Source organism: Paenibacillus sp. FSL P4-0176 (genome assembly GCF_037975265.1).
GTDB classification, from domain to species: domain Bacteria; phylum Bacillota; class Bacilli; order Paenibacillales; family Paenibacillaceae; genus Paenibacillus; species Paenibacillus amylolyticus.
Window position 1 is genome coordinate 4,152,347 of the sequence record NZ_CP150242.1, and the last position, 461,373, is coordinate 4,613,719.

Below are 461,373 nucleotides of genomic sequence, written 5' to 3' on the forward strand. Positions count from 1 at the left end.
TTGAACATATCTTCGAATGGGTTTACCCAAAATAACATCATTTGTACATTCCTCCTTAGTAATACTTATTATTGATTTATAGCTCTACTCGCTCGTATCCTTCAATCCCACCGTCAACGTCATATTTCAACTTGATTGCATACTCATCATCAATCAGTTCCCGAATTGCACCGCGTTCGTCATAAATGATTGCACACCCGATATCATCTGTGTAACAATCTGGCCCATATTCCTCTCGTAGAAATTCTGTTCTACCTTCTTCAAAATCCCTAGCAATTGCAAAATTATTCATATGTATCATCTCCTTTGTTTTTTTGATAAATTTAGATCTTCTTCTCCTTCGATTTCAAACTAATCACGGCTTCCCATTCACCCTTACGTTCAGATTCAGTCATTCCACAATTACTCATTGAGGCATAGTGTAATCCGCTCCATTTCACATTTAACATGTCTGAAGAATATCTCTTACCAGAGTTTGAAATCACCGTGAATCCATGTGCGCTATACTGAGCTGCTTGTAGTAAATTCATACTTCCACCTCTAGTAATTTCCTGTTGCAATGGCATAGGCTACACTTCTCTTTAATACTTGAACATCCTTGATGATATTCTCTTCATGAAGGATCTCATTTTGTAATTCTTTAATTCTTTTTGCACACATCTCTTTTACATTCTCAGAGCGTGTAATGAGTTGCTTGTATTTAAGTGCAGCGATCTCAGCTTCATTTTTAGCTTTGGAATATTTTATTTTCTTGCGTTTTGCTAGTTCTGTTCTATGTATTTTTCTGAATTCTTTTTTGTATAACTCTTCCACTCTGTCTCGAAACGTAATCTTCTTATGTTCTTTTTCAATATCTCTTTCGATTGGATACACCGTAGTAATTTTCACAGGATCTAATCCAATATGGATAGCAACTGTATGATTAAAGACATACATGTGAGAATCAACTCCAAATTGATCTGGTACAATTCCAATGTATTCAGAACTTTTCAATAGTGATCTGACATAATCCGTAGCCATCTTTTTGTTTTTGCTGTATTCAGGGAATCTTTCCTGCATTCTTTCGAAGCCATGAGTAGACAGTTCAATAGTTTTAGGGTATTCCATTTGGATCATCTCCTTAAGTATCGTTTATCTATTGTTATATGCAATGTATTTCTTGATGAAAGACGGCTTTCATTTAAACGATTGCTTTTCCAGCTTTCCAATCATAAGCATTTTTAACCGATTTCCTTACATCAACACATTTACTCAAGTCCTTGTACATGTCTACCACAACATTGCCTTCAAGGATGAAACAGTTGTGATAGTACTGAACGTGTCTCTCTTTTTCAGTTCTCTTGGTCGTTTGTCCTAAAACAATACTTCTTTCGATTTTGTACTCGACTTCACTGAATGAATCACACTTCATGTAGCTCAAAGGACAAAGTTCTGCATACTTCTCAACTACTTTATTTTTAATTTTCATATGTATTTTACCTCTTCAATTTTATTTTTGATATTTTTCATCTATGTATGTATAACAGTGCTCTCGTTCTTCATCATATCTGCCTAACTCATAGCACATTTTCTTGTGCGCTTCTCTGATTCCCTCAAACGCTTTACTCCAAAACAAATATTGAATCAATTTGTTGATCATATGTATTTACTATCCTCCCATCGACATCAATAAGATTGTTATGTAGTTATAAATTGAATGACTCACTATTGTTACTAAAATATTTTCACTTTTCTTGTAATGCCACGACCATACAAGTCCTAGCCAAATATACCCTAAAACTAATGAGAAATTAAAGTGAGGAATTGCAAAAATCATTGAGCTAGCTAGAGCTGCAATAATAAATCCAAATCTTTTATCTAACCATCCAAACATAAATTTTCTACATATTAGCTCCTCAATTAAAGGACTAAACAATATACTGTAGACATAAACAATTGGCAAACTAATGATTGTTGCAGTATCGTTTGAACTTGTCAAAGACGTTATAATGTTAAATCCCATAAACGATATTGCTGTAGCATAGAAAACGTGTCTCCAAAAATTCAACGTAACAATTTCTTTAATTTTCTCATGCGTGACCCAATGTTTGTGATTTCTGATAATTACAACTAGCAACACTGTTGGCAGTAGCAGTAATACTTTCATTTATACTGATCAATTCTCCTCTCATATCACATCTCCTTAAATAAGAAAAAGTACAGGTTCTTTAACCTGTACTCATCTTATCACATATTATATTGTTTGTACATATATTTATTCTTAATATTTCGAATATATTTAACTTTTATTTTGTAACATCTTTCGCCTTCATTAGTTTCAATTAGTCGCTCTCCAGTAACATTCCATTCATTCTCATCATAAGTTGGGAAATATGCGTCCCCCTCAAATTCAGATTGAATCTCATTTATGTACATATCTTCAACACGAGCAATAAACTGTTCGTAGATTGAGGAGCCGCCTATAACGAATGAGTCTACAATTGATTCATTTGCTATCTTAATCACTTCGTCAATATTATTAACAACAATACAATCTTCAGCTTGATAATTCTCTTTGGTGGTCAAAATGATATTTGTCCGTCTAGGAAGCGCCTTACCTATTGATTCATAAGTCTTTCTTCCCATGATTACATTTTTACCAACTGTCATATCTTTGAAGTACTTCAAATCCCAAGGTATAAGCCAAGGTAACTTACCATCATTCCCAATCAGACCATTCTTATCGGTTGCAACGATTATCGAAAGTTTACTCATACTGCAATTGGAGCTTTAATGCCCGGATGATGCTGATAGTTCTCAAACTCAAAATCTTCAAACTTATAATCAAAAATAGAATCCGGCTTACGCTTGATTGCCAGCTTAGGTAAAGCATAAGGTTCACGCTCCAGCTGAGTTTTAACCTGATCAACATGGTTAGAGTAGATGTGAACATCCCCTCCAGACCAAATGAAGTCACCCACCTCAAGATTACATTGCTGAGCGATCATATGAGTTAAGAGCGCATAACTCGCGATGTTAAACGGCAACCCGAGGAACGTATCCACGGAACGCATCGTAAGCATACATGATAATTTACCCTCTGCAACGTAAAACTGAAACGCAAAATGACAAGGTGGAAGCTTCATATTATTAATCTCAGCCACATTCCATGCGCTGACAAGGTGACGACGTGAATCCGGATTATTTTTGATCGAATCAATCACTGCGGCGATCTGATCAATTTTTTCTCCGTTTGGTGCTTCCCATGTGCGCCATTGTGATCCATATACTGGCCCCAAATCACCATTTTCGTCCGCCCAGTCGTCCCAGATTTTCACACCGTTTTCTTTCAAATAAGATATATTGGTATCGCCACTCAAAAACCATAACAGTTCATGAATAACCGATTTGAGATGAATTCGTTTGGTTGTTACCAGCGGAAATCCTTTGGAGAGATCATAACGGAGTTGTCTGCCAAATACAGATTGTGTTCCTGTTCCTGTACGGTCTCCTTTATGCACGCCGTTGTTCAGAATATCCTGCAATAAATCGAGATAGTTTTTCACTTAAGATGCACACCCTTCGCAAGCAATATAATTGTCACCGACTTTCTTGCTGATGGCGATAACTTTGCCCAGCTTGATATCAGACTCATCTGTAAACTCCAGATCGGCTATACGTGCAACGATCAGTGCAGCAGCCTCTTCCTTGCTTGTTGCCATTTGACTAAACTCGGATTTTTCGCCTGTTGATACAACCTCATATAAATACGTATATCTCATCATTTTGTGCATTCTCCTTTTAGTTTCTTATGTCTTTTTGGTTTTTCTCTTAATGTTCAAATGAAAAGGCAGTGGATTAACCACCGCCCATATGTATTAGTTAAATCGTAATGTTCCCAAATCAATCTGGCGCTTGATTTCCTTCTCAATCTTTGGTTCTGGCGCTTCCCATCCATCGGGTTTAATTACTTTACCAACTTCGTTATAATGCGGCTTTCCATCTGGAAAGATTTTGGATAAGTTTGCACTATGGACAATATCGAAAATCTCATCAGGGATAACTGATGCCTCAACAAGTCCACCTTCAGCAAAGTACTTAATGTCAATTAGCGCATCAACCTGTCCAATCAGACGATCTTCAGGAAATGGTTTGGTTAGTTGCTTATCGTATGTATCGTAAATTGAATTAATAAGGTTGTGTACAAATTCATTAAACCTTGTTTTGTCGCCATCAGATGATGCATATAGTAGCTCAACTACTTCTTCCATAATAAAATTGGCTCTATTTGCAACCAACTTATCATCTAATGCTGTAGGTTTTTCTGGTGCTGAACAGTTAAATGCTTTTTGAAACTCTCGTACCTTCATAAAATCAGTTTTATTATTAATTGAGTTTGTCATATCTATGAATCTATCTCCCTTTTACAAATCATCAAAACCATTATCATCGCCAACTTTACCATAGTTGCGAGACTTAGCCTCGAAGAAATCGGTTTTTGTTGAGTTCAAAGCTTCATCTGAAAACGGCTTAATCCAAGGCATGCAGTTTACATCTACACCTTCGTATGCTTTTTCCATGCCCATCAAGGTAAGTCTTTTATTTGCAGTGTATTTGATGTAGTCACTTAGTTCATTTAGATCAATACTTTCAATCTCCTTGAGAGTGTAGTACCCCCAATTAGTCTCTAGCTGGACAGCTTTATCAATTGTTTTATAGATATATTCAATATTGTCTGGTGTGTTAAGCTCAGGAAAGTCGATCAGTAACTGTTTGAATACCTCTGCGAAAAAGTAGCAGTGTTGATTCTCATCTCGCATAATATAGGATATCATTTGAGATGTTGCCATCATTTTTTGGTCACGAGCTAGATTATAGAAAAATGCAAACGTTGTATAGAAAAAGATACCTTCTAGAATCAAATCAGCAACCATTGACTTAAAGAACGTTTGTGGATTGGGGTTGTCACGGAACTCCTGATAAATATCTGAAATGAATTGGTTTCGCTCAAGTAATACGGGATCATGTTTCCAATACTCAAAGATTTCTTTCTGTTCTTGATCAGATACAATCGAAGAAAGTACATAAGAATAAGACTGATTATGTACTACTTCTTGCTGTCCAATGATTGCAGAGATTGCTTCCAACGATGAATCCGTAAAGTAACGTTTTACGTCACCAACAAACATTGTTTGCATTGAATCCAATACTGCCAGTAGCGATATGTTAATCTTGAATGTATCCTGTTCCACTTTACTAAGTTGAGCAAACTGTGAAGCGTCTTTAGACATAGGAATTTCATCTGCAATCCAATGATTAAGTAACAAAACTTTGTATAGTTTATACATGTGAGGCATTCGGATATCGTTCCAGTTAAGGATGCCCGAATTTTCCCCCTCGATAATACGTGTAGATTTGTTTGGTGCTTCTGTGTTGAAGATTTTCTGAATTTTCAATTACGTATTCTCCTTATATTTAACTAGCGCATGACTCGTGGCCTTAAACTGTTAAAGCTCTACTTCTAACATAGTAGGTAGTTTTCATACCAGCTCTCCATGCATGAAGATGAAGTGCTAAGAAGTCAGTTGCTTTGATTTCTGGTCGAACATAAAAGTTAAAACTTTGCCCCTGATCAACGTGCCGCTGACGAGCAGCCGCCATATTAACGGAAGCATGTTGATCCACCATGAACGCCGTTTGGTAATAAGGGCTTGTTTTTTCGGACAAATCAGGAGCTGGATTTGCGATCTTATATGTGGTCTTTTCTTCATATGAAATTAATTCATATAGTGGATCAATCGATGCGGTTGAACCAGCAATAATTGATGTAGATCCATTTGGGGCAATAGCAAACATCCAAGCATTGCGGACACCGTTTTGTTGTACTTCAGCTTGCAACTCTTTCCACTGTTCGGTGGTTATGTATTTTCCTTCTCGTTCACCTGAAACATAATCTCTTTTAACAAAATATTCTCCTGTGTCCCAGTCAGAGCCTTTAAATTTAGGATAATGTCCTTTTTCTTTGGACAGATCCATACTTGCTTTAACAAGTAGATAGTTAATTTTTTCATACAGATTATCGTTATACGTTACAGCTTCTTCAGACTCCCAATGAATGCCTTCGAGAGCAAGCAGGTGGTGAAGTCCAAACGTTCCTAATCCAACAGCTCTATACTGTGCATTCGTGTATTGGGCTTGCAGTACATCAATATTGTTAATGTCAATCACATTATCCAACATTCGAGTTTGAATTGGGACAAGTCGCTCAAGAACATTATCTGGTACTGCTGTAGACAAGTTAATGGAGTTGAGATTGCATACTACAAAGTCGCCGGGAATTTTAGAGATAATGATACGCGTTTGACCGTCTTTAGTTACCAATTCTTCTTTTTCAACTACAGTAGGAGATTGGTTTTGCATAATCTCTGTACAAAGATTTGAGGAAAATACCATTCCATGTGCACCGTTAGTGTTAGCACGATTCACTGTATCACGATAGAACATATACGGTGTTCCAGTCTCTAATTGAGATTTCATCACACGCTTCATAATATCAATTGCCTGAACAGTGATCCTCTGTAGTAGAGGATGGTTTACTGCTTCTTCATATTTTTCTCTGAAGGTTCCTTTGCCCAATTCCTCGTCATAGAAGTCTTCCAATCCAAGTGGTCGTCCATTACTATCTTTCCATCCCATAATAGACTTTACTTCGTGTGGACAGAACAAACTCCATTCTCCTCGACTTTTAACTCTTTCCATGAACAAGTCAGGCAGACAGATACCGTGGAAGATATCGTGCGCTCTCATTCGTTCATCACCATTGTTGAGTTTCAGATCAAGAAAGGCTAGAATATCACGATGGAATACATCCAAATACACCGCAATCGCACCTTTGCGTGTACCAAGCTGGTCTACGCTGACCGCTGTATTGTTTAGTTGGCGAATCCAAGGCACTACACCCGAACTCGTATTCTTGTGTCCTCGAATATCAGAGCCCCTTGCTCTAACTTTACCAAGATAGACTCCAATTCCTCCACCTGTTTTACTTAGTCGTGCTACATCAGTATTTGAATCAAAAATGCCTTCCAGTGAGTCATCCACAGTGTCAATGAAGCAACTAGATAATTGACCAGCAACTTTTTTACCAGCATTAGACATTGTTGGTGTAGCAGCAGTCATGTACAGGTTACTCATTGCCCAGTAGGATTCTTTGACTAGATCCATACGCTTATCTTCAGGTTCTTGATGCATTAGATACATCGCAATAACCATATAACGCTCTTGAGGTAACTCCATTAACTTTCCATCAAAGTCATGCGCCAGATAGCGTTCTGTTAGGGTAAGCAATCCAATATAATCGAACAGCAGATCATGCTCTGGGTTAATGTACTCTCCTAGCTCCTCTACCTGTTCCTTTGTATAGCAGGTGAGAAGCTCTTCTCTAAAGATTCCTTTTTCAACTAAAGTTTGGATTAGAGGATAAAATGAACCGTATGCCTCATCAACATATGCTTTATATTTTCGATTGTTCGCAGTCTTTTTATAAAGCTTTGTCAGAAGTCCTCTTGCCGCAACAAATTTCCAATCTGGTTCTTCTTTTGTGATCAAGTCTAAAGCTGTCATCGAGAATGCTTCACTGATCTCTTCTGCTGTTACCTCGTCACGTCTCAATTTACTATTAACACCTTTGATCAACTTTTCCTTGTCTAAGTCAAATCCACTCATTACTCTGTCTGCATATGTATTAATTCTATTCTCATCAAAAGCTAGTTGTCTGTTATTCGGTTTGTTTACTAATCGGGGCAACTAAACATCTCCTCTGTCTATGTATGTCTGTGTAAAAGAATTATTTCACTCAATCATATGTATTAGTTATGTGCACATCTCTTCAACCTCTAAAACAGAGATTCTATCTCCAATATTGAAAACATGATTTTGTTTAAAGAACCTTGCCATAGCATACTCTACTGCAACCTGTTTCATCACATGAGTTGTAACTGGACTATCTCCTGCCATTTCATAACAATCTCCCTCGTCTACATTCACGCAAAATTCTAAATCTTCATACTGCTCTCCAAAGTCGTGTTGCAAATATACATTATACTGCACTATCATCACCTCCTTGAGTTAATCGTCCTAGAACTCAATCAACTCTGTAATGGAATTTACCAATAGTGAAACTGTATTTGCCGAGATAGATATTGACGTATGACTCTCTTTCATTATCGCCCCATTCATCATTGGTGTTAAAGTTCAAGCCAATAAGAAAGGTTCCTCTGTCGTAACAATGTTTCTCAAATCGCCATCCATATTTAGAATACATTTTTCACCTTCTATGTATTGTAGTCACTTACTATCTCTGGTGTGGAATACTACTCGACTAAACTCATTCCAAGCATTACTCCACACCTCTTCACCATACTTATCAAACTCATCGAATTGCTTTCTTCCTATTTTCTTTTTCATTGTCTTGCTAACATAAGTATCTTCATGTAATAAGCGTTCATTATCTGTGCCAATGTCATCTTTAAAACATTCGATCAGCACTCTAGACAAACTAAGTGTTGCTTCGTTTAGTTGAATTGCTTCTCCACTCCTTACTATTCTCTTTCATTTTTTGCATTGCCAAGAAAGTCTTTACTTCAAAGAATTCTTTTACTGACTGATCGATGTCATCAGCCTTTTGAGCGAGATGTTGTCGATCAATAGCCATATTCAAAGCCTCCAAACTTTTGTATAACGTATCTAGTGACTTTTGAAGCCGAGTATTTCTATTCATCTTCAACACCTCTTCTTTGTTGTTTGTATTATCAGTTTAATCCAATATACTAATTAAGTCAATATGTATTTTTATTCTTAATTGTAAATCAGTCTCGTGGTGGTAAGTTGAATTTAATAATACCAAACAATGTATCGTTTGCGCTCCCGGTAAAGTTATCCAATACGTGCTCATTCACTTTGTCTGTGTGTTCAATAATTAGTACATTGTACTTCTGATCATAGTGCATACCACCCATCCTAAATACGACTGGAATGCTTAAGGAAGAAGCTGCTGTTGTAATCGCCTGAACCAATTCTGATTCATGCTTTTCTCTGATAGTATTGTATGTACCGTTCGGCATAGTAATGGTATAAGGACTACCGTCCACACTAAATGTAAATGTATTGTTGCTTGCTGTGATAGTAACTTGATTATGGATATCTACAGATCCCCATGCTTGCTGTCCGTATGTAGCTATAATTCTCATCTCCTCTAATATTCTAATGGTTCAAATTCTTTGTGAAAGGTACATTTCACAGAGTCTTTAAATGTCTAATTAATTCATCCTGTGATTCATCCAATTTCTTTCCAAGCTTTTTAATCGTTTCTAGATCGCTTTTATCAATAGCTAATAGTTTGGCTTCAGTGGCAATCACTTCTTTTAATCCACCGATCTTCATTTTAAGTTGAAAAGATTTGTTATCTATATTTTCCATCTCCTCCCTATCAAATGTGCATTTTAATCAATTACAATGCTGGATAACATAAACCATTGTCAATAATCCGTTTAATGAATTCTAGATAGACCTCCGTCTCCGTGTTCCCATAAAACATGTATCCACTTGGAGCTCCACTCTCTGGATCTTTTGCTTTCAGATAGCCCATATATTTATACTTTTTGCCAATTGGACAATAATTCTTTGTGTCATGTTTGCAATAGGGATATTTATCAAACTCACCTTTAGTAATGTCAAACCTTTGATCTGGTCTAATTAATGAATAGGCGATTGTTTCAATATCATCTTTTGCTTTTTGTTTAATAGCTTTATCAAGATAAACTCTTCCCGCATATCTTTTGTCCTTCAATGTGCACTCTCCTTTAATTGTTTTGATAAAATTTGACTTTCACATACATTTTCAATTCTAAAAACCCTTATGTATCAACGTTTTTCTGACTCAAGCAAAGCTAAAATCTCATGATAAGCAGTCATTCGTCCAAATCTCCTTCCATGACTACATCCCATCTCATAGCAATCATCGAAGTTCCCACCTGCCCATTCTTCAGGGTTGTAATCTTCTTCAATGTCCTTATTAATGTCATCAATATACTCTTGTAGTACATCAATCTTATTTCTTAGTACTTCAACAATATCCATATACACCTCTCCTTATCTGTTCAACATCTCAGCAATCTCATTAAGTTCCAACTCAACTTTTTTATCATCGGACAGCAACTTATCAAGCTTCGACTCCATGAGTCTAAGTTTCTGTTCTTCATCTTTACTATTGATAAAGTCAAGCTTAGACTTTAGATCTTCAATCCAGTCGCTAACTCCATATCCACTGATAACATACTGTTCGAGTAGATCTAATTCTTTTGCAGATGCTGCATATGAATTGAGTTTAACCAACAAAGATATGATCTGATCTTTATTCAGCGTTTGAATGTTAATTCGAACTCCATCCAATTCAATAGAACAATTGGTTACAGGAGTAAACTTTTTAGATTTACCTACTGATTTTTTCTTTTCCTCAATCTGTTTTTTCAATTCAAGAATCTTACTATCGTTTAAGTTTGCCATTTTATTTAACCCTCCTATAAATCTTACCATTCTCTAAGTATTCGTTTTTGTAAACTGGCTCATATAGATTGAATACATCTAATACATTTCCTACATATAGTTTTTCATAATCAGTTTTGTCTTTATCCCATTTACCTTCTTTAAAGAATTGATTAGTCATTACATCGTAACGAAGCTCTTCCCTAATTTCCGGTGCTTTGTAGATATCAAACCTACTCCCCCATCGACTATCTGTGAATTTAGTTGTATTTACTCGCTCTACAAATTCATCTAAGGAATAACTTACCCACTCATCTCTAGATTCATCTCGATGAGAGTATTCTGTCTGTCTTTCTAGCCAATCGAAATGCTCAGAATATTCGGGGATACATTCACTTGATACACACTCAATAAATCTGTCGCCCAGTGATTTAACTGTAAGTAGCTTCAGAGATTTAGTATCCCAACTATATTCACCTTCTCGTACAAAAAAATAATACTTGCCTTTATTTATATTGTGGTAAATATAACTATAGCTCGTTCTATTCCAGTAATCGTTTGTCTTCTTTTCCTGTTCAACTCTCTCTGATTTAGTGTCTTTCAGATCAAACCTTCCCATATAAATCCACTCTTTGTTGTCTTTTGATTTATATGTTCCTCCAATAGATAAATCTTTTGACTTAATATAATTTTTCTCGTGTAAGATAGTATTAAATGCACTAATCTCTTTATAATCAGGGGATTCTACAGGTAAGAGCACGAGGTCTTTACCATCCCATCCATAGATGAACTCACCTTCTAATCCCTTACCTTTGATTGAGTTGGCATTCTCCAGTATGTATAGAAGGTTCTCAATTGTAATCTCAAACTCAAATCCTCTTGGATCATATACCCGTACATAGGCTTGACGATGGTTCCAGTCAGATACATAATCTCCAACTTTCTTATTCAATACAAAGCCTGATGTTGGAGTATTCTCATGGTCAACAGGATCAATCTTTTTGTCTCGCCAATTCTCCCATGAAGTCTCTTTGCGAACCTTTCCTTTTACATCATAATATGTCACATAGGCCAATGTTTTCGTATATGTATTATCTCTGTTCTGAAATCCAACTTTAATCTTCTGTGGTACGAATATGTTCGTCTTTATTGTTAGAACCTCCCCAGTTTCCTCTTTTACCCTGTTCAATAACTCTAATTATTTCAAAATATTTCTCGTTATCTCCCTTGCGATGCTGCTCCTTACTAATCCAATCGTTACTAAACTTACCGTACTTTTTCTCATTGTAGAGCCACTTCATTTCAGTAATTGCTTCTTTAAAGTTAGACAACCCAGCAAATAGAATGAGGACTGGAAACAATAATGTAGTCATTATAATTGCTTTTTTACTTGAAAACTGGTGCAGTATTACTCTGTACTCGTTATAAAAGTACTCATATGTTGTATTCCACTTTCTCTTCCTATTGGGGAAAAGATGATTATGCTGTTTCTTAGTAATCTCGAATTTTTTATAGCCACGCTCTAGAGGATCATCATATGTATATTCTTTTTTACTCAAGTATTTTTAAGCCTCCTTTCCTTTGAAATACGCCTTTCACAGTAAATTCATTGATAAAAACGATCTCACATCTTCCAATTCTTGAATTTTTGCAGAAACTTCTGGGTCATTGTATCCCAATCTTTTATGAACCTCTTTGTTTACTTTTGTAAGAATATCAATTCGACCTGTAATGTAATCAATTGCGATCTCTGTTCCGTTGTTATTAAACATTTAACTCTCTCCTTTTAGTATGAAATCTCACATTTATCAACTTTCTTTGTTAACTTCAACGCTGATAGATAGTTGGCTTGCAACAATATCAGTCAAGTTGTCAGTCAAAACTTTAGACACTCGCTGTTTGAAAGCATCTCTTGACCAGTGGTCACTTCTAAATGAACCGTAAAGTTCTTGCTTAACAACATCTTCAATCGTTCGTTCAATATGAGCAACCTTGTTAATCTTGCTGATCTCTGTTTGGACGGTTTCTTTTATGATTTGGAGAATATCATCTTTAGTGATTCCTAATTCATTATGTATGTAGTTCTTTACAGCATTGTATTCTGCTCTAAATTCTTTAGGCGGTTTGCTAGGAATAGTCTGATTTTTTCTATCTACCGGGTTTTCGTTCATGTTTTAATTCTCCTCTTCTCTAAGAAATATATCTTTCACAAGGATCTTTTTCTTTTTTTCTTCGTTGGTTCAACTAATTTCGTTAGCATAAACCCGACTACCACAACCAGATAACCCACAAATCCTGCAAATACAATCCTCAAAACTCCAAATGCAATATCTAAGCTGTTAACTGGACTGGCTTTAATTCCTTCTATTCCTTGAACAATACCTCCAACAAACATAATCCAAACTCCAACATACGCTGCTGCGATTACTGATACAACAGCAAGGAACAATCCTAAAATAGTTCTAATCTTATTCATTGATTAAATCACTCCTAATATTTTATGGATGAATCCAAGCACAAATCTCATCTTCACGAAGTAGTTCACAAAGTTGATTTAGATTGCACTTACGTTTAACTGCATCCCACATAGAACCCTTATATCCAAACTCTTTCTCGCAAAATTCTACTGCTTCGTCTACTTCAGTAAATGTCTTCTCTTCGTTCTCCAAATCGATAATCAACATTTCTCATTTCTCCTCTATGTATGTTTGCTAATTTCGTACTTATCGTGAATAATATCCAATGCTTCTTGTAGCCCAAGAATTTTACCTTCGTATTCCACTGGATCTGATTCTTTGTAATAGTTAAGTGAAATCTCAATCTCTTCGAAGATCTTTTCGATTAATTCATCCATATATGTATGCCTCCTTTCTAGAAACGAACAGTTGGATAAGGATCGTAAAAATCTTTCTTTTTGCTTTGATACAAACTCCAGTTAATAAACTCATCAGACAGTTTACGGCTCTTCATTTCTTCTAGATTGGCAATCTCAATATTAATTTTCCGCTGCTTTGTTCGTAGAACTTCAAGTTTGTTTGTAATATCTAGGTAGCTCAACTCAGGATACATTTACTTACCTCCCTTAGATCTAACAAATGGAATATGCAACACCATTAATGCACTTGCTGGAGCCATCAACTGAGTGATAATTACTCCTATTATCTTCCCGATTTCTGTGTAAGGCTTTAGTAAAAATATAAACTGAGCTAGATAATAGTAAATGAATCCAATTACTAACCATAGAAATATAAACTTTAAAATCAATAAAGCTGCTTTAATTTTTCTCGCCTCCAAATCTCAATAAAGCCACTATTTTACTTATAATTATTAACTGCTTATCTCAATCCAAAGTGACGCTTTCTGTCATACAGTGGTCTAATACTCTCACCATGATTAATCCAATATTGAAGATCCAACAATTCTGCTTGTTTAGCTAGAAAGACTTCTCTTTTTTGCTTATGTTCATTGGTGTCAAGCTTGTACACCTTCTCTTTATGAAACTCGCAGTCTTCAAGCATCTGCTCAATTTGCTTCAAGAGTTTTTTCTTCCTGAGAAAAATGATCCATCGCCTCGCTTTCAAATCAAACTTGTTTTTATAAACTTTCTATCTGCTTGGCAGCTTTAAATAAAGATACCATTTCAAGATCATCTGTGATAAGCAGCGCCAATGAGTTAGACTTTTTCTTCCAGACTGAACCTTCGTAGATATCGAGATGACCAAGAGTAAGTTGACTATGTTCAAGTCCTAATTTGCTGGTTAGAAATTTGACCATTTCATCTGCAAGCTCACGACTACTTAACTTTATATTTAATTTAGAAAAATCTATCGATGCCATTTCAGATCTCCTTTTTTATTGAAGCGTTTTACACAAACTTAAATTGCAACCTTACCGCTCTCATCGTAAATATCAAAATACTCACCACAGTATTGATACATGCTTTCTCGCAATTCAACGATTCTTTTGAGAGTCTTGCACTGGTATACCTTCATGCCTTGATATTTTTCAGCTATCCCTTTAAATGTGCCTCGATAAAAGCGTGAAAAATCATGGTGTTTATAGATAGCTCTATCATCACTCATAAACTTTCTCTCAGGAATAACCGTGTCATCAGTTTTAACAATCTCAGGGACAACCCTTTCTTCTGGCTCTTTGCGCAAATAATACATTTACATTCTCCTTTAATCTTTTAATAAATCTTGTATTTTACTCAGTCTTACAGTTTGCCAATCTTAACAGTAATTACAGTTTTCCATTCATATTGGTTGACTTGTTCTTTTGCCAGATCATAGAGCTGATCATCGGAGAGTCCATTGAGCTCCATGCCTTCCCACAATTCTTCAACGAGTTGCTCTTCATCTTCTGAACGAATGTAGATCTTTTCATCGTTACTCCAAACTTCTTCAATCGATGCACTTCCCCAACCCGCAAGCCACCAACTGAAACCATCATCTGCAACTATTTCGGAGTCGACCATAGGGTAAATTGTTAACTCTGGATTGTTGTCAATTAGCATCATCAAATGTTTAAGATTTTCTTTTTGTTTATCAATCGATTTCATAAACACTCTCCTCTTATATCTTGATAAAACAGTTCTTTTACGTAGATATCTGGCTTACAAAAGCCTTATGTATCAAGGATTTTTAATTGTTCTGATCCGTCTTTTCATTAATCTATCCCTCATATCATAAAACTTGTTCATCCTGTCATGCTCTTCATATCTCTCCATGTATCTAGCTATATACTCCGGTCTCTCGTAAACTGCTGGCCTACTAAATACGACTTTACCGAAAAGAAATCCTTGTGCTTCATTATCCATTTGGTCACCATCTATGTATTAAAAAGTTGTACATCCTTTGCGATATCTTTTGCCCTTATATTTGAATCGAGCGATGAATGTACGAACTAAGATCAATCCTTCATTCACTCTTTCAATCACAATTACACCCTTTTCAGTCATCCATCTTAATTTTCCTTGAACGTTTGGAATGGAGGATATCATCTTAATGAGATATCCCACTCCAACATTACATTGCTCACATCGTACTCTCGCGTGTTCCGAGATTTTGATTCTTACCTTTTGATTGCTCATATGTATTACCGTTTAATAGATTTGCGTTGAGTACGTTGCTTCTTGAATTTAGTCAACACTGATCCTTCCTTTCGACCATTTTCTGCTGGCTTAACATATTGGAATGTGAAACCCTTTTTAGCTGCTTGCTGTTTAGCTACAATGACTGCACCAAGATAATCAGCAGGAAGATTGTCGATTACCACGTTTTGATTGTTGTTGTTAGTTGCGATTCCGTAAAATTTCATATGTATATTTCTCCATTCGTTTATGTATTATTTTATTGCTTAATAATTTCTCTATAGTCTTCAATGAACAATTGGCATGTCTTAATTACTTTCTTTTTAGGTCGATACTGAGTCCAAACATTCATATTAAGTGATCCCACAGCCTCCACTTCTGTGAACACTGGTACTTGCTCATAATACTCTTCATCTGTTTTGAACTTCATTAGCTGTAAGTTGCCACAATCAATTTTTATTGTATTGTTTGTCTTACCCATCAGTTTCTTATCTGAAATGAACAAGTCTTTGATTAAGAATGTTCCCGGCTTGAAGTTATTGCCTGAGTAACGATAAAACTCTGTAAGATAGTTAATTAGATTTTCATTGATACTGTCAGCACTAAATTCTAAGTCGTAATATATAGTGTCGTCAGGAATAAAATTTCGGAGTTTGGAGTTAAGTTCGAGTCGAAGCAATTCAAGATGAGTTATTGATACACCCACACCACCTGCACCATCATGTCCTGCGGCATAAATCACATTTTCACACGTCTTTAGTAACTCTAGCATCGAAAAATCGTCTAAGCCCCTGAAACTACCCGCATATGTATCTTCGTTATCACCAAATCCAAGCACAATTGCTGGTCTATTGTATTTTTTAGCAATCTCTTGTGCCACCAGACCATTTCGCCCCTTACCCACGGTTGGATCGAAAACAATAATCACTTTGTCAGTCTCACATAGCCCAGTCTTCATCGCCTCAAGCGCTTCAGCTTGAACTACTTTGCGATTTTCATTTAACTTGATTAACTCTTTCACGTATCCTTTGGTTTCGGGATTTGTCTTATCACACATCAGAAAATCAATTGCCAGTCTAATATTATCAGCCCTTGTAGCTGCTGTTACTGCTGGACTTGCCCCATATAAGAAGTCTGTTGATGTAAGATTTTTTATGTCTGAGTTCATCGCTTCAAACAGCATCCTTAATCCCTCATGACGCAACCCCTTCAATGAAACTTTTGCGAAAAATCTGTTCTCCATCTCCATCATCGACATCATATCTGCCATCAAAGCAAATCCCGGTAAATCACTCAACTCAAGTGAAAATCGTGTGTCCATATAGTCGTCCAATACTTGACACACTTTATATACCAGAAGTCCACCAGAAGCATTCTTATTTGGGTATTTACAATCCATTTGTTGAGGATTTACTAAAACACAATATGGATTCTCAACATCTACAGAGTGATGGTCTATAACTAGACAGTCGATTCCTCGATTAACCAGCACCTTCAAGGCCTCAACATCATTACTGCTGCTGTCCACTGCTATATATAAGTCTGTGTCATCCTCAATTTGATCAATAACTAGAGCCGAACCGTGTCCTCGGCTTCTCTCCACGTACTTTATTTCTACATTGTCAGTGAACTTAATAAGAATTTTATAAAGTATCGCTGCCGAAGAAATTCCATCGAAATCATTGTCTGCAAAAATTACAATCTTCTCATCATTCTTAATCGCCTTAATGATCCTTAAAACCATCGCATCGATATTCTTCAGTAGATACGGACTATGTACTACATTAGAGAGTGGGTTAAGAAACTCATCGATATTCTCAATCCCGTTAATCTTTGCTAACTTTGAATATGTATTGTCGTATGGCTCAAACGGAATTCTAGGTTGCTTCTGTTTCCATGCTATGGCAAAATCACTCCTTTCAACAATTTATTGAATTACTATTTTGAATTTTTCAGGTAAAGCAATATTCTCACTGTTGTTCATCCAACTGCTCGTCAACCACTTGTCTACCAATCCTGTCTGTTTGTTGATGATTTTGATATTTACTTTTCTCAAATCAATCACTCCTCAGAAATTAGTTAAATAGCAGCTCCAAAACCCTTGTGTTTACTGGCTTTTTTAAGTTGTAATTCTTGATGAAAGAGCAGTTTCATTGAAAATTATGCTGCTTCTTTTTCTTTAATAATTTGCTTCACTGATTGAGGAAGTGTTCTACCAATTGCTTTACGGATATCTTTTTCCTCGTAATTTTTAATTACATCATATTCTTCTTTAGCAATATCCTCATATACGCGACCACCAAGCTGTTTTAGGATCGTTCCCATGTCTTCAATGCCAAAATGTTCGTCGAGTAGATTCTCGTCAATCAATTTATAAATCAGTTTTTCTACTCTAGCTTTAGTGAGGACTGATTCTACTGCTGACTGTTCAGCGGATTTAAGATTTGGATCTTTAGGGGCTTTCTGTTTTTGAACTTCTCTGAACGAATCAGATACCAATTTTACGAAGAGCTGTTTCCCGTATTTGTCTTGATAATTAACGTTCTTAACGACAATTCCCTCGCCTCCACCAACCCCCAGCTCGGTTTTCCCGATGAATGATTCAAGATGCTGAAACGAATCATATTTACCTTCGTAAAATACCGGAACAATGTTCAAATCCAACCGTTTACCTTCATCTCGCACAAAAGAGAAGTATGTGTATTCTTGAGTGAACTCATCGTAGACATCAAATAGATAAAACTGATTTGCATTAGTGCCGTAATCAATCTTGTGCTTTACAAGCCACTCCCCAAAGTAAATAACTCCTTCTAACAGTTTGTTTGCATCCAATGTTTGTGTCCATTCATAAAAACCTCTTAGGTTATTCTCTGATGAAAGCTTTGTATTTCTAGAGAAAGCCACGACTAGATTTCCTTCACGTTTAAATGAGGCGTTGGCTCCGTCTAGCTTTTCTTGAATAAGAATATAGTCTCCATCATTCAAAACTTCAACAGTCGACTTGTGCCCCAATCTAATAACATCCATGTATTTTTTCATTTCGCTCATTTATGTATCTCCTATTCTTATGAAAGTATATTTTTACTTAAATTTAATCAATCAGCTCTAAAAATGACTCAGCTACTGTGATACTTTCATTACTAATTGGATTTAGGATTACATAACTCTTTTGGCTTAATGCGAATTCACCAATAGGAATTTCTTTAAGTATTTCTACTTCCGTTCCTTCATCAAACTCAGCCAAACATTCATAGTCAACCTCAACTTGACCATCTTCAATCTCATGATCATAAAGAAATAAACCAAGAAAATCTCTCTTAATAGTTGCTTTTCTCATTTCGATTATCTCCTTTTCTTAATCAAACTCTTCTTTTATCCGTATATCTCTTCTACATTCCCAGTAATAAGAACGCTGCCACCTTCAAGCCATCCAACAGTGAGGGTAGCTGGACCATCAATTACCCTTCCGTTTAGGTCAACCAAATTCAATTTAACTGTTTGAGTCATTAGCTCATCTAGTAAACCTAGTTTTTTATAGTCTTCAATTTCACTCAATATGTCTTCGTATAGCTCCCTAAATGTGATTCCTTGGTTCTTATCTTTGTTTGTCGGAACAATCTCGTAAGACTGTGCTTTGTTCATTCTCTGAACCACTCCTTTTTTGATAAAATTCAAATTTTACTTAAACTCAATTCCCAACAAATTCTCTAATTCTTCCACGCTTTTACGATGAACATTCTTTAAACTGGTAATATCCTTGTAACCCATGGATTCAATCTGCTCCACAAAATTAATCCCGTTCCGCTTCAACACTGCATAGGTTCTAACTGTTAAATTTTCAATCTCCTCAATTGTTCTCATACTTATTGTTCACCTCGTTTTGGGCCATATTCTACAATGTTAAACTCTTTCTTCACTTTCTCTGTCATGGACTCTCGCTTACTGTTGCTCAGTTCATACCAATCACGGTCATATGATAATCTTGCCTCGTCGTAAGCTTCCTTGGTGACTACTCCATTAGCAGCTCCTCTGGATGTGTAAACTAGTTTTCTGCCTCGTGCTTCATATGGGCTACCATTACGATATATCACATATACTGTCTCATCTTTAATTTGTAGCGACATTTTTTGGTCTCCACTCTGGGCGAGTCTGATAAAATCTCTCAACGATGTCCGCTAAAGCCTCTTTCAGTCCTAAACGTCTCATACTCTCAATCTTTTGAACATCGTCATATGCACTACAGAAATATTCCCAGTTGTAATACAAATCAATTTCGAAATATGTTCCTCTATCCGGTTTTTCTGTTTGTTTGCAGTCATAAAACTGCTCAAGAATTTTAATCAAATCTTCTTGATCCATTCCATATGATTGTTCAATATCAGACAGTTCAAATTGTATGTATGCTACTAGCGTATTGAATACATTTACTGAATATGGAGCTTTAACCCAGTATTCTCTAGGTTCAGTATCATGAGTGTGGGTCAGGCAATAAATATTTATCTTCTTCTGAGTTAGATTCTTTTTCTTAGTGACCAGTTGCACAATTTCTTCTCTCGTCTTGCTCATGCAATCATCTCCCATTGTTTATGAAATCCAACTTTTACTCAACTTGAAAATTGGAAACAAGTACTCTGCGCTCTTCTCTATCAAGGATAGCCACCTTATGGCTACCCTTGTTAAGCATAGAGATTACTCCGTTATGACCAATAAATTTTGCATTGTTGTAATGCTCACCTCGATCCTTCTTAACTTGATAAATATTCTCATCAACTTTACTAAATACAATATCCGCACATCGTTTGAATTCAACCGGAGAATCTTTAAACATTTTATTCATACACCACTTTCATTCTTTTAATTTTTGACATTACCAGTTACTTGTAAAATTCTTTTTTGCAGCAGATCCAGAATGAAAAGTTTTCTTTTCCATTGTCATCTAATATGTATATTTCTTCTTCAACTGCTGCGCAATCATCATACGTCATAGTGTAGAGCTTGTACATTCCCCCGATTGTAACTGGCATATTCCTCAGACACGCTAGTATTTTTACATGGGTGGCTTCCTCCTCATTATTAGTGAGTCTAAAATCAGATTCGTCCAACCTCTGTTCATACATTCAACCATCCCTTTCGATCTGATAGTTTTATTATATTACATTATATAGTAAAGTCAATATGTATTTTTATTCTTTAATTATTTTGAATGAAAACTATATTTTATCTGCTTATACATCAGTCAAAATATCCATCATCACTTCAATAGCCTCATCATTCAATCCATTGACTTCTTTCCAGTCACTCACTAGAAACTTTAAGGGTGGACACTCCAGATCCCACCAAGATAGAAAGCTAAGTTCTTCGAGTTGCTTTACAGTAAACATTTAACACCTCTCTCATACAGAAATTTTAAATTTAGATTCTTCGTATAGCTGTTTAAATGTATCCAAACCAAGGTCACAGGGGCTATCCCTATCTTTGTACATGTTTTTATTGTCAAATAACGCATACACATTTCGTGTTTTACCAAACTTAGCAGCTTGCTTTTTTATTGCTTCTACAGACTTATCCTTGTCCATGGCAATGACTATATTGATGTCTAACCCTAGCTCTTTGATCATCTTTACTTGATAGTCACTAATGTCGTCACCGCTAATTGCCAGACAATTTCTAAAGCCAAACTGACTACTTAACCAACATGTCTTTTCAGCTTCAAATATAATCACTTCTTTTTCCTCAAGAATATAGTACATAGCCCGATGCCAATTGTACCACTCTATCATCTTGTTAAAGTTGATAAGATACATAAATTTATAGATATCCCTATCCTCATAATCCTCATAAATTGTTCTGCCTTTGACAGAGATAATATCCCCGAAACGGTTATGTATTGGAAATACAATTCTTTGACTTCTTATGTCGTATCCTATGCCAAACTCAATCTGTGTTTTGTAATCAACTCCTTCATCGTAGTATTTTTTATGTGGCAACATGACAAATTGATTCATGTATTCATCGTCATAGATATCGTTTTCCAAATCATCTCTCAGCCGACTCTTCTTACGCCCTCTTTTTACATTTTTTAGCCAACTCAAATGATCTAATGATGGACTGGGAGAATAAGATCTTGATAAAAACTGCTTATAATTTAACTTATCACATATCCATCTTTTAGCCTTTGATAAACTTTTCTTTTGTTCTTCTAATGTGTAATGATCGAAAACTATGTATGATACTAACCCGTAAATATCAATATCTGATTCCCCAAGCGACCTTATTCTGCTAGATAATGATTCGTTGAGGTAAACTTGTACAGACCTTTTATTTGGAGACTCGAATTTATAAGGTAATTGAGCTTCATATCTATTCTTCTTGGGATTAACATGTTCGCATCCCATTAATTCAAGCAATTCTCCAACTCTGTCTTCCTCAAGTATTTTCTGTTTAATTAATTTTAAGTCTTCACTCATGCTGCTCCTCCAAGGGAGTTTAACGTCCGTTATTTGGTACGACCACTAAGGCTACTTCTTTCCATGTATTGAAGTCATAATTTACTTCAAAAATGATTTGTTCATCTTCTGAACCCTCCCGGTTCTTAGGTAAAAACAGAATTAAATATTTCTTCTCAGGGTCTAACCTGTAAGGTTTCTTATGCCATCCTCCAAATCCTGAATCTTTCTCCCAGTTATAAGCGTTAAGCGCATTTTTTTGACCTTCATATTCATCAGCAAATACGAGTCTTCCAGCCAACACTACTGCTGCCACTTCCACAATCTCTGGCGACTTTCCAATACAATCTAAATCTAAATATCTGAACTCTTTTCCTATCTTCAATTGTACAGTAGCAATTGTAGAACAGTTATTTGATTCTTCCTTAATACAGTCATAGAGCTCTTGAGCTGAATTTGAGAAGGCCAACCATCGATCTATGTTTTGAGACATGTCTGGCTTAAAGGTGTCAAAATAAATGTGCTTATATCCTAGTGGTCGATATAGTTCTATACGATTGATTACGTCTTCGATGCGATATTTTTTCAATTGTATAAATTTAATAAAGTCAGGCCTATGCTCTTGCAGCCAAACAGCGGCTTCTTTCAATGTATCTTTAATTTGCTTGCTAAATCCTCCCCTATTAACAGTATCACGAGGAATAGGTTTATTTAATATCCTAGCAGCAACCGTAACAAGTAATCTTGTTCTCCACCTTTTAACACCTTCCTCATTGGCAAAGACAATCCCTTTTTCATTTTTTTCAATTAATCCTAGTACCCCTTTCTCGGTAATCAGACTTGATTTGCCGACTCCAGATGGCAAGACTAGATAGATTAGATTGCCTAATTTTTGCCCATTTATCTTTTTATTTAATCTCGGAGAATCATAAAGAGGAATGCCAGCATCTTCCCCAGCCTCTAATTGATCAATAGTTTCGTCTAAATTGTCAATCAGATTGTACTCTATTACTTCTCCACTGTTTACGTGTGAGAATGATTCTTTATGTTTGAACTGAAAGAAACTTTGCATTTGCTTTAAATTCATATTAGCAAGTGTTGTTACTAATTTTTCATTTGATGTGTCGATCAGACCTTGTTTTTGTAAATTTCTAAGTGATTCGTATTTTTGAACTTCACTAAAATGATATTCATCATTACCTTTGTCTTCATCGCATTCCGCTTTAACCTCTTCAATTGTTCCATACCCACCATATTCATTATAATATTCGAAGTATGACTTCCTTCCTGTCTCTTGTGGTCTTGAGGTTAGAAAAGAATATGTAGTTACATCATCAAAGCTCCTAATGCCATTATCGAACATCTCTTTGCCAATATAGTAATAGTACCACCAAGTAGCTTCAGTGAAAGTTTCCTTAGTAATCTTGTGGGTTTTGTACTTACCGTATAAACTTGGTGAATTCCAAAGATAGCCAATGAAAATAGCTTCGTGTACTTTTGAAGGATCAACGAATTCTTTAATATATACTATATGTATCACTCCTAATTCTAGAGAAAGCTTGAGATATCAAGTTCATCACTTTTATTTTTGTTCTTGAAAGTATTTTGTAAAGATTGATCCCTTTTACTTTCCATTGCTTGAACTCTAACTTCTGCTGCTTTTTGTTTAGACTTATTTTGTCTAATTTTAAAGGCATCGTTTAAATACCCAAGCATAGTTGATATTGTGTAATTTATTTGAGACACAGCAGCCCACTCGCCTATTTTATTGTTAATAGCGCTCTTATTTGTCTGCTCCGCTATCTTGTATGCTTCGAGCATCAAAGCATAATCAGGCCCAGTTCTCCATTTACGAGTTCTGCTACCATTCTTATTTTCATACCCAGCTCTTAAATCCTTGAGTCGTGCAATGTTTCCTTTTGGTAACAATAGAACATCGTGCAACTTAATTATGTATTGGTATAGATTATTCCATTCTTGATTTTCCTTTGCTGTCTCTGCCTTCAACTTTAAATACTTATCATGACAATACTCAACATGATAGTATCTCTTATCTTCCTCATATTTCATGTCTTCCTTCTGTCCGTATTGAGTACAGATAGGACACTTAACTGGTCTAGCCAGTTTAATCACCTCCTCAAAATACAAAGCTTTCAAACTCGGGCAGTCTTAGTAAATTGTTTTTAGTGTATCCTCGGTGTTTAACTACGCACTTAATAACAGGATCAATATAAACCGTATCCTCTGTCTCTTTCTTTTTGAGTTGCTGGAACACTCTATATCCTGCTTTTCTCTCGTTTACGCCAACAGCTAAACTCATTACCCCAACTATTCGCTTACCATCAGACAAGAGCCAACCAAATTCATTTTTCTTGTATCCAGCAATGTAGTATTCGCCTATCTCATATGCAATTACCTTCAACCATTTGTCGGATCTTTTATCGATCTCATATTTTGAACTAGATTCCTTCAGAACGATACCTTCAAGTTTTTGCTGCTTCGCAAGGTTGAAGTACTCAATTCCATTTCCTTTTATAAAGATCGACTTTGCATAGTACTCGTTGTCCACGAAAGCATTGGACAGTATCTCTTTGCGTTCTATAAGAGGCTTAGAGATTACACTCTTTCCTTCATAATTAATGATATCGAACCCACAGAACGTGACTCTGTGTTTGCTCTTCTTCGACATGAACCGTTCCATGACAAATTCAAAGTTCGGCTTACCGTCCGAGTCAGTTACGATCAGTTCTCCATCAAGCGTTGTCCCATTTTGTATTGGTATGTTTTTAACCAGCTCAGGAAACTTGGCTGTAACGTCATTGTTGTGTCTGGTATATATTTTCACCTTATCCCTGTAGTCGACAATAAGACGTATACCATCGAGTTTAAGCTCTGTTAAGTGCAAATCACTATCGAATGGCAAGTTATTTGGTGCTTTGTATAGCAACATTGGAGAAGTAAACATATCAATCACCCATTTAAGTATATCAAACGGGATTATGCAGTTTCATCGGTAATATATGTATTGTTTTATACACTACGCTTACTCACTTTTCTCCATAACTTCTGAATCTTTATTTTCTTTATCTTCACTCTTATAATGCTTCAATATGTCGTCTACTGTTTTAAATTCTACTTCCACTTACAACCAATCCAATCTTCTGTTTATTCAATTTCTTCCCATTCATTAATTTCTACAAATCGCTTTGTTCCATCATCTGTGTAACCAAAGAACATATCTACTGGCCTTGCCCATACCTGATTATTATTGTCCATGTAAACAGCCAATCCTTCTTGTTGTTCGGTATGTGTGGCAAAACATACGAATTGATAAATTCCACCTTTGTAATGTTTAAACTTCTGCCCCTTAGCAACATCATAGATCACTCACAATCACCTCCTTTATTCTCCTTAATACTCTCGATATCTTCCATTTACTAAACCAATATTCTGATGAAACTGTACTTTTACCAAGAATTAAATCCATACAGCTTTGGGTTTGAGACTATGCTTAACATTTTGGTCTAATTCCCGTTCTGTCCACTTACTCCATTCTTCTTGTGGTACTTCCCGTACAACATAGCACCCACTAGATAAAACTTTGTCTCCTTGTTTTTCTGTGAAATTTTCATATGGAATGACCACTTCAAGCAGCACACCTTTATTATAGTAATGTGATTCTCTAATTTCTTCTTTTTCATTAAAGTAAATATGTTCATTTTTAGGTTTTACCAGTGTTCCAAACACATACTCAAATTTGCTATCGTGATGGCTAAAGTATTTGTCATCACGTCTCTCAACGAACTTATAAAACTTTTGTGAGTCTATGTATTGTTTTGCATCAATCTCAATCTTATTTTTAGGTTCTTCGGTAATCTCTCTTAAAACATTTTTCTTAGTGATCCGGTATGTATTATCTTTAACTTTCACAACTCTAACTGGTTCTTTCACAATCACATCTAGGATCTCTTCCACACTGTCGTACTTAATTTCTTTGGGCTTCTCAAAGTAATCCTCACTCAAGGCAATATTCGCTATCTTGTCAATGATTTTACTTAGACTAAATGACTCTCCCTCTTCTAGTTCAATCAGCTTGTCGTAATTGATACCATACATTCCACCAAGATGCTGTTTCAATTCTTCTGCATTTGTAATATTGAGCTCCATGCAGCTCAGTGCAACTCGCAAAAACTCAGGCTTAGAAATGTTATAACCTTTATCTTTGTACTTTTGAACCCGTAACAATGAAACAATAGGGAAATCAGTATTCTTATTAAATTTCAAGATTCGTTGTGCATTATGCTTCAAAAAATCCTCATGTAGTACAAACTGTTCTGACTCAAAGTCGAAAGCTCCCATACATACTGTGTAGTCGAATGTATCAAAAATTTCTTCCGCTTTCTCGAAATACTTGAAGTGAATCATTTGAATTTCCTTATCGTCAACTCTCACTAGCAATGCCTTAGATGTCAGAGCATTTACCCAGTCATTGCTGTCATCATAGATTTCTTCAATTAATTCGGATAGCGACTCCTCATCTCTAAAGTAGAGATCAATATCATTTACCGGATTGTTACTAAAAAGACTTGTAATTGTTCCTCCTGCTATGTATGCTTTGTGCTGCTTCAAAGTGTTCACCAAACTTGTTCCTAAGAAATTGTACAATTTGTTCTTTTCAAAAATATATTCCATTTATTTAACTCCTCCTTTAAGTTTATGTTACCATACATATATTTATTCTTCAAGTGTTATTTTTGTGTAATTAAATAATCTCTACATCCATGTCCAATGCCAATACTAACTTAATTAACACCTCAATACTCGGAACATTATCGTCCTCTGTTAGATCAACAATGGATTTTTCACTAACTTGAGCTTTCAGTGCGAGATCTGTGTTACTGATTCCCCCGTCTGCTTGTTTTCTCAATATGGCTGCACTTAGTTTAGCAGACAGCGTGATCATCTTCTTTCTAACGTCTGAAGCATAATCAAGCGATTCTTTAATTTCAGTCCATCTTTTAAGGTTTTTAACTTCCATTTCCCATCCTCTTTTCTATATGATATCAACCTTTCATTAACTTACGGGCATCCACCAGTATCGTCACCACCAAAATAATCTGGATAAGTCACCTTAATATCAATTTCCTCGTCAATCCGATAAACTTTAAAGTTTGGCATCCCTGCATTTTTGATTTCTTGAACGCGATTAGCTACTGTTTTTTCGTCGACAATCTCACACAATTTTGTAACCCCAACATCACCAACAATAATAAATTTCATCTTTCAATAATCCCCTCCCTATCTGTCTACCATCTATAATTAACAACTATATCGTGACCCAATTGCTCTAATTCATTTTTCATATGTACTGCAAATTCTTCTGCTACTTTACCCGACATTCCATATGATCCACTTAACCACACAACATTATCATCTTTAATTGATATATCTACCGCTGTTGACCATCCCCATGGCTGCTTACTGTTTCCCAATGTAAATGACAACTCTTGAGGTAACTTATTTACTAGTTCATCAACTTCTTGCTCTGTTATCTTTCTATCTGAGATCAAATCAATGCTCCAACCCATCTTTTGCTAATCTCCTTTTTGTGTAAAAGTAAACATTCATTGAGAATTATTGATCATTACCACCTGTCTTTATTGATTCTCTATATGGTGATAATGTTGCACAATGCTTACAGATATCATACTCTTTTCCACTTGGAGAGACTACGGTAACTGCTTTGATTTTATCTTCGCAAAAAACACACCACTCGTCATTATGGGCCACTAATACTCACCCCATTTCTATTTAAAAGAAAGATTTGATTTAGTTTATTTCGTACCAAGCTGTTTCTAATCTAGTAACTGATACTGTGTCATACCCAAACCTTTTCGCTCTTAGTTTGATTTCAGTTATGTTTGGCTCATCATTAGTATTAATGATCTCCACGCCATCCTTATATGAAAAGGAGTATCTGATTTCATATTCACATTTAATAATTTCCACCTCATTTCCATATCAAAGGAAAATTTGATGTAGATTCTTATGTATTATATCAATTGTTACCAGCAAACTCACCATAATAGTATCTTCTCATCTTTTCAGCGTACCTTCCAGCTTCATGTACATCATCAAATAGACCCATTGTTTTATTTTTACGATCTACTTGAAGTTGTACAGCCCACATCTCATAATCTTTGTTCCAAGATACATTTCGATATCCAGACTTATTATTGCTATTCTTAGACTTTCTATTTTTACTGTTGTTAATTGATTCTACAATTCTCAAATTCTCTTTTCTGTTGTCTAATTTATTTGTGCTTATATGATCCACTTTATGCGTCTTATTATTCTTATGTACTTTATCCATTACAACACCATGGAGCATAATTGTTACACCTTTTCTTTTACCATTTTCTCCAGTGAAACGTTTTGAAATCTCTGCATAGTATGTTTTAGCATTCTTTGCCCAACTAACATGAACCATGTAATTATTCTTATCTAGGATATCTAAGTCTTCTTTATCAATTAACACATCAAACTTGTCACCGTTTTTTCTTGTTATGTGCAAGATTGCCACATCTCCATTGATTGTATAATCGTTTTTAATCATTCTTAATAAAACGTCCTCCTATTTTATTTAATTTCTTTTAGTCATATCCGTGTACAGCAATCTTTGATTATTGGGTAAATCAAAATCATGATGAAAATGTCCAAAATACCACTGTTTATAGTCTGCCTTCTGCTCAATACCATAAAAGTATGGATGCATCTCGTCCCGTTCCATACGGATAGCGCAACGCTGCTCGATATACTCCAATGCTGTTGTTGAACACGTATGCGTAAGTATGTAGTCAACTTTCAAGTCATGTTTCTCTAAGTTCTTTAATCCTTCTTCGTATTCTTCTTGAGATGGCATCTCCCGACTCCACCATGACTTTCCTTCCTTGCGATACTCTTTGTCGTGTGAAGCAGCTCCACCAAACGTAAAGAACTTTTTACCCTCAATCTCAAACACTTGACCACGCATCAAGTGAATAACGCTGTCGTTAATTCTATGTACCTTGCCACCATTCCAAATCTCCACAGGATACTCTTCAAGCAAATCAAAGTTCTCATGGTTGCCATCAATAAACAAAGTTGTGAATGACTTAGTCTTATCTAACCATTTGAGCCAATACTGATCCTCTTTACTTCCATCCCATATCAGTCCGAAGTCTCCAGCAATGATTACATAATCACTCTTTGTGAGTTGCTTCTGTTGTGGGAAGTTCTTTGTATTAAGTCGTTTATTCACGCTGATCGTTCCGTGTATATCTCCAGTAATATAGATCAATTATATCGTCTGCTCCCTTCTCCAAGAAAGTCATATTTCATTTAGTTTTTGCTTTATAAACCTGCCAGCAAGCACCATTGACTGTACTGTATAAATATGATTTTTCATCTTTTCTTAATTCCACAGGTCTTGCTTTAGATGGATTCTCAATCACTTGATATCCTTGTTGATTTAGCCAAACTCTTGCATCATCAATTCCTTTGCTTTTTAATAATCCACCGTAAATCGTGTTAATGTCTTTATTGATTATCATATGTACAATTCCTCCATTCTTTATGAATCTCAAATTTCATCAAGAAATTTATTGATAACCTCTGCATCAGAATTTAACTTCTCATACTTATTTATCTCTTGTTTAGTATTAAAACTTGACCGTTCTGCTAATTTCTTTGCTTTCTCAACTCTAAATTCTTTGACTTGCCATGGTTTAGCCTTTCTTGTTTCAGGATATGATTTCGAGACTATTTCTTCAGCATCTACTTTTAGCACTGGAGCAATGTCCCATCTGATCCCAACTTCACTCATACTATAGTTTTTGACTCTATAAATATCTTCCTCTACACCAGAAACTTCAAATTGTTGATCTATTTTATCGGCATACCAATATGAATCACTGCTAGATTTCTTGATTTTAATATGCACAACGATCATCCTTTCAGAAACTGAGTAAAAGATTCGTTTCTTTAGTAATTTATTCATTTTTGTTGCTTTGCTTTTTATCTTTGTTTGGGTAAAAATCAATCAAATATCTGGTTTTAACTGTATAGTCTAAGTCTCTTCTATACCATGGTCGAGCTTCGTTTTTCGATCTTTCCCAATCGTATTTTAATAAAGTTCCAATATAACTTCTAAAATCACTAAGATCTTTTGGATCTCGCTTTCCCAATTCAATTTTTTTCAACAAGTTGATTATCTCACGATCAAGAGTATCGTCTGTATTATTGAGTGGGTTTAAACTCAACATTAAATGTGTGGTGAGTGCCGTTAGCTCTTTCTCTGTTTTATATTCACCTGAATAGATTTTGGATGCATTAGATTTAATGTCGGCGCGCCATTTTGCTCTTTCTTCAGTTATGTATTTCAAGGTTTGATTTTTGTCATTACTGAACGCATTAATCAATGCGGCAATAACAGCCGCAGAAATTGACGCAGTAACAATAGTATCTAGAAGGCTCACAGCGTCACCCCTTTTTTATAATGAAACTACTCTTTCACTTGAACTCATCCTCACTTACAATATAGCCACCATCTTTTAGGTCACATGCAAACACAAAACCTTCGTGAGTCTCTACTCCGATTTTACAGCCATCAATTAGAACAATCTTCGCACTACAGGGAAACGTCTCATCGTCAATCCATTCAACTGTAGCTCCGACTATGTATGCTTTACCATTTTCATCTTTGTGTCCGGTATCGAAACCAATCATGCTATTTCATCTCCCCATTATCAAATTAACCGTAGCCTACCTGTTCTCCATCCATGAAGCGTTGTAAGTCATCAAAGAATTGGTCAGCGGAATCAAACTCATTATTTCCGATCCTAACTGCTATTGCATCGGCAAACTCCTCAGATCCAGTGTCAATTCCTTGCGCCTCCATCCATTCATATAATTCAGAGAGAAGTTTCTGTTCCTTATATTTAATAGTCATATGTTGCTCAAATGTTTTAATAATTCCCTTAGTAACTTTCAATTTATTGTCCCCTTTCTCCGTGAAAGACTAATTTTACTGGCTCTCAAGATATTCACGTCCAAGGTCTGTTATGTAAACTATAGCCATTCCTGTAGCCTTTTGATCTAGCTCAATATAGCCTACTCTTTCCAACTCTCTAAACTCATTCATTCTTTCGGATCTCACAGCTCTCAATACACCTTCATTCTCTTGGGTGAATAGAAGTGCTTGCAGAAGATTTGGCTCTAAATATGACACAAAATCATCTCCCGGTGTGAATTTTTTATAGTATTATTATTCGACAGATTGCATTATTTACCTTCAAACAATCACTCTTTATTATACTGTTAATATTATTATATTTACTCTTAAAAGTCAAGCAACAAATCACTTCATGTCTTAGTTAGATCTATTTTCATGTAGTCAGCCAACATCACTAATACATCTGTTCTAACCCTGCTCATCAGTGGGTTCATTTGATGCTGATATTTACGGATTGAGTAAGAGATGAGCAAATTGTCTTTAGTTCTTTTCTGTTCGATAATTTTAATGTCACGGTCTCTTAATTCTTTCTTCAGCTCATATATATCAGCGGTCACCCTGTCTTGTAGTGCACTTAAATAAAATCTCAACTCTCTTTTTAATATGGCACTGCTCTCACTTATCCTCTTCTTGTCTTCCTCTATTACGTCTAACAGTAATGGCATCTCAGCATATTTTTTCACTAATTCCAACTCTTCAGCACTTTGTTTCATTACTCTAATCCCCCTCCCGATAATCGCACTGCAACTAAGCTTTTTATATCAATCCATTCGTGTCCATTTTCCCATTCGATTCTAACCTTCTTCCCTAACTCATTAACCTTCGAAACAATTCCGCTCACAACTCGTTTTGAATTTAATTCAAAAATCTCAAAATTCGCTTCTTCAGTATATCTGTATGATATTCCTATGTTCTGATAAATAACTTCCCATTCGTCCTCGTGAAGAAGAGGTCTAATCTGATCATTGTCTCGTGAGCGATGTTCAATGATTCTTTCTTTATGTTGTGGCAACATCATACGACTTGATTCCCACAATCCATTTGCCTCCAGTTTTTTGCTCATTTATAGTGACCTCCAATTTTATTTGATCTGTCTATGGCTTGACCAGCAGAAGTGATTGAGCTTGCCCTTAAGATAGCAATATCTCCAAAGCGATCCTTGATATCATCCATTACTTTGTCTATGGCTCTCTTCTGTTCTTGGTCGTCAAATAATGACAATTGATACGTCTCAGCGTTTGAAAGATTGGATAATGATATTCCGACTCGTCTCACAGGCTGACCATCCCAATGCTGCCTAAAAATTTGTTTAGCTATCTTGCATACATCAACCGTTATGTTTGTGGGATCTTGTAGTTTAACCTGTCTGCTAAATCCAGTTGGATGATCAAAGTCTGCACCCGATAAACTCATAGTGACTACACTACCCATTAATCCTTTTTTACGAGCACGTCTGCATACTTCGGTACAAATATCTTGAATTACAACATCGATCTCCCACTGTTCTGTATAGTCTCTGGGGAGCGTCATCCCATTGCCAATATCCTTTTGCACACTATGGGTATTTATGGTTACAGGAGAGTCATCAAGTCCATTTGCCACTCTCCAAATAACCTCACCATTAACACCCCACTTACTTCTCAATTTGGACAGAGGTGTATTCGCAAGCTGTCTTATTGTTCGAATCCCCATTTTCCACAAGTGTTTTTCCATTCTTGATCCAATACCCCACATATCACGAATTGGTTTGTCACCTATATGATCATGCAGTTCATCTTTTCTAAGAAAGAATATTCCACCATCAATTTTCTTTGCGATCATATCACAGCAAAGTTTACTCATCACTTTGTTAGTTGAGATACCAGCTCTCGCATATACTCCCGTTTCATTCAATATTTTGTCTTGGATCTGTCTTGCCAAGTCAATCGGGTCATTACCAAATAGGTGCAGAGAACCTGTCACGTCACAAAATAGCTCATCTATGCTATAGGGTTCAACTAAGTCAGTAAACTCCTCAATAATGGACATAATTTGAGTTGATACCTCTATATATTCTTGCATATGTGGTCTCACAATGATCAGCTCAGGACACTTTTGAAGTGACTGCCATAATGGTTCAGCGGTTGACACACCTTTTGCTTTAGCTAGAGGACATGCAGCAAGTATTATTCCCGAACGTCTTGCTGGATCTCCTGCAACTGCCAATGGTTTGTTTTTATATTGTGGCATTTTAGCCTTTTCAACACTGGCATAAAACGATTGCATGTCAATTAACATAATTGTCCGCTCTTTCTTCGCCATCATTATCACTCCCATAATCAAATAAGAACGTTTGTTTGTATTAGTATTATACACCGAACAGACGTTCTTTATGCAACAGGAAATTTTTGTAGTTCATTTAGATATTTAAAGTATATAATACAATAAGCAATCTATTTCACATAACAAGGGAGTATTAAAATGAAGGACAAGTTAAAAGGCTTGGTGATTGGTATTCTGATCGGTTCAACAATTACAGGGGCAACAGCATTTGCGGCAACCGCTACGCCAATTAAAGCAGTTATCCAGAAAGTCAGTCTTTATGTGGATGGAACTAAGAAGTCCACAACTGATGCAATAACCTATAAAAATACTACATATGTGCCAGTTAGAAGTATGAGCAATGCGATTGGCGAGAAGGTTTCTTTAAAGAGGGGTAATCTTTATATTGGCAAGCAGCCAAAGTTTATTGTAAATGAGGACAATGCCTACAAGTATGTGTACTCTAAAATTAAAAAAGATGTAGATAAATACAAACTTGGAATGATGGATGAAGGTTACAGTGAGGATGGGGAGTATTTCGTAATCAGGGTATATGAGAATCATCCTGAGTACATCGTGACTTGGGGATTTTACTATATAGAACTCACTAATGGCGCAGTATACAAGTATGATGTACCTGAAGATAAGTTGGTAAAACTATAGGGTGGATTTCTCCACCCCTTTCTTCTTAAAACTTGTCTTTCATCAACAAAATTAAACGAAAAGGTTGATAAAATGAATTTATCGATTCGAGCATTACAGACGAATGCTAATTTTCAATTTGAATTACTAAAAATTTATTCTAGGGACATGGAAGAATCAATAAAATCTCAAGCTACATTGTTTGCAAATCGAGTTAAGGAGCTTGCAGCAAAATATGAGGGTGAAGATCAAACAATGGTGTGGGACGAAAACCGTGAACGCTATTTTCAACTGCATAACATCTATCCCAATTTGTTGAGATCTTCTATCCTCTCTTCCGCATTAACAGAATTAGAGATGGTTATTGGAAAAATACGCAAAGAGTTGAGAGAGAATACGGAATTAAATATTGTTTCGATCCATAACAAAAAGCTCAAAGGAGCAGAAATCCAGAAAGCCTTACAAAGTATATTTAATGGTATTTCTATCAATCCTCAATTAAATCTAAAATGCTGGAAACAGTTACAGTTCATAATTGAAGTAAGAAATAGAGTCATCCATAGTGGTGGACAAGTTCACCCAGTCGAGTACAAAGACTTGTACGTTATGATTATGGGCATTGAAGACATGGATGATAGACATATTGGACTAAGCCACTATCACGAAGTTGAATTTTTAGAAGAATTCCCTGCTTTTGTGTTAGATGTTTGTAATAGTATACTCAATCAAACTGTAGAAGAATTATTTAAATATCAAGAAGGAAAAGGAGCGCTTAAATAACTTAGCGCTCTTTTTTTGAAATGTTCATTTCATTAACTTCATAATATCAACTGATTTGTCTATGTATGCTTGGTTGTCATTAATTAGAAAATCTCTCCACTTCTCCGCAAAATTTTTCGCCTCTTTTAATGTATCAAAACCCTTAATATGAGTGGAACGCGTAACTCCCGACCTTTCGTATTCAACAAAGTCTTGATGGTATCTGTATTTCTCTCCAGCAAACCAAGAATTAATATAAGTACTTGTTCTATAATCCCAAGGTTCTCTGAATTCTTCCCAAGTTTCAATTGGAAGTGGAATTTCACATTCTGCACCTGCTACTATGACAGAATACTTTTTTCTGAAGTAATCTGATTTTGCAGATCTTCTTTTACTTTCTACATGTTTTCTAATTGCAATTTGGAAATAAACAATAGGAGTTCGATATAAAAACTGTCTCCAGTAAGTAAAATTTCTATAATTCTGAGGCTTGTCTTTGTTTAAAACCCATTCATTGTCCATGTGGTACGTCAGATCTTCTTGAAGCCACCAAGACTTGTTCTCTATAATTTCATTGATATCCATAGTGCCTCCTGCTTCCTGTGAATTATGTTTTATCAAATTTAAACTACTATTTTGTTTCTCTTTACGTGGATATATAATGGTAGTATGGTGTATAGTGGAAATGTAATTCAATACAGTATGGAGGAAAATGTATGGTAACTAAAGAAACCAAAATTTTCTATGAAAAAGTTAAGAAACTCTTTGAATCTGAACGAATCTACAATGGTATTGAAACATCAGAAGGCGAATTAGTTCGAGCAGGAGAAGAAAATCCTGAAAGATTCCAAATTTTTCATGACCAGTTCAGCAATTTTGTGTATCTATTTACCCAAGATACTATTACGGAGTACACTATAACCCATCTAACTGATGTTGAGGCGCTCCGTTTTAAAGCCTTACATTTAGATGTTGATAAATTTAAATGCTTGGTTCCCTTCCCAAATCAAGATAAAACACCTCATGTAATTTAAAGAGCGACAATTTGTTGCTCTTTTTTGTTTTACTCATTATGAAACACGCATTTCATTTAATCAGCTCATTCAAACGAGCCAAAAAACGTCTGTATTCTTCTTCATTGGTGGCTCTCCAACTAATCTCTTCAGTCCACTCAGTCAGCAGGTTTTTGATAGGCTCTCTATATAGATTTTTAATATAAATATCTAGCCCTTCGATTACAAAAACAACGGAATAGTGATCACCGTAAAAATACTCTAATATTTCTCTAACTTCCTCGTTGTAAACAGGAGTTTCAACAATATCTAAATTATCAACAGAATTCATTCCCACATAGTACAAATTAATTCCTCACTTTCTAATTAAAATAGACCTTTCATGTGAAATCTCTAAATACCACATTTTTTATTTAAGTCTTTTAATTCTTCATTGATTCCTACTTGTCTAGCCATCAATTCTTGAATTAATCCTTGGGTCTCTACAATTTCATTTGACATGCTTTGAACCATAAGTGATCCTATCCATTCCTTTCTTTCTTGGAATTTTTTATAGTCATATGTATATTTAACAAAACTATGTCTTAAAGCATCTAATTTCTTAAGAGTGTCGCCAACCAATTTTTCTTGCGCTTCACACATCTTCCAAAGTTTATTCTCACAATCTTCTTCTGCTCTTTTCAATTTAACGTACTCTTCAGTTAATCCAGATTCAATTACTTGAATAGGTACAAAAATATTATCACTCATTTTTATCCTCCTATCGATAAGTAGCAAATGTTCCTTTTGGAGTAATTTCAATCTGCCTAATAAAGTCAAGCTTTTCTAAATACTCAATATCAAGCTTACTCCAGTAACCAATCAATCCATCTATAACGGGAGACACATATGCCACGATACCTAATTTATTAAGCACTTTTTCACACTTTCCATAGTCTTCAGAAAGTCTAACTATGTATTCCATCTACTCAACTCCTCTTCTTATCTATTAAAACAGTCTTTGATACATTCCGTCTTAAATCTTTCAAGTGACATTTCATAATCATGATCTAATTTATTCCTATATACACTCTTCCATCCAAACCAATACTTTCTCTTTTCAAGAATACTTAAATTATAGTCTGTTATGTATGATTCAACTCCACTGATGCGACTCCTTAACTTTCATTAGGTATCGCTTCTCATCCACAGTCCAATACTTCTTATACATCTTTCCACCTCACAATTTATACAATGTCACTTCATAATCGCTGAAAACTTCCTCGATAATCCCATAAACAACTTTCCAGTCTCCATTAGCTAATCCACAACCAATGTTATATGGCAATGCCACACTATATCCAAACTTTTTTGCTCGTAACTTTAACGATTCAAGTGCAGTTTTCAATGCATTATAATCTGTATATATAATATTTTTGTTTCTTCCATATGTAGACTGTCCGAACAAGTTTGCTATAACTCTCTTTTTATTTACTTTGGTTGTCTGACATAAACCCAGTAACCTATCATCATGCTCATGACATGATAAGCGGTATAGTGGATATGCTTCTGGATACTTCTGTTTGATCGCTTTTGCTATTCCTGATCCCCAGACACCTTTCGTATTTGTTTGATGTCCAATGATATCTTCAGTAGCATCAAGTAAGTCACCATCGATTATTTTAATCATTCGTATTGTCCTTTCTTTGATGGGCATAGAGTTCATAAAACTTTGTAAATAATTCACCACTAGATGGACTTCGTTTAACTTCAAACTCAATTTCTCTTGTTCCTAATTCCAACATAATCTCTTCTTTTATGTCTCCAAGTTCTTCGAGTTGTTTTTCATGTAATAAATAGTAGTCCAAAACTTATTCTCCCTTCTTATGAAACGTGCCTTTTACTCAGATGATCCATGACTCTTTCTAAATGGCTCAATGAACAACCAATGAAATCCAATGTATACAATTTTCAAAAGATTCCACAGTGCATAGATCATAAATCCAATACAAATTATTATTAGTATCCACATAATTATGTTCCTCATCGAATCAGGCATAGCCCAGTTATCTTGTAACCACCAAATTCCATTCATCAATAACAAGCCCAATCCCCATAAAGACATTATGAGCCCAGTAAACAGTAATGTCTTTTTCAACCTGCTAAAAAATTCTTTCAAATTATTTCCTCCCTTTCTATATACAAATTCCTTATGTATCTTATCAAGAGCAGATAAGATGTTTATACCCCCAATACATCCTCAACTGTGATCTCTCGTTGTCCATCTTTTGTGTGAATAAGAAGTCCCGGTTTATCAGAATTTTCTTCCACTCTAATCCCATGTAATTTTGCTAACTCCATAATTTCTTCATTGGACAAATCTAATTCAATCTTCAACAATTCACCTCCCTACCGGATTCCTTATGAAACAGATCTTTTACATACTATTGCTTTAATTTGTTTAATAAGTCCATTGCGTTTCTCAATCTTTCTACTGTCTCTTCAATGATCTGATCTGCCCAGTATTCTAATGAATAATGGCCTACAAAATCTATGTCCTCTTTTAACATTTCAGAGAAGGTAGAGTTTTCAACAATTACTTTTGATAAAGGCTCACCTAATTGGGTTGCATCTGTTATGTACTGAATTAGCATGCTTTGCATTCTCTCACCTAAGTTACTCAATGTATTTCATCTCCCTTCTCAATGTGGTTTATGTCACTCTTTAATTCTGGGAATATTGCCATAAGTAAACTTAATGCATCCATCTTTTTACGCTTTCCATTTTCGTTCAAGTAAATACCGGGACTGTTGCTATCTTTAGTTATTTTAATTCCCAACTCCTCAGCTAGTTTATTCATCTCTTCAATATCAATTCCACCACTATCTTTCAAATATGTATCTCCTCTCTACAAAAAAATGATGCTACAACAACTTGTTAAAGTCATTATAACACCATTTATCTAAACTGTACATATTTTTATTCTTAATTTAACTAATTCTAATGTGTTTTTTATCTGTTACAAGAACTGCACCTTCAACCTCTAAGCCATTCTTAACATCCTTGAGCAAAGCTTTGCTATCGATTTTAGGATCTTGAGCCGTCTTGTATTTATCAGGAACCTTCTTGGGATCAATAATATTGATTGAGGGTGGGTTAGTCTGTAGTTTAACCTTAAATGTACCAGCATTGACCTTATCGATATTGCCAATCTCAAGTGTGGTCTGCATGTAATTCTTCAGCCCATCAAACTTGTTCTGTAGATATTTGCGTTTCTTCTCAAGTCGTTTTTCTTCATTCTTGTAAGCCTCAATGTCACCTTCAATATTCTTCATAAACTTAACAATATTCTCAACCTTAACGCTGACCTCATCTTCAATTGACTCCAGAGTCTCAATGTACATTTGCAAATCATCTTCTGTCAGATCCTCATCATCCCATGCTGCATCCACAAAGTCATTAAAGCGTCTGTACTTTTCACCAAGGTCATAAAGTTTACTCATTCAATCATTCTCCTCTATTATGTATTATTCTAATTATTTATAATCAAAATTAACTTTTGCTTTAACGCCCTTTAGTTCAATCGCTTTTAAATCATAAGCTCTAGCTGCTTCATACTCTGTCTCAAACTCACCAACAACTACATTCTCTTTGTTGTGATATATTTTTGCGCTGTATAGACCCTTATACGTCTTTGAAACTCCTCTGTACATACTGCTCTTATTGTGTCTAGCGGAATAACTTTCCCAAATCTCTTTTTCCATAAACTCAACATCATTTAATCTCGCAAAGTCGCCATGATATTTAATAGCCCAGTAGTTATAAGCGTTTGCTGCTGCGATTTCACTTGTAAATGCACCTATATATGTACATTTTGTATCAAGATAAATCTTAACCTCATATTTCTGCATATTCTCCTTCCAGAAAATACCCTTAAATCTTTGTTTGCTATTGGTATTTGTTTTTCTATTTCTCATGTTTTCGGCATGTGTACAGATTCTTAAGTTACATTTCTGGTTGTTTAATTTATTTCCGTCAATGTGATCAACGACTATACCCCTTCCTCTTCCTTCAGGCATAATCAGGATCTTGTGAAGAGATTTCGAATACAATCCAATTTGTTTATGCTTGTATTTTTTCTTTGGTGAGCAATAAGGATACCCATCTTTATTTATTGATACATCGTAAAAGTTAGTGATAAAATCATAATCTTCGTCATCGATATTAATATGAAAATTGTTAACATTTATTACTTTCATTCTTTTTTCTTTCTCCTAATTAGACCAGTCAATCTCATTGTTTTTATATTTCTTAATTCCAGTCTGGAGGTCATACATTACACCATTAGCAATCTCTCGCATATCATCTATATCAATTGGCTTTGTAAACTTTTGCAATTCATTCTTACATGATTCAATTATTCCTTCAAGATGTTTAACCTTATCTTCTATTTTCAGTCCATAAGAATAAAAACGCTTATCCTTTGTAATACACCATTCTCCGTCTTCAAAGTAAATCAATATCTCTGTATTTGGATGATCTTCATCTTTTAAGATACTATGAACCACCTGTCCTACTTCGTCTTTCTGGGTTGTACTTTCTTGATAACTCATATAATATATCCTCCTTTAATACTTAATTAAACTAACACTTTTTCTTCAAAGACAGGCTATGTGCACTTTAAATGTAGTATACTGTATTTAAAGTGACAAAAATTCTGTTTACATAGGTTAAACCACCAAAGGAGAAAGCGCTATGGAAAAATTCTTTTTGCGCAACAAAAGTGAGTTTGATGAATTTAAGGCAAATAAAAATACGAAACCTGTAAATTTCGACCTGCAAGCTAAGAATTTACTTGAAGCAGGGGAGGTAATTTTCACAGAATTAACTGATGGCTACATGACCATTCAGTTTAAAAAAGGTTTTGGCATTTCTAAAGGAAAGGTCGAAATATACGTTTCTCCATATGACGGTGTCCCTCAAAAATATAAGCACTCCAATATTTCAAAGGGCTTAAAGCAATTCTCAGAACTCAATAAGGATGGACAAGATTTCTTCTATGTTGATGGATTGACAAACGATTGAGATGTTCTTCCACAAAAAGAAATTTATTGAGACTATTTATATAGTCTCTTTTCTGTGAAATTACATTTCACATACTTTTCTTCCCGTGTCTCCCGTTAAGGATATCTTGGAATGTTATTCTTTCTTCGTATCCGTTTGCAGTTCTCCAGAAAATAAGGTCAGCAGTAGGGAATACATTGTCTCCACAATTAGGGCAACAAATTTTGGGATCTACTTTTTTAAATTTTATTGTTTTTGGTTTGTTGCCTTTCCAACCACAGTTACACATAAGCCGTGGCGGTTCTGGTTGGTTTATGTATTTCTCATATAGTTCATCCATCTATTTAGCCCTCTGATCTTTAATAAATTTATGTATCTCAATTAATTCTTTGAAATTGCGCTTCATCATCATCTCATCGACCTCATCAATAATCTGGTACATTGCCTCCTGATGATCGACTCGCATAGCCGATGGGCAATCTAAAGTATTTGGAATAGCAGCCACAGATAACTCTTCACTTTCTGCACAGCACTGGTCAAAGGCATTCCATAAACAATGTGTATTGTTGCAGTTCATGTATTCACTCCTCCCATTCAAGTGCTACACATCCATAATAATTACTATTAACGAGAGAATGCCCACCCAGTACTTCACTTGTTAGTTTGGCAAGAGCATCATTACTATCATGCATTTCAATTGCAGAGTCATATACTTTGAAGTGAACTCTTTTCTTTTCTGGAGATTTTTCAATTGATGAAACATAGTCAACTCTTTTACAAGAGAGGGCATAATAGCTTTGACTTCCATATTGCTTAATTCCATCGAATAAGTTCCCTGTAAATTTACCAAGTTTCCTCGTTGTTCTTCCTTCGCAATCTCCCTCGGTCGAAAATTCCCAAACACCATTTACATCAAAGCTGTCCGATTCTAGTTTCTTCAGCAGAGCCGCCTTTTCTTCAACTTCTTTCCGAAGCTTATATATATCGTCATGTATATTAATCTAAATCATCTCCCTTTCTCCGTGAAAGTCCTCTTTTATTCGCTTGTTTGATTTGTACTTAATTGATAAACTATTAATAAAAACTTGATTGGTGGCTAAGTAGAATGGATAAAAACTATGTATTATCTGAATTGCTTTTTGTAGTACATAACATGAAAGGCAGCATAGATGAGAATGAATTTAACTCTCTCACAGTTGAGAGTCTCTGGAATGTTATTAAAGAAATATGTGGAATTAAGGTAGACGGTAAATTTAGTAACCATCTCTTGAAATATGTACTCGACATGCTGGATGACCCCAAACGTAAAGGTAGCGATGATGAACCTTATGAAAAAATCATCGATTACCTGACCAGCTCTAAAATTGAAACTCATGAAAGCTTCTGAGCATCCATATGGGGTGCTTTTTTACTTCAAATTTCTATTTTATGTTGATTGTCATTTCATATTGACTCTTTCTAATCCATTCGATCGTTGCTCCGGCAATACCCACATATTCAATCAATTCCATCTCACTAATGTTTTCCTTAAAAGGTTGTTCAGCCCATATGTTACCATCCTCTAGTTTTACTAAACAGCATTCTCCATTGTGATACCAGAGTGTAACTAAAAAAGGGTCGCTGTCTATTAAAACCAAATCTCCCATCTGTATCCCTCTAACTTCTTTCTTCGTATTATTCCGTTCAATTCTTATCATTTATCTCTCTTCCTTTCTATGTGAAATTGCGATTTCATTAGCATCGCAGCTTAACTCTTTAACACCAACAATGATGTAACAAATTATTCCTTGAATCGTGTATTATTAAATGTAGTGATATTAAAATCGTTAGGGGCTGATGTCTATGAAAGAAACAAACATCAAAATTAAAGATATTGATTACAAAATAATATGTCTCTCTGACAGTGAGTTTTCTAAGACGCTACTCAATCCAAGAGAAAATACAATCTTTGTGAACACCATTAATGGCAAGATAAAAGCTAACACTATAGAAGCTCATAGGGAATTTAAAAAGACTAATACTTACTATTCTCTCTTTCGCTTAGATAGCTTGGACGAATGAGGGTTTATGATCCAAATCGATCTAACTTATTATTTTCCAAAATCTCAATTTCCTTACCTGTAAACCCCACACTATTCAGTCTCAATAACACTTTGCTCATCTCTTTTTGTGTAATAGTCATTCCACGTTGAATGAATCTTGGTACACGTACAATGGTTCCCACAATGTCTCGGGCTCGTTGCTCATTATAGACCAATGCGTTCCCTTTCAGATAAGACCAATCGCTCAATGTGTATACTTTCTTATTCTTCCAGTAGAACATGTTGTGCCTGAAATCAAAATCCCCAATGACATCTTGTGGCTCACCGACCCATTGAGTAATAATCTGATACTTACCAATAGAGATTGCATTGTTTGTGACAATCAACGGTAAGCCCTGATATGTGCCACCACTCATATCACTGCCATGGTATCCAGCATGATCAATAAAATATTCTCTGAGCTCATCTGCGAGCGATTCATTTACCAAGAAGAAATCGTAATCCTTTGGCTGCCTGTCGTGATATAAGCTATAGATGCATCCACCTGAGATATATGCTTCACTTTCAAACCGCTGCCACATCTGAGTTGGTAATAATTTGATCAATTCATTTTTAACTTCTCTCAAGTGTTTACTGATGTCGTTCAGTTTTTGCTTATGTATTTCTTCGCTACTTCTATGTATTGTCTCTCTAAAGAAATTACTCTTCAACAACAACCGTTTAATTATGTTCAATAACTCATCTCCTTTTCTAATTGAAATTCTCATTTCATAAAGTATTCTATGTATTAGTCTAGTGATTGCATCTGATTATTCAATCTATCGATTTGCTCTTGAATGTATCTTTTCTGAGCTTCTTTTTGTTGGGCAGTAGAATCATTTTGCTCTCCATTCCAAACGTCCTGAAGTGCCCACATGTCTCTTTCGTATCCATCAAATGAATCTACAGCAACTGTCTCATGTCTTTTTACGGTGACACTAGGAGTATACCAATCACACCCCTCTCCGCAACATTTATACCTATAATCAAATCCGGCATCAGACTCTTCGCAAGTACAATAACTCCCACGCATATCATCACTAAGTTCAAATGTATAAATAAAGTTTAGATGATTATCCCAGCCGTAAGAGTCACTGTCCCCATCACTCTTTTTGAAAAATTGAACATCTATTCCTTCAGATTCATAAAGCGAATAATGTCCTTCTGAAGAACTGTAGAATGTAAACGAAAAATTATATTTCTCGCACTCTTCAAACAGTTGTTTCAATTTATCACTCATCTGTTCTATGGTACGGTAATAACCCGCCACCTTTAAACTTTCTAATTCTTCACACTCAGACATAAATTTTTTAAGTTTGCTGAAGAATAATTCCATACAAATCATCACTCCAAGTATTATTTATTGTTTAACAGTACGAACCAATCTTCCGTCTAACTGTGAAACCTTGTGTATCCAAATACTCGTTCAATTCGCGCGCGTTTATATTTCCATTATATTTACTCTCTATATCTTCAATTAAAATGTCTATGGCCTTATCTGGTTTCTTGAATGGTTCTGTTGGCTCTGAAATCAATATGTATTTAGTAACTCCACCATCTAATTCTTCGCTATGTATTTTATATCCACGTACATACAATTCCTGAATACGTGCATTGTATCGTAAAGCAATCTTATTTAATTCTACATTGGTTACTCCCGACTCTCCAGCTCGTTTCAAAGTTGCAATAATCTTGTCCCTTTGAGTCTCTGTTCGCTCTATTGTCTCCTTTTTCATTTATTTTCCTTTCTTAGATCTAGCTTCTTTGAGACGTTCAGCGGCAGCTTGCTTTTGCTCCTCAGTCCATACTCGACCAGTACTCTTAGCCCGGAATGACACCTGTCCATCATCACCTCTGAAGTAATGTCCTCCATGCTCATCTACCCGTAACAATTCCAAACCAGCTTTCTTAATCTTTGTGATTACTTTGGGAGAACAACTATAAACTTCCCACTCATTCGTCTCATCGTTACAGACACAATCAGTCTCTCGCTCAATTGTCGTAAAACTCATTCAACATCAACTCCCTGTTCTTTCAAATAGTCTTCAGCTTCAATGATATAATCCATCAATTCTTCATATCTATTGCCTGTCATACTTGCACCCTCATCAACGTCTCTGCTCAAAATGGTGCAGAGTTCAGAATCTAACTCATTTGCAGCTACAACGAGATTTTTTAACATACACACCATTTTACTAACATTCACTAGCCCTATGTCGAAATCTAACACTCTCCCCGTAGGAGTAAACAGACTTTCTAAGGCTTTGGTATAGTTATTAGATTCTTCCTTGGTGAAGTCTCTGATTCTAATCAACTCCTATTAAAACTAAGTTTTTCTGCTAGTACATACATTTTTCCGTCCACTGGATCATAGCCAGCTATAATCTTTGCACCTTCAGACTCTTCTATTCGTATAAGCAGAGTTTTACCGTCTAGATCGTCCCACTTCAAAACAGGAATATCTTTAAACCAATTCACTTTGTTTCTCCTTCGAAATTATATTATTTTTAGCCTTAAAATAATCTTCTCCGTGTATTTCCTTGGCTGTTGCTTTTCCACATCCCAAACATCTACTGATAGATCCTGACTCATATATTTCTTCTCCACACTTAACACATTTGTCATTCAATATTTAACTCACCCTTTTTTGATCAAAGTTTCATTTTATCATTTCTCTGACATGATCCATCATTGATTCAAGTCTTGCTTCAGTAATTTTTCGATCTTTTTTATTTATAAATGGTAAAACGGTAGGCACAAAAGCTCCCGTACTGATCCCATACTTATCTTCTAAATCTACCGACCATAAAGCCGAAGCAATATCCATTAGATTACCGTAGCCAATTCTTTCTCCTAGATCTTTTACTGCTTCAATTTCTGATTTACGATTCATGACTCATTACCTTCCTCGGCAAGAGTGTATTTCTCTATATTCATCACATTTACTTTTCCATTCATATCTTCATTCTGAAAGTACACAAATCGATGTTCATTACCCCAAGGCATTTTAGAAAACTGTTGTTCGATCTTTTCTTTGGCGGTGACCTGCACCATTCTTACACCAAGTCTCTCTACTACTTCTTCGAAAATTGAGCAGTTACATAGGATACTTCCATTCTTTAACCCAATATCAACATTAAACATTTTGTGTCTCCTTAATTCGTGTTATTACGTCATTTAGATATGTATTCAAAAACAAGTCATCTCTAATATCTTCTGAATATTTATATGGAACTTCATTCTCAATAAAATCGGATAACTTTTTATAGTCTTTGATTATATCAATGAGCTCATTTGCTAATTCTTGATTCATGTTTTTCATTCTCCCTTTCTAGATCAAATGCTGATTTCGTTTAGATTTCAACTTCAATTTCGAAATCCTTTTTATTGAATGCTTTAATTGATGCTCTCACACCATCCTCCAGTACGTCACTATTAGATGTGATTTCCTTCTTCTCGAAGTATTCATTTACCATCTCTTTTACTACACGAACCATCTCGTTCTGATCTGATAGAAACACATTGCATCTCTCCATAAATTCTGTTTTCGTTTCTTTTTGTCGCCAATTATGTGCAATGATACAATCTTGTAGTTTTACTCTTCTGAATTTATTGGGCTCTTTAAATGTAACTTTAAATTTGATTGCGTCAATTTCACAATCAAGGTTGTATCCAGTTTTAATTTTAACTTTTGCTTTAATCTTCAAACGTTTTTCCTCCCTTAATCAATGAATCAAAGTCTAACTCGCTCAATATCTTCAATAGTCTTTCTACTTTTGGCGCTCTCCAAGCTGTCATTGCATATGCATGTGCCTTACTAGTGTAATGGTAATGGTTTAATTCTAAATGTCGCTTGGCTTCCGCTTTAGTCAGAAACATTGTATTAGGTGCAATAAACTCTACTTCTTTTACAAATACTGAATCAAAATATCCATCACCATTCAAATTTTCTTCTATGTATTGCCAAAGAGACTCGAAATCATCATCGCTTAAATGCCATCTCAGATCATCATCTATTTCCTCTTCGTAATGCTCCTCAATAAATTCTTTTAAATCATTGAAATTGCCAAACGATATATAGTCTCCATCATTGTGATAATATTCAATCTCACCACTATCATAATCCACATTTCCGGGTGACTTCTTGTAGTCCATAATCGTCCAAAAACGAGGCGCTGCCTGACAGTCAGTTTCTTGAGTATTTAATTCAGCTTGTAGCTCTTTAAGAAACTTTAAGTCTTCGTTCATCTAAATACTCCTATCTCGGTCAAAGATCGATTTCTTTTAGTCTTGATGGTCATATATGTATTCAAGTTCAAACTCCACATCTAATGCTTCTAATAAATTCTTTACAACATCCATGTCAACATCTGTATATGTGCCAGCCAACCTATCATTCACAATTAATTCTGTTCCCCATTCACCACAACAACCATCTGAGCAACTATGGTAATAGTCTCGAATCAAAATTTTGTTCAATAGTTTCACACCCTTAACGTTTTACTAAGAAGAAATGTACATGGTCTTTCCATTTATAATTGTCGCTTACGGTCAAATTTTCGTAAGGTGGGACTAGTTTCATCATAATCGCAGCAACATCTGAAGGGCTGTACCAAAGAGTTTTATCAATATAGACTTCTTGATATCTAAATCCTCTGCAATTGTCACTATACTTTTTTGCTTGGTATGTTCCAATAACTGTTTTAACATAATCCTTTTTGCGTCTGATGATTGTTTTTTTTGGGTAGATATCTTATCAGTTCGTTCATCTTTGATTCAGCTTTTAGTTGATCATCTGAAAATATCATCGTACTAACATGCGTAGCATTCATACTCAAGCTATCTCTCCTTTCTATGTGAAATATCAATTTTACTTAGATCTTTTTAGTTTTTTCAATCTATTTACGATGCCTTCACTACTAACTGTATAGCTACCTCCCATAATCAACATATAACAATAGACGATAACATGAGCCAAAATAATCGGGAAAACTAATGTTAATGCAAACCATACCCACATACCTTGAAAACTAACTTTAAGTACACTATCTTGTAAAAGTGATGATGCCACTACAGCAATGATTACCAAAATATAGTTTAAATAATTATTTTTAAGATGTGATTTCATTTACAATCTCCATTTCTAATAGCTTCTTTTATTTTAATGACACCTACTAGTTAGGCTTAATTACATGAATTCCCTTACCCATAATTAACTGAATTGGTCTTTCAAAATGCATCATTGTGCTCAGGTCTTTAAAGTATTTAACTTGACACTGAACTTCAGTGAAGATTGCATCATGAAAACTTGAATTATACACTGTCATATTCTCAATATCATAAATGGAAACTCTAAAGTTTAAAGCGTCTGAATATCCATTTAATTCTCCATCATCTTGATAGGTATCGCTGTATGGATACATGTGGATTATGCAATGCTTAATAGTTCTCAAAAATGGATTATCATCGGTTTTCACATATCTTGAAAATGTATCTTTTATGTACACTTCTGATTTTTTGTGTAGATCAACCTCAATCTTCATATTTATTCATCTCCATTTCTTAATGAATTCTTTATTTTACCTAGAAGCAAAACCATCCGGTACATTTTGTACACTTCACACCACTAAAGCCAGCAGCAACAATCTCATGTTCACAGTTTTCATCAGCATCATATAATTCATCTTCTTGATTGTGTAAGTGGCAGTATACTTCGCTGTTACGATATTTTGCCTCTACCTTATTACTACACTTGCTACATTTTCTCTTCATTTATTCTCCCCTTATAAAATTTCGGTCACTTCGGTTTCTGCGATTTCATCTTCATTAATAACATTAATAGTGATTCCATCAACTGGACTGTCCCAGTTCTTAGAATCAAACCCATAATCCTTAATTCGAACTTTTCCATAACCCTCCAAGAACGAATCTGTACGCTCAGCTTTACGAACTCTTTGTTCAGCGATCTGTTGCGCATGTTCTTCTAGTGTACTAAATGAATAGAAGGTCTCTCTAAACTCTTGCATCCATTCTTCATTTAGTACATTCTCATCAATTTCAACTTCATATGTATTGGTTGTGGTAACTTCTACTTTGAATTTTTTCATGCCCACTCTACTCTCTTTCAAATCTCAAAATCTCAATCATCTCTTGTGCTTCTTTTCCTCTAACGCACGACGTATCCATAAATTGAACATATGTCTCACTCACGCTTCCATGTCCACAACACGCATTCATCACTCGTGGCAGTGTGCCCAGACATGGATCATGACCTTCGGGAGTTGCAAACTTATTACAATGCCCACATGGACGTGTTTCGAAAGTTGCTACAGTTGATTCTTTAGTGTCTGAAAATACCCACTCTCCATTAAGATACTCAATCTCATGACCTCTAAAATGAGATTTTGCTGTCATATATAATCACTCCTTTTCTAAACTATCTTGCAACTGATGGATTAACCGCATTACATCGTCTTTTCTGAGGCAAACTTCAGTCAGAAATTCTTCATCTTTGAAACTAGAGAAAGATACATGTGATCCCTCAGTATCGACTTCAAAGTAAATTCCCTTACGTAGCAATTCAAAGCAACAATCGTATCTTTGAGTAGCCACATCTAAGTTATTTGTCTCCATATCCATCAATCCGTTTCTGAATTTTCTTTTTGATTCTTTTGTTTTTTGTTTTCTTCATGCGTCTATTCAAATCAGGATATTTTACAATCTCTTTCCTGATCCATTTTGGGCTAAATGGCGCTTCAATCATCTCAGCTTCTACGATCGAACTTGGATTACCTACTGTCAAATTGATTCCCTTATCTGAAGTAATGTGAACATCGCCATTCGATTGAATTTTAAAGTTTCCCAGCTCGATGCTATCTTTACTAATCTTGATGCTCTTTTCTTCCTCAAACACGTCCGCTGCCAATGGTTTAACTGGTGTGCTAAATCTATTTTTAACCTTTTTGATGAACTCTTTGATTTTATTCATTCGTTTTCTCCTTGTTATATGAATTTATAATTCCGATGAAATACAGCTTTTACCTATTCCTCAGACAATAACAATGAATCTGAAGGCACATGCCTGATAATTCTGAAATCAATAAACATTCGATCAAAATCTTGATATCTACGCTCTACACGACAAGTGTCAGGACTGACCAGTAAGATTGGATAGTCACATGATTCATCAGGATCACAAACAATTAAGAATTCTCCCCACGAATCATCCGTGACCACATCTCCGTAATTCAAATCAGTAACTATACTATCTTTAAGTTTTAATTTGATTCTAACCTTCCCCTTCGCTACTTAGTCTATCTACCAACTCTTGCACTTTAAGTCCATATTCAGTCCTGCTTGCTTTTGCTGACTCAATTACCTTACCTATATCACTCTGCTTAGAGACGATCTGTTTGACCATCTCATCTACAGAGGTTTCACTTATGTATTTGACAGTTTTAAGCCTATTCACAAACTACTCTGTCTTTCTGATATTGCTGATTTTTCAGTTCTACCGCTTGCGCAAACATTGCACGACACATAATATGTGACAAGTGCTCATCAGAGGTATCTCCAGCCAAATAAGCATATGCATGAATCAACATGTGATTGATGTGATCCCTTACTTCAATATTCATCCAATTGTCTGCACCATATTTATCTGCTCCATATTTCAAGACTTTCGTCATCTCAAACATTGCAGCAGGATTGAGTAGATCAAACCGATAAAGGACTTGTGACTGCTTACCACCAAGTTCGTTGGTTACTGTTGGAGCGTCCTTCCCTACTCCCTTAACAACTTCACTCATATGTATTCATCCTCTTCTAATCAATGATTCTTACTCTCACATTCTTCTTTTTACCGAACTCTAACGCTTCATCTAAGTCTTCAATGAACAAATCTAATTTGTTTCCTTTGATTGCACCGCCAGTGTCTTGTACAATTCGCTCTCCAACGCCTTCTATGTAAATCTTAGTCCCCATTGGAAACACCTTCGGATCTGCACTTGCGGTCACGCCTTCTTTGGTGTATACTCCTGAAGCTGTCTTGCCGTAGTCTTTATCCCCTTTTACCTTCCCCGTGGATTCTTTTCCATTTGTGTAGGCGGTAATTGTGAAATACATCCACTTTACTTCTTTTTTAGTCTTGCTCGGTTTCTTCTCACTAACTTTTACTTGCTTAACTTCCTTTTGAACTACTTTCTTAGAGTCAACCAACTTTTCAACTTTAACACTCTCAATCTTAGTCGTGTTTTTCGCTTCTCGTGCTTGATTGGCACTTTCTAATCCTGCCTGACCAATGGACAGTGCCAACAATAGAGATAGGAGTACTTCCAACGTATCACCTTCCTGATATTTGATTATAGTAAAGCCCCACTATTTCAAGTGAGGCCGTATGTATTATTGATTTACCACTGCGTGATGACATCACCATTATCCTTAATGAAAGCAATGGCTTCACCGTTATCATTTTCAATCCAACCCTGATAACCTGTATCAGATCCATTTGAGTATTGATAGTATTTCAATCAACTCACCTCCTTTCAATCTATATGTAGATATATTTTAATTATGAATCTCTGCATATAGACATTAATTCTTTATGAATTCTGTCTTTCATGTACTCTATGTATTAGATTGATTTTACAAAATCAAGGGCTTCTTGAAGCTTCTCTGTATCAGTAATTGTTCTAAAATTAGGAACACCAAGGATATCTTTAAATTTGGGCACAATTTTTTCTGTTTTATCATTAGAACTGAAACGATCAACCTCTGTTTGAATGGCATTGATTAGATCGTCGGCTGAAGCTTTTGCTTCCTCTTTCTCTGCAAACTCCTGAGCTTTTTGTTCCTGCACTGTTTCTTGTTCTTCCTCAATCTTCACAATATTCTTTCTAGATTCTGCATCCATTTGACCCTTTACGGCTTCTTCATAGATTCGCATGAACTCTTTAGAGCTATAGGGAACGGGTTCTGATGGAAGATTAACATATCGTCCACCACCAATTGATACAAATTCATTTGGTCTGAACAGCATCATAACCTGAGTCTCATGGAAAGCACTTGCCTTATCTTTTCCTTTTTTATCTTTGATATTTTCATCTAATTCATTTCCGTCTTTGTCTAAAATCACAGTATCATTATAGAGTGTACAAATCAGGCTCGCTTGCGATTCGAACACTTTCTTGCCAGTAGCAGACATCATCATATCAATAGATGTAAACTTGTTACCATTACGAAGCGTGGTTTCTCTTTCTTTAGACCAAGCAAGCGACATTGTCCCATAACCTGAATTTTCCAATGTATCAAACTGCTTATTCATTTCTGCTGTAAGAAGGGTGTATCCATTATCAGTAGTTTTGTCGCTAATTTCTTTCAAGGAGGTATATCTTGACCCATTTCTCTTGTTAAAGTCTCTAATAACCCACTCTTCTGCTGCTGCCATTGCTTTATCGGCAGTATCTACACCAAGAAGTTTAACAATTTTATTTGTGCTTGCTTCCTCAACAAGATCCTTCACAACTGTACTTCGGAAATATTCCCATTGATCTGCTGGAGTTTTTCCTTTTGCATGAATAGGGACAACGTTCTTCAGACTCCATGTTTCCCATCCTTTTTCAAATGATAGCAACATGTAATCATCTGGATTATCGTAATGAAGTTCGGTTACTTCCTTCCAAAGCCGCGTTTTGCCCGACTTATAATTTCCAACAATAAGCGAACGAATTCCATGTAGAGCTACCTTTGGTACATTGTTGATTACTGCGTCTCTCAATCCCATAAATTAAACATCTCTCCTTAGAGTTATATATTATTTTTTTATTATTGTTTCTATTGATATGGGGGTGCAATTACATACACCCCACTTGTAATGCTCAGTTCTTATGCAAATGGATCATCATCTTTGTTGCTATTGCTGCTAGAAAAAGGATCTTTATCTTTATCTGTTTGACTAAACGGGTCGTCTGAATTATTAACACTATTGAACGGATTATTACTTGTCAAAGCTACTGTTTTTCTCAATTCTTCTTCAGTTAAAAGCTCACGCATCAAACTACTCTGAACATAGCTGATTACTTCCAAACCTTTTTTATCTCCATTGGTTACGCGCTCTTGGCGAGTTACTTTCTCACTACTATCGACTTGGCTAAACGGATCGTCTGTTCCAATTTCTTCAACAACATCTACATAAGCAAAGGTTGCACGGTTATTGTCTTGACCAATAACTTCAATGAAATCATAAGTATTTAGTGACGCAAAGGCATCAGCCATCGAGATTCCTTGTTCTACCTTCTTCTGATAGACCATCATCTCAACATCTTTTGGTTCAGATCTCTCTACTCCATTTGTCAAAACGACTGCGTTCACTTTCGTATCACCAGTTTCACTATCTTGATATGTAGTATTGATACCAATCTGCATGTTAAAACGATTTACTTCAATAAAATCAGGTGATTGGAAATCACAAACATAGTTGATAGTATTTTTATCGACTTTAATTTCTTTGACCTCTCCATCGATAATCACTTTTCCTTCCTCGTTAATCGGATTAATAAAACTGATTTGTCTTGAGATACCTTTGATTACTTTTCCGTCTTCGGCTTCAAACTCGTATGGGATATATTTCCCCTTAACTTCCACCCAACAATCTTTCTCTACGATCTCTTTAAACTTTTCAATTCTATCCCATTCAGGCTCAATGAGATGATATGTATTATCTGGATAAGCTTCTTTATTGAATCTTTTATTCCATTCTACTTTTGCGGACTTGCCATGTTGTCTGCTATATGGATACGCATATGGCTTTTCTTTTCCTGTTACTTTAACTTTTAATTCATTACTCAGTGCCGTTTCAACAATAAATTGAAATACTTTCTTTTTACCCTCTTCTTCTGTTGAAAAGAATGGAATGTCTTCCCAATTATCTGTATTTTTATCTTTTTCTTTAATCGGTTTTACTTTTCCGACGAAATGAAACCCACTATTAAATTCTTTTCCACCATGATTGTTGTTGAGTTTGATTTTGTAGTCTGCCATTAATTATTTAATCTCCCTTTGTGTATATGTATTTTTTGATTGTTGTCTCTCTGGTTATTCAGTTACATTGGAGGACTTCTCAATCTGCTTGTCATATGCTTCACCACCTTTTCAAAGTGAATTTGCTGCCTCTATATAATCACGCTGAGCGTGTTATTTTTGGTTGAATGGGTCTCATCGGACTTGAACCGATATTATCTGATTTATGAGATCAGAGCCTTAACCAATTAGACGAAAGACCCTACTTAATTTCTTGATGAAACTATTATTTTATTAAATTGTTTGGCTTACTTACTCAGTATAATCCAAGATAATAAATTTGTAAATATGTATTTTTATTCTTTATTTGTTGCCGGGAAATCCGGCTACATGAAATATCCTGTGAAATGGTTAAATGGCACAGTAGGATCTTGAATATGAAACTCATAGATTATTTCTGGTTTTTTACATCTCAATGTTTCCAGCTTAGCCCTGTTTATTTTTTCTTGGAACAACCTCTCCAATGCAGAAGTTTCATCGTCTCTATATGTATTAACAAACTCGCTGCATGAATCAAATCGTGTTTCAGAAATCATTGAGACTCTGTAACTATCTAGATATTCATTGATTTGATATCCATTCATACCACTACACTTACTGACAAAGTCTTCGTTATTAAGACAATCTGGGAAAAAGAATTCAGCTATGGTTAAAAGTCCGATAGACTTGCTGCTAATATCAACACTATTTTTCATATATCCATTTCCTCTCATGTTATCACATTGTAGTTGACTTCCTTAACTCATATTTTAATCCATCTTTTAGCACTTGACAAACACTTTAACCCCCCTACTAAAAATGCTTGACAAGTAGATAATATTGGAAAGTAACCCATCATAATGTCGATGTATGTCGAATATATCTTAATCAGAACCTATGTTCTCATTTCATTATACATCATAAAGACATTACGTCAAAGAACAAAAAAAATAATACATCATCTATTTATATACTTATTTTTATTCTTATCACTATTCTGTTCAAACTATTTTTTACCAAATAGTTTTTGGAAATACTCTTTCACTGCACTCTTTCTAGCTTCTCCAATTATTTCTATGTAATCATCTGATTTTACATCAAAGAACATTTTTCCTTTTTCATAGTCAATAACTTCGGCATGATGTAAATTCCCCATTCTTCCACGATCAACAACAATCAATCCATTATCTTTATGTAATAAATGCATAATAGCATCATTACTTGTACAATACACATATTCATTTTTGTCGGCAGTATGGAATACCGTTTTAAACACATGTTTAGCACCAAATTGCCATCTACTTGTTGATTTTATGTTTGCTAACGGCAACCATTCAGCTTCGTCACTTATTTTTTTTCCCTCTTTCCTTTGCACTATAATTTCCTTCATTTTCTTACACCTCTTTTTTAAAAATCTGCCCCCCATCATTTACAGCAATGAGGGGCAATATTATTATTTCATTTCTTCAGGTACTGGCTCACTGTGGATCAGCGTCCAGCTTGCTGTATTTACACCAGCATAAGCAATTGCGCTCAGCGCAAAACCAACCATTGTCATAGTAAATTTCATAAAGTTCAATTTAATCATTTTATTCACCTCCCTTCATGCGAACCAAAAGGAGACTTTGTGCTAACATTGAGCAACTAACAATTGGATTCTGAATTAGAGTTCCGATCAATACAGTTAAAATTGATATGTACTTTAAGTACTTAAAATACTTTTTTAAAATCTTAGTTTGATTCTCAATATTTGATGGTGCAAATATCGTAACTAAAATTAAAGCTATACCAGAAATTATCCATTCAAAACCCTCAAAGTTATCACCAAATGAAGCTATAGAAATTATTATTATTGTTGAATAAATTAAGCATAATTCTGGATATTTACTGTGATATCCCCCAGAAGTCATTCTGAGTAATGAAAATGACAGAATACTCATTAAAACATTATTATAGTTGTTTAACATAAAACCGACAAGTAACAATAACATGATAGGTAAGATATTGGTAATTATAAACTTAATTCCGTATCTTGTTATTCCATATGGTGGCAATTCGTTAGGGTATTTGGAAACTAGTGTTTGGGAAAGGTTGTTTACATATCTATCGATCATATTGATTCACTCTTTTCTTTAACGACATCTATAAAAATAATATTTATTAGGCAAACCATCCAAAATAATAGACCAAGGTAGACATTTTCAATTTGCTTAACATTGTAAAGCAAGATAATTGCTAGTAACCCAATAGTGATACTGATAACGTTTGTTTTGTTTATTTTAATTTTAAAAGTGTAGTCATATGGCATCGTAGTATACCAAATCCTTCTTCTTTGTAAGACTAAAGTAAGCACTATCAACATTGAATCTCCAATGAGTTGAATATAAAATCCGTAACTACTTAGTGTGACTGAATAACTTAACCCAGAAGCAAACATCATTAGTATTGCTACAGATATCTGTGATATGAATTGAACTCCAAATCCATAGATTGCTAATTTAATGCTACTCCCCGGTCTAATCCTAAAATAAAATGTCAACAGTGCTGCTAATGATACGAAACATATTAATGGGATGGCTCCTGAAATTGCATCATTAGATCTCATCAAGAATGTTCCTACTGAAATTATTACATTGCTCACTAAAATTTCTTTCCAATAATCCTTGAAGCTTACTTTAAAGCAACCGAAGGCAAACATAAAAATTGTTATTCCATCCAATAATGACATCAGGGCATACATTAGATCGCTTTTCATTTTCCTAATCTCTCCGCTCTTTAAGAATGAATATATGTATTTGATAAATTAAATATACCACGAGATTCGATCTCCGTCAATCATTTTATTAAAAAAAAGAAGAATAAAGATAACCTTTATTCTTCTCCATAAATTGATTCTATATTTTCAATATTCAGAAAGTCTGCTTTTAGTCTGCCATACACATAATCTCCATCCTTTGTGCGTCCTACGTTGTATCTTTCACATACTAAAGCATACTCCTCTTTTTCCAGTTTGTTTCGCTCTTCGAGTAAATTATGAGCCATATAGAGCATACCGCTATTTCGTATGTTGGTTGGAGTTAGAGTTGGAACTTGATATAGTTCAGCGATCTTCTTAATTCTTCTATTTATTAAAGCTGGAGCCGCTGGGGTATTCCCCTGCGCTCTGGTGCGCGCATCTTCAGCAGCACGAACCACATAATCTGTTTTAGTCAAATAATTCTTGTTGTTTCTCATTCCATCAAATGTTAATCCATTATTTTTATAATTGACCTCTTCTGTATTCGCAATCCTCATTATATTATATAGATCATTTGAGATAGGAATTGTTCTTATTTCATTACCATCTAATGTTTCATTTACTAGATCTACTTCATACGCTGGGGGATTTTCGCTTATTTCTTTAACTCTGCTCATTTTAAGTGTTAACAGTTCACTATACTGTCTTCCGTAGATTCCTTCATATATCGCCAAGATAGCTATCTTGTCTTGATAATTCATGCAATTTTTGACCCATTTCAATATGTCTTTGTGATGAAAAATGTTTGGCTCACTGGTGTCTAGAAACTGCTTATAATACTCGCCTGAAGCAACAGCGTCTAAGGGATTAATATTGTCCACCCGTAGATCTTGAGCTATTGCCCATCTGATATAATTTTGAATTATGTTTCCAGAATGCATAACAGTACTAAGTTTTGTAGCTTTCAAAATATATAGTAATTGGCCTATTTCACTTAAATTAAAATCATAAAGGTCTTTACCAAGTTTGTTTTCAATTTTTGAGGCTCTAAGCAATATTCTTTTGTATGCTATCTTAGTTGACTCTGTCTGATCTTTTAAATACCTTTCTTTTTGTAGCGGATTGAAAAATTCATCATCATATATTTTATTCATTTTATTTTACACCTCTAAATAAAGATTCAAAATATTCGACTATGCTATTACGGACTCTAGAGTTTCCAGCTATACCCTTTTCATTGAGTAATGTCTTTAAATTTTCGTCTTCAAAATCAATTTTATTTATCATATCCTTAATTTCGCTCAAGGCTACTTTATTATCTTGCATATACTTTGCAATCACAGTGTATCCAATAAACATTAAAGGATGGTTTATTAATATACCTGTACTTTCTTTGGTTCTTTGTGAAAATTCTAAAGAGTATGTCCCAAGAAGATAAACAAAGAAGTTATCTAAATAATCTGCGGTTTGAAGCACATCAAATTGTTTCTCTATTTTAAATAGTTTATCAATTGCATAAGAAAGTATATCAAAAGTTGTTAAATCTCCGTTTAATTCATTTATTTTAGTTGAGGATACAATTCTTTTACCAAATTCAGATTTACGTTGTAAGTTTGATACCACTTTATCTGACATTCTAACTTGGGATAGCTCATTCCTTCTTACTTTATTCAGAACATTAATTGTGTTTAATTGACCAAAAAACTTTTGCGCTGTTGGCTGATCATAAGATCTAATTGATAATATTAGATCTAACTCTAAATTCGGATTTAGGTGAAGAGCTGCTACTGCTCCTTGTAGTCGATGAAATCCATCTACTATTGATATAATAGATCCATTGTTGATAATTAAGGTTTTCTGTTCTTCATGAAAAGTTAAGGGCTCAATTTCCGTTGAATAAACGTTAAATGTTATCATATCTTCGAAATAATCATTAGTAGACATCTTACCTGCAATTCGCTTAACACTGGCCTTATTCAGAACTGGGGTTTTAACAATACCACCTGACTTATTCACCTTATAGTTTGCTCCACGCTGCGCTTCGTAATCGTATATTATAAGCTGGCTTTCAAACATTTTGACTAATTGCTTGACTGAAATTTTCGTAACATAACTATCATCTTTAATTTTTATAACATCACTAAAAGGCAATGGCAGATATATTTTCTCACTAAGTGTACTATTTAGAATATCTAAAGCATCTCTTATTTCTCTATCTCCGAACAAGGACTCTGTATGTAAGTCGTTATCTTTAGTTAAATCATAAAGTGCAATAGATATTCCAATTAATACTGGTAACTCTAATTCAGTTATAACATAAGCATTTGAGTTTATAGATTCGATAATTCCAAAGGGTACATTATACTCAGATAATATAGTATTTAATTCATTTAAAGATTTTCTTGAATTTTTAATTCCATTTAAAGAGACTATAATCCTTTTTTCAATTTCAATTCTTTCTAATTTCATAAATATGTACACTCTCCTTTAGAATAAGTATAGCATAAAAGAATAAATATAATACATCATCTAAAGGTGATTTAGTTATTTTTTAAAGTTTCTTAACAATTTATTAATACATTTAAAATGATTACGAAGAATAAATGATGTTTTTTTCTTCTTAATTTCTAATTTACTACAAAATAATTGCTAATGCAAAAAGTTTATTGAACACAAAAAAAGCCTCATTCCTGAGACTTAGCGTTATCTTTTAGCCATTGAGTTAAATCTAATTTTGTTTGATTAACTATATTATCTTTGTTATCGTATATTCTATAACCATTAAACAAAAAGTTGCTTAATTCATGCGGTTTGTCCGCTCCTAGTTTTAAACACTTCCAAGTCTCAATTTTTGATGTACTATCATAGTCAATTAATTTCATTAAACTGTATCTCTTCATATAGACTCCTCTTGTTGCGTAACTAAATAAAATGATAGAATGAAGAATGATATGACTTCCTGTTTTTAGGGAGTTTTTTGTCATGTGCTTTATGTGGAACGATATTCGTTCCACTAACTATTACTATTATAAAAGGAGACTATTTACATGTCAAGTATGCGTACAAATTGGTGGTTCGAAATAAAATTGCAATCTATATTAGATTCTAGAGATATATCGAATAGAGAATTCTCTCGGCTTACTGGAATTAGACACTCTACAATTAATGACCTATGTAATAATGATGTTAAGCAAATACCTATGAAAAATCTAGCTATTATTTGTGAAGTATTAGATATTGAAGATTTAAATGATCTCGTAAAATTACATAAGTAGAACACAGTGTTTAAAGCATCTGAAGGGAAACTGCTAAAGCACTCTTAATTGGGGCCTGAAATTTCTCAGATAAGCTTGCAATTTTAAATTCTAATTGATCTTTGGAAATAGTCATAATTTGTTCTAATAAAATGATACTGTCATCATACAATCCTGCCTCTTCAGCTCCCACTTTTACATGTGTGGGTAAATGTTTCTTTACTTTGCTTGTTACTGGTGCAACAATTACTACTGGACTGAATTTGTTGCCCCTATCATTCCCCAATACAACGACTGGTCTCTCTCCACTTTGAACGCTTCCTTTGTTTCTTCCCAAATTTGCATTCCACATATCAAGTCTTTTAACTTCTTTATTTAGTAGTTGATCCATAGCAACTGCCATGTTATCACGCTCCGTATAATTATTATTTATTATATTCATTCTTTAATTTTATTTCTCATCTGTATATTCACTATTATAATAGTAATCACTTCATATAACAATAGGGAACGTTTGTTCTATCACACATAAGTCAAGAATAATTAGTAAGGGGGTAAAATATTCCCAAAAGGAATGTATAAACTATTGACAAAAAGGATATATATGTTATTAAAAGGTAAGTTGAGGTGAAGTTATGGTAAGAAAAGACAACTGGACTGCTGACGATGATCAGTTACTTGCTACAACTATTTTAACCAATATTGCTAGTGGGAAAACACAATTAAGTGCTTTTACTGATGTTGGTGAAAAATTAAGCAGAACTTCTGCCGCTTGTGGTTTCCGCTGGAATTCTAATGTAAGACACAAATATAAAGAGGCTATCGCTAACGCAAAAACGGAGAAATTAAATAGTAAACTGAAATCTGCTTCAACTTTCAAAGATAACACATTTTCATTTGATGGTGCTATTACCTATCTCTTAGCCGCTAAGGATGAACTACAGCGCCTTAACAGAGAAAAAGAAGTAATAGCACAAAAGATACAGAACGTATCCTTAGAGATCGAAATTAAGCGTTCTGAGATGACTTCGGATACAATGCAAAATACTCAGGCTCTTGCTATGATATTGTCTAAGGCTGCTGATTTAGGACTATTTGAACGCAACAAAAAACCCGCCATTTAATTGGTGGGTTTAATTATATATCTTTATCCAATCTACATTTTATTGTGTTTTTCTGTACACACAACAATTGACTATTTTGTCCAAAAATTAAATAAATGTTCAGTTGTATTATGAGATATCTGATAGTACGTTAGATAAATTGCAACCACCGCTAAAAAAATAGTTGCAATTGTTAAAGCTACTGTTTTCCTCTGTAAAGAAAAATTTGTCTGTAGTGTTGCCAATTGAATAGTACTGTCAAATTGTCTAGTTAATGATTTTGCATGATCATCCGTTTTATTAATTAAATTGACCGTATATTCAAACAAGAGCTTGTCGAAACTCTCTATTTGAAGTTTTGAATAATAGCTATAGTCTGCCTCGAATTCGTCTTTGATCCTGTTGAACATATGAATGTCCCGCTCTAGTTCTAGTCTGAGATTTATTATGTTTTTATAGTTGATCTTTTTAATGGACATTGAGTTATATGAACTAACTCGAAACAAAGCAATCTTTTCACTTATACAAAGGGTGTATCTTTTGACTGTCATTATTGGCAATATAGACCTAACAAAGTCATCTGCTTTATGAATAATAAAATCTTCATTTTGTTTATCGAAGTGCTCATCGTCACTTGCATTATATAAAATATTAAGAGAGTCGTCGAATCCGTCAAAATATTCTTCGTGGAGATCCCACATTTTATCTTCTGATAGACTATAATTACGTCCATTTTTTAATCCAACCGAAGGCCAAAAATAATTTTTCTCAGGTATATCAGATTCCTGTTTAATTCTATACAACAACAAGCTCGGAGCTACGATGTTGTTTTTATAAAAGAAAGCTGGGATATAATCACTAATCGTATTAAATAATTTCCATTTTAATTCTAAAATTTGATCTTCTAGCATTCTTCTTTTTACAATCTCAGGAGGTAGAGTTGAGCTGTTCCAATATTTTAAAAACCCCTTAATTTTGGGTTTGAATATCAACTCTCCTTCAACATTACTCTGGATCAAATCCCTTAACTTGGATAAATATTTGGAAGAAGGGCTTATCAAAAAGTTCACAACCACAATTGAAGATGTAACCTGTGTCGCCTGTATGTTGACGCGATCTACAAAGCTGCCTATCTCCGTGTCTCCCCTGAATTTTATGTAGCCTAAGTTGCTCCATCGGTTTCCATGAATGTTACTTGTTACACTATCGCAAAATTCATCAATATAATTGAGATTATTAATGTTCAATTCTGGACGATACTGATGAATTAACTTTTTCAATCCGTTTTTTAAGTCTGCTAACTTTTCTACTGGCACTATCTCGGCAGCCACTATGGATAATAAGTCTACCTCAGTACCTTTCGGAATGGAGACCTCGCCTTTATTTAGTATTGAACCCTTTTTGCTCCAATAAAAACATGATAGTAAATTATTTCGATCTTGTTCCTTAATTTCAATGCGAGATATTTGTTGCGCCAAGAAACGTCCAAATTTTTCGCGTCTACTTAATCTTCTTTTACTCCAAGGATTGGTTAATTTCAAAGTGTTCCCCCACTCTTTTTTTAACTAAAGATTCGATGAATCATGCCTTTTATCTCCAATTATACTCATTCTCTTGTGTTTCTGAATCTCCCAAGCCAACTAAAATCCAATTCCTTTCTGCATCCTCACCACAATTCGGACAGTTCATTTTAGAAATTCTATCAATTAATTTTAAATCAATGCTTTCTGCAAATAAGTTATGTTCACATTTTCTGCATTCAAAAATCACTTCATTTTTATTATCCATAGTGGATCTCCCCTCTATCTGGCATATCTTTTTTTACTTACCAGAATACCTGTTCACTGTTATCGGATAATGGTATATCTCAATATCCTCTGCAATGAACTCTCTTCGTTGAGCTGCTAATAGAGTCTCATACATGTTCTGTCTCCCAACAGGATTATCCGTATGTATGTAGATCTTATCGGCTCTTAATCCATGTTCACAGAAATACTTAACCAAGTCACATCCATTAGGTAACTCTTACACCATCCACATCCTCGCCCAGATCGTGGTCTAATGTAAGAATAGCCACCTCTTTGGTCTCAAGAATATGTATTGCTTCATAATATGTACGAGCGACCACGAAGCCATCTGGACAGTCTCTGAGGTCGTCAACGTATAGGTTGATCTTATCTCTCATGGTCGCACATCCTTCCTTGTGAAACACATCTTTTATGAGAACAAACTCTCATATTTTACTCTGAACAATTCCGTGTTTGTTGTACCTAAATAGGCTAGTATGGTAGACATAATAAATGCTTGCACAAACCAGCCGGGTTTAGGATATGTTTCTGTTATCCATTCTGCAATAGGTACAGTAAAAACACGAGTTTTCCCTTGTGATCTTTTTTTGTATTCAAGAGAATTTTTTGAATATGAATACTTAATTGATAAGTGTGAATCGGCGTTCCGAATTGTACGATTGATTAGATCGTTCAGTGCGAAGTACTTATTGTCGGTCTCGGAGTTAAAAAAATCAATTTTATTATTTAAGGTCATTCGAAAAATTTGATTTTCGTTAATTTGTTTTTCATTAATCAATAAAGCAATTTTAATACACGGAAAGAGTAATTGTCCCACATACTCCACCCACTTTGAGTACGCCGTGATGTAAGCTCCTGCAACTCTTTTGATATCTGAAGATTTATTGTTTTGACCTTGTATCTGATATATACCATTAATTGCTTCTCGATGGAATCTTACAGCTTCCGTATAACCACTCATACCCTCTAGTTCTGGGTTGTCTTGTGTACCTCTCCAGTATTCAGACAGTATGTCGAATGTATCTTGTGGTTGCTTCTGAACAGCCTCAACAAAGAAATCAATAAATTGTCTGATAAGATCTTTTACGTTGTCTTTGCCAATCTGATCTTTATCACCCATCCAATGATCAAATATATGTACTAAATATTCTTCCATGTTAAGGGAGTCTCTTCTCTCTAAATTCCTAATTGCCTCTTCACCAAGAATGCCGTCTCTAACAAGATCATCTAGTTCATCAGCCGCTTCATAAAAATCAGGATATTTGGTCTGATCATTCGTCACAATTCGTCTCTCCATTCCTTTTCAGATTAATTTATTATGAATTATGAAGCTATAATAGCGATAGTTTCGTGAATTCACCTCATCGAAATCATCTTGAAGGTCTTCTGGAATAATAATTTTTCCATACTCCCAAGCTCCCAATTCAAGTATATCTTGCATACTTGGTATATTAATGAACTCTGCTTTATGCGGGTTGTTTAAAAAATCTAAATAGTGGCCTATTTCATGATATGTAAGCAATATAACAAAGTGCTCGTAGTCAAATTCATAATTTTTGGATTCTTGTTGACACAACCTTTCAGAATACTTAAAGGTGTTTGTCTCATGATTATAAGCCATAGGGGATATATCATAATTAAAATCAAAATTTGCATCATTTACATGCAAATTTACTATACGTCTAATTGTATCTTCTATCATTAATTCTGCTTCCTCCATTTGGTAAAATAGCCATTTTAACTAAGCGTCAGAATATAAGAAGACTTTATTCTTCCTTATCTCGTTGTCTCAGTTCAAAAATAAGATCATCTATCCCCATTGGTTCCCCTCTTTTTCTCCGTTCAAAATAAGCTTTTTCTTCTTCAAGCTCCCTTCTTTTGATTTCTTCAATCCTTTTTTCCTCAATTAATCTTCTATTTGCATTGGCTTTTTCGGCTCTTTCCTGATTTAACCTCTTTATAACTATATCTGAATTTCCGCTAACAATTTCGAAATATTCCTTAAGTCTATCAATTGATTCAACATAATCTACAAATTCCATTTTACTTTTCTTAAATGAACTTTCTCCTCTAAATATTGAAAAGAACTTCTTCCGGAATTTCAAGTGATACTCTTGAAAACTTCCTCCATAATTTACATTCGATCTAATCACATCTTCAATTGCTCTTCTTAATTCCCAATTTGAGCTGTTCATGGAAAACTCTCCCGACTTCAAATGAAATAGTTATTTGATTAGCTTGGTCTTTTCAATTAATTCTTCAATAGTATTTTTGTCTATAGAATCTAGTTTAACCGCATGTTTTGATTGCTCTTCTTTGGCTAATTCAAAATTATCAGGCAAAACTGTAATTACTGTGTTTGTGAGTTGAATGGATACAGATCTTGGATTCTTTTCTTTCAACACCTTGAGTCTGAAATGAAAGTTGCCTTCGTGGTTCACACTTAATACAACATATTTTGCTCCATCATTAGCTAAGTAAACATCTCCAACTTCAAATACCATAATACATCTCCTCCTGAAATTTAAATGAAATAAACCTTTTACAATCATATGTATGTCATAATTATATAGCAGTAAACTTTAACAGTACACTGTTGCTTCATCCAATACATCATTACTTGATAATGAAATTATATCACATAATATTTTACAATACAATACTTATTTTTACACTTAAAAAGGACGACACATAGTCGCCCCTCACTAGTTTATTTTGCATTATATTTTTCTGCTGCCTCTTTTAAATTGATCCAATTCCCATTATGACTCAACACTCTCAATGTACCATCTGAAAACCGTTTACCATGTTTAAACATTATAGTAATGCTCCTTTCCGGTTTCACTTACAATAACGTTAATGTGCTCCTTCAGTTGAGATGTGAGGGCATATACACGATCCATTAACACGTATGCCATTGTGTTCTGGCATCGGCCTTGCTCTTCAATAGTTTCGATAACAGTTCCGTTAGCAATCAAGTTGTATGTATTCATTAATTATGATCCTCTTTTCGTATTTTTATTTTTTATAATTGTCTTAGAAAGACTTATTTCATCAACTCTTTGTTGCTCCTAATAAAGCGTTTCTAGTATCCGAGAACAGGAGAGGCATCAATATTGACACTAAAAATACTATAAGTAACCAATAAATGATTTGTCCATCTGCGACACCCCATATTGCGGCCTCTAGAAATGTAGCTGGTAATATTCCCAACAGCCCAACAATAGCGCAAACTTTCATTAGCTTCACATACCAATTAGGTGCAATTTTAAACATGGCTTATCCTCCAGTCTTAAAGTAAAATACTTCTTTTACTCAACCCCATATCATTCGTTTTTTTATTAATAATCATTATTTTATCTTTTATGAAAGTATCAAGTGCCTCTAATACTTGCAAGAATCCCCCATCGTTTAAGAATTCCTCTTCGAGTAGCGCCATACTCCATCTATTAAATGTTTCTGGAAAGTCAGCTCTTAAACGATACTGAAAGCCTGTCCTGTTATATGGTTCTATTAGTTGTATATATAAATTACTACTTTTTAAAACAGTCACCCCATGGCTTGAACATTCCTCTATCAAACCGTACTTAGACGATAGGATTTTTAGGTAGTCCATTGCTTCCCTCCCCTATTAAGATGAAAGAATCCTTTCATCAGCTCTCAATCATTAAATCGTAAGAAAGCATCTCTGTCATAAAAAGCAGCCTTGTAAAAAATAGATGCTCTTTCATTGTTTTTGTTATCTGTTAAGTAAGACCACATGTGATGTTCAGAAGGTTTGATGTTCCATCCATCAGGAAGTTTTACATCAAAAAACAAATCCCCTTTTGAATATTGCTCGTTATAGTCTTGAACGGTCTCGATTCCCATTTCTCTCAGTCTTTCTATATATGTGCCTTGCTCATGAAGATTACCGTTATACTTACATGGTAATCTACTAGCATTAGTCAGTTCAGTTTGTCCGCGCTTTTCTTGTCTTTCAATAGTCGATGACTGACCTTCTCCAAGCATAGCACCCATAAATAATTCCAATTCATCACGTTTGTTTTGCATTGTTATTTCGTCTCCATTTCTTATAAAATAATCTTTTCGTTCAAATTTGTAATCTATCATCTCAAATGATTTACCATAAATTTAAGTGCTCCTGTATCAATGAAAGCAATATGCCTGTTATCGACTCTAACCCTAGCATCGTCTAAATTTGAGAAGTAATATGTTGCCCCCCAAAATCCAAATTTATTATCTTTTAGATAAATCGGTATACCTTTATATTCCTCAACAAAACGCCGCTCTTTTAGGATTTTTTCAGCTTTTGGAAAACAGCCAGAACAAAACAGTCCAATTCTCTCACCATCTAAATCCGCTAAACGTTTGATGTTCTTAAAAGTCAAGTCTATATTACATTCTTTGCAATAGACTTCATACATGAATTCATCTCCTTAGATTTGAATAAATTATTCATTTGATTTACTCATTGATGATCTGTTCGATTCTTCTCAATTGATCTAGTGTTAAATCAACTGTCCCATATCGACCAAACCTTTCTCTTAAATTGCTAGTTATCCTTTTAGTTTCTTCTTCGTCTAAAATTTCTTGTTTGGAAAAGTATAGCTTCCAGTCTGGTTCATAATTTGTTCTTTGTCTTTTCGTTACAATTTCAAAAGTTATTATTGTGTTTTTATTTTTAACCGAACGGACATCAAAGTATTTTCTACCAATCTTATCAATTACATATTCAGCTATTTCAGGACTTTTATGATTTCTCGCTCTATTTCCTACTGCTTTAAGATATACTGTGTCTCCTGTTTTCACCGTTGAATCCCCCATATTATCTATTCCGCACATTCATCAAGATAAGCCTCATCGAAAACTTCTTTACACTTCAGGCATCTCCATTTTGTAGAACCTGCCTCCACAAGTGTATCTTCTTCACATACTGGACATTCACGGTCACCAATCATTTCTTCTGCTTTCACTTTGAATACCTCTTTCTCTATTGAAATTTTAACTTTTTATCCTCATGAAAGGATCATTTGATTAAAACCTCGTGTTGGTAATATACATTTCTTCCGCTTTGTTGTCTGTCATATATTTGTGACTGCAAACATCATTGTGAAAATACACATACTGATATTCTGTAAACTGATCACTGTCTAATAATATGCTTACGCACTCGTCTCCTGCCTTAAAATGCTTCTTTCCACAATAACATACCTCTTGATGAGTTTCTTTTTCTTGTGCAATCGAAATCATTTTCCCTGTTCCATTGCATCTGAAGCATTTTCCGTTCTCAATATGATGAAAATGAGGAATCACTCCCTTACCGTTACAGAAAACACATTTTTGATTGATCATCTTATTTGCCTCCTAAATGAATTTAGTTAAGTATGTTTGTTCTTATAAGAACTATCTTAGTACGAGTTTGCTTATTGCAGTAATTGCGTAGTGTGGAACATGAATTGAAATAAAAGATTTCTCCTCTTTTGAGATTACCATAAATCCATCTATATCTTCAGTACCAACATATACATTCTCCATTACTTTTTGTGCACCATAAAATTCTATTTCTTCTTCTAGAGTTCTCTTATTCATCCCAAATATCTCCTTCATCTAAATTCCTTATAAAATTATAGTTTCAACTAAACTGCAACTGCAATTCGATCCTTAGCAATAACAATTACATCATCTTCCTCACACATTTCTTTAAACAAATCCCGCTGCTGTTCTGTTGGAAACCCATATGTATTCACTTCAATCTTACCAAAAATCTTTTCAATGACAACCACTTGGTACATTGTGATCACCTCTTCTATTTGATAATCTTATATTATCATAAACAGATGTATTTGTATACATATTTTTATTCTTAAAAGATAAAAAAAGATGCTCTAATTAGCATCTCTGTTTGAATCTATTTTTTATTATTCTTTTTCATATATTCAATATAATGTTTCTTACATCTTTCCCTCATAAAGACTTTAGACTTGCATTTCTTTAGCAGACAAATATTAAAGGTGTATTTGTTTAACTCTTCTTTAGTTTTATAGGGATACTTTGACGCCAATTGGGGAGTTTTCTTATTAATAGTCTTTCTAATTCTTTCAGCGGCATTCAACATATATTCCTGACATACGAAACATAATCCAAGAGGATCATTTTCGTTTCTGTAGTTATTACATCTTTCTCTAGAGCATTTAACAAGAATGTTGCTCATGATATCCACCATCCAGTCAGTTCTAAGATGTTATTCATGATCTCATATTATCATTAAAAATTTGGCAGAGGAAAATTATCTTTCAACAAAAAAAGAGATACCTAAGTATCTCCAATATGTACTCAACCCTTTGCACGTCTTTGGCGCTCCTTCTCAGGCCAATCTGAGCCAAATCCCATTCTACCACAATCTTCACAGATATAGTCTCCTGTAGCGGTTCCGAGCATATATTCCTTTAGCAATCTACTATGATTGCAAGGCTTATCTCCATGTGCCTTTGCCGCTTTCTCTTGAAACTCATCTGAATCCTTCATTTGAATATTTTTCAAACATATCACACCTCTCATATATTTCTTTTTAATATAAGGTATAAATATATGAATGTCAATTTGGTAATAAAATCAGACTTTCATGAGCATTTTGATATGTATCATATTTGGATTTAAAACTTATCTTTATACTCAATCTTCAAAGTGTATCCATGTCTAATTTGAGGATTAATACATTTAATCTTGTATCCATCTAAAATGTAATCAGTACCTTCAGTAAGTTTCATTTTGACATCCCAAAACTTCCACCATGGCTTATTAACTGGTCTAGCGAAAACCTGAATATGTTTAGAAATATTATTATCCCCTTTCATGAGCTGATAAGGTATTATCTATTTTTCAAAGCTATAGTTTTCAATATAATCTACTATCTCTTCCATGCTATTTGCCTCGTACCAACCAAAAGGCATTGCACAATGATATCTGTTGTTTGTAGGGTTCAAGAAAACCACATCACTTGAAAAACTTCTGCCTTCGTAGTGTAGATTTTCTGGTTTTTCTTCTGTCCAAGCACCCCAATTACCCAAGTGCCAGCACTCGTCCCGATCAAAAGAATCTAATGTGATATACCCGACCTCGACGGGCGTAATATCATCTTCCAAATTAAGTTTAAGAATGTTTTTATAGACCGCCCACATAGGAAATTGAAATACTTTAATCTTCATGTACAAATCTTCCTTTCTATTTGAAATTCAACTTTCGTTTGCTTTCTTGAATTCCTTCATCAATTTACGCATCTTGTCCATTCCCACACTCTTAGTCTTACTTGAACTTACTGCGTACTCTACAAAGTCCTTGTACTCCATTTCATTAGTGAATATTACTTTTGTTGGACGTATTGGTTTATCGCTCATTTTTTACGTTTCTCCGTTCTTCTTTAGAATCATTAACTCTAAACAAACTTTTCAATGTAGTTTCGATCTTGAGTAAAAATTGGGATATCCATATCCACATCCCACCTTGTCCTTGTTGCTACTCCATTTTCTGTTTCTAGATTGAATTGTTCTTTAGTAATGCAAACTCCTCGTTTTTGCCATGTGGGAATATTGCTCCAGTTAATGTTTTTCTCTTGGAATAGTTTCTCTTGCAATTGACCTCCATTTAGTCCTTGCAGGGATTTATGAGGAAAGTTGGACTGAGCAACCATAGATACACTGTTTTTTGTTGCGTCTTGTTGTCTCCAAATAAAGTAGTTAACTACCTCCTCTTTAGGCAATACAAAAGCTCTACAATCAAACAATGCGGGTTTATCTATTACTCCACGAGTTAAATCATTGAACTTATATGTAAATAAGGATGCTGCAACAGAGACCATCTTTTGTAGATTGTTATCGAACCAAGACTCTGTGGTTACCTTGTGATAGTTTGTTAATAGAAACGAAACTTCATCACTTTGATGATAGGCAACTTTAACTCCCATCATTTCTTTTGCGACATACTTTGTAGTTTCCCAAAAGCAATCTGCTAGGTAAGTGCTGAATGGTCTTTCTAATCCCTTAGTGTATGTATGAAACGCCTTGCCATCGATTCGTAAGATTACAGGTGTTCTTTTCATTAAGTAGATTCTAGATACGTCCTCGTATCCTTTCATTCGATCTCCCAAGTTATCTTTTTTCATTGGTCAATTCCCCTTTATTGTTTATGTAAAATAACTGTTTCAACTGAAATAAATAATATATTGCTTTTTTGCGAATATGTAAGAAACTTCATTTAACAGATCTCTATAATACCTGTAACCTATCCCATACGGCGTTTCAGATAAACTCTCAACGGTATCGTTCTTGTCTTTATTCCATCGAATGACTCCTTCTTTTCTAGCAAGAGCTTTGATATGCTTTTGCAGTTTCATGTCGTCAATCAAGGTTCTCTCTTGTGCCATTTCTATTTGTTTTAGATGTTCTGTAAGTTCATTCCAATTAGTAATCGATTCCATTTCTATCCCTCACTTCTATGTAAAATCCTGCTTTTGTTGAAACTTTCTTTTAATCTTCAGTTTCCTTCACTTCACCAAATACAACCTTGATTTTACGGCGTTTCAGAGCTTCTTCCATCATTTGAGTAGTAACGATAACCATTTTTTCGTCAGATGGAAATACAGGTCGTACATGCAAAGAAAGATTAGAAAATAGCTCAATTAGAAACTCCACTTGCTCTGCTGGCTTCCAGTCTCTATTATAATGCTCCCGAAAAAAGTCTGAGATTGCTCCATCCATCTTCATTTCTTCTGTCACAGGATTCCCTCCACGTTTTCAATTTGTTTAACATGCTAGACCAAGTTGCATTTGGCTAATGATTGATCTTGCTCCCTTTAAAACTGCTTTTACAGATTTGCTATTGTAGGTACTGAAATCAAATAAATATCCTTCGTGCTCAAATAACGGATTTTCTTCTGACACATTATTTAAATTTTCAATTAGCCTAAACATGTTTTGGAAGTAGGCTGTATTCAAAACCTTCATAGAATCGGTAAAATCTTTGGTTAATGTTTCACCTATAACCGCTGAAGGATCAATATGCGTTAACTCCAATCTTAAAGCACTTGTACTCACAAGAATGGTTCCTAATCCAAACGTAATCTGATTCGCATTTATCATTTTTAATCTTCCTTTCTTGATCAAATACTGTATTTACTCAGAATCATCTATTCTACTTCTTACAAATTCTTTAATCTCGTCAAGAATTTCAAATAACCAACCAGAGAAATCGTATCTTCCTCCATACCGTTCACAGGCTTCAGCTTTGGCAATTACTACCTTACCTTCCCATTCATCAAACCTGTGAGTTGTCTGCCAATCATTAAATGATCTGATGACTACATTTACTCTCTCCCTGTTGCTATTCCACCAATCAATTTCGGTGTCAGTATCTAGTTCCTCAATAAGTTTAAAATTCAACGAATGCCCTCCATTTCTTTATGAAATCGTTGTTTCAAGTACATTATGTAATTGTTCCAGCACATTGTTTCTTTGACCTAATCTAATTTTACACTATTTTATTTTAAATTACAATACATATTTTCATTCTTTAAAAGGAATGATTCGTTTAACAGCGTGTTTACTTGATAAAGATATTCTCATCAACTAATATATTATTAAGATCTAGTACTTTAGAAGGAGATTTGTAGAATAGTGATGAATCATGAATAAAAGCACAGTATTCTGGTTGATTGGTAACATGTTAGCATTAGTTGGATACATACTTTACAAAGCAACATTAGAGATCAAATATGTCATAGCCGTACTATTTATAGCTACAATACTACTTATTACATCTGTGTATTTTGTGATAAAGAAAAAATAAAAAGGAGCTGCTTAAATGCTGGCTCCTCTTTGTGTATGTAAAAGTAACATTTCATTGAAACTGCTAAGTTAAATTTCTAAATGATTTTTGAAATATTGTTTCATTTAGGCCATAAATAAGCCAAAAAGAATTTATATCCTAAAACAGAAATTGTTGTTGGTCATCAATTGGATTGTGGGCTTATTTTTCTTTTGGTCAACTAGATATTTATAGTATACTATTATAATACAATTGTACTCTTAGGGGGCTAATATGACTGCTAACAACGGATTCAGAGGATACAACATAGATCCTAAAGTGTTAAAACAGATCCAATATACACAGCAAGCCATAGATCGGTTCAAGGCAAGCGGCGCGCCTGTCTTAGCTCAGTATGCTGAAATACAAGCAATGGCATCAAAGGTTCTCACTCCTACACTATTATTAAATATTGAGATAGCAAGTAAACATTTGAATGACGTTAAATTGATAGTTGATGAAAAATTAATGAATCAATTTGGTAGAGTGTCTGATATGTTGTCAAACATGAATCATAGCCACATTGAGAAGAATGAACCTGCAACAATAGATGAAGTAGTTCCAGTTGTTGAATTAGCCGAAGTCATGAGTAATCAGATACTAGAAAGTGTTACTCAAACCGATAATGAAATGACCATTGAAAGTACCCATGATGTGAATGAGATTAACTCAGAAACAGAGCAAGTAACAGACCAAGCAAAAGACATCGAGACAAAAAGCTTATTCACTAGAGAGCAATTAATCACCTACGCTAAAAGTTTAGCTGAAAAGGTGTCTGTAGCTGTTATTAGCGCTAAGATTGTGAATATCGATTATAAAGAATATTTCGAATCATTTATTGAAATGTGCAACAACTTATTATCATAAAACGAAAAAAAGGACTCGAAATGAGTCCTCTTCTACTTATTCACTGATCAACTTTACAATCTGATCCGTTGTTTCCCTATGTGGCTTATCCTTATATTCCCTCATGGCTTCAGTCAAGCTTCTCATTTAGTTTACCGCTATGTCCTGTATTGTCCCCACCCTGTAAAGTAAAATCAACACTGAATCCATTTATAAAAGTCTTGTTTTATACAAAACAAAAACAGCCATAAAAGGCTGCTTAGTTAAATAATGATTGGAGTTTTGTTGCTGCGAAAGTGAACCATTCCGTTCCTTTTTGAGCTATCGTAGTAAGCACACCAGAAGCGGCATACGCACTAGATTCTGTGTCTCTGAAAAATACAAAAGTATAGCCAACGAATATAACCGCAACCACAATCAGAAAGTTTTCTCTTTTAAGCAATCTCATGAATACCCCCAAGTTTTTCCTTTAGTATATCATGATTAAATCTTCACTTCATCTTCCCGTGAAAGACTGGTTTTATCAACATATGAAGGCTATCTAACCTTCCATTCATCAAATCCATTTCCGTTCTTAGTTCCCTTGTTGAGTTCATCAACTCGATTATTATGTTTCTCGATTCTTTTGGGTAAAGAATTATCGATATTCTTTAGCATTGTCTGATATTCAGCAATCTTTTTCGGCATCTTCAGTTCAACAAATTCAAGCATTCCCATTAAATTGCTCTTTATTCTTTTGAGCTCAATTAGAAGATCTTGTCTTTTGCCTATTAAGTTCTCCTCTTGTACAGAATCTTCATAATCATTTTCCTCAATCTTTTGATTTATTTCCAGATACTCTGTTTCATACTTTTTGAATCCAGTTTTAAGTTTGTTGAATCTTGCCAGATTCACTTCAGCCATAAAAATTCATTCCCCTCTTTTCGTAGTAAGCGAATCATATATTAGATTTTATCATTATGCTAATTATACGCTCACTCACCACAAAAAAATATAAAAAAGCAGTCTAGACTCAGACTGCCTCAAGATTATGTATTTGAATATTTTCTCCACGCTCAATTAGTTCTTTAAGGTAATCTATACTGAAACCACTAACATTTGTTACTAGATGCGGGCAATCTCTTCGATCAGTGATCCACATTTCTTTAATCATATGTATTTCTTCATCACTAATTAACTTCAAAGGGAACAGACCCATCTCGTCTCTAATTTTGTTTACTGCATTCTCTGTCTTAATTAATTCTTCAAACAAATACTCTCTTGCTTCAACAGTAACTGTTCCTTGGTCTACACGAACTTCTCCTGTTGTCTTATCAACCATTGGTTTACCATTGCGTTTGTGTCCAGATTTACTTACTTTCTTGATTTCTTTATTTATTTCTCTCCACTGACGTAGAACCTCTGAACGGTCTTTTCTTTTCTGTCCCAGTGGTTTCACTGGTATGTAGTCTCCAAACACTTTAAGCTGCAACATACGCCATTCAGACAAAGGTTTCATCCATGGATGTGTATCTGACATCACTTCTGTTGAGCGATCATTAAGAACGACTGGGCACGTCCAACATCCAAATCTAGCTCCACAACTCTCAGACTTAGCTGCCTTCTTCTCTGTAGCTTTAGGATTAGTGAAACCACACTCACCCGTAGCCTCCCTGTAGAGTGTTCTTACAGCATGCGATGAGCCCCATGGTAGACGCTCTTTAGCTAAGAAGTTCCATACATCTTCTATGGTAAAGTCCACAATAGGCATAAACGTTTTGCTTTGAGTGAGGTTAGCGTGATCACCAATTTTGTAACTCAAATCATTTTTGCCTGTCCATTTCTCAATGGATTGTTTCCGTTTTTCGCTTTCGCTAGACCTTGTACCAATCAATATATATGAAGGGTTAATCTCTTTTAGTTTTTTATTCTGAGGCTGAAGCTTAAGTCGATCTGTACACCATCGACCCGCACCATTATTCTGAGGTAAAAAATATCCTCTACCCAAAATTAAGTAAAAGTATGACTGTTCTAATTCTCGCGTTACTAATGAAACTGTTATAGGCAAATCCTTTTTTGCTATGTATTTTTCTAATTGTTTCACTTGTCCATGCATATAGGTTTCTAGGTTTGGATTTTCCACAACTGTGTCAGACATAACAGCATGAATCACTCTTCTTCTCTGTTCTGGTTCCAATGATTCAAGCATTTTCGCCAACATACTTAAAACACAAGTAGAGTCTTTCCCCCCTGACCATGCTAAAGCCCAGTCTCTTTTATCGTCTGCATCTAAATACATTCTTCTCAAATCCTCAGTTGACATCGAAACCAGTCTTTCAAATTCTTCTATTCTAATCACTCCTCTATTCTTTTAATAATTCTTGCTGTTTTATTTTTAAAATCTACTTCTACTCTTTCTGCATCATGTTCCATACTTGCTAAATCTAAGCTATCATATTGACAATTTACTTCTTGTAAAAACTCATTTTTATCATCATAAAGCTTCCAATCCAAAAACCCTCACCTCCTTTCATGATATTCAGGCGAGAATTATTTGTTATTATATATCCTACAAAATATCTCTTTAATTTCATCCTCACTATGTATCCAATCATTCATTGCTTTCTTAATATCATCGGGACTAGGACGAATATTGAGAACTTTCACTTCATCACACCAATCAAAAAATGAGGCTATTACCATTGCGGCTCCAAAATTAATCGCAGAGTTTGTTATTCCATCAGCTTCCTTATATATCTGATTGCAATCTCTCTAGATATTTTTCTCATTTGAAAATCAGACAATTAAATTCCTCCTTTATCTTTAATAAATGTATGCTGGTTTTACTTCGTATTCTATGTATCCGTAAACTTGCATACTGGATAATCCATTGGCTGCCTTTACATAGTCTTCTTCAACAGACCACTGGTCGGATTTATACCATTGAGTTACAACAGAAACATTAAAGAGGTTGTCATCTCTTTCATTAACTTCAACAGCTACATTTTCACTCAACTCAATCCACTTGGCCATAATCAACACATCCTTTCTATTCTAATCAAGTTAGCCTTTGTGAAATTGCTGATCGCAGTCTTCCCAATTAAAAGGAAGTTCAATATCAGTGTTAGTTTGAAAGAGCGTGACACCGATTTGTGTACACCATTCACCTTTTAGTTTAAACTTCTCTTTTGCCTTTTCTATTGCCTGTACATGTGAATTTACATTTGGAACAATCAATCTATGTCTAATTCTATTTCTATGGCTCTCCCCTGTCATAGCTACCAAGATGGCAAAAGTCTGAGTATTCTCTGTTTCGATGTGTATTTTAGTAAATTCACTAGTCAATTTGATAACTTCATTCGTTTCTCCAGTCTTATTTCCAACTTGTTTAATGTTGTATCCCATCTATTTTCCTCTCCTCTATTGTTTTATAATATAATTATACATATTTTTATTGTTATATCAAGTATTATTTTTGTATTAATAGAGTAAAATAAGCATTTCATTTAGACTTAACTAACATAGGCACCGCCTTCAGCTTCCATAATCTCTACCATCATTTCTTCAATATCTGCCACAGGCTGCTCATTCACAGTGATATTGTTTTTGTATATCTCAATTGTGCATTTATTTGTATGTATGGTACATGTTGGAGAGATAGCGAACGAATGCTGATCCCCTGTTACTTCGTGTTGCAACCCTTCAGCATCAAGTTTCTTGGTGATTTGCTTAACAAATTTATCAATCTTAATTATTTTTTCTCTCCCTATCATTTTAAATTTATATTTATGCGATATTATGTATGTAATTATCAAAATTTGCGAGTGTAAGACTTTTAATATTGAATAATAATGCATTACTCGAACCCTACCGTTTAAGAATTGATCTTATAAATCTCAATTTGTATTTGATTGCTATTTTCCGATCTTGGCAACACCAACGCAGATAAGTTGTTCGTTTTGTTTACTGCTGTTACAAAGTCTATAATATCTGTAGGGCTATTGGTTGATTTCAATGTAATGACTAATTCATCTTTCATAAGCTATTTCACTCCTTCAATTTGATCATATGGTGAATACATATTCCATCGACTCTTAAAATCAACTTTATTACTAATGCTGTCAACGACTCTATATTTTCTGTTTTCATTTAGTTCCCATTTTGAAACTCCATTCGTTAAGTACTCTAATCCGGTTGGAGAGGTAATTAATGCTCCTTCCCAATACTCTGTTTGAACCCAGTTTTCGAATGTATATCTCAATGGAATCACTCCTATGTATTTATATTTTAAATGGATGTGTACTTTACAAACTTGCCACAATATACATATTCTCCTGTATGTACTGATGCTGTTTCTTTAATTTGACCACTACATTCCCAACCTTCTGATTCCATCATTGCAACGTGATCATCTCTTTCTTCTCTGGAATCATAGTGATAAGTTACGTGGATGTACTCTAATACTTTTCTCATATAATCACTCTCCTTTCTATCTTGATGAAGCAAGAATTTTACCTAGATTCTAATCTTAGCTTTGGAACAATAATTCTGAATATTCATCAATGAGATTGGTTGTTAGCAGACGGTTATTGTATGAATCATACTCCAATTGGGATAAGTAGACTTTCATATTCTTCTTCTTCACCTTTTTTATTGCTTCTATTACTTCATCTGCATTAGAAGTGGCGCTTTCTTCTTTCAAGAAACTATTCATATTTTGTCCACCGTCTTCAGACACTACGACCACTCCATAGAGTATATCTATTCTCATAATTGATTCCCCATCATCATTTTTTTAATCCAATCACTCTTTCACTTAAACTTTTTCTTTCAACTACACATGCTTCCTTTGGACAAATTTTCATCATTTCGGATAAACAACTTTACTTCTTTCATGAAATTTCTGACCTCTTCGTCTGTCATACCTTTTCTATCTTCATTAGTCCTAGTCCAAAAATATGTAACCTCACTCATTAACTCTTTCTTGGTTAAGGCTCTCATAACCTCCAACCTCCTTTTGTTATTGTTTTGAAATAGGAACCGTTAAATATTCTCTAGTTGAATCTTTGTACATTGTTATCAATTTTTCTGGCATATGAAAGTAACTTTTCTTACCATGAATCAAAACGTAGTTACCAGTACTATTTTTATATATAGTTCTACGAGCAGATGGGTTAATGGACGCTCTGTTCGTCACTTCTACTATCGCTTGAATTTTGTTGTTCTCCTTAACAAATGCGTCAACATTAATCCATATGCACATTAGATTCACGCCCTTTTGTGTTTTGATAAAATGAGTATTTTAATTGGTTCCAGTACAACGTTTCCTATGTATTGCCTGTTCCTTATATTTATATAATACGCTCATTATACTATATTGTCAATACATATCTTTACTCTTAATAACAGAAAAGAGACTCCTTTAAGGAATCTCATGAATAACATCTATTTAATTTTAACATCCCAGATCTCTACTTCTTCGTCCTCATCAAATGGTTCAACATAAGTTACCACAACCTGTTTGCCATTATACTGTTTACGTAGCACCTGACTAAATGCTTTATCTTCTTTAGGTATAGAGATATCAGTAACTTGTAACACCCAGAAGTGTCCATCTTTATCCTTAGTGGTATGAGCAACATAGTAACCGCTGCCCTTCATGTAATATACCTTTTCAATCTTCATTGTGGCCTGTTTAGGAGCTGCCTCATTGGCATTAGCTAAAGCTGTACTAGCCACCATCAAACTTAATACAAGTACCATCAACATCAGAGTAATCTTTTTCATTTGAATACACATCCAATTCTTTTATTATTTTTATTGTTAAATTAAAGATTCAACAAGTTCAAGGTGTTGGCTGAAGGATAACCCTGCTGACGAACGTTTGGTTTGGTTTTGTGAGTTTACTCTTACGTCTGAGCGCTTAAACGCTGCGTATGGATTAGTTTTATGTACTGGATGTATGTAATAGATTCTTAACATGTAGTTCCCTCCTTTGTTATTGGCTCATTATCTATGTGAAAGGCCACTTTCATGGACTCTTTATTTAGTGACTCATACGAGTTTCAACAAAACTGAGATTGCCAGCCAAACTTAAAATCTGATTGATCTCGTCCTGTGCATCAAGTCTGCTTATTTCAATTTCAACAAATTCTTCTGTGTCATCCATGAATATTGCTACAGGACTCATGTCATTACTATGTCTTGGACTTACATCATACTGATCTAATACAACATTCTCTGCTACATAGACAATGTTGCCATCATTATCCTTCAACTCAGCCAATCTATATGGTTCGCCAGTGAACATATCGTAATCAGTAGAGAAATCAATTACTTGATAAAACTTATTGTTCTTAATCGCAACATCTCCGACATTCAACATTATAATTACCACCTTATTATAATTATTTTAATTCTTTATATTAACGAAGGATTAAAGCGCCTACGATTGTTTTACTTTTCAATGCTTGCTTACGTGCCCATTGTGACTTCATAATTGCTAGTTTAGATTGGCTCATTCGGTATCAACTCCTTGTTTCGTTTTCCTTTACCTTATATACTCATTATATATGATAACTACTTAGATTGCAATACATATATTTATTCTTAATGACAAATAGACCAACTTTTTTAGAGTTAGTCAAAGGTAATAATAATATAAATGACAGACACAACGTAAGTTGTGGATGAAGGTGAAGCGACAGCCATGGAGTGAAACGGAATGGATCTCGCCACCTATTATTTAATACATTGGATACAATTATGTATAATTATTAATTTTTAATGCATAATAATTCATTTACTATTTTATATTTTTAGTCTTTTATATTAAATAATATTAACATTTTTTTCTCCGAGAGACGAACCTCAAAACCGTTGGTACATAAGGACTTTTTTTCAATCTTGGGAACTAAAACTTCCCAACCTAGGTTTCCAACCACTCTTTGAGTAAGTTTCTCATACGTTTAGATGGTAAATAAATATACACTTTTTTATTATCTCGTATTGAGCTTCTCCAAATCCACTGTATAAGTTCTGAAGTTGACCAGAGTTCATGATTTAATTTTACTCCTCTTTCAATAAAGAAACCTTCTATAATCGGATTCATAAATCTATTGACTGTGTAAGCCAGATACTTTGTTTGTCTATGATCATTGGTTGCTCTTAGATTAACAGCGATATAAGAACGTTGAAAACCTTTACCGCTAACTTTAGGTTGAAAGTCCTTATATGTTGTCCAGATGATGTCTTTAGACTTGGCTTTCATTTTATGTTTAAAGTAATTAGACACATTGTTTTTCAACTTGGTAACAGCTTGATTTCTATTTTCATACCATGACATTGAAAGAGAATATTTATCATTGCCTATATCATTGAGAATACCATCATATATTTCGATCAGATCACTGTATTGTGCTTTGATTTTGGGAGATTTATTCTTACCCTTCTGTAAATTGTAATTACCATTCGAATTTTCAATGTGGTAGTATTCATAATCCACTTTGTTTAAGTCGTAATAATACTTCTGAATCTGACCATCGAATAAATACGTTAGGATGTATACTTCTTTAAATGCTTCAAAGATAGAAATTGGAAAAGTCCAGATGAGAATAGATCCTTTATAAAATAAAAGGTTCCTGTTATTTGCCATGTGTTTAATATCGTTAAATTTACCATCATAGTTGCGTGTTTTCTCATCATTGTTATTCCAAGTTATATAACCTTCATCATCGACGTTGAGAAAATTATTTTCAAATAATAAATCTCTATCAGAATTTTTAATTGTTAAATGATCGACCACATCCATAACCTCATCCAATATTAGAACATAGTTCCCTGCTTGAATAAGTTCTTTGGTTTCTTCATTGGACTGTTTAAACAGAGAGTGAGTTGTCGCTATATTGTGACCAGCAGCTAATAGGTTATGAAGAGAATCCTGTTTCTTTTGAAAGTGTCCTTCATTATCGTAATTCTTCGGGTCAACAAATCTTTTATTTGGACATGAATGTTTTACTCGTGTGATCTCATCTAAGAATGGAGTAATATAAATATACTTTCTCTCTGTGTCATTGTTCATTTTTTCAATTGCAAAGGTCGATTTTCCCGAACCCATAATTGAATCTACTACTTTAATTGTGATGCTTATCCATCCTTCCATTTTAAATTGATAATTATATATGTAAAACTCTAATGATAGAGTGAAAGCGCAATATAACTAAAATTAAACTGTTGTACATATTTATTCTTAAAAGAGAAACGATAATCATTTCCCTTTGATAATATTGATTAGTTTAACAGTATACTCTTCTAAGAATAGCTTAATCTGTTCCTGTGCAGACTCTTCATTGGCAATTGATCCATGTTTATGTGCTTCCATTACACCCATTAAATCATCAATAGAATAGTCTACTGCCTTAGTGTATGCATCCTGTTTATCTGGTGTTAATACACTGCTAATCAATGACTCTTTATATTGTTTATCTTTGTTGTGTGCATCGTTAAAGCTACTCATATGTGTTCCCTCCTCATTTATTGTGTTGGCTAGTGAGTTGCCATGTGCAATCATAATGTATTATACCCCAATCGTATGTAATTTAAATAGGTGAATCAGCAGCCACAGTTAGAACACCGTGACTACTTTGATATATGTATTGCTTATGATAAGACTAACTACTGCATGACGCTTGTTGTATCCTTGTACCTTATGCTTGTATCGCTTCCTCTCTTCGTCCCATTCAGATGTGATTGACTTAGGATGTCGTAGTATGAACAGTAACCGTTCAAAAGTGAAATTCCTATCAGGCTGATTAAGTCTTAGTTCAGCATGTGATGATAACTTGATATTGCCTTGTGATGCTAGTTGAGGTATAAGTGTAAGCAATGTGTCATTGGATAATGGTTCTGGTATCATGTATTCACCCCCTGTATCAACCTTGTAAGATAATTATATCATATTAACATTTATTTGTACATATTTTTATTCTTATTTTGGATTATAAATAGTGAGATTGAATGTTGATAGTGCGGTGTATAGTTTAAAATTGAAATTTGAAATTGCTAAGATAAATTTGGATTTGGAAAATTGAGATAGTATAGATGAATAGTATGATGATGAAAGTTAAGATGAGACAATTGGAGTTGTGAGTGTATAGACGGTGATAGTTGATATAGGTGATGAGTCAGAGTGAGATAGAATGCGCAAGGATAGATAATTAAGGCGCGCAAAGTATATATAGATGAGCAATGTTAATGTGATACATATAGTGAGAGTGATAGTTATTAAAATAGTTATAATAAGTCATGATTAATGCAAAGGCTGTTACCCAGTGATTAATTATACCCCCATAGGGTATAAAGGATGTGAGGTGAAATTTCAAGAATTTTTAAACTTTTTGAATATTTTTTTGAGAAATATCTTGACAATCCAGCAGCTTATTGGATCGGTTAAACGAGTGTCCATATGTACTCCAAATACCACACAATATATCTTGTGTAGTATCTAGTGAGGGTATGGGGGGCTATTTTAAATCCAAAATCGAGTCATAATTGGAAAATAGTGGCCTAGCACTTCCACTTCCACACCATGATTTAATATATACATACTCCCATTTAATTTCCATTTATCTGTAATAACTTTGTAACTTTTTACTCTATTTTCACTAAATATTAATCACAATCTCAATCGCAACTAATCCTTTTTCTCTTACTCTCATCTAACTTTATAAAATTATTACATTACTGTAACCACGTCATTTCACGACATATTCTGTCCTTTTTCACCCTATTTCCCTTGATACGTATAGGTTTTTGCGATACGCATCACTGATCAACATACCCCCTAACACAATTTCTCTCATTTTCTCTTGGTATATCTATGTTTTACGCTACAACGACTCAATTCACGATTACCCTTTAATCGCAAAACACAAAAAAGCCTACTGGACAATTCATCCAATAGACTAAATTTAAATTATTAATTATATTTACTCTCTTTTAGTAATTGGCACAAATGAGTATTGCGTCTCTTGCTCTCCACTTTTCTTATTGCAAAATTCAATGTCTCTGCCTGAGTTAAGAATATACACTTAGATACACTTCTCGTTATTGCTGTATAAATCAAGTTGGCACTAATCTGAAACTTATTGGATCTATCCACCACTATTAATGTTGCTTCACTAGAACTTCCTTGACTCTTATGTATTGTTAATGCCCAAGCAGATAATAATTGAGCTGCTAAACCTATGTCTAATCTAACAAGTTGATCATCAAACTGAATAATAATTCCCTTTCTTTCACTCTCCGCTAATTCATCGTCACTATTCTTTTTATCATCTTCCGTCTTTATATCGATTACTTTTCCTGAATCTCCATTTACTACATCTATTCCTTCTTCAGACATATTCGCAATCTGGTACATATTGACCGTGTTGAGGATGTAGTCTCCAACTCTAATTAATCCATCGTATCCATATTCATGTTGTTTCTTTGTTGAATCAAATGGATTGACTTGCTCTTGTATGTACTTATTTAATTCTACGGTTCCTAACTTCCCTTTCTTAGTTGGAGATAGCACCATAATATCTTCGGGCTTATATGTATTCAGTAACAAATTATAATAGTGTTTATATCCCTTTTCAATCTGTACCTGATCAACGCAGTGCAGTAAAAAGTCCTTTCCAAACAACTGCTTACCTTCAAAATCATTTCCTACGATCTGCTTGCCTTCTCTTATCTTAGTTGCAACATCAAGGATGCCTCCATCCCCCTGTCTAAAAACAATGTCCAACTTCGTCATTGGAATTACTCCGCTTTCAATAGCATCGTGCAGAAAATTTCCTGCCTGTACAGATAGCAACTGAAAATCATCGCCTACAAATAGCACTCTAGTATTTGGATTCTTAATTTTTGAAAGTAGTGAGGATAAGATAAAGACATCAGTCATACCGGATTCGTCAATAATTACAAAGTCTTCGTGAATCTCTAGCATCATCTCTTCTTCTTTGTCCATACCAAAACCAATTCTCCTATGTATAGTTTGAGCATTAACTCCCGTATAGGTGCGAGTGACTTTTGCTGCTTTTGCAGACGGAGATAGTAATACATATGTTAGCCCCAGCTTATTTAATAAATCTACAAGGAACTTTTGAAGCTTACTTTTTCCTGTTCCGGCATAACCAATCAGCAAGCTGACTGAATGTTTCTGAATATTTCTAAAGAAATCCTTCTGTTGATATGTAAGTCCTCCGGGTAAATCTTCCTTATACACTTCTTCAATCTTTGAAATGTACTTTTCAGGATCAAAGTTTAGCGGAATTCCATTGTTCAACATTTCCATCAGTCGTTTGGCTATGTGTTTTTCAGCATTGTAGGTTCTAGTTAATGAAACTTTGTCATCAATAAACACTAATCCATCAGTATCATTTAGATTATCCTCAACTACTACCTCAGTTAGTTCAAGTTTCTCAGAAGCATTACGCAGCAACTCATCCTTTAACATATAAGTGTGCCCTTGTTGTTGGTTGTCATCAATCGTAAATCTAATCCCATACTTGATTCTATGTGGATCGTCTTTCTTAAAGCCCATTAACTGTGCAATCTTATCTGCTCGTTTAAATCCAAATCCAGATAATAGAGTAAGCTCATATGGGTTACCCTCAATTTTCTGGATTGCTAATTCTTTTGAACCGAATGTTTTCTCAAGTTTAAGTATAATGTCATAGGTGATACCGTATTTTCCGAGGCGACTCAATATGTCTCGGTAAGCGATATTTTCAAGAATTCGATCCCTTATCTTCTTGTAAGTCTTAGATCCAAATTGTTTAACTTTTTCGTGTTCGAATTTGTCATCTACAATCAATTTCACAATATCCTCATTGGGATATGTTTTATACACTTCCTTAAGTTGCAGCTCCGTCATTAAGGTAGCAAGAAATGCTTTTTGTCCCTCCATTGTTTCAGGAACTTCCTGATAAATGGATAACACATTATAGCTTGCACCATATTTTGCATCTACTTTCTCAAGCTCAATTTGTGCTTCGTATTCGACCCCCAATTCCAAACGCTGCATTACGCCTTTGATGCTAAGATTCCCATACGAGTTCAAAAGTACATTCGGACTATTTGCGTGACAGGAGTATATCCTAAAATCATTTTTGTTATCCGCTTCTTTTCTTGGAAACATCATCTTTTCTGGTGTTAACTTCAGCTCTATTATACTCAATTAATCGCCTCTCCTTTGTTTTTGATTGTTTCTTGTGCGTCTCTTTTCATTTGGGTCAGCACTCCATGGTTTTGTTGCATAATCAATTCGATAAGTTCTTCTTTTGAAAGCTTTTCTAGTATAGAATCTTCAATTTTTTCTTCCATTCTTAAGCTAATGCTATTAGAGCGGTCTTCGTTAACGTGTCTATAATAGGTTTCAGTTGTTGAGACATTCGTGTGATTAAGATGTTTTTTGGCTTCTTCCAATGTTCCAAATCCAGCAGCTACATTCCTTAGACTGTGAAACTTAACATTTCTTTCAGGAGAAATCCCCATCTGTTCTTTCAAGTTGTCCATCATAACCTGAATCGTTTTGGTTGAAAGATGAAAAATTTTATCATCGCCATACCTACCGTAGTATTTTTGATTCTTTATAAGTAATAACTCACTGTATAATTCTTTGGAGATTGGAACAGTGTGCTTTTTGCCACCCTTCCCAACAGTGTGAATATTATAATATCCTCTATTATCATCTAATTTAATATCGGAGTAGCAGATTGACAATAATGTACTTTTGCGGAAACTTGCTGTGTAAGCTAATCGGACGAAAGCTGCCTTTTCAATGCCTTTAACTTTTTCTTCTCGTAGTAATGAAGCCATCTTTTCTGCTTCATTGTAATATAAAGCTCCACTTCGCTCTGAGTCATCTGGTAGAACCTTTACTTTAGCAAATTTCGAATTGACGTCATATTCATTGATCTCAAGGAATTCATAAAAACTTTGTACGGCTGCCATAATGTTGTTTATTGAGTTATTTGAGTAATCAATAGGGTGCTCTTTTAGATATATCTGATAACCAATTAAATCTGCATTTCTAATTTTCATATCCTGTCTCACTAGCATTTCAATTTCTTTACCTTTATACCACATGTAAAAGCTTCTTAATGAGCGTTCGTAATTTTTCTGAGTGTGAACACTGTTGAATTTTTTCAAATATGTTCTCATATCATCAAATACTGAGTTATTATGTAGCCCCACTACATTTACGGTTTGCATTTGTATCCCCTCCATATATCTGATTATACACTACTTTTTTTAAAGAGTAAATATATGTATTGACAATATTTTATATCCGGATTAATATGAGTACATGGTGATGAACACCAAATATAAAACATACATAGAGGAGCAGCAATTTGAAAAACAAACACAATAAAGGAAATCACTCAACTATCACTTGGGAGGATCGATACTATGATGGATTTGGAGTAGATACATATGATGCGAAAATGGTGTCCGATTGGATGCGAGATGGAATAAATGATTGTGTTGAATACATAGATGTTTTGGATAATGAATATTTCTGGTATAAGAGTATTACAAACAAATAATACATATAGTAAAGGATGTTTGAATGGCACTGGATAAGCAAGTATACATATATAGCGTTGATACGAGCGCCTTCTTTACATTAAAAGAAAGATTATTGCGAAAAGAAATCAACCGAGCAAAACTGAACAACGAAAAAGACAAGGTTAAGGAATTAGAAACTAGTTTTCGAGCAGTTATAGATTCAAACGTTAATCTAAAGCGAAACTTAAACCCAAATAGTTTGTCTATCAATAATAAAGTATCTCTTTTTGAGTCTTCACTCACTCGTACACTTGGTTTAGTAGAAAATAAGACATACGAAGACGTTATCATTGTCGAAACTCATTACTACAGTGTATTTGACAGTCTAGTAGAAAATGGGTTCACTCTAAATGGTGAGGAGTATGTTCCATTTACTGCGTCTGCTGGACAAATTAGAACTAAGAAAACCGTCTTTATGAAAAAGGAAACTTGGGAAAAAGTCAAACTGACTCTAATGTGTGGTCTTACTGAAGAGCGAATCAATAATCACTTTGACACTGGTAAAAACAACAAAAGGCTATATGGTGTTAGCATTAATAAATACTTGGCCTACTTAGCATTATGTTCGAGCGCAACTGATCTATGGGGCAAATTCAATATTGATCGCTCAATCGTTGTGGAAGATTTTGAAACTTCAATCAATACCACCGTTGATTTTGTCGATGATGTCAACTATACCGTCCGTCGAAGAAAAATGGATGTTCCAGTTTGCCACACGGATGGTTGCGGAATGATTTTACCCAAGAAGAGCAAGAAAGCATTTATGGTTCGTTTACCATGGGTCAAAGGCTTACTCGTTCCCTTCCCTTATGATAAATTTGTGGGGGAGCACAATAGAATTGTAACTGATATATACGGTAAGAAACACAACATTATTAAAGATAAGATAGAAGTTATTTTTACCAAGTCTCAATTTAAGATGTGGAAATACTATCAAAGTTGGGATGAGTATAAGTCACTCTACAAGAAGCATAATTGTCATGCCAGTGTAACTAACACAGAAGAAGACGAATTAAGTTCTGCTCGACTTTGTTATCAAATGTTGCAAACACTAACTCTAATTTCCGAAGAAGAGTTAGACCAACTTGTATCGGCTACTCGTAATGACATCCAAGAAACAGTAAGCAACCCTGACGAAATGCTCAACCTGTTGGGGGCAACAAAGGGGAAGTTTGAAGATAAGAACAATCTACAGCAATCATTATACATATATCCAGAGCTTTTATTAGATCCTCACGTAAAAACTAAGCTTAAAGAAGCCAAGGCTAGTTTAATGAGGAAGGTATATACGGGAAAAATCAAAGTCGATGGATGCTATACTTTCATTGCTCCTGATATGTATGCGTTTTGCGAGTATTTGTTTAATGGGGATAAAGATCCAATTGGATTACTGTTAGATGGGGAAGTTTCATGCGTTTCAATACCAGATAAAGATAAAGTCGATTGTTTGAGAAGTCCACATCTTTATAAGGAACATGCGGTCAGATCTAATGTAGTTGATGATGTAACCCGAGAGTGGTTTGTTAGTAAAAGCGTTCATACATCTATCCACGACCCTATCAGTAAAATCCTAATGTTTGATTGTGACGGAGATAAAGTGACAGTAAGTAACGATAAAACATTAGTAAAAGTAGCTGAAAGGAATATGAAGGGCATTGTACCACTCTACTATGACATGAAGAAAGCCCCAGCAGAGAAAATCAGTCGAAATAGTATCAAGAAGAATTTAAAAAGAGCTTTTAGCGGAAATATTGGAATCATCAGCAACGATATTACAAAGTTGTGGAACAGCGATTCTGTAGATGTAGATCTAGTTAAAATCAGAACAATGGAAAATAATTTTGAGATTGATGCAGCGAAAACAAATTACAAGCCAGTTCGACCAAAACACATCAAGACTATGTTTAAGCCATTTAATAAAATGAAGATGCCCCACTTCTTTACTTACGAAAAATATAGACTTAAGCCACAAGACAGAAAAAATAAGAAAGCAAAAAGAATTACTGAATCTTGGAGCAACACAACAACGGTTAATAGGCTGAAAAATATGTTTCCAGATGTTCGAATTAGATTTAAATCTGTCTCTGATATGTATGAGTTTGATTATAGAACCTTAATGAGCCAGAGCAGGGATAAAGATGAGATGTATTATGCAGTGTTAAACAAGTATAGAGAGTTAAATGACACTAAGTGGATGCTTTCATCGAGGCAGAAAAGTAGCGATATAAATAACACTGACCACCTACCCGTTTATATGTACATAAGAAATGAATTGCTACAAATACATAGCGATCCCTATTTTATCACTGATGCTTTAATCGAGTATCTATATAATGGTTCAAACTCTGGATACAAAACAACATTATGGTCAAGTTTCGGAGATATAATTGTAGATAATCTCAAAAAAAATCTTGTCTCAAGAATCAAACTATGTGAAAGATGCAATACCGTAATTGATAATAATAGAAATAAAAGTAACAACTCTAAGAAATATTGTGAAGCCTGTGGAAAAATCGTGGACAATGAGAAGAAAAAAGAGAGAAATTCAACTTATAGGAATAAAAATAATAAAAAGTCGGAAACGAAAATTGGCTGAAAAATGAAAACCCTTGATACATAAGGGATTAAAGAAAATCGAGTGCATTTTAGATAGGTGTTTTAGGGGAGGTATGCTAATTCACGGCTTAATGACAAGTAACAGAAGTTTTAAATGGCATACTTTCACCAAAAACAAAAAAACAATTACAAGGGAGATTTATAAATGAATAAAACAGATTTGGTAAACGCAGTAGTAGAAAAAACGGGTTTGACTAAAAAAGATACTGAAAAAACAATCAATGAAATACTTCTAGCAATCACAGAGGCACTCGCAAAAGGTGAAAAAGTTCAGCTATTTGGATTTGGGAATTTTGAAGTTCGTGACACTAAAGAGCGCAATGGTGTAAATCCTAAGCTTTTGAAAGAACTCAAAGAACAAGGTGTAGATGAGGTAACCGCCAAAGCACAAGCGAGTGTATATATCCCCGCCTCCAAAAAACCAGCTTTCAAGGCCGCCAAAGCGCTAAAAGACGCTGTAAAAGAGTAATTTTATATACTTTTAACGGTAAAAATAATACATAAATATACTTATAGGATGGGAGAGGTAATTCCTCTCTCCTATCCTCTTTCTATTACAATAAAATAATTTGGGGGCAATATAATATGGCAAAGAACAAGGATAGTAAAACAGTTAATCGTACGGGTACGTTTGATATGGATAAAATGCAAATTATTGCTGAAGACAAAAACGGAATTCAAACTTTCGATGTAAAAGCTTTGCTTCAGGAGTTTGATGGTGAACAAATTTCCTTTACACTAGCTTCCGACTTTAATCCAAGTCATGTAGTTGAAGAATAAGGAGTGAGTAAATGACTCCAAATAAACTATTCAGGGAACCTGATGAAGGAATCAATGACTACCTAGTTAGATTAGGAGACAATCAAGAGCTATATGGTTTGAACTGGATTCAAATAGCTGATCTACTAAATAAAGAATCAGGCGAAGAATTCTCAGAGTCGAGATGGCGCAAAGACTACGCTTCATATTCTAAATGGAAACCAATTATTCTTGAGAAATATGCAACTAATGAAGTAGTTGATGAGGTTCAGGATGCAACCATTGAATTAAAAAAAGAGCGTATTAAGCTTCAAACTGAAAAGATTGAGTACAACAAAATGATTCGTGAACAAAGTAGAGCGGATTTGCTTGAAGAAAAGATTGTAGAAGCAGTAATTAATCGTCCAACTATACATATTCCAGACATTCATATTAAAAAGAATAACTCCAAACGTGACTTCCTCTTCCCTATCGCGGATCTCCATGACGGTGTCTCCTTTAAACTATTGGGTTGGGAAGGTGAAGTTCTCAACGAGTACAGTCCAGAAATTCTAGAGAAACGCATGTGGAATTTGCTTGAAGAATTTGTGGTTATCAACGATGAGCAAAAAATTAACCACGTAACTCTTCCTAATTTAGGCGATAGCATTGATGGCATTCTTCGTATGAGTCAGTTAATGAGCCTAAAAATGGGAGTCACTGATTCGGCAATCCATTTTGCTGAATTTATGAGTCAATGGTTAAATGAATTATCTAAATATTGTTTAGTTGACTACTACTCAATCTTTGGCAATCATGATCAGCTTAGACTCCTGTCAGGCAAAAGAGATGAATTCCCACATGAAAATGCTCAAAAGTGGATTACTAAGTTGATTTCAGCAAATCTAAAAGATAATAAGAATGTTTCAATAACTAACTGCAATGAATTCATGTATCTAGACATCCTTGGTACAAAAATTTTAGGGGTTCATGGCGAGAACGAAAAGAACCTAGAAAATAGCATCAAAGATTATTCTTTAACATATAACAAGCCAATTCATCTTTTGCTCAGTGGGCATTTGCATCACTCACATGAGAAAACTATTGGTATGAGTGGCATGAGAGATATTGAATACGTACAATCCCCTTCTATTATAGGTATTGATGACTATTCACTAAAACTCAAAAAGACATCAAATGCCGGAGCTAAAGTGATGGTACTTGAAGAAGACAAAGGGCGTACGCTCACCTATAACATTAGATTGTAATTGCAAAGAATACATAAATCGACTACCTGATTAAGAAAGAATCGGGTTTTTTCTTATTTATTTTTAGTATTTTTACATGGGGAGATCCTGCCATAAGGTTCTTTAAACCGGACGCTCCCTCCTACCCCATGGTTTTTTAAAAAGGAGCATGTTTAGGAAGGTGATTTATGGATAGTAAATCGATCAAAGAAAAAAAATATTGTAATACATGTGAACGAGATAAAAATGTAACAGATTTCTATGTTTCAGGTAGTAAGTTTGACGCGGATGGCAGATTTGGCGTTTGTAAACCATGTCTGAAAAAGAATATAGATTATTCTGACATGCAAACTGTAAAAGATGCATTGTTACAAATGAATAGACCATTCATTGCGTCTATTTGGGAATCAGCAATCGAAGAAGCAACATTAAAAAAACAAGATACTTTTGGCTTATATATAAAAACAATTCAACTTAAGAAGTTCAAGGATTTAACATGGAATGACTCAGTACTAACTGAAGATACCCAAGAGCAGGGAACAAACAATCAGATAAATATTAACAGTGAATACGATATAAGCGAACTAAAAGACAAATATGGATATGGATATCCAGATGATGAATACATACTATTTGAAAATAAGTACCAGCAACTAAAGTCCAGCTTTCAACTCTTGACTACAATGCATGAGGAATACTTTAGAGAATTTTGTGTAAATAAAGTCAAAGAAACACTTGCAAAATCAAGTGGAGATTTAAAGGGTGCTAAAGAATGGGCTGCAATGGTAAAAGACGTAGCAGAAGCTGGAAAACTCAAACCATCACAAATGAGCAAAGCAGACTTGTCTGGGGGTCTCGACGGGTTTGGGCAATTAGCTAGGATAGTTGAAGAAAATCACGAAATAATGGGACTACTCCCTTCATTCATTGAGCAACCAAAAGATAAGGTAGATGTTACTTTATGGTGCTATATTAACTACGTCCGTGACATCAAAGGCTTGCCTTCTTGCGAATATAAAGAAATATACGAATTTTACGACAAGAGAAAAATGGATTACGAAAGTCAGATGAGTGATTTAAATAAGGAAGATTCAGATCATGGCTAATTATAGCAACTTCCAAAGCGACAACTTTAAACATACTAAGAAGAGTTCTAGGGTTGGCACCAATTCTGAATTTAACTCTCCTGTAAAGATCGACGACAAGAAAAGTAATTCATTTGATAAAAATCTAAGCAAATGGGTTGAGTTTGTCCAATGGAGTAAGTGGTTCCCTGACTTATTTTATGACTTAATCACGCCAGAAAAAGGCGGCATGAGGCTAGATTTAGATCAGAGAGTATTTTTAAGATCTATGAGTAGATTTGTAAGTACATATGGCGTATTTCCTCGTGGTTTTGGCAAGACGATGATTGAATTGATGAGCATTTATCACACTTGCATTTTCTTCCCGGACATAACTATAGCTATGAGCGCTCAAACCAGAGAAAACGCCTCTTCTATAAGCGAAGAAAAACACAATGAGATCATAAAATGGTTCCCTCTTATGAATAATGAGATAGTAAAATCTAGTTTTTCAAAAGATCAAGTTGAAGTCATATTCACTTCTGGAGCTATATATAGTGTTCTTGCTAATGCTCAGAACTCAAAAGGTCAACGTAGAAGAAGATTGAATGTAGAAGAATCTGCGTTGCTGAATAATACTCTCTTCAAAGATGCCTTAGAGCCCGTAGTAAACGTGCCGCGCAGAACCATAGGTAAACTATCTGCAATAAATCCCTATGAGTTGAACGGTATGATAAATTACCTCACTACAAGTGGATATCGAGGCAGCGACGAATTCATTCGATTAAGTAACATGATCGATGATATGGCTGATTTAAAGGGAAAAATGGTCTTAGGTGCAAGTTGGGAACTTCCTTGTCATTACGGTCGAGGAGAAACTAGAACTCAAATTTTAGCAAAAAAAGACGACCCCACTACAAGTGCTATTTCATTTGCTCAAAACTACGAATCTCGATGGTGTGGAGTTAGTGATGGTGCTCTTGTTAACATCAATAAATTAATGGAACTCAGAACAGTTAATAGAGCGTCTATTACTCCGAAAAAGAACAGGGAATACTATGTAGGAGCGGACATTGCGCGATCTCAATCAAACAATAATAATAAATCAGCGTTCGTTGTTGCGGAAGTTGAGAGAAATGCTAACGGAACCATTAAATCTGTCACTGTTGCAAATATCTTCATCCCTCCCAATGGAACAAATTTTAGCGATCAGGCAATGTTTTTGAAAAGACTCGACAAGCACTATTCTGGTAATGTGACAGTTGTAGATGCCAATGGTATTGGACAGGGTGTAGTCGAGGAACTTATGAAGGAAACCTACGATCCTCTGTTGAGCGATCCGTATGATAGTTGGGATACAATAAATACAGACGAAGTACCACAGGACGGAATATCTCTATTAAAGATATTCAGTCTGAAAGCTCAAGGCATACAGACAGATATCATAACAAACTTCATCGACTTTGTTGAGAGCGGAAGGTTAAAACTTCTTGTGCCTGAAAAAATGCTTGACCTAAACAGCAAGACCACAAAAGCAAAAGAGAAAGACACAGAGATAAATCAAGTTAAAGCTGCACACTATCAAACAGATCAACTAATCGATCAGGTTGCCAACTTGAAGTTAGTTCAAAAACAGGGTGGTAAACTTGGTGTGGATCAGGTGGTTAAGAAAACCGAGAAAGATATTTGGGCGGCGCTCGCCTATGTACTTTATTACTTGAAAACATACGAAGACGTAAAACGTGACGAAGAAGAGGTAAATTACCTTGACTATTTCTTCACATGATTTACCATACACATAAATGAAAGTGGGTGAAAAATGAAAAACACACCTAAGAAACCGGAAGCAAAAGAAGCGACAGAAGAACCCATCATTGATTTTAACGAAGAGTACGCAAAGAAATTCACACAAGTTTTGTTCAGTGCTATGAACAATCCGTCAATGATTAGTCCAATTTGGCAAAATCAAATTCTAAAAGATATGAATATGTCTCCTGCTAAATTTAACCGTGATAGTGTAAAAAGAATGTTGGCAGATCCGAAAAATCACGAACGAGAATTGAAGGATTTATCTCAATACTTGTTCAATTTCATCATGCAGTTCAAGAAACTTGTTATCTATATGTCTGAAATACTTACATACGACCACTATTTGGAACCAACAAATGCAGATGCCGAAGACATGAAAAGTAAAGCATTCAAAAAGTCTTATTCTAAGGCATTGCAGTGGATCGAAGATTTTGATCTAGTGTCTGAACTACATAAGGTAGCTGAAGGAATGATTCTCGAAGATGCAAAATACTATTATCTTCGTGAAAGTGAAAATGGTATACGACTTCAAGAATTACCAAGCAACTATTGTAAGATATGGTCAAGAAATGATATAGGATACCAGTATGCGTTCAACATGTCGTACTTTCTAAATCCGGGTGTAAGCTTAGATGATTTTCATCCCGACTTTCGAGAATACTACAATAATTTTATTGGTGAAAAAGAACATTCTAAGAAGAAATCTGGATATGAAACTGGTCAATATAGCTATTGGCAAAAACTAGATCCAGCTAAAGCATGGACGTTTAAGTTTGATGATACTCGCGCTGGCATCTCTCCTCCTCTCATGGGATTGTTTTTAGATAGTATTGAAATCGTCAATTACAAAGAATTGCTTAAAACAAAAACCTCTTTAGATGTATGGAAGCTATTGGTCAATAAGATTCCTATGCATAAAGATGGTGCAGGAAAAAGTGGAAAACAAAAAGATGACTTTGCAATCATGGCTGATACTGCTGGTCAATTTTCTGCGCTTATGCAAGCCGCTGTACCTCAAGGAGTTAAAGTTGTAACTACCCCTTTGGAAACTGAAGCGCTAGATTTCAAGCAAGCGGATAGCAAGGATAGTATTGTAGGTTTGGGTAATAGTGAGTTCTGGGAAACATCAGGTACATCCCCTGTATTATTTGGTGAAAAACAACTGAATGGTTCTGGTTTAGCGGCATCCATTAAAACCGATGAAATGTTTGTATATAGAATTTATAGACAGTTCGAAAGATTTATTAACTTCCAGTTGCGTCAAACAACGGGTAAATACAGGTTTAAATGTCATCTTGAGGGTACTCGATTTGATCAACAAGAGAGATTTGATCGTGCCATAAAAGCCGCACAATATGGAGCTCCGGTAACATACGTTGCTACAGCGATGGGGAAAACCCCACAAGAATTCTCCAATTTAATAAACCTTGAAGATTCAATTGACCTAAAAGACAGAATGCGTCCTCTCTCCTCTTCTCATGTCCAATCAGGTAATGAAGTCGGTGCTCCGCAAAAATCTAATCTTACTGATAGCGGAGAAAAAACACGAGACAACGACTCAAATTTGGACATTTAATAATGAAGGGAGGTGATAATTAATTGAGCAACAAAGTTTCTAGAAACATACCAATACTTTTTCAATCTGTAAATACATATGAATCGAAAGAATCAGATATTAGGTTCCAAAAGGTAAAAATTTGGCTTTGTCACACTGGTAAAAATCATAATGGCTCTTATTTCTCAAAAGAAGTAATTGAAAAAGCCATCCCCTCTCTCAGTAACACTCCAGTACTTGCATATGTAGAAAACAATCGTTCAACTGGACAAGTTGACTTTTCAGATCACCGTGAAATCCTAGTCAGAAAAGACGGCGACATAGCCACTAAATATCTTGGTAAAGCTATAGGTATTATTCCTGAGTCTAATAATGCTGCATTCGAGGATAGATTGTGTGACGATGGTGTAACAAGAACATTTTTAACGGTTGAGGCACTGTTGTGGACTAAATTTGATGATTCTGTTGACATTATGAATAGAGATATTGTTAAAGGCCAGTCTATGGAGCTATCAGATGAATTTGAGGGTGAATGGGGAGACGATAATTGCTTCCACTTCACTAAGTTTCAGTTCTATGGTGCATGTGGGCTTGGCGAAAACATTCAACCAGCCATGCAAAACTCAACAATAGAATTACAATTCACCTCTACTGACTTTTCAGAATTTTCAGATGAAGTTAACACCATGATGGAAAAATTTAAACAGAACTTTGCAACAAATGAAATAAAAGAAACTGAACAAAGGGAGAACGAAGAATTGAAAACTAAAAAAGAAATCGCAACCTCCTTTAATCTCACAGTTGGACAACTTAGCGAGGAATTGAGTCGTAAACTTTCAGAAGTTAAATACGAAACAATGAATTGGTGGGATGAAGAGATTGAGGTTGTAAGATATTACTTGCGTGACTTTGATGATCAAAATGTCTATGCGGTAGATCGAATGAATGACTATCAAGATGTGCGAATCCCATATTCAAAGAATGGTGACAATGCTTCCTTCAACTTTGAATCTGCAACTAAGATTAAATATGTACCAACCGATTGGGACAATGGCAGTGCTGATGAAGTTGAAGTGAGTTTTGCAAAAGTAGTAGTTGATGAACATAAAGAGTATGCGGTAAAAGCAATCAATGATCTCAAAGATGAAATTTCCACTAAACAAAACGATTACATTGAACTGAACGATAAGTTTAGCGTTGTTCAGGAGCAACTGACTCAAAAAGAAAGTGAAATTCAAGGACTGAATGCTACTATTGAGCAACTAAAAGAATATCAAAAATCAGTCGAAGACAAAGAGAAAAACGAGCAAGTTGAAGTCATCTTTTCGAAAATTGCACGAGCCTTCTCCAAAGAAGAGTTGACTGAATGGCGTGAGAAAGTCGCTTCTTACAATTCTGTTATTGAGTTTGAAAAAGATATCAAAGCATTTGCCTATGATAGAATTTCCGAAAGCAATAAAGATGTGAAAGTAGATTTTAGTCAAATGGGTACATTGCCTATCGAAAATGATGAAAAACCTGAAGCATCTACATCAAAAGATGTTTGGTCTCGTCTAAAACAATAATTATACATAATTAAAGGAGATTTTTAAATGCAAATTGTTAATCTAGGTACTATGGCAGGAACTAATGTTGATGCCTTTGTTAAAAATGTAAGAAATACCGAAGAAATGCCTAATGGTAGCTTTGTAGCCATCACTTCTCAAGTTTCTGGTCAGCCAGACCTGTATGTAGCGGCAACCCCCACTGATGTCACTAAACAAGAAGTTTTGCTGGTTCGGTCACCTGAATTGATCGAAGTGAACGGTCTGCGTGTAGACCTTACTGATGTAACTCTGTTTACTAACCCCGCCAATCGTCCAGCTACTGGTTTTCACTTGAAAGTCGGGGATGATTTCACTATTACAGATGATGGTATTACTGGAGTGACAGCAAAAGGTAAATATGTTGTACCTGTAAATGGAGCTATTAAACCCTCTGCCGCAGATGATCTGACTGGGAATACTCTGGTTGCTATGCAAGTTGTCGATAAAACAACAATCTCTGTAGGAAATCGTCGTATCCCTGCTACTAAACTGCTCGTTGTACGTTCTGTTTAATCTAACCAATATTATAATTCAAGGAGATAACAATTAAATGAAACCATACTTTTCTATGAGATACAACAAACTCGATGAGCAACAAAAAGATATCGTAGAGGCTGGCGTAGAACTCTTCCGTCATTTTCGCTATGAAAACTCCAAAAGTGAATCTGAAAAAAGTAAGCTTCGCCAATATGCTGGAACTCTGTCTTTGCAAGACAAGCAAAATTTGTTCTCTAAAAATTTAACATCTATTGCTGTCAAATATGCAAACCTCCCTTCCGAGCATCAATTCAATGAAACAGCACTTCAAAGTCACCCTACTGTAAAATGGACAATGTTCTCTCTCATTTCTGAGATGTTGGATATTATCGTACCTGAGACAGTCATGGATAACTTTAGTCAATTTGCCGATGTCAAATCTGTAGGTTGGGGAGATAATCTGGTATTTAATGTACCAAATAGTGATTTGTTCGTTGTGTCAACCGCCTCCAATGGTAAACGCAAAGGAACACGTCAACGTTTGCTTGGTAGTGATGTAATTCTTACACCCGTCAATCATATCATCACAGTAGGAGAAGACTGGTATCGAATTGTCTCTGGTAAAGTGAACTGGGGCGAATTCGTTACGCGAGTTGTGCGTTCAGTAGAGACTCAAATCACAGTTGATGTATATAATGCAATTATCGATAGCTATCCTACATTGGGTGCTGGCTACAAGGAAACTGGCGCATTTGCACAAGATAAATTTAACCGATTGACACAGCGCACTGTTGCTGCCAATGGTGGTGGTACTGCTGCCGCTTTCGGTTCAAAATTGGCATTGTCCAAAGTTGTACCTGCCGACCAATACTTTAAGTTTGGCCTTGGTGATAAATACAACACACACGGATACCTCACAAACTTCCAAGGCACTGATCTATTTGAGTTGGAACAGCGTTTGATTCCGAACACAGATGACTTCGCTATTGACGAAGAAACACTACTGATTCTCTCCTCTGCTGTTCAAAAGATTGTTAAAATCGGCTTCGAGGGTAACACTCAAATCATTGAATCTCAGGCAACTCAAAATGCCGACTTGTCCGTCGACTACACTATCCATCAACGGTGGGATGTAAAAATCGTAACCAGTGGTCGATATGCAATGTGGAATTCATTGGCATAATAATATTTAAATTAGAAGGGGTGCTTATATATAGTACCCCTATTTTATATTTACAAAGGGAGTGTTTTAATTTATGGCGGCACCGAGAAAGACAGCTAATGCTGAACCTGCAAAAGATGTTGCAGATGAAAGTTCTTTAGAAAAAGAAAAGATGTCAACTGAGATTGAAGAGCTAAGAGCTATGGTTAAGCAATTGCTTGAAGACAAAGTTGCGACCCAGTCAGTACCTGCAACTGTCGAAAAAGTAAAAGATGAGTATTACGACATTGAAGAAGAATTGAATATCAACTCAAATCAATTAGTTAAGATTGTAAGTCTGATTGAAGGTGGGTTGAACTTAAAAGGCAACTCTCCTCAACCACTCTACCTTCCAGAGTTTGGTGCTACGCGATCCGTAACATACGAAGAACTGCGAGCTATTTACTACAATCATCCTGAGCTAACTCGTAATGGAGCATTCTTCATCTTGAATAAGAATGTCGTGAAAGCTCTCTATCTTGATTCAGATTATGAAAATATTTTAAACAGAGACCGACTTGATAAGTTGGTTGATTTACCAACCGTTGAAATGATGTCTGTTTTAAAAGGGCTGACTAAAGTTCAAAAAGAGACTTTTATTCAACGATATATTCAAGGAATCAAATCTCAAGATAATCGATTTGGGGATTTCAATAAAATCAAAGCTATCGATGATTACATTGGGAACAGTTTGATTGAGTTGGCAAGCCAAGAGCAAAATTAAGATGGGCGTGTTTAAATGACTCCATTTGTAAATATCTATGAACGTTTCAGCACGAAAATTCAAGATTATATGTTGGATGAATTGTTTAGAGAATCAACTGATACTTATGAAGATTATATTTTCAGCTTTTTAAAATCATCTATAGCAAAATTCACGCACTGTAGAAAGAATCTATTTGAAAGAGATGAAAATAACAAGTGCTTCAACATCACTCTTTCTGAATTAGAAGAAGAGATTCTTGCCGAAATGATGAAGGTTGAATGGATGGATAAAGAAGTTAATAATGTTTTAGAAATGAGATTAGCTTTAAATAATTCCGACTTCAAAAGATACGCAGAATCAAATAACTTAAAAGCGAAAATGGACTTAAGAGATAACATCCAAGAGCGTGTTAACAACCTCATTGTTCGATACTCTTACTCTTCATATGAATGGAAGTAGGTGTAATTATTGCTTACAAAAGTTTAAATGCTCGTATTAAGGGTATCCCTTCTTCTGTCCCGCAATATAAGAGACAACAGAATGTTAATATAATCAATAATGATTTTTTCTATTCGCTCTCATACGAAGAAGTTAAACTTAATGATTCAACAGAGACTTCTCCTGTGCACATAATAACCAATGGCAAAGTTCCAACAATAAAATCTATAGCTATGTATCCGGGGTTAACAATCCACGCTGGAGATAAAGTCACTCAAGACAATGGTGATCAATGGATATGTCTCCATGTTGAAGATAATTCACTCTATCAAAAAGGCAAGATTGAAAAATGTAATTTTGATCTTAAATGGATTAATCAAGATGGATTTATTCAAACCTTCCCATCTATTCTTTACTTTAACGCCCGTTCGAATTTCGGAACTGAAGAAGATAAGGTAATGAATTTACCTGCGGGACGAAGACAAATTGTAGTGAGTAACAATGTCGAAACACAATCAATTCAGCGTGACACACGTTTTATTATTGGTAGTGAAGCATTCAAAGTGATTGATACAGATTATATGTCTGATGATGGATTGGTAAATTTGAGTTTACAGTCAGATCAAATTGATCCAGTCAAAGACAATCTTGAATTGGGTATTGCTGACTACCACAAGTTAGGTAAATATGAATTGCATATCCTCAATGACAATCCACTATCTCTAAGCATCAATCAATCCGCAAGAATCAATGTCCGAGTAATAAGAAACGGATCAGAAATAAGTGATCCGCAACTTGAATACTCCAGTTCGAATACTGATTTGATTAGTGTGGATGAGCAAGGAATAATTACTATCCATGAATCAGGCGAAACAATTATTACTGTTTCAGTTTATGGCATTGAAAAACAACTGAATATTTATGTAGCCCCCACCATCCATTATGACTATGACGCTACAATAGACGGAGCAAATGATATTTACTTAAACCGCGAGTCTACTTATGTGGCTAACTTCTATAACAATGGAATGAAAATTTCTGATGAAAGTTCATTTTCATTAACTTCTGTAGATGGAAATTCTACTCTCCTCGCTTCAATATCCTCGCAAGATCCTATAGCAAATACATGTATAGTCAAAGCAAACAGTAACCGTAGTTTAGGTACTGTTATTTTGCATGTCAAAAATGCAAATGGCCTGTCATCAGGACAGAAAGAAATAAAAATTAAATCACTAATATAAGGAGTGTGTTCATGGGTCAAGCTATTGTAAGACTTGGAGAACTTAAAGTTGATAGGTTTGTTGAAGGTTTAGTAAACAACTATCTCGTATTTTCTCCTCTTCCCCTATCTAAACAACATTCATCTGGTCTCGATGGCGACATTGTTATGAGTGCGACACCGACTCTTGAAATCATTGATGCAGATCTGGATGTGGCAATCAATCCTCAATATGAATATGTGTACTCAGTTGGTACTGACAATAAACTCAAAGTTGCCTTTGACAAATCTAAACATACTAATAAAGGAAGCGCAATTGATGCTTTGAAATGTGTTAGTGTGATTTATGAACAAGGTGAATTGATTGTTTCAGGAAACGAATACATACTAACCGTACATAACAGTCGTGGAGAAGAAATTCACAGGACTGTACCACAATCGCCAGCACAGCTATTAACAGTTATGTCTACGTTTGACGACACCCGTCAAGTCGATGAAGTTGGGCCTCTCGATTATAAGATACGCCGAAATTATACTGTAAAGTAGGTGTGCTATGTCTAGATTCGAGAGTATAGCAAGAGATAAAACGACCGTTATTGACAAGATACTTTCTTCTAATGAAATCATGAAAGCTCTGAAATATAATGAATTGAATTTCCTTGAGCAACCAGACTTTGATAATGCCTCTTTACTTTACAGTTCACTGTTCCCCCATCGCTTCATCCCCGGAACCTCTGATCAGAAAAAGACATATATAACTATCTCCTTTGGTAAATATAGACCTACTAAATCCTCATTTAAAAGTGGACTAATCACTTTTAGCGTTTTTACCCATCAGGATCTATTTAGAACAGCTTATGGCTGTCTTCGTACTGATTATATAATCACAAAGCTAGATGAGATATTTAATGAAGCTGAAGGTTTAGGTGTCGGTAAGGCAGAGTTTTATGATATGGATGCTTTAAGCATGAATCCTGGTTATCATGGTTCATACATAAGTTACAAAGTGTGTGATTTCAATTGATAGAACTAGATCGGTTAGCTTTGTTCTTGGGCCACCCCTATGCTTTGGATTCTGGCTTGAGAATTTTCTCTCCTACTGTTAACGATATCTCTTCGGTTGGGTATCAGGACTACATGATAAAGCTTACGCTATGTTCTTTTGATAAAAATATGATACTGTCTGACTTGTTTGGTGTTTCAAATGATGCAATTAACGAAATTTCTGAACTAGATGATTTTGAGATACTAACCAGTGAGGAAGCAATTAGAAATCACATTGCAAGTTCGCTCAGTTTCTTTGTCCATGGTGAAGTTGAATTTGATCCCATTTATCAAGCATTCATGTTAGAAGATAGGGTTTTAATTTCTAGAAATAACTATTTAGAAATTGCAGACGTAATTAAGCAATTGAATTGCAGTAAGGCTGAATCTGAGAAACTCAACACAACAAGCAGTAAGGCCAAAGAGATGTTGAAGAAAATGATGATGTTCGAACAAAAACAAAAGAAACAGGATGATGGACTTGATTTTAAAGACATCCTCTCTGTTCTTTGTGCTGCCAATGGAAATGGAATAGATATTTTCAACGTTAAAAATCTGACTATTTATCAAGTGTATGAACAGTTCGAACGATTAACTACCAAAGATAGCTTTGATCGTATTTTGCCTGTGTGGGCAAATGGGCACTTAGGAAAAGATGATAAACTACCTGAATGGATCAAAAAAACAAAATTATAATTTAATACGGAGGTTTTTTAATGGCACTACATCTTGATCGTTACGGCTCACGTAACAATCTTAACTTACAAATCTTCAACTATGTTTCTAGTACACCCAATGTGCTTGATCCAATTATGACATTTGATTATGCCACCACCACTAGCAATGAGTGGACTGGTGAAACTGTATATAGTCGCGGTGGAGATGGAAACCCTAAACGTCACTCTTGGTCTGGAGATAAAGACTCTACATTGACCGTCGAAACACAAGTTTTTACATTCCAGCACTTGGCGATGCTTGCAGGAGAACCCATCAAACACGGTGCTCAGAATATCAATAAATCTGAGGTACTAACTGTCGAAGATGACGGAAGTGGTGGAAAACAAGTTACTCTTTCCAAAGCTCCGATTGGTAACGCAAGTACAGTTAGTGTATTCTCCTATATCGGTGGTATTAAAACGGATATTCAAGAGATTGATTCTGTGACAGGCAGTGTGGTGAAACTTGCAAGCACTTCAACATCTAATATTGGTGAAGATGTTGAAGTTTACTACCAGTTTACTGCTGCAAACGCTGCTAAACTTTCTTATACGACTAAAGGTTTCCCAGGCTATGTTAAGCTCATTGGTGATACTGTGTATGCCGAAGAAATTGGTGGCGATATTACCTCTTCTCAACAAATTTATTACAAAGCAAAATTACAACCAAACTTCACTGTCACATATTCTCCTACAGGAGATCCAGCATCCTTAACTCTGGTGTTTGATTTGTTCCCTGTTCGGATCAATGGTATTGAAGTTATGAAAGATGAGATTATCTATAAAGATTAAAATACATAGGGCTGAGTCTAATTGGCTTAGCCCTATTTTTTTCTAGGAGTAAATATGAAGACAATTACGATTGCTGCACCAGTAAGAAATAGAGAGTGGATACTTCCACAATATTTACTTAGTATTTTTGAGATCAATTATCCTAAATCATTAATCGATCTGCATTTTGTTGTTAATGATAGTTTAGACAGAACATTTGAGTTGCTGACAGAATTTAAAAAAGACAACAAAGGTTTGTACAATAATATAAGAATCGATGTAATCAACAATAATTTACCCGAAGATGAGCGAGAGTTTTCGGTAAGAAACAAATACATATATAGAAGTTTGAGCAACTTAAAGAATTACATTATGAGCAAAGTTCGAACCGATAAATTGATTTTTATCGATACAGATATCCTTGTAAAACCTGATGTCATTACTAAGTTACTCAAGCATGGGAAAAAGATTATATCGGGATTGATTTACAATGGATATTTGACCAATAAAGAAAAGCCATACCTTTATCCAAATATCATGCAGTTGGATGATAAGAGTCAATATCGGCATATAACAAATTATCATGTTAAGACCGCCCCTGCCCTACTCTGTTCTAAGTTGCAACGAGTAGATCTTACTGGAGCAGTCATTTTATTAGATAAATCGGTTTATAAGTCTATAAAATACGGATTTCATCCACAAGGCGAAGACGCATATTTCTGTAAGATGGCTCAAGACAATGGCTTTGAGCTTTTTTGTGATTTATTTGCTTATAGTCAGCACATTATGTCTGAACAACAATTAAGGGAGTTTATTAATGAAGCAAAAAACGATACTCTACTTTCCCGTCCTTAACTGGGAATTTTTAAAACAACGTCCACAACAGATACTTTCGCAGTTCGCACGTAACGGATGGACAGTTTACTTTTGCAATAACACTCAATCCGAGAAGCCTATTGAAGAGGTTGAACCTAACATTTATGTAATCCATAATTTTGATTCATTTATGAAAGATATCAAACACGGTAAATATAAAATCGATGTGGCCTATGCTACATGGGCAAAGTCAGCCGAACACTTTAGTAAGGTGAATGCTAAAATCAACATTTACGATAGTATCGATGAGTTTCCAGATTGGGAAATATATGAAGAGTTTGCCGTAAACAGTGCAGACATAATGCTTACTTCAAGTCAGAGGCTGTATGACATTCGAAGCAAAATGCACGACAATGTTCATCTAGTGCGCAATGCTGCTCCATCTGAATATATCAATAAACCATCCAATAAACCTAAAGAATATGAAAATATCGATGGCCCTATTGTTGCATTTGTTGGCGCTCTAGGTTCGTGGACGAGTACATATTTGATTAAGAAAGTAGCAGAAAAATACCCCACTGTATTTGTGGGTTTAGAGTTCGGTAAGCAGTGCCCCTCAAATGTCATCAATCTAGGATGCAAAAATCATGATGAGTTATATGACTATTACGCTCATGCAGATGTATGTCTTATCCCCTTTAATACAAAAACAAACATTACCCAATCAGCCTCTCCAGTAAAAATGTATGAACACTTGGCTGCTGGAACAATTACTGTGGCTACGAAGTGGCATGAAACAGACCTGTATCCATCAGCAGTGCTTACAGCAGACAACGATGAAGAGTTTCTGAAAAAAGTTGATGAAGCGATTGCTAAATCTAAAGAAAAAGGATTTAAAGATGAAGCTAAGCGAATTGCTTCCGATAATACTTGGGAAGTTCGATATCAGCAAATTGAAAAGGCTATTGAGGAATATACACTGAAAAGTGGTGATGTGATTGGGTCTTAAAGTTTTATTTACGAACAATTCATCTCTGATCAAATACGGTATTGCTTCAGGCTTTAAAAATCTTGGACATGAAGTACATATTATGGATGGCAAATATCAATTATGGGACAAGGATAAGGAAACTCAGGTTGAACTTTTTAAGAAATACATAGAGAACAATCATGTAGATATCGTATTTTCTGAGTGTTTTGCTAACTTTGCTGAAGGCATATTTGAACACACAAAAGAAAAGGGAATATTCCACGCATTCTTTTCCATTGAAGATACTCCTTTTGATCATTGGATTGGCGACTACTGGTCAGATTATGCTGATTATATTTTTACAACAACTGCTGAGTGTCTTCCTAACTATTGGAATAAAGGCAAACAAGCGGAGCTGATGTTGTTTGGATGTAATCCTGAATTTCACAAACGAATCGATTCAGGTATACAAAGAGATATTGTGCTTATTGCAAATAACTATGAGCGTAGATTTGAACAAACGAGAAAATTCATCATGCCAGTTGTAGAGCATGGTTACGATGTAAGTATCTTCGGTAATGAGTGGTGGATGGATTCGAACCGTGTAGTAAATTTGCAGAGTCATCCTTCCACCTACAAAGGATATGGTGCATACGAAGATCTTCCTTACTTATACTCCTCTAGCAAGATAATTCTCGGACAAAATTTAGATGATAAGTCTATAACTCAAACATCTATGAGACCTACGGAGAGTCTTGGCATAGGAGGAGGTATTCTTATTTCCCCTTTCACTCCTGCCCAGCAATATTTATTCCATGATCATGTTTATTTACCTAGGAATACTGATGAGATGTTATTGATGGTTAATGAAGTATTGAGTATGACAGATATACAACGTGAACAGAAGGCTAAAAAAGCACAAGAATTCGTGTACAGGTATCATAATTACAACTTAAGAGCTGAGCAAGTTATCAATGCTTATCATGGGCACAAAACATAAAGGGAGATATGAATAAATGGCAAAATCAAATAAGCTTACACTAGCTAAGTTGAATACTGTTGACAATGAGAACAACAAGCGAAAAACAGTATACGTAACCCCAAAAAAATATGAAGTAAATATACACACATTTTTCCGTGAGTCGTTGATGGACGATGTTGTCACAGAGTATATTGCACTAGTTGAGGAGCTCAGGTCTAAGACAGAGATTGATGATGTCCTAATCAGAGGTACGCTGAGTCTGTTTAATGTTCTCATGATGAAGAAATTTACCGACCTTCCATTTCCCAAAAAAATGGACTTGGGTGCATTGATCGGTATTTCTCGAAAATTTATGGACAATGGAATCACCAATGAGGTGATCAATGAGTTCCCTAAATCTGAACTTGATAAACTCGAAGAACGATTCAAAGTAGCTCAACAAAATGCAGCTAAAGTAATTGCTGAGATGGCTGTCTACTCAGTTGCTCAAGCTCAGGAAATTGCAGATGCAGGTTAAGACACAACAGGATTTAATTAAGTTTCTACAAAAGTTGAATCAACCTATTGGAAAAGCATTGGTTAATGATGTAGCTAACACTGTTAAGCAAATTCAAAAAGAAAAAGTAAAAGAAGAAGTCTATGATGTGTATGAACCAACTATGTATTCTCGAACAGGTCTATTGGGTAGCGAAGAAAGCATGAAGTCTGAGTTGATTAATGAAACAACTCTAGTAGTTGAGAATGTTCGTTCAGATGGCGATAGAAATGTTGCTGAAGTTGTTGAATCAGGCCAGAATTACCAATACGGATTTGAGTATGCAGGTGTGCCACGTCCATTCACTGAGGCAACACGAGAAGAGTTGAGAAATACTGGTGCTCACAAAGCGGCTATGTATAGAGGCTTGAAGCGCCAGAATATCAAATTGAAATAAATTGGAGGTGATTAATATTTGAATAGTAAATATTGTGGATATAAGAGATCTCATCTTATTGGTGAATTAAAAAGGTTTTATAGAGAATATAGCCGAATCCCAAACCCTACCGATTTCGATAAATTAGATGGGTATCCCAATCGTAAAACATTCACAAATCACTTTGAGTCATTTTGGGAAGCGTTACGTATGGCAGGTTTTGATGTACCAGATCCAATTAAGCACAGTAAAGAAAGTCTAATACCTGAAATACATAGATTCTACAAAGAAAATGGTAGAGTGCCTCTTTCTAGGGATATGAAAAAATCAAATGGATACATTGATGCTTCTAATTTCAGAAAGTTGTTTGGATCTTGGGGAAAAGCCATTGAAGTTGCTGGATTCAAAGCAAAAGTAACTCATTATTCAGATGAAGATTTAAAAACACATTTTATGAGATTCTATGAGATCAATGGTCGTCCACCTAAACTAAAAGAGTTTAATACTAATCCAGACTATCCTTCTTTTTGGTGTTATCAGAATAGGTTTGGATCATGGAATAAAACCCTTCTTCATTACGGTTTTGAAGTCAATGAAGGAACTGCTGGGTCCCATCATGAGTTTAGTAATGGTGAAGTGTGTAAGAGTCATTTCGAGTTCGATGTTTCGACCTATCTACGTAAACACGGAATCTCTTATCTTAGAAATGTATTATATCATGAGTGGATTGAAGTATATGAAGGTAAAAAAGATTGTGACTATGTAATTTTGCATAACGGTGAATTTGTTTGGTTAGAGATTGCTGGATTGTATCCTTACAGAGATCACGTTAGCAGCATGGAAAGAGATTACAAGAAAAGGTTCGACCATAAACTTGATACTCTACTCAAAGAATTTAACTACAAAGTTTTATATCCACAAGATTTCAAAGGGAAAACATTAGACGAGATGTTTTCTTTTTTATTTGAAATTAAACGCCCCACTTGGCTCACTTACGAAGAAGTTTATAGTGGAAATCCAGATCAATATGAAATTAGGGTGTGTTAGGATTTGGCAACAAAGATAATTAAAATTAGATATTTCACAAACGAACGTAAAGCTCTAATTTCTCCAGAAAACAAGAAGCTTTATGAGAAATACTTACATAGTAGTATTATTAAGAACCGTGATGTCAAAGAAACTACATATAGGGCATATGAGAACTACTTCAATCAATTTCTCGTTTTCTTATCTGAGGAATGGGACAATATCAATTTGTATAGTGAAGAGTTCTTCGAAAACGCTGTAGAAATAATGGAATCATTTATTGCCTTCTGTCAAGAAACGTTGAAGAATAATAAGAAAGTAATTAACACTAAACTATCTGCTGTTAGTTCGTTTTATCTGTGGAGCATTAAACGTAAATATGTAGATAGACATCCTTTTGATAAACAATTAGAACGTATGAAGGGTGCAAACGAGGAAAAGATTATCAACTCCTACTTCTTGAATGATGAAGAAATGGAGTTAATTCGTGTTGGATTGAAAGAAGATACGAAGAAATATGATATTCAGGATCAGATTATTTGGGAAGTTATGCTTGAATCAGCCAACCGTATTGGTGCAATTTCAAAACTAACCCTCTCCTCTCTCGATTTAGAGAATATGATGTTTACCGATATTCGTGAAAAACGCGGATATAAAGTTGAGGTTGTATTCTCAGAAGAAGGTAAAGAATTGATCTCCACTTGGCTTGAGATGCGTAAAGAAATGGACGACTTAAAAGTGGACTCATTGTTCATCACTCGTTACAGAAATGAATATAAAGCAATGGATAAAGGTACAATTCAAAATCGCATCCGTAAGATTGGTGAGATTGTTGGACTGGACGACTTCCATGCCCACTGCATACGTAAAACACAATTGAATTCCATCTATGAGAAGACGGGCGATATGTCGCTTGCAGCAGAGCTCGCCAATCATAAATCTATTGAAACTACAAGGCAATCATACATTAGACCTCAATCTAAAGCTGAAGTCAGAGATAAGATTAACAAACTCAAGAACAAGAAAAGGAAAGAGGATGATAAACAAGTTGAAAGCTAAAATCAATGGAATTGAAGTTGAAGGTACACCAGAGGAAGTTTTGGAATTCAACTTAAAAATGGAGAAACATATTAATCAGTTGGTCATTGACATGAAGAAATATTCTCCCTTCCCATCGCCTAGTATTGTCCCCTCGCCTCATCTGCTCCCCCAAATCACTTCCACCATAGGCCATTCAAAATGTGTATCTGTCCCAATTCAAAAATCGAATGTGATTATGGATGTCGATTACGGAAGAGAAAAAACAAATGTCACTATTAAAGACATAGAAAATAAGACCATTCAGACCACCTCACTCACTGAGACAGACAACCAGAGTAGCAAATCTATATCTGAGTTTATTATTTATCATGTGGCACGTAAAAATATAGACTTTGTCCATATTGACACCAGTGGTGCAGGTATAGGAATATACGATCATTTGATGCAGTCACAAATTAGAGATAAGGTTATCCCATTTGCATATAAACGGTTTTAGTAAAATTACCATTTCATTTTGATTTTAAGGGAGCAAAAAATGAAAATTTATAATTATCAACTTGAGACTTTAGCATCATACCTCCACTCGCTTAATTTGGAGCGCAAAGCATCTCGACTTAGAACTAGATTCAAGAAAATTATCATGGACAAGTATCAATCGGTTATGAATGAAGTAAATGAGATCAATAAAGAATATCTGGTCTATGACGAAAATAGTCAACCAGTTATGATTGATGATAAGTATACACTTAAAGACGATGTTAAACGTCTGAATGATATAAACGAACTTTATAATGAACATTTTGTCATTGATCAGGATGAGAATAACCGTGAAATGCTGGAATCTGTGAAAGATAGTGTAATCAACCATTCGCCTGAAACATTCGAGGGCAAGGATGCTGATATTTATGATCTGATGTGTGAATTAGTTGAACAAATTGAATATGAGTAAACATTAGAAGCGATCATTTGAATCGCTTCTTTTTTATTTCTCTTTTTTACACTAGAAGCAAAAAGGAAGTGATTTAAGTAAGATGAATGATTTGAAAATTTTAATTGATGCTGGCCTAAACATGGGGTCAAGTGTCAAGAATCTGAATCAAGAAATTAAGGCTTTAGGCTCCCATACCTCCCTCAAATCTTTGAATTTGAAAGTGGATATTGATAAATCATTCGTTAAATCAATGAATGAGTTTGTAGCAGCTACTAAAGTGTTAAGTCATGCTTTAGAACAGCAACAGAAAGTAATAAATGAGTCAATCGTAACAACCAAAAAGTTAGATGGTTCTATTGAAAAAGTTACACAGAAGCAGCTTGCCAGTGGCTCAATTATCACCCAGAACACTAAAAAGATTAATGAAGAATCTAAGGCTTACTCTGAACAAAAGAAAACTCTTCAGCAGCTTGAGAAAGAATTGGACGGATACGCTCTAGCACGTACCAGAGCCAACAAGAATAAACTCGGTGAGATCAATAGCACTACAAATACATATAAGAATCAGACTGGTCAACAAGTCAGTGTCAATGTAGACAATGAAGGTAATATTAAAAATTACAGTCAGATAACTGACTACCTCAAGCAACAGCAAGATGCATTGCAAAAAGAGCAAGCAATCAATAAACAACGGGAACAAGCAGCTCAACAGGAATATGCTACACGTAAAGCGTTAGCAGATAAGAATTTAAAAGAAGAAGAGCAGCGTAATCAGCAGTTCCTTAACCAGTTGAAAACGAGATTTGCTGAAGAACAGAAAATTGCTCGTGATCGTGATGCATTAGATAAGGCACACTATCAAGCACTACAGCAAAACAAAAAAGTGAATGATAGTTACACCAAGTCACTTGATGACATGAGCAATAAACTAGCTGTAAGTTTGAGTAACTACCAGCGAAAAGGCAACAAAGAAGCAGTTGATGGCATAAAAGAACTACAATCCCGACTAAGTCAATTTGCTGAAACCAAAAATGTTGCAAACTACAAGAGTATTATGCAGCAATTGAATAGCGAGTTTAACAAACTTACTACCAACGCAAAAGTTAGCGGACAGAGCGTAAACGGTTTAGGTAATCAATTTTCTCAAGCCACTCGTAAAGTTGCTCTATGGTTGGGGGCTACAGCCGGGGTATTTGCTCCAATCAGAATGTTGAGAAGTGGATTACAAGACATATACGACATGGATAAGGCAATGACAGATCTTATGAAGGTCACAGATGAAACCGATGAGACTTATCGTAAATTTGTGCAGACCGCCTCTACGCTGGCAGATTCAATAGGTAACACTACACTCAATGTTATGAAGTCAAGCGCTGAATGGGCAAGACTGGGATACGACATACAGACTGCACAAAACATGGCTAAACAAACTTTGGTTTATCAAAATGTTGGCGATATTAAAACTCCTGAAGATGCTTCCAAACAACTCATCTCATCAATTAAAGGTTTCGGAATAGAAGTTGATAGAGAAGCTAGTAATGTTGCAAAAGTAGTTGATATTTATAATGAAGTTGGTAATAAGTTTGCTATCTCGACTGACGGTATTGGTCAAGCAGTACAGCGTTCAGCGTCCTCCCTCTCAACTGCTGGAAATACAATTGAGGAATCCGTAGCGCTGATTACTGCTGCAAATACAACAGTACAAGATCCTGCCAAAGTAGGTAACTCCCTCAAAACCTTATCAATGCGTCTTCGCGGAGTAGATGAGGATGGATCTGCTGTTGATGGGTTGTTGCCTAAATTGGAAGATAAATTCCAATCCATTGGACTTACACTCAAAAAAGATGAAAAAACTTTTAAGAATACCTATGAAATTTTCAGCGACTTGCACAGTGTATGGGACAGACTTAGCGACATTCAACGGGCAGATGTACTGGAACTTGTTGCTGGTAAGATGCAAGGTAATATTGCGGCTTCCATGATTGAAAACTGGAATGATGCCGAGGGAGCATTGGAGGCGGGATTAAATTCATTTGGTTCTGCTGCAAAGGAAAATGCTGCATTTTTGGAATCGATGCAAGGACATATTGCTAAGTTTAAAAATGCCGTATCGGAATATTGGGGAAACAGTGCAAGCAGAGAATTATTAAACAGTATCATTGATACTGGAACCAAATTGATAAGAACCCTTGGTAATGTGGGGAGAACTGTTGGTATATTAGGTGGATTGTTTATAGCTTTTAGATCAAAAGCTATAATTGCAACAACGGTGAGTTTGTATCAGACTATCGCTGGTTTGTTCGCCACCAAAACCGCTCTCGATGTAACTTCAAGTTCTGCTTCTCGTGCTACAAAAACAATGATTTTGTTTCAACGATCATTGGGTATATTTGGCCTAGCAGTTGGAGTAATATCTACTCTTATAGCAGTATTTTCACAGCTTGACAACGCCACAGAAAAATTTAACGACACTATTGACAAAACTAACAGCAAGCATGAAAAACTGTCAAGTGAACTTCAAGATGCAACGTCTTATTATAAAGAGAACTATGACGAGATATCGAAAAGCGCTGATGTAAAAAATAAATTGTTTGATCTTCAAAATAGACTGATTGACACATACGGTGCAGAAGCAAGTGGATTAGATCTGGTTAATGGCAGATATGATGAGCAAATAGCGAAACTTGATGAGTTGCAACAGAAGAAACTTAAAAATGAGATTGATGATAATCAGTTTCTTGTAAATACTCTTAAAGATCAAAAATTCTCAACTCCTGAATTGGGAAACAAAATCTCAGGATTCGCATCCTTTTTTGGTAAAGGGGAACAGTCCTACAATCTCGCTGATGGTGGTGGATTTGGCGATCTTGGTATTGAAGAATATTATAAGAAGTTGTTAGATCTTCAAGATAAACTGAGAGCAAAAAATACTGATATCTTTGCTTCTTCCTCGTTAATCCCAAAAACGAGCCAAGAATGGCAGAATGCCCTTGATGCTGTTGGTGGAAAACTTGACGAACTTGAACCTTCGATAAACCAGATAAACAAATTAGAGGAATCGAAGAAGAAGTATATTGAGAATAATATAACTGCTCAGCAGGACTACAATGATACACAAAAAGAGCTTTTCAATACTGTTACTAAATCTTTATCTAAACTACCCACGGACAAGTTTGAAGAAGTTATCAAGAGTGCTTCTACTGAAATCAAAAACTTTGACGGAGCCAATCTCGAAAAAACAGTTGCAACAATTGCAAGATTCGGACAATTAGAAGGTAATCCAGAGGTAGTTCAGAGTCTATATGACATATTTACCAATGCTAAACAAGCATCTGATGGAATGTATCTCTTTGGAGAGTCTTCTGCTAGTGCAACCGAAGAGTCCAAGAAATATGCTGATGCTGTAAATGAAACTATTGGTGAAATTGGCGAACTGAATGATACACTATACAATCTGTCCAAAGGGCAGTCTCTGTCAGCGAATGAAATGAACAATCTAATTCTAAAGTATCCACAGTTGTCTAAGAATGTAATTAAACTCAAAGATGGATATACAATAGAAAAATCAGCACTTGAGACATTAAAAAAGACAAAAGTTGATTACTTTAAAACACTTGAAACTCTGGGACAAAAAGAAGTTATTGGTAACAAACAGGCACTTATTGACAAGATGAAAATCTGGGGAATTGAAATTGAAGCTCTCTCTACCCTTGCTGAACTGAATGCCGCTAAAGCTCAAGTAGACATGAATATTGCCGCTGAAGTTGTAGTTGAGGATATTACAGGCAAAGGGATTGAAAATCAAGCTGTAATAAATCAAGCCAAAAAAGCTCAACAAGCTGCCGCTGGACCATATAAGGAACTTCTTGATAGAATCTATGACTTGAATTCTTCATTTAAAACAATGGTCAGTTCGCTTGATGGTGTAGGATCAGCACAAGATAAAGATAAAAAGTCTACAGAAAAGTTAAACAATACATATACTGACACCAATGAGATCCTAACCGAGACGCAGAAGAGACTCCTCGATCTAGCCGATGCTATCAAAAAGGTTCAAAATGAACGTAGCACAATGGTCAAAGGTTCTAAGGAATACTTGGCAAATCTCAAAGAAGAGAAGAAATTACTTGAGGATTCAATAGCTACCTCTAAGAAAGCCCTTAAGAATCCTTCTGAGTTAGTTTCTACAAAAGTTAAGACTACTACAAAAACAGCATCCGGTGAACCAGAACCAACTTCTACAGGCACATATTCATCACCAACAACTTCATCGAGCGGCGGTTACTCTGGTAAATATGCAGATATAATTAATAAATATGCCTCTAAAAATGGCGTTGATCCAAAACTCATTGCTGCTATTATTGCAACTGAGAGTACTTTTAATCCCAATGCTAAATCGCATGCAGGGGCTACTGGTCTAATGCAGCTTATGCCGGGAACTGCAAAAGGATTAGGAGTTAAAAATTCCTACGATCCTGAGCAAAATGTTGCGGGTGGCACAAAATACATTTCAGATTTACTCAAAAAGTATAATGGTAATGTCGAGTATGCTCTAGCAGCATACAATGGTGGTCCCGGTAATGTAGATAAATGGATTAAAAAAGGTCAGATGGGTAACATTCCATTCGCAGAAACAAAGGCATATGCACCTAAAGTTTTAGCTGCATATAGTGAAATTTCAGGTTCTAAGTCGCCCACCTCCACCCCATCAACGAATAGTTCAGCTACAAAAGTTAAAACTACTAGCTCCGATGGTAAGACTACAACTGAAATTATTAAAGCAACTCAAAAAGAACAAGATGATGCTATTCGTGAAGAGAAGCAAAACTTATCATCTAAAGAGGCAAGTCTCTATCAGGTTGGCTTAGATATTGTTGAAACAATAATTGCTGGAACAGACAATGAAATTGCAAAGCTACAATCAAAACGGGAATTGTCAGCAAATAAGCAAAGCCGCTATACACAAGATAGTCCTGAATGGCGCAAGGAGGAAATGGCTCAGAGTAGCTACCTTCAGCAAGAACAGAAACTAGTCGAGCAACAGAATAAAGATATCCGTCAACAACTCATTGAGCAAAAGATTACTCAGGGTGAATACGATGCTAAGTTGGCTGAGAATAGTGCCAAGTGGTGGGATTATCAGTCACAAATTGATGATAAACGTAAGAGTATTTTTGATAGTCAAATTGCAGCTTATGAAAAACAAGTAAAGGCAGATGACGATGCTTTAGCTGTATCTGATGCAAATTTGAAATTAATGACCGAAGGTACAGTTGAATACAACAAAGAGCTACACAGTCAAATCCCTATACTTGAACATAAAGGCTCAGTAATTGCAAAAGAGATTGAATACACGAAGTCGCTTCTTGCAAATAACAAGCAAAATGCCGTAATGACTGCCTACTACAACGACAAACTTCAAGAACTCAACTTGTCTCTATTGGGTACTAACTCAGCTCTTGCTGATGTTAATAAGACCCTTAAAGACTTACGTGAATCTGCCACTGACAACATTATCGATGAGTATAAGAAGGTTATTGAACAACAACGTGACTTGGCCCTTGAGGCCCTTGATCAGGAACGTGAAAAAGAAGATAAGCGTCATGATGAGCGAACTAAAAACATCGACAAAGAACAAAAGCAGTTTGAGAATTATATCAATGCACGACTCAAAGCGTTTGACCGTGAGAATACATCTACTGATTATACAGAAGAACTTACGAAGAAAATGGATGAGCGCCAAAAGATACAGGACAGAATTAATGTTCTCTCTGCCGACAACTCAATGGCTGGTAAAGCCAAGCGTAAAGAATTAGAAGATCAACTCATTGCTATTGATGAGGAGATTCGAAAATATCAGCGTGATCGTGACCGTGAGTTAGTAAAACAAGGGCTACAAGATCAATTAGACGACCACAAGAACTACAACGATAAAATCAAAGACGAAGAAGATAAACAGCATCAGGATGCTCTTGATAAGTTAGATGATGAGAAGAAAAAGACTGAGCGTAAATACAAAGACATCTTAGAGGATCAAAAGTATTTTTATAATCTCAAACAAGGCTTGATGAGCAATGATGCTATCGTTGTAACTGCTACTCTTGGAATTATTGGTGGCGAGTATGATAAGTTGTTTGCCAATATGAAAACTCATATATTTGAGACATCCAAAGAGATGCAGAATCTTGTAGATCAATTTGAGCTGGGTAAATCCAGTTTAGACAAATTTAAATCTGGTGACTATTCCCCTACTGAACCGGGAAGTGGCGGTAGCACTAGTGGAAACGGCTCAACTGGTCAAACTGGAACCATTAAAGGCACAACTGCTGCTCGTGTAGCTTGGACTGAGTATCTGAGTAATAAGCAGTCTGCTGAGTCGATTAAGGCTGAAATGTCTAAGCTTGATAAAGCTTCTAGTCAGTACAAGAATCTTACTCAACAATTTGATTCACTTAAGTCCAAGAATGATCAATTGCGTTCCGTTTATAATTTTCCTGATGGAAGCTTTAAGGATTTAGTAAACCAGAAAATCTTCAGCGCTGAGACTGGCGGTATGACTCCTGCTGGAATGGGTAAAGAAGGAAAATTTCTATTGGCACATGAAAAGGAATTGATACTCAATAAGTCTGATACGTCTAACGTGTTGAAGATAGTTAATGTAGCACGAGACATGTTTGATAGATTTAAGAGTGGTTTAAATCTTAGCAGTATCTCACCTAAGAACAATACCGTCTCAGGTAGCACAGATAATCGTGTACATATCGACAAGGTTGAGATTCATGCCACTGATAAAGACACTGGAACAAGCATTCTCAATAAACTTGGAAGTGCAGTAAATAAACAATTGAAAACAAGAATGATTTAAGGAGAGGGTAAACCCCCTCTTCTTTTTAATTTTCAGAAAGGACTGTGTATGTTAGGAGAAATTGACCGCAATAGGAAACCTATTAAACCACAATACTTTCTTGCAAAGCCTAATCGTGAGATTATCAGTAAATTGAGCGAAATCTTCAATGATAATATAGACGTAAAATTGAATGACGTGAGCGAGTTATCATTTTATCTCCCCTACTTTATTGATAAGCATCACAAGTTGAAGCCGAATAAGAATGTGGAGTTAATCAAAGAAAGATATTTAATCAAAGTTGTTACTGGGATTAAAGTTGAGTGGTTTATTGTAAATGATATTAGTGATAATCTCGATGATTCAGATGTAATGGAGGTTAAATGTTATTCGTTGGTGCGTGAACTATCGGATAAATTGATAAAGAGTTATGAGGTCGAGTCATACGGAGCAGATAAAGTAATTGAAGACATGCTTCGTCTAGGGAATACAATTTGGAATGTAGATTACATAGATGCAGACTTCAAACTAAGCAAAAGAGCATTTGAATTTCCCTCCTCTACTGTCCTCGAAGCAATCTATTCTATAGCTGAAGTTTATAATGCAATAGTTACATTTGATACAGATACCCGCACATTGAGTATGACTAAGCCTGAATTAACAGGAATCAATATGGGATTTACTGTTTCATGGGGGAAATTACTAAAGAGTATGACTCGAAACAGGAGCTCAGAGGAAATGGTTACACGTCTCTCCGCTTCTGGTAAAGATGGATTAGGCATTCAAAAAGTTAATCCAACTGGACAGAATTATATTGAGAATTACGGATATTGGATTTATCCATTTGAACGAGATGCCAATAAAACAGTGATTTCACCAAGTCATTGGATGAGTGATTCTCTTTGTCATGCACTATTGGATTATGAGGCGTTGGTTGAGAGTAAAACTGGATTGTTTAAGCAATACCTAATTGAATTAGAAGGCTATGAGACACAGTTAAATCAACTCAAGATTGATCTCAATAAGTTACAACAGGATGAGAAAGTTGTACAAGAAGTAACATTGGCCCAACAATTTGGCGATAAGATGTTCTTTGAGAAGTATAGTCATAGCGGAAGTACATCGAGAACATTCAAGTTGAATAAGGGTTATAACTATGCAGCTATGATTAAGGTGGACTCCTCTTCTGGTGTAACTGTTGCATTGAATGGATCTGTTAAACCTGTGACTTCAGGCAGATGGACAATGTTAGGCAAGTTAAATAACCTTGAGACTACAACAATTACCGTTAATGGATCATCCACTGGTGTGTTCATGCAAGTTGCAACGATTTCAATTGAAGAGTATCAGATGGCTGGTAATGATGCAGCTATAGTTGAGCGATACAGTTTAGATAATAAGGAAAATCAGATCAATCTAAAGCAGATTGAAGTTAGCAATAAGTTAAATCAGATTACAGATGTGCAGAATCGGACTAAGGCGTTACAAGTATTGTTGGATTCGGAAAACAACTTTACCAGTGCACAGTTGCAAGAGCTGAATTATTATGTGATTGAACGAGATTTTAACGATGATGTATACATAGATGAGCAAGATTTATACGATGCAGCAATGGAAAAGTTTAAGGAGTTACAAGTTCCACAATTAGCGGTAGAGATTGATATAGTAAATTTTCTAGAGATAATTGAGGAACAGCGCAATTGGAAAAAGTTAAACCTTGGTGACTTCGTTAATGTTAAGTATGAACGATTAGGGATTGAGTTAACAGCTAGAATAAGTGAGATTAGTTATGACTTTGGTGGATCGAGTATTAAGTTAACATTGAGTAATGCTAAGAATGTTAACGATGAAAGTACGAGATTAGAGAAGTTTTTGAAGGATACGAAGAATACTAGTGTAGTTGTTGATACGAGTAAGACCAAGTGGGGTCAGGCTGTAGTTGATTCGTCTGAGATGAGTCGTTTGTTTGATAATTTTTGGAATAAAGTCACCAATGAGATTAATATGGCAAGCAACGAGTTCGTTACACTGGATCGCACTGGCCTGACGATAATTGACCCAAATGACCCTCTTAGATTTTTGAGGGGTACACACGGCGCTTTAGCGCTTACACGCAGTGGCGGACTAAAGTATGAGTCTTGTCTAACAGCCGATGGACTTATTGCAGAACAAGTTCTTGGAAAAATTATCCTTGGACAGCGCGTGGTCATCGGAGATGTTTCAGGGGTTTTCACTATTGAAGGCTCCAAGCTAATGATTGATGATCGATGTGGTCGCCCTGTTCTACGTTTGGGGTTAACATCAGAACAACCTGATGTATTTGGGTTGCATCTTAATCGCTATGCGTCAAGTAATTGTAATGACAGAACAATTACTAATGTAAATGGTATGGATAACTCAAGAGGATTCTATATTGATAAGATTCGTAATGGAGTTACAACGAACGTATTTGGACTAGCTCAAAATGGAGATCTACGTATTAGGGTTGGCGATAACAATGAACTTTTTTTACTTAGCGCAGAGGGCCTTTCCTTAGGTGGAGAAACGTGGGCATCAAGCCCTTTCCGCGTCGACTTCAACGGGAACCTATGGGCTCGTAATGCATTCATTGAGCAATCGACAATCAAGGATAGCGATTTGATTGGTAACCGTCTCACCCTTCGTGATGGTGGCAATGTAATGAAGCTGTGGCCCTCACTGGGATTTTTCGCGGGTTCCGAAGTAGATGAAGATACTTTTCCCGAAGGGGCTCCGATGTGGATCAAGATGGACGGGACAGCAATCTTTAAGAAGCTTGTCGTTACAGATAAAAACAATACTCTCCTCATCGACTCCGAGAAGAAATACATCGACTTTGGTGGTTTTGATGCTATTGGTATCGGTGCTCTTGATGCCGAACTTATTGCTGCTAATATGCTTACAGCGCAAGATGGAATTATCTCCAATCTTACCGCTGGCAAACTCTCCACTCTTACTAATGCGGCAATTCAAGGTTGGTCAGATTATGTGCGTATTGAGGGTAATTCCGTTAAATGGATTACTGGTAGGGTTACTGGTGCAGGATCACAAAAACAACTTTCAGATGGACGTAAACTCTATTGGACTACATCGGAAAAGATGGGATTGATGACAGTTGAGGAAACTGCATGGCCTGTTATGGTCTATAATATGGAAGAGAAGATTAAGCGTGAAACGACCTTTGAGGGATCTGGCGATGCCGCTCAGCCTGTTGAGAAAATTGGTACTGGTGATGGCGGTGCTAATGATCGAGCTAAAATGGTCAATACCAAATATAATGGTGGCTATAAACAGGAGTACAAAGCTTCAAACACAGCAAGATTAAGAAGTATCGATCTCGCAGATGACGGAATACTCATTAAAAGCGATGGTGGAGACATTAACATTACAATGGATTCATTCAATGTTCTTGCTAAGAAATCAGTAAAAATAGGCGTAGAATCAGGTTCGTTCATTGAAATAGCTCAAAATGGCGACATTAACATTAACTCCACAAGAAATGTTAAAATTAATGGTACTCGTATTGATCTAAACTAAACATTTCCAATTAAGATGCCGATAAATATAGTATAATTTATCTAGTGAATTAGGATAATTTTACTATAAAAATTCGGAGGTACATAACTAATGAAAAAAATGTTATCTAAACTACCAACATTCATGCTTGGTGCAATTGTTGGTGTTGCAGTTACTGCTGGGTCTGCCGTTGGAGCTGCAACTTACCTGAAAGCAACTCAGTCAAATGTAAAGATTGTTGTAGATGGAACTCAAGCTAAATTATCTGATTCCCCTCTTAATGTGAATGGAAAACTTTATCTCCCGGTACGAGATACAGCAAATGCCATGGGTTATTCTGTTGAGTCTGTTAACAGCTCTCAGGTTTCATTGAAGGAGTCATCAAATAACTCCAGTTCAACTACATCAACATCCAACAGTTCAACTACTACTCCAAGCAATTCTACAAACGCAAATACTACAACAAGTAAAAAGGTGAAGAATTTGAAAGAAGCTTACTCAACTGATGGTAAATTAGATGCTGAGAAGATTAGGGTTGCATTAAATGATGGTTCACTAGATATTAATGCTCAGGATTCTAGCAACGGAGATAATACACTTTTGATGTATGCAATTGAAGAGAAAAACTATGAAGCATATAAGGCACTTAAAAGAAATTCTCTAAACCCTAACATTCAGCGCACAGACGGAAAAACTGCGCTTCACCTTGTGACAATAAATGAAGACAGGTTCTACTTTGGAGAACTAAAAAATCTCAAGGCTGATCCTGACATTAAAGATAATTCCTCGATGAAACCTCTGGATTACGCCAAAGAGGATTCTGCTATGTATGACTTGTTACGAATCTATATGTTCTAATTAAATCAATCCAATATTCCAAGAGACCTTGAAATTTAAAGGTCTCTTTTTTTACGATCATATATTACTTTTGTTCTAATGGTCTCGACAATATTATGTTTTTGTCCCCAAGTTGAATAGTTGTTTCCTCTGGTATCCATCCGATTTTATTTGGGTGTCCTCTCTCCTGCTTCAGGTGAAGTTCAATAAAACTATCTAATACTATAGACCCACTCCTTTTGTCGTGGTATAATCGTTCCATAAATTAGGAAGTTAAACTCTACCTTCTACATTTCGCTCTAAGCATATATGCTTTAATCTGAGCACAAAATAGGAGTTAACGATGCTAAAACATGGACTTTTATTACTAGCTTCAATTTTGATTATTATTTTGGGCATAGTACTTGCGATTGTTTATAAAGAATGGACTCCCATTTTTATTTCATTGATTGGACTTATTTCTGGAGGGGTGTCTCTCGCACGAATTGAGGACATTGAAACTTCTCGAAAAAAAGAAGCTTTGGATCGTCTTTTAGGAAAACTGAATGAGTTTGATGGCTTTACACCAACCATCTATTTTGAATATATAGGTAAGATACTTAGCATTGATGAAAACTCCAGCAAAATTGCCATCGGAGATATTAATTCTATTAATGTTTATAATTTTAACGACCTACTTCATGTAGAAGTACAGCAAGATGAAGAAACGATAACTAAGACATCGCGAAGTAGTCAACTAGGTGGAATGGCTGTAGGCGGAGTGTTAGCTGGTGGACTAGGTTTGGCGATTGGAGCAGTAACTGCAAATAAAAGCAGTTCTGCTACAATTAAAAAAATGACGATTAATTTACGTTTTGATAGTTTAAGGACTCCACTAGAAACAATGGTCTTTTTAAATTCTAGTGTTCCGTTGACTAAAGATTCTAATGAAGTAATCGAGGCTGTCAAAAGGTTAGATCATTGGTTTAATCTTTTGCATGTAATAATCAGTCGAAATGAAAAACAGAATGCAATCAATTAAAGAAGATATAAATAAATTAAATAGTCCCATTTTGAAGCACCTATATAATTAGGTGCTTTTTATATTCCAATGAAAGCATACTTTTACTTGGTAGTAGTTCGCTTAACTTCTAACCTTCCATATCGTATCAATACAATATAGTTGGTAAAAGATGTCGCATATACATTGTATATGTTATATGAAGATGGTATTATTATCTAACAGTCTCCGTTCTAAATTGGGATAATCAGAGTATATATCTGTTTGTGAGGGTAATACTGGATACCATTTAAAACTTAGGAGGCTCAAAAATGAGTGATAATAAGGAGGAGAAGGATATGATTGCAACACCAACTACAGGTAAGGCCGCAAAACCAATTCCTAAAAGTAGCATTGGCATGAGTGCAGCACAAAAAAACATCCTTAAAAGTTTTGTTGGAAAATCACCCAAACTCCCCATTGAACTAAGTGAAGTGAGGGATCGAGAGAAATATGCAAAAGATTGATTTTAATGCCCCAACTTTTAATGGATTCAATACAGGGGAAGATTTACTCGTGGATACTTGTATTCTGTTGGCTCTAATGTCAGAAAGGGACCCATGGCATCAAACAGTATCGCAATTATTCTTTGAGTATATCTTCCCTGTTGATAAAATAGTCCTACTTTATACCAATTCATTGATCGTTAACGAGATAATGCACTTATCTACGCGTTCATTGAAAGATTATTTCAATCGTATGCAAATAACTTATAATCCGACCCTATTAAAGACCCAAGAAGATTTCACAAGAGATATGATGAAAACATTCATTGATGAAGAAGTTTTGAAAGTTCGTGATGGTGATCAAGATTCAGCCTTTCAGCAAATTGAACTCACCTCTCGACTTGGTGCCGCAGATGCTGCAAACACCAGTATTGCCAATCTTTATGGGTTAAACTTCCTTACTGTAGACAACAAGCTAGTACATAATATGTATTCATGTTCATCAGAACTGAATAACATCAAAAAAGTCTACTACACTCATCCACGCAATATCGTACACAATGATTTTTAATGAAATACCGATTTTACATAGAAATTAGCAACCAAAAAGCCTTATAAATAGGGCTTTTTTATTTGTCCAAATTTTATATTGGAGGTGATTTGGATTACGATACGTGACTCCCTCTACTTTTCTTTTGCTGGTGAAACTTCCGTTGAACATGGACTCATCAATGTGAACCTTAACAGTGGAATGCAAGAAGAAATATTCTTCCCTTCAAGAGAAATAGTTGAGGAAAAAGTTAAGGGCAATGATAAGCCATACTTTATGAGGACTGAAACTGAACCATTAAAGTTTCCAGTCTCTTTTGCGTTTGAAGAAACATGGAATACTGAAAAGATCCGTGAAATAACTAGATGGCTAACTCAACATGATTATTATCAAGAGTTATACTTTGTAAATGAAGATGGACTAGGCGCAGAACGAATATTCTACGCAATGTTTGTTGAAGACTCTACTCTTGTTCACAATTGTCTCAAACAAGGATACCTCAATCTAACTGTTCGCTGTGATTCCCCCTACTCCTACTCCCCTATCATGACTTCTCGTACATACCAATGGAATTACACTCCAATGGAGATCAAGAAGAATACATACTCAACTGGAACACATCAATCCACAACTACTAATCCACAAGGAAATTTAATACTTAATCCAGCAAGGCCAAAATGGTCAGACTTTGCATCTGGAACGAAGTGGTATGAAATTTAGCAAGAAAGGAGAATCGTATGTCTACAGAAACAGAAAAGTTAAAACTTAAGAAGCCCTCTTTCACTGATGAAATAGAAAAAACAATCAGGGAGCTTGGAGAAAATTTTGATCTACTTGACTTAATCTCAGATGATTATGTATCTGCTACTCCAACAAGTGGGGACTTTCTAAGAACTAAGCGTTTATACAATAGTGCCCCAGTATACGATGGGTACGTTGGATGGGTAAATGTGCGAACTGGGAAAGCAGCTCCGTATTGGCAACAATTAAAAAGCTATACTGTTGGTGATTACATTATCCCTAGAGTAGACAATGGTCACGTCTTTATTTGTATTCAATCGGGTACATCTGGATTTACAGAACCTATTTTTCCAGTATCGACTGACGCGCAATTTAATGATACTCGATTAGCAAGTACATGGGCCGCAACCACACAATATAAAAAAAATGATATAGTACTACCCACTATCGATAATGGTAGGTTTTATATAAACATTCAAGCTGGTGAATCAGGCAACGCAGAACCGCCATGGCAAACAGTTGATGGCGCTACTACATATGATAAAAATGCTTCATGGGCAACACATCGAATAACAAGATGGAAAGAGGCTGGTAGTGCAGCACTATTCTATCCCTTTGGTAAGATTGGTTAGGTGATCACATGACAACATGGCAATCAATTATCAATTTAAAAGGTAGCTATACTTCCGATTCAATACCAATTCCAATTAATGCAGATGGTGTTTTAAGCAAGATATCTTGGGAAGTGATTGAGCCAGTTGGGTCAAGTATAGCTGTGCAAACTCGCTTTACTAGAGACAATCTCAATTGGACTGAATGGCGAAACTGTATCAATGGCGCTCACATTCCCGATGTGGTTGAAGATGTTGGATTTTTCAATATTTCTATAATGTTTAGAGTTTTATTTACAAGAAATACATACGATGAAGTTCCTGAGTTTAAGAGCATTACCTTTTATTTTGAGCCAATTCTCCTGTTTGATAACAAAGGAGATAAGAATTGCTCTCCTGAGATTTGGATAACAAAACAAGGTAACGGAGATTTCAGCATCGTCAATACTTCTCATAACAATGAAGAGTTTAAGTTCAAGAATCTTATTCATGGTGAGACAGTGTTTGTTGATAATGAGCAACAAGACATTGAAACTTCATTGGCAGTCACATATCGATACAAGGATTTCAATAATAACTATCTCTCATTCCCTGTTGGTAAAAACATACTAAGGGTAACTGGTGATGCAGATATTAAATTCAGATATCAATTCACATTGTTACAATAGGAGGCTATATGACTGGAGTAGCATATAAAGGGTCGACACTTCAAGAATCAAACAAAAGTGGGCATGTGTCATATGTAGAAAGATATATTGCTGGTTATGATTCTGAAGGAAATCCGCAGTATAGTACAACGACTCACACAACTGGAGCAAAAGTTACAGGTACAGTAAATTCAACATCTACTGTTTATGTTAATGGACAACCAATCGCCTCAGTATCATCGCCGACACAAGAACAATGGGTGGCAGATCCCTCTCCTTCGCCTAAGCTTGGTGGTTCAATTATTTCAATTAGTCCTGGCACATCTGGTTCTGGTTCAGGTCAAGTTTCAACAGGTAGCTCTACAGTTTTTGTTGGCGGTAAAGCAGCATCAAGTATCTCTAAAAATGTAACTACACATCTAATCACAACAACACCAATTACCTCTGGCAGTAGCAATGTATTCGTCAACTAAGGAGGTGAACAATTGCCAGATTTAAGTACATATCTACAATATAATGACCCCGTAACAATTATCTCTCGAAGTGGCACTCCTCAAGATCCATTCATTGATCGTGCCGACTCTCTTCCTGTTATCAATGGAATCCTAACTCTTCTTGAACTACCCTCTTCTACTGATAAAGTTAACATTGCTGGATTCGTTGAAATTGATCAAGATGTGTTTGAGAATAGGTCGTACATTAGTGAACATGAATTTCTTGTCCACTATGGTATGGGAGTAATTCAATTCCATCCATCTCAAGAAGGAACCGCACATCTATGCAGATACAAAGGTAGAGGCTTAATTATGTATCCTGCATCGCGTATCTATGCAATGGTTAGTCGCAATCCAGATGTAGTGGTTACTTTGCAGGATTATATTGATCAAATTCAAGCTAAAATCAATGAGAATCAAATTGCATTGGGTAAGATCGAAGATGCCATTAGACAGTCTCAAGCCCAGACAGAACTATCTAAGTTGGCTACCGATAAGGCTAATTTAGCCGCTGAAGATGCAACGCAGTCAGCAAATAAAGCTAAGGATGCCTACAATACTACTCGTCTCGTCTACAAAGAACCCGTACAAGACTTAGCAGAGCTTCGGTTAAAGTATCCATTACCTGAAATCGGATGGACAGCTCAAACATATAAAGATGGCAAACGATATCGATTTGACGGCAAGAACTGGATTGAAATTGATGTATTTGGCTCTAATCTACAAGTTGTTAACGAGTTTAAGGATGGCTTAATGAGTGTTGCTGAACATTTAAAACTCAAAGATATGCCTCTAGAATTGCAAGACAGAATCATTGTTTTATGTAAAGGTTCTTACATCTTTCAGGAACCAATTGACATACTTGCCCCCTTTCCGTTCTCTGGTGAGATTGTGAAAGTTGAGGCTATTTGTGCTGCTTCAGGACAAACAGAAACAGAAGTAACTGTTGAAAGGACTAGAGATTTTAATACTTGGCTCAATGTGCTAGATAGAAATATCAAATTTAATCCAAACGATAGAAAAGATGATAAGCAAGTAGTTATAAAACATAAGCAAGTAACAGCAGGAGACATATTTAGAGCCAATGTCATTAAGGCAGGACTCAATATGCAAAGTTTAACCATCCAAATAACAGTAAGAACTTAATACAAATTACAAAGGAGTTTTATACATATTGTTAATGGAACAAGAAGTCGAAGTTGGCCTGTCTCCATCAAACAAAAATCACTTTGAGAGATTGGGCTATATATATACAAAGCAGGGCGACAAAATCAAAGTATGCGCAACCCAGATTTTTAGAGGATCTAAGGTAAAAGTTAACATATTGTGCGATTACTGCTTGGAAGAAGGAAAACAAACTATTTTTCAAAGAGGATTTGATAAATACACAAACTCGCAAGAGAAAACAAAGATAAAAAAAGATACATGTAAGAACTGTCGCCCCAAATTTAAACAAGAAGTATTTTTTGTAAATTATGGAGTCATAAATCCATTAAAGCTGACCAAATATTCTAGGAAAAGTGCAATTAAAAGAAGAAAGCATACCATATCTTCGATAAGAGATGCTTTTGAAGAAAGAGAATATTTATTGCTTTCAACAGAATATGAGAATGTTTTTCAAAAACTCAACTACATTTGCTTAAAGCATCCCGACAAAGAAAGAAGTATTACTATGCAAGCCTTTAGTAGAGGATATGAGTGTATTAGATGTTCTGCTGATAAAAAAAGTGGCAGCAATAATTGCAACTGGATTGGCTCAAGAGAATTACATGAATATCTACGATCGACATTAGTTGATTGGAAAAAAGAAAGTATGAAATTCAATAATTATCAATGCGTTATAACAGGGTTAAAGAGCAACAAATTACATATTCATCACTTAATTTCATTCACAAAAATAATGAATGACTGTCTTAAAGAACTCGAATTGAATTTAGAAGAATCGATAGCTAATTATTCAGATCACGACTTACTTAATATTAAGGAATTGTGCTTAAAAAAGCATTTTGAATTATTAGGAATACCCATTATGCCTGATCTACACTATGAGTTTCATAGGATTTATGGAAAAGGTAGCAATACGCCCAAACAATTTAAAAAATTCAAAAATGAATTTAAAGGAGAAATTTAAAAATGCAACCAATAGTTTCATGGAGAAATTCGCTTCACACACAGGAAATTGTAGGGCCATTTGATTACGGAGTAATTGACGCAGATGACAAGAGCCCAATCTACATATTCAATGTTTGGAATAACTACAATGGAGCAACAGATGTCTCTAAAATGGAAGATTGCACAATCACTACTCGCGATATGAGCGGTGGTACAGGAGATACAGTAGGAAATGAAGTTGAAGTAGTAAAAAATAACTGGTTCCATGTTCAAGTAGATTCACTTGGAGAAACAGATATTGATGAAGAAAGCTCTCGTGTAGGTAAAGACTTTTCTAAACCTATTGGAACAACTGGAACAACAAAGAAAGACCACGCTGGAGCTAACTACACAACTCCAATTAAGCCGGGAGTCAAAGAGATCCTTGGTGTGAATAACAATGGTAACCCTGTTGATGCAGCAGGTAACTATGTAACACTGTCTATCCAATGTGAAGTTCCTTTGAATGCTTCCAGTGGACGGCAAGCGTTTAAGAAACGGATTAATTAATAGTCCCCTATATCGGTAACGATGTGGTGAAAATCCTTTAAATTGCTGGAACCCCCTAAAGATTCTCATACTACAGCATAATCATAAACGATAAGTGCGAACGTGGTCGAAAGACAGAAAAAAATGAGAATATGGCCTATGCTGAAATAAAAGCCAATTATGTTTTTGGTGCTAAGGGTTTATATAATGGGAAATCGAGCAGGGAAATCTCTTAAAAAGGGAGACCTTCAACGACTGTAATAGGGATATCCAAGAAATTGGATAATTGGACAGTCTACTCCGACTCAGCTTACTGAGTGTTAAAGTATTCCGAAAGGAACGGTAGAAAGGTTCTTACAGATTTGTATAAGAATTAAAAAGTTTGCTAGATCATTTAGGGCAGAGTCTTCTCTGTCCTTTTTTTTATTTTAAAGGGGGTTTAATTTTGATTCTAGGCAACAGACAATATACTCGCTCACCAGTTCCTCAAAAATACATTTGGGTAGCTGATTATTACGATGGTACAAATCTTACTGAATACGACTTTCAAACTAAGAAATCAAATGACTTTTACGCTATAGACAGAGAAAAACTAATCAGCTATGGGATTATAGGTCAAGGTTCACAGTTATATTACAATGTCGCAAATGGTGTATTCCACATCAATCAGGATCGGTTCTCTATTTCATATACTGTTGAAGACGAAGAGTTTCCACTATCGGGTAGAGCATTTTTATATAATGACCTTATTCAATATAAGAATGGATCATCTTATGCCAATTTAAACACACGAGTAAAAGAGGGAAAGTTCAAGAACAGCATTGATTGCTTCAACTTTGGCTACAAGAAATCAATGAATCTGAACGATGTAAGCATAAATTATCAATGTATCTTCTCATTACCCGATGAAGATATTTCCTATTTCCAAATTAAAGTGACATCTGACAAAGATTTAGATGGTCATCTCATTATTCGTAAGAATGGTCTAATTGTTGATGAAATTATTGCCCCACTAAAAGCAAATCATTCAGGCAATATCAACTGGGAGCTGAGATAATTGTCTACAAAAGAAATTGGATTACCTATAGATCTGACACTTGGAGTACATAATGGCACAGAGATTAAAGATGGAAAATTACAACTCAAGGAAATCGCTATCGATTCTACTGGCAAATCTATATATGCTGCTAAGGGTGCATGGGAGTCTTCGGTTATATCGATTGGTGATAAAGTAACTGCCTTTCAACGAGTGGTCAAAACTATGGTTGGCATTGGTTCAAATGTGGATTACAAGATTTTCACTAAGTCATCCACGAACAATATTACATGGTCAGACTATGTAGAAATTACTTATCTGGATGGAAAAATTAACAGTCCAGTTGGGCTATACGCTCGAATTAAAATTGAATTGTCTTCTGCCTTAGCTCCTGCATTACTCACAGTAGATGAGTTTACTGATGGAAAATACAATACAAATTATGTCTCATCATCTGATGGAACTTTGAGGTTGAAACGAAATATAGCTCTCTCCCCTACTGTATCGACACATGAAGATGGGTTTCTTTATCGCACAAAGTTTGAGAGAAGCAAATTAAGCAAGATTAATGGAATAACGTTTCAATGATTGAGGTGATATCGTGGCTAATTATTCGCTAATTCAAGATTCAGTGAACTATAAAACATTTAAGAATAACACTTGGATTAATTTATCAACGACACTGCCTCTTAAAAGTGTATTTATTTCAGATGGCATAGTCGATCTCAGTGTGCTTAATCGAAGCAGTAAAGTAATTATACAAAACATGACCAACACTGGCGCACTGGGTTCAGGTAAAGTTTTTAAATCAACGGTAAATTTAAAGAAATATATTGAGATCACTAATTTGTCTGTAAAATAATGATTTCAATTAGAAAGGAGATGAGTTAATGGCGATAAAAAAGGCGAGATTCACATTTCCAAAGTCCAGCTATCAATATACAGCTTTCGGAGGGGTAAGATTTTACAAGAGTGAAAATGAGACAGTGAACTCAGGAACCCAAGTTTCGGCAAGTCCGACTAGAGGAGAAACACAAAATTTCTTAACATCTTCTAACGTTGGTTTTGCTGGAACTAATTATTATTATTTACCATATGCGTTCGATGTCAATAAGCCACAACTTGGAACATACACAAGCTTTTGCTACTGGCTAACAGACAGTTCTGATTCATTGTATACATTGACTGTTGAGTTCAAAGTTCCCATAGACAGATTGTTTAAAATTGAATTTGTGACTCGCCCTGACGGTGCATTTGCAAATAGGGGCGTAGATAAACCTTTTACTATAGAACTCATAGATGAAAATGAAAAAGTTTCAAGACAAGGTACAGTAACTCCAATCAGTCAAATAAACACAGTGCAAACATTTTATATTCCATATGAAGATAAAATCTTACTTTCATCGGGTGACAGATATTCACTCAAAGATTCTACAGTATTTAAGATGGAGACAGACAGTGAAAAGAACTTCCTTAATTACGGGGCAGATTTGATTTCCAATTTTAACGGATATGTAACCAAAAAAAAAGATATAAGAAGTACAAGCGTAACATTGGGTTCAGGTAAAACCTATGAGCACACAATTGATATGTCAAAACGCCGAGTAGATAAAATTACACTTGGCTAGATTTATGAAGAACACATCTATAAGGTGTGTTCTATTTGTTTTTTGAAAGGAGATGGTTATTATTTCATACAATTACAGATTTCCGATGGTAAACAATCAATGGAGCACAACAACAACTCCCCTTACCTTGACGATGAAACTAAAATTCTCAAAGGCAGTGTTACTGTCATCGTTGTATTGGTATAGAGGAACCACCAACACATCTCCAACAGTGACACCTAGAGTTTACAACGTAAATGGGCAACTTATTGGAAGCGGAATTGGGTTATCCGAAGCAACTAGAGTTGTAGGATGGTATAGAGTAGACTTTTCTGCTCCTGTAAAGCTAGAAGCCAATGCCGAATATTTAATCGGATTTCATTTTTTAAATGGTGTGCCTATTGGTAGCGGAAACACCCCTACTCCAACGGTTTTCCAGATAAGCGAAGGTTTAAGTCTTACTTACAATTCCATGTATTCTGGAACAACCGACATAATGCCGACTACAGTTAATAACAATGTACTTTTATCTATTGGTTTTGATTATATAACATATTCGAATAAATTCTTGATTTCATCAGAAGATAAATACTACTCTTTGTTTGCTAAAGAAAGCGTAAATCAGATCCCTAAAATGACAACTAACAACTTACCATCTGGAGAAGTTTTAAGCTCAAGTACTTACGCTACTGCAAGTGAATGGAAAGTATTTGATCGAGATTTAACGACTTTCTGGCAAACTAACAGTATTATATCAAATCAATGGTTGAGGTATAAGTTTGTGTCGCCCATTAACATAACATCTTACACAATGACTAACGATTCAATTACATTAGCCCCTAAAAACTTCAAACTTCAAGGCTCAAATGACGATCAGACATACATCGACCTTGATATACGCACCAACATAACTGACTGGATTGCAGGCAGTAAAAAAATATTCACTTTTACAAATCAATCAACTTTTATTTATTATCGACTTTTTGTTGACTCAAATAACGGAGGATCAAGCATTAGAGTCAATGAGTTTGAGTTACTAAATAAAGAAGAGAATTCTCGAATAAGTATCCCTGTTAAAAATGAGTCTGTATTTTTAAAATATGGAATGAACAAGTCTTCTACGATTTCTCTATGGGGGAATATAGACAAAGAGTCGGCTGTAGTAAATTCAACAGAACCACTTGGGTCGGGGAAAGTATTTAAGCAAAAAATAGATACAACTAAAACACCTATTAAGAAAGCGTCAATCACATAGCTATGTGAAATGATTGTTTGATTGGTATTTTAGAAAGGAGTGAATAGTGTGGTAACGTATGTAAATGTAGTGCCGATTATGACATCTGACAATTCCGACAAGGGAATTTCATCGGCAAGCAGTATCAATGCGGCTGGCGTTCCTGCATGGAGAGCTTTCGATGGCGATCTTAACTCTTCGTGGATAAGTGCTACAAGCGGGACAGGATGGCTAAAATACAATTTTAATGAAACTAAAAAATTAGTTAAATATTCTATTGTTCCTAGATCTAGTTTGGCTAATCAGTTGAGAAACTGGACTTTTGAGGCAAGCAATAATGATAGCACATGGACAATACTTGACACTCGGACTAATGTGACTTCATGGACAGAAGGAGTAGCTTCAGAATTTTCTTTTACTAACAACACAAATTATAAATACTATAGGATAAATATAACTTCTACAGCTTCGAGTTTACCTGCTATTAATGAGCTAGCAATGTATGAAATTAAATTTTCAAACAAAACCTTTGTTAAACATAATGATCTTTTTTTATATTATTTAAATACATGGGTATCTTTTGCTAACATCCCCACCGAGCAGGATTATTTAAACTACGGGATGGACGACATCTCCATCATACCTGAATCAGCATGGTCACAACTTCAAGGAGAAGTCGAATTATGCTATTATACCGACGACCCAATAAAAACAGAAGCATCCTTTAACATCGAAACTGAGCCCTTCACCCTAGCCGAAGAATGGGAAGACAAAGAGATCAAAATCATCGAATACACTGACAACCCGAATCAAACCGAATCAACGATTACAATCGAAACCGAACCTTTTACAATATACGACGAGTTGGGTGACAGTGTAGATGTTCTATACTACACGGACGATCCTTCCAAAACGTCAGCGGAACTTAATATCACGGCTAACTACTCCCCATTGGATGAACTTGAGGGAGATTTTGACGTGGTTACGTGGAGTGACAACAATATTTCTAAAATAGCTTCTGCCTCGTCTATTCCCTCTCCTCAATCCGTAATTCAAACAGACGATTATTATATGTATGGCGATCTACTTTTAATTGTAGATAAGCTCAATTCAACAAACGGCACATTAAGATATGCCGTTTCGTTCAATGAGGGCAGTACATGGGAAGTGTGTAAATTTGGTAAGTGGAGAACGATTGATATCTCAAGTCAATTAACATTTAAGAAAAATGGAATGAGTCATTATGATATTTCGCTGATTAACTCAACAGCATTGAAGAACAAAGGCAACAAGATTAGATTTGCTTATTATATCGAGGACAATATTCATAATTCAGACCCCGGAATTTCCATTGATAGTATGAAGTTAAATATCAACTCAGCAACAGAAACAATTAAGATGGACAATGTTGCCTTCTATGTGTTGAACACGAACGCTACAATTCAACTATCCTTAACGGGTAGTAAGTTGACAGGAACATTGGATGATAGTGATCAAGGTAAGGTACAATATCGAATCCTGCTCAACGATAACCCCTACTATCCATCTGATGGCGGCTTCACCCGACTAGCTCCTTCACCTCAAGACATCGACATTAACATTTCTGATCGTGACGTTATATTCAATCAGCCGAATGTCCTTAAGGTAGAATTTCAGGATTATTGGGGCGAGACTGACTATTGGGAAACGACATTTGTTGGTACGTATTCTGGACTCATGTTTATGGATGAATCAGGAGAATATTTATCCGATACATTTGGAGGAATTCTTAAGCAATTAGATTTTGGAGTAATTATAGCTGGACAAACAACCTTAACTCAAAAAGTACGAATTAAGAATCAGTTAGGTTACACGATTGATAATGTCTATTTGGCAATGGATAAGAAGTATGAGCGTGATGGTGTAGTGGTTGAGTTATCCAGACAAGCTAATCCATTCCTTCCTATTGATTATCTGACTTATGGACTTACACAGCCAGACGAAACAATCGATTTCTATGTTCGCATTGCCACAGACATGAGAGCACAGCCAAATCCTAATGGCTTATTTGAACTAGTAGTTAACGCAGATCGTGTGTAAATCTCAATACAATGAGATGAGGAGTGACATTTTTGTACTATGATGACCATGATACGGAGGGGATTATATATGTAAAGAGTCCCTCCAACCGTTTTACAAGTAAGTATGTATTATATGCTCAAGATGAGACAAATTTAGAGTCTGAACTGATTATAGCAACAAGAAAAGAATCAACGTTAGATTCAATCATTTCTGTTAAGTCATCTATAAGAAACAAAGACATCTCAAGCAGTCTAGATGTTATGTATCGTGCTTATGGCGATCTAGAGTCTACAATTGAAGCTATAATGTTCACTGAACTAGAGAGTTCAATTAATGTCAGACCACATAATAGAGCACAAGGTAGATTTGAATTAATCGAAGCCCCTCGAACTAACATTGAATTGAAGCCAATTGGAGATGCCACCACACGTAGTCGTATTGATTTGCAGACGATTAACTATGGTGATACACAACGCATGATGATTGGTCATGACAACGTAGAGGAATTTGAGTCGTTCGTTAACTTTGGCGATTTAAAAGTTGCTGTACCCGACCTACTTTATCTCGAAGATGCAAAGTTGAGATTGTACTATACAGGAACAATTAAATCTGACGCGAACATTGAGATATATCAGCCTAACACAATTTGGCGTGAGTATGGTATCACCTATGCAAACAAACCACAGTCAACTCAACTGCTTACCAATCAATACACTATAAATACATCAGAGAAATATGTTGAGATTAATGTATTAGAAGTATTAAAGCAATGGCAAGATGGCTCGTTGATCAATTATGGATTAAACATAAGGTCTGCTGATAATACTCCTATCTACTTCAATACTCGTGAGTCAACTAAACCTCCAATATTACAAGTTCGATACATAACATCAGCAGTGCAATCCTATGGGCGTTCTGAAATTGATTCTGAATTGTTTGTATACAGAAAAGGTAATAAGGATCTCAACTCAACATTGACAGTTAAAAGTGATCGTGGATGGAATTACTTAGATTCCTCGATATATGTACACAGATACGAAGATCCGCTGTTTATAGAGATGGATAGCTTATTGGGTGTAAGTCGACCAGATGTAAACTCGATCATGACCGTAGCTATTCGTGCAGCAAATGAAATGGAATCCAGTATCACAATTATCGAAGACGGAGTAACTGAAGTTGACACCTCGTTAGCTATTTCAATACCGGATATGTTTTCAATGATTACGATTGATCCAAAAGTAAGTTTGATTAGTGAGATTTCAATTGCTAATCGCGCCCATAATGATTTAACTGGTAGTCTTAATATTTCTAAACCAGATTTATCGTCCTATATTGAAGTCTCAAACTATCAACGAATTAGACTCGACTTGGAAGCTGAGCTATCAATCAGAAATGAGTTTTATGAAGAAAAGGAATCTCTGCTGACAATATCCAATCCAGACTTAACGGGAGCTATAACAGTCCGTGAACAAGGTGATTATGATGTTGATGCAGTGATAGATGTTCCTTATCAGCATTATCAAGAAGGATTCTTAACTATTAGTAATCCAGATATTGCATCTGAAATCTACATCCGTGGCTATAGTCATGAGGACATCGATGCCTATGTTAATATTAAAGCATATGATGATTATGATTCCACAATAGGAATATCAAGACCTGATATCCATGGACAACTAATTGTTAGAGCTATTGATCATTCTGACTTGGATGCAGAGATCAACGTCCCCGCAAATTCTTATTTAGATGGTGCAATTGGCATCTCTCGACCTAATATGTATTCTACATTAGAAATCAGATATGTATCTGAACAAGATGGAACGATTTACATCAAGGATAGAGAATATCTAGACAGTGTAATCGATATTAGACAGTTTAGCGATCTAGAGTCGACAATTCTAATTAAACAATTCAAAGAGATTGATTCAGAACTAACCATATCTAAACCTGATCTTGGTGGATACCTATATCCTAGAGTTCCGGGAATAAACAACATGGATGCAATAGTAAGTATACGTAAACGCGATGTTAGTGATATGGATTCATTAATATTAATCAGAGGTAAATCTTCAGGAGCATATTACTACATACTTTAATTTTCAGGGCTCTCCATGTGGGGAGTCTTATTTTAATTGAGAGAAGGAAAACAATGTGTCAGACAAATTTATAAATTATATTGTGGGGGTGGAATATAGATGCCTTTAATGGATAATGTTGAAAAGTTTCTTTTGGGTTCACTCATTACCATTGGGGCATACATGTTTGGTGGATGGTCAGAGGGACTAATAACATTGGCGATATTGTGTGTAGTAGATTATTTAACTGGAATGGCTGCTGCTGTATATGAGGGTAACAAGTTTCCAAACGATCCTACGAAGGGTCTAAGTTCGAATAAGGGCTTCTGGGGGATTTTCAAAAAATTCTTAATGTTCTTAGTGATAGCAATCCTATATAGAATTGACTCACTATTGGGGCTGGAAGGCAATTTGGGATTTATGTTGGGTGGATTATTCTTTTATATAGGCAATGAACTGATCAGTTTAGTAGAAAATCTAGTTAGGCTTGATGTCGCCCTCCCGAAACAATTGAAGCAAGCAGTTACAGTGTTTCAATCAAAAAGCGAACAAAAATCTGAAGATACTGAAGACAAAAAAAGGAGTGATTGAATGATTCAAAAAGGTAATTTTCTATTACTTGATATTGTCGAGCTTCGTTCATGGCTACAGAAGCAAAAAATAACTAGAAGCATTGATAGACTACAGGTACACCACACAGCTTCACCAAACTATGCAACGCGACAATTACTGAATGGAATTGCAAAACAAGATATTTGGAAGTGTCTTGAGGGTATGAGAACGTATCATTTGTCTCAAGGATGGTCGGGGACTGGACAAAATATAACAGTTACTGAATCGGGTCAAATAGCTATTAGTTTAGATAGAGATTTAAATAAAACTCCTGCTGGTATTGCTGGATCAAACACCGGAGCAATTTGTATTGAAATCATAGGCAACTTTGATAAAGGTGGAGACACAATGACTGATAACCAAAAACAGTCTGTCATTCATCTGTATGCTTGTTTGGCTGAAAAATTAAACCTGTCTATAAATACAGACACTGTTGTTTACCATGCTTGGTACACACCCAAAACAGGAACGAGACTTTCAGATTTTATACCGGGAAAATCAAGTAAGACGTGTCCGGGAACAAACTTTTGGGGTGATGGCAACAGTATTGCCGCAGCTAATAGAAACTTTATACCTCAAATAAAAGCTGAATTAGATCGTTTAAGAAACAATATCCCAAATGCCACTCCAGTTCCAATTACAAAACCAAAGGATGACGAACCTATGACCGAAGCTGAAAAATTACAAGTAGCTACTCTTGAGAAAACAATTCAACAACAAGCAGACTGGATTAAAGCAGAGAAATTAAAAGCCAATATGGAATGTCCAACATGGGCACAGGAAGCCTACAAATATTATAAGGATTACATCTCTGACACCACAGGTAGCTATGACTTCTGGAGACAACTCGTGATTAACTACCGTAAAGACAATAACATCAAAGTAAGCAAGTAATTATACATAAAGGAGATAAGACAAATGGACGAATTATATATTATTGCGATCATCCTTGCTGCTGTTGCTGGAGGATTATTTGTCATTCCTTTTGCTAAGAAAAAAGGATGGATAACGAAGGATAAAACAGAGGGTATGAAGCAAATGTTGTTGGTGACTCGTCTTGCACTCGATGTTATCAAGACTGGTAAATTAGATAAGAATAAAGCCACATTTGCGCTAGATATTGCAGATAGAGTTGTTGATTACGTAAATGAACACATGGATGACAATGTTGATAAAAGGGCAATTTCATTGAGAATTATTGACGATTTGTTGGCGAAAAACGCAGTCATACCAACGGTTTCTGAGCGTCAACTTATTGAGATTGTGATAGATCAGGCAATTTTGCACTCAAACAAAGATAAATAACAAATATAGGTAAAACTTAACCCCTCTTGAGATATTATTCTCTTGAGGGGTATTTTTTTCATTTTTTCAACTTGTGTATGTTTTCTTGGAGCACTTGTCTACAATATGGTGGACTTAATTCATAATCTTTATAAATCTTTGTAAGGGACAACCCTTCAACATAGTGTAGATTATAAATCCTCTCAAAGTCACGAGCTCGTCTTTTCATGCCTCTTTCTTTTGTGGTCAATATATTTGCTCCCTTAGCTTTAAACATTTGCTTAATCGTCCACCAATCGGCTTTAGTGGCTTCTGCAATTTGTTCAAAGCTAAGAAGGTCTTCATTGTACATTTTCAACATGTCGTCATAGAGGTGTTCAATCTCACCCCATTTGTGGGTATAGGATTCACCTCCCCACTTAGGTTTTTCATATGGGATTGAATCATAAACATATATATTCTCACTCTGGATTTTACAAGCGTATCGATTGCTTCCTTGCCAAAATCCTTCTCTCCCCCGCGGGCCAAACTGTAGGCTTCGTCAATGAACAATATCCCACCGAGTGCCTTCTTAACCAGATCTCTTGTTTTCTGCGCCGTGTGACCAATATATTCTCCAACCAGATCTGCACGCTCTACTTCAATAAGATGACCTTTACTTAACACACCCATCTTCTGAAAGAGTTTGGCAACGATCCTCGCCACGGTGGTCTTACCGGTCCCCGGATTGCCTTTGAAGATCATATGATACACGTGCGCACCACTAAGTAAGCCTGCTTCGGTACGCATCTGAGCAATCTGTAGGAAAGCATAGATCTCAAACACCAAGTCTTTGATATTTTCAAGTCCAACCAGTTGCTCCAACTCACCCTGTATCTCCTGGAAGTGTGCATGTTTGGTTATACTCTTGGCTGCCTGTACTGCCGCTGCTTCATCTTTGACCAACATCTGAGGTTCCTGGTTACGCAACACAATATTAATTTGTCTGGATGGTCTGCCTCCTGGTTGCTCTCCTGCAGCCATGACCCGTCCGTTCATTCGCCATCACCTCTATTTTATCGGGCTGAACTCTCCTGATTATTAATGTATTCTATCAGGTGCTCCAATATTAGAAGGATCATGAAGAATTCTACGGATAAGTAGATGTCTCAAATCTGAATGTTTTTTCGAAACTCTCCGTTCTCAAACAAACTCGGCCTATGCTTCAGTGATAACTGAAAGTATGGGAATACATGTGCATCAATGGCATGCAGCAGTTCCTTAGCCGTCTTGTTCGCCAGGTCATAATCACCCGTTGTAATATGTTTCCGTGACAGTGCATCTTCAAGCTCATCTTCATCCAGCAAAAATACTTCTCCATCTTTCAGTACAACGACATCCAGATACAGGTCATCAAACCAAGGAACACCCTGATCGGTTATCCCCTGACTACGACATGTATCAATGTACCACTCTACAATCCGTTCCTGATCGTCAAACATCGCCGTAACAACAAAGTGCTCTCCCTTCGGATAGTATTGCAGCCAGGAATAACCTTTATCTGCGATACAGAAGGTACTGCCTCCATATGTTTTCCACAGAGGTTCTTTCAAATCCTGTATGGTGTACAACGTAATATAACCTGTGAAAATTTTGGATTGAACGAACCGGCATGTGAATTGTCGGTTCGTAATCCGGCGCCAGTTCGCGCGATCCCCGAATTTCCGTTTCATACGAACCCCTCTTTGCCGACTACAGGTCCGTGACCTGCTCTGATGTTATTGGTGAACAATGTAATAACGTCCGCCTGATGGATTCCAGCGCTCTGGGCCCACCCTTGCACAACGTATTACGAATAGTTACAGCTTACCATATTTAAGGTTTACACTCAAAATCAAGCTTTGTCCCACCTATTCATCAAATCAGCTTCCATTACAGTTGGTTCTATATAACACAAAAAAATGCTTCACCGGTTTCCCGGGAAGCATTTTTTTCAATGTAGCTATAATGTAGCTATTTAGTGATTCATTCGCTTAGCCGCCGGTTCCAGCTTGGGAATCTGCAGGTGCATCTGTCCCTCCAGTATCCCCACTTGTTCCGCTGTCCGGAGTTACAACTTCGCCCGGCGTTGTTACGCCCCCATCATCGGGACCTTCACCATTTCCGCCAGGATCTGTTGTGCCCTGACCAGGCGGGGTCGTATTTTCTTCCCCAGGTTGACCGTTTCCGCCGTTATTACCACCGTTGCCATTGTTTCCGTTATTACCATTACTATTACCATTTCCGTTGTTGCCATTTTCATTTCCATTACCGTTATTACCGTTCGAGTTGCCATTATCCGGTGTACCATTGTCCGGATTCTCCGTACCTGGCTGCTCAGGATCTATCTCTGTTCCAGGGTCTATACCAGGATCAGGTTCCTCCGGCGGCACTTCCTGCGCTTCAATCATCAAGGAGATGGTGTTGGAAGGATCCGTCTCAAGTCCTGATGCCAAGTCGTAAGCTGTCACATAGTACTCATAGGTTAGACCAGGCAACGCACTTAAATCTTGTGCACTGGTCGCTCCTACTGCATCAATGAGATGAGTGAACTGCGCTTCAGATGTTTCTTTCCGATAAATCCGATATTGAGTACTCGCGTCACCCGTTCCAGTCCAACTCAGGGAGACGGTTTGTGCATTTGGATCGTATGATCCACTCAGCCCACTAACGGACAGAGCCGGCTTTTCTGGTTCTTCTACTGGCGGAGGTGCCTGCCCTCCAGCTGGTGCTTTGAATTGCTTCACTGGAACGCCTTTTAAAGCATCTCCCATAACTTTGGCAAAGAAAGCTGCTGACAGCTTACTGCTGTTCTTAAGCATATGATTGGCATCCGGATTGTCATACCCCATCCAGACTGCGGCAGTCCATTCCGGTGTGTATCCAACAAACCATACATCACGGTTGGCACTGTTGCCAGAGATACCACTTTGAACAGTTCCTGTTTTACCCGCTACCGGACGATCCAGACGCGCTGAACGTCCCGTACCGTCATTAACAACGTTCTGCAGCATCTGTGTAAGCTGATACGCATTTTGCTCACTCATGACACGCGTTGTGTCCGAGTTATCATGTTTATAGGTGGTTTTGCCTGCGCTATCCTTGATTTCTTTAATCGCATAGGCTTGTCGGTATTCTCCGAGGTTGGCAAATGCACTATAGGCTTGCGCCATTTCCAGTGTATTTGTACCTTTACTTAGACCACCGAGGGCAATCGCCAGGTTTTTGTCTTCATCTGTCAGCTGTATACCTACACTCTTGGCAAAATTAATACCTGTGTTAACGCCTATTTTATCAAGCAGCCAAACCGCAGGAATATTTTCCGATTTCGTAATGGCTTCCGTCATACTGATCGTTGAAGAATATCCATGCAAGTTACCAGGACAGTAGTTACCAAAACATTGCTTTGCATTACTCAGCGACGAGTTGGCACTGTAATTTCCTGATTCAAGCGCCGGTGCATAAGATACAATCGGTTTAAAAGCTGAACCCGGTTGTCTGCGACTCTGCGTTACACGGCTATAACCCTTGGTCTGATAATCCCGTCCGCCCAGGAGGGCAACGAGGCTACCATTCTCATGGTTCATGATAACCATGGAGCCTTGGACTTGTTGATCGTCTTTGCTTGCCTCGAACAGATTATCATCTGTGAAGGCAGTTTCCATGGCTGTTTGAGCCTGAGCATCCATGGTTGTATAGATTTTGTATCCGCCGATATTCAGATCATCTTCCGTTTTGCCTGTTACACGTTCAGCTTCACGGAGAACATAATCAATAAAGGCTTGATATTTCTGGTCTTTTTCTGGTCGCTTGTAGTTATAATCTACCGCTTTAGCTTTATCCATCTCTTCCTTCGTAATGTAGCCTTGATCATACATTAGCTGGAGAACAACGCCACGTCGTGCCTTGGAATCGTTCGGATTGCTTACAGGATTGTAGGCAGAAGGCCCCTTGGGCATCGCTGCTAGTGTGGCAATTTCCCACAATTCAAGTTTATTCAGATCTTTTTCTCCAAAATAAAATTCAGATGCCGCTTTAATCCCGTAACGCTGATGACCGAAGAAAATCCGGTTCAGATACATCGTCAGGATTTCGTCTTTTGTGTACTTGCGCTCTAATGCCATGGCAATCGATACTTCCGTTGCTTTACGGAAGAACGTTTTGTCACGGGACAAGAACATGTTCTTGGCAAGCTGTTGGGTTAATGTACTACCACCTTCCACCATGGAACGAGCCATGACGTCCTTAACCGCCGCACGCCCAATGGACCAGATATCCACACCTTGGTGATCATAGAAGCGTTTATCCTCCGTCGCAACAAAGGCTTGCTTCACCAGCTCAGGAATATCGTCTTCTTTGACGGGGTCCAGCTTCTGAATGGATAGCTCCCCCATTAATTGGCCATTGCGATCATATACTTTTGAAGTTTCATTAATTGTGGTTTTGTCCTTATTGGCTTTGAGCAGATTTTCACCACTCACCATAATAAATAAATATCCGCCTAGTGCACAGAATATGGCGATTGCCATTGTGAAAAATAGTGTCCATCCAACGCGTTTACCCGTAATTTTTTTCTTTTTAGAGGTCTTTGGCTTCGCTTTTTTGGGTGACTTATTATTGTTGTTGCGATTGTTAGACCTCGACAACGGATCGTTTGGCATGTTACCTCCTGACTCCCTTTCGGTTGCATAATTTCTAATCGTCTGTAGGCTCAGGCATATATTAAACATATTTTGCCCGGAATGAAAAGAACAACCCTTTATTCAGGTTGCTCTGTTTCAATACCTATACTTGTAGACGAAATGGTTGGTGAAAAGGTTTCGTAATTTTTTAAGCTTCGCCGCTGTTATCTTGCTGCATCAGCGATACGCTGCGTTGCGGCGTGAACGTGGAGATGGCATGCTTGTAGACCATTTGCTGGCGTCCGTCGCTGTCAATGACGATCGTAAAATTGTCAAATGCCTTGATCGTCCCGCGGATTTGGAAGCCGTTGGTCAGATAGACCGTAGCAGGAATATTTTCTTTCCGCAGTTGGTTCAAGAACGTATCTTGGATGTTGATGGACTTGTTCATTAGCCGTACCCCCATTGGTTCATTTGAATTCGTGTTCAAGTAATATTCAATATCGCTGAGTAGCTTTCGTGCTATTATATCATGAACAGTTTCATATAATCCACAAAAACCCCTTGTCTGCTATTTTACCCCCATTCTTAGCGAGGTGAACAAATAGAAGACTTATCCATTATACACCGCTTGTCTGTTTTGCAAAAGAGGGACAAAATCTTCATTTAAAAGCACATTTATTCGTTGTTTGGCGAATGATTAATCTCTACCATCTGTTCTAGTGATAAATAAAAACCTCTATCCTTTTGATGACCAGAAGGTAGAGGTTTACATATCTTGATCTAATCGATGCCTGTCAGAAGAATACTAATATTCGCTTAAATCAATCAAATTTCCGTGTAATCAATTCACTAATCTGCTTGTATTTCCCTTCAAAATCCTGGGTATCCGTCATGTCCACCCATTCAATATCCTTCATATGGCGGAACCAGGAAAGCTGCCGTTTGGCAAACCGACGCGTATCCCTCTTCAACCACTCAACCGCAGCTTCCCAACTCACTTCCCCTTGCAGGAACGCTGCAATCTCCTTATATCCCAACCCTTGCATGGAAATATGACCTCTGGCCACTCCGCGTTCCAACAAGGATTTCACCTCATCTACCAGACCTTGTTCGATCATCAGATCAATCCGCTCTTCTACCCGGGCGTACAACTTCTGCCGATCCATTGTCAAACCAACAATAAGAAGGTCATAAGGCGATTCTTTCTTCTGTACTGCCAGCTGGTCAGACCACTTCTCGCCTGTGAGGTGATGGATCTCAAGCGCACGTACAATTCGCCGCTGGTCATTCGGATGCAGACGATCCGCACTAACGGGGTCAACTTCCCTCAATCGATCATGAAGGGCCTGAGCTCCATTTAGCTCAGCATAGCTGAATTGTTCCTCTCTGAACGCTTCATCCGAACCGCTATCAGAAAATTGGAAGCCGTAACATACTGATTCCACATATAGACCGGTGCCACCTACGATAAAAGGCATTTTACCGCGTTCGTGAATTTCACTAATCAATCGTGTACAACTCTCCTGAAACTCGGCCACAGAATACGGATACTCCGGTTCATGGATATCAATTAGATGATGGGGTACACCCTTCATTTCTTCAGAGGTTATCTTAGCAGTTCCGATATCCATTTCACGATATACCTGCATCGAATCTCCTGAGATAATCTCACAATTGAAAGCTTGGGCAAGCTCGATGCTCATTCTTGTTTTGCCTACTGCTGTTGGTCCAACCAACACAAGCAGTTTAGGTTTTGGTTTAACTTCCACTTTCAACATTAATCACTCCGTACAGGGTTTTTGCATTCGCCCGATCAAGTATTTCAAATCCGAGCCTGTCAAACTCCGCGCTGCCGCGCTTTTCTTTCATGACTACCCGTTTACGGGCAACCCGTTTTGCTTCCATAATGCTCTGTTCATCCAGCGCATGAGCATTTGCATAATCTCGCAAGGGCTGTATAGCACTTGAATCCATCATCGGTTCACGGAACATGGGGTCAAAATATACGGTATCACAGCTTCGATCCGGCATGGAACGCAGCAACTCAAGATGATTTGCATGATGCAGCTCAATGCGCCGGAAAGCTTCATTTACCGCTGGCTTGATCGTCTCATATTGAGACATCCCCTCCACTAATAGTGTATATAGCGGAAGAGAGCTCTCACATGCAATCACCCGTCCACTTTTACCCACTGCAACTGAGAACACCAGTGCATCCGTGCCCAGTCCGGCTGTACAATCGATGATGGTATCCCCTTCATTCACCGCCCCCGCCTCCAGCAGTGGATCAGGTTCTCCTCGCAATATACGTTTGGCACGAACAAATCCCATGCTGGGGTGGAACTCCAGCAACGGTGAATCCTTCCGAAATAGACGCACTTTACCCTGGAGTACAACCAGAACCTCCTCCGCCTCATAGTGTTCAATCATCATGGGCAGAGACATTTTATTACGGCGCACGTAAGTACCCCCTGTTGTTTCAGCAAGGTTTCGGGCCCGCTCCACAAGTAAAGCCGCTTCCTTTTCACCGGTTGTAATATACATAGATTCCTCCTAAATAGCTACATAACACGTTTGAACAATTTTTCCAGATCATATGTTGAAAATGAAATCACAATTGGCCGCCCATGTGGACACGTATAGGGCTGACGACATGAACCCAGACGCTGAATCAGCACCTCTGCTTCCTGATCCGTCAGCTTTTGGTTCGCTTTGATGGATGCCTTACAGGAACACATAATGGATGCAGCTTCTCGCATCTTGGCTAAATCTATGCTGCGTTCACTAAGAACCCACTCGGACATTTCTTCGATAATGTCTTTCTCGTCCCCTTTGGGGAACCAGAACGGATGGGAGCGTACACGGAACGTCTGTCCACCGAAATGCTCCAAATATACACCCGCCTGTTCGAACCAGGCCAGCCTTGTTTTCAGCTTTTCCGTCTCCGAAGGTGTAAATTCGAGCGTAATAGGCAGCAGTAACTCTTGTGAGGCCTGGGCAGGGTTACCAAATTTCTCGTAATAGTACTCATAATTCACGCGTTCATGAGCAGCATGCTGATCAATCAAATATAAACCTTGGTCATTTTGCGCGATCAAATACGTACCATGATGCTGTCCGATCAGACTCAGCTCCGGAAATACAGGCATGGAAGCATCCGATTTAATGGCAGCAGCAAGTTTAGTGGCATCAGGCAGACCTGAAGTTTTCCACGTCCGTTCACCTCTGGCAATCGAAGACGGATTATACGATGAACGTGCTTCCCTAACCGGTGAATATACGGAATCGGAGCGATACGTAGCTGGTTTGCCTTCAGCCAGCGGTTTCTCTGTTGCTCCACGATCCCCACCATCTTGAGAAGAGAGGTCAGATTTGGGAACAGTTTCGGTAGAACTTGTACTTGAACTTGTACTTACATCCTTAGTGCCTTCTTGCACGTTAACGGATGTCTGCCCCCCGTCATGACTATCAATCTTCTGCAAAATATCCCCGTTCCAACTTTCTAACTGCACAGGGGGGTGTGTAATCTCAGGTGGAGCTTCTGGCAACGGCACTGAGTGACCCTGTTCAAATACTGGCTGTGCTGTAGACACATCCGCCGGAGCATCCAAATCCAGATCATCATCTTCTGCAGTTAACTTCAGATGTGCAGCAGTAGGTTTCCCAAGTGGCCCTTGTTGCCCATATCCTTCTGCATCAGATGCATCTTTCAGCGGACCACGTGGAAAGAGGAATTGTTCCTGGATAAAGGAACTATCGTCCCCACGTCGAATCTGCTGTTTTTTGACCTGTGGAATCAGTACCTCCTGCCGGAGTATACCCCGCAACGTCGTCTCTATGAATTCATACAGTTCTGGTTCCTTGCTGAAGCGAACCTCCAACTTGGCCGGATGCACGTTCACATCCACAAGAGAGGGGTGCATCTCCAACTGCACCACGACAAGTGGGAAGCGATTGATCGGCAGCAAGGTATGGTAGGCTTTGAGAATCGCCTGATTGAGACCGTAATTGCGAACAAATCTCCCATTAACAATCGTTGACATACCATTACGATTCGCTCGTGTCCATTCTGGCAGGCTGATCAGCCCGCTCACCCGGTAATCCAGACTTTCTCCCTGGATGGGAAGCATCGCTTTGGCAGCACTTGTCCCATAGATCGCTGCAACCACTTGTAGCAGATCGCCGTTGCCCAACGTCTGAAGCAGCACATTCTCATTATGGCGCAGTCGGAACGAAATGTTTGGATGAGACATCGCCATCCGGTATAGGACATCTGATATATGTCCCAGTTCCGTCTGGATCGTTTTCATATATTTGAGTCTGGCAGGTGTATTGTAAAATAGTTCTCTCACTGCAAAATCTGTACCTTGGGGTGAGGTTGCATCTTCATGAGAAACAAGGTTCCCGCCTTCAATCACGATGCGGCGCCCCCGCCCATCATTGTCACTTGCCGACAATACCTCTACCTTGGACACGGCGGCAATACTCGCCAAGGCTTCGCCACGGAATCCAAGACTTGTGATCTGAAACAGATCTCGGCCATGGGCTATTTTGCTGGTCGCATGACGATAAAAGGCGGTTTCCATGTCCTCTGGCTCAATACCTGTACCATTGTCTTTGACACGAATACTGAGGAGTCCACCCTCTTCCACCGTCACTTCAATCTTGGTGGCGCCTGCATCCACCGAGTTTTCGAGCAACTCTTTGACAACTGAAGCAGGCCGTTCGACCACTTCACCCGCCGCGATCTGGTTGGCAATATGTTCATCAAGCACATGTATCTTCGCCACAGGTTTTCCCCTCCCTTATACTCAGGATAATTGCTGTGCCTTCAATTTGAGATCATTCAATATCTGCATCGCCTGAAGAGGCGTCATATTCATGACATCGATATCTTTCATCGTACGGATGAATTCTCGCGCTGGTTTATCCACCGCAACTACATCCGGTTTCGTTGCCACATTCGGCTCATCATCTCCAAAGATGGACAGTTGAACCACATCCGAATGGTTTGCGCTGGACTGTCCTTTGCTGTTTGATTTCTTGGCATGTTGCTTCCCAACCGAATCTTCAATAGAAGGTGTGTACTCTGCACTCTCCACAATCTCGTGTTCCCGGATCAATGGTGCTGAATCCGTGTGCTGGAATTCTCCACCTTTTAATTTCAAGCCTTCTTCCTGCTTCTCGTTTCCGATATATTCACTGCCCACAGCTACTTGCGCGGCCGCATGTTCGAACCCATGCAATAGTCCATTCGCCCGCTCAATAATGCTATCAGGCAGACCTGCAAGGCGTGCACAATAGATACCATAACTGCTGCTGGCTGCCCCGGCAATCAATTTGCGCAGGAAATTAACTTTGTCACCGCTCTCTTGTACCGCCATCGAGTAGTTGGCCAGCTTATCCAGACTCTCCTCCAGATGAGCAAGTTCATGGAAATGAGTTGATACAAGAGCTTTACAGCCAATAATATCATGTACATATTCAATAACAGACTGAGCAATCGCCATACCTTCACTGGTCGACGTTCCGCGTCCCAATTCATCGATAATAATCAGACTACGTGGTGTGGCTTTGTCCGTCATGACCTGAATGTCGGCCATCTCCACCATGAATGTGCTTTGTCCGCCAATGAGATCATCCGCGGCACCGATCCGTGTGAAAATGCGATCCATGATCGGCACTTCCGCCTGACCCGCAGGTACAAAACAACCTACTTGCGCCAAAATGGAGATTAAAGCGACCTGTCGCATATACGTACTCTTACCAGCCATATTTGGTCCAGTAATCAGCAGAATACGTGCCTCTTCCTTGGTCATTGCCGTGTGATTGGCAATAAATGCGCCATCTCGCATGACCGCCTCAACGACCGGATGGCGTCCTTCTTCCACAACCAGATCATAACCGTCGGTCAACGTAGGACGTACAAAGTTTCGCTCAGCGCTGATCACCGCAAAAGATTGATACACATCAATTTCCGCTACCTGTTCAGCCAGCTTCTGCAATCTTGCAATCTCTTTGTTCAGCCGCTCGCGCAGCTCTGCGAACAGCCCATACTCAATATCAACCATTTTGTCCTGAGCTTCGAGAATCAACGTCTCTTTTTCCTTCAACTCCGGCGTAATGTAACGTTCTGCATTGGCAAGTGTCTGTTTACGTTCATAACGTCCCTCTGGCAGCGCGGACAGATTGGACTTGGTGATCTCGATATAATAACCAAACACTTTGTTATATCCAATCTTCAGCGATCGAATGCCTGTCGCCTCACGCTCTCGCGCTTCAAGCTCGGCAATCCACTGTTTCCCGTTAACCGAAGCCTCACGCAATTCATCCAGACGTTCATGGTACCCTTCACGAATCAGACCTCCGTCCCTTACCGATACCGGCGGCTCGTCCACAATGGCTTGCCCGATGGCTTCACGCAGATCATTGCAATCATCCATCGTTTCAGCAATATGTTGCAATGTTGCGGAAGATGATCCTGCGCAATGTTGACGAAGTCCTGGAATTTTCTCCAGCGATGACTTGAGCGCATTCAGGTCACGACCATTGGCATTACCAAACGCGATCCGACCTACCAGACGCTCCAGATCGTAGATGTCTTTGAGTTCTGCCCGCAGGTCTTCACGCAATATAAACTGGTTGTATAGCGTATCCACAGCTTCCAGACGCTCATTGATCTTCCCTTTTTGCAACAATGGCTTATCGACCCAACGACGCAGCATTCTCGCACCCATGGACGTCTCGGTCCGATCAAGCAACCAGAGTAATGAACCTTTTTTGGAGCGTTCACGCACAGTTTCCACCAATTCCAGGTTCCGGCGGGTAAACGGGTCCAAGATCATGTAATGATCGGGCTCATACGTTGAGATTTGAGTTAACTGCCCCAGAGAACGTTTCTGTGTCTCACTCAGATAGGAGAAAAGACGTGCAATGCACGCTTGACGTTCAGGCTCTAATCTTGCCCAGACAGCCTCGCCAAACTGCTGACGGACCAGATCTTCCTTATTCTTTGTCCACGACGTGTAGACCACAGGACGACCGATTGGAGACGCCTCGGCTTCTACTGTTTCAAGCAGCGCTGCATCCCCCACCAGCTCCGATGGTTCGTAGATGCCGATTTCATCCTTGAGCCATTCCTTGGAATAGGGTACGGATGTCACATACAACTCACCCGTTGACAGATCACAGGCCGCGAGCGCCAGCGTATTTTGATTACCTGTAAGACACACCATGTAGTTGTTGGACTTGTCACCGAGTGTCTTGCCTTCCATTACCGTTCCCGGTGTAACCACACGTACAATTTCACGTCGTACCATGCCTTTGGTTACACTTGCATCTTCCATCTGTTCACATATCGCAACTTTATATCCTTTTTCAATCAGACGCTGTATGTAATTGTCAGCCGAATGATAAGGTACACCACACATCGGAATTTTATCATCCGTGCCTCCGTTGCGTGCGGTCAGCGTGATCTCAAGTTCACGGGAAGCATTAATCGCATCCTCGAAGAACAATTCATAGAAGTCACCCAGTCTAAAAAATAGAAAAGCATCTTGTGCTTCGGCCTTCACTTGCAAATATTGTTGAATCATTGGCGTATACTGAGCCATGATGAATATCCTCCATCCCGTTCCTATAATGTCAGGAAGAAACGCGTCCTGGAAGGACAATAAGACGGTCAGGCACTGTGTTTGCGCCTCCGCCTTATGTGTTGGCTAATCGCCACTTCCTTCAAGGGTTGCTGCTCCATATCTTCCGTAGTAGCTTATTACTCATAAAAGACTTGTTTCTTATTATATCAAAAAAACGCCCGTACTTCATGAACCTGCCCGAATATTCCAGAGTTTGCGAATATCGCGACTCTCATCCCAAGTTCTTCCCATTTTTAATTGAAGGATTAACGGAGACGCATATCGTTCATAACGTGCATATCCATCCAACCTCTTCAGATCATCTACGAGTGCTGGGATGTGTTCCTTAATCACTTCGCGCTTTCCCTCATAAAAAGCGGCATGAACCTCAGCTTTCGCCAACGGACGCTGCCGTAATTGAGTATACCCGCTCGCGATCAGACCTGCCAAGGCCACAACACCTTTCGCAACAAGGGGCGACACAAGAAAGCTGGGTAACGTACGATACTCAAACCCACCATAGGATTTCAGACGAAAATCACCAAGTGCTCCATAACGGGGTCGTCTTCCCGATCCACGGGGGTCTTGCAGAAATGCCAGTGGCAATGCCAGATAATTGTCCAGTGCACGAAGCAGTTCCCCGGTAAGATTCACCCCGCTAAAATGAATATGACCACCCAAAGGTAACCCCCGTTGTGGCATCCCTCCTGCCTGCCAGATGAGCGAGTGATCACTAATGCTGCGGGAAGCAGCTGCGAATGCCCTCATCAGATGAGCCAGCAGTTCTCGTGGTTCGGAGCTGGGAGCAGGCCGCAATTCGGCAACCGGATATATGCGCCGTCCACCAATCGTCACGGAATCACAGCCTGCCATTCCTGTACGTTCAAGAAATCTGGAGGCGGGTACGATTTTGGATTCCGGCATCTGCACCAGAAGAAACTCCGGGTCCATGCCGAGTATTGGAATGGGTCTGTGACTCAGTTCCTCATCCAGCAGTTCCTGATGCTGCTTCCAGCTTTCCCTATAGGTAGCAGCAAGGTTGGTCACCCCTTTCCAGGGACACGGGTCGATCGAAATCACTGCACAGCCGCCATTCCCTGAGGATTCCATTCGAACAGCTCCATGATCCAGCCCTAGCGTATACAGCGTTTTGATCGCAAGTCGTTCTATGCGCTTGAACAAGGTTGAACTCGCTTCACGCTCCAACAGAGTTTCCTGTGCCCCTCCCATGCCACTAGTATCCTTGCGTTTGATCCGGATCGCCTGCAGACAGCTTATCTCTACGTCATAGCGTACACGCAAGCCTGGTTCACGTTTGCGCCGATCGTGCAGTGACAATACTTCAATGCCTGCCTGTTTCAACCGTTCTGCACGTTCTCCAGAAGTCATCCTTTCATATCGGCGCAACGCTTCCTCCGCTTGTTCCATCACATTCATTACGTCCCCCCTCCCGGATCATGCAACTAAAATAAAAATAACCCCGCAATGCGGAGCCTTCCCGTGAAAGGTATTTCAGGCACATTGCGAGGCTCGTTACCACCCATTTTTTAATATTTAAGAAGAAAGAGGGCTTACGCCCTCTTCACCGCGCCTTCTGGCGCATATGATACCTTAGGTTATCAAATACAGGCGTCAAACTCACAGCTCATCGTCGAGCAGATCGGGATCGAGATCGTCATAATCTCCATCGGCACTGCCAAAGTCATAGTCCTTGTCTTCGTAGTCACCGCAACCATCTGTGCAGACCTTCACACAAACTTTGGTTTCGGCAACGAGTTCCACAGCGAATTCCCGTTCTACCCGGATAATTACACTGCTTCCACCTGCTGATACTGTGGCTTCCACACAGCTAGGTTCCTGCGTTGCATCCGCAGATACCTCCACTGTGGAAGTCCGGTGTTTCGGGTCCAGATAGGACAAAGGCACATGTTCTACATACGAGACCGTTTCTTTGGCTACATCCGTCTGAGAGTTCTTGTCGTAGGAATACCAAATGTTGATATCGTAAGTACCAATAACTTCAATTCCGTCACCCGCTGATACGGCTTCATATTGGTGGTTGATAATCCAAGCCCCCAAAATACTTGTCGGACCATTTGGCGGAGTCACGGTATGTGTTACGGTAGAGAACTTACGACCTTTGCCGCAGATCGCCTTCGTGATAATCTCTCTACATTGATGTTTATGACTCAATGACATCTTTAAACCTCCTCCATACAATCATTCACTACAAGTGTATGCAGGGCATTCGTCTAGGGTGACAACTATTTTCTATTATTCGTTTGTAGATTGGGACCGGTCCGAGATTGGGGACGGTGCTTTGTCCTTCTTCGCGACTTTCAGATACAGCGCGAGTTCGCGGCACAGCTGGAGAATTGCAGAACGAATCTCGAATTCTTCCCTTGTATCCGGCAGCTCCATACGTTTGAATTCTTCTTGCACATCTGCAAGAAGTTTTTCAGTTCGTCCCGTGTAGGATTCAGTGAGTACGTCCTGACTAAGCTGATCGAACAGCTCCGATACCATCTCCGCATGTGGCATCTTCTGATAGATCTGGGACACGAGATGCATCATGTGCTGGATGGAGTCCAACTGCGTTTTGCGCATATAGAAGTAGACGCTCCATTCCTCATTCGGATGAATCACCTGATTCTCCAGAGAACGTTTGGCAGCATCAATACCGCCAAGTATCGCTTTATCTGCTTCAATCAGCTCTCTCCCTGCCCATGCTTCATTGGGATTACGCAGCGTGGCCGCAAATTCCTTGAAAATCTTCGAGAAGAGTTCATCGATTCGTTTGCGAATGCGCAGCATCTGTGGATCTGCTGCCGGCATGTAGGCCAGGTTAACCGCCATTGCGGAACCAAGACCAATTAACAACAAAGCAATTTGCACGAGGACGACATGCACGTCCATCTCCCCGCCGCCGAACACCCGAAACACCACAACAGAACCTGTAACAATGCCTTCTTTAAATCCTACCCGGACAATAGCCGGGAATGCGATCAATATGTATACCGCCAGCACCCAATAATGGAAGCCTAGAAAGTGAAAAAGTACACTTGCAAATAAAAGTCCAACTACGGAAGCAAAGAACCGCGCCGATATGGTGCGAATACTTCGTTTTCTCGTTACATCCACACCAAGAATGGCAAGCAATCCCGCTGATGTTGGTCCCGGCAAGCGACACCAGTCTGCAATCAATACAGCCATTAATGCGGCGATTGCAGTTTTAATTACCCTAAAACCCATTTAACATTCCATCTCCTCTAAGCAGCAAAAAAATTCTTAGCCAGCTCGTCGCCTCATTCATTTATCATGACTAGTATGTCTCATCCAAAAGTAAACTAGACGACATCAACCGACATGCGCATGCATGCCGGTCACAGCAACACGCCCCGAATGAGGGACGCTGGCAAGTTAGATCGTTGCGACAGAACCTCAAGGCCCTCTTCTCCAATCATCGCATTCATTCCGGATCTGCGCGGAATAATCATACTAAATATGGTACTTGATTTTACGGTATCGGGCAACGTGACACCCCTTGTGAAATTGTATACATATCATACCCGGTCACATTACGAGTAAAACACTTCCGAATCACCTTCGGCCAGCCAGCATTTTGCGTTCTGCATAGACAACAAGTTGGTACATGGCTGTTGCAACTGCAGCAATAATTAACAGACTTGATAATACAAGTGTGAAGTTGAATACCTGGAATCCATAGATAATGAGATAACCGAGTCCTTGTTTGGCGACAAGAAACTCACCCACAATTACACCCACCCAAGCCATGCCAACGTTCACTTTCAAGGTGGATACAATCGCCGGAAAAGAAGCAGGTAATACAACTTTGGTAAAAATCTCGGAACGTTCTCCACCAAACGTACGAATGACTTTGATATAATTGGGATCGACTTCATTGAAGCTGTTATACACGACCAATGTTGTAATAATAACCGTAATGGACAACGTGGTCATAACAATCGCTGTAAAACCCGCGCCGAACATCACAATAAAGATTGGGCCAAGTGCTACCTTTGGCATACTGTTGAATACAACCATATAGGGGTCCAGCACTTTGGACAAAAAAGGAGACCACCAAATTAAAACCGCAAGCAAGGTTCCCACCAGTGTTCCCAGTAAAAAACCAACCGCCGTTTCCCCTACGGTTACCCCAACATGTGCCCACAACTCGCCACTAGCGATGTCCTTGCCAATCTGGGCAAAAACCTTACTCGGATAACTGAATAACAGTACATCAATCCAACGGAGTCTGCCTGCCACTTCCCATAGCAAAAACATACATACTAACATAGATAACTGTACGGCAAGCACTTGATGTCGCCATCTAGCCACCTGCTGAATATGATTCCGATGCAGCTGCCCCATCCATTCGTCACGCTTTTCCTGCTTCGGATTCATTGGATTCATTGGATTCACGCGTCTTCCTCACCTCCCCCGGACTGATCCAGTTCACTCCACAATGCCTGAAACAACGCATTAAATCCTTCTTGCTCCCTGGCATGAAACGGCTGAGATTTACGAATTCCATCGGGAATGATAAATTCACGACGGATGCGGCCCGGATTGCGATCCAGTACAATGACGCGGTCACTGACCGCAATGGCTTCAGACAAATCATGGGTGACGAGAACAGATGTTTTGCCAAACTGTTTTAACGTGTCCGAGACCAGATCCTCCAATTGCAGCTTGGTTTGATAATCAAGTGCTGAGAATGGTTCATCCAACAATAAAATCCCCGGATCGGTTGCCAGCGTGCGCACCAGGGCTACTCGCTGTCTCATGCCTCCTGAAAGCTCTGAAGGGTATTGATTCTCCGTTCCGGCCAATCCCATACTTACCAGCAGTTCCCGTACACGCTCACGGCTCCGTTCATCCAGTCTGCCTGTCAGTTCAAGACCGATTAATGCATTATCCAGAATGGTCCGCCACGGAAACAGATAGTCCTGTTGAAGCATATAACCAATCTGTGCTGAGGGGCCGCCAACGAGTTTGCCTTTAACCTTAACCTCTCCTCGGGTGGGTGTGAGCAGCCCGGCGATGATCGACAACAATGTCGTTTTACCGCATCCACTCGGTCCAACCAGACTGACGAACTCTCCTTTTTGGATCTCCAGACTCAAGTCCTCAATCACCAAGGAAGCTTCCCGCTCGCTGACGTATACTTGAGAGATCCCTTCCAGTCGGATCACACTTTCGGATTCAGGCATTCTGCTCACTTCCTTTCCTGAATACCCTATTACTTTGATTTCGTAACCTCTTCCGCATAGGCATTATCCACAATGGCATTCAAATCCACACGTTCTTTCAACTCTCCGGCGGCACTCATGACATCAAGCAGATTGTTCCACTCTTCCTCATCAATGATCGGATCCGTTGCATAGCTGCCCTGTTCCTTATAACGGTTCACACTGCTTACCAAAATGACTGGATCGATGTCTTTGAAAAAAGGAGAAATGACTTCAGCAATCTCTTCAGCCGTATGGGAATCCACCCATGCCTGCGCTTTGTGCAGACCATTCGTAAACTTCTGTACGATATCCTTATTGTCGTTAAGATAACTCTGTTTCGTCATGAAGACGGTGTAAGGCAGAAGACCACCTTCCGTGCCAAACGATGCAACAACCTTACCCCGACCTTCTTGTTCAAAGATGGATGCCTGGGGTTCAAACAGTTGAACATAATCTCCCGTGCCTGAGGCGAAAGCAGACGCAATGTTGGCAAAGTCCACATTTTGAATCAGTTCCAGATCACTTTGTGGATCAATGCCATGTTTGTTCAGTGCGAACTCCCCTGCCATTTGCGGCATGCCGCCTTTGCGTTGACCGAGAAATGTGGAATCCCTCAGTTGCTCCCAATCGAAGCTACCTTCTGTGTTACGAGCGAACAGAAATGTACCATCCGTCTGGGTGAGTTGGGCAAAGTTAATGACCGGATCTTCCGCTCCCTGCTGATAGACATATATGGACGTCTCCGCCCCTACCAGTGCGATATCCACCGAACCTGCGAGTAATGCCGCCATCGTTTTGTCACCACCAGCAGTCGTTTGAATATCCACCTCAAGTCCCTGCTCTTCAAAAAAACCTTGAGCCACAGCCACATACTCCGGTGCGTAAAATACCGAACGAGTCACTTCGCCAATCGTAATCTTGGCTTCATTCTCTTCCTTATTACAGCTGGTGAGCGCCACAATGATAATCAGCAGAATAACGATTCCCCGGACGAACCATGGCGTGTATTTCATGTTGTTTCCCTCCTTCACTGGTTTCAGCAGTTTCTCTCTATTATGGATATGCCGATGCCCAACAAAAGGTTAAGAACTTAAATGCAAAAAAGAGCCGGGCAATGATGCCCGACTCTTCAGCTCTTCGAAATGTTATTTAATATGTTATATATGGGATATCTACAGCTTGTAAATCTCGGCATATTTGGCTTCCAGATAATCGGCCAGATAATCCGGGTTCAATTCTTCACCCGTTACGGCAACAATCAATTCGGAAGGTGTGCGACTTCTACCATACTGGTAGATCTTGTCTGTAAGCCATTCCTTAATTGGAATCAGATTACCTTCGGCAATGAGGGTATCAAATTCCGGCATTTCCTTGCGCAATGTATGTAGAATTTGAGCTGCATACATATTACCCAGAGAATACGAAGCAAAGTAACCAAAGTCACCACCGGACCAGTGAACATCCTGAAGAACGCCGTCTCCATCATTCGTTGGCATAATACCGAGATATTCCTTGTATTTTGCATTCCAGGTCTCCGGCAGATCTTTCACTTCCAGACCATCATTGAATAACATTTTCTCAATCTCATACCGGATAATAATGTGCAGGTTATAGGTCAGTTCATCCGCTTCAATCCGAATGAGTGAACTCTCCACCCGGTTGATTGCACGATAGAAATCTTCCAGTTCAACCTCGCTCAGTTGCGGGAAATGCTGCTGCAAATCTTTGTAATAACGTGTCCAGAATGGCAGACTGCGACCAATCATGTTTTCCCAAAGACGGGACTGGGACTCATGAATCCCCATGGACGTTCCTTCGGCAAGAAGGGTACCCGCCAGACTGTCATCAATATTTTGCTCGTACAGGGCATGTCCACCCTCATGCAGTGAACTGAAGACTGCGCTTGCTACATCATCTTGCAGATAATGTGTTGTGATCCGCACATCACCCGGGTTAAGACCCGTTGCAAAAGGATGAACACTCTCGTCCAATCGTCCAGCTTCAAAGTCATAGCCCATTTGTTCCAGGATGAACAGACTGAATTTTTCCTGCTGTTTGGTGTCAAACAACTGATTCAGGAACTCTGTATTTGGCTTGTTTTCTGAAGCATTAATCTTCTCTTGTAGAGGCACCAAACGTGCTTTGAGGCGGGCGAACACAGCGTCCACTTTCTCAACCGTCAGATCCGGTTCATACATATCAAGCAGCGTATCATAACGTGTATCCTTCACACCCCAATAATCAATAAACTCCTGTTTGAGCTTAACGATATCTGTGAGATAAGGTGAGAATCCAGCAAAATCACTGTTATGCTTGGCATCTTCCCATGCCGTTTCGGACTTGGCCGTGAGCACCGTATATGCTTGTACTTTCTCAGGTGGTACGGATTGACTGCGATCATATTCTTTCTTGCAATCTTCAACCAGACGACGATCTATATCTTCGAGCTGTTCCAATACTGCTGGAGTCGTTAATGCATCCAGGTAAGTCTTCATGTCAGCCGAGGTTTGCAGCTTGAATGCTTCGGTGGACAACATACCCAGCGTCTCCGAACGAGTCGGAACGCCTTTTTTCGGCGCACCTGTGCGCAGATCCCAGTGAAGCAAACCAATGGCTTCATGATAGCTCTTAATTTTACGAGCCAGATTACGGAAGGATTCCAAATGTTCCTGTGTTTGTTTATCCATTGTTATCGTTCACCTCTTCAAAAAAAATGTTATACCCTATTGATGATACTTTTTGCATTGCGTATAATCAACTTTTAACAGATGAAAATTGCATTGTTCTCCTAAAGATACGTGTTCAAAAAGTCTGGTTTTCATTACCGAGAAGATAGAAATGGCGTTCAACTTCGATGCTGATGATGCCCTCAGGCATGATTCGTAATCAAAAGTGGACTTTTTGAACAACCTCTAAAGGGTTGGAGTAATGCCATCTGCTGACCGTGAAATACTATTAAAGCAAAGGCGTGTAGGACAAGCTGCATCATATGCAAGTGGCCGTGCTCGTCGTATTGGATAACAGGAGGCAATGGACATGAACAACATTCAAGAGATTTTGACTTACAACAAATCATTTGTCGAGACTAAAGAATACGAAAAGTATACGGCTGGCAAGTTTCCAACCAAAAAGATGGTTATCATCACTTGTATGGATACACGTCTGGTGGAATTGCTGCCCAAGGCCATGAACCTGAAAAACGGTGATGTGAAAATCATCAAAAACGCAGGCGCAATTATCTCTCAGCCTTTCGGAAGCGTAATGCGTAGTGTACTTGTCGCCATCTATGAACTGGGTGCAGATGAAGTCCTGGTAGTGGGGCATACCGAATGTGGTATGGCTTCCCTTCACGCTGAGACCATGATTGGACATATGGTTGAGCGTGGCGTATCGGAAGAAGTCATGACTACTCTGGAGAACTCTGGCATCCGTTTGCAAAAATGGTTGCGCGGGTTTGACAGCGTCGAAGAAGGGGTAAAACATACTGTGGAAGTGATCAAGAAGCATCCTTTACTTCCTCCCAATGTACCCGTCCACGGCATGGTTATCGATTCTGCCACAGGTGAGCTTGATCTTGTCGCTGAGGGGTATGGACAACAGGCATCTCTCTAAATGGTTTGGAGTGCGGACCTTATGGTTCGCACTTTTTTTGTCTAAATTAAGGCAGTTGTTCTGTCAGGTTGTCAAACCATACAGTTTCAGTGTACACTTTTTATGAAAGCGGTCAAAGAAAGTAAAAACGATTGTTCTCTCTGACCTAGCCCTAATATTAAGGAGACATGTGCATGAACATACTTTCCTACGGATTACTCGGGCTGCTTACCCGCGAGGAGTCATCGGGCTATGATCTGATGCTGAAAATCCAGCCTCATTGGCAGGCGAAACACAGCCAGATCTATCCACTCCTGTCCAAGATGGAAAACGATGAGTTATTGGCCTCCCGCTGGGTACAACAGTCTGACAAACCGGACAAGAAAATGTACGCAGTTACGGAAAAAGGCATTGAAAAGCTCTTGGAATGGATGATTACTCCTGTTACCGCACCGGTTACACGCGATGAATTTAATTTGCGTATTTTGTGTGTTGGCATAGCGGAAGACGGAAGCATGAGACGCATTCTTAACGAGCGTAAAAGCTGGTTTATGGAACGCATACGTTATTTCGAGGATCTGAAGTCACGTATACCTCAGGATAATCTTCGTGTAGGCAACCGAGATTTTGGAAGCTACATCCTGGTACAAAAAGGGTTAATGCACGCACAAACAGGCCTGGAATGGTGTCATTGGGTTACCCAATTGCTTGATGGCCAAGCTGCAATTCAAGACCCAAGTCCAAGCGTTTCAGAAATTTAATAAAATTTGAAACGTTCCTGCAAGTTGACCGTATTACATGAGTAAGGCCCATTTTTGGGCGATTCAAACAAATTAATCGGGGGGTTACGATCTTTACAATGAAGAAAAAATTCGGAGTTAAACATCTAATGATGGTATTTATGGCCTTTACATTATTGTTCGCAACAGTGGGAGTAACGAATCCGGATTCTGCGGATGCAAGACGTGGTGGCGGATTCAAATCCGGTACGAAAAGTTATAGCAATACACCTAAGAAATCCGACAGCAATGTAAGCAAATCGAATACGAATAACAACTCCAGCAATGGAGCAGCTACAACGAACCGTGGCGGATTCTTCGGCGGTGGCGGCGGATTCATGAAAGGCATGATGCTTGGTGGTCTTGCTGGTATGATGTTTGGCGGATTGTTCGGTGGCATGGGCGCTCTGGGTAACATCCTTGGATTGCTCGTGAACGTTGCAGCAATTATGTTGATTGTTATGCTGGCTATGGCACTCTTCAGAGCCATCTCCAATCGTCGCAAACCTGCAGCGGATGGTCGTTATGACCGTCGCAATGATCGTGATGATGACCGTAACAGAAACGGACGGTACTAGTCTCTATGGTTCTGAGCATGGATGAAATTGTGAATGCAATCTGTATTCATATGGCAGAACGTAAGGGTGTACGTCCAACCGATGTGAATGTAGAACTGAGTTGGGAAGAAGATACAGGTTATTCCGCTGAAGTTTGGATTCAAGGCCGTAGTCAATATCTGGTGGAGTCCAATATGATTGAAGCGATTCTTCGTTACCTGCACAGTGAATACAACATCAGGGCGTACCGTGAGAATGTACGACTTGATCTGGATGAAGAAATCACAGCGATCGTTAATCAATAAGATAGGTCACTCACTGGCCTGATATACGAAAGACCGCCTCCCCTCTGTCGCCTGACAGAGATGGAAGGCGGTCTTTTTGTTTCTGTATTTGTAGCTTTATTTGTGTGTCTATTGTAGTCTCTATACGTTTCTGTGTTACGTTCTAATACTCAGACACTACGCTTGGAGTTTAACCAGGCTGTAGTTCTTCTTACCTTTACGGATAATGATGAATTTACCGCCAATGGCATGCTCTGCCGACACTGTGAATTCAAGCTCCGTGATTTTCTCACCGTTCATGGAGATAGCGCCTTTAGTGACATCCTCACGGGCCTGGCGTTTGGATGGCTCCAACCCCAGATCTACGAGCCAGTCGACGATATTTTTCGCTTCGCCGTCCGTTTCGAATGTTGGCATTTCCTTGAAACCCTGCTCGATTTCATCTGCTGTCAGGGAACGGATATCACCACTGAACAGCGCCGCTGTAATACGTTTAGCCTGTTCTAGCATTTCTTCACCGTGAACGAATTTTGTCATTTCTTCCGCGAGTGCTTTCTGTGCTTCACGTCTGTGCGGCTCTGTCTCTACCTTTTCAGCCAAAGCTTCAATTTCTTCTTTGCTCAGGAAGGTAAAGTATTTCAAGTATTTGATCACATCACGGTCATCTGTATTCGCCCAGAACTGGTAGAACTCAAATGGTGTTGTTTTGTTCGGGTCAAGCCAGATTGCGCCGCCAGCTGTTTTACCGAATTTCGTACCGTCGGATTTGAGCATGAGCGGAATGGTCAGACCATACGCCTTCGCTTCAGATCCTTCTTTTTTACGAATCAGATCAAGACCACTCGTGATATTCCCCCATTGATCCGAACCGCCGATTTGAAGCTGTACATCTTCGTTTTGGAACAGGTGCAGGTAGTCGAGTGATTGAAGGATCTGGTATGAAAACTCGGTAAACGAGATTCCGCCTTCCAGTCTGCTCGCAACTACATCCTTAGCCAGCATTGTGTTGAGATTAAAGTTTTTGCCGTAGTCACGCAAGAATTCAATCACATTGATTTTGTGTGTCCAATCGTAGTTGTTCACCATGCGAACCTGATTATCACCGTCTGTTACGAACAACTTCTTCATCTGCGCTGTCAGTGCATCCACATTCTCCTGCACTTGCTCCATCGTTTGCAAAGAACGTTCTGCCTGCCGGCCACTTGGATCACCAATCGTACCTGTAGCTCCACCTATCAGAATGACTGGACGATGTCCTGCCAGTTGAAAACGTTTCAGCATCATGAATGGAATTAGATGTCCGATATGCATGCTGTCCCCCGTAGGGTCAACGCCGCAGTACAACGAGATCGATTTGGTTTCAGTCAACTCACGCAGTCCCTCTGCATCTGTCTGCTGGTTAATGGCGTCACGCCACTGTAGTTCATCAATAATATTCATGTGTATAACCCCTTTTCTATCCTCAAGATTCAGTCATGATCTACGTTAAATTACGAAATTACACGCTGGAACGGCTTTTTTGGACACAAAAAAATCGCCTCCTTGTCTTCATTAGACACAGGGACGATTATTATAACCGTGGTACCACCCAAATTGCATGGACAACACATGACCTTAACACGTTATCCATACCACTTTTGGCAATATATCGTTTGCCCATCCGCTTGGCATTACCCAAGTACTCCAGAGTGTAATTCGCAGCCCTTGTATGTATCAGGTTCCATCAACCCCTGACTTTCTGTAACAGGGACAAAGCCGCTACTGCGCTCTATCAACGTGATTCATGTATTCAATTTATAGCAAGTATAGCCGAACGTTTCAGTCATTGCAAGACCAAGTATTAATCTTCGAACAGAACAACGGATGCATAGTTGAAACTAGATTATATAATCATCATGTTCAATTTTCCGTGATAATAACCATAGGCTTTCTCCGCGATCTGATCCTCATTGTTCCAAAACTTCTGATCCAGCGCATCTAACTGCTGCTCTTGTTCCTTTGTCAGGAATTTAGGAATATCCCACAGTTCAGTAAGCCTTTCATCCTCTTTCAGATGCTCAATGCAGCCGTATGCTGACGTTATAATCTCCACGACTTGAGTCGCACCAATGATATGTAATGCCCGCAACGCGTAACGGTATACCTCTTCCCCCCAGTTGCAGAAAAACTGTATAAAACCGCCATTAAAGACATCCGCCTCTAATAGCCATAAAGCAGCAATGTCCTGCTCGTTCGAAGTCAACGATGCCCAGCCCTGTTCAGATTCATTCTTTTTTTCGACAAATAACATAGCATAGTCATACCATACATCATTAATATCATGCTCGCTCATGTAACACACCTCACTTTTTTTATGTCATGCCCTCTAACTCCTGACGTTTACCCGTCTGATGCCAATGTAAATACGGATCACCGATCTGCTGGAAAGCTTCCTGAACACCCCTGTTCAGTTCCTTCATCACTTCATTTGTGTAGTTCAAATGCGTTTCTTTATTATCCACGCCATGTCTTTCCAACAACCCTACATGCGTCGCGGTGAAAATAATATCTTCCAGCAACCAATAGATGACTTCATCAGGCTGTTTCACCCGTTTCTCCAATGAGACGAGACCACGTTCGTATATTCGAACAATATACGTATCTTTTCTACTCTCTACATAGGGCACCCCATCCCATTTTAAGGTCTCAAACAAGCGGTTAACATAGTTCTGCATCTGTTCCCTAGGAAAAGATGTACGCTCTAAAAGCTGTAAAAGGATGTCTGCCAATTGTTGTTTGCTTAACATGTTGGACATGAATGCACCTGCCTCTATAAAGTAACTTCGATGACAGAATGAAAAAATGAAAAAGCTGCCCAAGGCAGCCTCCTCATATTCGTTCCTACTGTTCAATCAGGTTCCACAAAAAGTCTGATACGAAGTATTGCACTGTGCTGGTAGCTCGGCATATTCAGCCTGCTCAGGTGAGTGCGCAAACGGGTCTGAAAGAACTGCCAAAAGCTTCTGCATCACGCTAAGATCTCCGTGGTTCTCCGCTTGCTCAAGGGCTTCCTCGACCCGATGATTGCGGGGGATAACTGCTGGATTGTTCGTTCTCATCAACTGCCGAGAGACTTCCTTCTCCTCTTGCTGTCTGTCCAATCTTGCTTGCCACCGCTCATGCCATTCAGCAAATTCCGGCGTGCCAAACAAAGCTGTCCCTTCCAACCTATCAAAGGTCAATGCCAGGAACGTATTGGTGTAATCTGCACTATGTTTCTCCATGAGTTCAAGAAGCTCCTTGATCAACGCTTCATCTTCGGCCTCTTCATCCAACAAGCCCAGTTTGGCACGCATTCCCTTGAGCCAATGATGATGGTACAATTCAGAAAATTGTGCGATAGCATCCTGAGCGAGTTGCACCGCCTGTTCTTCATCTTCATGCAACAACGGCAGAAGCGTCTCGGCAAAGCGAGCCAAATTCCACCCGGCAATATACGGTTGATTACCATAAGCATAGCGACCTTGCCTGTCAATGGAGCTGAATACGGTTGAAGGATTGTAAGCATCCATAAAGGCACACGGACCATAATCGATGGTCTCACCACTAATGGCCATGTTATCCGTGTTCATCACGCCATGAATGAAACCAACACGCTGCCATTGGGCAATGAGTGCCGCCTGCCGTTTAATAACTTCCTGAAGGAGCAAAAGATAACGATTCTCAGCTTGAGCAACATCAGGAAAATGTCGATGCAACGTATAATCAGCCAATGCCCGAAGATCGTCGATAGACCCCCATCTGGCTGCATACTGGAAGGTTGCTACCCGGATATGACTGGAAGCCACACGCGTTAAAATGGCACCTGGCCGCTCTGTTTCGCGGATAATGTTTTCTCCTGTTGATACCACAGCCAGACTGCGTGTTGTTGGGATACCCAGTGCATACATCGCTTCACTAATAATATACTCTCGCAACATGGGCCCTACAGCAGCACGTCCATCTCCTCCACGAGAGTACGGTGTTCTCCCTGAACCTTTCAGTTGGATGTCCACTCGCTCGCCCTGTGGCGTAATCTGTTCACCCAGCAGCAAAGCACGTCCATCACCAAGCATGTTAAAATTGCCAAATTGATGTCCTGCATAGGCCTGAGCCAAAGGCTCGGCTCCTTCCGGAATCATATTACCTGCAAAAATTTGCGCTCCTTCATCACTGTCAAGAGACTCCACATCCAGACCCAAGGTGGATGCAAGCAGTCTATTAAAAATGATCAGCTTTGGTGATTCAACAGGCGCTGCGCCCTGACTTGTAAAAAAGGGTTGCGGTAACTTCGCATAACTATTCTCCAAGTTCCACCCTTTGTTCAACGTTTCTTGTTGCATGGTGATCACAACTCCTTTTCTGCACCAGGGATATCCCTTGGTTATATTGTAGCCTTGTGAACCAATGCTCATTTATGTAGTCGCATGGAAATTCAATTCAAGAGGTTGCTGACTTAAACGAACATCTAAAATGTTCTTGATGAAACTTTAGCATATTTGCATGTCTTTTGCATTCCTCATGAATCGTAAGCACAAAAAAATCCAAGAGGTTTCTTTGACAAGTGGGGTCATTCCCTTTCACTCCACTTCCCAGAAAACCGTCTTGGATCTATTCCGCTTACTTACTACTAGATGACACGTCTGTTATTACAAGGATTACGTGTGTGCTTCTTGAGCCTGTACAGGCTGTACTGGCAAGCTCTCTTTTTTCAGAGCAAGGTTAAAGAAGACATTAAGCAGGATCGCTGACAGGCTTCCCGTAATGATACCATCGCTAACAATAATCCGAATACTTTGAGGAAGCTGGGCAAACAGATCGGGTACAGCAGTAACACCGAGCCCAAGTGAAACGGAGCAAGCCACGATCAATAGATTGGATTGTTTGCCAAAGTCGACGTTTTGCAGCATTTTGATCCCGGATGAGACAACCATTCCAAACAGGACAACAGTCGCTCCTCCGAGGACAGCACTTGGAATAATGGTTGCAAAAGCAGCTACCTTCGGAATGAGTCCCAGAAAGACTAGAATACCTCCAGCTGCAACAACAACATTGGTCGTTTTTACTTTGGAGAGCTGAACCAAACCAACATTCTGTGCAAATGTATTGTATGGAAAAGCATTAAAGATGCCGCCCAGAACAAACGCGAGACCTTCTGCGCGATATCCCCGTGCCAGATCATTTTCGTTGATCGGTTGATCACAAATTTTGCTCAAAGCCATAAATACACCTGTTGATTCGATGATAACCACCGTACCTACAATAATCATTGTAATAATGGGGCCGATTTCAAAGGTAGGCCATCCAAAGTAAAAGGGTTGAGGTAAATGGAACCAGGAGGCTTCCTGTACAGAGGCAAAATTCACTTTTCCCATAATGGCTGCGATGAGGGTCCCCACGATAATACCAAGGAGAACAGCCAGGGATTTTACAAAACCGCGAGCATATCGATTCAGGATTAGAATGAACAGTAATACACCAAAGGAAAGCGCCAAATTGTCCAAACTTCCGAAATTCTCACTGTTTGCTCCACCCGCCATGTTTTTAATTCCCGTTGGAATCAGCGCAAGACCGATGATGGTTACCACTGTACCGATCACAACTGGCGGAAACAATTTGACGATTTTGCTGAAAAATACGGCAAAGATGACGATAAATAACCCGGCTGCGATGATCGACCCATATATGGCAGGAATTCCGTATTGCGATCCAATCGCAATCATGGGTGTCACCGCTACAAAAGAACTTCCGAGCACCGCTGGCAAACCAATACCCAAGTACTTCCCTTTCCGAGCCTGAAGCCATGTTGCAATCCCACACGTTAACAGGTCAATGGATACCAGATACGCCAACTGCTCTGCAGTCAGATTTAGTGCTCTGCCCACAAGCAAAGGCACCAGAATTGCTCCCGCATACATCGCGAGTACGTGCTGAATTCCCAGTGAAAAAACTCTCATCTTTTTGGTTTCTTTCATCCCACGTTGCCCCCCTGAAATTAGAATCAACCAAACCGCTTCAAAATCATGTTATGTTGATTCACATTATATAAACTATTCAGGGAAGTTCCATGATTCATAACATAGAATTGTGATAAGAGATAAAGAGCCCAATTAAAATTGGGCGTGTTATACAAAAGGTACTCTCAGACCGTTTATATCGTGTTATATTAGTTGACGCGGAAAATTTAAATAATTCTTTACACTCAGAAGCAATGAAACATGAACTTTGGATTTAACTTCAGTGATTCATGTAAATGCATAATGTTTGAACATCATTTCTTTCATATTCTCAGCTTGTCGAGTTAAGAGGTTTGATGTTAAAACGTTGCTCCATTACCTCTCCGTTCTGGTGAACCCTCTCCGTAAAAAACACTTCTTCTCTGTTCATCAGAACAACGGATGAAGCTCTGGTCCCATAGTCGAATTTCTCACTTCTAACAAAGATGGGAGAAAGCAAACGTTCCCATTCCAATGGAACACCTGTATGGGGTAAAAGCTCATCCACTGAAGGGTCTGCCATTTGCAGCAAACCTAATATTTGTTCTGTCAGGGTTGCTTCGTCCTCCCCTTGGATGATTTTCTCCAGCCCTTCTTTCCCACGTTTCACCTTGGGCCAATCCGTATTAATCAAGTGATTACTAATCCCGTATATTCCCGGTTTCAACTTCATCACAACATTACCCACATTAGAATAATAATAGAGGTCGTCAGGATCACCCACTAACAAATTGTAGCCAGGATAATCATTGCGACTTCTCTCCGCGTGTTGTATATATTGCTCAGGTGTGGACGTTCCCTTTAAAAAATCAGCAACCAGATCTCCTCTTGAGCCCTTGGCATGTATATCTTCATTTGGATCACGATAATTCGTAATAGCAGCCAGACGCCCACCTTTGGTTACGCCCATCCAGGTTCCCATTTTCGACAAATCCCGGCCAGCCAATATATGAGGATGGTCTTCCCAATAGTGTGCTTGAGCCGTAGGTCTGTGATAGAATTCATCCCTATTTGATCCCAATATAAGCGGATACTTTGGATGCATGTTATAAGCAAATAAAATTAAACACATGGGAATCTTCAACTCCTATATTCGTTAAACCTCTGATTTCGCGCCTTTAAATGGCATAATCAACTACAATTACATCTTCCACCCAACCATCGAGGGAAGTTACAAATGCCTGATGAGCAGGATGTGGACCATAGGCGCGCAATGCCTCCTGATCTTCAAACGTCACTCTCAATCCAATCGTATAACCTTGAATACGATCCGTTTCTTCCGTTGCATTGATTCCTGCGGTCAGCGAGACAATACCCGGTATTTGTTCCTGTAACGCGAGCAATTGATCCACCAATTCCTGCTGTTTGGCTAGCGTGGTTTTATCGTTAAATTTAAAAACAACCAAATGTTCAAACATCTTGTTATTCCTCCCATGTCCATTCGAATAATAATGCAGTTTCGTTAAATGAAGTTAATTCAACAATTCCAATCCACCCATCATATAAGGGACCACTCTGTTAGCTAATTCAGCCGGGGATTCCTGCCCGCCTTCAATATTCCATCGATATGTCATGCCATAGATCGACCAGCTTAGCATGGTTGCGGTAATTTTCAGCGTTTTGGGATCTACATCCCCCGCTACCTTGCTCATTAATTCAAGAAGGAATTGCTCCAGCTGTGTCTTGATATTTTCTTCAATAATTGGTGCAACTGTCTCATATTTTTTGATGCATCCATTACTTGAGACGTGATAATCACATAATGAAAATATAAGCTGCTGTATGGTTTCGGCTGATAACCGGGCATCCGGGTCCACCCTTTTCGTCACATATTCCATAAAAGCATCCGATAACAAGGCTTCAAGCAGTGCATATTTATCCTGAAAATGGGCGTAGAATGTAGCCCTGTTAATTGTGGCTTGTTCTGTAATGTTTTGAATCGTAATGCTGTTGAAATTTTTAATATTCAATTGGTTTAAAAACGCATCAAGAATTAATTGACGCGTGCGGATTACACGCGGATCATTCGAGTTTGGAGACAATACACCAGACATGTCCCAATCCTCCTTTGTACACAAAATATTTGGTTAGACTCCTTCATTATAGATAAGTGTTAATTGTTCAACAAGTGAAAGTAAGTGCAAAGACACCATACAATAATCCGTGTCTTTCGCTTAAGCAACAAAATGCTTCGATTGTTGATTGAGCATGCCTATACACCTTGTTAAGATTGCACTTGTACCCGCTTGAAGGTGCATAATAATGGAGGTGCTTAGTTTGAGTAATCAACAACATAACGTTATTTCTACGGAGCTTCTGTTCCAACCATACACTGTTCAAAAGTTAACCCTATCCTCGCGCATCGTCATGTCCCCCATGGCTCGTGCCTTCTCCCCGGATGGTGTGCCAGGTCCCGATGTAGCTGCATATTATCGCCGACGTGCCGAGCATGGTGTTGGACTCATTATTACAGAGGGTGCAACTATTGAGCATCCGTCTGCATCAAGTGAGCCTAGGCTCCCTCATATGTATGGAGAAGCAGCTCTTCACGGCTGGGCTGAAGTAGTCAAACAAGTCCATGAAGCTGGCGGCAAGATTTTCCCGCAAATTCTGCACTTGGGTATTACCCGCCCTTCTGGATCTCAACCTCACCCAGAAGCTGAATCTCTTAGTCCATCGGGAGTTGATATGGAAGGTACTCAAGTAGGTGCGCCCATGACGGAGGCAGAGATCGCAACTGTGATTCAAGCTTATGCAGATGCAGCAGCCAATGCACAAAGCATTGGTTTTGACGGAATTGAGCTTCACGGTGCACACGGTTTTCTGATCGATCAATTTTTCTGGAAAACAACGAATAGGAGAACAGACCGCTATGGCGGTGACCTACAGAAACGAACTCAATTCGCGGTTGAAGTTGTAATGGCAGTTCGTGCTGCGGTAGGTCCTGATTTCCCTATCGCGATGCGGATTTCCCAATGGAAGATGAATGATTATCAAGCCAGACTGTTCGACACCCCCGAACAACTGGAACAATTCCTTCATTTGCTGGTTGACGCAGGTGTAGATATCTTCCACTGCTCGACACGACGCTTCTGGGAGCCCGAGTTTGAAGGATCTGAGCTTGGATTTGCAGGTTGGGTGCGAAAGCTAAGTGGTCAAACCACCATTACCGTCGGTTCTGTGGGTATGCCAGATGAGCCTGAAGCAGGAGCAGATAAAGCAACACATCCAGGTATGAGCGAGCTTATGAAGCGATATGAACAACAGGAATTTGATCTGGTAGCTGTGGGACGTGCACTCCTTGGTGATCCAGCATGGGCTGCCAAAGTACGCGAAGGACGCCTATCCGAGATACAGGCTTTTACACCTGAAGCACTGGCTACGTTACACTAAGAACAATACCTTATTGTTCCAGAGATTTTTTCTCCACTATATATAGGTTTGAACTCATGAATCAACTATACTTAGCAAAGGGCTCGCTTTCCCTCCGGGATTGCGGGTATTTTGTTTTTAGAGATATTTGTCCGACCAAACACTTCGAGCAATAGCAATATCGTTCAAGAAAATTCCTTCTTTGCAACCTATAATGACGTTAACATACCAGAAAGAAGGTGCATCATGACTCGGGAAGTCCGGACTGTCGTATTTGATACCGATCTGCAGCTAGAAGCTTATCAATTTGAAGGCATTATGCAGAAGTTTCCCAATCATTTTCATGACTATTACGTCATAGGATTCATTGAGCAAGGCAAGCGACACCTCGTCTGCAACAACGAAGAATACATGCTGAATAGCGGAGATATGATTGTCTTTAATCCACATGATCCTCATGCCTGCGAACAGGTCGATGGCAGAACCCTCGATTATCGCTGTATCAATGTCCAGCCTGAGGTTATGCGAGAGTATGCGAGAGAGATTACTGGACAAGCTTACTTGCCACGGTTTACATCCCCCGTTCTCTACCAAAGTGAACTTGTGGGTTCCCTGCACGAGCTGCATCAGATGATTCTGGAAGAGCAATCCGATTTTTGCAAAGAAGAATTGTTACTCTTACTACTGGATCAATTGCTGCGAGATTATTCGGATGCTGAACCACCTGTTTCCACACAGGATGTTACCTTGGAGATCAGATGCATATGTGATTACATAGAAGCTCATTACATGGAGAGCATCTCGCTGAACGAGTTAGCCGACTTGACGGAGATGAGTAAATACCACCTGCTGCGTTTATTCACGCGCCAGAAAGGGATATCACCTTACCGTTATCTGGAGACGATTCGCATTAATCAAGCCAGGCGTCTGCTGGAACAAGGTCTGCTGCCGATTGAAGTAGCTGCACAGACAGGATTCAGTGACCAGAGCCATTTCACGAATTTTTTCAAAAAACTGATTGGCCTGACACCCAAGCAATATAGACGTATCTTCAATCATGATTCGGAGTTGAAACGAACCACCACTAACATCGTATGACAAGTCATCTTGGTCATCAAAACACTAAAGCCTCTACCGGACATTTACTCGCTTTGTTTACTATACTAATCTGGGGCACTACGTTTGTCTCGACGAAGGTTCTGTTGATTGACTTTACTCCAGTGGAAATTTTATTTTTCCGTTTCCTGATCGGTTATTTGATACTGTTATTGATCTATCCACGTTCACTGCGGATCGCCTCATTCAGAGAAGAATGGTTATTTATTGGAGCAGGACTATGTGGGGTGACGTTATATTTTCTTATTGAAAATATTGCTCTGGTGTACACAACAGCTTCCAACGTGGGTGTTATTGTCTCCATTGCCCCGTTCTTCACTGCCGTGCTCGCACACTTCTTCTTAGATGGCGAGAAGTTAACTCGCCGCTTCATTATTGGATTCGGGATTGCCTTGAGCGGCATAATACTCATCGCACTGAACGGCAGCTTCATTCTGCAACTGAATCCGATAGGTGATCTGCTTGCTTTCATAGCACCTGCAGTATGGGCGATCTACTCTGTGTTAATGCGGAAAATTGGCGAGCTTCGTTATCACACCATTGGCGCGACTCGCAAAGTATTCTTCTATGGCCTGATTTTCATGCTACCAGCTCTATTCCTGTTTGAATTCCATTGGGAACTCGGACGCTTCACGAACATGACCAATCTCTCCAATATTCTCTACCTCGGTCTGGGTGCCTCCGCGTTGTGTTTCGTGACCTGGAACCGGGCCGTGAATCTTCTCGGAGCTATCCAAACGAGCGTATATATCTATCTGGTGCCCGTCATTACTGTTGTGTCATCTGCACTGATTCTTCAAGAGCAGATAACCTGGGTAATTGTACTCGGTGCGTTCTTAACCCTATTTGGCTCTTACATTTCAGAACGAACAGGACACAAGCTTAACAACAAAAACACTAATCCGCATAGGGGTTAGTGTTTGCTTCATTTTTCACTGATATAACTGGACATCATGTGTGATTACCGTTGACATGCAGCAGAAGTCATTCATTTTATCTCATTCAATTGAGACATCAGAATCTCCAGTTCCTCTTGCTGCAGATGACGCCATTGCCCCCGCTCCAGTTGATCCAGCGTAATATTCATAATTCGCACGCGCTCCAGCTTCAGGACCCGATACCCCAAGGCTTTGCACATTCTGCGGATCTGCAGGTTGAGACCCTGTGTCAGAATAATACGAAATACATTGTCACTTTTCCTATACACTTCGCAGGGCTTGGTCACCACGTCCAGAATTTCAACGCCATCCGACATGGACTTTACGAATTCGTCAATTATGGGTTTGTCTACAGTCACTACATATTCTTTATCATGATTATGCTCCGAACGCATCATCTTGTTCACAATGCCTCCGTCATTCGTAAGCAAAATCAACCCCTCAGATGCCTTATCCAGCCTGCCTATCGCAAATATGCGAGAAGGATAATTCATATATTGAATGATGTTCCCCTTTACATGTTCTGCTGCTGTGCAGACAATACCCATGGGTTTGTTCAAAGCAATGTAGACAGGTTCGCTGTCATTACGAGGAATCTGATTTCCATCAATGAGTACCACATCGTGAGGTTCAACATCCGTCCCTTTTTCACATACCTTGCCATTAATCGTTATGCGTCCGGCCGCAATTAAACGGTTCGTTTCCCTGCGGGAGCAGAATCCCGTTTCACTTATGTATTTGTTAATTAACATGTGTCACCGCTTCTCATCTATAGTATTGCCACTGGTGCTTAGAGTGCTGGTACGTTCATTCGCTTCTTGCAATGAGTTAGTACCTTGTACTGATTTTCATTCCACATCATCTCATTTATACTGAAACGAAGCAATGATTGGTTATATAAAAACACATACAACGTTACATAGGAAAGCCAAATTACACTCTGGAAGGAGTTTCTCATGTACAAAGTTACTCGATTTACAGTTGACCCCGATGATCCAAACCAAGACTCTGGCATGTGGATTGGTGGAAAAACTGCATACGTTTCCGACTGGCCACTCAACCCTGAGGGGCAGCCTTTATTACATCTGTTCTCCATCAATTGCAATACACTTTCACAGCAGGTCCATATCCCTTCTTTACCACAAGATAAATATATCTCGGTCTTCTCGACCTACTCCGCTTCCGAATACTTTCTGGATCAGGTAACCTATACGGGAGATGAGCTGGAATGGAACGAGAATATTGTTGCCGGATGCACTTATGTCTCGGTATCTTCGCATCCACTCACTTCCGTATGTCCCGTTCCACCCATTCCGTTAAGCGGCGTACATTTGATTGAAATGGAGTTAGACGATCATGAGTTCCCTGCATTTTCATTTTTCTCTCCCACTGTACCAAACGGTGTGAAAGGAATTGACCATTTGCTAGAAGAACATCAACTGGTTTGTCAAATATATTCCGGAGATTTTCCTGAGCCTTATCGGGATATATTGGGTCTTCCCGATGCAAACGGTTATTTATTTTTGCGAAGTGGTCCCGCGTCTGCGCACGCACCATTCGATGGAATTTTCTTTGTGCAAACTGCTTAATGGCGATACGTTGAGGTCAGGTATCATCATATAAAACGGCTAATCAGAACGTTTCCCGTCTACTCAGACAGGGAACGTTTTTTATATATGCACGTTTTACTATCCTCGATCAATACAGATGGAAAACCCTGTTAAAAGGTCATATGAATTAAATCATATCTACCCTTTCGACACGAAATCGTTTTAGAAAAAATTTAGTACAAGAAATATTTCTCTTCATCAAAATTTAACATTATTTTACAACAAAAAGCATGTACATTTGGACAATTATGGTATAAGTTATATATGAAATAAACATAAATTACATAATATAAAATTTATATCCAACTAGGAGGCGGGCTTTTGAAAAGAATATTCGCTCTAAGCTGCGGTTTTTATCTGTTAATCGGCATAACCAGCGTTGTGCTCGGTGCACTTCTTCCTGTTTTATTGTCACATTATGAGCGCGGTTACAGTGATGGCGGATTTTTGTTATTTCTGCAGTTTCTTGGATTTCTTGTCGGTGTCATCGCAGCTCCTGCCCTGACAGCCCGTATCGGAAGAAAAGCGATGCTGACCCTAGCTCTGATCTGTATTGTAGCTGCTTATATATTACTCGGTTTTCTGCCATCCTGGTCTGTAGTTCTTCTTCTCACAATTATCGTAGGTTTCGGTTCAGGTATCATCGAACCCTCTGTAGGTGCATTCACGATCGAATTCACTGAGAATCAAAAGGCGGTCGCCATGTCCAAGCTGGATGTCTTCTTTGCTCTTGGAGCACTTCTCATCCCGGCTGTCGCTGCTTTATTCATCTGGATAGATCTGTGGCATCTTACTTTTTATACGGTGGCCGTGTTGTCACTAGTTCTCATGCTGCTGTGGATTACTATGCCCCAGCCAGCCGCACTGTATCTGGAACAGGCTGGTGAGAATACAGTGGCACATGCAGCAGGTAAAGCCCGATATTCGAGAAAACATCTGGGTCTGCTGACAATCTTCGTCATCTTCTTTTTCATCTACATGGGATTGGAACTGGGATTGATGAACTTCCTGCCCTCCATTCTCGTAGAACGACTGCAGCTTCAGGAATCTGTTGCATCGCTGAGTGTCTCCATCCTGTGGATAGCGATGATCATCGGTCGTCTTTTCTCCGGGAAAATAGCGGAAGCCGTCAACTATATGCCTTTCCTGATCTGGAGTACGGTTGGCACGCTTTTGTTTACGGTCGCTATGGTATTTGTAACTGGACAGTGGACAACGTATGTACTCATTTTCGGAACCGGTCTGTTCATGTCAGGGCTGTTCTGTATCGCACTAGTCTACGCAAATGTTCTGATTCCCGGTATGACCGAGCGGACAACCAGTATCCTGATCGCATCGGGTGGTATTGGAGGTGCCATCTTGCAGTATGTGACTGGATGGAGTATGAGTACAGGGCCTGTCGTGAATACAATCTGGATTTTGGCCGGATTCTGTCTGATCCTGCTGCTCACATTGATGGTCTCTCATCTATGGACTGTAAAAAATAATGCAGTACGTGCTGCTCTCGCACAACATAGCAAGGAAATGTAAACATCGTTTCTTAAGGGAGGTGATGCCCGCATCATCCGGATTGTTGAGCTTCGTTCGAGCTAGTACACCATTATATTGGAGGAAATCGTATGCAAACTTTAACCAACAACCGCTTCATAGCCGGAAAAGGGATTAAGTTGATTGACGATTCAGGTGTTGAATACCTGGATGGCGTGTCGGGCACGTTCAATCTGTCACTGGGCTATAATCACCCACATGTTGTCAGCAAAATTCAGGAACAAGTCGGCAATCTGACGCATATGTCTTCCTCCTTCACCGAACCGTACGTAAATGAAGTACTTGATCACTTAATCGAATATGCTCCAAACGACATTAATGCCGGATGGATGCGGGATATCACTGGTTCAACTGCCAACGAATGTGCAACCAAAATTGCACAGAAGTATACCGAATCAACAGACATCATCAGCCTGTATCTGTCCCATCATGGGCAGACCCAATTTGCCACTGGGATTTCGGGGAATGCCTTTAGACGGAAACGCTTCCCCAATTCGGCTGTGGCTAACGCTGTCCATGTACCTGCCCCATACTGTTATCGTTGCCCATTCAAATCCTCAAATGGAGACTGCGGCTATCAATGCGTTGAAGCTATATCTGATGCGATAGAATATGCAAGTTCCGGCTCAGTCGCCTGCATGATTATCGAACCCATTCTCGGAAATGGCGGCAATATCATTCCTCCTGCCGGATATTTCAAACGACTGCGTAAACTGTGTGATGAGTACAATATTATTCTCATTGCTGACGAAGTACAGACAGGAATCGGTCGTACCGGAACCATGTTTGCCAGCGAACTGTTTGATATCCAGCCTGATATGATTACCCTTGCAAAAGGTCTTGGCGGGATCGGCGTACCTGTTGCTGCGGTTTTAATGCAATCCCGGCTGAACGTGCTCGAAAAGCACGAACATTCCTTCACCTCAGGAAGTAATCTGATCTCCGTAACTGCTGCCAAATCCACCTTGGAAGTGGTATCCGAACCCGGGTTTCTGGATGCGGTGAAACGCAAAGGTGAAATTTTGGGTGAGTTGCTGCATGAATTGGCTATGAAATACCCAAGTATCGGTGAAGCTCGTGGTGTCGGGTTAATGTGGGGGTTGGAGATTGTAGGTGACGGTAATGAACCGGATACGCTCAAAACCAATGCCATTGTTGACCGTGCTTTTACAGATGAGCATCTGATCTTGAGAAGTTCAAGATATGGCTTCGGTAACGTTGTTAAGGTCCGGCCTTCCCTTACCACAACCGAAGACGAACTGGTTGAGATTGTAGAGCGGCTGGATTCGGTGCTTGCCAGCGTTAATTAAAACATTTCAATGCAACTGTTCGAAGTGGTCGTTTCGGTTACGAATCGTTCTTATGATCGCTGTTATCCACGGATTTTCTTGATTTCCCTTTCCCAAGGGAAAAATCCATTGATAGCGTATGCTTTCGAAGCAGCTTTCTGAAAACTTTGAGGCGAATGCTCCGCTTCTCCAGGATCAATTTCGTCCCTTCACTACTTTCGTATCTTGTCTGAAACTGTTTTCAAATGAATCGCTATATTTATATTTTTTATTATTATAAGGAGGTTATATCATGCTTGCATTGGTATACAAATCGGCTTGGGATGTGGCGCTTGAGGAACGGCCTGTCCCGGAAATTACAAGAGATAATCAGGTGTTGGTTCGTATTCGGGCGACAGGTGTATGTGGTACCGATCTCGGTATTGTCAGCGGCAAATATCATGCAGTTCCTTCTGTCATTCTCGGTCATGAGTCTGCCGGGGAAGTCATTGATGTTGGCTCTGCGGTAACGACATTACAAGCGGGCGACCGTGTTGTGATCGACCCTACCTACTATTGCGGACAGTGTGACATGTGCAGAACAGGCAGACAAAATCATTGCACACATAAGTCTGTTACCGAGACAGGTGTGAGTGCTGACGGAACATTTACAGATTATTATGTGACCGAGGATCGTTTTTTGTACAAATTGAAGGAGCATGTGAGCTATGAAGAAGCAACTTTGACGGAACCACTCAGCTGTATGCTGACGGGGATTAATCAGATTCATCTACTGCCGAATTTCAGAACAATCATCCTCGGTGCAGGCCCGATCGGCATTCTGTACAGCTACGCGCTCGCTTCCAAAGGGGTTACCGGCTGTCTGGTTGACATCTCCGAAGAACGCTTAGCCATTGCCGGTTCCATTGCACCTGATCGTTGGGAAGTTCATTCATCCTTCGAAAATGCCATAGAATTACTGTCACCCGCAACCCAGCAGGTCGATATGATTGTGGATACAACGGGCGTTGTGGGCACACAAGTACTTTCCCAGCTCGCCAGCGGCGGTTACCTGATGCTGGTTGGTCTGAGAGATGGAAACACATCCTTCAATCCCAAAGAAGTTGTGGACCGCAGTCTGAAAATTATTGGTTCCATCGATTCTCTGGGAACATTTGCAACCGCACATTATATGATTGAACAAGGGATTATTCCGGCAAAAAAAATCATCACCCACTCCTTCCCGTTGGAGGATTACGAAGAAGCATTCCGCACACTTGGCTGTGATATCCAGGGACGCACACTTCAAGCCTCTTCACATGCCATTAAAGTTGTGCTGCAATCCAGCGGTTCCAGTTTCTGAAGTGGAACGTTAACCATGAATGGATTACATTAGAGATATATGTATACACAATCCTGGAGGAGGAATACAACATGGCAGCGAACAAAGAATCTAACGGACTGGGAGCCCCCAATGATGACATCATTCAAGCGGTCATTTTTGACATGGATGGTGTACTGATTGACAGCGAACCGATTTATTTTGAGATTGAGCGCAGCTCTTTTACCCATTTTGGAGCAAGGGTGACTGATGAAGAACATCATAACTATGTAGGAGTTACGCTGGAATCCATGTGGCAACAAGTATTGGACAAGCATCAACTGACAGCTACGCTGGAAGAAATATTTGCTTATCATCAGCATAATGTGATGCAAACGATGCTCGCCCATTCGAATCTGACGGCAATGCCTTCCGTGGAACGCTGGTTAAGCTGGCTGCATGAGCAACATATACCCATAGCCGTTGCTTCTTCCTCTCCACGTGCACTGATTGATTTGATCATGGACAAAACCGGACTTGGACAATACTTTGAGGTGCGAATGACAGGTGAGGAAGTTACAAACGGCAAGCCGGCACCAGATATTTTCCTGACCACCGCTGAGATGATTGGTGCATCTCCTTCGAATTGTCTAGTGATCGAGGACTCGCGCAATGGTGTTCAGGCCGCCAAAAGTGCAGGCATGCGCTGCATAGGATATCGTAATCCGGGATCAGGCAACCAGGACTTGTCCAAAGCCGATCTTCAGATTTCCAGTTACGATGAGTTATGGACATTGAAGGATACACTGCCCTTTGAAGGCAGATTTCCAAGTTTGTCAAAGTTTCGCTGAGAAGATCGTAATAAAAGATCATAATTTTCGGAATGTATTTAGAAAAAAACAACCCAAACGGCTTCAATTCATTCGAATTGGAGCTGTTTGGGTTTTGCTTGCTGCAATGGGTATTACATGAGGACACATACTGTAATTTCAACTAAACCGAAAGATCGAGACTTCTACCCAGATTGGGATGAGGAGCAGGCATTGACTTCAACATTTCTGCCATCTGCTGGCCTTGCTGCTGTGCCATGTCTTTTGTAATCGACATCACTTGCAAGCTTGCCGACTGCACTACTGAAGCTTGGCTCATCGCCATTGATAATGCTGCAATATCCATGTTCTGCACTCCTTTCGCTTTCTGATTACATAGATGTACTTATTATATATCGGTCAGAAGGGAGGAATTGTTAAAAGGTAGATCAGAATGTATACGGAGGCTTCTTTCGTTTCCACGATCTGTTGAATGAACATTCGCAATTTCAATAGTTGATCTGCCACGTTGGTGAAATCACAATGTTGATCCAAACACATAAGAGACTTCATTTCTCCATCTACAGTAATTTTCCAGTTTCTTCATTAACGGAGCATAAAAAGAGGCGTCCCATAAGTCATGAGCATGACTGAGGACACCCCTTATTAACGTTAATTTATTCTAATGAACCTGGCACACGCTATTCGCTCTGATTTGCACAGGTCTGTGGTGTAACGAATCACAGAGACGTTATTACGTCGATTGGGTCGATTTTTCGGTTCTGACACCCTGATATGATGAAATAACGTTACTGAGGTTCGTTTAAGTTTGCCATTCACGTCTAATAACTGTTCGACGTACTCAACGCAAGTTCGTTTATTTTAACTTCCGGGTTACTTACCACCTGTTGAATCATGGAAATAAAGTGTTTTTGAATCTGTTCAACGGTAGATAAGTCATACACATTGGCATTGTACATCAATATGATCTTCATATTTTCATGAGGCTTGACAATCAAAGTAAAATCAAAACTATTGTGTTCTGTACCCCCAACATTCATAATCTCAAGCGGTGTTTCACCTTTCTGACCCAGACTCTCCATTCGGTTCTCTACCGGGAAGTTCTGATATACAACAACATGGTTAATCAGAGATTGTTTTTGCTTGGTCAGATTTTGAATATCATATAACGAATACGTATCATATGCATGTGACTCCACAGCTTGTGCCTGATTCCTTTTCATTAGAGATATAAATGACTCATCTGCCTTAGCCTGGATACGAACAGGAATCGCATTAATAAATAATCCAATCATGCTTTCGATCCCAGGAATGACAGGCGGTCTGCCCGACACAACACTTCCGAATACAACATCGTTGCTTTCATTGTATTGCTGCAACAATACACCCCAGACCGTCTGCACTAATGTATGGAGCGTTACATGCTGCTGTTCCGCAATCTGTTTCATTTGCTCGATTAGTACATCATCCAAATAACAGTTTAACGTTCTGGAATCCTGTCTTTCATGTTTCGGTTTGATTTTTTCTCCAGGCAATTTCGTTTGTCCTTCATAACCCTTCAGGTAATGAGTCCAATACGTTATTGCACCTTGATGATCTTGCTGTTCCAGCCATTCGATGAATTGACTATATGGGGTTAATAGAGTCACTTGAGGCTTTCTATTTTCCCGAATCGCAAAATAATTTTCAAATATCTCTTTGCTTACAAGAGACATACACCAGCCGTCCATCAAAATATGGTGAAAACTCCATATGACGCGGTATTCCTCAGGCTCTATTCTCAAAACAGACATACGGATTAGCGAATCTCGTTGTAAGTCAAATCCTCTTGCCTTGTCCTGCTCGATATACTCGTCAACATACGTTTTACGTTGCAGCTCACTTGTGCCAGCTACAACTTCATAGTTAAATTCAAATTTCTTCTCTTGATACACGATTTGAAGAGGGATATCCACGAAATCACTGTAAAAATTAGTTCTTAATATCGCATGCCTTTGCATTAATTGATCCAAACTTTGCGCAAAAGAGGCAACATCCAAATCTCCACGCATATCAAACATGATTTGTACAAAGTAAGCGCCCGAAATCGGATTCCGTTCACTTTCGTACAACATTTCCTTCTGTAATGGTGTAAGTGGGTACACATTTTCAATTTGGCCGATGTGCCCAGTTTGTTCCACAATTTGATCCAATTGATCAATGGTTAATGACTTGCATGAAATATCACTTGGCGTCAGCTCGGTTTGTTCCTTCGTTACACAATGTTCAACGACTCTATTAAGACCTTCCTTATAGAGACAAGCCAATTGCTCCATCGTTTCCCGGCGATATTGTTTTGAACTATAGTTAATGGACAGCGACAACCGACCCTCTGTAACAATGCCATTGATATTCAGCACAAAAGGTCTCTTGTTGTTTTCACTTACGGATGGCCCGCTGGAAAAAGGCGAGAATTTAATGCCATCTTGGCCCGAATCCTGATTCACCTGTCCCATATAATTGAAACTAATTTCGGGATTTTTCGCTAACTTGAATCCTTCATTTCCATGTGACAAATACCTCGAAATTCCGTAACCAATGCCCTTGGTTGGAATCTGGCGCAGTCCTTCCTTGACGGCCTTAATCTTCCTTGATAAGTCAGCCCCGGACTCCATCGTAATCATAACGGGGTACATGCTCGTAAACCATCCCACTGTACGCGTAATGTCCAGCTCTGGCAGGATGTCTTCTCTACCATGCCCTTCCAGATTTACGAGGATTTCTCCCATGCCTGTCCAATCATGAACAGCCATTCCTAATGCGGTTAGCAATATATCATTAATTTCCGTATGGTACGCATGATGTGTTTGCTTTAATAATTGCTCGGTTTCCGCAGCTGTCCAATGAATGGTGATCGTTTCACTATCTTTGCCAATCGTCTCATCACAATCCATATCTTTAGGCAGCGGGCTTAGCTGGGCCTGCTCCACACGACTCCAGTATGGATTCTCTTGCTTCATCGCCGGGCTGTCTGCAAACGTAGACAATTGTTCTGCCCATTGTTTAAACGAGGTCGTTTTTTGAGGAAGTTGGATTTCTTCACCTCTCAAGAACTGGTCTTGTCCTGTCTGAATATCTTCATATAAAATACGCCATGAAACCCCGTCTACCAACAAGTGATGGATGGCAATAAGCAGGTGATCCCCTTCAGCACATTGGAACAACCCAAGTTTGATCAAAGGTCCGTAAGACAGATCCATACCACTCTGAATTTCTTTTGCTTTATTTTCAATGAACGATGCAGGATCTGCTTCTGTTTTGAGGTCAACGATTTCAAGGCTGTATAATCCATCTTCGTCTGCCCCTCGATTCCACGCTTTATATCCGCCTTCAGGCGCTTGTCGATAAAGGATGCGGAGAGCATCATGCTGTTTAACGATCTTATCCATGATGCTGTGAATAAAGCGAACATCAAACCCTTTTTCACGAAAGAACATCATTTCCTGATTGTAATGATGTGCGTCTACCATATTTTGATCAAAGAACCAGCGCTGAACAGGTGTCAGCATCACTTGTCCCGTAACTTCCCCTTGGTCAGAAATAGTGCTCACAGATGTAACGTGTTCACTCAACTCTGCTACTGTCGGATAGGTGAAGAAATGCTTCATTTCCACTTTATACCCTGCTTGAAGCAGTCGTGAGGAAACTTGAATACATTTAATCGAATCGCCCCCGAGTTCAAAGAAATGATCTGATGTGCTAATCTTTTGAACACCAAGCACAGCTTCCCAGGCAGAGACTATCGCTTGTTCTACAGCGTTTTGTGGTGCCATATACTCGGTGCCTTTTTGCATATGTTCTTGTGGAGATGGCAATGCCTTTCGGTCAACCTTTCCATTGGATGTTAACGGTATATGCTCTAATTGAACAAAATAAGACGGGATCATATAATCCGGAATTTCATGAGATAATGCCATTCTGATTTTCTTTGCTGTCAGTGAGCTGTCGCCTTTCCAATACGCACACAACTGCTTCGAACCATCCTCATGCTCACGGGCAATAACGACCGCTTCCTGAATGGAGTCTATTTGCAAAAGCGCAGTTTCCACTTCGCCAAGCTCAATTCGGTAACCGCGAATTTTCACTTGATGATCGATTCGTCCCAGATATTCAATATTTCCATCCGGCAGCCATCTTGCGGCATCTCCTGTGCGATACATTTTCCCTTCTGTAATCGAGGGATGATCAACAAATTTCTCTGCGGTTAAATCAGGCCGGTTCAGATAACCTCTGGCAAGGCCCTCACCTGCTACAACTAATTCTCCCTGAACACCGATCGGTTGAATGCGTTGATGTTTATCCAAAATATAGGTCTGCAACGTTGGGATTGGTTTTCCAATATTGCTCTTTCCAGCATGTATTTCAATGTCGGTTATTTCCTTATACGTTACATGAACCGTTGTTTCGGTTATCCCATACATATTAATTAACTGGATAAATGGATATTTCAGCTTCCATTCCTTCAATAACACGGGATTGAGGGCTTCTCCTCCAAAAATCACTTTTCTTAATTTCAGATCTGCTGCATGATCTGCCAGTTCTTCCCGAAGAAGATGATAGAAATACGTTGGCGTTTGATTCAATATCGTCACTTGCTCGTTTTTTAACAATTGTAGAAATTGTTCCGGACTTTTTGCCGTCATTTGAGGTACGATAACCAGTTTTCCGCCATAGAGCAATGCTCCGTACATTTCCCATACCGAAAAATCAAAACAAAAGGAATGGAATAATGTCCATGTATCTGATGCATTAAAATCAAACAAATTTTTACTATTGAACAACAATCGCACCACATTTTTATGTTCAATACATGTCCCTTTTGGTTTACCTGTCGTTCCTGAGGTATAGATTACATATGCCAGGCCTGTTGGTGCAGCAGTCATTCCCAAATTGGAATGATCTTCATGATAGGACTCAGGTAGATCCAGGCAAACGACCTCTCCTGCAAAAGAGATGCGTTCTTGCAAATGACTTTGCATTAATAATACATGTACACCCGAATCCTCAAGCATGTAGTTTATACGATCCTCCGGATATTCAGGATCAATCGGCACGTATGCGCCACCCGCTTTCAAAATCGCAAGGATTCCTACAACCATGTCTAGCGAACGATCAGCGATGATCCCGATTAACTGATCATTTTGAATGCCTTTAGCCTTCAGCGTTCTTGCCAATTGGTTGGCTTTCTCGTTCAGCCCTTGATAGGTCAAATGTTGATCCTCATATACAACCGCAACGTTTTCGGGAGTTATTGCCGCTTGTTCCTCAAACAGTCCATGAATCGTCTTGTCCATTGGGTATTCAGCCATAGAATCATTAAACTGTTCCAAAATTTGTGTTTTCTCCTGTGTTGTCGTCAAGTCAATGTCATGGATCGCAATATTCGGATTGTTGACCACTTGCTCCAACATCTGAATCAAGTGACCTTGAATGCGTTCTACGCTTGCCCGGTCATAGACGTTAGCATTGTAATAGAACATACATTTCATCGATTGGCCTGGTTTAATAATCAGGTTAAAGTCATAATTTGTTTGTTCATCTGCTTCTACATTCGTAATCCGAAGAGCTGTCTCTTCCTGATCCCCAAACTGTTCCATAATGCCCTGTACAGGATAATTTTCGAATATCAGGATATGATCAATCAAATGTTGCTTTTGCGATGTTTCCGCTTGAATCTCGTATAACGGATACGTGTCATGTGGATGCGAAGCGACAGCATGTTCCTGATTCCGCTTCATAACCGCTGCAAATGTCTCGTTACCTTGAGTCTGAACGCGTACAGGAATGGTATTGATGAATAAACCAATGATTCGCTCAACTCCAACAATCGCCGCAGGTCTGCCCGACACCACGCTTCCGAATACAACATCCTCACTGCCGTTATATATCTGTAGCAACATTCCCCAGGCTGTCTGCATGAACGTGTTCAGCGTCACCTGATTCTGACTGGCCACTTGTGCGAGCTGTCCGGTTAATTCCTGACTAAGTGTACAAATCATATGCTCTGAATGATATTCATCACTCTTCGTAATTGAATGTTCTTTTGGCAAAGTGGTCTGCTCATCATAACCTTGCAGATAGTCACGCCAGTATTTCAGGGATTCTTCATGATCTTGGTTGTCCAGCCATTCAATATAGTGTTTGTATGGAATCGTACTCTTTGCCTCCAGTTTTCGTTGTTCCTGAATAGCAAAGTATCCATCAAACAACTCCTGGATGACAAGAGACAGGCACCAGCCATCCATCAAAATATGATGATAATTCCAAATGAAACGATAGGTTTGATCATGCGTTTGCAAGATCGAAATACGCATTAACACATCCTGAGACAGGTCGAAACCTTTTATTTTATCTGCTCTTGTATATTCTGCCACGTATGCTTCACGATCTTTTTCATTCATCTCACGCAAATCTTCGTATGTTAGCCCATTCCGTTTATGACGGTATACCACTTGCAGAGGTCCATTATTCCATTTGCTATGAAAATTTGTTCTGAGAATCGAATTACGCTGCATCAACTGATCCAGACTCTTCGTAAATGCTTCCACGTCTAACGGACCATGAAGATCCAGCGTGGTTTGAAGGAAATACGCTTCAGACTTTGAATGAAGCAAATGATGAAAGAACATTCCATTTTGCATCGGTGACAAAGCATATATATCTTCGATTTCACCAATGTGTTCCGATTCTTGAACAAATCCTTCTAATTCTTCAATGGTAATTCCTTTTAACGTTAGATCACTTGGTGTACATTCCGGCTTCTCTTTTGTCACACAATGCATCACGATTTCTTGCAGATGATCTCTAAAATATGTTACCACTCGCTCCATCGTTTCTTTTTGATATTGGGTGCGACTATACCGAAGGGACAACGTCAATTTGCCTTCCACAATTAAGGCATTCATATCGATAAGAACATTTCTTCTGTGATTGTCGCTTGCTGTTGCTCCGCCTGGATAGGGAGAGATCTGCATCCCGCTATTCTGAAGATCCTGATCAAATTGACCCAAATAGTTAAAACTAATTTCAGGATTCAAGGTAAAGGGCGTTTCTTGCTGATGTGCACTTAAATATCGTAAAATACCATAACCAATCCCTTTTTTAGGGATTTGACGAATCATTTCTTTGTTTGTTTTGATGAAAAGAGACATATTTGAACTTGCTTCCATATCAAGTACAACCGGATACTGGCTCGTAAACCATCCGATCGTTCGTGTAATATCGAGATCCGGTAAAATTTGTTCTCTTCCATGTCCCTCCAGATTGACCAGCACTTTATCCATGCCCGTCCATTGGTGAATAGACATGCCTAATGCATGGAGCAGCAAATCGCTAATCTCCGTTTTATACGCACGATTCGCTTGTTTTAATAATTGTTCCGTTTCTGCCGCTGACCATTCCATCGTGATCTCTTCACTGTCTTTTTCCAGTGCATGATCCGCTTCGAAATCTGTAGGTAACGGCTTATAGCTCGCTTGTTCAATTTCATTCCAATATGCAATTTCTTTCGTTACCGCATCACCGTTCGCATACAACTGGAGCTGTTCTGCCCATAATTGGAATGAAGCCGTTTTTTGCGTTAGTTGAATCGATTCTCCATCACTTAATTGTTCATATCCCCTCGATAGGTCTTCAATCAAAATTCGCCATGAAACCCCGTCGATGACGAGGTGATGAATAACGATTAATAGATGATCTCCGTCTGCACATTGAAATACGCCCAGCTTCATCAAGGGTCCACGTTCCAAAGTGAACGTGCTTTGCATTTCATTTGCCTTCTTCACGATTTCTTGAGACGGATCTGCTAATGACTTGAAGTCCATCACTTCAAGTGTATATAAGGATTCCCTTGCCAACCCTTCATTCCATGCTTCATAACCCTGTTCTGTAAGGCGATATACCATGCGAAGTGCATCATGATGCTCACTCAATTTATCGAATACACGGCGAAGTGTGGCTTCGTGAAAACCTTCTTTCCGATACAACATCACGGACTGATTATAATGATGGGCGTCCACCTTGTATTGCTCAAAAAACCAATGCTGGATTGGAGTCAGCATCACTTTTCCAGTGATGATTCCCTGTTCTGACATGGTACTTATGGGTTGAACATAGGGAATCAAGCTTGCTATGGTTGGATTTTTAAACAGATGATCCATCTGCACCTGGTAACCTGCTTGATATAACCTCGAAGAAACTTGAATGGATTTAATCGAATCTCCTCCAAGTTCGAAGAAATTATCCAAAATCCCAATGTTCTCTACCCCAAGTACCTCTTCCCAGATCGATACAAGTTGTTGTTCCACCATCGTTCGGGGTGCTTCGTACTCCATGCCCTTCAACATATGTTCTTGGGGAGCAGGCAAAGCTTTGCGATCGATTTTCCCGTTAGACGTGAGCGGCATCTGATCCAGCTGTACAAAATAGGACGGAATCATGTAGTTTGGCAGTTGCTGGGACAGCGCCTCCCGCAGTTCCCCGATCGTGATTGCATCCTCTCCTACCAGGTACGCACATAATTGTTTGGTTCCCGTTTCATCTTCTCTGGCTATGACGATGGCCTCTTTTATCTGGGTACTATTTAGAAGAGCCGTCTCCACTTCACCAAGTTCAATCCGGTGTCCACGAATTTTCTCTTGATGATCCACCCTTCCTATATACTCTATGTTCCCATCGGGCAGCCATCTTGCGAAGTCACCTGTCTTGTACATTTTTGCTTCCGAAACAAATGGATCATCCACGAATTTCTCCGCAGTCAGATCTGGACGGTTCAAGTAACCTCTGGATAGCCCTGCTCCGGCTACACATAACTCTCCCTGAACTCCAATAGGCTGCAATTCATTCCGTTCTCCTAAAATGTAGACTCTATTGTTCGCAATAGGCTTCCCAATTGAGATATTTTGATCTGCCGACTTGATCGACAGAACTGTGGATACAACACTATTTTCGGTTGGACCGTATTCATTACACACTTCGATGCGTGGATTGATGCGCTGCAATTTGTGTATTAAGGCAGGAACAATCTTCTCTCCCGCAGCCACCACATTTTTCATGGATGCCCAATCTTCCGCGTTGACTTGTTCCAATAGAGTCATCAAGAAACTGGGTGGACTTTGGATGTGCGTGATTTGCTGTTTTTTGACCATCGTATTGATGGCTATAGCATCTTTACACTGTTGCTGGTTTAACAAGTACACTGTCGAGCCAGATATCATCGGACCAAAGAAATGAGTAATAAATGAATCAAAAACGAAAGGATTCAGCATTAATACCCGATCATTTCCGGTAAAATGATAAAAATCCGATTTCCATTGCAGGGAATTCACAATGCTGGCATGTTCAATCATTACGCCTTTGGGATGACCTGTTGTTCCAGACGTGTAGATCATATATGCCAAATCACTGGAGATCGCTCCATCGTCCAAATTTAAATGATGGTCATGGTGATTTATTTCAGAATCCAGAATGACACATGTCCCCGCATAATGTTCCGGCTTTTGTATATGACTTTGATGCAGCAACCAAGCCACTTTTGAATCCTCAAGGATATAGTGAATACGATCTGCCGGATATTCCGGATCGATTGGGACATATGCCCCGCCAGCTTTTAGAATACCGAATAAACCTATGATCATCTCAAGTGAGCGCTCTGCCATAATGCCAACGAACTGACCCGCCTGCACCCCCTTAGCTTGAAGCGATCGGGCCAATTGGTTGGATTTTTGATTTAACTCTCTGTACGTTAACTGTCTATTCTCAAATACGACTGCCGGATGGTCCGGTGTTCGTTCCACCTGTTCTTCAAATAATTGATGCATTGTTTTGTTCTGTGGATACTCAACCCTTGTATCGTTAAAGTCATATAACAGCTTGTTTCGATGAAACTCTGATAACATATCAACTTGACTTAACTCCAGATCAGGTTGGTTTAGAACTACGGAAAACAATTGGTCAAGATGCTCTACAATTTGTACCATATAATCGCGATCATAACGATCATCATCATAAACTAATCTTAACTGAATGGAGTCGTTCTCTAGATCAAAGTGGAACATTGTCGCCGCTTTTACGTGATTTTCATCAAGTGCAGGATGAATTTCATTCAACGAAACCAAGGTATGAATTAGAGGTACATGGTTCGAATCATACTGAACATTTAAACGTTCAACCATTTTTCTGAAAGGGATTCGTTGATGCTGAATGGCTTCGGTTAAACTGATCTTCACTTGATTAAATAAGGATTTGAATGACATCGCTTGATTGATATTATTTTTTAAGACAAGAACCTTATTCGAGAGCGATAGATCAGTGTTCTTTTCTTCCATCGTTGGTATACCAATAATCATCTTGGTTTCATTCGTGTATTTATATAACAGACACTGAACTCCCGTTAATAAGATCGTATATATCGCCATAGGAGCATTTCGCGACATGGACTTGATTTTATATGAAACATCGGCTGACAAAGACTTATATATATCATTCTGGTGCTGCGTATCGTCTGGGTGTTTGGAGGTTGTCTTGCAATAAGGCAAATGAACAAGATGATCATCATCTTCAAATCGGCTTGCCCAATACGATTCCTGTTTCTTAAAAATAGACATACGGCACCCCGATCACTTTATATTTTTAGGTTAGCTTAGAAGAAATCTACTTCAATTAGATCAGCCAGCGTATCCCCATCTATTAATTCTTCAACCAATTTAATCTTCTTGATTTCAATATAAGGGTCGTTGGCAATGGTTGTTAATATGACCAATAGATTTTGTGACATCGCTTCAATCGTTGTTTTCTCAAATAAAATCGTACTGTATTCAAAGGCCACTTCTAACTTGTGTTGCAATTCGGTAACATACAACGTTAAATCGAATTTGGATACTCTCGTATTTGGAGCATAAGGCTTACAGGTTACTCCATCCATCTGAATCTCTGAAGCATCTGTATTCTGCAATACAAACATGGTGTCAAACAACGGATTCCGCCGAGCATCTTTGGTTACATTTACTTTCTCAATCAATTCTTCAAACGGATAATCCTGATTCTCATAAGCGTTCAACATATTTTCTTTCACTTCCAGCAGATACTCCGTGAATGTTTTATCCGCAGCAGGATTATTTCGAATAGCCAGTGTATTCACAAACATCCCCATGACCGGCTCCAGCTCAGCATGTGTCCTGCCTGCAATCGGTGCGCCTACAATGATATCTTCTTGTCCGCTGTATTTGGACAACAGAATGGTATAGGCGGCTAATAGAATCATATATAACGTTGTTCCTGTCCGTACTTCCATGTTCCTTAAGCCTGGAAGGATGTCTTCCTCCATAACAATGTCCAATACCTCTCCAGCATAGCTTAGCGTTTCAGGTCTCTCATAGTCTGTTGGCAGATCCAATAGCGGGATACTCTCACCAAACACAGTAAGCCAATACTTCTCCTGCTTTTTCATCCGCTCACTATGAAGCTGTATTTGCTGCCATTCAGCATAGTCCTTATATTGAATTCGAAGAGGAGATAGCTCCCCTCCCTTATAGAACTGGCTAAGTTCAGTCATGAGAAGATGTACAGATAGTCCGTCTGCAATGATATGGTGGAGATCTACCAGCAATACATGACGCTCCTGCTGAAGTTCAATAAGTCCCACCCTCATAAGAGGTGCTTGCCCGAGATCAAATGTGCGAACAAACTGTTCAATTCGATCTTCTATCTCTTCTTCCGTTGACTCGATCAATTCAATTCCAAAGTTAACTTTAGGGTATACGATCTGTTTCGGTTCCCCGTGTATGACTTTGAATCCAGTCCGAAGCGATTCATGACGATGAATCAATTGTTGGAATGCTTCTTCCAATCTGATCCGATCAAGCGATCCTTCCAACATAAACATACCTGACATGTTGTACATGAGTTCCTTGCCGGCTTTGATGCTCATAATGTACATTCTCATTTGCGCTGAAGAAATAGGATAATATTCTTTTTCCTCCACTTGAGGAATGGACACTGATACTTCCTGTTCCATTTGTTCAATAGATTGAGCCATCTGTTCAATGGTCTGCCATTCAAAGACGTTTCTTACCGATATGTGGATATTCAGCTTTTGATTGATTTTGGCGGCCAGCTTGGTCGCACGTAAAGAGTTGCCTCCTACATCAAAAAAACTGTCTTTTACACTGATTTTTTTCACGGCAAGCACATCCTGCCAAATAGGCAGCAACTGTTTTTCCACCCCAGTTTGGGGTTCTATATATTCACTTCCCGTTTGTATGTTTTCTTCTGGACTCGGAAGCGATTTGCGATCGATTTTCCCGTTCGCTGTCAGAGGCATGTGATCCAATTGTATAAAGTAGGCTGGTACCATGTAATTCGGCAACACCTTAGAGAGGCTTTGTTTTAACTCTCCCACCGTCAGCGTGGAATCCGCTGTAAAGTATGCACATAATGATTTGTCCCCGTGATCATCCTCATGTGCAACGACGATAACTTCTTTCACACACTCTAGATCTAACAGCGCTGCTTCGACTTCTCCTACTTCGATCCGGTATCCGCGAATCTTAATTTGGTGATCCATTCTTCCCAAATACTCGATATGGCCATCGGGAAGCCATCTCACCAAATCTCCCGTTTTGTACATTGTCGCTCCCTGGACAAACGGATCACGTACAAATTTTTCTGCTGTCAGCTCAGGTAAATTCAAGTATCCTCTACCAACCCCATCACCAGAGATACATAATTCTCCTACGACGCCTACAGGCTGAACTTTGCCATGTTTGTTCAATACATACAGGCGATTATTTCCTAGTGTTCGACCAATCGGTAGGTGAGCTCGTTGATTCGCTGTATCCAGGTGTTCTGGAAGTACACGGTATGTCGCAACATCCACACAACATTCTGTTGGACCGTACACATTAATTATGGTTGGAGGCGTTATATGATTGAGAGCAAATAATGATGTGATTTCATTTACACTTTGCTGAGAAAGAGCTTCACCGCCAATGAGCATATATTTTAGCGATATGCCTTGAACGTTTTTTGCCTTCGAAAGCAATTTCAGGTGCGCAGGTGTTCCGTCTGTCAAATCAATTTGGTGGTGCTGGTAATAATTCATTAAATCTTGTCCATCCAGTACCGTGTCCTTGTCTACAATAAACAAAGCATGTCCTGACAGCAGTGCGCCAAAAATCTGCTTCACAGATGCGTCGAAATAGTAAGGCGCAAGTAAAGCGACATGCAAACCGCTAAGCTGATCATCTATAACTTGACTGTACAACGCTTGAACCAAGTGATGAACCTGACGATGTTCGATCATTACACCTTTTGGCATGCCTGTTGTGCCTGAAGTATAGATCATATAAGCCAACTGCTCGGAATTCCCTTCCGTTTCCAGATTCGACAGATTAGCTGCATAGGTTTCTTCATCGTCCAAATCAATCATTTTTCCATTAAACGATACCAACTGCTTCAAATGCTTTTGCGTGACTAACAACGTTGCCCCCGAATCATGTAGGATGTACCGGATACGCTCTTCAGGAGAATCCGGATCAATCGGTACATACGCCCCGCCTGCTTTTAGAATGCCAAAGATGCCAACGATCATCTCAATCGAACGATCTGTCAGAATACCTACAAATTGATCCTGCTGCACTCCCTCAGCTCTAAGCGTATATGCCAACTGATTCGCCCGTTCATTCAATTGACGATACGTCCATTGCTCATTTGCAAAACTAACAGCCAATTGATCAGGTGTCCGTTCCACCTGTGCTTCGAATAACTCCTGAATGGTCTGATCCCGGGAATATTCTAAGTTGGTATCATTAAAGTCATATAAAAGAACGTTCTGCTCATGTTCAGACAGCATTTGAATATCGGACAAGGCAATATCAGGTTCGATCACAATGTCTCTGAGGATGTTGAACAGATGTGTTTTCATTTTGTCGATGGTATCCCGTTCAAACAGCTCCGTCTTGTAATTAAAGTGCATTTCCAGACACTCATTATCATCCTCAACGATGAACATCAGATCATATAACGATACACCGACATTTAATTCTCTAACTTTAAAGCTGCAATCCTGTTCTTGCCGTTGATTCAACGCGGTATTTAAGAAGATATACATCGTATTAAAAAGTGCTGTCCCAGTGGTATCCCGATGTGTGTTTAATTTCTCTACAAGATTGTCAAAAAGATAGTCCTGGTTATCCAATGCATCCAGGGATTGTTTTTTAATTTCTTCGAGATAGGATCGAAACGACTTATTCCCCACCGGCTGTGAGCGAATCGCTACCGTCTGGATAAAGACACCTATCATATTCTCGACATCCGGATGGTTTCTTCCTGATGTTGGCGTGCCTACAATCATATCTTCTTGTGCTGTGTATTGATGAAGCAGCACATTATACGCTGCCAATAACACCATAAACATCGTAGTTCCCGTTTGTTTCGCAAGCTTTTCCAGCGACTGCTTCAAATGCTGATCCAACACAAATGACAATCTTGAACCTGCCGAAGTCAAATGAGGTGTCCGAACAAAATCAGTAGGCAGATTAAGGTTCGGGAGTTCTCCTTTGAATTGATCCAGCCAATATTTTTCTTGCTGCTTATAAGACTCCCCCGCCAGAAATTCTTTCTGCCAAGCTGTAAAGTCTTTGTATTCAACCTCAATGTCCGACATGCTTCTTCCGTCATACACATCGATCAGTTCATTCGCAAGAATGCCAACGGAATATCCGTCCGATATAATATGATGCATCTCGATGAGAATCTCTGCATGATCATCGTTTACACGAATGAATTCGGCACGTATTAATGGCGCTTTGGAGCAATCAAATGGTTTGGCAAACGCCTTAACATGTTGTTCGAATGAAGCAGAACTTTCCTGAGATCGTTTCACTTCAAAATCAATCGTTGGAGCAATACGCTGGTAAAGCTCTCCATCCATCAGATGGAAACTGGTGCGAAAAGCTTCGTGACGGTGCACGATTTGTTCCAATGACGAAATCAATTTAGCTTCATCGATATTTCCTGTGACCGTAATATGGCCGCACATGTTCTGAAACACACTATTCGGCTCAAATTGATCCAAAAAGTAGATCCGCTGTTGTGCAGATGATGTCTCATAGAATTCCTTGACGTCCAATGCCTTAATCGGAATGAATGTTTCCTCGTTCTCGCCTGTAATCAGACTGGCCAGCTGCTTCAGACGTTGATTTTGGAAGAATTGAACGATTGAAATTTTGTGTTGAAACTGTTCATGTACCTTGGATAGCATTACTGTCGCCTTGAGCGAGTTACCTCCGAGATCAAAAAAGTGATCATGTCTCCCCACTTGATCGAGGGATAATACGTCCTCCCAGATCAAAGCCAGCTTTTTCTCCACGTCATTGACTGGAGACTCGAATATGGCTGCATGATTAACGTGAGGAAGACGCTCCGTAACAAACCGATTATATATTTCCTGTAATTGGTCCTGTTGCTCGGATGAGAACAACGTCAAAGACGAAATTTCAGCCTCTGGATGACTCACCATTTTTTGCAGCAAACCCTTAAATCCTTCAGACCACAATTTCATCATCTCAGGTCCAATAAGCTCGGTATTGTAATCAAAATCCAGGTACAATTCATGGCTAACATCCGTAATATTAAGAAATAAATCGTAAGAAATATGTTTGATCGGATACGACATGAATCCAGTCTTGATATTTTCAAATTGGAGATGATGAATCGTTCTGTCCATATTAAATAAAATCCGGGTATCCGGTGCAGGCATATGAGCAAGCTGTTCGGATACGATGGTCAATGGAACATGCTGATGCTTCATGACTAGAGCCAGCGTTTCCTTGAGCTCAAGGACATGGTCTACAACGGATTGCTTCGTTAACAAGGCATGGTGAACAGGTACAATGTTGACACAGTTGCCAATCAGCGCATTTTTTCGCATATGAGACTGACCCGCTGTAGGCACGCCGATGACAAGGTGAGACTGCCCTGTTAGTTGATGCAAATATAAATGAAACGCTGCAAACATCGTTACAAACAAACTGCTCTTATTATTTATACTTAACGTTCGCAAAGACTCTGTTAATTGATGATCCAACTTGATGGAATATCTTTCACCGTCATATCCCTTGGGCACATCATCGGACGGTGCCGTTGGAAGTGTAATGTTGGGATAGGATAAGGAAAATTGTTCTTTCCAGAACTGGACTCCTTCGGTAAATGAGCCTTTTTCATGTTCAAGTCGTTGCCATCTTAAATACTCACGGAATGGAGTGGATTCAGGTAATTGAACCGAAACTCCTCGGACCAGAGCAGAATAGGTATGTTCCAACTCTTGAATGAATACAGCAATAGACCAGCCATCTACAACAATATGATGAAATGTTAGCACCATAAGGTATTGATCAGTTGCCTTTTTAAGCAAGGTGATTCTAAATAGAGGTTCCCCAGACTGTAAATTGAAGGCTTCATTTGCATCGGCAGATAACCAATTGGAAATTTCCCGTTCTTGATCCTCACCCGCATATGCCGAGAAATCCAACCATGTACATTGAAATTCCATTACGGATCTGATTTGTTGTGTTTCACGATCGGCATGAATGACTGTTCTCAGGGCTTCATGACGCTGTGCGATCTGATTCACGGCCTGATCCAGTGTGGAAGGCTTTATTCCACCTGTCATTTTTAAAATAACACTCTGATTTAATGCAGCATTCGCATCTTCCCCATGTAATGAAGTCAACAATAATTGTTTTTGCTCTAAAGAGAGCGGATATTCCGAAACAGGCGATTCACCAGGGATAAACCCCCACTCGCGTAGTTCATGGATCGTCTCTTTCACGATTCTGATTATCGTATCCATGTCACCCATGGAATGCACAGTCGATATAAAACAGTTACGACCTTCCCAAATATATAAACCTTTATAAATTAAATGGTAGAAGAATAATTCCATATCTCCAAATGATATAAATCGAAATAAAGATCCATAGTTCACCATTTGCATCGGTACATTCGCTATTTTGAAAAACGCATTTAATTCTTTTACAAGATAATCTGTTTTTTCATTTAATTCCTTATATAAAGTTTCTGCTTCAGTTTGAAGATACTGTAATACCGTTAACATCACTCTCATCGTAAGAGGGTGTGTACAGAAGGTTCCACCCACAAACGTTTTCTTATCTGCGTCGGAAGGGTAAGAACTATCACCAAAGTTCCAGGTTCCACCATCTACCGGATTCATAAATTCAGCTTTACCCGCGACTATGCCAATAGGCAGCCCGCCACCGACCACTTTCCCATACGTAACCAAATCTGCTTGAACCCCAAACCAATCTTGTGCCCCACCCAGACCAATTCTGAATCCAGTGATGACCTCATCGAAAATAAGTGCAATGCCATACTGTTTCGTGATCTCTCTAAGTTCCCGTAAGAATTGTGTTGGCTGCATATCAGGTCTTCGACTTTGCACCGGCTCTACAAGCACAGCAGCCAATTCATCACCCAGGTTCTGAATCATATCCAGTGATTGCGGATGGTTATAATTAAGAATAATCAAATCATCCATAGCGCTATTTACAATACCAGGAGCCATAGGCAGCGCAGACGATAAAGCATCCCCAGGATTCGCTACACCCAACACCCCATCATGTGTACCGTGGTAAGATCCTGAAAATAATACAACTTTGGAACGCCCTGTTGCTGCCCTCGCTAAACGAAGTGCAACCATGACAGCTTCTGTTCCTGAATTATAAAATGCGACACGTTCTACACCCGTTAGCTCGGAAATTTTTGCTGCAACATCTCCTGCCAAGTCTGACATAGGGCCCAATGGAGGCAATTGTTCCTGGAGGCTGTCTGCTATTACATTTTGAATAAATGCTGGATTATGACCAAATAGATTCACACCAAATCCCATTGTCAGATCCAAATACTCATTCCCATCCATATCCCATAGCTTAGATCCCTCTGCACGTGTTGAAACAATCGGATACACCATTTCCTTCCAATACGAGCGAAATCCGGACACATTGCGATTATTCGCATGAACCAAACGTGTTTGGCCTGTTTTTAATTTGGAGCCTTTGGTTCTTGCGGTATACTTGGCTATAAATTGTTCAACATACTGGTTCTGAAGCGGTGATAATCCGCTCTCTTCATGAATCTTCAACGATTGATAGGGTATAAAAGGTTTTTTTTCTTCCTTCGATTCCGAATCCGGTTGGATCTTTTTGGATTGATTGGTTTTATTGATTTCATTCATTACCGGTGAAACTTGAACTTTTGGGGTTTCATGATGTTTCATCTCCAAAAGAGGCGATTGAACAGCATTCATTTGCTCGCCTAACAGCACATTCAAACTTTTTAATTGGGACTCCATGAGCTGAATGGCAGACATCACAATTTGTTCCGACACATTCCCTGATGATTTTGCCGTGTTTATATTGTTCACAGATGCCAGATTTTGTTGTTCAGTACGCTCCTGATCGGTTTCATTTTTTATGTTCTCAGATACATCATGTTGTTTTATATTCTCTGACACATATTTAACTAAGGAATTGATATTTGTAAGGGTTTCAAAAAACATTTCCATCGGAATATTCAAACGGAACAGCTCTGAGATCTCCTTCTGAATTTGCACAAGAATGATGGAATCCAATCCCATTTGGAGAAAATGAGCTTGATGATCCAGCTCTTCCAACTTCAGACCAGATGCACGACTGATGCTTGTTTTAATCTTTAATTCAATATCGTTTGTATTCATCTCCATTTGAACCTCATTCCTCTCTGACCTATGTTCCGCTGGTATCGTATGTTTGACTTCAATCCAACACCGCTTCTGCTCAAATGGATATAGAGGCAATGGAATTTTCCGAATGACTTCATGATTATAAAACCTTTCCCAATCAATCACTGCCCCCAGTGTATATAACTGACCGAGTTCATTTAAAGATTCTGCCTTTCCCTGAACATAGAGATGATCGCTAACAAGCGTTTTGTCTTTTTTGGCATAACCAAAATAAACATTTGGCAGTTTACCTTCTCCGCTTGCAATTCGTTTCAATTTTTCATGTAATTCTTGTGTACTCGTGACTACGATGGCAAGTCGATAATCCAGATTAGCCCTTCCCGTACTGGTTGTATAACAGATTTGTTGAATGGGAACATCCATGTGATCGGTTAGATATTCATGGTACGTTCTGACCAATTCGTTCAGCGCCCGTTCCGTAGCAGCAGACAGAACAAATAGATGAGGCTCTTGGGACATTCTTTTATCTACGGTTTGGGAAGGAACATATTCTTCGAGAACCACATGCGCATTGGTACCACTGAAACCAAAAGAACTAACCCCGCATCGTAATGGACCCTCTTTTTCACCAAAAGCCATTGATTCCTGATTCACATAAAAAGGTGAAGCTTCAAACTTAAGCAGGGGATTAGGCTTGTCAAAGTGAACCAATGGTGGAATCTTTCTATGTTGAAACATAAGAATAGATTTAATTAATCCAGCGATCCCCGCCGCTTCAAAACCATGTCCAATGTTAGCTTTGGCAGATCCGATTGCACAAAATTGTTTCCGATCCGTATACTTCTCAAAAGTTTTACGCAAAGCATTGAACTCAACCGGATCACCTAATTTTGTCCCTGTTCCATGTGCTTCAATAAAGTTAAGCGTATCAGGAGAAATGCCGGCTTCTTTCCATGCCTGTTCGATCACATTGGTCTGAGACTCCGGGTTAGGTGCTGTGATTCCTACCGTCTTGCCATCCTGATTAATCGCACTTCCCTTAATCACACCATAGATATGATCCCCGTCCTTAATCGCTTGCTGCATTGGCTTCAACATGACCGACCCAACACCTTCGCCAAATCCCGTGCCGTTGGCATCTTCGCTAAACGTTCTCGTCAATGCATCTGGAGATTCCATATCCAGTCCGATACTTATCGGTAATAATGCCGTTCGAATGCCTCCTGCGATTGCCATTTCACAGTCTCCTGCGAGCAATCCTTTACATGCCATGTGAACAGCAACAAGTGAGGAGGAACAAGCGGTATCAATCGTTAAGGCCGGGCCTTTTAAATTCAAGAAATATGCAATTCTGCTCGCCAGTACAGATGGTAAATTTCCAATGATATAATTTTTGAGTTCTGCGGGGTAACTCGCCGTCACGAGCCGTTCGTAATCATACCCAACTTTGGAATACCCCACGTACACGCCCACATTTCTTCCATTGATTCCTTCCCCTGCATACCCAGCATCTTCAATCGTATGCCATGCCGTTTGCAAGAACATCCTTTGATTCGGGTCCATAAATTGTGCAGTTTTTGGAGTTATGCCAAAGAAAGAATAGTCGAATTGATCAATTTGATCCAAGTAACCACCCTTGATCCATTGAACTTCGCTCATTTCACTTCGCATGGATTGTATATAATCCGCTGCGTCTTTTATCCGACTTTCCGGGTAGTCCCGAATGTTATGCGTTCCATTTTCCAAAACACGCCAAAAATCGCTTGCATTTGATGCACCAGGGAGATTCAAAGACATACCGATAATAGCAATATCTTTGGATGGCGTATGATCCTCTTGAGTTTTGTTGACTTGCATGGTCTCGCTGTAGCCTCTAGCCAGATATGCTGCCAATTCAGTTATCGAGGGATAGGTAAAGAGGTCCGTAACAGCAAGCTCTTCTCCGTATTTTTGTTCTATACGTTCAGCGATTTGGGCCAGCTGTAATGAAGTTGCACCCATATCAAAATAGCTATCCTCAAGTTCAACCTTTTTCCCAACCAGCACTTCAGAAAATAGTGAAGTTAATTCACGTTCTATGACTCGAACCGAAACAGCAGCCTTTCCCTTTGCCTTGTCATTGTCATTCTTGATCCAGTCATGGATGAATGCAGATTCTGTTGAGAATTTGCCTGCTTCATACTGCTTGGCTAACTGATACCGCTGGATTTTCCCACTTGTTGTTTTGGGTAATTTTTTGATGGGCAGTACCTCTTTGACACTCCATCCCCCATGTTTATATAGATGTCTTTTGATTTCTTTAACAAGCGTCAAGAAGTGTTCGATCTTTTTTTTGTACACGACAAACACAATAATTTCTTCACTTTGACTATTCGAATCATACACACCACAAGCAGCAACTCTTCCGAGTTCAATATCATCTAATTGTATGGCGACACGTTCAATGTCATGGGGATATACATTTTTACCATTGATAAAGATAATGTCTTTTTCCCGCCCTGTTACAACCAGTTTTCCGTTCATGATGAAACCCAGATCTCCTGTATTCACCCATCCGTCGTGCGTTAATAACTTCTCCGTTGCTAGTGAATTATTATAATAACCTTGGGTGACGTTATCCCCCTTGATTTGAATTTTTCCAATAACCAAATCGGGAACACTGTTCATTTCCTCATCGCAAATTCTAACATGGCAATAATCAATTGCTTCGCCAACGGCAACAAATGATGCCACATGTTCAGCATGTTTCTCGACTTCGATGACACACTCCCCTAAGTTCAGATGATCCCGGTGAACGTACACCGCAGTAAACTCTTCTTCTACCTTGGGAAAGGAGACGGCAACAGAGGCCTCTGCTAATCCATATACGGTAAACATGGCTGTTTTCTTTAAGTGATATGCTGACAATACATTTAGGAATTCATCACACACTTCGGGTAATATAGGTTCCGCCCCATTATAAATGACTCTGACAGATGACAGATCCCATCCCTCCGCTTTGTCTTCGCGAAAGAAATTCAGGAAGTATTTATAACCAAAGTTAGGAGAAGACAGTATGGTTGCTTTGTGTTCATTTACTTTTTTCATCCATAGAATCGGTTTGCGAATAAATAATTCCGTTGGGAGCAAGTACTGATGAATTCCTGCCACGAGGGGTACGAGATGAAATCCAATCAAACCCATATCATGGGTAAGGGGCATCCAGGAGAGAAAACTATCGTTTGAACTAATTTGTGTGCCATTAATAGCAGCACAAGTATTATAAATCAGGTTTCGATGGGTGAGCATCACGCCTTTGGGATCACCGGTTGATCCAGAAGAAAATTGAATAAATGCCAAGTCATCAGACTGAGGTTCAACTATATTATTAATAGATTCATAATGATATATGGTGTCTTGGATCAGATCCGTTCTGACTTCTAATTGATGATGGAAATCAAGCATGTCATGTTCCAAAACAAATCTCTTCATTTTATCCAGCAACTTCTCAGATGCAATCATGAAAGGGTTATTTAGCAAATTCCAAATACGGCATACTTTCAAGTTTTGTTCTTCATCTTCACCAATACTTACAGGGATAGGGATCATTCCACCGAGTATACAAGCCCAGAATGCGACTAAAAACCGTTTGTTTTCTTGAATCTGAAAAATAATCTCTTGTTTAGGTTTAATTCCGATGGCTTGTAGATAGCCTAAATACCCTTGTGCCTCAGTAAATAATTGATGATAAGATATAAAAGTTTCACGTTTGTCCGCATCGATAAAACGAATACCGCGGTCCGTTATTTTACCTCTGTCGCGGATAATATCCACTAGTGTTTGAAACTGATTAGTATACATATCTCTCCTCCAAATGAATCATCTCTAACATGCTTATCTAATTATTTACACATATTTCAAGCAAAATTTTACCATAGAAATATATGTAAAATCAATCAGTTTATTGTTACTATATGGTAAAAAATAGAGATTGATTTGTGGGTTATTGACATATTTATTACCAAATATCTGAAGCTTCAACAAGTTCAGATGCATTAAAGGACAAAAAGACTACCTTATAAAAAGGCAGTCTGTTGCTGTAATATAGATCTTGCAAAAGCACAGATCGAGTACTAGATTGCATCAATCAACGCGGTTCCATCCAATGGAATATTTTTTGCTATAATAATGGAATGACATACCTGTAGAGCATCATTTATCTCTTCTTCACTAAGTTCATATTCATTGTTGTTTACTTGTTCCTTTGCCCGTTGTAATTGGTGAAACAATGGCTCAACCGTTTGGGTATAGGATATTGAATCTGTATTATAATTCCTTGAAATGAGTGCGGTTACTATTAGTTCTGATAACAACTTTTTACGAATCGTTAACCGCTTATTTTTCCTTTCTTGTGTATTTGTAAGCATTAGTAAATCAGAAGGCTGACTTAGCGAGTACGGTACAATACGCTTCGTTATTTTACTCATAAGACTAACTAACACATGTTTAGAACCCAACTCTATAACTTCAGTGACTCCCTGTTTAATCAAATAGTTCATCGACTCTAACCATCTTACAGGCATCGTCATCTGCATGTTTAAATAATCCACGACAGATCGATCAGACTCATAGGGTGCTGCTGTAACGTTGGAAATAACCGGGTATTTTGCATGGGCATATTGATATTGATCCAATTCAACTTTGAATTGTTCTGCTGCGGTTTGCATCATGGGAGAATGATAGGGACCACTTACATTGATATACGAATGTTTCGTTCTCAGGGTTTCTGTCCTTTTAATAATTTCTTGTATAGAGTGCCGATGTCCCGAAATGACAAACTGCTGGTTAGCGTTCACACAAGCCACACAAGCAGGGCGCTCGATCGTGGAAACTTGTTCACATATGTTTTGAATTGTATCTAAATGAATACCTGAAATGGCGGCCATGGTACCTTTCTGATCCGGGTCTGCATTGTGCATAATGATACCCCGTTGTCTTACCAGTTTAATGGCGTCATGAAATGATAGAACACCTGCGCAGACCAGAGCCGAATATTCTCCCAAACTATGCCCAGCCAAATAAGCGGGTTCCATCCCTATTTCTTGCATATACACCTGATATGCTATGACACTAACAGTCAAAAGTGCAGGCTGAGCGTTCATCGTCATTGTCAAATCAGCCATGCTACCTTCAAAGCATAACTTTCTCAAATCGAAAGAAATGGCATCACTGGCTTCTTCAAATAACTTCTTAGCCACATCAAAGTTATTCCAAAAGTCTCTACCCATCCCAACCATCTGAGAACCTTGCCCAGGAAACAACAGAGCTACATTACTCATCCAGCATCCTCCATGTATCAACTTTATATTTCATGCACTTCGACAAACAAAAACCAATAAATTCCTTGTTTGCAAAATTTATATTAAACTTTCATTAGGAGTTATGCAATAACAAAGTCAAAAGGAGGGGCATCTATTTCTATGAATGGGATGAAATTCGTCATTCTTTTTTGGCTCCCTGTTGGCCTCTATATTGGAACATTAAGTGCTGTTCTTTACTGGATCTTGTCTGTAGTCTGAGTACTATGCAAATAGACACCTCCATTGAGGAGATGCCTGTTTTGTTCTAATCTGATCATTCAAGACTCGCGATTCCCCTTATCCTCAGAGAAAAGGATTCCTCTTTATTTCAGATCCGATTTTTTCGCTCGCTTCGTTCTCTGTATCACTCAACATCTGATCTGAAGATCGCACAGTTGAATAATCGTCCTGTAATACAATTACATACATCCCCTTACCTGGAATCCTAACTTGGCATACAGAATTTTCTTTGTTCATGGTGATCAGCTGCTCCATTAAGTCTGATGCCGTTATAACTTCTTTCATCCAAATCCCCTCACCTTTCTACGGATTTACACCTACTGCGAACGGACGTGCCCCCACCGGAATAGTAGCAATCACCGTATTTGTTTCGCCATCGATCACAGAAATGGTATTGTCATCTTGATTGCTTATATAAACTCGATTAGTTAACGGATTGGCGCCCGCTCCGTTTGGATTATTCCCGACCGGAACAGTAGTAATCACGGTATTTGTTAATCCACTAATTACTGAAACATTATCCGTGTCTCGATTGGGTACGTAAATGGCGTTTGTGGAGGTATTAACCGCTACTTCAGCTGGCGTAACGCCGACCGGAATGGTATCAATGACGGTATTCGTCAATCCATCAATAACGGAAACCGTATTACTGGTAAAATTCGATACATAAATACGGTTGGTGGCTGGATTGACCCCTACACGGAATGGATTAACCTGAACGGGTATCGTAGCAATCACTGTATTGGTTACTCCATCGATCACAGACACAGCATCAGAATTAAAATTTACTGCATAGATCCGATTGGTTAAGGAATTGACGCCTATACCCGTTAAAAAATTGAGTCCAGGAATAGTGATCGCATCAATCACCGTGTTGGTTAATCCATCAATAACGGTTACATCTTCAGTTGTATCCAATGAATTAAAATTTGCCGTATAAACGGCATTGGTTGCTATATTGACCCCTACGTCCCCTGACTCATTCCCAACCGGAATAGAAGCAATTACCGCGTTGGTTACACCATTAATGACGGAAATGGTATTACTGCTTCTGTTTGCGACATAAATACGACTCGTTAATGGATTGACATCAATCCCTGCAGGATTCGTCCCCACAGGTATCGTAGCAATCACCGTATTCGTTTCGCCATTAATGACGGAAACATCGTTACTATTAAAATTGGCTACATATATGCGGTTGACTGACGTATTATCCCCCTCTATTTCAAGTTCGGAAGAAACTAATCGATGTGCAGCAACAAGCTGGCCGGTTTCATTTTTGCCCCACACGGAAATCTCCGTCTGCTCTATAGCTACACCTTCAACTGTAAAGACAAATTCAAATGCATCAAGATTGGCAAAATAAGTTCTTGTCACTACCTGATCCGGATCAATTGAAATCTGCTCGCTGACATATAAAGTCCTCGTAGAGGTCAGATTATACCCTTGTATCAAAACAACGGATCCATCCAGAGAATTCCTGTTATCAATTTTAACGGTAACTTGTTGTGTTGGCCGTACATCACTGACGGCATTATTCTCGATAGGTCCGGTTGATAGAATGGCCATTTCGATTCTCTCCTTCACTTAGATGTTATGGTTTGATTAGAATCCTTTTGTAAAAATATAAATTGATCTGTTTAAACCAAAAAAAGACCCTGCAATAATATATGCAGGGTCTAAAATAAGGTTTGGGACAAAGGGTGTACGTATTAACTGTTTTCCAGATTGCCTCATTTCTTTATCCCTCAATCAATCCATACTTCACAAAACTATGATACAATCCATCTTCCTCTACTGTTCCAGTAATATCATCTGCAATGGCTTTCAGACCTGGCTTTGCATTACCCATGGCAATTCCGGTGTTACAAAATTCCAACATCTCGGCATCATTCATGCCATCACCGATGGCAAATGTATCTTCTTGGGACATGCCCAGATGCTTCAGCAGATCAGCGATCGCAATGGCTTTATGAATGCCAGGGATCATCAGTTCACCACTTCCTTCACCAAAGATTGGCACAGTGCACTGAATGACTTCGAATTTCCCTTCAAACTCTTGCTTGATCCGCTCAAACGGGATGGCTGAGCTCTCCAAGAAACATACTTTGTTCACATCATCCTTGTACAGGTCGGCCTCTCCATACGTTAATCCGGCAATAAACGGGTGCGGTTTCAATTCCTTCTTCTCTCTGGCTACAGGGTCATTCTCCACATCACCATAGATACGGCGTTCCAGGTGAGGTTGAAGATTGCTACTCGCATACAATGCCGAATTGGATTCAAGGTAGAAGTCAATGCCGTTTTCATTGAAAAAATCGACCATATGTCGAACATCTTCCGCTGTTACCCTTTTGTGATATAACACGTCCTTGCCAAACTCCACATAGCCCCCACCTGCACCAATCAGACCATCGAATCCGACATCCCAGATGGAATCATAAATTTCTGCTTTGGATCGGCCTGTACATAAATAGAGCAGATGTCCGTTCTCTCTGGCCTGTTTACAAGCCTTCTGTGCTGACAACGGAATACTTCCGTCATCATCTACCAGTGTGCCATCAATATCAATAAAAACAATTTTTCGCTTCATTTCTTGCATCTTCTTATGCCCCCATCATGTATCTCGTATATGTCTATGTTGTTGTATACAAGAGTTATAGTATCATCAATCAATTTTTCCAAAATGTGGTCAGAATTTCGGTTCTGTTACAATGGTTACTTACATGCCAACTTGTCCATATGTACGGTTTGCCAGTCATCATCCTGCTCAGCAATAACCGTAAACCCTTGGCGTTTCCAGAAATCTACGGCTCCTGCCAAGAAGCGATGTGTATGCAAATACAGCGTCGTATAGTGCATATCCTTTACCACGCTCTCCAGTTCGTTCATCAACATCGAGCCAATGCCAAACCTACGATACGCGGGATCTACATAACATTTTACTATTTCGGCAGCCGATTGAGCTGCATATCGACCTTCCACAGCTTCGATACGTCCATCATATGGTAAAATCCCAATAGAACCGACGATGCCCGCATTCTCCATCATTGCAACAAGAAAGATCGAACCATCGGAGTCCAGATAATGTTCTCTGAACTGCTCGAAGTCCACAGGCAATTTCGTATGATCCATCATCGGAAACACTTCTTTGCGTACACGCATGGCAAAATCAATGGCATCCTCAATCTGGTGTACCTGAACTGGTGTGACTGTCGGTATATTCTGAAGTTGTGTCAACAAATCCACATTCCTTATCCTCTGTATTAGGAGCTACTTCTTGGCCCTGCCTTAAATCTTGTTCATGCTAAAGCGGCTCTCTTCATATCATCTTACCGAATTTATCCCTTCCTATCAATCTATCTACACTACTAACCAAATTGAAAGAGTACACACACAGTCTAATAGAGTTCGCATACGATAAGGCGTGTCACAATCCATGTTGGAGGGGGAAACGCTCATGTGGTTATGGTTAGGTGTTTTTGGTTTCATTTCGCTAGCAATAATTGGGTTCGTGTATCGTTATCTGAACCAACTTACCGAGAGCAAGTTTCACCCTCACGCTCCCAAGCAGCTCTTAGTCAAATTCAAGGAAGGTACAACCGAGGATGAGATGCATACCCTTCACAAAAAAGGGAGATGTAAGGTCGCTGAGACCTATCAAGATTTAGGATGGTACCGTGTGGAATCCCGCAAAAAAATGCACAGAATGCTGAAACATTACAAAGATCATGAGCTTATTGAACATGCAGAGCCGAATTACCTCGTTGAGGCTTCCTTCACTCCTAATGACCCTTTCTTTCCTTATCAGTATAACCTGTCCAAAATCAATGCACCCGCTGCATGGGATATTACCCAGAGTAACAGCTCTGTCAAAATCGCCATTATCGATACCGGTGTACAGTTGAATCATCCAGAATTGGCCTCCAAGCTCTTCCCCGGTTATGATTATGTTGATTATGATAACATCCCTGAGGACGGGAACGGCCACGGCACCCATGTAGCCGGGATCGCTGCCTCCGTTACCAACAATGGTGTGGGCATCGCAGGCGCTGCACCACTCGCATCCATCGTTCCGCTCCGGGTACTGGATAACAACGGGCAAGGAACGATAGGTAATGTCGGTAATGGGCTTGTCTTTGCTGCCAACAACGGTGTACAGGTTGTTAACCTGAGCCTTGGTGGGCCGATGGGAAATGCTTTCCTTCAAGCTGCCGTACAGTATGCTTGGGATCGAGGAGCTGTGATTATTGCCGCAGCCGGTAACGATAACACTTCATTCCCAATCGTACCCGCATCGTATCCCAATGTGATTGCTGTCGCTTCAACCAACCCTTCCGATCTCAAATCCAATTTCTCCAACTATGGTTCCTGGGTGGATATGGCTGCACCGGGTGATACCATTCTATCCACATACCTGGGTGGTTCCTATGCCTACCTTAGCGGGACATCCATGGCTGCCCCTCATGTGGCTGGAGTGGCTGCACTTCTCGCTGCACAAGGGAAAACAAATGCTCAAATTCGGGATGCGCTGTGTTTCGCTTCTGATCCGGTATCAGGCTCCGGGATCTACTGGACATATGGTCGACTGAATGCTTATCAGAGCTTGCAGGTGCCATAATACACCCACCTACTATCGCTCATGATTGCACACAGGGCATATCCTTTCCATTTTTCACAAATAAAAAACGAAGGGGCATCTGTAAGTAAGATGCTCCTTCGTTTAGTTAAAAAGTATTCGATGTTACACTTTTGCTGCCCAAAGCTCTATTTCAATTTTAATCTCTGGTAGACCTAACGCCGTAATATATCCAATCGTCATTGCAGGATAATCCGTACTAAATAATTGTCCCCACTCGGCATATAAGAAATCCCAATCGATTTCCTCGGTTGCCCATACGTTCACTTTGATAATATGTTCAGCATCTAAGCGCTCAGATTCGAGCACTGTTTTAATATTATTAAATGTATTAGTGACTTGCTCATTCAGACTCTCTGGAAAGAGTCCATTATGATCTGCTCCAATTTGACCCGAAGTCACAAATAACTCTGCATTCCTCGGGATTCTTGTAATATGCGTGTACTGACCTACAGGAGCTGGCATATTTGCTGGATTTTTTCTAGTAATTTTGTCAATATTCATTTGGATTACCTCGTCATTCTTAAGATTTTTCTGCGATATTTTCTAGTTTTCTTCCGATTTTGGGCAGACTTCACCCTTGAAATAGATTCTAGAAAAAGACAGCAGTGGAGTATCCATATCCCGAAGATATAAACGCAAGTGATTTTTTCTTCATGAGTGGATGCTCCTCCCTTCTTAAGTGACAAGATTCTCTTAATTTTTCTATTATATCTGAAAGCCACATCATGGGTCAAATTCATCCCCTCATAAACAAAGAGCAATCCCGTAATAACGAGACTGCTCTTTGTTTATTCTATAGTGTCGGACACCTTGTATCAGAAATATTGTGCGCCATTACTCGCAATGACATCTTTGTACCAGTGAAAACTCTTCTTTTTCACTCTGCGAAGTGTGCCCGTACCATCATTATTTCGGTCTACATAGATATAGCCATAACGTTTCTTCATCTCTCCGGTACCCGCACTGACCAGGTCAATCGGTCCCCAGCTTGTGTAACCTATGAGCTCTACACCGTCTTGAATCGCTTCAGCCATTTCGGCAAAATGACTATTCAAATATTCGATGCGATAGTCATCTTCAACGGAGTCATTGTCTAACAACACATCGGTTGCTCCAAGTCCATTTTCTACGATAAACAAAGGTTTGCCATAGCGGTCATGCAGTTGATTAAGCGTAATTCGAAGCCCCTTAGGATCAATGGTCCACCCCCACTCGGAAGCTTGCAGATAAGGGTTCTTCACCGAACCAAATACATTGCCTTCTGTCGAATCTTTCAAAATCTCAGGGTCCGTACTGGTGCACCGACTTGCGTAATAGCTAAAACCGATATAGTCGACTGTATTCTGCATCAAGATATCTACGTCTTCCGGTTGCATGTCAATCCAAATGTCATTTTCTCTGAAAAATCTTTTTGTATAACCCGGATATGCTCCCTTCGACTGCACATCGATGAAGAAGAATGATTCGCGGTCTTTCTCCATAGCCTTCCACACGTCATCCGGGTTAGAGCTGTATGGATACACCATTCCAGCGGCTAACATACAACCAATCTGTGCACCCGGAATGATCTCATGACAAGCCTTAACAGCAAGTGCACTGGCTACCAATTCATGATGTGCTGCCTGATACAGAACCTGATCTTTGTTTTCACCATCCTGCAGAACAATACCCGCTCCAATGTACGGGAGATGCAGCAACATATTGATCTCATTAAACGTCATCCAGTATTTCACTTTATTCTTGTATCGATTGAATAGCGTCGTCGCATATTTCTCAAAGAAACCAATCATCTTGCGATTCTTCCAACCGCCGTAAGTCTCGACCAGATGTACAGGTACATCGAAATGGCAGATCGTCACGACAGGTTCAATGTTGTATTTTAATAACTCATCAAAGACATCATCATAAAATTGCAAACCTGCTTCGTTTGGCTCCGCTTCATCGCCATTAGGGAAAATTCGTGCCCAGGCAATGGAAAGCCTGAGGCACTTAAATCCCATTTCTGCAAATAACGCAATATCTTCCTTATATCGATGATAGAAGTCAATGGCTTCATGTGAAGGATAGAATTCCCCTGTTTTTGGTTCATACGAATCCAGGTTACCCAGAGCAATATTCCATCGATTGGCACCAATCGGAATCAGATCTACCGTTGTTAAACCTTTGCCACCTTCCAGATAAGCACCTTCCAATTGATTCGCTGCGGTTGCTCCTCCCCAGAGAAAATTCTCCGGGAAGGCTGTAAACTTTTCATTCATCGAGGAGTTCCTCCTTAACCATCCTTAGTTTGAATTAGCTTAATACCGTGATCAATTTATCTTTCTCATGAACGGATGCATCTTTTGTTCCTACAACGTCCAGATAATTTGAAGTATTAGTGACAATGATCGGTGTAACCGTCTCATATCCTGCATCCTTAATCGCTTGCAGATCAAACTCAACAATCAGGTCACCTGCGTTAACACGGTCTCCATCTTTCACATGGGTTGTAAAATGTTGACCTTTCAGCTTGACCGTATCCTGTCCAATATGGATCAGCATCTCTACACCATCATCGCTTACAAGACCAATGGCGTGTTTGGTACGATATACGGTTTGAACGACACCTGTGATTGGAGATACCACTCTACCACTGGTTGGACGAATTGCAATCCCTTTACCCATGTGCTCACCTGCAAACGTTACGTCATTAATTTCATTCAGTGCAACAACTTCACCAGCCATTGGGCTGACAATTTCGTATCTGCTGTTCGGATTTGGATCAAGTACTGGTGCAGGTGCAGCTACTTTTTCCACCGGATCTTTGAATCCAACCACATACGTCAATACGAAACCAAGAACGAATGCAATCAATGAAGCAACTATAGCCATGTAGAACGCGAAGTCTAATCCTGTTTCTTTATTAATAAAAGTTGGATAACCGAATACGCCAAGTCCGCCAATCATGTATATCTTCGAACCTGCATAACCGAGAATACCGCCTCCGATCCCCCCAGCAATACAACTCATAATAAACGGTTTTTTCAATGGAAGCGTAACACCATAGATCGCAGGCTCTGTTACTCCAAATATACCGGAGATAAATGCTGGTACACTGAGTGTTTTTATTTTCGTATTTTTTGTTTTGAGTAATACGGCAAGTACAGCACCGATTTGAGCAAAAGAAGCAGCAAATGACATTGCGATAACCGGATCAGCGCCTGACGTACTAAGATTCAATAATGCAACCGGAACCAGTCCCCAGTGAAGTCCGAATAATACAAACACTTGCCATAGTCCACCGATAATCAATCCTGTAACAATAGGACTTAATTCATAAATATTAGTAGCTCCCGCGCCAATCAATTGTCCTGCCCATGTGGAGATTGGACCAATGACCAAAAAAGTCGCTGGAACAATTACAAGCAAGGTGAAAAAGGGAACAAGGAATGTGCTTACCACTTTCGGAATAACGTTCTTGAAGAATCTTTCTAGTTTTACAGCAACAAATGTCGCTATAATGATTGGGATAACCGATGAAGCGTAGTCCATCAAGATAACCGGCATACCCAGGAACGTAATGTGGATAGGTGATTCAAACAATGTACCTGTAAACAAGGTGTACAGTGGATCTCCTGCCTTAAGACCGCCCAATGTCGGATAAACAAGAGATGCACCTATCGCCATACCCAGGAACGGTGAACCGCCAAACTTCTTGATTGCAGTGTAACCCAGGAAGATCGGGAAGAAGTAGAACAGACAGTCCCCCGTTGCTTTCAATAATTGATACGTTCCGGAATCCTGAGTTATCCAGCCAAAGGCTACAAACATCTCGTTAAAACCTTTGATCATACCTGTGGCAGCCAGCAAACCGAGTAGTGGTGTGAACACACCGGAGATCATGTCGATAAATCGGCTGAACAACCCTACTTTTTTGCCTGAGTTGTCCGTTTCCTCTTCCACTTGTCCTTCACTTGGGAAATTCCCTACTTTAACGACTGCTTTATATACATCCGGCACTTCGTTGCCGATAACAACTTGATATTGTCCACCACTTTGCATGACGGTAATAACACCTGGCAGATTTTTAAGTTCTTCCGTTTTGGCTACGCTTTCATTTTTCAATTTAAACCGCAGTCTTGTTACGCAATGGAATACACTGTTTACGTTCTCGCGACCACCTACACGTGACAGAATGTCCTTAGCTAATTGATCGTAGTTGCTCATTGCAATTCTCCCTCTCTAAGTAGACTCCCCATGACTTTTGAAACAAATAAAACCTGAACCACTGAACATACACAACATACCGGATCGTCCGGAAATCAGTCGTGTTATTCAGCAATTCAGGTTTTGCCCTTAACGGTTGCAACCCTGTAAGGCTGTACACATTGGTATTTAATTATTTGGATAACGAAAGTAAGTTACATTCCATACCCTCTGAACTGAGGGTGGTCGGCATTGCCTGATTGAACAGTTACAATCCGATTAATGTATGCGCTTACTTCTTGAACTCATCATAGTACATCTGAACTACGTTTGCAACACTTATTTTTATTAATTTCACAAATACATTGGAGTGACCGAAAATGAAAAAAAGAGACCACTTCGAAAACATCAAAGTGGTCTCTATATAGCTTAACGTTCACATTAATAAAATACGCACTAAAGCAGAATTAACCTATAACCGTAACCAATTTATCCTTTTCTTGCACTTCACGACTTGTTGTAGCAACCACGTCCAAATAATCAGCCGTATTAGTTACAATAATCGGTGTTACGGTCTCATATCCCGCCTCAATAATGGCCTGCAGATCGAATTCAACGATCAGATCGCCAACACTCACACGATCCCCATCTTTCACATGTGCAGTGAAATGTTGACCTTTGAGCTGTACTGTATCCTGACCGATATGGATCAGAATCTCTACACCTTGATCATCTACAAGTCCAATTGCATGTTTGGTACGGTAAATCGTCTGTACCACACCATTAATCGGGGATACAACTCTCCCACTGGTTGGGCGAATAGCAATCCCTTTACCCATATGTTCACCAGCAAATGTAGCATCATTAATTTCTTGCAAAGGAACCACCTCACCCGTCATCGGGCTGGCAATTTCGTAGCGATTGTTTGGATTAGGCTCAAGTGCAGCCTTCTCTTCTTTTACTGGCTCTGGAGCCTGTTTGGCAGCCTCTGGATTAGCAGGATCTTTGAATCCTACAAAATAAACGAGAACAAAACCTAGTACAAAAGCAATGATAGTGGCAATCATGGCCATCCAGAATTCATAGTTGATCCCCTCTGTGGGACTAATCAGCGCTGGAACACCAAAGATTCCTGAAGCAAATACAAACATTTTGGAACCTGCAAATCCAATAATACCACCAGCGGTTGCAGAAGCAATACAACTCATAATAAATGGTTTTTTCAATGGCAAAGTAAGGCCATAAATAGCAGGCTCAGTTACACCAAAAATCCCGGACACAAAGGCAGGAACACCCAGTGATTTGAGTTTGGTATTTTTCGTTTTAAGCATAACGCCAAGAACGGCACCAATCTGAGCAAAGGAAGCAGCAAACATCATGGCCAGAATCGGATCTGCTTTCAGTGTAGACAGATTGAGCAACATGATTGGTACGATACCCCAGTGTAACCCGAAGATCACCAATACTTGCCACAATCCACCAACAACAACACCGGTTACCAACGGACTCAAGTCATAGATGCCCGATACCCCGGCACCAATCAGTTGACTTGCCCATGTCGCGATTGGACCAATCAAGAGGAATGTTACAGGGACAACAATCAGAATTGTAAAGAATGGCGTGAGGAACGTTCTCACAACAGATGGAATGATCTTTTTGAAGAACGCTTCAACCTTTGCTCCAAAATAAGCAGCAATAATAATCGGAATGACGGATGAGGAATAACTCATCAAGATAACGGGAATACCCAGGAACGTGATATGAATCGGTGATTCGAACAATGTGCCTGCAAACAGCGTATAGAGCGGTTCCCCACCACTAAGACCGGATAAGGTCGGATATACTAGTGATGCTCCGATGGCCATCCCGAGGAATGGGGATCCACCGAATTTTTTCATAGCTGTGTAACCCAGGAAGATTGGGAAGAAGTAGAACAGACAGTCTCCTGCAGCATTCAACAATTGATATGTTCCTGAAGCCGGGTCCAGCCATTCGAGAGAAGTAAACATGGACAGGAAACCTTTGATCATCCCTGTTGCAGCTAGTAATCCGAGAATTGGTGTAAATACACCTGAGATCAAGTCGATAAACTGACCCAGAAGACTCTCTTTTTTACCGGAAGATTCTGAATCATCATTTGAGACTGGTTCATCCGCATTCATATTACCCACCTGTAACAAGGCTTTATAGACATCAGACACTTCGTTACCCACAACGACCTGGTATTGCCCCCCACTTTGCATTACTGTTATGACTCCAGGCAGATTTTTGAGTTCGTCTGTTTTGGCATTATTGTCATTTTTTAATTTGAAACGAAGTCTGGTCGCGCAGTGCACCACGCTGTTAATGTTCTGTTTTCCACCAACGCCAGACAGAATGTCCTTGGCTAATTGCTCGTGTTTCATGAAGTCTTTTCTTCCTTTCTGGCTAGACACGGATTCGGAGCATATTGGAGAGAATAAAAAAACCTGAACATCTGAATGTATGGAACATCCGGTTAACGGTATGTTCTGTCATTCAAGCGTTCAGGTTTTGCCCTAGTGGTTGCAACCCTGCAAGCTGATCTATGGGATTATTCAGAAGTTGCATTCACAACTCTCTCAATATGAATCGTTAAGTACATCAATTCTTCGTCAGTTAGTTGATACGTGTAGTTGCTTTCAATGAATTTCTTGATTTTCTCCGAGCACTTGTGCGCTGCTGGATACTTTTTCTGAATCATCAGGAACAGTTCATCATCGTTGTTGCTCTTGTAATGTTTTCCCTTCACCAAACGTTGGGCGAAAAACTTCAAATGCGTCACAAAGCGATAAAATGTCAGTGAGTTCTCATCAAAATCAATCTTGAAATGATACTTGATGATTGTCAAGATTTCCTGCATGACCTGCGTCATACTCTTGATGTTGGGCATTTCCTCGTTCAAAGCTGCATTGACAAAGTGAAGCGCCATAAAACCGGCTTCGTCCTCGGGCAAGATCACACCAAACTGATCACAGATCATATTGAGCGCTTCCATTCCGACTTCATATTCCTCTTTGTATAACTGCTTTGTCTCCCAGATTAAACCGTTGCGTATGGGCAGATTCTTGCGATACCGCTCAATGGCAAAGTGAATATGGTCTGTGAGATGTAAGTAAATGCTCTCATTTAATTTCTTGCCAAGTTTTAATTTGGCGTAAGCGATGATTTCCTCGGATACTTTCATGTATTCCAGAGGAATGCTTGAGATTAATGCCTTGAAGTTTTCCTGAATATCTTCATTCTGTAAAGTAAATATCTTGTCGATATGCTGCTCGGAAACCATATCACCCGCCCGCTTCTGATAAGCAATCCCACGGCCAATGATAATAACTTCCTGTTCGTCATTCATTGCAACTACAGCATTATTGTTCAGCACCTTCTCGATTTTCACTTTATCACTCCAATATACAGAAAAAGACAAACCAATCCCTTTTCTCAAGGTATACGGCTTTGCCTGATTCAACAGTTACAACCCGATATGTTGTACGCGCTTCCCTCATAATATTACATATTTCTACACAGTGCAACAAAAAGTTAATATCGAATTAGCATGACTCCTGATCTAGGTAAATATACTCACAGGAGTGAGCAAATCAAGAATTATTTTACAGAAATTCACGGTTTATTGTTTTTGCTTTCTTTCTCCAGCTCTGCTTCGATTCTTCGATTAATCATGTTCATTTCTTCTGAACTCAAACGATCGACATCTTTAAATTGCTTATCCATCTCGTACTCTTTCGCCTCACCTTTGTTCATTAACCCCAGATGATTTTTGATATCCCGGACATCTTCACGCATATGCATCGTCTGACGGTAATGATCTATCACAAGTGCGAAAACAATGCCCCCAGCCAAAATCGGACCGAATGGGATCAGATAACATAGAACAAGTCCTATGAGCAAAAATATAATAAAGTACATGATGTAGTGCCCCTCTCATATAAAGTATCTACTTTGCTAAGTTAGACGTTTCTCAGATTACAAATTAAATCGTTTCTGAATTAACTTTGCCACTTCATCCGGGCTCTTGTGTGTGTTCTCAATCCGTATGTAGTGTTCATGTGTGATTTCTCCCGGTTCCGAATTCAATCGATAATGCTTCATCGTATCTAGCAAATCTCGCTCAGACCACGCAATGTCACGCTTGGTTGGTTTATGTAACAGACGATGCGGACTTTTATTGCGCTCTAGTCTTTCTGATGCATCAGCCTCCAGTTCCACATAACAGACCTGTCCTCCATTAGATGTAAACAACTCACTGATCTTACGGATGTATTCACCATCTGACTCCGCGTCCAAAGCCCACACAAATGTAAAAATCAGACCCGGCAAATCACTCTTTGCCACTTCTTCAAAAATCTCCTGCCGGAACAGACTCACCAGTCTTTTGCCTTGTGGTGTACCATAGCTGAAATAAGGAGACACCAATTCAATGGTCATATGGTTATGAAACAATTTAAGCTTTGTTATCTTCTCCAGTTCTTGCCCAACCGTCATTTTGCACACAGCCTGCGGACCAAAAATAATCACCAATTTCATTTGATCACTCCTGACAAGGTGGTGTTCATTCCATTAATTCAATTTTATGGACATTAAACTCTATAATACCTTCATTAGGGCAAATAAAAAAGAGGTTTCAAGTGATTCCCTCAACGCGTGAGGGCTTGAAATCTCTTATCTTAAATTACATATGTTTATTTATACTTACCGTCCGATCAGTACCCATCCCCACTTCATCCGGCGCAATCCCATCGCACAGATCCATGAGATCAGGAGCGCCACAATATAAGAAAGTATGATGCCCACGCTGAAGTGGCGAGCCAGGTCATCTGTGAATTCACGTCTCCAGAAGAGCAATACGAGTGGATGCATTAAAAATACACCGAACGCAACTGTACCCAAGGAGTCCAGAATACGAGTAGCTTTACGAACCTCGGTATGTTTTCCTGTGCCGATTCGTTCACTAAAGATCAACAGGAGCAAGCAGGCTGACAAGGTAAACAGATTACGGAACAGGAACAGCACGGTATAGGTAATAACCGGGTATGCAGCAAAAGTGGTTTTGATATAAGCATTACCATATATAAAAATGGCACCTCCACCTATCAACGCAGCTATGAGCACATAACGGTGAGTATACAGTTTGTTCAATGCCCACTCAAAGTTCAACCCAACCCATGCGCCAAATCCAATCACGATCAGATAACTGGGTAACAAACTTCCTGTCCGTTCGAAGTGAAACTGCAAATGTAGTGCATAGAAGATCGCTTGGCCCGCAATAAAGAATAATGGCAAATAACGATTAAACAAACGGTGGCGTGTAAGGGACAGAAGCCATGGAAAAACGATATAGAATTGAAGAATAATCAGAAAAAAGTACAAGTGCGTATGAGCGGTTCCCATCACTAATTGTTTGGCAAATTGAACACCATGGGTCAAAGGTTCTTTGCCTGCAAGCAGCTGTTTAATGGCAAAGTAGATAAGGGACCACACCAAATAAGGTACAAATACATTAAATAAACGCTTTTTATAAAAAGCGAGCATCCAACCCTTCTCATTCACCTTGGAGCTGTAGTTGTAGAACAAGACCAGGGATGACAGGAACAGAAACGCTGGAACGGCAAATTGCAAAAACGTGTTCCAGAAGTAATACACATCATGATCTAATGTATGCTTGGGGTAATGCGCAACTGCTGTTGAAGTTGCATGAATAGCTACCACTGCCATGATGGCAAAAGCACGATAGAGATCCAGATACTCAATTCGCCGGGGCCGATTAACCGGTTGATTCATAAAGATAACCTCACTTGTGCCTGATATGGGATGATAGTTTCCGGCCGCAATCCAGATTCTATGCTTCATTTTAATCAGCACGCGAGGGTAATACAATCATAATCCATATTATTTTCGTTAAATTACATCATTATTCTGCATTATTCGACATTTTCTATCCAGAATCGTTCAACAACGTTGCCATTGGATTCTACATAGTCTACATCCTTGATGCCACCATTACGAAGGATAACCCTTCTGGAAGGCTCATTAATCGCATCACATACGATCAATACTTTGGTGATTCCAAGCTCTCTCGTTTTCTCCAAAGAAAGCCTGAGAATTTCGGAACCATAGCCACTTTGCCGCTCTCCTGGACGAATACCATATCCAATATGCCCTCCACTGTTGAACAATTTATCGTTAAGCTCATGCCTTATATTCACAGCACCCACGATTTGTTGACTCTCCGTGACCAGCCAGTATGTACTGTCTTTGACCCAGCCCTCCGGGATGTCAATCCCTTGTTCATTACGCTGCAAAAACGCCAACATCTCATCGAACGCATAAGGATCCTTGGAAATGACCCAAGGTACCATCAATTCTCCACTTCTGACCCAGTCTTCATAAAATGCCAAATATGCTTCCTTGTACGATAGTGATGGTTTAATTAATCTCACGTGTTCTTTCCCCATGATCATTACATCCTCCCAACAGATATTGATACTGCCACGTTCTCTCTTCCAGGACACGACGTTCTTGCTCTTCCATCAAACAGTCATAAAAGATAGCTTTCACTGCATACGTTGCGGCATGAACCGCATGGCCTTTCACATGGGCCGTTGCAGCTGCGTGTCCCGCCGCACGAGATGCAGCAGAGGCAGCGACATGATCGGCTTCCCGTGCAGCAGCATGAGCTGCAAAAGCCGCCTTTCGAGCATCAACCATGGTAATCTCTCCACGGATCCAACCTCTTCCTGCATCAATGGCATCACGTGCGCGTAGATCCTCCGTCTTCTTCTCAAATATATACAAGACACGTGCCGCACACTCCGCAGCCCAACAGGCCAATGTATGGTGATCCTGTTGCTTAGCCAAATCCTCTATTTCACTACGTAAAGGTGCATCTTTGAATGCAGGTTTTGCCATAATCATGCTCCTTTCATTGTTCAAATACTACAAATTCACTCTCAGACAAGTTCGAAAAAGGACCTGCGTGTGTGCAGATCCTCTTCAAGTGTACGTCTTCACGCTTATTCTATCATTATACGGACTCTGTCAATGCAGCCTCCTGAACATCCCGATCCTTTTTCGCATCCGTGTCTTTGTACGTAAATTGGTAGCTTCCAGATCCAAGTGTGACTTCAACATCGTCTCCAATGTTTTGAATATCCTGAACTCCACTTATCTGATCCAACTGATCCAACGGTTTCCCTTGTTCCAGAACGATCTGTGCACCTGCTCCAGGAAGACGTACCGTACCCCTCGTGTTGGTGGGAATATGCACCCGAATCTCCATTTCACCCTCCGCCAGCCGGTGCCAGCTTGAAGCAACTTGACCATACATCGTCTCCAGACTCGCTTCCACCCAATCCAGTCCAGGTCCGGGTTGCGGCTCGATATGCACCATTCGGAATCCTGGCTGATGTTCATCGGACCGAATGCCGGCAACGTAACGATACAACCATTCTCCAATCGCTCCGTACGCATAGTGGTTAAATGAGTTCATATCAGCACTCCAGAGACTTCCATCCTCTTTTATCCCATCCCAATGTTCCCAGACGGTCGTTGCGCCTTGAGTCACCTGATATAGCCAGGACGGATAATCCTCTTGAAAAAGTAATGTATAAGCCAGGTCGTGAAGACCTGCATCACTCAATACCGGATTTAGATAAGGTGTGCCCACGAAACCTGTAGTAAGATGATTGCCCGCCTCTTTCACAAGTTTCGCCAATTGATCAACAGCACGAGTTCGGGCAGTCGCGTCCAGCAGGTCAAATTGAAGCGCCAGAACATGTGCTGTTTGCGAAGGAACAGCAATTTTGCCGGCTGGAGTCACGAATTCATTTCTAAACGCATGAACAATGTTTGTATGCAACTCCTTGAAATATTCAGCATCATCTGTTTTTCCAAGGACCTCAGCCGCTTTTTGAGTTAACGACACCGAATAGGCATAGAATGCTGTTGCCACATAATCCGTGTCCGTTGCGCCAACATAACTATCAGGCTTGGAGTCCAGTCCCAGCCAATCGCCAAAGTGGAATCCCGTGTTCCACAGGTACGGATTGTCACCCTGCACGTGAATGTATTCAACCCACCGCTTCATACTCTCATATTGTTCGTCCAATAACCTGACATCCCCATACATCTCATAGATGGTCCAAGGACAGATGACTGCAGCATCACCCCAAGCGGCGGAGGAATGACTGGTGTCTCCCCACCCTTCTGAGGTGGAACTTCTCAGATCCGGAACGAAGAATGGAATACCGCCATCTTCTCCCTGATCCGCTTCCAGATCCCGCAGCCATTTGGTGAAGAAGGGAGCCGTATTCATCAGGTAGGAGGACGTGCGGACAAACATCTGTGCATCCCCGGTCCATCCGAGCCGTTCATCCCTCTGTGGACAGTCTGTCGGCACATCCAGGAAATTCCCCTTTTGCCCCCACAATATATTGTGATGCAGTTGGTTCACCAGTGGACTGGAGCACGAGAACTGACCTGTTTGCTCCATATTCGAGTGCAGTACGATTCCGGTGAATTCATCCAGACAAACGTGTTCCGGAAAGCCAACCAGCTTCACATAGCGGAACCCTTGGAACGTAAAATGTGGTTCAAATGATTCCACGCCATCCCCCTTGCACGTGTAGCTAATACACTGCTTGGCGGCGCGAAGATTATCGGTGTAAAAGTTGCCTTCATGATCCAATATCTCAGCATGGTGCAGCTCAACCGTCTGACCCGCCTCACCTTGAATGCTGAATCTCACCCATCCCACCATATTCTGCCCCATGTCTACTACACGATCTCCCTGTGGGGTTGTTAACAAAGCGATTGGCTGTAGCTGTTCTACTTGGGTGACGGGTACATTCTCCTGCGCAACGATGATATCTTTCGGATGCTCCAGTACGTTCACGGGTGACCAATTCGTCTGAGATGAATCAGACCAATCGGACTCCATTCGTGCATCATACGTCTCCCCCATATAGATGTCCGACATACGAATGGCACTTGGAGCAGCCGTCCAATCCCCGTTGGATAAAATACATTCCTCTGATCCATCTGCGTATTTCATATGCAATTCCAGCAGCAATGCGGAAGTCGAACCGAATATCTCCCGTTCTTTGTTCCAGCCGAGATACCCTCGGTACCAGCCATCACCCAGATAAGCGCCTAATATGTTCTGCCCATCCTGAAGTAGATGAGTTACATCATAGGTTTGATATTGTAATCGCTTACGATAAGAGGTCCAACCAGGTGTAAAATAATCTTCTCCTACTCTTGTGTTGTTCATATGCAACTCGTATAATCCAAGTGCTGTTACATATATTCTTGCAGATGTAACAGGTTGTTTCACATTAAACTGCTTGCGCATACGCGGGCATGACGTATCTCCATCATCTGATGGTTGAGCTGTGATCCATTCTGCTTGCCACTTGTTATGACTATCCATAAGTCCCATCTCGAAATAAGCCGATTCGGACCAGCCCGAATCATTTCCTGCATCATCCCATGCCTGAATCCGGTAATAGTATCGCGTTTGCGGGGAAGGCTGAAAATGGTTTAATTCCACATGTATGGATTGATCCGTCCTTATCTTGCCAGAATCCCATGCAATCTCATCAAAATCTTCTGACAGGGACAGCTGGATCTGGTATGCAGATTGCATGCAATTTCGACGATCAGACTGTAACTGCCAGCTTAATCTCGGTGATTTGACATCAAGGCCTATCGGATTGATTCTATACTCACAGCGAAGGTGACTAACGTTGAACATTAGCAGATCGTCCTTTCCATCTTGGCTTCCCATTCGGGGTTACGATATAATTATATCGATCCTGTTGCCCTAAATACCCGGTAATCAGGACTATTTCATCCGGTGATTCAGCCATCTGTGCGAGGAGGTTAATTGTGAATTCATCTGTACAACTCATGAAAAGTGAATACTTCCTGCATAATCATCTGCAACTTTTTGTCAATCGTTGCTCTGAAGATTTTGTGCTTCCTTTTCACGCACATGATTTTATTGAGTATAGCTATGTTGCCGAAGGAAAGGGCTTTCATCATATCGGTGAAGATATCATTCCGGTGAGGAAGGGCATGCTGTTTGTTATTCCTGTCGGCGTTCCTCATGTCTTTCGTCCTGTCAGCACCAACGTAACCGAGCATCCGTTAATTCTATATAATTGCTTATTTAATGCTGAATTGATCCACACGCTGACAGCAATCATTCAGGAAAAAGAAATCATTCAACATCTGATGGATCTGGCACAAAATCAGGTTCCTTATATATCCGTTGTGGATCACAACGATCGGATTGAAGAACTAATGGTGAAACTGTACCGTGAATCCTCTGTTCCGGGAATCGGTTCGTCTACCATGTTATACACCTTGGTGAGCCAGTTGGTATTGATGACCTACAGACAACTTTATCAAAAGGATTATGATGAAGAGCATCATTCCACCGGTTTTGATTACATCCTTCACTATATCAAGGAACACGTAAGCACTCGTATTCGGATGTCTGATCTGGTCCGTATATCGGGCTGGAGCGAAAAACAGATTGGCCGAATGTTTCTGAGACATACCGGACAGACCTTTAGCGGCCACATTCAACACCTCCGTATACAAAAAAGCTGCGAACTTCTAAAGAGTTCACAGCACAAAGTCAGTCTGATTGCCGAGCTGGTCGGATATCGGGATATGGATTCATTCTATGCTGCATTCAGAAAAATAACAGGCGAAACACCTCTCGCCTATCGCAAAAAAACCAGAACATAGCACTCTGGACAATAAGATTTACTTTCAGACACCAACAACTTGTAACACTTCATCTATGTATGCCTTGGCCTCTTTCCATGAAGACATCAACGGAAAGTTGTATCGCTCACGCTCCTGTATATTCCACGGATGTGGGATACAGATGACCTTTTTGCCGTCCTCATGCGCGGGGATCAGGTTATGTGCTCCATCATCAATGAGCAGATCGAAACCGAGCAAGTTTTTTCTTTTGCATGTAATAAACTGTTCTGCGGTTATAAAAGGCATATGCTGCTGAAGCCAGTTCCACTTCTCAACGACTGTTCTTGGTTCTGCTGCCGTCACAACAATCACATCATAAGCATCGTTCAGCTTTCGCATCTCATCTACAACATATTCGTCGTATAACTCCAATTCCTCGAACAGACCCGGCCGACCATAAAATACATCATGCGTGCTCTCTGGATGACGCAAATGGGATGTATCCCAATGAATCATATCCTCGTAGCGCAACGGATGGGTCGGGAAGTTGAGGTTGTTGTGATATATAGCCCGCTTGACCAGATGACATATCGTGTCATCCATATCTACAGCAATAATAGGCTTCTTCATGGTTATCCCTCCCCCAATACGAACACAGTATACCATCCAGAATGTTATGTAGTCATCTTTTTTACCTTGAAATGCCAATAGCGTTGATGAGAATTCTACCTGATTATATTAAAAAGGCGCCCCGGCGCCGTAATACCAGCTACGCCCGGGGTGCCTATATAGATTAATCTATTCCAAGTTCTCGCCATTCGAGGCAATGACTTTTTGGTACCAGCCAAAGCTCTTTTTCTTATACCGATTCAGTGTGCCTTGTCCGTTGTCATCCTGATCCACGTAGATCACGCCATAACGTTTGGACATTTCCGAAGTGGATGCACTGATGATATCAATCGCTCCCCAGTTGGTATATCCCATCAGGTCCACTCCATCCATAACGGCTTCTTTCATTTGTGTAATATGTTTTCTCAGATAATCAATCCGGTAATCATCGTTGATGGAACCGTCTGCTTCAACCGTATCTTTCGCACCAAGGCCGTTCTCTACCACAAACAATGGCAGTTGATAACGGTCATACAGCTCTTTCAGTGCAACGCGCAGGCCGATCGGATCAAGCTGCCAGCCCCACTCGGTACGCTCCAGATTCGGGTTCTTAATTGTACTGTACAGGTTACCACCCGTCACTCCATATTCCTCTGGGTTCACTGCGGACACCAAGGATGTGTAATAACTGAACGAGATGAAATCAACCGTGTGCTCACGCAGGATCTGCTCGTCCCCAGGTTCCATGGCAATGGTAATCCCGTTCTCTGCCCAATACCGAGCCATAAACGTTGGATAACTACCACGAACTTGTACATCTGTATGCAGCAGGTTCAGCTGATTATCGATCTGTGCTTGCAGCACATCCTCTGGCTTCGACGTCGCCGGGTAGTGAATCATACGCGCAAGCATACATCCGATCTGGAAGTTCGGGTTAATCTGACGTGCTTTCTCTGTCACCAGGCTGCTGGCTACAAATTGATGATGAAGTGCTTGATAAGAAGCCTGCATCGTGTTCTCAACTCGGTCTTCAATAATACCGCCGCCTGTGAACGGTTCAATAATGGTTGTGTTAATCTCATTAAACGTCAACCAGTATTTGACCTTGTCCTTGTATCGGTTCATCACGGTTTCCGCATATCTTACAAAATGTCCAATCACTTCGCGCCCAGCCCAGCCGTTGTATTTCAGAACAAGTGCCATAGGCATCTCATAATGCGAGAGGGTTACAAGTGGTTCGATATCGTATTTCCGGAGTTCATCGAACACTTCGTCATAGAAACGCAGTCCCTCTTCATTCGGCTCGGCATCATAACCATTCGGAAAAATACGCGGCCAGTTAATGGACAGACGGAATGTCTTGAAGCCTAGCTCAGCGAACAGCGCAATATCCTCTTTGAAACGGTGGTAAAAATCAATCCCGTAACGCTTCGGATAACCTTCTGCACTATGATGTGCCATTGCTTTCTCAACCGTTGCACTGGTAACATGCATCAGTTCTCTAAGGTTGGTGTAGTCCTTTTTCTCAAAATAAGGAACCATGTCGGCCGTCGACCATCCTTTGCCGCCAGCGTCGAATCCACCTTCAGCCTGGTTGGCGGCAATAGCGCCGCCCCATAGAAAACCTTCCGGAAACCCTTGTCGATTAATCATTCGAATCTCTCCTTCTTTTGTTGATATTGTTAGTCCTAAGACGAACAGTTTAGATTTCAGCTTTCAAGACGTCTTCACCCATCGTGATTTCGCCCAATTTCACAGGTAGAACCTGCTTGTAATCAGCCGTATTGGTAACAACCATAGCAGTTGTAATGTCGTATTCTTTTGCAATCTCGGCCAGTTCAAACGTGAGTAACTTGTCTCCAGCCTGTACACGTGCTCCTGTAGCAACATGTGCATCAAAATACTGTCCACGCAGCTTCACCGTGTTGATACCAACATGAATCAACAATTCCATTCCGTTATCACTGCGGACAACGATCGCATGTTTTGTTTTGAACACATTCATGATGGTACCTGTCACTGGAGATACCAATTCGCCCACCGTTGGAACAAATGCCACACCTTTACCCATCAACTCATCACCAAATGTTGGATCGTTGACTTCTTTGAGCGGGATGGATTTACCTGTCATCGGTGCAACAGCTACTGCATCACTCGTTGGTGTTGGATCACCCATGTCGTCCACATTTACGGTTGCAGCGTCATTGGAAGTTACTTTCGCTGGTGCTGTAGAAGCACCAGGTGAGAATTGAGCTAACGCCTCTGCGTCTCCTTCTTCTTCCTTGATACCAAATATCGTAGACATGATTGCACCCACGATAAAGGCCAAAATCATACCCCCAAAGGAATACCAGAAGGTCTGTCCGATCAGGGAAGGAAGTCCTGGGAGACCACCATTACCCGCAAGAACGTAAGCTTTCGCGCCAAAAGCAAGGGCGAATCCGCCACCCACTGCACTACCAATCATGGCTGCGGCAAATGGTTTTTTGTATTTCATATTTACGCCGTACATAGCTGGCTCCGTTACACCCATGAGTGCGGTAAAGCTCGTGGACAATGCCACCGTTTTGAGTTTTTTATCTTTTGCCCGGAAGAATACGCCGAGTGTTGCACCAGCCTGACCCATATTGGAGATAAAGGTCAATGGCAAGAATTTATCAAAGCCCAGTGTAGCGATATTACTCAGGATGATCGGCACAAGTGCATAGTGCATTCCTGTCATAATAATGAGCGCCATCGCGCCGCCAAGAACAATACCTGCAATCAATCCGCCTTCATTCAGCAGCCAGTTGATGCCGCCAGACAATCCGCTACCTACAAATGTACCCAATGGACCGATCGCAATCAGCGTTACCGGAACCATAACAAGTAAGGTAATCAACGGCACAAGCAATAGTTTGAGTGCAGCAGGGATAACACGGTCAACCCATTTCTCAACATAGGACATCAACCATACTGCAAGAAGAATCGGGATAACCGATGAAGCATAACTTACTGCTGTAACCGGGATTCCCAAGAATCCAACCGATTCACCGCTTGATAACAATGCTGTCATGTCTGGATACATGAGTGCCGTACCTAGTGCAATCGCAACAAACGGGTTACTGCCGAATTTACGAGCAGCGCTGACTGCAATCAGTAAAGGCAGGTAGTGGAATACGCCGTCACCAATGGCTGAAAGAATACGATACGTATCCGTTCCGGCAGACATCCAACCTACGGACACGAATAGTGCAAGTAATCCTTTGAGCATACCTGCCGCAGTAATCGCTGGAAGCATTGGAGCAAAGACACCTGCGATTGTTTCAAAAATTTTCAGCACGACATTTTGTTTTTTATCCGACTTTGGCTCTTTCTTTTCTGTAGTTTGCTGGATTGCTGGATTTTCCCTCACCATGGCATCGAATACTTTTGCCACATCATTACCGATAATGACCTGGAATTGATCGCCGGAAATATTCGTTCCCATGACCTTATCCAGTTTCTTGAGTGAGCCGTTATCAACTTTCTCGTTGTCTTTTAGATCAAAGCGCAAACGTGTGACGCAGTGATAAACTGAGTTAATATTGTTTGTTCCCCCAACGGCTTTAATGATTTCCTGCGCCGTATCCTGATGTTTCATGATGTTTTCCTCCTCATTTTTCCAATAAAAAATACCCGAACGAATCTAGCGCATATGGATGGCGCCATCTCATTCGGGTATTGCCTGATTGAACAGTAACAAGCCCATAGGATATCCAGTTGTAATTTGATTCTATTGCGTGGACTTTTCGTCCCGCTTGGTTTTCATCAAACGTTCCAGATGGAGCGTTAGATATAACTGCTCAGAGTGAGTCATGTCATACTGATAGTTCTTATGGATAAAAGTCTCGATCTTGCCAATACATTTGAATGTCTCCGGATAGTTTTTCCGAACCACTTCATATAAATACTCCTCAGCATCATCATGTGAAGAATGTGTAATGACACGCTGACAGAAATATTTCAAATGGGTGATGAAGCGGAAATAATTGACGCTATCTTCATCCAATTCGACGTTGAAGTGATATTTGATGATATTCATGATCTCCTGCAACAGCTGCATCAGATGGGTGACATCGTTCATGGAATCATTGACTTCCGCATTGATGAAATGTAAGGCAATATTACAGATTTCATCTTTGGGAAACTCAATATCCAGTCTTTCCTTCAGCAAGGTCAGTGCTTCTCTGGCCACATCATACTCCGCCTTATAGAAGTGCTGAACTTCCCAAGAAAGTGGATTTCGAGTAATCATTCCTTTTTCCAAGCGCTGAACAGCAAAGTGAATGTGATCAGATAGCGAGACATAGATCCCGTCACTGATGGTTTTGTTCAATTGCGTTCGTGCCAGTGTCACAATATCATCTGTTGCCTGCAGAATCTCAATCGGCACTTCAGCTACGATGGATTTGAATTTCTCATAAATCGATGCATCCTGAAGACGAAATACCTTCTCAATCCGCTCTTCATCAATCTCATCGCCTGCTTTGAACTTAAATCCGATACCCCGGCCGAGGATCAGTAGTTCCTGATTTTTGTCATCCACGGTACTGACAATATTGTTATTAAATATCTGTTTAATAATCATTATGGACCCACCTGGTTTTTTTTGAGGAATAAAAAAGGGCAAAACCAAAACAGAAATAATAAAATCATTTCCATAGTGGTTTTGCCCGCATTACCGGTAACAAGCCTCGGATATAATTTATCATAACCTGAAAACGGTGTCAACCCAAAAATCCTACTATTGCTATTCCACTTCATTCCCTTACATGAGTCTTTTCCCTAAGCTTCCACGTTTAAGGGTGCATATGCTTTAGTATTAACATTTTGGAGCAGATTCAAACGAAATCAACCAATAAGCATCACTTGATCACTTGCTTCGAACAAAAAAGACCCTTCTCTCGAAGGGCCCACCGTATTATTGCTGGAACGTAACATTAATCTGTACAATCTCCGAACGACTACTAGTACGAATTGGAGGTCCCCAGAATCCAAATCCTGACGTTACGATGGAGTGCATAGAGCCCTTTTGCAGATAACCCCAATCATTCTCGTAGATCGCTTGTGTAATGAACTGAGCCGGTGCAATCTGACCACGATGGGTGTGACCAGATACGACCAGATCTACATTATTCTGCTCCGCAATATCCAGATCATACGGCTGATGATCCATCATAAGTACCGGTTGGGTCAAATCAGTGCCTTGCATTAAAGTAGCGACTTCTGCCCGATCCTTCTCTGTTCGGTCTTTCCGTCCAATTAGGGTGATCTTGTCATCCAGGACAATTTTGTCATCGTACAGAACTTGCATGTTGCTCTTCTCCAGCGCAGCAATCAGATCTTCAATCGGACCATCGAACTTATCGTGATTCCCGAGTGAAGCATAGACGCCGTATGGGGCCTGAATATCACTGATAATATCGGCAATTCCGCTATTGCGGTACATATCCAGATTGTCATCAATAATATCTCCAGGATACAGCACCAGATCCGGCTTCAGTGCATTAATTTCCTCCACCATGCGTTTGGCATGTGCAGGGCCAGATAGAAGTCCAAAGTGCATATCGGCAGCCATGACAATGTTGAGCTTGTCTACACCTTCTACTTTTTTATCAATCTGGATATTATACGTTCTCACTACAGGGCTGTAAGCGTTGAAAATTCCGTAACCCAATGTGGACACTAACAGCACCAGCGTAACAACTCCCGCCCATTTCTGTGTGTGATGTCTTGGAATACGGGTTAATCTCAGCAACCACATCGTGAGGTGGACGACGGGCAGGATCAACAATAACAACGAGAAGATTGCCAGCCAGTAAGAACCGATGATACCGAGGAACGAAATGCTTCCAAATACCCGTGCCAAAATGAAGGAAACGGCAAGGAATACGAGCGCTATAATATAAAACCATCGAAATCTGGCGGACACAACTGGTTTCATCCAACTCCAACCGCTCCAGCCTATGTAGAACACTAATAAACCGTATACGACCAAAAACAATATACCTGCTAATACAAACATGCCCGGTCTAACCTCCACGTCAATAAGTTGTATTCTGAATTTTCATTACGGACACAGGTCCGTCTGAACAAGTATAACGTAGTTGAAGGGTCAGATCATCTGTTTACCAAACCCAGATTCGTACATTTTATTACAATTTGATGATATTCAAATTCGAACCATTAACGAGAAAAAGCATTCCCGCTGCCGCCCTGAATAATTAAATTCAAGGACAACTGCAGGAATGCTATATTTTCGGAATTAAAATTACTCGTTAGTGTCCATCCACTGGAAGTGGAATGAACCTTCTTTGTCAACACGTTTGAATGTGTGAGCACCGAAGTAGTCACGTTGAGCTTGCAGCAAGTTTGCTGGCAAACGCTCTGTACGGTAGCTGTCGTAGTAAGACAGTGCGCTGGAAAATCCAGGTACTGGAATACCTTGTTTTACAGCAGCCGCTATAACTTCACGCCATGCACCTTGATAAGATTCAACGATGTTTTGGAAGTAAGGATCCAAGAGCAGGTTTTTGAGTTCTGCATCTTTGTCATATGCTTCTTTAATGTTCTGCAAGAACTGCGAACGGATGATGCAACCACCACGGAAGATCATGGCAATGTTACCGTATTTCAGATCCCAACCGTATTCATCGGAAGCTGCACGCATTTGTGCAAATCCTTGTGCATAGGATACGATTTTACTTGCAAACAATGCTTTACGCACGTTCTCGATGAACGCTTTTTTGTCGCCGGAGAACGCTTCAGTCGCTGGTCCATTCAGGATTTTGCTAGCTGCTACACGCTCGTCCTTCATCGCAGAGAGGAAACGGGAGAATACGGATTCCGTAATCATGGACAATGGAACGCCGAGATCCAGCGCACTTTGGCTTGTCCATTTACCTGTTCCTTTTTGTCCAGCCGCGTCCAGAATAACGTCAACCATTGGTTTGCCTGTTTCTGGATCGTATTTGGAGAAGATATCTGCCGTGATTTCGATCAGGTAGCTGTCCAGCTCCCCTTGATTCCACTCGGTGAAGATCTCATGCAACTCTTCAACGGAAACGTTCAATACGGATTTGAGCAAGTGATAAGCTTCACCAATCAACTGCATATCTCCGTACTCGATACCGTTATGCACCATTTTCACATAGTGTCCGGCACCGTCTGGTCCGATATATGTGCTGCAAGCGTCATCGCCAACTTTGGCAGAGATCGCTGTCAGGATCGGTTCTACCAACTGATAAGCACTTTCCTGACCGCCTGGCATGATTGCCGGGCCTTTCAGTGCGCCTTCTTCACCACCGGATACACCTGCTCCGATGAAGCGGAAACCTTTTTCTTCCAGTTCTTTACTGCGACGTTGTGTGTCAGGGAAGTAAGCATTACCTCCATCGATAATAATGTCGCCTTGATCCAGATGAGGAAGCAGTTGCTCGATCGTTGCATCTGTTGCTTTACCTGCTTGGACCATGATCAGAATTTTACGCGGAGACTCCAGGGATTCCACGAATTCTTCAATAGTGAACGCACCTGTCAGGTTTTTACCTTCTGCTTCTTTCAGAAGATCGTTCGTTTTCTCTGGGGAACGGTTAAATACCGCTACCGAGAAACCTTTGCTTTCAATATTCAAAGCCAGGTTTTTACCCATTACTGCCAATCCAATAACACCAATCTGTTGTTTACTCATTATGTCCTCCCAATGCTCCATGATTTATATAGTTTTATTGTAAGTTGAAACGAATATATGTTCAGTGATTATTGTACTGTTTTTTTCCAGTCCGCTGCAAATTTGTCCATACCTTGATCTGTCAGTGGGTGTTTGGAGATTTGTTCAATGACGGAGAATGGAACAGTAGCAATATGTGCTCCAGCCATCGCTACACGTGTAACGTGATCCGGATGTCTTACAGAAGCCGCAATAATCTGTGCATCCAGGTTATGTGTACGGAACAATTCAGCAATTTTGGTAACCAATTGTACGCCATCCTCGGAGATATCATCAAGACGTCCCAGGAATGGGGATACATATGTTGCACCAGCACGAGCAGCCAGAAGTGCCTGGTTCACCGTGAAGATCAACGTTACGTTGGTTTTCACACCTTTTTTGGTCAAGTAACGGCAAGCTTCAAGTCCTGCAAGTGTCATCGGCAATTTGATCGTGATGTTTTTGTCGCTGTTGTTAATTTTGATCAATTCGTCTGCTTGCGCGATCATTTCTTCAGCAGTAAGGGCATCTGGTGTCACTTCCGCAGAAACGGACTCCACTTCAGGTACCAAACGCAAGATTTCTTCAATACGATCTTCGAATTTCACGCCTTCTTTAGCTACCAAAGATGGGTTTGTTGTTACGCCAGACAATACGCCGATTTTGTATGCTTTTTGGATATCTTCCACGTTAGCTGTATCGATAAAAAATTTCATGATTAAATTACCTCCAGATATATTTTTTATTTTGGTTTAGAGATTCGCATTAACCGCCAAGGGTATGCTATTTGTAACTACAGACTCCTGATCCGCCGGCTCATCAAACCACCAGTGGTGACCTTCTTCTTCAAGCATAACATCTGATTCAACCGGTCCATAGCTACCCGCAGGATACAGGTGAAGTGGCAACAGATTTTCCTGGAATGCATCCAGAATTGGCTGCACCCATGCCCATGACAATTCTACTTCATCCCAGTGGGCAAAGAAGGTTGGATCACCCAGCAAAGCATCACGAATCAGATTCTCGTAAGCTTCCGCAAGGTCACCTTTGTCCGGAGAAAGATCAATATGAACCGGTTTGAATTCACCTTTATTCTCAGGATCACTTGCATTCAGTTGCAATGTCATGCTCTGATCCGGACTCATCTCAATGACGAGCAGGTTTGGCTTGGAACCCTTGTTTTTCAGCACATTTGTCTGTCCTGAAGGTTCTTTGAATTCAATCACGATACGTGTTGATTTCTCCTTCATTCTTTTACCCGTGCGAATGTAAAACGGAACACCACGCCAGAAGAAATCATCAATTTGCAATTTGGCAGCAATGAATGTGTCATTCATCGTATTCTCGGCTACACCCGGTTCAGCAGTATACGCATTTACCGGTTTACCTTGAATGTTGCCTTCTGCATACTGTCCACGGATGATGTTTGCACCCACAGTTTGTTTTTGTAACGGCTGGATCGATTCCATAATGTGTTTTTTCTTCAATCCAACTTTTTCGGAAGTACTGTTGTATGGTAGCTGGATCGCCATCATCATGAGCAATTGCAACATATGATTCTGGAACATGTCTCGCACTGCACCAACATGATCATAATAGGATGCACGTTCTTCGACACCTACAGTCTCATTCGCCGTAATTTGCACATTGGAGATGTAACGGTTGTTCCATAACGCCTTCATGATTGGGTTACTCTGATGCAACGTCTCCAGACGCTGTACCATCGGTTTGCCCAAATAGTGGTCAATCCGATAAATCTCTTCCTCCGTGAACGATTCGCTTAATTTGCGATTAAGGTCTCTAGCGGACTGCAGGTCGTGACCAAATGGCTTCTCGATAACGAGACGTTTCCATCCCTCTGTGGAACCCAGTCCACTTTCTTGAATGTTCTCGGCAATCGGTTCGAAAAATTCAGGACCAACCGAGAGATAAAACAAGCGATTGGACGGAATGCCAAGCTCAGCTTCTCTTTGTTCAACTAATCCCAACAGCTTTATATAATCTTCCTTATGGCTTATATTCAATACACTGTAGCGGAAAGCTTTCACAAATGACTTCACAACTTCAGGATCAGCTTGGCGTCTGGAAAATTCATTTAATGATTTTTCCACTTGTGCCTGAAAGAATTCATCAGACCAATCTCTACGCCCCAGACCAATCAATGAGAAGGTTTCAGGAAGCTTCTGCTCAAGATATAAGTTATATAAGGCAGGATATATTTTTCTTTTGGCTAAATCGCCAGTTGCACCAAATAAAACAATGGTAGTTGGTTCCATCTTACCGTTCTCCTTCCAAGTAACTCTGGTTTCTTTGTTGTAGTTACACTATAATACGTTTTATAGCCATACAAGTAATTAATATATTTCACAGGAGCTATAGACCACATCTATGACTACAAATTACGAACTATATAAAGTCTTTTATTGGGCCGCCAAAACGGGAAGTTTGACACAGGCTGCGAAAGCACTGTATATCACTCAACCCAGCGTCAGTCATGCCATTAAGCAATTGGAAGAGAGCTTTGGTCTTACCTTGTTTTATCGAAATTCCAAGGGTGTAGCGTTGACACAGGAAGGTGCCAGTCTATACTCCTATATTGAACAATCCCAGATTCTGATCTCCCTTGCGGAAGAAAAAATGGCCGCACTGAAGAATCTCGACAATGGTGAACTCCGGATTGGTGGCAGTGACTCCCTATTCAAGCATTACATGCTGGCGTATTTAGAGGAATTCCACACCTTGTACCCTAACATCAAGCTACATCTGAGTCATGGAACTACGCCGGAAGTGATTACCTTTCTGAAAGAAGGCAAGATTGATCTTGGTGTTGTTCGGATGCCCATTGTTGATCCACAGCTAGAAGTCAGGGAAAGTATTCAGTTGAAGGACTGTTTTGTAGCTGGGGAACGTTATGCTCAGTTGAAGGGTAAAGTCATGACACTTGAGATGCTTCTGGAGCATCAACTGATCCTCTTCTCCCGGAACAGCCGTGTTCGGATGGCTATAACTGAGTTGTTTAACAGCTATAATTACACGTTGAAACCTGAGATTGAGGTTGGTAGTGTTGATCTGTTGATTGAGTTTGCGCGTCGAGGACTGGGTATTTCCTATGTCACACGTGAATTTATATCCAAAGAGCTGGAGGAAGGCTCTCTCTTCGAAATTCAGCTTGATGTCCCGCTCCCCCCTTCCCATGTGGGGATTATGACCAAGCGCAATATGCCGATTTCTCTAGCTGCCAACCGGTTTATGGATCTCATTTTCAAAGCCTGAGTGTCCACAATGTCAAAAGGTACAACAAAGAGCCCCACCGTCCAGTTATGGATGATGAGGCTCTTTAGCCTGCATATTGTTTGTGTTTATCTAACGATTAAAGACTCACCAGATAAGACGCGTCCAATATAAGGGCAACCTTACCATTACCGAGAATCGTTGCACCAGATAGATGGTTCATCGCTCCCAGATACGTACCAAGCGTCTTAATAACGACTTCCTGATTTCCTATAATCTCATCTACTGCGTAAGCTGCAATTTTATCAACAGATCGCACGATCACCAATGGAATGGTTTTGGATTTACGGTCCGTTCGTGGATAGTTGAGCCTGTCGCACAGTCGGTGAAAAGGTACAATTCGTCCATGATTCAGGATCGCTTGTTGCCCCTGAATCATCTGAATATCTTCAGGTGAAATTCGAACAATCTCAGCAACATTATACATCGGCAAGATCAGCACACGGCCCGACACTTTGACTAACAGACCTTTAATAATCGCCAGTGTGAGTGGTAGATGAATCGTAAACGTGGTACCCACACCTACCTCCGTATCAATATCAATGATACCGTTGAGTCGCCCGATCTGACTACGCACGATGTCCATTCCAACACCGCGTCCTGATACTTCACTGACAGAAGAAGCCGTCGAGAAGCCAGGCTCAAATATGAGATGGACAGCTTCCTGTGTTGTTAGGCGTGCAGCCTGTTCCTCACTAATGATACCTTTGCCCAAGGCGGAAGCTTTAATCTTCTCACCATCGATACCTTTGCCATCATCCGAATAACGAATGACAACATGATTTTCTTCATGAAATGAAGTTAATGTAATTCGTCCTTTGGACGGCTTGCCGAGCTCCGCTCGAACCTCTGCACTTTCAATGCCATGATCTGCACTGTTGCGGATGAGATGGATCAGGGGGTCACTCAGTTCTTCAATAATCATCCGGTCAAGCTCAGTCTCTCCACCTTGAATAACCAGTTCCAGATCCTTACCAAGCTTCTGCGATAGGTCACGAACCAATCTCGGGAATCGACTGAATAGTTGATCAATAGGTAACATCCGTGTCTTCATCACACCTTCTTGGAGTTCCTTGATCACCCTGCCCATATGATCGGATACACCACTAATACTCCGGATGAGTGTTGAAGACTCCTTACGTGCACCCGTGCCACTCAGATCTGCAAGGGATGTCTGATCAATTAACAGTTCACCGACCAAATTCATCAAATGGTCCAGACGCTCAACACTCACACGAACTGTAGGTTGCGCAGCTTTCACTTTCTCATCCGGCCCAGTTGTATTCACGGTAGGCAAGCTTTGTTTCGATTGCACTGTTTCAGAGATTAATTCAAGTGGTGCAGAAGTCGCTGCAACCTCATTGGATTCCAGCAGATATGGATCAATCTCCAGCATATGAATATCCGAGTCTGAAGACAGCTCTGCCTTAAGCTGCTGTGGGTCCTTCGACGTTGCTACGATGATGATGAACTGACCATAATGATCATCTTCATTTTGCGCGCCCGGTTGACTCTCCATGAGCGAAGTAGCGACAACCGTACCACAGATGTCCTCGATACGTTGTCGTAAAATATGATATCTGGCCGCTTTCATCATGCACTTCTGCTCCAGCACAACATGAATGGACAATAACTGCTTGCCTGACACTATAGCCACCTGTGCCACAATCGATTCTGCTGGTTGCAATTGAGGTACTTTAAGTTGCCCGACTACTGCCGGGGTCTGAATTAAATCCTTTATTTCTCGTACTACCGCTCGAAAGTCTGCATAGGCTTCCCCACGGATGTACTGATCACGAAGCACCTTCATGGCGTCCAAAGAGCGGAACAACGTATCAATTAGCTCCGAAGTCATCTCCGGTTTTTTCTCCCGGACCCATTCAAGAGCATACTCCACTTCATGCGTAAGGTCGCTTAATTCACGGAAATCCATAGTGGATGCCGATCCCTTGATGGTATGGGCTGCCCGAAACAGCGTCTGAACCAGTTCTACAGAAGGCGAAAGCTCCAATGCCAATAAAGACTGATCCATACGTTCCAGTTGATCATTCAGTTCTTCGATAAAGATGTCACGGTAGGCAGACAAATCCATCATTCGTATATACCTCCCTAACCGCCCAATATTTCGTCCAGTTTCAAAATGCTCACAAGCTTGTCTTCCTGTTGACCCACACCATGGAATAAACCTTCACGGTTACGACCATATCCGCCGGTTGGCGGATGTATGTCCGAATATGTGGTTACCTTGTTCACGCGATCCACGATCAAGCCAATATATTCATCCTGATGTCGAACTACGATAATACGCGTCGCTCTGGTGTCCGCTTCATCCGGCATACCCAGCAAATTACGAAGGCTCATTACACATACAACCTTGCCACGCAGATTAACTACCCCTTTGATCTCTGGGCGGCTGAATGGGATATCTGTAATGCTGAGCATTTTAATAATTTCGTGAATTTCTTCGATTCGAATGGCGCAAGTCTCTGCACCTACAGACAGTTCAATATATTGTTCCTTCTGAAGTGAAGACATCAATTCACCCTCAATTCAATTTTATTAATTTGTTTTGAAGGCAGCTGCCGAATTCGCCAGTTCTTCCGCAAGATGCGCCAAAGACTGGCATGTTGCCGCTGTCTCTTCAGACGCTGCAGCGGATTCCTCACTGGAAGCCGAGATGGATTCAACAGAGCTCATCACCTCTGCGGCTTGGGCTGCTTCTTCTTCACATGCAGCAGCAATTTCGTTTACTTTCTGTGAAGAGTTATTGACCATATCAATGATCTGATCAAACGCCTGTCCCGTCATGGAAGACTGCTCAACACTGGCTGCTACAGCCTGTACACTTTGTCTCGTATTTTCCTGCATTGCTTTGATGATGGCTGTAATTTCTTTGGTCGCCTCGCCACTTCGTTCGGCAAGCTTCCGGACTTCATCTGCTACTACGGCGAATCCTCGTCCTTGTTCTCCGGCACGTGCCGCTTCAATTGCAGCATTCAGCGCTAGCAGATTGGTCTGCTCAGCAATATCATCAATCACTTCAATGATGTCACCGATTTTACGAGAATCATCTTCAAGTTTAGTCATTTTTGTATTAACAGCTTGCATACCTTCCAATGAAGTCTGTACAACAAGTCCACCTTCACGAGCAGTCTTCACCGTATCGTTGGACAGTTCAGCCGCTTCTTCCGCACTTGCAGCGACGGAGTTAATGGCAAGTGAAAGCTCCTTGAACAATTCGGAGATATTTCCCGCCTCACTGGATTGGCTTGTGCTGGTGCTCGCAATTTCCTGTGTGCTGGCTGAGATCTGTTCCGAAGAAGCTGCAACACTTTGGGAGTTCATTACGATATTGTTAATTAACTCTTTCAGATTATCGACCATCCGATTCAGTGCCGCGGCTAGTTGACCCACTTCATCTTTGCTGGAGATGTCTGACTTAAGGGTTAGATTTCCATTGGCAACTTCCGTAGCTAGACCCAGCATGGCCATGAGTGGCTTCGAAATGGAGCGAGAGATGATATATCCAATGAGAATACTGAAGAGTACGGACAGAACCACAAGAATTATCGTTACTTTAAATGCTTGTGAATAGGCAGCCTGAGATTGTATATTCGCCTGTTCAGCCATACTTTCATTAAGGTCGATCAAATTGGTAAGGAGTTCTACAATCCTGTCTCCTTGTGGTTTAAGCTCAGATTTAAGGAAGGTATTAAAGGCACTTTGATCATCTGCAACAGCCAGATTAGTTGCTCGTTCAAACATTGTTAAATATCCTGGATATTCCGCATCAAAATTACGGAGTAACTCTATTTCTTCAGGGGTTGTTGCAAGCGGACGATAGATGGTCAGGCGATCATTCACACTCTGACGGATCGAAGCGATGTTCTCCGTGATCCGAGTTTTTTCGGTTTCAACGGTTTCAAAGCTCAAATCACGCACGTTCACACGCATTCTTTGATAATCAATCTGAGCAGAGGATAATTCTTTCACAGAGATTAGATTGTTGTTATACATCTCTTGCATTCGTTCATTCGTACTTCTCAATGTTACTACAGAGTAGACGCCAAGCGCCGCAAGGATTATCGACACAACTAAAAACGCTGAGATAATCTTTGTTGCTGTTTTCAAATTTCCAAACCACTTCATGTAATCTCCTCCTAGGCATCGTAGTGTCCAGTTATGTATATAACGCTTGGTAAACCCTTCTCTTGGTCGCGCTCCAGACAACTTACGATCTATTTCGACATAAATATATTAAAACTGAATAGGAGATTTTTATTTCTATAAATTTGCACTATTATGAATTTTTATTTCAGATATAAAGAATCTTCTTTTTAATATAAATTATACTTTTTACCTATTAAATTGTTTTTTTCATTTACATATATACGTATAATCAACATTCTGCATTGACTTACACATACATCTCCATACAAAATTTCATGTGACATGATCTTCTTTTATTTATACAAGAAGTTATATAGTTCTTACGTCTAACAAATATCATTTTCCACACAAAAAATTATGTATTTTTTCTGTACACACTCAACATTTCAAGACCTAAGTCTAATAAATGATTACTTATACTGAGTCCATTTTCCCATAAAAAAAACCAAACCCGAATCAACAAAGTTTGGTTCTGAAGCGAAAAAACACACTTTAAATTAACATAAAACCCGTTTAAAACTAATTATTTATGTGTTATATAGCTGCTCCAGTTCCATTAGGCGGTCCTTAATCCTGTGCGGAATAATTCCAAACAGATTATCCCACGTCATGAACATCTCCGGTTTTAGTAAATATTCTTCGAACTCCATGGTAGGTACAAACGCTTTGGCCTGGAGATAACGCTCTACCTGATCATCGATCTGTTCATTTGTTTCAAAATAATCTTGAAACAACTCATTCACAAGTAGCCCATCACATCCAGCTTCGGCACCTGCTGCACTATACAGGTTTGGCAATAACTCAAATACAACCGGAAGTGGTGAGAAGGCATGTTTGCCAGGCTGTGAGTACAGACATACATGATGTCCAACCACATTGACCCGTTCCTTCAATAATCCGCGTAGCACCTTCCCATGAAAGCTGGCTTCACAGTCTACTACCTCTCCGTCATGACCCACATAAACCCATACATGCTCCATTTCATACAGATGTCCAATCTCATAATCCCACCAGATTGCATATTCAATTACATATTGTACTACCTCGGTCGGAAACTTAATGTCCCTTCTGAACGATGGTGAAGGCCCAGATTGATGCAACACAGAAATGCCAACAAAATCAGGATAAAAGGGTTCGGCTCTGTCAAACATCAAAATAGGTGCATAACTCATTGCAGTTTCAAGCGTTTTCATTTCTGACATGTTCATTCGTGAGTCCTCCGTTTTGGTTGGATGTTCATACTATACTAACAGAGAACGTAACCCACTGACTCAAGCATTTTGAATTTTTATCATACGATTATTACATCGACACATCAAAAAAGCCTGCAACTGATATTCTCCAGTTACAGGCTGTGTACTTTGATAATAAATAAGGAATCTTGACTTAAGATTTCAGCTTATTGGATGGTGACACGGACGTCTTGGAAGGTGAAGTCGATTGATCAGAAACCTGCGTATCACACCCTATTGGAGGGCCCAGAATTGCATCATTTTTAATGGAAGCAACAGCTCTCGCATATGCCTCTTCATCCAAACAGTACGCGCGGTGAGCCACCTCCGGCGGTGTAGCTGCCAAGAAATCCGCTCCAAATACAATATCAGGCGTTGGTTGATCAAAGATCGTTAATACATATACATCATCTGTCTCAGCGACAAACCAGTGAAACCAGCCTTTCGGAAATACCACTACCTGACCTGGTTTCAGACGATATGTCAATCGTTCACGTGTAAACGGATTGAAGACTGACGCTGTAATTTCACCGGTGATGACCACAACCATCTCCGTGACATTGGTGTGCCAGTGTGGCTGCACAATGATTCCTTTGCTTAAGTGCACGTTGAAGAACCCATTTGCAATGGTCGGCAGCTGTTCTCCAAACAACTGGGTTACATAGTTGCGTGAATCCCTCTGATAATTGACAACCGCATTGGAATCGGCTGCCAGCGGAACATTCGGGACTTGTAAAATCGGATTCATCATACGATCATTTCTCCTCCTTGGGCATACATCTCATTGTTGTACTGTATGCCGGAGAATAGAAAGATAATACCGTTGACACATGTTATATATTGTTTTTAATCCTGAACTTTAGGTTTCTTAGAATCTTGTATAAACAAACTAGACTTGACCAGGGAATCTGCCTCCGGCTGCAATGCCTTGGGGAGATATGTGATCAATCTGGTTCATCTCATCATCCGTAAGCGACACCTGTAGCGCTCCCAAGTTCTCGTGAACTCTTTCCAGATTGCGAGTCCCCGGGATCGGAACGATATGTTCTCCCTTTCCAAGCAACCAAGCCAGAGCAAGTTGAGAGACCGTACATCCTTTTTGCTTAGCCATCTCTTGGATCAATCCAACAACCTCCAGATTTTTCTGAAAGTTCTCACCTTGGAAACGCGGATAGTGACGACGATAATCATCTTCCGGCAGATCGTCTATGGAACGGATCTGACCTGTCAGGAAGCCCCGCCCCAATGGACTGTATGGAACCAAGCCAATGCTCAATTCATGCAGGACAGGCATAATCTCATCCTCAAGCTCTCGACTCCATAATGAATATTCGGTCTGCAACGCTGTAATCGGATGAACAGCATGTGCACGCCGAATGATCTCTACTGGCGCTTCGGACAAACCAATATATCGAATCTTCCCCTGTTGAACCAGATCGGCAAGTGTGCCTATGGTCTCTTCAATGGGTGTATTCGGATCAGGACGATGTTGATAATACAGATCGATATAATCCATTCCCAGGTTGTAGAGACTTGCATCTACTGATTTTTTGATGTAGGCCGGATCTCCCTTGGGGCCCTGCGTGTGTGTTATACCAAATTTGGTGGCAACGATTGCTTTGGATCTTCGACCTTGAAGCGCGCGTCCAAGCAGTTTTTCATTCCCACCAAATCGCTGTTTTTCATACGCTCCGTACAGATCCGCCGTATCAAACATGGTGACTCCTGCATCCAGCGCACCCTGAATGGTATGTACCGATTCGTCATTATCCGGCATCATCATCACACCCAGGCCGAGCGCAGATATTCGTAATTTATCATTTCCCAGTGTTCTTGTTTTGAGCATGTGGCTCCCTCTTTTCATCTTGAAATAGAAACGTTAACTAGATACGTATGAACTTGAGTTCATTCTAGTTCACTTCCGAGACCCCAACCACACTCTGTTTATGCTAGTAAAGAAATTACCAGTTTGATTAACTTTCTATATGGCAGCAGGAACGTAAATACAACAATGAATGCCTGATTGGCTGTTCAGATTATTCATGGAAAAGATATCGTATGCATGCACAACGCCATCTGCCCGATCCGTCGTTTCAAGCAGGACACGATTGACTTGTTTGAGTTCAACTTGGTGCAGGTTCCAGATCGTTCGGAAGTCTATACTTTCTTCACTCAATTGTTTCACGATTCTGCTAAATTCGGGGTCACTCGGATACTTGTCATAATACGTACGGAATACGGCTACCGAGTGCCGCGCGAATTCCTCCCAGTTGTGCATACGCTCCCTGAGCGCTGTATCCAGAAATAAAATCCGCATCATTAAACGCTCATTCACATTCATCGACGAGAAGTTGAAGAGGTTCGTATCTGCAGCTTCATTCCAGGCAAGTACCTCAGAGCGTTCATTGGTAATAAAGGAAGGATGAGTCAACTGGCCAATAATGCTCTGCCACCCTGGCTCCAGTTGCGAATACGAAGCAAGGAATTCATGTTCCGTATTAGGGGTCCCATAAGTCAAACAGATGACTCTTCTCTTCCAGGGTTAAACGGAGCGCATTCGCTATACTCTGCATCACTTCACGTGAAGCCGCCAACTCCCTACCCTGTTCGAGCCACGTGTAATACGTTGCACTGACACCAGCCAATACCGCTACTTCTTCCCGCCGTAGACCGGGTGTTCTTCGCTGTCCATAAGATTCTGACAATCCAACTTGTTCCGGTTGAATGCGGCTTCTCCGCGATTTCAAAAACTCACCCAGTTTTTTGTTGCGGCTCATACTTGTATCCATAGACATCGTTCCTTTTTATAAAAGTATTCAAGCCTATTCGACCCTATCCCAAAATGGTAGTCTCTGAATGACTTTGATATAATTCATCTATTATTAGTTCTGCAGAATACGTGGTTTACAAGTAGCTTAGCATCGATTGGTGCAGAACGAAAGGAGCATAACATGATCCCCAATGTTGGAGATGTATACTGCGTGTATGTCGAAAAATTACAACAATATACAGCCTGTCAGGTAACTGGACTGAAAGAAACGGAGGGTAAAACTTCTGACACGATTGCCTCTGTCCTTCAGTTGGATTGGACTGGTGATCAACTGCCTAATGAAATGCAGCTTCATCAGATGAAACCGCTGATCTGTAATTTCTATTTCTGGCATGATCGACTTGCCCATAGTTTCGTGAGTGCTAATGTTCCTTCACAGTATGTGCTTGCAGGCAATATCCCTCCTCTCTACACAGAGGAAACAAATACGTATGGCGGAGGCTGGCCGATCGGAGAAAGTCTCTATCTCCAGCGTGAATGGGAAGGTATCGATGCGATCCGAAGAGCGCAGTTCAAACAAGCTGCGGATGATGACAAAGAAGTGATGGTTGGCGATCGTGTAATGCGGCGCAGTACGAGTACACTCCGTGATTTCAGCCCTAGATCTTCTAAAGATGTAGCCGAACTCGCAAAACTACCTTGTCTGACACATATTGAAATGGATGGATATACGGAATCGATCTTTACATTTATAGAAGACAACCCGTTCATTAATGAACTTCATATCATACATCATGGTCAAACGATGCTGGATATCAGCAACAGTCATCTGACCAAACTTATTGTGGATGTCAGCGGGTTGAAGGAGTTAATTTTGAACACAAAGATGAAAAGTCTGAATTTCACAGGTGAGCTGTCTCCTGATCTGCGTATCGCGGCTTATGAAGACGGTAAATGCATTACTCTCAATGTTCCATCGGGCCTGCCACAGGTTACGGGTATCTCACGACTTGAAGGTCTGTATATCAGAGATATCACGGAACTCAACCTGGAGCCACTTGTGCAGTATTATCCTGAGCTTTCAGAGTTACGATTGTGGGGTAGGCCCGGCAATCTATCCCATATAGAGTCGATTCAGCATTTGGCAAATTTGCAAACCTTCACTACATATGACCTGTTCGGCTTCAATGGTGAAGAATTCCCTGATCCAGAGCAACTTCCAAAATTGGCTACGCTGTGGCTAACCAGCCTTCCTGCCGATGCAGCCAAATCGATCAAAACAAGATATAAAAAATTCGCTGCTGCCGGACTTGATATAGAGATCACCAAAGCACGCAAACCGGAATGGCTTGCGGAGAACCTGAACAATCCATTTCGGGATTGGGATGGGCGGGACCACATCAAGGCAGCACACGCCAAAAAAGCAGCTCAATTGTACAAGCAGTGCTTGAAGGAAATCCGTCAGTTAAGTCAAGATTTTAACAATCAGGAAGCTATGCACAAACGGCTCGTCTCCCTGGTTGAGAACTACACACAGACCTTCAACAAGATGGATGCCAAGACCGGCTTTATTGAAACTGTTGAACGGGAAGAGATTTATGTTGTTCTAACGGAGTTGCTGGATCAATTACAGCAGCATTTGGAACTGCGTCAAGATGATTTGATTAAGGTCAATCACGAGGATTTATATGAGGTATTTGATCGTTTGAGGGATTTTTAGTTCACCAATAAACCGTTGTTTACGGAAAAGGGTCCTGTTATGAAAATGGCAGGACCCTCTTATGCATGAATAGAATTTCTTGCACTCTATTTTCAATAAGACGACGTGATTCGGGCAGAGCCTTGGGTCGCTCGATCCTATGATAAGCCACACAATTTCAAGTAATTCAGGATCGATGCGGTATCATCAATGGAGGTGCGCAGGGCGATGTAACCGTCAGGACGAATCAATACAAGTTCTTTACTTGCGACATCGTAAACTCGATAGGCATTCCCTGCAGTGTCTATTATGCCTTCCGCCCCCTCCACCTTCGATGGAAGGATATAATGCAAATGGAGTGCATCGTTGGTGAAGTTCTTCAGAGAAGGATCGATGTAGTTTGCAAAAGCCAAAAGCGTCCAGTGTGGGCCGCGCAAGAGGTCAAAGACACTTCCTGCAAACCCGGTGCCTTGTAGTCCCGTAGCATTAGGAGCACGATCTCCAGGAAATAAACGGGTAGCATTTGTTCGAGCAGACGGACGGGTAAGCGAACTTGAACGATAGGAAATGAGAAGCCCGCTCGTCAGATCGTCGGATATGGTGCTCAAGGATTGGGACAACCCTCCGCCTTCTGTCGCCGTTCCTATGACGCCTCCCATCTTCTTTGTGCTGTCTTTGAGCACGGCTTGAGCCACCGGGCGGCGCTCTTCATCGTAAGTGTCGAGTAAGGCGGTGTCCGCTCCACGTATGACAGCCGCCAGCTTCCAGCCGAGGTTGTATGCGTCCTGTATTCCCGTATTCATACCTTGACCGCCGGCCGGCGAATGAACATGAGCCGCATCACCGGCAAGAAAAACCCGGTTGTTTCGGTAACATTCAACCATACGAACGTTGACCCGGTAGATGGATAACCAAGAAGCATCCGTAAGCCGAACACGTCCGGACTCGGCACGACGGTCAAACATGGCTTGATACGCCTCTAGCGATGGCTGCTCTGGTTCATCGATGGCTGCCGGAATTGTAGCCTGCAGTTGCCAAATATCGGATTTTGGCAGCGGCGTCACCCCGACCATCCCCTCCGAAGAAGTCCAGATATGGATATGGTCACGATCTAACCCTTCCAATCGTACATCGCCAAGATACCATCGCTCATGATCATGTGTTTCCCCAACCAACGGTAAGTGTATAAATTTGCGGATATTGCTTTTGCCACCGTCAGCGCCTACCACATAACGAGCACGAATTTGCTCTTCTCCTCGTGGTGTATTCACCGTTACCGATACACCATCCACATCCTGAACAAGCCCTACAGCTTCCATGCCCAACTCAACTTGACCGCCAAGCATTGCATATCGGTCGCGCAACGCTTTTTCCACATCAAATTGAGCAATCCAGACCGGATCACGATAGGGTGTCTCAAGTTCGGCGCTGGCTGCAACGGTAATAGTCGGCTTGTCCACACTTCTGCCATCTGCGGTATAATAACGAACAGGCAAGTCCACAACACCTGTATCAACAATGTAGTGAACGGCTTCCAAATCATCTACGACTTCAAGCGAGCGAGGCTGAATTCCTTTGGCGCGAGATGCAACGTTATACACGGTGCTTCGTTCAATAATACGATGGTTGACGTTTCGACGGGCAAGGTCGCAGGCAAGTGTAAGCCCTGTGGGTCCGGCCCCGACAATGAGAACATCAACAACAGACGGTATGGTATTCATGAATAAAAACCTCCTTGATCATTGATTTGATACGCTACATTTGTCACACTACACCGTACAGTGTAGTTTGTAAAGCAGGACTCTAATCCATTTCTGAAATACACATATAAGGGGGAAACGTAAGAATGGATCATACGCAAAACAAGAAAATCCGCAAAGGCTCTTCAGACAAACGAGCTAAAATTATTGCGGCGGCACGAGATCTGTTTCTTTCAGAAGGGTTTGATCGTTCCAGCGTCGATGCGGTCGCAACTAAAGCGGGAGTTTCCAAACGGACAGTTTATGATTATTATGGCGACAAACAGAATCTACTGCTTGCCGTTGTTGAAGAATCCAGTTCGGCGGTTCTCGTCATGATTGAGCAAGGGATTTCAGACCACCTCTGGAAATTCGAAGATCTTGAGCAGGCGCTCATCTTATTTTGTGAGCAAATCGTAGCTTCTGCAAACGGTTCGGCAGATTACAAGGCTTTGATCCGTCTGGTTATGGTGGAAGCTGCCAACCTGCCAGACTCGTTTTTTGAAAGGCTGGATAACGCAACTGAAGAGGGGATTATCAGGAGGTTTACAGCGTTTGGACAAAACGGACTGCTCCATGTGATTGATCCTAAAATGGCTGCAAAGCACTTCGCTGCATTAACGTTTTTATTGGTATTTAATCAACCGGGAAAAATCGGGACATTAGATGAGGAACAAAATAAACATATCATCACTGAAGGCGTACGCGTCTTTCTTTGCGCTTATGCCCCACAACGTAAGTCTTAAAATCGCCATTGTAAATGCCTTTTTTTAAAAATTCCATAATCTAATCGATCTGCGACTTCATTATCAATGGTAAACGCAAAAACGGAACGAAGCATGCTCATACCCTGCTTCGTTCCGCCCATCTTTTAATCTTCGTCCCATTTCGTTAGCGAGATTGCTCTAATCTAAAGCAACCCTTCATTGAATGGAAAACACTTCTTTTTTCAATAATTCTTCTGGCGTCTGCCCTATCACATCACTGTGAAAATAATCGCGGATAACGCCATCTTGAAGATAATTGGCGATCGACACCATAATCATCCCTTGATCCAGTGCCAGATAAGCTTTTGCAAGTTCTCCCGTTTCAATATTTACTGAGTCATAGAACCCATATTTTCCAAACATTTTGAAGTTCTTTAAAGCTTTAATGTTCTTTCGAACTGCTTCAGGGGCATAATCCAGAGCAAGGAATGTTGCGTGTGCTGTTACCGTTGCTCCATCTTTGTAACCAGAGGTACCTAACGGCGTTGCTGCAAACTCACTGTAACCTGCCGGAGTGGCAGAAGGTGAGAAGCCCCATGCGGAATACCCTTTTTCTTTGGCATATTCGATTTGCAATTCGACATGACGCTGGTTGTTCAATCCCAAAGCTTGAGTACCCAGGTCTTTTTCCTTTATGACCATACCGGGCATAAGAGCTTCAAACATACTACCTCCCCAGCTTGGTACGAACTTTTTATCCTTGTATACATAACTTCCTTCAAACACATCCACTCCATCGTACTTAACGGATTTGCCTTGAGGAATCTGAGCTTGCCAATCCCATTCTTGAGGTAATGTGCGATACATCTTCCACCAATGATCTTGAGGAACGTCACCTTTCCCAATAGCAATATAGCTGCCTACACGTGGTTCCGTATAAAACATCCCATAATGGTGGTCCGTCAGCGCGCCTTTAGCCACATCATAACCGCCGCGGAATTGGCCGACTTCAGGATCATATAGCGGAGTATAATTCATATTTTCAACCAACTTGCTTGTTTCCCCATGAAGTTCTTCATAGGCTTGCCCAACAACAATTAAACCAGCGGATAACCAGCCATTATCGACTTGGGAAATAAATTGCCCCCAATCTTTCTTCACCGAACCGTCATCTGTGTTATACCAGTTATAAAATAGGCCGTTCCACTTTTCTAACTTCTCGAGGGAATTTATAGTTGTTTGCAGGCGATGTACAGCTTCTTTCTTTGAAATAATGCCCAATTGTTGCGCTGAAACGGTACTCATCATATACATTGCGATGTTTGTGGGCGAGGTACGTTTAGCTTCTTCTATCCCGTTTTCACTGTGTCGTACTTCATCGTAAGTCAAGCCAGTATTTTGATCCGTATAGTCCTCAAAAAACGTATAGGTCTTATATGCAATCGCTTTCAATTCTGCTCGAAATCCAATTAAATTGCTTGAGTCACCTGCTGAAGCCATAGGAGTTAAAGCTAGATTAGCTAACAAACAAAAAGTTAAAATGAAGCTGAATTGTTTTACTTTTTTCATGATTTTCTCCCTTCAAATGAATTCGAAACGTTTCGTGTACATGTTATCATAATTTTCCCATTTCCGTAAACAAGAAAATAGAACGCTTACAAATACTGAATATAATGTGGCTTAATTATAAATGTGAAATTCGAAACGTTTCATTAAAAGGACCACATTAAGGTGATTCACGTGGAATTATATGACGTATTTGATCGTTTGAGGGTCTTTTAGAGATTCTAAATTGAGGAGATTAAAAGCCTGACTCCATAGGAATCAGGCTTAATCCTTTCTCGTATCCATTCTGAACCGTTCTAATTTGCTACAACTGTTGTTCCGCAATACTCGCAATCCGTTGATTGTTTAGGAAGCACTTTTGCCTTCGCCCCACACCCCGGGCAACTCACTGAAACAGGCCTTTGTGGCTCTTCAACTTTTTCTTCGACTTTCTCTTCAGTGTTTTCCTTATCCGAGAAATTGATCTCTGTATAGTTAATTGTATTATGACTACTGTAACTAACGGTATTGCTATTGTAACTTGAATAAGTATGCGGATTCACATTTTCGCGATCAAGATGACCTCCATAGTCTCCTCCATAAAACTTTCGTTCCGGGACACGCTTTTTCTTAACACGTTTTTTCCTAAGCAATTTAATACCAAAAAACAAAAATAAAAATTCAATAATAATAACTCCAATTATGCCAAATAGATCCCCACTTTTGTGATTGTCTGCATTGAAAAAAGCAATGGGTGTGCCAATTGCATACACCATAAAAATGAGCCCGAAAAACTTCCTCAATTTGATTCCTCCCAAACAAACTCTACGCCTAACCGACACACTACAAGTATCCGTCCGCTAAAACTGTTAAAGTCTATTTATGTTAGCTACGACTAAGAGATCCTCATTGTCGTTCCACAATACTCACAATCCGCAGACAAAGCAGGATATACCTTTACCTTGGCTCCACACCCTGAACAATTCACGGATACAGATTCTTGAGGTTCATCTTCTCTATCTTCATATTTCTCATTATGCTGATCTTCGTAATATTGATTATCATTAGAATTGTGATGGTATTGATCAGTGTTAGAACGAGATTTAGGTCGACCACACATTTTAATGCCCGTAACAAGTACGATAACCCCAGGGATAAAAAGAATTATCGTACTGATAATGGCCGTTTCTGTTCCTTCGGATATTAATATTAAAGATAACAGGATCGTCACAGACGAAAGGATAATGAATAAAATGCCAAAAAATTTCTTCACCGCGTTTCCTCCTTAAAACATCACACTCTACCTAGCAGTGTATATTACAAGTATCCGTAAAAGAAGTCATTTAGTCCGCTACACGGTTTACGAAATCCTCATTGTCGTTCCGCAATACTCACAATCCGCAGACGAAGTAGGATATACCTTTACTCTAGCTCCACACCCTGAACATATTAAGGATAAAGGTTCTTGAGATTCCTCGACTTCTTCATACTCCTCGTGATAGTTACCTCCGTCATATTGCACATTACTACTAGAATCGTCATCATAATGTTGATCGGCTTTAAGTTGAAATTTAGGTCGACCACACATTTTAATTCCTATAACAAGCAGAACAATTCCACTTACAAAAAGTACAAATGCATTGATAATTGCCACATCAGTTCCCTCGGATAGTTCGAATAAAGAGAACAGAATTGTTATACATGAAATTATAATGAATATAATCCCAATTTTCTTTTTCAAAGTTTCTCCTCCTGCAATTTATGATTTGCTTGTCATGATCTGTTGATTGCGCTCTTTCAAACGGAACTTTAACTGGGATAGTTGCGAAGCAAAACGTTCACTATTTACCAATTCCCCTGCTTCGTACTGATTTGCAAGCTCACTGTTCATCAATTCAATGTCCAGCAAGATCTGGCGGTCATTTTTCTCAAGTGAATCCGGAGTGATTGGGTCACTATACTTTACAAGTTCAATTAATGACTGAACGGTTTTACGCTCCTCTTCCACAGTTAGGACGGGTTGTTGCACCATGGTATGAAGCAATTGCTGTAAAGCTTTTTCGATTAATTGTAAGTTTACGATTTTTGTATGTTCATCTGTTTCATGACGGCGCGCACTCTGAATATAGATCATAATGATTCCGCACAAAATAATTGCGATCGCAATTGTTACCGTGTGTAACAATACGAACCAACGAAGCGCATGATCTGCTGAACCTGTTAACAACGTGTAGATCATCACACAAATCAGATAAATAACCAATACTACTCCTAACGCTGTGTAACCTGGAACAAACCGTTTAAACCGATCCATATTTTGCATGATGAACCGTGCGTAGATCCAAATAGCCGTAATCGCTACATAAGAAGCAACGAGATTCATCCAAAAAGAAAACGACAGAAGCGCATGATTAAACAGCGTAAAAGAAACGATTGATGATACTAACATGCATATTAAATAGACGACATCCAAAATCAAGAGATTGCTCCGTTTTACCATCACTATGCCTGTCCTCCTTCTTGCAGATTGTTTCCGCAATCGAGACAGAACTTCTGGCCGGGTTTTACTTCATGTTGGCAACGACTACATTTCAAGCTTAAACCTGTGCCACAGTTGCCACAGAATTTTGTATGACCGGAATTCATATGGTTACAATTTGGGCATGGGCTAGGCATCGGTTGATGACATTGGATACATTCCAATGCGTTCTCCGCATTATCCGCCCCACATGAAGGACATGCATGGTATTTGTCACCACAGTTAGGACAGAATTTGGTTCCCTTTGGCAAGGCATGTCCACAATTGTTGCAATCTGTTGTTGCTACCGATTTTTCGGCTAATGAATTGCCACATTTGCTGCAAAAAGAGCTGTTCTCCTGATTCGGATGATGGCACTGCTTACATATACTTACTGCAGGTGTTTCCTTCGTAGACATCACTTTAGACATCTGGGACATCTCGCCACTGAAAGAACCACCCAGACCAACCCCCATGCCCATACCAAGCCCTGCGCCCATGATGTCTGACTGCATGCTTCCTTCATTCTTCGCTGCACCTTCAAGCGTATCAAACGAACGTTCTTGCTGATAGGTGTACCCAATAATATCCATCTCAGCTTTGCGTGCCAACGCTTCTCTTAATCGAATGACTGAAGGGTCTTCTTCAGGCAGATTAACATTGTGAATATACAGGTTGATTAACTCAATACCAAATTCTTCAAAAGTAGAAGCTACCGTATCTGCAAAATGTCGTGATATCTCGGCGATATATGCATTGATCTCCAAAACACTTACTTTTCTATGTATTAGATATGATGACAACATGGAGTTAATATTCATGATAATCAACCCACGGAAGTAATTAATCATATTAGCTTGGTTAAACTCAGGCAGTGTTCCCACAAGCTTGACCAAAAATTTTCGTGAATCCGAAATTTTAATTCCCATTTGTCCAAATGTTCTTACGGGAACAATAATATTATACTTGGGATCCTGGATCTGAATCGGATTCGCCGTTCCCCATTTAACGTCCAATGCGCTTACTTGATTGACATACCATACTTCTGCTGCAAAAGGTGACTTTCCTCCGAACGGAAGGTTAACGAGACGGTTCAAGATTGGGATATTCGCAGTACTCAACGTATGCCTTCCGGGTCCAAACATATCAAGCGCTCTTCCATCCTTGAAAAGAATTGCTTGTTGAGATTGATTCACAATTAACTGAGTCCATGTTCCCAGTTCAGTCTCAGGATGTTTCCAAGCAAATACATCAGGTGAGCCATCATACTTAATTACGTCAATAATCGCCATGTTTAATTCCTCAATTCAGTATTAGATTACTATAATTTACTAATAAGTTCTTTTGCTAAAACACTGATTCTACACTATTTCCTATATTTAATTGTCTTTCATCTACTTATTCCATGTTTAGGCATTGATATTTTACCATTTCTAACCTTAATACGCACTAACATAGTTCATGTTTCATATGATATTTTTCCTATATTGGCATGTTCATATTAGTAAAAACCTCTTCCATATCTTCATAGGAAAGAGGTTAACTATGTAACCACAAATTGTGAAAAACCAAAATATTAGCTTGTGAAACCACTCTCGATCATAATCAACGTCCCAATTTTGAAACCACTGGCAAAAGCCTCTTTTGAATGTATAGAATGAACTTGATCCATCATATCAAACAATACCTCGAGTTGTTTAAAGTCATCCTCCGAGAGCTTTTTCTGAAATTTTTCGATATAAGCTGTAATCTCCTTATGAATAGAACGATACTCCGAATCTTTAGGAACAATATTCTCCTCTGGTCTCAGGTTACCGTAATATAATTCTTCTATTATATTTCCCACATCACAGACCCCTTTCTCTTATACATGTCTGGTACTCTTCTCATGACAATTATATAAGATTGACAGACAATGCTGGGAATTTATGCGATATTCGCATGTGATTCTTATAGCTTTCATAGGATATCGCATTTTGCATGCTTGCTTTGACATAATAATGTAGCGCTTGTTGAGCCCTACCTCGGGAGTATGCTAAGATAATGGACACCTATTTCTACAAAATCCTATAACAAATCAACCGTACAGAAAGGACACTATGAATCCTTCATCACTGTCATCCAAGTTACAACAGATCGTTCCGCAGCTGGATCTGCGAAGCTGCCTCGTCAGCGTACGCGGTGAGATTATGTACGAACACTACCGCAACCAAGAGGCTGCGACTGATATTGCAAAAATCAATTCATGTACCAAGAGTGTGCTGTCCGCGCTCATCTGTATAGCGAAGGATAAAGGTTTGTTGCCAGAGGCATCAGCCCCAATCTCTACTTTTTTCCCACAGTTGACATCCGATCCTGATCCGCGCAAACCAGCGATCACGCTGGAACAACTGCTTACCATGACAGCCGGGTTCAACTGGGACGAGTTCGGCGGGCAGAATTCATTCCCTCGCATGACCCGCACCGATCATTGGGTGGATTTTGCGTTGGAACAACGCTTAAGTCATGAACCGGGTACATACATGGAATACAATTCAGGAGTATCACAGATCCTATCCGCCATCCTGATGCAAAATGCAGGTATGGACGTAGCCGAGTTCGCAGAACGTTATCTTTTTGGCCCGCTGGGAATTAAGGATTATGAATGGGAAAGTGATCCTCAAGGTGTACATACCGGCGGATTCGGTCTTAAGATGTTACCCGTAGATCTGCTGAAATTTGGTCAGCTGTTTCTACAGCAAGGTATGTGGGAGGGTGAGTCTCTCATTTCAAGTGATCTCGTATCCCGTTCGACGCAGCCTTTCATTACAGTCACTCCACCGAATCACGGCAGTTATGCTTGGCATTGGTGGGTGGATGTCTATCCGAACGAAAGGTCTGACTCCGAAAATATTGCTGCTGAAGACAACCAACCCAATCTCCATTATTATTACGCGCGAGGATTTGGTGGTCAGTATGTATATATTGTCCCAGAGCTCGAACTTGTTACGGTGTTAACCAATGACAAACGAAAGAAAGAGAAACCTCCGCTGGATGTTTTCCCTCGATTAATCGCCCCTGAGCTATGGAAAATGTTATAACCGGAGGCAGTCCTATCTATCCTGTTCGACCAATGAACCCCCAACCTTGTGGCCATAACCTGACCATAGGTTGGGGGTTATTCGTCATGCCAAAGCTTCTTCGATAGCAATTGTTATTGGATACGGACCAGACTCTTGATTAGAGACCACAACCAGTTGTAGATCATAGTCCCGATACACGGAAGACATGAACGACACTCCTGGATCAAACCCCATGACATGAAATTTGAAAATCGCTTCTCCCTTGCGGTCAATCCAGATACCCTGCCCATAATACTCTTCATCCTCTTGATGAGCATGTGGAGTTAATAACTGCTGTGTCGCCTCTTCATTCAACAATTGGTGACCCAGCAAAGCACCCCAAAATCGAATCATATCCGGTGCCGTAACATAGGCTCCACCATCTGATCCACCTTTGACAGGAATGGAGAACATATTAGTATTCCAAGAGCCATCTTCATGATCGATATACCCTAAAGCTGTGTTACGCGGGAGCTGATCTGTTACGAAATAACCGGAGTCCTTCATACGACACCTTTTGAAAATGTGCTCTTCCACATAATCTGTAAACGACAGTCCTGAATGTTGTTCCACGATAAGTCCCAGCACAATGAAACCCGCATTGTTGTAGTGAAAACGTTCACCCGGAGCAAACTTCATTGGCATATGCTGAAACATGGGCAGAAAGTCACTTAATCGCCGCATCGCATAGACGGGTCTGTCTTTCCATAATTCTGAAAAGTCATCCATCACTGCTTCATCGAAATAATCCGGAATGCCTGACGTGTGTGTTAACAACTGCTGGATGGTGATCCCTTTGTCCCACAGTGGAAACTCCACATCCAACACATCGTTCAGCTTGGAATCGGCAGACAACTTGCCTGCTTCAATCAGTTGGCATACACTCACTGCCGTGAAAATCTTACATCCTGATGCAATTCCAAAGCGTGTGTCCACCTGATTGGCAAGCTCTTCACTGCGATTTGCATAACCACGTTTCATATTCAAAAGGGTTTTTCCGGCTTGCTGGAGTAATACAACACCCGAAAAATTCACGTGTTCCATGACTTCTTCTACTTTTGTTGTCAGCTCTACTGCATTCAACATTTTGTTGTTCACCTACTTGTCTATGTATTCATTACATTCTCATTCTTAATTCTTCGTCATATCCTGCATACCTGCCAAATTTTCATAAAAAGAAGGATTACTCCCTTATAAAAGGAAATAACCCTTCTTCAGACAACGTAAGATTAAGTTTGACAAAGCATGCTCAAATGCTGTTCAATCACTTGTTCCACTCGTTTTACCGTAAGTCTATCTCCTCAAAACAACATAGGTTAGCGCAACGCTTGCAGGTCCGCCTCGGGACTTCCTGCACTCTTCTTCGTTTCGCGGGGAGACCTCGTATTAATCAGATAATACAATGTGGCATAGATTGTGATGATAAACGTGCAAAAAAACAGGCAAAACGCCAGAGACGGACGGCTTACACTTTCGTGCATCAGTTCAATCAGCGTCTCGCGATTCGTCAGTGCATCCCAGCTATTCAGTCGATATACGCGTCCAAGCAATACCCCGTAACTTCCCAAAGCACAACCTGCCAGTACAAAGATCCAAGATGCCCAGCGTCCAATTCGGTGATAGATCACTTCCTGAAGCTGATACATCGACAGGAATCCAAGCAGGAGTCCAGTCCAGACAAACATTAATACAACACTTAAGTCGTACCAATACGTATAGTCCACCCCATTCCCACCATAATACCGGGAACTTCTCGCTGTAAGATGAACCAGATCCGTAACAATGTAAGAAGAGTTCGGGAAAAATAACAACCACAGCAGACCACTTGCAACTGCAAGCCATGCGGCACCTTTCCATTTCACATCACTTAGAAGATAGGCTGCATAAGAGAACACAAAAGGAATCCAGCCCAAGAACAGATTCCAGATCAGGAAGCGGAAATAACGCTGATCCAGCCAATCAGCAGCTACATAGTACAATCCAAGCGTTACTATGGTGACCACACTAAGGAAAATAAATATGCGAATATAATTCAGTTTTCTCAATGATTCTGACCTCACTTGATAAAATTCAATTAGTTTCGAAAATAGCGGATGATTTCTTCCTTATTCTTTTCCACACGCAAATTCAATCCTCGTTTATCCTTTAATCCATACTGCTGTAATTCATGCCCTGGATCAAGCACTAACGGTTTCGTTGCCACATCAACCAGCAAATCCATCGTCAGTTGATAGGTTTCCCGTATCTTGTCCATCGGCAGAGAGGATTCATACCGTTTGATCAGCTCAATCAGACGTTCAGCATACACGAGACGAACCATACTGTCCGCACTCTTCAATTGTCTTGAAGCAAATGCTGTAATGGCCTTAATTATACTTGGTTCTGTCCGATGTTTGGCAATCAACGCAAGTTCATCCACCGCATCCCAATTCATGATAGACAGCTCGGAACTTAATTGTTGAATTCGCTCTCCTATCCATTGTTCCTCTAACTCTTCGGGTACGTCCCATCGCTTATAGTCGGCATACACGCCTTCTCGATGCATCTGTATTGCGCTCCCGTAATGTTTGACGAACAATTCCTTTGCTACACCCCAATCGGTCTCTTCCATTTTAACCACCACCATACCTGTTCCTATTTGTGCGTATACTGCTAACATTACATAAATTTACTACTCTCCAAGCATACTATAGAAGTTGAACTATACATTTGCACGAGAACGCAGAGGACAAAAAGAACCTGAAGAAGTGAAGCGTTCGCTAAAAGCTTTCTACAAGAAAGCTACTTCGGAAGCATAAGCTTATCACCGGATTTTCACCTTTGTAAAATTGAATTAAAAATCTGGGGATAACAGCGATCGGAAGGTTGTTCTGTCATCGGAGTGGCAAGTGTAAATATTCTTTCGTTCAGCTTATATAGAATCATACCATTTACCAAAGGAGAATCAAATTTACAATGAATCCAAATTCGATGCACCCTCAAAATTTAGTACAACCCACATTGAATGCTAATCCAAATGTCACCCCTAACATGAATCATGGCGGTCATGAGATGTTCGATGTACATGAGATTCTGTCCTCCACCATTAACGTCCTGGATCAATACATGATCTTTCGTACATTTGTGCAGAGCCAGGAACTGATTGGCATTCTCGACCGGCAGTACAATTTCATATTATCCCAGTACAATCTGACAGCAGAGTGTTTTGCATCCGGACAGAAGCCTCATCAAGAGACAGCTACCTATATGATCCCCAACATGGTACCACCGGTATATGGCCTTAAGCCATCAGCACCTAAAAAGCCAAACCAGAGCTTGGCCGATGTAAAGGATGCCGGGATTAGCGGTCATATGCTGGGACTGATCAAGTCACATGCGAGTCTGCTCGGCATGTCCTGTAGCGAGATCACAAATGGAACGGTTCGCCGAGTCATCGCTTCGCAGATCCAGCATTTTATTGAGATGGCCTATGAAATTTTCATGTTCCAGAATAAAAACGCCTATTATCAAGTACCTCAACTCACTCCAAGTGATACACAACAGATGCTTCAGGCATACATTCCAGCAACCGGAGCACCTCAGATGCCTATTAACAATAAACCACTTCATTAATTAGAAAATAAAATCCGCTTCCCCAGAACAGTCTCTTAACCCTTTCGGGTTTTAGGGGCTGTTCTTTCATTATTTGTAATCATTTTCCTACTGAAGACACTTGATTCGCTTACCAGAAACTGGTTTAATCAAAGACAAACCCGTACATTTTCAACTTACGGATCATACATATAAATAGGGTGAAATGCCGTTATACGAGAATTCAAATGGCTTTTTCTTCATTAATGGGGAGGTATACAAATGAGATGGAAGCAACCTGCTAAACTTGGTTTACTGGCTATGGCTCTCGGCTGTACTGCCATTGGCGCAATACTCACACCTTCAACAACGCTAGCTGCACCTGTCCCCGCTTCCAAAGCGGTGTATCATCAATTCCAAACCTATCGAACAGAAGCAGTGAAGTCCACAGAAAGTCTGGTTAAAGCGCGTAAATACCTGATGAATCATATCAATAAAGTCGACCCTTGGCAGGCCACACTAATGACGCTGCAACTGGAGAACATGCAGAACGTGAAATTGGCTAATATGGACTACCAAATGTATACGGAACAATTTCAACAGGCCATATCTCAAGCCCATGAACAACTTGGTTACGAACAGAAGCTTACATATAGTCGTCTGCTCAAAGAAATTAAAGATCCGACCGTGAAGAAACTTCTGCAGGAAGCTTCAGATCTCGGGTTCAAACTGGAAACCAGTGAAGGCTTGTATTACCCCATCATCAATTATGAGATATATCAAAAGTTCAAGCCTTTTGTTAAGGCTGATATTGCTGCGTACATTAATATTATGGCTACCGAGTCCAACCAAATGACAACTTCAGATGGTGGCATTATCATCTCTTGGAACGAATTAATCCAGCGTGCATTGGAGAAAGAAGCCTTTTTGAACAACTTCCCGAATTCCAATCGTACATCAGCAGTGAAGCAAGGGTTATTTGTGGATTATCTGTTTTACGGAAGTGACAACACGCCTGCTTATGATTGGTACACGGATGAAGAAATTCGCACCATGGACCCTGTGGTGAAACAGGCTTACGAGAAAGCTTTGGCTTACCGGGAGCCCGATACGCAGAGTGTTCTTCTGGACACTATGGAAAAGATTTTACGGGTTCTCAATCAGAATAATGATGAGCTTACACCTGAAGTCAGAGCAATCATTGAACCTGTTCAACAACAATTTGCCCGGGAATAATCGGATGCTGAATCGCAAATTGTGAATGCCAAAAAAGCGGCAATCCTCGTGACAGAGGTTGTCGCCTTTAAGTTTACATATTAAGTCCTTACGTTTGGATCAAAGAGTTGAAGTGTCTATTGATGTAAGTTTGTTCGGATTTACAACGAGATACACACCCTCAATCCGCTCTCCAGAAGCGTCCAGCTCCAAACAGAGTACCTCGGACAACTGCCCTTCTTTCATCAACGCGAGTTGAAGTTCGCCATTGATCCACATGGGCACCCATTCTCTTTCACGCAATCGCGTAAGGACTCGCCGTGAGGTCAGGAGTGCAAGCACACCTTTGTGCACGTTCATTGTTCTCATAACCGTATGCACAACGCCACCGCCATCTGCTGTAAATACAGGCTGATCCGCCAGTAACTCGAGCATGGCAGAGACGTCATAACGAAGGAAAGCCGTTGTAAAACGGCTCAGCAATTCACCTTTGGCTATCATATCCGCATCACTCTGCTCGATCGGCGGAAGTCTTTCAGGCAGATTTCGTCTGGCGCGACTAAAGATTTGACGGCAGTTACTCTCCGTTTTGCCCAGCCAATCCGCTATTTCGGAATAATCATATCGGAACGCTTCACGAAGGACAAAAACAGCCCGTTCCATGGGCGATAGACGCTCCAACATGACCAGATAGGCGTAGGAGATCAGTTCTTTTTTCTCCATCGTTTCCTCTGGCATGTTCTCCTCTTCACTGTCCCCCATCGGCTCTGGCAGCCACTCACCAACATAACTTTCCCGCTGATTACGGGCGGAATTTAGCAGATTCAAGCTTCGGTTCACAACCAATCTGGCGATGTAGGACTTGGGATTACGAATATCCTGAGCAGACGTGCTCTGAATCCCCGCAAAGCAATCCTGCACAATATCTTCAGCTTCTACCACACTGCCAAGCATGCGGTAAGCTATTGAAAATGCATATTTTTTATAACGAATATACAACTCACCAACATCCAGAGAAGACACTTCTGGTTCATTGGCGTGGAAATTGGAATTCATAAGAAGCCTCCTCTGGCATGGTGCGTGTATTTTAGTTAAAGCAACCCGGATACATCCCTGTTGTAATCGCAATCCGGTTCCAGTTGTTAATCGTGTTAATGGCCAGGATCAGATCCACCAGTTCGGATTCACTGAAATGTTCACGGACCTTATCGTACAACGCAAGGGGTACACCATGTTCCGAGATTCGGGTCACCGCCTCAGCCAGCTCCAGCATAACACGTTCTTGATCCGTGAAGAAAGGCACTTCACGCCACACACTTAGCAAAAGAATATGATCCGCGTAATCTCCCAGTTTCATCAGATCTTTGGCATGCATATCGAGACAAAAGGCGCAGCCATTAATCTGGGACACTCGGATTTTTAACAGCTCATACAATACTTTATTTTCAAATTGCCCGGATATATATTGCTCCATTGCCATCATCGCTTTAAAAGCACCTGGACTAGCTACTCTGTAATTCGTTCTTAAATTCATTTTTCATTCGCCTCCGTCATTTGGTTTACATACTGTAGACAAATGACGGCCGGGATCTGTGACATTCTTTGCGAAAATCTTTTTATGCCCACAAGAATGGTTGCTCAACTAACGAATATTCACACTGAGATTCTGATGGCAGAACAACCTCCATGGAGTTAATAATCAGTAATGGAAAAACATACTGAAAGGTTGTTCTCTTTTCTACAATTAACATCTAACGTAAGAAAAATCCGCGTTTTTCCGTATTTATGTACGGTTTTTGCTGTATCGTTTGTGATTTTAACCAAAAGTAGGTTGGATATATTGATATTTTGACCAAAAGAGTAGTAACATACGGCTAATTAAGTTAACTTTTCTGACATTAAAAAGAAAATCGTTTATTCATATCGGCAAGGAGTGTTTAATATGATAACTTCCAACGCAAACCGTAATGTGACGTCCGAATTACCTAGAGGGTGTACGTTCACCGCTGAAGACTGGCATGTATTATCCCAATATTGGTACCCGGTAGCCCAAGCAAACGAAGTAACAGACAAACCACTGGCTGCTCAATTACTCGATGTGAAGCTGGTTCTCTACCGCAGTAATGATCAGGTTGTGGTAGCTAAGGATATTTGTTTTCACCGCGGGGCTCCACTAAGCAAAGGCTGGGTAGAAAATGGCGAGATTGTCTGCCCTTATCATGGTTTCCGTTATAATTGTGAAGGAAAATGTACCGCAGTACCTGCGCACCCAAGCGCCAAGATCTCGCCTAAGCTCAAACTTATCGTGTACCCGGCAGTCGAACGTTTTGGCTTGATCTGGACCACTTTGGCGGGAACGGAAGAACAGATCCCCTCCTTCCCTGGATGGGATGATCCGGATTATATCAATATTCTGCCGCCCAACTTTGACATTGCTGGTTCCTCTGGACGACAAATGGAGGGATTCCTGGATGTATCCCATTTTGCCTATGTGCATACCGAGACGTTTGGTGATCGAAACAACACCGAAGTCCCCCAATACAAAGTGAAACGCGAAGGTAATGAGTTACTGGCCGAGTATTGGAGTACGGTGAGTAACTATGGCAAAGGGCAAGATCTTGTTGCACCTGAAGGTTTTCAATGGCTGCGCGAGTTTCGAGTGTTCCCACCTTTTGCGGCTTCTCTTACGGTACATTTCCCAGGAGACGACAAGCTAAATATTCTGAATTGTGCTTCGCCGATCTCTGCCCGTTATACACGTTTATTCTGTCCAATCACACGCAACTTTGACAAAGACGCTCCGATTGAAGACACAATCAAGTTCAACTTGCAGGTATTTGAAGAAGACCGCGAGATGGTCGAGTCACAGAAACCGGAGGATCTGCCCCTAGATCTGCATGCCGAGGCCCATATTCCCGCAGACCGTACTTCGATTGCTTATCGTCAATTATTAACGGAGCTTGGCCTGGGACGAAATTACACATCGTAAATTAAATAGCTGTTCTTCTTTAACCTCAGGCAAGCTATCGATGATGGATGTCAGCGCCTAAAAAGTCTTGAAGTACTATCCTGCGGTCTCTGGGGAATGGGTTGAAAATTTTCTTAGGAACTCAGGACATCTTATTTGGCCTCTAGGTCCTCAGTTAAAATTGTAAGGAACCTCAGACTCGTTATTTCCCAAAATCCCCGATAAAAACACTTCATACGGCTGTTTATTCTGATATAACGTGTCTCAGATTCTTTAGATTTTTGAGCACGCCTCAAATCCTTGATTAAGACGCCTACGATTCGTTAGCACTCCATGCTCCGGACAAGTTTAAGTATGCATCGGCTTTCAGCAGGTTTGAAGACACCTTTAATCAACAAAAGAAGCGTTCCTTTGCGGACGCTTCTTTTGTTATACCTAATTTAACTGAAATACTTATGTGTATTAGATAAACCTCGCCTCAGGAACGTCATCTTTCCTCTTGATTATTCGTATTCACAGGAAGCTCTGTATAATACGGACAGCCCGGCTCATGAATAATACGTGGATCAACCCAAGTGCCCCAATACGGAAGACGGTTCACGTAAGGTTGCATGTTTGGTTGGTTGTTTGGCTGTGTGTTGGGCTGCATGTTTGGTTGTACATTAGGCATTACGTAAGGCTGATGATTCACATTTGGAGCACCGTTAGAGGCAGGAGCAGTTGAAGGCTGGCAATCTGCCGGCGGGCCAATAATCACTGTTTTTTGAATGGGAGCAAGTGCTTCTTGAACTTTTTTCTCATCCAGACAGTACGTATAAGCCAAAAGTTTTGCAGGTGTAAGACGTAAGGTGTCTGAACCAAATATCGCTTCAGGAACCGGAGCATCAAAGATTGCGAGTAAGTGCGTGTGATCTGCAGTAGCCACTTCATAGTGCCACCAGCCTTGAGGAACGTTAGCCACCTGCCCCGGAGTAATCGGGAAATGAAGAAGCTCGTTGGTAAATGGATTAATGAGGGAAACAACTGCCGCACCGCTGATGCAGTATACCAACTCCGTTGCATTCTGATGCGTATGTGGTTCAACCACATTGCCCGTGTTGAGGAAAATATCCAGTAAAGAAACATTGCCCAGTGTGTTTAACTGCTTGATGGAAAGAGCGTTAATATAGTTGTTCTCATCCTTCTTGAATAACGGGTTATTGCTCAAATCGTAAGTAAATTCGGTGGTTGGTAAAGTGTAATCCATGTATGAGGTTGCCAAAATAAAACGCCTGCCCTTCGCTCTCGGTTTAGGTCATAACCTATATGCCAGCTTATGCCCAGCGCCCAGATACGTGAGCCCATTTCCGCCAAGTTTTCCTCGCATAACAAATATCCCTGACTCGGACATCCCGAGAGCAGGGCTCTATTTGTTACATGTTCTTTTTCATTTCCCAGACTTCTTCCCAATGGGTTCCAAATGGAATATTCATTAAGTCTACATACTTCAGCCAATGCATTCTTGTGACAACATCCGGAGTTCCCTCAATCAGTGCATTTGTCACCAGTAAAGCACGCAGATTCTTCAGTCTTTCCAACTCCGGGGGGAGTTCACGTATACCAGAATATACGATCTCCAAATACTTCAGCTCACTTAATTCACCAATCTCAGGCGGGATACAATTTAATCCCAACTCAGTTTGTGGTTTGGGCCTCCAACCAGGTGCAGATTCAAAAGGGCTGCCACAATAAATTCTTAACTCTTGAAGTTGCTTCAATTTCCCGATTTCTGCCGGAATACACTCCAGATCCAACGTTGTAATGACCAATCTTTCCAATGAAGTAAGTTCAAACAGACTTGCAGGGAGTGAGTACAGATTCTGCTCAAAAATCGTCAACTCCTTCAAGTGCTTCAACTCCCGAATTCGTTCGGGAAGCTCACTTAAACCATGTAAGCTGATATCCAGCTTATCGGTCTGATGTCTGATCGCATCGTCCAGGAGATGATCAATTTCCTTATGACGGTCCAAATCAAAGAACAACCCCGGAATCCGCTCCATAAGTTCACTCGCTTCTTTGTATGTAATCCTCATGCCATACATATGCTCATGGGCAACCGAGAAAAAATAATCATTTCCGTCTTCTGTCATAAAGCAAAGATCGTCCGGCAATGACGGATAACACCAATCATGAAAACGATTGGCTTCTTCTTTGAGCACGCGACCCGATTCCGGCGTACAGCGATATGTATAATAGGTGCCTTCGGAATAATAGGCTCCGCTTTTTAGCATCATTTCTTCCATCGTAGCTCGTTCCACAAGATAGGGCTTCAATCTCTCTAACACACGAACTACTTCCGGTATCTCGTTCTCTTCGTACCTTTGTCTGTCTACCAGCATAAAACGATCTGCCTTCTCGATCAATTCGTCAATCAACAGTTCATAGGCAGTTCCTCTTGGATCAGTGTGAAAAGCTACGGCTACCATATGTTCCCCCTCATTACTCATTATTCATTAATCTTCAATCTGCTGTATCATCTGAAACCACTGTGGCATAGGCTGATATCATCAATCCAGTCATTGGAGGCTTATTACATGGCATACGGCCCTGGTTCAGTATCATCCCCGCAACCTGCGGGTTATCCTTACCCTTATTATCCACCACCTCCGCCACCCTCACCGTATCCTTACCCTTATCCCTATCCATACCCGCCCATCGTTCCTGTTCCACTACCATATCCGATCGGTGGTGCTTGGTGGCATGGTGGATATCCCGGCGGTGGTTACCCCGGTGGACACCCTGGTCATTTCCCAGGAGGTGGCTATCCCGGTGGACCTCACGGAGGTGGCTATCCAGGCGGACCTCATGGAGGCGGGCCGGGTGGTCCAGGTGGACACGGAGGACCTCCAGGCGGAGGATTTCACGGACATCGTTTCTTCCAGTGGTAATCATTAGACTCATTCAAAGTACTTGTTCAGATAAAGGAGCTGCTTCGGCAGCTTCTTTATTATTGAAGGAATTGTCTACTCGTGCAGGATTTTAATAGGTGATCTCATCCATCATCTTCAGATTACGGTTCGACATGCTGAGGAGATCCGTGAAGGTAGGTGTAAGGTAATAAACAAAGTCCGGATCGTGCACGTACATAATAATCTGCCCATACGTGCCTTCCGCCGTTGGATCAAAATCGAGCATCAGATACAGTGAACCACCTGCAATTGTTGCAAAAGGAATCCATGGTTTATGGAAAAGGTATGGTTTGATCTCCGGGTCCAGCTGGCTGATCTCTTCGGCAGAATAATACTCTTCAAGCTTCTCATCCACTTCACAGAAGTATTGTTTGGTCTCTCGAATCTCTTCCAATGACATCAGATAAAAGGGTGTACATCGGCCCGTCTCGGCATCACCCGGGTACAGTACATGCAACCCGTAGCCACTACCGTCTTTCCTTTGGTAAAAGGCACGAAAATCGCCAGGCAGCCGGACGCCATACTCCTTTTCGAATAGATCCAGACTTTCCTCGGATGCACCTTCCCGATGTTGATATTCTTCAAACAATTGCCGAATCTCTTGATCCTGTATTCTCTCATCTAACAAGTGATTCAGCTCGTCCATTAGCACGTTTAATGATACATTCGGCTCCAATCTCACCACACCTCCCCTAACTCAGTTCTTCTCTTCTTGTAGATACTGATGATATTCCCAAAACGCTTCTTCCTCTCCGCCGCCTTCAATTAGAATCATGACTACGTAAGATAACAAATTAAGCCATTGTTCCATCAATGTCACCTGTTCGTCGGAAATGAGGTTGTTGCTGCGAAGCATGCCTTCGGGTTCAACGGCCCAAGCACGGGCCATATGAGTAATTCCCCATAGACATGCCATGACTTCCCGATCCAGTGAAGGCCGTGCAAGTTCGGACGCCAGAACACGCAGTATCTCCATCAACTCATGAAAATTCTCCTTAATCAAATGTCCACGGAAAGGCCGCAGACTGCCAATAAAACCGTTCTCCATCTTGGGATGACTCAGATCATCATAAGAAAAGGAGTGACATTTTAATAACGTTACAGCCTCTTCACGTTCCATCCCTTCACCCCTACTAGGTCAAAATGCTACCTCACCAGCGCAGAGGTTCTTCTCCACGCCACAACACATACCGCTCCAACTCACGAAGAGTGCCTGTACCGATCCCGTACTCGTCCATTTCTTTGGAACAAAGATCGAGCACATGCAGCATGCCACCATATGTGCCAACTGCAAGTTTGGATCGCTCTGGTGATACGGCGAGAGAATAGATGGTACTTCCCACAAAATGACGCCATACTTCCTTACCCTCGCCATTTACACAATATAGATAACCATATGCATCCCCAAGCACCATGCCTGCCTCTATTTCCACCGCTGCATACACACGTGCATTCTCATCCATCACTGGCCAATCTTCCTTCGTTTCGTTGCCTGCAATTGATTTCAGCTGGACCTGTATCGTGACCCCGTTATAGAAATGACATGCGTTAAACCAGACGGTCTGGTTATCACTGGTGAATGCTGCATAATGAGGGTAGCTCGATTCTGGATAGAGAGAGTATGTCTTGCTCAGCCGACGGTCCATCACCATATGATTGCTTCCTTGGCTGCCATAGGCAATCCATCTACCATCCCTTGATACAGCTGCATGTCCCATATCTATCTGTGTATCCTCTAGCTCATACTCTTCAATCTCTGCCAGATCGGGATGAAGCAAGGTCACCTGATCTTGCGTTACAAGATATATCCCGTATCTTGAGTGTATAAGTAGTGCTCTGCCTTCATCCATAGGTATAAGTCCTTCAAGTGTCCGTTCGGGATGCTCACAGTCCGCAAGTGATTCAATCCGAGGTAATGCCGACTGTATCCGGGCTTGAATATCTTCCCATCGATATGTCGCTATCTCCTGTCCTTCCAACTTGCGATCTGGCTGACGAATGATACGAATCCCATCCGGTCCTGCAAGCGCAAAGTCAAGTCCATCCGATGAGCAACCTGCAAAAGTATATGGAGAGATCAACTGCCATCCGTGCTGATCCATCGTATATATCTGACTATTCTCCGTGAAAATCCCCGTATTACATACAATCGTTTCCTCGTTCAGATAACCTACAACTTTGACCGCTTGCATGGAAGCCTGAAACGCCTCGTTCAATGGCCACGTCGCTGCGGGTAGCTCATGTCGAAGCACCTCCACATCACCATGGAGATTGGCCTGTCCCACCATATGGAATACTTCAGTACTCATTCCGCTTCTGGAGTCTACCTCCAACTCGGATTCATCCGGTTGCTCTCCCTGCATACTTCTCCGGACAAATGCATTGACATCCCTTGCATAACGCTTGCCTTCATTGCGCCATTGTTCCGCAATGTCTTCCTTTAACCAACTCATAGGTGTCCCTCCACTCTGCCCCTATTCATATGCCGTACAATGATGTGCCTGCAAGAACATACTGATTTCGTTATCCGTCGCCTCCTCCGCACCATTCTTTTCTTCATAGAACAGGGCAACTTCTCTCCCAGCTGCATAGTTAAATCGTAAATATCCTCCCATCGACACCATGAACATCTTGCACATGTACTCATTCTCCAACACAGCATCCCACTTAAATTCTGTTTTGCATGTATCGGCGAGTTCCTTCATGGAGCTTCCCTGTTCCGTCCCTGAAAAATGGTAAAACGTATGTTTCCGCAGCTCATTCCACGGCTCAAAGTAAAGTGGCGTTATTGGTTTATCCTGATGGTAATACCCACAATAGATCCGGTCCAGCGTTTCGCCAAATTCAGTCTCCGAGCATGTCCATAAGGTGATATTTTCATCATGACGCGGTAGCCACAACAGCCCCTCAACTTCCGGATGAACAGCAAGGAAATCTCCATCTACAGAACTGCCGATGGAGATGCACTGCTCAAGTTGATGCTGACTTATAGGCGAATCATCCGTATGTATCCAAAAATCATATTCAACAAAAGGCTTCAACACTTCTGGGTCCGGTCTCTGCACATTCATCCACCCCGTATATGTACCTTCCCCGTAGTGCTCAATCCAGGTGCGGTATGATAAAGGTAGCGAGATGCCGTGCTGTTGTTCAAAGTGATCCAGTTCCTCTGTTGGAACCGGCTTAAGTACACGGGATACAATATACATTTGTCGACATCTCCCATCTCAGTTTGGTTCATTCGTTTTCAGGATCTAAGCCAGTTCTTCCTGTACAATTTCAGTCCATACTCCTTTACGATTCAGAATGCGAACGGCAAAGGCATCATATCCATCACGCTTGACCTGATCAAAATGCATGCTCTCTCCCGTAATCAGTTCATATGCACCATTTTCATCTACATCTTCGCCAAACTCTTCATCCCAAGGCACATTGTAGTAAGCCGTCAACTCTACTTCAAATATGTCCTCACCTTCAACATCCAGGTAAGGACGAAGGGGTCTGTCATGTAGTGCGTCTTCCGAATAGGTCTCACATAACATAGCATCATATCCGTGCTTGGCGGTATCAATGAGCAGATAGCGCTCACCCGTGACCGTATGCTCCGCATATACAAGAAGAGGTGTCGAATCATGCCAGGCAATCAGATCATCTTCCGTCAAGTCACCATAATAAAAAATATGGAATTTATCATGACCGTCACTCATTTGAAGTTTGCCTTTCCACTCCACTTCATCGGACTTTATGTTCTCTTCCTTCCTAATTAATCCTTCCAGATAAGCAGGTCCGTGTTGTACACCATACTCATTCATCATCTCGCCTCCGATTTGTTCATTCGAATAGTAACTACTTTGTGTTCCTCATCCACCGTCAGTTTCACATCAATGTTAAGCTTGTCGCGAAATAACGCCGTAATATTGATATACGGATCGCGGGCAGCTTCGCTACTACCGCCACTATTACGGCTCATTCCCTGATGAATGATGGATTCTACCAGCTGTTTATCTCCCTTGCCGGTGTTATTGTATGTGTAGATCACCTGCCCATCCTGATCATACAGATTCAAAACCGTTGTGAAATCATTGGCGTTCTCATACTGTCTCTCGGTCTGTACATAGTTGTGATCTGTACGTTGATAGTTTACAGTACCAGCCAGATACGGATTGTCCCCGCCTGGCTTCACATCATACTCCTTATAAGCCAGATTAAACAGGTATTGGATATGATTCATATCAATCCGGTAATAAAACTGACGGTTATCTTCCTCTTTGTCCATCGCTGCAAAACTGTTAATCAGCGGCCAAGCCCCATAGGACTTCCCATTAACATCAACGGCCAGAGCATAGTCAGATAATACTGTCTCTTTTTGAAATACACCGAATGTCTGTAAAATAAAATAAGCCGGAATCATCAACATACCCAGAATGACTGCAAAAATAGTAAGTTTAACTCGTAGTTTCATGTCTTCTCTCCTTGCGGCTTTAACTCTTCAATTTCAGTCTCATCCAGTCTTGTGCTGAAGCTTCGACAGTGTACGAACAACCACATCCCTGTTCTTCGCATCCTTGATATATGCCGGAATACTATGTGAAGCCGTTCGTATAGGCATATTTCCGTATTTTACACGCAGGTCTGCGGAGACATAAGCGATGAGATAATTCAAATGCTCCCGATTCACAGCCCATATTATTTTTCCTCTGAAATTATCCAGGAAGTATAATTCCAGCCCGAACACAGGATCTTTCCCAGCACAAATCTCGGAAAAATACCTTTGGTATGTCGGCTTGGCGTGTAATTCAACCTGATTAACAGAACTACAATGCGGACATTCCACATGCGTCGATCGGTGAGACGTCTTCTTCTCGTCTGTGACTTCCACGTTAAACCAACGTTCACATACAGCACAATTCCCCTTGGCTTTATATTGATATACTGGTTCTTCAAAAGCTTGAGCGTAACATTCGTAACACTTCCATCCCAGTTGATCATTCCGTTGATCAATCGAAGCGTGCCCACCGCATTTGGGACATTTCACATCAATCCGCTCTCCCCGTCGAAGAACCGAATAGAAACTATACTTATACGCACCTTCATCTTCGAAACGTTTCATCCTGTATCCACCTTTCTTCTGAAACTACGACATACACAGCGTCAAAATACTCAACATTTACCAATCCATCTCTCTAAAATTATATGAAACTCCGTTGCTCAGCACAACAATTGAAGACAGATTGTTGGAAATGCCTCTATTACGACATACCCAAGTGTGTGCCTCATCACACCCGTCTCCACCTCAATAACGTAATCTATAACTAAATAACTACTGAAATGAAAGAAAACCCGCTTTTTATATTGTGAAAAACATCACTTGAGTAAAGGTTGTGCAACTATGTTCTCCTTACTGAATGTATATAAATGGTCACTCGTATTCGCTATATTCACAGCAACTCTCTCTCACTGTAGTTCAACCGATACAGTTAAACCTGTTCACCACGATGAAGTCTCCTCCTCCTCCTCTGCGATCAGTCAACCCCCGGTGGACCCGATCATTCGCAGAGAAGGTACTACGGTATATATTGAAATGACGGCCCAGGTTACAGATGTCGAAATCTCCAAAGGAGTGATATACAACGCTTGGACATTTAATGGTACCGTCCCCGGACCCGTCCTACGAGTGACAGAGGGAGATACCTTGGTGTTCACGTTGAAAAATAAAGATTCCAGCCTTCCTCACTCCATGGATTTTCACGCTGTACATGCTGCTCCCAGCAGCAAATTTATTGATGTGATGCCAGGCGAGGAAGGCACGTTCACTTATCCCACCTCCTCACCCGGTGTATTCATGTATCACTGTGGAACCAAACCGGTCCTTGCCCATATCGCCAACGGGATGTACGGCATGATTATTGTGGAACCCAAAGCAGGATACCCTTCCGATCACTTGGTTGATCGTGAGTATACCCTTGTCCAGAGTGAATGGTATAAAGAGCATGATTATGAAGCTTTTTTGAACGGGGAACCGGATTATGTCGTATTTAACGGCAATGATTATGGATTAATAAAACATCCCCTGTTAGCCAAAGTAGGAGATACGGTGCGAATCTATGTCAGTAATGCCGGACCCAATGAAGTCTCATCCTTCCACGTTGTGGGTACCATTATGGACCGTGTGTATACCGATGGGAATCCACGCAACATCCAGTATGGAATACAGACGGTTATGCTTCCCGCAAGTGGTGGAGCTGTCGTAGAGTTCACCGTGACCGAAGAAGGTGATTATGCGATTGTAACCCATCAGTTCAACCATGTAGCCAAAGGCGCTGCCGCTGTTCTGCGTGTGACCAAGGATGGTGCTGATCATGGTGGACCCGCGATGTCTCACTGAGACATGACAATAGATAATGGCTATACCTATCCTGAACCATTCGAGGTGATTAAACGATGATCTGTACACACGAAGCGAAGGATGCCTGTTTCTCCAAAGTATCTCTGTTCCAGCATCTTGATCCATCCGAAGCTGCCTTGTTGATCTCCCTTCTGCATACCCGCAAATATAACAAAGGCGAAGTTGTTGTCCAGGAGGGCGAACGCTCCGATACGCTTTATGTGGTTCATCAGGGATGTGTGAAGTTATCCATATACAATGAAAATGGCAAGGAACATATTATCCGGTTTCTGTTTCCCGGCGATTTCTTCGGACAAGATTCCCTGTTACACCAAAAACCACATGCCGCAAACGCCGAAGTTCTGGAGCCTTCAGCCATCTGCTCTATCAGCAAGCATGACTTTGACCAATTACTTGAACATGATCCGAAGCTTGCTTATCATTTCCTGCTTGCCATTACCAAGCTTCTCCGTGAAACGGATGAATGGAACAGCTCGCTCAGTGCGATGACAACGGAACAGAAGATTGCCAAGTTGCTTTTGTATTTCCATACCCGAAATCATGCAAAACATGAGATCCGCTTGCCTGTATTCAAAAAAGATATGGCTCTGTTACTCGGGATCACACCCGAAACACTTAGTCGCAAACTTGCCATGATGCAAACTCAGGGACTGCTTCAGGTTACAGGAAACTGCATCCTTATTCTGCAATTGGAGCAGCTCAGGGAAAGAATTGAACCGCCTGCCCGAAGCCAATGAACTGGGTAAGAAAGCTTGCGGATGCGAGGAAGCTGTTTTGGCAAAAAAGAGTATCCGATCAGAAATCACGCTGTTCGGATACTCTTTTTATATAAATTCAACTCATTGATCGGAAGCTTGTTCTGTCATCTACAGATCCAGCAACAGCGACACAAGCAATCCCATAGATGCAATCAAACCCACAATTGGCCCACCCTCTTCAAAGGCTTCCGGCATCATCGTCGAGCAGATCATGGCAATGATTCCACCACCTGCAAATGCACCAATCGCTGCACCCATCTCCTCTGGAAGCTGTTCCAGAAACAGATATCCACCCAAAGCCGCAAGCGCGGAGATCAATAGTACACTCAGCCACATTAATATGATTTTGCCACGACTGTACTTGCCCTGTAGTCCAACCGTACTGGACAGACCTTCAGGAATGTTGCTGACAAAGATCGATACCACCAGCACCACACTGACACCGTTACCGGCCAGCAAGCTGGCACCAAGCATGATGGATTCCGGGATAGCATCCATTACGGTTCCTGCAAAGATCCCAAGCCCGCTTTGGTTCGAGTCTCCCGACTTTGCCGAACGTTTACGCCCCGCCCCTCCCTTTGCAGAAACGAGCAAGTCAAACAGCGTGTACACGACGGCACCCGCCGTAAATCCAATGGCGGTAGGTATTATTCCTCCATCATTCAGCGCATCTCCGAGAAGTTCAAAGGTCGCTGCACCAATTAATGTTCCTGTCCCAAAAGCCATGATCCATCCAATGACTCGTTTGGGAATCTTCAGAAACAAGGCTGCGAGTGCGCCAATGACAACCGCTGAGGCAGAGATGCCGCCCCACATGAATGCAGTCCACATCCGGGCCGACCCCTCTCTTGTTTAATCATATTCTATCATTCCATTAACCCAGGTTGAGTAATCAAAAACAGTGATGTGGCTTTACGGTGATCTATATCACCTGATGTGTTCAAAAATCACGTTATGATGAAATGATGTCGTCGTTCAGAACTATGAACACAGAGAGGAGAGATTCTCATGAGTAGGGTAAACAAAGATACAACAGCGGAGTTTCTACAACAGTTCCCCATCTTCCAGGACCTCAGCCCCGAGGAATTAAAGCAAGTCGAAGATATCGCCATTTCCAGAAGCATTCAGAAGAAATCGGTTATTTTCAGCGAAGGAAGCGAAAAAGAAGCTGTCTTTTTCATCCGTACCGGCATTGTAAAGGCCTATAAAACCGATGAGAACGGGCATGAACAGATTGTCTCTTTCCTCAAAACAGGAGATATGTTCCCACACACCGGCTTTTTTAATGCGCACCCTTACCCGGCTACCGCAGAAGCCATTACCCCTACCGAACTACTAGCCATACCTGTCCGACTTTTCGAACGATTAATGCTGAGCACACCTTCAATTGCGATCAAAATTATGCGTGTGCTCGGTGACAAAATAAGAGAATTACAGGATAAATTGCAGGTGCTCTCTGGTCAGGATGTACGCAATCGTGTACTTTCCTTCCTTCTTATGCTCGCAGATCAGCATGGACAGACACATGGAGACCAGATTATCATCAACCTGCCCATGACACATCAGGAGTTTGCCAATTCTATTGGTACAACAAGGGAAACAGCGAATCGGCTCTTAAACCAGCTTACAAAAGAGAATTTGCTCGAAGTGGATCGCAGCCGGATCATCATTTATGATTTGCAAGCTTTGAAGCAACAAAGGGATACGTGACCACCCTGCACCCAGATACACTGTTTTCTCCTACGCTATTACATTAAACTGTGTGTGCATAAAGAGACCTTAACGACCGTAATCGATGTTAAGGTCTCTTTCGCATGCACAATTAGCAATATACGTATCAGGATATTGTTAGCTTTGGCTTGCCGACGGCACTCTTTCCATACAGGATTGTGACTCAAATAAGGCGAGACTATGACATTAAAAAAGGTGTGAGCAGGCTCACACAGCTCCCTCCTCACGTTTTCTATAATCAAATTGCAACACCACACTATCCCTATTTGGAGGAATGACACATGAACACATACGCAGCAACCATTAATGCCACGGAGTATCCACCGCATTTGAAACATAAAGTTATTTTCGAAACGTTTGATCAGTTGCAACCACAGGAATCCATGTTGCTTATTAACGATCACGATCCAAAGCCTCTTCGATTCCAGTTTCAGTCCACACATCCTGATGGCTTCAACTGGGAGTATATTGAGCAGGGTCCTACAACCTTCCAAGTCAAAATCAGTAAATTATAGATTGGAGCTGAACCACTATGGCGCACGTTGAAATCATTGACGATACTACACTTCGCATCACGCTGCGGCTGGAAGACGCCACAACCATGGTTCAATTGGCACAGCGTGAGCAAGCAGAATATGCGCAAGAGATTATCACCATTTACGAAAAAATGCCTGTGTTTGAACACACTCATTTCTGTTTTTACGCCTATGACAGTGCAAAACTTTTTGAGCGTGTGCTCGGCATGGACCCCAAAGCCTACCTGTCCTTCTCCCTCGATGCGCCGGAGTCATTCTTCTATGCGCTGTACGGTGGAATGGCCGCCCTGTATGAATCATCTCTGCAGTTGGTACAGCAGACGGATGTAGCTAGTGCAGGATCGGATGTGAACGCACATGTCTCCATCTGATGTCCATATTGTTGAATTGGATGTGCGTCTTCATCTGAGTAAAAAGTTGGAGCCGTTTCAACTAATCATGGACACGGTCAAAGGCCTTCAGCATGAAGATGTCTTTGTACTACATGCTCCATTCAAACCAACGCCCCTGCTCGGTATTCTCAAGATGAAAGGATACTCCAGCACATCGGAACGAAAAGGTTCAGATCACTGGGTTACCACGTTTGTGCACAAAAAAAATAAAACCGGTGCCAAAGCATTATCTGCAATGGTTTTATCTGGATCAGTAGTTAATTTGGAACCCGATTCAAGTGAAGAATCAGCTTCATGCAAAGGGCATCCGGAGGAGCAATCTGTTGCAATTGAAGCCATTGAACCTCCACAGGCGCCCAAAGTTATACTGGACAATCGCGGATTGGAACCGCCACAACCCATGATGCGAACACTTGCCGCACTGGAACGTTGCAAACCTGGGGAAGTCGTACTGATTCATAATGACCGTGTGCCAGTCTTCTTGATTGAAGAGTTAAATAATCTCGGTTGCCCCTTTACGGTTGAGGATCAAGCCGATGGTACGGCCAAAGTGAGAATTGAAAAAGGGTAAGGAGGCAAAAGCCATGTCCAGGTTGCCGTTTCTTTTTATCATCACGGGCATCTTTGGATTTGTAATGTATCACGCATTCTCTCTGCTCTCGCTGACAGGCTGGCTTGGTGATGAACTCAGAGGACCCGAAGGCTGGTTTCATGCCCATCTGTTTGTGCTCGGGTGGGCAACCATGCTGGCTATGGGTGCCGTTTATCAGTTGATACATGTTATTTTGCAATCCAATATCTACAGTCTGTTTCTTGGTTATTGTCATTATTTCTTGTTCAGTATCGGAATCGTGGGCATGTTATACGGCTTCATCCGTGCAGATGTCATCTGGATTGCGGGTTCTGCTACACTCGCGCTCTCGGGCATTCTGTTGTTCGGATGGAATATGGCCGTTACCCTCTTCCGTGCCTCACAGTGGAATCCGGTAACGATCAGTGCAGCTTGTTCCTGTCTTTATCTGGTTCTAACCGGGCTTTCCGGTATGCTGATGGGTCTGAATTTTGCCTTTGGTGATTGGAATAGTCTGCATGAACGATTATTCGGTGCACATATCTGGATGGGAACACTAGGCTGGTTTGGCATGTTAATTACCGGCTTCAGTTACAAAATGCTTCCGATGTTCTACCTGTCCCACGATTATTCCATTCGACTGCAAAAAGTGGTCTTGGTTCTGTGGAATGCAGCTGTAGTTACAGGTGTTGTCGCATTTCTGACAGGTATCAAGGGAGGATTGCTCTGGCTTGCGCTCTTACTTCTAACCGCCGCCCTTCTCTTCTATGTGTATCACTTGGAGCAAATTCAGGAGAAACGGCACAAAAGTAACCCAGGTCCGGGCATTCGCTGGTCTGTGTATGTAAGCCGTGCGTTTGCTGTATATGCTGTTGCCCTACTGATCTATTCTTCGCAAGGGACTGAACTGCTGCTCCATCCACGTGTTGTTCTGCTATCTGGATGGGTATATCTCGGGGGCTGGGTGTCTCTCACCATACTTGGTTATGCCTCCAAAATCGTGCCTTTTCTATGGTGGACCCACAAATATGGCAAGCAGGCAGGCAGACCCGGAACACCGCTGATGGCAGGTATGCTGAGTGAACGCAATGTCAATTGGGGTATGCTCGCCATGGTCGCTGGAAGCCTTTTGCTTGTCAGTGGAATTCTGATTAATCTGGCTGAGGTCATGATGGTTGGAGGAACGATACTGTCTCTTGTCTCCATCGTTTATATAACAAATATTGCTTTGGTATTCAGACGTTAATGTTAATAAAATGGACTGGAGAGTGAACATGATGGAACAAACCACACATTTGCTGGAATGTCTCAAGGAAGTATATGACCCTGAATTAGGTGTCAATATCGTTGACCTGGGTCTGGTGTATGAAGTAAGGGAAGAGCCTGAACGGGTACATGTATGGATGACGCTGACTACACCAGGTTGCCCGTTGCATGATACGATTGTCGGAGCGGTGAAATGGGTTTTGCAGGAAAATACAAATAAGACTGATATTGATGTTCAACTGGTGTGGGAGCCACAATGGTCTCCACAGCTGATGTCAAATGAAGCCAAGGAAATGCTGGGATACTTCTAGGCAGAATGACGATAGACCGGATGAATGAACAAGTTGCTGGCGGAATACAAAGAAGCGTACTTAAGATCTGATGTTCTCAGACCCAGGTATGCTTTTTGTTTTGCGATGGGAACATACACTGGATATACACCCCGGAGATTGCTAGAAGGACGAATGTTGGAGCAGAGTATTCTTGAATAAAAATAAATAAGGAAACTCCAGAATAGAGTTCCCCCTTATATTGATGCCAATCAGTGAATCATTTTATCGATTCCTTGATATTAGATGTTAGATGTCCTTTGCATAGGATGCTGCTGGCACTTTGTTTAACACCACGAACAAACGAACCTCCTGATCTCCTGTATTATGGAATGCGAACTCGACCTCACCGCCGCAATGGATCACATCCTCTTGTTTCACCCCTTGTTCTTTTCCATCCAGAATAAGTGTGCCTGTGCCTTCGACCACCAGCAAAATAACGTCTGTGCCCGGATGTTTATGAACGGGAAGCTGCTGCCCTGGCAGAAAATGAAGGACAAAGGTCACTCCACCACCCTGTTGGAATAAAACACGTTTCGTAAACCGGTCCTCACTAAATATTTTGACTTCTTGCAATGACGTGATACTCATGATAATCGTCCTCCTCGATAATATAATCTGTGAATACATTCATCTTATCGCAAAAAAGCCCGCGCTTCCTTGATCTGAATCAAGAAATGCGGGCAATGAACAAATCATGGGTCGGTCCTCATGACCGTTTGTTTCTAAGATGGTTACACCATCATTTTGCGCAAAGAAGCGATATATCTCGAACGTATAATGATAAAATAAAACGTCTGTGCAACTACAAAGGCACCAAATACAGTCAACACGGGCATCGTATAATTGGTAATACCGAATTCAGTCAGGAATGGCTTAACCACCACCAAAGTTTCAATGATAGCTACTCCGATCGGTAAAAAGAACAGGATAGCAATCTGAACGGTGGATGATCGTTTCATCTCCTGGAAACTGAGACCCATTTTCGAAAGAGAATGCACCATCTTTCCATCCGCTTCAAGATCGGTATGCAGTCTGAAATACAAAAAGCTTGCAGAAGAGATCGAGAAGATTAATCCGATAAATATGCCCAGGAAGGTAAAGAGTGCTGTACCCTGTCTGAATCTTTCAAAATCATCGTACCGCGTACTCAGATATCCAGACTGGTTATCCGTTGAAGCGTTGCTGCTTCGGATGGAATCCGCGGAGGATAGAAGCTGATCGCTAACCATGGCTTCCGAAGAGTGGCGATCAGGTACAGCATGACCCCATGCAGGGATCTGATACAGATATTTACCAGATATCATATTATCTTTGATCTGTTGGGCAATCTCTTCATACTTCTCATCCGGTAGGACAACTATACCTGTAGCATAGAGTAGGGTTCCAAACTGTGGATCGATATCTGTATCCGTAACCCTAACTTCCAGCGGACTAGCATTCAGACTCAACGTCAACTTGTCTCCCTTCGCATAATTACGAAATCTGTTGCGCTTTATCTGATCCTGACCCTTCTCATTGCGGGTATCCACAAATACAGCGGACCCGGTATCCAATTCGAACATCTTTCTCCCTTGTGTCAGATTGTATTGGTTGTATTGACTAAGCGGCATAACCGAGACTGCACTCTGATCTGCATTAGACCAGAAATATTCAATATAGACTTGCTGATAATCCAAGCCTGCGGCTTCAAGTTTCGAATCAATAGCGCTCATATCCAATTGCTCTGTTGGTCTGAATACGTTGTATTGAATTGCAAAATCGTTGTTTGTAAACTGTTCCCGGTTCTCCTGATCCAGTGACAAAATTACAACTGCACTCATTGAAGCAATCGCAATCACCACGGTCACCATAAAGAGCATGCGGGCATTATCCTTCATTTTATAACTCATCTCTGAGATCCACAACAGACGTGTACCATGCCATACCGTTTTACGATTACGCTTCAATAAACGGATGATGAGCACGGAAAGTTGTGAATAGAAAAAATACGTCCCGGCTATCCCTGTTACTGCTGCAAGCATGATTGTTCCGCCATTTAACCCGTTGCGGAGTACCACAAAACCTACTGTAAGTAATGCAAAACCCAGAAGTGAGAAGAACCATGAAGCTTTGGGCTCTTTTTTAGGTTTGTTGGTTCCCGTTAGAAGTTCTAACGTCCGTTTGTTTCCGATAAAAACCAATGTAAAAAGTGAAATGCAGAAAAATAATAACAGAAAGGCCCCGATCGTAATCAGAATCGCTTTAACGGGAAAATAAAAGGGCAGATCATCCATCCCGATAAAACGAGTAGTTAACATCAGGAACAACTTGGACAACAACATACCTCCGCCGATACCGGCAATAATGGACAGGCAGCCGATCAACATGTTTTCCAAAATGACCAATCTCCGAATCTGTGCGGGTTCTGCACCAAGTATGGTCAGAATGCCAAACTCTTTATTCCTTGATTTGAGAAAAGCACTGATGGAATACATAACAAAGAAAAATGCAAACACATATACGATAATTGAAGCGATCTGCATTCCCGTAGCGGTTGTGTCACCCATTGGCAACTCTGTCACATATGGATGATAGATAAATACCGCATAAGCGAAGAATATCATGACCATAAACACACTACTTAGAAAAAAAGCAATATACGCTCGCCCATTCCGGCGAATATTGTTAAACGCGAACTGAGGAAAGCTCATGTGAATTCCCTCCCCAGAAGGATAAAGTATCAATGATCCGTTGGAAAAACGTCTGTCGATTATCTCCGCGGTGCACCTCGGCTGCCAGCTTTCCGTCCTTAATGAACACGATGCGGTTGCAATAACTTGCCGCAAGCGGGTCATGTGTGACCAACATAATAGTTGTTTTCTCCTGCTGGTTCATCTGTTCAAGTGACTCCATGACCGCTTGGGATGACGTAGAATCCAGCGCACCGGTGGGTTCATCCGCCAAAACAATCGAAGGCATATTGATCATGGATCTCGCAATGGCTGTTCGTTGTCTCTGTCCACCCGAAATTTCGTAGACTCGTTTATCCAGAATATGATCAATCCCAAGCTTCGCTGTAATGCGATGTAGTCTGCTCTCCATCTCCTTCAGTTTGACCTTGTCCAGTGTCAATGGAAGTACAATATTCTCAGCAACAGTCAGCGTGTCCAACAGATTGAAATCCTGAAAGACAAATCCGAGTTCTCGACGTCGGAACATGGCAAGTTCTTTCTTTTTCATATCAAAGGGGTTCATGCCATTAATCAGCACCTTGCCTGAGCTGGGTTCATCAATGGTGGAGACCATGTTTAACAATGTGGTTTTGCCACTGCCCGACGGGCCCATAATACCCACAAACTCACCTTGCTTGATTGTCAGATGAATATCACTAAGGGCTTGAGTCTGCACTTTGCCCTGATATACTTTGTTCAGTCCCGATACCTGTAACATTTCCATACGTAATTCCCTCCTGATCCATCATTCTTTATACGTTAATTCTATTCTTATCCTAACTGACCTCCCGTAACGGTGCTATCGAATTACCTTAAACTTCCCTTACAATGCGTTTAAGGTTCTGTTCCCCTGCCTTCTCTATCACACTTCTGTGCATTAAAAAAAGCACCTCGCCCATGGGCAAAGCACTTTTTAGTTGGGATATTTCGAATGAATCCAGCTGAATCTGACCAACGTTCCCTCATTCGGCTCCGAAAACAACTCGACACGGTTATCCAGGCGGGCACTGATCTCACGGACCAGATATAATCCCATTCCCGTAGATTCGTGGTATTGCCTGCCCCGTTCACCTGTAAAATAGGGATTGAACACGCGATGAATATCCTCGGAAGAGATGCCGATTCCCTCATCCTGAATGTCCAAGATCGTACGCTCTTCCTGTTTATAGCCGGTAATGATCACTTTTTTGCCTGATTTGCTATCGGAATAGTTCACGGCATTGGTCAAAATCTGGGTGAACATGAACCGCAGCCACTTGGAGTCACTGTAGATCTGAAGTTCACCCTCCATACGGATATCCGGCGTAATGCCTCTGCGAATAAACAAACGTCGGTTCTCTGCAATGCTACTCCGAAGCACCTCATGCAGAGACAACAGCTCCACACGAAAATCCCCTTCGAACTGTTCAAGCCTTGATGAATGCAAGACCATTTCAAGTCCTTTGCGCATTTTATCCAGCTCATCCTGAATACTGCCAGCCGTCTCATCGTCCACATCTTCCAAGGTCAGTTGGATAATGGACAACGGGGTCTTCATCTGATGAACCCAGCGATTCATGAATACCACCTGCTGTTCCTTGCTAGTACGTAACTGCCCCATCTCGTTCTGCCGATTACGCTCCAGTTCATGTAACAATTGCTGGATGGCTTCCGCCACGACCGAATTTCCAAGCGTTTGGAAAGGTTCGTTTACCAGTTTTCGTGGTTGTTCAAGCAGACGATAATACGCTCGCAGCTGGAAGTAACGTATGATCAGATAGACCAACAGCACAACAGTACTGATCAGCATGCCATAGAGAACAATCTTCATCGGACGGCCCTCACCAGAGAGCCAGTACACACACGGAACCAGCAACATCTGTAACACATAAAATCCAACTAACATCTGGTGGTCTTTCAGGAACAGTCTCATTTCCCTTTCCCCTGTGAGGACGAATCCAGATCCAACATACGATAACCCGCTCCGCGAACCGTCTCCAAAATCTCTTCTGCACCCAGCTCCTTCAACTTCCGGCGAACACGTGTAATATAGACATTCAACGTATTATCATCGATAAAATGCTGATCTTCCCACATTTGTTCTAACAATTTTTCTCGGCTGACAACTCGCCCTGCCTTCGCCATCAGCGCTTCCACCAGTATCGCTTCCTTCTGTGTCAGCTCGGTAGAACGCTCATCATATTCCAATACAAATCGCTCAGGATAAAGGATCATGGGACCGTTCTTCACCTTCACTTCCTGTTGAACAGCAGCGTAAGAACCATAGGCTCTGCGCAGCTGACTACGGACTTTGGCAAGAACAACTTCATATTGAAAAGGTTTTGTAATATAATCATCCGCTCCATGTTCCAACGCCATAATCTGATCCATACCACTATCACGAGCCGATATGAATAAAATGGGACATATGGAATGTGTGCGTATCTGCCTGCACCAGTAGTATCCATCATATTGAGGCAAATTCACATCCATCAGCACAAGGTCCGGCTTCACTTCCACAAATTCATCCAGTACATGACGAAAATCATCTGTGACCTGTACCTGGAATCCATTTCGGGTCAGATAAGCCGCCAGTAATCCTGCTAACTTGGCATCATCTTCAACCAACAATATCGACTGCATCGTTAACCCTCTTTCCGTTTCCTGACGTCAGTGTATCACATCTAGTTACCCATTCTAGTCGGAAACGGCTTGAAAATAAAGGTTTAGACCACGAGACGTCCCCTCTTCTCTGCCAAACCAATGATGGCTTCTACCCCTGAATTAAACTCAAGAAAATCCTGCTCGACCCCATCGCTGAAAATAACACCGTCCTCCGGCATCTGGGATACAATGTGCAGTGGTTGCTTTGAATGGATCTGTCCAAACACGAGATTGGCCGCAGTCGTCCGGCTCGGAAAAGGTTCACGTACTGAAAAATATAAGTACGGCGCATCCCAGTTAAAATGATTCAGCTCTTGCCTGCTCCCATGAATGGATGCCGATGCTGTAGCGACCTCCGCTTCGGAATTCATGTTCTGCCATGCAGCGGACCCTACAATTCCGGTGGCTCCGGCCAGCACACTTTTGAACCAGCCTGTCGATCCCATGCCTGTGGATACAATGATGCCACTAGAAGATTGTTGTTCTGTGGATGAACCCAAACGCACTTCATAACGAGCCGATACATGCGTCTTCCGACCAATGAACAGATCATTCACACCATATAGATACTGTCCATCATTGAGTTCCACTTTGGCGAGAGTGACTTCTTTCAAGGTTCGTTGCTTTCGAATGACATCAGGAACAATGAAGCTTAGATCTTCCACGGTAAAAGGTAATAACACGCCATCCCAACGCATCGGGTCCGGATTCACACCGATGAGCGGCTGCTCGGTTACGTATTTGAGGGTGTTGGCTACAAGCCCATCCTGTCCAACCACGACCACGATATCTTGCTCTCCAAAGATAAAGTTGGGTACATGTTCCCGATCAATCGTCTGAACGCGGCCCAATTGACCCAGTTGCTGCTGTGCCTGCTGCACAGATAGCCGATAACGACGGTCTTCCTCCATATAATCACTGAAGTCTGCACCCAGACGTTCAATATAGAACTGAGCTTGCTGCACCGTGTTATATCGAACCACCAGCTCTTCCAGTCTGGTCCGGCGCTTCACCAGAATCAGCTTGTGTTCGCTCATTCGATCATCCGCGGTGGCCTGCTGACGTACTGATTTCCCTGCTTGCTCTGCTTGCTCTCTTCTTCCTAGCCTCATCTCGCTCGTCCTCCTTGATCTCTGCCCGGCACAGGAGACATTAATCCTTGCAACAGATCCGGCGAGATATTAAGCTGCCCAATCTTGCCTGCATTTTCAGCCAGTTCCTGGAACGCGAGTGCGATCAGCTTATCAGAATTCATGCCCATATTCGCCATTGCTTGCAGTACATTGGGCTGTACATTTTGCAATGAGTTCATCACGGCAGCAATCTCATACGCTTTGGCATCTGCCTCGGCATTGTGATTAGCAATAGTTAACTCAATCAGTTGCTGCTTACGTTCCTCCATCGCTGTATTGAACTGAAGCTGCTCCTGCTCCATCTCGTTTTGTTTCTGTTTCACCGAGCGTTCTGTCTGCAATTGGGTCTCACGAATTTGCTGTTTCTTCGTCTCTACGGCAATTTCGGTGTTCAGTTCGTTCTCTTTCACTCGTCTTTCCTGTTCAATCGATGCATTCCGACGTACATAGAGCGCTTCATCTGCCTGACGCAAAATCTCTTCCCGCGCCTGTGCTTCCAATGCACGCATCGTCTCTTTATTAGGCAGAATGGCCAGAATCGATAGACTCATCAACTCAACGCCCAATTTCTCCAACTCTTCACTTTGCACAACCTCGCGTTTCATGCTGCTTGCCAGCCGTTCACTGGATTGAATAGCTTCTTTCAGCGGCATTTGCTCAAGATGTTTCTTGGTTAGTACTTTCGCTGTGGTGATCACCCGTTGATCCAGCTTGCCGGGGTCGTCGGAGATATACCGATTTTTGCGCAAATTGTACGTGTAATTCAGGCTCTGGGTTATTTTCAAATAATCCACAATGCGATAACTTAATTGCCCCTGCACAGTAACCGTCTGATAATCCGCCGTAATCTCTTCGAACATAAACGGTACATCCACCGAGGATACGGGTAGAACCACTACCGATGTGGTCGGCTCATAATAATAGAAGGACAATCCGACACCTTGACGTTGTACCTCACCATTTTTTACTTTCATGACATATTCACTGGGTTGAAATTTCGCAAATCGGAATCCAAACATAGCTCATTCCCCATTTCTTTAATATTGTCGTTTTGATATTATCGAAATGATAACAAATGAATTCGATATTGTCAATACGACATTAACAAAATGTTTATATGCCTATTTAGAGAAAGCGGGTCCGTTATAACCTCTTTTCACAAAAAAAAATAAAGAGATCGAATCACATGATCCGATCTCTTTACCTGCTTTGTTATTTTCTATTAGTGCATGCTGATGATGCACCAGGCATCCTTCATAATAAAAACGGACGTTTTGAACTATCTCTAATACAGTTGTTCCATCATTCTGGCGACTGCAACAGCTCCCTGTGCACGGTTCGCTGTTTCTTTCGGAGCAAACGTGCCATCAGGCATGCCATTTAGCAGCCCAAGTTGTTGCATCGAGGCTACAGCTTCTTTGGCGTATGCTGCGATCTCGGCGTTGTCTAAAAACAACATATTTCCTTGTACAGAATTGGTCGCATCCTCACGCTGCACAACCTTCAGTGCTCTGTTCAGCATAACGGCCATTTCTTCTCGTGAAATACGTTCATTCGCTCCAAAGCTTCCATCTGCTCGGCCTTGAATTATTTCCATTTCCATTCCAAGTCGTACTGAATCGGCAAACCACTGCCCTTCCATCACATCCGTTGGGACTGAAATAGATGGATCCGGCTGGCGTGCATCACCAATACCTTTAATAATCATTTGCAAAAATTGTGCTCTGGTCAGTTCACCTTGCGGGGCAAAACGAGTTGCGCTCATCCCCGAAATAATCCCTTTACCGTAGAGATTCTGTACCTCTTGGATTGCCCAATTGTGATTTTGCAGATCATTTAATGGTACTTCAACTTCTGCAATGACATAACTGCTGGATTCCAGCGGTTTGAACGTCATCGTTTTGGTCTTGTCATCGTACTTGGAATACGTAACAGGCTTCATTTCTCCACTTGTGGATATGGAATGTACAACCATAACTACATCATTTTTCTTAGGTTGTTCCACATTGGATAGAGCAACTTCAACCGCTCTGTTTGTCCATTGCAATGGCTTATTGTTCATTAACAAATTCACATCAACAATCGCATGATTACCGATCGCTGCTTTTTGCGATGTAGTCAGTGTATCTGTCGATCCTTTTGCCACTACGATATCGAACGTTCCCTCAGTCTCCGCAATGGTTAGTGGGAGTGATCTCAGAGGAACACGAACGGTAGTCTGTCCTACAACTACATCTAGGGATTGCACTTCCTCGGAACGAACCCATGCTGCCAGCTGACTTGCAGCCAATTGGAATGTGACTGTCTTGGCTCTGTCAGGCACATCTGCAATCAGCTTCAACGTACGATTTCCTACATCCATCGATTGCAGTGCCTGAGTTAATTGGGATGCATCTGGACGAATGGAATACTTCTCATCCCCGGCTGTCGTTCCTTTTAACGTGATCGATCCCTTCTCCGGTGCAGTACCCGCTCCAACTGGTGGGGTTACAGATGGATTCCCCGTCGATGGTGCTGTTCCCGGGTTGGAAGGTTGTGAAGGTACACTTGGTTCTGATGGCTGGCCAGGGCCAGGTGTTACATCTTGACGTACAAGCTTACTCACAGCATCTTGTAACGCACGATCCGCATTGCTCACATCTTGCATTGAAGATTCAACATCCAGAATGAATGCCTTCGCTTCAGAAAGTGCCTTACTAAATACATTCCAGCTTGATGTCGTGTATTCGGTTTGTTTTAATTTCTCAGCGGCATCTACAGTAGCTTGCAGTGCAGTTTTGTCTGCCGGGAACGTACCGTATGCTTCAAATTCCATGAATCCTACCCATGTGGGACCTGTTTTAATCGTTACCCGAATGTAACGGCCCTCCGTGCCTTCTGGAAGTACATGGCTAGGTGCGGTCGATACAACAACATCACTTGTGGTGTCCACTACTTTCACAAAATTTTTGTTATCGTTGGACACTTCAATCGTATATTTGATACCACCACTCCACATGGACATCTCGATCTTGCGCAGGTTTGCGACTTGCCCCAAATCTACTTGCCACAAGCTGTCAATACTCTTATCGGTCCCCCATGAAGTGTTCGGATCGTTGTCGATTGCACCTTCAGGAGAGTTGGCTTGATTGCCTCCTGTCCCTGCACTGCTTGAAGCCGTTGCCGTTTTGCCCGTTGTTAAAGCCTCCAGAGAGACCAGACTAGTAAAGGCTTGTTTCAACGTACTCAGTGCTGAATTCACCTCAGATTGGACAACAGCATTGTTATCTCGGACCTGAATCGCTGTCTGCAAAGACTGTTCCAATACAGACCAGCTCCGGCGTGTATAGGAAGATTTAGTCTGCTGCTGCATTTGTTGAATGTACTGGTGCAGTTGTGTTTTGTCCACATTGGATAGACCTTGAATGGCATCATGCAAACGTTTAACCGCTGTATTCGCATCCGTCTGTGTTGCTCTTGGATCATTCAAGACCTGATCAGCGCCTTCCAGCGCTTTGGTCAATACCGCCCAAGTGGCCGCAGACCAGTCAGGCTGCTGATACGTACGCGCTTCCGCTATTTTAGCTCTGAGCTCGTCAAGCTGCGGGGTGATAACCTGCATCTGCTGCATCACACGTTCCAATGCTGTTGTCGCTGCATCTGTATCTGCTTGAGTTACCCCGCCCGGCGTGTATGCCTGTTGGTATACATCATTCGCTGCCGAGATTGCCGGAGCCAGAGTCACCCAGCTTTCCGGAGTAAAATCAGTCTGTACCAATGATTTGGCTCGTGTAAGCGCCGCATCCAGTTGCTGGCGGTCTGCGGGCAGAAGCTCCAATCCGCGTTTGTAAACATCCAGTGATGGCAAGGCACGTCCTTCGTAGGAGTATCCACCATTCCCCGGAAATTCATCATAGTCGAACATGGCATGATTTTCCCATGCATCTCCCTCGGAATCAATCCAGCCTACATTGGCGGCAATCCATGCGGGCTCCCAATAGAAGAAGCCTGCTCCGCGGTTTTCCGGCACGTCAGCAATCATATCCATAATGCCAGCAATAGCATCATATTGCCCCTGTACCGTTGCAGGGAATGTTGCTCCCCCAACATGAAGCGCTTCATCCGATCCAATGATATTGCCGTGTGCATCCCCGTTTTTATATGAGAATGGATACGATGTCTCGGCAATAATCACGTCTTTTTTGAATTTGTCAGATACTTTATTCATGGTGTTCTGCACATCGGCAAATGTTCCATGCCAGAACGGATAATAGGAAAGTCCGATGATATCGTACTTCAGTTCGCCTTTCTCCAGCTCACTGAAATACCAGTCGAACGTATCCGCCTTGCCGCCTTCTGCGAGATGAATCATGATTTGAACCTTATCAGCGTTATTGGTGATCTCTCCTTCTACTGCACGTACAGCATCAATTCCGCTTTTCAGCAATGCAACATTTTGCTTAAAATCCACGTCGCTGCTCAAGCCGTTCAGAACACCACTGTTGATCTCATTACCGATCTGCACCATATCAGGCATGGCGCCCTTTGCTTTCATTTCTCCCACAACTTCATACGTATAGTTGTATACGGCCTGCTTCAGCTCTTCATGCGAAAGGCCTTCCCAAGCTTTGGGACGAAGCTGCTGACCCGGGTGCGCCCACTCATCCGAGTAGTGGAAATCCAGCAGGATCTTCATACCTTTTTTCTTCACCCGCTCGGCCAAACGAATGACATCGTCCTTGTCGTTGTAGCCCCCTGATTTCTGTGGATCATTCCACAGACGAAGACGCACATAATTGACACCGCGATCCTTCAGGATATCAAGCAAGTCCCTTTCAGTGCCATTACTATCCAGATACTTCCCTCCATTAGCCTCAATGGCGGTTAACGTGGAAATATCCACTCCTCTAACGTAATCCGTCCGATATCCTCCAACTGTTACAGTGGCCTCCGGTTGAACAGGGGCTCCATATACTGCACCCGTCACGGTAAAGCTACCCGCATGTGCGTACTCTGAAGGGTCGATACTTTCCCATTCCACTGGAACCGAACCAGATTTGTCGTTCGGATACTTCGCTGTCACTTTTGTTGGCAGAACAGGTGCAACCCCAGCTACTGTATTGACCTTAACGGGATCGTAACTTGTAATGGTTGCTGGATCAATTTTTTCCTCTTTTCCCCAGACTTTAAGCTCGGATATCCCGGGCCACCAATTTGCTCCCGCATAGTACGGAATTGTAACCTTCACATACTGGACAGGTGTATTGGTCTGGAACTCTTCACTGGCAACAGTCTGTTTTATTTCGTTAGTCGTTTGGTCCACAACAGTTGACCAGTTGTTACCATCATCAGATACTTCAATCAAATATTTTACAACTTGGTCTTTGTCCTTCCAAGTCAATTCCGCTCCAGATAGATCATATGGCGCACCTAGGTCTATAGTCAACCAATGAGGATTACTCTCAGAAGTAGGTGAGCTCGCACTCCAGTGAGTATTCACATCACCATCTACCGCCTTTTCTTTTTGCCCCTCATTCACTAGATCTTCCTCTCTTACCGTAACCACCTTGTTAAATGCCACGTTCACTTTTGCATCTTCTGCAGCCGCTGGACGAACCATCAACCCCAGATCACAGAACAGCATCAGCAATACCAGACACCCGCTTATGTACCTCTTGTTCACTCTTGATCTCCCCCTTTTTGTGTTTGATTGTGCATGGATCAATGAATGTTATGAATCCTCCTCATTGTAAGCGCTTAATAGTGATGGGTAACACGGTATTATCCAAAGGAAACAGCAGTTATTTTAACAATATGCTCCTGTAAAAGTTACATTTGAGCGATAAGAATCACACTATTTGTAAAAAACAAAAAAATCTGTCCGTCCACCGTAAGGCAGAACAGAACAGATTTCTATCTAGATGATCGTCGCTACACTTATTTGGAGAGTTTCAATTCAAGTTGTACCTGGATATCATTTTCAGTCGAGAGCACAACGGAGTGTGGATTTTCCATTCCGAAATCTTCGAACGTTACCATCGATGTCGCCGACAACAAGACTGCATTATTCTCATAAGCAGCTTTGGCATCAAAAGTTACTTCTTTTTCAATACCTTTAACCGTAATGGTACCATTCATTTTGATATCAACCGTTTGACCGACAGGCCATTCCGCAGGTACCCCTTCAAATGAAGTCGCTGTAAATGTAGCTTGTGGATATGTAGCAACATCGAAGAAATCGGCTTGCTTCACGTGACCATCACGCTGTCCATTCCCGGAATCAATTCCGTCCATCTCGATCTGTCCTTCTGCCTTCATCTGAGCAGCATCGTCTACATTAATTGTCCAATTCCCTGTTACCTGCTCGTCCACAAAGTTAACGGTCTCCTGCGATGTAGTTACAGAGAAATATACTTTGGAACCTTCGCTGATGCTCCAGTCTCCGTTCAGTTGCTCTGCTCCAGCAGTTTCATTGGCTACAACCGTTCCTGTGCTATCTACAGCTGTGGTGGAAGTCGCTGTGCTCGCAGGAAGCACCTGCTCAATCTCCACGTTATTCCCCAAGTAACTGTTTGTGATATAGTAACCACCGCCACCGATTACGGCAACCGCCGCTACACCTGTAATAAGCCATGCTTTTGCTTTCTTGTTCATCTCTATGTTTCCTCCAGTACATGATTGTTTAGGTTGCTTCTTGGAGTGAATCATATCAATTGAATGTGTCAGGAAGAAGTCAAGATAAGACAAGTCCCATATTTTTTTGAAATCCGTAATACAGGATTGGCTTTACGCTCTGGCTCATGTAAAATCAGTACAAGTTTACAAAGCGAAAGGAGAACGCTTTTCTTGAAATCCATACTTATCGTCGAGGATGAACAAGCTATTGCACGAGTATTGGCTGCTTATCTGAGAAAAGCAGAATTTGAAGTTCATCATGCAGCAGATGGACCGACTGCACTTACCCTTTTTGATACCGTAACGCCTTCCCTTGTATTACTTGATGTGATGCTGCCAGGAATGGACGGATGGGATCTGCTGCGGATTATTCGTGAAAAAAGTGCTTGTCCCGTGATCATGCTAACTGCACTGGATGACATTTCAGACCGTCTCAACGGACTAAATGCCGGTGCTGACGATTATATGAGCAAACCTTTTGTACCGGAAGAAGTGGTTGCCAGAGTTAATGCAGTGTTGCGCCGTAATCCACATTGGACCTCAGGTGGCGAAGAGAAGCGTTCCTTTGGAAATCTCGTCATTGATCTTGCTGCCAAGCAGGTGCTGCTGAACGGTGCAGAGGTTGCACTCACACCTCGTGACCTGTCGTTACTGTTCTTCCTGTCCGATTATCCGAATCGTACATTTACCAGAGATCATCTTATTGAACAGGTATGGGGGATGGACTACGATGGCAGTGATCGTGCTGTGGATCTATCGATTAAACGACTACGTCAAGCCCTCTCCCACTGGTCGCCAGATACGGGAGAAATTCGGACGTTGCGAGGAATGGGGTATCAATTTTGGATCGCCAACTGAAACAGAAGAAACCCAAACGAACGATATCCATTCTGTCACACTGGACACTGCGATATTTTCTCATTTTGTGCATTGGTTTCACGATTATTGTGGCAGGGGCACTCTACTGGATTCGAACAACTTCCATTGAGAAAAGCCTCAAAACCGCAGAACTGCTTGGGCTGGAGATTGCCGATCGAGTGACCAGTGAAAATAATATGCTTCGGGTTCCACCGGATCTGGACAGACTGGTAACCAAGCGAGAGAAACTATTTAATACAGATCATTATTTTTGTGTCATGATCTTGGACAACAACAATCAATTGATCTTTTCCCAGCCTAAAATGGAGCAAAAAGATGTGCATTATCGACTGTCAGACGACTATCTTGAACCGCGAAACAACAAATATGCAGGTGTAACGGTCAACATATCTGAGGGCGATCAAACCTTGGGTAAAGTGTGGGTCATGCAGTCCAAACAATCCATTACATTTGGTCCAGAGACGATATGGCTCGTGGCTCTAATCCTCGGAGGACTAATCCTCTGTGGATGGTTTACAATCTATCTCTTGTCCAAAAAGTTATCCAGACCGATTCGTCAGGTCGCCTATGCCGCTGAGCAGATTCGAGGTGGCAACTATGATGTGAGTCTTGATCTGAATACACGAGAACGTGAGATCAATGAACTTGTAAATTCATTCCGCGATATGGCCACTCGTCTCCAACAACTCGAAGAATGGCGTACACTTTCGCTGGCAGGGGTAAGTCATGAACTCAAGACACCAGTAACTTCCATCAAGGGGCTCGTTATGGCAGTACGTGACGATGTCGTGAGTCCACAGGAAGGTAAAGAATTTTTGGATATCGCTTTGAAGGAATCTGAACGCATGGAGCGAATGGTCGCAGATTTGCTTGACTATAACGCCATGGCTGCAGGAAGTGTTGCCGTTCGAAAGGAACGGACGGATCTGAAACTGTTGGTCGGTGAGATCATCTATCAGTGGAAGATTGCGTACGAGGACAAAATGCCAGAGGTTCAGCTGCATGCCCCTCCGATTAACTTTTTTACCATGGGGGATGCTCTTCGCATTCAGCAGATCATTGTCAATTTGCTTAATAACGCACTTCATGCCACAGCTCCTGAACAGAAGGCTGTCTTCGACATTTATCTAAGTACAGAAGAACAGATGCTGTACGTTGATGTTAAAGACCACGGCACAGGCATCGCAGCCGAAGAACAACCCAAAATCTTCGAACGGTTCTATCGTGGAGAACTCAAAAAACGTCGTAACCGTGGTCTGGGTCTAGGATTAACATATAGCCGCCTACTCGCTCAGGAACAGGGCGGTGAACTGACACTTGTCTCCAGCAGCCCGGAAGGCAGCATGTTCAGATTAAGCCTGCCACGCTGGACTGCAACACAAGAAGCCATGAATACTGAAAAAGCATACGGAGCAGCCGTTAAAGTATAAAGCACCTCGCTAACATGACGATTAGCCCAGAACTCCATTCAGGAGACTGGGCTAGTTCAACGTTGTTCTTTGTTGCTTTATCCAGAACGGAAGCAATCAACACTCTAATACACGTGGTCTGTATTCATCGTAAGCATCCGAGATCAGTTGCTTATGAAGTACACTACTGGCAATGATTGCTTTCCGCTTTGCTTTCAGAACGATCTGCTCTATATCCGCATAACTGCACCCGGTCAAGCGTTCACATATGTAATCTTCCAGCCGAGTCTCCTGTTCAAATGCCCCTACCAATTTGCTGATATACAATTTGCGACTCGAATCATCAGGCATACCGTAGGTCATCTTCGTATCAAACCGCCGCCAGATGGCGTGATCCAGTTGGGTTTCCAGATTCGTTGCAGCCACCAGAATGCTTTCCCCATCGAATTCGTCCAGACACTGCAACAATGTATTCACGACACGAGCCATCTCTTTCACTTCATCATTGCTCTCACGTGTCCGGCCTATGGCATCAAATTCATCCAGAAATAACACACAGGGATTCATTCGTGCATATTCGAATAACTTACGTACGTTACTCCCCGTCTCCCCAAGATGGCTATGAATGATCGCATCTAATCTCACAAGAACCAATGGCAGATCAAGGCGCTCCGCCAGATGTGATGCCGTTAATGTTTTTCCCGTACCGGGTGGCCCGAACATGACCATTTTGTTGGGGATTGATACATCATGCTCTCTGAACTTCTCTTTCATGCCCAGAATGGTGATAAATTCATTAATGATGCGTTCATTTTCAGCGGAAAATACAATATGCTGGGCTTTGCGTCTACACTCTTTCGGCGTGTAAAAAGCAGCCATATCGATCCCTTTCGCGCGGGGAATCCGGTTCATATGGTTTATTTTGCTCATGTATTCACATGCTCCTTCATTTATGGTTTCGTGTAAATGTTTAGTTCAATTTATATAGAATCAATTAGACTTAATCGTAATCATTACTATTAAATAATAACATACTACTGCCTTTTTGCAAATATAACCACAGCACGTCCACTATTTTGCCACAGATGGGGGCATTTGGTTGCAAGCTTCAATTAAATTTGCTATTCTAAGTATGCATCGTTGTGTATAACGCAAAAAAGCCCTCCGAATTTCGTGAGAGCAACAGAATTTTCCAGATTGACAAGCGGCAACTTGTTATATCCGGATTCTTTATACCAACGACTGTAATCCAATTAAAGTGAGGTTAACAATCATGGCAAAAGACGTATTGTGTGAAGTTAATTCCTGTCGTCACTGGGCTCAAGAGAACAAATGTAACGCTTCTTCGATCTACATCGTGAGTCACAGTAACAAAGAAGCAAGTCAGTCTGCTGAAACAGACTGCAAGACTTTTGAAGTAAAATAAGTAATTTCATGTAATCGACTTAAAGGAGCCCTTACCGGTTCCTTTTTTCTTTGTCTATTGTAACAAGAATGATAATTATTATCAAGCCCTATTCTGTAAAAATCCTTCTCACCTCTTCAATGCACATTGGACAGATGACCTACGTACACTACGTAAGAAGTCAGTATGCCCATGAACGATTAGAACCAAGAGGTGAATAACAATGCCTGTTAAAAGTGGCACACAGTATCGCGAACGAATTGATGCACAGTCCGTCCCTTGCTGGTACAAAGGTAACCTTATTACTGGAAAACGCTCTGAACATGTAGCATTTGCTGGTTTGATGGAGACTCAGATGCACATGTATGATCTGCAATCGGATTCTAAATTTGCAGAAACGATGACGTATGCCTCCCCGGCAGACGGCAAACCTGTGGGGATATCCTTCCTGCCTCCAACCAGTGCCGACGACCTCCGTAAACGACGCGAAGGGATGAATATCTGGGCAAATGTGCATCATGGCTTTCTTGGTCGCTCACCCGATTACATGAATACAGCCATAATGTCCTTTTACACAGGTGCCGATCTCCTGAACGAACTATCTCCCCAATATGCAGAAAATCTCAAAAATTATTATGCGTACTGCCGTGATCATGATATCACGTTATCCCATGCCTTCATTCAGCCATATGCCAGCAAAATCTCAGGGCAATTGGATGCTACTGAAGATGCTATTGCCGCAAAGGTCGTGGATCGCACCGAGGAAGGTCTCATTATTAGCGGTGCATTCATGATGGCTACACAAGCTGCCACTTCGGATGAGATATTTGTCTATCCGTCACCTTCACCCGCCCCATTTGATGACGAAAATCCATTTGCATTCTCTTTTGCTGTCCCCAATGATCTTCCAGGAATCAGTCTGGTATGCAGGGATACCTACGCAGCCGAATCCCACACTAATTATCCCCTGAGTTCCAGATATGAAGAAATGGACAATATCGTCATCTTTGACAGGGTGCTCGTTCCGCATGAACGAATATTTTTTGCAGGAAGTGAGGAAATGTCCTCGCGTCTCTTCAGTGGTAGTAACTTTCATATTCACGCAGGTCATCAGGTATTGTGTCGTTATATTGCCAAGACGGAATTTGTTCTCGGTACAATCCAGCTTCTCACGGATACGCTGGATCTGAATACGGAAGCACATGTTATAGAGAAATCTGCACGTGTGTTCGCAGGTCTTGAATCGTTAAAAGCATTGGCCTTGGCCGCGGAGGCAGGTGCAATACCAGACGGACGAGGATTTGTATTACCTGCACCCAAACCATTGATGGCAGCCAATCTCCTTTTTCCGAAACTTTATCCTGAGTTGATTGAAATTCTGCAACTCTTGGGTTCGAGCGGGGTAATTATGATCCCTCAGGAAGAAGAGTTTCAATCCGATATCGCTCCGTCACTGAATATATATCTGAAAGGGAACGATATGGCTTCTCACGAACGCAACGCTCTGTTCCGCCTGATCTGGGAGCTTGGGTCTGGTTCATTCGGGGGCAGACAGACCCAATTCGAACGATTCTTTTTTGGCAATGTCCTTACGGTATCCAATCGGTTGTTCTCCGTCTACAACAAAGATCAGACGAATCGTCAGCTCGTTCGTGATTTTCTATCCAACAACAGCAAATAAGAGAACCAATAAATTATTTTTTTAAACCAGATGGTCATAAACCGTCATCAGTTCAGAGGCTGGTCTGCTTGCATCCATATCCCGCAATGCAGGCTGGTCTCCGTAACCGATATGAAAGACTCCCAGCACCTTCTCTTCACTTGTCAAACCCATCAAATTCATAAACACAGGATGTTGTTGATAATCATTGATCTTCCAGACCGCATTCAACCCCTGTTCCGCAGCCAGAATACTAAAGCGTTTGCTCCAGGCTTTGGCCGGCAGAAGATCATCCTCACGGGCATTTCTAGGCGCCACGACAACCAGATGGGTTGGAATTGCTTCCGTGTATTGATATGTAGCCCAATCGCCGTAGCGATCAGCCAGATGGGGTGGATAGCTCTGTCTGACCGCTTCCAGATAAAGCTGTCGTCCTTCGCCTGCAAACAACATAAACCTCCAAGGTTCTGAACTCATTACATATAATGAAGGATCTGCTTCATCAAGCAACTTTCGTATAACCGACTGGGGTACTGGCAACGGACTGAATTCACAAGTTCCTGCACGTCTCTTGCTGCTGCTTATATCTTGACTTAGACCGGTAGACATGGCAACTTCCCCTCCTCTATCTGCATGATATATCGTTATCCTTCAATTGTCTTCACATCAACCATGTTTTCTTCGGTTCAATGGCTTCCGTTCTCCAGCGATCTACCTCTTCGTGGATGCGCGCTTTATCACGCGTCGTAAACTGTTCTGACTCCACCACTTCTGCTTGCGGCATGCTGTCACGTATCAAGCGAATGTAGTCCATGGAACGGATCAGAGACTGGCGTCCAGGGATGTACCTTATTTTGCGTCCTTCCAACAAGCAGTATATCTCGATCATACCCGGTAATTTTCCGAAGGCTTCCCAGCAGAATGCACTGACCATATGCTGAAATGCCTCAACTACGTTTGGATCATGGACAACCATATATTTCTGAATCAGCAGCGAATCCCAGCCTTCTGGTTGCCAGGCCGCCTGAAATATCATCGATAAATGCATGGATAATGAAGGTAACTCCGTTCTCCACTGTTCAAAAAGAATGGCTGGATGCTTCAGATCATCGTTCATTGCAATGGCGAGTGACAATTCATCCGTAATCTTGTTCTTCACATCCCAGTAATGGAGAACAGATTCGAAACCATCCGTCTTTCTGGGCCACCACTTCTCAAGTAAATACTGTACGGGTACCTCTTTGCGAACATCGGGGTCGAGACTGTAAAAGGCATTGACCGCATGGCTCACCGCATATTGTACACGGTGCCTCCATTGCAGTGGAAGACGCTGCTCAGACACTGGTTCAGGGCGGATGAATCGGTGTGGGCTGCGCAGCATTTCTTCCAATCTGTAATCTTCAAGCAGACGTCCAGGAAGGTCATTCCTTCCGACTGGCATCGCTGCCTGAACATTATGTCTTAACATGATCTTTAGGACACCTGTAATCCGGCAGCAGCGAAGCGTTTGCCAAAGTCACGGCATGTTTCTTTCTCCTGCTCAAGCGGACTGTATTCAATTTTCAACATCTCTGGAGATACCTCCGCCCCACGCTCTTGCAGCTTGGCAGCCGCAAGATCAACTGCACCGCAGAACTGCTCATATGAGGTGTCACCACTACCAAACACCGCAGCTCTCTTACCGCTCAGGTCAAGCTCATCCAGCTCCTCATAGAAATCAAGGAATTCATCCGGCAACTCCCCATCTCCCCAGGTGTACACACCGATCATGAATCCGTCATAGTCCAATACATCAGATGCATTACAATCCGTTACGGATTTCAGGTCTGCCTCGTGGCCTCCCTGTGTAATTCCTTCCACAATCAGTTCTGCAATTTCTTCTGTATTTCCTGTCATGCTCGCATAAGCCACTAACAATTTAGCCATCTATTTTTCCCTCACTTTATTTGATCATGTTATATTCTCTCTATGAAGAAAGAATGAATTTTTGATTAACAAAATCATATGTGATAATGATTATCATTGTCAAATTAAATTTTTGGTTATCTTTGTTTTTCAGTATATGGCGCACCTCGGATTTCAACACAGCTAAAATACTTCATCCTTTAAGGTCAGATGTAGTACCTTCCTCCAATGATCCCGTCCCCCAACTGGCGTCCAAGCCCTTTTTTGTTGTACAATAGTATCCAAATGACTTTTGAAGGATGGATAAATCATTATGTACGTAGCTAAGAATTGGAAGGACTATGAAGTAATCGATACAGGAGGCGGCGAGAAACTGGAGCGTTGGGGAGATGTGATTTTACGCAGACCCGATCCACAGATTATCTGGCCCCTTGAGCAAGAAACCAATGAATGGCGTCAGGTGCATGGTCACTATCATCGCAGCTCTTCCGGTGGCGGTAACTGGGATATGAAAAAGCCCATTCCCGAGCGTTGGACGATCGGATACGAAAACCTGAAATTCCACATTAAACCTACCAGCTTTAAGCACACTGGCCTGTTCCCTGAACAAGCCGCTAACTGGAGCTGGATGATGGATAAAATCTCCAATGCAGGACGCCCTATTTCTGTCTTGAACCTGTTTGCCTATACAGGCGGAGCAACGGTAGCCGCAGCTTACGCAGGCGCTTCTGTTGTGCATGTGGATGCAGCTAAAGGCATGGTTCAATGGGCTAAGGAAAATGTTCAATTATCCGGGCTGGCTGATCGCCCTGTTCGTTTTATTACGGATGATGTATTCAAATTTGTACAACGGGAACAACGTCGCGGAAATCGTTACGACGCTATTATTATGGACCCTCCTTCATATGGCCGTGGCCCTAATGGAGAGACATGGAAACTGGAAGAGAACCTATATCCTTTCTTGAAGTCATGTATGACGATCTTGTCGGATAATCCATTATTCATGCTGGTTAACTCCTACACTACGGGCATTTCCTCTACTGTTCTGCGCAACATGTTGACCATGACGATGTCTGCTCAGTACGGTGGTGACATTACTGCTGGTGAAATTGGTCTGCCAATTACACGTAGTGGTCTTGATCTGCCTTGTGGTATTCTGGGCCGTTGGGAGTCTTAATCATGTCAGAACATCGGCATGATCACGATGCGATTCCGATTCTGTTCGAAGACAACCATCTGTTAGGTATTACGAAGCCGGTCAATGTACCTACCCAGGAAGATTCATCAGGTGATCCGGATTTGCTTACATTGCTGAAGCAGGATCTGAAAGAACGATACAACAAACCTGGCAATGTTTATCTCGGGTTAGTACACCGACTTGATCGTCCTGTTGGAGGGGCAATGATTTTTGCCAAGACTTCTAAAGCAGCTTCGAGATTGTCCGAGACTGTGCGGGGACGTCATTTCCGTAAAATATATGCGGCTGTTGTACACGGCAAGTTGCCTGCACAGCAGGGAACGTTAAAACACACGCTCCTGAAAGATGCACGTACAAATACCGTTACTGTTGTACCTAAAGGTACGGCTGGCGGTAAGGATGCCGTTCTGGATTACCGTGTTATCGGCGAGACAGATCGTTACAGCCTCGTCCATATCGAACTGCATACCGGCAGATCTCATCAGATTCGGGTGCAAATGAAAGAAATCGGCTGCCCTCTGTACGGGGATCAGAAGTACGGCGCAAGCGTGAATAAACCCGGGCAACAGATTGCTCTATGGTCTGCGATTGCTGCTTTTCCTCATCCAGTTACTAAGGAAGAAGTTATTCTGCAATCTTTGCCTGCAAGAGAATTCCCCTGGGCAGAATGGCCAGCTGCCGTGTACCAAAAAGCTTTTGGACAATCTCTATAATTACGTGTTCAAAAAGACTGGTTTTCAGTACCGATAAGATGGGATTACAAGCATTTTTATCGAACAACCTCTATAAGTGCACAGGATCAGGTTACATCTGTCCATACAACGTGTCGTTCAGATTCTGTATCTGAACGACACGTTTTTTCATATTTTCAGCTATATACCTAAAATACAGAGAGGAGACATCATGATGACCCCGTTTACCAAACAAGTCGTTGCGATCATCGCGGCGATTCCCGAAGGTAAAGTGATGACTTACGGTCAGATTGCAGCACATGCCGGAAGTCCAAGAGCCGCGAGACAAGTCGTACGTATTCTGCACTCGATGAGCCGCAAGGAACGTCTGCCCTGGCACCGTGTCGTCAACGCAAAAGGAGAAATCTCCATACCGGACGAACACTCGCGCATGATGCAGGAAACAGAACTGATTAGCGAAGGTGTGGAGTTTCAACTAAATGGAACCATTAATCTCAAACAGTTCGGTCATGAGCCCGATCCTGTATTTCTTATCGATCCAACGATCCAGCCCGAATAATAAAAGTACTCTCCTCCTATCGCGCACACCAAAAAAAAGAGAACTCAGGCAGTTAGGGTTACCCCTTCGACTGCTAGAGTTCTCTTTTTGGTTTTATCTGATATTCGTTATGCAGTAGCCGTCGTTTTTTCCTGTTCTACAGTAACAGGCTCAACAGCTGGTTTTGTTTTCCGAATAAAGAACGCCATGATCAAAGCAACCACAGTCATTCCGGTAGCCACAATGAATGCATAGTTAACACCGTAAATCGTTGCATCTGCAGTAGCAGCTAACATTGCGGTCTTATCATTTGGATTAACCTGACCCGCAGCCACTGCATCCGCCAGATGTGTTTTGAGCTTACTACTCATGATGGTAACCAGAATGGCTGTACCGATCGCCCCGGCAACTGTACGCAATGTATTGGACATCGCAGTACCATGCGCGTTCAGACGTTGAGGCAGTTGATTCAGACCTGCTGTCTGGATTGGCATCATCAGCATCGACATACCGAACATACGAGCCGTGTAGATAAACATCATGTAGCCGTAGGTAGTATCGATTGCCAGACGACTCAGTCCAAAAGTTGTAATTGCTGTAATGGCAAGACCCGCAACCGAAAGCCAGCGAGCGCCCACTTTATCAAATATGCGACCTGTAATTGGAGACATAATCCCCATCAATATCGCACCGGGCATCATCAGAAGTCCTGATTCAATTGGTGAGAATCCACGAATGTTTTGCAGGAAAATAGGGAGCAGGATCATACCAGCAAACATCGCCATTGTCACGAGCATATTGATAATCGTTGTTAATGTGTACATGTTGTACTTGAAAATACGGAACTCAAGGAGCGGATGATCTGTTGTCAGTTGACGAATAACGAACAGAATCAGGGATATCGCACCTACGACGAGACATCCAATGACAATTGCACTGCCCCATCCATCGGTACCCGCATCACTGAATCCGTAGAGCAAACTACCAAAACCAAGTGTAGATAAAATAACGCCTGGATAATCCAGTTTAGGTCTGGACTGACGTGTTACGTTTTTGACAAAAGCAATACCAATTGCCGTTGCAATAATAGAGAATGGCAAGATGATGTAGAACAACAATCTCCAGGAATAATGCTCAACCACATAACCTGAAAGTGTAGGCCCAATCGCAGGAGCCAGAATCATCGCAATCCCCATGGTTCCCATGGCCTGACCGCGTTTCTCAATTGGGAAGATGGTCAGGAATACAACGGTCATCAGAGGCATCAGGATACCTGCACCTGCCGCTTGAATAACACGACCTACCATCAGAATGGTGAAGGTTGGACTAAGACCACAGACTAATGTACCTATGGTAAATAGAGTCATGGCTGTAATGAAAATTTGACGCGTTGAAAATTTGGCAATCAGATATGCCGTAATTGGAATCAGCACACCGTTCACAAGCATATAACCCGTAGTTAACCATTGGGCTTTGTTTGGCCCGATGCCGAGGTCATCCATGATTTTAGGAAGCGCTACGTTCATCAGGGTTTGGTTCAGGAATGCCACAAAGGCACCAATTAACAATGCCGCTACAATCGGGCCTTTCTTGATGTTGTCCATCGCTGAGGATGGAGCTGCAGCAGTAGTCGTACTCATATGTTGTTCATCTCTCTTCCTTCTAACTTTTCAATCATTTGACTATGAATTCTAAGTAGGTGCTCAAGGTCTTCCTTCGATATATCCAGAATGGGTGACACTCTTTCCATCCACAAATGGTGCGTTTCCTGTTGGGCCTGTTCCCCTTTATCCGTAATCTGAAGCTTAACGGATCGGCGGTCAGCATCCGAACGTGTCCGAACGATATACTCGCCTTTGACCAGTCGCTCTACAACAGCGCTCATGGAACTACTGCCCATATGGCATAGCTCAGCCACTTCATTGATGCCAATGGAAGGACGCTCCCTCAGGATGGATAACACCATAAACTGGATCGAAGTCAGCTCGATCTCCTTGTTTTCATTCCAAAATGCTCGAAAAAGCATTTGATTCACTTGGCGGAACGAATTAATAATATAGAATACTTCATACGTATCAGTCATTGTTTCACCCTTTTACTTTTGGAATATAATATTTCGTACACGAAATATCAGGGGAACAATTATTTATTATAACAAAAATATTTACATAGTCAACTCTTTACATATGAATTCACAAAAATAATATTAGGACATACTAACTGTGCTACAGCCATGCCTTTACCCAACTAACCTGGACACAGTGTGTAGCATATGTAATTTGTAAATAAAATAACCATAGGGCTCCTGCATGAAACGAGCAGGAACTCCTATGGTTATTCAGAAGAATCAGCATGGTATCATACCGAAGTAGATAAGGCAGGCTCTTTGGTTTTGGGTGTTGTCATTTTGCCTAACAGATATACCAGCAATTGTTGATTGTGCATCGAAATGTTACTGAGAACAGAGTTCATGAATTCATTCCGGATGGTGATTCCCCGCTCTGTCTCCATTCTTCCTTTCTCTGACAGAGATACCCACACAATGCGTCGATCCTGATTATCCCGATTCCTGCGAATCAGATCATTCTTCTCCATTCGATCGAGCAGCATGGTTACAGCAGCTGGCGTAGTTGACAGATAAGGAATCAGATCCGAAGGTTTCATCTTCTGATGGTCTTCAAGTACCTCCAGAACAGCCAGCTGAGCCTCCGTTAATGAGGGTGCCAGCTCTTGATCCATATGCAATTTATAATCTTTGGTCAACCTGGACCAGCACTTGGCAAAATCGGAATTATACATCTTCCATCGCTCCTCTCTGCAACCGGTTATCACTTCACCTGCTTAAGTTTTCGCGCTCCAAAGCCGCATTCCTGCTGCCTTTTTTCAATTTCCTAGCGATCGACCGTAATCGACGAAGGTTGTTAAACTTTGCATGAATGCCCTCTTCTAATCCGCCTTCGAACAACAAAAAAAGACTTCTCGCATGACAGGATTAGCTGTTCTGCGAAAAGTCTCGTTTGTTTGTTTTTATGAAGATGATGCTGGTTGATTCTCATTGAAGTCCCTTAGAAGTTCAACGATCTCGTCCTGTTTGTCCACATGAACGATCAGCTTGCCAATATGTTTGCGCTCTGTAATCGGAACACCTTCCGAAGAGATCGGGAACAATTGGCCTTCTTTGGTCATTACAGTGATCTTACGTTGCTCTTTGCAATAAAACGCTCCAACAATACGGCTACCATTCGGTTTCACACGTTTGCCTTCTTTGAACTCGAATGTGGCAAGCCCCTTGCCTCCACGGCTCTGTATAGCGTAATCCAGAAGTAATGATCGTTTACCATATCCCAGATCGGACAACACGGCAACTTCACCTTCATCTCCTTCTACCCATAGAGCCGATACAACTTCATCTGTATCTCTTAACTGAATACCACGAACACCACCGGATACACGTCCCATTGGATTAACCTCATCCTCTCGGAAACGAATCGCCATGGCTTCTTTTGTAATCAACATAATATCTTGACCACCTGTACTTAGATGTACAGATAACACTTCATCGTCCTTGCCCACTTTACATGCCGCAACTGCACCGGAACGTTTGGTAACGTAATCCTTCAGCTCCGTTCGTTTCACCTGTCCTCTTCGCGTAACGAAGACCAGACTGTGGTTTGGCTCTTCAAAGGATTTCACAGCAAGCACACTTGCAATACGGTCATCTTTCGCAAGGGGAATGACATTCACAATGGCTGTGCCTGGATCTTTCCACTTGAATTCAGGTACCTGGTGAACAGGTAACAGGAAGTACTGACCTTTCCTCGTAAAGACAAGCAAGTTCTCAAGCGTATTTACTTCCAGAACCTGAGCGATATAATCGCCGTCTTTCACACCACTTCCGCTCCGTTCACCACCAGAACGTGTAAAGGACTGCATGCCTGTACGTTTCACATATCCCTCTTTGGATAACGTAACAAATACATCTTCCGCATTCACAAGTACTTCGAGATTAACCTTAAGTTCTTCCACTTCACCCTGGATCGCAGAACGACGGTCTATGCCGTATTTCTCACGAATCTCCATCAATTCCTTGCGGATGACTCCGATGAGCTTGCGGTCACTATCCAGAATGGATTGTAATTGTGCAATCTTTTTCATCAGTTCACCGAGTTCTTTCTCCAGAGAATTGATCTCCAGATTCGTCAAACGGTACAATTGCAACGTAAGGATGGAATCTGCTTGGCGTTCCGTGAATCCAAACATCCACATCAGGTTGTTTTGGGCATCTTGACGGTTCTTCGACGCTTTGATGGCCGCAATGACCTCATCAAGGATGTTAAGTGCTTTTACCAAGCCCTCGAGCACATGCGCACGGTCTTGCGCCTTCTCCAGCTCAAACCGGGTACGGAATGTTACAACCTCCCGCTGATGGGCAATGTAAGCCTCGAGAATCGATTTCAATCCTAATTGATGAGGTGCTTTATTCACAATCGCAACCATATTGAAATTATAGGTGACCTGCAGGTCGGTTTTCTTCAGCAAATAAGCCAAAATACCTTGTGCGTCCGCTTCTTTTTTCAACTCAACCACGATTCGCAGACCTTCACGTCCGCTCTCATCACGCACTTCGGCAATACCTTCAACCTTCTTCTCAAGTCGGATGTTCTCCATCGCTGTAACCAGACGAGATTTCACGACCTGATACGGAATTTCGGTAATGACGATCTGCTGTTTGCCACCGCGCATGTTTTCAATCTCGGTTTTGGACCGGATATAGATCCGTCCCTTACCTGTGCGATAGGCATCCAGAATGCCGTCACCGCCCATAATCAATCCGCCTGTTGGAAAGTCAGGACCCTTCATAAACATCATGATTTCGTCCAGCTCAATCGACGGTTTCTCCATCACAGCGATCGAAGCATCAATGACTTCACGCAAATTGTGTGGAGGAATCTCCGTTGCAAATCCGGAGGAAATACCGCTGACACCATTAACCAGCAAGTTCGGATAACGGGATGGCAATACAACCGGTTCTTTGGCCGTATTATCAAAATTATCCTTAAACAGAACCGTCCGTTTCTCGATATCGCGAAGCATCTCCATCGCGATGGGCGACAAACGGGCCTCCGTATACCGCATCGCCGCTGCCGGGTCATCATCCTGTGATCCCCAGTTACCATGACCGTCCACGAGCATATGGCCCATTTTCCATGGCTGAGCCATCCGCACCATGCCCTCATAGATGGATGAGTCACCATGTGGATGATAATTACCCATTACGTCCCCAACGGTTTTGGCAGATTTGCGGTAAGTCTTGTCAGGCGTATTACCTGAATCGTACATGGCGTATAAAATACGCCGTTGTACTGGCTTCAACCCATCCCGGACATCCGGAATGGCTCGATCCTGAATAATATATTTGGAGTAGCGACCGAAACGGTCCCCAACGACCTCTTCGAGAAAGGCCGGCATAAATTGTTCTGATGGACTCATTCCAAGCACCTTCTATTCTTCGTACTCTGTAAAGTCGACGTTCTCTACAATCCAGCGTTTCCGCGGATCAACCTTATCACCCATGAGCGTAGATACACGACGTTCTGCTTTTGCTGCATCAACAATCTGTACCTTCAGCATCGCACGAGTTTCCGGATTCATTGTTGTCTCCCACAGTTGATCCGGATTCATCTCACCAAGACCTTTATAACGTTGAAGCTCAACATTATTACCGAATTCCTTCATATAATTAGCCAGTTCTTCATCCGTCCATGCATATCGAACACTCGCAAGCTTACCAGACTTACGAGTAAGTTTGTACAATGGCGGCTGAGCAATATATACTTTGCCTGCATCAATTAAAGGCTTCATATAACGATAAAAGAAGGTCAACAGCAACACCTGAATATGTGCGCCGTCCGTATCCGCATCGGTCATAATGATAATTTTGGAATAATTGCTGTCTTCAACTGCAAATTCGGTTCCTATGCCCGCCCCGATCGCCGCTGTAATGGCGCGGTATTCTTCATTTTTGAGAATGTCGGCCAGCTTTGATTTTTCCGGATTGAGCGGTTTTCCCTTGAGCGGCAGAATAGCCTGAATCTTCGAGTCACGTCCCTGTTTGGCAGAACCACCTGCGGAATCCCCTTCGACAATAAATAACTCATTTCGGGTAAAATCCTTTGATTGCGCCGGCGTTAGTTTGCCGTTCAGGTTGGAACTTTCGCTACGTTTCTTGCCTGTGCGCATATCATCACGTGCTTTGCGTGCTGCTTCTCTGGCTCTGGAGGCTTGGACCGCTTTGCGAATTAACGTTTGCGCTACCTGCGGGTTTTCTTCCAGGAACCGTTGAATATTCTCGGACACGACCGAATCCACTGCACTTCGAGCGGAAGCGCTGCCGAGCTGATCCTTGGTCTGACCTACGAACTCAACCTCTGACATCTTGACACTGATGACGGCCATCATACCTTCACGCAAATCATTGCCTTCAAGGTTTTTATCTTTTTCCTTGATCATGCTGGTACGGCGCGCGTAGTCATTCATTACACGAGTATACGCAGCCCTGAATCCGGTCTCATGTGTACCGCCACCCCGAGTAGAGATCGAGTTCACGAACGAAGCCAGCGTTTCGGTATAACCCGCGTTATACTGGATTGCCACTTCGACTTCAATGTCATCCTTCTCCGCATAGAAGTGAATAACATCATGCAGCACATCTTTATTTTCGTTAAGAAAAGCAACAAACTGGCTTGCTCCACCTTCATACATGTATTCATCCTGATTGCCCGAACGTTCATCCTTGAGCACAATTCTCAGACCCGAATTCAGAAAAGCAATCTCCTGAAGACGTTCTGCCAATGTATCATAATTAAATTGAATACCGCTCTGGAACACCCGAATATCCGGTTTAAATGTAACTTTTGTACCTGTCCGATTGGTATTGCCTAACACTTCGAGACCGGAGACCGGTTCACCGACATGTTCAATCCCTTTTTTGTCCTTCCAATACTCGAATCGCTGACGATGAATCTTGCCATCACGGAAAATCTCGACTTCAAGCCACTCGGACAATGCGTTAGTAACTGACGCACCTACACCGTGCAAACCGCCTGATTTTTTGTATCCTGATCCACCGAACTTTCCGCCTGCGTGCAAAATCGTAAACACGACCTGGGGAGTAGGAATCCCTGTTTTATGTATACCTGTCGGAATTCCCCTTCCGTTATCCTGAACCGTAATAGAACCGTCCTTATGCAGCGTGATATCGATTTTGGAGCAGAATTTGGCGAGATGTTCGTCGACAGCGTTGTCGACAATTTCCCATACCAAATGATGTAAACCTGAAGTGCTGGTGCTGCCGATGTACATCCCCGGCCGTTTCCGTACCGCTACCAACCCTTCAAGTACTTGAATGTCGTCCGCGTCGTAGCCTGAAGACCCCTGTCCTCCGCCTGTCGAACCTGCCGACATATCGATTTGCTCGACCATTCATGCTCCCCCTTCTTAACTTGCAACTAAAAAAATGCCTAAAATGCAAACAGATGTTTTCTTATCCTTGTCCATTTTAATTCAAGATATCCCGTTTCGTAAAGACAAGGAATGACACAATGAGTGAAGCAATGCCCCAAACACTAAGCACAATAAGGGAAAAACCTAAATTCATACCCTCGATTGGAGGTAACCCGCCAGACAAATAATTCGGAAGTTCGAGGTTAACCATGAACAAATACTTCGCGGTCTGCCAGGACGCTGCCATACTGGTCAAGATTGTTCCTGCAATCAAAGCGGCCATCATGATAACAATACTTGCAGCAGTACTGCGCACAAGCACGGATACCATAAATGCAAGCATAGCCACAATTACACTCACAAACCAGATTAGTCCTGCCTGCATAAGCATATACAGCCACTGGTCTACAGCATGCACTGCCGACATATCGACATCTGTTCCCACAACTTTGAATCCTGTGAAGATTGGCATGTTGAAGCCTTTATAACCAAAGACCGCACCCGATATGACATAACATATAATGTAGGCTGATACCACTATGATCGAAACAAACATAATCAGCGTAATTAATTTACTCAAAAGCACTTTCCAGCGTCTAACCGGACGCGTTAAAAGCATTTTAATCGTACCTGTCGTACGTTCACCAGAAACAAGATCTGAAGCAATAGCCATGATTAACAGTGGAATAAACAATCCAACCGCGTTGTTCATGAACTCCCGCGTAAAGGTGACACCGCCCGGTTCTTTGGGATTGATGTCATTCTCAAGATAATACTGCATCTGCTGGATATATACGGTTCTATATTTTTTGTACTCTTCAGGTACCCGATCGCTACCGAGCGAATTTTGATTGTCTGTGATGGCCTGTTGCAGTTCAAGACGCCAATCGCCGCCAAACTTGTCGCGATTATTCTCCGCAGATTTCATCTGGGCATACGTAAACATCGGTACGAGGACCGCAAGTACAATAAATATAATATAAAGCCGTTTTTTCTTCACCATCTTAATCGTTTCATTGCGGATCAGCGGCATGATATTACTCAATGGATTCACCTTCTGTCATTTTTAAGAATAGTTGCTCAAGCGTAGGCTGAATCCGCTGTACCCCTTCAACCTGTATACCAGCTTGAACCATCTGTTGCACCATATCAGGAATTCGATCTTCGTGCATCTCGGCAACCACAGCGTTGGGACCAAGGCCCGCAACAATGGTATCATCCATCACATCCGCAGGTCGACCTACCAGAGCAATGCCTGCATCCTGCAACATTTTTTTGCCTTGCTCCAGTGGTGAAACATGCCATATAGCCAACTTCGAATGATCTTCAATCAGTTCGCTTACACCTCCAACAGCAAGCACACGCCCAGCACTGATAATGGCTACTCTGTCACAGAGAAGCTGGATCTCACTTAACAAGTGACTGCTGACAAATACAGCCATACCTTCGCTGGCAAGTTGCTTAATAAAGACACGAAGTTCCTTAATCCCTTTTGGATCAAGACCATTTGTCGGTTCATCCAGAATAAGCAGACGCGGTCGCCCAAGCAGCGCTTGTGCAATACCGAGCCGTTGACGCATACCCAATGAGTACGTTCTGACTTTATCGTGAATCCGCTGATCCAGACGCACAATATCTACAACTTCCTGAATTCGTTCATTGTCCACACCTGGTTGCATGCGAGCGAAATGCTCCAGGTTCTCCCACCCTGTCAGATATGTATATACCTCCGGATTTTCAACAATGGAGCCTACATACTTCAAAGCACGCTCAGGGTCCCGATTCACATCATAACCACAGACTTTAATTTTTCCTTCTGTTGGTTTGATCAGATCGACCAGCATCCGTATCGTAGTTGTTTTGCCGGCACCGTTGGGACCGAGAAATCCGAAGATTTCACCAGGTTTTACGTCAAATGTAACGTCCTTAATGATCCATTTGCGTCCGATCCGCTTTTTCAGATTCTGTACGGATAGGACGGAATCATACTGCTGCTCTGCCATTTAATTTCCGCTCCCTTCTGCCGGTGTATCTGCCTGGAATTCCTGTGCAATCCGAACTGCAATTTGCTCATAACCTTGTCCGTTGGGATGGAAATGATCTGACGAGAGATACTCCCCCAGATGATTTTCAAACAAATCGAATGTAGGGACCAGTGTCATCTTGTCCTCATTGTTCAAAATAGCCAGTGCAGCATCGTTCCATGCAGCCACCACTGCATTACCTGGCTTCTCCAGTTCCTTCACATCGCCAAATGGATTGTACAACCCTATGTACGCAATCTGCGCATCGGGATTAATTTCTTTGACTTTCTTCAATATCTCTTGAAGGCGCTTCGACGTTTCCGGCAAAGCCGCTGCCAGCTGCTCTGCTGTTGGCGGATCTTCCCCCTGTAGAACTTGTCCTCCCTGGAACAAATCATTTGCGCCGATCGAGAGCAAGATAAAATTGGATTGTTGTAAGACGTAACGTACGCCTTGCTCATCGAGTTTTCCCAATAAAGCATCTGTTCTCAAACCGTTTACACCCAGATTATTAAGAACCTGAACGTCATATCCTTTATCTTTAAGCAGATTCCCTGCACGTCTCACAAAACCGAGTCCTTCATCATCGCCCGTGCCTCTTGCCAGAGAATCACCGATGACGGCCATCCGAATCTTGCCATCTTCCACGACAGCCGGTTCCCCCTCGATATCCTTAGATGGAGCAGTTGCCTCCTGGCCTGTAGTTAATGCCGAATCTCCCTCGGGGAAAATCACGTCTTTTATGGCGTAACCAAATCCAAATAACAACAACAAAGTTGCCAAGATGGATACTGTACTGACAGTTCTCCAGATCCAGGGTGCTGAATCCAGGCTTTTTTTCTTTTTCATCATCACATCTCCACTCATGTACACCAGTTCGGGTGCTTTATAATTTTATAATTTATAATGACTTTACATTAAGGCGTGTCTGAAAATCCGATTACTTCGGAGTTTTCAGACACGCCCTGATGATGCTATTCCTAAATAACATAAATGTTCTGTCGTTAATTTGCAAACTTTGGCGCTGCATTCGCAGAATTCATTTTTTATATGTCATTTTACGGAAAAAAGGTTATGCCATACACAGATATGAACTGTGTACTGGCATAACCTTGTGGAAAAGAAAATCATACTTTCTTCATTATAAATCGATTACTTACCGATAAACTCTTGTGCCCAGTATCCGTTGTAGAAACCTACACCGATATGCGTAAAGTTTTTGCTCAGAATATTGGCACGGTGACCTTCACTATTCATCCAAGCTGTAACCACTTCCTGTGGTGTTTTTTGTCCTTGGGCAATGTTCTCACCTGCATAGCTGTAAGTTACTCCGAATTGTTTCATCATATCAAACGGAGAACCATACGTAGGTGACTGGTGATCAAAATAGTTATTGTTACTCATATCTTTTACTTTAGCAACAGCTACTTTGTCCAGAAGTGCATCTGAAGTCAGAGCGTTCAGACCTGCTTTAGCACGCTCAGCGTTCACAAGTTTTACAACTTGAGTAGCAAAGTCGGATTGTGTGCTTTCGCTACCATTATTACTTGTATTGTTACCTGTATTACCTGTGTTACCCGTGTTTGAAGGATCTTTAGCCGGTGTAGTTTCCGGTTTTTCTTCTTGAGCTGGTTGTGTTGGTTTAGTCGGTTGCTCAGGCTTAGTTGTAGGCTCAGCAGGTTTTGTTGTTGGTTGAGTTGGTTTTGTTGTCGGCTCAGCAGGTTTCGTCGTTTGATCAGGCTGCGTAGCAGGTTTCTCTACAATTTGCCCCTCGGATACGGTGTATCCATTTTGTTTGAGCCATTTCTCAATGTAAGCTTTCAAGCTGTCTGTGCTTGTAATTTTGTACGTTGTGATAGTCTTATATGTTGAATCTGCAGCAGACGCGGAAGCAGGAAGCATTACCCCTACGGCCAGTACGGCTGTCAGACTACTCGTTACGACAGTTTTCATCCATTTCTTTTTCAAATTCATTCATCTCCTTAAGATTAGTTATTACAACTTTGTAATTAATACTCTAGCAGTATATCAATTCGACAGGAGATTGTGAACCTATAAAATATGGAAAAGTAACTTTTTTGTCATTTTTTAGAGTGTTACAGATTTGTCTGAGGGCTTATCCTGTAAGGCTCTACTCCCGTTGACAAAATCATAAAAAAAGACATTCGGACTAAAAATGCTAGTCGAATGTCGCTTCACCATCTATTTATCATTCACCACACAAGAATGTGCAGATCAGGATATCATGAGAATTTCCATGCAATAGAAGAAACTTTATTTGTACTATAGAAGAACTTTACTGAACCGATACCCTCTCTTCTGAAAACCAATGTGCTCATAAAAAGAGTACGTTGTTGAAGTCACTTCACGGTTTGCACCCGTGACAAACAGTTGTTTACCACCTTGCTGTCTGCCCCAATCTTCGGCACGAGCCATCAGACGACGGGCAATCCCACCACCACGATGTTCTTGACCTACAATCAGGGAAGTAATTTGTGCGGCAGGTTCTGGATAGGCATGACTTTGCACACATTGCAAGCCAATCACACCAATAATTTGTTCATCCACTTCGGCAACAAGCATGCATGCGTTTGGATTGGTTTCCAAACATTCAATACGTTCTTTCATGACATTGGTTGTTGTCGGATAGCTGACCTCTCGCATCAGTCCCGTTACCGCTTCAGCATCTCGTAGTTCACACTCTCGGATCATCAGTACAGGGGCCTCAACATTATTGGACATGATTTACCTCCACTTTCAGCATATTAGCGGCTTGCACCGCTGTTTTACGAGCTTCTTCCACATCTTGACCAGCACTTAAGGCTACAGCCATTCGGCGTCCTACTTTGGTCTCAGGTTTGCCAAATACACGAATCTGAGTACGAGGAAGAGCCAGAGCTTCTTCAATCCCGCCTACAGTAAAGTCAGATGTTTCATCATTAGCCTTCAGCGTTGCTGAAGCTCCCGGTGTCAACAGATGTACACCTGTGACCGGAAAACCAAGAATTGCACGTACATGCAGCGCAAACTCGGAACTGTCTTGCGTCACCATTGTAACCATACCTGTGTCATGTGGACGAGGAGATACCTCGCTGAACACAACACCATCCGGGGTCAGGAACAACTCCACTCCAAACAGTCCATACCCGCCAAGTTCATCCGTGACGGATTTGGCAATATGACAAGCTTGCTGCCATTGCTCAGGAGTCATTGCATGAGGCTGCCAGGATTCGACATAATCCCCATCCTTCTGAATATGACCAATCGGAGGACAAAATACGGTGCCTGATACAGACCTAACAGTAAGTAATGTAATCTCACTGTCAAATTGCACAAAGCTCTCCACAATAACACGAACAGATTTGCCACGAGCCCCCGAAAGAGCAATGTTCCAGCAATCCTCTACGTCGCCCGGTGTTCGGCATACACTCTGCCCTTTGCCGGAAGAACTCATTAATGGTTTAATGACACAAGGTGTGCCAAGCTCACGTACGGCTTCCTGAAGTTGTTCCAGGTTGTCCGCAAAAAGGTAATCAGCTGTCGGAAGTTTCAATTGTTCGGCTGCAAGCCGACGGATGCCTTCGCGATCCATCGTTAGACGTGCAGCTCGGGCAGTAGGTACTACACAAAATCCCTCTTCCTCAAGCTCCAGTAAAGCTTCTGTTGCAATAGCTTCAATCTCAGGTACGATGTAATGAGGTTTTTCTTTACGGATCAATTGTTTCAAAGCTTCGGCATCCAGCATGTCGATGCAGTAAGACCGGTGCGCGACCTGCATTGCAGGTGCGTTCTCATAACGATCAACAGCGATCGTCTCTACTCCCAGTCGTTGGGCCTCAATAACGACCTCTTTTCCCAATTCTCCACTGCCTAGTAGCAGCATTTTTTTGGCTTGAGCCGTAAAAGGAGCACCCCACATGTTCTTTCCAATCCTCCCAAAGAGAAATCTTCTATATCTGTCTCTCTATTTTCGGGGTTTTGGTTAAAGATTGCAAGAGTGCTCCCTATTTTTCTTGTGAATTTTACAAGATTTTTTGTGTTTTTTCGATCAAATTTTACAATTACTGCTCACGGATTCGATACTCCTTCCATTCCTCCCAAAATTAAGGAAATGTTAAAAGAGCAGACTTTAATACTCCAGTGAATCGAAATACGCAAACAAATCCCAAGTTTAAAGACTTGGGATTTGTCGATTTTTTTCTCTGAAGATTTCATTATGGGAAGAAACATAAGCCATCTTGGGTGCGTCTGGCGTCATATATTGTTTCGCACTATTAACTGCCACGATCGCATCATTGAAAGCTCCTGCAATGAGCCTAACTTTGCTATCGTGCGTCGCACAGTCTCCTGCTGCAAAAACACCTGGCAGACTCGTCTGTGCATGGTGACTCATTAGAACCATTCCATCGTCCATTTCTAAGCCACAACTGGCAAGATCACTTAAATTGCTTTTATATCCATGACTAATGACGACTTCATCCACATCTATCAATACATTTTCGTGACTCTCCATATGCGTAATTACAACCTGATGGATACGTTCACCATGATTATGAAGCCGTGTGATGCTATATGGTGTTCTGACATCCGTTACATTGTTCATCTCGCTAACATTGCGTTCCATTGCACGAAACTCATTTTTTCGGTGGACGACCACTACGCTCCGTGCAAATTGAGCAAGTTCAATTGCCCAATCTACTGCACTGTTGCCTCCTCCTGAAATGAGCACACGCTTCCCGGAAAAATGTTCTGGATTTTGCACGGTGTAATGAAGATTCTCATGCTCATATTGAATCGGCTCCTGAAGCTCCAATTTCTGAATTTCTGCGATACCGCGGCCCACTGCAACAATGATTGTACGCGTATAGTGTATGTCGCCTTCAGCAGTATACAGAGCCAAAATCTCGTTGTCCAGTCGAGCGAACCGATCTACTTTGCAATTCAATTCAACCGTTGGATTAAAGGTATTCGCCTGCTGAACCAGATACTCAATCAACTTTGAACACTTCATTGGTGGCAGGCCACCCACATCCCAAATAGTTTTTTCGGAATAGGTATGCAGAAAACCACCAAGTTGGTCTTTGCCGTCAATGATCTTAACTCTCATATCACGCATCCCGGCATAAAAGGCCGTATATAATCCTGCCGGTCCGCCTCCGACGATGGTCAAGTCATAGATATCTTCCTTATTCATTTTGGACACATCCTGTTATTTAGTAGTGAATTTAGAGATATGTGTAACATGAACCGTTTGCCTTATTTATTTTTTGCTTCAAAAGCAGCAACAATATCATCAATGACATATTCATCGGCAAGTGGAGACATTCCCAGATTGAACCATTCCTTGCCACCCACCATATAGACGTGGTCCTGCTTGACTGCTTTCAGATTTTTCCATAACGATGAAGATAACATATCTTCAAATTTCTTTTTAATTTCCGGATTAGTCTCATCATCCAGCTGAACGATCAGATGATCTGCGTCGTATTCAGGCAGTACTTCCAAGGATACGGACATGGCAGTTTGATCTTTCGGGAAATTAGGAAGTGGATTCATTCCCAATCGTTTATGGACAAAGTTTCCTCGGTCAAGGTTCTCCCCATGAAGTACGATTTCTTTTTCCATCACTCTAATGTAGAGAACAGTCTCCTCACCAATCAGCTTATCCAATTTGGCAGCAGCTACCTTCTCCTTATCCACCAAATCCTGAATCACCTTTTCTGCCTGTTCTTCTTTGTCCAGAATTTTGGCCATATCCCGCAGTTCATCGCGCCAATCATCACGCTGTGGCAAAAGTACGGTAGGTGCAATCAGAGTAAGCTGATCATAGTCCTTTTTGGACCACCAGTCAGGGGCGATAATTAAATCCGGATCTGCCTCCATGAGGGCTTCAAAGTTAGGCGTTCTTCCTATTCCCATTTTCATCGTGTTTGCGAATGGCTCTTGCAAGTAAGAAGGAAAATCCTCATGGTAGTTCTGTACAGCAATGGGTACGATGCCAAGTGAATATAAAAATTCTGGATATACAACGGACAAACCAACTATTTTTTGTGGGTTCGCCGGAATTTCAACTTCTCCCATTTCCGTAGTCACTTTTTTTACCTGACTTGTTTCTGTTGTTGAAGAATTGGCGGTACCCTCTTCTTGACCCTCGCTCGAGGATGCTTCGTTGCCTGCTGCACCGCAAGCCGAAATAATGAGCACCAACATCATGGTGCATAGTACCGTTAACCATCTGAATCTCATTCTTTATGTACCCCCTATATGGCATTTAGTTATGACAACGTCTAATTAATAATAATTATCATTATCATTTGATATAGGAGTAAGTATATTAAAATATGTTCAGGTATGATATTGACTATTCAGACTTTTTGCTATGGACGATCTTGCCATAACTTTAATATTTCATCCAACATAAGCTCATGAGTAAACGCAGTGTAGTCCAGCAGGACGCTCGACAAAAGCATATCCATTCTGCCATTCTGTACCGCTAACAACGCAAGCCATTCTTCAGACTTACGCACAGCAGACCATGTCTGCCTGGATGTCTCATCATCACCCACAATCAGTAATATTCTTTCGATGTTGAGAACAGATAACTCCTTAATGGTCACTGTGCCCCGTTCCCAATAAGTCTCAACTCCTTCGGGACCCTCCATTTGCATATCAACGTAAAAAACGGAAGCAATGCTCCTTGGGCCTAACATCTGCAACGCTTCACCATAAACTTTGAGTACAACTAATCTGTCTTTTCGTATGAAATCCTCAAGCTGGTCCTTTATGGTCGTTGCCTTCTCTTCATATCTTTGAAGCCATACCTCTGCAATATCAGACCTGTCCAAAAAGCTTGCAACATATCTCAAATGTTCTCTCCAATCTCCTTTTTCCCACGGGAGGTCACACACAGGAGCAATGGAATGAAGCTGTCTTTGCAGATCCTCAGACTCCGTCCCAACAGTAATAATATAATCAGGTTTAACTAATCGAAGCTGTTCCAGCCAGGTGGTCTCACTCTCTGCGAGTGGCATAACTTTGTCCGTTTCATATTTACGTCGGTAATAGTATGTCCACGGATGACTTGCCGGCGCGGCACAGGGAATGATCTGCAATGCAAGCAGTATACCAATGCTCACAGAATGAACTGCAGCAATTTTTTGTTTGCTATTACGTATAAACGCTGCTGGTGGAATGCCAGAGATTTGCTTGAATTTACGCCGGAAATACGTCTCATCCTGATAACCCACGTACGATGCCACATCCTTGAGTCGATAACTGTGATCATTTCTCATTAAGATCTGGGCTTGTTTAATTCGGTATAGCGTTAGATAGTCCACTGGACTGTAACCATACCTTTTCTTGAATAAACGCATGAAATGTCGAGGGCTCATTCGTGCCACATTTGCTAATTCCTCAATGGTTAATCTCTTCGAATAATTCTGCTCCATGTAACCTTTGACATGTTCAATTGGTGAAGCCAGGTCCGTCTTTTCGGTAAAGGCCACGTCGTAAAACATGGTGTACAATAGTTCCTGAAAACGAATCTGACCATAGTACCTTTGCAAACCATCCTTCTTCAATGTGTGGTGGTAAATCATCTGACAGATCACACCAACAGCAACGGGTGAAGATGAGCTGACCTCGCCATTCACTTCATTACGTAAAAGTTGCTTCATCATTTCAAGGGCTGTTCCACCCTCCTGCTCCAGTGCGTACGTGACATCAAAACTCATGTGATACACACCTCGTTCATCCAACGAATGTACATTTGCCTCAACCAGTTGCCCCGGGAAGCCTACATACAGTCCGCCCGCCTTTAATTCAATGAAACTGCCATCTATCTTTAACCACCCTTGCCCACTGGCTACAAATAATAACATGTATGTTTCAATGAAGTGTTTCCTCAGAAACCACTCCGTCGCAGGATCACTTGTATAATTCACGTGAAGGAGCCTAAAATTCATATGATCCAGGTGATCCAAATGCTTTGAATTTATTTCGTTGTTGTCCATCTGCATTGATCTCCCTTCAGCCATGAACGATTGTATTGATTTCATTCTTCAAAAATATAACATACCACACTAACGAATAAAAAAAACACTCCGGCTATCCTCTAACCTGTCTTCAATGAATAAGATGCACTTATTATTGAAGTATCAAGCTAAAAAACACCAGAGTGTTATAAGTTCATATGTGTTCAGACGCTTCACAGGCGTCCGAAGGTTTCATCACAAAAATCTGTATTGAGCTTCTATTAATCCATTGTAGACGCCTTGTTTTTGGATAAGCTGCTCATGGTTACCCTCTTCTTTAATTTCACCATGATCCAGGACGATAATGTTATCTGCATTCCGTATGGTTGAGAGACGGTGAGCGACCATAAAGGACGTTCTTCCCTGCAACAGCACCTTCAACGCTTCCTGGATTTTAAGCTCTGTCTCCGTATCAATACTGGCTGTAGCTTCATCCAGAATCAGTATGCGTGGATCAGCAAGCAGCGCACGGGCAAAGGATAACAGTTGTCGCTGTCCCATGGATAATACGTTCCCGCGTTCCTCTACTTCAGTATCATATCCACCAGGCAGCTTCATGATGAACTCATGTGCATTGACTGCTTTGGCTGCGTCCTCCACCTCTTCATTCGTTGCATCCAGTCGTCCAAATCGAATATTGTCACGAATCGTACCCGAGAAGATGAAGGTATCCTGTAATACAATGCTGATCTGGCTGCGTAAACTCTCTACCGTTACATCCCGCACATCCTGTCCGTCAATGGTGAGACGTCCGCCGGATATATCATAGAAACGACTGATCAGATTGATGATCGTACTTTTACCTGAGCCCGTATGACCAACAAGTGCAATCGATTGTCCCGCAGCCGCTGAGAAGCTGATCCCTTTCAGCGCCTGTCTGCCCTTCTCGTATTCGAACACCACATTTTCGAATGCGATATCTCCTTTAATAGAAGGAAGTGGCTTGGCACCTGGTTTATCCGCAATACTTGGTTTTTCATCCATGAATTCGAAGATACGCTCCGATGATGCCATTGCAACCAGCAACTGATTGTACATCTGTCCCAGACGGTTGATTGGGTCCCAGAAGTTGCCGACATAGTTGGCAAAAGCGACAAGTAATCCCACGGTCAACTGACCTTCCTGAATCAGGTAAGCACCAAACCAGAAAAGGATTAACGTACCGAATCCGCCGGTAATCTCAATCAGCGGTCCAAAGCCCTGGTTCATCGCTGATGCTCTATCCCATGACTTTTTGCTGGACAGGTTCATGTTGTCAAAATATTTCATGTTCTCTTTTTCCTGTGTGTAAGCCTGAGTCACTCGAATCCCCTGAATGGATTCATTCAAGTGGGAGTTTATCCGAGAGTTCTTCATGCGCACATCCTGCCAAGCCCGACGGATCAGCACCCGCAGTTTGGTCGAGATGATAAACATGATTGGCACCGTAATGATCACGGCAAGACCCAGTTTCCAGTTAATCAACAGCAAGATCACAATGATCCCGAGCAACTGTACGCAGTCGATCATGACGTTAACTGCACCGTTAGTGAATAGATCCTGAAGGGAGTTAATATCATTCGTAACACGTACCAGTACGGAACCTGCCGGTCTTTTGTCAAAGAAGTTAAAGGACAGCTTCTGGATATGCTTGAACAGATCCGAGCGAAGGTCATAAATAACACGCTGTCCGATAATGTTTGTCAATTTGATCCGGTACGTATTGGCAGCCCACTGGATGAGATACAACACAAATATGGAGCCTGCAATAAGATAAAGCATAGTCATGCTTGGCAACCCCGTTGCCGGTGCGATGGCACGGTCAATCGCCAGACTGATCAGAAAAGGTACGGACAATTTTGTAATGGTACCCAAGATCATCATTAGAATAACGAGTGGTAACAGTTGTTTCGCATAAGGTTTCATGTATGCAAATAAACGTCCGAACTCTTTCCAGTTAAACGGTTTTTCAATAATTTCATCATCCTGATACACAAATCGTTCATTCAGTTTCTTCTCAGAGGCCACTTTTGCCTCGCGCCTGTCTGCTATCGTTTCGGCACTCATGAATTCACCTGCTCCCCAGCCTCCCGCTTACCGCGGGCAATATAATCTGCATATTGAATTTTATAAACATCCTGGTATGGTCCAGGCACTTCAATGAGTTCGGTATGTTTGCCACGTTGTACCACGCGGCCTTCATCGAGCACCAGAATCTCATCTGCATGTCGTAGTGAAGATATCCGGTGTGCAATAATAAATGTCGTTCTGCCGCGCATAACTTCCTGGAAACCGGACTGAATCTCGTGTTCTGTCTCCATGTCCACGGCGCTGGTTGCATCATCAAGTACCAGAATTTTCGGATTTTTCAGCAAAGCCCTTGCAATCGCAATCCGCTGTTTCTGTCCACCCGATAAACCCATACCGCGCTCACCAACCACCGTGTCATATCCATCCGGGAACTCCATAATGAAGTCATGAGCCTTGGCCAGCTTGGCTGCACGGATGATCTCATCCATGGTGACATTCTTAAGCCCGTAGGAAATATTATTACGAATGCTGGATGAGAACAGGAATGTTTCCTGGAAAACAGAAGCGATCTGACTCCGCAAACTGCGGATGCCTATGTCTTTAATGTTTTTGCCATCCAGCTTGATCGTTCCTGAGTTCACGTTATAGGCACGCATCAGAAGCTGAATGATGGTCGATTTACCTGACCCTGTTCCCCCGAGGAAACCGATTACAGAACCGGGTGCAGCGTCAAAATTAATATCGGTTACTGCTGGCATTTTGTTGCCGTAGGCAAAGGTAACGGATTCAAATGTCACATGGCCGTTCACCTGGTCTGCCTCAACAATGACTGGATCTTGCGTTTCTTCCACATCCACTGGCGTATTCAGCAGCTCGAGCACCCGTTCACCTGAAGCTTTGGATTGCGTATAGTTGTTGATATGGAACCCAAGGTTCCACATTGGACCGATTATGTACCAGATCAAACTGAAAAAGGCAACGAGTTCACCGAGTGTCAGCGTCTTCTGTATAACCATTCTTCCACCGATCACCAGCAACAGCACGATACTCACCGAAGCAAGAATCTCCATGATCGGAAAATAGCGACTCCACAATGTTGCGGCATGAATCTGATTTGTTTTGTAACGCTCATTACGTATGGAGAATTTCTCCACTTCATAAGGCTCACGTGCAAAGGATTTTACCGTACGTACGCCAGTAATATTCTCCTGTACCGCTGTTGTCAGTGAACTGAGCGCCAGCCGCATCTCCTGAAACGCAGGGTGAATTTTGGATTCGAATCTCAGCGCAACGAAGGCAAGTAATGGGATGCATATGAGCGTGAACAGCGTAAGCTGCCAACTCATGGTCATCATCATGATTGCGCCAAATACGACCATGAAAACCATGTTAAGAATCTGGGCGAAACCAAATCCGATAAAGTTACGGATGGCTTCCAAATCTCCCGTGAGGCGGGACATCAGATCACCTGTCTTGGCCGTATCATAATAACGGAAGGATAAAAATTGAAGCTTTTCGTAACATGCATTACGAAGTCTGTACGCCAGGAAGTTACCCAAGCGTCCTCCATAAAAACCGTGTAAAAACTGCATTCCCGCTTTCAAAATAACTACACCTAACACAGTCAAGGCAATTATGGGAACGTCTTCAAAAGTTCGCGGAACAATGATGTCATCAATCAGTATCCTCAGCATGTACGGATACACCAACCCAAGTGCGGTCGCTAAGGCGAGGAACAAGATTGATACAAATAAATACGTTCGCTTTTCCCAAAAAAAGGTTTGCAGTTGCCTAAGAACATCCATGTTTCTCCTCCTCTTATGTCGTTCAAAAATACTATGAACATTTATGAAGTTTATCACCGTACCCCATTCGCGGCAAAGCGAATAACAGACCATATTCTGCCTGCTTTCAGCTTATTGACGCATTAACGAAGGTAAATACCCACCTTTCAATCAAATGTTTGAATATTCTCTTTATTTCAGGTTGTTCGTACCAAAAAAAGGCTCCCTATATGCCTTTTCGGCAGGGGCCCTTTTGGGTTGATTTTCGCAACATTTTCAATGTGTTGCTGTATCATTCATTTTGTTTTACAAAGACTTCCAGAGAATACGCGTTATGCCGTGATTTTAACTGCGTTCAATCTGTTCCAGTTGGTTAGACAAGCTGGTCCATTGCTCCGCCGGAATTCCGCTCTCCAGTGTATCTTGAATTCCACTTACCGCCTCGTCCAGACGTTCTTCCAACTGACGGGATTGGTGTTGCAAGGATTGACAAATCTGGTTGTCATAAAACTGAATCAGTTTGTCTTGCGCAGCAGGAAGAACTTCAATGATCATCTGTTTGAGGACAGGATCAAGTGCCTCCTGTAATCGCTGACGTCCATCTCCTTCGAAGAACTGTTTCGGATTGCGGAAATAATTCAAATAGCTTTTCCATCCAGACGGTTCTTCCAGACGAACTTCTTCAAGCACAGGTGTACTCCAGCGTTCGTTCAGTGGCAGTGACACATCCACGCCCCCTGATAACTGCCTCACCTCATCTATACATTCCGTAACTTGCTTCATCAGCCAGGTCTGACCCGCCTGTTCAAGTCTGAGGGTGGTAGCAAGCAGTTCCTGCTCCAGTTCAATGGCAATCATGCGTAACAGTTCACGTCCACAGGCTGCAAAAGCCATCTTCAGATTGCCCCGATCCTCCCGAAGTACGGATGGATGGAATGCTTCTGCCATGAATAAACCAAGGCGATAGGCAAGCCGCTGCCGCACATGGAAGAGTAATTCTGCTGTTTCCTGTGACAGTTCTTCCTTCATGGATCTTGCTGCAAGTTGCTGTATGCGCTGACGTGACTGTCCCTGAATAGTCCCTAGTTCATCCCGCCGCTGCTGCAATACTTCTTCACCCTGAGCCGCATCCTCTGCACGATTCTTCAGCCGCTGAATCACACGTGCCATCTCTTCGGAAGCTCCACCTACAGCAAGATCGGCTAATTCTCTGCCTGCAAATTGGTTGAACTCTTCCTCAAAACGGTTAAAACCAGATTGCTCAAGCAGCTTCGAGTCCCCTTCCATTTTGCCTTCCATCGCCAGTATGCTGGATACCGGGAAGAGTCGTGGTGCCCGAATTCCATTACTGCGCAGTTGGGTACTCACATGATCGAGAACCTGCTCCAGTTCTTCCTCAGAGGAAGACAAGTCACTGGCATTTACAACAAAGAACATCTGATCCATGGCAGAACTATCTTTAACACGTCCCAACTGATTCAGGAACTGTCGATCTCCTTGTGAGAAAGCATGGTTGTAATACGTTACAAAAATGAGTGCATCCGCATTCTTCATATAATTGAAGGTTACACCCGTATGACGAGCATTCACGGAGTCCGCTCCTGGTGTGTCTACCAATACAATGCCTTGTTCAGTTACATCGCAACTGTAATAGAGATCGATACTGTCTACAAAACAGGACTTCTTCTCGTTTGCGACAAAGTTACGATAACCGTCCAGATCCACCAGCACATCCTGACCTAACTGGTCCGCTGTTTCTTCCCAGCCGGCTGCCGCTGCCTGCAAAAAGCTGTAATGCGGGCGCCCCGCCGGATGCACATCCTGTGGCGAGAGGGAGCGTACTCGCTTCTGCCACTCCGCTCCAGGCTCACCCAGTCCGAGTAATCGGAAGGAATAGCCGAGATCTTCCTGGAAGGCGTCCCGGGTCTTCATGCGGACCCGGGCTGTTCCATGCTCCGCGCCACCGGCAGGAGCCATGATTCGGTTAATCGCCGCTGTCGTTGGATGCGGCGAGACGGGTAGTACAGCTTCGCCCAGCAACGCGTTGGCGAAGGAGGATTTGCCGGCGCTGAATGCTCCGAACAGCGCCAATGTGAACGTGCCGCCCGCAAGCGAAGCCGCGCGTGCACGCAGATCCCGTACCGCCGACCCCATGGCGGGGTACGGCTCTACCAGCGCAGCAGCGGCTTCAAGCCGTGCCGCTGCTGCGTCCAGGCGTCGGCGGCGTTCAGCGCCAGCCGCCGCCGATGGCCCAGGCACCGCCGCTGCGGCTGCGCGCTGCGCTGGCGGTGCCTCTGGCGTCTGTGGCTGCGCAGCCACAGACGTTGACGTGCCCGCATGCGAACCGGGAGCTTCGCCCGGTTCTGGCACCGCGGGCACGTGCGGGCCCTTCACCTCCGGCAATAGTCCGGAGGGGAGGGGGCCCGCATGGGGCAGCAGGCTGCGCAGCTCTGCTGCCTCTGCGGCGGCGCTGCGCTGGAGCGCCGTGTAGCGCGCCGCCGCCGCGGATTGCGCCAGCAGCGCTGCGCGGCTGGCGTCCAGCGCCTGGAGCGCGGCTTCGCCTTGCGCTGCCAGCGCCTCCAGCATGCGGTCGGCCAGCATCATGGCCGACTTGCGATAGCGGGCCTCAATCTCGCCCCGCACATCTTTACTGAACTGAATCACATACTCTGGAGATACCTCTGCACTGGCACTGCGTTTCATCTCCAATAGTGCTTCATCTACAGCTGGCAGCTCCGTATTAAGCGACTGCTCCCACTCCGCTCCCCATAGCTGATGGGATTCACCCAGCTGTCTAAGCATTGTACGAATATGTACCTCAACTTGTCCGGAAGCCTGATCCTGCAATAACCGCACCAGTTCAGAAGCACGACGTTGTTTCTCCTGCTCGGTTTTGCCACCTGAGAACAATAAGCCTACCCTGAAACCTGGTTTGCGGCTCTCCAAATAGGCGGCAGCCGACGCACGAATATCCGCAGGAGTAAGATTTGCATTTGCCAGAAGAGGCTCCAGCTCTGCCCGGAATTTCTCACGCACTCGCGAAGGCCCGGTACGAATGTCTGCTGCTTGTTGATCAAGAAGCTCCAGCTCTCGTTCCAAGCGTTCAATTCCTTCCTTGCCACCAATCTCATCCAGCAGGGAATTCTCTTCGTCTTCACGTTTCTCGGCTTCTCTCGTCAAGTGTTGCTCCGTTACATGACTGGCCGAACTTGCCAAACTGTGCGTAATTAACGCTTCCTTCTCTTGCATCATGTGTCCAATGAGTTCCGGAAGCACATCCCACTGGTTATAGCGATGCTGCTTGTCGCGGAGGGAAGTAAACAACAGTCCGTCATATCTGACTTCCCAGGCCGCAAATATAGCTTCGACACCTTCGGTATATTGGTCAAAAGAGAGCTCACGCTCCCGATGCTTGTCGATCTGGTTCACGATCAAAAACAACGGTTTGCCCCAATCCGACAGACTCTTGGCAAATGAAAGGTTTGTCTCGGACTGGACATGATTATAGTCCATGACATAGAACACCACATCCGCCAGATGGAGCGCTGAATGGGTTGCGAGACTATGTCCGCGATCTGTTGAATCCACACCTGGTGTATCCAGCAGGACAGCATCATCTTTCAGCAGAGGAATATCATCCCATACCTCAATTGAGCTGTAAGCTCCACCATTTTTGCAATACGCCTCCAATTCCTCTGGAGAAACTTCAAGTGTCCCTGCTCCATTGTCAGCGCTTACGTTTGGAGTAGTATAAATAAGCGCTTTTGGCTTACCATTACGTATGGATACCACATTTGCACTTGTTGGAACGGGACTTGAAGGCAGCACCCGCTTACCGCATAAACTGTTGATGAGACTCGATTTGCCTGCAGAGAAATGACCACAGAACGCAATCGTCAGATGTTTCATTTCCGCCTTGCTGATTAAATCCGTTATAGCCTGTACGGCTGTATGGTCCCCTGTCTGCTCCATCGCTTCACGCAGCGGAAGCAGAGGTTTGGCCATTTCTTTTGGGTAATCTGTTCTGGACATGACTGGCCTTCCCCCTGGCTCCTCTAATTTGACATCCGTTTCGACGTCTATCTCTTTTACAACATTTATTTTAACATTATCAAGTTTGAATTTGAACGGTTGGAATTGAATATACATAAATGAACGTATAAGTCCTATAATCTAAAAAAAATAAAACCGAACAAGTCGGTTTTATCTGTAATACGTTTTATACACGGTATTTAGCAAATGCTTACCCCAAGTGTCTGTTGCATGAATGCGATGCGATCACCGTAACCACAACGATCATCATGACATTAATACAACAGAACCAATAGTGTAATCACTTCTTATGAAACTGCGTTCTCCATGGAAGGCAGCAAGATTTCAAATACTTGTCCATGTTGCAGAATTGTAATGTCTCTGCCTTTGTCTCTCATAACAACAACTTCTGGTTTAACGGACATACGCTCCAGATAATGTTCAGGCACGTCGCCAGAGTGGCTTACTGTGATGCCTTCTACTTCTTTTTCTTCATTTTCAGCCATTTCCTGTTCAACGATTTGTTCAAAGATATCGGAGAAGGCCTCAAAATTGTCAGTGTACACGGAAATGCATTTCATGATTATTCATCCTTTTCTGCTCATTAATTTATTTTTCGTTTTCGGGTGGTGACACGTTCCTTATCTTTCCTGATTTGGGACGTTTTCATACGTTTTTTCCCTTCCCTGCATATGTCCAGCAATGGACAGATATGACACGCAGGGTTCTGTGCCTTGCAATGGTAGCGTCCAAAAAATATAAACCGGTGGTGAGTTAAAGTCCACTCCTCCCGGGGTACGCGCTTCATTAGTTTCTTTTCGACTTCAAGTACGGAGTCATCCCAACCTGCAAGCGCCAGCCGCTTGGATACACGTTCAACATGAGTATCTACCGCAATTGCCGGTACTCCAAACGCATTGGAAACAACTACATTCGCGGTTTTCCGCCCAACACCTGGTAGCGTCACAAGCTGATCATGTTCCTGCGGTACATCACCGCCATACTGCTCTATTAAAATTCGGCACATGTTCTGAATATGCTTGGCCTTGTTCCGGTACAAACCGATTCGCCGAATATCCTGTTCCAACTCTTCGAGAGGAACTGCCAGATAATCTGCTGGGCTTCTGTACTTCTGGAACAGATCTGCGGTTACCTTGTTCACCGTTTCATCGGTGCACTGGGCAGACAAAAGGACAGCTACCGTCAATTCAAATGCATTGCTGTGATTTAATTCGCAATGTGCATCAGGAAACATTGCTTCCATAGTTTCGAGTATATGTCTAACCGTCGCTGCATTCATGAAGAGCTACCTCCCACAAAATGACTCCACTCTGCGGAGCCTTACTTCGAAGCTTCATCCGAGTACTTTGCGGGGACCTCAAAAAGCTTGCAAAAAAAACGTCTTGATGCGGGAAAGATCCCGTATCAAGACGGTCATTCTTTTGATCCTCGAAAAGAAACGATTACTGTTTTTGAATCTCCAGAATAACATTGTTCAGGAGATACAATACAATATTATCATTATCTCTGAGAGATTGCACGCTTAAAGTATTGTCACCCTGGTGAACAAATACACTTGATCCGAGTGCAAAACGATAGTTTGTGTCTGCTGTCGTTTCCCGTTTAACCAAAATCTGGTTACCCACGCCATCATAAGACCAGAATTGTTTGCTCATGACAGTTAGTACTCTGAAGCGTGTGGAATTATCCGTATCTTTTGTCATTTCCACACGATCTCCGACCGTAAGACTCGTCAGTGAAGTTAATGTGGAGCCAGATTTTACGACTTTAACAGAACCGCTAACAGGCACGGTTTCAGTCTGGCCGTTAAACTGTTTGAGCGTTACAGATGAAGCATCCACCGCTGTAACTTCAGCCAGCGTACGCTTCACGACTTGAACCGCTTTTGGCGTAACTCCTTCAAACGTTACATTAATCAGGTTGCCTGCTGTCAGTTGTGAAGGCGTGATCGTCTGACCACTCTCTCCTGTCAGTACGGCTTGATCCACGTAGAACTGACTTGTCAACAGATCGGATTTTACTCGAATACGACTATTTGCTTCCAAGGCAACCACTTCGAATTGAGCCACAGTGTTCAGTGAAACCTTCTGCACTACATCCTGATTTGCTCCAAGCGTTACGGTCACTTTGTCACCAATCTTCAAATCTCCCAGACTTGCGCCCGATTTGTTATAGATCTCAACCGTAGGTAAGGTAGTATAAGGCACTGTAATCGTCTGATTACCAGACAACACACTGATTTTTCTGCCCGTTGTGTCAATGTTGCTGATCGTACCTTCGTACTTGTAAATCACTTTAACGGACAACGCACGTGTTCCCACATAGGTCAGATCCAATTTGCGACCATCATTCAAAATCGACTCCAGACCAGCGAGTGTAGGTTTGGTCGTATTGTAATCCATTTTGGTTTTCTCATCCAATGTAAATACAAACGGTTTTTTGTTGTTGTCCAGTACGGTAAGTACCTTTGTTTTGCTGTTGTAAGATACAACCGTTACTCCGTTCATAGGTTCCATTTGACGTCCAATCACCTGAATACGTGTTACCTGATCGTCAGAGTTCAATGACAACTCCACCTGATCCCCGTTCGTTGCATCCGTGATGAGATCATTTAGCGTCGCATCCTGAATACCATTAATAATAACTTCCGGCTTTTCAGTCAGCAGTTTCGCCTCAAGGGAACCCCCTTCACGTTTGAACGTTAACGTGGACTGGTTGCCACCGATCTCAACCAATGTTCCGCGCACAGATTGCTCCACACCTTGAGACAATGTGATAGTTTGCAAAACACTGTCCTTTACGGTGTATTTCACGGCACTGCCGGCTTTGAGATCAGCCACTGACATGATACGGTTTTGATATGTGATAAGCAGATTGTCATTGTATGCAAACTGCTCTGTTGCACCCGCTGCATTGACAAGTTTGATCGTTTTGCCAGAAGTGGATACTTCAGCAACTACGCCATTGTCACTCTTGTTAACAATGCCGGATTTCACACGAATAGCAACTGTTTTTTTGTCAGTCGAGAACGTCTCACGCTGTACTTCGATGATGCTATCTGCCGTAATATCGGATAGTTTGATTGCATTACCATTCTGATCGATGAATGCAGTTGCCTCATCATAACTGTACGTTTCGTAATTCTCGCCCACAAAGATACCAATTTTATTACCAGACAATGAACGTGCAAATGTACCTTCAACACTTTCCACCTGCGGTGTAGCATCAACAACTTCCACATAGGAAGCCCCACCTGCAGAACCTACAACCATAACTTTTGTATACAGCTTCACATCTGTGGCGGAAGCACGAGTTTCACTGTCTTTCGTAAAGTAAGGCGTACTGCTGTTCACTGCGAAGTTAACGGCTTTGCCGTCCACAACCAGCGTGATCTGCCCATCTTTCAATCCTGTCACATAACCCGTGGATGTGTTCGGGTACGTTGTATCCGTTAACGATTCACCACGACTGAAGAAGGTAGCCAGTTGAGCACGGGTTACGGAACCAGTTGGATTGAATTTGTTGCCTTCAACACCTTTGGCCAGATCCAGGCTAACAGCCAGATTGACATAACCTTTACCACTTTCGGAAATACTTGCATTATCAGCAAATCCGGTAGATTGATTGTTTTGTGCCTTCGCTTCAGCATCCTTGTCCAATGAACGGATTAACAATTTCGTAATCCATTCCCGTGAAGCCGGTTTTTGACCCCAGGAGGTCTTGGATACATCCACCGTTGATTCTTCCGTTTTGTCAATCAGTCCCAGTTGAAGTGCCAGCGCGACATATGGCTTGAAATAATTTCCCACTTCCATGTTTGTCGGTAATGCCGCAGCCGTGTCGGTATTCAACTGGCCCTCTTGATTCATAAAACGGATTGCCATCGTTACAGCTTCTTGCTGTGTTACCGCGTCTCCTGGACGGAACAGGCCGTTGTTACCGAGAAGAATACCTTGATATGCCAGTTTGTACACATGTTTTTCAGCCCAGTATCCGACCTTGATGTCACTGAACAAACCAGTTGGTGCAGCCGTATTTGTTATTGCAGCAGTCTGACCCTGCCCCGTTTCTGTTGATTCTGCTGCCATGGCAGCTCCGCCGGCGCTAAGGGCCATCATGCCTGCAAGCACGGCTGATACTACTTTTTTAGAGTGTGATGTATGGTTATATTTAAAAGTCACCTATGATTCCCCTCTCTCATGTAAAACGACCCATATTCCGTGGATTCCCGGTACAACAGCATGCTGTACAGCCTATTCGGATCTTGTCATTGGATGTTCAAGATCCACATGGCCCATCAGACTCTCTGTCTGCTGACCATCCACCAGTAAATCAAGTGATTTTACTTCATCAAACTGGAAGAACGTTTGTTTTAGAGCATCCAGCGCATAAGACTCTCCACCTGCTCCAAGACGAGCCGTATCTGGCATATGAATATCCAGCGTAAGAGCTCCATCCTTGAACTGAACAGACTTCAATTCAATTTCTTTAGACCACAGCGGAACCAGTTTAGCGTCTTTGCTCTGTTGCAGTGATTCAAAGGCAGCTTTATATTTGGCATCATCCGATGCGTATGAAATCTCTGCCGAAGCTTTGTGCAACTCCAGTTCTTCTTCATCCGTATAGAATACAGTGATCGTTTTCTTTTCATTACTTTCGGAAGTTGCCGGCTTCTCCGTAGACGTTTCGCTTGGCGGAGTAGTTGTAGTCTCTTCCTCCGAACTGCCTTCCGTCGATTCTGTAGGCGTTGTATTCTCTTCAGGCTCAGCAGTTACCGGTTCAGTAATTGTTTCGCCTTCAACCTCGGTTACATTGTTTTCAGTTCCTGCGCCTTGCGTCTGATTCGGAGCAGCTGTTGGCTTGCTTCCACATCCAGCAGCAACTGCCATAACCGTTACCAGCAAGGCTGCAATCCATATTTTCTTGTTCATTCTAACTTCGCCTCCTCAACATAAGGGCTTGTCCCTTATTTAATTCCCAGATACTCCTTGATTCCTGCAACAATCCCTTTGGCAACACTGTTCTGGAAACTCTCAGTGAACAGGGCTGCTTCGTCGCTCTTATTGCTAAGGAATCCACCTTCCAGCAGAACTGCTGGCATTGTCGTTTCACGGGTCACATGGAGACTTGCCGTTTTCACTCCACGATCTTTCAGTCCGGAAGACTGTAAAAGATACTTGTGCATCACTGTAGCAAGTGCTTTGCTGTTGGAGCGTGTATAGAATGTCTCTACACCGTTCGCAGCAGTAGGGCCACTGTTAGCATGAATGGAGATGAAAATATCCGCTTTTATGTCTTGTGCAATCTTCACACGTTCTTTCAATGCCAAAAATGTATCATCGCTGCGCGTTAACACAACGTCAATTTTGGATTCTTTTTTCAACAAGGCTTCCACTTTCAGAGCCATTGCCAGATTGAAGTCTTTTTCACGTTTACCAGTTACACCGATTGCCCCAGGATCCTGATCTCCGTGACCTGCATCGATAACGACAACTTTTTTGCCATTATTACCAACTGGAGGGGCAGGTGTACCACTTTGATTGTCGAGGTTAATCATAACCAGTCCGGAATCATTTTGCACACTGTACCCTTTTGAACTGGACAGATCGATTACAAAACGAATTGTAGATGGACTGTTGCTGTATAACGAGTAACGAATCTTCGACACATCCGGATAGCCGCTAACGACGAGTTGTCCATTCTGGTTGCTGTCTAGAGCCTGTCCTTCACTGAACGAATCAGCAAATGCGGTATTCGGCAAGTCTATAACGATTCGATCTGGTCCTGTCATCGTGAAGACGTTCGGCTTCGTACTTCCGCTTGTTGCAATCATGAAGCGGTTGTCGCTGAAGCTGATGCCGTTCACCAGTACAAGACCTTCTTGATCCGATCCTCCGCCTTCATTGCCAGAGTTCGGAGGTGTGGTTGTCCCGTTTCCGGAACCTGAATTCTGGGTAACTAATGTTACCGTCTTCGTGGTATTGTTCCAACCCACCTTAAGACCCATTTCCTCACCAATAAATCGGAGAGGTACGAGCGTAGTACCATTTTTCACGAGTGGCGGGGCATCCAAGTTTACGTTACTGCCGTTCACCGTTGCCGTCTTCTGTCCAACAATCATCTGCATGGCAGTGTTGTCTTTGCTAATAGTCACTGTTTGAGTTTGCTGCTTCCACTCCACGCTATATCCAAGATTTTCGGACACAACCCGGATCGGAACCATCACCTTGCTGTTGATAATTTCCGCTTTTGTATCCGATGGCTGTACGATTTCTTTTCCGTCTAGGATAATTTTCGTGTCTGTTGCTGCGTGACTATAGCCCGGGAATACGAGCCCAAAGACAAATAACAGTACCAAAAAACCGAACTTCTTCATCCTTCACCCCTACCATTCTCATATTTTTTTGCCGCATGTTGTCATTTTCCAACTCCGACTGACCGCTTGGGCATTACCAGACACCTATTAGACGCCCCTCGCTCTCAAAAGTTGCGAATATATTCCAACATAACAGAAAAAAAACGTTGTCAGATCAAGCTTTTTTTACATTTTAATGTCTTCTTTTTTCCTTATTTATCAAATATACATCTCTAAACAACGTAATACCCTAACCTTCATATTTGCGCACAATTCAATTTACAGTCCCAAAAATTCAACAATTCCGTCCACAATCGCCTGTGCACATTTGTCCTGGTATTCTTCCGTGAGCATGACTGCTTCATCTGTAGGGTTACTTAAAAAACCAAGTTCAAGTAACACAGCAGGCATGGTTGTTTCACGCGTCACATGCAGACTAGCCGTTTTAACCCCACGATCCTTGAGTCCTGTTACCGGTAACACATATTTGTGAAGAGTGTCAGCCAAAGTTTTGCTTTCTTTACGACTGTAGAGCGTTTCAATGCCGTTTGGTACCGGTGTAGTGAATTTGTTTCCATGAATGGATACAAAAACATCTGCCTGATTCAATTCTGCAATATCCACACGCTGTTTGAGCGAAAGTTCTGTATCATCCTGGCGTGTAAATGACCGTTTGAATATTTGGGTATTTTTGAAGGGTTGCCTGTACCTTCAGTCCTACAGCCAGATTGAAATCCTTCTCATAAGCTCCTGACAAACTCACTGCACCCGATTGACGACCACCATGTCCCGGATCAATGACCACAATCGTTTTGCCATCATTGGTAGGTACTGCCGGTTGGCTTGTCGGTTCTCCACTCGTGGCTGTCAGGTCAACGAGCAAGACATTGTTATCTCCAACAGACCATTTGGCTGTAGCCGTCTGATTCAGATCCAGAACGACACGCACGGTAGAAGGCGATTTACTGAACATGGCGTAACGGATTTTGGAAACTATTGATGAATCCGTAACGAGAATCTGTCCACTCCCATCTGGGTTAGAGGCTTGTCCCTGAATGAATTCCTCAGAAAATGTCGCTGAAGGCAGATCAACAATAATTCGGTCTGGCCCACCAATACTGGATACTTTGGGGCTAATATTACCGTTTGTTGCTACAATCAAGCGATCTCCGCTGAAGCTGATGCCTTGAAGCTCTGTCAAACCATCCGGGACAGGTGCCTCGACGGGGTCACTGTCACCTTCCGTTTCAACTACGGGAGGAATACTAAATAGGCTTACTGTCTTGGTTCCATTGTCCCAGCCAACACGCAGACCCATGCCTTCCCCAACAAAGCGTAACGGAACAAGCGTAGTTCCCTGTTTGATCAGTGGGGGCGAATCCAAGTTCACCACGTTTCCATTCACTGTAGCTGCATCTTTGCCAGCCGTCATTTGAATCATGCTGTTTCCTTTTTGAACCTGGACTGACTGAGTTTCCTTCTCCCACTTCACCTTATAACCCAGGTTCTCGGATACAATTCGAATTGGAACCATGACCGTTTTCCCAATATTCTCTGCAGGTGCACCCGTCTGCTGGTTAATGGTTACACCGTCGAGTACAATCGAGGGCGTGGTGTCTGCATGGGCCATGATTGGGAATAAACATAGGAACAGAAGAAAAACGACTGCTGCCGACCATTTTTTCATACCTCATCCACCATTCTTTTTGTCTTTTGAACATCCGACCTGATTCTCTGCAGCGTTACATCAATGACAATATGTAACCTTCCATAATCTACTAATCAGTTTATCAGATATTGTCTGATCATCCGGTTACAACGTTGTCATATTTAGTCGGAAACTGAGTGGCAAAAAGGTTACTTTCTCCATTCGTCCAGTACCCGAAATCATATGGAAATTACATTCCTCATCCATTTTTGCTATGCTGAGTTCAAATACTTGAATACAGGAGATTGAGACTTGATGCCTAAAATACTGATCGTGGACGATGAAGCAGATCTTCGAAAGCTACTGACTGATTATTTTGAAATTAACGGATATTCCGTGATGACGGCCAAGGACAGCAGGGAAGCGCTGCGGAAAGTGGAAAAACAACCCGATCTCGTTTTGTTAGATATCAACATGCCTGAACAGAACGGCCTTCAATTATGTGAAAAAATTCGCGACTTTGTCTCTTGCCCTATCTTATTCTTAACGGCTCGAATCGAAGATGCTGATAAAATAGCGGGATTTCGTGCCGGAGGCGATGACTATATCCTGAAACCTTTCAGCATTCGCGAGTTGGGCGCCAGGGTCGAAGCACATATACGCAGGGAACAACGAATCCAAACTAAATCTTCGGTAAGGTTTAACAATGAATTGGTCATTGATTATACGGCCAGGGAGCTCTACTACCTGGATAAGCGAATTTCACTGCCCAAAAAAGAGTTTGATATTGTCGAATTGCTGTCCACGCATCCTGATATGGTGTTTGGAAAGGAACGCATATACGAAAAGATTTGGGGCATGGACGAGCAAGGTGACAGTAACGTCATCGCAGAGCATATACGGCGAATTCGCTACAAATTAAAGGAATACGGCTGTGATAATCAAATCGAGACCGTTTGGGGAGTAGGGTACAAATGGCCAAGTTCATGACTAGACTCCTGTTTTTAAAGCGATTGTCCTTGCTACAATCTTTTATGCTGTTGTGTGTGGTCACACTCATTGCCGTGCTTGCCGTTATAACTATGGAGTTTGCTTGGGCGGAGAACCTGCGGCTGCGTTTCGAAGAAACGGATTGGGTGATGCCCTCCCTCGTCACGGCGGTTCTGCTCACCGTAGCGACTGGTATTGTCACCATGGCCGTTCTATTTTACAGATGGAAGCTAAAACGTCCGCTGGAGCTATTAAAACGAGCATCCAAGAACATTTCGGCCAACGATCTAGACTTCCGCATTTCCTATGACAGCCAGGATGAGATGGGCGAGCTGATCGCGCTATTTGAAAACATGCGCTCACAATTGGAAAAAAACCTTAAGACACTTTGGCGTTCGGTTGAAGAGCGCAAGCAGATCAATGCTATTTTTGCCCATGATCTGAGAACACCCCTGTCCGTGTTAAAAGGAAACGCCGAGCTTCTCTCCACCTATCTTCCTGAGAAGAAGTTGTCGGAAGAAAAGGTGCTGGACTTGATCCATACTATGAACCTTCACATCTTGCGTCTGGAGAGTTATGCAGAGGCCATGAACTCCATTCAGAGGCTGGAGGATGTGCCGTTGAACATCCAATCGATGGATACGATTTCATTGACGGCTTTGCTGGATGGCAGCGCTGAACAAATCGCGAAACAGTTCGGTATACGTTTCGTCTCATCCGTGGAATATGATAATGCCTCAGTACATGTAGATCCCTATCTCGTCATGCAGATTTTCGAGAATATAGTGGCTAATGGGGCGAGATACGCAACCAGTCAAGTGAACGTCCATTATGACGTTCAGGGAGGTATTATGAAGATTACCGTCTCAGAGGACGGTACTGGTTTCTCTGACGAAGCCCTGAGTAAGGCTATACTCCCTTTTTACCGAGGCGAAGTATGGGATGCGAGCGAACATCGCGGGCTGGGCCTTTACGTTTGCAAGGTATTTTGCGAAAAACATGAAGGTAGTCTTCAGATTGCAAACGGTCCTAACGGAGGTGGAAGCGTCACGGCAAGTATTGGGACCCAAGTTGATAAATAGTTGAAAATGATCTGATAACATCTCCTTATCTTGAATTCAAGGAGTGTTATCATGCTAAAACTAAAAAAAAGAATGTATATCACAATTAGCTGTTTGTTGTTATGTACCGCGTGGGCGTCCCCCTTATCCGCCAATGAAGCCAGAGACAGGACAGAAGTGCTGCAGGAGATCGACGAATATATGAATCGGAGCATGAAGGCCAATTACATTAAGGCTGCTTCACTGGCGATTGCCAATAACGATGAGGTCTTTTACGCAAAAGGCTACGGGACATTGGCGGACGGCCAGAAGGTTACGGGCAACACCCCTTTTCCCATTGCTTCACTAAGCAAGTCCTTTACTGCATTAGCCGTTCTGCAGCTGGTGGACAAGGGTCAGATCGACTTGGATGCGACTTACGCTTCCTATTTTCCAGAGCTTTCTCCACAGGACCCCCACGTTCTTGATATCACGGTCCGTCATTTACTGAATCAGACAAGTGGTCTCAATGACAAGATTAATCCCGATATGACAAAGACTCCGCAATTCCAATCACTGGCTGAAGCGAATCAATTATTAAACACGGTTCAACTTGCCCATATCCCCGGAACAGCCTACAGCTATCATAATCCCAATTACGTGCTGCTGGCGAACCTCGTGGAAAATGTTAGTGGAGAGCGCTTTTCGGATTATCTGAAAAAACATATTTTTGAACCGTTAGGAATGAATCATACCTTCAGTGTCAATACAACGCAGCAATTCTATGAGAATAATACTATCCCTCTAGGACATTACCTGAGCTTGGGACGCGCTATAAGTCAATCCGAACCGCTTTGGTTCATTGAGGGCCCCGCCGGCATCGTTTCAACCGCAGAGGACATGTCCCTTTGGATGCTTTCCCAATATAATGGCCGCCTCGTTTCCCCTGTGCTGATGAAACAATATCATGCCGCAGGAGCGATTGGTCCTTACGGCATGGGCTGGCTTGCAAACCAAGATGCGTCTAGCGGCCAAACGATCTCCCACAGCGGCATTTTCTGGACCTACAAGTCCGAAGAACTGGTTTATTTGAACGAGAAAATGGGCATTGCCGTAATGTTTAATTCTGGTATAAACGCTTATGTGAATTACTCGGCATTTATTGATGGAATAGCGGATATTATGAGGGGGCAGGAACCCCAAACCTCTTTTGTAAACGGTCGGAATATGGAAATGATTATGATTGCGCTGATCATCGCTACGCTTGCATGGGGCATCTACGGCTATTTCCGCATACGTCGGAGCAACCAACGCCTAACGATCAGCAAATTGATTATGATCACGGTCGGTAGACTGATCCCGGTTCTAATTCTCTTATCTCTGTCCCCCTTGGTTACGTTTATCGGCGGAGGACGTGTGCTGCCTTGGTTTGGCATCTGGACTACGCTATCAACTCCAATCATATGGCTTATGGTATGGTCACTTGTGAATTTCGTGCATTTGGCTTGTTATATCTATGTCTATTTTCTGAATACAAAAAACGACCCATTGGAGCTACCTCAGTAATCGATTTTTAGGTTCTCTATTTAGTCGGCTGTTATTGTATCTGTTGAAGTATTCGGCCAAGAAAATTCAGGAGTTCTATGTATAGCTACTTATCAAGCTAATTTAGCTTCTGAAATTACAAAAAGCTTCTGTCTCACCGATGGGAACAAGGTCCCTTTGGCGAGCAGAAGCTTTCTGTTATGCAATACTTTAACGATTAACCGAACAGTTTTGCCGCGTGGCGTTGTTCGTAAGCAGCGATTTCATCATCATGTTGAAGTGTCAGACCGATATCATCCAATCCTTGCAACAGGAATTGACGACGGTGCTCATCCAGATCAAAATCGATATGCAGTCCGTATGCATCAGTAATCGTTTTGTTTTCCAGATTTACATTCATCTCATAGCCTTCATGTGTCGCTGTACGTTGGAACAAGTCTTCAACTTGCTCTTCTGACAGCTTGATTGGCAAGATTCCGTTCTTAAAGCAGTTATTATAGAAGATGTCTGCATAAGATGGAGCGATGACACAACGGAATCCATAGTCCAAAATCGCCCATGGCGCATGCTCACGGGAAGATCCACAGCCAAAGTTGGCACGTGAGATCAGGATGGATGCCCCTTCATAACGAGGTTTGTTCATTTCGAAGGAAGCATTATTGTTGCCCTCTTCATCAAAACGCCATTCATAGAACAAAAATTGTCCAAATCCGGTACGTTCAATCCGTTTCAGGAACTGTTTTGGAATGATTGCGTCTGTATCTACATTGACCCGGTCTACCGGTGCAACGATGCCTTGTAATGTTTTGAATTCTTCCATATTAAACGTTCTCCCTTCTGTCTGTTATAGATTAGATCGCTGCTTCTGTTTTGAAATTCCAGTCCCGTACGTCCACAAAGTGACCCTTAACTGCTGCTGCTGCTGCCATTGCCGGAGATACCAGGTGCGTACGTCCTCCGCGTCCTTGGCGTCCTTCAAAGTTACGGTTGGACGTCGAAGCACAACGTTGACCTGGCTTCAATACATCCGGGTTCATCGCCAGACACATACTGCATCCCGCATCACGCCATTCAAATCCGGCTTCCGTAAAGATTTTATCCAAACCTTCTTGTTCAGCCTGAATTTTAACACGTCCTGAGCCTGGTACAACAATTGCTGTAACCTGACTAGATACCGTGTGACCTTTAGCCACTTGTGCTGCTGCACGCAGATCTTCGATCCGTCCGTTGGTGCATGAACCGATAAATACATAATCAATTGGAATCTCGGCGATTGGTGTTCCCGGTTCAAGTCCCATATATTCAAGCGCTTTTTCAGCCGCTTTGCGTTCGTTTTCTGTAGGCAATTCAGCCGGAACAGGAACTTTCGAAGAAATGTCGGTTCCCATGCCAGGGCTTGTTCCCCAAGTTACTTGCGGAATCAATGTCTCTACATCGATTTCAACCATATGGTCGAACTCGGCACCTTCATCGGTTACAAGCTGTTTCCAACCTGCTACAGCTTCGTCGAATTTGGCATCCGCTGGTACGTATTCACGTCCACGCAGATATTCAAATGTTGTTTCATCCGGAGCGATCAATCCTGCTCTTGCTCCACCTTCGATGGACATGTTGCAGACCGTCATACGCTCTTCCATGCTCAACTCACGGATGGATTCGCCTGTGTACTCAATAACATAACCTGTTGCAAAGTCTGTACCGTATTTGGCGATGACTGCGAGGATCATGTCTTTTGCGGTTACACCCGGGTTACGTTTGCCGACAAAACGAACTTCCATCGTTTTGGCTTTTGCTTGTTGCAAACATTGAGTTGCCATAACGTGCTCAACTTCACTTGTTCCGATTCCGAATGCCAGTGCGCCAAACGCACCGTGTGTGGACGTATGACTGTCACCACATACAATCGTTTTGCCCGGGTGAGTCAGACCCAGTTCAGGTCCCATAACGTGCACAACGCCTTGATCAATCGTGTCCAGATCATACAATTTCACGCCGAAATCACGGCAGTTTTGCGAAAGTGTATCAATTTGTTGTTTGGAGATAGGATCTGTAATGTTGAAACGGTCTTTCGTTGGAACGTTGTGGTCCATTGTTGCAAATGTCAGTTCAGGGCGACGAACTTTACGTCCGCTGAGACGAAGACCTTCAAATGCCTGTGGAGAAGTTACTTCGTGCACCAGATGCAGATCGATATACAGAATGCTTGGTTTGCCTTCTTCTTGATGAATTACGTGATTTTCCCAAATTTTCTCAAACATCGTTTTTTTACTCATCATTTTCACCTCATTATAAGTTCGTTCCTTGGAAGAGCCTCTGTTTTCTTTAAAAAGTGAAGCTCTTGAATGACATAAATATATCACCCTGTCCTTCATTGTTCCAAGATATAATATCTATAGATGTAATAGGTTTAACCTATAATGAGAGAAAGACAAATAAACCACTGCTCGTCGCAGAGGTTTCAATTGATAACAATTATCATTATCAGATAAGTCTTATACTACGTTTCCGCTGCTTCGCTGTCAATGCTTTTTATCTAGAACATAAAAAACAGCCCTGAATCCAGAGCTGCTTTGCTAGTTTCTGTTATGAAATGAAAATTATCATATCAACGCCTTCTAATAGAGAGTACTTATCCGACTACTGTATTACAGACCGTTATTCGCAATCACATCTTTGTACCAATAGAAACTCTTCTTGCGTTTTCTCTCCAGTGTTCCATTGCCGTCATTATCCTGATCTACATAAATAAAGCCATATCGTTTCTCCATCTCTGAAGAAGAATAACTAATCAGATCAATCACTCCCCAACTGGTATAGCCCAGAAGTTCAACACCGTCCAGAATCGCTTCATGCATCTGTTCCATGTGAGAGCGGAAGTACTCAATACGATAATCATCCTGAATGCTACCATCCGCTTCAATCGTGTCTACCGCCCCAATTCCATTTTCAACGATAAACAAAGGCACCTCGTAACGACTATACAGTTCATTCAGTGAGATGCGCAGACCTACCGGGTCAATCTGCCAGCCCCAATCATTCGTTTGCAGATACGGGTTCTTCACCCCTCCAGTTGTATTGCCACTCACCTGCTCCAATCGGTCGCCATCCACACTTGATACCAGGGACATATAATAACTGAATGAGATAAAGTCCACAGTGTGTACTTTCAGAATCTCTTCATCCCCCTCAAGCATATCCAGGTTAATCCCTTTTTCGGCAAAAAATCTCTTCGTAAAGTACGGATACGCTCCACGCACCTGTACGTCCGTAAACATAAGATTGAATTGATTATCCCGGGAAGCAACAAGTACGTCTTCGGGATTACATGTATGAGCGTACGTTGTCAGTTTGGTAAGCATACATCCGATCTGGGAACCGGGAATGATCTCATGACAGTATTTCACTGCGAGTGCACTCGCTACAAATTGATGGTGTAACCCCTGATATACAGCCTGCTCCACATTTTCGAAACGCTCCGGAACAATACCACCACTCGTAAACGGATGACGAACAATGCTGTCAATTTCATTAAATGTAATCCAATACTTCACTTTGTCCTTATAACGGGTGAACACGGTTTTACAAAAGTGAACAAAATACTCGACGACTTTCCGATCCGTCCATCCACCGTGGTGATTCACCAGATACATCGGCATCTCATAATGCGACAACGTAATTAAAGGTTCAATCCCTTGTCTCAGCATACCATCAATAACGCGGTCATAAAACTGCAAACCGGCTTCATTCGGCTCAGTTTCGTTGCCATTCGGGAAAATTCGGGTCCAAGCAATAGATAAGCGCAACGTTTTGAGACCCATCTCCCCAAACAGGGCCAGATCCTCCTCATAGCGGTGGTAAAAATCAATGCCTCTGCGTTTCGGATATTCTCTGTCCGAGCTAGACTCCATCGCAGTTTTGATCTGTTCTTCATTGATCGCATTATGCTTTTTATACTCACTCTTGGCTACACCTTTTCGATAGATAGCAATGTCCGCTGTAGACAGACCTTTGCCATCCACATTCCACGCTCCTTCTGCCTGATTGGCAGCAATCGCTCCTCCCCATAGAAAATCTTCTGGAAACGTTCTTGTTGTATTGGTCATTGTGTATTCCTCCTTGGATTATCTCTGTAATTCTTTCATTCTTGCTCAATTGCGACTCATGACCCGATTGATATGAATAATCAAATACATCATCTCTTCATTGGAGATCGTATGTTCAAACCGAGCTTCAATATAATCCTTGATTAGCAGTACGCAGGCTTCTTCCTGCGGGTATTTATTCGCGATCTGTTCAAAGAGCTCATGATCCTGTGTGTTTAATGTTTTATGCTCAAAAAGCCGTTGAATGAAAAACTGCAAATGGGTCAAAAAGCGTGAATAGTTGATGCTGTGTGTATCCAGCTCCACGTGATAGTGAATTTTGATAATATTGAGTACATCCTTGACGGTATTGGTCATCATCATGACCTGATTCATATTGTCATCATTCTGCTGCGCATTAACGAGATGAAAGGCAATATTCGCCGCTTCCTCTTCAGGCAGGGAGAGTCCAAGCTGTTTTTGAATGAGAGACAGACCATGCAACCCGATGCTGAACTCCTGCGGATAGAACTTTTTAACTTCCCACAACATTCGGTTCTGGATCGTCATATTGTCCTTGAATCGCTTCATGGCCATATACAGGTGATCTGTTAATGCGACATAGAGATGATCACTCAGATGGCGGGACAATGTATGTTTGGCATGGGAGATGATTTCGTCAGCCAGAATCAGATATTCTTTTGGCGTTTCCTTCATCAGGGCGGTGAGATCCGAAGAGATCGTTTCATTTTCAAGGACATAGATCTTCTCGATCTCATCCTCCCCCACGACATCTCCCGGTTTGCTCCTGTAGCCGATGCCCTTTCCCATCACAATAATTTCCTTGTCATCCTCACCACGTCTGGCAAGAACAATGCTCGAATTCAGTATTTTTATGACTTCCATATCAGGCTGCCTGCCTTTCATTCATATTTCAGCGGGTTATAACACCGTAATTAATGGTTTCCCCGGTCCTGTTGTCGCCACAGTTTCATTGCCCAGTATCTCCAGATAATCTGATGAATTGGTCACAATTACAGGGGTCGTTGTGTCATAACCTGCGGCTTGTATAGCTTCAAGATCAAATTCGATCAGGAGCTGACCATGAGAGATCTGTTCTCCTTCGTTCACTTTTACATCAAAATGCTGGCCTTTCAGTTTCACCGTATCCAATCCGACATGAATCAGAAGTTCTACCCCCTCTACCGATCTCAGACCGATGGAATGTTTAGTGCGGAACACCGTCTCAACGGTACCATCAAACGGAGCAAACACCTTGCCAACACTTGGCTGAATGGCCATACCTTGTCCCATAGCTTCTTGCGAGAAGGCCTCGTCCTTCACCTCTCTTAATGGCAGAACTTTACCTTCCAATGGAGCAAAAACGATCTTTTTCGATTTGATCCCTTTGGATGGCTGGATTTCAGATTCGCCTCTCGCTTTGGTTGTAGGACTGCCTGCTATCGACACTGCTGTTGGAACAACATCCTGAAATCCAATGACATATACAGCGACAAACGCGACAATGGCAGAGATCAGCATGGTAATGATCGCATAGATAATATTCATATGATCTTCACTGATAAACATAGGCATAGATGCAATCCCCGGACCCACGGCAGCATATGCCTTGAGATTCACAATACCTGCGAACAACCCAGCGACTCCGGCGCCGATCATGCAGGCAAACAGCGTTTTCTTGAGCCTTAAATGTACACCGTACAGAGCAGGTTCCGTGATACCGAATACACCTGAAATTCCTGCAGACAAAGCGACTTGTTTCAGCTTGATGTCTTTGGTTTTGAATGACACCGCCAGTGCGCCTGCTCCCTGCGCCATATTGGATGCCAGCATCGCGACCAGCACCAGTGTTTCATATCCAGGTGAAGCCAAGGCTGCGAAAATAATGGGATAAAATACTTTATGCATACCGAACATGACAATCAGAGGCATCAGTATAGCCATAATGACAACGGTCAACCATCCAATCTTATCCTGAATCCAATAGATCAGGTTGGACATTCCCGTTCCGAGATACATCCCCAGAGGTCCAAGTACAATCAGGGCAACTGGAGCGACAATGAGAATAACAATCAAAGGTTTAAGGAAAATTTTGACTGGTCCTGGTGAGATCTTGTCCGCGAACTTTTCAATGTAAGACATGAACCAGACCGTTAAAATAATCGGTACCACGGATGTCGCATATTGAACGGATGCAACAGGTATGCCAATAAAGGACACCGGATCTTCACCGCCAAGCAGACCAATCATATTCGGGTGTAACATGATTCCACCAAACAGAACGGCAACAAAGGGGTTCGTTTTAAATCTATTTGCACTGGAATAGGCCAGTAGAATCGGAAGAAAGTAAAAGGCAGCATCAGACATGACACTCAAAACGGTATATGTCTGGCTCTCTTTAGACATCAGGCCGGTCACGGTCGCCAGTAGCAACAGTGCCTTAAGCATGCCCGAGGCAGCAATGGCTGGGATAATAGGTTGGAAAATGCCTGCAATGACACTGGCAAAAGTATTAAACAGTCCTTTGGGGCTATAATCCGCTTTTTGTTTCTCCTGAATTTCGTTTGATTGCCGAGTATCCATCATCTTGGCAAGTTCATTGTAGACGTACGCGACGTCATTACCGATAATAACCTGATATTGTCCGCCGCTATTCACTGCGCCAATAACACCATCAAGGCTCTTAATTTCTTGGGTCTTCGCCATATCCGGATTCTTCAGGGTAAGTCTGAGCCTGGTAGAGCAATGAATTAACGTGTTGATATTATCATTGCCACCGACCAGCTCCATAATCGATTGGGCTAATTGTTTGTAATTCATGGTGCACCTCCGTTTCTTGATGGGAACAAAAAAAGACCTAAAAAGGGTAGGAAAAGAGAAACTCTTCCCACCCAATCTAGGTCTTGCCTGCCGAACAGTAACACGCCATCGTTGGATGAATGTTATTCAATTATATGAACGAAAAAGAATATGAACATTTGAAATGGTTCTGTGCTAACACTTGAAACTGGTACACATGAAAACGTTGATTTTGTTTTACCCGGGTAAGTGGTTCTTATTAAGCGTTTTCAAAATTAGTATAACAACTCTTCTGATGGAGTGCAAGCGGTTAAGCGAAATTAATGATTTCTTCATCTGTAATGATATAATGGTGGCATAACGAAAGGAATGACCGATGACGATGGAATTCAGACAACTTCAATATACGCTGCAAATTGCGGCCGAACGCAATTTCTCCCGGGCAGCAGAGAAGCTGCATATTGCTCAACCTTCATTAAGCCAGCAATTATCCAAATTGGAAAAAGAATTGGGAGTGCTACTGTTTCAGCGTAATACCAGTACCGTGGAGTTAACCCATGCGGGTGTTACGTTTGTCGAGCAAGCCCAGAAGATCGTAGATGCCGTGGAGCTATTGCGTCAGGAAATGTCCGATATCTCCCAGCTTCGCAAAGGTAAAGTCGTTGTAGGCAGCATGCCGATCACGGGATCACACCTGCTCCCACACGTGCTTCCTGCGTTTCAACAAGCTTATCCCGAGATTGAGGTTACCTTATTGGAAGACTCCGGGCTTACGCTTGAGAAATTGACAGCAAGTGGCAAAGCAGATCTCAGTCTGTTATCTCTTCCTTTACAAGAGCCAAGTCTCGCCTATGTTGCCATTGGAGAGGAAAAGATTGATCTGGCAGTTCCCCCGAATCACCCTTTGGCACGCAGGGCAGATCCGGAACATCCGCTTCCTGTGCGAATTGAAGAGCTTCGGGATGAACCTTTTGTTGTGTTGAAAAAAGGGCAGGGCTTCCGCAAACTTACATTCGATCTCTGTGAGCAGGCTGGTTTTGATCCCCAAGTTGTGTTTGAGAGCACCAATATTGAAACCGTTCAGTCGCTGGTCGCCACAGGTATGGGTATTACCCTGGTTCCACGCTTTATCGCCCGTGCGCCGCGCAGTGAGTTCGTGCCTGTGTATGTGCCACTTGCTGAGCCTACTCCTAGCAGAACACTTGTTGTGGCTTATCGTCAAGGAAGAGTGCTGTCGAAGGCAGCCGAAGCATTCATCCATACGTTTCAACAAACCGTGACCGAACTGTCAAAGGGAGACTAAAAAATTTCTCCTATGGGTATGGGTACATTTCATACTGAAACAAAACAAAGGCTTGACCCTTATGGGCCAAGCCTTTGTCATATACTCGTTTCCCGCATCCGCAGGATAGAGTTCTTACATTGCAATCACAGTAACTGGTTACAGTACAATGTTGCTTGTTAAGTTGTTTAGCTACAATGCTAATTTATAATGTTAACGTAGAAACGTACATAAGAAAACTTCATGTCTGGCGGTTTATTTACGCAAATTACGATCGCTTGTCAGCCTGTTTTGCTGATTCATTACACGGCCTTCGTCCTGAACAGTTGAATCAGGGGGTGATAGCCCTCCTGCTCCATTCTCTAAGAATGCCCTTAAGTGATCTTCCCTTGTGTTATCCTGTTCCAGTCTCCTGAGCGTATCTTTCACATGGTTGTCCATTGATTGATCATCCTCCTTGGTGACGGGATAGTTATCATTACCCGCGTCCTGGAAGAATAAACACTTTTTCTGAAGAATTTTATTTCAGTTTTTATTTTCCGCCAAAATAAACGCCAGGTCGACGGTCTTCAAATACGGGAATACGTCCGCGAACCTCATCTACCAGAGATGGACGAATAATTCCGGTCACGATCTCTTCCCCTTCGCCACCTTCAGCCACAATCTCACCCCAAGGATCAATGATGAGGGAATGTCCGAAAAATTCGGTCTCTCCCCCTTTACCTACACGATTACATGCGATCACATACATCTGATTCTCAATCGCTCGTGCGGTAAGCAACGTACGCCAGTGGTGCAGACGAGGTTTCGGCCATTCGGCGGGTACAATCAATGCCTTGGCACCATTCAAAGCAAGGGTGCGGGCAAGCTCCGGGAACCGGATGTCATAACAGATCGAAGCACCCGCTGTAAGACCGTTCTGCAATTCAAAAATTTCAGGTTCCGCACCAGGCTGTAAATATTTCTCCTCGTCCATCAGACGGAACAAATGTAATTTATCGTATCGTGTTACCTGTTTTCCTTCACGATCATAAGCGTACATTGTATTGTATATTTGACCATCCCGTTTCTCGGCAATCGAACCGCCAACGATGGAAATTTGATGTTTTTGAGCAAAAGCAGACAGCCATTCCCGAGATTTCTGGCCTTCCGGGTCAGCGAGTTCATGAATTTGAGTCAAAGCGTATCCGGTATTCCACATCTCAGGTAACACAGCCAGCCCCAGATCCGGATATTGTTCTACCGCACGCTCAAGCAACGTCTGCATATGTTTATGATTGGCCTCAGGGTCTCCGAGCTGAATATCGCCCTGAATCAGGGCTACACGCATTTCTCCCTGTTGTTTTTCTGTCATGACAAGCACTCCTCTGAACCGTAATACCTGCTATCATAGCTTGATCCTCCTGAGGACTGCAAGCCTGTTTTTGTTATGAACTTGCACACAACAACTCAGGGAGCAGGGTCAACAATCGATCACTCGTGAGCGCATCACCCACATTCCATGTTGACTCCTCCACAGGATATACCCGTCCATTCTGCACAGCCGGAAGGGCCTGCCAACTGGGACTTTTCATCAGCATCTCTGTAGCCTGTCTTGCCACAACTTCCTCAGGCAGCATAACAAACACATGATCTCCCGCGTACTGACGTACCGCTTCAGCCGAAATTTCCTTATAGGCTCTGCCTGCCGCAAGTGCTTCCTTCACTTTGGTAACTGGCCTGAATCCCATTGGATGATATAACATAGGCGCCAGACCGATATTGCCCATAACAAATAATCGTGCACCCCGATGGTATGTAAATACGGATGCCGTTTCCCCCTCTTCAATTACAGTATGGATCTTCGCCCACATCTGCTCAGTACGCTCCGCATAGGAGGTTAGCCATTGTTCAGCCTGCGGTTGTCTGCCAAACCAGCTGCCCAATCTGCGCATTCGTTCTTCCAACGTGGCATGTGAATTGTAAGCAAGCGTCGGTGCAATCCGGTAAAGTTGTTCATACTGTTGTTCATTGCTGCTGTCAAAAATAATCAAATCCGGCTTCATGATAACAGCGGCTTCCACATTAACCGGGGCGACCGCGTCATATGTCCGATCTTCCAGCAACTGAATGCCCAGCATCAACAGATCCCCAGCAGAATCTCCATAATACATAATTCGCTCCGGGTTAACTGGAATATTCACATCATGACCCAACCAATCTTGTACTAATGTCTGCTGCTGAATCGATCTGTCATATTGACGAGGAGATAATCCCGTCATTTGGCGAAAACGCCTGCTGAAATAATACTCATCCTTAAACCCCACGCGACTCGCTATATCCCGAAGTGGTTCATCTGATTTGCGAAGCCAGTCCTTGGCATGTTTAATGCGTACATGATTCACATAATCAAGCGGCTTGTGACCCGTGAGTTGTCTGAATAGGGTCGTATATTGTACAGGTCTGATCTCCGCAAGACGTGCCAGTTTCTGTACAGTGATTTCTTCAGCATAATGGTCGTCCACATATTGAATCGTACTGTGTAGCCTTGCTTCCATACTCTGTTCCGTCTTTGGAGAAGTGTACCGGGTAATGATCATCTCCATCCATTTTTGGAACTGTGCATTCAGATGACTGTATTCGGCATCTGTTTTATAATTCCGGATGACATACATCTGCTCCAGCAACCCACTTAACGGAGCATAGGGATAACCATTCAATTGGTTTCTGTGCTCAAATACAGGGCGGGTAAAGAGTTCGGGATCACCCGTCAACACATGAATAACATCAAAAGCCATTATGATATATTTTAATTCCGAGTTATTACGATGTTCAATCTGGTACCCCTCTCCCGGAGAAAGCGGATAAACACATCCCGTAGTAAACGGAAACTGTTCATGTCCAATATATAAACGCCCATCCCCTTCTTCACAGATCAGGAAGGCATGTTTCTCGCAAGCCACTTCCAGCATCACCTGTTCAGGTGGTTCAATTCGTCGTATCAGATGATCCAGCCGAAACATGAATGCTGAAAAGAACAACGCTCCCCCATCGGCATCCAAAGCCTGCATGTCGGTTCACCTCGTTTTTCTAAAATGAGAATAATTATCAATCATTCTGTATGGTCTGATTATAAGCGAGCGATAGTCAATAATCCAGATATGAGTTTAATCAGCAAAAAAGAGCGTTCAACGAAATGTTGAAGGCCCCCTTTACTTTTTTTATAATTGCATTACTCAAAGGTGTTACTGCTGCCTCACTAGCTCGTCACCATTATTGGTTCATCTGTTTTGGCAGCTCTTGTAACAGCCACTCCCTCGAAAGAGCATCACTAGAAGCTTTTACGATATTAAAACGATATACTTTTCCTTCTTTCACCGCAGGCAGGTTCTTCCAGATTGTACTATCCAGCAATTCCTTGGTGGATTGTTTCGCATCGTCGGTCACAGGATCCAGAATAAATATCCGATCACCGGCAAATTCAGATAATTTTTCAGTCGAAATCTCTACAAATCCCATGTCTTCATCCAATACTTTCTGGATTTCCGCGGTTGGCTTCAGCCCGTCTTTTCCGTATAACAACTGTGGCAATCCTGCACCTGCCATGACAAACAGACGATTCCCGGGATACATGGTGAATACCGAAGCGGTCTCCCCTTCTTTTAATCCGTTCTCATGAAGTTGCGTCCACATCTCTTCCGTCGCTTTTTGATGAGCTGTAACCCATTCCTCCGCTTCTTGCTTCTTATTCAACAAATCGCCAAGGATACGCATGCGATCTTCTATTAAACCAAATGAATCAAATGTAACCGTGGGTGCAACCTTTGCGATCTGATCATATTGAGCCTCGTCACTGTTGGAAAAAATAATCAGATCGGGATTCAGGTCTAACGCCTTTTCCACACTGATCGGAAATCCTACATCTTCTGCCTGAGCAACCTGATCATCAAATACGGTTCCCTCTTGACGAAGTATGCCGACAGGAACTACACCAAGCGCGAGCAGATCCCCTGTAACTTCTCCATGATAGATAACTCGCTTCGGATTTACAGGAATCTCAACTTCATGGCCAGTCCAGTCTTTGAATATCCGGGTCTCGCCCTCGTTCGTCTCTTCCGTTGCAGTTTGGGTCTCTGTGGTTTCTGTGGCTGCTTTGGAATCATCTGCGCCAGCAGCAGGTGTTGCAGCCTGATTTCCACAAGCCAGTAGCAGGATGGATAACCATGTGATCGTTAATAATACTCCCGTATTTCGTATGCCCTTTTTCATTTCTATTTCTCCCCCTATATCATGTGCGTTGTGCTAGAAATTAATGATATTGATTATCATTATCGGATATTATCATAAAACATGGCTTCTCTCAGCTCAATGGACAAAACTAAATGAGTACTTTCAATTTTGTACAATACTCCGCTCTTTGCTCCTATGTACTGTATATTCAAGTGTATTTCCCTCTATACAGCTCGGGATTTGCGTGATAAATTAATGAGAACTATTTGCCATTATTAATAACCGGAGTGATGAATATAATGACCCAATCAGACCATACATCTGCTCGTTCAGCTTTTAAGATACCGACTTCTGATGTGATGACACAGCTTCCAACGCAATTTTTTGCTACCCTTGTTCAAAATGTAAATCGTGAAATCGCAAGTGGACATGACGTGATCAATCTGGGTCAGGGGAACCCGGATACACCTACACCACCTCATATTGTGAAAACACTGCAAGAGTCGGCTGAGAATCCCCTCTATCACAAATACTCCCCTTTTAGAGGATACTCTTTCCTGAAGGAAGCCGTCGCCAAACGTTATAAGGAAGATTACAACGTTGATTTGGACCCCGAGACTGAAGTAGCCATTCTGTTCGGAGGCAAAACCGGATTGGTTCAGTTACCTCAGGTCCTGCTAAACCCCGGCGACACCGTTCTCGTTCCAGATCCCGGCTACCCGGATTACTGGTCTGGTGTTGCACTCGCCAAAGCAAACATGTCATTTATGCCTTTGCTGGAGTCCAACGCATTCCTGCCAGATTATGAAGCTGTTACAGCCGAAGATCGGGAGAAGGCCAAGCTGATGTTCCTGAACTATCCCAACAACCCAACGTCAGCAACGGCACCCCTTTCGTTCTACGAAGATACGGTTGAATTTGCCATTCAAAATCAAATCGTCATTGCCAGCGACTTTGCTTACGGTGCAATTGGATTCGACGGACATCGTCCCGTAAGTTTCCTGCAAGCCCCTGGTGCCAAAGAAGTGGGCATTGAGTTCTATACGTTATCCAAAACGTACAATATGGCTGGATGGCGTGTTGGATTCGCACTCGGCAATGCAGAGATTGTCTCTAAGATCAATCTGCTTCAGGATCATATCTATGTCAGTCTCTTCGGTGGAATTCAGGCTGCGGCAACGGAAGCACTTACTGGCTCACAGGAATGTGTTGCCTCACTGGTTTCACGCTACGAATCGCGTCGCAATGCATTTTATGACGCTCTTTCCTCAATTGGCTGGCAAGCTTCGAAACCAGCGGGTTCATTCTTCAGCTGGTTACCTGTACCTGCCGGTTATACCTCCGCTTCATTTGCAGACTTGTTACTGCGAGAAGCCAAGGTAGCCGTAGCCCCAGGTATTGGTTTTGGTTCGCATGGTGAAGGCTATGTGCGCGCGGGACTGTTAAGTGATGAAAACCGATTACGCGAAGCTGCCCAGCGGATTGGCAAGCTGAATTTATTCAAGTAATTTACAGGACCATAACCCCTTTGCATATGCCAAGTTTCCATGGTATGTTATAAGAAATATTGAACGAAACGTGATGACGGGACCAGTAAGAGAATATCAGTCGCGCCCAGAGAGTAAATTCCACCCTGCTGAAAGAATTTACCGCGGCTCTTCTCTGAAACCTACCCCTGAGCGGCCTGTTACGTGCAGGACAGTGCCTTCTGTTACAGGGCATGAAGCCGGATGATCTAATCATCAATAAAGGTGGTACCGCGGAAGTAACAAACTTTCGTCCTTTTTAACTAAAGGGCGGGAGTTTTTTTTGTACCCGCTAAAGACTGCTCCAGAAGCACTTATTAATCATGTTTAAGGAAGTGAAACCATGACTTCACGTATTGTAGTTAAGATTGGAAGCAGCTCGCTTACAACGGAAGAAGGCGGTCTGGATCGCAGTTCGATCACTTTTTTTGCCGGAGAAATTGCAGCATTGGCTGATCAGGGTCATGAAGTGCTTTTGGTCACCTCAGGAGCGGTAGCGGCCGGATTCCGGGAGATCGGTTATCCTCAGCGCCCCAAACTGCTACATGAGAAACAAGCCGCAGCGGCCGTTGGGCAGGCATTACTGATGCAGGCATATCAACAGGCTTTTGCAGCGCACCGCGTTACTACGGCGCAAATTCTGTTAACTCGTACAGACTTTCACAGTCGTAAACGCATGGGTAACGCAGGTATGACCGTAGAAGAGTTGCTTAAACAGCGAGTGATTCCGATTTTTAATGAGAATGATACGGTGTCGGTAGACGAATTGAAGTTTGGTGATAACGATCTGTTGTCCGCATTGGTTGCAAACCTGGTGAAGGCTCAGCATCTGATCATTCTTACCGATACCAACGGCTTGTACACCGCAGATCCGCGCAAAGATCCTTCTGCCGTGCGTTACGACCGTATTCCCGAAATCACGGCTGAGATCTATGCTTTTGCCGGCGGTTCAGGTTCGGCGGTTGGCACAGGCGGAATGCGATCCAAAGTTGATGCAGCCAAGGTTGCTACACGTGGAGGCGTACCTGTATTCGTGGGAAGTGTGAAGGAACCCGGAGATATGCAGAAGGCGGTTGATGGCACGGGCAAAGGAACTTACTTTGAGACACGACTCGCTTCGCTATCCCGTAAAAAGCAGTGGCTTGGCTTCATGTCTACTCCGCTGGGAACCGTCGTTGTGGATGATGGTGCTGAAGAAGCACTTGTCCATGGGGGCCACAGTCTTCTACCTGTAGGGGTCAAGCGGGTACTGGGAACATTCCATGCAGGAGACGTCGTAGAGGTCATTGGTATGGATGAAACCTTGCTCGGTCGCGGTATTGTCAATTATGATGATGACCAGCTTCGACTCATTGCCGGACTTCCCAGTGGTGAAGTGATGAAACAACTCGCTAGCATCCACAGACTTGAAGTTATTCATAGAGACGAATGGATTACGTTAAAATAAACAAGAAGCTATATAGTGGTTGGAATACTCAACTTTATATATATGAGGAGGAATTACGATGAGTGAAGTCAGAGAAAAAGCCAGCAAAGCCCAAGCAGCGGTTCCACAGCTGAACCGATTGAATACAGAACAGAAAAATACGGCCCTGCGTGTCATGGCAGATGCTTTGATTAAGGAGACGGATTCCATCATTACGGCAAACGCCGAAGATCTGGCACGAGGCAGAGAACAAGGCACGCCGGAATCCATGCTGGATCGACTCGCCCTTAATAAGGAGCGGATCGCAGGCATAGCTGAAGGGTTACGTCAGATTGCAGATCTGCCTGATCCAGTCGGCGAAGTGTTAGAGACATTTACCCGTCCAAACGGATTACATGTTGAAAAATTAAGAGTGCCGATTGGCCTGATTGGCATCATCTACGAAGCTCGTCCTAATGTAACTGTAGACGCAGCCGGATTATGTCTTAAAACAGGTAATACAGTGCTTCTGCGCGGCGGTTCCTCTGCCCTGTCCTCCAATCGTAAAATTGTAGAGGTGCTGCATCAGGCACTCACAACGACAGACATGCCTGCTGATGCTTTGCAACTGGTTGAAGATGCAGATCGTGCTTCCGTGGATGAGATGCTCAAGTTGAACGGACTGCTGGACGTTATCATTCCACGCGGCGGTGCTTCCCTCATTCGTAATGTGGTTGCCAATGCAACGGTACCTGTCATCGAAACTGGGGCGGGCATCTGCCATACCTATGTGGATGAATCAGCCGATCCAGTTATGGCAGCCGAAATTGCCATCAATGCCAAGGCACAACGTCCATCCGTATGTAATTCCATGGAAACGTTGCTGCTGCATGCCGCATATGCGGAAGAACATCTGCCTGCTCTTGCCGAGCAATTCCGTGAGGCCAGTGTGGTCTTGAAAGGTTGCGACACGGTGCGCCGTCTTGTTCCTTCTGCCCTTGAGGCAACCGAGGAAGACTATGCGACCGAGTACAACGACTATATTTTAAATATCCGGGTGGTCGAGAACCTGGAAGAAGCGATGCAGCACATCGCACATTACGGAACCAAACATTCCGAGTGTATCGTAACCCGGGATACAGCCCATGCAGAGCGCTTCATGCATGATGTGGATGCAGCAGCCGTCTATCACAATGCGTCCACACGTTTCACCGACGGATTTGAATTTGGCTATGGAGCCGAAATCGGAATCAGTACTCAGAAACTGCATGCTCGTGGACCGATGGGACTACCAGCACTGACATCAACCAAATATCGGATTACAGGCAATGGACAGATTCGTCAATAATATCCCAGCAACAGTTATATAGGAGGAACGATAAATATGAGTCAAGAGCAACAGACGTTACTACAACAGAAGATTACTTTCCACGGAGCAGGCGCGATGGCTGAAGCCATCGTGCGCGGACTGATCTCCCGCCTAGTCGTTCGTCCTCAGGATATTACGATGCTGAACCGCAGCAACCAGAAACGTCAGGAGGAGCTCAGCACCCGTTATGCTGTACATACCGGAACTGCCTCGCAATCCTTGGATCACCTTGCCTCCACTCCGGTCATTGTACTCTGTATGAAACCCAAAGATGCTGCCGCAGCGCTACGCGAGCTTGGTCCGCTGTTATCACCTGATCAACTGATCGTATCTGTCATTGCCGGATTATCAATCCGCACGATGCAGTCCTTGCTTGGTCGTAAACAACCGATCGCGAGAACCATGCCGAACACATCCAGTACCATTGGACTCGGTGCAACCGGGCTTGCCTTCTCTACGGAGATTACGGATGAGCAGCGCAGTACGGTGATGACCATGTTTGAAGCGGTTGGTATCGTGACCATCGTGCCTGAAGATAAACTCGAAGTGCTCACTGGAATTTCCGGAAGCGGCCCTGCTTATGTATACTATTTAATGGAGGCCATGATTGCCGCAGGTATTCGTGGTGGCTTATCCAGCCAGCAATCTCGTGATCTCACTGTTCAGACGGTGCTTGGCGCGTCACGAATGGTACAACAAACCGGTTTGGAACCGATGAAACTTCGTAGTGATGTGACTTCCCCGGGAGGGGCAACCCAGGCAGCACTGAAGACACTGGACGAAGGAGATTTCTTTGAAAATGTAATCGCAGCCGTCAACCGCTGTGCAGAGCGCTCACGGGAGATGGGAGCTGCTTTGGAAGGGGATTTAAAATGAATAACATGTGCACAGCCACATATCGTCTGCATGATGATCATGCAGACTTTCGCAAGAAGGCTCAGTCTATCGCGATTGGCATGACCGTGGGTAGCTGGACGGAGTTGCCGCAAGCCCAGCGTGAAGCGATGCAGAAACATCTGGGTGAAGTAATCAGCGTAGAAGTAAATGAAGCTGAAGGAATAGCTGCGGGTGAGCGTTACGCCGATATTACCATCGGATATCCTGATGTTAACTTCAGCCGTGATATCCCTGCCCTGCTCGTGACGGTCTTTGGCAAAATCTCAATGGATGGCCGAATTAAACTTACAAAGCTTGGTTTCTCGGATGGCTTCCTGAGTGCATTCCCGGGACCCAAGTTTGGACTGAATGGTGTTCGTGATCTGCTTGGTGTACATGATCGTCCACTGTTAATGAGTATCTTTAAGTCAGTTATCGGACTGGATGCAGATGAACTGCGTGAACAATTTATTCGTCAGGCTCTTGGTGGCGTTGATTTGATCAAGGACGATGAGATTCTGTTTGAGAATAAATTGACACCTATCGAAAAAAGAGTCGAGGTCTGCATGAAAGCTGCCGAACAGGCACGCCAGGAGACCGGCAAGAAACTTCTGTATGCAACCAATCTTACAGGACCTACATCTCGTCTGAAGCAACAAGCTGAACGCGCTATTGGTGCAGGAGCCAATGCCCTGTTATTCAACGTATTGTCTTACGGATATGATGTGCTGCATGAACTCAGCAGTGATCCTGACATCAATGTGCCAATTATGGCTCACCCTGCTCTTGCAGGTGCACTGTATCCTTCACCACATTACGGCATGTCCGCTTCGGTTGTACTAGGCCAGTTGATGCGTCTTGCGGGTGCCGATCTGGTGCTCTTCCCTTCTCCTTATGGTTCGGTTACGATGCCGAAGGAAGAAAATATGGCGATCACGGAGCAATTACTGACAGCCGATCTGCCAGTACGAACCAGTATGCCAGTGCCTTCAGCCGGTATCCATCCAGGCCTTGTACCGCTCATTTTGCGCGACTTTGGCACGGATGTCATCGTTAATGCTGGTGGCGGTATTCATGGACATCCTATGGGCACTGAGGCAGGCGGACGTGCATTCCTGCAAGCCATTGAGGCAGCTCAACGTTCCATTCCACTCGCGCAGTATGCAACCGAGCATCCGGAGCTGAAAAGTGCATTGGATCTGTGGGGTGGCGAACGATGAGAAGTGATAAAAAAACAGTCATTTTCTGTGACTTTGACGGTACGATTACGCTCTCGGACAATATTGTCGCAATCATGAAACATTTCAAGCCTGAGGGCATTGAAGCGATTATGAAAGATACAATTGAGCAAAAAATCTCGCTGCGTGAAGGTGTTGGAGCCATGTTTGCTCTGTTGCCTGCATCGCAGAAAGATGAAATTGTGGAATTTGTGCTTGGACAAGCGGGGATCCGTGAAGGATTCAGCGAGTTTCTTGACTACGTTCGCAGCGAAGGTATCGAATTCAATGTGACCAGCGGTGGTATGGACTTTTTCATTGAACCGTTACTCGCACCATTTCATATCCCGCAGGATCATGTCTATTGCAACGGAGCTGACTTCTCGGGTGAAACCATTAAGATTGAATGGCCAAATCCCTGCCAGCCTCCTTGTGAGAATGGCTGCGGCATGTGCAAAACAACAGTCATTCGTACCTTCCCGGAAGAACAATACAATCGAATCCTCATTGGAGACAGTCTGACGGATTTTGAAGGTGCCAAAATTGCCGACCTCGTCTACTCCCGCTCTATTTTAACGGACAAATGTATTGAGCTGGGTGTAGACCATGTGCCATTCGCTACCTTTTACGATATCATCGAAGATATGAAACAGAAGCAAACACAAGGAGTGCTGTAAACGATGGGCTTTGAAAAGATTACATTGGAACACAAACGTCAGGTCCTTGAAGAACTGGCTGATATTAAAGCGTTGTTTGCCGGTCGTAACTGGTTCCCCGGAACAAGTGGCAATCTGTCGATGCGTGTAGGAGACTTTGACCCGGAGCAATTTTATTTTGCGGTTACCGCCTCAGGCAAAGACAAATCACTTCGCACTCCGGAAGACTTTCTTTTTGTGGACAAACACGGCAAAGCAATTGAAACAACAACGTTGAAACCAAGTGCCGAAACGTTGATTCATTGCGAAATCTATCGTTTGACGGGTTGTGGTGCTGTATTCCACGTGCATACTGTGTTTAACAACCTGATCAGTGAATTCTTTGGAGCAGATGGACACGTACCGATTCAAGGAATCGAATTGATCAAGGCTTTCAACATTTGGGAAGAAAATGCGGAGATTCGTGTACCCGTCCTGCCTAACTTTGCAGATATTCCATCTATCGCTGAATTGGTGCCAGGTGTACTTGATGCCAACGTACCAGGAATTTTGCTGCGTAACCACGGCATATATGCGTGGGGCAAGGATGCTTTTGAAGCGAAACGTCATCTGGAAGCGTTCGAGTTCCTGTTCGAAGTGATGTACCGTCAACTTCTGCTGAAGGGTGCTACGAAATAGCAATCATTTATCCGAAATCAAAGTTGTACAACTAAAAACACGCCAGAGGCTGATATACATAGCCCTTGGCGTGTTTTTATGTTGTTGGATAACAGCGATTAGAAGGTTGCTCTGTCATCGTAGTGTCAGTGTAAATAATCTTTAATTCAACTTGGATCGTAAATTACAGTCGATCATCCCGATCCTTGAATAAAAAGAGACTGTCTGCTCCCTCATCATTTTGATGAGCAGCACTTTGGATACCCGTCCCCCGTTGCTTGCCAAACAGCAGTTTCAAACCGCCAAAAATGAGCAGCAAGGATACGATGACGGTGTTTAAATAGGAACGTATCTCATACGTCATAAATGCATTAGGGAAGAGCTCATTCAACTGTGGAATGACAAGACGGATCGTCAGGTAATATAGACCCAGCGCGGCAATCCCGAATCCAATCAGACGCTGATGGCGGGCCCAGTCCTTGAAGATTGGTTGATCAACCAATGGTTCGCGTCCATAACGACTGGAGCACTGGAGCCCGTCAAAAAAGCTGTAGAACCAGATCAACGGAATCATGAACAGAAACACCGATAAGTGAAGCAGGTCCAGAACATAGATGCTGCCCAGGAACAGGAACATCAATTGCATGCCTCTTTTCTGCAATCCCAGATAGAGATGACCTGCACCTGGAAAAGCGGATAGCAGCGTTGCAAGCACTTTGCTACGTCGTCCGGCTACTCTGCCCATCTCCAATTCTTCGAATAATGTCCGATCCTGCAATATCTCACCAGCCTGCTTACGGTGGACATGCTGCACCGCGTCAAACATGCAGTATACCCATATTACAGGCAGTATGAGTAGGAACATCAAAAATACCGATTCATTCGTGATCGAAGCTACAAAAACCATCATGGCAAATGAACCAAAGAACGCCATCAAGAACGACAAACCGCGATGCAACAATCCCAGATGAAGGTGGCCCAATCCCGGAACAAATGAGAGCAAAATGGTGAAGAATCGTTCACCCTCACTGCCTTTTCGGTACATGGGTTGACCATAGGGGCCCTCAGGATGGCCATATTCACCACCTGGATGTTGATGCAGCTCATCTTCATTCATCTGCTCCATAGGCCCTTGCTGACCCATGTATGCTCCCTGGTAGGCTGCCCCTTGGTGTGGAGGCGCTCCATAAGCCGCACCGTATCCCCTATAATGTGCTTCTCGGGCAGAAGGTGTACGGAGCAGAACAATAACCATATCCAGCATGCTGATCCCCCAGAAGAAAGCAGCAAAAAGTGCACCGAAAATCAATAAATCTTGTTCATTAGTGACCATGGCTAACATGAATGAGCCAACAGCTGTTCCGAAGAAAAGCAATGGATAGATCACAGCCCTTGCAGCCCGTCCCCAATACATGAAACCGAGACCTGGTATCAGGTTTAATAGAAATGCGAGTAATTTGTTACGATCTGAGTGCACAGTCGTCATCCTTTCTTATCAGGCAATGCGAAACTATTTATGGTTTAGGCTTGAGGTTATCCAGCCATGAAGTGGCTGCCTCCGTCCATTTCTCGGTAAATGACCCTCTGTGGTCGCCATCCTGGAACTTGTGATATGGTGCTACCTTGTCAAAAAGTCCAGACGAGAGGAAGATCAATGTCAAACAGGCCGCTACCGCGTAATGGAACACTTTATGATCAAGCCAGCGCCGGTTTCGTCCAGCACGGGATTTGCGTTGTACCTTGGGTGATTGAATGCCCTCAATCCGATGCATGACTGAATCCGCAAACCCTGTTGGGTCATGTAACGGAGGCAGTTCTCCGTGGATACCAAGCGCTTCCAGATAGATGTCCATCGCATCCGGATCTTCCATCAGAAGCTGTTCCATTTGGTTTGCTTGAGTTTCACTCATATGGCCTTCAATATAATCGGTCCATTGCGCAGTGGTATATTTCTCCTGTTTACTCACGCCATTCATCCTCCTTCCAATGTTTTCGAATCCACTGCCGGGCACGATACAAGCGGGATTCCACAGTCTTCACAGCCACCTGTGCATCACTGGCAATCTGCTCATAATTTTTTTCGCTTAGATAATACGCAGTGATAATGTCACGATGCTGAGCAGGCAACTGATTAATTCGTTCGCGAAGTTTATCCTGGCGCTCTTCACGAACGAGACGGGTAAGAACGTCTTCATCCCGTCCGGGCATATTGATTATTTTTTCTTCTCCACCCGGATCCTCAGCAGTTCGTCTGCCCAGCTTGCGTTTGGCATCAATCGCTTTGTGAAAGGCAATTCGGGTTAACCACGTTTTGAAACCTTCAGAACGGTAGTCGGGGAGAGACTTATACATCTGTATGAACGCCTCCTGAGCTGCATCCTGTGCTTCCTGATCGTTCCTGAGTACGGAATAGGCCACATGGTATACATGCTGGCTATACTTATCAATCAGAGTACGCATCTGGGATGTATCTCCTTGACGGATTTGTTCGATTACGCGCGCTTCATCAATAACTCTCCCCTCCTCTCCAATACAATAGACGACAGCTTGTGCGTTAACCCCTGCGTGATCTATCAAATTTTTGTAAAACAAAATGAAATCATTGCCTGAAAGGTTGATGTTGCTGATCACTCATCCAATCTTTAATCCAAAAAAAACAGGCACAGAATGACTTCTGGCCTGTTTCTTGTCCCTGCCTACGCTGGAATTAACGTCCACCATTACGAAACCGCTGCGTGTACGCCTTCGCGTCTTGAACGGTCTTGACACGATTTCGACTCCACTCAAGCAGAATTCGATCGATATACCGGAAATGTACTTTGCCTGCAAAAACCGCTTCCTTCAGAGCCATTAGAATCAATTCCTCTTGATAACGGTCCTGATCCAACCAGCCGGATATCGTTTCGCACTCCATTGGAGAGAGCGGACGTCCAAATTCTTTTTCAAAGATGGAGAACATGTTCCGTTCTTCCTCTTCTTTTTGAACACTGTTCGAATCTTGACGTGCTGTATTGTTACTCTGCTGCTCCGCACGGAATGCGGCTACTTCTTCAGCAGTGCACTTTGCAAGCTTGGCATATAATCCATGTAAATCATATCGCTCGTACTGGATGTCCCGTTCTTCGTCACGGTGCTCGTCAATAGCAATATACCCATCCCTCATCAGACGTTGCAACATTCTGGCAATACCTTCAGGTGCAAGTCCCATGCGCGCCGCAAGCTCTTCAAGCGTGGGAAACTCATTGAACTCTGCCTGACGGAACCCTAACAGTTGAATCAGAAGAAGCACTTCTGCATCTGATAGACCAAGCTGGTGATAAAAACGTAACAAGGCATACGGCAGATGGGCTGTACCCGAAGTCATGCCATAAGCTGCTCCATCCAACCAAGCTTTGGATGTGGTGTCTTCCATAGACGCTCCTCGGTTAAGCATTAAGGGTACAGACGATAGAGCATACGTGGGAATGCGATTGTTTCACGTACATGATCCAATCCACAGATCCATGCTACCGTCCGCTCCAATCCCAGACCGAAACCGGAGTGAGGAACCGATCCATATTTACGCAAATCCAGATACCATTGGTAAGCTTCATCCGAGAGATTGTGCTCCTCAAAACGTTGTTGCATCAATTCCGGATCATCGATACGCTGCGAACCGCCAATAATCTCTCCGTAGCCCTCTGGTGCAATCATATCCGCACAGAGAACAACTTCAGGACGATTTGGATCTGGTTTCATGTAGAAAGCCTTGATTCCAGCAGGGTAATGCGTGATAAAGACAGGTGTATTGTACTTCTCAGCAATAGCTGTTTCGTGTGGTGCACCAAAGTCTTCTCCCCAAGGAATATCAAAGCCTTGTCCATGCAGGAATTCAATCGCTTCATCATACGTAATACGCGGGAATGGAGCTACGATGCCTTCGAGTTTGGATACGTCACGACCGATAGATTCCAGTTCTGCACGGCAGTTTTTCACCACGGATTGAACGACATGAGCGATAAATTTCTCTTGTACGCGCAGACTTTCCTCGTGATCTACAAATGCCATTTCCGGCTCAATCATCCAGAACTCAATCAAGTGACGACGTGTTTTGGACTTCTCTGCGCGGAATGTTGGACCAAAGGAATATACTTTGCCCAGCGCCATGGCTGCGGCTTCCATATACAATTGACCACTTTGTGTCAGATAAGCATCTTCATCAAAGTATTTGATGTGGAACAGGTTCGTTGTTCCTTCAGCAGACGATGGTGTCAAAATCGGAGGATCAACTTGTGTGAATCCGTTACCATCAAAGAACTGCTGAACAGCGCGAATAATCTCTGCCCGAATCACCATAACAGCACGTTGCTTCGTAGAACGAAGCCACAGATGACGATGGTCCATCAAGAAATCAACACCATGCTCTTTAGGCGTGATTGGATAGTTTTCAGTCAGGTGAATGATTTCAACCCCTGTAACAGTCATCTCGTAACCGGACGCACTGCGAGGTTCTTCACGAATAATACCTGTAACATACAAAGAGCTTTCTTGAGTCAGGCTCTTGGCATTGTTCCAGATCTCTTCACTAACTTCACTTTTCACAACAACCCCTTGGATATATCCGGTTCCATCACGTAGCTGCAAAAACTGAATTTTACCGCTGGAACGTTTGTTGTTAATCCAGGCACCGATTGTTACGGTTTCGCCCACATGCTCGTTCACATTACGAATTACACAATTCGTATTCATGCCCATATCTCCCCTTGGTTCCTGAATTTGAAAATGCAGCGGGCAGGCTTATGCCTGTCCCCTGCACTTCCTTGTCATTCTATATTTACTTTACAGTTAGATTACTGAGAATTCAATACGATTCGGTGTGTATCACGTGCAATTACCAATTCTTCGTTAGTTGGCACAACGAGAACTTCCACTTTGGAATTCGCTGTTGTGATCCGGCGTGGTTCGCCAGAACGAATGGCATTCAACGCTTCATCCAGTTCAACGCCCAGATAAGTGAGCTGCTCACATACTTTTTGACGAAGTACAACGGAGTTCTCACCTACACCAGCCGTAAAGACGATCACGTCTACACCGTTCATTGCAGCTGCATATGAGCCGATGTATTTACGCAGACGGTACTCGTACATTTCAAAAGCAAGCGTGGAGTTGGCATCGCCATTCTCCATACCTTCCGTAATCTCACGCATGTCACTGCTGATTCCGGAGATCGCAAGCAATCCACTGTGTTTGTTCAACATGGAGTTCACTTCGCTTACGCTCAGTTCTTCCTTGTTCATTACATAAGGTACGATGGCTGGGTCAAGGTCACCAGAACGCGTTCCCATCATCAATCCTTCAAGCGGAGTCATACCCATCGAAGTATCAACGGATACGCCACCTTTAACTGCTGTTACACTACCGCCGTTACCGACGTGACAAGTGATAATTTTCAGATCTTCCACTGGACGATCCAGATATTCAGCAGCTGCCTTGCTTACGAAATCATGGGATGTACCATGTGCGCCGTAGCGACGTACTTTATATTTTTTGTAAAGTACACGCGGAATAGCATACAGATATGCTTTTTCCGGCATCGTTTGATGGAACGCCGTATCGAAGACCATTACCTGTGGCACACCAGGCATATTTAATTCAGCCGCACGAATACCCATCATTGCTGCAGGGTTATGAAGTGGAGCCAAGTCGAACAAACGACGAATTTCAGCTTTGGCAGCATCATCTACCAATGCAGATTCTTTAAATGCTTCACCACCGTGAACAACACGGTGTCCAACAGCTTGAATTTCACTTACAGAATCCAGTACACCATTTTCTTTGTGAGTCAAAATATCAATGACTTTACGGATCGCTGTTGTATGCTCCAGAATCTCACTAACTTCTGTAACATCCTCACGGCCTGTCGGTTTGTGTGTCAGGATGGAGGAATCCATTCCGATCCGTTCTACCAAACCTTTAGCCAGTACAGATTCGTCAGTCATATTATACAGTTGATATTTGAGCGAGGAACTCCCCGCATTAATTACGAGTACTTTCACAGTCGGTCACCATCCTTGTCGTACTTAAAGAATCCTTCGCCTGTTTTGGCACCCAGGTGTCCTGCACGCACCATTTTCTTCAGGACTGTAGAAGGACGATATTTCAATTCTCCGAATTCACGGAACATTCTTTCGAGTGCAGCTTCAACAGAATCCAATCCGAAACGGTCAGCCATTTCGAGTGGTCCATGTTGGAAGTTGTATCCGATACGCATTGCATCATCGATATCTTCAGCAGATGCAACACCTTCTTGCAATACATGCAACGCTTCGTTAATCAGCAGGCAGATCAGACGGGAAGTTACGAATCCAGGGGATTCATAAATCATGACTCCTTTTTTGTCCGCTACTTCTTCAACAAAACGTCTGGTCTCTTCGAATGTTGTATCCGAAGTTTTCAGTCCACGAATAATCTCTACAAGATCAACCCGGGATACCGGGTGAATAAAGTGCATACCAATAACACGCTCTGGGTATTTGGTCGAGCTTGCAAGCTCGGTCAAACTCAGCGTGGATGTATTACTTGCCAGAATGACATTGCTTGGACAAACTTGGTCCAGTTGGCTGAATACTGCTTTTTTCGCATCCAGATCCTCTGAAATTGTCTCAATGACCATGTCGCAAGTTCCAAGTTCAGCTAAATGAGCTACCTTGGTAATACGGGAAAGAATCAATTTCTTCTCCGCTTTTGTAATCGCCCATTTCTCCAGTTGTTTATCCAGATTGGTTTCGATCATGTCATATGCATGATCCAGCTTTTGTGTTGTATGCTCCACGAGAAGCACATCAAGTCCTTTGGCTGCGAGCATCTGGGAAATACCTTGTCCCATCGTACCGCCGCCGACAACTCCTATTTTTTTGAAAAACATGGTTCTGCTCCATCCTTTCGGTTCTCTATTTCTCTATTGTACCCTGTTCGCCGAAAATTACAAATTTCGACCCAACATATAATAATATCTTAGCACGAGTGAAATGTAAAAAAAAATAACCAGCATAAATAAATTATGCTGGTAGAAGGGCACTGTCACGAAATTGACAACGAAATTGCTCGCCAGACAAAACTTCCTCACGAATCAAAATGTCGAGTGAATTGTCGAAAATTGTCCGTTGTTCTTCAAGCAACCGCTTTGTCTGCTCCATCAGTTCTTGCAGAATTAATTTATTCTCTCGCATCAGTTCCTCGGTTGTGACCATATCCATGTTCACAATCCCAAGTGAAGTCAACCCCGAAGCCATCATCGTCTGTACAACATTGGTTGCCTGATCAAAGTCATTGCGAGACCCTGTGGAACGACCACCGTAGTACATTTCCTCCGCAGCTGCTCCTCCGAGTGCAATCATAATCTGCTCTTCCAGGAAGCGCTTCGTATAGAGGAACTGTTCCTGTTGCGGGTTATGACGTACATATCCCAGCGCCTGACCACGCGGACTAAGTGCCACCTGACTAACACTGCCTGGACGAACGAGTTCAGCCATAATAGCATGTCCCAACTCATGAATGGCGACCCTTTTCTTCTCTTCCACGCTCGACTCACGGTCTGTTTTCTCACCCATCATGACTTTATCAATAGCCAGGGACAGATGCCGCTGTTCGATGTTTAACAGCCCGTCTCTCATGGCGTATATTGCTGCTTCGTTCATCACACTTTCGAGCTGTGCACCGGAGAAACCATATGATTCTTCCGCTGTTTTCTCCAGATTAACTTCCTTCAACAGAGGTTTGTTCACCGCATGCAGTTCCAGAATATGCTTTCTGCCCTTTTTGTCAGGCAAGTCCACTTGAATGTGGCGGTCAAAACGTCCCGGTCGCGTCAGGGCGCTATCCAGCATCTCTTTACGGTTCGTTGCAGCGATAACCAGAATTCTTGGCGTATCGGAAGAATAGATTCCATCCATTTCCGTCAGGAGCTGATTGAGGGTCTGATCATATTCACGCTGTTGACCACCCTCACGTTTCCCCCCGATGACATCGATTTCATCGATAAAGATAATAGCGTTTTCCTTATTTTCCTTGGTGGCACGGGTTCTCGCGTCCTTAAACAAATCCCGAATTCTGCTGGCACCCACACCAACATACATTTCCACGAACTCACTACCCGATGCTGCTACAAAAATAGAATCGGTGTAATGGGCAGCAGCCTTGGCCATCAACGTTTTCCCTGTCCCTGGAGGGCCCGTCAGCAAGATCCCTTTTAACGGGCGAATCCCGAACTTCCGGATTTCTTCATGTTTGATCAGAAAGTCAAGCGCTTCACGCAATTCCTGCTTAGCACTGTCTTGTCCGCCAATTTCTTCAAAAGTAAGCTTGGAAGGTCCTTTTTTCTTCCGTTTACGTTCCTGTGCAGCGCCTACTGTAATCCCGCCACGCATTTGCATCATGAACAGCAAAGCTCCGACAAGCACTGCTGCAATCAGGATCGGAACAATATTAACACCAGTAAAAGCAAGGAAAATAATCAATACGGGAAAAAATCCGATGGCAACTTCTTTTGTCCACTTAGGCATTAGGCCACACTCCTATCTGACCGGGCACACGCGGCAGAATAATAAACTTGCTGGCATCTCCGTCTCTGAGACTGACATATACATTGTTGTCATCCATCGCTGTATTTACCTTAATTCCATTCGTCGCCATCTTGGACAACGTTGGTGTAATCTCGGTGTATTGCTTGTTCTCCATCGCCTGAGCTACGGTGAACATCGCATCCCCCCACCAACTTTCCAGTGCTTCACTGGAATGATCCACAACATCCAACTTTAGTGAGCGTGTTCCAATCAGGGTCTGTCCTTCTTTGTGAATATATTGTACCAGTCTGCCCAAATCAACATCAGGTTGCAGATCCAGTTTCAATTGTACGTCATTGCGGTTAATAGTTAATTGAACGTCATTGACTCCATCGTACTGGGTTACCATTTTTTCAATCGGATTCTGCACAGCCACCTGACGATATACAAACCAACCTCCAAACAACACAACGGCTGAAATGACGGCAGTTAAAGCAATAGGCAATACTTTTAGCTTCAAGTGAATTACCCCTCCCAGAATTTGGCCCAACCTACTGGCTTATTGGTATATACGAATATGTGCACATTGACTCCTGCGATAATTTTGACAGGTTTATTTGTTTTGAATGTAACTTTGAGTACATATCTGAGTATATCACATCGTATATACAATTTCGAAGGCGAAAATATGAATAAATTATTAATTTTAACTATTTAAATCAAATATGTTTACAGACAACACAAAGAACCGGTTCAGTCGGATATCCGTCTGCCGGTTCTTTCATTTCTTTAATTCTCTAGTTATCTCACTCTATCTTGTTCTAGCTGTTCGGGAGTGTGTAGACCAGGTCCACCTGTTCTCCGTTGCTAAAACGATAAAAGCGATAGTGGTTATGCGTACCGTCTTTATAATACACTTGCCACACATATATTCCATTCACAACTCCGGGCATGATTCGTTTAATCTCACCGGCAGGAACTTCAGAACTGAAGCGATTGCGTATCTGCGCTTCGGACATGCCATTCTGCAGCAGCTCACTGTGTACAGCGTTTGCACCCTTAACCGGTTGATTGTTTGCATCGAATTTAACCCAGACCATAACATCCTGGTTATCCTTGTTTTTGCCGATCAGGGTCCAGTAGATGTTGTCAGAGCCTTCTTTGTCTCCCCAGATGTACTTGCGCAATTCATCATAGGATGTAATGCCCAGTTGCTCCTGTGCTGCTTGTATGGCGAGCGCTTCTTCCTTGCGTTGGTCCTGCGTGACATGGACGTAATAACGCTGAAGTCCAAACAGAATCAGAACCAGTGCAAGCAGCGAAATCCATATCCACTTCTTTTTTTTCTTCAAAAGCCGAACTTCCTTTCCCTATGATGCTGTCCTGCAATTAACGAGCAAGCAGACCATCAAATGCCAATTGAGACTCACGCAAAATGCGTTCTTCATCCAGTGTCAGACATTCGCCATGTTTCACCACTTGTTTCCCATCCACCCATACGTGCTCAACATCCTTGGCAGAAGCCGAATAGATTGTATGTGAGATCAGGTCTGTATGTGGATAGAAATGTGCCTGTTCAATGTCCAAGGCGATAAAGTCAGCCTTCATGCCGACCTGGAGTGCTCCGGTATTGTTCAAGAAGATGGATTTGGCACCGTATGACGTTCCGAGTAATAACGCTTCGCCTGCTGGCACTGCCGTCGGGTCACCAGATACACCTTTGTGAATCAATGCAGCCAGTCTCATTTCCTCGAACATATCCAGGTTGTTGTTGCTTGCCGGTCCGTCTGTTCCGAGTGACACGGTAACTCCTGCTTTCAGCAACGCAGGTACCCGCGCAACACCGGAAGCGAGTTTCAGGTTACTTCCCGGGTTATGGGATACAGCCACATCATGACGGGCCAGAATCTCAATCTCTTCGTCATTCAGATGCACCGCATGTGCAACCAGGGATGGACGAGAGAAAAAGCCCAGTTTCTCCAGATGTGCCACAGGACGCAGTCCATAATCAGCCACGTTCTGCTCGACTTCACGAAGCGTTTCCGACATATGTGTATGAAGGGGAAGGTTTAGGTCGTTCGCGACCTGCACAAGCTTCTCTATGTAGTCAGGAGGGCATGTATATGGTGCATGTGGCGAGATTACGGTTGTAATGCGACCATCTGCCTGTCCATTCCACTCACGCGCAAACGCAGCCGACTCCTCCAGCTTCCGCAATTGTTCTTCCTCCGAGCACAACCCGATTACACCACGTGCCAGTGCTGCTCTAACGCCGGATTGCTCCACAACTTTGGCAACTTGATCCATGTGATCGTACATGTCCAGGAAAGCTGTAGTTCCGCCTTTCAACATTTCAAGCACCGATAGCGAAGTTCCCCAATATACGTCTTCTGAAGTCATTTTCGCTTCCATCGGCCACATTTTTTCCTGCAACCATACTTGCAATGCAAGATCGTCTCCGTGCCCTCTGAGCAACGACATCGCTGCATGACCATGCGTATTGATCAGACCCGGCAGGAAGAACAGTCCTTTTCCATCCACTTTGGTACAATTTTTGTCTTCATCCGGCAATGTCTCACCAATATGCACAATCTTTTCATTCTCAACAACCATGTATCCGTGGACCACGTTCCATGTTGTGCCGCCTTCATTAACGGCAAATTTGCCGTTGTGAATTACCCATCTATTTGTTGTCATCTTCCTCGTCGTCCTTTCCAGTCTCCAAGTAATAGGCCAAACTAAGCAGATCCGTTGTAAAGTCAGCATGGTGAATGCGGATATGCGGCGGTGTTTTTAGAATGGTTGGTGCAAAATTAAGGATCGCTTCAATTCCTGATTCAATAAGCTGATCGGCTACATTTTGGGCTTCCGTATCCGGAACCGTGATAATTCCGATGCGAATGTTTTCCATTTTAACCGCTTCCGTCAATTCATCCATTGGTTTTACCGTCAAACTGTTGATTTGACTACCAATCTTCGGTCCGTATGCATCAAATACAGCAACAATTTTCATGTTGTCTTTCAGATACGCGTTATAGTTGGACAAGGCCTGTCCGAGATTACCCGCTCCTACCAGAGCTACATTAATTTGCTGATCGATTTTGAGAATGTGACGAATTTTCTCGATCAAATAGGATACATCATACCCGATCCCTTTACGACCAAAATCACCGAAGTAAGCCAGGTCTTTACGAATTTGGGCCGGATTCAGATCCAGCCTCTGTCCAAGCTCTTGAGAAGAAACAGTAGCCACCTCACGCTGATGCAACTCGTTCAAATAACGCAAGTAAACAGGCAGACGTCGTACCACCGCTTCCGAAATTTTATCCGATTTCATTCTTGCTCCCCCTTACCAAGGCCACGATAAAATAATAGATGAAAAGATGAGCATTCTGTATAAAACTCAAAGATAAACGTGACATTTTATACAGAATGCTCCTTGTAATTTAGGTTATAAGTTCTTACGTGCAACTGCTTTAATCGGATACGGAAATATCTAATAAAGTTTAACGCCAAACGATAGTGTCATGCAATGATATAACGAACAAAACAACCATTATTTTTGTTCATTAGCAGGTTTTTCCAACCACTCGGTAATTCGTGGAACCATCTGCTCCGTGAGCATATGCTCCATTTTGGGTCCAGGTAATGAATATAAAAAGAATTTACCATAATACGCTTCAATCACCCGTGTATCATAAACAATGACAATTCCTCTGTCCTTTGCTGTACGTACCAATCGGCCAAATCCCTGTTTGAAACGAATGACCGCTTGTGGCACGGACAGTTTCATGAACGGATTTTTCTTCTGCTCCTGAAGCAACTCACTCTTGGCTTCCACCAACGGATGATTCGGTGGCTGGAACGGCAGTCGCACAATAGCGAGACAAGTTAACGCCTCTCCCGGGATATCTACACCCTCCCAGAAGCTGCTTGTGCCCAGAAGTACCGTTGCTTTGGCATCTTGGAACCTGCGAGTCAATTTGGAACGACTTCCACTGTCAACGCCTTGCCCAAGCAACGAGATGTCGTTGCCAGACAGTGCCTCCTTCAGCGGATCATAGACCTGTCGCAACATCTTGTATGAAGTAAACAGAACCATCATGCGTCCACGCGTAGCAATTGCCGTCTCTGCAAGTGATTGCACCAGCATATTAACAAAGTGCGCATCACCCACACTTCCCTTCACACTCGGGAAATCACGCGGAATCACCAGAAGTGCCTGATCGCGATAGTTGAAAGGTGATGGCAGCATCGACGTTAACAGCCGATTATTCTCAGAGGCTTCCTGTAAGCCAAGCTGCTCAATCATGAACTGGAATGACTTATCTACCGAGAGCGTAGCCGATGTAAGCACAACACTTTTCTTTTTGTCAAAAAATAAATCCTTAAGTTGGGCACTGACATCTACAGGTACGGCATACAGCTGAAGAGATTTACTGCGGAACTGACCGCTGGCTTCCATCCAGTACACCGTTTTGGCGTCATCCATACGCATGAAGAAACGTAGATTCTCCTTCAATGTGGTCAGATCTTTCAGCAATCCTGTAATGTCCGTGATCAGACTATCCGATTGATAATCATCCTGATCCTCTTTCACTTCAAGCAGCAATTTGTCCCCTTTGCGAACCAAATCGCCCAGAGTCACATAGATCTGGTTCTCCAGATCCTGCAACTCCTGCCATTTTGCAGGTTTCTGAGATGCTTTCAGACGCAGTGAAAATTGCCCCGTCTCTCCCGGTGAAGCATCACTTCGTTCAGGCAAGAGACCAAACAAGGCATCGCTCATACGATCCCACAGCTCCTTAACTTCAAGAGCGAGCGGGAACATCTGATCCACCATGGAGCCCCATTGCACCGAATTTTCATGCCCGGAAAACTGCGAACGAAGCATAGGTAGCTGACCATTACGACTGTCTTTAAATAGGCGGGTCAGTGTATGAACCAAGGTGAAATATTTCATATGCATTCCAAGATGTTTACCAGCGACATCCTCCAGATGATGTGCCTCATCGATCACAAGACTCTCATAGGCTGGCAGCAGCTGATGCGCGGCTTTCACATCCGTAAATAATTTGGAGTGATTGGTGATTACGATATCAGACAACCCTGCTTCATGTTTGGCACGATGGTAGAAGCATTTACGGAACCATGGACAGGATCTTCCCAGACATGATTCGGATTCACTCTGTACGGTCTCCCAGAAGTCCCCTCCGCGTCCGCTAAGGTTAAGTTCCTCATCATCTCCGGTTTCGGTCTGCGTAAGCCAGACGATCATCTGAGCAGCTGTGAAATAATCCTCTTTCGGTGTGGCGAATTCACGTTTATTGATTTTGTGTTCAAATTTGCGCAGGCACAGGTAATGTCCACGTCCTTTGAATACAGCAGCCTTAAACGGGAACGGAACCACTTGAGTCAGCATCGGAATGTCCCGCTCTCTCAATTGCTCCTGCAGATTGATCGTATGCGTGCTAACCATAACTTTCTGTTCTTGCTTCACACTTTCGTAAATAGCAGGCAACAGATACCCTAGAGATTTACCGGTACCCGTTCCAGCTTCGATCAAGAGATGTTTCTCTTCATCCAGGGCTTGCCTTACACTGCTGAACATCTGAGTCTGCGCTTCACGCTCTTCGTAATGATCCAGCGTATCCTTCAGGTTCTCCCGAACCTGGTCCATAAACTGTTCGAAGCTTACACCATCGAGGGGGTTAGCCTCCCGCTCATCGCGTGGTGCACCAATATCGGTCCAATCACTTACATTAAGAGCAAGCTGACGATAATAGGTATGTCCGTCCAGATCCTGAATCGGCTCTGCTTCCTTCTCACTGCGCATCCCGTCCAAGAACCAACCCAAGTCACTGTCTTCTGGTGCAAACAGGTCACTGAGGCGCTGAATCGTTATGAGCGGTAATTCCTTTAACTCATCCAGACACTTGAGTAGCACATAGGCTGTCGCCAGTGCATCACTGTCTGCCTGGTGAGGGCGATCATGTTGAAATCCAAATTCGGAAGACACATAACCGAGTTGATAAGAACCCAGTGATGGGAATGTGATCTTCAGAAAATCAATCGTGTCCAGAATGCGGCCAGTGAACGGCAAATAACCGCAACGGTCAAGAGCATTCTGCAAAAAGTGAAAATCAAAAGCGACGTTGTGTCCAACAAGCACCACATCATTAAGCAGCGGAACCATCTCCATCATCATCTCTTCGAGTGAAGGAGCGTCCGCCACATCTGCATCGGTAATACCCGTCAACCCCGAAATAAACGGGGGAATCGGTACACCAGGGTTCACATAAGAACTATATATTTGAGTTATGCTGTAGTCATGATCTATGATGGCAAGTCCGGCCTGTATAATCTCACCGTCGGACTGCGTGCCGGTTGTTTCGAAATCCAATACGGCAAATTTCATTGCAATGTACGGTCCCTTCCATTCCAGTCTATGTTACAGCATAGCAAAAAAAAGGGGATTTGAAAATTAACTAACAAAAAAGCGGTGTCCCCGCCGCTATGCCAAAGGAGGGAACACCGTTTTTTTGTCGCCGAATTCCCGCTTAATGAAGGGTCGTCAGCTGATTAGCATATTGCAATTTTCCCCTGTTCAACCTGCAAGCTTCCATGTTGTACAGTGGTTCGGTCAATGTCGGGTCATACTGAAGGGCCTGTGCAAAGAGTGAACATGCAGCTTCGGGATTCGCAAGCTTGACTTGAATACAGCCCAGGGCGTTACACACAAGCCCTTTCAAGCGAGGTGAACCTTTAAGGTACATGATCTGCTGTAAATGTGTTCCGGCTTCCGCCATTTGTTCCAGATTCAGATACGCCAGCGCCAGGTAAAAACGAGTTAATGCACTCTCCGGATGGTCGGTCACAACCCGGGAGAATTGCATGATCGCCTGCGGATACATCTGTAATTTGAAATAACCCTGACCTCGACTGAAACATTCCAGATGGAGTTCAGGCAGAGCGGTAACAGCTTCCTGTTCCGGTTCAAGGGAAGCAGGCTTATCCATCTCTCGCTCCCTCACCTGGCTCATCTTTTCTTCAAACATCAGCCATTCATCCAGCATTCCGTCACTCATCCGCTTAAGCAAGTTCCACTTTTGCAACAATTCTTGTTTGTTCAGGCCTTCAGCGGAAGGATAGCTCTTGATAATTTCATCTAACATGTCGTTCATTTCTGCGAAAACATGCTGGAACATCGATGCATCCCCACCCTTGAAAAAATGGATTAGTGCAGTGACCTGTACTCATTTTTTGCTTCAAGGGCCGATTTCATTCTCCTTACCAGTCGATTACATAATTGTTGCGTGGACTTCCTGTTTCATCGTTTGTACAGGTTTATTCTGTCCATCTACAAATACAACGGTTGGTTTGTGAGTATTTGCCTCTTCTTGCGACATCATGGCGTAAGAAATGATAATGACGTTATCTCCAGGCTGTACCAGACGTGCAGCTGCGCCGTTAAGACATATGACCCCGCTTCCGCGTGGTCCTGGAATCACATATGTTTCCAGACGTGCACCATTGTTGTTGTTCACAATTTGCACTTTCTCGTTTTCCATCAAGTCGGATGTTTCCATCAAGTCTTCATCTATGGTAATACTACCCACATAGTTCAAGTTGGCTTCCGTTACCGTAGCCCGGTGAATTTTGGATTTCATCAGTGTTCTAAACATGGGACAGTACCTCCGATTTTTGCAACCTTATATTGTCAATCAATCTTGTTTTTCCGAATTTCACCGCAAGTGCAATGAGCAGATCGTCACGGCCTTGAACTTCTTCCTGATCTGTGAGCGGCTCCAGACTTGGAAAAGCCTGAATCTCGGCGTAGTCGATAACGGCAAGCGGTGAGGTTGCAATGTGCTCGCGCAGAATACGACGGATATCTGCGGCTGTAGTAGCTACACCTGTATCTGCGGCTTCCTGAGCTGCACGTAGTGCCTTCGATAGAACCAAGGCCTGTGTGCGCTGTTCTGGGTTAAGGTAGACGTTACGTGAACTGAGGGCAAGGCCATCCTCTTCGCGAACAATCGGACAGGGTACAATTTCTACAGGCATATTCAAATCATTCACCATCTGTTGAATGACCGCAACCTGCTGAGCGTCTTTCATTCCAAAAAATGCACGCTGTGGCTGTACGATGTTGAAGAGCTTGGAGACTACAGTTGTTACCCCGTCAAAATGTCCTGGACGTGAAGCGCCACATAAGCGCTCCGTCAGTTTTGAGACAGATACGGTCGTTTGCGTTGCCTGTGGATACATCTCTTCAACAGAGGGAATAAATACGATATCCACTCCTTGTGAGCGTGCTGTTTCCACATCTCTGGCTTCATCCCGCGGATAGCTGTCAAAATCTTCATTAGGGCCAAATTGAATTGGATTAACAAATATGCTTAATACCACGATATCGCTCTGTTGTCTGGCTGCCTGCATCAAGCTTGCATGACCTTGATGAAGATAACCCATTGTTGGTACAAGACCTACAACAGACGCACTGGACCGAATCGCTTGACGCTTCAAACTTAGTTCCTGTCTTAACTCTGCGATTGTCCGTAATACTTTCATGAGTTACTCGCCACCTTTTCCTTGCGTTGTCCGCCGTACAGTTGATCCAGAACACCATCCGCCGCATTGAATACATGCTCTTCGGCCGGGAACGAACGATCTTTCACTTCTTTCACGTAAGCTTCGATGCTGGTTCTGATTAATGTACCCACATCTCCATAGGTTTTGACAAATCGTTTGGGCGTATACGGAGAGGCGTATTGAACCACATCGTGGAATACCAGTACCTGACCATCACAGCCTCGTCCTGCTCCAATTCCGATGGTAGGGATGGACAGTTCCTCCGAGATCGCCCGTGCAACTTCTTCCGTAACCAGTTCAAGCACAATGCCAAACGCACCTGCAGCTTCCAAGGCTTTGGCTTCGTCCATCAGACGTTTCGCATCCGCTGCATCCTTGCCCTGAATGCGGTAACCACCAATCTGATTAACCGATTGAGGTGTCAGTCCGATATGTCCAAGAACAGGCACGCCTGCTTGCACAACTGCTCTGACGGTGTCCGCTATCTCAACTCCGCCTTCCATTTTAACCGCATGGGCATGCCCCTCTTGCATCAGTCGACGGACACCCTTAAGCGTCTCATCCACGCTGCCATGATACGTCATAAAAGGCATATCAGCCACAATAAACGTCTTCTCAGCACCGCGCACTACGGAACGTGTGTGGTATACCATGTCGTCGATGGTCACCGGAAGCGTCGAATTATAACCCAGTACTACATTGCCGAGTGAATCACCAACCAGGATTAGATCGATACCTGCTTCCTCTGCGAGGAGCGCTGTTGGATAATCGTAAGCCGTGATCATGGTAAGCGGCACGCCATCCTGCTTATATTTTTTCATTTTCACAATATTCAACGCTTGTTTGTTCGCCATTTTTTTCATGGCTCCTTTCTTCTTTTCAAATAAACGCAACAAAAAAAACCTTTTAGTTTTCCACTAAAAAGTCCCGAAAAGTCAAAAAAGAGTCACTTGCGATCGTCCCTTCTGTCTCGGTCCTCTTCGGCTCAGAGCAGAATCCAACAACTCACTTAAACGTATTTCATTCTTGCACTGCGGTCTGCTTGTATAAAACACATCAAAGCAGAACAAAGGTTACTGTTACGGGAGTGCAATTCGGTCTGCATTTGCCGATATCGCCTCACGAACACAGTATACCAAAGTTCTGCTCAAACTTCACGTCTTATGTTCATTTTACCAGTGGAAATTCGACAAATTGTTTATGATTTCCAGGAAATCTCACCAGAGATGATTAGTGTATGTTCTCCATCGTGCTTCTCCACGATAAGTGCACCAGAAGGGTCAAGACCAATTGCCTTCCCTTCAATGACACCATGAGGATTCGTCACTGTAATCTCTCGATTCATCGATACGGACAGGGCCTCCCATAGAGCTGAGATTACGCCAAATCCTTCTTTTTGATACAAAAAATACAACTGTTCAAGCTCCGTCAAAATGGCAGCCGTTAGTTTGGTGCGATCAACGGATTGACCCGTCTCCATCTTGAGCGAAGTAGCGATTGTGGTCAGATCTTCCGGATAATCCTCGGGATCAAAGTTCACGTCAACGCCTATACCTGCGATACAGTATCTGACTTCATGATCTTCTACCGTAGATTCAAGCAATATGCCACATACCTTGCGTCCGTCAATCAACACATCATTTGGCCATTTGATGCCCGCATCAGCTCCTGAACAAGCTCGAACGGCACGACATACAGCCACTCCTGTTAATAAAGTTAGCTGCGGCGTATGCTGAAGTGGTAGATCAGGGCGTAACAGGACACTCATCCAGATTCCTTTACCCGGAGGAGAGAACCACTGTCGACCGAAACGTCCTCTTCCTCCTGTTTGTTCTTCCGCAATGACCACAGCGCCTTCTGCCTGCCCTTGCTCAGCTAGCTTGAGAACATCCCCTTGCGTAGACAGGGTCGAAGCCAACAAAACAGCCTTACGGCCAAATACGGTTGTATCCAGGGCCAATTGGAGGCCAGTAGCGTCAATGCTATCCGGCTTCGTTAACAGACGGTATCCTTTGCGGGATACCGCTTCAAACTCATAACCCATGTCTCGCAACTTGTTCACATGTTTCCACACAGCGGTCCGACTGATGGACAGATTACGGCTGATCTCTTCACCCGATACGAATCGTCCTTCTGCATTTAATAACATATGTAACAGATCTTCATGTTTGGTCATCTTGAACCACCCGCTTCACTTCTGCACTTAGTGCTTCATGCTGATTCGCTATCGTTCCAATCGCCGTTTCTCGTAACAAATGTTTCATTAGTTGCCCCAGCCAAGGCCCGCCTTTGCGCTGCACCATTTGTAACACTTGTTCCCCTGTAATATCCAACTCTTTCAAGTCATGCACAGGGATCGATTGACTCCATTCGGCTGCAAGCTCTTGTACTAATACAACCTGCATTTCTGCCGGTTCGGACTGATTCCGCCATTCTGCTGGCAGTGCAGACTGTATTCGAAGCCAATCATCCGCCGCCTGAACGCCACAAGCCAGAACAGTAACGATCCAATCGGAACGGAGACTGACCGTATCCTTCGGCTCCTGAACGGAAGTATGAATCAACTGTTCCACCTGAAGGACCCCTGTTATACGAGAACGATGTTCATTGGAGAATGTCCACTGACGTAATAATACATCTGCTTCATCCTTGCTATAACCGCCAGCAATCAGGATGAGTGACCAACGAAGCAACACATGCTGACCTGACAATTGTTCCAAATTGGATAACAACATCTTGTTAAATCGGGTCGAGCTTACCGGCGCTTTGATATGCGCAAGGGAATCACTTCTGTATAACAGCTCCAACCCTCTTAAAGGATGCGGTCCAGACATCATTTTTACCATCTCGGTACGTACCCGTTCCATTGCTATATGTTGAAGCAGGTCTTTCTGCCTTACAAGACCCTTCCACGTGTTATGGGCAATTTTGAAATCAAATACGGAAGCAAACCGGACACAGCGGAGCATCCGCAGTGCATCTTCACCAAATCGTTCCATCGCAGAACCCACACATCTGACTCGCTCTTCCTTGATATCTGCCTGTCCACCGAACGGATCAACGATTGTCCCAGTGACGTCCATAGCCAGAGCGTTCATCGTGAAGTCGCGCCGCTGTAAGTCTTCCTTGATATCCTGAACAAATTGAACCGCAGCAGGTCTGCGATTATCCTGATATTCGGATTCTGTTCGAAATGTGGTCACTTCAAAGTAATAACCGCCTGAACGAACGGTAACCGTACCATGTTGTAAACCTGTAGGAATACAATCGTCAAACAGTTCCATGACTTGCTCAGGAGAAGCAGATGTCGTGATATCCATATCGTCCACAACACGTTCCAGCAATTCGTCACGAACGCAACCACCTACCCAATATGCCTTGTAGCCATGTTTGTTTAATGTTGTGAGTACATTCTCACTCTGCATTGCCATTTCACGATCTACCTGTGTCCATTGAACCACCACATATCACCTCTTCTCTTGCCTGTTGTGGTATGCACAGTATGATTTCGTCAAAGAAATGATTAACCGCAAACCGGCTTCAGATTCGGAACTTCCCTTCCCAACACCCGGTAATATATCTGTTCATATTCATGCCGAATAGCATCATTGCAAAAGTCGTGATGCGCGCGCTGAAGACATGCTTCCCTGAACTCAGCAGCCAAACGATCGTCCGTCAATAAACGGATGGTGTTCTCGGCCATGGATTGTGTATCCCCAATCGCGGATAAATACCCCGTCTTACCATGTAAGACCAGTTCCGGAATTCCTCCGGCCTGTGAACCGATTGTGGGTACGCCACAAGCCATTGCTTCGAGCGCCACAAGTCCGAAACTTTCCTTCTCCGATGGAAGCATCAACACGTCTGCCATGGAAATGACCTGAGCAATGTCATCCTGTTTGCCAAGGAAATGAACTTTATCATTCAAGCCGAGATCGTTAATCTTCCATTGCATCTTCGGCAAATCAGGTCCTTCACCAACAAATAACAGTTTTGCAGGAACCTGCTCCTGTACCTGACGGAAGACCTCTACCACATCCTGAGTTCTCTTCACCGGTCGGAAATTAGAGATGTGCATTAATATTTTTTCGTCGGGCGCAGCAAAGTCTCTTCGCAAACTGGCAGCATCCCGCGGATAATATATTCGTTTGTCAATAAAATTATAGGTTAGATCGATTGGACGCTGAATATCCAGCAATTCGACCGTTTCTCGAATCAAATCTTGTGATACGGCAGTAACCGCGTCACTTTCATTAATGGCTAGACGGATCAGATCCTTCAGAGATTCATCCTGAGCCAGAACCGTAATATCCGTTCCATGTAACGTGGTAACCACTTTAAGGCCGTCCCCTACCATTTGTTTCGCAAGAAAGGCACATACTGCGTGTGGCACGGCATAGTGAACATGCAACAGATCGAGCTGCTGTGACTTAGCGACCTGAGCCATCTTTGTTGCCAGTGACAGGTCATACGGAGGGTAACGGAAAACATAATAATCATTTACTTCAACTTCGTGATAAAAAATATTTTTCTGGAACGTACCCAGTCTGAACGGGATACTGTTGGCAATAAAATGAACCTGATGCCCCTGTTCGGCAAGTAATTTGCCCAGTTCCGTTGCGACAACGCCAGACCCGCCGAGGGACGGATAACAGGTGATGCCGATTTTTAGCTTTTTATCCATCCTGTGGACGCTCCTTTGATCTCCCGCTTCATGCAGGTTGATATAATGCAATGGAATAATGAAACCCTTCGTTTCATTAGACGTAAAATGTGAAATCGCTTATTGGGCACCCGGGCCAAATTGATGAACCACGTAAGGTGTAATTGTAGCAAAACCTTCTGCAAACGGGATGAGACTGCGTTGTCCGAGCAAGGAATCGCGGGCTCTTACACGTTCAATATACCCTTGATTCAATGGCGTCGAGACCGCTCCGTCTCTCAGTTCGAATTGGGAACGATAAGAGAGCAGTGATGCTTCTTTTTGCTCATAGTGTTCCGTAATATCGACAATCAAATCCGTAGGCCCGATGTCATTAATAAAGTAAAAATAAAGTTCCTTCACCTGCAAGGCAGGCATGTCCGGCATATAGTTGCGAAGCTTAGCGTTAAATACAGCCTCCTGCACAAGCTTACTGCAATTGACATGATCCGGATGACGATCTTCCCAATACGGAGCAAACACCATCCGAGGGGCATGACGCCGTATCTCAGCCGTCACCGCCTGTACATGTTCAGGCGTAAGATATAAGCCACGATCAGGAAGCCCCAGATTCGTTCGACACGAAAGACCGAGGACGCGGGAGGCTTGCTCCGCTTCCTCGGTTCTGCGCTCTACTGTTCCGTTGGAAGACATCTCAGCACGAGTCAGATCACACACGCCTACTTTCAAGCCGGCAGCGGTATGTTTGGCAATCGTTCCACCCATACCAATCTCCGCATCGTCTGCATGTGCTCCAAAGATGAGAATATCCAGACTCATTCGGAATCACCCGAATTCAATCCAGCCTCCGGCTTGTATTTATGTACCAGCTCTCTCCAGGCAAAATCGCCACGATCCAGAGCCTTGACCAGAATCTCAGCAGTTGCAATATTTGTGGCAAGTGGAATACCCTGCACATCACAAAGACGCAGCAACGCATTAATATCCGGCTCGTGAGGTTGTGCCATCAATGGATCGCGAAGGAAAATAATCAGATCCATCTCATTTTGCGCAACCAAAGCTCCAATCTGCTGATCTCCGCCCAATGGGCCTGATTCGAATCGATGAATCTTCAGAGACGTTCCTTCCATAATACGAAGGCCTGTTGTTCCTGTAGAATATAATTGATGGTCAGTAAAAACAGGCTCATATGCCGTCACGAAGTTAACCATCTCTTCTTTTTTACGATCATGGGCGATAAATGCTATTTTCAACATGACAATCTCCTTTAGTCGATAAAGTGGTCAAATCCGTAGATCATTCCTGTATACTCCATAACCTTTTGCACACCAATCTTAACACCAGGCATATAACCTGCGCGCTCGTAGGAGTCATGCCGAATTTTGAGTGACTGTCCATAGTCTCCGAAAACAACTTCCTGCTGCGCGAATACACCAGGCAATCGTACACTGTGAATTCGGAAACCATTGTAATACCCGCCTCGTGATCCTTCAATCGTTTCTTCCTCATTCGGATTACCTTGACGAAGTTCTTCCCGATTGGCAGCAATCAGTTCCGCTGTTTTGATCGCAGTTCCTGAAGGAGCATCCAGCTTCTGATCTCCGTGATATTCGATGATCTCCACATTTGGCATATGTTTGGCAGCCTGTGCTGCGAATCGCATCATCAAAATGGCACCAATCGAGAAGTTAGGGGCAATAAGCCCTCCAATTCCTTTGTCCTGGCACTGCTTGTCCAACTGTTCGATCTGCTCCGGCGTGAAGCCGGTAACACCCATGACAGGTCTGACTCCATGACGGATCGCGATCTCAGTATGTGCAAACGCAAATTGTGGTACTGTAAAATCAACCATAACCTGAGGTTTTGTTTCGGCAAAAGCCATTTCGATATCATCAGTCACCAGCACCCCACACTCTGGCAAACCAACAAGGGTTCCTGCATCCGTGCCTGCTCCGGAGCGGTTGACAGCCGCTGCAAGCTCCAATTCCGGGTCCTGAAGTACCAATTTCACAACTTCACGGCCCATACGGCCAGCCGCTCCGATCACGGCAACTCTGATTACTTCACTCATATTGACTGCATCTCCTCACTATGTTGGATCATATCGTAGAATCCATTTCAACTCGAAAGAAATCTTTGCAAAATGAATTCTTATTGAATGGATTTCATACGTTGCTTGATTTCCTGTAACATCTGATGCAGTTGCCCATTCTGCGGATCCAGCAAAATCGCCTCACGTAGCGCCTGAATTGCATAGTCAAATTCATTCAAATCACTGTAAGCCAGCGCAAGCATAACATGAGCTTCCACTGAGAGCGGATCAAGTTTGACCGCTTCTTGCAGAAGCGTAGACGCTTCCACATAGCGCTCCTGTGTTGCAATACCCGCCTGCTCCAACAGCAACTTCGCTCTGGAGGTCAATTGTTTTGCTTCCAACGTCTGCAGATGCAAAATATACTCTTCTGTTCCTGGCGACAATTCAACCGACTTGCGCGCATATTCAAGCGCTGGAACCAGATGTTTGCTGCGGGCGTGTGTAATGGAACAGCGATAATATAACTCCGCATGTTTTGGATGAGCGTGAATGGCTGACTCGAACCAACGAATCGCCTGCTCAAAATCATTTTGCAATATACAGCGATAAGCCTGCTGCATATATTCTTCCGGTTTCATCATTAAGCTGACCCTCCCGATCGGGTGATGGTACAGCATATGTAATCTACGCCTAATCGGTGTTTTTGGGAGTCCACCGATTGGCATCGCGGGTGTTAAATTTATGCATGACTTTATCGTGCGCCTCAGCCAGATCAATTCCCAGTGAGTTCGCAAAACAAATCGTGATAAATAAAATATCTCCAAGCTCAAGTTCAATGGAATTGGCTACTTCGGAAGATTTCTTCGGCTTCTCGCCGAATTCATGATTCACTTCCCTGGCGAGCTCCCCAACCTCTTCAGACATCCGGGCCAACATGGCCAGAGGACTGAAATACCCCTCCTTGAACTGGGAGATATACTGATCAACCTCACGCTGCATTTCTGCGATGCTTTTCTCCATGAGAACGGATTCTCCTTTGAAATGATGTCGTATTTGTTCCTAATAATATCAGTTATTTAGATTCACTTCCACCATCATCAGCGACAAATCATTTTTAAAGAATCAATAAACAGGTATACTAGATGGGAATGATTGCTTCTTCATTCTAATTTATCTACAGCGAGGGATCTTATGAGCACTGCCAAAACCTGGATACAAGTTAAACTGGTTCTTCCCATCGTACTGGGTACAGCCTTATATGCCTTTGGGCTCCTCTATTTCATTATCCCCAACCAGCTTATGGAAGGTGGCCTCACCGGGGTTACGGTGCTGATCAATTACGCTTTTGGCATCTCACCTTCACTTACAACCTTGATTCTGAATGTTCCCCTCTTTGTGATCGGGCTCAAAATTTTGGGCGGCAGACAGATGATCTATACGGGTATCGGAATCGGGGCACTGACCGTTTTTCTATGGTTGTTTGAGAAGTTGATTCATCTGGGCTGGATTGAACCATTACATACCGAGAATGACCTCCTGCTCGCAGCCCTATATGCAGGTGTCACCCTCGGAGCCGGCCTTGGCATTGTATTCCGTTGGGGCGGAACGACGGGCGGTTCAGACATCATTGCCCGTATTCTCAACCGCAAGTATGGATGGAGTATGGGCCGAGTATTACTGGGCATTGACTTTGTCATTATCGGGCTCTCTCTCATCTACATCCCCAAAGAAAAAATTCTGTATACGCTTGTAGCTGTATTCATCGCCTCTAAAGTCATCGACTTTATTCAGGAAGGTGCATATTCTGCCCGGGCATTTATGATCATTAGTGACCATGCACCCGAGATTGCGGACCAGATCACACGGGATATGGATCGTGGCGTCACCCTCATTCCCGCCATTGGCGCGTACTCTAAACAGGCCAAACACATGGCCTACTGCGTGATCTCCAGGCAAGAGTTCAGGCGATTGCAGACCATTGTACGTTCCATTGACCCGAGAGCTTTTGTCATCATCAGCGATGTTCACGATGTACATGGCGAAGGTTTCAAAGAAAGCTGATATAACACAGAAACTACAAAAAAACCTCTTTTACATGAAGAGCCGTTAGCGTGGCTACTCATGCGGAAAGAGGTCTTTTTTTATATACCACTTATAGACCAGGATCAAGTTCATGTTCTATTAACGCCGAAAAGGAAAAATCCCCTGCTGCTGCGCACGATATTTACGATATCCGGCGTAACTTAACGTCGCCACAATGACCGAACTAATGAGTAGCCCGGCTGCCCTGCGATCAGGGCCCTGTACAAACGGTACAAAGGCACTCTCGTCCTTCTCGCGACCAAACAACTGGTTAACCAGTTCCTCCCCATGGGCAACCATGCTCTTTAACTGAGCCAGATCTGGCTGCTTTGCATTGGTAAGCCCTTTGGTATGAGATAACCAAGCGTCCATCTGAGCAATTTCATACGGTTCACGGCGAATCAGTGCGGCAGGACGAATCGTCTCATAATGCTCCTCCAGAACGGTGTAGCGGTTTGCCAGTACGGCCGCAGTTTGCCCTTGATTTGTAGCAGCGGATAAAGCGTCCAGATCGTTTTTCACGATTTTATAATACTGAAGCCATAAAGGCTTGGTTGGATTCGCGAGACTATCTGCTGCAAGTCTGAGTTTGGCTGAGGACTGCTGAAGAGAAGCATCGTCATTTTTCACCTTCACAACGGCTTGTTTCACTTCAACTATGGTTTCGGACAAGGCGTGTATGCCCTCGACTGTTGTTTGTCCCTCAAAGGAGATATGCTCCAGACTTTTACTGATACGCAGAATGCTTCCTCGCACTTCTTCAATATTATTCTCGAGCGCCTGCCGATACAATATGGCTGCTTCCTCGTTCAGTTGTGCAATTGAATTGCTTGTGGACACTTGCTGATCTGAATTCGAATTCAATGCTTCACTTTGCGCGGATACACGGTATGCTAAGTTCGTACACAGCATTAGAGCCATGAACGATACCACCAGTAAGCCAGTTTTGATCCCAAACGTTCTCTTCATGGACATCCCTCCCACCACCAATGTATGGCGGGGGACAGTTCATTAGAACAAGCTCAAGATCGGATATCAGGTTCGTTTCGCCTGTCTTAAGGCCAGCCACGCGCACAGAATGCTTACCAGTGTCAGTCCGAATGTGAAATTACGCACACCATCTACATGATCATAGAGGGATGCGGGTAACCAAGGGTAAATATCATATGTATAATCCATCGTATCGTTCAACAGCGTCCAGAGACCTGCAACGACAAGGGAAGTCCAGCGGAAGCCGAAAAAGCGTACAAAAATTAGAGCTTCTATGGCCATCGCACTATGCGAAGCAATCAACATCCAGTCTTGCCAGTGCTGTGTACCACCTTGCATCCAGCCAGCGAAAATAATGGACACCGCCCACACGCCATATTTCACAGATGTGACCACGGCAAGCGCCTGAATCACATGTCCGATCCGTTTGATAATGATGGACCGCGGTGGGTACAACACCCATAACAACGCTAAAGTAAAAAACAAACTCGCTGTTGGGCTATCCGGCACAAATACGATCTGCCACACCGGCTGCTCAGCCAGCGTCAATTTCATTTGCTCTCCGTACCAGATGTATCCGTATACCGTTCCTACCGCATTACACCAAAATAATAGCCACAGGAAATAACGATTGGTTAGAAATTCCTTACTCCAGAAATACGATAAAGCCACATTCCCTGCCCCTTCCTTCATCAATATTGTGCACGATACAGTGCTGTCCAAAAAAAACACTTCAAAAAACCTGACCGCATAAACGATCAGGTTTCATTGGTTATTTCGATTTTACTGTTCTGCTTTCTGTTTCGCAAGCCATTCGGTCAGATGAGTGATCTCTTCATCCGTGACACCTTGAGCAATAGCATTATTGTACTGAGGCTGCATTGCATTGTAACCTTCTTTGATAATGGTCAGAATCTCTTCCTGACTGTGCTTGTCACCTATGCCTCGAAGCGAAGGTCCAGTTGCGCCCTTCATATCAGCCGCATGGCAACCAATACATCCAGCCTTCTTGTACGTTTCCATTGCAGGATCATCCTGTTCCACGATCGCAACTTCTTCTTGCTGTCCAGGTGCATTGGAAACGGGTGGGAGTCCCTGTTCACGCCTCTCCAGCGCTTCTTCTTCACGTTGAATGTGTTCAGGTTTCTGTCCACTTGCTTCCAACTCATGCTCGTAGTGCGTCCACGCTACATTTGTCAGGTAGAATACAGAAATGACCGACAAAATCATCAGTGATGAAGCAATTGGGCGTTTATAGAAACGCCGCTCCTTGCCTGTGTCCAGGAATGGTGCCAGCAGCAAAGCTCCAAAAGCAACTCCGCTGACCCCCAGTACCCCGAGCAGAACGTAATCGCCCGATGCGTATGGATACTTTAAGTACTGATACAGAAAAAGGAAGTACCAGTCCGGCATAGGAATTACGGATGCGCTCGGATTGGCCGGATAGCCTAAAGGTGCAGGTTCTGAGATCGTGAGAACCAGAATCCCCACCAATACAACGACACCAACCATCCATTCTTTCAGCAGGAAGTTGGGGATAAAGGCTTCTGATTTGCCGGGATACGCCGTGTAATCAGGAGGGGTAATGAAACCCGCCCCTTTACGGACCCGTGAATCACCGACAAAGATAACCTTTTCCTCATCATCCTTCTTATGTCCGTGAGCCATTGCGATTCCTCCCTTCTCAGTTTATAGTGGTCCCGAAATGCCCTGTCTGCGGATCATGATAAAGTGTCCGACCAGAAGCACCAGAAGCACAGCGGGGAGGAAGAATACGTGCAGGGCAAAGAATCGGGTTAGTGTCTGTGCACCAACAATCGTACCGCCTTGCAGGAATTCTTTAATAATCGGTCCCAGCCAAGGAACCGTATTGGCAATCTCCAGTGTTACTTTTGTTGCAAAATAGGCTTTGTTATCCCATGGCAACAAGTACCCTGTCAGCCCCAGGCCCAACATGACGAAAAAGATCAGCATGCCGACAACCCAGTTCATTTCACGCGGTGCCTTGTAAGAGCCTGTAAAGAACACACGCATCGTATGTAAGAACATCATTACGATAACCAGACTGGCTCCCCAGTGGTGCATGCCGCGAACAATTTGGCCGAAGGCTACTTTGGTCTGAAGGTACTCCACACTTGCGTAGGCATTGATAATATCAGGTACATAATACATGGTCAGGAACATGCCTGACAGAATCTGAATAACAGTAATAAAGAACGTCAATCCACCAAAGCAGTACACGAATGCGGAAAAGTGATGAGCCGGATTTACATGCTCTGGAACTTCATGATCCGCAACGTCCCGCCAGATTGGCGTGATGTCAAGACGCTCGTCAATCCAGTCATAGACATTTTTAAACATCTGCGTTCACGCCTCCTAATTCACTCGGGTGTTCGGAACAATGTCGCCCAGATATACCCAACCCTGCTCTTCCTTGACTACGTACTCATCCAGCGGTTTGGGGGCTACGGCAAGATTCTTCCCTTCCTTGTCATAGTGCGCGCCATGGCAGGGGCAATGATACTCGTCAGGGTACTGCTTGTCACTATTCCAGCCTACTGTACATCCCAGATGTTTACAGATAGGTGAGAGTGCATAAATTTTACCCTGCTCGTCTTTGCGAATCCACGCCACTAACGATGCATTACTCAGATACCAACCATCCTGTTGTTTAAGTTCAAAGGTGAATTCTTGAGGCTCATTCGTAATTTTGCTGATTTCAGCTACTTTGACAGAGGTGCCTTCTCCCTTATGTTGCAAAATCGGGTCCACCGCAAAACGGACCATAGGAAGGATTGCACCGGCGGCCATGTAGGCTGTAGCTCCACCAAGCGTGTACGTCAAAAACTGCCTGCGTGACATCTCCATGCGGCTTGGCAATTTCAATGAAGCTTCGTGGTCATGCTCACTGCTCATACTGTCTCCAACCCCCTTTTTCAGCCAACTCTCTCAAACGTTTTCATTTTCATAAATTCCACGACTTACTAGAACATACATAATCATATAGTAGCCCTAGAACACCGTCAAGAATTTGTCACACATTTTTAAGGTTCAATTGTAAGCGTTATTAAAAAATTGTTGTAAAATTGTCACATTTGTCGCTAAAAACTATTTTTTCCACAACTCTCGTATCTTTTCCCCTATAAATCTCGCAATCCCTTCTTCTCCGACCTCATGAGTTAAGACGGACCGACTCAAAACCAGATCAGCAGCTGGAATGTCCATGCCATCCAAATGACCATCTGATGACATAATAACCACATATTTGAATCCTGAGGATTTAAGCTGTGCGGACAAGGAATTTAATGTCATTGACAATTCCGAATTAGCATAATGAAAAGCTGGATAAGTCATGATTCTCCCTTTGAAAGGAATTTCGACCATATCCAGAAAATCTCTCAGTCGCTCCAACGCCTCGGTAGCTTCAACTGGCGACTGCTCACCGCTAAGAGCTGTGTATGGAATAAGGCATGTATCCAGATAGAGTTGCAGTTCAGCCCAGCTGTCTTGAGTCATCTCACTGAATTTCAATTCCCTATATCCCCTCTCTATCCATTTTATTCCCATATTATATATGACTATATCTTATAAATCCAGACATTCATTTTGGAATTACACATATCAAAAAAAAGGAAACACGCATCTGCGCATTCCCTTTTATCTCAGAAAGGAACTATTTTGCTAATCAGTTTATGGTCCTCAGTTCATCCGTCAGACTCCGGAAAGCTACTTCGTCTCCGGTAGCTAACGCTTTATCGATTTCCAAATAGAGCTTCTCGCTGCGCTGTTTGCGAAGCGCTTCGTCCCAAACCATCTCAGCTGCCAGCCCCAACATGACTTCATACGTAACTTTCATTTTATCCAATAGGATGCACCTCCAAAACGGATTTAAGAGCTCCTATATTCTTTTCCTTTGGTAACATAACCCAGTGAAGTTCTGGACATCCGCTCCAGATCGGCATCAGTCAGCTCACGTATCACTTTGGCAGGTGTCCCCAAAGCAAGAGTATAGGGCGGAATTTTACTATTCTCAGTAACAACAGAACCAGCTCCAATCAGCGTATATTCGCCAATATCGGCTCCATTCAGCAGAATGGCTCCCATGCCGATTAATGATCCTGTTCCAATACAACAACCATGAATGATCGCTGTATGTCCTACTGAGACATCATCTCCCACAATCAAAGGTTGATCAGTATTGACATGCCCGACAACGTTATCTTGAATATTACAGCGCTTTCCAATGATAATAGGAGCCAAATCAGCCCGAAGGACTGCATTGAACCAGACGGAAGACTCTTCTCCCATTCTCAAATCACCGATCAGTTTTGCACCTTCAGCCATATATACCGAAGGGTGTAACTGAGGTTGTAGACCTTTGTATGGAATTATCATTATTATCACTCCTTAATTTGGGAGTGATTTTAGCAACTTGTCCTTCACTTGTCAAACATAATAGGCGTAATGTCTCCGGAGATGGAGCGACAGGATGCAGCAAGACGTGTGCCCCAGGCTGTCATTTGTATAGTCCTGCCTTCCTCATGTTCCCCAATACGGACCATGCCAAGATGCAACATCATTTTAACAATTCTGTTATCATAAATGGCCTCGGCCGTATCATAGTAAAACGGCTGAATGAACGGACCGATCTGACGAAACAGCGACTCGGCGGTTGACCATTCTTGGGCACATTCGCCTGTCCAATACACAATAGAGGACAGATTGGGAATAGCACCTTTATACAATCTTAACCAAAACCTAAATAGCTGTATCATTTCGGCTGTTTTCTCAGCTCCCAGCTTGTCTTCTCCAGCTGGTGATAACTTCAGCGTGCCATGCTCCTCACGAACCAGCCGATGGTGAAATGCATAGTCGTAGAGAAGTGCGAAACGATCCGGGTAATCCTTGAAGGAACGACCATATCCGAATCTCCATCCACCTTTGCCCACCAATTCCTCACTAATGTGCAGATGCTCCATAATCTGCTGTTGAGAGCGACGGTACATCATGCCTTCAGCGTTAAGGGCAATTTCGTGCTGCTGGACAAACTGCAGGAACAACTTGAGATCATCCGCTAAGAGATGATACTCATCCCGATACATGGGTGGTTCCGTTGTTTTGGTAATCCCTGCTCGCAGATGTGTGGATAACACATCCCTGAATCTTAATTTCAGATCCTGGGGTACCTGATACAAATACCTGGTCTGCTGCGTTGTCCCATTGAACAACCATCCACTCTTATTAAAGCGAACGATGAGATCACGTGGACTGGCGCCAGCCTCACTCTCCTTTTTGTCCATCGATTGACGGGCTATGGCAATGAGTTCTTCCATACCATAATACTGGCGAGGATCAAACAACAAGTTGTTCAAAAAGCGCTGATCTGCTTGATTCAGTTGACGTACCTGCTGCTCAAAAAAGGGTCTGCTGCCCAATGTAGTGAGAATACTCTGGATGAGTTCATGTTTGGAATTGGGCTTGCATTCACATTGGTAATAGTCTGCTATTCGATTAAGCTGGCCAATATCGGCAAAAGTAAGCATATCCGCTAGATTCATGGGTCCATCGCCTCGCCCGTTAACTACTTCGACTGCTGATTGGGAGCCTGAAATAGTTTGGTTTTGTAAACATCGTTGACGGAATTCCCATAATCTAAACCTCTTTTTGGAAATCTTTTATGTTTTAAACCATACTATGCCCCGAGTTGGTCAATCAGAAGAAAAATGAGAGGTTTGAAATCATATACAGTCTTTATTTCCCCATAAAACGCAAAAAAAACAACCCAAGTTGGATTACTCAGGTTGTTTCGCTGTGTCCAAAGACAGATGTCGTGTGCAATTATACAACAGCGGACTCCAGTCATCACGTTCCTTTTCCAGGATCGTCAGTGACAGGTTTCCAATCCGTTCTGTATACCGATCTTTAAACAAAGCTGTTAAAAGGTTGGCTAAGAAAGCTCCGTGAGTGACAATGAGTACGTTTTGGTCCGAATAGGCAGACCATAGATCTTCCAGAAACGCCAGTGCACGAATCTGGATATCCGCTATCTGCTCCTGTCCCAAGTCCAATGTCTCCCAGGCTTGGCCCCAACGGGCAACCCGTTCTTCTGAAGTCAGACCTTCAATCTGACCAAAAGCCCTTTCTTTCAACCGTGCGTCTGGCTCAAGCAAAGGTACATTCAACAGCTTGGAGATAATCTCCCCTGTTTCCTGTGCCCGCGATAATCCACTTGTGATGATATAGTCCCATTGGTATTCTTCCGTCAGCAGACGTCTTCCCAGGCGCTCTGCCTGTTCACGACCTTCTCCATTCAGAGGAATATCCGTCTGACCCTGTATACGGCCCGCCGCATTCCAGTCTGTAAGACCGTGACGAATAAGCCCGATTCGCACTTACATCCCTCATTTCTCCACACGGCGAACGAAAGGTTATTACCTATGCACTCGCACCTTGTTTGCGTTTATTCGTTGTTCGATGCATACGTCCAAGAGAAAATAACGCCATTCCTATTGCAAGTAAAGAGAGGGCCATCCAATACTGCGGATATGCAGGTCCCATGCTCACAACAAAAGGTTCTATGATACTTCCTCTGTCCGCTCCAGTCATGTTGTACTGATACATGCCAGAGGACGATGGTCCGCTTCCGGCAACCCCTGTCTCCAGGATACCAGTAGTAACAACTTTGGTTTGCTCAGCTTCTGATACGTCTGGCTTAAACATTGCCATATACAGAAAGCTGCATAAAAAAATAGCCAGGAACGCGGCAATCCACAAAGACATATGCTTGCGGATCACAGCAGAGAAACGATTAACCTTTACCTCTTCTGGCAGTAACCATGGAGACTCCGCGTAGATCCGGTCCATAACGTTACGGTTCACTCTCTCTGCTTGTTGTTCTGTCACTGGAACCGGAATGCTGTGCAGCAAGATCTGAGCTTCTTCCCAGACCTCAAACTGCTCGGAGCACTCTTCACAACCAGCGAGATGAGCATGAAATGCAATCCGCTGAGGATGAGTTTCCGGCAAGTCCCAGACCAGTGCAAACAGTTCCTGGGCTTCATTGCAATTCATCGGTTCTTCATCCCTTCATATGGCTCGTACACCGGTTCGAAGAAATAAGGTTCCAATTGAGTTTTTACGCTTGATCTTGCTCTGAATAATAGCGATTTCACAGAACTGACGCTCTGCCCAAGAATATTCGCAATCTCTTGGTAGTCTAGTTGATCATACTCACGGAGTATAATCGCAGAACGCTGCTTCTCCGGCAAATTGTTAATCGCATCCCTAACCAGCATCACCCGCTCGCTGCGTAGTACAGCATACTCCGGTGTATTCTCCGAAGGAGCAACGGGAACAATCCCGCTCTCTTCAAGTGGGACATTTCCGCTACGCTGTTTGCGAAGCTCACTCAGTACCGTATTTCTCGCAATGGTATATAACCATGTTGAGAATGAGGCATCCACCTCACGGAAAGAGTGCAGACTGCGGAACGCCTTATAGAAAGTCTCAGAACAGAGATCTTCCGCAAGCAGCTCCATATTGGAACTTTTCAACATATGATATACGAAAGCCAGTATTTTACGCTGATAACGAGTCATCAGCTCGGAATATAACTCCAGGTTACCTTCCTTGATCTCTCGAATCAACTGGGAATCCGTCATTTGAGTGCGACCCCTCCTCGCCCATCCATGTGCTTCTCCCCGTTCGACTCTATCCATGTATTACCGAACAGGCACAAAAAAGTTGCGGTTCTCACCGCATATAAAAAGCGTTCAGCGCCATAACTGGCCTTCCCGCCAAATTCCCCTATGTAATGGCAATTTCCCCAACGTTTCTACATTAACAGTATTTATTGTACAACGGTCTGCATCATCCTGGCAAATCCATTGGCATCCACAAAACCCGACCTGTCATTCATATGCGGTCATTTTCACGTTCATGACTTCATTTTGAGCCTTTTTGGTAACCCTTGCTTATATAGACGGACGATATACCGAAAAGGTTACAAAAATGTGATATTTATTGGATCTAAGGTATCCTAACAGATTAAGGAGGGAGATGTAAATAGAGGATGTAAGTCCAAGTGTAACTATTAACATATCAATGCCTTTCCCATAACTTTTTTAAGACAAAAAAAAGACCGCTTACATAAGCGGCCATTGCTCACGTGGAGCAATACAGTTATTGGATAGGAGTGGAGAGTCTTGTCCTGAAACTAACCCATAGTTAAAATATTCCCTTCTATAATAAAAGCACCCTGTCAGCCGTAATGGTGACAGAGTGCTTTTTTAAATAAGATCCTTCATTTCTTGGTTTAGTTTAAATGCATCGTTAAACCCAGATTGATAAGCTGTCTTGATCGAAGATCCTTTCTGCAAGAAAATATCCTCCATCTTATTTAGATCATCCATGAGTTCCAATGGTATGTGTTTTTTCAATTTATTTAAGGTTAGCGAAAACTCATCATACAGCCCTTTATTCTCTTCCTCACAAATCTTTACTACTTCCCATACCCGTTTTTCAATCGCTGGCTCCAACCATTCTTTTAACATTCTGTATCTCCCCTATGATGTGATTTGGTATTTATAGTGGTTTACCGCAATTTGCCATCGTGTTATAATGTGGCCTGAAACAAAATTGATTTAATGTAAGGAGTTCAAGGTGAACAAAATCTCCTTAGGGAGATGTTTACTTCAACACTGGCTTGACCATCGGCAAATGAGTCAAGTTGAGTTTTCTCGTAGGACTGGAATATCACCACGCATGGTGTCTCACTATTGCAATGGTACGCAGAAGATGACTGTGGAGGTCCTCATTCTGTCTTCCCTTGTCCTAGATGTTCCTATGGATAAGTTCTACGAGTATACGTTGTCGTAAACGGCGGTTTAAACCGCACTCCCTTGGAGTGTTTCGGAATATATATGTTCTGAAACTACAAATACCTCGCCCCACCTTTCTCTTAACAAGCCCTCATGAACATATGACTCCTTTTCCATATTTAGTTTATCACAGGATAATAGTGGAATTTGTCGATGGTTGTCGATTATTATTGATCGCATTTTACTAGTACAACTTACTATTGACACACAAATAAAAATATGATAAGGCCACTCCTTTGATTTAAAGGGATGGCCTTATTTTTTGAAGAACTCCGGAAAGTGCTTCTTATATTTATGTGCCATACTCGTTGTCAGAGCGGAGTTTTTAAATCTAACCACAATATCGAAAAGCATATCAGTTGCACCCTGTACCTGGTCCAGATTGACAAGGTTTGTGTTGAGTAGAGGGAATAATTTAGGGAACAAGGGTTTGTAGGACTGCAGGGTCATCGCTTCGACAAAAGCTTTTTCCTCTGTCACATACAACGGGACATAATAATTAGCTTTTGGTGAACAAGATTCAATAACGACTACGTCTTTAATCCTTATTAAGGCTGCCTCACCTTGCTTTACATTTTCATCGTACTCAACAGCAGGTAACCATCTGTCATCATCTGGTTGTTCTGCAGCTTCTTCAATCAATTTATTCCAGGGTTTACTGTCAAAGGCATAATCAGATATCTCTAATGGCTCCACTGGAACGTTAAAGACCACTTGGGCGCCATGTGGTATTTTTATGATCGTTTTGACCTTCTTCAAATTTACGATAGTACCATTTACTAAATGCTCAAAATGGGAAGGCAAACCTTCTTTACACTGTTTCATGGTCAATGCTGGCCCGAACTCGCCGTTTACTGTAAATACCTGAGGTACATTGTAATTCTTTTTGGGCTTGTGTGTAGAAACATAGAACATATCAGTGCAGTAATAAAAAAAATTGTTTGGAGTAGCTCTTCTATCCTCTGCAGAAGGCACCCCAAACACTTTAATACTTTTTTTATCCATAGGCTTACTTCTCTTTTTTAACTTTCAATGATTCCGGCAATTTCGCTGCACCGAATAAAGTTTTCACCTTGGAAGCTTCTTTCTTAGCATCAGCTTCCAGGTATTTACCTGCCATACTCAATAGTTTGTTATTCATCTAGGTTCACCTCCTCGTCCAGGGTAGAATAGTTAAAGCTTGTACCACCAAAACGGTGGCAACCAAGCTGGATAGCATAAACAAATTACTTGCCGCGATAATGGTGACGATTATTTTATTTCTTACATCACTACCATCATCAATTCGCTCATGAAAGTAATTCGGAGCGAATAAAGCAAAAATAACCACCGAGAAAATAGTCATATAGAACACAATGTTGTTGCTGTATTCAATTATCGGAACTACACCCATGAATATACCGGACGCTATCGAACACAATGTTAATGAAGGGAGATGTCTGCCTCCCGATCTACCACGTATTATCATTAGCAAGAGATAAGAAACGATAACTCCTATCCACTGACTTGTCCAAATGCATATAGTAAGCGCTATTGCCATTGCAAAGAATTGATTCAACTTATTTTTAAGCGAATAAGCCATAAGTTCTATATCGGTATTTGGATCAGCCTTATTTATGCTTCGCGCGATATTCGTTGATATTCTTGATAGCATCCTGGCGGTCACTCCTTATCGATAAGTAAATTGATAGGATTAACCCTATGGTTGCTGTAATAGCTAGCCAGAATGGATTAGCAATGTACAGGAGTGCTACTGTCAAAGCCATTGTCACAATAGATATCACAGTGCCAATTATCATAACTCTATTCTCTGATGCAGAATAATCTTCCCTTATAAGGAAATCGTGTGGCGGCGCTACTATAAATGTGAAGCCTCTGTTCAACAATGCGAGTATTCCGGTTAATGCAAAACCGATCATTATTGAAGGTATTTGGATCAGATACACAGCCGCACCAGTATTGTGATTTATCACATCGGTTGGTACGATCTCGGAAATAGAATAGATGAAGTACAATAAAAGTTGAAATGAAATGTAGGTTAACAATCCGACCCCGGATACAAAAGAGGAAATGTGTGTTTTGATTTCAAGCGCATAACGTAAGAATAGAACCAAAAACACATACTGTAAGCCTAAATCAAATTCAGGAAGTTTGAAAACCATTCGCATCATAAAAGAAAAGCTAGTGACGAACAGAGCATAAATAGCTATTCTCTTTATGTTATCCCTTATTGGCAACATGAAAAGTTGTAGACACAATAATATGTAAGATAACGCATCAAAATAGCCGAGAGAGTAATACAGTGCCGCATCCTTCAATTTCTTCGTCCCCCATAACAATTATACTTACAATTATATATGAGGTTGCGGCAATTCCATAGCCAATTTCATACAAATGTTATACAGATGCCGATATAATTTCAATTAACTTGATCCATCGGTATTCTTCATCTAACATCAACTTAACTTCACGCCGGGAGGTATTTAAACCTACAACCACACCGGATACAGTGTCATCATTGAATGGGTTGAATATCACCAGATCGACTGTACTGTTGTTACTATATGACTCGCCCAATACTTCACTGATACGCTGTATCTCCTGCTCATCTAATTCCGGTTTCACACGTCTTTTCTGCTCCTTCATGTGTGTTAACCAAGCCTCCTTATGTTCAGGCAATATCATTCTGGAGGACTCAAACAATCCGTTTTCCGACAATTTGATGCTCATGATAACCACTCCTTAGTATTGAGTCCAGTAATCGGTGTTTCCTGTTGACCGATTTGGTTCCACCTTAGGACGTTCCCCTTCGCGCTCCCAGCCTTCCAAGATAACGATATTGGACGTATCCGACTTATCATCCCAATGTATATATCTCTCTGCTATAAGCGTATCCAGAGCCGCCATAACGTCCGGCTGATCCTTACCTGTCTTGTTCATTAGCTCATGCATGGTAGGGAATACACGTCGTACACCTTTGTAGTTGTATAATATCCGAAGGACCTTTCTTTGATAATCCGTTAGCATGTAAATCACCTCTGGTCATATTATATGCGAACATACGTTCTTTGAGCAACAACAAAAATACCCAGTCACACAGACTAGGTACATTTATAGTAGCACTCATGGGAGAGAGTAGTAACATCATTCCCACTTTGGGCAAGTTTATTCAATCCCGTATATAACAGCTAACACCATAGCAGCTACCCCTAAGATAATCGAAATAGTAAGGGCTATAACGGTATTCCTAGTTGTTCTTGACTCATCTTTCACATCCTGAAAGTCAGAACGTAATTCGTTTTTCATGTCATTAAGTGCAGACATTAGACGTTCTTCACGTTCTTTTGACTCTTGTCTCCAACGTTCATCCTGAGCTTTCATTTCATCTCGATATCTATTCTCGCGTTCTTTTGCATCAGCAGTGATGGCTGCGTCACGATCCCTTATCTCCTGTTTATGATCTCTCATATCTTGATCCAAGCGATTAATTAGTGCCTTGGTCGATTCATCCATGTTGTTCCCCTCCTTCGTTGCGCTATGATACTTTGAAGCATCCATGTTGTGCAGATCTATATATCTCTGAATTAAATCTTTATTCTCATCATTTTCATCAACAACTTTATTGCTGTTTTTAAAGTTTTCATGATCATCTAGGAACACGACATCACCCATATCAAATTACCCCTTCTGATATGTAGAGTGTATACTCGCTTGAAACAATATTTTTCAATCCTACTTTGAAAACATATTCGCCAAAAGCTTCTATGTTGAATCCTGAATTATGTACAAATGTTGTTACTATTGGATTAGAGTCATTGTCCCGACATAAAAATTTTTTCTCTTTTTTAATAATTTCTTTACCATTCGGATCGAAGAGATAAAAGAATGTGTCATATTCTTCTCCTAAGGTCATCCCTACTGTTGTAAAAGCAACCCTAGTTTTTATTAAAAAAGGAATGGTTGCAACCTCTAAACCAATTAAAGGTTCAATGATTGCAAATTGACTCCCTTGCATATCATCATTGTCTACGCTTATATAGTCTATATCCCGCGCTACAATAACATAAGAAATCTTAATATCCTCCAAAAGAAACGACTCCCTACTTTAGTTTAGTTTATGCGTTTATTCTATAAAACTCGCCCCCTTTCCTTCTTGAATTTTATTATTCATTGTTCTTCTTTGCGTCTACAATCTGGTTCACAACCACGCTTACTGTACATTTCTGTTTTTCTGCTTCCTCACGCAACCATTCAATCAGTTCAGGTTCAAAATAAATAGCCTCGCGAACCTTCTTTTCTTTCTTCGGCGGTCTGCCTACCATGACATCAACTCCTTGTCCACCAATTTTACAGCATTTAAAAATATTTAACAACATTCGATTTAGGTATTTACACAGCATTTTAAAGCATGTAAAATAGGCGTATAAGATCAAGGAGGCGATGAAATGTTCCCTTATCACGCACGTATGGCTGAGTTGTGGTCAGTTGCTAAGAAACGTTTGCTTAACGAAGATGAATTGACCGAGATGAATCAGTGTTTGGAACTTAACGCAAAGCACTGTTGGCAATTAGCTCGACTCCAGAACGAATCCTTATTGGCATCCATGACGGATGATACCCAGTGGCAGCATGAGACGTGCGCTCGGCTGGAGGAGCTACAGATCACCGGGAAAGTTACATATGGTGATGCACGATGATCTGTGAACGCTGTGGCGGCTCCGGCCGCTTCTCTGCTGGGTATATCTGCTACGATTGTGCCGGCACAGGTAAACATGTTACCGAGTCTGTCCGATTAATATGTACAAAGGCGTTTGATAAGTACGGATACATCCCAGGTGACCGCTGTACAGGTTGGGAAACTACTCCTGCTGTCCTTACTAATGAGAAACGGTACATAGTAATGAACTGGCGTATCAAGCGTTCATACACTATTTTGGAGCGTCAGGTGAAGGAGTATTTTAAAGAGTTGCCGAAAAGATAATATGGAGGTAGATTATGAAAAAGATTGTAGGAATGATATTAGCGGTAATTATCGCCCTAGCAGTAATCAATGCAGACAAGTGGTTTGGATCAGAGGAACAGACAGAATCGACGCCTGTAAGTAAATCAGAAACAGTTCAGCTACTCTTCCCTACTGATCGCTATCCCGAGACAGCTAAGCACATCCAAGATGCTGTAGAGAACGGTCATCCAGCTACATGTACCATTGACCGCGATGGAGCAGATGAGAACCGCAAACTATCCCTGAGAGGCATAGACACCAAAAAAGGATATGACCGGGATGAGTGGCCCATGGCAATGTGCGCTGAAGGCGGAGAAGGTGCAGATATTGAATACATAAGTCCATCAGACAATCGTGGTGCAGGTAGCTGGGTAGGTAATCAGTTAGAGGAATATCCAGATGGTACGGTAGTGGAATTTATACTAAAATGAAATCAACATTAATTATATAGGAGGATTTTATCATGAATGAAAGAATAATTGGCTTCGCAAGAGTTAGTACGGATTTGCAGACTAATAATTCTCAGATTGAAAAATTAACTATGTTTTCTCAAGAACACGGGATGACTATAGATAAAGTATTTTCAGTTACGGGTTCATCTGAATCTGCAAAAGAAGTCCTTGATGAGGCTTTAGAATATCTTGATAATACTGGCATAAAGAAAATGATTGTCGTTAATGCTTCTCGTATCTCGCGTACAAAAGAAGAGACAGAAAGAATCGAGGAAAAATTTTCGTCACGCAGCAAAGAAATATTCTATATAGATCAGCAGGGGAGAATTGATTTCTCACTAAATATTTAATTTCTCTCTTGAAGGAAATATGAATGAGGTGATGTTAATGAAATTCGGATTCCGTAAGCCTAGCTTAAAGAAACGTATAGCCGCTAGAACAAGTATTAAACGACAGATCGTGCATCGTGCCGGATTGAAGATGCCTCGTGGATATGGATGGTTACGTAATCCGAAACGAGCAGCGTATAACAAAGTGTACAACAAGACGACATTCGATATTTTTAAGGTGATCAAAAAGTTATTTAAATAAAAAAACGAATCGCATGAATCGCCATACCCCGCCTGAGTAAGATGGGTTTACAGCAAAGGTACGCGTGTATTGATTCGCTGGCACTATAAAGCACCTGATTGGAGGGAACAATGATGAGTTACAGAAGTAATGAACATATATTAACAGCAGTCCCCGATGGAACACCTGTGCAATCTGTCATATGTGATAAATGTGGAGCAGAAAGAATTTTATCAGCAGAATCAACTTTGGTTTTTGATAAAAGAATTAGAGAGGTTAAGCGGAAGGGGTATTCCTTTGATAATAAAGGAAGGCACTATTGTACTGAGTGTCAACGCCATATGTGAGTAAACAAAAAAGGCCCTGCCAGCATAAAAGCCAGCAGAGCCTTTTGTTTTACTTTTGCACCACTTTAGCGATTTCTGCTTCCATAGCTTTCATAATAGACTCACTATCGATCCGATCACTATTAACTGTTATATTCGGCGTAATGGTTTTTCGTGATTGTTGCTTAGGTATCTTGTCCAACTTCACCCAGGCCTCCTGAATCTTCGCCCGAATTTCATCCGCATTAACAGCGATACCCAATGCCCTCAGACGTTTCACCGCATAGTTAAGTGCAATGTCCATCTTATCTGGCCCAGCAAGTTCACCCAGTGCCGCCTCAGCCTTAGCATATGCTTCTTGCGCCACACTCCACAATGCATTTTGAATGGACTCAGCAGACTTAGCTTCTGCAGCTGCTTTACGTGCCGCAATCCATGCGCCGAGTTGACGCCACTCTTTAACAAGGAACACGAACAACATAACCACCAGTAAGCATGCCACAGAGATAAGGACGTTTGTTACAGTAGATTGAATAATTTCGTTCATCGTTTACACCTTCCCTTTGAATGATTTAAGATGCTCGATGAATCGCGGTTCGAAAAGACCCATATTGTACATCGTTTGAAGGATCTTTAATGCAGACTGATCCTTGTCATTAGTTGTGGCGATAGCTTCAACGAACTTAGCTGCCTCTAGCGCCTTGTGATACACAGTAGGTGGTGTTTGGTCGCCGTTGATGTTAACTCGCGTCTGAAGTGCCTTTACATCCTTCTTAAGCTGTTCAAATTCTTTCTTTTCCTCTGCTGTCATAGGTTCACCCTCCTTTGATGGTGTAGCTGGTTTAAGTTTTGATAAAACTGCGTTGAGCTGCGCCTGAGTCGGTCTTATCCCCGCACGAAATTGTGCAGTCGTCAGTCCAAACACCATCTGAAGATGTGGCATATCTACAAAGCTCCGCCAATCCCCTCCCCACTCAAATCCCAGTTTCTTCGCCTCTTCCACGACTTCCGACCAATCCGGTAGGGAGTCTTTGTCATCGTCTCGCAACGTGTCCCAAGATACCGATTTTCCATCTTTCAGTAATAGAGCGAAGTCAATGGCGAATCCGAAATTGTGGATTGAATATCCGCCCTTTACCTGTGTAACGATGGGCAGTTTTTTACCTTTGGAGTCATACAAAACCGTTCGGCCCTGTGCGTATAATGCATCTTGCTCCGCATATGTCCGCAATCCTTGTGTAATCAAGACCCACACACCACGGTTATAACAACGCTCAATAAGAGTCTCACCCAGTTGCCGAATGACCGGATGTACTCCGGACAAACGTGTTTGGGATTTAGCCTTCACTTGTTCCAGAGTCAACATCGTCTGGTTCCCCCTCTTTATCAATCTTTCTCAAGTACACAAACAAGTCATATCGCTTCGTATAAGTTAGGATAGACAGAATCACCAGACCTGCCGTAGTGCCAAACATGGCAATGGTCCATGCGTAACTCTGGATTGCTTCCAAAACAGCACCACGACCCGTTAGAGACGTGCTGAGCCTAATCCAAATAGCAATAACCATCTTGAATGTGTATGCGCCCAAAAAAAAGAGCATCGCCAGCATAAATGCACTGACAACACCCGATTTAAAACGTTCCTTAAAATATGGAGCATGTTTTATAAGGTTATACACTCCGCATACGGCTCCGATAAAATACAACGTAAGTAAGATCATATCAATTGTGTGCATGCTCCGTGTTTCCCCCTTTATCGTAGATCAAATGTCTCGCAAAGTGATTTTTCTCAATGAGTGACTTGATCTCTTCAGAGCAATCGCTGTATCGCTGCAACGCTAACGATGCTTTATGCTTTACAACTTGGAGCTCCCTCTCTTTCTCTCTATCTTGGCGTGGGAGTAAACGCTTGATCCATTTCAGTATCACAATGTTAGCCTCCTCTATCCTCGCCAGAATCCTTTTTTAAGTTATTAACCATATTCAACAACGGCTCCATAAACTTTTCACGCTCCGCATTCATTTTCTCAGTTAGTTTGTGAAGTTGTTCTTGTGCCTCGTCTCTTTCTCTTCTGGCATCATTTATAGCCGACCTCACCAAATAGATGCACACGCCTAATAGCACGAACATCAATACCAAGGCCAAACCGTATTTTTCAGCCAGCGGAAGAACTTCCTTTAGGCTATCCAACCAGTTCATCCCCTCGCTCCCCTATCTCTATATATTTAAAAAAGCCCCCTGACCACTCCAGAGGGCATAAAAATAGCGCTCCATATTCGGAACGCTGGTTACTCGGTGATTAGAAAATCAAGTCCGCTATCTATCAAAATCTCTTTAACTCCGTCCTGTAAAGATGTAGGAACAGCTTTGAATTCTGTTTTGTTTAAAATAACACGTTGTGCAAAGAACATGGCCATCATAGTAGCGTCACCTCCTTTCAGAAGCAACCAGGTTATGAAACGTCGAATCATTTGTATACCTGGGTTGCCATTTCCGCAATAACATCCTCTACAAAGTCCGCTCGTTCTGACAAAGCACTGCTCTGTGCCTTCAGAAGTGTATTGTCCTGCACTAATGCATCGACCTGTTTACTGAGTGCCGCACGCGGTTCTTGTGGTGTCTCTGGGTCGACTGGATCAGGATAGGTGAATAGCGGTTCCAAAGTATCCATATCAACTCGTGCGATGTATCCGCCTTGAGCATAATCAGCTGCATACTGTCCGTAATCCAACTGGATAACACCCACTGTTTCAGGTACTCGCTCAGCAAGAACAGCATAAGAATAAAAATCCTGCTCAACTGTTGTTTCAATCACATCCCCTGAACGTTGCCCAGTATTCACAATGATATTGCCAGTTGATTTTTCATAGTAAATACGCGCTCCTATATTCATGTTACCCCTCCTTTTATATCGATATTGCTTCCCAAATCACATTTGTGTTAGCGACAGGAACAGGTAATCTGAATGAATTCGTTGCCATGGCGAATCCGCTGGCTGGTAAATTGGAAACACTAAATTCATACACTCGGACATATCCTTGGTTAGGCATCGCTGAAAGTTCAGCGGATACAACGATAAAATTGTAGTTGTTTGCCCCTGCGGTAGCGGAGGGGACTCCATTCCTCGTCCCGAAATCATAAGTGCAAACAATAGATCTATCTTCACTGTATACAGCCTTCATTATCACTCTGTTAGGGCGGAATCCAAGACCTGTAACAGTAATGTAATAGTAGGGGTCTTGAAATCCGAAAATGGGTGTCATGGTCGTTGAAGAAGAGGTTGAAGTTCCGCTAGCTAACCTCGCACCCGCCTTAATGGTGATTGGGTTATCGTATATCCCTGAATTTAAAACCTGATCCGATGAATTTGGAATTATTATTGTAGGCGCTATGTCTCTGGTTACAAGAGTCCCCGACAACAATCCTGACTCCGTTCCTATAGTCTTCGTCGATCTCACGTCACCCGCCAACGCCGTACCGTACTCACCCCCTTCACCCTGTAAGATAAAAGCCGTTCCGTTATATACAAGCGAATAGACTGATCCGGACCTGAGTCCATTCGCTGTCATGGCGCCTCCATTCGATTTAAGAATGTTTCTGACACCGAGACCATTAACATTAATTGTTGCCGCTCCAGTATTAGTTGTGTTGATTCTCACCGTTGCTCTCAACCCAGCCACGAGCGCTGAAGGAGCTGGAGTTAAAGTTACTGAGTATGCATTGCCGCTATTGGTTGTTGCTCCATACCCACCAGTGAGCACGCGATTGTCAACGTACTGCGTTGATGCAAACCCTTCTTGCTGAATCTCTTCCAAAAACGCATCCCATTGCTGTTGGAAAACCGTGGTGTCCACTTGGACAAGCGAGTTGACCAAACCACATACAGCGGTGTTTAATCGTTCGTCAGTGATGTTAGCTTGTGTGATGATCGTTGTATTTGCGTTAACTCTTATTTGTGCTATGGATAGATCATATACTTCCCCTGAACGTGTTAAACCAGGAGGGTTGGGATTCGAGCCTGGGACTCCTTGGATAATCATGGCTTGGATTCTACGGGTCGATAGACTTGTATCTAATCGTAAAACTAAACGGTCAATCCTTGGCAAGGATGCTGCCGGTTGTACCAACAAAGGTAATGGCGTGTCATATACGCTGTATACATATCCGTTGATCCATGCGTATCCAGGGCTAAGTGAAACTGTAGCGTCAGTTCCCGTTGCAGTTGGTCTAAGGTACTGACCGCCATTAAAAACGCCGTTGGTTAATAGCTGGGCGAAGTAATCAGCAAATTCTCTGGCAGGATACGTCCTGACATCAGTTGATGTCGAATCGAAAAAACCTGACTTTTCTGGCATTGGTTAACCACTCCTTTTCACTTCATTTTTTAGTTCTTTGACAATCTGGGTGATCGTTGGTAGTTCTTCGCCAAGAGATATTTCGATTTTCGAATCCGGTTCGTATATCTCTTTCACCTCTGTTATGCGACTATTGAGCGTTACACCCCATGTTCTGTTTTGCACCGTTACGATGTCGCCTAAGTCCCAATCTTGCTCAAAAATAAAGCTGCCTGTATCCAAGATGCGTCCATCATAGGTGACGATCCTCTTTTGAGTGGCAAGTTTTTGATCTCCCATCTCTACCAACTCAGCAGCGTCCACGGCACTTGAACAATCCAGAAACACCTCACGTCTGTCTGCTCCTGATCCTTCTCCGACCATCTGTATGAGCCTATCCTCGTATTCTCCCTGTCCCCCAGCGTAACCAACGTTTTTAAATTGCTGGTCCGAGTCAATAAAAGACTGGGATTCGATGTTGTCATAGTCCCGCGAGAATATGACAGGTGGTAATATGTTTTGGTCTGCTGTCAGATTGCGCCCGACAAGTACGTCAAACACCCATTTCTGGGTGCTGTAATCAAGTGATACAAACCACCCAATATCGCACCACTCGGCTATCTCCTGCGTGACCATATTCAGAGGCTCAAACCTTGTTTGCCACGGTGTAACCACTCCGCGCCCTAGATCCGGAGCAACCGCCATGAAAGGCACTCTTCTTTGGACATTCACACTATTAATCAAGTGATTATTAATGTAATGCTTCATCACTGTCTCGGCCGGACCTCTTACACGATCAAAGTTGTCCGTTACAGTTACCCGTCTATCAAGTATTCCGCCGAGTGTGGGACCTTTTATAATTAGCGTTTCAATACCTTTGTCGTCCTGACCAATTTGACGGTATTGGATGATTCCGGCCTTATGCATTTGGTTATCAACAACAATGATGTTTTCCTTTTGAAGCTGGTCCACGCTTTGCTTGTGTAGAGCTATATGCAACTCAAATTCACCAGCCCTGTAAAAGCGACGGGTGAACTGTAAGCTTTCATAATCGTCAATCTCACCAAGCAGATTAAAATTACGGTCAATGATTCTTATTGAAGGAATAGGTACAAGCACAATCAACCACCCCCATATCTGTTATTCCAGAATATTGTTACGGTGGCTACGGCTCTATCACCCTCACGGTCACTGTCATATATAAGAGTGTTTTGACCCAGTTCAAGTTGAAAGAAGGTGCTACCCAAGTCAATCCAGTGGAACACATTCGTTCGTGTGCCGTCCGGGTTCACAACCTCAACACGTTTCCGCCCAAATGCCGTATTAATTACCAATACATCATCCTCGGACAGATCGTATTTTATTTTGATGTACTCCCCTGTTGTTTCATTGGTCACAACCGGGTTGAGTGCAGGACCTTTATAGTGGATCTCTACCGGAGTTGGTACATCCCCATCATTTTGAAAAATACCCTGGTAAGAACTAAACGCGAACTGTGTAGGCAACCGCAACGGAAATGTTAAACCGCCCTCTTCAAATCTCAAGCCTTTGGATATCTGTGTCTGGTCCGTAAAATAAGGATCAGGGCAAATAAAATTAATATTAAATGGCTGGTTACTAACAATCCGCTCATCAAATTCAGGTGTACCTTCCACTACCGCTTTGATTGCATAACTTCGGGCTGAATTGGTATAAACCAATGTTCCCAAACCGAGTTTAGGATTGAGTATCCTCATGAAGTCCCGACGATACTGGTACATTTCCTGCCTTGATCGAGCAATAATACCACCACGAATGTTAATGGGTCTGTCAGCTAACTGCATATCGATAAACGATGATCCATCTTGGTAGGGTGATTTTGTTGATAGGATATTACTTGGTACCCCGCCCGTACCCGTGATACGTTCAAGGTAAAACGGCTTGGAGGTGCCTAATAAAAGACTCTCTCCGCGCGAATTAGTAAATGTAACTGTCTCCATCATGCACCTCCTTAATAAGCCAGTTTTTGAGCAGAAATTGTAGTAGCGCGAGCGATGTCGCTCGGTGATGTAACTTTGCTGTTGAAGTTATTGATGACTTCCACCTTTACGCCAGTTCTTGTATCTGTACCACTGCTTGACGATGATCCTCCGCTAGATGACGATCCGCCACTACCACCGCCACCACTAACTGCACTCATTGCTGATAACGCAGAACTTCTGGCAGCATCAATTTGAGCGTTAATTGATGAAATGAGCGACTGGATCTGGTTAACTTTTTCAGCAAAACCTTGATACATCTTTTCGCCGAGTGTCTGTCCGGTTGTATTGTATGCATCACCGAAACCGTCAAGTAGCTTAATAATGTCTTCTTGCTGATTTTGGACGATCATCTTCTCGGCTTCAGCTTGTATCTTTTTAGCATCCAGCATCTTGTCATATGTTGCCTGCGTCTCTGCCAACTGCGCATTAAGAGATGCCTTTTGCGTCTCATAAAGTGCGTTGATACGGGCGACATCGGCGTCATAGTCCGCCTGCATGATTTCTTTTTTTACAGCAAGGTTATCCTTGATAATCTGCGTATCTGCCGCAAGCTTTGTTTTAAGTTCCTGTTGTTCTTTGGTAAGAGCCTCTTTGGTGTCCGCCAACTGTTCTTGACGATGTCGCTCATTTTGATCTGCAATGACTTTATTTAACTCTTTTTGGAGCTGAGCGCGGTTAAAGTCGTCATGCTCATAATCGATCATCCCAGTGAGGCGATCTATTTTTTTCTGGTCAGCCGCATCCAGCTCAGCACGACTCCGTTGTTGCTCCGCTTGATTAAGTGCGTCAAGTTGGGCTTGAATCGCTTCGACTTGTGCATTAGTAACGCTAGTGATGCGCTCAATCTCAGCGTCCGCAGCCTTCTGAGCCGCTTCAACACGAGCGTCATACACTGTCTTGATTGCGTCTAGTTGGGATTTTTTCCATTCATCATTGGCGCTAATCTGTTCCTTTATAGCGTCCTCTGCTAATTTCTTTTCTTCTTGATATTTTGCCTTGAGTGCATCCTGTATGCCTTTGGATAGATTATTAATACTGTCGATCTGTTCTTTCTTGTTTTGTTCCAGTATCTTTTTCTCTTCTTCGGCGTACTTCCGGGCCAGATTCAAACGGTCATTCGTTTGGGTACGAATCGCCTCTGTAACTTCTCTCTCAATCTCCTTCTTCTCAGCAGCACTGTAACGACTGTCCTTCATTACTTTTTCGAGGTAGTTTTTATTGAGGTATATTTGGTCATTCAGAAGCCTGTCTTGCAGCTTGTATTGCTGCTCAGCTGTCAACTCTTCGCGTGCCAAACGATCCTCATAGGCCGCTTGTAGCATTTTACTGGCGTAATCAGTCGCTTCCTTACGAACTTCCTTTTCTTTCTCAATCTTGCGCTGAGTGGCCTCGAAGATCATGTCATCAATACGTTCACGTTCTTCGGCGGAATCGGCATACAACTTCTTGATACGCTTCAGACGTTCGATTTCCTGCGCTTCCGTCAGCTTGCCGAGAGTCTTCGAACGTTCATAATCTTTAAGTGCACCGTCTAGCGATTTATCGCCAATTGCTTTCTTAACAGCAAAGATTTTCTCTTCGATTTCCATACGCTCGTCTGCTGTTTTAACATACTTAGCCTGGATCGTTTCGAGAGTCTTCAACTCACTTTCGAGGGTGAGCTGATCCATCTTTTTCTTGTGTTCCATTTGCTTGTATGCTTCGTCAAGAGCTTTGTTCTCGTAAGCTTTTTCTTTAGGAGTCTTTTCTTTCTTGCCTTTGCCGCCTTTGCTGCCTTTATCTTTTTTACCTGGCAAATCCAAATTAGCAGCACTTGCTGTCACTGGGATAGGAGCGACTTTTATCTCCGGTATTTTGAAATCACCAGGCTTCATGTCCAACAACGCTTGCAACGATGCAGCTTCACCACGCAAACGTGTTAGCTCTGCATTCATTTTGTTGAGCGCGCCCTGAGCGATACCGCTTGCTCCAGCTATTTTATTGATACCCTCGACAATTGTTATAGCAGCTTGTTGCTTGGCGATAGCAGTCAGCGTTTCTTGCCTTGCTTCCGTGGCTTTCGCTTGGATGCTCTGCCATTCCAATTCAACCTCACGCTGCTTGACCAGGATAAGCCCCTTGATGGCCTCAGTGTTAATGTTTGTACCATTAGCAAACTGTGGGAACTGGTCTATCAATCCTTTTTGTGCCGCTGCCCACTCTTGCGTACCCTGTTTGGCTGTGTTGTACGTGCGAACCATGTTAAGTGTGCTGTTAATCTGCTGCTGTCGGACTGCAACTGCACGAGCCATTTCATTAATTTCCGAAGCGGTAGCCTTTTGCGCGTTCTTTATGGCGGTTGAGTACGTGTCTGATGCGGCTTTTAGATCCTTCATGGACTTTGCGCTCAGCTTGCCTTTGTCATCTACATATTCTAACTCTACCCCGTACTCACGAGCCTTTTTACGTAATTCACTCATGCTGATCCCTAATTCATCTGCTGCCTGAGTTAAAGCCTTCATTGTTTGTCCGCGCTGACCAGCATTTGATTCAGATGCCGCTTGGATCAACTCTTCATATGATGCTGTAAGTTCATTGATCTTCGCGATTTTTTCCTCAGTAGATGCAATCTCCGCCCGGTCAATTCCGTTTTGTTGCACCTCTTGTAACGCTACCTGCGCTGCAGTTAATTCTTCTGTCGCTGCCTTGGCGCTGTAGAATCCTGCCGTAAGGATGGCTGTAGCCGCCACAACTGCCGTTATAGCCAGCGCAATAGGGTTAGTGGCTAGAAACACTAAAGCCGTACCCAAAGCCTGTACAACTGGTATCAGCGCAGCTATAGAGATGGTCAGTTGTCCGATGATCAATAGAGCAGGACCAAGTGCGGCAACTACCGCTGCAACGGTTAGTATTGTGGTTTGAGTGGATGCATCCAATGATGCAAAAGACTCAGCAACGCCAGCTATTTTTAAGATCAGCGGTTCGAGTGCAGCCATGACAGCTAGTAAAGAAGGTTTTAAAGCATCTCCAAGTGTTATAGCTGCATCCATTACTCTGTTTTTCATAGTTTGCAGCTGTGATTCGGTTGTTGCGTAACGAGCCGCAGCCTCGGTTGTTAATGCCAGGTTTTCTTCCCAAGCAACCGTACCCAACTCCATACTTTCGCGGAACAAATCACCCGCACCAGAAGCCCGGAGTAATGAGTCACGCACACGAATTTCTGATAATCCGAGCGCATCAAGAACGGCAAACGTGTTTTCCCCCGCCTCTGACATTCGCCCTAAACCATCAATAAACCCAATCAATGCTCCAGCAGCATCCGTTTTAAATCTTTCTTGGAACTCCTTAGCACTCACACCGGCCACTAACGCAAAGTTGTTAAGATCACGACTACCTGTTGCTACCGCCTGGGCCATATCGATCATAACTTTACTGAACGCTGAACCCCCTGCTTCCGCCTCAATACCTACAGATGATAATGCACCACCAAACGAAAGTATCTGCGCTTCCGTCAAACCAATTTGATTACCAGCACCGGCTAACCTTAGACCCATCGCCACAATCTCAGCTTCGGTGGTAGCCAAGTTGTTACCCAGGTCAACGATTGTAGCCCCGAGACGGTCGAAGTTTTCCTGTGGCATCTGCGTGATGTTGGCCAGACGAGCAAGGTCAGTGGAAGCTTGTTCTGCTGTCATGTTAGTCGCAACTGCCAAGTCTGACATTGTGCTGGTAAAACTCAATATTGCTTCGTTTTTAATGCCGAGTTGACCAGCCGCTTCAGCTATTCCAGCTAGTTCTGACGCCGTGGATGGACCTAATCTCGCCATTTCTCGCAATCCATCCGAAAAGCCTTGCAATTCTTCTTCAGTTGCATCAACGGTTTTTATCACACCCGCGAAAGCCGACTCATATTCAATTGATGCTTTGGTTGCCAACCCTGCAACGGCCGCGAGAGGTGCGGTCAACATCATGGTAAGACTTTGCCCGGCGTTACGCATTTTATTACCTGCTGCTTCCATGTTCCTAGCAGCCGCATTCAAGGCGGTGGACATTCTGTTCCACGCAGAGGTTTGTCTTTCTATTTCCGATTCGGTGCTACGTAGAGCAGCGTCCATCCGGTTGTATTGAGCCACAGCCCTATTGAGTTGGTTCTCAATGTTTTGGGTTTCTTTAGCGTCCTTGCCCTTCGCCGCCGCCGATGCGTCAAATCTCTGTTTAAGTTGGACGATCCTCTGACCTTGAATCTCCATTTGCCTATTCAAGCTTTCGGATTTATTTCGAAGCTGCTCCTCGGCGCTACCAAACGTTTTAAGTTTGGATGATGATGCTTCAAACTCGGACTGCACTACCCGCATCTGCCGACCTAGTTGGGCCATTGATTGCTCAACCCCTGAGTCACTTAACGTTAGTTTGGTGACTAGGTTAGCAACTTCTATTTCTTCTGCCATTACCTCACCACACTTTCTTTAAATGAATTGGTCGATATATCCGGGTGGGGCAGACGTTTTCTTCTCATCTTTCTGTTCAAAACCGTTAGCCCTTGCATGAACGTCCCACAGCGCAAACAACTTACGCACCGTACATCGCCAGAACTCGTCCTCTTTCATGCCGAGTAACACGGTACCCATGTAATACATCCAATCCCAATCCCAACCACTGTTCTCTTCTGTGGACTGCTCTGCACCATGGACCGGATCATCCAGCTTCGGTTGCGGCAAGTTGATGCTGGCAGCATGTAGGATCAGACCTTTCAACTCAAATAAGGCATCCTTGGTGCTATCTGTGATCAGGCTGCCGACATCCTCGACGTTCAATTGATCGTCCTCGTATAGTAAGCCAGCCCATAACCATGCCCTAACATGTTTGAGCCCCCCGCTTTGGAGTGATTCGAGCGCTTTAATCTTGGACCCATATATATCGTCAAGTTCAACAAATGAACGGAGCGTAAAAACGATGTTACGCCGTTTGTCTAGATCTATCGGAACTCTAATAATTCGGACGTTGATCATACAATCACTCAGCGGTGGCAGATTTTAGAATCTCGTCAGCCATCGTCACCAATGTATCCGGATCTGTTTCAGAGAAGATTCTGCCGACATCCTCAACGGTCAGAGAACGATCTTCATGAACCAATCCAGCCCAAAACCAGTTGCGGATAGCTTTCAATTTTCCTGTTTTGAGGGCTTTTACGGCTTCTTCTTTTGACCCGTACAATTCTTCAAGCTCGATATATGCGTTAAGATCAAAAACGAATCTGCGTGGCTTATCCAACTGAACTTTTACATCCGTCACTTTTGAAACTGACATAATCTTATTCCTCCTTTTATGAACATAAAAAAGAGAGAGGTTAACCCTCTCCCATTAATTAAGTGCTGCTCTGAACTCCGCCGCCATGAACTGCGCCACTCTCGCTTTTTGTTCGTGAAAACTCGGATAAATGAATGGCTGAGCATTCATCTTGCTCGTCCCGAACTCCAAAAAGTGCGCTCTCCATCCCGTAGCCTTACCAGGTCCGACTGCAACATACTTATCGCCATCTTTGGAGCGTACGCCACTCACCTTGATATCATCGCGGATATGCAAGTGGTCGATGGTGCTGACTGGGACCTTATCACGCTGAGCAGCGGCAAATATCTGTCCGCCCTCTCTCAACGCTTTGTTCTCCAGTTTTTTAGCTCCATCTCCCATCTTCTGGCGTATCGCTGCAAGCATTTGATCAACGCCTTGCAACTCAACTCTGCCAGCCATTATCCGCCTTCCTCTTCTTCGCCACCGTCAACCGGAGGATCAGGCACTACAGGCGGTGGCGTTACGCCTTTGGGGACGCCGGCACCGTTGTGAACCAAGCAGCAATAGCCGCCGCGCTTTCGACATTACGGCTGTCTGCACGTACTCTCCATTCGCCATCATAGATACGTTTAAGGAACGTGCCTGTGATAGTTGGTGTCTGGAATTCGATTTCACCTTGTTTTGTTGTTGCTTCTTCTGTTGGCAAGGTGAATTTGCCTTTAAGCAACCAAGTGTAGACGAACGATCCATCAGACATCGAACGACGGAAGCCAAGTGCAACTTCAGGCGCTTGGTCGTCCGAGTTGTCCCAAAGCAGTCCAGTGTCAGCGTCAATTTTGGACCCTAGCAAGTCCGCTTGTTGTTCCAAATCAAGGTTTGCAACACCAATTTCAACCTCAATTTCACTCAAAGCGTTCGCTGTGATGATAGGACCGTCATTTCCGTGCAATGTAGCTGATTCAACGGTTGGTGTTACGTTTGCCGTGATTGCAGGCAAGAGGGCCTTTGGTGTTTCGTATACTGGTGCTTCGGTTGCTGTGTCTCCAGACAATAATTTAGCGTAGTAAATATCCTGCAAACCTACAGGTACGGCGATTTTGTCAGCCAAATCAATCAACTCCTAATTGTGTTTTTTTATAACGTAAAACCCTGTGATATGTCTTTGTATCAGACTCATACAGGCTCTGTGTACCACTTCGTACAAAACCTATACTCTCCATGACACGATTGACTGCGAGGGATATCTTGGACGGATTACTGTTGTGCCAAACGTCAATATGAAAGTGAATAGCACTACTCACTGCCTTGTCCCCGGCGTAATTGTTATCGAAGTTGGTCAATTCGAAAAACGTCACGCGAGGTAAAGAGATGTCCGGCGCAGCGAGAGGGTAGACCTTTGTGGCACCCTTTGAATCCTTTCCCAAGAGCGCAATCAATTCCGTATCATTTCGAAGCGCTGAGAGTATTACGGGTTCCAAATCAATTAACATAAAATAATCACCCTTTCGCCTGAATGCTCTTACCCATTCAGCCTTTCCTCTAGCGCCATAAGGTGCGTTTCGGTCCGGTCGCCAAAGGGGTCATCAAGTACAGCCGTTATATTGCAAATACGACCGTTATTCAGATCAACAAACCGCATACTGGGCAATATGTCTTGTCTGTACCGGATTTTGTACCTCAAAGTAAGTTCTGCATTAGCGGCCGCAGCCGCAAAAAACTCACGACCCCTTAGTGGCTCCCGAGATGCGTACAGGGTAAATATATCTTCCCATTCACTCTCAGGCGCTACAGGGTAACCAGATTCGTCCTCTGTTGGCTCACTCCGCTTTTGCAGGAGTATCCTTCTGTTCAGCTTGGCCGGATTCATTTACATCACCGCCTGGATCGTCTGACTTTCCTTTTCCAGCGTTAGACTTTCCACGGCCGGACTTTGTTTTTGTATCCTTGATTTCATCGCCTATATACCCCTCTTTTTGCAGGTGTTCAGCTCTTTCCAAGTCGTCCGTTTCGTAAAAGTCGCCTTGGGTGTAGCGTTTATATTTCGGTTTCTCCCGGAACGTCTTCTCCACTTGGTATTTCAATCGGATTCCCCCATTCCTTGAGTTGCAAAATGATGGATTGTAATGCAAAGTTGATGCTCTCAATCTTGATAGCTGGGTTGCGGTTTTCGTAATTCAATGCAACGTGCATCATGATAGCCAGGCGATACAGAGCCTTGTTCGACTCTAGTACGCCTGCGCCAGTCAGATACTCCTTTGCGGCATCAACTAAAAGAGTGAGGATCTCATCATCCTCACTCCCGTCGATTCGTAGATATTTTTTCAACGTTTCCATTGGTAAATCAACCATAATTAATACCCCTCCCTTGATTAAGGCGTAGGGTCAGGCTCCCAATCCAAAACAGCAACGTAAGTATCGCCTGATTTCATCTTGGCTTCAAACGTATACTGTCCGGCTGGGCTGGCAGCGCTGAACCAAATGGACCCATCATCCTCAGGAGTAATCGTTACACCATCTTGCTTGATGTAATCGACATTTGCAGGTGTAAGGGATACAACAGCCCCGTCCTGATCCAACATTTCAAACTCAGCGTGCATCACGCCGCCGCGCTCTCCCTCTTGACCTGTTGGATTAAGAGTTGCGGTTAGGGCTAGACCTTTTTTGCAATACGGAAAGCGGATTTCAGCTTGATACGGTGGTCAAACCATGCAGTCAAGACGAAATCCCAGATACCCGTACGAACGTTTTTATCGCGGTCGTACATGATTTGCGGGTCGTAGTTGAAGTGTGAGTAACGGAAGTCTCCAACAATCGGGCTACCGACCGCTGCGTCACAGAAGAAAACAGGTTTACCCAAGATTTGCTCAGGTTGTGCAGTATAAAGCGTAGCACTACCGTTCGCCAATACCTCGATGATGTCCATGTAATCTGTGTAAGCCATGACGATAGAAGCATTCTCACGGAAGTCTTCTGGCAAAGCAGCCACCGCTTTTTTAATGGCGATGTAAAGGGATGCCCCTGTAACTTCTGTAATCGCGTTTTGAGTGCTGTAGAAGGACATGTGCTCTTCCCCAACATTCGGAGTCTTGGCAAATACAACTTTCTTCTCCTTTGCTGCCAGACCGCTACCGAGCGCGCCGTCGATTGTTTGCACCAAGTTCGTGTCAGTCGCTGCAAGGATCGTTTCCGATACCGGAGCGAACACCTTGAATTTGTTACGTGTGAAGGTTACTTTACTACCTTCGGACTTCAACTCTTTACCAACCTCAGTGTCTTCGATAAAAGCATCATCATCCAGCTCGAACGCGATTTTCGGAATCTCAAGATTCGTCACTGTCGTGAACATGGACAGGTCACGCAATGGGTTACGAACGAATGGCTCATGTAACAACTCATTGAACATGGTTGTAGGCAGGATGTTTTCTCCACCTGTAGCGTTACCATCACCCAGCGCCGCACGAACCTCAGGAGATACACGATCACCTTTAACTGTCGCACGAACGAGGGAAGCTTTAGCAGCCGCAATCTTGGCTTTAGGGTCGCCAGCGTTGTCCAAAGGTCCTTGTTGGCCCTTCAAGGATGCTTTTTGATCAGCTTCCATGGAGTCATGCTCTTTTTGCAGGATGTCGAAACGAGCCTGCAAGCCTGCTGCCTTGGATTCCAATGCTTTGATATCTTCGAGGTCAGTTTCCGGTTGGGAAGCTTTCGCAAGGATATCCTGTTTTGTTGCTGCCAAAGAGTTACCGATAGTCATCAAATCATTTTTCACGTCGAACAGTGTTTTAGCCATTAATAATACCTCCCAGGTATGAGTTTAAATTTTGTAGATCCATTCCGGCGTTCTCTCTGACCCGCTGGAGATATGCTTTTGTTTCATCATCATTACCACTTGCCTGCGGTTCGTTCGGCTCATTGAGCTTTGCGACGATATCCTTTGGCACGTTTCGATACTTGGCAAATAACTCTTCACTGATCGATGCAGCCGTTTGGTTTGCCGCTTCAATTACATCGCACAAACCGTAGTCCAAGCACTCTTGAGCCGATAACCATGTCTCAGCATCAAGCAATTCGGTGAGTTTAGTGTCTTCCAGCTTGTCTCCTGTCTTAGCGAGGTAGCTTTCTTTCATCGAACCACCGATACGATCCAGGTCGTCCGCGGCTTTACGAAGTTCAGCGGCATTTCCCCATGTAAATGTCCATGGGTTGTGAATCATCATCATAGCGTTGCGCGGCATACGCACCTCATCACCAGCCATTGCAATAACGGAGGCTATTGAAGCTGCCAGACCATCAACGTAGACAATCACTCTTGCCTTGTGACGCTTGAGTATGTTGTAAATTGTTACGCCCTCAAACACGGATCCGCCGGGTGAGTTGATGTAAAGGTTAAGGGTTGTAATGTCGCCAAGGTTGTCCAAGTCGCGTTTGAAGCTGTTCGCGCTGGTATCTTCATCGTCCCACGCCCATGAAACGATGTCCCCATAGATGTACAACTCTCCAATCCCATTAACAGCGGCTCTAAAATCCCAATACTTCTTGTTTTTTTCGCTCATTTTTCATTCTCACCCCCTTTCGTTGGAGTTTTCATTGTCAGGCGTAGAGGGTTTACCTGCTGTTGCTTTACGTAATGTCGGGTCCATACTCAGCGGGTACATGTCACCGCTAATCCATAACTCGTCCGCTTTCGGGTCGTTCACTGGAGGGAAATCCTCCAACCTACGAATCTCATTCGGTTTAATTCCCGCCCCACGGATCATCATTTGATAGAACGCAGTCCTTGCCGCCATGTCACCGCGCAGCAGGCCGCCCATATTGAGTTTGAAATAATACCCGGCCCGTCTTTCCTCAGCGGTGAGTAGTTTGCGGTTAAATTCTTGCTCATACTGGCGAACATCCGGAGTAAGCTTCATCTGCACAAACTGGATCATCATTTGTTCATTGGATGAGTAACTCTGACCCTCGGTATCGTTCAGAAAGCTGACAGGGATATTAAAAACGTTGGCGACCCGTGAACGCGTAATGCGTTCGGATGCCAACGTATCTGATGAAAAGTATCTTTTTTCAATATCTTTGATCTCAACGCCAGGTTCTTGGAACAAGATCCCGCCATTCTCCTGATAGAACCGTTTGAAGTCACCTACAATCCGCTCTCTCTTTTCTTTATCTACGTTAGCTCCGTAAGAAAGAATAAAGCTGTCCTTTTTTTGCATTTCAGATAGGCTAAACTCCTGAACGGATTTGTCATACTCAAGGGTGTTTCTTAGAACCTTGATCGGGCTTATACCCTTCCATCGTGTCGCCCCTGTAATGTGCTTAACGTGCAACATGTCCATGTTGTGAACGTAGTACGTCTTGTTCACGCCCTGGATCATATACCACAGTACGTTGTCATCACTGTTAATCATCGGCGTTACAGATAAAGGATCAACGGGAGTGATACTAACAGGCTGCATTCGTAAATCTCTTTCAATAATGGCGTAACCATCTCCACTTTCATTCCTGGACACTTCCATCTTATTAAGCAGCTCCACACCGCCCATGTTCGGGTTTGGTGTATTGATAAGCAGTTCAGCTGAGTTATGGTCAGTCACAACGTCATATTCACGGTACAGCCGCAATGGAAGTGCTGAAATTGTGTTTGCCAAACGGGTTATCACACTAAATATCGTTTCGTTGTTGGCAAGTTCACCATTCTCCACACCCCAAAACATACGTCCTGCCCATGAAGTGAAGTCAAACCCTGCGCCTTTCCATGCAGATGTAGCGCCCTTCACAGCACCTTTGACCGCGCCCCGTAATCTTTGATGCCATTTCAAATTCTCACCCCCTTCCTAGACTGCGCGCCAGTTAGGCGAGTGTGTTTTGAAGTTTGTACCCTTCCAACTCCCAAATCTTGTTCTCGATACGGGATTTTGCGATATTAAAGCCGATTTGTTCTTCATAGTTACTCGGATCTACACAAGCTGATTCACCTACAACAGTAAATCCGTTTGGAAGCTTCGCAACTACCAAACACTGCTTACCAAAAATCTTGTGAAACACCTCGTATTCGGAATTTTCCATAATCTCCTGAACTTGCTCTTTGGTCACTGTGTTAGCCATAAATAATCATCCTTTCAATATTACAAATCGTTGATGGAGATGAATTGTATTTCTCCGCTACCCGCTGGCACAACCATACGTTTCATGACCTCTGTGTGGGCATTCAAAAAGGCCGCAAAACCGTCAATTTTACGGTAGCGGCCTATCTTTGTTGGTAGTTTATTGCGATTCCTGTCTTCAACCATCTTTACGTTGTTGATGTACCAACGGAATAATCTGTTGTTATTAAAGATTACTTTCCCGTCAATGAACCTTTCTTTCACATCGTCAACGGCCGGTCCTAGTGTTAGATGTCCTTGCCGAACAACCTCAGTCTTAAATCCGTAGTTGTTGAGTGACTCAACCAAACCAAAGGCCTTAGCAGGGTCATACGTTATCATCTCAATGATATATTTCTTCGATTGCTCAACGAACCAATCATAAACAAGCTCCTTACGTATATATTCCTCATTTACGATGGTTAAAAGGCCTGCCTCTTCATATTCCCTAAAAGGAAGTTTTTCATTGTCCAAATTAACTTTCTTTATAGGAACCCAGGTATGGGATATTACGAAAACCTCACCAGTCTCAATGATTGGGAATTCCAAACACGCGCTTGTAAAGTCTTCCGAGTCAGATAAGTCAAATCCCCCGATACAAGGAACATGTTTAAATTCTTCCGGATCTCGTTCCTTCTTGTTTTTCTTTAGGGTGGCAAAATCCAAGAAAGATTCATCGGCATTATCAACGAAGATATTGAACTGTTTAGTGATAAAGTCGGATCTTTCTGCAGGTGTACGCTTGTCCTTCTCCCAGTCTTCCCTCAGCGTAGGCAGGTGCAATGATACACCCATACTGGGATTGGCTTTGATCCACAGATCCGGCCGATCAAACTCGACTTCAGAGTCTAACTCAGCCATAAAGTAAAATGTCCGTTCGTCCTCAATAACCTCATCCAGCACATCAGTTGCCTGCTCATAATAATTCATCAGCGGTCCATCTAACTGATACCCTGCTGTGGTTATATAAAGGATTAACGGTTGTTTTCTGGAGCCGCGAGACTTTTTGATAACGTTTATGAGCTTGTAATCCTTGAATTCGTGAATCTCATCAAATACACCAAGGTGCGTATTCAAGCCATCCAGCTTTTTGCTATCACTTGCCCGAGCTTCAATCTTTGATTTTGTTTTGTTGTACTTGATGGCATCTCGTAATGCTACAAAGTTTTTCCGCAGCGTAGGAGATGCCTCAACCATGGCTTTTGACTCATCGAATAAGAGTTTAGCCTGATCCTTTGCATTGGAAAGAAGGTAAACCCTAGCTCCGGATTCACCGTCTTGTGATACAGCATAGTTTGATACACCGGAAATCATGGTTGTCTTACCATTTTTCCGTCCAAGAAAAATAATTCCTTCACGAAACCTTCTTATGCCTGTATCCTTGTGGACCCAACCAAACAGAGACCCGATACAAAAGTGTTGCCACGGTTGAAACACCAACTGATCATAATCGCCCTGTGAAGGTTTACAGAACTTTTCGATAAAACGAATCGGCCTATGCCCTGTTTCCTCAACGAAAATCCATGGAAAGTGCTTTGTTCCCTGTCTTTTCAGGTCCCTCAGATGCCTTTTGGCGGCTAATACTACCTTTTTACTGGCGATTATCTGACCGTAAACGACCTTATTTGCATACTCCGTTGTTAATAGTTGGTCAGAAGGGTCGGCCAAAATGTTCCCTGTCCTAACCTGCTCACTCTCCCACTCTGTATACCATTCTTCGAATTCAAAGGCATTAGAAGTCGCTAAGGTCGTCATCGTCATCAGCATTCACAACCTTTTTACGCTGAGCAGGCGTTAATCCAAGAGATTTAAGCAAGTTGTTAAGCGTTTGGACTGTTTTGGTGAGCTCTATCGAAAGGGGGTTCTTAACTAAGTTAGTCGCCCCTGCTTTGTTGGTATATTCGTACATCAGATCTGACTTATCTATCTCTTTTTTGAGTCTTGAGTAGAACGCATGTGTTTCGATGTACAATTGAATGATCTGTTCGTCTGATGCCTCGTAAGAATCACCAAGATATTCTTTTATTTGTTTCGCAGTAGGTGCTGCCATCCGGTACCCCCCTTTCATGAAAAATTACCCCTCGGTGTAAACGAAACTCCCACGCCGGTCCCGGTACTGATCTGGATCGATTTAAAAGGGTAGGGGGGCTATGTTCTGTTCCCCGACATCCTTTTGTTACTCTCTCCATAAGGAAGCTTAGAGACACCTCTCAGGCTTTCTAGCGCTGTGTTCTAATACTCAACCCTGTTCGGTGTACTCTTCACTACAGTAGCTCTCATTCGTTCTGTCTTCTTACGCTTCTGTTTGTTCCCTCTCTCAGGGTGTTCTTTGTTGTGGCATGTTGGACAGATGCTCTCTAGGTTGTCCTCTTCTAGTGCTAGATCTGGGTGATCCTCCAGCGGCTTAATATGATGGACTGTATTGGCGGTTGTTATCTTCTCTGCTCTCATGCATGGCTGACATAGGTAATGGTCACGCTCAAGGATAATCAATCTGCATTTCAACCACAGTGTTGATTTATAAAAAGGATTTACTTTTTTCTTAATCATGATCGATTACCACCATGGGTTAACGCCATGCTTGATGAGTGCAACACACTGGCGATTGAATCTACGCATCTTGTATCCCATTCGAGCAAGCGTACTTGTGGGTTGTTGACCATAGACCTTTACCAAATAGTCCAGCTTTATTTCGTGTAAATCTCGTTTGATAAATGTGTTATCGATCAGGCATAGGTTAGTACGTCCCCAACGCTCATATGTGGAGTATGCATAATAACACCCTGGTATCTTGTTGACGTAGTCATCTAGTTCCTCGCTCAACTCGATTAGTTGATTTGAGTTCTGCTCTGTTACAATTATGAATCCATTCTTCTCTAGCCATCTGCGCTTACGCTTCTCCTGTCTGATCATTAGTATCGCCTCCGTTAATGATTGATGATAAAGCATCAGCGTTGCCATACATCAGTGCAGGGTTGGCACGCCGTACCTCTTCTGATACCTGTACCTTCAGCGCCTTGACTTGAGAGTATCCCATAGTCTTGATCTGTTGCTTAGCGTGATACTTATCCATGAGGTATACAGATAGTTCATCAACCAGATACAGTTCATCACTTATCAGTCCATGAGGTGTTGACCCATCATTTGTTGCTTTAGGTTGTTGAGCGATTGGTTTGATCATCTTCATCCCTCCTGTACCTCATTAGCTATATCGTGTATCAGCATGCCCAATACACATATCGAGATTGATGCTAGAGTTAGATGGTTGATTAACATCAAAGCACTGAATCCGTACAACATCCCGGCTATGATCTTAATGGAGTAGGCTATTCTCATCCTTCTCATCTATGATTACCTGTCTCGTCGATAACCTCAGATTTATTACCATCAAGGGTTAACCAATCCATTAGTGCGCCTGCACTCTCTTCCCATCCTCTCAATCGCACTACCTTGTCCGGTCTTAATCCATCAACGTTACCACCTGGACCAATGAACCTAACCTTAGCGTTAGGGTTGTACTTATGCTTAATGGTTTCCCACATAGCCTTACCTTGTCGGAACGTGCCGCATAGCACAATAATGTATTCTCTCGGTTGATAAGCACCAACGATTGTTCCAGCAGAAACATTTAGATCACGTAACCACTGCATTGCATCGTCTCTTAATCCAGTAGGCATACGTTCATCCATTACTATCTTGGATACCACACCAAGAAACTGTTTGAACACTTCGGTGTCCTTGATACTCACGTCAATGGTCAGACTCTTTCGTTGATCTTCCATCACGTTTCACTCTCCTTTCGAACAAGCTTTCAATGCTGAGGCATATGCGTCCTATGGTTGTAGGGAATACAAACCCGTACAGATTCAACCGGTGCTTTCGTTTAAGCTCATGGAGCGGTGTCTCTTCAAAGTACTTATGTGTGTAGAACATGAAGTCGCCATTGTATTTTCGGTACAATTGGAAAGATCCGACTATCCGTTCTTGTCCCAGCTGTTTTGCACCTTCGTGTGTACGCATAGCTTCTCTGATGACTTGAAGGGTGATCGGCTTTACACCATTACGTTTAAGCCAACTCATCTTTCTGTCGTCTACAATTCCTGGAGGTGGTGCAACTGTACGTTTAATAACCATCACTATCCCTCCGTTATGTTTATTGGCATGACAAAAAGCCACCTATGTAAGGATGGCTTTGATTAATTCGAACCGCCATTATGGGCAGTATGTATGTATGCATATCTATTGTTACCGCCATTCCTGCTTTTCAGCCCATCCATGATTACAGTCCAGGCACTTGTACGCCTTCGGCATAATGAACACTACTGGAGATATCAGTATCATAGAGATAGCTACAATCATCGCAGGCCACATGATTAACCCTAGCCAGATCAAGCAGCTTCCTCCACCTAACAGAAACAGGAATAGAAACAGTTTTGTTTGTCGTTCTTGTCTTGCCGATCCGCATTTCGGACACTCGATCATTGTCGTTGTTGTTTCCATAAACTACGCACCTCTTTATGATTTATTCTCATAATAGAGTATACTGCATTTCTTCATATCAAGTTCCGATTATTTCCATACACAATAAGAGTAAGCCCTACTTCGCTGCCACCTCTACAGCTTTTCAGGCATAGATTTACCCTTTCTTTCTAGTTACTCCACAACTCAACTTTAACTTTAGATGTCTTGATGTAACGTTCTGGTTGTTCTGCTGGCAGTCCCAATGGACTCAGGCGAGCTGTGCAAATGTATTCTCCAGGTGTAAGCAATCCAGTGATTTCTTCATATGCTCCCACTTGGTCGTCATTCATAACGAGCACGAATTGCCTTTCATGTGCCGCGTTGTACTGCTTACCAGTGAGTAAAACCAAGGAAATATTTTTTCGGTTCTGTCCTTCGTCACCTGCAAGTCCGACCGTATGCAGGGCCATTTTGATAGGTCTGTCGACGTTTCCACCAGCTCCTGCTGAACGATAAATCCTGATCACCGCGCCAGCTCCCGAGGTGTTGGATTGCAACATCGTAATGCCTGCGGTGCTATCAGATGTCTTTATGCCTATTTGCGCGGTCTGCCATGTATTTCCGGTGAATTGCAATGATTCAAGGGTGAATTTGATAGCTGTGAATTTGGTTGGATCGAATTTAACCTTGGTACGGATATCGGCGTATGAATTGTTTGTTCTGGGAGCTGTAACAGTTATTTCACCTCTGCCTGGTAGCGGTTCGAATGTCGTCCCTGCTCCCACGACCTCTGCAGCATCTGCCGCGAGTTTAGTTGCAGTTTCAAGCCATGCCGGGATTGTTCCGTCTGTGAAATCAGCTACCAAAGACTTGTACACCTTGCCGTATGGGATCAACTTACCATCAGGTCCGGTAATGTGCATGCCCTACACCTCCACTGAGTAGGCAAGGCCCACATTGTTGTCCGTATTGTAATACACATAGATTGTCCCATCGAACACCGCAACGGTCATAGACTGCATGTTGGTTGTTTCCCAAGGCAGTGTCGGAATGTCCATGATAAGTTTCGGCTTGTCCTTGAGTGTTCGCCAGTCATCCGATATTAGCGCAATGGCTGGACGCGCTACGGTTGCAACTCCACCAGAAGCATATGCAGAAAGCATCCCTAACCACCACGTTTGACCACGGTAGACAAAAAGCCCTGCATTGGATCGCGAGAAGTTTTCCACCGAGTTTAAAGTTGCATCATTTCCGCCAAGCATCATTCTAGGGTCACACAACCACTGTCTCCCGTTGTGGGATATCCACATCGCTTTACGCCCAAAGTCACCGCCGCCCATTACAGAAAACCCGTACCATTTTTCTGCTGTACGGAACACTGCGAAATACCCTGTGTGGCCGTCTCCCGGGAAGTTAGGCGGCTTATCAAGCAAAAGTCCGACTCTTGTCCATGTAAGCATGTCCGTAGATGTCGCAAGTGCTGTAGATTGGTTTATGCCGAGTCCGCTTTGTTGATAGTACATGAAGAACAGTTTTTCCGTCTCGTTCCACATAACAAAAGGTGTTTCTGTTGAATTGCCTTCAACCGTATCAACGTATACCTCACCATGTCTGGTCCACGGTCCTTTAGGATCGTTGGCATAGGCCAACCCGATACCACCACGGGCATTATGGTTCGTTGAATATGTTGCATAAAATCTACCTTTGGCGTTCGGAATTAAGTGGCCCACCTCGATAGGTCTAAACCAATACATACTCCCAGTCTGCGCCTTTGCCGCTGTGTAGATCGGATCACCCTCAAGCTTCTTGAACTGAGGGATGTATTGTTCTCTACCTTTGGTGTCTGAAAATCCATAAGGTGCGATTCCGCGATTGGCTTTTTGGGCTTCACCCATCGCCGCCGCTGCTATTAAGCCATCCTTTGACATTATCCAACCACTCCTTTGATGGACAGTGTTCCGCCACCTGTTGGAGCCGTGTATTCAACTCTCAACTTGCATCCTGCCGGGATGGTGTAGGTTACAACATCACCCACATTTGCGCTTGTGACTTGAGCAATGCTCACATTTTGTCGTATGCCTGGAAGAATGCTTTGTCTATTGTTAATGTCGATCAAGAACGTACTGAACGTACCCGTTGTTGCCTGATTGGAGGAACCGTAGTACACCGTAATATCAGTGGATCTTTCTACAACTCCTGACGCTGGATACATTGCACTTCCCACTGCACTACCAGCACCCAAAATAGAAACTGTTTGTGGGGTTGCAGCTCCTCCTCCTTCTCCCGAGCCAATTTCGTCTCCATTGACCACAATCACCTTCGTTGGTCCGCTCTCTGGATGCGGCTGAGTATACATGACCATTACCTCCAATATAATTTAGTTTTCAATCAACGTCTTGGGCGGTTGATACCCATTCGTTGAGGTTTAACTGCGGGAATATCATAGTCCCTTCGAATGGCTCAGGATGTCCGATTCTCATGTGTTGACCAAACCTATTCATTAAGTCCCACAGCTGGAATCTTGTGTAACCATCGTCATCAGTCTTTAATTCCAGTTCTCCTAGACCAATGCCGCCGTTACCTTGTATGTGTGAATTAAGCTCTCTCCGCTGTTCCTGCATAATCTCAATGCCCACTTCAGTCAACTTCACTTTGACCTCGTCATTGAAATTGATTATCACATCCACACGTATAACCTCCTGTTGATTAAAGAATCTGTCAACGCCTTGTTTGTAACCGTCCAGTCGGGGTCGAACCAACATGTCGGCGCTTGGCTGCGCTCTGCTTTACCTTTAAGCTAAAGACGGATAATAGTACTCATTTGGATCGTGAGCGCAATAAAAAAAGCCGCCCTACTTTTGGCGACTTCTTCGATCCGTATATTAAAGCGCTAATTATTATGCTTGTAGTACTCGGCGATGAACTTGTCCCAAAATTCATTTTCCACTTTATGAGTAACTTCTCCCTCACTGTTAGTGAAGGTTACCAAGCGGTTCGCTTTATCGAATTTTTCAATTTTCGTAACGTTGACAACCACTTCCTCGGATATCCTTACGAATTGTGGATGTTGTTCCATCATCTCTTCCATAAGCGTTTCATCATCCTTGGCTGTAGGAACAATGTAATACTCGTTTCCATCATTCATCTCAGCCACTACCATTTCACCGGAAGCCTTGAGCTGCTTTAAGTTAGGTTCAAACAATTCTACGAAGTCATCTTCCGTAAAAGAAGATCCTGGAGTTTTCAACGGACTTCTTTTAACCGGAAGACCCAAAAATCCAATGTCTTCTTTCAGTTTCCTTCTCAATGTATCAAAGAACTGTTTTTCTTGCTGTTTATCCATTGTAATTCCTCCCCTGCTGCATATGAACAACATCATAATCATACCCACTGATGGACATGATAGGCAATGGAGAGTTTTTCATGTGTAACACAAAAAAAGAGCAACGGCGCTTGACCGTCACTCTCTCGTATTTGTTGTTGATGTGGGCAAGGGACTTTCACCCCTGCATGCAAACTTTGCTGTTTGGCTATTCGCCTGCTCCCTTTGTTTGCGTAACGGGCTTATCCGCGTCTTTATTCCGCCACCACATCATTTTTCCCCTCATAACCTCAAGCTACGCAACTGAGCGTAACCCTCAAGCAGTTATAACAAGCGTCAGATCCCACATACTCCGGACGGGCGACCTGATTTCCGCCACGGACGCATATTTTCTTTTCTCACATATATGCATGTGTCCGGTATGTGCCCCGGCAGGCGTATGTGATGCGCTAATGCGCTGTTCACCATCGGAGGGCCGCCTTTTACAGCGGCTATAGAAAAAGTTATGGATACCATATATAAGAAAAACCTATAGTGAGAGAATTATTTATTCTCTCTACCTATAGGTGGCATTCGTATGGGGAATTTCGGCGTTTTATTTCCGGTGAATTATTTGAAAAATTTATTTATTACTCATAGCCTCCTAAAAATAGGCTTTGTTGTAAATCTTCTGAAATTTTATGCTGTGCATTTTTAACGTAACTCTGTACCGCGCTCTTGCTAATGTTAAGCGCCATTGCAATATCAGCGAACGAATGACAATCCCCGTGCTTCATTACATAGCATTCTCTCTCCCTCGGTGACAACCGTGATAGCGCATCTTCTATCTGAAACAATTGCCAGTCAGATAGGTTTGCGCTACTTCCGGCATGGCCTTGTTGGACGTATGCTTGCATCTTGAGCGGATCTACTAGCTTCTCACGTTGATATGCCGCTAATCGTTCAACACCTCGTTTGTTGCCTGGTCGTCTGCCTGTACTCAACCACTCGATTGCGTAATCACAATCGGATACCATCTGAGCAATTAACTTTTTATCTGATTCATTCTCATTAGCTTTAGCCCGGTCATACGCTCTATTCGCTATTCTGCGCGATTCTTTATAACTGGAGACTGTAGCTTCTCCAAAGCCGTCTATGCTTACTTCTGGACTAAGCTGAGCCGTTGTCATTCCTATTCTCCCCTTTTACATAAAATCGAATATAGTTGTTTGACCTTCTTCTACATAATCTGATGCATCTATAATGAGTCCCTGATCAAGCCATTCCTTTGGTGCATCCTTTTGGTAATGCGGCCATACCGACACACCTGATACAGATCTAGACGGGTTTTTAGCCGCTGCTATATCTGTCCAGACCCAATGTGTTTGGGCTGTAACTTTTTCTCCGCTCATATGACCACTCCTTACACCGATACAGGCGCTTTAATAGCCGGGTGATGTTTATACCCGATAAACTCAAAGTCGTCGTATACGTAATCGTCGATGCTCTCTGGCTTACGTTTGATGCATAACCGTGGGAGTAGATATGGTTCGCGTGTCAGCTGCTCTTTTACTTGGTCAATGTGGTCGTTGTAAATGTGTACATCTCCACCGGACCAAATGAATTCTCCTACTTCCAAATCACACTGTTGAGCGATCATATGTGTCAGTAATGCGTAGCTGGAAATATTGAAACCAAGGCCAAGGAACGAATCCACTGAACGCATTGTTAGCATGCAGGATAGTTTTCCTTCTGCCACGTAGAACTGATATGCAAAGTGGCAAGGTGGAAGTTTCATTTGGTGTATCACTCCGACATTCCAAGCACTAACTAGATGACGTCTTGAATCTGGATTATTTTTGATGGATTCGATTACCTGCTTGATTTGATCAATCTTTTCTCCGTTAGGCGCTTCCCACTTTCTCCATTGTGCACCATACACTGGACCAAGATTTCCGAATTCATTTGCCCAAGCATCCCATATTTTTACGTTATTATCTTGGAGATATTGGATGTTTGTGTTCCCGCTCAGAAACCACAGCAATTCATGCACCACAGATGGCAGGTGTATCTTCTTCGTTGTTATAAGAGGGAATCCTTCAGATAAATCCCATCTCAGCTGTCGTCCGAACACTGATAACGTCCCTGTGCCCGTCCGATCTCCCTTTGGTTTGCCGTTGGTTAATATGTCTTGTAGTAGTTCTTGATAGTTCCTCATTAGGATGCACACCCTTCACAAGCAACGTAATTGTCGCCGACTTTCTTACTGATCGCGATGACCTTGCCCAACTTGATATCGGATTCATCTGTGAACTCCAGATCTGCAATACGGGCAACGATCAGGAAAGCAGCCTCTTCTTGTGTTGGTGCTTCCTGGCTGAATTCCGACTTTGACTGATTGGATATAACTTCATATTCAAATGTATATCTCATATTCATTTTGTATCCTCCAAAAGTTTGAGATCAGTAACCCGGACAGATCCGGTTAAAATCGGATTATCCCATTTCACATATGCTTTTCCGAAAATAGATATAGTAGTAACGATTCCGCTGCTATGTTTTTTATGCGTTACTCTATCGCCTACGTTAATTTTTGGAACATTGTCTGGATCAATTGTTTTCATCCTTTGTATCCTCCTTGGGTATAGACTCCCTACCCTCTAATTTCAGACGACTTACTCGTATAGAGCCTGTGTAGAGCAAACGATCCCAATCCACATAAGCAAACCGACCATCAATTGAGATAATAACAACCTTTCCAGCACACTTGTGATCTTCACTCCACACTCTATCTCCGACTTTAATTTTAGATACATCCTCTGGATCGTACTTACCTCGTTCAATCTTATCCAATACCCACGAGTGTATTTCTGATGGTACATCCTCGTTCGCTAAGTCATACAGCAGCTTATCTGCATCGATCAGTTTCATGCTTTTTCCCTACCCTCTCCCAAAGCCTCCGCGATATTTTTATGTGCTAATCCGTAGAATTTGTTATCCATTAGCTTTAGCGCATCTTTTAGTGCCTTTTTAAGTTGATCCCTTTCTGTTCGTAACTGATAACATTCAGATTCTAGTCTACATTCATAGCAAGTTCCGTCTTTGGTTCTAAAATGACTACACATTTCAAACTGTTTTATTTCAGGAGGCCCTTGAAGCAGGCTGTCTATGAAATGTTTATTGCTGCCCATGCTCTCACTCCCTTCGTCCATGGACCTCGTCTTTCATTTATAGTCATTCCGTGTGTGTGCATCGAAGCATAGTGACCGCCTACCCACTTCACACCCAAGTCCTCCGGCATGTAAATCTCTCCGGTACAAGAGATGACCGCGAACCCTTCATGGCTCCAATGAGCCGCTTCTACCAGACATCCGATTTCCCTCATGCTTCATCCCTACCCTCTAGTAAGTGTGGGTGTTCATATATGTTGCCTATTATCTCAAATTGATCTTTAGGCCATATCTCGTGTGGAGTTTGCCTTTCCTCTTCATAGAAATCCCAAAAGCATCGGTCTCGCCGGACAACTGCAAGAAAAGGCTGTTTGTGCTCAGAGTATCTATCGATTACTGTGTATCCGATATCCCCTTCGTATATCTCAATTCCATTCTTGTCCTTTAGTCCGGTGTACTGCATATATTTCAAGTGGTGCAACGTCCGAAACTCTTCTTCACCCTCAGTAATATCTGTTGCTTCAATGCCTACGCCCGTCAGTTCGAACACTACATCGCTCTCTTCACCTGCATGATACATTTTGCCCTTAACGTCATCCCACGCTCTAAATAGTATCTCTCTCATGCTTCTTCCTCCCCAGGTAGGTTGATAACCTCGTTTTCTCTATTCGCTGCTTCCCATGCACTCTTGCATGCTGGGCATTCTTCACCGTCCATGTACATACCACTGTAGTCATCAATCTGTGATGTACAGATTCCTTGGCACATTTTTATGCTCATTCTGTATCCGCTCCTTCCCCACCCAACTTGCTTTTGAATATCAACTCTCCGGCTGCGCATTCGTACTGCTTCTCGGTCAAATCCATATGCATGCTCACAGCATCTACAACCTGTTTCGTGACTTCTATTTTTGTACTGAATGTTTTGCCGCCATCATTGCTGTATCCGGCGTATATGGCTCCTGTGATCGGGCTGGTGGATATGATTAGTTTATTGAGACTCATTGTTCCGCTCCTTCCTTGGGAGCCAACAACTCAGGGTTTTCGTAAATGTTTCCTATGACTTCATAGCTTATTACCGATGGATCGCTCTCGCTTTTGAGCCAACTCAAGGCGTTCATACCGCAATCCACCCATGGTTCCAAGTCAAACGCAGGATAACCTCGATTTGCTACATATTCAACTACGCCGATGTAATAAGGATTGTCGATGTAATTTGTATCAAAATTTATCCGCTTTATATCTGACTCGTAAACGTCTTTTCCATTACTATCCTTTATGCCAACGGGCCACATCAGTTCAAAATCACTCAGCCGGAGACGGTGGAAACCTCTGCCGTCCATAACCATGTACACGCCGATAACCTTCGTTTCAAAGTTGATGCTTTCCACGCTTTCCGGTTGAATCATAACGCCCAACGGTTTGTACCATGCACGCGGTGCTTTTATATTCATCTTGTATATCCTCCTATTTGGGGAGACCAGACCAAAATATCTTGATACGGCCTCGCTTCGCTTAGTTTATTCAGCCGATTGATCGCCTTCGGCCAATTCCTCGACGTCCTCTTGCTCTCCAACATCCATTACAAGCGTCAAAACACCGTTCTTAACAACCTTTGCAAGCACAATGCCCGTAACTTTTATAGTCTTGATTCCTTCTGCCTGACAGCGAGTATGTTCGATCATTCCTTCACCAACAAAATCCCAATTCTCGTCCTCCCAGACAAGCTCTCCGCAACGCTGGCACGATCCGAACATAACGCCACGAGCCATCGTCTATCCCTCCCTATAAGTCCAGTACAGCCAATAACGCGGCTTTGCATCGTTGTGCCGGAGTTGCGTGGATGTAATCAAACATCCCAACGTATTCTCCTGTTCCGACCACAACCCGTTTTAATGATTCACAATATTTAGCTTGTAACCTCAGTTCCACGATCCTTTCTTCTACTGCCCATGCATCAAACATATCTTCTGAATATTTCGAGTACAGTTCACGCCGTACAATTTTCAGCCCTCTTTCTGGACCATGTTTTTTATCGAATTCTAGCCATTCATCTGCTTCAGACTGATAATTGAAATCCTGATGAATGACAGTTTCTTCTTTGTTCATGGCGTACCATTTGATTTCTGGATTTTCTTTGACCACGCACTTGCCAACAAGTGCGTCCAATTCGCGGCACGGAATCATTCCAAGAATCAGTTCTTTTGTCACTTCTGCTATTTGTGTCATCTATATATCCTCCTTAGTAGGGAGAGGCCCAAAGGACCTCATTCCTCTTTTTTTAGTACAGGATGCACAGTGCATCGGGATCATCTTCTTGGAAGTCCTTGTATTCCTCGCCAGCCTTGCGTGTTGCACTTAGAGAGTCCAATGCTCTCTCGATATACTGATCAGAGACCGTGTAGATTACAGGCGTTTCGCCTGATGCGAGGAGTAACTTAACTTTTTCCAAAGACGTCACCTCGCCGTTCAAGTTGATGTATTGCCCGGCGCGCAGGTCGTTGATATGAATCGTCTTGATGCCCTTCATTGGTTCCCCTCCCCTACTCTCTCAAACCAAAACAACGGCTTAATTACCTCAGTCTCCTGCACAAGCCCGTACCGCTTGGCTACGATGTACTGGTTGTGATATGAGTTAAGCGACTTTACAAAATCCGCTATCTTTTCTCGGAACTGTTCAATGGTCAGCGGCCCCTTTTGGAGATTGCAGGAGGCGCAGGCCGGAACTTTATTGTCATCGTGGTCCAAGTGTGGGTTGATGCATGTATCAGTCCACCAATCCCGCCGAATAGCTTCAACGTGGTCGGCATGCCAACCCTTTTCCCCGAGCTGGGAGCCGCAGTAAAAGCAGCGTCCACCTGTTTTGTCGTAGATGGCTTTACGCTTTTTGTTCACTGTTCCCCTCTCCTTTCTGACCCACCAAACCTATGATCTTGCGGAATGCATCAAACTCTTGATCAGCAAGATCTAGATCGCTCGAACTCAGGTCTCCTAGAATAATTAATTGATAAAGTTGTTCAGCGTGATGGTGTAAGCCTGATATGGATTTCCGTATCTCTTCAAGCTTCTTGTGGAGTTGTCGGGACTCTCGATGGGCTTCCTCAAACCGATTCCGTTCGTTGTGATATTTAAAGAGAAGATTGCGTCGAGGTTCGTCCATGACTCGCTTGAACTCTTCTAGTTCTTTTTTGAGCCGATCCCGTTCAACAATTGCCGCTGCTGATATAGCGACCTCATCCGTTATCTGTTTGGTTAATATTTCTTTGGAATTTTCTTTTACTATAATTTCTTTGCGCAGCCGCTCATTCTCGACATTTCTGGTGTGCACCATGTCTTTCAGGACCATGATGTCTTCCTGCAAGCTTTGTTCCTGTTTGAGCAACCAATCGATATATTCAGGAGCCTTGGCGATCAAGTCAGCGTCCGCTTCACGAATGTAGGTATATTCAACACCAACTCCAAAAGCGTGCCCTACAATGCTGTCTGGTGCTTTGAGTTGAGGGTGGTCATACTCCGTTCCGATCAGAGTTTCTTCATGTTTCCCTAGTTTGGAGCGATACACTTTCCAAGGCCCCGGTGTAGCTGCCACCAACGCTTGTTTGATTTCTTCCTGCTTACTCATGACTGTTCTTCCTCCCTCAAATGATTTCAAATTTCAACTTCTTCCGGCGTTCGTTCAAGAGCTTCGCCTTCGCTTCCTTCCGACCCACTGGATGTATTTGCCGAGCCATGAAACTTACATATAAGTCCGTACCTTTCAGGCTGATTTCCGTATATTCCAGAATCTTGTATCTCTCACCGCGATATGTCGTTGTTGTTCCGAGGTTCAGATCACTGACCTTATCCCACTTTTCATGCCTGAGAGTTGCTTCCATTTCTATTTGATGCGGTTCTGGGTAAGCTTTACCTTTGCTCACGAAGTCGAGTATATCCAGCCGTTGACAAGTGTAGCGAACCTTCAATACATTGCTGTGTCTGTTTAACTCGAAGCCTTCAATGCCCAGTACAAGCCTTGTTTCACCGCCTGATTCGTAAGTGTCGCCAATCTTGTATGGCTGTTTGAAAAGTTTGAATCTGCAAATCGTTGTTATGAGAGGATCAGCCATCTTGTATATCCCTCCTTGGTTAGAGGCCGGAGCCTCCTCAATCAGCTGAATTTTTCAACTCGTTCACTTCTGCAGCACAATCTTCGTCCGACATGGTTTCAAGCAGGCTTTCCTCATACCCAATCTCACGCAATAATTTCCGGTCATCGAATTCATTCGTTTTGCTCATCTGTGTTATCTCTCCTTTGGTGGGCTATGCCCATATATGATTTACCGATACAAGTCGATGTTGTCCAGCCCGGTCCAATACACTTTGCCTATACTGTCACGCACACGCACATTAACCTCGCCGTTTTCGGCTTGTTTGGCATCAATCACTGTCACATATCTTGTGTATGAACCTTCTTGCCCGATTAACTCCCTTACCTGTTCAGCGGTCAGTTTCTTTTCCATGTTCATCCGCTCCTTTGTATGGTGGGAAGGGAGGGTATTCCCTTCCTCTGTTAACCTTTTTTCGGTCCATACAAGATGCCCTTGATACCTTGGTGCATCGCTTCGGCATCGCCTGTTTCCTCGTATTCCTTGACGATCTGTTTCAGCCGATCATTCACATCAGTAATGACATACTGCTGCCTAATCTCTCTACGAGTCATTGTCATGTCGTCATGTCGTGGTAAATGTTCCAGACGAGCTGATATCCATTTGCCAATCCCTTGATTTTTGTTTCATAGAACAGTCCGATTTCGTCCGCATCCTCTAACCAAGGGTATTCGTCCAAGTCTGTCTGCCATTGCTGCTGAATCAATTCGTCCAACTCGTTGCTGTATATGAGTTTCTGTGGCTTTGCTCCGTATCTTATGGCTAACTCTTCGTTATCGAATTCAGCCTGTCTGACGGCCTCATACAGCGCCATGCGAGCCTTGATGGTAAATGTGCCTTGTCCGTACTCAAGGACCTTTCCTGAGCGCATTCTGCCTGCCTTATTGCGAGGGTCTTTGTACATCTCGATCATCAGGTTGCGAAGGTCAACGTACGGTTGTAGCCATGGATGAGACTTTGCGAACTCTTGCGAACTCTTGTCAATCTTGACCACCGGGCAGATGATGCAGCCTGTACGTGCGCCGCATGGATCGTCTGTCTTTTCGTCGCCACCAGCTTTACGTTGTCTCAGACCACACTCACCTGTAGCGTCTTTGTATAGCTGTCCTAGTTCCTCTGCATCGCCCCATGCCATTCCTTCGCGAACCAGATATGACCAAACATCGTCCAAAGTGAAGTTAACAATCGGCATCAGTTCTGTATTACTTCGGTACTCCGATTCCTGGCGTGCCTCAATATTGCGCCGCCGTTCTGCTGACTCCGACAACCGCACTCCGGTCAATGTAAGCACTGGAGCAATATCCTTATGCGCCTTCTGGCTTGGCTCGATTTTAAGTCTTCCAGTACACCATCTGCTCATGCGACTTTTTGGTAACGGATACCCCTTCCCAATGGTTAAGAACATGAAACTGTTTTCGTTAGTGGACTGTACCTCCACGATCTCAATTGGTAACCCTTCGCGCTCTACCAATGTTTTTATCTTCGCCAGCTCCGATTGCTTGAGAGGATCCGTCACGAAGTCCAGTCCAGTATTTGCTGTAGTCAGGTACACCGTCCGCGTCAGCAATGCCGGATTGTTGCGCTTGAGCATCAACATAGCTTTGACTAGTAAATCAAACGCCACGGTGCTATCCTTACCGCCGCTGTACGCTGCCACCCAAGCGCCTGGCTCACTCTCATCTGCATACGCCGACAGGATCGCCGCTATAGCTGCTGTTGATTTCATTTTGTAATCATCCACTGTGTGTCTTGTCTCCCTTCCTCTGTTATCCCCGGTGGGGTGTATCCTCCCTTAGATGGTTTATTGGTGGGTTAAACTAGCTTTGCTTGCTGCCAGAACCCTTTAGCATTCTCGTTATCGCGTTTGTTCTTCTCCATAAGTCGATCATAGGATTCGCGTCCATACCGCTCTATCTGAGCCTGTCTGTGCCGCACAATGTCGTTTATGAGTATCTGTACGTCCTCGTGGCAGTAGAAATTGCGTTGACACGTTCCGTGTTGGGTGTAATAACTCTCTTCGATGTCCGTTAAAAGGTTGTAACGATACGCCAGATGTTTCTTGCCTGCGTGGTTACTGATCCGAATGCTTTTCGATACACCATAATCCAGTTTCAGATACACGCTCTGTGTGGAGTATGCGTCATATCGCTGTACCACAAATCCGTGTTCCTTCGCTGCTTTCACCACTTGTTTTGCGAGTTTCTTTATTGAAGTTGCCACTTCTATCCCTCCCTGTGGGTTATGCGTTTTATTGGTGATAACTCCGAACCTTTTTCCTAGGCTTTTTCCACTCTGGTACATCCTTGGGAAACACCAGATACACTTCACCGATCACTTTGCCGCTGTCGTCCTTGATGATGTCCCATGGGATCTCTGAAAAATATGGGTCATACCGCACTTCATTTGGCTTCTGCATGCTTTCCCTCCACTCATTTGGTCAGCTGCTTGCCGAGTTCTTGGATTTGCTTACCTACGCCACATTTCTTGTTGCAATGGTTATCTATTTTTGAGAAGTTGCTGCCGTGTAGTTTAGATAATTCATAGTGTGTCTTGCACCCTTTACATTTCTGATTCATCAGGAGATTGATTTCCGTCAATACGTTCAATCTGCTCATGTCTGAGACTCGGCTATTTGACGTTTTAATTCTTCTATGATTTTCGGCTCTGGAGCATATTTATCTGCCCATCCTGTTGGCTTAACGATTTTCCCTTGTTGATCAAATTTCGGCTTACCGTCCTCATGCAATTTCCCCATGTTTGCTTCATGGACGATGTTGAAAAAGGGTTCCGGTTTAACTCCTATTAGCGTGAATGTACCAATTGCAAAGTAGATTAGGTCTGTTAAAGCATCCACTTGATCTTCTAAAGATTTAGCCTCCATAAACTCAATGAGTTCTTCAAGCATCCAGGAGGACCGCTTGATAACTTCTCCACCCAATCCGTCCGTCTTCATGTCTTTGCATACATAGGAGAGGTGGTTCATGTAGTACATCACTGCGCCAGATTCGTTGTTGTTTGATAAAGCAGTCGGTGAAGATGGCATTGCCTGATTAAATGCTCTGTGAAATTCTTTTACCTGCTCATATTGGTTGTTCATTTAAGTGACCTCATTTCGTTGTTATATGAATTATCAAGATGATTGCACAGCCATTTCATCGTATTTATTCCGTATATTTTTCATTTTGTATAGTAACAATTGTCTCGAGCAGCCCAACATCCTTGCTACATCAGATTGTTTATGGCCTTCCATCAACAAAGCAAGTATCCTTTTTTCTTCATCATTGAGTTTTGAAATATATGGTCTAACATACAAGTAACTTATATCTTCTTCCGATGCGATTAGGTTTAGGTATTCTTCCGGTTCTTCTAAGCTGGTATTATCCTTGTTAAGTGACATAACAAGACGTTGATTCAACTCTACCTTTATATTTCTTGGTATCCGTACAGTGTCCATTTTATCTCTAATGAAGCGACTAATTTCGTTATGCATACACTTCGTCACCAGTGTTTGGAATTTGACATCGTGTTTGTTAGGATCGTAGCTATCGAACGCTCTTACTAATCCTAGAAACGCTTCTCCTACAAAATCACCAATCTCAACGCTGTAGTGGTTGCAGTAACCTTTATATTGACTAGCGACTTTATAGGCCAGATACATATATTCTGGAATCACATCATCTTTGTGTCCCAAATGCGGATTGTAGTCTGCTATCCTTTTCATATTGACTCAACCTTTCTTTTTAAGCTTAGGCCCTTCTAGGATCGATTGTAAGACCTCTTCTTGGTACTTGGCTTTAGTTATGCCTGTCAGCTTAGAAAGGGCGATCTGAGCCAATACAAATGCATCTCTGACGTTATCTGAATCATGTTCGAAACCCCAGTGTCTATAAATCGGAAGGACCATTGCATCTTTAGCAGAGTTCCCTTTTCCTGTAGCGAACTTTTTAACCTGTGAAGGCGTAGCTTCCAATACAGTTAAACCGGAGTTGTTCAATACAAATCTTAGCGCGAACCCTACTCCATACTGTGTGCTTACTCCTTGACCCTTTGACCCAAAGGAGAAGCCCTCTATGGCTACCAAGCTACGTTTTGGCACCAAATCAATAATCTTTTGGCTGTAAGCCCATATTTCTGATGGTGTAGAGTATATGCCGGTCTTCAAATGTATTTCTTGAGCTTCATGGACCCTGCCCTTTGCGTCCAACCCAACCAATCCCGTTTTTGTACTCGGGTCTATCCCGTATGCTAATGTCATATTGCTTCCTCCATCTTTTCGGGTTTTGGTTTTTTCGGTCCTCTGAATTTTTTCTCGCGATTCTCGGCAATTTGATCAATCATATCCAGGAGTTTTTTGCTCATATACTCCTGCCGAAATTCCGCCGGGATGCTAAATAACGTTGCTTCTGTTGTAATCCGTGCAGATATTTCATCAGCCTCTTTTAATTTTTCAAACAAGTGATACTCCCATGGTTCAAATATTGCATCCATTCGGTTTGTGAAGTCCGTCTGCTTCCCCACGATCAATCACTCCCATCCGCTTCAGATATTCCTTTGACGCCTCTATCCGTATGTCATAGTCCAATTCAGACTGTTGTGTGGTATCAATCAGTTCGTCGTCCGTCATCCGTTCCAGTGGGTTCATGGGATACCTCCTCTATTCCAAATGCTTCACGGCCTCGGCGTAGGAATTCTTCTGGGTCCTGATCCATCAGGTCATAGTCATCAATTTGTTTCATTGCCGTTTGCCTCGAGCAAATTGATTGATTCTCCCTGAGGATGTGATTTAACTACTTGGAGAGGTTCAAAAACCTTAACTAACATCTGCAGCATTTGGGATTGTTGCTCTGTCAGAGCTACCGGATATAAGATTCCGTTCATCGAATAAAACAACACTGCTTGATCTTTCATGTCTTGAATCCTCCCTTTACTCAATCATTTGCGCTCTAGCCCGTTCACGCCGCATGCTAGTAGCTTTATTCCGTACAAACTTACAAGAACCAATGATTCTATCAATGCAACGTCCGTCCTCGTCGAGAGGATTTCCTTCCTTGTCAAAGGAAAACCATTGTTCTAAACGTTCAGGATCAAGGTTTGATGTGTAAAGTGTCTTTTTCCCTTGCCGACCGTTGATGATGGGGAAAGCAACTGTTTTATATTCGTAATTTGTTAAGTGCCCAGCACCGATATCATCAAGCACTAACAAGTCTACTTCTGTAGCCGCCCTTACAATGGCGTGTATATTGATGCTCTTGTCGTTTATAGACGCCCTAGTGAGGTCTGATAGCGTAATCCAGTCCAAGAACAGGGTTGGATATCCATCGGCGTCTAACGAGCGCTGAATGGCTCTGGCGAGGTGACTCTTCCCTGCACCCGTTCCGCCAAAGAAAACAAAACCCATTTCTGTCGTTTCAAAGTTGAGATAAAATGTTTTGGCTAACTCGTAACACTTCTCTGCACCATCACGAAGCTTGAAGTTTTTGAATCCTGCATCCTTCAGTGAATCCGGCACGAGATTCATCCGGTTGAACACCTTCTGAATTTCAAGCGTCTTAGCCCGGCGCTCCTCAATCACTTTCATCTTCTTGTCATGCTCAATTTCACAATCGCAGTGTATGCGAAGCTTCCGCATCTTTCCGAACACTTCATACTCGTTATAAGTGAGCAACTTCTTACAGACAATGCAGCATCCCCAATGTTCCCATGGTGGATTACTCAATAGTGAATTCTGAATATTTTCCGGTAGAGCCTGTAGAAGATTGAATGGTTTCATTTTCATCACCACCAGATAGATAATCTTTATAAGTTCCAGCGTTTAAATAAGTGGATGGCATTTTAGCAAATTGCCCGGTTGGCCCGATCGTCTTTTTGTCTGCTGCATAACGTTCAGTGCATTGTATTAATAACTGGCGTTCAGACTCTTTTATTTTCTTCTTCCAGATGCCAAACGTTTTGGCTTTATCCTTGCGTCTGAATTTTGGATAGACCGTCCAGAATGATTCAAAGTCAACATGATAACCCTCGTGTTGAACCACCGGTTCAGCACTATTGTTTATATCTTCTTTTACATTCTCTTCATTCTTAACATTCTTTACATTCTTGTTTGTGGTCATTTGATGGTCATTTGATGGTCTTTTGTTGGTCATTTGTTGCCCATTTTGATGGTCCGAAACTGCTTCATCATCTTGATAAATCGCCCAGTTATCAATGGTTACAACGCTGAATTTGTTGGTCTTATTGATGGTCAGAAATCCGCTGTTTTCTAGAACTTCTAGCCATCTATACACCGTTTTGTCCCCTTTTTGTTGGTCATCCTTTTTGAGCCCGTAATTGTACAACTCATGGATTTGAAAGCGACCAGTTACAAATTGACCAGGCATCAAGTGAACCGTTTGTTTACCGATAATCTGATCACGCTCTTTATGGGTTGCTTCGGTTAGGCATATCATCCATAACCGAAACAACTGGTGATCGTTGAAGATTGAGCTGTCTCTGATCTTACGGTGTAGCTTAATCCAGCCTTTGCCGGCCATATCACCACCACGCTATTTTTCGTTGATATTTTGTAAAGCCGTATTGATTGCATAAGCAATGAATTTTCTCGTTTGAATGCCTTCTGTCGTCTCATCCATCCAATCATGGCAAGGTGTGCAAAGATGCATCAGGTCGGTAACAGCGGTCTTCTTCTTTAACTGCTTCCTTCCAGTAAGGTGAGCTCGTTCAGTTGCTACAGACTTGCCACAACGCTCACAGATGCCTCTTGAACGTTCTTTAAGTTCTCTATCCACCGTACTGCTGATATCGCCCATTTGACGCTGAGTATGCTTTACACGTTTGCTCTTAAGCTGTTGTTCTTTGCTGTATGGTATCGCCATGTTAGTCACCACCAATGTGTGTATTCAGATCAACCCTTAACCGGAGTCTCAGTTCATGTAGATGTTCCGTTAAGGATGCAAATTCATTTCGCCAAAGATGCATCTTTTCGTACGCTTCTGCTTCCATATCCCGGTGTTCAAGAACAGCCAGTTCAGCAGCATTTGTTTTGTCGCCTCTAGCCGCATCCCGTTTCGTTTCGGCGTAGACACGTTTCCTTTGGCTATAGATGCGTTTGTACTCTCCATCCTTAAAGGCGGATACCCGGCCCATGAGTACATGAGCCTGAGTGAGCAATCGAATCTTTGATACTAATCCGCCTGGAGTATCATCGTCATATTCATCTGCGGCGTTCCGTAAGATTCGGATTTCCTTTGCATATTGTGTAATTTGTTCTTCGCGATTCTCCATTGGTCGCCTCCTTTATCATTGGATTCGACTCATGAATTTGTTGTATTCGTCTATTAAACCCCAGTCATCTTTGTATTGATCGTATTTACTTTCCTTGCCGATACAAAGTGTTTTGATCCTCAATTTGTGACTAGGTATTATTAGAAGTTTCTCTACTTCCTTCTCCTCATCAAAAGCTAAACAGATGTAAATATCGCAGGTTGGATTCTTCTTGTTGATACCAAATGTGTGCACCCGAGAACCTCTGACGTAAAAAGGATTAGCAATCTTTACGTCTATTTTCACAGCTCCATTAACAAGGAGATCATAAGGGAATTTAGTGGACATATTTTCAACGGTATATCCTCTGTCTTTGAGCATTACCTCGACAACATCTTCGTTAATTTGACCTTCTAAAGTGCTGGATGTTTTCATTTCCAAACCTAAGTGTTCGGCCCATCCTCTATATGTCTTTGTCCGTCCGACTTGGATGTGAAGGTCGTTCCTGCCTAAAGAAACCAATTCAGAAGCGGTAGGCATTCTTCTAATATCTAAAGCGTTTATACAGGCGAATAATTCTCTCTCAATCATTTGTTCATCCCATTTTGTTCGGGCCACATTCGCCACCTTCTTTCTTTAAAAAGGAAGATCATCGGATGAGATATCGATCGGAGTTCCATCATCGCGGAACGGGTCACGGGAGTTATTTCGTCTTGGCTCATCAGGTTCTTCCTCAGACGAACGGCGGTTATTGTTTCCTGATTCAAGGAAACGAACGTTATCTGCGATGATCTCGGTCACATAAACGCGCTTGCCTTCGTTGTTTTCGTAGTTTCGAACCTGGATACGTCCCTCAACTGCTGCTAAGCGTCCTTTTCTCAAATAATTAGCGCACGTCTCAGCTAATTGTCTCCAAGTAACAATAGGAATGAAGTCTGCTTCACGCTCGCCACCTTGGCTTGTGAAAGGTCGATCTACAGCTAAAGTAAATTGGGTAACAGCCACACCTGCAGGTGTATACCTCAATTCAGGATCTCGCACTAGGCGTCCGATAAGCACAACGTTGTTTAACATATTTACTCCTTCCCAGCCGATTCAAGGCGGCTGCACAACTCGTCATATTCTTTCTTAGTCAGGTCTTCAGCCTGAGTCTTGTTGTAATCTTTCATAATTGCCCGTTTAACATCAGCAGCATCTATTCCACTCGTCTTAGCAATGGCGTATAATCGTTTAACTTGAGCGTCAGATAGTTTCCTTGGAGGATCACTTGTAAACTCCACCTCATTACCAGATGCTCCATTGGCATCATCATCTTTCTCAGTTGGCAACCCAAGGATTGCAGAGAGTGAATAACGCTTCATATATGTGATCTGCCCACCAAGGTCTTGCATTTCTGTTTTAGCAGGAGCACTTAATGAATCGGATTTAACCCATTCCCCTGATTCGTGTAGTAGCAAGGTGTCAACTGCCACCATCGCCCCCCGTTCGGAATAAACGGTCTTTGCATCCTGGATCACTGCAATTTTGTTTTCTTTATAAACTTGTTTAATTGCTTCAAAAATTCCGTCCAAGTCAGTGTAAGAAAACTCATACGTTTGACCGCTCTTGGTTTTAACGCGAACATTGGCGTTATGCTTAGGCGTTTCAATTGCGCCCCATGCGGCAACAAGTGCTTTTGAAATAGCTGCGTTGGATTCAGAAAAGATCATTCTTACACCTCCGGTTTGATGACGACTTCATCACCGCGATATTCCACATGTATTCCCTCAACCGGTTCACCATTTGCATCCACCACTACACCTGAATTAGTTAGTGTGAATGTCTTCTTGATATCCGTTTTGTTCGGCTCCCATTTCACCCGGATCAACTGTTCATATCCATGTTCATTAAGCCAGCTCACCAAGTCCTGGTCGTTGTAATTCCATTTAGGTTGTTGCTTCTTAAATGAGATAGCACCATAAGGAGTCTTCTCGCTTTTGAACTTAGGATCTTCCTCACGGCGGCGTGCGGCATACTCCGATACAAGAGACTGGAAGAAGTCCTTGTCACGTTGCAACTTCTCTTGTTCACGGCGGCGGTATTCCTCGATACGATATACTTCAGCATCAGCGAGTTTGTTTACCTCAGCACCTTTAGCTTCCAATGCAGCAAGCTTACGGAATGCCCAGTTCAAAGAATCCAAACTATCCACGGTAAACCGTTGGCGCTCCTCTTGTTCCTGCTGTTCCAATTCATCCAGTTCCGCTTGAAATAATGGGTTTAATGAGTTCATCTATTTACAACCTCCTAGAAATTTGGTAATATGACCGTAAATTCATTTACAAAAAGTTCTTACACGACTTCAGAGGGTGCAACCTTTGGAGTCGTTTTGCTTTCCAGTTCGTTTTGGGCATCTTGCAACAATGTAATGACTTCATCCAGATCTAGCGAAAGAAAGTTAGCTGTCTCTCGCATAATGTTAGATGCGGAATTCCCGTGAACTGCGGTATTTGCGGCTAACTGTTCTAGCTTCCGGATTGCCCTTTTGATTTGATACATCCCCGTTTTCCTCCTTCCTTTGACGTCTGATTTGATCGTAACGATTGCGTTGCATCTCATTCTGAAACACGAACATCGGATAAGGACTATCCTTGTATTGGCCGCCTGATAGGCTGAGAGCGAATCTATCTTCGAATTCATCACTTGCCTTGATACGAATCTGCATTTCATTCACCCTCTGCTGAGATTAATGTTCCTTCTGCTTCAAAAAGACACGGTATGCAACGATATTGATCTAAACCGAACCATTCCGCTTGTTGCCCCTCATAAATTTCGCCGCCACAAGAAGGATTAGCACAATATCCCACTACCCTCGCTTGTTGCGGATCAGGTAAACCTTGCTCAAATCTGTCCATCTTTATCACCACTTCCCCAGAGTGCCATTGTTATCGCAATGTTCATTGCCACCCACCAACATATCCAGAACCACCATGGAATCATCATCAGCCTAGCTCTTTTAGTGCTTCCAACCGCCGGTTATACTTCTCGTATTGCTTCTTGGCGTGGTTAGCAATGTTGGGACGACAATCCGCTTCCATTCGTTCCGCCATTTGGGTAAAGAACCCGGTTACGTTAAGCAGGTAGTGTTTTTTAGTCATTGTTAATCGCTCCTTATAAAGAGGTTATTTGTCCCTTTCTGTTGAATATTGGTAGTTGTCCAGACTCACCAATCAAAACGAAAGGAAGTGAAAATACATTGGCTACACAAGTGCATGCATGCTTAGTTGGTAATTGGGTTAATCTCACTGATGATCCAGAATGTAAAATGGGAATCCACAAGACCTCTCCTTCTATCTGGCGGGAAGAAAATGCTGAGATATACAGCCCTTTTAAAAGAGAAGTAGACAACACCATGTACCAACAAGATTATGTGAACATTCATTACAAAGGCGCTGATTATCGAATTCATCCGATATTCATTCAGATCGTTAGTTCCTAAATTCTTGTCGCAAGTTTTCTTTCAGAAGTTCCAAGTCGTCGATCTCAACTCTGGCGGCTTGGTGACTAAACATCATGTCAATGTTTTGTGTGATCCGAGACCATTGGTATCGTTTAAGCCCTTGAATGGCAGTTGTCACCATTTCAATACGTTCGTCCAAGGTCAGTTCATCTTGAGCTGATTCATCACCACTTACCATTACTATTGATAATGGACCTGGGTAGTCATGCAACTCTTTGGATGACTCGATCTTGCAACGATCTCCTTCTGGAACATAAATTGTTTTAACCTTTTTCATTTAATCCACCCTCTCAAATTTGACTTTCAAGAAATTTGATATTAGCTTGCATAGCTTCGTTACCAGACCATTGCGTTTTAGCCCGATCCAAGAAGCTTTCAAGCTGCTCCTTAGTGCAGTTACGATTTTTGCAGTTTTGGAAAGCGCCGATTAATGATTCAGTAGGTGTTGGCATTGTGAACCTCCTAGGATATTTTTTTGAAACTTAGAATCTGGTAACAACGTATTGATAATCATATGAACGAATTTACACAGCTTTGAACTTGTTGATGAAGTACACTTGGCCTTTACCGGTTATCTTAGGTGTTCTGGTGATCTTAGATCCTTGACTAATGCTCAATCGCTGTCCGACTTTGATCTCCATGATCTCCAGTTCCATCGATCTTTGAGTTGGCATATTGCGTTCGCTACCACTTTTGATCAGATATCCGTTTTGGCGTAGCCATTCGAAGAGTCGTTTTTCACCAATTTTGATTCCGTTTTGTTTCAAGAGCTTAGCCATGTCATTTACCAGAATTGAATCCTTGGATGTTTCAAGTGCTTCTGCAAAGACAACTTTAGGTTTGTCTTGTTCTATCTTCTGTTCAGCAGCGATTCGCAGTGTCTTTTCTGCTTTCCAGTTTTCAGCAATCTTGATAATCGTGTCTGGGTTGGTTAAGAATGATTCCACTGTCTGCAACTCAGGTTGCTTCATATGGTAATAATCATCAACAAGCATTTCATATGCTTCCCAGGCTTGATCCGTATTGAGGGATTTGGCATGCATCCAAGCCCCTTTTTCAGTCCAAAGTTGCAATACGGAAGCAAACTTTAGGGTGTCGGAAATAATCGGATACCCTTCTTTAAACTCTTTCAGTTCTTGCCCTTTTAATAAGAAGAAGTGTTTACCCTCTCGATATCTCGATTTGTTGTTTGAGTAATTGTCTGACAGGTGCTTATTATCAGTCCCAAATGATTCAGCTAATTGATTTGTTGTTAAAACTCTTTGCTCTGCATAATTGATTACTTGTAAAAGACTCATTGTTCATCCCCCTTACGCTTGTTTCTTTAACTTCTGTTCAGCAGCTTTTTGCTCCAAGCGACGCTTTGCCTGTCTAGCGAGAATTTTAAGAAATTCTCTTTCGTATGGTTCAAGTGTCTTCTGGCTCATTACAATTCACCTCCTGACTGAAATAATCCGACAGTTCACTTTCAAGCTTTTGTATTTCTTCATCGATTCGCAACGGATCTACATTCAAACTCTGCATTTCTCTGATGACATCATTAAGGCGTCTCATGTTGCCCTCCTTTTATTGCCCAGCAGCAATTGCTTCCAAAATCTCTGTGGGTATAATCTCCTTATACTTCGCTAAAGCTAATTTTTCGTAAGTTACAGACGACACTGGTGCTAGAACCTCCGCCAACACTTCGTTAATTTCATCGGAAGGTGGTGGCATTTTTCCAGTACATAGCTTGCTTATATAAGAAGCGGAGAAAGAAACGCCTCTTGCTTTGCATTTGTCAATGATCTTTGAATAAGTCCAGTTGCTTTCAACGACTGCATCCCTTAGAAGGTTCGCATACTTCATTTTTAATCACCTCCTAACCGTTTAGTGTGGAGTGAACGATGTCGTTAACCAAATACTAAACGATCGATTCGTTTCAGTCAATACTTAAAATCAAAATAATGTTGACTTTTTACTGAAACGTTTAGTACAATGTAATCAAACGAAAGGAGTGTCTCAATTGAATTACTATGAGTTGCTGAAAGATTACATAAAAAAATCCGGGTTGTCCCTATCCGAGATATCCGAACGGCTTGAAGGTCATGGATATAAGGTGAGCAAAGGCTACATTAGCCAGTTGCAAAATGGGAAAACAGACAACCCAGCAACCTCAGAACTCAATAGAGCACTTGCGTCTGTAACAGGCGGAAATGTTGAAAAACTATTGACTGCTGCCTTGATTGAAAAGGCTCCTGAAGAGATAAAAGAGAAATTTATGAAATTGGATAAATTGAAAGACCTTAAAAAAGAGTACGTCCAGGCATCAGTAATTGAGGAAACACCTGCACAATACATAGCCGAACACCTAGTAAAGGTACCTGTCCTTGGTTCTATCGCTGCTGGACAGCCTATAGACAGAATCGAACACATAGAAGACATGGAATACGTTAATGCTTCAACTGTCAGAGGAAAACAAGCTTTCGGCCTTCGCATTAAGGGAGATAGCATGATTGGGGATAACATCGTAGAAGGTGATATTGTTATTTGTGTAAAACAAAGCGAAGTGAGCGCTAATGATATTGCGGTTGTGGCTATTGATGGAGAAACAGCAACAGTAAAAAGAATTAAGTGTCAAAATGATATTTGCATATTGATGCCTTCAAACCCTAAGCTGCAACCAACTATCGTTGATGCATCTAAAGTTGAAATTATCGGTAAAGTTGTAGAAGTTAGACGGAGATATTAGAATTTACGGGCCTCTGGAAAGGAGGTGAAATATATGGTGGTACGAGCCCGTGAAACGAATGAGGAAATAGAGGCAATCGGATATATACGTCAAAGTGATCAACGTCAAGATAAAGAGGATATATCGGAGCTTACGCAATTAAGAAAGATTGAACAGTTTTGTGAGTTCAATAATTTCAAATTAGTCAAAGTGTTTAAAGATATTGACTACTCTGGATTTAGAATCAAGTACACAAAACGTCCTGGATTGATGGATGCTTTGAAATGCATTGAGGATAGACCAAGAGTGAGAAAGATGGTTTTCTTCAATCTGTCTCGTCTAACAAGGCTAAAGAAAGACTTTCAAGAGTTACAGGGGATCTTAAATTCTCACCAAGTTGATATTTGTTCAGCTTCTGAGTCTGTAGATTTCAGTACACCAAATGGACGTCTTGTCGCTGGCTTCTTTGTCGATCTCAATGAATACTATTCAGACAATCTCAGCGAGATAGTAAACGATTCCAAAGAAACGAATGCTAAGAAGGGTCGCTGGAATGGTGGTCCTGCCCCATTTGGTTTTGTGAAAACAGTAGATGGTCTGGGATTCGAGGAAGTTCCGGAACGTGCTTATTATGTAAGAGAGATTTTTCGGATGGCGAAGCTAGGAAAAGGCCCGTATTTGATAGCCAGGTGGTTGAATGAACAAAAGGTTTACTCACTAACAGGCAAGGAATGGACCGCTAGAAGAGTTCGTTATATGCTTACAAACCCAACTTACGCTGCTATGCAACGTTGGAAGGGCGAATGCTATAAGCTTCTTGTATGCCCTGTTCTCGTCTCTTGGGATGATTTCAATTACATTCAATCCACATTGTTCGGGAAAGATAAAGCATGGAAAGGAAAAGAAAGGCAACTACTCACTTCTGTTCTTATCTGTCCAGAGTGCGGATCTAAAATGCATTCTCGCTACATGTCCCATTCTAAACAGAAGAGAAAATATGTATGTAGCCGCAAAACATCTATGGGAACGATATCGTGTTCCAGTCCAAACCATGACCAAGAAAGTTTTGAAGCAGCAGTCATAAATCTGATTGCTAACATGGCAGAGAAAAAATATGGTTATGAATCTTTGATACCTGAAATGAAAGAAGATTCTGACAACAATAATTCATTCTCTAAACTTCAAGATGAACTTGCCAACATTAACAATGCAGAACAAAAGATTTTCGATGATTATTATCTTCATAACAAAATTGAAGAGCATCATTACGAGTTGTCCATGAGAAGATATGGAAAACGTAAAGCTGAGATTTTGGAATTGTTAGATAAAATTCCTTTGCCGCAATCGAAGTCATTCGGAGATTACAACGATGCAATACAAGAATTCTCTGAACTGATTAACGAGCTACCCGATGATGATAAAAGAAGATCAATCGAACTCTTAGTCGAAAAGATCACACCAGGATCGCCTGCGGTAGTTCATTTCAAATGGGGTGAAACACGGGAGATTCATCCGAGGAGTATTGAAAAATTCAAAAAGAAGCTCATCCTATACTGATTATTATGTTATCATTTAAGCGCATACAAACAAAAAAAAGGGCCGCCAAATGGCGACCTGTCGCTTACTTCGAAGCAACGTAGTATTAGGATAGGAGTGGAGAGAAACCATACTGTACCCTTATTATATGTATACGTTTTCATTTTGTCAACACTTTCAGTAAAATTGTTTGAATTAATTATATCTTTCGGTAAATCAGGATAATACATCCTTTTTTTCTGTGACTGAAAATCAAATAATAACTCCAATATAACCTCACAAAAAAGAGGGCTTTCGCCCTCTTTCTCGTCTTATATCCACACTTGATAGCCTAATGAATCCAATAACGTCTTGGCTCGTTCCATATCTTCTTCCTGACGGAAAGACAGACGCATAATGCCCGGCACATCCACCCGGTTTTCGATAATCTCCAAGTTGCTCAAGTTGATATCATTCGCCCCAAGCTCAGTTGCGATCTTACCGATCATACCCGGTGCATCCTGGACATCAGTATATAGATCAAATAACGGAGAAATCATGCCTTTGCGTCGTTCTGGTAATATACTGCGGAACTCGCGGGCCTGACGGAATGCCTCCTCTATGCCTTCACCGTTCTTATGCTCCAACATATCCGTAAAGGCCGTCATCTGGCTATTCCAGTCCTTAAGCAAGCCCAGCAGTACATCACGGTTGCTAAGCAAGATATCTCTCCACACAATCGCATCACTGGACGCAATCCGGGTAATATCCCGAAAACCGCCTGCAGCCAGCATTTTATACAGTGGATTCGACTCATTATATTCACGCACCTGATTCACCAGCGCAACAGCAATAACATGTGGCAGATGACTAATCGCCCCCACGATGTCATCGTGCAACAGAGGCTCCACACGCACGATCTGTGCCCGCGTATACGCAAGCAGCTCAGACAACCTGCTGTAGGCTTCCTCAGGTACATGTTCTGAAGGGGTTAAGACATAGTATGCATTCTCAAACAACACGGCTGAGGCCGCATCTACGCCTGCACGCTCCGACCCCGCCATAGGGTGACCACCAATGAAGTAAGCGTCAGTTAACCGCACATGCTCGGCACAAGCGGCAATGGAAGCTTTAGTGCTTCCTACGTCCGTGATGATACATCCTTTTTTCAATGGCAGCTTGGAGAGCTTTTCGAAATAGGATTCAAGCAAACCTACGGGAACGCACAAAAAAATAAAGTCGGCATCCTCTACCGCTTCTTCCAGAGAGAGCGTAGCATCATCCACTACACCGCTCGCTATGTACTTGTCCTTCAGTTCATCCAAGTGGGCGTAGCCCATCACGGTTACATCTGGCTTGCCTTTGAAGCAGAGCGCCAGTGAACCGCCGATGAGTCCTACACCAATCATTGCAATTTTTAGTTTCATGGGTCCTCACTCTTTCATCGCCAGTCTTAAGGGCGTGCTACCGCCTTCTCAGCCAGCGTGTTCTCCAGTGCCGTGACAAATGCACGGTTCTGTTCTGATGTTCCGACGGACACACGAATGTAAGTTGGGTATACGTGGAATCCTGAGCGAACGATAATGCCTTGTTTGAGCAAGGATTGGAACGCATTTGCCGAAGGCATATTCAGGTCAACCATAATGAAATTACCCTGTGAAGGGAAATACGACAATCCGAGGCGTGCAAATTCATTTTGCAGGTAATCCCGATCCGTTGCATTCCGCTTCGAGCACTCTTGAACAAAATCCTGATCCAGTAGTGCAGCTTTTGCCGCAACCTGTCCAAAACGGGAGGTGTTAAACGGTTCACGTACACGGTTAATCAAATCAATAATTTCGGGACGTGCAATACCATACCCGATCCGGAGCGAAGCCAAACCGTAAATTTTGGAGAATGTCCGCAGGATGACCAAGTTCGGATACCGTTCGATCAATGGTATACTTTGCGGGTATGCTTCATCGGTTACGAATTCATAATAAGCTTCGTCCAGTATGACCATCACATGAGCAGGCACACGGTCCATAAAGGCTGTAAGTTCCTGCTCGGAGATAATCGTACCTGTCGGATTATTTGGATTACACACCCATACTGCTTTGGTTTTGTCGTTAATTTGCGCGAGCATCGCGCTCAGATCATGCGTGCCATCTTTCAGAGGCACTTCGATGGACACGGCACCCTCAATATCTGCATTGCTTTTATATACAGAAAATGTCTGATCTGCCATAATGGTCTCGTCACCCGGCAAGAAGAAAGCTCTCGTGATCAAAGCAATAATCTCATCGGAACCACAACCAAATATTAAGTTGTTCCGTTCAACGCCAAGATGCTTGGCAAGAACTCCCGTCAGCTCAACCGAGCTACCGTCTGGGTATATGCTTATATTCGTCATTTCTCTCGTAATGGCTTCCAGGGCGGCAGGAGAACTGCCGTACGGGTTTTCGTTGGAGGCCAGCTTGATGACTTGTTCAAGCCCCAGTTCACGTTTCACTTCTTCAATCGGTTTGCCCGGCTGGTACACAGGCAGATTGACAATCTGGGATTTCGGTTTCAACCCGACCGCCTCCTGTTATTGAAATAATGTTAGACACGAATCAGCGTGCACCTCATGTGTCCAAAGATGTCCTTTCAGGACAACTCTATCCCTTTAATTGTGCCACAAAGTTGCGAATTTGCAACAGTCCCGCTGCACGCGTATCCGGATTTTCAAGCAGAGGAATCGCATCTTCCACCTGACGAACAATGGCACTACCTACAACAACGCCATCGCAGATGCGGGAGAAATGTGCCACCTGCTCATGACTGGAGATACCAAAACCTACAGCTACAGGGAGGTCTGTCAGACTTTTCACCGTCTCAATAAAGCTCTCTACTCCATCAAAGAAAGAAGCTCTCTCTCCGGTTACCCCAAGGGATGATACACAATAGATAAAGCCCCTCGCGCCCGTTACAATCCGCTCAATCCGGGCATTAGATGTAGGTGCAACAAGCGGCACCAGATGCACACCAGCACGATTTGCGCGTTCTCGCATCTCTTCCGCTTCCTCAATCGGCAGGTCCGGAATGATCATGCCACTAATATCGTGTTTGACCAATTCATCAAAGAATACATCCAGGCCTGTCTGCAATACCGGATTATAATAGGTGAACAGTACAAACGGCAGTTTCACACCTGCCTTACGAGCATTTGCAGCGGTTTCCATAACAGTACGAATGGTAATCTGGCTCTTCAGCGCACGTTCGGAAGCGCGCTGAATGACTGGGCCATCTGCAAGCGGATCGGAATAGGGAACACCCAGTTCCAAAATATCCGCTCCAGCCTGTTCAAGCTCCTTGATGATATCAATCGTTGTGTCCACATCCGGGTCTCCCACGGTTAAAAATGGAATAAGTGCCGTACGATTCTGTTCCTTCAATTGCTGGAAGGTCTGGTCCATCAGATTCATCCCAAGTCACCTCCCGTGTATTTCATGATGGATTCAACATCCTTGTCTCCACGTCCCGACAGACAAATGACTACAATATCATTTGCTGTAAGTTCAGGCGCCAGTTTGACAACTTGGGCAACCGCATGTGCAGACTCCAGAGCAGGAATGATTCCCTCCGTCCGACATAGGAGTTGCAGGGCATCCAGTGCTTCCTGATCCGTGATCGGTACATATTTTGCCCGTTCAATATCCTTGAGATAGGAATGCTCCGGACCAACACCCGGATAATCAAGTCCGGCCGAGATGGAATGCGCTGGCTGAACCTGTCCATACTCATCCTGCAACAGGTAACTCATAGAGCCCTGGAATACACCATGCGTGCCTTTGGTCATCGTTGCAGCGTGATACTCGGTTTCGACCCCTTTGCCTGCGGCTTCAACACCAACAAGCTTCACATCCTGATCACCGATAAATGGATAGAACATACCGATCGCATTACTTCCTCCACCAACAGCGGCTACAATTACATCCGGCAAACGCCCTTCGATCTCCTGAATCTGACGACGGGTCTCATCACCAATCACACGTTGGAAATTCCGCACCATCATCGGATATGGATGAGGACCAACCACTGATCCGAGCACATAGAACGTATCCTCTACATTGCTGACCCAGTAGCGAAGTGCTTCATTACCAGCATCCTTCAGTGTCCGTGTTCCGGACGTCACCGGAATTACTTCTGCTCCGAGCAGCTTCATCCGAAATACGTTTAACTGCTGACGTTCTGTATCTTCTTCGCCCATAAATACTTTGCATTCCAGTCCAAGCAATGCGGCTACGGTTGCGGTCGCAACGCCATGTTGACCTGCACCCGTTTCGGCAATAACTTTCTTTTTGCCCATCCGTTTGGCAAGCAAACCTTGTCCAATGGCGTTATTAATTTTGTGCGCGCCTGTATGATTGAGATCTTCACGTTTCAGATAAATTTTCGGTCCGCCCAATCGGCGTGACAATTGCTCTGCATGATACAATGGCGTTTCACGTCCAGAATACTCGCTTAGCAGATAGTTCAGTTCCTTGTTAAATTCCTCATCTTCAGAGAAGTGGCTGTATGCCTCCTCCAACTCAATAAGTGCGTTCATTAGTGTCTCAGGTACAAAGCGGCCTCCGAAGTGACCGAAACGCCCGTGTTGATCCGGCAATTGATGTGTCATGCCTGCTTCACCCTTTCTACGAATGCTGTAATTTTGGCAATATCCTTCACACCTTCAGTCTCCACGCCGCTGGATACATCGACGCCGAAAGGTGTATATGTCTGTATTAGTTGTTGTACATTGTCCGGCTGCAAACCTCCTGCAACGAACAGAGCAATTTCGCGACTTTTTGCCCATTCAGCATAGGCAGGGATTCGCTCCCAGGCAAACGTTTTCCCGGAGCCCCCTCCATATAGAGGATCATGGGTATCAAGCAATATCGCATCCACGTATTTATCATAAGTATCAAGAGCCCTTATGGCTGCATCATCAGCTTCCGGTCCCGTTTCATCTTTGGGAAAAGAAAAAACTTTGAACACTGCGGCATTCCACCGCTGCTTCACCTGCTGGCAAAATTCCGCAGTCTCCTGTCCATGCAGTTGAATAACATCCAGCTGAGCAATGTCCATAATGTGTTCCAGTTCTTCGAGCGTAGGATTCACAAATACACCCGCAAGCTTCGGCCGATCATAGGTAGACCATTCGAACAACACCGTTCTTAATGCAGCAGCCTGCTCGGGTTCGATTCGGCGGCGTGATTTGGCAAAAACAACACCAATGTAATCCACAGGCAAGTTTATCATCGATTTTAGCACTTCAACGTCCTGAAGTCCACATATTTTTACGGCCGCTGGCAGCGGGTTTCTCAGTTCTGACATACTGTCGCCTGTGCCATCGTGTAAGGAAGTATTCATCATTTGGGTCCCATCAGATCATATACAGCCGCCTCGACATCATCCTTGCGCATGAGATGCTCACCTACGAGAATACCATGAACACCGGCCTGGATCAGAGGTACTGTTGATTCTGGTCCGTCAATACCACTTTCGCTAATCAAGGTAACGCCACTTGGAATCAATTCCATCAAATCCAGTGTCGTGTTCAGGCTGGTTTCGAATGTTTTCAGATTACGATTGTTGATGCCCACAAGTGTTGCCTGCGGAATCTCCAAAACCTGCTCCAGTTCTGTTCGATCATGGACTTCAATCAAGGCATCCAGCCCCAAACTTTTGGCAAATTCCAGATATTGACGAATCTGTTCAGGTGTCAGAATACTGGCAATCAGCAATACCGCGTCCGCACCCAGCAATCTTGCCTCGGCAATCTGTCGTTCATCTATAATAAAATCCTTGCGCAATAGCGGAATGTTCACCGCTTGATGAATCGCCTGCAAGTACTCATTGCTCCCTTGAAAATACGACACATCTGTTAATACGGAGATGCAGTCTGCACCCGCTCGCTCATAAGCAGCAGCAATCTCTACCGGATGAAAATCCGGACGAATTAACCCTTTGGATGGCGAAGCTTTTTTCACTTCAGCAATAAGGCCAAGTTTGCGATTGCGTCCGCTTGATAATGCTTTTTCAAACCCTCGAGTTGCGGGTAGTTGTTCGATTTTTTGGATAGCTTCATCCATGTTAAATGTTTGTGCAAGAACTTCAACTTCTTTATGTTTGGTTGCAACGATTCGATCAAGATACATGACTATACGCCTCCGTTGTATGAATTAACTGTTCAAGCTTCCCGGCAGCTTTGCCCGAATCTACCGCTTCTGCGGCAAGTGTCACCCCTTCAGCAATGCTATCTGCAAGACCGGATACATAGATGCACGCTCCGGCATTCAACAGAACGACATCACGATAGGCACTCTGCTCACCCTGGAAGATCCTCTTAATAATTTCGGCATTCTGTGCCGCATCTCCTCCAAGTACCGCTTCGAGCGGATGTAGAGACAAACCCATATCACGTGGATCAATATCATAGGTGTGCACTTCACCATTGCGAAGTTCAGATACCTGAGTTGGTGCCGAGATACTGATTTCATCCAGACCATCATGGCTGGCCACAACCAACGCTCTTTTGAGACCAAGACGATTCAGTACTTCAGCAATCATCGGCGTCCGGGAACGATCATACAGGCCAAGCAGTTGGCGATCTGCTCCCGCAGGATTCGTTAACGGTCCGAGCATATTGAAAATGGTACGAACCCCCAGCTCTTTTCTTGGTCCTGCTGCATGTCGCATGGAAGGGTGATATACCTGGGCAAAACAGAAGCAGATTCCGATATCATCCAGACATTGTCTGGCCTGCTCACCGTTGAGATGGATATTTACACCGAGTGCCTCTAATACATCTGCACTACCCGCTTTGCCTGAAGCTGAACGGTTGCCATGTTTGGCGACCCGAACCGAGACGGCCGAAGCAATGATCGCGGATGCTGTGGAAATGTTGAATTTGTGAATACCCGATCCACCTGTTCCACAAGTGTCCAGCAAGCCGCTGCCATCCGTTAGAATTCGTCCGCCCTGACCACGCATGGCTTCAGCAAAACCGGTGATCTCATCTACCGTTTCACCCTTCATCCGTAGCGCCATCAGCAAACCTCCGATTTGAGCCGGCGTTGCCTCACCTCTCATGATCGAGTACATCAAATCTCTTGCTTCGGCTTGCTCCAGATGGCTGCCCTCTAGAATCTTCGCCAGGCCATTTTTCATGCCTTCCTCACGAGTAATCTCAGCAATAGGGGTTACAGGGTTCTCATTCATTATTGGGTTTATGTTCATCTCCGGTCTCTCCTCTCTCAGTTCTTAGCGGCCGCTGGTGTGACAAAGTAGTCTGCATTCGCCAGTCTCAACGTGCTGTCCTTTTCTTTGGCAGGAAACATTGCTTCTGCTGTTCGAATCGCCTTGAGCAATGCTTTAGCTTTGTTAACCGTTTCCTCATATTCATTCTCAGGCACAGAATCCCATACGATTCCCGCTCCGGCCTGTACATATGCTTTTCCTTTTTTAAAAATAATCGTACGAATCGTAATACAGGAGTCCATGTTACCCGAGAAACCAAGGTATCCGATGGCTCCTGCATAAGCACCCCGTGCCTCTTTCTCCAGTTCCGCGATAATCTCCATTGCACGCAGTTTCGGTGCTCCGGATACGGTACCCGCTGGCAAGCATGAGAGAAACGCATCGAAGAAATCCTTATCTTCTCTAAGCTCGCCCGTAACGTTGGATACCATGTGCATAACGTGAGAATACCGTTCAATCTCCATGAACATGTCACACTTCACACTGCCGAAGCTGGATACCCGGCCCAGATCGTTACGACCCAGATCAACCAGCATCAGATGCTCCGCGCGTTCCTTCTCATCCTGGAGCAGATCAGCAGCGAGTGCACGATCTTCCGCTTCTGTTGCCCCCCTTGGACGTGTACCTGCAATCGGTCGTGTCTCCACACGATTCCCGTCCACCTTGACCAGCGCTTCTGGCGAAGTACCCACGATAATCTCATCATCCATTTTGAGGTAGTACATATAAGGTGATGGATTCAGGGTCCGAAGCACACGATACACGTGAAGCGGAGAAACTTCCGTATCAATGTGGAAACGCTGGGATAATACCACTTGAAAAATATCACCTGCGCGAATGTAATCTTTGGCTTGCTCTACATTACCGATAAATTGCTCCTTCGTGAGGTTGGAGCGAATATCCCCCAGTTCCACGTCTCCCGGAATGGAACGCGGATTCAGGTTCTCCCCTGGTCCTTGCTGTTGCAAACGTTCTGCCGCCTGCTCCAGCTTCTCCGAAGTCACTGCATACGCTTGACGTATCTCGTCATCCGTTGCACCGTCCTTGACGTGTACATTACCAACGAGCAGCATCTGCTGCTTCACATGGTCAAACACGATAATCTGGTCACAGAACATAAAGCGAATGTCATCCATATTCAGGTCATCCAGCGCGTGAGCTGGAAGTTTCTCATAATAGGACAGCAGGTCATATCCGAAGAAACCAATTGCCCCACCTGTGAATGGTGGCAGTTCATCATCTTTTGGACTGCGGTACTTACGCAGCAGTGCTTTCAGTTCTTCGATCGGTTTACCTGGCAATTCACGAGTCTTCCCTGCTTCTTCTACAACAATACGGCCCTTCTTGGCCGAAATCATCAGGAACGGATCTGTACCGATGAACGAGTATCTCGCCCATTGGATACCGCCCTCTACACTTTCCAACAGGAATGCCCGGTCGTTGTCAGCATAACGGCGGAATATTCGAATCGGAGTCTCCATATCTGCCAGAATCCGTTTGACTACCGGAATCAGATTATACTCATTCGACATTTTCAGTACTTGATTAACGTTTGGCGTTATCATCAGATCACGTCCTTTCAGATTTAGGTAGAAGAAACAATTCAATGTACAAAAAAACCTCTACCATCAGGTAGAGGTTTGGTTATAAGCTGTATTTAACAGGGTGATGCTTCATAAATAACAAGTCCCTATACTTCGCTGTCGGATTATTCACAGGTCGCTGAATTGATGCATCTCACATCATCCAATTCGGGAAAATATATCAGTTATAACACTCCAACTACTCATTCCAATATTTTGTAAATATAGGAGAGTGCAATGATTGTGTTTGTACCAAAATATATCAAAACAAAAGATGTCCTATGACACGTTTGTTTTCCCTGTTCCTGTTAGCTATTCCGTAGCACGACGTACCGTGAATCAGTTGACCGGTTTCTGTTGCCCCGGTTACCACCCACTGGACTCTGCTATATACTCCACTAGCTCAGCTGCTCTCAGCTCAATCTCTACTCTACTCAACTGGTTCTCACTATACATCATTATGATCGGTTTGACAACCCACTACTTAAGAACCAGAAGGTGTTGCCAAATCCGGACGTAATGCCTGTGCACCGTTCAGATACACATGGTTGATTTCATTCTGAGCTTTGTTTGTATTCACATGCACCATGAAACGAATGCACTGCGCCAAGGCACCTTTAACAGGAACCTCCAGTGCACACATCAGTGGTACGAGTTCCCAGCCATCCAGTTGACGAATAGCTTTTGCCGGGAAAGCAGCATCCAGATCACCAGTTAACGTAATCCACACACTGCAGATATCTTCCGGTTGGATCTCATTGCGATCCACGATCTCCTGCAACAATACAGCCGTTTCCTTCAAAATCTGTTCTTCGTTGTTCTGCGTGACTGTTGTAGCCCCGCGAATTCCCCGTGTGACCATTGCTGTTATTCTCCCTTCCTGAGCATTTCAATGACGTCCCGAACTGCCGACACAGGTACGTCCTTCACAATTCTTGCAGCCCCAATCCGATCAGGAATGATAAACACCATATGACCTTCACGGAACTTTTTGTCATGCATCATCGCTTCCATTAATGCATCCGTGTCGAGATGCGCAGGCATCGTTGTTGGAAGGCGAAGTGAACGCAACATGCGGACCGTATCTTCATAGAGCCCTGCTGGCGCACCAAGCTTCTCACCAAGCAATGCTGATCCAGCCATACCGATCGAGATCGCTTCTCCGTGCAGAAATTCTCCATAACCGGCGATCGCTTCAATGGCATGACCAATCGTATGTCCCAGGTTCAACAACGCACGTTCTCCATTTTCACGTTCGTCTCTGGATACAATCTCCGCCTTAATGCCACATCCACGTTCCAAGCCGTATCCAAGTGCTTCCGGATTAAGCGCAAGCAGTTCTTCCGCATGTTCCTCACACCAATGTGCAAAAGCCTCATCACGGATCAGCCCGTGCTTCAGCATCTCTGACAACCCTGCCGATACATCTCGTGGCGGCAAGGATTGAAGTGTGTCCACATCATAGAGCACTAGCTCGGGCTGGTGGAATGCACCAATCATATTTTTGGCCAGCGGATGATTGACAGCCACCTTGCCGCCTACACTGCTGTCATGCGCCAAAATCGTTGTAGGCACTTGAACAAACTTGATTCCACGCATATATGTAGCGGCAACAAAACCAGCCAGATCACCTACGACACCACCACCTAAGGCCAGAATCGCAGAACTCCGATCCAGTTTGCCTTCGATCGCAACGGTCATCATATCCTGGTACACCGAAAGGGATTTCGATGTTTCACCAGAGGGTACAACCGCCGATACGACTGTATAACCAGCCGTACGCAGCGTTTGCTCCAAACCTGACAAGTATTTGGGAGCCACATTTTCATCTGTAATGATGAGTAACGGACTTTTTTTGGTCAACCCATATTGCTCAAAATATTGAGGGGCTTGTGCCAATAGACCGCTGCCAATCAGAATCGGATATGAGCGTTCCTCCAACTGTACCGTCAGCTGACGCATATTAGTAATTCTCCAGTTGAGCATTATAACTAGCAACATTAGCACGGATCTCTTCCATGGAATCCCCGCCGAATTTCTCCAGGAATGCTTTGGCAATTTCCCACGCTACAACATGCTCCATAACCACACTCGCTGCTGGTACAGCACAAGCGTCCGAGCGCTCAACCTGAGCCGTAAATGCTTCTTTTGTATCAATATCGACACTTTGCAGTGGCTTATACAACGTTGGGATCGGCTTCATCACACCACGTACAACGACTGGCATACCGTTTGTCATACCACCTTCGAATCCACCCAGACGGTTGGTTGCCCGGTGGTAGCCGCGCTCATCCGTATGCATGATCTCATCATGCACCTGTGATCCTCGAATGACTCCGGCTTCGAATCCGATACCAATCTCTACACCTTTGAATGCATTAATGGACATTACGCCTTGAGCGATTCGTGCATCCAGTTTGCGATCGTATTGAACATAACTACCAAGACCAATAGGTACACCTTCAACGATACATTCCACTATTCCTCCGATGGAATCGCCTTCTTGTTTAATCTGGTCGATGTAGGCTTCCATCTTCTTCTCTGTCTCAGCATCCGTAACACGTACAGAGGAAGCTTCTGTCACTGCGATCAGTTCATCAATCGGAAGGTCCTGATACGGAGCTTCGATCTCTCCAATACGAAGTACACGTCCAGCTACCTTGATTCCGAATTCAGCCAGGAATTGACGTGCAATGGCACCACATGCCACACGTACCGTTGTCTCACGTGCACTGGAGCGCTCCAGTACGTTACGCAAGTCTTTATGATTATACTTGAGTCCACCGTTCAGATCAGCGTGTCCGGGACGAGGGCGATGAACGCGACGTTTCTCTTCGTCACTGCCTTCAATCGGCTCAATATTCATAATATTCTGCCAATGTTTCCAGTCGTTATTTTGAACAACCAGCGCTACCGGAGCACCTGTTGTATATCCGTGACGGATACCACCAACAAAATTCGCCTGATCCTTCTCGATCTGCATCCGGCGTCCACGGCCATATCCCTTTTGGCGGCGGTGAAGCTGGAAATTCAGTTCTTCAAAATCAATCGTCAAATTACTTGGCAATCCTTCAATAATAGCGGTCAATTGGGGTCCGTGCGTCTCCCCTGCGGTTAAATAGCGTAAACTCATAATACGTTCCCCCTTTAAACTGTTAAACTTCACATTGCTAAAATCCCATAATTTCTTTGCTTATTATAGTATAGCTGACCGGCTTTGACAAGAAAGTCGGCGCTTTCTTGTACTTGGTATACAAATAACCGCCTGAACACATGTACATGTGCTTCAGACGGCTGAACAACCATTATCATTATTTTTTCCGATAGAAGAATGTCTCTGCTGTCTCCAGACCATATTGTCCCGGGGAGAAGATCTGCTCCGTACTACCCACAAACAAAATACCGCCTGGACGCAAACTTGCTGCAAATTTGTGATACAACAGGTTTTTGGCTTCCTCGGTAAAATAGATCATGACATTTCGGCACACAATCAGATCGTACCCATCGTCAAAACGGTCCACCAGCAAATTTTGTTTCATGAACTTGATCGAATTTTTGAGTTGCTCATCAATACGGTATACCAAGCCATCCTGCTTGAAGTAACGGTTCGCCGTTTCCTTTGGCACATCCTTAAGCGAGCGTTCCATATAACGCCCTTCCTTGGCTTTGGCCAATGCACCTTCATCCAGATCACTTGCCGTAATGGAGCTGTCCTTCAAAATGCCCATCGTGTCCAGAATCATGGCAAGTGTATAAGGTTCTTCACCTGTTGAACAGGCCGCACTCCAAACTTTAGCACGACGCTTGGACCCCAGCAGCTCAGGCAGGATCTCGTCCCGCAGCACTTCCCAACGATTGGGATTACGCCAGAATTCCGACACGTTAATCGTCATACGATCAAGGAACTCGTAGAACAATGTTTTATCTTTCTGCATAGCTTCAAAAAAGTTAGAAAATGTATGAAACCCGTTTTTGTTGCGAAGTGTGGTCAGCCTTCTTTTCATCTGGCCTTCCTTGTATTGAGCAAGATCAATGCCTGTGCTCTCTTTGATTTTACGAATGAATCCGGTGTAATCCGGGTCTAGTAGTTGTTCTTGCTCCAGCATCGTGTATCACCCTTTTGGCTAATAATTACAACCAGGCTGCGATGCTCTTGTCGTATACCACCAGTTCATCTGAAGCAAAGAAATTTGCTGCTTCACGGGAAGCACTTTCCGGCGAATCTGCCCCATGAATCAGATTATGTGGTGTGTGGCTGGCGAAGTCTCCGCGAATGGTACCTGGAGCTGCTTCCTTCACATTGGTTTTTCCGATGACGATGCGCGCAAGCGCCACAATATCGTCGCCTTCCCACACCATGGCAAATACAGGCCCCGATGTGATAAAACGAACCAGATCATCGAAAAATGGTTTACCCTCATGTTCAGCATAATGGCGTTTTGCCTGATCCTCAGACATCTGCACCAATTTGCCTGCCACCAACTTAAATCCTTTGTCTTCCAGACGGCTAATAATTCGACCGATCAATCCACGCTGCACACCATCCGGCTTCACCATCAAAAATGTACGATCCATCAGCTCACTCCTCACTCACGGTTCAAAGTTAATCACTATGTAAACGCAATCCCTCTGATTGTAACATACATGTCCAAATCCTCCCAATGAGGAATCTCACAGTTCTGTTCATCTTTGGGTATGAGTAATCTGAGAGTCGAAGGTCATACATTGTTTAATGTGTACGTTTAACCACAAAATGAGCGATATCACGCAGGTTTTTGGTCGTCTTGATGTTAGGT

535 protein-coding genes, 1 tRNA gene, 1 pseudogene and 2 other annotated features (1 of these 539 running past the window's edge) are annotated in these 461,373 nt (G+C 42.0%); of the genes and pseudogenes, 115 read left to right on the plus strand and 422 right to left on the minus strand.

The features are described from left to right. Window positions 1-76: 76 nt before the first annotated feature. The 63 genes from MKY95_RS18725 to MKY95_RS19035 all read right to left on the minus strand — a co-directional run bounded on the left by MKY95_RS18725 (window position 77) and on the right by MKY95_RS19035 (window position 33,412). Entirely contained in the window at window positions 77-292 is a 216-nt protein-coding gene (locus tag MKY95_RS18725) for a hypothetical protein (RefSeq protein WP_339193775.1), read from the minus strand. Window positions 293-540: 248 nt separating this feature from the next. Then, window positions 541-1,107 carry a hypothetical protein gene (locus MKY95_RS18730; protein WP_339193777.1) on the minus strand — a complete coding sequence of 189 codons (567 nt, stop codon included), beginning with the start codon at window positions 1,105-1,107 and terminating at the stop codon, window positions 541-543. 73 nt (window positions 1,108-1,180) lie between these two features. Beyond that, on the minus strand, window positions 1,181-1,468 hold the full coding sequence (locus MKY95_RS18735; RefSeq protein ID WP_339193779.1) for a hypothetical protein: 288 nt from the start codon (window positions 1,466-1,468) through the stop codon (window positions 1,181-1,183). 180 nt (window positions 1,469-1,648) lie between these two features. Then, window positions 1,649-2,146, minus strand: a complete 498-nt coding sequence (locus MKY95_RS18740) for a CPBP family intramembrane glutamic endopeptidase (RefSeq protein WP_339193781.1) — start codon at window positions 2,144-2,146, stop codon at window positions 1,649-1,651. 80 nt (window positions 2,147-2,226) lie between these two features. Further along, complete coding sequence (locus MKY95_RS18745; protein WP_339193783.1) at window positions 2,227-2,754, minus strand: dihydrofolate reductase; 528 nt, start codon at window positions 2,752-2,754, stop codon at window positions 2,227-2,229. After that, window positions 2,751-3,545: a thymidylate synthase gene (gene thyA, locus MKY95_RS18750; protein ID WP_339193785.1), complete on the minus strand. Its 795-nt coding sequence runs from the start codon at window positions 3,543-3,545 to the stop codon at window positions 2,751-2,753. Before thyA (MKY95_RS18750) ends, MKY95_RS18745 begins: the two co-directional genes overlap by 4 nt. After that, window positions 3,546-3,764, minus strand: coding sequence for a hypothetical protein (locus MKY95_RS18755; RefSeq protein ID WP_339193786.1), 219 nt, complete (start codon window positions 3,762-3,764; stop codon window positions 3,546-3,548). A 93-nt stretch (window positions 3,765-3,857) separates the two neighbouring features. Continuing rightward, entirely contained in the window at window positions 3,858-4,382 is a 525-nt protein-coding gene (locus tag MKY95_RS18760; RefSeq protein WP_339193788.1) for an HAD family hydrolase, read from the minus strand. A 21-nt stretch (window positions 4,383-4,403) separates the two neighbouring features. After that, window positions 4,404-5,435: a ribonucleotide-diphosphate reductase subunit beta gene (locus tag MKY95_RS18765; RefSeq protein ID WP_339193790.1), complete on the minus strand. Its 1,032-nt coding sequence runs from the start codon at window positions 5,433-5,435 to the stop codon at window positions 4,404-4,406. A gap of 43 nt (window positions 5,436-5,478) precedes the next feature. Then, a complete protein-coding gene (locus tag MKY95_RS18770; RefSeq protein WP_339193791.1) occupies window positions 5,479-7,785 on the minus strand; it encodes a ribonucleoside-diphosphate reductase subunit alpha in 2,307 nt (768 codons plus the stop codon). A gap of 66 nt (window positions 7,786-7,851) precedes the next feature. Then, window positions 7,852-8,088, minus strand: coding sequence for a hypothetical protein (locus tag MKY95_RS18775; protein ID WP_339193793.1), 237 nt, complete (start codon window positions 8,086-8,088; stop codon window positions 7,852-7,854). Between the two features lie 237 nt (window positions 8,089-8,325). After that, window positions 8,326-8,535 (minus strand): hypothetical protein, encoded by a 210-nt coding sequence (locus MKY95_RS18780; RefSeq protein WP_091011801.1) that lies wholly within the window; start codon window positions 8,533-8,535, stop codon window positions 8,326-8,328. A gap of 1 nt (window position 8,536) precedes the next feature. Next, window positions 8,537-8,692, minus strand: coding sequence for a hypothetical protein (locus tag MKY95_RS18785; protein WP_179198359.1), 156 nt, complete (start codon window positions 8,690-8,692; stop codon window positions 8,537-8,539). Between the two features lie 154 nt (window positions 8,693-8,846). Continuing rightward, on the minus strand, window positions 8,847-9,227 hold the full coding sequence (locus MKY95_RS18790) for a hypothetical protein (RefSeq protein ID WP_339193799.1): 381 nt from the start codon (window positions 9,225-9,227) through the stop codon (window positions 8,847-8,849). Window positions 9,228-9,273: 46 nt separating this feature from the next. Then, window positions 9,274-9,456: a hypothetical protein gene (locus tag MKY95_RS18795; RefSeq protein ID WP_339193801.1), complete on the minus strand. Its 183-nt coding sequence runs from the start codon at window positions 9,454-9,456 to the stop codon at window positions 9,274-9,276. A 31-nt stretch (window positions 9,457-9,487) separates the two neighbouring features. Further along, window positions 9,488-9,826, minus strand: coding sequence for a hypothetical protein (locus MKY95_RS18800; protein WP_339193803.1), 339 nt, complete (start codon window positions 9,824-9,826; stop codon window positions 9,488-9,490). Between the two features lie 74 nt (window positions 9,827-9,900). Then, window positions 9,901-10,116: a hypothetical protein gene (locus MKY95_RS18805; RefSeq protein ID WP_339193805.1), complete on the minus strand. Its 216-nt coding sequence runs from the start codon at window positions 10,114-10,116 to the stop codon at window positions 9,901-9,903. 12 nt (window positions 10,117-10,128) lie between these two features. Further along, a complete protein-coding gene (locus MKY95_RS18810; protein ID WP_339193806.1) occupies window positions 10,129-10,542 on the minus strand; it encodes a hypothetical protein in 414 nt (137 codons plus the stop codon). 1 nt (window position 10,543) lies between these two features. After that, complete coding sequence (locus MKY95_RS18815; protein ID WP_339193808.1) at window positions 10,544-11,587, minus strand: hypothetical protein; 1,044 nt, start codon at window positions 11,585-11,587, stop codon at window positions 10,544-10,546. 49 nt (window positions 11,588-11,636) lie between these two features. Next, the gene (locus MKY95_RS18820) at window positions 11,637-12,080 is read right to left on the minus strand and encodes a hypothetical protein (RefSeq protein WP_339193810.1); all 444 of its coding nucleotides are present in this window, start codon (window positions 12,078-12,080) and stop codon (window positions 11,637-11,639) included. A 36-nt stretch (window positions 12,081-12,116) separates the two neighbouring features. After that, complete coding sequence (locus tag MKY95_RS18825; RefSeq protein ID WP_339193811.1) at window positions 12,117-12,293, minus strand: hypothetical protein; 177 nt, start codon at window positions 12,291-12,293, stop codon at window positions 12,117-12,119. A gap of 36 nt (window positions 12,294-12,329) precedes the next feature. Next, window positions 12,330-12,692 (minus strand): hypothetical protein, encoded by a 363-nt coding sequence (locus MKY95_RS18830; protein ID WP_339193813.1) that lies wholly within the window; start codon window positions 12,690-12,692, stop codon window positions 12,330-12,332. A 35-nt stretch (window positions 12,693-12,727) separates the two neighbouring features. Next, a complete protein-coding gene (locus MKY95_RS18835; protein ID WP_339193815.1) occupies window positions 12,728-12,997 on the minus strand; it encodes a hypothetical protein in 270 nt (89 codons plus the stop codon). A gap of 22 nt (window positions 12,998-13,019) precedes the next feature. Further along, window positions 13,020-13,205 (minus strand): hypothetical protein, encoded by a 186-nt coding sequence (locus MKY95_RS18840; RefSeq protein ID WP_339193816.1) that lies wholly within the window; start codon window positions 13,203-13,205, stop codon window positions 13,020-13,022. Between the two features lie 14 nt (window positions 13,206-13,219). Next, on the minus strand, window positions 13,220-13,375 hold the full coding sequence (locus MKY95_RS18845) for a hypothetical protein (RefSeq protein ID WP_339193818.1): 156 nt from the start codon (window positions 13,373-13,375) through the stop codon (window positions 13,220-13,222). A gap of 17 nt (window positions 13,376-13,392) precedes the next feature. Continuing rightward, window positions 13,393-13,590: a hypothetical protein gene (locus MKY95_RS18850; RefSeq protein ID WP_339193819.1), complete on the minus strand. Its 198-nt coding sequence runs from the start codon at window positions 13,588-13,590 to the stop codon at window positions 13,393-13,395. A 266-nt stretch (window positions 13,591-13,856) separates the two neighbouring features. Then, on the minus strand, window positions 13,857-14,057 hold the full coding sequence (locus tag MKY95_RS18855; RefSeq protein WP_339193821.1) for a hypothetical protein: 201 nt from the start codon (window positions 14,055-14,057) through the stop codon (window positions 13,857-13,859). A 58-nt stretch (window positions 14,058-14,115) separates the two neighbouring features. Then, the gene (locus MKY95_RS18860; protein ID WP_339193822.1) at window positions 14,116-14,358 is read right to left on the minus strand and encodes a hypothetical protein; all 243 of its coding nucleotides are present in this window, start codon (window positions 14,356-14,358) and stop codon (window positions 14,116-14,118) included. A 38-nt stretch (window positions 14,359-14,396) separates the two neighbouring features. Next, complete coding sequence (locus tag MKY95_RS18865; RefSeq protein WP_339193823.1) at window positions 14,397-14,690, minus strand: hypothetical protein; 294 nt, start codon at window positions 14,688-14,690, stop codon at window positions 14,397-14,399. 47 nt (window positions 14,691-14,737) lie between these two features. Further along, complete coding sequence (locus MKY95_RS18870) at window positions 14,738-15,082, minus strand: hypothetical protein (RefSeq protein WP_339193824.1); 345 nt, start codon at window positions 15,080-15,082, stop codon at window positions 14,738-14,740. A gap of 72 nt (window positions 15,083-15,154) precedes the next feature. Then, entirely contained in the window at window positions 15,155-15,340 is a 186-nt protein-coding gene (locus MKY95_RS18875) for a hypothetical protein (protein WP_339193825.1), read from the minus strand. Window positions 15,341-15,618: 278 nt separating this feature from the next. After that, window positions 15,619-15,840 carry a hypothetical protein gene (locus MKY95_RS18880; protein ID WP_339193826.1) on the minus strand — a complete coding sequence of 74 codons (222 nt, stop codon included), beginning with the start codon at window positions 15,838-15,840 and terminating at the stop codon, window positions 15,619-15,621. A 32-nt stretch (window positions 15,841-15,872) separates the two neighbouring features. Beyond that, a complete protein-coding gene (locus MKY95_RS18885) occupies window positions 15,873-17,357 on the minus strand; it encodes a DHH family phosphoesterase (protein ID WP_339193828.1) in 1,485 nt (494 codons plus the stop codon). Between the two features lie 183 nt (window positions 17,358-17,540). Next, complete coding sequence (locus MKY95_RS18890) at window positions 17,541-17,669, minus strand: hypothetical protein (RefSeq protein ID WP_339193829.1); 129 nt, start codon at window positions 17,667-17,669, stop codon at window positions 17,541-17,543. Between the two features lie 104 nt (window positions 17,670-17,773). Continuing rightward, entirely contained in the window at window positions 17,774-18,661 is an 888-nt protein-coding gene (locus MKY95_RS18895) for an RNA ligase family protein (protein ID WP_339193830.1), read from the minus strand. Window positions 18,662-18,704: 43 nt separating this feature from the next. Beyond that, window positions 18,705-18,950, minus strand: coding sequence for a hypothetical protein (locus MKY95_RS18900; RefSeq protein ID WP_339193831.1), 246 nt, complete (start codon window positions 18,948-18,950; stop codon window positions 18,705-18,707). 35 nt (window positions 18,951-18,985) lie between these two features. Continuing rightward, window positions 18,986-19,255, minus strand: a complete 270-nt coding sequence (locus MKY95_RS18905) for a hypothetical protein (protein ID WP_339193832.1) — start codon at window positions 19,253-19,255, stop codon at window positions 18,986-18,988. Window positions 19,256-19,291: 36 nt separating this feature from the next. Continuing rightward, a complete protein-coding gene (locus tag MKY95_RS18910; RefSeq protein WP_339193833.1) occupies window positions 19,292-19,474 on the minus strand; it encodes a DNA-directed RNA polymerase subunit alpha C-terminal domain-containing protein in 183 nt (60 codons plus the stop codon). Between the two features lie 2 nt (window positions 19,475-19,476). Beyond that, the gene (locus MKY95_RS18915) at window positions 19,477-19,737 is read right to left on the minus strand and encodes a hypothetical protein (protein WP_339193835.1); all 261 of its coding nucleotides are present in this window, start codon (window positions 19,735-19,737) and stop codon (window positions 19,477-19,479) included. Beyond that, window positions 19,721-20,179 (minus strand): hypothetical protein, encoded by a 459-nt coding sequence (locus tag MKY95_RS18920; protein ID WP_339193836.1) that lies wholly within the window; start codon window positions 20,177-20,179, stop codon window positions 19,721-19,723. Before MKY95_RS18920 ends, MKY95_RS18915 begins: the two co-directional genes overlap by 17 nt. Window positions 20,180-20,213: 34 nt before the next feature. Then, on the minus strand, window positions 20,214-20,450 hold the full coding sequence (locus tag MKY95_RS18925; protein WP_339193837.1) for a hypothetical protein: 237 nt from the start codon (window positions 20,448-20,450) through the stop codon (window positions 20,214-20,216). Between the two features lie 37 nt (window positions 20,451-20,487). After that, entirely contained in the window at window positions 20,488-20,730 is a 243-nt protein-coding gene (locus MKY95_RS18930) for a hypothetical protein (protein WP_339193838.1), read from the minus strand. A 108-nt stretch (window positions 20,731-20,838) separates the two neighbouring features. Further along, window positions 20,839-20,994 (minus strand): hypothetical protein, encoded by a 156-nt coding sequence (locus tag MKY95_RS18935; RefSeq protein WP_339193839.1) that lies wholly within the window; start codon window positions 20,992-20,994, stop codon window positions 20,839-20,841. A 12-nt stretch (window positions 20,995-21,006) separates the two neighbouring features. Then, on the minus strand, window positions 21,007-22,080 hold the full coding sequence (locus MKY95_RS18940) for a DNA primase (RefSeq protein WP_339193840.1): 1,074 nt from the start codon (window positions 22,078-22,080) through the stop codon (window positions 21,007-21,009). 19 nt (window positions 22,081-22,099) lie between these two features. Further along, window positions 22,100-23,599: a replication protein gene (locus tag MKY95_RS18945; RefSeq protein WP_339193841.1), complete on the minus strand. Its 1,500-nt coding sequence runs from the start codon at window positions 23,597-23,599 to the stop codon at window positions 22,100-22,102. Between the two features lie 8 nt (window positions 23,600-23,607). Then, entirely contained in the window at window positions 23,608-24,129 is a 522-nt protein-coding gene (locus MKY95_RS18950; RefSeq protein WP_339193843.1) for a hypothetical protein, read from the minus strand. A 67-nt stretch (window positions 24,130-24,196) separates the two neighbouring features. Further along, entirely contained in the window at window positions 24,197-25,024 is an 828-nt protein-coding gene (locus MKY95_RS18955; RefSeq protein ID WP_339200014.1) for a hypothetical protein, read from the minus strand. A 200-nt stretch (window positions 25,025-25,224) separates the two neighbouring features. Continuing rightward, a complete protein-coding gene (locus MKY95_RS18960; protein ID WP_339193844.1) occupies window positions 25,225-25,446 on the minus strand; it encodes a DUF1653 domain-containing protein in 222 nt (73 codons plus the stop codon). A 90-nt stretch (window positions 25,447-25,536) separates the two neighbouring features. After that, window positions 25,537-26,751 (minus strand): hypothetical protein, encoded by a 1,215-nt coding sequence (locus MKY95_RS18965; protein ID WP_339193845.1) that lies wholly within the window; start codon window positions 26,749-26,751, stop codon window positions 25,537-25,539. Between the two features lie 70 nt (window positions 26,752-26,821). Continuing rightward, the gene (locus MKY95_RS18970) at window positions 26,822-27,097 is read right to left on the minus strand and encodes a helix-turn-helix transcriptional regulator (RefSeq protein WP_339193846.1); all 276 of its coding nucleotides are present in this window, start codon (window positions 27,095-27,097) and stop codon (window positions 26,822-26,824) included. 41 nt (window positions 27,098-27,138) lie between these two features. Next, window positions 27,139-27,339, minus strand: coding sequence for a hypothetical protein (locus MKY95_RS18975; protein ID WP_339193848.1), 201 nt, complete (start codon window positions 27,337-27,339; stop codon window positions 27,139-27,141). Window positions 27,340-27,365: 26 nt separating this feature from the next. After that, window positions 27,366-27,647, minus strand: a complete 282-nt coding sequence (locus MKY95_RS18980) for a hypothetical protein (RefSeq protein ID WP_339193849.1) — start codon at window positions 27,645-27,647, stop codon at window positions 27,366-27,368. A gap of 470 nt (window positions 27,648-28,117) precedes the next feature. Further along, a complete protein-coding gene (locus tag MKY95_RS18985) occupies window positions 28,118-28,675 on the minus strand; it encodes a hypothetical protein (RefSeq protein ID WP_339193851.1) in 558 nt (185 codons plus the stop codon). A 27-nt stretch (window positions 28,676-28,702) separates the two neighbouring features. Continuing rightward, window positions 28,703-29,398 (minus strand): metallophosphoesterase, encoded by a 696-nt coding sequence (locus MKY95_RS18990; protein WP_339193852.1) that lies wholly within the window; start codon window positions 29,396-29,398, stop codon window positions 28,703-28,705. Window positions 29,399-29,435: 37 nt separating this feature from the next. Beyond that, window positions 29,436-29,651, minus strand: a complete 216-nt coding sequence (locus MKY95_RS18995) for a hypothetical protein (protein WP_339193854.1) — start codon at window positions 29,649-29,651, stop codon at window positions 29,436-29,438. A gap of 29 nt (window positions 29,652-29,680) precedes the next feature. Continuing rightward, entirely contained in the window at window positions 29,681-30,139 is a 459-nt protein-coding gene (locus tag MKY95_RS19000) for a hypothetical protein (RefSeq protein ID WP_339193855.1), read from the minus strand. After that, a complete protein-coding gene (locus MKY95_RS19005) occupies window positions 30,090-30,575 on the minus strand; it encodes a hypothetical protein (protein ID WP_339193856.1) in 486 nt (161 codons plus the stop codon). Before MKY95_RS19005 ends, MKY95_RS19000 begins: the two co-directional genes overlap by 50 nt. A 34-nt stretch (window positions 30,576-30,609) precedes the next feature. Beyond that, window positions 30,610-30,825 carry a hypothetical protein gene (locus tag MKY95_RS19010; RefSeq protein WP_339193858.1) on the minus strand — a complete coding sequence of 72 codons (216 nt, stop codon included), beginning with the start codon at window positions 30,823-30,825 and terminating at the stop codon, window positions 30,610-30,612. Window positions 30,826-30,850: 25 nt separating this feature from the next. Further along, on the minus strand, window positions 30,851-31,090 hold the full coding sequence (locus MKY95_RS19015) for a hypothetical protein (protein ID WP_339193859.1): 240 nt from the start codon (window positions 31,088-31,090) through the stop codon (window positions 30,851-30,853). A gap of 33 nt (window positions 31,091-31,123) precedes the next feature. Continuing rightward, on the minus strand, window positions 31,124-31,327 hold the full coding sequence (locus MKY95_RS19020) for a hypothetical protein (protein ID WP_339193860.1): 204 nt from the start codon (window positions 31,325-31,327) through the stop codon (window positions 31,124-31,126). Window positions 31,328-31,461: 134 nt separating this feature from the next. Beyond that, window positions 31,462-31,824 (minus strand): hypothetical protein, encoded by a 363-nt coding sequence (locus MKY95_RS19025; protein WP_339193861.1) that lies wholly within the window; start codon window positions 31,822-31,824, stop codon window positions 31,462-31,464. Further along, window positions 31,824-32,174, minus strand: coding sequence for a YolD-like family protein (locus MKY95_RS19030; protein ID WP_339193862.1), 351 nt, complete (start codon window positions 32,172-32,174; stop codon window positions 31,824-31,826). Before MKY95_RS19030 ends, MKY95_RS19025 begins: the two co-directional genes overlap by 1 nt. Then, entirely contained in the window at window positions 32,171-33,412 is a 1,242-nt protein-coding gene (locus tag MKY95_RS19035; RefSeq protein WP_339200016.1) for a DNA polymerase IV, read from the minus strand. The genes MKY95_RS19030 and MKY95_RS19035 overlap by 4 nt, the downstream gene beginning before the upstream one ends. Window positions 33,413-33,571: 159 nt before the next feature. On the opposite strand from MKY95_RS19035, the gene MKY95_RS19040 reads away from it, so the two are divergent. Both MKY95_RS19040 and MKY95_RS19045 read left to right on the plus strand, forming a co-directional pair. Further along, window positions 33,572-34,075: a stalk domain-containing protein gene (locus MKY95_RS19040; RefSeq protein WP_339193863.1), complete on the plus strand. Its 504-nt coding sequence runs from the start codon at window positions 33,572-33,574 to the stop codon at window positions 34,073-34,075. A gap of 72 nt (window positions 34,076-34,147) precedes the next feature. Next, window positions 34,148-34,834, plus strand: a complete 687-nt coding sequence (locus tag MKY95_RS19045) for a hypothetical protein (protein ID WP_339193864.1) — start codon at window positions 34,148-34,150, stop codon at window positions 34,832-34,834. 24 nt (window positions 34,835-34,858) lie between these two features. On the opposite strand, the gene MKY95_RS19050 is transcribed toward MKY95_RS19045, so the two are convergent. Continuing rightward, a complete protein-coding gene (locus MKY95_RS19050) occupies window positions 34,859-35,398 on the minus strand; it encodes a hypothetical protein (RefSeq protein ID WP_339193866.1) in 540 nt (179 codons plus the stop codon). 131 nt (window positions 35,399-35,529) lie between these two features. Between MKY95_RS19050 and MKY95_RS19055 the strand changes: the two genes are divergently transcribed. Continuing rightward, window positions 35,530-35,847, plus strand: a complete 318-nt coding sequence (locus MKY95_RS19055) for a hypothetical protein (RefSeq protein WP_339193868.1) — start codon at window positions 35,530-35,532, stop codon at window positions 35,845-35,847. 52 nt (window positions 35,848-35,899) lie between these two features. Here MKY95_RS19055 and MKY95_RS19060 read toward each other — a convergent pair whose 3' ends face one another. From MKY95_RS19060 to MKY95_RS19110, 11 genes are all read right to left on the minus strand, one after another. After that, a complete protein-coding gene (locus MKY95_RS19060; RefSeq protein ID WP_339193870.1) occupies window positions 35,900-36,157 on the minus strand; it encodes a hypothetical protein in 258 nt (85 codons plus the stop codon). A 62-nt stretch (window positions 36,158-36,219) separates the two neighbouring features. Next, the gene (locus tag MKY95_RS19065; RefSeq protein ID WP_339193872.1) at window positions 36,220-36,576 is read right to left on the minus strand and encodes a hypothetical protein; all 357 of its coding nucleotides are present in this window, start codon (window positions 36,574-36,576) and stop codon (window positions 36,220-36,222) included. 10 nt (window positions 36,577-36,586) lie between these two features. Further along, window positions 36,587-36,790 (minus strand): hypothetical protein, encoded by a 204-nt coding sequence (locus tag MKY95_RS19070; protein ID WP_339193874.1) that lies wholly within the window; start codon window positions 36,788-36,790, stop codon window positions 36,587-36,589. Between the two features lie 255 nt (window positions 36,791-37,045). Then, window positions 37,046-37,495 carry a macro domain-containing protein gene (locus MKY95_RS19075; protein ID WP_339193876.1) on the minus strand — a complete coding sequence of 150 codons (450 nt, stop codon included), beginning with the start codon at window positions 37,493-37,495 and terminating at the stop codon, window positions 37,046-37,048. After that, window positions 37,488-37,673 (minus strand): hypothetical protein, encoded by a 186-nt coding sequence (locus MKY95_RS19080; protein WP_339193878.1) that lies wholly within the window; start codon window positions 37,671-37,673, stop codon window positions 37,488-37,490. Before MKY95_RS19080 ends, MKY95_RS19075 begins: the two co-directional genes overlap by 8 nt. Before the next feature lie 373 nt (window positions 37,674-38,046). Further along, entirely contained in the window at window positions 38,047-38,202 is a 156-nt protein-coding gene (locus MKY95_RS19085; RefSeq protein WP_339193879.1) for a hypothetical protein, read from the minus strand. 47 nt (window positions 38,203-38,249) lie between these two features. Beyond that, window positions 38,250-38,489, minus strand: a complete 240-nt coding sequence (locus MKY95_RS19090; RefSeq protein WP_339193880.1) for a hypothetical protein — start codon at window positions 38,487-38,489, stop codon at window positions 38,250-38,252. Continuing rightward, window positions 38,486-38,698, minus strand: coding sequence for a hypothetical protein (locus MKY95_RS19095; RefSeq protein ID WP_339193882.1), 213 nt, complete (start codon window positions 38,696-38,698; stop codon window positions 38,486-38,488). The genes MKY95_RS19090 and MKY95_RS19095 overlap by 4 nt, the downstream gene beginning before the upstream one ends. A 97-nt stretch (window positions 38,699-38,795) precedes the next feature. Next, window positions 38,796-39,308, minus strand: coding sequence for a siphovirus Gp157 family protein (locus MKY95_RS19100; RefSeq protein WP_339193884.1), 513 nt, complete (start codon window positions 39,306-39,308; stop codon window positions 38,796-38,798). A 33-nt stretch (window positions 39,309-39,341) separates the two neighbouring features. Further along, a complete protein-coding gene (locus MKY95_RS19105) occupies window positions 39,342-40,064 on the minus strand; it encodes an HNH endonuclease (protein WP_339193886.1) in 723 nt (240 codons plus the stop codon). A 15-nt stretch (window positions 40,065-40,079) separates the two neighbouring features. Beyond that, entirely contained in the window at window positions 40,080-40,418 is a 339-nt protein-coding gene (locus MKY95_RS19110) for a hypothetical protein (protein WP_339193887.1), read from the minus strand. Between the two features lie 142 nt (window positions 40,419-40,560). Here MKY95_RS19110 and MKY95_RS19115 point away from each other — a divergent pair, with 142 nt between their 5' ends. After that, window positions 40,561-40,890: a hypothetical protein gene (locus MKY95_RS19115; RefSeq protein WP_339193889.1), complete on the plus strand. Its 330-nt coding sequence runs from the start codon at window positions 40,561-40,563 to the stop codon at window positions 40,888-40,890. 319 nt (window positions 40,891-41,209) lie between these two features. Here MKY95_RS19115 and MKY95_RS19120 read toward each other — a convergent pair whose 3' ends face one another. Further along, on the minus strand, window positions 41,210-41,446 hold the full coding sequence (locus MKY95_RS19120) for a hypothetical protein (protein WP_339193890.1): 237 nt from the start codon (window positions 41,444-41,446) through the stop codon (window positions 41,210-41,212). A 528-nt stretch (window positions 41,447-41,974) separates the two neighbouring features. Here MKY95_RS19120 and MKY95_RS19125 point away from each other — a divergent pair. After that, complete coding sequence (locus tag MKY95_RS19125; RefSeq protein ID WP_339193892.1) at window positions 41,975-42,256, plus strand: hypothetical protein; 282 nt, start codon at window positions 41,975-41,977, stop codon at window positions 42,254-42,256. 34 nt (window positions 42,257-42,290) lie between these two features. Here the strand turns inward: MKY95_RS19125 and MKY95_RS19130 are convergent, their stop codons facing one another. Then, on the minus strand, window positions 42,291-42,566 hold the full coding sequence (locus MKY95_RS19130; RefSeq protein ID WP_339193894.1) for a hypothetical protein: 276 nt from the start codon (window positions 42,564-42,566) through the stop codon (window positions 42,291-42,293). Between the two features lie 145 nt (window positions 42,567-42,711). Here MKY95_RS19130 and MKY95_RS19135 point away from each other — a divergent pair, with 145 nt between their 5' ends. Next, window positions 42,712-42,930, plus strand: a complete 219-nt coding sequence (locus tag MKY95_RS19135; protein WP_339193895.1) for a hypothetical protein — start codon at window positions 42,712-42,714, stop codon at window positions 42,928-42,930. Window positions 42,931-42,934: 4 nt separating this feature from the next. Here the strand turns inward: MKY95_RS19135 and MKY95_RS19140 are convergent, their stop codons facing one another. The 30 genes from MKY95_RS19140 to MKY95_RS19285 form a co-directional block, all read right to left on the minus strand. After that, on the minus strand, window positions 42,935-43,645 hold the full coding sequence (locus MKY95_RS19140) for a hypothetical protein (RefSeq protein WP_339193897.1): 711 nt from the start codon (window positions 43,643-43,645) through the stop codon (window positions 42,935-42,937). 53 nt (window positions 43,646-43,698) lie between these two features. Then, on the minus strand, window positions 43,699-44,286 hold the full coding sequence (locus MKY95_RS19145; RefSeq protein ID WP_339193899.1) for a hypothetical protein: 588 nt from the start codon (window positions 44,284-44,286) through the stop codon (window positions 43,699-43,701). Window positions 44,287-44,317: 31 nt separating this feature from the next. Then, window positions 44,318-44,686, minus strand: a complete 369-nt coding sequence (locus tag MKY95_RS19150) for a hypothetical protein (protein WP_339193901.1) — start codon at window positions 44,684-44,686, stop codon at window positions 44,318-44,320. Continuing rightward, window positions 44,687-44,962, minus strand: a complete 276-nt coding sequence (locus tag MKY95_RS19155; protein WP_339193903.1) for a hypothetical protein — start codon at window positions 44,960-44,962, stop codon at window positions 44,687-44,689. Next, window positions 44,959-45,156, minus strand: coding sequence for a hypothetical protein (locus MKY95_RS19160; RefSeq protein ID WP_339193904.1), 198 nt, complete (start codon window positions 45,154-45,156; stop codon window positions 44,959-44,961). The genes MKY95_RS19155 and MKY95_RS19160 overlap by 4 nt, the downstream gene beginning before the upstream one ends. 104 nt (window positions 45,157-45,260) lie before the next feature. Then, window positions 45,261-45,428 (minus strand): hypothetical protein, encoded by a 168-nt coding sequence (locus MKY95_RS19165; RefSeq protein WP_339193906.1) that lies wholly within the window; start codon window positions 45,426-45,428, stop codon window positions 45,261-45,263. Window positions 45,429-45,609: 181 nt separating this feature from the next. Continuing rightward, a complete protein-coding gene (locus MKY95_RS19170) occupies window positions 45,610-45,843 on the minus strand; it encodes a hypothetical protein (RefSeq protein ID WP_339193908.1) in 234 nt (77 codons plus the stop codon). Then, window positions 45,840-46,094: a hypothetical protein gene (locus MKY95_RS19175; RefSeq protein WP_339193909.1), complete on the minus strand. Its 255-nt coding sequence runs from the start codon at window positions 46,092-46,094 to the stop codon at window positions 45,840-45,842. The genes MKY95_RS19170 and MKY95_RS19175 overlap by 4 nt, the downstream gene beginning before the upstream one ends. After that, a complete protein-coding gene (locus tag MKY95_RS19180) occupies window positions 46,087-46,263 on the minus strand; it encodes a hypothetical protein (RefSeq protein ID WP_167483615.1) in 177 nt (58 codons plus the stop codon). The genes MKY95_RS19175 and MKY95_RS19180 overlap by 8 nt, the downstream gene beginning before the upstream one ends. 40 nt (window positions 46,264-46,303) lie before the next feature. After that, on the minus strand, window positions 46,304-46,657 hold the full coding sequence (locus tag MKY95_RS19185; RefSeq protein WP_339193911.1) for a hypothetical protein: 354 nt from the start codon (window positions 46,655-46,657) through the stop codon (window positions 46,304-46,306). Further along, window positions 46,647-47,198, minus strand: a complete 552-nt coding sequence (locus tag MKY95_RS19190) for a hypothetical protein (protein ID WP_339193913.1) — start codon at window positions 47,196-47,198, stop codon at window positions 46,647-46,649. The genes MKY95_RS19185 and MKY95_RS19190 overlap by 11 nt, the downstream gene beginning before the upstream one ends. Window positions 47,199-47,234: 36 nt before the next feature. After that, window positions 47,235-47,429 (minus strand): hypothetical protein, encoded by a 195-nt coding sequence (locus tag MKY95_RS19195; RefSeq protein ID WP_339193915.1) that lies wholly within the window; start codon window positions 47,427-47,429, stop codon window positions 47,235-47,237. Window positions 47,430-47,820: 391 nt separating this feature from the next. Next, entirely contained in the window at window positions 47,821-48,078 is a 258-nt protein-coding gene (locus MKY95_RS19200) for a hypothetical protein (protein ID WP_339193917.1), read from the minus strand. A 46-nt stretch (window positions 48,079-48,124) separates the two neighbouring features. Further along, window positions 48,125-48,493: a hypothetical protein gene (locus MKY95_RS19205; protein WP_339193919.1), complete on the minus strand. Its 369-nt coding sequence runs from the start codon at window positions 48,491-48,493 to the stop codon at window positions 48,125-48,127. Window positions 48,494-48,733: 240 nt separating this feature from the next. Beyond that, the gene (locus MKY95_RS19210) at window positions 48,734-49,057 is read right to left on the minus strand and encodes a hypothetical protein (RefSeq protein ID WP_339193921.1); all 324 of its coding nucleotides are present in this window, start codon (window positions 49,055-49,057) and stop codon (window positions 48,734-48,736) included. A 7-nt stretch (window positions 49,058-49,064) separates the two neighbouring features. Further along, the gene (locus MKY95_RS19215; RefSeq protein WP_339193922.1) at window positions 49,065-49,364 is read right to left on the minus strand and encodes a hypothetical protein; all 300 of its coding nucleotides are present in this window, start codon (window positions 49,362-49,364) and stop codon (window positions 49,065-49,067) included. Between the two features lie 205 nt (window positions 49,365-49,569). After that, complete coding sequence (locus MKY95_RS19220) at window positions 49,570-49,938, minus strand: hypothetical protein (RefSeq protein ID WP_339193924.1); 369 nt, start codon at window positions 49,936-49,938, stop codon at window positions 49,570-49,572. Between the two features lie 475 nt (window positions 49,939-50,413). Next, entirely contained in the window at window positions 50,414-50,758 is a 345-nt protein-coding gene (locus MKY95_RS19225; protein WP_110894676.1) for a dATP/dGTP diphosphohydrolase domain-containing protein, read from the minus strand. Between the two features lie 16 nt (window positions 50,759-50,774). Next, window positions 50,775-51,263 (minus strand): 3D domain-containing protein, encoded by a 489-nt coding sequence (locus tag MKY95_RS19230; protein WP_339193926.1) that lies wholly within the window; start codon window positions 51,261-51,263, stop codon window positions 50,775-50,777. A gap of 319 nt (window positions 51,264-51,582) precedes the next feature. Continuing rightward, the gene (locus MKY95_RS19235; RefSeq protein WP_110894680.1) at window positions 51,583-52,731 is read right to left on the minus strand and encodes an AAA family ATPase; all 1,149 of its coding nucleotides are present in this window, start codon (window positions 52,729-52,731) and stop codon (window positions 51,583-51,585) included. 101 nt (window positions 52,732-52,832) lie between these two features. Beyond that, entirely contained in the window at window positions 52,833-53,987 is a 1,155-nt protein-coding gene (locus tag MKY95_RS19240) for a hypothetical protein (protein ID WP_339193929.1), read from the minus strand. A gap of 168 nt (window positions 53,988-54,155) precedes the next feature. Next, window positions 54,156-54,229, minus strand: a tRNA-Ile gene (locus tag MKY95_RS19245). 123 nt (window positions 54,230-54,352) lie between these two features. Then, on the minus strand, window positions 54,353-54,721 hold the full coding sequence (locus MKY95_RS19250; RefSeq protein WP_339193930.1) for a hypothetical protein: 369 nt from the start codon (window positions 54,719-54,721) through the stop codon (window positions 54,353-54,355). Window positions 54,722-55,011: 290 nt separating this feature from the next. Continuing rightward, window positions 55,012-55,395, minus strand: a complete 384-nt coding sequence (locus MKY95_RS19255; RefSeq protein WP_339193932.1) for a hypothetical protein — start codon at window positions 55,393-55,395, stop codon at window positions 55,012-55,014. A 63-nt stretch (window positions 55,396-55,458) separates the two neighbouring features. Further along, window positions 55,459-55,593, minus strand: a complete 135-nt coding sequence (locus tag MKY95_RS19260; protein WP_253437653.1) for a cyclic lactone autoinducer peptide — start codon at window positions 55,591-55,593, stop codon at window positions 55,459-55,461. A gap of 1 nt (window position 55,594) precedes the next feature. Continuing rightward, on the minus strand, window positions 55,595-56,119 hold the full coding sequence (locus MKY95_RS19265; RefSeq protein WP_339193934.1) for an accessory gene regulator B family protein: 525 nt from the start codon (window positions 56,117-56,119) through the stop codon (window positions 55,595-55,597). Next, window positions 56,116-56,733, minus strand: a complete 618-nt coding sequence (locus tag MKY95_RS19270) for a hypothetical protein (protein WP_339193936.1) — start codon at window positions 56,731-56,733, stop codon at window positions 56,116-56,118. The genes MKY95_RS19265 and MKY95_RS19270 overlap by 4 nt, the downstream gene beginning before the upstream one ends. Window positions 56,734-56,876: 143 nt before the next feature. Then, a complete protein-coding gene (locus MKY95_RS19275) occupies window positions 56,877-57,896 on the minus strand; it encodes a hypothetical protein (protein WP_339193938.1) in 1,020 nt (339 codons plus the stop codon). 1 nt (window position 57,897) lies between these two features. Then, window positions 57,898-59,211, minus strand: a complete 1,314-nt coding sequence (locus tag MKY95_RS19280; protein ID WP_339193939.1) for a DNA sulfur modification protein DndB — start codon at window positions 59,209-59,211, stop codon at window positions 57,898-57,900. Between the two features lie 215 nt (window positions 59,212-59,426). Then, window positions 59,427-59,624, minus strand: coding sequence for a hypothetical protein (locus MKY95_RS19285; protein ID WP_339193941.1), 198 nt, complete (start codon window positions 59,622-59,624; stop codon window positions 59,427-59,429). Window positions 59,625-59,798: 174 nt separating this feature from the next. On the opposite strand from MKY95_RS19285, the gene MKY95_RS19290 reads away from it, so the two are divergent. Continuing rightward, window positions 59,799-60,017 (plus strand): helix-turn-helix transcriptional regulator, encoded by a 219-nt coding sequence (locus MKY95_RS19290; RefSeq protein WP_339200018.1) that lies wholly within the window; start codon window positions 59,799-59,801, stop codon window positions 60,015-60,017. Window positions 60,018-60,027: 10 nt separating this feature from the next. Here MKY95_RS19290 and MKY95_RS19295 read toward each other — a convergent pair whose 3' ends face one another. Further along, the gene (locus MKY95_RS19295) at window positions 60,028-60,399 is read right to left on the minus strand and encodes a type II toxin-antitoxin system PemK/MazF family toxin (protein ID WP_256975341.1); all 372 of its coding nucleotides are present in this window, start codon (window positions 60,397-60,399) and stop codon (window positions 60,028-60,030) included. 232 nt (window positions 60,400-60,631) lie between these two features. Between MKY95_RS19295 and MKY95_RS19300 the strand changes: the two genes are divergently transcribed. Next, entirely contained in the window at window positions 60,632-61,120 is a 489-nt protein-coding gene (locus MKY95_RS19300; protein ID WP_339193943.1) for an RsfA family transcriptional regulator, read from the plus strand. Window positions 61,121-61,191: 71 nt separating this feature from the next. Here MKY95_RS19300 and MKY95_RS19305 read toward each other — a convergent pair whose 3' ends face one another. The 26 genes from MKY95_RS19305 to MKY95_RS19430 all read right to left on the minus strand — a co-directional run bounded on the left by MKY95_RS19305 (window position 61,192) and on the right by MKY95_RS19430 (window position 72,344). Further along, window positions 61,192-62,640, minus strand: a complete 1,449-nt coding sequence (locus MKY95_RS19305; RefSeq protein WP_339193945.1) for a hypothetical protein — start codon at window positions 62,638-62,640, stop codon at window positions 61,192-61,194. A gap of 49 nt (window positions 62,641-62,689) precedes the next feature. Next, window positions 62,690-62,887: a hypothetical protein gene (locus MKY95_RS19310; protein WP_339193947.1), complete on the minus strand. Its 198-nt coding sequence runs from the start codon at window positions 62,885-62,887 to the stop codon at window positions 62,690-62,692. Between the two features lie 33 nt (window positions 62,888-62,920). Continuing rightward, the gene (locus MKY95_RS19315; protein WP_339193949.1) at window positions 62,921-63,103 is read right to left on the minus strand and encodes a cyclic-phosphate processing receiver domain-containing protein; all 183 of its coding nucleotides are present in this window, start codon (window positions 63,101-63,103) and stop codon (window positions 62,921-62,923) included. 10 nt (window positions 63,104-63,113) lie between these two features. Then, window positions 63,114-63,284, minus strand: coding sequence for a cyclic-phosphate processing receiver domain-containing protein (locus MKY95_RS19320; RefSeq protein WP_339193950.1), 171 nt, complete (start codon window positions 63,282-63,284; stop codon window positions 63,114-63,116). 32 nt (window positions 63,285-63,316) lie between these two features. After that, window positions 63,317-64,189, minus strand: coding sequence for a hypothetical protein (locus tag MKY95_RS19325; RefSeq protein ID WP_339193952.1), 873 nt, complete (start codon window positions 64,187-64,189; stop codon window positions 63,317-63,319). 21 nt (window positions 64,190-64,210) lie between these two features. Next, window positions 64,211-64,609, minus strand: a complete 399-nt coding sequence (locus MKY95_RS19330; RefSeq protein ID WP_339193953.1) for a hypothetical protein — start codon at window positions 64,607-64,609, stop codon at window positions 64,211-64,213. 64 nt (window positions 64,610-64,673) lie between these two features. Next, a complete protein-coding gene (locus MKY95_RS19335; RefSeq protein WP_339193955.1) occupies window positions 64,674-65,102 on the minus strand; it encodes a hypothetical protein in 429 nt (142 codons plus the stop codon). Between the two features lie 30 nt (window positions 65,103-65,132). Further along, window positions 65,133-65,411, minus strand: a complete 279-nt coding sequence (locus tag MKY95_RS19340; RefSeq protein WP_091019920.1) for a hypothetical protein — start codon at window positions 65,409-65,411, stop codon at window positions 65,133-65,135. A gap of 306 nt (window positions 65,412-65,717) precedes the next feature. After that, window positions 65,718-65,900, minus strand: a complete 183-nt coding sequence (locus MKY95_RS19345; RefSeq protein WP_339193956.1) for a hypothetical protein — start codon at window positions 65,898-65,900, stop codon at window positions 65,718-65,720. Window positions 65,901-65,961: 61 nt separating this feature from the next. Next, window positions 65,962-66,183, minus strand: coding sequence for a hypothetical protein (locus MKY95_RS19350; protein WP_339193958.1), 222 nt, complete (start codon window positions 66,181-66,183; stop codon window positions 65,962-65,964). 16 nt (window positions 66,184-66,199) lie between these two features. Further along, entirely contained in the window at window positions 66,200-66,523 is a 324-nt protein-coding gene (locus tag MKY95_RS19355) for a hypothetical protein (RefSeq protein ID WP_339193959.1), read from the minus strand. A 44-nt stretch (window positions 66,524-66,567) separates the two neighbouring features. Then, complete coding sequence (locus tag MKY95_RS19360; RefSeq protein ID WP_339193961.1) at window positions 66,568-66,960, minus strand: hypothetical protein; 393 nt, start codon at window positions 66,958-66,960, stop codon at window positions 66,568-66,570. Window positions 66,961-67,016: 56 nt separating this feature from the next. Beyond that, window positions 67,017-67,334: a hypothetical protein gene (locus MKY95_RS19365; protein ID WP_339193963.1), complete on the minus strand. Its 318-nt coding sequence runs from the start codon at window positions 67,332-67,334 to the stop codon at window positions 67,017-67,019. A gap of 40 nt (window positions 67,335-67,374) precedes the next feature. Continuing rightward, window positions 67,375-67,719, minus strand: coding sequence for a hypothetical protein (locus tag MKY95_RS19370; protein ID WP_339193965.1), 345 nt, complete (start codon window positions 67,717-67,719; stop codon window positions 67,375-67,377). A 20-nt stretch (window positions 67,720-67,739) separates the two neighbouring features. After that, window positions 67,740-67,883 carry a hypothetical protein gene (locus MKY95_RS19375; protein WP_339193967.1) on the minus strand — a complete coding sequence of 48 codons (144 nt, stop codon included), beginning with the start codon at window positions 67,881-67,883 and terminating at the stop codon, window positions 67,740-67,742. A 61-nt stretch (window positions 67,884-67,944) separates the two neighbouring features. Further along, complete coding sequence (locus MKY95_RS19380) at window positions 67,945-68,262, minus strand: hypothetical protein (RefSeq protein ID WP_339193969.1); 318 nt, start codon at window positions 68,260-68,262, stop codon at window positions 67,945-67,947. Between the two features lie 51 nt (window positions 68,263-68,313). Then, window positions 68,314-68,499, minus strand: a complete 186-nt coding sequence (locus MKY95_RS19385; RefSeq protein WP_339193970.1) for a hypothetical protein — start codon at window positions 68,497-68,499, stop codon at window positions 68,314-68,316. A gap of 47 nt (window positions 68,500-68,546) precedes the next feature. Further along, complete coding sequence (locus MKY95_RS19390) at window positions 68,547-68,702, minus strand: hypothetical protein (protein ID WP_339193972.1); 156 nt, start codon at window positions 68,700-68,702, stop codon at window positions 68,547-68,549. A gap of 541 nt (window positions 68,703-69,243) precedes the next feature. Further along, window positions 69,244-69,450: a hypothetical protein gene (locus MKY95_RS19395; protein ID WP_339193973.1), complete on the minus strand. Its 207-nt coding sequence runs from the start codon at window positions 69,448-69,450 to the stop codon at window positions 69,244-69,246. Between the two features lie 332 nt (window positions 69,451-69,782). Continuing rightward, a complete protein-coding gene (locus MKY95_RS19400) occupies window positions 69,783-70,115 on the minus strand; it encodes a hypothetical protein (protein ID WP_339193975.1) in 333 nt (110 codons plus the stop codon). Between the two features lie 27 nt (window positions 70,116-70,142). Beyond that, window positions 70,143-70,304, minus strand: a complete 162-nt coding sequence (locus MKY95_RS19405) for a hypothetical protein (protein ID WP_339193976.1) — start codon at window positions 70,302-70,304, stop codon at window positions 70,143-70,145. 38 nt (window positions 70,305-70,342) lie between these two features. Continuing rightward, a complete protein-coding gene (locus tag MKY95_RS19410; RefSeq protein WP_339193977.1) occupies window positions 70,343-71,068 on the minus strand; it encodes a tRNA(His) guanylyltransferase Thg1 family protein in 726 nt (241 codons plus the stop codon). 39 nt (window positions 71,069-71,107) lie between these two features. Next, the gene (locus MKY95_RS19415; protein WP_339193978.1) at window positions 71,108-71,383 is read right to left on the minus strand and encodes a hypothetical protein; all 276 of its coding nucleotides are present in this window, start codon (window positions 71,381-71,383) and stop codon (window positions 71,108-71,110) included. A 49-nt stretch (window positions 71,384-71,432) separates the two neighbouring features. Further along, window positions 71,433-71,681: a hypothetical protein gene (locus tag MKY95_RS19420; RefSeq protein ID WP_339193980.1), complete on the minus strand. Its 249-nt coding sequence runs from the start codon at window positions 71,679-71,681 to the stop codon at window positions 71,433-71,435. A 27-nt stretch (window positions 71,682-71,708) separates the two neighbouring features. Further along, window positions 71,709-72,068, minus strand: a complete 360-nt coding sequence (locus MKY95_RS19425; RefSeq protein ID WP_339193982.1) for a hypothetical protein — start codon at window positions 72,066-72,068, stop codon at window positions 71,709-71,711. Between the two features lie 9 nt (window positions 72,069-72,077). Continuing rightward, window positions 72,078-72,344: a hypothetical protein gene (locus tag MKY95_RS19430; RefSeq protein WP_253437736.1), complete on the minus strand. Its 267-nt coding sequence runs from the start codon at window positions 72,342-72,344 to the stop codon at window positions 72,078-72,080. 658 nt (window positions 72,345-73,002) lie between these two features. On the opposite strand from MKY95_RS19430, the gene MKY95_RS19435 reads away from it, so the two are divergent. Further along, window positions 73,003-73,635, plus strand: coding sequence for a hypothetical protein (locus MKY95_RS19435; RefSeq protein ID WP_339193985.1), 633 nt, complete (start codon window positions 73,003-73,005; stop codon window positions 73,633-73,635). Between the two features lie 238 nt (window positions 73,636-73,873). Here MKY95_RS19435 and MKY95_RS19440 read toward each other — a convergent pair whose 3' ends face one another. From MKY95_RS19440 to MKY95_RS19525, 18 genes are all read right to left on the minus strand, one after another. Then, complete coding sequence (locus MKY95_RS19440) at window positions 73,874-74,062, minus strand: hypothetical protein (RefSeq protein WP_339193987.1); 189 nt, start codon at window positions 74,060-74,062, stop codon at window positions 73,874-73,876. Window positions 74,063-74,151: 89 nt separating this feature from the next. Continuing rightward, complete coding sequence (locus tag MKY95_RS19445; RefSeq protein WP_339193989.1) at window positions 74,152-74,517, minus strand: hypothetical protein; 366 nt, start codon at window positions 74,515-74,517, stop codon at window positions 74,152-74,154. Between the two features lie 109 nt (window positions 74,518-74,626). Next, window positions 74,627-75,916 (minus strand): phosphoadenosine phosphosulfate reductase family protein, encoded by a 1,290-nt coding sequence (locus MKY95_RS19450; RefSeq protein ID WP_339193991.1) that lies wholly within the window; start codon window positions 75,914-75,916, stop codon window positions 74,627-74,629. A 32-nt stretch (window positions 75,917-75,948) separates the two neighbouring features. Beyond that, window positions 75,949-76,107 carry a hypothetical protein gene (locus MKY95_RS19455; protein ID WP_339193993.1) on the minus strand — a complete coding sequence of 53 codons (159 nt, stop codon included), beginning with the start codon at window positions 76,105-76,107 and terminating at the stop codon, window positions 75,949-75,951. Between the two features lie 309 nt (window positions 76,108-76,416). Beyond that, a complete protein-coding gene (locus tag MKY95_RS19460) occupies window positions 76,417-76,626 on the minus strand; it encodes a hypothetical protein (protein WP_339193995.1) in 210 nt (69 codons plus the stop codon). Between the two features lie 30 nt (window positions 76,627-76,656). Beyond that, on the minus strand, window positions 76,657-76,998 hold the full coding sequence (locus MKY95_RS19465) for a hypothetical protein (RefSeq protein WP_339193997.1): 342 nt from the start codon (window positions 76,996-76,998) through the stop codon (window positions 76,657-76,659). Window positions 76,999-77,105: 107 nt separating this feature from the next. Continuing rightward, a complete protein-coding gene (locus MKY95_RS19470; RefSeq protein WP_339193999.1) occupies window positions 77,106-77,366 on the minus strand; it encodes a hypothetical protein in 261 nt (86 codons plus the stop codon). A gap of 101 nt (window positions 77,367-77,467) precedes the next feature. Continuing rightward, a complete protein-coding gene (locus tag MKY95_RS19475; RefSeq protein ID WP_339194001.1) occupies window positions 77,468-77,632 on the minus strand; it encodes a hypothetical protein in 165 nt (54 codons plus the stop codon). Between the two features lie 3 nt (window positions 77,633-77,635). Beyond that, window positions 77,636-77,854 carry a hypothetical protein gene (locus MKY95_RS19480; protein WP_339194003.1) on the minus strand — a complete coding sequence of 73 codons (219 nt, stop codon included), beginning with the start codon at window positions 77,852-77,854 and terminating at the stop codon, window positions 77,636-77,638. Window positions 77,855-77,880: 26 nt separating this feature from the next. Then, a complete protein-coding gene (locus MKY95_RS19485) occupies window positions 77,881-78,066 on the minus strand; it encodes a hypothetical protein (protein ID WP_339194004.1) in 186 nt (61 codons plus the stop codon). Between the two features lie 55 nt (window positions 78,067-78,121). Continuing rightward, window positions 78,122-78,331, minus strand: a complete 210-nt coding sequence (locus MKY95_RS19490; RefSeq protein WP_339194006.1) for a hypothetical protein — start codon at window positions 78,329-78,331, stop codon at window positions 78,122-78,124. A gap of 92 nt (window positions 78,332-78,423) precedes the next feature. Beyond that, window positions 78,424-78,594 (minus strand): hypothetical protein, encoded by a 171-nt coding sequence (locus MKY95_RS19495; RefSeq protein ID WP_339194007.1) that lies wholly within the window; start codon window positions 78,592-78,594, stop codon window positions 78,424-78,426. 444 nt (window positions 78,595-79,038) lie between these two features. After that, window positions 79,039-79,380, minus strand: a complete 342-nt coding sequence (locus MKY95_RS19500) for a hypothetical protein (protein WP_339194009.1) — start codon at window positions 79,378-79,380, stop codon at window positions 79,039-79,041. 259 nt (window positions 79,381-79,639) lie between these two features. Further along, window positions 79,640-79,978 (minus strand): hypothetical protein, encoded by a 339-nt coding sequence (locus MKY95_RS19505; protein WP_339194011.1) that lies wholly within the window; start codon window positions 79,976-79,978, stop codon window positions 79,640-79,642. Between the two features lie 543 nt (window positions 79,979-80,521). After that, on the minus strand, window positions 80,522-81,754 hold the full coding sequence (locus MKY95_RS19510) for a hypothetical protein (protein ID WP_339194012.1): 1,233 nt from the start codon (window positions 81,752-81,754) through the stop codon (window positions 80,522-80,524). A gap of 105 nt (window positions 81,755-81,859) precedes the next feature. Continuing rightward, a complete protein-coding gene (locus tag MKY95_RS19515) occupies window positions 81,860-82,108 on the minus strand; it encodes a hypothetical protein (RefSeq protein WP_339194014.1) in 249 nt (82 codons plus the stop codon). Window positions 82,109-83,569: 1,461 nt separating this feature from the next. Continuing rightward, window positions 83,570-85,816, minus strand: a complete 2,247-nt coding sequence (locus MKY95_RS19520; protein WP_339194015.1) for an AAA family ATPase — start codon at window positions 85,814-85,816, stop codon at window positions 83,570-83,572. Next, entirely contained in the window at window positions 85,813-86,853 is a 1,041-nt protein-coding gene (locus MKY95_RS19525; protein ID WP_339194017.1) for a site-specific integrase, read from the minus strand. The genes MKY95_RS19520 and MKY95_RS19525 overlap by 4 nt, the downstream gene beginning before the upstream one ends. Before the next feature lie 358 nt (window positions 86,854-87,211). Between MKY95_RS19525 and MKY95_RS19530 the strand changes: the two genes are divergently transcribed. The 49 genes from MKY95_RS19530 (at window position 87,212) to MKY95_RS19770 (ending at window position 139,387) form a co-directional block, all read left to right on the plus strand. Next, the gene (locus MKY95_RS19530) at window positions 87,212-89,806 is read left to right on the plus strand and encodes a hypothetical protein (protein WP_339194018.1); all 2,595 of its coding nucleotides are present in this window, start codon (window positions 87,212-87,214) and stop codon (window positions 89,804-89,806) included. 165 nt (window positions 89,807-89,971) lie between these two features. Next, window positions 89,972-90,295 carry an HU family DNA-binding protein gene (locus MKY95_RS19535; protein WP_339194020.1) on the plus strand — a complete coding sequence of 108 codons (324 nt, stop codon included), beginning with the start codon at window positions 89,972-89,974 and terminating at the stop codon, window positions 90,293-90,295. A gap of 116 nt (window positions 90,296-90,411) precedes the next feature. Beyond that, window positions 90,412-90,606: a YonK family protein gene (locus tag MKY95_RS19540; RefSeq protein WP_336761574.1), complete on the plus strand. Its 195-nt coding sequence runs from the start codon at window positions 90,412-90,414 to the stop codon at window positions 90,604-90,606. Between the two features lie 11 nt (window positions 90,607-90,617). Beyond that, window positions 90,618-91,832, plus strand: coding sequence for a metallophosphoesterase (locus tag MKY95_RS19545; protein ID WP_339194022.1), 1,215 nt, complete (start codon window positions 90,618-90,620; stop codon window positions 91,830-91,832). A gap of 167 nt (window positions 91,833-91,999) precedes the next feature. Next, window positions 92,000-92,917: a hypothetical protein gene (locus MKY95_RS19550; RefSeq protein WP_339194023.1), complete on the plus strand. Its 918-nt coding sequence runs from the start codon at window positions 92,000-92,002 to the stop codon at window positions 92,915-92,917. Beyond that, window positions 92,910-94,661: a hypothetical protein gene (locus tag MKY95_RS19555; RefSeq protein WP_339194024.1), complete on the plus strand. Its 1,752-nt coding sequence runs from the start codon at window positions 92,910-92,912 to the stop codon at window positions 94,659-94,661. Before MKY95_RS19550 ends, MKY95_RS19555 begins: the two co-directional genes overlap by 8 nt. 33 nt (window positions 94,662-94,694) lie before the next feature. Further along, on the plus strand, window positions 94,695-96,260 hold the full coding sequence (locus MKY95_RS19560) for a hypothetical protein (protein WP_339194026.1): 1,566 nt from the start codon (window positions 94,695-94,697) through the stop codon (window positions 96,258-96,260). 23 nt (window positions 96,261-96,283) lie between these two features. Next, window positions 96,284-97,804, plus strand: a complete 1,521-nt coding sequence (locus tag MKY95_RS19565; RefSeq protein ID WP_339194028.1) for a hypothetical protein — start codon at window positions 96,284-96,286, stop codon at window positions 97,802-97,804. A 27-nt stretch (window positions 97,805-97,831) separates the two neighbouring features. Next, complete coding sequence (locus MKY95_RS19570; protein WP_339194030.1) at window positions 97,832-98,338, plus strand: hypothetical protein; 507 nt, start codon at window positions 97,832-97,834, stop codon at window positions 98,336-98,338. Between the two features lie 37 nt (window positions 98,339-98,375). Then, entirely contained in the window at window positions 98,376-99,485 is a 1,110-nt protein-coding gene (locus MKY95_RS19575; protein WP_339194032.1) for a hypothetical protein, read from the plus strand. A gap of 73 nt (window positions 99,486-99,558) precedes the next feature. After that, complete coding sequence (locus tag MKY95_RS19580; protein WP_339194034.1) at window positions 99,559-100,227, plus strand: hypothetical protein; 669 nt, start codon at window positions 99,559-99,561, stop codon at window positions 100,225-100,227. Window positions 100,228-100,242: 15 nt separating this feature from the next. Further along, window positions 100,243-100,668 (plus strand): hypothetical protein, encoded by a 426-nt coding sequence (locus tag MKY95_RS19585; protein ID WP_339194035.1) that lies wholly within the window; start codon window positions 100,243-100,245, stop codon window positions 100,666-100,668. Further along, window positions 100,659-101,888, plus strand: coding sequence for a hypothetical protein (locus MKY95_RS19590; RefSeq protein ID WP_339194037.1), 1,230 nt, complete (start codon window positions 100,659-100,661; stop codon window positions 101,886-101,888). The genes MKY95_RS19585 and MKY95_RS19590 overlap by 10 nt, the downstream gene beginning before the upstream one ends. A gap of 11 nt (window positions 101,889-101,899) precedes the next feature. Beyond that, window positions 101,900-102,412: a hypothetical protein gene (locus MKY95_RS19595; RefSeq protein WP_339194039.1), complete on the plus strand. Its 513-nt coding sequence runs from the start codon at window positions 101,900-101,902 to the stop codon at window positions 102,410-102,412. A 7-nt stretch (window positions 102,413-102,419) separates the two neighbouring features. Further along, window positions 102,420-102,890, plus strand: a complete 471-nt coding sequence (locus MKY95_RS19600) for a hypothetical protein (RefSeq protein ID WP_339194040.1) — start codon at window positions 102,420-102,422, stop codon at window positions 102,888-102,890. Next, on the plus strand, window positions 102,887-103,606 hold the full coding sequence (locus MKY95_RS19605; protein WP_339194042.1) for a hypothetical protein: 720 nt from the start codon (window positions 102,887-102,889) through the stop codon (window positions 103,604-103,606). The genes MKY95_RS19600 and MKY95_RS19605 overlap by 4 nt, the downstream gene beginning before the upstream one ends. 20 nt (window positions 103,607-103,626) lie before the next feature. Next, window positions 103,627-104,418, plus strand: a complete 792-nt coding sequence (locus MKY95_RS19610) for a hypothetical protein (protein ID WP_339194043.1) — start codon at window positions 103,627-103,629, stop codon at window positions 104,416-104,418. A 54-nt stretch (window positions 104,419-104,472) separates the two neighbouring features. Continuing rightward, window positions 104,473-105,252 carry a hypothetical protein gene (locus MKY95_RS19615; protein ID WP_339194045.1) on the plus strand — a complete coding sequence of 260 codons (780 nt, stop codon included), beginning with the start codon at window positions 104,473-104,475 and terminating at the stop codon, window positions 105,250-105,252. After that, the gene (locus MKY95_RS19620) at window positions 105,215-106,222 is read left to right on the plus strand and encodes a hypothetical protein (protein ID WP_339194046.1); all 1,008 of its coding nucleotides are present in this window, start codon (window positions 105,215-105,217) and stop codon (window positions 106,220-106,222) included. Before MKY95_RS19615 ends, MKY95_RS19620 begins: the two co-directional genes overlap by 38 nt. Then, window positions 106,212-107,183, plus strand: coding sequence for a glycosyltransferase (locus MKY95_RS19625; RefSeq protein ID WP_339194048.1), 972 nt, complete (start codon window positions 106,212-106,214; stop codon window positions 107,181-107,183). Before MKY95_RS19620 ends, MKY95_RS19625 begins: the two co-directional genes overlap by 11 nt. A gap of 16 nt (window positions 107,184-107,199) precedes the next feature. Continuing rightward, entirely contained in the window at window positions 107,200-107,682 is a 483-nt protein-coding gene (locus MKY95_RS19630) for a hypothetical protein (protein WP_091014520.1), read from the plus strand. Further along, entirely contained in the window at window positions 107,672-108,097 is a 426-nt protein-coding gene (locus MKY95_RS19635; protein WP_339194050.1) for a hypothetical protein, read from the plus strand. The genes MKY95_RS19630 and MKY95_RS19635 overlap by 11 nt, the downstream gene beginning before the upstream one ends. Before the next feature lie 18 nt (window positions 108,098-108,115). Beyond that, window positions 108,116-109,123 (plus strand): hypothetical protein, encoded by a 1,008-nt coding sequence (locus MKY95_RS19640; protein ID WP_339194052.1) that lies wholly within the window; start codon window positions 108,116-108,118, stop codon window positions 109,121-109,123. A gap of 3 nt (window positions 109,124-109,126) precedes the next feature. Next, the gene (locus tag MKY95_RS19645) at window positions 109,127-110,161 is read left to right on the plus strand and encodes a site-specific integrase (protein ID WP_339194053.1); all 1,035 of its coding nucleotides are present in this window, start codon (window positions 109,127-109,129) and stop codon (window positions 110,159-110,161) included. Then, entirely contained in the window at window positions 110,151-110,639 is a 489-nt protein-coding gene (locus MKY95_RS19650; RefSeq protein ID WP_339194055.1) for a hypothetical protein, read from the plus strand. The genes MKY95_RS19645 and MKY95_RS19650 overlap by 11 nt, the downstream gene beginning before the upstream one ends. A gap of 144 nt (window positions 110,640-110,783) precedes the next feature. After that, complete coding sequence (locus MKY95_RS19655) at window positions 110,784-111,092, plus strand: hypothetical protein (protein ID WP_339194056.1); 309 nt, start codon at window positions 110,784-110,786, stop codon at window positions 111,090-111,092. Window positions 111,093-111,174: 82 nt separating this feature from the next. Then, window positions 111,175-117,939 (plus strand): phage tail tape measure protein, encoded by a 6,765-nt coding sequence (locus MKY95_RS19660; RefSeq protein ID WP_339194058.1) that lies wholly within the window; start codon window positions 111,175-111,177, stop codon window positions 117,937-117,939. 48 nt (window positions 117,940-117,987) lie between these two features. After that, complete coding sequence (locus MKY95_RS19665; RefSeq protein WP_339194059.1) at window positions 117,988-121,473, plus strand: phage tail spike protein; 3,486 nt, start codon at window positions 117,988-117,990, stop codon at window positions 121,471-121,473. Window positions 121,474-121,563: 90 nt separating this feature from the next. Further along, a complete protein-coding gene (locus MKY95_RS19670) occupies window positions 121,564-122,310 on the plus strand; it encodes a stalk domain-containing protein (RefSeq protein WP_339194061.1) in 747 nt (248 codons plus the stop codon). Window positions 122,311-122,632: 322 nt separating this feature from the next. Further along, the gene (locus MKY95_RS19675; protein WP_339194062.1) at window positions 122,633-123,310 is read left to right on the plus strand and encodes a hypothetical protein; all 678 of its coding nucleotides are present in this window, start codon (window positions 122,633-122,635) and stop codon (window positions 123,308-123,310) included. Window positions 123,311-123,600: 290 nt separating this feature from the next. Next, window positions 123,601-123,795, plus strand: a complete 195-nt coding sequence (locus tag MKY95_RS19680; protein ID WP_339194064.1) for a hypothetical protein — start codon at window positions 123,601-123,603, stop codon at window positions 123,793-123,795. Further along, window positions 123,782-124,345 (plus strand): hypothetical protein, encoded by a 564-nt coding sequence (locus MKY95_RS19685; RefSeq protein WP_339194066.1) that lies wholly within the window; start codon window positions 123,782-123,784, stop codon window positions 124,343-124,345. The genes MKY95_RS19680 and MKY95_RS19685 overlap by 14 nt, the downstream gene beginning before the upstream one ends. 84 nt (window positions 124,346-124,429) lie before the next feature. Then, a complete protein-coding gene (locus tag MKY95_RS19690) occupies window positions 124,430-125,044 on the plus strand; it encodes a phage tail domain-containing protein (RefSeq protein ID WP_339194068.1) in 615 nt (204 codons plus the stop codon). A gap of 17 nt (window positions 125,045-125,061) precedes the next feature. Beyond that, on the plus strand, window positions 125,062-125,697 hold the full coding sequence (locus tag MKY95_RS19695) for a hypothetical protein (RefSeq protein ID WP_339194070.1): 636 nt from the start codon (window positions 125,062-125,064) through the stop codon (window positions 125,695-125,697). Window positions 125,698-125,705: 8 nt separating this feature from the next. After that, window positions 125,706-126,344: a hypothetical protein gene (locus tag MKY95_RS19700; RefSeq protein ID WP_339194072.1), complete on the plus strand. Its 639-nt coding sequence runs from the start codon at window positions 125,706-125,708 to the stop codon at window positions 126,342-126,344. A gap of 8 nt (window positions 126,345-126,352) precedes the next feature. Beyond that, on the plus strand, window positions 126,353-126,796 hold the full coding sequence (locus MKY95_RS19705) for a hypothetical protein (RefSeq protein ID WP_339194074.1): 444 nt from the start codon (window positions 126,353-126,355) through the stop codon (window positions 126,794-126,796). Window positions 126,797-126,808: 12 nt separating this feature from the next. Further along, window positions 126,809-127,963 carry a hypothetical protein gene (locus tag MKY95_RS19710; protein WP_339194076.1) on the plus strand — a complete coding sequence of 385 codons (1,155 nt, stop codon included), beginning with the start codon at window positions 126,809-126,811 and terminating at the stop codon, window positions 127,961-127,963. Between the two features lie 28 nt (window positions 127,964-127,991). After that, complete coding sequence (locus MKY95_RS19715; protein WP_339194077.1) at window positions 127,992-128,948, plus strand: hypothetical protein; 957 nt, start codon at window positions 127,992-127,994, stop codon at window positions 128,946-128,948. 2 nt (window positions 128,949-128,950) lie between these two features. Beyond that, complete coding sequence (locus tag MKY95_RS19720; RefSeq protein WP_339194078.1) at window positions 128,951-129,478, plus strand: hypothetical protein; 528 nt, start codon at window positions 128,951-128,953, stop codon at window positions 129,476-129,478. Window positions 129,479-129,902: 424 nt separating this feature from the next. Further along, complete coding sequence (locus MKY95_RS19725) at window positions 129,903-130,514, plus strand: hypothetical protein (protein ID WP_339194080.1); 612 nt, start codon at window positions 129,903-129,905, stop codon at window positions 130,512-130,514. After that, the gene (locus tag MKY95_RS19730) at window positions 130,515-131,081 is read left to right on the plus strand and encodes a hypothetical protein (RefSeq protein ID WP_339194082.1); all 567 of its coding nucleotides are present in this window, start codon (window positions 130,515-130,517) and stop codon (window positions 131,079-131,081) included. A gap of 13 nt (window positions 131,082-131,094) precedes the next feature. Further along, window positions 131,095-131,355 carry a hypothetical protein gene (locus MKY95_RS19735; RefSeq protein ID WP_339194084.1) on the plus strand — a complete coding sequence of 87 codons (261 nt, stop codon included), beginning with the start codon at window positions 131,095-131,097 and terminating at the stop codon, window positions 131,353-131,355. Between the two features lie 28 nt (window positions 131,356-131,383). Beyond that, window positions 131,384-132,121, plus strand: a complete 738-nt coding sequence (locus MKY95_RS19740) for a hypothetical protein (protein WP_339194085.1) — start codon at window positions 131,384-131,386, stop codon at window positions 132,119-132,121. Between the two features lie 85 nt (window positions 132,122-132,206). Further along, window positions 132,207-133,355: a DUF4082 domain-containing protein gene (locus MKY95_RS19745; RefSeq protein WP_339194087.1), complete on the plus strand. Its 1,149-nt coding sequence runs from the start codon at window positions 132,207-132,209 to the stop codon at window positions 133,353-133,355. 48 nt (window positions 133,356-133,403) lie between these two features. Then, the gene (locus MKY95_RS19750; protein WP_339194089.1) at window positions 133,404-135,413 is read left to right on the plus strand and encodes a discoidin domain-containing protein; all 2,010 of its coding nucleotides are present in this window, start codon (window positions 133,404-133,406) and stop codon (window positions 135,411-135,413) included. A gap of 32 nt (window positions 135,414-135,445) precedes the next feature. Continuing rightward, a complete protein-coding gene (locus tag MKY95_RS19755) occupies window positions 135,446-137,491 on the plus strand; it encodes a DNRLRE domain-containing protein (protein WP_339194091.1) in 2,046 nt (681 codons plus the stop codon). Between the two features lie 99 nt (window positions 137,492-137,590). Continuing rightward, complete coding sequence (locus MKY95_RS19760) at window positions 137,591-138,061, plus strand: phage holin family protein (protein ID WP_339194093.1); 471 nt, start codon at window positions 137,591-137,593, stop codon at window positions 138,059-138,061. Continuing rightward, complete coding sequence (locus MKY95_RS19765; RefSeq protein WP_339194095.1) at window positions 138,062-138,976, plus strand: peptidoglycan recognition family protein; 915 nt, start codon at window positions 138,062-138,064, stop codon at window positions 138,974-138,976. Between the two features lie 24 nt (window positions 138,977-139,000). Then, window positions 139,001-139,387: a hypothetical protein gene (locus MKY95_RS19770; protein ID WP_339194097.1), complete on the plus strand. Its 387-nt coding sequence runs from the start codon at window positions 139,001-139,003 to the stop codon at window positions 139,385-139,387. A 58-nt stretch (window positions 139,388-139,445) separates the two neighbouring features. On the opposite strand, the gene MKY95_RS19775 is transcribed toward MKY95_RS19770, so the two are convergent. The 16 genes and pseudogenes from MKY95_RS19775 to MKY95_RS19850 all read right to left on the minus strand — a co-directional run bounded on the left by MKY95_RS19775 (window position 139,446) and on the right by MKY95_RS19850 (window position 159,585). Beyond that, complete coding sequence (locus tag MKY95_RS19775) at window positions 139,446-139,727, minus strand: hypothetical protein (RefSeq protein ID WP_339194099.1); 282 nt, start codon at window positions 139,725-139,727, stop codon at window positions 139,446-139,448. A gap of 107 nt (window positions 139,728-139,834) precedes the next feature. Beyond that, a pseudogene (locus MKY95_RS19780) lies at window positions 139,835-140,404 on the minus strand (AAA family ATPase); the annotation flags it as partial. A 110-nt stretch (window positions 140,405-140,514) separates the two neighbouring features. Then, window positions 140,515-141,078: a DUF402 domain-containing protein gene (locus tag MKY95_RS19785; protein ID WP_036672757.1), complete on the minus strand. Its 564-nt coding sequence runs from the start codon at window positions 141,076-141,078 to the stop codon at window positions 140,515-140,517. 300 nt (window positions 141,079-141,378) lie between these two features. Beyond that, entirely contained in the window at window positions 141,379-144,045 is a 2,667-nt protein-coding gene (locus tag MKY95_RS19790) for a PBP1A family penicillin-binding protein (protein ID WP_339194101.1), read from the minus strand. Window positions 144,046-144,214: 169 nt separating this feature from the next. Beyond that, window positions 144,215-144,457, minus strand: a complete 243-nt coding sequence (gene hfq / locus MKY95_RS19795) for an RNA chaperone Hfq (protein ID WP_017687918.1) — start codon at window positions 144,455-144,457, stop codon at window positions 144,215-144,217. A 373-nt stretch (window positions 144,458-144,830) separates the two neighbouring features. Continuing rightward, window positions 144,831-145,787 (minus strand): tRNA (adenosine(37)-N6)-dimethylallyltransferase MiaA, encoded by a 957-nt coding sequence (miaA, locus tag MKY95_RS19800; RefSeq protein WP_036672759.1) that lies wholly within the window; start codon window positions 145,785-145,787, stop codon window positions 144,831-144,833. Beyond that, a complete protein-coding gene (locus tag MKY95_RS19805; protein ID WP_036672760.1) occupies window positions 145,768-146,553 on the minus strand; it encodes a class I SAM-dependent methyltransferase in 786 nt (261 codons plus the stop codon). The genes miaA and MKY95_RS19805 overlap by 20 nt, the downstream gene beginning before the upstream one ends. A gap of 17 nt (window positions 146,554-146,570) precedes the next feature. Further along, a complete protein-coding gene (gene mutL / locus MKY95_RS19810; protein ID WP_339194103.1) occupies window positions 146,571-148,799 on the minus strand; it encodes a DNA mismatch repair endonuclease MutL in 2,229 nt (742 codons plus the stop codon). Between the two features lie 21 nt (window positions 148,800-148,820). Continuing rightward, window positions 148,821-151,622: a DNA mismatch repair protein MutS gene (gene mutS / locus MKY95_RS19815; protein ID WP_339194104.1), complete on the minus strand. Its 2,802-nt coding sequence runs from the start codon at window positions 151,620-151,622 to the stop codon at window positions 148,821-148,823. A 207-nt stretch (window positions 151,623-151,829) separates the two neighbouring features. Next, window positions 151,830-153,080 carry a hypothetical protein gene (locus tag MKY95_RS19820; RefSeq protein WP_339194105.1) on the minus strand — a complete coding sequence of 417 codons (1,251 nt, stop codon included), beginning with the start codon at window positions 153,078-153,080 and terminating at the stop codon, window positions 151,830-151,832. Between the two features lie 201 nt (window positions 153,081-153,281). Beyond that, a complete protein-coding gene (locus MKY95_RS19825; protein ID WP_017687912.1) occupies window positions 153,282-153,842 on the minus strand; it encodes an outer spore coat protein CotE in 561 nt (186 codons plus the stop codon). A gap of 75 nt (window positions 153,843-153,917) precedes the next feature. After that, window positions 153,918-154,895 (minus strand): aromatic acid exporter family protein, encoded by a 978-nt coding sequence (locus MKY95_RS19830; RefSeq protein WP_036613548.1) that lies wholly within the window; start codon window positions 154,893-154,895, stop codon window positions 153,918-153,920. A gap of 348 nt (window positions 154,896-155,243) precedes the next feature. Further along, window positions 155,244-156,077: an ABC transporter permease gene (locus tag MKY95_RS19835; RefSeq protein WP_339200020.1), complete on the minus strand. Its 834-nt coding sequence runs from the start codon at window positions 156,075-156,077 to the stop codon at window positions 155,244-155,246. A gap of 5 nt (window positions 156,078-156,082) precedes the next feature. Next, window positions 156,083-156,877, minus strand: a complete 795-nt coding sequence (locus MKY95_RS19840) for an ABC transporter ATP-binding protein (RefSeq protein WP_076317596.1) — start codon at window positions 156,875-156,877, stop codon at window positions 156,083-156,085. A 29-nt stretch (window positions 156,878-156,906) separates the two neighbouring features. Then, complete coding sequence (locus MKY95_RS19845) at window positions 156,907-157,911, minus strand: ABC transporter substrate-binding protein (RefSeq protein WP_338706333.1); 1,005 nt, start codon at window positions 157,909-157,911, stop codon at window positions 156,907-156,909. Between the two features lie 159 nt (window positions 157,912-158,070). Then, on the minus strand, window positions 158,071-159,585 hold the full coding sequence (locus MKY95_RS19850; RefSeq protein ID WP_047843428.1) for a carboxypeptidase M32: 1,515 nt from the start codon (window positions 159,583-159,585) through the stop codon (window positions 158,071-158,073). Window positions 159,586-159,934: 349 nt separating this feature from the next. Between MKY95_RS19850 and MKY95_RS19855 the strand changes: the two genes are divergently transcribed. The 4 genes from MKY95_RS19855 to MKY95_RS19870 all read left to right on the plus strand — a co-directional run bounded on the left by MKY95_RS19855 (window position 159,935) and on the right by MKY95_RS19870 (window position 162,130). Further along, window positions 159,935-160,510: a carbonic anhydrase gene (locus tag MKY95_RS19855; protein ID WP_036613541.1), complete on the plus strand. Its 576-nt coding sequence runs from the start codon at window positions 159,935-159,937 to the stop codon at window positions 160,508-160,510. Window positions 160,511-160,683: 173 nt separating this feature from the next. Beyond that, the gene (locus tag MKY95_RS19860) at window positions 160,684-161,250 is read left to right on the plus strand and encodes a PadR family transcriptional regulator (RefSeq protein ID WP_036613540.1); all 567 of its coding nucleotides are present in this window, start codon (window positions 160,684-160,686) and stop codon (window positions 161,248-161,250) included. Between the two features lie 98 nt (window positions 161,251-161,348). Then, the gene (locus MKY95_RS19865) at window positions 161,349-161,846 is read left to right on the plus strand and encodes a hypothetical protein (protein WP_036613538.1); all 498 of its coding nucleotides are present in this window, start codon (window positions 161,349-161,351) and stop codon (window positions 161,844-161,846) included. A 5-nt stretch (window positions 161,847-161,851) separates the two neighbouring features. Next, complete coding sequence (locus tag MKY95_RS19870; RefSeq protein WP_017687903.1) at window positions 161,852-162,130, plus strand: YxcD family protein; 279 nt, start codon at window positions 161,852-161,854, stop codon at window positions 162,128-162,130. A gap of 156 nt (window positions 162,131-162,286) precedes the next feature. On the opposite strand, the gene tyrS is transcribed toward MKY95_RS19870, so the two are convergent. The 8 genes from tyrS to MKY95_RS19910 all read right to left on the minus strand — a co-directional run bounded on the left by tyrS (window position 162,287) and on the right by MKY95_RS19910 (window position 170,177). Next, window positions 162,287-163,549 carry a tyrosine--tRNA ligase gene (gene tyrS / locus MKY95_RS19875; protein ID WP_339194108.1) on the minus strand — a complete coding sequence of 421 codons (1,263 nt, stop codon included), beginning with the start codon at window positions 163,547-163,549 and terminating at the stop codon, window positions 162,287-162,289. Window positions 163,550-163,665: 116 nt separating this feature from the next. After that, window positions 163,666-163,893: a binding site (T-box leader), on the minus strand. Between the two features lie 98 nt (window positions 163,894-163,991). Beyond that, on the minus strand, window positions 163,992-164,441 hold the full coding sequence (locus MKY95_RS19880) for a DUF4375 domain-containing protein (RefSeq protein ID WP_338706338.1): 450 nt from the start codon (window positions 164,439-164,441) through the stop codon (window positions 163,992-163,994). A gap of 19 nt (window positions 164,442-164,460) precedes the next feature. Continuing rightward, window positions 164,461-164,904 carry an Imm63 family immunity protein gene (locus MKY95_RS19885; protein ID WP_339194109.1) on the minus strand — a complete coding sequence of 148 codons (444 nt, stop codon included), beginning with the start codon at window positions 164,902-164,904 and terminating at the stop codon, window positions 164,461-164,463. Window positions 164,905-165,000: 96 nt separating this feature from the next. Further along, a complete protein-coding gene (locus MKY95_RS19890) occupies window positions 165,001-166,470 on the minus strand; it encodes a YdiU family protein (RefSeq protein ID WP_339194111.1) in 1,470 nt (489 codons plus the stop codon). A 315-nt stretch (window positions 166,471-166,785) separates the two neighbouring features. Further along, a complete protein-coding gene (locus MKY95_RS19895; protein WP_100527352.1) occupies window positions 166,786-168,102 on the minus strand; it encodes a nucleobase:cation symporter-2 family protein in 1,317 nt (438 codons plus the stop codon). 313 nt (window positions 168,103-168,415) lie between these two features. Next, window positions 168,416-169,195, minus strand: coding sequence for an NRDE family protein (locus MKY95_RS19900; RefSeq protein ID WP_339194113.1), 780 nt, complete (start codon window positions 169,193-169,195; stop codon window positions 168,416-168,418). 46 nt (window positions 169,196-169,241) lie between these two features. Next, the gene (locus tag MKY95_RS19905; protein ID WP_339194114.1) at window positions 169,242-169,541 is read right to left on the minus strand and encodes a Dabb family protein; all 300 of its coding nucleotides are present in this window, start codon (window positions 169,539-169,541) and stop codon (window positions 169,242-169,244) included. Between the two features lie 54 nt (window positions 169,542-169,595). Further along, a complete protein-coding gene (locus tag MKY95_RS19910; RefSeq protein WP_253501048.1) occupies window positions 169,596-170,177 on the minus strand; it encodes a TetR/AcrR family transcriptional regulator in 582 nt (193 codons plus the stop codon). Window positions 170,178-170,400: 223 nt separating this feature from the next. On the opposite strand from MKY95_RS19910, the gene MKY95_RS19915 reads away from it, so the two are divergent. The 3 genes from MKY95_RS19915 (at window position 170,401) to MKY95_RS19925 (ending at window position 173,528) form a co-directional block, all read left to right on the plus strand. After that, the gene (locus tag MKY95_RS19915) at window positions 170,401-171,516 is read left to right on the plus strand and encodes an NADH:flavin oxidoreductase (protein ID WP_339194116.1); all 1,116 of its coding nucleotides are present in this window, start codon (window positions 170,401-170,403) and stop codon (window positions 171,514-171,516) included. Between the two features lie 225 nt (window positions 171,517-171,741). Continuing rightward, window positions 171,742-172,593 (plus strand): AraC family transcriptional regulator, encoded by an 852-nt coding sequence (locus tag MKY95_RS19920; RefSeq protein WP_339186868.1) that lies wholly within the window; start codon window positions 171,742-171,744, stop codon window positions 172,591-172,593. Beyond that, window positions 172,590-173,528, plus strand: a complete 939-nt coding sequence (locus tag MKY95_RS19925; RefSeq protein WP_339186867.1) for a DMT family transporter — start codon at window positions 172,590-172,592, stop codon at window positions 173,526-173,528. The genes MKY95_RS19920 and MKY95_RS19925 overlap by 4 nt, the downstream gene beginning before the upstream one ends. 71 nt (window positions 173,529-173,599) lie before the next feature. On the opposite strand, the gene MKY95_RS19930 is transcribed toward MKY95_RS19925, so the two are convergent. Continuing rightward, window positions 173,600-174,301 carry a pseudouridine synthase gene (locus MKY95_RS19930; protein ID WP_339194118.1) on the minus strand — a complete coding sequence of 234 codons (702 nt, stop codon included), beginning with the start codon at window positions 174,299-174,301 and terminating at the stop codon, window positions 173,600-173,602. Between the two features lie 204 nt (window positions 174,302-174,505). Here MKY95_RS19930 and MKY95_RS19935 point away from each other — a divergent pair, with 204 nt between their 5' ends. The 5 genes from MKY95_RS19935 to MKY95_RS19955 all read left to right on the plus strand — a co-directional run bounded on the left by MKY95_RS19935 (window position 174,506) and on the right by MKY95_RS19955 (window position 180,147). After that, window positions 174,506-175,138, plus strand: a complete 633-nt coding sequence (locus MKY95_RS19935) for a DUF1963 domain-containing protein (protein WP_339194120.1) — start codon at window positions 174,506-174,508, stop codon at window positions 175,136-175,138. A gap of 342 nt (window positions 175,139-175,480) precedes the next feature. Continuing rightward, window positions 175,481-176,689, plus strand: coding sequence for an MFS transporter (locus MKY95_RS19940; protein WP_339194121.1), 1,209 nt, complete (start codon window positions 175,481-175,483; stop codon window positions 176,687-176,689). A gap of 89 nt (window positions 176,690-176,778) precedes the next feature. Next, a complete protein-coding gene (locus MKY95_RS19945; RefSeq protein ID WP_076328498.1) occupies window positions 176,779-178,017 on the plus strand; it encodes an aspartate aminotransferase family protein in 1,239 nt (412 codons plus the stop codon). 271 nt (window positions 178,018-178,288) lie between these two features. Beyond that, a complete protein-coding gene (locus MKY95_RS19950) occupies window positions 178,289-179,338 on the plus strand; it encodes an alcohol dehydrogenase catalytic domain-containing protein (protein ID WP_036613515.1) in 1,050 nt (349 codons plus the stop codon). Window positions 179,339-179,409: 71 nt separating this feature from the next. Further along, window positions 179,410-180,147, plus strand: coding sequence for an HAD family phosphatase (locus MKY95_RS19955; RefSeq protein ID WP_036613512.1), 738 nt, complete (start codon window positions 179,410-179,412; stop codon window positions 180,145-180,147). Window positions 180,148-180,289: 142 nt separating this feature from the next. Here the strand turns inward: MKY95_RS19955 and MKY95_RS19960 are convergent, their stop codons facing one another. From MKY95_RS19960 to MKY95_RS19995, 8 genes are all read right to left on the minus strand, one after another. After that, a complete protein-coding gene (locus MKY95_RS19960; protein WP_036613510.1) occupies window positions 180,290-180,472 on the minus strand; it encodes a YjfB family protein in 183 nt (60 codons plus the stop codon). Window positions 180,473-180,947: 475 nt separating this feature from the next. After that, entirely contained in the window at window positions 180,948-190,769 is a 9,822-nt protein-coding gene (locus MKY95_RS19965; protein WP_339194124.1) for an amino acid adenylation domain-containing protein, read from the minus strand. A 35-nt stretch (window positions 190,770-190,804) separates the two neighbouring features. After that, the gene (locus tag MKY95_RS19970) at window positions 190,805-202,741 is read right to left on the minus strand and encodes an amino acid adenylation domain-containing protein (protein ID WP_339194125.1); all 11,937 of its coding nucleotides are present in this window, start codon (window positions 202,739-202,741) and stop codon (window positions 190,805-190,807) included. A gap of 272 nt (window positions 202,742-203,013) precedes the next feature. Continuing rightward, window positions 203,014-204,219: an ACP S-malonyltransferase gene (fabD, locus tag MKY95_RS19975; RefSeq protein WP_339194126.1), complete on the minus strand. Its 1,206-nt coding sequence runs from the start codon at window positions 204,217-204,219 to the stop codon at window positions 203,014-203,016. Window positions 204,220-204,543: 324 nt separating this feature from the next. Then, complete coding sequence (locus MKY95_RS19980) at window positions 204,544-204,765, minus strand: hypothetical protein (RefSeq protein WP_036672792.1); 222 nt, start codon at window positions 204,763-204,765, stop codon at window positions 204,544-204,546. A gap of 18 nt (window positions 204,766-204,783) precedes the next feature. Then, window positions 204,784-206,049, minus strand: a complete 1,266-nt coding sequence (locus tag MKY95_RS19985; protein WP_339194127.1) for a YncE family protein — start codon at window positions 206,047-206,049, stop codon at window positions 204,784-204,786. Between the two features lie 172 nt (window positions 206,050-206,221). After that, window positions 206,222-207,082 carry a Cof-type HAD-IIB family hydrolase gene (locus MKY95_RS19990; RefSeq protein ID WP_339194129.1) on the minus strand — a complete coding sequence of 287 codons (861 nt, stop codon included), beginning with the start codon at window positions 207,080-207,082 and terminating at the stop codon, window positions 206,222-206,224. A 116-nt stretch (window positions 207,083-207,198) separates the two neighbouring features. Beyond that, window positions 207,199-207,729 (minus strand): GNAT family N-acetyltransferase, encoded by a 531-nt coding sequence (locus tag MKY95_RS19995; protein ID WP_339194131.1) that lies wholly within the window; start codon window positions 207,727-207,729, stop codon window positions 207,199-207,201. A gap of 211 nt (window positions 207,730-207,940) precedes the next feature. Between MKY95_RS19995 and MKY95_RS20000 the strand changes: the two genes are divergently transcribed. Continuing rightward, window positions 207,941-209,101 (plus strand): S8 family peptidase, encoded by a 1,161-nt coding sequence (locus MKY95_RS20000; RefSeq protein ID WP_339194132.1) that lies wholly within the window; start codon window positions 207,941-207,943, stop codon window positions 209,099-209,101. A 123-nt stretch (window positions 209,102-209,224) separates the two neighbouring features. Here MKY95_RS20000 and MKY95_RS20005 read toward each other — a convergent pair whose 3' ends face one another. From MKY95_RS20005 to MKY95_RS20055, 11 genes are all read right to left on the minus strand, one after another. Further along, window positions 209,225-209,623 (minus strand): RidA family protein, encoded by a 399-nt coding sequence (locus tag MKY95_RS20005; RefSeq protein WP_339177236.1) that lies wholly within the window; start codon window positions 209,621-209,623, stop codon window positions 209,225-209,227. Between the two features lie 314 nt (window positions 209,624-209,937). Then, window positions 209,938-211,380 (minus strand): 6-phospho-beta-glucosidase, encoded by a 1,443-nt coding sequence (locus MKY95_RS20010; protein WP_339194133.1) that lies wholly within the window; start codon window positions 211,378-211,380, stop codon window positions 209,938-209,940. Window positions 211,381-211,414: 34 nt separating this feature from the next. Beyond that, on the minus strand, window positions 211,415-213,328 hold the full coding sequence (locus MKY95_RS20015; protein ID WP_076317571.1) for a beta-glucoside-specific PTS transporter subunit IIABC: 1,914 nt from the start codon (window positions 213,326-213,328) through the stop codon (window positions 211,415-211,417). A 446-nt stretch (window positions 213,329-213,774) separates the two neighbouring features. Next, window positions 213,775-215,712: a beta-glucoside-specific PTS transporter subunit IIABC gene (locus tag MKY95_RS20020; RefSeq protein WP_339194135.1), complete on the minus strand. Its 1,938-nt coding sequence runs from the start codon at window positions 215,710-215,712 to the stop codon at window positions 213,775-213,777. Window positions 215,713-215,879: 167 nt separating this feature from the next. Continuing rightward, window positions 215,880-216,719: a PRD domain-containing protein gene (locus MKY95_RS20025; RefSeq protein WP_036613486.1), complete on the minus strand. Its 840-nt coding sequence runs from the start codon at window positions 216,717-216,719 to the stop codon at window positions 215,880-215,882. Window positions 216,720-216,943: 224 nt separating this feature from the next. After that, a complete protein-coding gene (locus tag MKY95_RS20030) occupies window positions 216,944-217,249 on the minus strand; it encodes a hypothetical protein (protein WP_339194137.1) in 306 nt (101 codons plus the stop codon). Window positions 217,250-217,306: 57 nt separating this feature from the next. After that, window positions 217,307-217,867 carry a shikimate kinase gene (locus MKY95_RS20035; RefSeq protein WP_339194139.1) on the minus strand — a complete coding sequence of 187 codons (561 nt, stop codon included), beginning with the start codon at window positions 217,865-217,867 and terminating at the stop codon, window positions 217,307-217,309. Window positions 217,868-218,032: 165 nt separating this feature from the next. Then, the gene (locus tag MKY95_RS20040) at window positions 218,033-219,190 is read right to left on the minus strand and encodes an acyltransferase (protein WP_339194141.1); all 1,158 of its coding nucleotides are present in this window, start codon (window positions 219,188-219,190) and stop codon (window positions 218,033-218,035) included. Window positions 219,191-219,261: 71 nt separating this feature from the next. Then, window positions 219,262-219,801 carry a GNAT family N-acetyltransferase gene (locus tag MKY95_RS20045; protein WP_339194142.1) on the minus strand — a complete coding sequence of 180 codons (540 nt, stop codon included), beginning with the start codon at window positions 219,799-219,801 and terminating at the stop codon, window positions 219,262-219,264. Beyond that, window positions 219,767-220,249 (minus strand): putative immunity protein, encoded by a 483-nt coding sequence (locus tag MKY95_RS20050; RefSeq protein ID WP_051449881.1) that lies wholly within the window; start codon window positions 220,247-220,249, stop codon window positions 219,767-219,769. Before MKY95_RS20050 ends, MKY95_RS20045 begins: the two co-directional genes overlap by 35 nt. 115 nt (window positions 220,250-220,364) lie before the next feature. Further along, window positions 220,365-222,986, minus strand: coding sequence for a family 78 glycoside hydrolase catalytic domain (locus MKY95_RS20055; RefSeq protein ID WP_339194144.1), 2,622 nt, complete (start codon window positions 222,984-222,986; stop codon window positions 220,365-220,367). 242 nt (window positions 222,987-223,228) lie between these two features. Here MKY95_RS20055 and MKY95_RS20060 point away from each other — a divergent pair, with 242 nt between their 5' ends. Then, the gene (locus MKY95_RS20060; RefSeq protein WP_339194146.1) at window positions 223,229-224,098 is read left to right on the plus strand and encodes an AraC family transcriptional regulator; all 870 of its coding nucleotides are present in this window, start codon (window positions 223,229-223,231) and stop codon (window positions 224,096-224,098) included. A gap of 24 nt (window positions 224,099-224,122) precedes the next feature. Here MKY95_RS20060 and MKY95_RS20065 read toward each other — a convergent pair whose 3' ends face one another. From MKY95_RS20065 to zwf, 8 genes are all read right to left on the minus strand, one after another. Further along, on the minus strand, window positions 224,123-224,689 hold the full coding sequence (locus tag MKY95_RS20065; protein ID WP_036613472.1) for a 5'-nucleotidase: 567 nt from the start codon (window positions 224,687-224,689) through the stop codon (window positions 224,123-224,125). A gap of 168 nt (window positions 224,690-224,857) precedes the next feature. Beyond that, on the minus strand, window positions 224,858-226,321 hold the full coding sequence (gene ascB, locus MKY95_RS20070; protein WP_017687861.1) for a 6-phospho-beta-glucosidase: 1,464 nt from the start codon (window positions 226,319-226,321) through the stop codon (window positions 224,858-224,860). Window positions 226,322-226,370: 49 nt separating this feature from the next. Next, window positions 226,371-228,290, minus strand: a complete 1,920-nt coding sequence (locus MKY95_RS20075) for a beta-glucoside-specific PTS transporter subunit IIABC (RefSeq protein WP_339194147.1) — start codon at window positions 228,288-228,290, stop codon at window positions 226,371-226,373. A gap of 132 nt (window positions 228,291-228,422) precedes the next feature. Continuing rightward, window positions 228,423-229,277, minus strand: coding sequence for a PRD domain-containing protein (locus MKY95_RS20080; protein WP_036613466.1), 855 nt, complete (start codon window positions 229,275-229,277; stop codon window positions 228,423-228,425). 333 nt (window positions 229,278-229,610) lie between these two features. After that, window positions 229,611-230,714 (minus strand): metallophosphoesterase, encoded by a 1,104-nt coding sequence (locus MKY95_RS20085; protein WP_076250089.1) that lies wholly within the window; start codon window positions 230,712-230,714, stop codon window positions 229,611-229,613. 246 nt (window positions 230,715-230,960) lie between these two features. Continuing rightward, window positions 230,961-232,379 carry an NADP-dependent phosphogluconate dehydrogenase gene (gene gndA, locus MKY95_RS20090; RefSeq protein WP_036613463.1) on the minus strand — a complete coding sequence of 473 codons (1,419 nt, stop codon included), beginning with the start codon at window positions 232,377-232,379 and terminating at the stop codon, window positions 230,961-230,963. Between the two features lie 68 nt (window positions 232,380-232,447). After that, window positions 232,448-233,113 carry a fructose-6-phosphate aldolase gene (gene fsa, locus MKY95_RS20095; protein WP_036613461.1) on the minus strand — a complete coding sequence of 222 codons (666 nt, stop codon included), beginning with the start codon at window positions 233,111-233,113 and terminating at the stop codon, window positions 232,448-232,450. A 36-nt stretch (window positions 233,114-233,149) separates the two neighbouring features. Continuing rightward, window positions 233,150-234,673: a glucose-6-phosphate dehydrogenase gene (gene zwf / locus MKY95_RS20100; protein WP_036613459.1), complete on the minus strand. Its 1,524-nt coding sequence runs from the start codon at window positions 234,671-234,673 to the stop codon at window positions 233,150-233,152. A gap of 112 nt (window positions 234,674-234,785) precedes the next feature. Between zwf and MKY95_RS20105 the strand changes: the two genes are divergently transcribed. Then, the gene (locus MKY95_RS20105; protein WP_076328475.1) at window positions 234,786-235,670 is read left to right on the plus strand and encodes a LysR family transcriptional regulator; all 885 of its coding nucleotides are present in this window, start codon (window positions 234,786-234,788) and stop codon (window positions 235,668-235,670) included. Window positions 235,671-235,767: 97 nt separating this feature from the next. Here the strand turns inward: MKY95_RS20105 and MKY95_RS20110 are convergent, their stop codons facing one another. From MKY95_RS20110 to MKY95_RS20145, 8 genes are all read right to left on the minus strand, one after another. Continuing rightward, complete coding sequence (locus MKY95_RS20110; protein WP_339194149.1) at window positions 235,768-237,783, minus strand: chemotaxis protein CheA; 2,016 nt, start codon at window positions 237,781-237,783, stop codon at window positions 235,768-235,770. Between the two features lie 14 nt (window positions 237,784-237,797). Continuing rightward, a complete protein-coding gene (locus MKY95_RS20115) occupies window positions 237,798-238,223 on the minus strand; it encodes a chemotaxis protein CheW (protein ID WP_339194150.1) in 426 nt (141 codons plus the stop codon). Between the two features lie 24 nt (window positions 238,224-238,247). Then, a complete protein-coding gene (locus MKY95_RS20120) occupies window positions 238,248-239,837 on the minus strand; it encodes a methyl-accepting chemotaxis protein (RefSeq protein ID WP_339194152.1) in 1,590 nt (529 codons plus the stop codon). A 548-nt stretch (window positions 239,838-240,385) separates the two neighbouring features. Then, window positions 240,386-241,066: a hypothetical protein gene (locus MKY95_RS20125; RefSeq protein WP_076317567.1), complete on the minus strand. Its 681-nt coding sequence runs from the start codon at window positions 241,064-241,066 to the stop codon at window positions 240,386-240,388. A 178-nt stretch (window positions 241,067-241,244) separates the two neighbouring features. Then, complete coding sequence (locus tag MKY95_RS20130; RefSeq protein WP_076317566.1) at window positions 241,245-241,841, minus strand: cupin domain-containing protein; 597 nt, start codon at window positions 241,839-241,841, stop codon at window positions 241,245-241,247. A 138-nt stretch (window positions 241,842-241,979) separates the two neighbouring features. Beyond that, window positions 241,980-242,936, minus strand: a complete 957-nt coding sequence (locus MKY95_RS20135) for an aldo/keto reductase (RefSeq protein ID WP_076317565.1) — start codon at window positions 242,934-242,936, stop codon at window positions 241,980-241,982. 135 nt (window positions 242,937-243,071) lie between these two features. Next, entirely contained in the window at window positions 243,072-243,608 is a 537-nt protein-coding gene (locus MKY95_RS20140; protein WP_256721185.1) for a hypothetical protein, read from the minus strand. Next, window positions 243,589-243,879, minus strand: coding sequence for a helix-turn-helix transcriptional regulator (locus MKY95_RS20145; protein ID WP_256721184.1), 291 nt, complete (start codon window positions 243,877-243,879; stop codon window positions 243,589-243,591). Before MKY95_RS20145 ends, MKY95_RS20140 begins: the two co-directional genes overlap by 20 nt. A 162-nt stretch (window positions 243,880-244,041) precedes the next feature. Between MKY95_RS20145 and MKY95_RS20150 the strand changes: the two genes are divergently transcribed. Next, a complete protein-coding gene (locus tag MKY95_RS20150) occupies window positions 244,042-245,580 on the plus strand; it encodes a hypothetical protein (protein ID WP_076317564.1) in 1,539 nt (512 codons plus the stop codon). Window positions 245,581-245,717: 137 nt separating this feature from the next. Here the strand turns inward: MKY95_RS20150 and MKY95_RS20155 are convergent, their stop codons facing one another. Continuing rightward, complete coding sequence (locus MKY95_RS20155) at window positions 245,718-247,280, minus strand: FAD-dependent monooxygenase (RefSeq protein WP_339194155.1); 1,563 nt, start codon at window positions 247,278-247,280, stop codon at window positions 245,718-245,720. Between the two features lie 125 nt (window positions 247,281-247,405). Between MKY95_RS20155 and MKY95_RS20160 the strand changes: the two genes are divergently transcribed. Further along, complete coding sequence (locus tag MKY95_RS20160) at window positions 247,406-248,044, plus strand: TetR/AcrR family transcriptional regulator (protein WP_076317562.1); 639 nt, start codon at window positions 247,406-247,408, stop codon at window positions 248,042-248,044. Window positions 248,045-248,221: 177 nt separating this feature from the next. Here MKY95_RS20160 and MKY95_RS20165 read toward each other — a convergent pair whose 3' ends face one another. The 7 genes from MKY95_RS20165 to MKY95_RS20195 form a co-directional block, all read right to left on the minus strand. Next, window positions 248,222-249,574: a glucoamylase family protein gene (locus MKY95_RS20165; protein WP_076317561.1), complete on the minus strand. Its 1,353-nt coding sequence runs from the start codon at window positions 249,572-249,574 to the stop codon at window positions 248,222-248,224. A gap of 293 nt (window positions 249,575-249,867) precedes the next feature. Next, window positions 249,868-250,353 carry a hypothetical protein gene (locus MKY95_RS20170; protein ID WP_076317560.1) on the minus strand — a complete coding sequence of 162 codons (486 nt, stop codon included), beginning with the start codon at window positions 250,351-250,353 and terminating at the stop codon, window positions 249,868-249,870. 92 nt (window positions 250,354-250,445) lie between these two features. Then, window positions 250,446-250,823 (minus strand): DUF3784 domain-containing protein, encoded by a 378-nt coding sequence (locus MKY95_RS20175; protein WP_076317559.1) that lies wholly within the window; start codon window positions 250,821-250,823, stop codon window positions 250,446-250,448. 87 nt (window positions 250,824-250,910) lie between these two features. Beyond that, on the minus strand, window positions 250,911-251,291 hold the full coding sequence (locus MKY95_RS20180; RefSeq protein WP_253501164.1) for a hypothetical protein: 381 nt from the start codon (window positions 251,289-251,291) through the stop codon (window positions 250,911-250,913). A gap of 18 nt (window positions 251,292-251,309) precedes the next feature. Next, window positions 251,310-252,053, minus strand: a complete 744-nt coding sequence (locus tag MKY95_RS20185) for a hypothetical protein (RefSeq protein WP_179088613.1) — start codon at window positions 252,051-252,053, stop codon at window positions 251,310-251,312. Further along, window positions 252,053-253,360, minus strand: coding sequence for an SPFH domain-containing protein (locus MKY95_RS20190; RefSeq protein ID WP_076317556.1), 1,308 nt, complete (start codon window positions 253,358-253,360; stop codon window positions 252,053-252,055). Before MKY95_RS20190 ends, MKY95_RS20185 begins: the two co-directional genes overlap by 1 nt. 284 nt (window positions 253,361-253,644) lie before the next feature. Beyond that, window positions 253,645-253,914, minus strand: a complete 270-nt coding sequence (locus tag MKY95_RS20195) for a DUF6809 family protein (RefSeq protein WP_076317555.1) — start codon at window positions 253,912-253,914, stop codon at window positions 253,645-253,647. A gap of 253 nt (window positions 253,915-254,167) precedes the next feature. Between MKY95_RS20195 and MKY95_RS20200 the strand changes: the two genes are divergently transcribed. Next, complete coding sequence (locus MKY95_RS20200; protein ID WP_076317554.1) at window positions 254,168-255,148, plus strand: serine hydrolase; 981 nt, start codon at window positions 254,168-254,170, stop codon at window positions 255,146-255,148. Between the two features lie 84 nt (window positions 255,149-255,232). On the opposite strand, the gene MKY95_RS20205 is transcribed toward MKY95_RS20200, so the two are convergent. The 3 genes from MKY95_RS20205 to MKY95_RS20215 form a co-directional block, all read right to left on the minus strand. Beyond that, window positions 255,233-256,255: a serine hydrolase gene (locus MKY95_RS20205; protein ID WP_076317553.1), complete on the minus strand. Its 1,023-nt coding sequence runs from the start codon at window positions 256,253-256,255 to the stop codon at window positions 255,233-255,235. A 230-nt stretch (window positions 256,256-256,485) separates the two neighbouring features. Next, window positions 256,486-257,214 carry a DUF1361 domain-containing protein gene (locus MKY95_RS20210; protein ID WP_076317552.1) on the minus strand — a complete coding sequence of 243 codons (729 nt, stop codon included), beginning with the start codon at window positions 257,212-257,214 and terminating at the stop codon, window positions 256,486-256,488. Window positions 257,215-257,243: 29 nt separating this feature from the next. Then, on the minus strand, window positions 257,244-257,828 hold the full coding sequence (locus MKY95_RS20215) for a hypothetical protein (protein WP_143780979.1): 585 nt from the start codon (window positions 257,826-257,828) through the stop codon (window positions 257,244-257,246). A 371-nt stretch (window positions 257,829-258,199) separates the two neighbouring features. Between MKY95_RS20215 and MKY95_RS20220 the strand changes: the two genes are divergently transcribed. Together MKY95_RS20220 and MKY95_RS20225 are read left to right on the plus strand one after the other, a co-directional pair. Next, the gene (locus MKY95_RS20220) at window positions 258,200-258,781 is read left to right on the plus strand and encodes a spore coat protein (RefSeq protein WP_235193902.1); all 582 of its coding nucleotides are present in this window, start codon (window positions 258,200-258,202) and stop codon (window positions 258,779-258,781) included. A gap of 240 nt (window positions 258,782-259,021) precedes the next feature. Next, on the plus strand, window positions 259,022-259,975 hold the full coding sequence (locus MKY95_RS20225; RefSeq protein ID WP_076317550.1) for a hypothetical protein: 954 nt from the start codon (window positions 259,022-259,024) through the stop codon (window positions 259,973-259,975). A gap of 99 nt (window positions 259,976-260,074) precedes the next feature. Here MKY95_RS20225 and MKY95_RS20230 read toward each other — a convergent pair whose 3' ends face one another. After that, complete coding sequence (locus MKY95_RS20230; protein WP_076317549.1) at window positions 260,075-261,010, minus strand: sigma-70 family RNA polymerase sigma factor; 936 nt, start codon at window positions 261,008-261,010, stop codon at window positions 260,075-260,077. A 31-nt stretch (window positions 261,011-261,041) separates the two neighbouring features. Continuing rightward, the gene (locus tag MKY95_RS20235; protein WP_036672879.1) at window positions 261,042-261,488 is read right to left on the minus strand and encodes a carboxymuconolactone decarboxylase family protein; all 447 of its coding nucleotides are present in this window, start codon (window positions 261,486-261,488) and stop codon (window positions 261,042-261,044) included. 408 nt (window positions 261,489-261,896) lie between these two features. Here MKY95_RS20235 and MKY95_RS20240 point away from each other — a divergent pair, with 408 nt between their 5' ends. Beyond that, complete coding sequence (locus MKY95_RS20240; protein ID WP_076317548.1) at window positions 261,897-262,943, plus strand: aromatic ring-hydroxylating dioxygenase subunit alpha; 1,047 nt, start codon at window positions 261,897-261,899, stop codon at window positions 262,941-262,943. A 466-nt stretch (window positions 262,944-263,409) separates the two neighbouring features. Here the strand turns inward: MKY95_RS20240 and MKY95_RS20245 are convergent, their stop codons facing one another. Together MKY95_RS20245 and MKY95_RS20250 are read right to left on the minus strand one after the other, a co-directional pair. Then, window positions 263,410-264,168 (minus strand): cupin domain-containing protein, encoded by a 759-nt coding sequence (locus MKY95_RS20245; RefSeq protein WP_245838219.1) that lies wholly within the window; start codon window positions 264,166-264,168, stop codon window positions 263,410-263,412. Between the two features lie 166 nt (window positions 264,169-264,334). Beyond that, window positions 264,335-265,408 carry a leucine-rich repeat domain-containing protein gene (locus MKY95_RS20250; RefSeq protein ID WP_143780978.1) on the minus strand — a complete coding sequence of 358 codons (1,074 nt, stop codon included), beginning with the start codon at window positions 265,406-265,408 and terminating at the stop codon, window positions 264,335-264,337. A gap of 87 nt (window positions 265,409-265,495) precedes the next feature. Here MKY95_RS20250 and MKY95_RS20255 point away from each other — a divergent pair, with 87 nt between their 5' ends. Continuing rightward, entirely contained in the window at window positions 265,496-265,849 is a 354-nt protein-coding gene (locus MKY95_RS20255) for a hypothetical protein (protein WP_143780977.1), read from the plus strand. Between the two features lie 91 nt (window positions 265,850-265,940). Here MKY95_RS20255 and MKY95_RS20260 read toward each other — a convergent pair whose 3' ends face one another. Genes MKY95_RS20260 through MKY95_RS20290 form a run of 7 tightly spaced genes read right to left on the minus strand, consistent with a single transcriptional unit; the run spans window position 265,941 to window position 270,980 of the window. Further along, window positions 265,941-266,516, minus strand: a complete 576-nt coding sequence (locus MKY95_RS20260) for an SMI1/KNR4 family protein (protein ID WP_076318126.1) — start codon at window positions 266,514-266,516, stop codon at window positions 265,941-265,943. A 51-nt stretch (window positions 266,517-266,567) separates the two neighbouring features. Continuing rightward, the gene (locus MKY95_RS20265) at window positions 266,568-266,990 is read right to left on the minus strand and encodes a hypothetical protein (protein WP_076317543.1); all 423 of its coding nucleotides are present in this window, start codon (window positions 266,988-266,990) and stop codon (window positions 266,568-266,570) included. 31 nt (window positions 266,991-267,021) lie between these two features. Continuing rightward, a complete protein-coding gene (locus tag MKY95_RS20270) occupies window positions 267,022-268,323 on the minus strand; it encodes a hypothetical protein (protein WP_076317542.1) in 1,302 nt (433 codons plus the stop codon). A 21-nt stretch (window positions 268,324-268,344) separates the two neighbouring features. Next, window positions 268,345-269,079 (minus strand): SMI1/KNR4 family protein, encoded by a 735-nt coding sequence (locus tag MKY95_RS20275; protein ID WP_036672888.1) that lies wholly within the window; start codon window positions 269,077-269,079, stop codon window positions 268,345-268,347. Window positions 269,080-269,124: 45 nt separating this feature from the next. Further along, window positions 269,125-269,685, minus strand: coding sequence for a hypothetical protein (locus tag MKY95_RS20280; protein ID WP_076317541.1), 561 nt, complete (start codon window positions 269,683-269,685; stop codon window positions 269,125-269,127). Continuing rightward, entirely contained in the window at window positions 269,682-270,332 is a 651-nt protein-coding gene (locus tag MKY95_RS20285; RefSeq protein ID WP_036672890.1) for a hypothetical protein, read from the minus strand. Before MKY95_RS20285 ends, MKY95_RS20280 begins: the two co-directional genes overlap by 4 nt. A gap of 39 nt (window positions 270,333-270,371) precedes the next feature. Continuing rightward, window positions 270,372-270,980: a hypothetical protein gene (locus MKY95_RS20290; RefSeq protein WP_339194162.1), complete on the minus strand. Its 609-nt coding sequence runs from the start codon at window positions 270,978-270,980 to the stop codon at window positions 270,372-270,374. A 279-nt stretch (window positions 270,981-271,259) separates the two neighbouring features. On the opposite strand from MKY95_RS20290, the gene MKY95_RS20295 reads away from it, so the two are divergent. Next, window positions 271,260-272,255 (plus strand): multicopper oxidase domain-containing protein, encoded by a 996-nt coding sequence (locus tag MKY95_RS20295; protein ID WP_253501228.1) that lies wholly within the window; start codon window positions 271,260-271,262, stop codon window positions 272,253-272,255. A 56-nt stretch (window positions 272,256-272,311) separates the two neighbouring features. Then, a complete protein-coding gene (locus tag MKY95_RS20300; RefSeq protein ID WP_339194164.1) occupies window positions 272,312-273,013 on the plus strand; it encodes a Crp/Fnr family transcriptional regulator in 702 nt (233 codons plus the stop codon). Window positions 273,014-273,142: 129 nt separating this feature from the next. Here MKY95_RS20300 and MKY95_RS20305 read toward each other — a convergent pair whose 3' ends face one another. Further along, window positions 273,143-273,865, minus strand: a complete 723-nt coding sequence (locus MKY95_RS20305) for a hypothetical protein (RefSeq protein ID WP_076328446.1) — start codon at window positions 273,863-273,865, stop codon at window positions 273,143-273,145. A 177-nt stretch (window positions 273,866-274,042) separates the two neighbouring features. Here MKY95_RS20305 and MKY95_RS20310 point away from each other — a divergent pair, with 177 nt between their 5' ends. The 6 genes from MKY95_RS20310 to MKY95_RS20335 all read left to right on the plus strand — a co-directional run bounded on the left by MKY95_RS20310 (window position 274,043) and on the right by MKY95_RS20335 (window position 277,841). Continuing rightward, window positions 274,043-274,744 carry a Crp/Fnr family transcriptional regulator gene (locus MKY95_RS20310; RefSeq protein ID WP_339194165.1) on the plus strand — a complete coding sequence of 234 codons (702 nt, stop codon included), beginning with the start codon at window positions 274,043-274,045 and terminating at the stop codon, window positions 274,742-274,744. A gap of 302 nt (window positions 274,745-275,046) precedes the next feature. Next, window positions 275,047-275,280 (plus strand): DUF2249 domain-containing protein, encoded by a 234-nt coding sequence (locus MKY95_RS20315; RefSeq protein ID WP_036613358.1) that lies wholly within the window; start codon window positions 275,047-275,049, stop codon window positions 275,278-275,280. Window positions 275,281-275,297: 17 nt separating this feature from the next. Further along, entirely contained in the window at window positions 275,298-275,672 is a 375-nt protein-coding gene (locus MKY95_RS20320) for a hypothetical protein (RefSeq protein WP_339194167.1), read from the plus strand. After that, window positions 275,659-276,264 carry a DUF2249 domain-containing protein gene (locus tag MKY95_RS20325; RefSeq protein WP_339194169.1) on the plus strand — a complete coding sequence of 202 codons (606 nt, stop codon included), beginning with the start codon at window positions 275,659-275,661 and terminating at the stop codon, window positions 276,262-276,264. The genes MKY95_RS20320 and MKY95_RS20325 overlap by 14 nt, the downstream gene beginning before the upstream one ends. A gap of 13 nt (window positions 276,265-276,277) precedes the next feature. Next, window positions 276,278-277,510, plus strand: coding sequence for a hypothetical protein (locus MKY95_RS20330; protein WP_339194171.1), 1,233 nt, complete (start codon window positions 276,278-276,280; stop codon window positions 277,508-277,510). Window positions 277,511-277,538: 28 nt separating this feature from the next. Continuing rightward, window positions 277,539-277,841, plus strand: a complete 303-nt coding sequence (locus MKY95_RS20335) for a metal-sulfur cluster assembly factor (protein WP_339194172.1) — start codon at window positions 277,539-277,541, stop codon at window positions 277,839-277,841. Between the two features lie 267 nt (window positions 277,842-278,108). Here the strand turns inward: MKY95_RS20335 and MKY95_RS20340 are convergent, their stop codons facing one another. From MKY95_RS20340 to MKY95_RS20380, 9 genes are all read right to left on the minus strand, one after another. Continuing rightward, the gene (locus MKY95_RS20340) at window positions 278,109-278,450 is read right to left on the minus strand and encodes a cupin domain-containing protein (RefSeq protein WP_339194174.1); all 342 of its coding nucleotides are present in this window, start codon (window positions 278,448-278,450) and stop codon (window positions 278,109-278,111) included. Window positions 278,451-278,593: 143 nt separating this feature from the next. Continuing rightward, window positions 278,594-280,552, minus strand: coding sequence for an ABC transporter permease (locus MKY95_RS20345; protein WP_339194176.1), 1,959 nt, complete (start codon window positions 280,550-280,552; stop codon window positions 278,594-278,596). Then, entirely contained in the window at window positions 280,527-281,297 is a 771-nt protein-coding gene (locus MKY95_RS20350; protein WP_036613332.1) for an ABC transporter ATP-binding protein, read from the minus strand. Before MKY95_RS20350 ends, MKY95_RS20345 begins: the two co-directional genes overlap by 26 nt. Before the next feature lie 189 nt (window positions 281,298-281,486). Continuing rightward, window positions 281,487-282,485: a sensor histidine kinase gene (locus MKY95_RS20355; RefSeq protein WP_339194179.1), complete on the minus strand. Its 999-nt coding sequence runs from the start codon at window positions 282,483-282,485 to the stop codon at window positions 281,487-281,489. Beyond that, window positions 282,482-283,195, minus strand: a complete 714-nt coding sequence (locus tag MKY95_RS20360; RefSeq protein ID WP_076250051.1) for a response regulator transcription factor — start codon at window positions 283,193-283,195, stop codon at window positions 282,482-282,484. The genes MKY95_RS20355 and MKY95_RS20360 overlap by 4 nt, the downstream gene beginning before the upstream one ends. Window positions 283,196-283,278: 83 nt before the next feature. After that, complete coding sequence (locus MKY95_RS20365; protein WP_076250602.1) at window positions 283,279-284,253, minus strand: sugar kinase; 975 nt, start codon at window positions 284,251-284,253, stop codon at window positions 283,279-283,281. Window positions 284,254-284,324: 71 nt separating this feature from the next. Further along, entirely contained in the window at window positions 284,325-285,368 is a 1,044-nt protein-coding gene (locus tag MKY95_RS20370; protein WP_036672907.1) for an SPFH domain-containing protein, read from the minus strand. A gap of 266 nt (window positions 285,369-285,634) precedes the next feature. Beyond that, window positions 285,635-290,011 (minus strand): glycosyl hydrolase 53 family protein, encoded by a 4,377-nt coding sequence (locus tag MKY95_RS20375; RefSeq protein ID WP_076250050.1) that lies wholly within the window; start codon window positions 290,009-290,011, stop codon window positions 285,635-285,637. Between the two features lie 254 nt (window positions 290,012-290,265). Further along, complete coding sequence (locus MKY95_RS20380) at window positions 290,266-290,982, minus strand: YceI family protein (RefSeq protein WP_076250049.1); 717 nt, start codon at window positions 290,980-290,982, stop codon at window positions 290,266-290,268. Window positions 290,983-291,174: 192 nt separating this feature from the next. Between MKY95_RS20380 and MKY95_RS20385 the strand changes: the two genes are divergently transcribed. Together MKY95_RS20385 and MKY95_RS20390 are read left to right on the plus strand one after the other, a co-directional pair. Then, entirely contained in the window at window positions 291,175-291,861 is a 687-nt protein-coding gene (locus MKY95_RS20385; RefSeq protein WP_076250048.1) for a response regulator transcription factor, read from the plus strand. Then, on the plus strand, window positions 291,846-293,312 hold the full coding sequence (locus MKY95_RS20390; protein WP_076250047.1) for a HAMP domain-containing sensor histidine kinase: 1,467 nt from the start codon (window positions 291,846-291,848) through the stop codon (window positions 293,310-293,312). Before MKY95_RS20385 ends, MKY95_RS20390 begins: the two co-directional genes overlap by 16 nt. Window positions 293,313-293,408: 96 nt before the next feature. Here the strand turns inward: MKY95_RS20390 and MKY95_RS20395 are convergent, their stop codons facing one another. Continuing rightward, window positions 293,409-294,221 (minus strand): ATP-binding protein, encoded by an 813-nt coding sequence (locus MKY95_RS20395; protein WP_036672911.1) that lies wholly within the window; start codon window positions 294,219-294,221, stop codon window positions 293,409-293,411. A gap of 343 nt (window positions 294,222-294,564) precedes the next feature. Between MKY95_RS20395 and MKY95_RS20400 the strand changes: the two genes are divergently transcribed. Both MKY95_RS20400 and MKY95_RS20405 read left to right on the plus strand, forming a co-directional pair. Beyond that, complete coding sequence (locus MKY95_RS20400; protein ID WP_076209985.1) at window positions 294,565-294,717, plus strand: DUF1540 domain-containing protein; 153 nt, start codon at window positions 294,565-294,567, stop codon at window positions 294,715-294,717. 202 nt (window positions 294,718-294,919) lie between these two features. Beyond that, a complete protein-coding gene (locus MKY95_RS20405) occupies window positions 294,920-296,377 on the plus strand; it encodes a 4-hydroxyphenylacetate 3-hydroxylase N-terminal domain-containing protein (RefSeq protein WP_076250046.1) in 1,458 nt (485 codons plus the stop codon). A 21-nt stretch (window positions 296,378-296,398) separates the two neighbouring features. On the opposite strand, the gene MKY95_RS20410 is transcribed toward MKY95_RS20405, so the two are convergent. The 3 genes from MKY95_RS20410 to MKY95_RS20420 are packed head-to-tail and all read right to left on the minus strand — an operon-like array spanning window position 296,399 to window position 298,282. Beyond that, window positions 296,399-296,965, minus strand: a complete 567-nt coding sequence (locus MKY95_RS20410) for a nitroreductase family protein (RefSeq protein ID WP_074095588.1) — start codon at window positions 296,963-296,965, stop codon at window positions 296,399-296,401. Window positions 296,966-297,017: 52 nt separating this feature from the next. Further along, complete coding sequence (locus tag MKY95_RS20415) at window positions 297,018-297,824, minus strand: hypothetical protein (RefSeq protein ID WP_076250045.1); 807 nt, start codon at window positions 297,822-297,824, stop codon at window positions 297,018-297,020. A 5-nt stretch (window positions 297,825-297,829) separates the two neighbouring features. Beyond that, a complete protein-coding gene (locus tag MKY95_RS20420) occupies window positions 297,830-298,282 on the minus strand; it encodes a flavodoxin (RefSeq protein ID WP_017687802.1) in 453 nt (150 codons plus the stop codon). Between the two features lie 292 nt (window positions 298,283-298,574). On the opposite strand from MKY95_RS20420, the gene MKY95_RS20425 reads away from it, so the two are divergent. The 3 genes from MKY95_RS20425 to MKY95_RS20435 all read left to right on the plus strand — a co-directional run bounded on the left by MKY95_RS20425 (window position 298,575) and on the right by MKY95_RS20435 (window position 300,710). Beyond that, entirely contained in the window at window positions 298,575-299,438 is an 864-nt protein-coding gene (locus MKY95_RS20425; RefSeq protein ID WP_017687801.1) for a class I SAM-dependent methyltransferase, read from the plus strand. Between the two features lie 2 nt (window positions 299,439-299,440). Beyond that, window positions 299,441-300,172 (plus strand): RNA pseudouridine synthase, encoded by a 732-nt coding sequence (locus tag MKY95_RS20430; protein WP_076250044.1) that lies wholly within the window; start codon window positions 299,441-299,443, stop codon window positions 300,170-300,172. Between the two features lie 193 nt (window positions 300,173-300,365). Then, a complete protein-coding gene (locus tag MKY95_RS20435) occupies window positions 300,366-300,710 on the plus strand; it encodes an MGMT family protein (protein ID WP_036613313.1) in 345 nt (114 codons plus the stop codon). Window positions 300,711-300,817: 107 nt separating this feature from the next. On the opposite strand, the gene MKY95_RS20440 is transcribed toward MKY95_RS20435, so the two are convergent. From MKY95_RS20440 to MKY95_RS20555, 24 genes are all read right to left on the minus strand, one after another. Next, complete coding sequence (locus MKY95_RS20440) at window positions 300,818-302,329, minus strand: DHA2 family efflux MFS transporter permease subunit (RefSeq protein ID WP_339194186.1); 1,512 nt, start codon at window positions 302,327-302,329, stop codon at window positions 300,818-300,820. Then, on the minus strand, window positions 302,326-302,772 hold the full coding sequence (locus MKY95_RS20445) for a MarR family transcriptional regulator (RefSeq protein ID WP_036613308.1): 447 nt from the start codon (window positions 302,770-302,772) through the stop codon (window positions 302,326-302,328). Before MKY95_RS20445 ends, MKY95_RS20440 begins: the two co-directional genes overlap by 4 nt. 275 nt (window positions 302,773-303,047) lie before the next feature. Then, entirely contained in the window at window positions 303,048-303,488 is a 441-nt protein-coding gene (locus MKY95_RS20450) for a MarR family transcriptional regulator (protein WP_036613306.1), read from the minus strand. A gap of 228 nt (window positions 303,489-303,716) precedes the next feature. After that, entirely contained in the window at window positions 303,717-306,179 is a 2,463-nt protein-coding gene (gene gyrA, locus MKY95_RS20455; protein ID WP_076250042.1) for a DNA gyrase subunit A, read from the minus strand. 12 nt (window positions 306,180-306,191) lie between these two features. Then, window positions 306,192-308,171, minus strand: a complete 1,980-nt coding sequence (parE, locus tag MKY95_RS20460) for a DNA topoisomerase IV subunit B (protein ID WP_036613300.1) — start codon at window positions 308,169-308,171, stop codon at window positions 306,192-306,194. A gap of 76 nt (window positions 308,172-308,247) precedes the next feature. After that, window positions 308,248-309,237 carry an ABC transporter permease gene (locus MKY95_RS20465; RefSeq protein WP_036613298.1) on the minus strand — a complete coding sequence of 330 codons (990 nt, stop codon included), beginning with the start codon at window positions 309,235-309,237 and terminating at the stop codon, window positions 308,248-308,250. After that, complete coding sequence (locus MKY95_RS20470) at window positions 309,230-310,195, minus strand: ABC transporter ATP-binding protein (RefSeq protein ID WP_036613296.1); 966 nt, start codon at window positions 310,193-310,195, stop codon at window positions 309,230-309,232. Before MKY95_RS20470 ends, MKY95_RS20465 begins: the two co-directional genes overlap by 8 nt. Next, window positions 310,196-311,068, minus strand: coding sequence for a GDSL-type esterase/lipase family protein (locus MKY95_RS20475; protein WP_339194190.1), 873 nt, complete (start codon window positions 311,066-311,068; stop codon window positions 310,196-310,198). Window positions 311,069-311,368: 300 nt separating this feature from the next. Next, window positions 311,369-312,184: a CAP domain-containing protein gene (locus MKY95_RS20480; RefSeq protein ID WP_051447300.1), complete on the minus strand. Its 816-nt coding sequence runs from the start codon at window positions 312,182-312,184 to the stop codon at window positions 311,369-311,371. A gap of 315 nt (window positions 312,185-312,499) precedes the next feature. Next, a complete protein-coding gene (locus MKY95_RS20485; RefSeq protein ID WP_036613284.1) occupies window positions 312,500-312,958 on the minus strand; it encodes a GNAT family N-acetyltransferase in 459 nt (152 codons plus the stop codon). Further along, window positions 312,948-314,135: a formate-dependent phosphoribosylglycinamide formyltransferase gene (purT, locus tag MKY95_RS20490; RefSeq protein ID WP_036672920.1), complete on the minus strand. Its 1,188-nt coding sequence runs from the start codon at window positions 314,133-314,135 to the stop codon at window positions 312,948-312,950. The genes MKY95_RS20485 and purT overlap by 11 nt, the downstream gene beginning before the upstream one ends. A gap of 252 nt (window positions 314,136-314,387) precedes the next feature. After that, the gene (locus MKY95_RS20495; RefSeq protein WP_339194193.1) at window positions 314,388-315,410 is read right to left on the minus strand and encodes an NAD(P)/FAD-dependent oxidoreductase; all 1,023 of its coding nucleotides are present in this window, start codon (window positions 315,408-315,410) and stop codon (window positions 314,388-314,390) included. 62 nt (window positions 315,411-315,472) lie between these two features. Continuing rightward, window positions 315,473-316,462: an ABC transporter substrate-binding protein gene (locus MKY95_RS20500; protein ID WP_100527268.1), complete on the minus strand. Its 990-nt coding sequence runs from the start codon at window positions 316,460-316,462 to the stop codon at window positions 315,473-315,475. Window positions 316,463-316,593: 131 nt separating this feature from the next. Then, a complete protein-coding gene (locus tag MKY95_RS20505) occupies window positions 316,594-318,096 on the minus strand; it encodes an AraC family transcriptional regulator (RefSeq protein ID WP_339194196.1) in 1,503 nt (500 codons plus the stop codon). Between the two features lie 348 nt (window positions 318,097-318,444). Then, window positions 318,445-320,295: an ABC transporter ATP-binding protein gene (locus MKY95_RS20510; protein ID WP_036613270.1), complete on the minus strand. Its 1,851-nt coding sequence runs from the start codon at window positions 320,293-320,295 to the stop codon at window positions 318,445-318,447. Continuing rightward, the gene (locus MKY95_RS20515; protein ID WP_074095596.1) at window positions 320,292-322,064 is read right to left on the minus strand and encodes an ABC transporter ATP-binding protein; all 1,773 of its coding nucleotides are present in this window, start codon (window positions 322,062-322,064) and stop codon (window positions 320,292-320,294) included. Before MKY95_RS20515 ends, MKY95_RS20510 begins: the two co-directional genes overlap by 4 nt. Before the next feature lie 324 nt (window positions 322,065-322,388). Next, the gene (locus tag MKY95_RS20520) at window positions 322,389-326,075 is read right to left on the minus strand and encodes a dynamin family protein (RefSeq protein WP_076317520.1); all 3,687 of its coding nucleotides are present in this window, start codon (window positions 326,073-326,075) and stop codon (window positions 322,389-322,391) included. A gap of 308 nt (window positions 326,076-326,383) precedes the next feature. Continuing rightward, window positions 326,384-326,656: a hypothetical protein gene (locus MKY95_RS20525; RefSeq protein WP_017687779.1), complete on the minus strand. Its 273-nt coding sequence runs from the start codon at window positions 326,654-326,656 to the stop codon at window positions 326,384-326,386. Window positions 326,657-326,679: 23 nt separating this feature from the next. After that, window positions 326,680-327,375: an endonuclease III gene (nth, locus tag MKY95_RS20530; RefSeq protein WP_076317519.1), complete on the minus strand. Its 696-nt coding sequence runs from the start codon at window positions 327,373-327,375 to the stop codon at window positions 326,680-326,682. Window positions 327,376-327,538: 163 nt separating this feature from the next. Next, window positions 327,539-330,277 (minus strand): S-layer homology domain-containing protein, encoded by a 2,739-nt coding sequence (locus tag MKY95_RS20535; protein ID WP_076317518.1) that lies wholly within the window; start codon window positions 330,275-330,277, stop codon window positions 327,539-327,541. A gap of 72 nt (window positions 330,278-330,349) precedes the next feature. Further along, on the minus strand, window positions 330,350-331,027 hold the full coding sequence (locus tag MKY95_RS20540; RefSeq protein ID WP_076250035.1) for a GerMN domain-containing protein: 678 nt from the start codon (window positions 331,025-331,027) through the stop codon (window positions 330,350-330,352). A gap of 35 nt (window positions 331,028-331,062) precedes the next feature. Then, the gene (locus tag MKY95_RS20545) at window positions 331,063-332,472 is read right to left on the minus strand and encodes an N-acetylmuramoyl-L-alanine amidase family protein (protein ID WP_076250034.1); all 1,410 of its coding nucleotides are present in this window, start codon (window positions 332,470-332,472) and stop codon (window positions 331,063-331,065) included. A 258-nt stretch (window positions 332,473-332,730) separates the two neighbouring features. Next, on the minus strand, window positions 332,731-333,075 hold the full coding sequence (locus MKY95_RS20550; protein WP_339194201.1) for an N-acetylmuramoyl-L-alanine amidase: 345 nt from the start codon (window positions 333,073-333,075) through the stop codon (window positions 332,731-332,733). 25 nt (window positions 333,076-333,100) lie between these two features. Then, window positions 333,101-334,138, minus strand: coding sequence for a stalk domain-containing protein (locus MKY95_RS20555; protein ID WP_339194203.1), 1,038 nt, complete (start codon window positions 334,136-334,138; stop codon window positions 333,101-333,103). A gap of 276 nt (window positions 334,139-334,414) precedes the next feature. Here MKY95_RS20555 and MKY95_RS20560 point away from each other — a divergent pair, with 276 nt between their 5' ends. Genes MKY95_RS20560 through MKY95_RS20570 form a run of 3 tightly spaced genes read left to right on the plus strand, consistent with a single transcriptional unit; the run spans window position 334,415 to window position 337,695 of the window. Beyond that, the gene (locus MKY95_RS20560; RefSeq protein WP_036607568.1) at window positions 334,415-335,089 is read left to right on the plus strand and encodes a response regulator transcription factor; all 675 of its coding nucleotides are present in this window, start codon (window positions 334,415-334,417) and stop codon (window positions 335,087-335,089) included. Then, window positions 335,086-336,171, plus strand: a complete 1,086-nt coding sequence (locus MKY95_RS20565; protein WP_339194205.1) for an ATP-binding protein — start codon at window positions 335,086-335,088, stop codon at window positions 336,169-336,171. The genes MKY95_RS20560 and MKY95_RS20565 overlap by 4 nt, the downstream gene beginning before the upstream one ends. A gap of 51 nt (window positions 336,172-336,222) precedes the next feature. Then, a complete protein-coding gene (locus MKY95_RS20570; protein ID WP_076317515.1) occupies window positions 336,223-337,695 on the plus strand; it encodes a serine hydrolase domain-containing protein in 1,473 nt (490 codons plus the stop codon). 196 nt (window positions 337,696-337,891) lie between these two features. Here MKY95_RS20570 and leuD read toward each other — a convergent pair whose 3' ends face one another. The 5 genes from leuD to MKY95_RS20595 all read right to left on the minus strand — a co-directional run bounded on the left by leuD (window position 337,892) and on the right by MKY95_RS20595 (window position 344,597). Continuing rightward, window positions 337,892-338,494, minus strand: a complete 603-nt coding sequence (leuD, locus tag MKY95_RS20575; protein WP_036607574.1) for a 3-isopropylmalate dehydratase small subunit — start codon at window positions 338,492-338,494, stop codon at window positions 337,892-337,894. Window positions 338,495-338,525: 31 nt separating this feature from the next. Further along, on the minus strand, window positions 338,526-339,947 hold the full coding sequence (gene leuC / locus MKY95_RS20580) for a 3-isopropylmalate dehydratase large subunit (protein ID WP_074095602.1): 1,422 nt from the start codon (window positions 339,945-339,947) through the stop codon (window positions 338,526-338,528). A gap of 372 nt (window positions 339,948-340,319) precedes the next feature. Next, complete coding sequence (locus MKY95_RS20585) at window positions 340,320-341,777, minus strand: glycoside hydrolase family 1 protein (RefSeq protein WP_076317462.1); 1,458 nt, start codon at window positions 341,775-341,777, stop codon at window positions 340,320-340,322. A 45-nt stretch (window positions 341,778-341,822) separates the two neighbouring features. Then, a complete protein-coding gene (locus MKY95_RS20590; protein WP_036671969.1) occupies window positions 341,823-342,662 on the minus strand; it encodes a PRD domain-containing protein in 840 nt (279 codons plus the stop codon). 36 nt (window positions 342,663-342,698) lie between these two features. After that, window positions 342,699-344,597, minus strand: coding sequence for a beta-glucoside-specific PTS transporter subunit IIABC (locus MKY95_RS20595; RefSeq protein ID WP_076317461.1), 1,899 nt, complete (start codon window positions 344,595-344,597; stop codon window positions 342,699-342,701). A 361-nt stretch (window positions 344,598-344,958) separates the two neighbouring features. Between MKY95_RS20595 and MKY95_RS20600 the strand changes: the two genes are divergently transcribed. Next, entirely contained in the window at window positions 344,959-345,879 is a 921-nt protein-coding gene (locus MKY95_RS20600) for a LysR family transcriptional regulator (RefSeq protein ID WP_076318119.1), read from the plus strand. Window positions 345,880-346,113: 234 nt separating this feature from the next. Here the strand turns inward: MKY95_RS20600 and MKY95_RS20605 are convergent, their stop codons facing one another. The 4 genes from MKY95_RS20605 to MKY95_RS20620 all read right to left on the minus strand — a co-directional run bounded on the left by MKY95_RS20605 (window position 346,114) and on the right by MKY95_RS20620 (window position 350,106). Continuing rightward, window positions 346,114-346,299, minus strand: a complete 186-nt coding sequence (locus MKY95_RS20605; protein ID WP_017687767.1) for a hypothetical protein — start codon at window positions 346,297-346,299, stop codon at window positions 346,114-346,116. A 91-nt stretch (window positions 346,300-346,390) separates the two neighbouring features. Then, window positions 346,391-347,212 (minus strand): carbon-nitrogen family hydrolase, encoded by an 822-nt coding sequence (locus tag MKY95_RS20610; protein WP_076250027.1) that lies wholly within the window; start codon window positions 347,210-347,212, stop codon window positions 346,391-346,393. A gap of 73 nt (window positions 347,213-347,285) precedes the next feature. Next, window positions 347,286-348,908, minus strand: coding sequence for an AraC family transcriptional regulator (locus tag MKY95_RS20615; protein ID WP_076317460.1), 1,623 nt, complete (start codon window positions 348,906-348,908; stop codon window positions 347,286-347,288). A gap of 202 nt (window positions 348,909-349,110) precedes the next feature. Beyond that, entirely contained in the window at window positions 349,111-350,106 is a 996-nt protein-coding gene (locus tag MKY95_RS20620) for an ABC transporter substrate-binding protein (RefSeq protein ID WP_076317459.1), read from the minus strand. Between the two features lie 260 nt (window positions 350,107-350,366). Between MKY95_RS20620 and MKY95_RS20625 the strand changes: the two genes are divergently transcribed. The 7 genes from MKY95_RS20625 (at window position 350,367) to MKY95_RS20655 (ending at window position 357,794) form a co-directional block, all read left to right on the plus strand. Continuing rightward, window positions 350,367-351,575 (plus strand): pyridoxal phosphate-dependent aminotransferase, encoded by a 1,209-nt coding sequence (locus MKY95_RS20625; RefSeq protein ID WP_076317458.1) that lies wholly within the window; start codon window positions 350,367-350,369, stop codon window positions 351,573-351,575. 64 nt (window positions 351,576-351,639) lie between these two features. Then, window positions 351,640-351,854: a binding site (T-box leader), on the plus strand. Window positions 351,855-351,936: 82 nt separating this feature from the next. Then, window positions 351,937-353,040 carry a glutamate 5-kinase gene (proB, locus tag MKY95_RS20630; protein WP_076317457.1) on the plus strand — a complete coding sequence of 368 codons (1,104 nt, stop codon included), beginning with the start codon at window positions 351,937-351,939 and terminating at the stop codon, window positions 353,038-353,040. Between the two features lie 58 nt (window positions 353,041-353,098). After that, on the plus strand, window positions 353,099-354,346 hold the full coding sequence (locus MKY95_RS20635; RefSeq protein WP_076317456.1) for a glutamate-5-semialdehyde dehydrogenase: 1,248 nt from the start codon (window positions 353,099-353,101) through the stop codon (window positions 354,344-354,346). 36 nt (window positions 354,347-354,382) lie between these two features. After that, window positions 354,383-355,243, plus strand: a complete 861-nt coding sequence (proC, locus tag MKY95_RS20640) for a pyrroline-5-carboxylate reductase (protein ID WP_076317455.1) — start codon at window positions 354,383-354,385, stop codon at window positions 355,241-355,243. Continuing rightward, complete coding sequence (locus MKY95_RS20645) at window positions 355,240-356,463, plus strand: 2,3-diketo-5-methylthiopentyl-1-phosphate enolase (protein ID WP_076317454.1); 1,224 nt, start codon at window positions 355,240-355,242, stop codon at window positions 356,461-356,463. Before proC ends, MKY95_RS20645 begins: the two co-directional genes overlap by 4 nt. Further along, window positions 356,460-357,137, plus strand: a complete 678-nt coding sequence (locus MKY95_RS20650; RefSeq protein ID WP_017687758.1) for a 2-hydroxy-3-keto-5-methylthiopentenyl-1-phosphate phosphatase — start codon at window positions 356,460-356,462, stop codon at window positions 357,135-357,137. Before MKY95_RS20645 ends, MKY95_RS20650 begins: the two co-directional genes overlap by 4 nt. Before the next feature lie 3 nt (window positions 357,138-357,140). Then, window positions 357,141-357,794: a methylthioribulose 1-phosphate dehydratase gene (locus tag MKY95_RS20655; RefSeq protein ID WP_076317453.1), complete on the plus strand. Its 654-nt coding sequence runs from the start codon at window positions 357,141-357,143 to the stop codon at window positions 357,792-357,794. Between the two features lie 163 nt (window positions 357,795-357,957). Here MKY95_RS20655 and MKY95_RS20660 read toward each other — a convergent pair whose 3' ends face one another. From MKY95_RS20660 to MKY95_RS20780, 25 genes are all read right to left on the minus strand, one after another. Next, window positions 357,958-359,259 (minus strand): multi-tm2 domain protein, encoded by a 1,302-nt coding sequence (locus tag MKY95_RS20660; RefSeq protein ID WP_083669576.1) that lies wholly within the window; start codon window positions 359,257-359,259, stop codon window positions 357,958-357,960. Window positions 359,260-359,287: 28 nt separating this feature from the next. Further along, window positions 359,288-359,740 (minus strand): hypothetical protein, encoded by a 453-nt coding sequence (locus MKY95_RS20665; RefSeq protein WP_076317451.1) that lies wholly within the window; start codon window positions 359,738-359,740, stop codon window positions 359,288-359,290. Beyond that, window positions 359,733-360,233 (minus strand): sigma-70 family RNA polymerase sigma factor, encoded by a 501-nt coding sequence (locus tag MKY95_RS20670; protein WP_256721174.1) that lies wholly within the window; start codon window positions 360,231-360,233, stop codon window positions 359,733-359,735. The genes MKY95_RS20665 and MKY95_RS20670 overlap by 8 nt, the downstream gene beginning before the upstream one ends. Window positions 360,234-360,480: 247 nt before the next feature. Beyond that, the gene (locus MKY95_RS20675; protein WP_076250018.1) at window positions 360,481-361,185 is read right to left on the minus strand and encodes a DnaD domain-containing protein; all 705 of its coding nucleotides are present in this window, start codon (window positions 361,183-361,185) and stop codon (window positions 360,481-360,483) included. Between the two features lie 20 nt (window positions 361,186-361,205). Next, the gene (gene asnS / locus MKY95_RS20680; protein WP_017687752.1) at window positions 361,206-362,501 is read right to left on the minus strand and encodes an asparagine--tRNA ligase; all 1,296 of its coding nucleotides are present in this window, start codon (window positions 362,499-362,501) and stop codon (window positions 361,206-361,208) included. A gap of 101 nt (window positions 362,502-362,602) precedes the next feature. Further along, a complete protein-coding gene (locus MKY95_RS20685; protein ID WP_036671987.1) occupies window positions 362,603-363,808 on the minus strand; it encodes an acetate kinase in 1,206 nt (401 codons plus the stop codon). Then, entirely contained in the window at window positions 363,805-364,677 is an 873-nt protein-coding gene (locus MKY95_RS20690) for a 3-hydroxyacyl-CoA dehydrogenase NAD-binding domain-containing protein (protein ID WP_017687750.1), read from the minus strand. The genes MKY95_RS20685 and MKY95_RS20690 overlap by 4 nt, the downstream gene beginning before the upstream one ends. A 133-nt stretch (window positions 364,678-364,810) precedes the next feature. Then, on the minus strand, window positions 364,811-366,313 hold the full coding sequence (locus MKY95_RS20695) for an AAA family ATPase (RefSeq protein ID WP_047843540.1): 1,503 nt from the start codon (window positions 366,311-366,313) through the stop codon (window positions 364,811-364,813). After that, window positions 366,306-366,833, minus strand: coding sequence for a hypothetical protein (locus MKY95_RS20700; RefSeq protein ID WP_017687748.1), 528 nt, complete (start codon window positions 366,831-366,833; stop codon window positions 366,306-366,308). The genes MKY95_RS20695 and MKY95_RS20700 overlap by 8 nt, the downstream gene beginning before the upstream one ends. A 301-nt stretch (window positions 366,834-367,134) precedes the next feature. Then, window positions 367,135-367,665, minus strand: coding sequence for a DUF5590 domain-containing protein (locus MKY95_RS20705; protein ID WP_047843541.1), 531 nt, complete (start codon window positions 367,663-367,665; stop codon window positions 367,135-367,137). A 37-nt stretch (window positions 367,666-367,702) separates the two neighbouring features. Next, window positions 367,703-369,010, minus strand: a complete 1,308-nt coding sequence (locus MKY95_RS20710; RefSeq protein ID WP_076317449.1) for an amidohydrolase — start codon at window positions 369,008-369,010, stop codon at window positions 367,703-367,705. Next, window positions 368,997-369,650, minus strand: a complete 654-nt coding sequence (locus MKY95_RS20715) for a redox-sensing transcriptional repressor Rex (RefSeq protein WP_076317448.1) — start codon at window positions 369,648-369,650, stop codon at window positions 368,997-368,999. Before MKY95_RS20715 ends, MKY95_RS20710 begins: the two co-directional genes overlap by 14 nt. Before the next feature lie 219 nt (window positions 369,651-369,869). After that, window positions 369,870-372,731, minus strand: a complete 2,862-nt coding sequence (dinG, locus tag MKY95_RS20720) for an ATP-dependent DNA helicase DinG (RefSeq protein WP_076250015.1) — start codon at window positions 372,729-372,731, stop codon at window positions 369,870-369,872. Window positions 372,732-372,873: 142 nt separating this feature from the next. Continuing rightward, complete coding sequence (locus MKY95_RS20725; protein WP_306068488.1) at window positions 372,874-373,497, minus strand: tetratricopeptide repeat protein; 624 nt, start codon at window positions 373,495-373,497, stop codon at window positions 372,874-372,876. A gap of 117 nt (window positions 373,498-373,614) precedes the next feature. After that, window positions 373,615-373,998 (minus strand): aspartate 1-decarboxylase, encoded by a 384-nt coding sequence (gene panD / locus MKY95_RS20730; RefSeq protein WP_017687742.1) that lies wholly within the window; start codon window positions 373,996-373,998, stop codon window positions 373,615-373,617. Continuing rightward, window positions 373,991-374,887 carry a pantoate--beta-alanine ligase gene (gene panC / locus MKY95_RS20735; RefSeq protein WP_076250013.1) on the minus strand — a complete coding sequence of 299 codons (897 nt, stop codon included), beginning with the start codon at window positions 374,885-374,887 and terminating at the stop codon, window positions 373,991-373,993. The genes panD and panC overlap by 8 nt, the downstream gene beginning before the upstream one ends. Next, entirely contained in the window at window positions 374,884-375,762 is an 879-nt protein-coding gene (gene panB, locus MKY95_RS20740; protein ID WP_076250598.1) for a 3-methyl-2-oxobutanoate hydroxymethyltransferase, read from the minus strand. Before panB ends, panC begins: the two co-directional genes overlap by 4 nt. Window positions 375,763-376,106: 344 nt before the next feature. Then, entirely contained in the window at window positions 376,107-377,084 is a 978-nt protein-coding gene (locus tag MKY95_RS20745; RefSeq protein WP_047843547.1) for a biotin--[acetyl-CoA-carboxylase] ligase, read from the minus strand. Continuing rightward, window positions 377,071-378,369, minus strand: coding sequence for a CCA tRNA nucleotidyltransferase (locus tag MKY95_RS20750; RefSeq protein WP_036672006.1), 1,299 nt, complete (start codon window positions 378,367-378,369; stop codon window positions 377,071-377,073). Before MKY95_RS20750 ends, MKY95_RS20745 begins: the two co-directional genes overlap by 14 nt. Before the next feature lie 62 nt (window positions 378,370-378,431). Then, window positions 378,432-379,592 carry an N-acetyl-alpha-D-glucosaminyl L-malate synthase BshA gene (gene bshA / locus MKY95_RS20755; RefSeq protein WP_076209934.1) on the minus strand — a complete coding sequence of 387 codons (1,161 nt, stop codon included), beginning with the start codon at window positions 379,590-379,592 and terminating at the stop codon, window positions 378,432-378,434. A 99-nt stretch (window positions 379,593-379,691) separates the two neighbouring features. Next, entirely contained in the window at window positions 379,692-380,390 is a 699-nt protein-coding gene (gene bshB1 / locus MKY95_RS20760) for a bacillithiol biosynthesis deacetylase BshB1 (RefSeq protein ID WP_076317443.1), read from the minus strand. Continuing rightward, complete coding sequence (gene mgsA, locus MKY95_RS20765) at window positions 380,387-380,827, minus strand: methylglyoxal synthase (RefSeq protein ID WP_017687735.1); 441 nt, start codon at window positions 380,825-380,827, stop codon at window positions 380,387-380,389. The genes bshB1 and mgsA overlap by 4 nt, the downstream gene beginning before the upstream one ends. A gap of 11 nt (window positions 380,828-380,838) precedes the next feature. After that, window positions 380,839-381,642 (minus strand): 4-hydroxy-tetrahydrodipicolinate reductase, encoded by an 804-nt coding sequence (dapB, locus tag MKY95_RS20770; protein WP_036607633.1) that lies wholly within the window; start codon window positions 381,640-381,642, stop codon window positions 380,839-380,841. A gap of 80 nt (window positions 381,643-381,722) precedes the next feature. Then, window positions 381,723-382,247 carry a tetratricopeptide repeat protein gene (locus tag MKY95_RS20775; RefSeq protein WP_017687733.1) on the minus strand — a complete coding sequence of 175 codons (525 nt, stop codon included), beginning with the start codon at window positions 382,245-382,247 and terminating at the stop codon, window positions 381,723-381,725. A 49-nt stretch (window positions 382,248-382,296) separates the two neighbouring features. Next, window positions 382,297-382,626: a nucleotide pyrophosphohydrolase gene (locus MKY95_RS20780; RefSeq protein WP_076317442.1), complete on the minus strand. Its 330-nt coding sequence runs from the start codon at window positions 382,624-382,626 to the stop codon at window positions 382,297-382,299. A gap of 171 nt (window positions 382,627-382,797) precedes the next feature. Between MKY95_RS20780 and MKY95_RS20785 the strand changes: the two genes are divergently transcribed. Further along, the gene (locus tag MKY95_RS20785; RefSeq protein ID WP_076317441.1) at window positions 382,798-383,667 is read left to right on the plus strand and encodes a YitT family protein; all 870 of its coding nucleotides are present in this window, start codon (window positions 382,798-382,800) and stop codon (window positions 383,665-383,667) included. 120 nt (window positions 383,668-383,787) lie between these two features. On the opposite strand, the gene MKY95_RS20790 is transcribed toward MKY95_RS20785, so the two are convergent. From MKY95_RS20790 to MKY95_RS20850, 13 genes are all read right to left on the minus strand, one after another. Further along, window positions 383,788-384,657: a sporulation protein YpjB gene (locus MKY95_RS20790; protein WP_076317440.1), complete on the minus strand. Its 870-nt coding sequence runs from the start codon at window positions 384,655-384,657 to the stop codon at window positions 383,788-383,790. 66 nt (window positions 384,658-384,723) lie between these two features. Next, window positions 384,724-385,350 carry a DUF1405 domain-containing protein gene (locus MKY95_RS20795; protein ID WP_076317439.1) on the minus strand — a complete coding sequence of 209 codons (627 nt, stop codon included), beginning with the start codon at window positions 385,348-385,350 and terminating at the stop codon, window positions 384,724-384,726. Window positions 385,351-385,461: 111 nt separating this feature from the next. Continuing rightward, complete coding sequence (locus tag MKY95_RS20800) at window positions 385,462-386,346, minus strand: menaquinol-cytochrome c reductase cytochrome b/c subunit (protein WP_036607643.1); 885 nt, start codon at window positions 386,344-386,346, stop codon at window positions 385,462-385,464. A gap of 21 nt (window positions 386,347-386,367) precedes the next feature. Further along, a complete protein-coding gene (locus MKY95_RS20805; protein ID WP_017687726.1) occupies window positions 386,368-387,039 on the minus strand; it encodes a cytochrome b6 in 672 nt (223 codons plus the stop codon). A 15-nt stretch (window positions 387,040-387,054) separates the two neighbouring features. Then, window positions 387,055-387,594, minus strand: coding sequence for a ubiquinol-cytochrome c reductase iron-sulfur subunit (locus MKY95_RS20810; RefSeq protein WP_036607648.1), 540 nt, complete (start codon window positions 387,592-387,594; stop codon window positions 387,055-387,057). Between the two features lie 192 nt (window positions 387,595-387,786). After that, on the minus strand, window positions 387,787-388,209 hold the full coding sequence (locus MKY95_RS20815) for a DUF2487 family protein (protein ID WP_076317438.1): 423 nt from the start codon (window positions 388,207-388,209) through the stop codon (window positions 387,787-387,789). 154 nt (window positions 388,210-388,363) lie between these two features. Continuing rightward, complete coding sequence (locus MKY95_RS20820) at window positions 388,364-388,543, minus strand: IDEAL domain-containing protein (protein ID WP_017687723.1); 180 nt, start codon at window positions 388,541-388,543, stop codon at window positions 388,364-388,366. A 23-nt stretch (window positions 388,544-388,566) separates the two neighbouring features. Then, window positions 388,567-389,073 (minus strand): gamma carbonic anhydrase family protein, encoded by a 507-nt coding sequence (locus tag MKY95_RS20825; protein ID WP_036607653.1) that lies wholly within the window; start codon window positions 389,071-389,073, stop codon window positions 388,567-388,569. 44 nt (window positions 389,074-389,117) lie between these two features. Then, on the minus strand, window positions 389,118-390,236 hold the full coding sequence (locus tag MKY95_RS20830; protein ID WP_076317437.1) for a hypothetical protein: 1,119 nt from the start codon (window positions 390,234-390,236) through the stop codon (window positions 389,118-389,120). Window positions 390,237-390,470: 234 nt separating this feature from the next. After that, on the minus strand, window positions 390,471-391,070 hold the full coding sequence (locus MKY95_RS20835) for a histidine phosphatase family protein (protein WP_036607658.1): 600 nt from the start codon (window positions 391,068-391,070) through the stop codon (window positions 390,471-390,473). A 43-nt stretch (window positions 391,071-391,113) separates the two neighbouring features. Beyond that, window positions 391,114-391,749: a zf-HC2 domain-containing protein gene (locus MKY95_RS20840; protein ID WP_036607660.1), complete on the minus strand. Its 636-nt coding sequence runs from the start codon at window positions 391,747-391,749 to the stop codon at window positions 391,114-391,116. Beyond that, a complete protein-coding gene (locus tag MKY95_RS20845) occupies window positions 391,746-392,339 on the minus strand; it encodes a sigma-70 family RNA polymerase sigma factor (RefSeq protein ID WP_076317436.1) in 594 nt (197 codons plus the stop codon). The genes MKY95_RS20840 and MKY95_RS20845 overlap by 4 nt, the downstream gene beginning before the upstream one ends. A gap of 627 nt (window positions 392,340-392,966) precedes the next feature. After that, window positions 392,967-393,230, minus strand: a complete 264-nt coding sequence (locus MKY95_RS20850; RefSeq protein ID WP_076328397.1) for a hypothetical protein — start codon at window positions 393,228-393,230, stop codon at window positions 392,967-392,969. A 109-nt stretch (window positions 393,231-393,339) separates the two neighbouring features. Between MKY95_RS20850 and MKY95_RS20855 the strand changes: the two genes are divergently transcribed. Further along, window positions 393,340-393,555 (plus strand): helix-turn-helix transcriptional regulator, encoded by a 216-nt coding sequence (locus MKY95_RS20855; RefSeq protein WP_076328396.1) that lies wholly within the window; start codon window positions 393,340-393,342, stop codon window positions 393,553-393,555. Window positions 393,556-393,812: 257 nt separating this feature from the next. On the opposite strand, the gene MKY95_RS20860 is transcribed toward MKY95_RS20855, so the two are convergent. The 8 genes from MKY95_RS20860 to MKY95_RS20895 all read right to left on the minus strand — a co-directional run bounded on the left by MKY95_RS20860 (window position 393,813) and on the right by MKY95_RS20895 (window position 397,879). Next, entirely contained in the window at window positions 393,813-394,562 is a 750-nt protein-coding gene (locus tag MKY95_RS20860) for a hypothetical protein (RefSeq protein WP_076328395.1), read from the minus strand. A gap of 4 nt (window positions 394,563-394,566) precedes the next feature. After that, window positions 394,567-394,698, minus strand: a complete 132-nt coding sequence (locus MKY95_RS20865; protein ID WP_282615754.1) for a hypothetical protein — start codon at window positions 394,696-394,698, stop codon at window positions 394,567-394,569. A gap of 469 nt (window positions 394,699-395,167) precedes the next feature. Beyond that, the gene (locus tag MKY95_RS20870; RefSeq protein WP_076328393.1) at window positions 395,168-395,875 is read right to left on the minus strand and encodes a hypothetical protein; all 708 of its coding nucleotides are present in this window, start codon (window positions 395,873-395,875) and stop codon (window positions 395,168-395,170) included. Window positions 395,876-395,954: 79 nt separating this feature from the next. Next, complete coding sequence (locus MKY95_RS20875) at window positions 395,955-396,287, minus strand: YolD-like family protein (RefSeq protein WP_076328392.1); 333 nt, start codon at window positions 396,285-396,287, stop codon at window positions 395,955-395,957. Between the two features lie 12 nt (window positions 396,288-396,299). After that, window positions 396,300-396,497: a hypothetical protein gene (locus MKY95_RS20880; RefSeq protein WP_245838202.1), complete on the minus strand. Its 198-nt coding sequence runs from the start codon at window positions 396,495-396,497 to the stop codon at window positions 396,300-396,302. Between the two features lie 225 nt (window positions 396,498-396,722). Further along, window positions 396,723-397,229 (minus strand): hypothetical protein, encoded by a 507-nt coding sequence (locus MKY95_RS20885; protein WP_339194230.1) that lies wholly within the window; start codon window positions 397,227-397,229, stop codon window positions 396,723-396,725. A 1-nt stretch (window position 397,230) separates the two neighbouring features. Next, the gene (locus MKY95_RS20890) at window positions 397,231-397,644 is read right to left on the minus strand and encodes a hypothetical protein (RefSeq protein WP_339194232.1); all 414 of its coding nucleotides are present in this window, start codon (window positions 397,642-397,644) and stop codon (window positions 397,231-397,233) included. Between the two features lie 76 nt (window positions 397,645-397,720). Then, window positions 397,721-397,879 (minus strand): hypothetical protein, encoded by a 159-nt coding sequence (locus MKY95_RS20895; RefSeq protein WP_339194234.1) that lies wholly within the window; start codon window positions 397,877-397,879, stop codon window positions 397,721-397,723. A gap of 123 nt (window positions 397,880-398,002) precedes the next feature. On the opposite strand from MKY95_RS20895, the gene MKY95_RS20900 reads away from it, so the two are divergent. From MKY95_RS20900 to MKY95_RS20915, 4 genes are all read left to right on the plus strand, one after another. Then, a complete protein-coding gene (locus MKY95_RS20900; protein ID WP_339194235.1) occupies window positions 398,003-398,254 on the plus strand; it encodes a hypothetical protein in 252 nt (83 codons plus the stop codon). A 298-nt stretch (window positions 398,255-398,552) separates the two neighbouring features. Further along, window positions 398,553-398,990, plus strand: coding sequence for a NucA/NucB deoxyribonuclease domain-containing protein (locus MKY95_RS20905; protein ID WP_339194237.1), 438 nt, complete (start codon window positions 398,553-398,555; stop codon window positions 398,988-398,990). Window positions 398,991-399,022: 32 nt separating this feature from the next. Next, complete coding sequence (locus MKY95_RS20910) at window positions 399,023-399,361, plus strand: recombinase family protein (protein WP_339194239.1); 339 nt, start codon at window positions 399,023-399,025, stop codon at window positions 399,359-399,361. A gap of 37 nt (window positions 399,362-399,398) precedes the next feature. Further along, a complete protein-coding gene (locus MKY95_RS20915; RefSeq protein WP_076328388.1) occupies window positions 399,399-399,602 on the plus strand; it encodes a hypothetical protein in 204 nt (67 codons plus the stop codon). A 375-nt stretch (window positions 399,603-399,977) separates the two neighbouring features. On the opposite strand, the gene MKY95_RS20920 is transcribed toward MKY95_RS20915, so the two are convergent. The 76 genes from MKY95_RS20920 to MKY95_RS21295 form a co-directional block, all read right to left on the minus strand. Then, on the minus strand, window positions 399,978-400,454 hold the full coding sequence (locus tag MKY95_RS20920; RefSeq protein WP_339194241.1) for a phage holin, LLH family: 477 nt from the start codon (window positions 400,452-400,454) through the stop codon (window positions 399,978-399,980). Between the two features lie 3 nt (window positions 400,455-400,457). Beyond that, window positions 400,458-401,273, minus strand: a complete 816-nt coding sequence (locus tag MKY95_RS20925) for a M15 family metallopeptidase (protein WP_339194243.1) — start codon at window positions 401,271-401,273, stop codon at window positions 400,458-400,460. Continuing rightward, the gene (locus MKY95_RS20930) at window positions 401,245-401,643 is read right to left on the minus strand and encodes a hypothetical protein (protein ID WP_339194245.1); all 399 of its coding nucleotides are present in this window, start codon (window positions 401,641-401,643) and stop codon (window positions 401,245-401,247) included. Before MKY95_RS20930 ends, MKY95_RS20925 begins: the two co-directional genes overlap by 29 nt. Beyond that, window positions 401,630-401,836, minus strand: a complete 207-nt coding sequence (locus MKY95_RS20935) for a hypothetical protein (RefSeq protein WP_339194247.1) — start codon at window positions 401,834-401,836, stop codon at window positions 401,630-401,632. Before MKY95_RS20935 ends, MKY95_RS20930 begins: the two co-directional genes overlap by 14 nt. Before the next feature lie 4 nt (window positions 401,837-401,840). Beyond that, on the minus strand, window positions 401,841-402,107 hold the full coding sequence (locus MKY95_RS20940) for a hypothetical protein (RefSeq protein ID WP_211083583.1): 267 nt from the start codon (window positions 402,105-402,107) through the stop codon (window positions 401,841-401,843). A gap of 89 nt (window positions 402,108-402,196) precedes the next feature. Further along, window positions 402,197-402,328: a hypothetical protein gene (locus MKY95_RS20945; protein ID WP_339194250.1), complete on the minus strand. Its 132-nt coding sequence runs from the start codon at window positions 402,326-402,328 to the stop codon at window positions 402,197-402,199. A 47-nt stretch (window positions 402,329-402,375) separates the two neighbouring features. After that, window positions 402,376-402,801: a hypothetical protein gene (locus MKY95_RS20950; protein ID WP_339194252.1), complete on the minus strand. Its 426-nt coding sequence runs from the start codon at window positions 402,799-402,801 to the stop codon at window positions 402,376-402,378. 13 nt (window positions 402,802-402,814) lie between these two features. Next, a complete protein-coding gene (locus tag MKY95_RS20955; protein WP_339194253.1) occupies window positions 402,815-404,263 on the minus strand; it encodes a hypothetical protein in 1,449 nt (482 codons plus the stop codon). 3 nt (window positions 404,264-404,266) lie between these two features. Then, on the minus strand, window positions 404,267-405,361 hold the full coding sequence (locus MKY95_RS20960; RefSeq protein WP_339194255.1) for a siphovirus ReqiPepy6 Gp37-like family protein: 1,095 nt from the start codon (window positions 405,359-405,361) through the stop codon (window positions 404,267-404,269). A 2-nt stretch (window positions 405,362-405,363) separates the two neighbouring features. Next, the gene (locus MKY95_RS20965; protein WP_339194256.1) at window positions 405,364-406,224 is read right to left on the minus strand and encodes a distal tail protein Dit; all 861 of its coding nucleotides are present in this window, start codon (window positions 406,222-406,224) and stop codon (window positions 405,364-405,366) included. A gap of 8 nt (window positions 406,225-406,232) precedes the next feature. Continuing rightward, complete coding sequence (locus MKY95_RS20970) at window positions 406,233-410,690, minus strand: phage tail tape measure protein (RefSeq protein ID WP_339194257.1); 4,458 nt, start codon at window positions 410,688-410,690, stop codon at window positions 406,233-406,235. An 18-nt stretch (window positions 410,691-410,708) separates the two neighbouring features. Further along, window positions 410,709-411,251 (minus strand): hypothetical protein, encoded by a 543-nt coding sequence (locus MKY95_RS20975; protein WP_339194258.1) that lies wholly within the window; start codon window positions 411,249-411,251, stop codon window positions 410,709-410,711. Window positions 411,252-411,255: 4 nt separating this feature from the next. Further along, a complete protein-coding gene (locus tag MKY95_RS20980; protein WP_339194260.1) occupies window positions 411,256-411,549 on the minus strand; it encodes a hypothetical protein in 294 nt (97 codons plus the stop codon). Window positions 411,550-411,603: 54 nt separating this feature from the next. Then, window positions 411,604-411,990: an HK97-gp10 family putative phage morphogenesis protein gene (locus MKY95_RS20985; protein ID WP_339194262.1), complete on the minus strand. Its 387-nt coding sequence runs from the start codon at window positions 411,988-411,990 to the stop codon at window positions 411,604-411,606. A 61-nt stretch (window positions 411,991-412,051) separates the two neighbouring features. Beyond that, complete coding sequence (locus MKY95_RS20990; protein WP_339194263.1) at window positions 412,052-412,639, minus strand: major tail protein; 588 nt, start codon at window positions 412,637-412,639, stop codon at window positions 412,052-412,054. 411 nt (window positions 412,640-413,050) lie between these two features. Then, entirely contained in the window at window positions 413,051-413,398 is a 348-nt protein-coding gene (locus MKY95_RS20995; RefSeq protein ID WP_339194265.1) for a phage head closure protein, read from the minus strand. Beyond that, entirely contained in the window at window positions 413,349-413,612 is a 264-nt protein-coding gene (locus tag MKY95_RS21000) for a hypothetical protein (protein ID WP_339194267.1), read from the minus strand. The genes MKY95_RS20995 and MKY95_RS21000 overlap by 50 nt, the downstream gene beginning before the upstream one ends. Beyond that, window positions 413,566-413,880, minus strand: coding sequence for a head-tail connector protein (locus MKY95_RS21005; protein ID WP_339194269.1), 315 nt, complete (start codon window positions 413,878-413,880; stop codon window positions 413,566-413,568). Before MKY95_RS21005 ends, MKY95_RS21000 begins: the two co-directional genes overlap by 47 nt. Before the next feature lie 20 nt (window positions 413,881-413,900). Continuing rightward, window positions 413,901-414,131 carry a hypothetical protein gene (locus tag MKY95_RS21010; protein WP_339194271.1) on the minus strand — a complete coding sequence of 77 codons (231 nt, stop codon included), beginning with the start codon at window positions 414,129-414,131 and terminating at the stop codon, window positions 413,901-413,903. A 50-nt stretch (window positions 414,132-414,181) separates the two neighbouring features. Beyond that, window positions 414,182-415,321 carry a phage major capsid protein gene (locus tag MKY95_RS21015; RefSeq protein ID WP_339194273.1) on the minus strand — a complete coding sequence of 380 codons (1,140 nt, stop codon included), beginning with the start codon at window positions 415,319-415,321 and terminating at the stop codon, window positions 414,182-414,184. Beyond that, on the minus strand, window positions 415,314-416,084 hold the full coding sequence (locus MKY95_RS21020; protein ID WP_339194274.1) for a head maturation protease, ClpP-related: 771 nt from the start codon (window positions 416,082-416,084) through the stop codon (window positions 415,314-415,316). Before MKY95_RS21020 ends, MKY95_RS21015 begins: the two co-directional genes overlap by 8 nt. 9 nt (window positions 416,085-416,093) lie before the next feature. After that, on the minus strand, window positions 416,094-417,242 hold the full coding sequence (locus MKY95_RS21025; protein WP_339200024.1) for a phage portal protein: 1,149 nt from the start codon (window positions 417,240-417,242) through the stop codon (window positions 416,094-416,096). A gap of 136 nt (window positions 417,243-417,378) precedes the next feature. Further along, window positions 417,379-417,633 carry a Gp49 family protein gene (locus tag MKY95_RS21030; protein WP_339194276.1) on the minus strand — a complete coding sequence of 85 codons (255 nt, stop codon included), beginning with the start codon at window positions 417,631-417,633 and terminating at the stop codon, window positions 417,379-417,381. Window positions 417,634-417,653: 20 nt separating this feature from the next. Next, entirely contained in the window at window positions 417,654-419,432 is a 1,779-nt protein-coding gene (locus MKY95_RS21035; RefSeq protein ID WP_339194278.1) for a terminase large subunit, read from the minus strand. Further along, a complete protein-coding gene (locus MKY95_RS21040; RefSeq protein ID WP_110000805.1) occupies window positions 419,404-419,721 on the minus strand; it encodes a P27 family phage terminase small subunit in 318 nt (105 codons plus the stop codon). Before MKY95_RS21040 ends, MKY95_RS21035 begins: the two co-directional genes overlap by 29 nt. Before the next feature lie 182 nt (window positions 419,722-419,903). Then, the gene (locus tag MKY95_RS21045; RefSeq protein ID WP_339194282.1) at window positions 419,904-420,221 is read right to left on the minus strand and encodes an HNH endonuclease signature motif containing protein; all 318 of its coding nucleotides are present in this window, start codon (window positions 420,219-420,221) and stop codon (window positions 419,904-419,906) included. Window positions 420,222-420,561: 340 nt separating this feature from the next. Next, on the minus strand, window positions 420,562-420,852 hold the full coding sequence (locus tag MKY95_RS21050; RefSeq protein WP_339194284.1) for a hypothetical protein: 291 nt from the start codon (window positions 420,850-420,852) through the stop codon (window positions 420,562-420,564). Window positions 420,853-421,012: 160 nt separating this feature from the next. Then, complete coding sequence (locus MKY95_RS21055) at window positions 421,013-421,453, minus strand: hypothetical protein (RefSeq protein ID WP_339194286.1); 441 nt, start codon at window positions 421,451-421,453, stop codon at window positions 421,013-421,015. Continuing rightward, the gene (locus MKY95_RS21060; RefSeq protein WP_339194288.1) at window positions 421,422-421,805 is read right to left on the minus strand and encodes a hypothetical protein; all 384 of its coding nucleotides are present in this window, start codon (window positions 421,803-421,805) and stop codon (window positions 421,422-421,424) included. Before MKY95_RS21060 ends, MKY95_RS21055 begins: the two co-directional genes overlap by 32 nt. Before the next feature lie 111 nt (window positions 421,806-421,916). Further along, on the minus strand, window positions 421,917-422,171 hold the full coding sequence (locus tag MKY95_RS21065) for a hypothetical protein (RefSeq protein ID WP_339194289.1): 255 nt from the start codon (window positions 422,169-422,171) through the stop codon (window positions 421,917-421,919). A gap of 149 nt (window positions 422,172-422,320) precedes the next feature. Next, window positions 422,321-423,055 carry a hypothetical protein gene (locus MKY95_RS21070; protein WP_339194290.1) on the minus strand — a complete coding sequence of 245 codons (735 nt, stop codon included), beginning with the start codon at window positions 423,053-423,055 and terminating at the stop codon, window positions 422,321-422,323. A 3-nt stretch (window positions 423,056-423,058) separates the two neighbouring features. Then, window positions 423,059-424,060: a hypothetical protein gene (locus MKY95_RS21075; protein ID WP_339194292.1), complete on the minus strand. Its 1,002-nt coding sequence runs from the start codon at window positions 424,058-424,060 to the stop codon at window positions 423,059-423,061. Continuing rightward, window positions 424,060-424,488 carry a hypothetical protein gene (locus MKY95_RS21080; RefSeq protein WP_339194293.1) on the minus strand — a complete coding sequence of 143 codons (429 nt, stop codon included), beginning with the start codon at window positions 424,486-424,488 and terminating at the stop codon, window positions 424,060-424,062. Before MKY95_RS21080 ends, MKY95_RS21075 begins: the two co-directional genes overlap by 1 nt. 28 nt (window positions 424,489-424,516) lie before the next feature. After that, complete coding sequence (locus MKY95_RS21085) at window positions 424,517-424,894, minus strand: hypothetical protein (protein WP_339194295.1); 378 nt, start codon at window positions 424,892-424,894, stop codon at window positions 424,517-424,519. Between the two features lie 128 nt (window positions 424,895-425,022). After that, window positions 425,023-425,475 carry a hypothetical protein gene (locus MKY95_RS21090; RefSeq protein WP_339194296.1) on the minus strand — a complete coding sequence of 151 codons (453 nt, stop codon included), beginning with the start codon at window positions 425,473-425,475 and terminating at the stop codon, window positions 425,023-425,025. Window positions 425,476-426,083: 608 nt separating this feature from the next. Then, window positions 426,084-426,623, minus strand: a complete 540-nt coding sequence (locus MKY95_RS21095; RefSeq protein ID WP_339194298.1) for a sigma factor-like helix-turn-helix DNA-binding protein — start codon at window positions 426,621-426,623, stop codon at window positions 426,084-426,086. Window positions 426,624-426,638: 15 nt separating this feature from the next. Continuing rightward, window positions 426,639-426,845 (minus strand): hypothetical protein, encoded by a 207-nt coding sequence (locus MKY95_RS21100; RefSeq protein WP_339194300.1) that lies wholly within the window; start codon window positions 426,843-426,845, stop codon window positions 426,639-426,641. Window positions 426,846-426,856: 11 nt separating this feature from the next. After that, window positions 426,857-427,651, minus strand: coding sequence for a thymidylate synthase (thyA, locus tag MKY95_RS21105; protein WP_339194301.1), 795 nt, complete (start codon window positions 427,649-427,651; stop codon window positions 426,857-426,859). Then, on the minus strand, window positions 427,651-427,872 hold the full coding sequence (locus MKY95_RS21110) for a hypothetical protein (protein ID WP_339194302.1): 222 nt from the start codon (window positions 427,870-427,872) through the stop codon (window positions 427,651-427,653). The genes thyA (MKY95_RS21105) and MKY95_RS21110 overlap by 1 nt, the downstream gene beginning before the upstream one ends. Next, on the minus strand, window positions 427,869-428,057 hold the full coding sequence (locus MKY95_RS21115; protein ID WP_339194304.1) for a hypothetical protein: 189 nt from the start codon (window positions 428,055-428,057) through the stop codon (window positions 427,869-427,871). Before MKY95_RS21115 ends, MKY95_RS21110 begins: the two co-directional genes overlap by 4 nt. Further along, window positions 428,044-428,364 carry a hypothetical protein gene (locus MKY95_RS21120; RefSeq protein WP_339194306.1) on the minus strand — a complete coding sequence of 107 codons (321 nt, stop codon included), beginning with the start codon at window positions 428,362-428,364 and terminating at the stop codon, window positions 428,044-428,046. The genes MKY95_RS21115 and MKY95_RS21120 overlap by 14 nt, the downstream gene beginning before the upstream one ends. Continuing rightward, on the minus strand, window positions 428,361-428,624 hold the full coding sequence (locus MKY95_RS21125; protein WP_339194307.1) for a hypothetical protein: 264 nt from the start codon (window positions 428,622-428,624) through the stop codon (window positions 428,361-428,363). Before MKY95_RS21125 ends, MKY95_RS21120 begins: the two co-directional genes overlap by 4 nt. Next, entirely contained in the window at window positions 428,600-428,818 is a 219-nt protein-coding gene (locus MKY95_RS21130; protein ID WP_339194309.1) for a hypothetical protein, read from the minus strand. The genes MKY95_RS21125 and MKY95_RS21130 overlap by 25 nt, the downstream gene beginning before the upstream one ends. Then, complete coding sequence (locus tag MKY95_RS21135) at window positions 428,815-429,228, minus strand: YopX family protein (RefSeq protein WP_339194311.1); 414 nt, start codon at window positions 429,226-429,228, stop codon at window positions 428,815-428,817. The genes MKY95_RS21130 and MKY95_RS21135 overlap by 4 nt, the downstream gene beginning before the upstream one ends. After that, window positions 429,225-429,383 (minus strand): hypothetical protein, encoded by a 159-nt coding sequence (locus tag MKY95_RS21140; protein WP_339194312.1) that lies wholly within the window; start codon window positions 429,381-429,383, stop codon window positions 429,225-429,227. The genes MKY95_RS21135 and MKY95_RS21140 overlap by 4 nt, the downstream gene beginning before the upstream one ends. After that, the gene (locus MKY95_RS21145; protein ID WP_339194314.1) at window positions 429,380-429,607 is read right to left on the minus strand and encodes a hypothetical protein; all 228 of its coding nucleotides are present in this window, start codon (window positions 429,605-429,607) and stop codon (window positions 429,380-429,382) included. The genes MKY95_RS21140 and MKY95_RS21145 overlap by 4 nt, the downstream gene beginning before the upstream one ends. Continuing rightward, the gene (locus tag MKY95_RS21150) at window positions 429,604-430,056 is read right to left on the minus strand and encodes a YopX family protein (protein WP_339194316.1); all 453 of its coding nucleotides are present in this window, start codon (window positions 430,054-430,056) and stop codon (window positions 429,604-429,606) included. The genes MKY95_RS21145 and MKY95_RS21150 overlap by 4 nt, the downstream gene beginning before the upstream one ends. A gap of 66 nt (window positions 430,057-430,122) precedes the next feature. Then, on the minus strand, window positions 430,123-430,374 hold the full coding sequence (locus MKY95_RS21155) for a hypothetical protein (protein WP_339194317.1): 252 nt from the start codon (window positions 430,372-430,374) through the stop codon (window positions 430,123-430,125). A 13-nt stretch (window positions 430,375-430,387) separates the two neighbouring features. Then, window positions 430,388-430,831 carry a hypothetical protein gene (locus MKY95_RS21160; protein ID WP_339194319.1) on the minus strand — a complete coding sequence of 148 codons (444 nt, stop codon included), beginning with the start codon at window positions 430,829-430,831 and terminating at the stop codon, window positions 430,388-430,390. Between the two features lie 52 nt (window positions 430,832-430,883). Then, entirely contained in the window at window positions 430,884-431,132 is a 249-nt protein-coding gene (locus MKY95_RS21165) for a hypothetical protein (RefSeq protein ID WP_339194321.1), read from the minus strand. After that, a complete protein-coding gene (locus MKY95_RS21170; RefSeq protein ID WP_339194323.1) occupies window positions 431,129-431,497 on the minus strand; it encodes an HNH endonuclease signature motif containing protein in 369 nt (122 codons plus the stop codon). The genes MKY95_RS21165 and MKY95_RS21170 overlap by 4 nt, the downstream gene beginning before the upstream one ends. Next, entirely contained in the window at window positions 431,481-432,224 is a 744-nt protein-coding gene (locus tag MKY95_RS21175) for a hypothetical protein (RefSeq protein WP_339194325.1), read from the minus strand. Before MKY95_RS21175 ends, MKY95_RS21170 begins: the two co-directional genes overlap by 17 nt. 16 nt (window positions 432,225-432,240) lie before the next feature. Beyond that, on the minus strand, window positions 432,241-432,708 hold the full coding sequence (locus tag MKY95_RS21180; protein WP_339194327.1) for a hypothetical protein: 468 nt from the start codon (window positions 432,706-432,708) through the stop codon (window positions 432,241-432,243). Window positions 432,709-432,745: 37 nt separating this feature from the next. After that, window positions 432,746-432,877: a hypothetical protein gene (locus MKY95_RS21185; RefSeq protein WP_339194329.1), complete on the minus strand. Its 132-nt coding sequence runs from the start codon at window positions 432,875-432,877 to the stop codon at window positions 432,746-432,748. Window positions 432,878-432,918: 41 nt separating this feature from the next. Next, window positions 432,919-433,101, minus strand: coding sequence for a hypothetical protein (locus tag MKY95_RS21190; protein WP_339194331.1), 183 nt, complete (start codon window positions 433,099-433,101; stop codon window positions 432,919-432,921). A gap of 50 nt (window positions 433,102-433,151) precedes the next feature. Beyond that, window positions 433,152-433,307, minus strand: a complete 156-nt coding sequence (locus MKY95_RS21195) for a hypothetical protein (RefSeq protein ID WP_339194332.1) — start codon at window positions 433,305-433,307, stop codon at window positions 433,152-433,154. Continuing rightward, window positions 433,304-434,488 carry a phosphoadenosine phosphosulfate reductase family protein gene (locus MKY95_RS21200; protein WP_339194333.1) on the minus strand — a complete coding sequence of 395 codons (1,185 nt, stop codon included), beginning with the start codon at window positions 434,486-434,488 and terminating at the stop codon, window positions 433,304-433,306. The genes MKY95_RS21195 and MKY95_RS21200 overlap by 4 nt, the downstream gene beginning before the upstream one ends. Window positions 434,489-434,559: 71 nt before the next feature. Next, window positions 434,560-434,967, minus strand: a complete 408-nt coding sequence (locus MKY95_RS21205; RefSeq protein WP_245838195.1) for a hypothetical protein — start codon at window positions 434,965-434,967, stop codon at window positions 434,560-434,562. A gap of 28 nt (window positions 434,968-434,995) precedes the next feature. Continuing rightward, the gene (locus MKY95_RS21210) at window positions 434,996-435,163 is read right to left on the minus strand and encodes a hypothetical protein (protein WP_179086508.1); all 168 of its coding nucleotides are present in this window, start codon (window positions 435,161-435,163) and stop codon (window positions 434,996-434,998) included. Between the two features lie 195 nt (window positions 435,164-435,358). After that, window positions 435,359-435,844: a hypothetical protein gene (locus tag MKY95_RS21215; RefSeq protein ID WP_076328331.1), complete on the minus strand. Its 486-nt coding sequence runs from the start codon at window positions 435,842-435,844 to the stop codon at window positions 435,359-435,361. A gap of 33 nt (window positions 435,845-435,877) precedes the next feature. After that, window positions 435,878-436,468 carry a sigma-70 family RNA polymerase sigma factor gene (locus MKY95_RS21220; protein WP_076328330.1) on the minus strand — a complete coding sequence of 197 codons (591 nt, stop codon included), beginning with the start codon at window positions 436,466-436,468 and terminating at the stop codon, window positions 435,878-435,880. Between the two features lie 6 nt (window positions 436,469-436,474). After that, on the minus strand, window positions 436,475-437,002 hold the full coding sequence (locus MKY95_RS21225; protein ID WP_076328329.1) for a hypothetical protein: 528 nt from the start codon (window positions 437,000-437,002) through the stop codon (window positions 436,475-436,477). After that, a complete protein-coding gene (locus MKY95_RS21230; protein ID WP_143781437.1) occupies window positions 436,999-437,202 on the minus strand; it encodes a hypothetical protein in 204 nt (67 codons plus the stop codon). The genes MKY95_RS21225 and MKY95_RS21230 overlap by 4 nt, the downstream gene beginning before the upstream one ends. Before the next feature lie 16 nt (window positions 437,203-437,218). Further along, entirely contained in the window at window positions 437,219-437,389 is a 171-nt protein-coding gene (locus tag MKY95_RS21235; RefSeq protein WP_179086507.1) for a hypothetical protein, read from the minus strand. Between the two features lie 80 nt (window positions 437,390-437,469). After that, the gene (locus MKY95_RS21240; RefSeq protein ID WP_076328327.1) at window positions 437,470-437,655 is read right to left on the minus strand and encodes a hypothetical protein; all 186 of its coding nucleotides are present in this window, start codon (window positions 437,653-437,655) and stop codon (window positions 437,470-437,472) included. A 16-nt stretch (window positions 437,656-437,671) separates the two neighbouring features. After that, on the minus strand, window positions 437,672-438,325 hold the full coding sequence (locus MKY95_RS21245; protein WP_218640994.1) for an ATP-binding protein: 654 nt from the start codon (window positions 438,323-438,325) through the stop codon (window positions 437,672-437,674). 130 nt (window positions 438,326-438,455) lie between these two features. After that, a complete protein-coding gene (locus MKY95_RS21250; RefSeq protein WP_076328325.1) occupies window positions 438,456-439,277 on the minus strand; it encodes a hypothetical protein in 822 nt (273 codons plus the stop codon). A gap of 12 nt (window positions 439,278-439,289) precedes the next feature. Continuing rightward, window positions 439,290-439,619 carry a hypothetical protein gene (locus MKY95_RS21255; protein WP_076328324.1) on the minus strand — a complete coding sequence of 110 codons (330 nt, stop codon included), beginning with the start codon at window positions 439,617-439,619 and terminating at the stop codon, window positions 439,290-439,292. 1 nt (window position 439,620) lies between these two features. After that, on the minus strand, window positions 439,621-440,028 hold the full coding sequence (locus MKY95_RS21260) for a hypothetical protein (RefSeq protein WP_076328323.1): 408 nt from the start codon (window positions 440,026-440,028) through the stop codon (window positions 439,621-439,623). Window positions 440,029-440,043: 15 nt separating this feature from the next. Further along, window positions 440,044-440,625 carry a hypothetical protein gene (locus tag MKY95_RS21265; protein WP_076328322.1) on the minus strand — a complete coding sequence of 194 codons (582 nt, stop codon included), beginning with the start codon at window positions 440,623-440,625 and terminating at the stop codon, window positions 440,044-440,046. An 18-nt stretch (window positions 440,626-440,643) separates the two neighbouring features. Continuing rightward, window positions 440,644-441,081 carry a single-stranded DNA-binding protein gene (gene ssb / locus MKY95_RS21270; protein ID WP_076328321.1) on the minus strand — a complete coding sequence of 146 codons (438 nt, stop codon included), beginning with the start codon at window positions 441,079-441,081 and terminating at the stop codon, window positions 440,644-440,646. Window positions 441,082-441,083: 2 nt separating this feature from the next. Continuing rightward, complete coding sequence (locus MKY95_RS21275) at window positions 441,084-441,716, minus strand: ERF family protein (protein WP_076328320.1); 633 nt, start codon at window positions 441,714-441,716, stop codon at window positions 441,084-441,086. Window positions 441,717-441,718: 2 nt separating this feature from the next. Then, a complete protein-coding gene (locus tag MKY95_RS21280; protein ID WP_076328319.1) occupies window positions 441,719-442,279 on the minus strand; it encodes a host-nuclease inhibitor Gam family protein in 561 nt (186 codons plus the stop codon). Window positions 442,280-442,338: 59 nt separating this feature from the next. Continuing rightward, window positions 442,339-442,545 carry a hypothetical protein gene (locus MKY95_RS21285; protein WP_143781436.1) on the minus strand — a complete coding sequence of 69 codons (207 nt, stop codon included), beginning with the start codon at window positions 442,543-442,545 and terminating at the stop codon, window positions 442,339-442,341. A 167-nt stretch (window positions 442,546-442,712) separates the two neighbouring features. After that, window positions 442,713-442,901 (minus strand): hypothetical protein, encoded by a 189-nt coding sequence (locus MKY95_RS21290; protein ID WP_076328317.1) that lies wholly within the window; start codon window positions 442,899-442,901, stop codon window positions 442,713-442,715. Between the two features lie 87 nt (window positions 442,902-442,988). Beyond that, window positions 442,989-443,144: a hypothetical protein gene (locus MKY95_RS21295; RefSeq protein WP_179086506.1), complete on the minus strand. Its 156-nt coding sequence runs from the start codon at window positions 443,142-443,144 to the stop codon at window positions 442,989-442,991. 98 nt (window positions 443,145-443,242) lie between these two features. Between MKY95_RS21295 and MKY95_RS21300 the strand changes: the two genes are divergently transcribed. Beyond that, entirely contained in the window at window positions 443,243-443,485 is a 243-nt protein-coding gene (locus MKY95_RS21300) for a hypothetical protein (protein ID WP_076328316.1), read from the plus strand. Here MKY95_RS21300 and MKY95_RS21305 read toward each other — a convergent pair. The 5 genes from MKY95_RS21305 to MKY95_RS21325 form a co-directional block, all read right to left on the minus strand. Next, window positions 443,475-443,783 carry a hypothetical protein gene (locus MKY95_RS21305; protein WP_076328315.1) on the minus strand — a complete coding sequence of 103 codons (309 nt, stop codon included), beginning with the start codon at window positions 443,781-443,783 and terminating at the stop codon, window positions 443,475-443,477. The two genes, MKY95_RS21300 and MKY95_RS21305, sit on opposite strands and share 11 nt — an antisense overlap. A gap of 13 nt (window positions 443,784-443,796) precedes the next feature. Beyond that, a complete protein-coding gene (locus tag MKY95_RS21310; RefSeq protein WP_179086505.1) occupies window positions 443,797-443,958 on the minus strand; it encodes a hypothetical protein in 162 nt (53 codons plus the stop codon). A 72-nt stretch (window positions 443,959-444,030) separates the two neighbouring features. Next, complete coding sequence (locus tag MKY95_RS21315; protein ID WP_076328314.1) at window positions 444,031-444,804, minus strand: phage antirepressor KilAC domain-containing protein; 774 nt, start codon at window positions 444,802-444,804, stop codon at window positions 444,031-444,033. A 109-nt stretch (window positions 444,805-444,913) separates the two neighbouring features. Then, on the minus strand, window positions 444,914-445,060 hold the full coding sequence (locus MKY95_RS21320) for a hypothetical protein (protein WP_179086504.1): 147 nt from the start codon (window positions 445,058-445,060) through the stop codon (window positions 444,914-444,916). A 12-nt stretch (window positions 445,061-445,072) separates the two neighbouring features. Continuing rightward, window positions 445,073-445,351, minus strand: coding sequence for a hypothetical protein (locus tag MKY95_RS21325; protein WP_076328313.1), 279 nt, complete (start codon window positions 445,349-445,351; stop codon window positions 445,073-445,075). A gap of 157 nt (window positions 445,352-445,508) precedes the next feature. Here MKY95_RS21325 and MKY95_RS21330 point away from each other — a divergent pair, with 157 nt between their 5' ends. Next, window positions 445,509-446,234 carry a LexA family transcriptional regulator gene (locus tag MKY95_RS21330; RefSeq protein ID WP_076328312.1) on the plus strand — a complete coding sequence of 242 codons (726 nt, stop codon included), beginning with the start codon at window positions 445,509-445,511 and terminating at the stop codon, window positions 446,232-446,234. Window positions 446,235-446,267: 33 nt separating this feature from the next. Next, on the plus strand, window positions 446,268-447,770 hold the full coding sequence (locus MKY95_RS21335; protein ID WP_076328311.1) for a recombinase family protein: 1,503 nt from the start codon (window positions 446,268-446,270) through the stop codon (window positions 447,768-447,770). Window positions 447,771-448,060: 290 nt separating this feature from the next. On the opposite strand, the gene MKY95_RS21340 is transcribed toward MKY95_RS21335, so the two are convergent. The 14 genes from MKY95_RS21340 to MKY95_RS21405 all read right to left on the minus strand — a co-directional run. Further along, the gene (locus MKY95_RS21340; RefSeq protein ID WP_017687717.1) at window positions 448,061-449,155 is read right to left on the minus strand and encodes a prephenate dehydrogenase; all 1,095 of its coding nucleotides are present in this window, start codon (window positions 449,153-449,155) and stop codon (window positions 448,061-448,063) included. A gap of 26 nt (window positions 449,156-449,181) precedes the next feature. Then, window positions 449,182-450,282 (minus strand): histidinol-phosphate transaminase, encoded by a 1,101-nt coding sequence (gene hisC / locus MKY95_RS21345; RefSeq protein WP_047843554.1) that lies wholly within the window; start codon window positions 450,280-450,282, stop codon window positions 449,182-449,184. 85 nt (window positions 450,283-450,367) lie between these two features. Continuing rightward, complete coding sequence (gene trpA / locus MKY95_RS21350; protein WP_047843555.1) at window positions 450,368-451,174, minus strand: tryptophan synthase subunit alpha; 807 nt, start codon at window positions 451,172-451,174, stop codon at window positions 450,368-450,370. Next, entirely contained in the window at window positions 451,171-452,370 is a 1,200-nt protein-coding gene (gene trpB, locus MKY95_RS21355; RefSeq protein WP_047843556.1) for a tryptophan synthase subunit beta, read from the minus strand. The genes trpA and trpB overlap by 4 nt, the downstream gene beginning before the upstream one ends. Beyond that, window positions 452,367-453,068 carry a phosphoribosylanthranilate isomerase gene (locus MKY95_RS21360; RefSeq protein WP_036607903.1) on the minus strand — a complete coding sequence of 234 codons (702 nt, stop codon included), beginning with the start codon at window positions 453,066-453,068 and terminating at the stop codon, window positions 452,367-452,369. The genes trpB and MKY95_RS21360 overlap by 4 nt, the downstream gene beginning before the upstream one ends. 35 nt (window positions 453,069-453,103) lie before the next feature. After that, complete coding sequence (gene trpC / locus MKY95_RS21365) at window positions 453,104-453,892, minus strand: indole-3-glycerol phosphate synthase TrpC (RefSeq protein WP_036607671.1); 789 nt, start codon at window positions 453,890-453,892, stop codon at window positions 453,104-453,106. Next, the gene (gene trpD, locus MKY95_RS21370; protein ID WP_091034830.1) at window positions 453,882-454,922 is read right to left on the minus strand and encodes an anthranilate phosphoribosyltransferase; all 1,041 of its coding nucleotides are present in this window, start codon (window positions 454,920-454,922) and stop codon (window positions 453,882-453,884) included. The genes trpC and trpD overlap by 11 nt, the downstream gene beginning before the upstream one ends. A gap of 68 nt (window positions 454,923-454,990) precedes the next feature. Beyond that, on the minus strand, window positions 454,991-456,559 hold the full coding sequence (trpE, locus tag MKY95_RS21375; protein WP_036607674.1) for an anthranilate synthase component I: 1,569 nt from the start codon (window positions 456,557-456,559) through the stop codon (window positions 454,991-454,993). A gap of 502 nt (window positions 456,560-457,061) precedes the next feature. Then, window positions 457,062-457,439 (minus strand): chorismate mutase, encoded by a 378-nt coding sequence (gene aroH / locus MKY95_RS21380; protein WP_036607677.1) that lies wholly within the window; start codon window positions 457,437-457,439, stop codon window positions 457,062-457,064. A 5-nt stretch (window positions 457,440-457,444) separates the two neighbouring features. Beyond that, window positions 457,445-458,539: a 3-dehydroquinate synthase gene (aroB, locus tag MKY95_RS21385; RefSeq protein ID WP_036607679.1), complete on the minus strand. Its 1,095-nt coding sequence runs from the start codon at window positions 458,537-458,539 to the stop codon at window positions 457,445-457,447. A gap of 1 nt (window position 458,540) precedes the next feature. Further along, window positions 458,541-459,710 (minus strand): chorismate synthase, encoded by a 1,170-nt coding sequence (gene aroC / locus MKY95_RS21390; RefSeq protein ID WP_036607682.1) that lies wholly within the window; start codon window positions 459,708-459,710, stop codon window positions 458,541-458,543. Between the two features lie 178 nt (window positions 459,711-459,888). Further along, the gene (locus tag MKY95_RS21395) at window positions 459,889-460,683 is read right to left on the minus strand and encodes a protein-glutamate O-methyltransferase CheR (RefSeq protein ID WP_036607684.1); all 795 of its coding nucleotides are present in this window, start codon (window positions 460,681-460,683) and stop codon (window positions 459,889-459,891) included. 25 nt (window positions 460,684-460,708) lie between these two features. Next, entirely contained in the window at window positions 460,709-461,152 is a 444-nt protein-coding gene (gene ndk / locus MKY95_RS21400) for a nucleoside-diphosphate kinase (protein WP_017687704.1), read from the minus strand. A gap of 154 nt (window positions 461,153-461,306) precedes the next feature. After that, window positions 461,307-461,373, minus strand: partial view of a polyprenyl synthetase family protein gene (locus tag MKY95_RS21405; RefSeq protein ID WP_017687703.1) — the 3' portion only. 908 nt of this gene lie beyond the right edge of the window; only the last 67 of its 975 coding nucleotides appear in the window; its start codon lies beyond the right edge, outside the window — the gene reads right to left on this strand; it ends in the stop codon at window positions 461,307-461,309.

What these genes read in the sequence shown, in the direction of transcription:
- MKY95_RS20410 (WP_074095588.1), bottom strand. Translation starts at nt 296,965, where the DNA reads ATGTCTACCGGTCTAAGTCAAGATATAAGCAGCAGCAAGAGACGTGCA.
- panB (WP_076250598.1), bottom strand. Translation starts at nt 375,762, where the DNA reads ATGGCGAACAAACAAGCGTTGAATATTGTGAAAATGAAAAAATATAAG.
- MKY95_RS20600 (WP_076318119.1), top strand. Translation starts at nt 344,959, where the DNA reads ATGGAATTCAGACAACTTCAATATACGCTGCAAATTGCGGCCGAACGC.
- MKY95_RS19575 (WP_339194032.1), top strand. Translation starts at nt 98,376, where the DNA reads ATGAAACCATACTTTTCTATGAGATACAACAAACTCGATGAGCAACAA.
- MKY95_RS19350 (WP_339193958.1), bottom strand. Translation starts at nt 66,183, where the DNA reads ATGTTTAAAATTGCACCTAATTGGTATGTGAAGCTAATGAAAGTTTGC.
- MKY95_RS19550 (WP_339194023.1), top strand. Translation starts at nt 92,000, where the DNA reads ATGGATAGTAAATCGATCAAAGAAAAAAAATATTGTAATACATGTGAA.
- MKY95_RS20825 (WP_036607653.1), bottom strand. Translation starts at nt 389,073, where the DNA reads ATGATAATTCCATACAAAGGTCTACAACCTCAGTTACACCCTTCGGTA.
- MKY95_RS21025 (WP_339200024.1), bottom strand. Translation starts at nt 417,242, where the DNA reads ATGTTTTGGGGTGTGGAGAATGGTGAACTTGCCAACAACGAAACGATA.
- MKY95_RS20675 (WP_076250018.1), bottom strand. Translation starts at nt 361,185, where the DNA reads ATGGAAGACACCACATCCAAAGCTTGGTTGGATGGAGCAGCTTATGGC.
- MKY95_RS19505 (WP_339194011.1), bottom strand. Translation starts at nt 79,978, where the DNA reads ATGTTGAATGTCGGAGATGTTGCGATTAAGAACAATAAGTTTTATCAA.
- MKY95_RS21125 (WP_339194307.1), bottom strand. Translation starts at nt 428,624, where the DNA reads ATGGGCAGCAATAAACATTTCATAGACAGCCTGCTTCAAGGGCCTCCT.
- MKY95_RS19990 (WP_339194129.1), bottom strand. Translation starts at nt 207,082, where the DNA reads ATGCAAGAAATGAAGCGAAAAATTGTTTTTATTGATATTGATGGCACA.
- MKY95_RS19885 (WP_339194109.1), bottom strand. Translation starts at nt 164,904, where the DNA reads ATGTCCAACATGTTAAGCAAACAACAATTGGCAGACATCCTTTTACAG.
- MKY95_RS19170 (WP_339193908.1), bottom strand. Translation starts at nt 45,843, where the DNA reads ATGAATCGTAAATCAGAAATTGAAGCAGTAAAAGATCTAGGAGAAAGA.
- MKY95_RS20995 (WP_339194265.1), bottom strand. Translation starts at nt 413,398, where the DNA reads ATGAATCCGGCCAAGCTGAACAGAAGGATACTCCTGCAAAAGCGGAGT.
- MKY95_RS20520 (WP_076317520.1), bottom strand. Translation starts at nt 326,075, where the DNA reads ATGTCCAGAACAGATTACCCAAAAGAAATGGCCAAACCTCTGCTTCCG.
- MKY95_RS19100 (WP_339193884.1), bottom strand. Translation starts at nt 39,308, where the DNA reads ATGAGTAAACTTTATGACCTTGGTGAAAAGTACAGACGCTTTAATGAC.
- MKY95_RS19275 (WP_339193938.1), bottom strand. Translation starts at nt 57,896, where the DNA reads ATGAATAAAATATATGATGATGAATTTTTCAATCCGCTACAAAAAGAA.
- MKY95_RS20635 (WP_076317456.1), top strand. Translation starts at nt 353,099, where the DNA reads ATGAGTGAAGTCAGAGAAAAAGCCAGCAAAGCCCAAGCAGCGGTTCCA.
- MKY95_RS19610 (WP_339194043.1), top strand. Translation starts at nt 103,627, where the DNA reads ATGGCACTACATCTTGATCGTTACGGCTCACGTAACAATCTTAACTTA.
- MKY95_RS18825 (WP_339193811.1), bottom strand. Translation starts at nt 12,293, where the DNA reads ATGTTTAATAACAACGGAACAGAGATCGCAATTGATTACATTACAGGT.
- MKY95_RS19300 (WP_339193943.1), top strand. Translation starts at nt 60,632, where the DNA reads ATGGTAAGAAAAGACAACTGGACTGCTGACGATGATCAGTTACTTGCT.
- MKY95_RS19705 (WP_339194074.1), top strand. Translation starts at nt 126,353, where the DNA reads ATGACTGGAGTAGCATATAAAGGGTCGACACTTCAAGAATCAAACAAA.
- MKY95_RS21275 (WP_076328320.1), bottom strand. Translation starts at nt 441,716, where the DNA reads ATGATCTTTTCTGAATCCAACGCAGCTATTTCAAAAGCACTTGTTGCC.
- MKY95_RS18970 (WP_339193846.1), bottom strand. Translation starts at nt 27,097, where the DNA reads ATGGAAGTTAAAAACCTTAAAAGATGGACTGAAATTAAAGAATCGCTT.
- MKY95_RS20050 (WP_051449881.1), bottom strand. Translation starts at nt 220,249, where the DNA reads ATGGCAAAACCTGCATTCAAAGATGCACCTTTACGTAGTGAAATAGAG.
- MKY95_RS20840 (WP_036607660.1), bottom strand. Translation starts at nt 391,749, where the DNA reads ATGAATTGCAATGAAGCCCAGGAACTGTTTGCACTGGTCTGGGACTTG.
- MKY95_RS20230 (WP_076317549.1), bottom strand. Translation starts at nt 261,010, where the DNA reads ATGAATTCCAATTTCCACGCCAATGAACCAGAAGTGTCTTCTCTGGAT.
- MKY95_RS19485 (WP_339194004.1), bottom strand. Translation starts at nt 78,066, where the DNA reads ATGAGAAAAGTATTAGAGTACATCCACGTAACTTATCACTATGATTCC.
- MKY95_RS20475 (WP_339194190.1), bottom strand. Translation starts at nt 311,068, where the DNA reads ATGATGAAAAAGAAAAAAAGCCTGGATTCAGCACCCTGGATCTGGAGA.
- mutS (WP_339194104.1), bottom strand. Translation starts at nt 151,622, where the DNA reads ATGGCTCAGTATACGCCAATGATTCAACAATATTTGCAAGTGAAGGCC.
- MKY95_RS20430 (WP_076250044.1), top strand. Translation starts at nt 299,441, where the DNA reads ATGTCAGAACATCGGCATGATCACGATGCGATTCCGATTCTGTTCGAA.
- MKY95_RS20150 (WP_076317564.1), top strand. Translation starts at nt 244,042, where the DNA reads ATGATCCCCAATGTTGGAGATGTATACTGCGTGTATGTCGAAAAATTA.
- MKY95_RS21015 (WP_339194273.1), bottom strand. Translation starts at nt 415,321, where the DNA reads ATGGCTAAAACACTGTTCGACGTGAAAAATGATTTGATGACTATCGGT.
- MKY95_RS18965 (WP_339193845.1), bottom strand. Translation starts at nt 26,751, where the DNA reads ATGGAATATATTTTTGAAAAGAACAAATTGTACAATTTCTTAGGAACA.
- MKY95_RS19065 (WP_339193872.1), bottom strand. Translation starts at nt 36,576, where the DNA reads ATGAGTGATAATATTTTTGTACCTATTCAAGTAATTGAATCTGGATTA.
- MKY95_RS20365 (WP_076250602.1), bottom strand. Translation starts at nt 284,253, where the DNA reads ATGAGCGAACACAAGCTGATTCTGGTGAAGCGCCGGACCAGACTGGAA.
- MKY95_RS20000 (WP_339194132.1), top strand. Translation starts at nt 207,941, where the DNA reads ATGTGGTTATGGTTAGGTGTTTTTGGTTTCATTTCGCTAGCAATAATT.
- MKY95_RS19385 (WP_339193970.1), bottom strand. Translation starts at nt 68,499, where the DNA reads ATGAATAAGAGAACTCTAGAAGAAGAAATAGAATTTTATGGTGCACAA.
- MKY95_RS20360 (WP_076250051.1), bottom strand. Translation starts at nt 283,195, where the DNA reads ATGCAGTCGATATTGTTGGTTGAAGATGATGCCAAGTTAGCAGGATTA.
- MKY95_RS19280 (WP_339193939.1), bottom strand. Translation starts at nt 59,211, where the DNA reads ATGAAATTAGAAAGAATTGAAATTGAAAAAAGGATTATAGTCTCTTTA.
- MKY95_RS20155 (WP_339194155.1), bottom strand. Translation starts at nt 247,280, where the DNA reads ATGAATACCATACCGTCTGTTGTTGATGTTCTCATTGTCGGGGCCGGA.
- MKY95_RS18850 (WP_339193819.1), bottom strand. Translation starts at nt 13,590, where the DNA reads ATGTATCCTGAGTTGAGCTACCTAGATATTACAAACAAACTTGAAGTT.
- MKY95_RS19955 (WP_036613512.1), top strand. Translation starts at nt 179,410, where the DNA reads ATGGCAGCGAACAAAGAATCTAACGGACTGGGAGCCCCCAATGATGAC.
- MKY95_RS20260 (WP_076318126.1), bottom strand. Translation starts at nt 266,516, where the DNA reads ATGGACGAGCTGAATCACTTGTTAGATGAGAGAATACAGGATCAAGAG.
- MKY95_RS21210 (WP_179086508.1), bottom strand. Translation starts at nt 435,163, where the DNA reads ATGCAGAAGCCAAATGAAGTGCGGTATGACCCATATTTTTCAGAGATC.
- MKY95_RS19320 (WP_339193950.1), bottom strand. Translation starts at nt 63,284, where the DNA reads ATGAGAGATAAGATCAACCTATACGTTGACGACCTCAGAGACTGTCCA.
- MKY95_RS20780 (WP_076317442.1), bottom strand. Translation starts at nt 382,626, where the DNA reads ATGGAGAAAAGCATCGCAGAAATGCAGCGTGAGGTTGATCAGTATATC.
- MKY95_RS18830 (WP_339193813.1), bottom strand. Translation starts at nt 12,692, where the DNA reads ATGAACGAAAACCCGGTAGATAGAAAAAATCAGACTATTCCTAGCAAA.
- MKY95_RS20595 (WP_076317461.1), bottom strand. Translation starts at nt 344,597, where the DNA reads ATGAATTACAAACAATTAGCCCAATCGATTATGGAGCTGGTCGGTGGC.
- MKY95_RS20500 (WP_100527268.1), bottom strand. Translation starts at nt 316,462, where the DNA reads ATGAGATTCAGATGGTTAACGGTACTATGCACCATGATGTTGGTGCTC.
- MKY95_RS20160 (WP_076317562.1), top strand. Translation starts at nt 247,406, where the DNA reads ATGGATCATACGCAAAACAAGAAAATCCGCAAAGGCTCTTCAGACAAA.
- MKY95_RS20380 (WP_076250049.1), bottom strand. Translation starts at nt 290,982, where the DNA reads ATGAACAAGAAAGCAAAAGCATGGCTTATTACAGGTGTAGCGGCGGTT.
- MKY95_RS21310 (WP_179086505.1), bottom strand. Translation starts at nt 443,958, where the DNA reads ATGCCAACACCTACTGAATCATTAATCGGCGCTTTCCAAAACTGCAAA.
- MKY95_RS18755 (WP_339193786.1), bottom strand. Translation starts at nt 3,764, where the DNA reads ATGATGAGATATACGTATTTATATGAGGTTGTATCAACAGGCGAAAAA.
- MKY95_RS21335 (WP_076328311.1), top strand. Translation starts at nt 446,268, where the DNA reads ATGGTGGTACGAGCCCGTGAAACGAATGAGGAAATAGAGGCAATCGGA.
- MKY95_RS19340 (WP_091019920.1), bottom strand. Translation starts at nt 65,411, where the DNA reads ATGGTATTTGAAGTTGGAGATGTTTACTTAGCTAATGATGGAGCAAAA.
- MKY95_RS19330 (WP_339193953.1), bottom strand. Translation starts at nt 64,609, where the DNA reads ATGATAGAAGATACAATTAGACGTATAGTAAATTTGCATGTAAATGAT.
- asnS (WP_017687752.1), bottom strand. Translation starts at nt 362,501, where the DNA reads ATGAATACGAATTGTGTAATTCGTAATGTGAACGAGCATGTGGGCGAA.
- MKY95_RS21150 (WP_339194316.1), bottom strand. Translation starts at nt 430,056, where the DNA reads ATGAATATAAAAGCACCGCGTGCATGGTACAAACCGTTGGGCGTTATG.
- MKY95_RS21020 (WP_339194274.1), bottom strand. Translation starts at nt 416,084, where the DNA reads ATGAGCGAAAAAAACAAGAAGTATTGGGATTTTAGAGCCGCTGTTAAT.
- MKY95_RS19440 (WP_339193987.1), bottom strand. Translation starts at nt 74,062, where the DNA reads ATGAGATTGCTTAAAAGAGAAAACTTTCTGATTGTGGTTGCGGTTATA.
- MKY95_RS19835 (WP_339200020.1), bottom strand. Translation starts at nt 156,077, where the DNA reads ATGAATCCAATGAATCCGAAGCAGGAAAAGCGTGACGAATGGATGGGG.
- MKY95_RS21135 (WP_339194311.1), bottom strand. Translation starts at nt 429,228, where the DNA reads ATGAGAGAGATACTATTTAGAGCGTGGGATGACGTTAAGGGCAAAATG.
- MKY95_RS20605 (WP_017687767.1), bottom strand. Translation starts at nt 346,299, where the DNA reads ATGGACAACCATGTGAAAGATACGCTCAGGAGACTGGAACAGGATAAC.
- MKY95_RS20345 (WP_339194176.1), bottom strand. Translation starts at nt 280,552, where the DNA reads ATGAGCTTTCCTCAGTTCGCGTTTAACAATATTCGCCGGAATGGGCGA.
- bshB1 (WP_076317443.1), bottom strand. Translation starts at nt 380,390, where the DNA reads ATGAGTCTGGATATTCTCATCTTTGGAGCACATGCAGACGATGCGGAG.
- MKY95_RS21290 (WP_076328317.1), bottom strand. Translation starts at nt 442,901, where the DNA reads ATGGACAGATTTGAGCAAGGTTTACCTGATCCGCAACAAGCGAGGGTA.
- MKY95_RS18840 (WP_339193816.1), bottom strand. Translation starts at nt 13,205, where the DNA reads ATGTTGATTATCGATTTGGAGAACGAAGAGAAGACATTTACTGAAGTA.
- MKY95_RS20725 (WP_306068488.1), bottom strand. Translation starts at nt 373,497, where the DNA reads ATGAACGACATGTTAGATGAAATTATCAAGAGCTATCCTTCCGCTGAA.
- MKY95_RS19555 (WP_339194024.1), top strand. Translation starts at nt 92,910, where the DNA reads ATGGCTAATTATAGCAACTTCCAAAGCGACAACTTTAAACATACTAAG.
- MKY95_RS20805 (WP_017687726.1), bottom strand. Translation starts at nt 387,039, where the DNA reads ATGTTTAAAAATGTCTATGACTGGATTGACGAGCGTCTTGACATCACG.
- MKY95_RS19965 (WP_339194124.1), bottom strand. Translation starts at nt 190,769, where the DNA reads ATGTCTATTTTTAAGAAACAGGAATCGTATTGGGCAAGCCGATTTGAA.
- MKY95_RS18810 (WP_339193806.1), bottom strand. Translation starts at nt 10,542, where the DNA reads ATGGCAAACTTAAACGATAGTAAGATTCTTGAATTGAAAAAACAGATT.
- MKY95_RS18760 (WP_339193788.1), bottom strand. Translation starts at nt 4,382, where the DNA reads ATGACAAACTCAATTAATAATAAAACTGATTTTATGAAGGTACGAGAG.
- MKY95_RS19535 (WP_339194020.1), top strand. Translation starts at nt 89,972, where the DNA reads ATGAATAAAACAGATTTGGTAAACGCAGTAGTAGAAAAAACGGGTTTG.
- MKY95_RS21250 (WP_076328325.1), bottom strand. Translation starts at nt 439,277, where the DNA reads ATGGCCGGCAAAGGCTGGATTAAGCTACACCGTAAGATCAGAGACAGC.
- MKY95_RS18730 (WP_339193777.1), bottom strand. Translation starts at nt 1,107, where the DNA reads ATGGAATACCCTAAAACTATTGAACTGTCTACTCATGGCTTCGAAAGA.
- MKY95_RS19215 (WP_339193922.1), bottom strand. Translation starts at nt 49,364, where the DNA reads ATGACAGCAAAATCTCATTTTAGAGGTCATGAGATTGAGTATCTTAAT.
- MKY95_RS20415 (WP_076250045.1), bottom strand. Translation starts at nt 297,824, where the DNA reads ATGTTAAGACATAATGTTCAGGCAGCGATGCCAGTCGGAAGGAATGAC.
- MKY95_RS18870 (WP_339193824.1), bottom strand. Translation starts at nt 15,082, where the DNA reads ATGAAATCGATTGATAAACAAAAAGAAAATCTTAAACATTTGATGATG.
- MKY95_RS19040 (WP_339193863.1), top strand. Translation starts at nt 33,572, where the DNA reads ATGAAGGACAAGTTAAAAGGCTTGGTGATTGGTATTCTGATCGGTTCA.
- MKY95_RS19045 (WP_339193864.1), top strand. Translation starts at nt 34,148, where the DNA reads ATGAATTTATCGATTCGAGCATTACAGACGAATGCTAATTTTCAATTT.
- MKY95_RS20860 (WP_076328395.1), bottom strand. Translation starts at nt 394,562, where the DNA reads ATGGATAAAAAAAGTATTAAAGTGTTTGGGGTGCCTTCTGCAGAGGAT.
- MKY95_RS20405 (WP_076250046.1), top strand. Translation starts at nt 294,920, where the DNA reads ATGCCTGTTAAAAGTGGCACACAGTATCGCGAACGAATTGATGCACAG.
- MKY95_RS20940 (WP_211083583.1), bottom strand. Translation starts at nt 402,107, where the DNA reads ATGAACTGGTTGGATAGCCTAAAGGAAGTTCTTCCGCTGGCTGAAAAA.
- MKY95_RS20965 (WP_339194256.1), bottom strand. Translation starts at nt 406,224, where the DNA reads ATGATGGAGACAGTTACATTTACTAATTCGCGCGGAGAGAGTCTTTTA.
- MKY95_RS18835 (WP_339193815.1), bottom strand. Translation starts at nt 12,997, where the DNA reads ATGAATAAGATTAGAACTATTTTAGGATTGTTCCTTGCTGTTGTATCA.
- MKY95_RS19545 (WP_339194022.1), top strand. Translation starts at nt 90,618, where the DNA reads ATGACTCCAAATAAACTATTCAGGGAACCTGATGAAGGAATCAATGAC.
- MKY95_RS19240 (WP_339193929.1), bottom strand. Translation starts at nt 53,987, where the DNA reads ATGGCAGACTACAAAATCAAACTCAACAACAATCATGGTGGAAAAGAA.
- MKY95_RS20020 (WP_339194135.1), bottom strand. Translation starts at nt 215,712, where the DNA reads ATGAAACACGAGCAATTAGCCAAGGACATTCTGTCTGGCGTTGGTGGA.
- MKY95_RS19180 (WP_167483615.1), bottom strand. Translation starts at nt 46,263, where the DNA reads ATGAATCAAGAATTAGCAAATGAGCTCATTGATATAATCAAAGACTAT.
- MKY95_RS20355 (WP_339194179.1), bottom strand. Translation starts at nt 282,485, where the DNA reads ATGAGACTGTTCCTGAAAGACCACCAGATGTTAGTTGGATTTTATGTG.
- MKY95_RS19210 (WP_339193921.1), bottom strand. Translation starts at nt 49,057, where the DNA reads ATGAAAAAATTCAAAGTAGAAGTTACCACAACCAATACATATGAAGTT.
- MKY95_RS20980 (WP_339194260.1), bottom strand. Translation starts at nt 411,549, where the DNA reads ATGTCAGTTTCAAAAGTGACGGATGTAAAAGTTCAGTTGGATAAGCCA.
- MKY95_RS21280 (WP_076328319.1), bottom strand. Translation starts at nt 442,279, where the DNA reads ATGAACTCATTAAACCCATTATTTCAAGCGGAACTGGATGAATTGGAA.
- MKY95_RS19295 (WP_256975341.1), bottom strand. Translation starts at nt 60,399, where the DNA reads ATGGCAGTTGCTATGGATCAACTACTAAATAAAGAAGTTAAAAGACTT.
- MKY95_RS18955 (WP_339200014.1), bottom strand. Translation starts at nt 25,024, where the DNA reads ATGTTTACTTCTCCAATGTTGCTATACAAAGCACCAAATAACTTGCCA.
- MKY95_RS20885 (WP_339194230.1), bottom strand. Translation starts at nt 397,229, where the DNA reads ATGGGTGATGTCGTGTTCCTAGATGATCATGAAAACTTTAAAAACAGC.
- MKY95_RS20555 (WP_339194203.1), bottom strand. Translation starts at nt 334,138, where the DNA reads ATGAAAAAATGGTCGGCAGCAGTCGTTTTTCTTCTGTTCCTATGTTTA.
- MKY95_RS19115 (WP_339193889.1), top strand. Translation starts at nt 40,561, where the DNA reads ATGGAAAAATTCTTTTTGCGCAACAAAAGTGAGTTTGATGAATTTAAG.
- MKY95_RS20145 (WP_256721184.1), bottom strand. Translation starts at nt 243,879, where the DNA reads ATGGATACAAGTATGAGCCGCAACAAAAAACTGGGTGAGTTTTTGAAA.
- MKY95_RS19630 (WP_091014520.1), top strand. Translation starts at nt 107,200, where the DNA reads ATGGCAAAATCAAATAAGCTTACACTAGCTAAGTTGAATACTGTTGAC.
- MKY95_RS20245 (WP_245838219.1), bottom strand. Translation starts at nt 264,168, where the DNA reads ATGGATTACACTTTACCAACCACCGAATTTACTTACGATTTGAGCAAT.
- MKY95_RS19270 (WP_339193936.1), bottom strand. Translation starts at nt 56,733, where the DNA reads ATGTCATTATTGGATGGAATAACAATTTTTATGTTTGCCTTCGGTTGC.
- nth (WP_076317519.1), bottom strand. Translation starts at nt 327,375, where the DNA reads ATGAATGCAGCGACGGTTAGACATATACTCGAAACTATGGAAGCAATG.
- ascB (WP_017687861.1), bottom strand. Translation starts at nt 226,321, where the DNA reads ATGATTAATCGACAAGGGTTTCCGGAAGGTTTTCTATGGGGCGGCGCT.
- MKY95_RS19405 (WP_339193976.1), bottom strand. Translation starts at nt 70,304, where the DNA reads ATGAGCGATAAACCAATACGTCCAACAAAAGTAATATTCACTAATGAA.
- MKY95_RS19830 (WP_036613548.1), bottom strand. Translation starts at nt 154,895, where the DNA reads ATGGGTTTTAGGGTAATTAAAACTGCAATCGCCGCATTAATGGCTGTA.
- MKY95_RS19255 (WP_339193932.1), bottom strand. Translation starts at nt 55,395, where the DNA reads ATGAAGGAAATTATAGTGCAAAGGAAAGAGGGAAAAAAAATAAGTGAC.
- MKY95_RS21235 (WP_179086507.1), bottom strand. Translation starts at nt 437,389, where the DNA reads ATGAACCCACTGGAACGGATGACGGACGACGAACTGATTGATACCACA.
- MKY95_RS19260 (WP_253437653.1), bottom strand. Translation starts at nt 55,593, where the DNA reads ATGATTAAATTGAACTTTATGAAATTTACTATGACAATGGTTGGTTTT.
- MKY95_RS20080 (WP_036613466.1), bottom strand. Translation starts at nt 229,277, where the DNA reads ATGATTATTAAACAGATATTTAATAACAATATTGTCAGTACCGTGGAT.
- MKY95_RS19010 (WP_339193858.1), bottom strand. Translation starts at nt 30,825, where the DNA reads ATGATTGGTTTCGATACCGGACACAAAGATGAAAATGGTAAAGCATAC.
- MKY95_RS18950 (WP_339193843.1), bottom strand. Translation starts at nt 24,129, where the DNA reads ATGAAATATGAGGAAGATAAGAGATACTATCATGTTGAGTATTGTCAT.
- MKY95_RS19590 (WP_339194037.1), top strand. Translation starts at nt 100,659, where the DNA reads ATGGAAGTAGGTGTAATTATTGCTTACAAAAGTTTAAATGCTCGTATT.
- MKY95_RS20315 (WP_036613358.1), top strand. Translation starts at nt 275,047, where the DNA reads ATGAACACATACGCAGCAACCATTAATGCCACGGAGTATCCACCGCAT.
- MKY95_RS18790 (WP_339193799.1), bottom strand. Translation starts at nt 9,227, where the DNA reads ATGAGAATTATAGCTACATACGGACAGCAAGCATGGGGATCTGTAGAT.
- MKY95_RS20285 (WP_036672890.1), bottom strand. Translation starts at nt 270,332, where the DNA reads ATGAAACTACGAGTTAAACTTACTATTTTTGCAGTCATTCTGGGTATG.
- MKY95_RS20045 (WP_339194142.1), bottom strand. Translation starts at nt 219,801, where the DNA reads ATGATCATGGGGAAAGAACACGTGAGATTAATTAAACCATCACTATCG.
- MKY95_RS21320 (WP_179086504.1), bottom strand. Translation starts at nt 445,060, where the DNA reads ATGAGACGCCTTAATGATGTCATCAGAGAAATGCAGAGTTTGAATGTA.
- MKY95_RS20510 (WP_036613270.1), bottom strand. Translation starts at nt 320,295, where the DNA reads ATGAGTGCCGAAACGATAGCAGACAGGCGCGAGGCAAAAGTGGCCTCT.
- fsa (WP_036613461.1), bottom strand. Translation starts at nt 233,113, where the DNA reads ATGAAATTTTTTATCGATACAGCTAACGTGGAAGATATCCAAAAAGCA.
- MKY95_RS20660 (WP_083669576.1), bottom strand. Translation starts at nt 359,259, where the DNA reads ATGACGACTGTGCACTCAGATCGTAACAAATTACTCGCATTTCTATTA.
- MKY95_RS18915 (WP_339193835.1), bottom strand. Translation starts at nt 19,737, where the DNA reads ATGTCGCTACAAATTAAAGATGAGACAGTATATGTGATATATCGTAAT.
- MKY95_RS19060 (WP_339193870.1), bottom strand. Translation starts at nt 36,157, where the DNA reads ATGAATTCTGTTGATAATTTAGATATTGTTGAAACTCCTGTTTACAAC.
- MKY95_RS20295 (WP_253501228.1), top strand. Translation starts at nt 271,260, where the DNA reads ATGTTCTCCTTACTGAATGTATATAAATGGTCACTCGTATTCGCTATA.
- MKY95_RS20985 (WP_339194262.1), bottom strand. Translation starts at nt 411,990, where the DNA reads ATGGCTGGCAGAGTTGAGTTGCAAGGCGTTGATCAAATGCTTGCAGCG.
- MKY95_RS19960 (WP_036613510.1), bottom strand. Translation starts at nt 180,472, where the DNA reads ATGGATATTGCAGCATTATCAATGGCGATGAGCCAAGCTTCAGTAGTG.
- MKY95_RS19465 (WP_339193997.1), bottom strand. Translation starts at nt 76,998, where the DNA reads ATGGGATACAACATTAAACAAGTTGGAAATAAGACTGGAGAAACGAAT.
- MKY95_RS19495 (WP_339194007.1), bottom strand. Translation starts at nt 78,594, where the DNA reads ATGAGAGCCTTAACCAAGAAAGAGTTAATGAGTGAGGTTACATATTTT.
- MKY95_RS20275 (WP_036672888.1), bottom strand. Translation starts at nt 269,079, where the DNA reads ATGTATATTGTATCCCGTGTACTTAAGCCGGTTCCAACAGAGGAACTG.
- MKY95_RS19655 (WP_339194056.1), top strand. Translation starts at nt 110,784, where the DNA reads ATGGACAAGTATCAATCGGTTATGAATGAAGTAAATGAGATCAATAAA.
- MKY95_RS20785 (WP_076317441.1), top strand. Translation starts at nt 382,798, where the DNA reads ATGAGCACTGCCAAAACCTGGATACAAGTTAAACTGGTTCTTCCCATC.
- MKY95_RS18805 (WP_339193805.1), bottom strand. Translation starts at nt 10,116, where the DNA reads ATGGATATTGTTGAAGTACTAAGAAATAAGATTGATGTACTACAAGAG.
- MKY95_RS20450 (WP_036613306.1), bottom strand. Translation starts at nt 303,488, where the DNA reads ATGTATAATTCCGATTTTGCCAAGTGCTGGTCCAGGTTGACCAAAGAT.
- MKY95_RS19700 (WP_339194072.1), top strand. Translation starts at nt 125,706, where the DNA reads ATGACAACATGGCAATCAATTATCAATTTAAAAGGTAGCTATACTTCC.
- MKY95_RS20165 (WP_076317561.1), bottom strand. Translation starts at nt 249,574, where the DNA reads ATGAAAAAAGTAAAACAATTCAGCTTCATTTTAACTTTTTGTTTGTTA.
- MKY95_RS19925 (WP_339186867.1), top strand. Translation starts at nt 172,590, where the DNA reads ATGACAAGTCATCTTGGTCATCAAAACACTAAAGCCTCTACCGGACAT.
- MKY95_RS20110 (WP_339194149.1), bottom strand. Translation starts at nt 237,783, where the DNA reads ATGATGGATTTGTCTGCCTACCGTGACATCTTTATCGAAGAACTGAAT.
- MKY95_RS19365 (WP_339193963.1), bottom strand. Translation starts at nt 67,334, where the DNA reads ATGTATGAAGTCTATTGCAAAGAATGTAATATAGACTTGACTTTTAAG.
- MKY95_RS20425 (WP_017687801.1), top strand. Translation starts at nt 298,575, where the DNA reads ATGTACGTAGCTAAGAATTGGAAGGACTATGAAGTAATCGATACAGGA.
- MKY95_RS18785 (WP_179198359.1), bottom strand. Translation starts at nt 8,692, where the DNA reads ATGGCTATTGATCGACAACATCTCGCTCAAAAGGCTGATGACATCGAT.
- MKY95_RS19775 (WP_339194099.1), bottom strand. Translation starts at nt 139,727, where the DNA reads ATGTTGAAAATGTACAATGAAGACCTTCTTAGCTTTGAACAAATTGCA.
- MKY95_RS20715 (WP_076317448.1), bottom strand. Translation starts at nt 369,650, where the DNA reads ATGAAATCGGATAAAATTTCGGAAGCGGTGGTACGACGTCTGCCTGTT.
- MKY95_RS20215 (WP_143780979.1), bottom strand. Translation starts at nt 257,828, where the DNA reads ATGTTAGCAGTATACGCACAAATAGGAACAGGTATGGTGGTGGTTAAA.
- MKY95_RS21325 (WP_076328313.1), bottom strand. Translation starts at nt 445,351, where the DNA reads ATGAAGTATGCGAACCTTCTAAGGGATGCAGTCGTTGAAAGCAACTGG.
- MKY95_RS18795 (WP_339193801.1), bottom strand. Translation starts at nt 9,456, where the DNA reads ATGGAAAATATAGATAACAAATCTTTTCAACTTAAAATGAAGATCGGT.
- MKY95_RS19410 (WP_339193977.1), bottom strand. Translation starts at nt 71,068, where the DNA reads ATGAAAAAAGATAACTTGGGAGATCGAATGAAAGGATACGAGGACGTA.
- MKY95_RS20800 (WP_036607643.1), bottom strand. Translation starts at nt 386,346, where the DNA reads ATGGCTCACGGACATAAGAAGGATGATGAGGAAAAGGTTATCTTTGTC.
- MKY95_RS19220 (WP_339193924.1), bottom strand. Translation starts at nt 49,938, where the DNA reads ATGAATAAAATCAAAGAGTTCATCAAAAAGGTTAAAAATAGATTTAGC.
- MKY95_RS18860 (WP_339193822.1), bottom strand. Translation starts at nt 14,358, where the DNA reads ATGGCATCGATAGATTTTTCTAAATTAAATATAAAGTTAAGTAGTCGT.
- MKY95_RS20590 (WP_036671969.1), bottom strand. Translation starts at nt 342,662, where the DNA reads ATGGAAGTCATAAAAATACTGAATTCGAGCATTGTTCTTGCCAGACGT.
- MKY95_RS21065 (WP_339194289.1), bottom strand. Translation starts at nt 422,171, where the DNA reads ATGGAAACAACAACGACAATGATCGAGTGTCCGAAATGCGGATCGGCA.
- MKY95_RS21140 (WP_339194312.1), bottom strand. Translation starts at nt 429,383, where the DNA reads ATGAGCATAAAAATGTGCCAAGGAATCTGTACATCACAGATTGATGAC.
- MKY95_RS20790 (WP_076317440.1), bottom strand. Translation starts at nt 384,657, where the DNA reads ATGAAGAGAACGTTTGGGATCAAAACTGGCTTACTGGTGGTATCGTTC.
- MKY95_RS19450 (WP_339193991.1), bottom strand. Translation starts at nt 75,916, where the DNA reads ATGTCAACTGAGGATTTGAGAAGAATGTATTTAGATGCAGACGATAAA.
- MKY95_RS20905 (WP_339194237.1), top strand. Translation starts at nt 398,553, where the DNA reads ATGAAAAAGATTGTAGGAATGATATTAGCGGTAATTATCGCCCTAGCA.
- MKY95_RS20235 (WP_036672879.1), bottom strand. Translation starts at nt 261,488, where the DNA reads ATGAATTTAAGAACGAATTACAGAGTAGCTAGTCCAGGTGCTTTTAAA.
- MKY95_RS20745 (WP_047843547.1), bottom strand. Translation starts at nt 377,084, where the DNA reads ATGACCAAACATGAAGATCTGTTACATATGTTATTAAATGCAGAAGGA.
- MKY95_RS19525 (WP_339194017.1), bottom strand. Translation starts at nt 86,853, where the DNA reads ATGCAAACCGTAAATGTAGTGGGGCTACATAATAACTCAGTATTTGAT.
- MKY95_RS20470 (WP_036613296.1), bottom strand. Translation starts at nt 310,195, where the DNA reads ATGGCAGAGCAGCAGTATGATTCCGTCCTATCCGTACAGAATCTGAAA.
- mgsA (WP_017687735.1), bottom strand. Translation starts at nt 380,827, where the DNA reads ATGTTGAAAATAGCATTTATCGCCCATGATCGTAAAAAAGAAGAGATG.
- MKY95_RS19890 (WP_339194111.1), bottom strand. Translation starts at nt 166,470, where the DNA reads ATGCAACAAGAAACGTTGAACAAAGGGTGGAACTTGGAGAATAGTTAT.
- panD (WP_017687742.1), bottom strand. Translation starts at nt 373,998, where the DNA reads ATGTTTAGAACACTGATGAAATCCAAAATTCACCGGGCTACGGTAACG.
- MKY95_RS20650 (WP_017687758.1), top strand. Translation starts at nt 356,460, where the DNA reads ATGAGAAGTGATAAAAAAACAGTCATTTTCTGTGACTTTGACGGTACG.
- gyrA (WP_076250042.1), bottom strand. Translation starts at nt 306,179, where the DNA reads ATGAGTCCATCAGAACAATTTATGCCGGCCTTTCTCGAAGAGGTCGTT.
- MKY95_RS21195 (WP_339194332.1), bottom strand. Translation starts at nt 433,307, where the DNA reads ATGACAATGACTCGTAGAGAGATTAGGCAGCAGTATGTCATTACTGAT.
- MKY95_RS21295 (WP_179086506.1), bottom strand. Translation starts at nt 443,144, where the DNA reads ATGACTAAAAAACACTACCTGCTTAACGTAACCGGGTTCTTTACCCAA.
- MKY95_RS19265 (WP_339193934.1), bottom strand. Translation starts at nt 56,119, where the DNA reads ATGATCGATAGATATGTAAACAACCTTTCCCAAACACTAGTTTCCAAA.
- MKY95_RS18875 (WP_339193825.1), bottom strand. Translation starts at nt 15,340, where the DNA reads ATGGATAATGAAGCACAAGGATTTCTTTTCGGTAAAGTCGTATTTAGT.
- MKY95_RS20105 (WP_076328475.1), top strand. Translation starts at nt 234,786, where the DNA reads ATGACTACAAATTACGAACTATATAAAGTCTTTTATTGGGCCGCCAAA.
- MKY95_RS19790 (WP_339194101.1), bottom strand. Translation starts at nt 144,045, where the DNA reads ATGCCAAACGATCCGTTGTCGAGGTCTAACAATCGCAACAACAATAAT.
- MKY95_RS19950 (WP_036613515.1), top strand. Translation starts at nt 178,289, where the DNA reads ATGCTTGCATTGGTATACAAATCGGCTTGGGATGTGGCGCTTGAGGAA.
- MKY95_RS20085 (WP_076250089.1), bottom strand. Translation starts at nt 230,714, where the DNA reads ATGTTTGTATTAGCAGGTATATTGTTTTTGGTCGTATACGGTTTATTA.
- MKY95_RS18995 (WP_339193854.1), bottom strand. Translation starts at nt 29,651, where the DNA reads ATGATAATCAATAAAGACATTAACACGATTTACGGTGGATTATTAAAA.
- MKY95_RS19635 (WP_339194050.1), top strand. Translation starts at nt 107,672, where the DNA reads ATGCAGGTTAAGACACAACAGGATTTAATTAAGTTTCTACAAAAGTTG.
- MKY95_RS20710 (WP_076317449.1), bottom strand. Translation starts at nt 369,010, where the DNA reads ATGACAACAAATAGATGGGTAATTCACAACGGCAAATTTGCCGTTAAT.
- MKY95_RS20565 (WP_339194205.1), top strand. Translation starts at nt 335,086, where the DNA reads ATGACTAGACTCCTGTTTTTAAAGCGATTGTCCTTGCTACAATCTTTT.
- MKY95_RS18845 (WP_339193818.1), bottom strand. Translation starts at nt 13,375, where the DNA reads ATGGATGAATTAATCGAAAAGATCTTCGAAGAGATTGAGATTTCACTT.
- MKY95_RS18725 (WP_339193775.1), bottom strand. Translation starts at nt 292, where the DNA reads ATGAATAATTTTGCAATTGCTAGGGATTTTGAAGAAGGTAGAACAGAA.
- MKY95_RS21155 (WP_339194317.1), bottom strand. Translation starts at nt 430,374, where the DNA reads ATGGCTCGTGGCGTTATGTTCGGATCGTGCCAGCGTTGCGGAGAGCTT.
- MKY95_RS21115 (WP_339194304.1), bottom strand. Translation starts at nt 428,057, where the DNA reads ATGAAAACAATTGATCCAGACAATGTTCCAAAAATTAACGTAGGCGAT.
- MKY95_RS19770 (WP_339194097.1), top strand. Translation starts at nt 139,001, where the DNA reads ATGGACGAATTATATATTATTGCGATCATCCTTGCTGCTGTTGCTGGA.
- MKY95_RS20310 (WP_339194165.1), top strand. Translation starts at nt 274,043, where the DNA reads ATGAGTAGGGTAAACAAAGATACAACAGCGGAGTTTCTACAACAGTTC.
- MKY95_RS21130 (WP_339194309.1), bottom strand. Translation starts at nt 428,818, where the DNA reads ATGAGGGAAATCGGATGTCTGGTAGAAGCGGCTCATTGGAGCCATGAA.
- MKY95_RS19740 (WP_339194085.1), top strand. Translation starts at nt 131,384, where the DNA reads ATGGCGATAAAAAAGGCGAGATTCACATTTCCAAAGTCCAGCTATCAA.
- MKY95_RS20125 (WP_076317567.1), bottom strand. Translation starts at nt 241,066, where the DNA reads ATGAACATGTCAGAAATGAAAACGCTTGAAACTGCAATGAGTTATGCA.
- MKY95_RS19190 (WP_339193913.1), bottom strand. Translation starts at nt 47,198, where the DNA reads ATGAACGAAGACTTAAAGTTTCTTAAAGAGCTACAAGCTGAATTAAAT.
- MKY95_RS19540 (WP_336761574.1), top strand. Translation starts at nt 90,412, where the DNA reads ATGGCAAAGAACAAGGATAGTAAAACAGTTAATCGTACGGGTACGTTT.
- trpE (WP_036607674.1), bottom strand. Translation starts at nt 456,559, where the DNA reads ATGATAACGCCAAACGTTAATCAAGTACTGAAAATGTCGAATGAGTAT.
- bshA (WP_076209934.1), bottom strand. Translation starts at nt 379,592, where the DNA reads ATGGATAAAAAGCTAAAAATCGGCATCACCTGTTATCCGTCCCTCGGC.
- MKY95_RS19865 (WP_036613538.1), top strand. Translation starts at nt 161,349, where the DNA reads ATGAAGAAAAAATTCGGAGTTAAACATCTAATGATGGTATTTATGGCC.
- MKY95_RS20505 (WP_339194196.1), bottom strand. Translation starts at nt 318,096, where the DNA reads ATGTTATTATTTGTAGCCAGTGGGCAAGGGTGGTTAAAGATAGATGGC.
- MKY95_RS20515 (WP_074095596.1), bottom strand. Translation starts at nt 322,064, where the DNA reads ATGGATGTTCTTAGGCAACTGCAAACCTTTTTTTGGGAAAAGCGAACG.
- MKY95_RS20305 (WP_076328446.1), bottom strand. Translation starts at nt 273,865, where the DNA reads ATGTGGACTGCATTCATGTGGGGCGGCATCTCTGCCTCAGCGGTTGTC.
- MKY95_RS20670 (WP_256721174.1), bottom strand. Translation starts at nt 360,233, where the DNA reads ATGCGTACTCTGATTGATAAGTATAGCCAGCATGTATACCATGTGGCC.
- MKY95_RS19105 (WP_339193886.1), bottom strand. Translation starts at nt 40,064, where the DNA reads ATGAAAGTAATAAATGTTAACAATTTTCATATTAATATCGATGACGAA.
- MKY95_RS20115 (WP_339194150.1), bottom strand. Translation starts at nt 238,223, where the DNA reads ATGTCTTCACTTCAGAAGGAACAATATATTGAACTGTCTGTAGGTGCA.
- MKY95_RS21055 (WP_339194286.1), bottom strand. Translation starts at nt 421,453, where the DNA reads ATGGAAGATCAACGAAAGAGTCTGACCATTGACGTGAGTATCAAGGAC.
- MKY95_RS20400 (WP_076209985.1), top strand. Translation starts at nt 294,565, where the DNA reads ATGGCAAAAGACGTATTGTGTGAAGTTAATTCCTGTCGTCACTGGGCT.
- MKY95_RS19235 (WP_110894680.1), bottom strand. Translation starts at nt 52,731, where the DNA reads ATGGGATTGAGAGACGCAGTAATCAACAATGTACCAAAGGTAGCTCTA.
- trpB (WP_047843556.1), bottom strand. Translation starts at nt 452,370, where the DNA reads ATGACACATCAATTGCCGGATCAACACGGGCGTTTCGGTCACTTCGGA.
- dapB (WP_036607633.1), bottom strand. Translation starts at nt 381,642, where the DNA reads ATGAGTGAAGTAATCAGAGTTGCCGTGATCGGAGCGGCTGGCCGTATG.
- MKY95_RS20190 (WP_076317556.1), bottom strand. Translation starts at nt 253,360, where the DNA reads ATGGCGATTATTGACGTAATTAAGTATGATGGCTCACCTGATGTATTT.
- MKY95_RS19880 (WP_338706338.1), bottom strand. Translation starts at nt 164,441, where the DNA reads ATGAGCGAGCATGATATTAATGATGTATGGTATGACTATGCTATGTTA.
- MKY95_RS18930 (WP_339193838.1), bottom strand. Translation starts at nt 20,730, where the DNA reads ATGTATGAACAGAGGTTGGACGAATCTGATTTTAGACTCACTAATAAT.
- MKY95_RS21185 (WP_339194329.1), bottom strand. Translation starts at nt 432,877, where the DNA reads ATGAGCAAAACGAATGAATTCGATGACCGGAAATTATTGCGTGAGATT.
- MKY95_RS19515 (WP_339194014.1), bottom strand. Translation starts at nt 82,108, where the DNA reads ATGAGTAGCTTTAACGATGCACACAACAAAGATAAACAATATAAAGAG.
- MKY95_RS21220 (WP_076328330.1), bottom strand. Translation starts at nt 436,468, where the DNA reads ATGAAAAGGATAGCAGACTACAATCCGCATTTGGGACACAAAGATGAT.
- MKY95_RS21080 (WP_339194293.1), bottom strand. Translation starts at nt 424,488, where the DNA reads ATGTATACTCAGCCGCATCCAGAGAGCGGACCAACGAAGGTGATTGTG.
- MKY95_RS19765 (WP_339194095.1), top strand. Translation starts at nt 138,062, where the DNA reads ATGATTCAAAAAGGTAATTTTCTATTACTTGATATTGTCGAGCTTCGT.
- aroB (WP_036607679.1), bottom strand. Translation starts at nt 458,539, where the DNA reads ATGCGTCAGCTGACGGTACAGTTGGAGGAACGCTCATATCCGATTCTG.
- ndk (WP_017687704.1), bottom strand. Translation starts at nt 461,152, where the DNA reads ATGGATCGTACATTTTTGATGGTGAAGCCGGATGGTGTGCAGCGTGGA.
- MKY95_RS19225 (WP_110894676.1), bottom strand. Translation starts at nt 50,758, where the DNA reads ATGAGTGAAGTTGTTAAGGGAGTAGGGAAGGACGCTCCAACAGTAACC.
- MKY95_RS20280 (WP_076317541.1), bottom strand. Translation starts at nt 269,685, where the DNA reads ATGATGAATGAGTATGGTGTACAACACGGACCTGCTTATCTGGAAGGA.
- MKY95_RS20920 (WP_339194241.1), bottom strand. Translation starts at nt 400,454, where the DNA reads ATGAACGAAATTATTCAATCTACTGTAACAAACGTCCTTATCTCTGTG.
- leuD (WP_036607574.1), bottom strand. Translation starts at nt 338,494, where the DNA reads ATGGAAGAATTCAAAACATTACAAGGCATCGTTGCACCGGTAGACCGG.
- MKY95_RS19390 (WP_339193972.1), bottom strand. Translation starts at nt 68,702, where the DNA reads ATGTACCAAGTGGTTGTCATTGAAAAGATTTTTGGTAAGATTGAAGTG.
- MKY95_RS18940 (WP_339193840.1), bottom strand. Translation starts at nt 22,080, where the DNA reads ATGAGTGAAGACTTAAAATTAATTAAACAGAAAATACTTGAGGAAGAC.
- MKY95_RS19595 (WP_339194039.1), top strand. Translation starts at nt 101,900, where the DNA reads ATGGGTCAAGCTATTGTAAGACTTGGAGAACTTAAAGTTGATAGGTTT.
- trpC (WP_036607671.1), bottom strand. Translation starts at nt 453,892, where the DNA reads ATGTATCTTGATCGAATCGTTGCAACCAAACATAAAGAAGTTGAAGTT.
- MKY95_RS18885 (WP_339193828.1), bottom strand. Translation starts at nt 17,357, where the DNA reads ATGGTTTTAAGGATCATTAAGGCGATTAAGAATGATGAGAAGATTGTA.
- MKY95_RS20970 (WP_339194257.1), bottom strand. Translation starts at nt 410,690, where the DNA reads ATGGCAGAAGAAATAGAAGTTGCTAACCTAGTCACCAAACTAACGTTA.
- MKY95_RS19055 (WP_339193868.1), top strand. Translation starts at nt 35,530, where the DNA reads ATGGTAACTAAAGAAACCAAAATTTTCTATGAAAAAGTTAAGAAACTC.
- MKY95_RS18985 (WP_339193851.1), bottom strand. Translation starts at nt 28,675, where the DNA reads ATGATTAAAAACGATTATACAATCAATGGAGATGTGGCAATCTTGCAC.
- MKY95_RS19870 (WP_017687903.1), top strand. Translation starts at nt 161,852, where the DNA reads ATGGTTCTGAGCATGGATGAAATTGTGAATGCAATCTGTATTCATATG.
- MKY95_RS20030 (WP_339194137.1), bottom strand. Translation starts at nt 217,249, where the DNA reads ATGTACTTTATTATATTTTTGCTCATAGGACTTGTTCTATGTTATCTG.
- MKY95_RS19250 (WP_339193930.1), bottom strand. Translation starts at nt 54,721, where the DNA reads ATGAAAAATAGTGTTGATATTAGCAGCAAGTCTATCGGACTTTTAACC.
- MKY95_RS20925 (WP_339194243.1), bottom strand. Translation starts at nt 401,273, where the DNA reads ATGTTGACTCTGGAACAAGTGAAGGCTAAATCCCAAACACGTTTGTCC.
- MKY95_RS20325 (WP_339194169.1), top strand. Translation starts at nt 275,659, where the DNA reads ATGTCTCCATCTGATGTCCATATTGTTGAATTGGATGTGCGTCTTCAT.
- MKY95_RS21245 (WP_218640994.1), bottom strand. Translation starts at nt 438,325, where the DNA reads ATGAAAGTGATTGAGGAGCGCCGGGCTAAGACGCTTGAAATTCAGAAG.
- MKY95_RS19980 (WP_036672792.1), bottom strand. Translation starts at nt 204,765, where the DNA reads ATGAAAGAAGTTATAACGGCATCAGACTTAATGGAGCAGCTGATCACC.
- MKY95_RS19905 (WP_339194114.1), bottom strand. Translation starts at nt 169,541, where the DNA reads ATGTTTGAACATTTGGTTGTTTTTAAATTTAACGATAAAACCACGCTA.
- MKY95_RS21070 (WP_339194290.1), bottom strand. Translation starts at nt 423,055, where the DNA reads ATGCACATTACCGGACCTGATGGTAAGTTGATCCCATACGGCAAGGTG.
- MKY95_RS20335 (WP_339194172.1), top strand. Translation starts at nt 277,539, where the DNA reads ATGATGGAACAAACCACACATTTGCTGGAATGTCTCAAGGAAGTATAT.
- MKY95_RS20775 (WP_017687733.1), bottom strand. Translation starts at nt 382,247, where the DNA reads ATGATGAAACCGGAAGAATATATGCAGCAGGCTTATCGCTGTATATTG.
- MKY95_RS20560 (WP_036607568.1), top strand. Translation starts at nt 334,415, where the DNA reads ATGCCTAAAATACTGATCGTGGACGATGAAGCAGATCTTCGAAAGCTA.
- MKY95_RS20065 (WP_036613472.1), bottom strand. Translation starts at nt 224,689, where the DNA reads ATGAAGAAGCCTATTATTGCTGTAGATATGGATGACACGATATGTCAT.
- fabD (WP_339194126.1), bottom strand. Translation starts at nt 204,219, where the DNA reads ATGAGTAATGTAGCTCTGTTGTTTCCTGGGCAAGGTTCTCAGATGGTT.
- miaA (WP_036672759.1), bottom strand. Translation starts at nt 145,787, where the DNA reads ATGTTGAAAGTGGAAGTTAAACCAAAACCTAAACTGCTTGTGTTGGTT.
- MKY95_RS18735 (WP_339193779.1), bottom strand. Translation starts at nt 1,468, where the DNA reads ATGAAAATTAAAAATAAAGTAGTTGAGAAGTATGCAGAACTTTGTCCT.
- MKY95_RS19720 (WP_339194078.1), top strand. Translation starts at nt 128,951, where the DNA reads ATGCAACCAATAGTTTCATGGAGAAATTCGCTTCACACACAGGAAATT.
- MKY95_RS20810 (WP_036607648.1), bottom strand. Translation starts at nt 387,594, where the DNA reads ATGAGCAGTGAGCATGACCACGAAGCTTCATTGAAATTGCCAAGCCGC.
- MKY95_RS20270 (WP_076317542.1), bottom strand. Translation starts at nt 268,323, where the DNA reads ATGAGTTGGTTAAAGGAAGACATTGCGGAACAATGGCGCAATGAAGGC.
- MKY95_RS20135 (WP_076317565.1), bottom strand. Translation starts at nt 242,936, where the DNA reads ATGCTCAAAACAAGAACACTGGGAAATGATAAATTACGAATATCTGCG.
- MKY95_RS20130 (WP_076317566.1), bottom strand. Translation starts at nt 241,841, where the DNA reads ATGATGAATCCGATTTTACAAGTCCCGAATGTTCCGCTGGCAGCCGAT.
- MKY95_RS20440 (WP_339194186.1), bottom strand. Translation starts at nt 302,329, where the DNA reads ATGAGTACGACTACTGCTGCAGCTCCATCCTCAGCGATGGACAACATC.
- MKY95_RS20690 (WP_017687750.1), bottom strand. Translation starts at nt 364,677, where the DNA reads ATGTTTTTCAAAAAAATAGGAGTTGTCGGCGGCGGTACGATGGGACAA.
- trpA (WP_047843555.1), bottom strand. Translation starts at nt 451,174, where the DNA reads ATGAATCTGATGGACCAGACCTTCCAGCAATTGAAGGAACAGAATCGT.
- MKY95_RS19145 (WP_339193899.1), bottom strand. Translation starts at nt 44,286, where the DNA reads ATGGAATTATTCTTCAGCAAACTTAAAAAATTTATGTCTGAGTGTGAA.
- MKY95_RS19110 (WP_339193887.1), bottom strand. Translation starts at nt 40,418, where the DNA reads ATGAGTTATCAAGAAAGTACAACCCAGAAAGACGAAGTAGGACAGGTG.
- MKY95_RS21240 (WP_076328327.1), bottom strand. Translation starts at nt 437,655, where the DNA reads ATGAAAGATCAAGCAGTGTTGTTTTATTCGATGAACGGAATCTTATAT.
- MKY95_RS21050 (WP_339194284.1), bottom strand. Translation starts at nt 420,852, where the DNA reads ATGATCAAACCAATCGCTCAACAACCTAAAGCAACAAATGATGGGTCA.
- MKY95_RS20610 (WP_076250027.1), bottom strand. Translation starts at nt 347,212, where the DNA reads ATGACAGAAAAACAACAGGGAGAAATGCGTGTAGCCCTGATTCAGGGC.
- MKY95_RS19685 (WP_339194066.1), top strand. Translation starts at nt 123,782, where the DNA reads ATGCAAAAGATTGATTTTAATGCCCCAACTTTTAATGGATTCAATACA.
- MKY95_RS19935 (WP_339194120.1), top strand. Translation starts at nt 174,506, where the DNA reads ATGTACAAAGTTACTCGATTTACAGTTGACCCCGATGATCCAAACCAA.
- MKY95_RS20540 (WP_076250035.1), bottom strand. Translation starts at nt 331,027, where the DNA reads ATGAACAAGAAAATATGGATTGCAGCCTTGCTGGTAACGGTTATGGCA.
- MKY95_RS21035 (WP_339194278.1), bottom strand. Translation starts at nt 419,432, where the DNA reads ATGACGATGACGACCTTAGCGACTTCTAATGCCTTTGAATTCGAAGAA.
- MKY95_RS19290 (WP_339200018.1), top strand. Translation starts at nt 59,799, where the DNA reads ATGCGTACAAATTGGTGGTTCGAAATAAAATTGCAATCTATATTAGAT.
- MKY95_RS20525 (WP_017687779.1), bottom strand. Translation starts at nt 326,656, where the DNA reads ATGAAATGCATTTCCGTGTACACTGACAATTTTGAGGCCTTCTCCGAT.
- MKY95_RS20930 (WP_339194245.1), bottom strand. Translation starts at nt 401,643, where the DNA reads ATGCACACAATTGATATGATCTTACTTACGTTGTATTTTATCGGAGCC.
- MKY95_RS20625 (WP_076317458.1), top strand. Translation starts at nt 350,367, where the DNA reads ATGACCCAATCAGACCATACATCTGCTCGTTCAGCTTTTAAGATACCG.
- MKY95_RS21190 (WP_339194331.1), bottom strand. Translation starts at nt 433,101, where the DNA reads ATGGAAAAGAAACTGACCGCTGAACAGGTAAGGGAGTTAATCGGGCAA.
- MKY95_RS19695 (WP_339194070.1), top strand. Translation starts at nt 125,062, where the DNA reads ATGTCTACAGAAACAGAAAAGTTAAAACTTAAGAAGCCCTCTTTCACT.
- MKY95_RS20915 (WP_076328388.1), top strand. Translation starts at nt 399,399, where the DNA reads ATGAAATTCGGATTCCGTAAGCCTAGCTTAAAGAAACGTATAGCCGCT.
- MKY95_RS21165 (WP_339194321.1), bottom strand. Translation starts at nt 431,132, where the DNA reads ATGAAGGGCATCAAGACGATTCATATCAACGACCTGCGCGCCGGGCAA.
- MKY95_RS20420 (WP_017687802.1), bottom strand. Translation starts at nt 298,282, where the DNA reads ATGGCTAAATTGTTAGTGGCTTATGCGAGCATGACAGGAAATACAGAA.
- MKY95_RS21160 (WP_339194319.1), bottom strand. Translation starts at nt 430,831, where the DNA reads ATGACACAAATAGCAGAAGTGACAAAAGAACTGATTCTTGGAATGATT.
- aroH (WP_036607677.1), bottom strand. Translation starts at nt 457,439, where the DNA reads ATGGTCACACGGGGAATTCGCGGGGCTACAACAGTCACGCAGAACAAC.
- MKY95_RS19475 (WP_339194001.1), bottom strand. Translation starts at nt 77,632, where the DNA reads ATGAAAGATGAATTAGTCATTACATTGAAATCAACCAATAGCCCTACA.
- MKY95_RS20865 (WP_282615754.1), bottom strand. Translation starts at nt 394,698, where the DNA reads ATGAATAACAAACTATTGAGTATGGCAGGTAAATACCTGGAAGCTGAT.
- MKY95_RS19075 (WP_339193876.1), bottom strand. Translation starts at nt 37,495, where the DNA reads ATGATTAAAATAATCGATGGTGACTTACTTGATGCTACTGAAGATATC.
- purT (WP_036672920.1), bottom strand. Translation starts at nt 314,135, where the DNA reads ATGTGGGGTGCTCCTTTTACGGCTCAAGCCAAAAAAATGCTGCTACTA.
- MKY95_RS20250 (WP_143780978.1), bottom strand. Translation starts at nt 265,408, where the DNA reads ATGAGTAATGAGGGGGAACATATGGTAGCCGTAGCTTTTCACACTGAT.
- MKY95_RS19845 (WP_338706333.1), bottom strand. Translation starts at nt 157,911, where the DNA reads ATGAAATACACGCCATGGTTCGTCCGGGGAATCGTTATTCTGCTGATT.
- MKY95_RS19855 (WP_036613541.1), top strand. Translation starts at nt 159,935, where the DNA reads ATGAACAACATTCAAGAGATTTTGACTTACAACAAATCATTTGTCGAG.
- MKY95_RS20265 (WP_076317543.1), bottom strand. Translation starts at nt 266,990, where the DNA reads ATGGAACGTGAAGAGGCTGTAACGTTATTAAAATGTCACTCCTTTTCT.
- MKY95_RS19050 (WP_339193866.1), bottom strand. Translation starts at nt 35,398, where the DNA reads ATGGATATCAATGAAATTATAGAGAACAAGTCTTGGTGGCTTCAAGAA.
- MKY95_RS20035 (WP_339194139.1), bottom strand. Translation starts at nt 217,867, where the DNA reads ATGAAATTGGTGATTATTTTTGGTCCGCAGGCTGTGTGCAAAATGACG.
- MKY95_RS20220 (WP_235193902.1), top strand. Translation starts at nt 258,200, where the DNA reads ATGAATCATGGCGGTCATGAGATGTTCGATGTACATGAGATTCTGTCC.
- MKY95_RS21255 (WP_076328324.1), bottom strand. Translation starts at nt 439,619, where the DNA reads ATGGCGATACCATACAGCAAAGAACAACAGCTTAAGAGCAAACGTGTA.
- MKY95_RS19920 (WP_339186868.1), top strand. Translation starts at nt 171,742, where the DNA reads ATGACTCGGGAAGTCCGGACTGTCGTATTTGATACCGATCTGCAGCTA.
- leuC (WP_074095602.1), bottom strand. Translation starts at nt 339,947, where the DNA reads ATGAGTAAAAAAACGATGTTTGAGAAAATTTGGGAAAATCACGTAATT.
- MKY95_RS19030 (WP_339193862.1), bottom strand. Translation starts at nt 32,174, where the DNA reads ATGAGCAAAAAACTGGAGGCAAATGGATTGTGGGAATCAAGTCGTATG.
- MKY95_RS20615 (WP_076317460.1), bottom strand. Translation starts at nt 348,908, where the DNA reads ATGCAGGCTTTGGATGCCGATGGGGGAGCGTTGTTCTTTTCAGCATTC.
- MKY95_RS21305 (WP_076328315.1), bottom strand. Translation starts at nt 443,783, where the DNA reads ATGAAAAAGGTTAAAACAATTTATGTTCCAGAAGGAGATCGTTGCAAG.
- MKY95_RS19970 (WP_339194125.1), bottom strand. Translation starts at nt 202,741, where the DNA reads ATGTATACTAATCAGTTTCAAACACTAGTGGATATTATCCGCGACAGA.
- MKY95_RS19895 (WP_100527352.1), bottom strand. Translation starts at nt 168,102, where the DNA reads ATGAAAGAAACCAAAAAGATGAGAGTTTTTTCACTGGGAATTCAGCAC.
- MKY95_RS18975 (WP_339193848.1), bottom strand. Translation starts at nt 27,339, where the DNA reads ATGAAATTTATTATTGTTGGTGATGTTGGGGTTACAAAATTGTGTGAG.
- panC (WP_076250013.1), bottom strand. Translation starts at nt 374,887, where the DNA reads ATGAAAGTATTACGGACAATCGCAGAGTTAAGACAGGAACTAAGTTTG.
- MKY95_RS21085 (WP_339194295.1), bottom strand. Translation starts at nt 424,894, where the DNA reads ATGTTGGTTCGACCCCGACTGGACGGTTACAAACAAGGCGTTGACAGA.
- MKY95_RS18880 (WP_339193826.1), bottom strand. Translation starts at nt 15,840, where the DNA reads ATGAAATTTTACGGAATCGCAACTAACAACAACAATCAAAACGTGGTA.
- MKY95_RS20545 (WP_076250034.1), bottom strand. Translation starts at nt 332,472, where the DNA reads ATGAAGAAGTTCGGTTTTTTGGTACTGTTATTTGTCTTTGGGCTCGTA.
- MKY95_RS19570 (WP_339194030.1), top strand. Translation starts at nt 97,832, where the DNA reads ATGCAAATTGTTAATCTAGGTACTATGGCAGGAACTAATGTTGATGCC.
- MKY95_RS19335 (WP_339193955.1), bottom strand. Translation starts at nt 65,102, where the DNA reads ATGAACAGCTCAAATTGGGAATTAAGAAGAGCAATTGAAGATGTGATT.
- MKY95_RS20620 (WP_076317459.1), bottom strand. Translation starts at nt 350,106, where the DNA reads ATGAAAAAGGGCATACGAAATACGGGAGTATTATTAACGATCACATGG.
- MKY95_RS21215 (WP_076328331.1), bottom strand. Translation starts at nt 435,844, where the DNA reads ATGAACAACCAATATGAGCAGGTAAAAGAATTTCACAGAGCATTTAAT.
- MKY95_RS19120 (WP_339193890.1), bottom strand. Translation starts at nt 41,446, where the DNA reads ATGAACTGCAACAATACACATTGTTTATGGAATGCCTTTGACCAGTGC.
- MKY95_RS20055 (WP_339194144.1), bottom strand. Translation starts at nt 222,986, where the DNA reads ATGCAATCTGCATACCAGATCCAGCTGTCCCTGTCAGAAGATTTTGAT.
- proC (WP_076317455.1), top strand. Translation starts at nt 354,383, where the DNA reads ATGAGTCAAGAGCAACAGACGTTACTACAACAGAAGATTACTTTCCAC.
- MKY95_RS20850 (WP_076328397.1), bottom strand. Translation starts at nt 393,230, where the DNA reads ATGTTAAAAGAATGGTTGGAGCCAGCGATTGAAAAACGGGTATGGGAA.
- MKY95_RS18865 (WP_339193823.1), bottom strand. Translation starts at nt 14,690, where the DNA reads ATGTATTATTTGCGCAAAGAGCCAGAAGAAAGGGTTGTCCCTGAGATT.
- MKY95_RS20300 (WP_339194164.1), top strand. Translation starts at nt 272,312, where the DNA reads ATGATCTGTACACACGAAGCGAAGGATGCCTGTTTCTCCAAAGTATCT.
- MKY95_RS20445 (WP_036613308.1), bottom strand. Translation starts at nt 302,772, where the DNA reads ATGACTGATACGTATGAAGTATTCTATATTATTAATTCGTTCCGCCAA.
- MKY95_RS19380 (WP_339193969.1), bottom strand. Translation starts at nt 68,262, where the DNA reads ATGATCAATCAAAAATGTGTTTTCTGTAACGGTAAGGGAGTGATTCCT.
- MKY95_RS19445 (WP_339193989.1), bottom strand. Translation starts at nt 74,517, where the DNA reads ATGGCTGAAGTGAATCTGGCAAGATTCAACAAACTTAAAACTGGATTC.
- hfq (WP_017687918.1), bottom strand. Translation starts at nt 144,457, where the DNA reads ATGAACAAGTCCATCAACATCCAAGATACGTTCTTGAACCAACTGCGG.
- MKY95_RS18980 (WP_339193849.1), bottom strand. Translation starts at nt 27,647, where the DNA reads ATGGGTTGGAGCATTGATTTGATCTCAGATAGAAAGATAACAGAGCAA.
- MKY95_RS19500 (WP_339194009.1), bottom strand. Translation starts at nt 79,380, where the DNA reads ATGAAAAAGATTACTCTGATGTTGATGGTACTTGTATTAAGTTTGATG.
- aroC (WP_036607682.1), bottom strand. Translation starts at nt 459,710, where the DNA reads ATGAGTTTACGCTATTTAACCGCAGGGGAGACGCACGGACCCCAATTG.
- MKY95_RS19985 (WP_339194127.1), bottom strand. Translation starts at nt 206,049, where the DNA reads ATGGCCATTCTATCAACCGGACCTATCGAGAATAATGCCGTCAGTGAT.
- MKY95_RS19930 (WP_339194118.1), bottom strand. Translation starts at nt 174,301, where the DNA reads ATGTTAATTAACAAATACATAAGTGAAACGGGATTCTGCTCCCGCAGG.
- MKY95_RS20645 (WP_076317454.1), top strand. Translation starts at nt 355,240, where the DNA reads ATGAATAACATGTGCACAGCCACATATCGTCTGCATGATGATCATGCA.
- MKY95_RS18745 (WP_339193783.1), bottom strand. Translation starts at nt 2,754, where the DNA reads ATGAGTAAACTTTCGATAATCGTTGCAACCGATAAGAATGGTCTGATT.
- MKY95_RS21060 (WP_339194288.1), bottom strand. Translation starts at nt 421,805, where the DNA reads ATGGTTATTAAACGTACAGTTGCACCACCTCCAGGAATTGTAGACGAC.
- MKY95_RS19615 (WP_339194045.1), top strand. Translation starts at nt 104,473, where the DNA reads ATGAAGACAATTACGATTGCTGCACCAGTAAGAAATAGAGAGTGGATA.
- MKY95_RS20370 (WP_036672907.1), bottom strand. Translation starts at nt 285,368, where the DNA reads ATGTTTGGATTCCGATTTGCGAAATTTCAACCCAGTGAATATGTCATG.
- gndA (WP_036613463.1), bottom strand. Translation starts at nt 232,379, where the DNA reads ATGAGTAAACAACAGATTGGTGTTATTGGATTGGCAGTAATGGGTAAA.
- MKY95_RS20255 (WP_143780977.1), top strand. Translation starts at nt 265,496, where the DNA reads ATGGCATACGGCCCTGGTTCAGTATCATCCCCGCAACCTGCGGGTTAT.
- MKY95_RS20975 (WP_339194258.1), bottom strand. Translation starts at nt 411,251, where the DNA reads ATGATCAACGTCCGAATTATTAGAGTTCCGATAGATCTAGACAAACGG.
- MKY95_RS19825 (WP_017687912.1), bottom strand. Translation starts at nt 153,842, where the DNA reads ATGTCATTGAGTCATAAACATCAATGTAGAGAGATTATCACGAAGGCG.
- MKY95_RS19600 (WP_339194040.1), top strand. Translation starts at nt 102,420, where the DNA reads ATGTCTAGATTCGAGAGTATAGCAAGAGATAAAACGACCGTTATTGAC.
- MKY95_RS19435 (WP_339193985.1), top strand. Translation starts at nt 73,003, where the DNA reads ATGACTGCTAACAACGGATTCAGAGGATACAACATAGATCCTAAAGTG.
- MKY95_RS19155 (WP_339193903.1), bottom strand. Translation starts at nt 44,962, where the DNA reads ATGAGTTTTACGACAATTGAGCGAGAGACTGATTGTGTCTGTAACGAT.
- MKY95_RS19585 (WP_339194035.1), top strand. Translation starts at nt 100,243, where the DNA reads ATGACTCCATTTGTAAATATCTATGAACGTTTCAGCACGAAAATTCAA.
- MKY95_RS20200 (WP_076317554.1), top strand. Translation starts at nt 254,168, where the DNA reads ATGAATCCTTCATCACTGTCATCCAAGTTACAACAGATCGTTCCGCAG.
- MKY95_RS19760 (WP_339194093.1), top strand. Translation starts at nt 137,591, where the DNA reads ATGCCTTTAATGGATAATGTTGAAAAGTTTCTTTTGGGTTCACTCATT.
- thyA (WP_339194301.1), bottom strand. Translation starts at nt 427,651, where the DNA reads ATGAGGAACTATCAAGAACTACTACAAGACATATTAACCAACGGCAAA.
- MKY95_RS20340 (WP_339194174.1), bottom strand. Translation starts at nt 278,450, where the DNA reads ATGAGTATCACGTCATTGCAAGAAGTCAAAATATTTAGTGAGGACCGG.
- MKY95_RS20120 (WP_339194152.1), bottom strand. Translation starts at nt 239,837, where the DNA reads ATGAAGTGGTTTGGAAATTTGAAAACAGCAACAAAGATTATCTCAGCG.
- MKY95_RS21030 (WP_339194276.1), bottom strand. Translation starts at nt 417,633, where the DNA reads ATGGCTAACACAGTGACCAAAGAGCAAGTTCAGGAGATTATGGAAAAT.
- MKY95_RS19510 (WP_339194012.1), bottom strand. Translation starts at nt 81,754, where the DNA reads ATGGAAGGATGGATAAGCATCACAATTAAAGTAGTAGATTCAATTATG.
- MKY95_RS21095 (WP_339194298.1), bottom strand. Translation starts at nt 426,623, where the DNA reads ATGACAACGGCTCAGCTTAGTCCAGAAGTAAGCATAGACGGCTTTGGA.
- MKY95_RS20910 (WP_339194239.1), top strand. Translation starts at nt 399,023, where the DNA reads ATGAATGAAAGAATAATTGGCTTCGCAAGAGTTAGTACGGATTTGCAG.
- MKY95_RS19400 (WP_339193975.1), bottom strand. Translation starts at nt 70,115, where the DNA reads ATGAAGATTAAAGTATTTCAATTTCCTATGTGGGCGGTCTATAAAAAC.
- MKY95_RS19840 (WP_076317596.1), bottom strand. Translation starts at nt 156,877, where the DNA reads ATGCCTGAATCCGAAAGTGTGATCCGACTGGAAGGGATCTCTCAAGTA.
- MKY95_RS19680 (WP_339194064.1), top strand. Translation starts at nt 123,601, where the DNA reads ATGAGTGATAATAAGGAGGAGAAGGATATGATTGCAACACCAACTACA.
- MKY95_RS20895 (WP_339194234.1), bottom strand. Translation starts at nt 397,879, where the DNA reads ATGGTAGGCAGACCGCCGAAGAAAGAAAAGAAGGTTCGCGAGGCTATT.
- MKY95_RS20350 (WP_036613332.1), bottom strand. Translation starts at nt 281,297, where the DNA reads ATGGAAATGTTACAGGTATCGGGACTGAACAAAGTATATCAGGGCAAA.
- MKY95_RS21075 (WP_339194292.1), bottom strand. Translation starts at nt 424,060, where the DNA reads ATGTCAAAGGATGGCTTAATAGCAGCGGCGGCGATGGGTGAAGCCCAA.
- MKY95_RS20290 (WP_339194162.1), bottom strand. Translation starts at nt 270,980, where the DNA reads ATGAAACGTTTCGAAGATGAAGGTGCGTATAAGTATAGTTTCTATTCG.
- MKY95_RS19285 (WP_339193941.1), bottom strand. Translation starts at nt 59,624, where the DNA reads ATGAAATTAATTGACTATGATAGTACATCAAAAATTGAGACTTGGAAG.
- proB (WP_076317457.1), top strand. Translation starts at nt 351,937, where the DNA reads ATGACTTCACGTATTGTAGTTAAGATTGGAAGCAGCTCGCTTACAACG.
- MKY95_RS20655 (WP_076317453.1), top strand. Translation starts at nt 357,141, where the DNA reads ATGGGCTTTGAAAAGATTACATTGGAACACAAACGTCAGGTCCTTGAA.
- MKY95_RS20485 (WP_036613284.1), bottom strand. Translation starts at nt 312,958, where the DNA reads ATGTCCAATAATGTTGAGGCCCCTGTACTGATGATCCGAGAGTGTGAA.
- MKY95_RS21395 (WP_036607684.1), bottom strand. Translation starts at nt 460,683, where the DNA reads ATGCTGGAGCAAGAACAACTACTAGACCCGGATTACACCGGATTCATT.
- MKY95_RS20585 (WP_076317462.1), bottom strand. Translation starts at nt 341,777, where the DNA reads ATGACCAATACAACAAGAACGTTTCCAGAAGATTTTCTATGGGGAGGA.
- MKY95_RS19785 (WP_036672757.1), bottom strand. Translation starts at nt 141,078, where the DNA reads ATGAAACGGAAATTCGGGGATCGCGCGAACTGGCGCCGGATTACGAAC.
- ssb (WP_076328321.1), bottom strand. Translation starts at nt 441,081, where the DNA reads ATGTTAAACAACGTTGTGCTTATCGGACGCCTAGTGCGAGATCCTGAA.
- MKY95_RS20205 (WP_076317553.1), bottom strand. Translation starts at nt 256,255, where the DNA reads ATGTTGAATGCAGTAGAGCTGACAACAAAAGTAGAAGAAGTCATGGAA.
- MKY95_RS19135 (WP_339193895.1), top strand. Translation starts at nt 42,712, where the DNA reads ATGAAAGAAACAAACATCAAAATTAAAGATATTGATTACAAAATAATA.
- MKY95_RS21145 (WP_339194314.1), bottom strand. Translation starts at nt 429,607, where the DNA reads ATGAGTCTCAATAAACTAATCATATCCACCAGCCCGATCACAGGAGCC.
- MKY95_RS20495 (WP_339194193.1), bottom strand. Translation starts at nt 315,410, where the DNA reads ATGAATAAGGAAGATATCTATGACTTGACCATCGTCGGAGGCGGACCG.
- MKY95_RS19620 (WP_339194046.1), top strand. Translation starts at nt 105,215, where the DNA reads ATGAAGCAAAAAACGATACTCTACTTTCCCGTCCTTAACTGGGAATTT.
- dinG (WP_076250015.1), bottom strand. Translation starts at nt 372,731, where the DNA reads ATGAAATTTGCCGTATTGGATTTCGAAACAACCGGCACGCAGTCCGAC.
- MKY95_RS19415 (WP_339193978.1), bottom strand. Translation starts at nt 71,383, where the DNA reads ATGGAATCGATTACTAATTGGAATGAACTTACAGAACATCTAAAACAA.
- MKY95_RS19900 (WP_339194113.1), bottom strand. Translation starts at nt 169,195, where the DNA reads ATGTGTTTAATTTTATTTGCTTATAACATGCATCCAAAGTATCCGCTT.
- MKY95_RS20830 (WP_076317437.1), bottom strand. Translation starts at nt 390,236, where the DNA reads ATGAATCTAGCGGATATGCTTACTTTTGCCGATATTGGCCAGCTTAAT.
- MKY95_RS21180 (WP_339194327.1), bottom strand. Translation starts at nt 432,708, where the DNA reads ATGGCTGATCCTCTCATAACAACGATTTGCAGATTCAAACTTTTCAAA.
- MKY95_RS20880 (WP_245838202.1), bottom strand. Translation starts at nt 396,497, where the DNA reads ATGAACAAGACAGGTAAGGATCAGCCGGACGTTATGGCGGCTCTGGAT.
- MKY95_RS19200 (WP_339193917.1), bottom strand. Translation starts at nt 48,078, where the DNA reads ATGAAATCACATCTTAAAAATAATTATTTAAACTATATTTTGGTAATC.
- MKY95_RS20570 (WP_076317515.1), top strand. Translation starts at nt 336,223, where the DNA reads ATGCTAAAACTAAAAAAAAGAATGTATATCACAATTAGCTGTTTGTTG.
- MKY95_RS20005 (WP_339177236.1), bottom strand. Translation starts at nt 209,623, where the DNA reads ATGAATATTGACAAAATTACTAGAAAAAATCCAGCAAATATGCCAGCT.
- MKY95_RS20395 (WP_036672911.1), bottom strand. Translation starts at nt 294,221, where the DNA reads ATGAGCAAAATAAACCATATGAACCGGATTCCCCGCGCGAAAGGGATC.
- MKY95_RS21175 (WP_339194325.1), bottom strand. Translation starts at nt 432,224, where the DNA reads ATGAGTAAGCAGGAAGAAATCAAACAAGCGTTGGTGGCAGCTACACCG.
- MKY95_RS21360 (WP_036607903.1), bottom strand. Translation starts at nt 453,068, where the DNA reads ATGTCAGAACTGAGAAACCCGCTGCCAGCGGCCGTAAAAATATGTGGA.
- MKY95_RS20950 (WP_339194252.1), bottom strand. Translation starts at nt 402,801, where the DNA reads ATGAATATAGGAGCGCGTATTTACTATGAAAAATCAACTGGCAATATC.
- MKY95_RS19670 (WP_339194061.1), top strand. Translation starts at nt 121,564, where the DNA reads ATGAAAAAAATGTTATCTAAACTACCAACATTCATGCTTGGTGCAATT.
- MKY95_RS20845 (WP_076317436.1), bottom strand. Translation starts at nt 392,339, where the DNA reads ATGACGGATTCCCAGTTGATTCGAGAGATCAAGGAAGGTAACCTGGAG.
- MKY95_RS19665 (WP_339194059.1), top strand. Translation starts at nt 117,988, where the DNA reads ATGTTAGGAGAAATTGACCGCAATAGGAAACCTATTAAACCACAATAC.
- MKY95_RS19560 (WP_339194026.1), top strand. Translation starts at nt 94,695, where the DNA reads ATGAAAAACACACCTAAGAAACCGGAAGCAAAAGAAGCGACAGAAGAA.
- MKY95_RS19805 (WP_036672760.1), bottom strand. Translation starts at nt 146,553, where the DNA reads ATGTATATTACAACCGGTGAAAAGGAAGCGGCTTTACTTGTGGAGCGG.
- MKY95_RS20040 (WP_339194141.1), bottom strand. Translation starts at nt 219,190, where the DNA reads ATGAAGCATAGAATCTGGATTGCGGCCGGAAACTATCATCCCATATCA.
- MKY95_RS18925 (WP_339193837.1), bottom strand. Translation starts at nt 20,450, where the DNA reads ATGAATAAAATGTTTAAAGATTCTCCGGTTGAATTCAAACGATGTGCG.
- MKY95_RS20955 (WP_339194253.1), bottom strand. Translation starts at nt 404,263, where the DNA reads ATGCCAGAAAAGTCAGGTTTTTTCGATTCGACATCAACTGATGTCAGG.
- MKY95_RS18935 (WP_339193839.1), bottom strand. Translation starts at nt 20,994, where the DNA reads ATGTTTACTGTAAAGCAACTCGAAGAACTTAGCTTTCTATCTTGGTGG.
- MKY95_RS18910 (WP_339193833.1), bottom strand. Translation starts at nt 19,474, where the DNA reads ATGAGAACAATTGAGGAGATTGAAAATTTAACAGTTAGAACCTATGCA.
- MKY95_RS19125 (WP_339193892.1), top strand. Translation starts at nt 41,975, where the DNA reads ATGGATAAAAACTATGTATTATCTGAATTGCTTTTTGTAGTACATAAC.
- MKY95_RS19675 (WP_339194062.1), top strand. Translation starts at nt 122,633, where the DNA reads ATGCTAAAACATGGACTTTTATTACTAGCTTCAATTTTGATTATTATT.
- MKY95_RS19580 (WP_339194034.1), top strand. Translation starts at nt 99,559, where the DNA reads ATGGCGGCACCGAGAAAGACAGCTAATGCTGAACCTGCAAAAGATGTT.
- MKY95_RS20010 (WP_339194133.1), bottom strand. Translation starts at nt 211,380, where the DNA reads ATGAATGAAAAGTTTACAGCCTTCCCGGAGAATTTTCTCTGGGGAGGA.
- MKY95_RS19070 (WP_339193874.1), bottom strand. Translation starts at nt 36,790, where the DNA reads ATGGAATACATAGTTAGACTTTCTGAAGACTATGGAAAGTGTGAAAAA.
- MKY95_RS20320 (WP_339194167.1), top strand. Translation starts at nt 275,298, where the DNA reads ATGGCGCACGTTGAAATCATTGACGATACTACACTTCGCATCACGCTG.
- MKY95_RS18895 (WP_339193830.1), bottom strand. Translation starts at nt 18,661, where the DNA reads ATGAGCGAAATGAAAAAATACATGGATGTTATTAGATTGGGGCACAAG.
- MKY95_RS19205 (WP_339193919.1), bottom strand. Translation starts at nt 48,493, where the DNA reads ATGAAGATTGAGGTTGATCTACACAAAAAATCAGAAGTGTACATAAAA.
- MKY95_RS19460 (WP_339193995.1), bottom strand. Translation starts at nt 76,626, where the DNA reads ATGGCCAAGTGGATTGAGTTGAGTGAAAATGTAGCTGTTGAAGTTAAT.
- MKY95_RS21285 (WP_143781436.1), bottom strand. Translation starts at nt 442,545, where the DNA reads ATGTATCAAATCAAAAGGGCAATCCGGAAGCTAGAACAGTTAGCCGCA.
- MKY95_RS19850 (WP_047843428.1), bottom strand. Translation starts at nt 159,585, where the DNA reads ATGGATAAACAAACACAGGAACATTTGGAATCCTTCCGTAATCTGGCT.
- MKY95_RS19470 (WP_339193999.1), bottom strand. Translation starts at nt 77,366, where the DNA reads ATGATAGGGAGAGAAAAAATAATTAAGATTGATAAATTTGTTAAGCAA.
- MKY95_RS19355 (WP_339193959.1), bottom strand. Translation starts at nt 66,523, where the DNA reads ATGGACTACCTAAAAATCCTATCGTCTAAGTACGGTTTGATAGAGGAA.
- MKY95_RS21120 (WP_339194306.1), bottom strand. Translation starts at nt 428,364, where the DNA reads ATGAAACTGATCGATGCAGATAAGCTGCTGTATGACTTAGCGAACGAG.
- MKY95_RS20330 (WP_339194171.1), top strand. Translation starts at nt 276,278, where the DNA reads ATGTCCAGGTTGCCGTTTCTTTTTATCATCACGGGCATCTTTGGATTT.
- MKY95_RS19820 (WP_339194105.1), bottom strand. Translation starts at nt 153,080, where the DNA reads ATGAATGTGATGGAACAAGCGGAGGAAGCGTTGCGCCGATATGAAAGG.
- MKY95_RS21040 (WP_110000805.1), bottom strand. Translation starts at nt 419,721, where the DNA reads ATGGCAGCACCTACTGCGAAACAAATAAAAGAATATCTTGGTGATTCT.
- MKY95_RS19745 (WP_339194087.1), top strand. Translation starts at nt 132,207, where the DNA reads ATGGTAAACAATCAATGGAGCACAACAACAACTCCCCTTACCTTGACG.
- MKY95_RS21100 (WP_339194300.1), bottom strand. Translation starts at nt 426,845, where the DNA reads ATGAGCGGAGAAAAAGTTACAGCCCAAACACATTGGGTCTGGACAGAT.
- MKY95_RS19310 (WP_339193947.1), bottom strand. Translation starts at nt 62,887, where the DNA reads ATGGATAATAAAAATGAAGTGATTTTTGAATGCAGAAAATGTGAACAT.
- MKY95_RS20225 (WP_076317550.1), top strand. Translation starts at nt 259,022, where the DNA reads ATGAGATGGAAGCAACCTGCTAAACTTGGTTTACTGGCTATGGCTCTC.
- MKY95_RS19150 (WP_339193901.1), bottom strand. Translation starts at nt 44,686, where the DNA reads ATGAAAAAGGAGACAATAGAGCGAACAGAGACTCAAAGGGACAAGATT.
- MKY95_RS18740 (WP_339193781.1), bottom strand. Translation starts at nt 2,146, where the DNA reads ATGAAAGTATTACTGCTACTGCCAACAGTGTTGCTAGTTGTAATTATC.
- MKY95_RS18920 (WP_339193836.1), bottom strand. Translation starts at nt 20,179, where the DNA reads ATGAGCAAGACGAGAGAAGAAATTGTGCAACTGGTCACTAAGAAAAAG.
- MKY95_RS20900 (WP_339194235.1), top strand. Translation starts at nt 398,003, where the DNA reads ATGTTCCCTTATCACGCACGTATGGCTGAGTTGTGGTCAGTTGCTAAG.
- MKY95_RS20945 (WP_339194250.1), bottom strand. Translation starts at nt 402,328, where the DNA reads ATGATGGCCATGTTCTTTGCACAACGTGTTATTTTAAACAAAACAGAA.
- MKY95_RS20075 (WP_339194147.1), bottom strand. Translation starts at nt 228,290, where the DNA reads ATGAAACATCAGGATACGGCGCAGGAAATCATTAAAGCCGTTGGGGGA.
- MKY95_RS21225 (WP_076328329.1), bottom strand. Translation starts at nt 437,002, where the DNA reads ATGACATTAGCATACGGGATAGACCCGAGTACAAAAACGGGATTGGTT.
- MKY95_RS21045 (WP_339194282.1), bottom strand. Translation starts at nt 420,221, where the DNA reads ATGATTAAGAAAAAAGTAAATCCTTTTTATAAATCAACACTGTGGTTG.
- MKY95_RS20015 (WP_076317571.1), bottom strand. Translation starts at nt 213,328, where the DNA reads ATGAGCAACTACGATCAATTAGCTAAGGACATTCTGTCACGTGTAGGT.
- MKY95_RS20240 (WP_076317548.1), top strand. Translation starts at nt 261,897, where the DNA reads ATGATAACTTCCAACGCAAACCGTAATGTGACGTCCGAATTACCTAGA.
- parE (WP_036613300.1), bottom strand. Translation starts at nt 308,171, where the DNA reads ATGGTCGAGCAAATCGATATGTCGGCAGGTTCGACAGGCGGAGGACAG.
- MKY95_RS19945 (WP_076328498.1), top strand. Translation starts at nt 176,779, where the DNA reads ATGCAAACTTTAACCAACAACCGCTTCATAGCCGGAAAAGGGATTAAG.
- MKY95_RS20875 (WP_076328392.1), bottom strand. Translation starts at nt 396,287, where the DNA reads ATGAGCATCAAATTGTCGGAAAACGGATTGTTTGAGTCCTCCAGAATG.
- MKY95_RS20435 (WP_036613313.1), top strand. Translation starts at nt 300,366, where the DNA reads ATGACCCCGTTTACCAAACAAGTCGTTGCGATCATCGCGGCGATTCCC.
- MKY95_RS20695 (WP_047843540.1), bottom strand. Translation starts at nt 366,313, where the DNA reads ATGCCTAAGTGGACAAAAGAAGTTGCCATCGGATTTTTTCCCGTATTG.
- MKY95_RS21260 (WP_076328323.1), bottom strand. Translation starts at nt 440,028, where the DNA reads ATGGAGAATCGCGAAGAACAAATTACACAATATGCAAAGGAAATCCGA.
- MKY95_RS19345 (WP_339193956.1), bottom strand. Translation starts at nt 65,900, where the DNA reads ATGAATACATACAACTTGATTGCTAACGGAACTGTTATCGAAACTATT.
- MKY95_RS21110 (WP_339194302.1), bottom strand. Translation starts at nt 427,872, where the DNA reads ATGAATATGAGATATACATTTGAATATGAAGTTATATCCAATCAGTCA.
- MKY95_RS19910 (WP_253501048.1), bottom strand. Translation starts at nt 170,177, where the DNA reads ATGTCTGGTGTATTGTCTCCAAACTCGAATGATCCGCGTGTAATCCGC.
- MKY95_RS19360 (WP_339193961.1), bottom strand. Translation starts at nt 66,960, where the DNA reads ATGCAAAACAAACGTGATGAATTGGAATTATTTATGGGTGCTATGCTT.
- MKY95_RS18900 (WP_339193831.1), bottom strand. Translation starts at nt 18,950, where the DNA reads ATGAGAAAAGCAACTATTAAGAGAGATTTTCTTGGTTTATTTCTTTAT.
- MKY95_RS19530 (WP_339194018.1), top strand. Translation starts at nt 87,212, where the DNA reads ATGGCACTGGATAAGCAAGTATACATATATAGCGTTGATACGAGCGCC.
- MKY95_RS19025 (WP_339193861.1), bottom strand. Translation starts at nt 31,824, where the DNA reads ATGAAACAAAGTGCTGAAGAGTTGGAATTAGTGAAAAAATATGCTGAG.
- MKY95_RS21090 (WP_339194296.1), bottom strand. Translation starts at nt 425,475, where the DNA reads ATGGATAAACAGCAAGAAAAACAGTTCTTTGATACATTGAGAAGGAAA.
- MKY95_RS21315 (WP_076328314.1), bottom strand. Translation starts at nt 444,804, where the DNA reads ATGAGTCTTTTACAAGTAATCAATTATGCAGAGCAAAGAGTTTTAACA.
- MKY95_RS19660 (WP_339194058.1), top strand. Translation starts at nt 111,175, where the DNA reads ATGAATGATTTGAAAATTTTAATTGATGCTGGCCTAAACATGGGGTCA.
- MKY95_RS18905 (WP_339193832.1), bottom strand. Translation starts at nt 19,255, where the DNA reads ATGAACAAAGCACAGTCTTACGAGATTGTTCCGACAAACAAAGATAAG.
- MKY95_RS21005 (WP_339194269.1), bottom strand. Translation starts at nt 413,880, where the DNA reads ATGGTTGATTTACCAATGGAAACGTTGAAAAAATATCTACGAATCGAC.
- MKY95_RS21340 (WP_017687717.1), bottom strand. Translation starts at nt 449,155, where the DNA reads ATGAAACTAAAAATTGCAATGATTGGTGTAGGACTCATCGGCGGTTCA.
- zwf (WP_036613459.1), bottom strand. Translation starts at nt 234,673, where the DNA reads ATGGAACCAACTACCATTGTTTTATTTGGTGCAACTGGCGATTTAGCC.
- MKY95_RS19130 (WP_339193894.1), bottom strand. Translation starts at nt 42,566, where the DNA reads ATGATAAGAATTGAACGGAATAATACGAAGAAAGAAGTTAGAGGGATA.
- MKY95_RS19175 (WP_339193909.1), bottom strand. Translation starts at nt 46,094, where the DNA reads ATGTTTAATGTTGATATTGGGTTAAAGAATGGAAGTATCCTATGTAAC.
- MKY95_RS19860 (WP_036613540.1), top strand. Translation starts at nt 160,684, where the DNA reads ATGAACATACTTTCCTACGGATTACTCGGGCTGCTTACCCGCGAGGAG.
- MKY95_RS19035 (WP_339200016.1), bottom strand. Translation starts at nt 33,412, where the DNA reads ATGGCGAAGAAAGAGCGGACAATTATGTTAATTGACATGCAATCGTTT.
- tyrS (WP_339194108.1), bottom strand. Translation starts at nt 163,549, where the DNA reads ATGAATATTATTGATGAACTACAGTGGCGTGACGCCATTAACCAGCAG.